Genomic DNA, 461373 nt, shown 5'->3' on the forward strand with positions numbered 1-461373 from the left:
CGCCGCCCGCCGCGGGCAAGGACCGCGTCACCTGGATCGGGCGCAACGCGGAGGCGCGTGACCTCATCGTCTTCGCCGTGAGCGACGGCCTGACCGAGGCGCGGGATCAGCTCGGCTTCAACGAGTGAAGGCACCTCCCCCACGATCCATGACGACGACCCTCAAGGCCAAGCCCCGCGTCTCTTACGATTGCTCGAAGTGCCCGGCCTACTGTTGCTCCATCTACGAGCGGGTCGAGGTCACGCCGCGCGATCTGCGGCGGCTCGCCCGCCATTTCGGCCTCACGCTCGAGGCCGCCGAGGAGCGCTTCACGAAGCGCTACAACGACGAGCGCATCCTCCGGCGGCAGTCGGATCCGGTGCTCGGCAGGGTCTGCCGCTTCCTCGATCTCACGACCCGCGGCTGCACCATCTACGAGGCCCGGCCCGAGGTCTGCCGCGATTACCCGGGCAGGCCGCGGTGCGGCTATTACGACGTGCTCCAGTTCGAGCGGGAGACGCAGGACGATCCCGACGTGATGCCGCTCGTGCAGATCACGTTCCGGTCCAGGACGCCGGCCGGTTAGCCCTCGATAACGCGGCTCGAGCGCGGGTCACGTCCACTCGGGCAGCTCGTCGCCCGTGTCCGCCTGCGCCGCCGCGCTCGCCTTCCTCCGCTCGTGCAGCCACTCCTCCGGCCGATCGGCGGGGTAGGTCCGCAGCGAGCCGTCGGCCGGGCCGAGCAGATCCTCCGCGCGCGCCGCGCCCGTGATCCGCTGCGCGGCCATGAGGCCTGACATCGCGGCGCCTGCCACCCCGTGGCTCAGCGTGCTGGCCCCGCACTGGTACAGCCCCGGGATCCTCGTCTTGATGGAGAACGACAGCGGGCCGAGCTGCCACCTCGTCTTGGCGGTGCCGTAGGCGGCGCCGCGGTACGTGGCGCAGTAGAAGTCGTTGGTCAGCGGCGTCGCCACCGAGCGGAACACGATCGCGCGCGAGATACCTGGGATGACGTTCTCCGCCGCCGCGATCATCTGATCTCCGATCGACTCCTTGAACGCCTCGTAGTCCGCCCCCCGCTCGCCCGTGCGGGTCTTCTCCCAGCGTGTGAAGGGGCCGTGGGGCACGAACGTGAACATCTCGATCGTGTGGTGGTCGCCCCGGGTCGGGTGGCCCGGGTCCTTCAGCGTCGTGATGGTCAGGAACAGCCCGTCCACCGCCCCGCGCGGCAGCTGGTGCTCCATGCGCTCGTAGAGGCGCCCCACGTCCCGCCCGCGGTACCACCAGTAGTTGCCTGAGTCGTAACCCATCGACCGGAGGTCCATGTCCACCGCGCAGAACACGCTGAGCAGGCTGACCGAGTACTCCATCCGCTGGACCTTGCGGCGCTCGCGGGCGGTCAGCTCGGGCGGCAGCAGCTCTCCGTAGGTGATCGCCGGGTCCGCGTTCGAGACGACGCTCGCCGCGCGCAGGACCTCCCCCCCTTCCAGCTCGACGCCGGCCGCTCTCCCTCGCTCGACGAGGATGCGCTTCACCCGCGCGCGCGTCCGCACCTGCCCGCCGAGCCGGCGAAGGGCCCTGATCATCGCGAGCGGGATGCGCTTCGCGCCCCCGCGCGGGTAGTACCCGCCGTCCATGTAATGGCAGACGATGCCCGCGTGGACCGGCAGCGCCACGCGCGACGGCGAGAGCCCGTGATCGCCCCCCTGCGCCGACAGGAACGCGCGCAGCAGGGGATCGCGGATCGTCGCGTCCAGCAGATCTTCCTGGGTGCGGAGGCCCCAGCGCACGAGGCTCGGCACCTTGAACGGCGCGAGCAGCACCCTCGGGAACTCGAGCATCGCCTCGAGGCGCCCGAGATCGTCGTTGACCCCGCGCAGCACACGGAAGTACCGCGCTATTCCCCCGGCCTCATGCGGGAACCGCGCCGTGAGCCGGGCGATGAGCCGATCGAGGCCCTTGGGCACGTCGAGCCGCTCGTCGCCGATGATCAGGTGATCGAGCCCGTCCGGGTTGAGCTCGCAGAACTCGAGATCTCCCGAGAGCCCGAGCCCCTCGTAGAGCCGCCGCACGGCGCCCCCCGGGCCGAGCCCGCCGATATAATGGACGCCCGGGCTGAACAGGTACCCGTTCAACGAGAAGCTGTGCGTCCACCCGCCGGGCAGGTAGTGCTGCTCGACGACGAGCACCTTCTGTCCCGCGCGCGCCAGCGCGAGCGCCGCAGTGAGCCCGCCGGCGCCCGATCCGATCACGACGGTATCCGCGTGCCGCATGACGCTACCCCCCGGACTACGATGCTCCAGGGACGTGGGCGGCTGCGCGCTTGTGCCCTCGATGGCCCCGCCGCTTGCCCGTCGCTTACCCGCCGTCTCGCTTGCCGGCGTCTCGCTTGCCGGCGTCTCGCTTGCCGGCGTCGAGCGGCGCCCCGGCGTCGGGCGGCGTCCTGTCCGCCTTCTCCATCGTCATGAGCGGCAGCGGGCAGACGACGGGCACGGCGCGCGCGGGGGTCTGCGCCGACTCGCGGAGGCAAGTCTTGCCGGTCAGGCGGAGGCGCTCGCCCACCTCGAGGTCGGGCGGGCACACGACCGCCTGGGACGCGGAGACGAGATCCCCGTCGATCCAGAAGATCTCGCACCCGTCGTCCGTCCGGCGGAGGTGGTAGTGCCGCGTCGGCCGTCGCGGCGCCGGCGTGCCCTCCGGCAGCGCGGCGCCGCCGTCGCTCGCCTCCGCGACCCCGCCCTCCCTCACGGCGTCCCCCTGGCACGCGATCACCCCGAACGGCACCCCGAACGGCACCCCGAACAGCAGCACCGGCAGGAGCCCGGCCAGCGTTCGCTGCGACGTCGGCGGCGGCATCTGGGCGCCTCCCGGACCGCCCCTGCTCACCGGGTCGGGAAGAGCAGGATGGACATCTTGGTCAGGAAGAAGTCGGCGATCAGGATGGTGATCGACGTCACCACCACCGTGCGCGTGGTCGCGTGGCCGACGCCCTCCGTTCCGCCTCGCGTGATCAGCCCGAAGTGGCAGCCGACGAGCGCGATGATCGCCCCGAAGAAGGGCGTCTTGTACATCCCGCTGAAGTAATCCATGAACGTGACGGAGCCGAGCGCCGTCCTCAGGAAGAAGCCGGCGGGGATGCCGAACTCGGTCGCGCAGACCAGCATCGCCCCGCCGAAGCCCAGCACGAGCGCGAACGCGCCGAGCACGGGCATCACCACGACGCTCGCGAGCAGCCGCGGCAAGACGAGCTTCTTCAGCGGGCTGGCGCCGAGGGCGCGGATCGCGTCGATCTGCTCGGTGACGGCCATCGACCCGACCTCGGCCGCGATGCCGGCGCCGATGCGGCCGCCGACGATCACCGCCGTCAGCGTCGGCGCCAGCTCGCGCGAGAACGACAGGCCGATGATGCGGCCCGTGTACTCCATGCCGCCGAACTTCTGCAGGCCGATGGCGAACTGCACCGCCATAACCATCCCGACGAAGAGCGCTGTCACCGACGCGATGGCGGCCGAGCGGACGCCGAGCGCCTCCATCTGATAGAGGGTCGAGCGGATCTCGAGCGGCCGCTCGAACATCGACCTGAGCGCCCCCCAGGTCATCCGCCCGAACTGCCCGAGGTGCTCGACGAACCCGACCGCGTTCTCGTTGATCCGGGCGAGGAGCGGGGGGAGCGGCGGCGGGGGCAGGCTGTTCGGCGCCTGGCTCTGCGGGGGCACGCTGGTCGGCTGCAGGCTCTGCGGGGGCACGCTGGTGGAGCCCCCGCCGGAGGAGGCGGCCGGCGGGCCGTTCGAGGCGGGCGGCGGCGCCGCCACGGGCCGTTTGCGATCAGTCGTCATCGGTCATCGGTGCGCAGGGTCGAGAAGCCGCGGACCATCCGCGTGAACGCCGGCTCGCTGGCGGCGTAGCGGGCGGGATCGGCGATGAGGAGCATGTCGTACACGCAGCCGTTCTTCTTGAGCACCCAGATGTCGAAGACCTTCGGCACCCCGTCGAGCTTCGCCGACATGACGGTGTGCATCGCCTCGCGGCCGTCGAACGGCACGACCTCCTGCTTCAGCACCTCGCGCTCGGTGAAGTGCAGGAAGAGGTGGTTGGTCAGCGAGACGAGCGGGATGTCTTCCTCGTTCCGGCAGCGCCCGTTGAGGGCGATGGTCGCCCCGTTCGCGTCGTCGCGGTACGCCACCGCCGCGTCCGACACCTCGAGCCGCTCCCAGCTCGCCGGCGCCGGGGGCACGCGGAACGCCACGTCCGTGCCGCGGTAGACCGTTCCGTCGAACGACGGCCCTCCGCAGGCGGCGAGCGCGATCGCGACGGCGAGCAGCCAGGCTCGGGGGTCCACTGCCTCGCCCGCAGAACCCGCGGCGGTGAGGCGCCTTCGAAGGGGTCGTCGCATCGCTGCGGGCCGACGCTATCACGCTTTTGCATCCTGGGCGAACCGCGAGCAGCCTGGCCGTTCCGGCGGGATCCTTCGGATCTCACCGGCTTTTTCGGCGCGCGCCGCGTACGGGACGCCGCACCTCGGGTCGCTCCTGATCGCACCTCGCCGTCACCAGGAGTCTCGCCGCCGCGGCGCGTCCCACGGCGGGGCGCCCCGTACGCGGCGCGCAGCGGGGCGCCGGGGGGACGGGCGAAAGTGCTGCCAGCGCTCGTGCTCGCGCCGGGCGCGCCCTGTCATGAAGATGCGAACAAGGAAGAGCCCGGCGACGAACCCCCCGAGGTGCGCGAAGAACGCCACGCCGCCGCCGCGCATGCCGATGGAGCCGAGCCCGTTCAGCAGGTTCACCACGAAGTACTCCAGGATGACCAGCCACGCCGGGAGCTCCAGGAACAGCCCGAAGATGAACCACAGGAGGAAGATCGGGTTCAGCACCGTGATCGGCGATCGCGGGTAGAGCGACGCGTACGCGGCCAGCACGCCCGAGATCGCGCCCGAGGCGCCCACCATCGGGATCGTCGAGCCGGGATCGATGACGACCTGCGCGCCCGCGGCGGCGACCCCGGACAGCACATAGAAGGCCGCGTAGCGGGCGCTGCCCAGCGCGTCCTCGACGTTGTCGCCGAAGATCCAGAGGAACAGCATGTTCCCGCCGAGGTGGGCCCACCCCGTCGGATCGTGCAGGAACATGCTGCTGAAGACCGTCCACCACGCGTCGCTCGGCGCTTCCAGGAGGTGCTCGGGGACGAGGCCCCACGCCGAGAGCAGCCGGTCGGGCGGCAACCCGGCCGCGATCGTCGATCGCATCCAGAAGAAACCGAGGACGTTGAGCGCGATCAGCAGGTAGTTGACGACCGGCAGCTTGCGGGTGGGCAGTTGGTCACGGACGGGCAGCATCGCGGTCACCTTAAGCACGCGGGCCCGTGACAGCATCCGCCTGCCTTGATAGACCCCCGGCCGATGTCCGCCCTGCGCCTCCACGATACGCTGACCCAGAAGCTCGCCCCGCTCGCCCCGCGGCGGCCTGGCGAGGTCCGCATGTACTGCTGCGGCCCGACGACCTACGACGTCGCGCACGTGGGGCACGGCCGCGCCGCGCTCGCCCCGGATATCCTCGTCCGCCACCTGAGGGCGCGCGGCCTCCGCGTCGTCTACGTTCGAAACGTCACGGACGTCGACGACAAGATCCTGCAGAGGTCGGCCGAGTCCGGCGAGCCGCCCATGGACCTGTCGGCGCGGATGGCTCGCCTGTACCAGGACGATGTCGCCGCCCTCGGCTGTCTGACGCCCGACGTCGAGCCGAAGGTCTCGGAGCACATCCCGGAGGTCGTCTCCCTCGTCGAGCGGCTGATCGAGCGAGGCGCGGCCTATGTCGTCGAGCGGCCCGGCGACCTTCGCGACGTTCGCGACGTTTATTACTCGGTCCGCAGCTTCCCCTCCTACGGCAAGCTCTCGAAGCGCAACCTCGACGAGCTGCGGGTCGGCGCGCGCGTCGGTCCGTGCGAGGACAAGCGCGATCCGCTCGACTTCGCGCTCTGGAAGGGGGTCGCCCCCGGCGGGTGGGGCTGGGACAGCCCGTGGGGCAAGGGGCGCCCCGGGTGGCACATCGAGTGCTCTGCCATGGCGGGCCGCTACCTCGGGGCCGGCTTCGACGTCCACTGCGGCGGCATGGATCTCGTCTTTCCCCATCACGAGAACGAGATCGCGCAGAGCGAGGCCGCCCATCCGGACGGCGCGCCGCTCGCCTCGATCTGGATCCACAACGGCTTCGTCAACGTCGACAAGGAGAAGATGGCGAAGTCGCTTGGCAACTTCGTCAAGCTCCGCGACGTCTACGCGCGCAACGACCCGGAGGCGCTCCGCTACTTCCTGCTCACGGTCCACTACCGGGGCCCGCTCGAGTTCGACACCCACAAGCGCGACGACGGCCGCGTCGTGTTCCCCGGCGTGGTCGAGGCCGAGCGCCGCGTCGACTACCTGTATGCGACGCTCGATCGACTGTCCGCGCTCGCCGGCCCGCCCGCCGCCGGCGAGGGCGCCGCGCCGGAGCTGCCGGCGCGGCTCCCGAAGGGGTTCGCGGCGCTCGCCGCGCTCGCCGACGGCGCGCCGGGCCGCGCCGCCGCCGCGCTCGACGACGACCTCAACACCCCCGTCGTGCTCTCGATCATCGCCGAGGTCGCCAAGGCCGCCAACGAGCTCGCCGACGCCGCGCAGCGGCGGGGGAAGGACCAGGACGTCGCCCGCGCCGCCCCGCCGCTCGCGCGCCGCCTCCACGCGGCCCTGCGTTCCTCGCTCGACGTCCTCGGCCTGCTGCAGACGCCGTCTCCGGTCTACCAGGCCCGCACGCAGGAGCAGCGCCTCGGGCTCCTCGGCACGACCCGGCAGGCGATCGAGGCGAAGCTCGCCGAGCGCGCCGCGGCGCGCGCCGCGAAGGACTTCGCGCGGGGCGACGCCCTCCGGAAGGAGCTCGAGCGCGACGGCATCGAGGTTGCCGACTCTCCCACCGGTACGACATTCCGGGTGAGCGCCTGAGGCGCGCCGCGCCGCGCGCGTTCCACCGCTGACGCTCGTGCAGGCGGCTGCCCCCAGTGGACGACGACCGACGGGAGATCTAGGTTTCGGCCCGATGAAGGCCCGCAGCGGTCCGCGCGCCTCGCACCTCCCGCGGACCAGAACGATGACGGACGACCATGGCTCGTGATCTCTACTCCGTGCTCGGCGTCTCGCGCGACGCGGACGAGGACAGCATCAAGAAGGCGTTCCGCAAGCTCGCGATGAAGTACCACCCGGACAAGAGCCCGGGGAAGGCCAACGAGCAGAAGTTCAAGGAGATCAACCAGGCTCACGAGGTGCTGAGCGACAAGACGAAGCGCGCGCTCTACGACGAGTTCGGCGAGGAGAGCCTCTCGCAGAACTTCGATCCCGAGCGCGCCCGCGCTTACCGCCGCTACGCGAACGCGCGGGCCGGCGGCGGGGGCCGCGGCCCCGGCGGCTTCGACGTCCAGGAGATCTTCGGCAACGCCCCCGCCGGAGGCGACCTCAGCGACATCCTCGGCGACCTCTTTGGCCGTGGCCGCGCCGGCGCGGGCGGCGCGGGCCGCCGCCCGCAGCCGGCGCGCGGCCGCGGCGGCGACATCGAGCAGAACCTCACCATCGATTTCGTGTCGGCGGTGCGCGGCACGACGCTCCAGCTCCAGCGCGAGGGCGACCCCGAGCCGGTCACGGTGCGCGTCCCGCCCGGGGCCGCCGAGGGCAGCCGCCTGCGCATCCGCGGCCAGGGCGCGCCGGGCATGGGCGGCGGCGAGCCCGGCGATCTGCTGCTCAACATCCACGTCACGCCGCACCCGTTCTTCAAGCGCGAGGGCGACGACCTCCACCTCGACGTCCCCGTCACCCTGAGCGAGGCCTACCGGGGTGAGAAGATCCGCGTCCCCACGCCCGACGGCGAGGTGACGCTCAAGATCCCGGCGCGCACGCAGACCGGCCAGGTGATGCGGCTGCGCGGCAAGGGCATCGCCCGCAAGGCGAAGGAGCCCGGGGATCTCTACGTGAAGTTCGTGGTGCACGTCCCCACCGTCGACGACCCCGAGGTCGCGAAGGCGATCGACGCGCTCGACGGCAAGGTGGAGGCGCCGCGCGGCGATCTCCGGTTCTGAGCGCGGCCTCCCGGCGCGGCGCGGGCCGCGCCTACGGTCCGCTCCTCGCCATGGCCATCGCGCTCGCCGCGTGCGCCTCGCCGGCGCCGCCGCTCCCGGCCCCGCGCGCCGCCGGCCTCTCCGCCCCGGCCGTCGGTCCGTCCAGGCGGGTGGACGCCCTGGCGCCTGCCGCCTCCTCCACTGAGCCGCGCGCCCCGGCCGCGCCTCCGGCGGTCTCTTCTGCGGCGCCGGGCGCCTCCCTCGGGGACCCGTCCGCGGCGGCCGCCGAGGGCGGCGTGCGCGGCGCCTCGCAGGGACCCTCGATCGCGATCGATCCGCCCTACAAGCTCGGCCGCCACCTCGTCCCTCGCGGCCAGGCCGAGGTGGCGGAGCAGAATCGCTGGAACGCCGGGGGCAGGGGCGATCCCCCCGCGCCGCCGCCTCCGGCCGAGGGGCACCCGCTGCCGAGGATCATCGTGGACATCGACCACGTGAAGGGTCCGCTCAAGGCGAGCGAGGTGCAGCGCATCGCCCGGCGGCACCTCTGGATCCACGTCTACTCGTGCTACCGCCTGCGCGCGTACCGGGACCCGACGCTGCACGGCAAGACCACGGTGCGGCTCACGGTGAGCCGCGCCGGCAAGGTCACCGGGGCGCGCGCCACCTCGTCCACGCTCTCCGCGCCGGACGTCGTCTCGTGCCTCACCGCGCGCGCGCGGTCGCTCCCGCTCCCCGGGGCCAAGGCCGGCTCGACGGTCACGGCCACGCTGCAGGTCTATCCGGGCGACGAGCCGGTCGAGCCCCCGCCGTCCGTCCTCGCTCCTGGCCCGGGCGAGCTCCAGCCGGACGCGATCTCCGCGGCCCTGGCCGAGGCCTTGCCCGTGTGGCGGAGCTGCTACGAAGAGGCCCTCGCGGGCGCGCCGGCGCTCTGGGGCCGCCTCGCGATCCGCTTCCACGTGACCGACAGCGGCGCCGTCGACGAGGCCTTCGAGGCCGAGTCGCGCTTCCCGGACGAACGGCTCACCCGCTGCGTGCTCCGGCGCGCGCGGGCGCTCACGTTCCCGGCGCCGGAGGGCGGCGACCTGCGCTTCGTCGTACCGCTCCGTTTTTCGCCCGACCCGCAGCCCTCAGCACCCTAGTTCCGCCCCAACCGGGACGGGCTCCTTGTGCTCCGCGCTACGACTCGCCTCTTCCCGCGCGCGGCGTGCGGTGCGAACGCTCCCGCCGCCTGCACGGTCGAGGCGGTCGCACAAGCAAACCGTGCAGCGACCCGCAACGCCAAATTGCGCCGCATGGCGTATGTGCAATTTTACGGTGGGGGAGGAGGCTCAGGTAACCCATGGATATCTCACCGGGCACCATCGTTGGGGGGAAGTATCTGCTGGAGAGGCAGCTCGCGCGTCCGTTCGCGCGGATCGCGCGCGACCGCGGCTCGGTCTGGGCCGCGCGCGAGCTCCAGCTGGGCGTTCGTGTCGCCCTGAAGCTCTTCGACCCCGACGCCGGCGCCACGGGGGAGATCCTCTGGCTCGACCGCTGGGTCCGGGCCGCCGCCGAGCTCTCGTCGCGGCACGTCGTGAGCGTGCGCGATCACGGCACCGAGGACGGCGTGGTCTACCTGGCGATGGACCTGCTCTCCGGCGAGGATCTCGCGGCGCGCCTCGTCCGGCACGGCCGGCTCTCGCTGGACGAGGCCGCGCGCGTCGCGGTGCAGGCCGGCGACGCCCTGCAGGCCGCCCACGCGGCGGGCCTCCTTCACCAGGGCCTCCGGCCGGAGAGCCTCTTCCTCGCGCTGGAGGGCGACGAGGAGGTCGTGAAGGTGCTCGACTTCGGCCTCCCGAGGGCGGTCGCGCCCCGGCTCGTCGGCGAGATCGCGGCGGAGATCAGCGCGGGCGCGCTCCACTACCTCAGTCCGGAACAGATCCGTGCGGAGCGGACCCTCGACGCGCAGACCGATCTCTGGTCGCTGGCCGCGATCCTGTTTCGCGCGGTGACCGGCCACCTCCCGTTCCCCGGCGACATCGCCAGCGTCGTCGCCTCGAAGATCCTGCTCGCGCCGGTGCCCATCGCGACGCGGCTCGCGCCGAGGCTGCCTGCCGCGCTGGACGGCTTCTTCGAGAAGGCGTTCGCGCGAGACCGGGCCCGGCGCTTCCGCTCGGTGGAGGAGATGGTGTCGTCGTTCGCTCGCATCGCGGAGCACGCGCCGCCGCCCTCCTCTGGCCTCCAGCGCCCGCCCCTGTCGGCGCGCGCTTCCGGGATCGCCTCGATGCGGGCGCCGGTCGCGGCGTTCGCGCAGGGGAACGCGGCGGCCCCTCGCGCCGTCGTGGGGCCGGAGGCCGGCTCCGAGCCGCCGACCGCGAGCCGCACGACGCCGCCGGACACGCTGCTCGGCGCGGAGAGCGCCAACGTGCTGCGCGGGCTCGCGTCGCCCGCGCGCCTGGGCTGGCTCCTCCCCGCCGGCCTCGTCGCGCTGATGGGCGTCGCGACGTTCGTGACGCTCACGCGGCCCGAGCGCCCGAGGCCTGCGATTGCCGCGACCGGCGCCAGGGCGGCCGTGCTCACGGCGGTGCTCGCCGCCGGTAAGGCCCAGGCGGCGCGCGCCGCCGCGCTCGAGGCGATCGCCTCGCCGCCGGCTCGGCCGGCGCCTCCCGAGCCTCCTCAGCGCGGCGCACGCGCGGCGGCGACCGCGCCCCAGGCCGCTGCTTCGTCGCGCCTCTCGCGGCCAGGCACCGCCACGGGGGCGGCCCCCACGGGCGCGCGCGTGCGCCAGGGCCTGCTGCACGACTGAGCGCTGCGCGCTACGCGCTCCGGACCGCGTCGTCGTCAGCGGCGGCCTTCTCGGCGGCGGCCCTCTTCTCCGCGGCCGCGTCGCTCGCCTTGCGCGCCTCCTGCGCCGCGCGGATCGCCGACAGCGCCGCGCGCGCGTCGCCGCGCGTCCGTTCCGACGCCGCGCGCGGGTCGCTCCCGTTCCCGATGCGCGCGCCGGTCATCGTCTCGAAGTAGCCCGACTCGACCCAGACGGCGCCGAGCGTGTGCGCAATCTCCGCGCCCTCCGGCCCGAAGTACCCGACCGAGCCGCCGTAGATCTGGCGCGGGCCGACCTCGAGGCGGCGGCTGACGCCGCTCGCGCGCGCCGCCGGCGCGCCGACCGCGCTGCCGCGCGCGAAGGCGGCGCGCAGCGCCTCGACGGGCGACGTGTCACCCGCGCTCGGCCCCGCCGATGGATCGCGCTCGACACGGACGAGCGTCTCGCCCGACGCGCCTGCCACGGTGAGCGCCGGCGCGAACGGCGACTCCGCGAAGTCGAGGAAGTAGAGGTGGGTCGACGGCGCGAGCACCCGCAGCGCCCGGTACACGTCGAACGGATCCGCGCCGCGCAGCGGGGCCCGGAACCTGCGGGCGAGCACGACCTCCTTCGCCTCGCCGGCCGCGACGCGCTCGTGCGCGGCGGCCACCTTCGCGACGAAGTCCTCGTCGGCCACCGGCGTCTCGACGTGCTCTGGCAGCGCGTGCGGATCGAGCGCGGGGAGGCTCATCTGCTCTGGCCCGTGCGACAGCTCCCAGGCGCATCGGCTCACGGCGCCTTGCGACTGCCCGGCGATCGTCATGGTCTGCGCCACGCTGTCGAACACGACGACGGTCGCGTCCTTCATGACCCGTCCGAGGTACGCCTCGTCGGGCCACGGCTCGACGCCCAGGAGCAGGTGCACCGCATCGTACGCGAGGAAGCCGACCCAGGCCTGACAGACGCGGGCCGCCAGGTCGCGCGCCGTTCCCTGTGCGTCCGGCGTCTCTCGGGCCGAGGCTTGCGCGAGCCCGTCCGCGAGCGTCGCGAACGGGTCGAACCCGCTCGGGAGGAGGGTCTCGGCGCGCGCCCTGTAGCCGAGGATCGCGTAGCGGCCCCAGCGCTCGCCGGGCAGGGCGGACTCGAGCATGAACGACGACCGGCCCGGCGACTGGGCGCGGAGCGCGGCGTAGGCGCGGACCGGCGTGACGTGATCGGCCGGCAGGGTGCGGGTCACGACGGAGCTCATCGCGGCCCAGCCTACACGACGTTGCGCCGCGCGGAGAAGGCGGGCAAGGTACCTCGAAGGACGCGGTGCGAAGCGCGAACGCCCTCTCTTCGGCCCTCGGTTTGACTGCCTGCCGCGGCTGGCTGGCTGCCCGCGGCGGCTTGCTGGTCGCCTTTGGCAGCCTGGCGGCTGCCTGCGGCGGCGCGCAGCCCGCCCCGGAGGGCGCGCGCACCACGGTCGTCTCGCTGCGGAAGATCGACTGCGAGGCGTGCGGCGCCGAGCTCGTGGCGGATCTCCGTGAGCGCCCGGGCGTCTATTCGGCCGCCTTCGACAGGCGCCGCGCCGAGATCTCCGTCACCGCGTCGCGGTCGTTCGACGTCGCGGGGACAGTGAAGCGGCTCGCCGCCGACGAGGGGTTCGAGGCGGTGCTCGGCGCCGGCCAGGGGCAGTACCTCGGCTGGGCGACGTTCCCCGAGGGCGCGGACGCCCGGACGATCGAGGACGGCGGCGCGGACATCCCCGACCTCGGCCCCCAGATCGTCCCGGGCAAGGTCACGGTCGTCGACTTCGTGGCGGCCTGGTGCATGCCCTGCCGCAAGCTGGACGCGCACATGGTCACGGTGCTCGAGGCCCGCAAGGACGTCGCGTACCGCAAGCTCGACATCGTCGACTGGGACAGCCCGCTCGCCCGGCGGTACCTGAAGCAGATCTCGAAGCTGCCGTACGTGATCGTCTTCGACACGTCGGGCGCGCGGGTCGAGGCGATCGCCGGCCTCGCGCTCGACGAGCTCGACGCGGCGATCGAGCGCGGCGCGCGGCGCTGAGCCGGCGCCGGCCCGGGCGCGCGCGTCCACGCTGTCCACGCTGGGCGCGCGGCGGGCCCGGCATCGCCGCTCGGCGAGCGGATCAGTAGTGGCCGAAGAGGTCCTGGATGCGCGACTCGAGCGCGACCGCGATCTTGTAGAGCGACGAGATGGACGCCGACGACTCGGCGCGCTCGATCTGCGACAGCAGCGACACGCTGAGCCCCGTGCGGCGCGCCATCTGCTTCAGCGTGAGGTCCTTGTCCTTGCGGAGGTTCCTGATCGTGTCGCCGATGACGCGGTGGAGCTGCTCCTCGGGCGTCCGCGCGAGGCCCTTCTTGCGCATGACGCGGGCGAGCACCTCGCGGAACTCGTCCACGTTGAACGGCTTCTTGATGTAGTCGACCGCGTCGAGCTTCATAGACGCGACGGCGCTCTCGAGGTTGGGGAAGCCGGTGAAGATGACGACGGCGATGTCGTTGTCGACCTTGCGGATGCGCTTGAGCACCTCGATGCCGTCGAGCTTCGGCATCATCAGGTCGAGGATGATGAGGTGGTAGCCGCCCGTGCGCACCTCTTCCTCCACGGTCGTGGGGTCGCCCAGCGTCTTGACCTGGTACCCGTCGCGCTCGAGCAGCGTCTGCATGTAGTCACAGATCGCGCGGTCGTCGTCGACGATCAGAATGCGTACAGCGGGAAGCTCAATTGCCACCTGTTCCTCCTCTCACGTCACGACCGCCGGAGCCGGCCGGTCGCCCTGGTCCGTTCTGGAAGGGGCCGCCCGTGCGGTCCCCTGCTCAAGTTGCGCGAGCAGGGGGCGAGGCCCTCACCGGCGCACCAGACGCCTCGCTCTCTGCTTCCTTTCGGCAACATCGGGATTCCAGTGACACTTTAACACGGCCTGAGCAAGTTAGGACGGGACATTTTTCTTGCGCTCCCACGATTCTTGGCTTCGTGAAACGTCCGGGGCGCCGGGGCGACCCCGAAGTGAGCGAATTCTTGCCGCTTTTTGTCATCTGGCGCTCATGCGGTGCGCGGGCGCTCCCGGGGATACCGTGCGAGCCCGCGGTGCAGCGGTGGAGCCCTGATCATTTCGTATTGACAAGCGGCTCACTCTTGGCGATGTTGCGCGCCCGCTGTTCAGCGGGCGTTGCTCTTGGGGCAGCGAACGGGGCGTAGCGCAGCCTGGTAGCGCACTCGGTTCGGGACCGAGGAGTCGGAGGTTCAAATCCTCTCGCCCCGACTCAGTTCATCTGGGGGTTCACGAAGGGCGGCCTGATGGCCGCCCTTCGTCGTTTGGGCGTGCCGACGGGAAGACGGGGAGCGGGGGGCTTCCTGGCCGTGGGCGTCTACGTTGACGTCTGGCCGTTTACGTCCACGACCACGACCACGTTGACGTCCACGTCCATGTTGGGGTGGGCGTGGGCGGGCCTAGCCGGTGCGGCCGGCCAGGTTGGCGATCACGGCCGCTAGCTCCGATGCCTCGATCGGCTTGGGCACGTGCGACTGGAAGCCGGCCAGCAGCGCGCGGGTGCGGTCCTGGGCGCTCGCGTACGCGGTCAGCGCCGCGGCGGGAATGCGACCTCCCTGCTCGGGGCTCTGCGCGCGCAGGCGCCGGATCAGGCTGTAGCCGTCCTCCCCGGGCATCCCGAGATCGCTCAGGATCACGTCGGGCTTCTCGCGCTCGATCGCGGACAGCGCCTCGTCGACCGTCGCGACCGCGGTGATGCTCGCCCCCTTGCGCTCCAGCACCGTGGTCACGAGCTCCCGCGCGTCCGGCTCGTCGTCGACCATCAGCACCCGGACGCCCTGGAGCGTCGGCTCCAGCTCGTTGGACAGGGGGACCAGCCCATCGGCCCTCCGGAGCGCCGCGATGGCGCCCCGGGGCGCGAGCGGGATGTCCACCGTGAACGTCGCGCCCTTGCCGTCCCCGGCGCTCTCCGCCTTCACGGTGCCGCCGTGGAGCTCGATGAGGTGGCGGGCGATCGCAAGGCCGAGCCCGAGCCCGCTGTGCGGCCGCGTGCTCGTGCTGTCGGCCTGGCGGAAGCGGTCGAACACGTACGGCAGGAACTCCGGCACGATGCCCTGGCCCGTGTCGCTCACCTGGATGCGGGCCAGGCCCTCGGCCCTGCCGAGCTGGATCGAGACCTTGCCGCCGCGCGGGGTGAACTTGATCGCGTTCGACAGGAGGTTCCACACCACCTGCTGCAGCCGGGTCTGGTCGCCCGAGATCGGCCCCGCGTTCGGGTCGAGCTGCACGAGCAGCTCGATCCCCTTCGCGTCCGCGCCGTGGCGGACCGCGTCGATGGCGGCGTTGATGATCGGCGGCAGGTCGACCAGCATCACGTCGAGCCGCAGCTTGCCCGTGATGATGCGGGAGGCGTCGAGGAGGTCCTCGACGAGCTGCGCCTGGAGCGTGCCGTTGCGCTCGATCGCCTCCAGCGCGCGGACGTGCGTGTCCGGCTTCAGCGAGCCCTGCCGCAGCATGCGCGCCCAGCCGAGGATCGCGGTGAGCGGGGTCCTGAGCTCGTGCGAGAGCGTCGCGAGGAACTCGTCCTTGGCGCGGTTGACCTGCTGCGACTCGCGGTAGAGCTGGGCGTTGTCGAGCGCGAGCGCGGCGAAGTTGCAGAGCTCCTCGGCGAGCGCGAGATCCTCGACGGTGTAGCGCCGGCTCGGCTCGGTCGAGAGCAGCGTGATCGCCCCGCGCGTCCGGTCCCGGGCGCGCAGCGGCACGATCATCGCCGAGCGGACGCCGAGCTCCCGGAGCACCGCGAGGTACGCCGGGTCGTGCGCGCCGGACCAGCACTCGTTGCCCGGCTTCAGCGACGCGGCGCGCTGCCACGCCATGCCCTCGACCTCGGGGAGCAGGAGCGACTCGCCGCACCGGAGCACCGCGTGCACCGCGCGCGGCACCTCGGGATCCGTCGGGTAGCGGGCCGGGAGATCCCGCCCCAGCGCCTTCTTCGTGTCGCTCGCGTGCACGGCCGCGAGCCGGCCCAGCGAGCCGTCCGGCTCGACGATGTCCACCACCGTGGCGTCCGCGATGTGCGGCACCGCGAGGCGGGCGACGTTGGCCAGCGTGCTCTCGTAGTCGAGGCCCGACAGCGCGAGCTGCCGGCTCGCCTCGCCGATGAAGTAGCGCCGCTTGTCGGCGAGCCGCTTCTCGGTCACGTCGCGGAAGACCAGCACGAGCCCGACGAGCTCGCCCTCCTCGCTCCGGATCGGCGCGCCGTTCGAGTCGATCGCGAGCTCCGAGCCGTCCTTGCGGAGCAGCAGCGTGGTGTCGTCGAGCCCGATGATGCCGCCGTGGCGCAGCACCTCGGTGACGGGGTTGTCGAGGTCGTCGCGCGTCTGCTCGGAGATGATCCGGAAGACATCGGACAGGCGGCGGTCCTTCGCCTCGTCGAGCGTCCAGCCGGTCAGCGTCTCGGCCACGGCGTTCATGAAGTCGATCCGCCCGGTGCCGTCGGTCGAGATCACCGCGTCGCCGATGCTCTTCAGGGTGGTCGAGAACTTGGTCTTGCTGACGCGGAGGTCCGCCTCGAGCTGCTTGAACTGGGTGATGTCGGCGAAGATGGACACCGCGCCGAGCATCTCGCCCTCGGGCGAGAAGAGCGGCGCGCAGCTGCCGAGCAGCATCCCGTGGGTGCCGTCGAAGCGCTGGAAGTGGACCTCCTCTGCGGGGACGGTCTCCCTGCGCGACAGGCACCGCGCCATGGACCAGTCGCCGCCCTCGAACGGCCGCCCGTCGGGGTGGAACGCGCGGTAGCGCCCCCAGCCCTCGACGTTCTCGGCGGTGGAGCTGCCGGCCCAGATCCGCTCGGAGGCGCGGTTCTGGAGGATCAGCTTGCCCTGGCTGTCGGAGACGATGATGCCGTGCGGGCTCTCGCTGAGGAGCGCGTCGAGGAGCCCGCGCTCGTGCTGGGTGATCACGCGCAGCCGCTCGACCTCGCGGCGCAGCGCCTCGATCTCGGTGTCGACCGGCGGCACCGACGCCGCGAGCGGCGTGAGCTCGAAGGAGGCGCTCGCGGTCGGATCGAGGCTCACGATCGCGCGGTCGATCTCCATGACCGTGGGGCCGATGAGCCGCCGCTGCTCCGTGGTCCTGGCCGTGTCGTACAGCAATGCCCGCGCCTGCGCGAGCGCCGCGACGATCGGCATGTCCGGGCGTTCGGGCATAGAGCTCAAGGGATCCCACGGCCGCAGGACGCGAACAAGATGCTACGTGCGCGACCTGACACGGAAATCGCGCCCGTGAACGTGGACTCCTCGCTGGACGGACTCATCCGGTGAGCCGGGGTACGCCCGCATCCCTGGAGGGCGGACGAGGTGCACCCCGGCGGGGTCGGTGGCGCGAGGATCAGCTGCGGGCTGCCTGGATCTGCTTCACGAGCTCGGGCACGGTCGCGAAGAGATCGGCGACCAGGCCGTAGTCGGCGACCTGGAAGATGGGCGCGTCGGCGTCCTTGTTGATGGCGACGATGACCTTCGAGCCCTTCATCCCGGCGAGGTGCTGGATGGCGCCCGAGATGCCGACCGCGACGTAGAGCGAGGGGGCGACGACCTTGCCCGTCTGGCCGACCTGGAGGTCGCTGGCCGCGTAGCCGGCGTCGCACGCGGCGCGGCTGGCGCCGACGGCGGCGCCGAGGACGTCGGCGAGCGGGTCGAGGATCTCGTTGAAGCGCTCCTTCAGGGCGCGGCCGCCGGAGACGACGACCTTGGCCTCGGCGAGCTCGGGGCGCTCGCTCTTCACCTGGTCGAAGGAGACGAACTCGACGCGCTCGGCCGCCGCGCTCGGCGGGACGACCGCGACCTGCTCGATCGGCGACGTCGCCCCGGTGGGCTCGGCGGCGGCGAACGCGCTCTGGCGGACGCTCACGACCTGGACGGGGGTCGAGACGGTGCAGACGCCGTACGCGTTGCCGGCGTACATGGGGCGCTTGTACTTGAGCTTGCCCCCCTCGGGGAGGAGCTCGGAGATGTCGCTCGCGAACCCCGCCGAGAGCCGCGCCGCGACGCGCGGGAGCAGGTCCTTGCCGTAGGCGCTCGCGGTGCCCACGACGACGGCGTACGTCGCTGGCGTGCGGGGATCCGCGTTCGCGGTCCCCTTGGCGGCCGCCGCGACGGTCGGCACGTAGCGCTCGGCGACGTAGTCCTTGAGCGAGCTCGCCTGCGCGACGAGCACCTTGGCCGCGCCGAGCGTCGCCGCCTCGGCGGCCGCGTCGCCGAGGGCGTCGCCGATCACGAGGATCGAGTACGTCCCGCCGAGCGCCGCCGCCGCCTGCCTCGCGAACGTGACAGCGGAGTGGGTCGTCTTCTTCAGCTTTCCATCGGCGGCCTCGGCCACCACGAGAACGTCAGCCATGATCCCTCCTGCACGACCCGCCGCTGCGGGTCGGGGTCCGCGTCGGCGGCACCCTCGATGTCTTCGACCTCTTGTCGCGTCCGGTCTTGTCCCTGCTGCGTCCCGTCAGATGGCCTTCGCCTCGTTCTTGAGGCGCGAGACGAGCTCGCTGACGTCCTTCACCTTGATGCCCGCCTTGCGCGCGGGGGGCGGCTGGAACGCGCTGTACTGGACCTTGAGCGCCTGGTCCGCGGCGAGGTCGGCGAGCTTCACCTCGGCGAGGGGCTTCTTCTTGGCGGCCATGATCGCGGGGAGCGCCGCGAAGCGGACGCCGTCGTTGTACTTGAACGCGGGCGCCGTCTTCTGGGAGTAGACGCTGGTCGGCGCGACGATGCGCAGGTCGACGGTGACGACGGCCGGCAGGCGCACGCGGAGGGTGGAGACGCCGCCGTCGACCTCGCGGCCGACGAGGAGCGCGCCCTTCTCTTCCTTGATGGTCGCGGCGAACGTGGCGAGCGGCCAGTCGAGCAGCTCGGCGAGGATCTGGCCGACCTGGTTGGAGTCGCCGTCGACGGCCTGCTTGCCCATGACCACGACGTCGGGCTTCTCGCGCTCGACGAGCGTCTTGAGGGCGCGGGCCACGAGATCGCCGTCGAGCTTGTCGTCGGTGACGTCGACCCGGATGGCCTTGTCGGCGCCGGTGGCGAGCGCGGCGCGGAGCGTCTGCTCGGTCTCCTTCGGTCCGAAGGTGACGACGACGACCTCGCCCGCCCGCGTCTTCGGCGCCTTGCCGTCCTCGGTCAGGCGGAGCGCCGCTTCGAGCGCGTACTCATCGAACGGGTTCGGCTTCCACTCGAGCCCGGTCGTCTCGATTTTGTCCCCGGAAGCGGGGATCTTCACCTTGTTCGCGTTATCCGGATCGGCGACGCGCTTGAGCGGAACGAGGATCTTCACGGCTCGGTGGCTCCTGTTGCTGTGTGGTAACGCAGAGCGTAGTCCGCCTCGGCAAGGACGCGCCACACCTGCGGCAGCCGGGCCGGCGGCCCCATGCGTGGACCCGGCGCGCGCGGCTGAAACAGCACGCCCGAGGCGGAGGGAGCCGGTCATGGCAGCGCCGACGTGGTGCGTCAAGCAGACGCGACGGCCTAGTCGAAGGCGCGAGCCATTGTGAGGGGTCTCGCGGAGCGGGAGAGGCGAGGTGATCCATGGTGAGAGGGTGGCGGAAGACTGGCGCAACGGCTGCGATCCGTTGCGAGGGCCCGGCGGAGGGGGGCTCGTAACGGATCGAGTCCATCACGAGGGCCCGCCGGAGGGGGCTCGTGACGGATTGAGTCCATCACGAGGGCCTGCCGGAGGGGGCTCGTGACGGATCGAGTCGATCACGAGGGCCCGGCGGAGGGGGCTCGTGACGGATCGAGTCGATCGCGAGGGCCCGGCGGAGGGGGCTCGTAACGGATCGAGTCGATCACGAGGGCCCGGCGGAGGGGGCTCGTAACGGATCGAGTCGATCACGAGGGCCTGTCGGAGGGGGCTCGTAACGGATCGAGTCGATCACGAGGGCCTGCCGGAGGGGTTGCCCGTCAATCCATGTCGGCCGCCGGGGCTTCGTCGTCGATCGCTGGCTGGTCGGCGTCGGGCGGCGCGCCGCCTTCCACGTCGGTCTCGTCCTTGCCGCTCGCGCGCCGACGCTCGGCCTTGGCCGCCTCCCGCTGGAGCGGCGCGAGCAGCCGGCGCGCCGTCTCCTCATCGGCCCCCTCGAGCTCCAGCATCTGGAGGACGCTGCGCACCACCTTGATCCAGCGGTTGCGCGCCCGGAGCTGCCCGCCGCGCGGGTCGGCCCCATCCGGCCGCTCCTGCGCATGCAGGTGGATCCGCTGCGCGTCGAGCTTGCCGAGCTCGTCGCCCGCGGCAAACCACGCCTGCACCGCCTTGAGCAGGTTGCCCCCCGGCGTCGGCAGCGCCCTGAGCGCCGCCTTGGACTCCGGCGTCAGCCGGTCGCGCGCGAGCTTCACCTCGCCCGCCTCATCGCTGTAGCTCGCCCCGATGAACCTGAGCCCATCCGCGAAGAGCTGATCGCGGATCTCGAGGTAGATCGCCGCGTCCTCGGCATCGTCGGCCAGATCGGCGAAGCCGGTGAGCACCGCATGGGCGCCGCGGGCCTTGCGATCATGGATCTGATCGGTCGCGACCAGCTTCTGCTGGATCTCGGAGATCTGGTCGTCCGCCTTCTTCTGCCGCCGGTGCGACTTCAAGACGCCTTCGTGCGCCTCCTCGATATCGTCGATGAGCGGGGCACACCGCTTCAACGACGCGAGGCGAGGCCTTTCGCGCTCCGGATCGAGCCAGGCGCCGGTGATCTGGACCATTTGACGAGGAGAGAGGTCTTTGAGGGCCATGGTGCCTCCTTGGTTGTCCTCCGGCGACGCGCCGGGGAATGCACCATCCGTCACGCTCCCAGGCAGGATGGGCGTTGTAAATGCTCTTTTGCGCGGCGCGAGATTTCGAGTCGGTCCAGTGCGCGTCCGGGAGGGGCGCCGCGGCGCGATTACCGCTCAATTACGGCTAATTCGCGGCTCGAGAGGGGCTCGGGGGGGAGGACGGTGTTATCGCCTGTAATTGCCTTTTGCGCCGGAAGCGCGGGTGGTCCGGCGCTGAGGTCCCTTCAGGCCCCTTCGCTCGGCGGCGGCTCCTCGACGTGGCTCGTCTGCAGATCGCCCCGAAGGCGTTTCCGCAGCTGTTCGTCCATGCGGGTCGCGTACTTCTCGTGGACGCCGAGCGCCGCGGCGACCTGGGCCCACGAGAGCTCCTGCCAGTACCGCAGCTCGATGAGGCGCGCCTCCCGTTCGTCGAGGCCGCGGAGCGCCCCGGCGAGCGCCTCGAAGGCGCGCGTGCGCGCGAGCGCGTCTTCCGGGTGCGCCCTGAGCCGTTCGCCCGTGTCCCCCACGAAGCGGGTGAAGGCGAGCGTCCGGCAATGGGCCATGAGCTGGCCCGACGCGTCGTCGTCGTCGTCGCTGAACGGATCGCTTGTGTCGCGCATCGACTCGGCCGCGTCGAGCGCGGCGGCGGCGCCGGCGCGACGGATCGGTGCGTCGCGGGTCAGCTGCCGCATCACGGCGCCGGCGACCCGCTTCCAGGCATAGATGCCGAGGGGGACGCCGCGCGTTTCATCGAACCCGAGCCCGGCTTCCAGGAGGGCCTGATAGGCAGTCTGCTCGCAGTCCTCGATGCCCTGGCGCGTCCGCACGCCGTAGATCCGCGCGGTCGCCCTGGCGACGCGGCGAGCGAGGGGGAGCGCCGCCATGATGCGCTCCCGCGGAGGGTGAGGTGAAGGAGGAGGACGCCGGTCCCTGATCAATGCCGTCCGCCGGAGGTCCCGTCGTCGGGCGCCGCCGCCTCCTTGCTCGCGCCCTCGCCCTCGCGGGCCATCGCGCCGCTCCCGGCCGGGACGTAGCCCTTCGCCCGCAAGCGAGCGTGGAGCGGCGCCGCCGCCGGGTGGGTCGTGATGAAGACCGTGAGATACCTGCGGTAATCCTCGAGCTCCTCGGGGGAGAGCACCCCGAGGTACGGGCCGAGCGCGTCGGCGAGACAGGCCTCCACGATGGGATCGGCGTCGCCGGGCGGCTCCAGGTCGTCGTGCTGGTCGGAAGCGTCGTGCGTCATGGGGACCTCGCGCAGGGGGGGCCCGCGTGCGTGCGGCGCCCGTTCCTTCTCCTAAATCACTGCCGGGTGGCCCGTTCAGACAAGGAAAGCGACACGCCGGGATCGATTTGTCGCGCCCCGCTCCCGGAGGCGCGCCGGCGCCGGGCGGGGGTGCGGGGGCAGGGGGAGGGCCGGACCCTGCGCCGGAGCGCCGGGGGGGCGCCGCGGCCATGGCCGTGAGGGCTGGTAACAGCTTGAATTGACGTCGTTCTTCAGGAATCGACATCGCCGGTGCATTTTCTTTGTCTGAACCGGCGCCCTGGTCGTGATTTCCATCTCAGGAGACCTCGCTGGTGGAACGCGGCACCTCAGACGGCTCAGGGCGCTCGGGCGGTGCCTGGGATGTGCTGGAAGGCACACCTTACCGGGCGGTCCGGGTGCTCGGGCGCGGGGGTATGGGGGAAGTCGTCGAGGCGGAGCACCGCGCGCTCCGGAAGCGGGTCGTGGTGAAGCTGGTCCGCCGCGCGCTGGCGCACGATCCGCGGTTCACGGACCGGCTGCAGGTGGAGGCGCGGGCGCTGGCGGCGGTGTCGTCGCCGCACGTGGTGTCGGTCCTCGATCTGGGGCAGACGCCGTCGGGGCGCCCGTATTTCGTGATGGAGCGGCTCGAAGGGCGGACCCTGGCGGAGGAGCTCCAGCGGCGCGGTCCGCTGCCGGTGGTCGAGGCGATCGATCTGGTGCGGCAGGTGCTGGCGGGGCTCGCGGCGGCGCACCGGGTGGGGCTCGTGCACCGCGACGTGAAGCTCGACAACGTGTTCCTGTGCGCGCCGGGGGCGGCGGCGCCGGGCGGCGCCCGGGTCGCGAAGGTGCTCGACTTCGGCGTCGCGAAGGTGCTCGACGGCGCCCTGGCCGGCGCGGCGCCGGGGGCGCCGCCTGCGGTGGACGGGCCGGCGTATCCGACCGACGCCGGACTGCTGGTGGGGACGCCACGGACGGCTTCGCCGGAGCAGGCGCGGTGCCAGCCTGTGGATGCGCGGGCGGATGTGTATGCGGTGGGGCTGCTGATGTATACGCTGGTCGTGGGGCACGGTCCGTTCGCCCATGTCGAGGACGCGCTGGCGCTGCTGCGCGCGCACGTCGTGGAGACGCCGGCGCCACCGTCGCGGTACGCGGCGCAGCGGCTCCCGGCAGCGCTGGACCGTGCGGTGCTGAAGGCGCTGGCGAAGCGGCCGGAGGAGCGGTTCCAGAGCGCGGAGGCGTTCGGGGAGGAGCTGGGGCGGATCGGCGCGGAGCTCGCGGAGGAAGACGGGAGCGGGAGAGCGCCGCGGAGGCCGGAGGCGGAGGCGGGGTGGGGGCCGCAGAGCAGGGCGTGGTTCGAGGCGAGGCCGGAGGGCACGAGCGGGGCCGGGGTGGCGGGCGTGGCGGTCGAGGCGGGAGAGGCGCCGGTGGACGCGCGGCTGTTCGCGGGGCTGACGCTCGCGAGCACGGTGGTGTTCTCGGCGATCGCGGCGCTGGTGCTGCGCGGGATGGGGGTGTGGTGATGGCGCGGGAGGCGCTGAAGGCCGGGGACGTGTTCCTTGACTACCGGATCACGGAGGTGATCGACGCGGGTGGTATGGGAGAGGTGTACAAGGCAGTGGAGGACTACTCGGAGGATGTGGTGGCGATCAAGTGCATGCTGCCACGGCACCTGAAGAGAGAGGACTTCGCGCGTCGGTTCCGGCAGGAGTGCAAGTTCTATCCGAAGCTGAAGCACCCGAACATCGTGAGGATGAAGAAGGCGGGTGTGTCGCCGGATCACGTGGCGTACATCGTGATGGATTACCTCGAGGGCAGGACGCTGAGGAAGCTGCTGAACAAGGCGTACCGTCTCGATTTCTTGAGCGCGATGCACGTGATGCTGCAGGTGGCGGACGCGATGACGTTCGTGCACTCGAAGGGGATATGGCACCGCGACCTGAAGCCGGAGAACATCATGGTGGGGACGAAGGCGGACGCGAAAGGGCACGTGTGGCTGCTCGACTTCGGGATAGCGAAGTTCGCGGACGGCGGGATGAACACCGATGATCTGCCGGATGTGGGGACGGTGAGGTACATCTCTCCGGAGCAGGTGAAGATGCTGTACACGAGCTCGAGGAAGGCCGAGCGGGTGGAGCGGGCGAGGCCTGACGGGCGTACGGACATCTACGCGTTCGGAGCGATATTTTATGAGGTGCTGACGGGGAAGCACCTGTTCCTGGACGACAGCGAGCCGGCGACGGCGGAGGAGACGCTGACAGGGCACCTGGTGGCGGCGCCGGAGCCTGTGCACGAGATCGTGCCGGATTGCCCGGAGTTCGTGTGGCCGGTGGTGGCGAGGTGCATCGCGATCGACCGGGAAGAGCGGTATCCGAGGTTCGACGACGTGGCGCGGGACCTGCGAGGGCTCTTGAGAGAGACGGTGCCGGCGGGGCACGTGCTGGCGCAGCGGCTGGCGCGGGAGCGGATGGAGGCGGAGCGTCAGGCGGCGTTCGCGGGGGTGGCGCTGGAGGACAGCGCGCCGGTGGAAGAGGAGAGGGGCGCGGCGGGCGAGGAGGAGACGGAGGAGGCGCGCGGGAAGACCGTGGAGGGCGGGATGGGGCGAGGCGGCGCGGCGGCGGAGGCGGGAGAGGAGGAGAAGGAGAGGGGAGAGAGGCGAGGGAGGCGGGTGGTGCACGGGGAGACGGCGCCGCTGGAGCAGTTCGTGGCGCCGGCGAGCGCGCTGCCGTTCGCGCCTGCGTCGAGGGTGCCGCGGGGGCGTGGGGTGGGGCATACGGAGCCGCTGCCGGCGCTGAAGCCGCTCGAGTCGACGGCGAAGCTGTCCGGGGCGTGGGCGGAGCGGATGGCGCAGCGGACGGGGCCGCCGCCGCTGCCGCAGGCGGGAGCGCAGGGGTATGGGGTGCCGCCGCCGAGGGCGGCGGAGGTGAGGGCGGAGAGCTACGCGGTGCCGCCGCCGAGGGCGGCGGAGGTGAGGGCGGAGAGCTACGCGGTACCGCCGCCGAGGGCGGCGATGGAGCCGCAGTACGTAGCGCCGTCGCAGCCGTCGTGGAGAGAGACGCACCGAGCGGCGGTGCCGTCGCGGCCGGAGGTCGAGCCGCCGTACGTGACGCCGCAGTACGTAGCGCCGCCGCCGTTGCCGGTGACGGGGCCGCAGGCGGTGGCGTCGTCGCCGTATCCTGCGATGGCGCAGCAGCCAGCGGTGGCGTCGTCGCCGTATCCTGCGATGGCGCAGCAGCCAGCGGTGGCGTCGCCGCCGTATCCTGCGATGGCGCAGCAGCCAGCGGTGGCGTCGCCGCCGTATCCTGCGATGGCGCAGCAGTCAGCGATGGTGGTGCCGTCGCGGCCGGAAGCAGTGGCACCGTACGTGAAGCCGCCGGCGGCGCTGATGGAGATGCAGCGAGCGGCATCGGCGTCGCAGCCGGCCGCGCAGCCGGTCGCGGCGCGGCCGGTGGCGCCGAGCTCGGTGACGGCGCCGAGCGCGGGACCGGTGGAGGCATTGAGGAAAGAGACGCCGACCACGCCGGCGCCGGCGGCGCTGCTGACGCAGCCGCGGCGGGCGCCGAAAGCGTACGTGCTGGCACCGCTGGTGGCGCTGGCGCTGACGCTGGGGGGCGTGGGGGTGGTGCTAGGGCTGCGCTCGGCGCGCGACACCGGGCCGGCAGTGGTGACGGGAGAGCCGGCGGCAACGGCGGCGCCGGTGGAGAGCGCGACGGCGAGCGCGGCGCCGCCGGCCGAGGCGGTGCCGCCGGCCGAGGCGGTGCCGGTGGCGGCGCCGCCGACCGAGGCGGTGGAGGCCGAAGCAGCGGAGAAGGCACGGTCAGCAGCGGAGGCCGAGGCGCCTGCTCCCAAGGAGCAAGCGGCGGCGGTGAAGGCAGAGCCGGCAAAGGCAGCGTCTGTGAAAGCGGCGCCGGCGGAGACGGAGGACGACGAGGACATCTACCCGATGCCGAAGCGTCAGAAGCCGTCGTTTCTGAGGGTGATCGAGGAGCGGAAGAAGGCGGCGCCTGCGAAGCCGGCCGCGCCTGCGAAGCAACAGGGCGCGAAGCCAGCCGGGCCGTGCGCCACGGCGGGGTGCAGGCCGTTCTAGTGTGTGGTCGCTGAGGAGAGAGGTCTTCGATGGGCAGCAACAAGGACAGCGACGACATCCGGCAGTACCTTCCGGATCTGGAGAGCATCCGGCGCGAGGCGGATCCGGAGGTGGCGGAGCGGAAGCTGCGGCAGGCGCAGAACAACCCGGAGCTGGACCGCGCGCTGACGGAGATGCAGCAGCAGAAGCCGACGGGGCAGCCGCTGTTCCAGTTCCCCGTGGTGCCTGCGCTGGCCAAGGAGCGAACGGGGCCTCCGCCGCTGCCGGTGCAGGCGGCGCCGCCGCCGTATCCCGCGCAAGCGGGACCGCCGCCGTTTCCGGGGACGGCGCAGCAGCCGACAGGACCGCAGGTGACGGCGGCGCATCAGCAGGGCGCGGCGGCGCAGCACGGGGTGGCGCCGGTGCAGCACGGCGCGGCGGCGGCGCAACACGGTGTGACGATGACGCAGCGAGTGCCGGTGCATCCGCAGGGCGCGCCGGCGCAACACGGTGTGACGATGACGCAGCGAGTGCCGGTGTTCGGGGGCGCGGCGGCGCCGCAGCGCGCGCCGGTGCATCCGCAGAGCGCGCCGGTGCAGCAGCCGGGAGCGATGGCGCCGAGCCAGTGGGCGGATCGAGCGCTGCCGCCGATCGACAAGGCGCTGCTGCCGTCGTCGTTGCTGCCGGTGACGCCGCCGCCGGTCGCGGTGCCGAAGGTGCCGGTCGCCACGGAGTCGACGGGAAAGCGCCGGCAGTGGATGCCGACGTGGCTGATAGTGGTGCTGGCGGTGATCGCGGTGAGCAGCCCGTTCGTGCTGGCGAGGATCCTGGGGCGAGAGGAGCCGCCGAAAGAGCAGGAGCCCGCGCTGCCGCCGAGCGGTGCGCCGGCGCCGAGCACGCAGGCGCCGCCGGCGGCCTCGGAGCTGCTGGCGCCAGTGGTGCCGGGACCGGAGGAGGCGGTCGAGCCAAGCCTCGACGACACCGCGACGGCGAGCCAACCGCCAGCGCCGCCGGCGCCGCCAGCGCCGGTGTCGCCTGTGCCTGCGCGGCCGACGCGTGTGGTGCCGCAGCGACCGCAGACTCCGGCCGCGCCGGCACCCACGGAGCGGCCACAAGACGAAGGATGGATGGAGTGAGACCGCGTGGAGCCATGATGATGACCAGCCGATCGCTTGCTGTAGTGCTGACCGTTGCGACCTTGATGGCCGACCCTGACATCGCTGCCGCGCAGCCGGCGCCGCCGGCCGCGCCAGGGGCGGCGCCTGCCAGCGCCGCCGACGCGACGAAGCGCGCCGAGGCGCTCGTCGACAAAGCGAAGTCGCTCTATCTGGAGCGCAAGTACCAAGAGGCCGAGGAGGCGCTGCTGGTGGCGTGGGAGCTGAACCCGACGTTCGACGTGGCGTACAACCTCGGAAACACGGAGTACCAGCTGAAGAAGCACAAGGACGCAGCGAAGTACCTGTCGTTCGCGCTGAGGAACTGGCCGCTGCTGAAGGGTGTGGCGAAGCTGAAGCCGAACGCGGAGAAGTGGCTGGCGGAGTCGCGAGCGCAGGTGGGTGCGCTCAAGGTGTCGGTCACCGTGGCGGGAGCGGAAGTGCTTGTGGACGGCAAGAGCGTGGGGCGGGCGCCGCTGGAAGGGGAGGTGTTCGTCGACCCCGGCGAGCACCGAGTGGAGGCGAAGCATCTGGACTACGAGCCGGCGAGCCAGACGGTGGGCGTGGCGAAGGGAGGGACGGCGGAGGTGAAGCTGGCGATTACGCCGGTGAATGTCGCCCCGCAGGCGTTGGCGGGCGTGAAGACGGAGGGGGGGGCGAGCGCGGCGGGGGCGGGGGCCGGTGGGCCGGCGGTGGCGCAGCCGCCGACGCCGGTAGAGCCGCCGCCGGGGAAGGACTGGGTGCCGGTGATCGCGCTGGGCGCGGCGAGCGCGGTGGGGCTGGGCGTGGGGATCGGGACGACGGTGGCGTCGAACAACGCGAGCGGGGATGCCCACACGCAGAGCACCGCGATCATTGAGGCCGGTGCGCAGTGCGTGAGGCCTGAAGCGTCGTGGGTCGGGTCATGCGAAAAGGTGCGGAGCGACGCATCGCGTGCCGACACATTGGGGAACGTTGCTCGGGTCGCATACATCGCTTCGGGCGTGCTCGCGATCGGTGCAGTGACTTATGCGCTTTGGCCGAAGTCGAAGCGCACGGAGCCGACCCTTGTTCTGCCCGTGGTGCACTCGAGTGGTGCGGGCTTGGCCGTGATGGGGGCTTGGTGATGGACTTCCGAAAGGCAAAGCACGTGCGGAACATGCGCAAAGCGCTCGGCGGGTTGACGTTCGTCTTGGCGGTAGGGGGGTGCGATAGCTTCTGGAGCCACCTCGCGGACGACTGCGAACTCCTGGTTACGTGCGGTCATTTCTATCCATCAGGCACCGGAGGCAGCGTGCCGAACCCGGTATGCGAGGCTGATCCGACGCAGAACGCGAGCACGGTGACAGACGAGTGCGCGGTGTTCGCGAGCGCGACGGCGGAAGCGGGAGGAGACGGGACGAAGGCGAAGCCGTACGCGTCGCTCGGGGAGGCGGTGGCGAACGCGAACGGCAAGCGAGTGCTGGCGTGCACGAGCGGTGCGTTCGCGGAGAGCGTGACGATTGGGGCCAAGGTCGAGGTTATCGGCGGCTTCGACTGTGGGGCAGAGTGGACGTGGAGTGAGGAGGCGCGGAGCGCGATCGAGGGGCCTGCGGGCGCGGTGGCGCTTACGATGACGGAAGCCGCGAGCGGGGCGAAGGTGAGGAGCTTCGCGGTTCGCGCGGCGAGCGCGATGGAGCCGGGCGGGTCGTCGATCGGCGTGGCGGTGGCGGACATCGAGGCGGAACTGGCGCAGGTGGATGTGACGGCGGGCGATGGGATGGCCGGTGCGAGTGGTGAGACTCCGACGGAGGCGCCGCAGGCGGGGGCTAGCGCACCGGCAGAGCTGTCGAATGCGTGCAATACCGTTGTCTTCGGCGGCGAGCCCGGTGTGACGACGTGTGAGGACGGTGAGACGCGCGGCGGCGTCGGTGGACTCGGCGGGATGACCGGTACCGACGAGGGTAACGGACAGAAGGGGGCGGATGGCGCGCCGTTGCCGGAGCCGAACGCCGACGCGTCCGGGCTCGGCGGCACGGGGCAGACGGACCCGGACGGTGACTGCAAGCCCGGCACAGTCGGGAAGAGCGGAACTCGCGGCATGGCTGGCGTGGCCAGCAGTGACATGACGCTGACGCTGGCCGGAATCGAGGGTGGCGACGGCGGCATCGGCATGCCTGGAACGCGTGGTCAAGGGGGAGGTGGCGGCGGGGGCGCGAAAGCAGGGCTGTTCTGCGGGCCCTCAGCGAACCCGATGGTCGGTCCTGGCGCCAGCGCCGGCGGCGGTGGCGCCGGCGGTTGTGGTGGAAAGGGCGGGGGGGGTGGCAAGGCGGGCGGGTCGAGCATCGGGATCGTGAGTCTCGGGACGAAGCTGGTGCTGACCGACGTCACCGTTGCGGTGGGCAAGGCGGGCAAGGGCGGAGATGGAGTCGCCGGACAGAGCGGGGCCAACGGTGGGGCTGGTGCCTCCGGTGGAGCAGCATCGGGGGTGTCACCCTCCATCCCGGGCTGCAAAGGCGGCGACGGCGGCCGAGGTGGAGCTGGTGGTCCCGGTGCAGGCGGCCGAGGCGGTCATGCGGTGGGGCTTGCGTACGCGGTGGCGCCGGGAGCGGCGGTAACGCTGGCGAACTTCGTGGCGGGCACAGCGGGCGAGGGTGGTCTCGGGGGTCCTGGCGGCATCGCGGGCGACCTGGGGAGAGTGGGCGAGTGCTGGGACTTTGCGGGCAATGCGAGCTGCGACCAGTGAAGGTCGACGACGGTTGAGACGGAGTGAGAATTGGGGCGGGCTGAAGGTAATGCGGACGAGCGCGGCGCCCCGTGAGCAGCTGAGCTGAAGGAGGAGACAAGAAATGGTTGGACGCACCCCGCGCCGGGGTGGTAGGGACTCTTTTGTCGCGGAGACGCGGCACGGTGGGCTGCCCGGCGCTGAAAACTTCACCACCCTGGAGTGGATCGCAAGAGGCGCAGGCGGAGGGACCGGTGATCTGCTGACTGCTTCTGCGTCGGGCCGAAAACCCGGATACCATCCTACGGTCGCTGAAGGCAGCCCGGCAGCAGATCGCTTTTGCGCGGCGGGGGAGCCGCGAGGCGCGAGGGGGCGGACGCGCCGCTGCGCTGGACGCGGAGTGGCCGTCGCGACCGAGATCCCGCGCGTAGCGCGGGGCAAGGGAGGGGCGGACCGCGCGCAGGCCCGCAGGGCCGAGCACGGGCCGGGGGTGGGCATCTATCTTGTCGCTGCTCTTCTGTGCTGCGCGCCAGCGGGTGCTGCGTGGGGCGAAGAGATCGGGGTGTCGTCTGCCACGGCGTCAGACCCGTATTTCGAAGCGGAGCTTGAGTCTGCGTGGGAGCTGAACCCGACGTTCGACGTGGCGTACAACCTCGGGAACACGAAGTACCAGCTGAAGAAGCATAAGGAAGCAGCGAGGTACCTGTCGTTCGCGCTGAGGAACTGGCCGCTCCTGAAGGCGGTGGCGAAGCTGAAGCCGAGAGCGGAGCAGTGGCTGGCGGAGTCGCGAGCGCAGGTGGGTGCGCTCAAGGTGTCGGTCACCGTAGCGGGAGCGGAAGTGCTGGTGGACGGCAAGAGCGTGGGGCGGGCGCCGCTGGAAGGGGAGGTGTTCGTCGACCCCGGCGAGCACCGAGTGGAGGCGACGCATCTGGACTACGAGCCGGCGAGCCAGACGGTGGGCGTGGCGAAGGGAGGGACGGCGGAGGTGAAGCTGGCGATTACGCCGGTGAAGGCCGCGCCGCAGGCGTCGGCGGGCGTGAAGACGGAGGGGGGGGCGAACGCGTCGTTCGCGGGGGCCGGTGGGCCGGTGACGGGGCAGCCGCCTGCGGGCCCGGTGGAGCCGCAGCCGCCGCCGAAGAAGAACTGGGTGCCGGTGATCGCGCTGGGCGCGGCGAGCGCGGTGGGGCTCGGCGTGGGAATCGCGATGACGGTGGCGTCCAGTAACGCGCGGAGCGACGCGGATGCGCAGCGTGCTGCGATCCTATCGCAGGGGCCTGGGTGCGTTCACGCGCCGAGCAATGTTGCGAGTGCGTGCAGCTCGTTCGACGAGAGAGCGGGGCGAGCTGAAACGTTCGGTACTGGAGCCGTCGTGGCCTATGCGGCGTCTGGTGCGCTGGCCGCAGGTGCGTTGGTCTATGCGCTGTGGCCTCGCTCGTCTGCATCGAGCAGCGCGGTGGGTGTGCTGCCGACGGCTTGGGTAGCGCAGGGAGAGCGAGGTCTGGGAGTCGTTGGTGTGTGGTGAGCGGCGACGGTAAGGAAAGGATGCGAACGTGAGAAGACTTAGTGGCATCACGGCTGGCACCCTCTGCGCGGTGCTTGCGGCCGTCGGGTGCGACGCGCTGTCGATCGGCCTGACCAGCGACCCTGACTACATGCTGAAGGGCCCACAACACGACTGGCTCCAAGCAGCGGGCGGCGGACCGCCGAACCCCGCATGCGAGGCGGACCCGACGCAGGACGCGAGCACGGTGACGGACGAGTGCGCGGTGTTCGTGAGCGCGACGGCGGAACCAGGGGGAGACGGGACGAAGGCGAAGCCGTACGCGTCGCTCGTGGAGGCGGTGGCGAACGCGGGGAACAAGCGGGTGCTCGCGTGCGTGAGCGGAGCGTTCGCGGAGAGCGTGAGGATCGAGGCGGCTGTCGAGGTAATCGGGGGCTTCGACTGCGACGCGGGATGGGCGTGGAGCGAAGATGCGCGGAGCGCGATCGAGGGGCCAGCGGATGAGGTAGCGTTGACGCTGTCGGAGGCCGCGAGCGGGGCGAAGGTGACGAGCTTCGCAATCCGCGCGGCGAGCGCGACGGAGCCGGGCGGCTCGTCGATCGCGGTGCTGGTGGACGGAGCGACGGCTGAGCTGGCGCGGTGCGAGCTGGTCGCGGGGAACGGAGCGGAGGGTGCCGAGGGAGAGGATGCGCCGAGCGAGGCGCCGGCGCAGGCGTCGCCTGGGAATGCCGGAACGAACGCGTGTAGCGATGTTGATGGCACGCCGGGGCCAGACACAACGCTATCCGGTGGCGCCCAAGTGGTCAACGAGTGCAGCGGGGGGCTGTCGATCGGCGGTGGTGGTGGTGATGGAAATGTGCTGAATGGCACCGGCGGAGATATCGGAACGCCAGTGAGCGCAGGAAATGGATCTGGCGGACTCGGAGAGAGTGACGACGGCTGGAACTGCAATGTCGGCGGCACAAATGGTGGCGCTGGTGTTGGTGACAACGGCGCTCGCGGCGACGTCGGCGTCGCCGCGAGCGGTCTCGGCACGCTGGGCTCGTTGGGCTACGTGGGCGTGAGCGGCGGCGCCGGAGGAGCGGGCAAGCCAGGTCAGGGCGGAGGAGGCGGCGGCGGCGCGAAGGGCGGCACGGCGATCTGCCCGGGCGCGATGCCAGGCGCAGGAGCGAGCGGAGGCAGTGGAGGCCCTGGTGGTTGCGGCGGGCTACCCGGCCAAGGCGGCGGAGCTGGCGGCGCGAGCATCGCGCTGGCGAGCGTGGACGGGAAGGTGACGCTGAAGGACTGCGTGCTGAAGGCGGGCGAAGGAGGCAAGGGAGGCGCGGGCGGCGACCTCCAGCCGGGTGGGCTTGGTGGTGTCGGCGGAACTGGCGGCACGGGCGTAGGCGGCTCGAAGGCTGCGTGCGATGGCGGGAAGGGAGGCCAGGGAGGCAACGGCGGTCCAGGAGGAGGAGGCCTCGGCGGGCCGTCGCTCGCGATCGCATACCGCGGCGAGGCGGTGAAGCAGGAAGGGCAGACGATGCTGCAACCGGGCACGCCGGGGGCCGGGGGGCCCGGCGGCAGCAACGACGTGTTGGAGAACGCTGGCGCGGCAGGCACGGCGGCGGCGGAGCAGGAGTTTCCGTGAGCGAGCGGTGAGATAGCGGGCGGCGTCGTTGATGGCGTCGCCCGCGTCGCCGCGAAGCGCGGTGGAAGGAGGGCTGGCGATCGCGAGAAGCGCAATCGAAGGGGAGAGGTGTGCCCCGCAGGTGAGGTGCCCGGCGGCGAGCAGAGTCTGGTGGACCGCTACTACCGGCGAGCGGGGGAGAAAGTGAGGAGACCGTACGATTTTGTGACAATCTCGCTTGATTGAGCGTAAGTGGGCGAGAAACATCGATTTCTGGACGAAAACGCTTGGCGAGCTCTTTCGTGGCCGGCAGTATACGCGCCGCGCGAGCCCAAGGAGCGCCCTGTCGATGCGCCGGAAGTCCAGCGGAAACGATGTCCCTCCCTGGGGAAGACGCCCCAGCCTGAGCGCGAGGGGGGAGTGGGAGCGGCTGTGGGTACGGCGGCTCGGTCTCGAGGACGTCGAGTGGGATCCGGAGGAGTCCTGCGAGCACTGCATCGAGAAGAGAGCGGCTCGGGAAGCGGTGATGGCGGCGCTTGCATTACGGTCGGGGAACCGACCGAAGCTGCGGCTGAGCTATGGGACGATCCCATCCAGGACGGGTGGGCGAATGAAGCGGAGCAGGCGCCATTGCAGACGGCTGCTGCTGAAGCTGGTGCGACTGGCGCGGCTTGAGCGCGAGGACGTTTGAGCGCTTGACCGAGAGGCCCCGTCACGAGCGGCCGGTTCGAGCGAGCAGCCGTTGACGGCCCAGGCGTGCTGAGGGCGCACGGCGGCGGCGCCGTGTGCTGGGCGACAGAGTAGAAACTGGCGCACCGCGGGTGTGGTGCGCCCTGACTCGGCTCGTCCTTGCGACGAGCGTGCGAGGTGGACGATGGTGTGTCCAACGCTCGCCATCGAGGCGGGGGCGGATGCCCCCGTGTCGAGGCGTCGTGCGAGCAACGAGGGGCGCTCTGGTGAGCTGCCCTGTCTGGGGCTGTTCCTGGTCACGGGTGGATTCGGCGGAGAGGTTGTCTCCCGTACTGCTGTTGAGGTGGTACACGCATGCTTGGAAGGTAGTGCGGAAGGAGGGTGGGCTGGTGAGATGACTGCGCCGCAGTGTCGGGACGAAGTGCGACTCATGATGAGTCCTCGTCGAACCTATCCTTGCCGCCCCGAGGGCGATCGCCCGGAGCCGGGCCGGAGCGGCGCGCCGGTGAGCTTCGCCGGTGTGCTGCTCGCGCCTGGGGCGGTGTACATCGCCTACGTCGGCGAGATGCGCATCTATCGATTCCGTGGCGGCAGGTTGGAGGAGCGAACGCGTGATCTCGTGGCGCTTGAGGGTGGCGTGTCGGATGGAGCCGTCTCGCCGGATGCGCTGGCCATGCTGGTGCAACATGCAAAGGCGGCGCCGCGCGCGCTCGGTTGCGAGGCGGCGGTGGAGATGAAGACCCAGGTCGAGAGCACGGAGCCGGGCGACGTCTTCCTCGTGTGCTCGGGCGGCCTCTGGAGTGCTGTGGCCGAGCGCCGGATCACCGGCATCCTCGCGGCGCACCGCGAGCTGCGCCTCGCGGCCAGCCTGCTGGTCGACTGCGCTGATGAGAACGGCGAGCCCCAGCACGTGACGTGCATTCTGGCGCGGGTTGCCGATGCCTGACGGATCTGAAGGTTAGAACTCCTTAGGAGGAGCGGTGCATAAGTCCTGGAGGGCGGTGAGGCTATGGCGGGGCGACCCCTCCCGTCCCGCGCGTAGCGCGGGACTTGGGAGGGGCGGGCGGCGCGCAGGCGCGAAGCGCCGAGCACCGACCGGGGGTGGGCATCAGATCTCCCTTCTTCTTCTTCTTCTCGTTATCTCGCTCGTCCTGGGGGTGTGGTGATGGCGCGGGAGGCGCTGAAGGCCGGGGACGTGTTCCTTGACTACCGGATCACGGAGGTGATCGACGCGGGTGGGATGGGTGAAGTGTACAAGGCGGTGGAGGACTACTCGGACGACGTGGTGGCGATCAAGTGCATGCTGCCACGGCACCTGAAGAGAGAGGACTTCGCGCGTCGGTTCCGGCAGGAGTGCAAGTTCTATCCGAAGCTGAAGCACCCGAACATCGTGAGGATGAAGAAGGCGGGTGTGTCGCCGGATCACGTGGCGTACATCGTGATGGATTACCTCGAGGGGAGGACGCTGAGGAAGCTGCTGAACAAGGCGTACCGTCTGGACTTCCTGAGCGCGATGCACGTGATGCTGCAGGTGGCGGACGCGATGACGTTCGTGCACTCGAAGGGGATATGGCACCGTGACCTGAAGCCCGAGAACATCATGGTGGGGACGAAGGCGGACGCGAAAGGGCACGTGTGGCTGCTCGACTTCGGGATAGCGAAGTTCGCGGACGGCGGGATGAACACCGATGATCTGCCGGACGTGGGGACGGTGAGGTACATCTCTCCGGAGCAGGTGAAGATGCTGTACACGAGCTCGAGGAAGGCCGAGCGGGTGGAGCGGGCGAGGCCTGACGGGCGTACGGACATCTACGCGTTCGGCGCGATCTTCTACGAGGTGCTGACGGGGAAGCACCTGTTCCTGGACGACAGCGAGCCAGCGACGGCGGAGGAGACGTTGACGGGGCACCTTGTGGCGGCGCCGGAGCCAGTGCACGAGATCGTGCCGGATTGCCCCGAGTTCCTGTGGCCTGTGGTGGCGAGGTGCATCGCGATCGACCGGGAAGAGCGGTATCCGAGGTTCGATGACGTGGCGAGGGACCTGCGGGGGCTGTTGAGGGACACGGTGCCTGCCGGGCACGTGCTGGCGCAGCGGCTGGCGCGGGAGCGGATGGAGGCGGAGCGGCAGGCGGCGTTCGCGGGGGTGGCGCTGGAGGACAGCGCGCCGGTGGAGGGAGAGGCGGAGACGGAGGAGGCGCGGCAGGAGGGCGGGATGGAGCGAGCGGGCGCGGAGGGCGAGAAGCGGGCGCGGCGGGTGGTGCACGGGGAGACGGCGCCGCTGGAGCAGTTCGTGGCGCCGGCGAGCGCGCTGCCGTTCGCGCCGGCGTCGCGTGTGCCGCGGGGGCGGGGGGTGGGGCACACGGAGCCGCTGCCCGCGCTGAAGCCGCTGGAGTCGACGGCGAAGCTGTCGGGGAAGTGGGCGGAGCAGATGGCGCAGGCGCGCGCGGTGCCGCCGCCGCTGCCGCAGGGCGGGGCGCCAGGGGTTGCGGGGGCGCCGCCGGTGCCGGCGGAGGTAAGGGCGGGGAGCTATGCGGGGCTGCCGCCGATGGCGGAGATGAGGGTGGAGGGGTACTCGGGGCCGCTGCCGGTGCGGCCGATGGAGGCGCAGTACGGGGCGGGGCCGCAGGTGTCGCAGCCGTTGCAGTACGCCGCGGCGGTGCAGGCGTCGCAGCCGTTGCAGTACGCCGCGGCGGTGCAGGCGTCGCAGCCGTTGCAGTACGCCGCGGCGGCGCAGGCGTCGCAGCCGTTGCAGTACGCCGCGGCGGCGCAGGCGTCGCAGCCCTTGCAGTACGCTGCGGCGGTGCAGGCGTCGTGGAGCGAGGCGCAGCGAGCGGCGGCGCCGTCGCGGCCGGAGCTGGAGCCGCCGTACGTGACGCCGCACTCGGTGGATGTGCCGCCGCACCGAGCGGTGCCGCCGCCGCTGCCGGTGACGGGGGCGCAGCGAGCGGTGCCGCCGCCGCTGCCGGGGACGGGGCCGCAGGCAGCGGCGCCGCCGCCGTTGCCGGTGACGGGGCCGCAGGCAGCGGCGCCGTACGCGACGCCGCCGCTGGCGCTGATGGAAACGCAGCGAGCGGTGTCGGTGCAGCTGCCGATTGCAGCGGCTGCGCCGTTGCCGCTGCCGGTGCCGAGCTCGGTGACGGCGCCGAGCGCCGGCGCAGCGGCGTCGCTGCGGAGCGAGGCGCCGAGGACACCGGTGGCCGTGGTGGCGCAGCCGCGCCGGAGGAGGACGAGCGCGTACGTGCTGGCGCCGGTGGCGGCGCTGGCGCTCACGCTGGCAGGCGTGGGCGTGACGCTGTGGATGCGAGCGGCGCGCGACGCCGCGCCGGTGCCGGTGTCAGGGGAACCGGCGGCACCGGTCGAGAGCGCGGCGCCGACGGCGGCCGCGGCTGCACCGACGGCAGCTGCGGTGGCGCCGACGGCGGCCGCGGCGGCGCCGGCGGTGGCTGCGCCTGCACCCGAGGCGAGCTCCGCGGCAGCTGCGCCGGCGCCGGAGGCGGCAGCGAACGCCGCCGCAGCGAACGCGGCCGCAGCGAACGCGGCCGCAGCGAGCGCTGCCGACGTGGCGGCGGAAGGCGCGGCGACGGAGAAGGGCCGGACGGCTGCGGCGATCGAGGCAACTTCTTCCGGGAAGGCCGAGGCGCCTTCTCCTGCTTCCGGGGAGCAGCCGGCAGCGAAGGCGCCGCCCGCGGCGAAGGCAGCGGCTGTCGAGGCGGCGGACGATGAGGACTTCTACCCGATGCCGAAGCGTCAGAAGCCGTCGTTTCTGAGGGTGATCGAGGAGCGGAAGAAGGCGGCGCCGGCGAAGGCTGCGGCGCCGGCGCAACAAGGGGGCGCGAAGCCGTGCCCGTCGGCGGGGTGCAGGCCGTTCTAGTCGCTGAGGAGAGAGGTCTTCGAGATGGGCAGCAACAAGGACAGCGACGACATCCGGCAGTACCTGCCGGACCTCGAGAGCATCCGGCGCGAGGCGGATCCGGAAGTGGCGGAGCGGAAGCTGCGGCAGGCGCAGAACAACCCGGAGCTGGACCGCGCGCTGTCCGAGATGCAGCAGCAGAAGCCGACGGGACAGCCGCTGTTCCAGTTCCCGGTGGTGCCTGCGGTGGCCAAGGAGCGAACAGGACCGCCGCCGATGCCGGTGCAAGCGGTGCCGCCGCCGTTTCCGGTGCAAGGGAGGCCGCCGATGCCGGCGCACGGGGGGCCGCCGCCGATGCCGGTGCAAGGGGGGCCGATGCCGGTGCAAGGGGGGCCGCCGCCGTTTTCGGCGACGGCGCCGCAGCAGGCAGTGCCGCACGGGGCGGTGGCGCATCAGCAGGTGCATCCGCACGGGGCGGCGGCGCTGCCGGGAGCGGCGGTGCCGCATCAGGGCGCGATGGCAACGCCGCGTGCGCCGGTGGCGCACCAGGGCGCGACGCCTCCGCAGCGCGTGCCGGTGCACGGCGCGCCGATGCAGCAGGGAGCGCTGGTGACGCAGCGTGTGCCGGTGTTCGGGGGCGCGGCGGCTCCGGAGCGCGCACCGGCGCAGCAGCAGAGCGCACCGGCGCAGCAGCAGGGGGCGCCGGCGCCGAGCCAGTGGGCGGACCGAGGGCTGCCGCCGATCGATAAGTCGCTGTTGCCGTCGTCGTTGCTGCCGGTGACGCCGCCGCCCGTCGCCGTCTCGAAGGAGCCTGTCGTCACGCCGGCGACCGGGCAGCGGCGGCAGTGGATGCCGACGTGGCTGATGGTGGTGCTGGCGATCATCGCGGTGAGCAGCCCGTTCGTGCTGTCGATGATCCTGAAGCGAGCTGCTCCGCCGAAAGAGCAGGAGCCCGCGCTGCCGCCGAGCGGGGCGCCGGTGCAGAGCGCGACGGCGCCGCCGGCGGTCTCGGATCTCTTGCCGCCGGCAGCGCCGGCACCGCCGGAGGCGGTCGAGCCGAGCCTCGACGACACCGCGCCGCCGAGCGAGCCGCCCGTGCCCCCGCTGGAGGCCATCGCACCGCAGGTGCCGCCGCCGCAGGCGCCCGCGCGGCCGGTGCGCCCTGCGCCGCACCGACCGCTGACGCCGACGCCGACGCCGGCGGCGCCTGCGCCCACCCCCGAGAAACAGCTCGCCGATGACGTGATGGAGTGAACCCGCGTGGAGCCATGATGATGAACTGCCGAAGCCTTGCCGTGTTGTTCACTGCCGCGACCGTGATGGCCGCTGCCGATGTCGCCAGCGCGCAGCCTGCCGCGCCGCAGGAAGCGCCCGCCGGCGCCAACGCCAGCGGTGGCGACGCGGTGACGCGCGCCGATGCGTTCTTTCGACAAGGGCTGCGCCTCTACTCGGACAAGAAGTACGTGGAGGCGGAGAAGGAGCTCGAGTCGGCGTGGGAGCTGAACCCGACGTTCGACGTGGCGTACAACCTCGGGAACACGAAGTACCAGCTGAAGAAGCACCGGGAAGCAGCGCAGCACCTGTCGTTCGCGCTGAGGAACTGGCCGCTTGTGAAGACGGTGGCGAAGCTGAAGCCGACGGCGGAGCAGCGGTTCGCGGAGTCGCGAGCACAGGTGGGCGCGGTGGCGGTGACGGTGGGTGTCGCCGGAGCGGAAGTGCTTGTGGATGGCAAGGCGGTGGGGCGAGCGCCACTGGAAGGAGAGGTGTTCGTGGAGCCAGGCGAGCACCAGGTGGAGGCGAGGCAGGTGGGGTATGCGCCGGCGAGCCAGACGGTGACGGTGGCGAAGGGAGCGACGGCGGCGGTGACGCTGGCGCTGGCGGCGGCGAAGAGCGAGGGGGCGACGGAGGGGGGCGGGAGCGCGGGGGCGAGAGGGCCGGTGGCGGGGCCGCCGGTGGTGCCGGTGGAGCCGCTGCCGCCGCCGCTGAAGAGGAACTGGGTGCCGGTGATCGCGCTGGGGGCGGCGAGCGCTGTGGGGCTCGGCGTGGGGATCGGGATGACCGTGGCGAGGAACGGCGCAGGCGATGATGCGCGTGCCAAACGCGACGAAATTCTGGGCGCTGGAGGAGAATGCGCGACGCCCTCGGATGGGTTCGTCAGGCCATGTGAAGAGCTTCAGAGCATCGGCGCCAGGGGCGAGACGTTGGGCAACGCAGCACGCGTGGCTTACATCGCTTCGGGCGCGCTGGCGGTTGCTGCGGTGACATATGCGCTGTGGCCTCGATCGAGGAAGGCAGCAACGGAGCGAGTTCGCGCACTGCCAAGGGTGCAAACAGGCAACGTGGGCATCGATGTGGTGGGTGTGTGGTGAGCTCAAACAAGGAAGCGACGACCATGGGCAGAAGGTATTGGATCGTAGGAACCTTGGGGCTTCTCACGGCGATTTGCGGCTGCAGCGAGTTCTGGGACCACATGGCGGACGACTGCGAGCTGATGCTGACGTGCGACCATTTTGCGTCCGCAGGCGCAGCCGGCGGTGGCCCGAACCCCGGGTGCGAGGCGGATCCGACGGAGGACGCGAGCACGGTGAGGGACGAGTGCGCGGTATTCGTGAGCGCGACGGCGGAGTCCGGGGGAGACGGGACGAAGGCGAAGCCGTACGCGTCGCTGAGCGAGGCGGTTGCGAAAGCGGGGAACAAGCGGGTGCTTGCGTGTGCGAGCGGAGCGTTTGTGGAGAGCGTGACGATCGATGCCGGGGTGGAGGTGATTGGGGGCTTCGACTGCGCGGCGGAGTGGAGGTGGAGCGAGGAGGCACGGAGCGGGATCGAGGGGCCTGCGGGCGCCGTGGCGCTGACGCTTGGCGAGGGCGCAAGCGGGGCGAAGGTAAGGAGCTTCGCGGTGAGCGCGGCGAATGCGGAGGCGATGGGTGGGTCGTCGATCGGCGTTGCGGTGGCGGACGTCGATGCGGAACTGGCGCAGGTGGACGTGACCGCGGGCGATGGGATAGCTGGCGCGAACGGCGAGCCGCCGACGGAGGCGCCGCAGGCGGGAGCGAGCGCGTCGGCGGAGGTGTCGAAGGCATGCGAGACCGTCTACGGCGGCGAGCCCGGGGTGACGATGTGCGAGGACGGCGAGACGCAAGGGGGTAAGGGGGGGCTCGGCGGGACCACCGATACCGACGAGAGCAACGGGCAGAAAGGCGCGGATGGCGCGCCGTTGCCGGACCCGAACCCAGACGAGTACGGGATCGGTGGCGCTGGGCAGGCCGACGCCAACTGCAGGCGCGGAGAAGATGGTTTTCCCGGCACTGACGGCGAGACCGGTGAGGCCGGGGGCGGCACGGAGTTGACTCTGGCTGGCATCGCCGGAGGCGACGGCGGTGACGGTAGAACGGGGAAGAAAGGTCAAGGGGGAGGTGGCGGCGGAGGCGCGAAAGCAGGGCTGTTCTGCGGGCCCTCAGCGAATCCGATCGCTGGCCCTGGCGCCAGCGGCGGAGGCGGTGGCGCCGGTGGTTGCGGCGGCAAGGGCGGCCGAGGCGGGAAGGCGGGCGGGTCGAGCGTCGGAATCCTCAGCCTGGGGACGAAGCTTGTGCTGACCGACGTCACCGTCACGGTCGGCAAGGCGGGCAAGGGGGGCAATGGCGTAGCCGGACAGAGCGGTGCGGATGGTGGCGTTGGCGCTGCCGGCGGAGCCGCGTCGGGAACTTCGCCCTCAACCCGGGGCTGCGATGGCGGCCGAGGCGGTCAAGGCGGAGCTGGCGGCCCCGGCGCCGGTGGTCGAGGCGGCCATGCTGTGGGCATCGCATATGCGTCGCCGCCGGGCGCTGCGGCGACGCTGTCGAACTTCATGGCAGGAACAGCGGGAGAGGGCGGTGGCACGGCGCCGACGGGAAACGCCGGCGAGGTGGGCGTGAGCGGAGAATGTTGGGACTTCGCGGGCAATGCGAGCTGCGGCCAGTGAAGTTAGCCCCGTGGCGAGATCGATTGAGAATTTCAGAGAGCTGAACGGAATGCCTACGTGTGACTGACAAGCGCGGTGCTCCGTGATCAGCTGAGCTGAAGGAGGAGACAAGAAATGGTTGGACGCACCCCGCGCCGGGGTGGTAGGGACTCTTTTGTCGCGGAGACGCGGCGCGGTGGGCTGCCCGGCGCTGAAAACTTCACCACCCTGGCGTGGATCGCAAGAGGCGCGGGCGGAGGGACCGAAGATCTGCTGAGTGCTTCTGCGTCGGGCCGGAAACCCGGATACCAACCTACGGTCGCTGAAGGCAGCCCGGCAGCAGATCGTTTTTGCGTGGTGCGAGAGGCGCGAGCTGCGGCGGCGTGGTGGACGCGCCGCGGCGCTGGAACAGGAGCCACCGTTGCGAGCGAGACCCCTCCCGTTCCGCGCGGAGCGCGGAGCGCGGGACGTGGGAGGGGCGGACCGCGCGCAGGCCCGTAGGGCCGAGCACGGGCCGGGGGTGGGCAGCTACCTTCTCGCCATCGTTCTGTGCTGCGCGCCATGGCGTGTTGCATGGTGCGAAGAGCGCGGCTCTTCGACTGCGACAGCGTCGCAGAAGTACGTGGAGGCGGAGAAGGAGCTCGAGTCGGCGTGGGAGCTGAACCCGACGTTCGACGTGGCGTACAACCTCGGGAACACGAAGTACCAGCTGAAGAAGCACCGGGAAGCAGCGCAGCACCTGTCGTTCGCGCTGAGGAACTGGCCGCTTGTGAAGACGGTGGCGAAGCTGAAGCCGACGGCGGAGCAGCGGTTCGCGGAGTCGCGAGCGCAGGTGGGCGCGGTGGCGGTGACGGTGGGTGTCGCCGGAGCGGAAGTGCTTGTGGACGGCAAGGCGGTGGGGCGAGCGCCGCTGGAAGGAGAGGTGTTCGTGGAGCCGGGCGAGCACCAGGTGGAGGCGAGGCAGGTGGGGTATGCGCCGGCGAGCCAGACGGTGACGGTGGCGAAGGGAGCGACGGCGGCGGTGACGCTGGCGCTGGCGGCGGCGAAGAGCGATGGGGCGACGGAGGGGGGCGGGAGCGCGGGGGCGAGAGGGCCGGTGGCGGGGCCGCCGGTGGTGCCGGTGGAGCCGCTGCCGCCGCCGCCGAAGAGGAACTGGGTGCCGGTGATCGCGCTGGGAGCGGCGAGCGCGGTGGGGCTCGGCGTGGGGATCGGGATGATGGTGGCGTCGAATGCTGCGAGCGATGATGTCGACGTGCAGGGAAGTGCGATCATCGACGCGGGCGGGCAGTGCAAGCAACCGCCGAGCGCGTTCGTGGATCGTTGCTCGGAGCTGAATGACGCAGGTTCGCGGGAGGAAACGTTGGGCAATGGGGCACGAGTCGTGTTTGCAGCGTCAGGCGTGCTTGCCGTCGCCGCGGTGACTTATGCCCTATGGCCGCGGCCCAAGGCGCGGGTGGCAGCGCCGGTGCGCGTGATGCCCCAAGTAGGTGCTCAAAGCGCAGGGGTCACCCTGCTTGGCGTCTGGTGACGAGCCGCAGAGAGAAGAAGATGAGAATCCAAGCGAAGCAGCGGGTATGGGCGACTGCGGCGATCGCCATCATGGCCAGCGGCTGTGATGCGCTGTGGCTCGATGTGACAGGGAACTGCCAGCGGATGGTGACGTGCGACTACTTCCTTCAAGCTGGAAGTGGTGGCGGGACACCAGCGAGCTGCGTGCCGAGCGAGAACCCGGAGGCAGTAGGGGACGCGTGCGGCGTGTTCGTGTCGGTGAACGGTAACGACGACGGTGCCGGGACGAAGGCGGAGCCTGTGAAGACGCTGAGCGTGGCGATCACGCGAGCGGCGGAGCTGGGGAGCGCGGTGTACGCGTGCGCGGAGACGTTCGCTGAGGCGGCGGAGCTGCCTGCGGGCGTGACGATGTTCGGTGGGCTCGACTGCGCGAACGGCTGGACCTGGATCGGCGAGACGGCGAAGACTGTCGTGGCGCCCGCCGAAGAGGGGATCGCGCTAAAGCTGTTGCGGGGTGAGGGCGTGGTGAGGATCGAAGACGTGTCGGTGCACGTAGCGGATGCGGAGGTACCGGGCACGTCGTCGATCGCGGTGCTGGTGGATGGTGCGGAGGCCGAGCTAGCGCGGTGCGAGCTGGTCGCGGGCAAGGGAGCGGATGGCGCGGAGGGAGAGGACGCGCCGAGCGAAGTGCCGGCGCAGGCGTCGCCGGGGAACACCGGAGCGGATGCGTGTAGCGATCTCGACGGCACGCCGGGGCCAGACGCGAAGCTGTCCGGCGGCTCCCAGGTGGTGAACGAGTGCGGCGGGGAACTGTCGATCGGCGGTGGTGGTGGTGATGGTAACGTGACTAATGGCACTAGCGGCGATATCGGTGCGTCCGGTGCCCTCGGTGCAGCAGGCGCCGGAGAGCCCGCGGCAGGCAACTGGAGCTGTGCCGCTGGTGGCACTGGTCAGGGCGGCGATAACGGTCCTGATGGCAACCCCGGTGACGCCGGGAGCGGCCTCGGCACGCTGAGTTCGTCGGGCTACGTGGGCGTGAGTGGCAAAGCTGGCGAAGCGGGCAAGCCGGGGCAAGGCGGAGGCGGGGGCGGGGGTGCGAAGGGCGGCGCCGCGATCTGCGCAGGTGGCTCAGGGGCCGGAGCGAGCGGCGGTAGCGGCGGTCCTGGCGGCTGCGGCGGGCTGCCCGGCCAGGGCGGCGGCGCCGGAGGAGCGAGCATCGCGCTCGCGAGCGTGGAGGGGAAAGTGACGCTGAAGGACTGCGTGCTGAAGGCGGGCGAGGGGGGCAAGGGAGGTGCCGGCGGCGACCTTCAACCGGGCGGCACCGGCGGGCTTGGAGGAGTTGGCGGCATGGGCGTCGGCGGCTCGAAGAACGCGTGCGCTGGCGGTCAGGGAGGCCAGGGCGGCAACGGCGGTCCAGGAGGAGGAGGCCTCGGTGGACCGTCGCTGGCGATCGCGTTCCGAGGGGAGGGGGTGAAGCAGGAAGGGCAGACGATGCTGATGCCCGGTACGCCCGGCATGGGAGGACCTGGCGGTAGCAGCAATGTGGCGGAGAACGCGGGCGCAGAAGGCACGGCGGCGGTGGAGCAGAAGTTTCCGTGAGCGACTGATGCGGTAGCGGGCGGCATCGTTGATGGCGCCGCCCGCGGGGCCGAGAAGCGCGGCGGAAGGAGGAACTGGCGATTGCGCGAAGCGCCGTCGAAGGGGAGAGGTGTGCCCGCGGATGACGTGCGGGGCGGCGAGCAGAGCCCCGTGGATCGCAGCTACCGGCGAGCGGTGGAGAAAGTGAGGACGACCGTACGATTCCGTGACGATCCCGCGTGGCTACACGTAACTGGGTGAAAAAGCTTCGATGTCGGAAGAAAGCCCTTGGCGAACTTCATGGCGCACATCGGGCGAGGGCGGAGACACGGCGCCGGGCGGGGAAATGCCGGCGAGGTCGGCGTGGGCGGAGAATGCTGGGACTTCACGGGCAATGCGAGCTGCGGCCGGTGAAGTGAGCAGCGCGGTGGGTATGATTGAGAATCTACGAGAGCTGAGCGCAATGCGGATGAGCGACTGACGAATGTAGTGCTCCGCGAGCAGCTGAGCTGAAGGAGGAGACAAGAAATGGTTGGACGCACCCCGCGCCGGGGTGGTAGGGACCGTTTTGTCGCGGAGACGCGGCACGGTGGGCTTCCCGGCGCTGACAACTTCACCACCTGCGAGTGGACTGCCCAAGGCGCGGGCGGAGGGATCGTTGATCTGCTGACTTCTTCTGCGTCGGGCCGCGAGAGCGGATGTTATCCGACGGTCGCTGAAGGGAGCCCGGCAGCAGATCGCTTTTGTGCAGCGGGAGAGCTTCGAGGCGCGGCCGCCGGGGGATGGAAGCGCCGCCTGGTTGGTGCTCGGACTGCCGTCGCAGGCGAGACACCTCCCGTCCCGTGCGAAGCGCGGGACCTGGGAGGGGCGGACCGCGCGCAGGCCCGCAGGGCCGAGCACGGGCCGGGGGTGGGCATCCTTGTGCTCATTGCTGTCGTTATCAGCACCCCCGCGCGAACTGCGTGGTGCGAGCAGCGGGTGCGAGGGGCTGTGGGAGAGACGGCGGGCGTGGCGCTGGCGAAGAGCGAGGAGTCGACAGCGCCGGGAGCGACGACGGAGGGGGGCGGGAGCGCAACGGGCGCGGGGATCGTCGGGGTCGTGGCGGGGCCGCCGGCGGTGCTGGTAGAGCCGCGACCGCTGCCGGACAAGAGAAGGAATTGGGTGCCGGTGATCACGCTGGGGGCGGCGAGTGCGGTGTGGCTCGGCGTGGGGATCGGGATCACGGTGGCGTCGAGAAATGCGCGGAGCGATGCGGACGGACATCGAGCGCAGATCCAGCAGATGCACGGACAGTGCATCGAGCCGCCGAGCGACTTGATCTACAGATGCCGCGACATGGAGCGTGAGGCGGGGCGCGCAGCTCGTCTCGGTACGGTGTCCGTGGTCAGCTATGCGGCGTCGGGGGCGCTGGCGGTCGCCGCAGCCACGTATGCACTGTGGCCTCAACGCGCCACATCGGCGGGGCGCGCGCTGCGCGTCTTGCCCCAGACGTACGCAGACGGGGGCGGTGTCTTCATCGTGGGAATGTGGTGAGCGGGGCGAGGGTGAGCACAATGAGGAACAGATGGATGACGTGGTTGATGAGCTGGGGTGCCGTTTCCATGGCGGCGAGCGGCTGCGACTATCTGTCTATCGGGCTGGCGGATGATTGCGAGTTCCTGCGCACGTGTCCTCATTATCTCGACGGTGGTGGCGGCAGTGTGGCAAGCCCCGGATGCGAGGCTGATCCGACGCAGGACGCGAGCACGGTGACGGACGAGTGCGCGGTGTTCGCGAGCGCGACGGCGGAGCCGGGGGGAGATGGGACGAAGGCGAGACCGTACGCGTCGCTCGGGGAGGCGGTGGCGAACGCGGGGAACAAGCGGGTGCTCGCGTGCACGAGCGGAGCGTTCGCGGAGAGCGTAGCGATCGAGGCCGGGGTGGAGGTGATCGGAGGCTTCGATTGCGAGGCGGAGTGGGCGTGGAGCGCAGAAGCGCGGAGCGGGATGGAAGGTCCTGCGGGCGCGGCGGCGCTGACGCTCGGTGGAGGGGCGAGCGGGGCGAAGGTGCGGAGCTTCGCGATCCGCGCGGCGAGCGCGACGGAGCCGGGCGGGTCGTCGATTGGCGTGGCGGTGGCGGACGTCGAGGCGGAACTCGCGCAGGTGGACGTAACCGCGGGCGACGGGATGGCTGGGGAGGACGGCACGATGCCGGACGAGGCGCCGCAGGTGGGGGCGAGCGCGCCGATGACGAGTGCATCGGCGGCGTGTGCACGGGACGAGCTCGTGTACGGTGGCGATCCCGGCGTGAGGGCGTGCGAGGACGGCGAGACGCGCGGAGGTGCTGGCGGACTCGGCGGGATCACGGGGACCGAGGACGGCAACGGGCTGAAGGGAGCGGATGGAGCGCCGCTGCCGGAGCCGAACCCGAACAACCGGGGGCTTGGTGGCGTCGGTCAAGCGGGGCCAGATGGTGAATGCGAGGCCGGCGCGAACGGCAAGAGCGGTGACGCTGGAGGTCCCGGCGACGCGGGGAGCGGCACGGAGCTGATGCTGGCAGGTGTCGCGGGAGGCGACGGAGCCAACGGCGCAACGGGGAAGAAGGCTCAAGGAGGCGGAGGCGGAGGGGGAGCGAAGGCCGGCGTGTTCTGCAAGGTCGGCGCGGGCACCTTCGACGGCCCCGGAGCGAGCGGAGGCGGAGGCGGCGCGGGTGGTTGCGGCGGGAAGGGAGGCGGAGGAGGCAAGGCCGGCGGGTCGAGCATCGGGATCCTGAGCCTGGGGACGAAGCTCGTGCTGACCGACGTGACGGTGGTGGTCGGCAGGGCGGGGAAGGGTGGAGATGGCGTGGCCGGCCAGAGCGGTGCGGACGGCGGTATCGGCGCTGCCGGCGGAGCCGCCTCGGGAACTTCACCCTCAACCCGGGGCTGCGATGGCGGCCGAGGCGGTCAAGGCGGAGCTGGCGGCCCCGGCGCCGGTGGTCGAGGCGGCCATGCTGTGGGCATCGCATATGCGACGCCGCCGGGCGCTGCGGCGACGCTGTCGAACTTCATGGCAGGAACAGCGGGAGAGGGCGGTGGCACGGCGCCGACGGGAAACGCCGGCGAGGTGGGCGTGAGCGGAGAATGTTGGGACTTCGCGGGCAATGCGAGCTGCGGCCAGTGAAGTTAGCCCCGTGGCGAGATCGATTGAGAATTTCAGAGAGCTGAACGGAATGCCTACGTGTGACTGACGAGCGCGGTGCTCCGTGATCAGCTGAGCTGAAGAGGAGACAAGAAATGGTTGGACGCACCCCGCGCTGGGGTGGTAGGGACTCTTTTGTCGCGGAGACGCGGCACGGTGGGCTGCCCGGCGCTGAGAACTTCACCACCCTGGCGTGGATCGCAAGAGGCGCGGGCGGAGGGACCGAAGATCTGCTGACTGCTTCTGCGTCGGGCCGGAAACCCGGATACCAACCTACGGTCGCTGAAGGCAGCCCGGCAGCAGATCGCTTTTACGCGGCGTCGGAGCATCGCGGTGTCGCGGCGGCGGGGCAGAGGCGCAGTGGCGCTGGACACCGAACTGCGGTTGCAAGGGAGGCCCCTCCCGTCCCGCGCGGAGCGCGGGGCATGGGAGGGGCGGACCGCGCGCAGGCCCGGAGGGCCGAGCACGGGCCGGGGGTGGGCAGCCATCTTTTCGTGGTGGTTGCTGCATCCTGTCGGGCGTGCTGGCGGCAGGCTCCGTGACGTATGCCCTGTGGCCCAGGAAAAGCGCGCAGGGCTCCACAGCGTTGCTCGTGCTCCCTGAGGCGAGGGCACAAGGCATCAGCGTGGGGGCGGACGCGGCGGAGCGAAGGGCGGCGCGGCGATCTTGCCCGGGCTCCATGGCCGGGTCTGGGGCGAGCGGCAAGGCAGCGGGCGGCGTCGTCGGTGGCGCCGCCCGCCGCCGCGACGAGCGATGGTAAGGAAGGAGGCGCGTGCGATCGCGCAAGGCGCGACCGATGGGGCAAGGGGTGCTGTGCCGCCAACATGCCCGGCGGAGAGCAGAGCCCGCTGGACCGCGACCACCGGGGAGCGGTGGAGAAAGTAAGGAGGTCTGTCCGATTCTATGACGACCCCGCCTGCCTGCGCGTAAGTTATCGAAAGAGCGTCGTTTTCAGGAAGATAGCGCTTGGCGAGCGCGTCCGTTGTCGGCAGAATGGGCGCCGTTGGATCCCGAGGAGCGCCTCGCCGATGCACCGGAAGCGTAGCGAAAACGATGTCCCTCCCCTGGGACGACGCCCCGGCCTGAGCGCGAGGGTGGTGTGGGAGCGGATGTGGGTACGGCGGTTCGGTCTCGAGGACGTCGAGTGGGACCCGGAGGAGTCCTGCGAGCACTGCATCGAGAAGAGAGCGGCTCGGGAAGCGGTGATGGCGGAGCTTGCATCACGGCCGGGGGACCGACCGAGGCTGCGGCGGAGCCTCGGGTGGGGGAAGGCTCCACCGCGGGCGGGCAGGCGCAGAACGCGGCGCAAGGGCAGCTGCATGCGGCTGCTGCTGAAGCTGGTGCGACTGGCTCGCCTCGAGCGCGACGAGCTTTGAGCGGTTGATCGAGAGGTCTCGTCACGAGCAGGCCGGTTCGGGCGAGCGGCGCTCGAAGGTCCTGGCGTGCTGACGACGCGCGGCGGCGGCGCCGTGCGCTGGGCGACAAAGTAGGAATCGGCGCACCGCGGGTGTGGTGCGCCCCGACTCGGCTCGTCTTGCGACGAGCGCGCGAGGTGGACGATGGTGTGTCCGACGCTCGCCATCGAGGCGGGGGCGGATGCCTCCGTGTCGAGGTGTTGTGGGCGCGACGAGGGGCGCTCTGGAGGGTTGCCTTGCCTGGGGCTGTTCCTGGTCAAGGGTGGCCTTGGCGGAGATGCCTCCCGCACGGCGATCGAGATGGTGCATGCCGTCATCGAGGCGGACGACGTGGACGACGGCTGTGCTGGTGAGGTGACCGCGCCGCAGCGCCGGGACGAAGTGCGGCTCATGATGCGTCGGTGTCGACGCGTCCGCCGCCACCCCGAGGGCGATCGTCGGGAGCCAGGACGGTACAGCGCGCCAGTGGGCTTCGCGGGTGTGCTGCTGGCGCCCGGGGCGGCGTACATCGCCCACGTCGGCGAGATGCGTATCTATCGATTCCGTGGTGGGACGCTGGAGGCACGAACGCGTGATCTCGCGGCGGTCGAGCGGGGCACGTCGGATGGCGCCGTCTCGCCGGATGTGCTGGCCGTGCTGGCCCAGCACGCGAACGCGGCGACGCGCGCGCTCGGCTGCGAGGCGGCGGCGGAGATGAAGAGCCAGGTTGAACGCACCGCGCCAGGCGACATCTTCCTCGTCTGCTCGGGCGGCCTCTGGGGGGCTGTGCCCGAGCGCCGCATCGCCGGCATCCTCGCGGCGCACCGCGAGCTGCGCCTCGCGGCCAGCCTGCTCATCGACTGCGCTGATGAGAATGGCGAGCCCGAACCGGTAACGTGCCTTCTGGCGCGCATCGGCGGCATCTGACGGCTGGAACTCACGAGGAGGAGCGGGACAGAAGGGCCAGAGGGCAGCGAGGCGATGGCGAGGCGACCCCTCCCGTCACACGCGTAGAGCGGGACTCGGGGGAGGCGGGCGGCGCGCAGGTGCGAAGCGGCGGTGCGAGGGGCGGCGCGGCGCTCTGTCGAGGTGCCATGCCGGGAGCTGGGGGAAGCCGTGGCGAGCAGAGCCCGCTGGACGGCTGGTGGCGGCGAGCGCTGAAGAAAAATGAGAGGTGGTATGATTTTGTGGCAATTTCGGAGGGCTGAACGTAAGCGTGACTGAGCAAAACGGCAACGAGGACTCGAAGAAACCCCTTGGCGAGCTCATTCGTTGCCGGCAGAATGGGCGCCGCCCGAATTCAAGGAGCCCCATGCCGAAGCGCCGAAGGTCCCGCGGAGACGACCCCCCTCCCTCTGGTAAGCGCCCCAGCCTGAGCAAGATGGGGGAGTGGGAGCGGATGTGGGTACGGAGGCTGGGTCTCGAGGACATCGACTGGGATCCTGAGAAGTATTGTATGCACTGCATCGCTGAGCGGGCCGCTCGCGAAGAGGCGGCAGCGGAGGAGCTTGCGCCGCCGTCAGGGCCCAGACTGCCCGCGTCGCAGAGCCTCTTGTGGGCGAAGAACCCACGCCCGGCAGGTGGCCCCAAAGCGCAAAGCAAGCGTCGCCCCAAGCTGATGCTCGTGCCCTCGGTGCATCGCAGAAGCCAGGACTCTTGAGCGAGAGGCCCCTTCACGAAGGGTCTGGATCGAGCGAGTCGACCAGAGGGTGTGGGGGACGCTGGCTCTGATGCGCTCTCCGGGAACCTGTCGTGTTGTGCCAGAACACCGCATCTCCCGCATCCTCACGGCGTCTCGCGAGTTGCTGCGCGAGTCGCGCCTTCGCGAGTCGCGGCTTCTGATGGATGGACTGCGCTCATGAGCTCGCGCTGCGAGGCCGAGCGCGCGGCGTGCGCCCCGGCGCGCGTCGACAACGGCCGAGGCGCTCCTCCATGAGCGCGATCAGCCCGTGCGCACGCCCACACCTCGCGCTGGCTCACGCCGGCGCTCGGCTCTCCCCGGCCACGCCGGCCTCCCGCCCGAACGCCCGGCCGCAGCGCCGTCGCACGCAGGAAGCGCACCACGGCCTACCTCCGTGCGCCCCGCTCCTGCTACCCTCCTGGCCGTGGCGATAACGACCGATTTCCTCGTCATCGGTAGCGGTGTGGCTGGGCTGACCTTCGCGCTCGAGGCGGCCGAGCACGGCGAGGTGATCATCGTCACCAAGCGAGCGCGTGACGAATCCAACACGAAGTACGCCCAGGGCGGCATCGCCGCGGTCTTCGCCCCGGACGACTCCCCCGAGGCGCACATCGCCGACACGCTCGAGGCCGGGGCGGGCCTCTGTCACGAGGTGGTCGTCGAGATCTGCGCGCGGGAGGGGCCCGAGCGGGTGCGCGAGCTCATCGCGCGGGGCGCCCAGTTCGATCACGAGAACGGTCAGGTGCGCCTCGGGCGCGAGGGAGGGCACTCCGCGCGGCGGATCGTGCACGCCGCCGACGCCACCGGCCTCGAGATCGAGCGCGCGCTGCTCGAGCAGGCCCGGCAGAACCCGAACATCCGCTTCGCCGAGCACCACACGGCGATCGACCTCATCCCGCTCTCCCGGTTCGGGGGGCCGGACATCTGCGCGGGCGCCTACGTGCTCGACGAGACCGACGCCGCGCTGAACCAGGGCAGGCCGCGGCCGCGTGACTCGGAGCGGCCGGCGCCCCGGCACCGGCCGGCCTCGAAGCCGCACGTCGTCGAGACGTACCTCGCGCGGGCGACCGTGCTCGCCACCGGCGGCGCAGGCAAGGTCTACCTCTACACGACGAACCCCGACGTCGCGACGGGCGACGGCGTCGCCATGGCCTACCGGGCAGGCGCCGAGATCGCGAACATGGAGTTCTACCAGTTCCACCCGACGTGCCTGTTCCACCCGGAGGCGAAGAGCTTCCTCGTGAGCGAGGCGCTGCGCGGCGAGGGCGCCATCCTCCGGCTGCCGGACGGGACGGCGTTCATGGCCAGCCACGATCCGCGCAAGGACCTCGCGCCGCGCGACATCGTGGCGCGGGCCATCGACTTCGAGATGAAGCGGACCGGCTCGGACTACGTGCTGCTCGACATCACCCACCGGCCCGCGAGCTTCATCCGCGAGCACTTCCCGACCATCCACGCGCAGTGCCTCCGCTACGGCATCGACATCACCGCGCAGCCGATCCCCGTCGTGCCGGCCGCCCACTACATGTGCGGCGGGATCACCACCGACCTCTACGGCAGGACGACGATCCCCGGGCTCTGGGCGATCGGCGAGTGCACGTGCACGGGGCTCCACGGCGCGAACCGGCTCGCCTCGAACTCGCTGCTCGAGGGGCTCGTCTTCGGCCACCGCGCGGCCGCGCGCCTCGGCACCCAGATCGCCGAGCTCCGGCAGAGCGCGTTCCCCGATGTGCCCGAGTGGCAGGTCGGCAACGCGGTCGCCAGCGACGAGGAGGTCGTCGTCGCCCACAACTGGGACGAGCTGCGCCGCACCATGTGGAACTACGTCGGCATCGTCCGGTCCGACGCCCGCCTCCGGCGCGCCGCCCGGCGGATCTCCCTGCTCCAGGAGGAGATCCGCGAGTACTACTGGAAGCACCTTGTCACCCGGGATCTGCTCGAGCTGCGCAACATCGCCACCGTGGCCGAGCTCATCGTCGGCTGCGCCTCCGCCCGGCACGAGAGCCGGGGGCTGCACACGACGATCGACTACCCGGAGGCGAGCGATCGCCTCGGCACGGACACGGTCGTGAAGCGGGGCGTCCTGCCTTATCTGCGAGGTCGATGAGCGATCTGCACGGCACCCCCGACCCTCCGCCGAGCGGCGGAGGGCCCGGTCCGCTCGCCCGGCAAGGCGGCGAGGAGCGACCGATGTCGATCCCCGGGGCCATCGGCTGGACCGTGGGCGTCACCGCGCTGTTCCTGTTCCTGCTCGGCCTGATCTCCTCCTTCCGGATGGAGCCGGCGCTCGACGGCGCGGGCTCGTTCCGGGCGGCGCCGAAGCTCGACGTCATCGGCAGCTTCGCGTGCCAGGCCGCGGCGTACCTGCTCGGGCTCTTCGGCGTGCTCCAGGTGCACGCGCCGCGCGCGTCGATCCGGCAGTTCCTCGGGCTGCGCGGGACGCACGTGGCGTTCTATCCGCTCGCGATCGCGCTCGGCTTCGCGCTCGAGGGGCCCATCGCCGCGCTCTACACGGCGATCGAGGCGCGCTGGCCGTCGGGGATCGACGACGCCGAGCTCGTCCGGGTCTTCGTCGACGCGAGCGCGCCCGAGCGGGCCGCGCTCGGCCTCATCTTCATCGTGCTCGGCCCCGCGCTGGAGGAGGTCTTCTTCCGGGGAGCGCTCGCCCGCCCGCTGCGCTGGACGCACCGCGCGCCGCTCGTGATCGCGATCACGGCCGCGCTCTTCGCGGTGGCCCACGTCGGGTGGCAGAAGTTCCTGCCGATCGGGATCTTCGGCGCGGCCCTCGGCGTGCTCCGCGTCGCGAGCGGGTCGCTCTTGCCGTCCATCCTCCTCCACGGCACCTACAACGCCATCCAGTGCTTCTCGCTCCTCTCCGCGGCGGGCGCGGGGGCCGCCGACGGCGCGCCCTCGGCCGCCGGCGCCGCGCTGCCCGACGCCGCGGCGAGCCCGGTGTGGCTCGTGGCGGTGAGCTCCGCCTCCGCGCTCGTGTTGACCGCGCTCGCCTGCGTCCTCGGCCGTCGCGCCGAGGGGGCGGTCCGCGCGAGGGAAAAGGACCTCTCATGATGCCGGCGTTCGGGAGCCAAGGCGGCGGCGAGAGCCGAGCCGCGCAGATCGCAGCGGGGGACGGCGAGGACCGCTCCTCCGGGACGGTGGACGCGAGCGGCGAGGGCCGCGCCGCCCCGCGCGTCGGGGCGAAGCGAGCGCGCGTCAGCCTCTGCTTGCCAGGGGGCGGCCTGACGGGCGCGCTCTACCAGATCGGCGCGCTCGCGGCGCTCGAGGATGGCGTCGAGGGGATCGACAACCAGAGCTTCTCGCTCTACCTCGGGCACGGCAGCGGCGCCGCGGTCGCCGCGGCCCTGGCGGGCGGCATCCCGATCGAGCGGCTCTACCGCGCCCTGCTCGATCCGGTCGACAACTTCTTCCCGCTGGAGCGCAGCCACCTCCTCCACCTCGACGTGGGCGAGTGGCGGCGCGCGCTCAGCACCAGCCTGGTGGCGCTCCGCCACGCGATCGTCCGGCTCACGACCCGGGGCGACGCGACCCCGAACGCGCCGGCGCAGCAGTACCTGTTCGAGCAGCTCGATCGCTTCAACGACTCGCTCCCCGCGGGGCTCTTCCAGCTCGACCGTTACGAGCGGTTCCTCGGCGAGTTCTTCCTGAGGCGCGGCATCCCGAACTCGTTCCGCGCGATGCCGCGGACGCTGCGCATCCCGGCGCACGACCTCGACTCGGGCGAGCGCGTCGTCTTCGGCGCCGAGGGGTTCGACCACGTCCCGGTGTCGCTCGCCTGCGCGGCGTCGCTCGCGCTCCCGCTGTTCTTCTCGCCGGTGCGCGTCGAGCACCGCCACTACCTCGACGGCGGGCTGGGCCACGTGGCGCACCTCGATCTCGCGCAGGCCGCCGGCGTCGAGCTCACGATCGTCGTGAGCCCGCTCGTGCCCGTCTCCACCGCGCACCGCCCCGTCCCGACGGGGCACGGGGTGCGCGAGAGCGTGCGCGACAAGGGCATGCTCTGGATCTTCAACCAGGCGATGCGGATCGGCGCGCACGCGCGGCTCCACCAGGCGGTGGGGCGCGCGCACGCCGAGGGCAAGATGCAGGTCCTCGTGCTCGAGCCCGCGCGGAACGACGCGCTGCTGTTCCTCCACAACCCCGCCAACCTGCGCGCGCGGCGCGCCATCCTGGAGTACGCCTACCGGACGACGCGCGAGCGCATCGCGGTGTGGATGGACAAGAACCGCGCCGTGGTCGAGGCGATGGGGTGGCGCGAGGCCCGCGCGTCGGGCCCGTCGGCCGGCTGAGGCGCATCGCCCATCGGAGGGCCTGGTCAGCGGGCCAGGGCGCATCGGCCGCCCGCTCGGCCGGCGAGGGCCGGTCAGCTGGCGAGGGATGAGAACCGGGCGATCGTCAGCTCGTCGGGCGGGACGCCGATGCGGGCGCGCGGGATGGCGACGCCGTGGAGGTAGCGCCAGCCCTCTCCGTCGTGGAGGAAATCGGACAGCTCGACGAACGAGCGATCGACGCCTGCCTCGAAGATCTTGGCGAGGAACAGCACCGACGCCGAGTCGCCGCTCTGCAGGCTGTCGAGGATCTGGAGGCCCCGGTACCGGTGGTGGTGGATCGTCACCTTCAGCTCGCGCAGCACCTGGTCCCTGTCGCGCCCGCGGTCGATGTGGCCCATGTGCAGCGTCCGCCAGAGGTAGGCGGTGTCTCCGACGGCGAACGCGGCGTACCGCGAGCGCATCAGCGCCACGGCGTCGGGCGCCTCGCGATCGCCCAGATGGCAGGGGGCGCAACACTCGCGGTACGAGCGCCCCGAGCCGCACGGGCACGGGCGGGAGAGGGTCCCCGTACCAGGACGAACATCTCGGGTCATGGGCGTTCTCTACACGGGTTCGTGCCCCGTTGCAGCGCCCTGGGGGGCGCCGACCCGGGCGCGTCCCTGAGCGAAGCCTCTTGCGGGGCGCCGGCGAGGACGGTAAGGCGGGCGGGAAGTATGCCCGCAGCGCGCGCTCACGCCGCGGCCCTCCTCCTGGCCCTCGCCCTGGTTCTGGGGGGCTGCAAGCGCCAATACGCCATCGGCGATCACGTCCTCGTGACCTGGGAAGGGAACGTCTACCCGGCCAAGGTCATCGAGGTCCTGGGTCCGACGAAATTCAAGATCCACTACCAGGGGTACGATGACATCTGGGACGAAGTTGTACCTCGCGAGCGGATCCGCGGCCTCGTCGAGGGCAACGTCGTCAACCCGCCGCCGCCGCCGAAGGTCCGGAGCAAGGGGCTGCAGGCGTCTCAGACCAACGTCTACAAGATCGGCGACAGGGTCCGCGTCGAGTGGCACGGGCAGATGTACCCGGCGGTCGTCACCGGCATCGTGGGGCAGGAGCGCTACCGCATCCACTACGACGGCTACGGATCGGAGTGGGACGAGACGGTCGGGCTTTCCAGGATTCAGGCCAAGTAGCGTGAAATGTTCATGCGCGGTCATTTTCCCCCTGGCGCTGGCCATGGGGCCGAATTAAGAGCCGCGCCGAATTTCTGACTGGGCGATCGCAAGAGTGCGCCGCCTGGCTGACGTTCGATGCGTGCCGCACGCCCTCCACGGGCACGCCCTCACGGGTGCGCGGCGGGGAGCCTTCTGTGATCAGCGAACTGTCCAAGCTGCGCAACATCGGGATCAGCGCCCACATTGATTCGGGCAAGACAACGCTGACCGAGCGTATCCTCTTCTACACCAAGCGGATCCACGCCATCCACGACGTCAAGGGCAAGGACGGCGTCGGCGCGAAGATGGACTCGATGGATCTCGAGCGCGAGCGCGGGATCACCATCCAGTCCGCGGCCACGCACTGCTTCTGGAACGGGCACCAGATCAACGTGATCGACACGCCCGGCCACGTGGACTTCACGATCGAGGTCGAGCGCGCGATGCGCGTGCTCGACGGGGCGATCCTGGTCCTCTGCGCCGTCGCCGGCGTGCAGAGCCAGTCGCTGACGGTCGACCGCCAGATGCGCCGCTACGGCGTCCCGCGCATCGCGTTCGTGAACAAGTGCGACCGCGCCGGCGCGAACCCGCTGCGGGTCCGCGCGCAGCTGCGCGAGAAGCTCAACCTGAACCCGGTCCTGCTGCAGCTGCCGATCGGGCTCGAGGACAAGTTCGAGGGGGTCGTCGACCTCATCGCGATGAAGTCCTACCGGTTCGAGGGGGCGAACGGCGAGAAGATCGTCGTCGGCGAGATCCCGGCCGAGATGGCCGACGAGGTGAAGACGGCGCGCGAGGAGATGCTCGACGCGCTCTCGATGTACTCCGACGAGCTCACCGAGGCGATCCTCGAGGAGCGCGTCACCGAGGAGCTCCTCCAGAGGGCGATCCGCGACGCGACCGTGAAGCTCCAGATCGTCCCGGTGATGATGGGGTCGGCCTACAAGAACAAGGCGGTGCAGGTCCTGCTCGACGGCGTGACCCGCTACCTACCGACGCCCGCCGACATCACGAACAAGGCCGTGGATCTCGACAAGGACGAGGCCGAGGTCATCCTGTCGAGCGACTCGGAGAAGCCGCTCGTGATGCTCGCGTTCAAGCTCGAGGACGGCCGCTTCGGCCAGCTCACGTACCTGCGGGTCTACCAGGGCAACCTGGCCCGCGGCGGCGAGATCACGAACACCCGCACGGGCAAGCGCCACAAGGTCGGCCGGCTCGTCCGCATGCACGCGGACGAGATGGAGGACATCGACTCCGCGGGCGCGGGCGACATCGTCGCGATGTTCGGCATCGACTGCAACTCCGGCGACACCTTCACGGACGGGACCCTGAGCGTCGCGATGACGTCGATGCACGTGCCCGACCCCGTCATCTCGCTCACCGTGACGCCCAAGGACAACAAGGCCCAGGCGAACATGTCGAAGGCGCTTCGCCGCTTCACCAAGGAGGACCCGACCTTCCGCGTCGGGGCGGATCCGGAGAGCGGCGAGACGATCATCCAGGGCATGGGCGAGCTCCACCTGGACGTCTACATCGAGCGCATGAAGCGCGAGTACGCGGCCGAGGTGGTCACGAGCCCGCCGCGCGTCGCGTACCGCGAGACGATCACGCGCCGCGTCGACTTCAACTACACGCACAAGAAGCAGACCGGCGGCTCCGGCCAGTACGGCAAGGTCGGCGGCTTCATCGAGCCGTGGACGGAGGCGCCGTTCCGGTTCGACGATCAGGTCGTCGGCGGCGCGATCCCGCGCGAGTTCATCCCGGCGGTCGAGAAGGGCTTCGTGTCCATGCTCGCCAAGGGGCAGCTCATCGGCGCGCCCGTCACGGGCGTGTCGGTCACGCTGAACGACGGCGCGGCCCACGCGGTCGACTCGTCCGACATCGCCTTCCAGGAGGCCGCGCGCGGCGCCTGGCGCGAGACGTACCCCAAGGCCGGCCCGCAGATCCTGGAGCCGCTCATGAAGGTCGCCTGCGAGGGGCCGAGCGAGTACCAGGGCGGCATCGTCGGCATCCTCATGCAGCGGCGCGGCATCATCGTCGGTTCGACCGAGGCAGAAGGCTTCTGCCGCGTCGAGGCCGAGGTGCCGCTCTCCGACATGTTCGGCTTCTCGACGGTCCTCCGCTCCGCCACCCAGGGCAAAGCCGAGTTCACGATGGAGTTCTCGCGCTATGCTCCTCTTCCGGCGGCGCTTGGTGAGGAGCTCATCAAGAAATACCGGGAAGAGCAGGCGAAGAAGGCCAAGTGAGGGGGTCGGCATGTACCGCAAAGAGGTAAACGAGCGGAGCCCCATGCGGGTCTTCGAGGGGTCGATGCACGGCGGGCTGGGTCGCGGCAACGTCGGCGTCATCGTCTCCCGGCCCGGCGTGGGCAAGACGGCGTTGCTCGTGCAGATCGCGCTCGACGATCTGCTGCGGGATCGCCGGGTGCTCCACATCTCGCACGAGAACGCGGTCGATCACGTCCGCGCGTACTACGACGAGATCTTCCACGATCTCGCGCAGTCGATGCGGCTCGAGGAGCCGGAGGCCGTCCGGCTGGAGGTCGAGCGGCACCGGCAGATCTACTCGCACCTCGGCCACGTGAAGGCGTCGGCCGACGCGCCCGAAGAGGCGGCGCGCCTGTGGGTCGAGAAGATGCTCGAGACGGTGGCGTTCGCGCGCGGCGTCGCCCACTTCGAGCCCGACGTGATCATCGTCGACGGCTTCGACGTGGCGGTCGCGTCGGAGCAGGCGATGGAGGCGCTCGGGCGGCTCGCGAAGGAGCGCTCCGCCGAGGTCTGGGTCGCGGCCCAGGTCGACGAGGCGGGCCCTCCCGGCAAGCTGCCTGCCGCGCTCCAGAGGGTCGAGCGCCACCTCAACGTGGTCGTCTACCTGCAGCCGGAGCGCGACGTGGTTCGCCTGCGGCTGCTGAAGGACCACGGCAACAAGGATCTCGCCGATCTCCACCTGCGGCTCGATCCCCACTCGATGCGCGTCATCGACGAGGACGTGCGGCCCCCCTCGGAGCGGCCGAAGGACCCGCGGAGCTTCCGCGTGCACTCGGGCGGCGCCAAGGGGGCCGAGGCCGAGTTCGGGGCGTGCGCCGAGCGGTACGGGGTGCAGGAGCTGAACTACAGCTTCGAGGGCCACCGGCTCCTCGAGCGCCAGCGCGGCGTGGTCGTGCTGGGGGACGACGAGCTGCGCAAGGGCGACTTCAGCCTCGTCTACGTGTCGCGGCGCCTCGGCCGCGTGCTGAGCGAGATCCCGCTCGTGCGCAACATCCTCCAGACGATCTGGCACCAGATCAACGCGGCCAGCCAGGTCTTCGTCGTGGGGACGCTCCAGGAGGACGGCACCGTGCGCGGCGGCACCGGCTGGGGCGCGGAGCTCGCGCGCCTCTGGAAGAAGCAGCTGTTCGTCTACGATCAGGAGAAGCGCGGCTGGTTCCGCTGGAGCGGCTCGGCCTGGGAGATGGCGCGGCAGCCGAGCATCACCTGCGAGAACTTCGCCGGCATCGGCACGCAGGATCTCAACGACGCCGGCCGCGACGCGATCCGCGACCTCTTCGCGCGGAGCTTCGGCGAGCCTGGCTGAGAGCCGATCGCAGGGGCGCCCTCCGCCGCCGCACGCGGCCGCGGGGGCGCCTCGCTGCGGCGCGCAGCAGGCCGGCGCGAAGCGGGCCTGCCGCGCCGAGCCGCTCAGGCCGAGTGCTTCTGGATGAGCTGGGCGAGGCGCGGAACCGCCTCCTCGACGTTCTTCTTCGCTGAGCCGCGCAGCTTCTCGTAGGTGCCGCGCACCACGCCGCTCGACGACGACTTCGCCTTCTCGTCGGTGATGCTGAGGAGCGCGTCGGCGATCCGCGAGCGGTTCGACGTGAAGAAGGAGCTCGGGTTGCCGCTGCTCGAGGCCTCGGTCCAGATGGGATCGAGCTTCTTGGCGAACTCGGGCAGGAGCTTCTCGACCACCTGCTGGATGAAGCCAGGCTTGATGCCCTTCACGGCCGCGTAGCCGGCCTTGACCGCCAGGCCGGAGAGTCCGCTCTTCGAAGCCACCTCCTCGTCGACGAGCGCGCAACAGTCGGCGACGACCTTGGATTTCTTGTTCGCATCGAGCAGCGTTTCGCTGAGACCCATTCTCGAACTCCTCCGGGCGCTTCGGAGGCCGGACGCGGCCCCCCAGACCCATGTCAGCGTGACCCCCGGCAGGGAGCGGCGACCACGTCGAGCGGACCGGTGGTCCGCTCCCGACCACATCGAAGCGCGGCTCTTACCACAGCGGCCCGAAGGCCGGCATCGCAAGCGCCCACCCGGGAAGCCTTCGGTCCAGGACGGCTCTCGGCCGATATCGACCGTCCGGGATGGCACTGCAACGCCGTCACGCGCTCGATTCTCGGAAATGCCCCGCGGAGACCGCATGCATGGCCGCCCCCCGCGCGCCATACTCAAGATGTAATTTGAATCACAGTTTGGCGTGGCGGGCGCTCGCCGCTGTCGTGTCGCGAGGCCTGCGGGGGGCTCATGGACGTTACCTGCGAAATCTGCGGAATCGTCACCACGGTGTCGAGCGACGCGCGCGGCGGGGCTGCGCTCGAGTGCAGCGTCTGCGGCGGTGCGATGCTCCGTGCGCACGGGAGGGGTGCGGCTGCGCCCCCGGCGGGAGGCGCCGGCCGGCGATCGAGCCGGCCTCCTCCGCCGCTCCGGCGATCGAGCGCGCCCTCGGTGCCACGGAGCGACGATGACCCGACGATCATGGATCTCCGGTCGCTCGCGATGAAGTCGTTCATCGCGACGCTTCCCGTCGCGCCGCCGACGAGCGCGTCGGCGGCGGGCTCGGTCGCGCCGGGCAGCGGCCCGGTCGCTCCGGCGGCGGTGGGCCTGACGACGCCACAGGCGATCCGGGGCGCGGAGTCGTCAGCGGCGACCGCCTCGACCGCGTTCGCGGGCACGGCGCCGGTCGGGGTCGATGCGCCGAGCGTGAGCGATGTGATGCGCGTCCACGACGCGCTCGTGCCCGTCGCGGTGCCCTCGCGGGCGCGATCACGAGCCCGCGTGCGCATCCTCGCGGCGGCGACCGTGGCCGGCGCCCTGGTGATCGCTGTCGGGCTCACGCTGATCGTCGGCCGGATGTCGCGGGCGCCGGGGGATGAGGTGCCGCCTGCAGCGCAGCGCGGCGTGTCCCGGGCCGGGGAGATCGCGCGCGAGCTGCGCGTGCCGGTCGAGGCGCCCGGCCCTCGGAGGACGGCGCTGCGCGGGCTCGACGCGCGCCCGCCAGCGGCCGATGAGGACGAGGCCAGCGCCGCCGAGCCTGTCACGGCGCCGCAGCCGCGCGCCGCGCCGGAGGCGGGCGCGCGCGAGGCCTCCGGGGCGGGTGTGCGCCCGCCCGCCGCTTCGGGGGCCCGCGCCCGGCCTGAGCGTCAGCCGTCGCCTTCGCTCGCGTCCGAGGAGGTGTCGCGGCCTCAGGCGCCGATGTCGCTCACCGACGCGATGGCTGCAGCCGTCGCCGATCCTCCGGCGCCCCCCGCTGCGGAGACGCAGCGCCAGGCCGACACCGGCGAGGAATAGCCCGCGCCGAGGGCCCGGGGGGGCGCGAGGCGGGCCAACCCGTTGGTGCCCAAAATATTCCTGCGCCTGGATCGGGCGATGCATCGCGGCGCTTTAACGGAATGCCTGTCATCCAGGCGCGCCGGCTCGCCGGCGGGCGCTCAAAATGCTGCAACGCGCCTCCCGGCGTGGTAACGGCATGCCCATGACAAAACTGCCTGCGTTGATCCTCGTGGTCTCGGCGCCCCTTGCCGCCTTCGCGGCCGGCTGCGGCTCCGATCCGCAGCCGCCGGCGAATGTCGCCAGCGATGTCGCGCCCCCTCCGGTGGCGAAGACCGCCGCCCCGCCTGCCCCGAAGCAGGACACCGAGAAGCCGACGAGCGGATCGATCCGCATCGACGACAAGATCCTCAAGGCCTGCGGCGATCTACCGACCGCCCGCTTCGCGTTCGACTCGACGTCGATCGAGGGCGAGGCGGCGGGCGCGCTCGACGCGCTCGCGCGCTGCTTCGTCTCGGGTCCGCTCAAGGGCAAGGGGATGAAGCTCATCGGCCACGCCGACCCCCGGGGGGAGACGGAGTACAACCTGGGCCTCGGCCAGAAGCGCGCCGGCAGCGTCGCCGAGTACCTCGGCAAGAAGGGCCTCGAGCAGGGCCGCATCGCGACCTCGTCGAAGGGCGAGTTCGAGGCGACCGGCACGGACGAAGAGGGCTGGGCGCGCGACCGGAAGGTCGACATCCTGCTCGCGGACTGAGCGCCGCGCCGCGTGCGGCGCTGGGCGAACTTGAAGAGGGCCACGGCCGCGCTTCCAGGCGAGAGAGGGGGCCGCGGCCGCAAACTCCACTGAACGGGGCCGCGCGCGCGGAACCCTGACGAGCCGACTCCCTGACCCGAAGAGATCGAAATGGCCTTCCTGCAGAGCGCCCCTGACCCGGCGACGACGGTCCCGATCAAGCTCGATCCCGTCTCCCTGGTCCTCCACGCCTCCGGTCCCGTCTTCCTGGTCGTGTGGCTGCTGATCTTCGCGGCCATCCTCGTCTGGGTGATCGCCGTCCTCAAGGTCCTCCAGCTCGCGCGGCTCGCCTCTCTGCAGGCGCGGTTCGAGCAGGAGTCGGCGCACGCCCACTCGCCGGATCAGCTGTTCGCGCTCGCGCAGCGGCACGCGGACGCGCCGGGCGCCCGCGTCGTGATGGAGCTCAGCCGCCGCGTCGGGACGAGCCGGCTCCTCGACTCGATCGCGAAGCGGGCGATCGTGACCGAGACGCAGCGGGCGAGCGCGCTCATGCCGACGCTCTCGTCGATCGCGGCGGCGTCGCCGTTCATCGGCCTGTTCGGCACGGTCTACGGGATCATGGACGCGTTCCTCCGCATCGGTCAGCAGAAGAGCGCGTCGCTGCCCGTCGTCGCCCCGGCCATCGGCGAGGCGCTCATCGCGACCGCGATCGGGCTGTTCGCCGCGATCCCCGCGGTCATCGCGTACAACGGGATCAACAAGCGCGTCGACGACCTGCTCGCCGCGCTCGAGGCCGCGAGCGAGGGCTGGGTGGAGATCGCGTCGCTCTCCGCGCGGGGGATGCAGGAGTCCATCCCGCTGGCGCTCCAGCGGTCGAGCGACCGGCCCACGCCGGTGATGCCGAAGGGCTGAGGGGCGGGGCCGATCATGGGCATGTCGGTCGGTGGAGGGCGCAGGCGGCGCGGCGGCGGCGGTTTCAGCGACATCAACGTCACGCCGCTCGTGGACGTGATGCTCGTGCTCCTCGTTGTGTTCATGGTCACGGCCCCGCTGCTCACGGCCGGGCTCCGGGTCGAGCTGCCCAACGTCTCCGCCGAGGAGGCGCCGACGAAGGACACGAAGCTCGTCGTGACCGTCACGAAGGAAGAGAAGATCCTCTTCGGCGAGGACGACGCGACCGCCGACATCGAGGGCGTGCTCGCCTCGAACGGGCGCGTGCAGAAGGAGAAGGAGCTCTACATCCGCGCCGACAAGGACGCCCGCTACGGCGCCGTGGCGCGCGTCGTCGCCGCCGCCCGGGCCGCCGGGGTCGAGGGCCTGAACCTCCTCGTCCAGCCGGAGATCGAGCCGGAGGGCGCGCCGCCGCCCGGGGGAACGGCGCCGCGACCCGGGGGAGCCGCGCCGCGGCCCGGGGGATCGGCGCCGTGAGCACGGCTGCGGCGCGCGCGCCCGGACCGAGGACGCCGTCAGGGCAGCGCCGGCCTGCGAGCGACTTCCGCCCGCGGGACATCGCGCTCGCCGTCGCGGTGGCGATGGCCGTGCAGGCGGGGGCCGCCGTCGCGGTCAGCCTGGCCGACCTCACCGTGCCCGCGGCGGCGCCCGAGATCGACAAGGGGCCGAGCGTCCCGGTGAAGGTCGTGCCGGTGCTCGACATGGACACGCCGCTGCTCAAGCTGGGCGGCACGCGCGACAAGATGAAGCTGCCCGACCGGTGGGTGCGCCAGACGCCCAAGCCGCGCGTCGAGCAGAAGGCGTTCGTGTCGCCGAGCGCGGGCAAGACCGAGGCGGACATCCCGCCCAAGGAGGTCAAGATCGCCGACGCGGGCACCGCGCCGCCGCCGCCCGACGCCGAGATCGCGAAGCAGGTCGACACCGAGCTCGATCCGAAGACCGACGCCGCCCCGGCCGCCAACGTCGACCAGGAGGGCCACGAGGACGGCGTGAAGGAGGGCACCGAGACCGATCCCCTCAAGGCGCGCGCGGTGGACCTGTACCTGGCCCGCATCGCGGGGTGGTTCTCGAGCAGGTTCCGCGTGAACGGCTCGGGGCTCCCGCCCGAGGAGCTCACGAAGCACAAGCCGCGCGCGGTCATCGTGCTGTCCGACGGGCAGATGGTGAGCTACACGCTGACGCCGAGCGGGAATCCCGCCTTCGACGCGGCCGCGCAGGCGACCCTCGAGGCGGCGAAGGGGCAGGCGCTGCCGCCGCCGCCCGAGAATTATCCCAACCTCGGGCAGAAGCAGGTCAGCGTCACGTTCGTCTGTAGAGAGACCACATGCGACTAGCTCGATACGCCCTCGGCGCCCTGGCGCTCGCCGCCGCCGCGCTCGCTGCTCCCCCTGCTCCTGCACAGGCGCCGGCCTCCTCGGCGGCGCCGCCCAACCCGGACGAGCTGCTCGGCCACATCACGGTCGTGGCCGGCGCGACGCGCCCGCTCCCGAAGATCGGCGTCCTGCCGTCGCTCGTCTCGGACCCCGAGGACGTGACGATCCACAGCGTGGTCCGGCGCGACCTCGAGCTGTGCGGCGAGTTCGAGGTGCTGCCCGACAGCGCCGCGCCCGACGGCCTGTACCTCTCCGACAGCCCCGTGGACGTGAAGGCGTGGTCCGCGAAGGGGGTCGAGGCGGTCGTGAGCGTGAGCGGCAAGAAGGTCGCCGCTGACAAGGTCGAGCTCGTCGGCCAGGCGTTCCTGGTGAACCGCGGGCAGGCCCCGGTGTTCGACAAGAAGTTCATCGTGCCCCTCCGCGACGTGCGCTTCGAGTCGCACCGGGTGGCCGACCAGCTGATCGGCGCCCTCACCGGCCAGAACGGCGGCTTCGCCAGCCACATGACGTTCGCCTCGGGCTCGGGCGCGCTGCGGCGTGTCTTCACGATCGACGCCGACGGCCATGACGCCAGGGCCGTCTCGCCGCCCGACCAGACAGCCATCGCCCCGGCGTTCGGGAAGAACGAGCAGCTCCACTACGCGGCGAGCGTGAAGGGCGACGAGTACAAGGTCTTCACGTCTGCCGGCGGCCCGCTCGCGCTGCCCGTGAAGGGCTCGGTCTACGGGATCGCGTTCTCGAAGGATCGCGCGCAGGTCGCCCTCAGCATCGGGGTGGGGTCGACGATCAAGCTGTTCTCCGGGCCCGATCTCCAGAGCATCAAGCCGGCGTCCGAGGTGGGGATGGCGCTCCACCCGGTGTTCACGCCGACCGGCAAGCTCGCCTTCTCCGGCGAGGGCAGGTACGGACAGCGCATCTACGTCGGCGGCAAGGCGATCTCTCCGGACGGGCTCTTCGCCTCGGCGCCGACGTTCTGCAACCACCCCGACGGCGTGAAGGCCGTTTATGCCGTCGGCGTGGGAAAGAACACCGACCTCGTCGCCTCGGGGGAGACGGGCGGCGGCCTCGTGCGGTTGACCCAGAATCAGGGCAGGAACGGGTACCCGGCCTGCAGCCCCGACGGGCGGCTCGTGGCGTTCTTCTCCACGCGCACCTCCGGCGAGGGGCCCGGGCTCTACGTCATGCGCGTCGACGGGCAGCGCCCGAAGCGCATCTCGAACCTCCTCGGGGACTCGCTGCGCTGGGATCCTCTTCCGCCCGGCAAGGCCGTCGAAGCGAAGAACTGACGCGGGCGAGCCGCGGGGCACGGCCCGGACATGCGGCGTGTGTCCGATCGAGGGCCGCCCGCATCGTGGCTGAGCCAGGCGTTCTCTCCCCGACAACTTTTTTCGTCCCGGCACGTCTTACATGGGTAGTTCCTGCGCGCCCTCCCGCGCCCCTGCTGCGAGCGAAGGTGAAGGGAGACCGCTCGCAGCCCCCGCTTCCTTGGCCCGCCGCGTCGGTCGCGGTTAGCTTCCGGACTGCTCAGGGGGAGAGTTGGCTGGAAAATTGCACCGAAATGGGGACGAACCGCCCTGGCCAGCCAGCCAAGAGGAAATGGAGAAGTGCATGGTGTCGAGCCGTATCTGGACCGCCATTGCGATCGTCTGGGCCTTCTGCGCCGGTGGCTGCAGCCAGGTGGCGGCGGTCCAGGAGGCGAGGATCAGCGAGCAAGGGGGGTTCAGGAACCCGGAGCATCGGCTCGCCACGGCAGAGGACGGGGGCTACTGCAGCGCCGAGGTGCTGCGCTGGCAGTACGATGAGCCGGCGGCGACGCTCCGCCTGGCCGATGCCCGTTTGATGCTCGACTGCTGCGGGAAGCGCGCGATCCACGTCGAGAGGATCGACAGCCTCTTCGAGGTCACCGAGCGGGACGCGCCGGACGGCGCCGGAGGTCGCTGCAGCGAGCAGTGCGCCTTCGATCTGTCCGTCGGCGTGCGCGACGTCCCGCGGGGCGAGGTCTACGTGAAGCTGCTGCGCGACGTCGTCGATCAGCAGGGCGGCCCGGCCGTGATCTGGAGCGGCTCCCTCGATCTGGGTGTCTCCGCCGGCGCGGTCGTCCTCGATGAAAGCCCCGCGGAAGCCGGCTGCCAGGCGAAGGGCTCCCCGCGCCAGCGCACCAAGACGGTCGCCGCGCGATGAGGCGCTGAACACACGCCTCCGGATCGCTCCGCAGCAGCACCTCGCGTCCGCGGTCGGCAGGGGGAGCTCGTGAATGTCCCGCCGCGCATGGAAGTGCACGGCAGCGCGTCATGGGGTGGGATGGTGGAGGATGATGGAGGAGCTTGGTTGACCATGACGTTCATGGTCAGAGAATCGGGCTAACTCTGCCACTTTCGCCTGGACAAGGTTTCCAGAAACCCGTAGATCACATTCGAATGTGCGTGCAGCTGCTCCGAGGGGCGGCGCATGTGCGCAGCTTGTCCACGTTGGCTTGCAGCTGAATCCCTAGGCGCACGTAGCGGATACGTGAAGCGCGTTTCTAGAGGCCCTGATTCTTTGCCTTTTGGGCGTATTTAAACAGTGTCGCGGGACAGCCAAGGAAATCGGGGCATGAAGTACCTGGGGGTCTGTGGAGCGCTTGCAACGGTGGGGTCGCTGCTTGCTCTGAGCGCGTGCCTGGAAGCGGAGCCCGCGCACGTGGGGCTCGTGAGCGAGGCCGGCGGGTTCGTGGAGCCGGAGCGGCGGCTCGCCTCCGAGGGGGAGGAGAGCTACTGCGGGGCCGAGGTCCTGCGCTGGCGCTACGACCCGTCGAGCGGCGCCCTGAAGATCGCGAACAGCCGGCTCTTGCTCAACTGTTGCGGCCAGCGCGCGATGCACGTCGACAGGATCGACAGCATCTACGAGATCACCGAGAGGGACGAGCCCGACGCGGCGAGCCCGAGGTGTGATTCGGTCTGCGCGTTCGACTTCGCGGTGGCGATCCCCGAGGTCGCCCAGCGCAAGATCTACGTGCGGCTGCTGCGCGACGTCGTCGACGCTCAGGGCAGCGCAGAGCTCATCTGGCAGGGCGAGATCGACGTCCAGAAGTCGGCCGGCGAGGTGGTGCTCGATCGCGTCGCCGCTCCGGGCGAGGCCTGCAGCGGGCCGTCCCAGCAGCCGCTCACCGCCCAGCATCCGCTCGCCGTCCAGTAGCCGCTTGCTGCTCCGGCCTGGGAGCGGCCCCGCTGCGCAAGAGCGCTCGCAGGGTGCAGGTGCTGCGTGGCGTGCTGCCGGCGCGGTGCGCCTGGTGATGGGCTACGTGCCTTCGTGACGGAACGCGCGCTCGATCCACCGCCCGGTGGTCGAGCGACGGTCGAGCGACGACCCGGCGGTCTGCCTCAGTCGATCAGCGTGCGCGCGGGGCGGCCAGGCTCGCACTTCACGAGCGTGGCGGTCAGCTCGAGCGTCTCGGGGAGCGTGCCCTGCACCTGCGCGACGACCTGTTCGACCACGTGCTGGGCCTCGTCCAGGTTGGGACCCACGATGGAGACGACGAACGTGAGCGGGCCGGTGCGCCCGGCCGCGGCCGGCGTCAGGCTGAGCAGCAGCGTCTGGGTCAAATCGACGACCTGAAGCGCGGCCTTGCGCAGCGCGAGCATCTCGAGGATCGTCGGGCGCAAGCTGACGAGGCCGTTCTGGCCGCGGAGCTCGAAGCGCGCGATCTGCATCGGCACCTCGGCCCACTCGGCGAAGAAGCCGTCCTCGTCGATGGCCTTCATCAGGTACTCGCGCACGAGCAGCCCCGTGAGGCCGTCGCGCCGGGCGAGGTAACGCTTCGCCTTGTCGTGGTGCGGCGAGTCGGGCCCGAACGTGACCACCATGAGACGGCACTCGCCGAGCTGCACCTCGGCCCCATGGAGCAGCGAGACCTGCGCTTTGCGCTCGAAGGGGAAGTCCGCGTACGTGCCGTTCGTGCTGTTGAGATCCTCGACCAGCCAGGAGCCCGTCTGCCAGCGGAGGAGCGCGTGGGATCCGGAGACGGTCGCCTCGGCGAGGACGAGGTCTTGATCGCTGCGGCGGCCGATGGAGAGCACCGGCTTCTGAAGCGGGAACAGGGTGGCGACGCTGTCGGGCGCGTTCGTGGCGTACGTGATGAGCAGCGACTGCGCGCCGGGCGTGAACTGCGTCTTGATGGCCCGCCCAGGCGCGGGGCCGGGATCGATGCGCTCGCGCGGCAGCTGGATCGGCGCGGTCGTGGTCTGCGTCGGGTTGAAGAACCGCATGTGCCGCGCCTGCGGGCGCATCTGCGGATCCGGGTTCAGCGCGCGGAAGATCTGCCTGATCTCGTCGTTCGTCAGCGCGGCGGGCACGTCGAACGTGATCTGCTGCTTCATCGTCTTGAGCCGCGGCTTGTAGCCGGGCTCGGGGACGCGGCAGGTCCACATCTCCCAGAGCGTCAGCGCCGCCGCGTAGACGTCGTCCTCCGGGCTCGCGCCGCCGCTGCGCAGCCGCTCCGGCGACATGTAGTGAGGCGTGCCGCCGTCCGGAGGCGCCCCCGGCTTGCGCACGGCGGCGCGGGCGCGCTCCTTCGCGAAGCCGAAGTCGAGGATGACCGCCCGATCATCGGCGACCATCACGTTGCCGGGCTTCAGATCGCCGTGCACGAGCCCCTGCTGGTGGATCGCGGCGAGCCCCGCGCAGACGTCGGTCGAGATCTTTCGGAACTCGTCGGCGCTGAACCCGCCCGACGTCTTGCGCTTGCGGATGTGGTTGTGGAGCGTCTGCCCGGGGATGTACTCCATCACGAGGATGGGCCCCCACGGGCTCGGGGCCAGGTCGTGCACGCGGCAGACGTTCGGGTGGCGGGCCTTCTGCGCGAGGATCACCTCCTGCCGCAGGGCCTCGTCGTCGCCGGGCATGGCGGAGGCCTCGGGCACCACCTTGAGCGCCACCTGTTGCTGGGTCAGGCGGTCGAAGGCCAAGAACACCTCGCCCATGCCGCCTTTGCCGATGCTCTTCAGGACCTCGTAGCGGTCGTTGATGACCGTTCCGACGTCGATGGGAGGGAGGGGATCTTTGGTCACGGCCACGGGCGCACGAAGGGTGAGGAAGAGCTCCGCGACGGCGCCGAAGGAGACGCGCCGGGACGCCGATACGGACTGCGCGCAGGGTCGTCCATTCGAGCGCCGGGCGCAACGAGTCGTTGCACAAGCGCTGCACGCGGCCCGTCCGGCGCCGCACGGGGCCGCCCCGCCGCTCCTTCGCAGAGGCGCCGGGCCGCCGCGCGGGACCCGCGGCGCGGGGCCGCCGTGGTCGTCGCGGCCGTCGCGGCCGTCGCGGTCGTCGCGGTCGTCGCGGTCGTCGCGGTCGTCGCGGTCGTCCACAGACGCGCGCGGCGCGCCGCGCTGTTCAGGGGAACGGCCGCGCCGTGTGGGCGTGGTTCAGCGGCCCGTGGCCCTGGCCGAGCCCCGGCGCGGAGCGCATCGCCTCGCGGAGGTAGCGCCGCGCGCGCCCGATCGCCGGGACGAGGGCGAGGCCCTGGGCGAGACCAGCGGCGATGGCCGAGGCGAGCGTGCAGCCCGTGCCGTGGGTCGCGCGCGTCTCGATGCGCGCGTCCTCGAACAGCTGCTCGCCCTCCGGCACGCCGGAGGCGCCGGGCCCCGGCCCCGGCGCGGCCCGGAGGACGTCGACGACCGTCGCGCCCGGAAGGTGCCCCCCCTTCAGCAGCACCGCGCGCGGACCCATGGCGAGCAGCTGCGCGGCGGCGCTGCGCATCGCGTCCACGCTGTCGATGACCACGCCGGTCAGCGCCTCGGCCTCGGGGATGTTCGGCGTGAGCAGCGCCGCGAGCGGCAGGAGCCGGGCGCGCAGGGCGCCCTCCGCGTCGGACTTCAGCAGCCGGGCGCCGCCCTTGGCGACCATCACCGGGTCCACCACGAGCGGCGCGCCGCGGCCGAGGCGCTCGTAGACGCGCGCGACCTCGTCGATGACCTCGGCCGAGTGGAGCATCCCGGTCTTGATGGCGTCCGCGCCGATGTCGTCGAGCACGACCTCCATCTGGCGACCGATGAAGTCGGGTGGCACCGGGAACACGGCGTCGACGCCGCGGGTGTTCTGGGCGGTGAGCGCGGTGATCGCCGTCGCGCCGAACGCGTCGAGCGCGGTGACCGCCTTGAGATCGGCCTGGATTCCTGCGCCGCCGCCCGAGTCGGAGCCGGCGACGATGAGGACGCGTCCTTTCATGGCGCGCTCCGGCGGCGGGCGGTCGCGGAGGCCGGTCGGCCCCCGCGCGGCAGGTGCGCTGGGAGAGCGGGGAGCGAGCTTCGAGAGGCGCGCATGGCGAGCGCGCAGGGTGTCCTGAAATGCACCGAGTGGCGAGGGGTTCTTGCCGGCGGCGCGAGAGGGCCGCGGGCCGCTGGCCAGGGAGGTCGGGCCGGCGGCAGGTCGAGCGCTCTGCTCGCCGCCGCGAGCGCAGGCGCCCGCGCCGCGATCCCGGCTGTGCGTCAGAGGCCAGCGCGCACGATCTCACCCGACATCGGGCTCCCGGCCAGGCCGCGGTTGGACCAGTAGACGAAGCCGTTCCGGAGGCGGATGCTCGTCGGCCGCGCCTGGTTCGAGGCGATGACCCGAGGGCCGCCTCCGCAGCCGTCCAGCGGACACATCTTGACGACGCCGTCTGCGCTCATGGCCGTGCCGAGGGCGGTCCAGTACACGCCTGTGGGGCCGACAGCCATGCTGGTCAATGACGGCTCGCCCTCGACGAAGGTCGTCGGGCTGCCGCCGCACCCGGTCTTCTTGCACGCGAAAATGGTGCTCTTGACCGCGTTCATCACGTAATGAATCCCGTCGTGGATCGCCATCACGACGCCGTGCTCGGCGTGGAGCTGGATCGCGCCGTCGGCATTGCCGGGATCGCAGAAATAGACGCCTCCTGGATCGGTGGCGTGGGCCCAGTAGACGGTCGTCCCATCCATGACGAAAGAACGGATCCCGTCCGCGCTCACGCAGCGGATCCGCTGGCATTGGCCGTTATCGCACTCGAGGACATCGAACTTGTCCGAGATGCGCGCCACGCCGTCGTCGCTCACCTGGATCTGGTTCAGGTTGCCCACGATGGACTCCAACACTTCCACCGGCGACTGGGCGAAGCAACCGGCCGCCGGACACCGGTAGTAGCGGCGCGAGCCTCCAGCGCTGGGGGAGCTCAGCCAGTGAACGAAGTTGGGATCCACCCCGATGAGGTAGGGAGAGGCGATGGCGGCGCCCGAGGGAGGCCCGAGCCCCTCGGCGAGGACTACCGGAGCCGGGCAGCCTGCCAGGGGGCAACGCAGCAGCGTGGAGGTGGAGAGGATGAAGACGCTCTGGTCGTCGACCGCGATCGAGTACGGGTCGTCAAGGCCGGTGGCGACGACCTCCGGGGGCAATGGTTGCATCTCCCCTCCGCCAGCTGCGCCCGTTCCTCCTCCCCCGCCTTCGCCGGCGCTCACGCCGCCGCCGGTCCCGCTGCCGACCGGCGATGCACCGCCGCTGCCGACCGGCGATGCACCGCCGCTGCCGGTCGGCGACGAGCCGCCGGCCCCGCCGCCGCCGCTGTCGCCGAACGAGCGCTCCGCCGGTGAGCAGGCGACTGCCAGGAAGCCGGCCGGGAGGGCCGCCGCGCCGAGCATCACGAGCGATATCGTGAAGAGCCGTTGCCGCATCGGCGACGAGTATGCCACAGGGCGCGCCGAGCGAGGCGATCACGGCAGGGGGAGGTGCCTGATCGCGCTGGAGGCCTCGGCGTCAGTAATGCTTGTCGAGGACCGCGGGATCCTTCGTCGTCGCGAAGACCGTGTCGCAGCGCCGGCACCTGTACTTCACCTTCGTCGGCCGGGCCGAGATCCCGAACGCGAGCTGGATGTACCCGAGGACGCGGTACTCCGCCTCGGCGCTCACCATATAATGATCGCGACCGTGGCCGCAGGGGCACTGGACCGGCTCGGGCGTCGTACGGTCGCGGTAAGGCATCGAGGACGGGCTCGTTGGCATGGACGTCAGCGTAGTCTAGGGGGCCCGCGGCGGACGTCGAGGGGGCGGCGCCGCGACGCCGCCTGGACGGAGGCGACCGGGCGGCGCGAGCAGAGGGGCGGCGCGCCGCGGCACGCGCTGCGTGCGGGTCCGTCCGACAGGCGCTTTGCGCCGCGCCGCGGACCGAACTAGGAGACGCTTCCATGCGCCCCGCCCTGTGCGCCGAGCGTCTGGTGAAGCGGTACGGCGGCGTCACGGCCGTGGACGGGGTCGATCTCGCCGTGTACGCCGGGGAGGTCGTCGGGCTGCTCGGGCCGAACGGCGCGGGCAAGACGACCACCTTGCGGATGCTCGCCGGCATCCTGTCGCCGGACCAGGGGCAGATCCTGGTCGGCGGCGTCGACCTGGCCGCGAGGCCGCTCGAGGCGAAGCAGCGCCTCGGCTTCCTCTCCGGGGACACGCAGCTCTACCAGCGGCTCACGCCCCGCGAGGTGCTCCGCTACTTCGGCCGGCTGTACGGCATGGAGGAGGCGGCGCTCTCGCGCCGGATCGACGCGCTCGTGGCCGACCTGGAGATGGACGCGTTCGCCTCGCGGCCGTGCGGCACGCTCTCCACGGGGCAAAAGCAGCGCGCCAACATCGCGCGCGCGTTCCTTCACGAGCCGGAGGTGCTCATCCTCGATGAGCCGACGACCGCGCTCGACATCCTCAGCGGCCGCTTCATCGTCGCGTCGATCCGGCGGGAGCGCGCTGCGGGCAGGGCGATCCTCTTCTCGACGCACATCATGAGCGAGGCCGAGTACCTCTGCGATCGCATCGCCCTCATGCACGAGGGGCGCGTCGTCGACGTCGGCACCCTGCCCGAGCTCCTCGGGCGCTCCGGCACAACGAACCTGACCGACGCCTTCCTCCACCACGTGAAGCGGAGCCGCCCGGGCGCGCCGCGCGATACGCCCGAGCGCGCCGGCGCGCCCGCCCGAGGAGGCTGAGGCGCCGTGAGGCTCGCCATCGTCTGGACGATCCTCCGCAAGGAGCTCGTCGAGTCGCTCCGGGATCGGCGCACGCTCGTGCGCCTCGTCGTGGTCCCGCTCCTGCTCTATCCGCTCTTCGCGCTCGCGATGAGCAAGCTCGTCGGCTTCGAGGCGGCCGCGCGCGAGGCGCGCCCGTCCAGGATCGCGGTCTGGGGAGAGCTCGCCGAGGGGCTGGAGACGAAGCTCTCCGCGGCGGGCAAGATCGAGCTCGCGCCGTGGGCCGGCGCGCCCCCCGACGTGCGCGAGGGGCTCCTCTCCGGGGCGCTGGCGCCGCCGGCGGAACCGGCGCCGGCGCTGGACGACGGCGAGGCGGCGCCCCCCGAGGCCGAGGCCGAGCCGCCGAGGTGGATCGAGCCGGAGAACCCCGTGCTCGCCGCGGCGCGCGCCGCCGTGAGCGAGCGCAAGGTCGACGCGGTGCTCGTGCCGTGGCCATCGATGGGGGCCGAGCTCGGGCGCGGCGGGAAGGGCGCCGTCGCGATCTACTTCGACTCGGTCCGCGCCGACTCGGCCACGGCAGAGGCGCGCCTCGAGGGTGCGCTGCAGCGCGCCCGCAGGGCCATCGTCGCGGATCGAGAGGCAGAGCGCGGCCTGCCCGAGGGGTTCTCGCGCGCGTTCGACGTCGTGCCGCGCGACGTCGCGGCGGACAGCCGCAAGGTCGGCCAGATCCTCGGCGCGATGATGCCGATGCTGCTGATCCTGATGTCGCTCCTCGGCAGCTTCCTCCCGGCGATCGATCTGACGGCGGGCGAGAAGGAGCGCGGCACGATGCAGACGCTGTTATGCGCGCCCGTGCGGCCCATCGAGATCATCTCGGGCAAGTTCCTGGCCGTGTGGGTCATCTCGCTGCTCACGGCGCTTGGCAACGTGGTGAGCATGTCGCTCACGGTGAGCCGGTTGCTGCCCGACGCGATGGTCGTCGGCCCTGGCACCTTCGCGCTGACGTTCGTGCTGCTCGTGCCGGTGACGCTCCTGTTCTCGGCGCTTTTCCTCGCGCTCGCCGTGTTCGCGAAGGACTTCAAGGACGGTCAGAACGCGCTCATGCCGGCGTACCTGCCGCTCTCGCTGCTCGCCGGCATCACCGCCCTGCCGGTGGTCGAGCTCAACCCGTGGACGGCCTACGCCCCGGTCCTCAATATCGCGGTGCTGATCAAGGCGCTGTTCGTCGGAGAGGCGCCGGCCGATCTCCTCTTCACGGCGCTCGTCTCCTCGGCGCTCTATGCCTGCCTCGCGCTCCTCTTCGCCGCGCGCGTGTTCGAGCGCGAGAGCGTGCTCCTCGGGGGGCACGAGTCGGCGCGCGCCGTGCTCGGCCTGGGGCGCCGGGCCGGCGGGGCGCCCTCGGCGGGCTTCTCGCTGGCGGCGTTCGCGGGCGTCCAGGTGCTCTTCTTCTATGGCAGCCTGCTCATCGCCCGCACCAGCGTGGCGGTCCAGCTCGCGGTCTCGCAGGTCGGCTTCTTCCTGGTCCCGACCCTCGCGCTGGTCGCCGGCTTCGGCTACTCGCCGCGGGCGACGCTCGGCCTCAGGCCGGCCTCGGTCCGGGGCCTCGCCGGGGCGCTGCTCCTCGGGGTCGCGGCGTGGGCCGCGATCGGCGGCACCGTCCTCCGGTGGTTCCCCGCGCCGGAGCCCTTCGCCCGTGAGCTGGGCGAGCTCGTGCTGCTCGGCGGGCAGCCGTACCCGGTCGTCCTGCTGCTCGTCGCCGTCACGCCGGCCGTCTGCGAGGAGCTCCTGTTCCGCGGCCTCGTCTACGCAGGCCTGCGCCGCGCCGGGCCCGCGGTGGCGATCGGCGGTTCGGCGCTCCTCTTCGGGCTCGCGCACGGGTCGGTGTACCGGCTCTTGCCGACCTTCTCGCTCGGGCTGGCGCTCGGCTACGCGCGCCACCGCACCGGCTCCGTTTTGCCCGGAGCGCTGCTTCACGCCCTGAACAACGGGCTCGCGGTGTCGCTCCTCTATTTCAAGCCGTCATGGGCGCAAGGGCTCCTCGAAGGAGAGGTCCTGCCCTGGAGCGTGACGTTCGCGGGGATGGTCGTCTCGCTGGCCGGGCTGCTCCTGCTCCGGTTCTCGGCGCCGAGCGCGCCGGAACCGGAACCGGAAGGGAAGGCAAAGATGGAAGCGCGCGATCGCCGCGGCGCCGGCGCATCCGGAGACGGTGGGGGACACGACTGAAGCTGGCGAATACGGTGGTGGTGTGTGCGAGTGCGCGTGGAGGGGAATCGCGCACCAGCACCCTGGGAGCCACGCCCGCGCTTACCGCGGCTCCGGCCGCAGCTCGAGGATCCGCACGTCGTACGGCGCGAGCTCCACGGCGTGGACCGGGGACTTGCCGCCCAGCTCGGTCAGGTGCCCCGAGGCTGCGGCGGGCTTCACCGAGAGCGGCTGATCCGCCTGGCTGACAAGGAACACGAAGCGGCGGCCATCGCGGTGGCGCAGCGTGTCGGCCGCGACGCGCGGGTCGTCCACCGTGACCGGTCTCTTCACGCCGGCGAGCTCGGCGAGCGCGTCGTAGATCTTGTAGGTCGGCTCCGGGTTGATCCGCGGGGTCGCTGCGGCGAAGTGCTCGATCGGATAGGTGCAGAGCACGACGCTGCCGCTCCCGATCTTGCGCCGCAGCAGCGCTGGCCGGCCGCGCTGGTCGACCGCGACGACCTCTGCGCCCTTCGGGCGCACGGGCAGGTAAGCGCGGCTGTGCTCGGTGCCGGAGACAGGGAACGTGAGCGTCGTGCCCGCCGCGATGGTGCCGAACTGGCATTCGAAGGTGAGCTTCGCGCGATCGTCCTCGATCGGATCGATCATCCCGTAGCGCAGCTGGTGCTCGACGCCGAACATCGCGTTGAGGTGCGCGTACCACGGCCCGCGCTGCGATCCGTGCGTGCCGTGGCAGTACGAGGCGTAGACGACCGCGCCGGCGGACGCCAGCCGCTCCAGGAGGTGCCATGTGGGCGCGGTCAGCTGCTTGGCCGACGGCAGCAGGTAAAGGCGGCAGTCCTCGGCGATCCCGTCCCGCTCCCGCGTCAGCCCGACCGGCAGGTCCGCCTCCTTCGCCGCGATGTAGGCCTGCCGCAGCATCGTGAACAGGTAGCTGCGGTCCTCGGCCTCCGTGAACGGGAACGCGCCTTCCAGGTACGACGGGACGATCAGCGCCGCCTCGGCCGGCTCGCGCTCACAGCCGAGGACGTCGATGTCGGAGAGCACCTTGGCGAAGCGGGCCATCTCCTCGAGCTGCGGCTTGGGGCGGCCATCGACGGTCGTCAGCCCGAAGTGGAGCTCGAAGGGGTGGTGCCTGTAGGGATCCTGGTGGATGAGATCGAAATCTGTGTTGTTCCAGCCGATCCACCCGGTGGCGCCGGCCAGCAGCGTGTTGTGGAGGACCTGCCGGTAGTAGTGCGCGGCGTTCTCGTCGGACGCGAAGGCCGACGACACGCCGAACTCCTCCAGCACGACGGGCTTGCCGAGGAAGCCCGTGAGCTCGCAGACGAACGCCGCGCCGTAGTGCTGGCGCGCCAGGTCGTTCTCCATCCGGTACACGTGCGGGCCGAGGAAGTCGACGAGCGCGCCGAGATCGCGGACGGAGAACCCATTGTCGTTCCCCGTGACCTCGATGCCCCACGCGCCGTCGCCGATCGAGATCGGCTGGCTCGCCCCGCCGGCGCGCAGCGCCTGCACGACCAGGCTCGCCCAGCTCGTGACGTTCTCGCGGATCGAGCGCTCGCGCTCGCCGTAGATCGGCATCTCGTTGGAGATGAGCCAGCCCGTCACCGCCCGGTGCCCCGCGAAGCGCCGCGCCATCTGCTCGGCGAACCAGGCCTGCCGGGCCACCATCCACACGTCGCCGTAGAGGTCGCGCCCGCGCCGCCAGGCCGGGTCCCAGTTCTCGCCGGACATGTGGCCGACGAGGAGGGTCGGGATCGTCGTGAGGCCCGCCTCGACGTGCGCCTCGAGGAAATCGGCATAACGCGCGACGCAGTCCTCGTCGATCCGGTCCGGCTCCGGCATGAAGTGCGGCCAGTAGAAGAACGACCGCGTCATGGTCAGGCCGTGATCGGCGAGCACCCGGAGCTCCTCGCGGACCACGAGCGGATCGTAGCTCTGCCACATGAGCGGGCCGCCGCTCCTCGACCAGAAATTGGCCCCCAGCCAGGCGACCGCCTGTTGACGAACTGCGACTTTGGCGAAATTGCGGTGCATAGTCCTCACGTCCTGGTCATGCAGAGCGGCGCTCTCGAACACCGTCCGTCCCCCTGCTCGCGGCGCGGGTCGCGCGCTCGAGGCGCGAGCGCCGGGCAGGTCGCTTGATCGGTTCCGTTTACGCTACTTAATCGGTTCAGTCTACGCGCCCGTGCGGTGGGCCGGGCCCTCGCTCGGGCCGGCTCATGCGCGGGGGGGCGGGGCGGTGCTGCCCCGCGTCGCGAGCGTCGGCGCGCTGCACTCGTCGTCGGTGACCGGCTCTCCGGCGACGAGGCGGAGGAGCAGCGCGGCGGCGCGGGAGCCGTGCTCGGCGATGTTGCGGCGCACCGCGGTCAGGGCGGGGTGGACGAGCTGGCACAGCGCCGAGTCGTCCCAGGCCACGATCGACAGGCGCTCCGGCACGGGGACGCGCATCTCGTGGGCGACCGCGAGCGCGGCCACGGCCATCACGTCGTTGTCGAAGACGATGGCCGTGGGCGGCGAGGCCTCGGCCAGGAGCCGCCGTGTGGCCTGGCCGCCTGCCTCGCCCGTGTAGTCGGCGTGGACCGTCTGCACCCGATCCAGGCGCCGCTGGCGCGCGGCCGCGGTGAACGCCTTGGTGCGGACCGCGGTGTGCACGAACTCGGCCGGGCCGGCGACCCGCGCGATCGACCGGTGGCCCAGCGCGGCCAGGTAGTCGACGACGGCCCGCATGGCGCTCGCGTCGTCGCTCCATACCGCGGGCAGCTGCCCCTTGCCCGCCGGCCCGCCGATCACCACCGCCGGGAGCTTCAGCTCCTCGATCAGCTTCACGCGCGGATCGTCGTCGCAGAGGTCGACGAGGATCACCCCGTCGATCCGCCGCTCGGCCCACCAGCGGCGGTAGGTCTCCACCTCGGCCACGCGATCCTCCGTGACCTTGAGCAGCAGCGCCTCGGCCTTCTCGGACAGCTCCGCCTCGATGCCGGAGATGAGCTGCATGAAGAACGGCTCGATGCCGAGCATGTGCGCGGGCCGGTCGATGACCAGGCCGACGGCGCCGGCGCGGCCGTCGGAGAGCGCCCGCGCCGCGTTGCTCGGCTGCCAGCCCAGCTCCGCCGCGATGGCCAGGATCCGCTCGCGCGTCGGCTCCGACACGCCGGGCCTGCCGTTCAGCGCATACGACACCGCTCCTTTGGAGACCCCCGCCCGCCACGCGATGTCCGTGATCGTCGGACGCTTCACGCATCACCTCCGCTCCAGGCGACGGATCGCGCCTGCCGTGTGAACCCGCTCCGCCGCATGGCCCCGGTTGGATAGCACGACGGCCCGCTGGCGAGCCGAACGCCGCGCAGGGCCGAGCGCCGCGAGCGAGCGACGACCCCAGCGCAGCCCCTCCCACACCGTCGCATGGCCAGGCGAGGCGGGTCAGGCGCCGCGCCGGACGGCCGCGGGGGGGGGGCCCGGTCAGCGCGCCGCTGTCAAGCGTGGCGCTGTGTCCCGTGGGACTCCGCTGCTGGGCGGACGGGCCGTGTCGTGCTGTTCACGCCACCTCGAGGAGCTCGCGTTCGGTGATGCCGAGCAGGAAGAGGATGGCGTCGAGGCCGCTTGCGGAGAGGGACGTGTCGGCGGCCTCTCGCAGCTTGGGCTTTGCGCGGAACGCGACGCCGAGGCCGGCTCTTTGCAGCATCAGGAGGTCGTTGGCGCCGTCGCCCACGGCGATGGTCTGATCGAGCAACACGCCTTCTGCCTGGGCGATGGTCTCGAGCAGCTCGGCCTTGCGTTGTGCGTTGACGATCGGCCCTGTGACCCGGCCGGTCAGCTGTCCGTTCGCGACCTCGAGCGCGTTCGAGTAGGCGTAGTCGATCCCGAGCCGCGCTTTCAGCGCCTCCGCTGCGATCGAGAAGCCGCCCGAGATCACCGCCGTCCGGTAGCCGAGCCGCTTCAGCACCCGGATGAGCGTCTCTGCGCCCTCGGTGATGGGGAGCTCTGCGGCGAGCTTCCGCAGCACGCCGACGTCGAGGCCGCGGAGCAGCGAGAGCCGCTGGCGGAGCGACTCGTCATAATCCATCTCCCCTTGCATCGCGCGCTCTGTGATCTTCGCCACCTCCTCCGCGACGCCTTTCGCGCGCGCCAGCTCGTCGATCACCTCGATCCGGATGAGCGTCGAGTCCATGTCCATCACGACGAGCCGCTTGCTACGGCGGAACAGGCCCTCGCGTTGCAGCGCGAGATCGAAGCTGTTCTGCGTCGCGAGCGCGAGGAGGGCCTGCTTGAGGGTGTCGGCCTCCTCTTCGCGCTGGAGCAGCACCTGGATTTCCACCGAGGAGAGGCGTTCGACCGACAGCCGCGCGATCTTCTCGATGTTTGCGCCGTGGGCTGCGAGTGTGGAGGCCACGTCGTGCAGCGGCTTCGCGCCGAGCTCGCGGCCGATGGCTGTCACCACGTACCGGCTCCCGGGTGTGCGCCGTGGCGCGCCCCCGTCGAGCGGCTTGAAGTCGAGCGTCACGCCGAGCTCTTTCGCGGCGAACAGAAGCTCCTTGAGTCCGCTGCGTGTCTCGGGGAAGAGCGCGAGGAGCGCGAGGTTCAGGTTTCCGTGCACCACCACCTGTTCGATGTCGAGCAGCGTGGCGCCGATATCGCTGAGGATGCCCGTGAGTCGAGCGGTGATGCCGGGGTGGTCCCTGCCGGTGACGGTGACCAGTATCGGATCGGACGAGACTGCCATGCCGGAGCCCCCTTAACAGCGCCGCGCGGCAGGGTCGACGCCGATAGCTCGCTGCACGAAGCAAAACGATGCTTCACCGAAAGAGCGTTTGCCAAACCACCGCCCCCCGCGCGCGCAGCCTCCTCCCCCGCAGGCTCCGCAGCTATCGGTAGCGCCCGCCCCCTCGCCCCGCCGCCGCCCGTCCGCCCCCTTTGCCGCCCGCCGCCGGCCGCCCGCCCCCCTTGCCGCCCGGACCGCGCCGGCTCGCCGGCCGCCCAGCCCGCGCCGGCTTCTCCTCGGCCGCCTCGCGCGCCGCGCCGGCGTCCCCGTCCCCCTGCTGTGCCTTGAGCTGACGGAGCTGATCGCGCAGCCGCGCCGCCTTCTCGAACTCGAGGTTCTCCGCCGCCGCGAACATCTCCTGCCGGAGCGCGTCGATCTGGTCGACCAGGTCCACCGCGGCGCGCGCCGCCTCGCCCGCGGGCTTCGCCGGGCCCTTCGGGACGGCGTAGTAGTCGCGCGTGCCCGAGGTGGGCGACAGGTCGAGGATCGCCTTCTTCACCGTGGCCGGCGTGATGCCGTGCTCCTTGTTGTACGCCTCCTGGATCGCGCGCCGCCGGTTCGTCTCGTCCATCGCGCGCTTCATCGCCTCGGTGATGCGATCGGCGTACATCACGACCTCGCCGTTCACGTTGCGTGCGGCGCGGCCGATCGTCTGGATGAGCGAGCGCGGGCTCCGGAGGAAGCCCTCCTTGTCGGCGTCGAGGATGGCGACCAGCGACACCTCGGGCAGATCCAGCCCCTCGCGCAGCAGGTTGATGCCGACCAGCACGTCGAACTCGCCGCGCCGGAGATCGCGGAGGATCTCCACGCGCTGGAGCGTGTCGACGTCCGAGTGGAGGTAGCGGACCCGGATGCCGAGCTCCGTGTAGTACTCGGTCAGATCCTCGGCCATCCGCTTGGTCAGCGTCGTGACGAGCACGCGATCGCCGCGGCCTACCCGCTCCCGGATGCGCGCGAGCAGGTCGTCGACCTGACCGGACACCGGGCGGATCTGGATCTGCGGATCGATGAGCCCGGTCGGCCGGATGATCTGCTCCACGACCGAGCCGGCCGACTTCTGCAGCTCGTAGTCGCCGGGGGTCGCGCTCACGAAGAGGACCTGCGCGTAGTGTTGCTCGAACTCCTCGAACTTGAGCGGCCGGTTGTCGAGCGCGCTGGGGAGCCGGAACCCGTACTCGACGAGCGTCTCTTTCCGCGCCCGGTCGCCCCGGTACATCGCCCCGACCTGCGGGACGGTCTGGTGCGACTCGTCGATGATGAGGAGGAAGTCCTTCGGGAAATAGTCGATCAGCGTCGGCGGGGGCTCGCCGGCCTTCCGGCCCGAGAGGTGGCGCGAGTAGTTCTCGATGCCGTTGCAGAACCCCATCTGCTCCAGCATCTCGAGATCGTACATCGTGCGCTGCTCGATACGCTGCTTCTCGAGGAAGCGCACGGCCCTGTCGTAGAAGTCGATGCGCTCGCGCAGCTCCTCGCGGATCGCCTGGATCGCGAGCCTGAGCTGCTGTTGCTCGGTGACGTAGTGGGAGCCGGGAAACACCGCGTAGCGATCGAGCTGGCCCACCACCTTGCCGCGGACCGGGTCGACCTCCTTGATGGCCTCGATCTCGTCGCCGAAGAACTCGACCCGGATCGCGAGCGCCTCCTCGTAGGCCGGGAAGATCTCGACGACATCGCCGCGGACGCGGAACGTCCCGCGGTGGAAATCGACGTCGTTCCGCGTGTACTGGATGTCGACGAGCCGCCGCAGGAGCTCGTCGCGGCGGATCTCGGTGCCGCGCTCGAGCTTGATCAGGAGCCCGTGGTAGCTCTCGGCCGAGCCGATGCCGTAGATGCAGCTCACGGAGGCGACGATGATCACGTCCGGCCGCGAGAGCAGCGCGTGCGTCGCCGCGTGGCGCATGCGGTCGATCGCGTCGTTGATGATCGCGTCCTTCTCGATGAACGTGTCGCTCGTCGGGACGTAGGCTTCGGGCTGGTAGTAGTCGTAGTAGCTGACGAAGTAGTGGACGGCGTTGTTGGGGAAGAGCTCCCGCATCTCGCCGTAGAGCTGGGCCGCCAGCGTCTTGTTCGGCGCCATGATGAGGGTCGGCTTTTGCAGCTTTTCGATCACCTTGGCGGCGGTGAACGTCTTGCCGCTGCCCGTGACGCCGAGGAGGACCTGGAAGGCCTCGCCCTGCTCGAAAGCGGAGCAGATCTCCTGGAGCGCGCGAGGCTGGTCACCGCACGGCTTGAATTCGGAGACGAGCTCGAAGTGTGTGGGCATGGAGCGGAGGACCCTAGTGCGGCGAGGCGCTCCTCGCAACCTCCGCGGCCGTCAGGGCCGGAGGGCGGCGTGGCCTCGCCAGGAAGGCGTGGTCTCGTCCGGCTTCGTCGGTCTTCCAACTATCGGCAACCATCGGTCGCGTCGCGCGGAAATTGTCGACCCACTGTCGTTCACCTGGAACGAGGGCGCCCCACGTCGTCCCGCGCGCCTCCGTCCGGCGCACGCTCGTCCCCGCTCCGCCGCATGCGCCGCACCTCGCCGCGCTCGTTGCCCAGAGCGGGCTCCGCGCGCTCGTTGCCCAGAGCGGGCTCCGCGCGCTCGTTGTCCAGAGCGGGCTCCGCGCGCTCGTTGTCCAGAGCGGGCTCCGCGCGCTCGTTGAATGAAGCGCGCTCCGTACGCGCGCGCTGTGCTCGCTGTCCATACGGCCGGGCCGAGCCGAGAGCGCTTGACGTCGGCGCGGGGCCATAGGATTCTAGGTGCTGTCGCGTCGTGGTGACGTGAGCCGACACGGAGGTCAGGTCATGAGTGCCAACACATTGCACACCCATTGCGCCGCCGCCGTCGTTTCCGCCGCGGCCGGCTGAGCTCGTCTCCACGTCTCCGCGACGTCGCCCGCGTGCCCTGAGGGGCGCGTGTGTGCCCTGAGCGCGTGCCCCTCCCAGGGATCTGCCCTGGCCGGGTGTGCCTTCTGGCGTGACGTCCTGATCGATCGACGAGCTCCGCTCCGCGGCGGCCCCGCGCGTGGAATGGCCGGCGCGTGCGCGCTTGTGCGCCGCCGCGCCCTGTCCGTCGATCGCCGCGCCCCGAGCTCGGGCGCGGCCGAACGCCATGGAGCGCTCGTCCGTCATGCAAACTCATCTCGATTCTCTCGTTGATCCGTCTTCGCAGCACGAAATGCAGCCCGATCTGGTCGGGCTTGGATGGACTCCCTTCTTCGCGAGCCAGCTCGCCTGTCTCAAGGATGCCGTGCAGCCTGCGCGTGTCGTCCTCGCCTCCGCGTCCAGGCACCACGTTCAGACCGCGGATGGCCCGCGCATCGCGGTGGTCAGCGGTCGCCTCGCGCACGAGGCTGCTGACCGCGCGGCGCTCCCCACCGTCGGTGACTGGGTGGGCCTCAGGCCTGGCGACGGCGCCGGGCCTTCGTACATCGTGCACACGTTCGCGCGGAGCACGTGCCTGCGCCGCAAGGCCGCGGGGCCCACGGTGGAGGCTCAGGTGCTCGCGGCCAACATCGACAAGGTGTTCATCGTCACGTCGCTGAACGCCGACTTCAACCTGCGCCGCCTCGAGCGTTACATCGACGCCGTCCTCGACAGCGGCGCTCGCCCGGTCCTCGTGCTCAACAAGGCCGATGTCTGCCCGGATCCGGAGCGGTACATCGACGCGGCGCGGGACGTCGCCCCTGCTGTGCCGATCGCGCTCGTCAGCGCGCTCTCCGGCGCCGGCCTCGACGCGCTCCGCGCCGAGATCGGGGCAGGGGAGACCATCGCCCTCGTCGGCTCGTCCGGCGTGGGGAAGTCCGCGCTCAGCAATCGCCTGCTCGGCGCGGAGGTCCAGCTCGAGGGCGCGATCCGGGCGTCGGATGAGCGTGGCCGCCACACGACGGCTCACCGGGAGCTGTTCCTGATCCCTGGCGGTGGCCTCCTCATCGACACGCCGGGCATACGGGAGCTCGGCGTCTGGTCTGCGGGCGGCAGTGCCCCGGCCGGCTTCGACGACGTCGAGGCCCGCGCCGCGGCCTGCCGTTTCCGGGACTGCGCGCACGACGGCGAGCCCGGTTGCGCGGTGCTCCGTGCCATCAAGGACGGCGACCTCGATCCCGAGCGTCTCGGCGCCTACCTCAAGCTCGGTGCGGAGCGCCGCTACCTCGCCGGCCAGCAGGACGTGCGCGCGAAAATCGAGGAGAAGCGGCGCTGGAAGCAGATCTCGAAGCAGATGCGCGCCAATCCGAAGCGATAAGCGAGCCCCCCGGCGGCCAGACCCAGCGTCCCCGCCACCCCGCGTAGAGCCCGCCAGCAAATCCCCCGCATCCTCCCCCCGCCCGTCTGCGCGCCCCCTCGAGACCGCTCTTCCCATCCCTTGGAAAGAGCCCTCGGGAGGGGGTGTCGCGCGCGGGGCTGGCGGGGGAAGGGCCCCACGAACCCGAGCGCCGGCCCGCATCGAAGCCACTCGCCCCTGGTTCTCCTTCCCCCGTTCAGCCGGCCATAGCCACCACAAGGCGCGAGTTCGTGGGAAGGGCCCCCCGCCGGCCCCGCGCGCGACACCCCCTCCCGGGGGCTCCCCCGCGTCCTGGATGCAGAGCCCTCCCTCTCCGTCCCGTGCCCGTCAGATCCCGTATTGCCGGAGCTTCTTGTGGAGCCCCTCGCGCGTGATCCCGAGCGACTTGGCCGCGTTGGTCTTGTTGTTGTTGTGCCCGCGCAGCGCTTCCAGGAGGAAGAACTTCTCGACCGCGTCCATCATCTCCTTGAGCGACCCCTTCGGCGTCCCCGCCCGCGCGATGAGCCCTTCGACCTGCCGGATCCTCGGCGAGAGCAGCTCCGGCGTCCCGAACGCCCCCGGCTCCAGCTGGATGACGATCCGCTGCACCTCGTTCTGGAGCTCCCGGACGTTGCCCGGCCAGTCGTACGCGACCATCAGCTCCATCGCCTGCTGGCTGAACCCGCCGCACGGCTTGCCGATCTCGTCCGCGTAGCGCTCCAGGAAGTGCGCCGCGAGCAGCGAGATGTCGTCGCGCCGCTCCCGCAGCGGCGGCAGGCGGATCGGGAAGACCTTGAGGCGGTAGTAGAGGTCCTCGCGGAACCGCCCCTTGGCCACCTCGTCCTCGAGGTTCCGGTTCGTCGCGGCGACGATGCGCACGTTGACGTGCTTCGGGCTCGTCGCGCCCACGGGGCGGATCTCGCCCTCCTGGAGCGCCCGGAGGAGCTTCGATTGCAGCGACAGCGGCGTCTCGGTGATCTCGTCGAGGAAGAGCGTGCCGCCGTCGGCGATCTCGAACAGCCCCTTCTTCTCCTCGGTGGCGCCCGTGAACGACCCCTTCTTGTGCCCGAACAGCTCGCTCTCCAGGAGGCTCTCGGCCAGCGCCGCGCAGTTCTGCGCGACGAACAGCTTGTCGCGGCGGCGGGAGCGGTAGTGGACGGCGGCGGCGATGAGCTCCTTGCCCGTGCCCGTCTCGCCCTCGATCAGCACCGTGACGCGCGTGTCGACCACCTTGTCGAGCTGCCCGATCACCTTCCGCATCGCGTCGCTGTTGCCGATGATGTCGACGGCGCCCCCGCTGCCGCCCCGGCGGCGCTCCTCGCGCCCCTTGAGGAAGCTGTTCTCCTTCTGGAGCCGCTCCTCCGCGAGCACGAGCCGCTTGATGAGCCGGGCGTTCGCCACCGCGAGCGAGGCGTTGGCGGCCAGCACGAGGAGCGTCTCCAGGTCGCCGGCGTTCAGCATCCCGGGCACGCTCCGGTTGTCGGCCTGGAGCACGCCGATGATCTCCTCGCCCTTCCAGAGCGGGACGGCGAGCGTGCTGCGGATCGAGGCGCCCATCAGCGACTCGGACTGCCCGACCTCGATCGGCGCGTCGGCGGCGAGCACGGCCGCCCGCTCCTTGATCACCTTCCGGTAAACGCTGCGCGTGATCGGGACCGGCCCTGCAGGCGGCCCCCCTTTGCCCGACGCGGACCGGACCCGCGTCAGCACCGGCACGAACGCCGCCGGCGCCGCGCCCGGCTCCTGGTCGTCGTCGCGCAGCACCACCGTGACGTGCGTCGAGCTCGGCACCAGCGCGAGCACCGCGTCGGCGATCTCGGCGAGCACCTCGTCGAGATCGGTCGCCGCGCCGATGCGCTTCTGCGCCGCGTACATCGCCGACAGCGCGCTCGGGTCGCGCTCGATCTTCGCCTCGGCAGGCTCGATCTCGTCGAGGCGGCGGATCGAGACGACCCGCGCGTCGTCGGCCTCCTCCGGGATCTTCACCACCATCCGGGTGACCGCGTCCCCGGAGCCGAGCTCGATGACGTCCCCCGTCTGGAGGGCCAGCGCGCTGCGCCCCGCGCCGAGCTCCAGCCGCTCGCCCCGCCGCGTCACGCTCGTGCCGTTCGTCGAGCGCAGATCCTCGAGGATCACCCCGTCGGCGCCGCTCACGATGCGCGCGTGCGCCCCGGAGACGTGGCGATCGTCGAGGACGACGCGGTTGTCCGACGAGCGCCCGAGCGTGATCAGCTCGCCCTGGAGCTCGAAGGTGCGCCCGGCAGCGAGACCCTGGGTTACCTCGAGCACGATCATGGTTCGTTCTTCAGCCGGGAAGACCCCGTGACAAGGGCCGGAGTAAACCGTCAAGACGGCGGAGACGCCAGGAAAAATCAGGAGCCAGGCGCGTCGGTGAAGCTTCTCGCAAGCTTCGCGCGAGCATCGCGCGAAGCTTCACGCGAGCCTCGCGCAAGCATCGCGCCCGGGTGGCGCCAATCAAGGAAAATCTGGAGCCAGGTGATGTGCCCGCCTGCGCGCTCCAGGCGCTCCGTGCGCCCCGACCGCGGACGGGGCGCACGGCGGCGGTGCGTCGATCACTGCGCGCGGGCGGTGAGGCGGTAGATGACCGTCTTGAAGGGCGCGTTGCCGGCGATCTTCTCGGGATCCTTCGAGGCCTCGCCCTCGTCGACGATCTTCTGCAGCTTGGTCGCGACCTCGGCGTCGCCCTTCGGCGAGAGGGCGTCGATGACCGAGACCGAGACGAAGCGGACGGCCGCGTTCGAGACCTTCGGCATCGCGTCGATGATCTGCTGCCGGACCTCGGGGGTGCCGAACACGCCCGCCATGTAGGCGGACTTGATCCCCTGGAACTGCGTCTCCTTCGCCTGCGACGCCGGCTCGCCGAGCTTGCCGACGTAACACTCGAGCTTGGTGCCGCAGGCCCCGAGCAGCTCCTTCGCGATCTTGATCTCCTTCTCCATCGACTTGCCGACCGTGCCGCCGCCGCTCGTGCGGGTGCCCGCGAGCCGATCGACGTCGGCGATCTGGTCTGGCTTCATCAGCTTGAGCGCCGTCTGCAGCGAGACGTCGCGGATCTGCGCGACGTCGTCCTCCTCGCCGCGCGCCTCGAGGCCGGTCTTCACGAGCCACGGCACGAGGCTCGCGTCGAAGAAGTTGCTCGCCGCCTCGGCGAGCATCACCCGCGCGTTGATGCCGGCCGGCGGCATCTCGAGCCCCGCGGGCGTCTTCTCGTAGGCCGCCTGGAAGGCCGCGAGGGTCTCCGGCGTCCTCGGCACCTTGGTCAGCTCGCGCGCGATGATGGCGCGCGGCACGTCCTCGGCCTTCTCGAGCGCGGCGAGCAGCGGCTGCGACGACTCCTGCCGGCCGATCGTCGCCAGGACGAGCGCGGCCGCCGCGACGTGGGCGGTCTCCGCGGCCTTCTTCTGCTCCGCGTTCGCCTTGTCGCCGCCGGCGCCCTTCAGGTTCTCGACCTTCGAGTACTCGATGAGCTCCTTCTGGTCGCCCTGGAGCAGCGCGATCGTCGGCTGGATCGCGGGCTTGCCGATCTTCGTGAGCGCCAGGATGGCCGTCGTGGCCGCGTCCGCCTTGAACGGCGACAGCACCACCTTGAGCAGCGGCACGACCGCCTTCTCGCTGCGCTGCCACCCGAGCAGCTCCGCGGCGGTGATCTGCCAGAACAGCTCGTTCCGCATCGTGGCGACGTCCTTCGGGTCGTTGATCGGGCGCCCGATCATCGTGATGAGCCCGTCTTCCCAGGACTTGCTGTTGATGTCGACCATCGCGTCGTGCACGTCGCGCGAGATCGTCGAGCCCTTGGGCTTGCCGTGCTGGAGCTTCGAGAAGACGGCCATGAGCGGCTCGGCGGCCTTCTCCGACTTCATCGCGCCCAGGCCGCGCACGGCCCAGCGGACGTCCTCCTCGGTGGACTCGGGCTTGTAGTCCTTGAGCGCCTTGATGAGGCAGGCCTCGCCGCGCGGGTCCCTCGTGTCGGAGATGAACTTGATGAGCTTCGAGTTCGTGCGCTCGTCGAGATCGCCGGCGACGCACTTCTGCGTCATCGGCTCGATGATCTTGTCGAGGAGCGGCTTCACGGTCGGGCCGGTCCGGTCCTTGTTGTCACGCGTCATCGCGTCTTCGAAGAACTGGACGAGCCGGTTGACGGAGGCGGTGAGCGTGGCCGGGTCGTCGAGCCGCTTGACGTGCGTCTCGGGGTCGTTCTCATCGCCGCATCCGACGATGACGCCTGCGGAGAGCGCCATCGACGACGCGGTGGCGGCCCCCAGGAGGAGCGAGCGAAGGAGCGGCAGGATGCTGCGTGCTGAGCGGGACATGGTGTTTCCTCCGGGACCTCGGTGATGCTGCCGGCCTGACCTCGCCGTCGCACGGCGCGCTTCAGGAGAGGCGGTCAGCGGCTAGCCTTCGTTAGCCTGAGGGGACGAAAGTGGACAAAAACAGCGCGCGGCAGGGGGCGCGGCCCCCCTTCGGCCACGACGTGGCGCCGCTCCGCCATGGAAACGGCGAAGCCGACGCTATTCGCCGCCAGAGAACGTGTCAACGCGAGCGCGGCGCCGAGACGAGCCGGCGGATCCCCGTGGCGAAGAGCCGGTCGGGGATGACACGGCGCAGCGCGACGAGCGCCCGTGCGTCCCGGCCGACGAGGGTCCTGAAAGGCGGCGATGCGTCGTCGATGAGGCGGAGGATCGCGGCCGCGACCGGGGCGGGCGGCGGCGCCTTGGCGGCGTCCTTGAGGACGATCTGCTCGATCGCCCTGGTCATCGCGCCGTAAGGGCCGTCGAGCGAGACGTGGGCGCCGCGACGCTGGTTCTCGTAGAAAATTTCGGTCTTGAAGGTGCCGGGCTCGACGAGGCATACGTGGACGCCGAACGGGGCGACCTCCCAGCGCAGCGCCTCGCTGAAGCCCTCGACGGCGTGCTTCGTGGCCGCGTAGGCGCTCACGCCGGGGAGGCCGACGAGCCCGGAGAGGCTCGAGACGTTGACGATGCGGCCGCGCCCCGCGCCGCGCATCGCGGGGAGCACCGCGCGCGTCACGGCCATCAGCCCGAAGACGTTGGTCTCGAACTGCGCCCGGACGTCGCCGTCCGCCTGCTCCTCGAAGGCGCCGCCGACCGCGATGCCGGCGTTGTTGACGAGGGCGTAGGCGGGGCCGTGCTTCTGAAGGATCTCCCGGACCCTGTCGGGCGCGCTCGCCGCGGCGACGTCGAGCTGTTCGATCTCGAGCGCGACGCCCCGCGCGCCGGCGGCGGCGAGGAGCGCGCCGGCCTTCTCGGGGCGGCGCATCGTGGCGATGACCCGGTGGCCCGCGGCCGCGCACGCGACCGCGGTCGCGAGGCCGATGCCGCTGGAGGAGCCGGTGACGAGGACGAGGTGACCCATGGCGAAGGGGCGCGAGTATAGGCGAAGCGCGACGCGGCGGGGGCGCGGGGCGCGGCGTGTGCGGCGCGCGCGCCGCGTTGAAGCGCCGCCGCCGCGCCGCCGGGGCGGGCGCTCAGCCGATGATCATCGCCTCGCTGAGGAGCCGGCCCTCCCTGAAGCGCCGCAGGTTCCAGCGGTCGAACAGGGGGAGGGAGGCGCCCTCGGCGATGTGCTGCGCGACGAGCTTGCCCATGACGGGCGCGATCATGAAGCCGTGCCCCATGAACCCGGAGGCCTGGTAGAAGTGCTCGACCTCGTCGACCCCGCCCACGATCGGGTTCTGGTCCGGGGTGAGGTCGTAACAGCCGGCCCACTGCCGCAGCACCTTGACGCTGCCGAGGAGGGGGCACGCGGCGACGAGCGCCCGCGCGTACAGGGAGAGGAACTTGTGGCTCGACCCCATGTCGAGGCCGTCGGGGACGTCCTCGTTGGAGATGCCGCCCACGATCTCGCCGCGCATCGACTGGGAGAAATAGAGCCCGTTCGAGAGATCCGCGACGAGCGGGCCGAGCCAGGGCTTGAGCGGCTCGGTCGAGCAGATCTCGTGGCGGTGCGGGTGGTTGGGCAGCTCCACGCCGAGCATGCGCGCGATCTCGGGGCTCCACGCGCCGGCCGCGTTGACGACCTTGTTCGTCCGGATCTCGCCGCGATCGGTGACCACCGCGTCGATCCGCGCGCCCTGCGTGCGGAAGCCGAGGACGTCCGTGAAGGTGGCGATGTCGACGCCGAGCTTCTGCGCGCGCTCGGCGTAGCCCCAGACGAACGGCCAGGGGAACACGACGCCGTCGTCGGGGTTGTAGCTCGCCGCCACGACGCCGTCGGTCGAGAGCTGCGGCACGATCGCGCGCGCCTCGTTGGCGGTGAGCATCCGCGTCCCGAGGCCGCACGCGTTCTGCACGGCGACGCTCTTCTCGAGCGTCCGGCGGCCCGCCTCGCTGCGCACGAGGAAGAGGTAGCCGCCCTGCCGGAACCAGATGTTGATCTTCATCTCGCGGGCGAAATCCCGGCAGATGCGGATGCTCTCCTGCATCAGCCGGATGTTGCCCTCGCTCGAGAACTGCGCCCGGACCCCGCCGCCGTTGCGCCCGCTGGCGCCGCCGCAGAGGTAGCTCCGGTCGACGACGACGATGTCGGTGATGCCGTGGTGCCGCGCGAGGTTGTACGCGATCGCGAGGCCCATGATCCCCGCGCCGATGATGACGATCTCGGCCTGCCCCCGCATCGCGCCTCAGCCGAGGTCCGACCTCGCCGCGGCGACGACGGCGGCCTGGAGGGCGCCGTTCGAGGCGATGATGCCGCGGCCGAGCTTGAGCCCGGGGCCGTTGTAGTCGATGGGCGCGCCCGAGAGGTCGGTGAAGCTGCCGCCCGCCCCGAGGAGCACGGCCTCGGGCGCGCAGCTGTCCCAGAGCTTGGCGCCGCCGCCGCCGTGCACGTAGAGGTCGACCTCGCCGGTCGCGATCCGGGCGATCTTCACGCCGACCGAGCCGCAGGGGACGACCTTCGAGATGCCGAGCCGCGCGAGGACCGGCTCGAGCTCCTTCGGCCGGTGCGAGCGCGAGATGATGAGCGTCGCGTCGGCCGGCGCGCTCACGTCCGAGACCCGGAGCGGCCTGCGGCTGCCGTCCCTCGCCTCGAGGAAGGCGGTGCCGCCCTCGCCGGCGCGGCCGGCCAAAGCCTCGCCCGTCGTGGGCATCACCACGACGCCCAGCGCCGCGCGGCCGCGGACCGCGAGCCCGATCATCACGGCGAACTCGCCGTTCCTGTCCGCGAACTCCCGCGTGCCGTCGAGCGGGTCGACGAAGAACACCCGCTCCTTCCGCAGGCGCGAGGCGAGCTCGTCGCCGGTCGGGACGCTCTCCTCGGCGAGGATCGCCTCGCCGGGGAACGCGGCCTCGAGCGCGCTGCAGATGAGCGTGTTCGCCTCGCGGTCGGCGCGGGTCACCGGGTCGCCGGGGCCCTTCATCTCGACGGCGAACGGCGTCGCGTACACGTCCATCACGATCGCCGCCGCGGCGCGCGCGATGCGGACGATCTCGTCGAGCTCCCTGTCGTTCTTGTCCATCGTGCTCACACCTCGATCCCGGCCTGCCTGAGGCGCACGGAGAGCTCCGTGAGCGCCGAGTCCTGGAGGTAGGGCGGCATGCCGGCCTCGCGGACGAGCTGGTCGAGCTGGGCGACCGAGCGGGGGCCCAGCACGGCGGACGAGACGACGCGGTTCGCGAGGACGAAGCGCAGGGCCGCCGAGCGGAGCGACGTGACGGCGCCCGAGACCAGCGGCCGGAGCGCGTCGAGCTGGCGGATGCGGGTCTTGAGCTCGTCGCGCGTCCACCGCTGGTAGCGGTGATCGTCGAGGTAGAACTCGCGCTCGAAGCTCCACTGGCCGGCGAGCAGCCCGTGCGCGAGCACCGATCGGGCGAGGACGCCCGCGCCGGACTCGGAGACGTCGCCGGCGACGTCGTGGAGGTCGCCGGGGAAAAAGGCGTTGTAGGCGATCTCGATGACGTCGACCTCGTCGCGCAGCGCGGAGCGGGCGACGTCCGCGGAGCCGGCGCTCACGCCGTAGGCGCGGATCTTCCCGGCCTGCTTGAGGTCCTTCAGGAAGGCGAGGGCCTCCTTCGATTGCATCGCGGCCACGGTGGGGTTGTGGAGCAGGACGACGTCGACCACCTCGCGGGCGAGGCGCTCCTGCGACCGCTCGAACGCGGTGCGGAGGTGGGCCGGGTCGAACCGCTTGGTCGGGGGATCGCCGTCGCGAACGGTGCCGATCTTGGTGACGACGAACGTCGGGCCGGCGCCCTGGAGCCGCCTGCCGAGGCAGCGCTCCATCTCGCCGCGGCCGTAGACGTCGGCGGTGTCGAACAGGTCGATGCCGACCGCGAGCGCGCGATCGATGACGCGATCGATCTCGATGTCGGCGACGGGACCGTAGCCGTCGCCGGAGAGTCCCCAGGTGCCTAGGGCGAGCTCCGAGACCTGAAGGGTCGTCTTGCCGAGGGGGCGCTTCCTCACGGGCGGCGATCTACACCAGCGCCGGGAGGGCGCCACGAAATAGGGGCGGAGCTCCGGGTACGGCGCGCCGCGTCGCGCGCCCTCTGGAGCGGCGGAGCTGCCCCGGGGCGGGCGTCCCCCGTCGCGCCCCGGCGCGCTGTCGCAGGGCGCGTCCTCCGGGGCCTCACGCGCCGGCGCGGGTCGTCGGGCCGCCACGTCCCTGCGCGCTCGGCCACGGAACGCTCCATGCCAGAGAGCCAGGGAAGGGGAGTGAGGCGGAAGCGCGCGGGGCGGCGCCGCGGGGGGCAGGGTCTTCAGGTGACATGTCGAGTCGAGCCCTGCCGGTGGCCGACGAAGGGGGCTGGAGAGTATGGCGAAAGGGCCTAATGAGGCATCGGCGGCCGAACCCATCAGCGACCGGAGGTCGCGGCCGCCCGCGGCGAGCACCTCTGCGCGGCGCGCGCTGGAGCTCGTCGCCGTCCGAGGCAAAGACGTGCTCGGCGTCCGCCACGTGCTCGCGGAGGGGCGCGCGCACATCGGAGACACGCCCGCGTCCATCGTGCGCGTGCCGTCGGGGGAGCTCGATAGAGCGGCCCCGGTCATCGCGGAGGTGATCGGCGCGCGCTACGTGCTGCACGTCCCGCGGCGGACGCGGGCGCGCCTCCACGGCGCCGACGGGCTCGCGCGCCTGTTGACGGGCCCGGCCGACATCGAGCTCCAGGAGGGCGACCGCGCCGTGCTCGTGATCGGGGCCGTCCAGATCCGCGCGCAGATCGTGCCCATCGAGATCATCTCACGCCTGGGTGCGTCCGGCCTGCGCTGGATCGGCCTCATCGGCGCCCTCTACCTCGTCGCGCTCGGCATCTGCGCCGCCCTCGCGCCGCGCGACCGCGCCCGCCTCGACGAGGGGTCGATCCGCCGCGCGGTCGGCGAGGCCGCCGCGCAGCTGTGGGCAGAGCACGCCCCTGTGCCATGACGCGAGGGCACGAGCGGGCCGTCACCGGCGGGTGATGCCTGTGCGTCATGGAGTGGTATTCTCTGCCCTCCATGCGATTCAAGATCGTTCCGCCCCTTCCGGTTCAACTCCTGCTCTGCCCGCTCGCTGTCCTCGGCTGTGGCAACACGTCCGCCGAGCACGGAGACCCGGGCAGCGAGCCGCGGGGCGGGATCCTGAGCCTGCCGTCCGGCTGGAGCTCCATCGAGCCGGGCGGCGAGACGACGTGCTCGCGCGGTGATCCGTTCAAGTACTTCGTCCGTCCGGGCACCGTCAATCGCGTCATCGTCGAGTTCCGCGGCGGCGGCGCGTGCTGGGACGCAACCACGTGCTCGTTCGCGGGATCGCTCTTCCAGGAGACGGTCGGCGAGGACGCCCTGACGACCGGGATCTACGATCATGAGAACCCGGACAACCCCTTCAAGGAGTGGCACCATGTGTACATCCCCTATTGCACCGGGGACGTCCACTGGGGCGACAACGTGGCCACGTATGGGGAGGGGAGCCAGGCCGTCACCATCCAGCACAAGGGCGCCGTCAACGTCCGCGCGGCGCTCGGCTGGATCTACGAGAACGTCCCCGCGCCAGAGAAGATCTTCGTGACGGGCTGCAGCGCGGGCGCGTACGGCGCCATCCTCTGGTCCGCGCACCTGCGAGAGCACTACAAGGGCGCGTCGGTCATCGAGTTCGCGGACAGCGGGGCAGGGATCATCACGGAGACGTTCTTCCGGGACAGCCTTCCTTCCTGGAAGCCCGAGGGCGCTTACCCCACATGGATCCCTGGCCTCGACCCGGCCGAGCTCGCGCGGCTGTCGGTGCTCTACGAGAAGATCGGCGCTCATTACCCGGACATGCGCCTGTCGCAGTACAACACCGCCTATGATGAGGACCAGGTCTTCTTCTTCAACGCGATGGGCGGCGGCGGCGCCCAGGCGTGGTCAGACGCCATGAGGGCGGAGATCGCCGAAATCGAGGCATCGACACCGAACTTCAGGTCGTTCCTTGCCGCCGGCACCGCGCACTGCATCCTCTGGCGGCCGGAATTTTACACCCTCGAGTCGGGCGGAGCGCGCCTCGTGCAATGGCTCGACGGGCTCGCAAACGGTGCCCCGCCGCCGAGCGTCGCGTGCGACGCTTGCGGCTCGCCTTGAGCGTGGCCCGGGGGCGGGCGGCGCGGCGGCCGGGCAGCGAGGGGCGGGGTGCGCGCTGGTCGGCGCCGGGCGGAGTGTGCGCGGGAGGGCGGGCGCAGGGGGCGTGATCGCCCGCTCAGGCGGGCGCCGCGGCGGCTCCAGTTGACGCGCAGCCAGAGCTCTAGATTATGTCCGCCGCGAACGCGGGCGCGTGGGCGCATCCGCGGCGGCCCCGGAGGAAGAGCTCCGGGGGAAGACAGAGGGATCCATGCGCACGCTTTGTATCGATATCGGCGGAACGGGGATCAAGGCCACCATCCTCGACGAGCAGGGGACTCCGATGACGGATCCCGTGCGCGTGCCGACGCCCCAGCCGGCCTCGCCGGACCCCATCCTCGACCTCATCGAGGAGATCGCCCGGGCGCAGGGGGAGTTCGATCGCGTCTCGATCGGCTTCCCCGGGGTGGTGATGGAGAACGTGACCAAGACGGCGCCGCACCTCGACAACGAGAAGTGGAAGGGCTTCCCGCTCGGCGAGGCCGTAGAGCGCCGGCTTGGCAAGCCTGTCCGCGTCGCCAATGACGCGGGCATCCAGGGGCTTGCCGTCATCGAGGGCAGGGGGCTCGAGATGGTGCTCACCTTCGGCACGGGGCTCGGCTGCGCGCTGTACATCGACGGCCGCTACGTGCCGAACCTCGAGCTCGGGCACCACCCGTACGGAAAGAGGGACCTGAAGTACGAGGATCGCGTGTTCGACGCCGAGTGCAAGCGCATCGGCCCGAAGCGCTGGAACAAGCGCGTGCGCAAGATGATCGCGCAGGTCGAGCCGATCTTCAATTACCGCAAGCTCTACCTCGGCGGCGGCAACGCGCGCCTGCTCGACGCCTCGAAGCTGCCCGAGAACGCCGTCGTTGTGGACAACGTCGCTGGCCTCCTCGGCGGAATCAAGCTCTGGGCCTAGAGCGACGGTCACCCGCTTCGGATACGGGCCCACCTCGGCGTTTTCGGTGCTCAGCGCACCGGAGTGCGCTTCCGCGCCGAAAACGCCGATCTGGGCCCGTCTCCTGTGCGGGAGACCGCCGCTCTGCTGCGGCTCTGGAGGGTGCAGAGGGGGGCGGAAGCTGCTGTGGCCAAGGGCGGACGCGCGCTCGTGCGCTGGCGGGGAGGGCGGGCCTGCGGGGGCGTGGGTCGCGCCGGTTCCCAAGCGGGCGTGACCGTCGTACCCTGGCCCGATGAACTCGCCCGACGCACCGAAGCCCGACGCACCGCCCGCGGCCAATCCAGCGGCGGACGCTGATCTCGATCCGTTTCGCCTCCAGTCGCCGGAGACCCTCGCGAACCCGTACCCCGTGTACGCCAGGTTGCGCCAGGAAGCGCCCGTGTACTTCAGCGCGGCTTACAACGGCTGGCTCATCACCCGCTACGACCAGGTCGCGGCGGGCTTTCGTGACCCGCGCCTGTCGGCGAAGCGCTCCAGCGCCTTCGTGACGAAGCTGCCTGAGGAGGTGCGGCAGCGGCTCGAGCCGTTGCGCCGCAACCTGGCGTCGTGGGCCTTGCTGCTCGATCCGCCGGAGCACACGCGCATCCGCTCGCTGATCAACAAGGCGTTCGTGCCGCGGCTCGTCGAGGGGTTGCGTTCCCGGGTGGAGACGCTGGTCAACGAGCTGCTCGACGCGGTCGCCCCGACGGGCCGGATGGATGTCCTCCGCGATCTCGGCGACCTCTTGCCGCTGCTCGTGATCGGCGAGGTGCTCGGTGTACCCGCCGAGGACCGGCACCGGCTGAAGGGCTGGTCCAACGCGCTCAGCGGCTTCCTTGGCGCGGGCCGGCCGACGCTGGAGATCGCCGGGGGCGCGCTGAGCGCCGTGGCCGAGCTGGAGGACTATTTCCGCGGCGTGATCGCGGCCCGGCGGCAGAGCCCCGGCAACGACCTGCTCAGCCAGCTCATCCTCGCGGAGGAGCAGGGCACGATCCTCGGCGAGCAGGAGCTGCTCTCGACGTGTTGCATGCTCCTCTTCGGCGGCCACGAGACGACGAAGAACCTCATCGGCAATGGCCTGCTTGCGCTCCTTCTCCACCGTTCCGAGCGCGAAGCCCTGCGCGGCACCCCGTCGCTGATCGGCCCGGCGGTGGAGGAGCTGCTCCGATACGACTCTCCGGTGCAGTGGATGAGCCGCGTCGCGCTCGACGACATCGAGCTCGACGGCGTGCGGATCCCGAAGGGTGATCGCGCCTTCCTGGTGCTCGGCGCGGCGAACCGCGATCCCGCGCAGTTCCCCGACCCCGACAAGCTCGACTTCCGCCGCACCGACATCCGTCACATCTCGCTCGGCGTGGGCGTCCATTACTGTGCCGGCTCCGCGCTCGCCCGGGTCGAGGCCCAGGCTGCCTTCTCCACGTTCCTGCGCCGTTTCCCCGAAGCCGAGCTCTCCCCTGGGCCGCTGACCTGGCGCATGAACCCCGGCATGCGCGGCGTCACCGCCCTCCCGATAGAGCTAGGCCCGCAGAGCTCCGCCTCCTGACCCCTCTCCAACCCGCCTGTTCCACCCTGGAGCCGCCGGGGAGAGGGGAGGGGGCGCGCGGGGGCGAGGGGGAAGGGCCCCGCGGATCCGAGCGCCGGCCCGCACCGCAGCCTATCGCCCCCAGATCTCCCCGTCCCGTACAGCCGGCCATAGCCACCACAAGGCGCGAGTCCGCGGGAAGGGCCCCCCTCGCCCCCGCGCGCCCCCTCCCCTCTCCCCGGCGGCCGTTGCGTCTTGGTTCTAGCTGTTGAGCCGCATCCCCGGCGCCAGCTGCCCAGGCAGCGCCACCGCCGCCGCCTCCAGCCCCGCGACCGGATACGCGCAGTAGTCCGCCGCATAATACGCGCTCGGCCGGTGGTTCCCGCTGCTCCCGACCCCACCGAACGGCGCCGCGCTCGACGCCCCCGTCAGCGGTTTGTTCCAGTTGACGATCCCCGCCCGGGATTCCCGCCAGAACCGCTCATAGAGCTCCCTGCGATCCGAGATCAACCCGGCCGCGAGCCCATAACGCGTGCGGTTGGCCAGCGAGAGCGCCTCATCGAAGCTCCCGTAGCGCTGCACCTGCAGGAGCGGCCCGAAATGCTCCTCGTCCGGTAGCTCCTTGATCGCCGACACATCGAGGATGCCGGGCGAGAGCAGCGCGGTCCCCTCCTCGAGCCGGCGCATCTCCAGCAGCACCTCCCCGCCGAGCGCGACCAGCCGCGCCTGCGCCGCGAGCAGCCGATCCGCCGCCGCGAGCGAGATGACAGCGCCCATGAAGGGCTGCTCCGCGTCGTCGTACCTGCCCACCTTGAGCCGGGACGCCGCGTCGACCAGGCGCGCCAACAGCGCGTCGCCCTCCGGCGTCGCCGGCACGAGCAGCCGCCGCGCGCATGTACACCGCTGGCCCGCCGAGATGAAGGACGATTGAAGGATATGGTGGGTCGCCGCCTCGGTGTTCGCGACGTCCTGGACGATGAGCGGGTTGTTGCCGCCCATCTCCAGGGCGAGGATCTTCTCCGGTTGGCCCGCCAGCTGCCGGTGCAGCGCGTTGCCCGTGCCGGAGCTGCCTGTAAAGAAGAGGCCGTCGATGCCCGGGTGACCGGCGAGCGCGACGCCGGTGCGCCGCCCCCCCTGGACCAGGTTGAGCACCCCGGCCGGGATGCCCGCCTCCTCCCAGAGTCGCGCGGTCTCCTCCGCGACCTTCGGCGAGAGCTCCGACGGCTTGAACACAACGCAGTTGCCCGCGATCAGGGCCGGAACGATGTGGCCGTTCGGCAGGTGGCCCGGGAAGTTGTAGGGCCCGAGCACAGCGACAACGCCGTGCGGCCGGTGACGCACCACGGCCGTCGCGTCGCCCGCCTCGGCCTGACGCTCGCCCGTCCGCTCGCGCCAGGCCATCAGCGACACGTCGATCTTCCCGATCATCGTCTGGACCTCGGTGAGCGCCTCCCAGCGCGGCTTGCCCGTCTCCAGCCCGATCACGTCCGCGAGCCGGGCCTTGTGCTCGCCCAGGAGGCCGGCGAAGCGCTTCACCAGCCCCGCCCGCTCCTCCAGGCCGCGATCGCGCCACGCAGCGAACGCGCCGCGCGCCGCCGTCGCGGCCGCGTCGACCTGCTCCTCGCTCGCGGCGCGCCCCTCGAAGACGACCGCCTGCGTCACGGGGTTCCGGCTCGCGAACGGCTCGCCCGCGCCGGTCACCCAGTTGCCGTCGATGAAATGGGTCGACATGGTCACCTCTCTGTCGCGGAGCTCCCCCGCGGAACACCACACGGGCTCAACAGTCCGTCTACCCAGTATGGTTTGCGTCCACCTCGCTCCGCCAGTGTGCATCGCACCAGAGGCCGGCGCCCCCAGAGCTCGCGCGCCCCCGGACGGAAGATGGCGCCGGCGACCGCCCAGGAAAGATGGGGCCGCTCGCCGACCTCGCCAGGGCTTCGCCGCGTCCGAACGGACCACAACATCATGTGTTCCGGCGCGACTGCGCCCCAACCAGATGGGGGCCGCTCGGTCATTTGCTCTCTCGGTGAGAATCCAGGAGCCGAGAGCTCAATGCGCTTCGTTCTCGATCGTTTCGAGTTCGCTCGTGGCAGGTGCGCGACATTCACGGGAATGCACCGTGGCGAACAGGTGTGCTGAGCGTGTTTGCGCGTTGGAACACGCTCCGGGCGCACTGCAGCAGGGCGCTCTCCACGCCCGGTGACACCAAGTCTTGACGGTCCTGTGGCTGGCGTGGAGACGTGCACATGTCAGTTTTCCCGCCGATGCATCACACGGTGGCTATCTCAGACATCCATCTATGTGAGCTTGAGCCGACCGACGGTCTCTGGATGCGCTATCGGCAGGCGCCGTACTCCCCGGACGGGGAGATCGCGGCGATGCTCGACGCGCTCCGGGGAGAGGTCCGGAAGGGGACGGGCGGCTCCGGGGGGCTCGGCGCGGAGCGCGACGAGCTGACGCTGGTCCTGAACGGCGACATCTTCGACCTGGATGCGCCTCGGGTGATCGGCAACGAGAGCGTGGTCCACGATCTGCCGCGCACCGCCGAGCACGCCGTGCCGGCGATGGAGGCCATCCTGCGCGATCACCCGGTGTTCGTCGCGGCCGTCGGCCGGATCGTCGCCGACGGGCACACCGCGGTCTTCGTGGCGGGCAACCACGACATCCAGCTCACGCTGCCCGAGGTGCGTGAGGCGGTGCAGCGGAGCGTCGTGGACGCCGCCATGCACGAGCTCGCCACCCGGGACGGCGGCCCTCCGGCGGGATCGACCGAGGATCTCCGCGCGGCGCTCGCGGCGCGGGTGGCCTTCCGCGCCTGGTTCCACCGCACGCACGACGGCGTCATCGTCGAGCACGGCAATCAGTACGACTCGTACTGCTGTTATCGCTACCCGATGGCGCCGTTCGGCCGGAATCGGGGGGAGATCCAGCCGACGATGGGCTCGCTCGTGAGCCGCCTGCTCGTGTCGCGCATGGGGTACTTCAACCCGCACGTCGACTCGTCGTTCATGCTCTCCGGCTTCGGCTACCTCTCTCACTGGACGCGGTACTACCTGTTCACTGGCCGCTCCCTCGTGTTCGCCTTTGGCGTGGGCGCCCTGCGCACGATGATCGAGCTCGTGCGCCGGCGCGACCCGAGCCGCCGGGCGCTCCGGCGCGCGGACCTCGCCGCGGCCGCCCGCGAGACGGGCGCGCCTTTCCCTGCGGTGGTCAAGCACGCGCGGCTGTTCGCGCGGCCGGCCGAGGACTGCCTCGGCCGCGTGGCGCGCGAGCTCTGGCTGGATCGCCTCGGGCTCGCGGCGGTCGGGATTCTCGCGGCGCTCGCGTGCCTTTGCTGGATGCCGGGGGGGCTCGCGGCGGCGGCGCTGCTCGCGCCGACGCTCCTCGTCGCGTACGAGTGCGCCGTGCCGAAGCCCACGCTCGACGCGGTCTGGCAGGGCGTGAACCGGGCGGCGCGGTCCGTGGCCAGGGCGCACGGCGCCAAGGCCGTGATCTTCGGGCACACCCACAACCCGGAGGGGAGCTGGGAAGGCGGGGTGTTCTTCGGGAACACCGGCTCCTGGTCCGCGGCGTTCGAGGACATCGCGTGCACGCAGCCCGTCTTCGAGGCGCGTCCGCTCGTCTGGCTGCGGTCCGAGGAAGGCGCTGGCCCCGAGGCGCCCCTGTCGGGCGGCCTCGTGATGTGGAAGGACGAGCGGTTCCAGCCCTGGAGAGCCGACGCGAGGCCGTCCGTGCCGAAGAAGGCCGAGATGGTCAAGCGCCCGCGCCCCGCCGCGCTTCGGCCCCAGGCCACGGCCGCGCTGCGCAGCTGATACCGCGGGCCAGAAATCCCGCCAGGGCTCTGCCGCGCGAGCGGAGAGAGATTGAACGCCGGCCGGCAGCTCAATCGAGCACCGCCCCGTAGAAGTCGCGCGGATCCATCTGCTCGGGGAAGACCGAACAGCCGCCGTCGTTGATCTCGATGACCGTGTACCCACCGCGCTCGAGCCGGGCCACGTCCGCCGTGAAGAACGGGGAGCCGATGACCTGGCCGAGATAGGCGAACTGCGCCGGACGCTCGAGCGTCGAGTCCACGTCGTAGTACGGCGCGTGCGCCGCCAGCCGCCCCTCCCAGAACACGAGGCGGTGCTCGTCGGTCACGCGGCGCTGGCCGGGCGCCCAGCCGGGCAACGTCGCCAGGTCGAGGTATTTTCTCACGACGAACCCCCGCTCGAAGCGGTCCCCGCGGCGCTCCAGGATCTTCTCGCACACGTCGGCGAAATCGTCGTACGTGGCGCCCTCGGGCACGAAACACGCGCGATGCCAGAGCTCCTTGACCGATTTCACGTGGTCCTTGACCACCCACGGCGGCGGCCCGAGCTCCAGCGCCGCCTCCCACGCTTCCCGGATGTCTTCGCCCTCGGTCCACCGCGTGGGCGCCGTCTTGTCGCCGAGCAGCGGGAGGTAATTGGGCATGTACATCGCCTCGGCGAAGCTCTCCGGATCGACGACGAGCTCCTCGCCGCGGTCCTGCATGGCCTCGTACAGGCCCGTGTATTCTTCTTCGCTCAGCATCCATCCCCGGTAGAGCCACGTCCGGTGCCGGGGCCTCGGCAGGCGGCGTAAAGCGCGCTCCGGCTCGCCGTTCACGACGGGATCGAGCGGGATCGCGTAAGACTCGATGCCGAGCTCCTCGGCGGCCAGCACGTCGATCTCGAAGCGATCCTCGGCGAGCTGAGGGACATGGGGTCTTCCGAAGAGGATGGTGACGTCGCTCATGGAGTCCTCCTGGGTGCCGCCGCGCCCGGGTCCGGGTCGGCGCGGCGGACAAGGTGGATCCACGTTCGCGAAGAACCAGTCTTGCGAAGAACGATCGCCTGCGAGAGGATAGGCTCAACGGGGGCGAAAATCGGGTCTTTCAGCGCCTGTCGGGTTGAGCCCAGCGCGCCCGGACGATAGAGTCGGCGCGGACCTCGGCCCTGGGGATCTCCCCGGCGCGATCTGCGGAGTGGACGACGCATGAGCCTCAGCGAGCGCGAGCGGATGGCGCTGACGCAGCCCGCGTGCGGCGCGTCCGCCCCGACCGAGGCGGGAAGCGCGCCGCCGGCCGGCGCGGCGTCGGACGTCACGTTCAGGCTGCGCGAGACCCCGGGCGCCACGGCGCCCGAGCCGCCGCCCATCTCCGTCACGGCCCCCGAGCGCCTGTCCGCGGAGGAGCGCTACGAGGAGCTCGGCTGCATCGGGCGCGGGGGCATGGGCGAGGTGCGCCGCGTGCGCGATCGCATCCTGGGGCGCGTGCTCGCGATGAAGATCCAGTCGTCCGAGACGCGCGACGCGACGCCCGATCGCGCCCGCTTCCTCGCCGAGGCGCGCCTGACCGCGGCGCTCCAGCACCCGGGGATCGTGCCGGTGCACGAGTGCGGCGAGCTCGCCGACGGGCGGCTGTGGTTCACGATGAAGGAGGTGCGCGGGCGCACGCTCGGCGAGGTGATCGCCGAGGCGTACGCGGCCGGCGGCGGGAGCCTCTCGCCCGTCGCGCTGCGGCGGGCGGTCGACACGTTCCTCCGCGTCTGCGAGGCCGTGGCGTACGCGCACAGCCGCGGCGTGATGCACCGTGACCTCAAGCCCGCCAACGTGATGATCGGCGAGTTCGGCGAGGTCCTGGTGATGGACTGGGGCCTCGCGCGGCCCTCGGCGCCGCTGCGCGGGTCGCCCGGGGCCGCGGGCGCGGCGGACGTGATCGAGGCGGCCCCGCTCACGCAGCCCGGCGAGGTGCTGGGCACGCTGCTCTACATGGCCCCGGAGCAGGCGCGAGGGGAGGGCGATCGCCTCGGCGCGGCGAGCGACGTCTACGCGCTCGGCGTCGTGCTCTACGAGATCCTCGCCGGGCATCACCCTTACGGCGGCCAGCCCGCGGCGGTCTGGGGCGCGCTCCTCACCGGCCGGCTCACGCCGGTCGAGGCGAGCGCCCCCCACGAGGTGCCCGCGGAGCTCGCGGCGATCTGCGCCCGCGCGATGGCGCTCGCCCCGGAGGCTCGCACCCCGGACGCGGGCGCGCTCGCCGCCGACGTCCGGAGCTGGCTCGACGGCGCGCGGCGGCGCGAGCGCGCGCTCGCGATCGTGGACCATGCCCGCGCGATCCGGCCGGAGATCGAGGCGACGCGGGCGCGCGCCCGGGCGCTGCGCGACGAGGCGCGGGCGATCCTCGACGGCCTGAGCTCGTTCGATCCGGCCGAGCAGAAGGCGCGCGGGTGGCGGCTCGAGGACGAGGCCGAGCGCCTGGAGCGGGAGGCGTCGCTCGGCCAGGTCGAGTGGATGCAGGTCCTCCGCTCGGCGCTGAACGAGGCGCCGGATCTCCGCGAGGCGCACGAGGCGCTGGCCGACCACTACGCCGAGGAGCTCACCCAGGCCGAGGAGGCGCGGGATCCGCGGGGCGCGGCGCGCGCCGAGGCGCTCCTGCGGCAGCACGACCGCGGGCGCCACGCGGTGCTGCTCGCCGGCGACGGCGCGCTCACGCTGGCGACCGTGCCCGAGGGGGCGCAGGTCTCCCTCCACCGCTACGTCGAGCGCGACCGGAGGCTCGTGCCCGAGCTCGCGCGCGAGCTCGGCCCCACGCCGCTGCTCGAGGTGGCGCTCCCGCGCGGCAGCTACCTCCTCACGCTGCGCGCGCCGGGGTACCACGACGCGTCGTATCCCGTGCTCATCGAGCGCGGCCGGCGCTGGGACGGCGTCCGGCCAGGCGGGGAAGGGGCCCACCCGGTGCGCCTGCTTCGCCTCGGCGAGCTCGGCGAGGACGACCTCCACGTGCCGGCCGGCTGGTTCCTCGCCGGCGGCGATCCGGACGCGGGGGACAGCCTCCCGCGGACGCGGCTCTGGTGTGACGGCTTCATCGTCCGGAGGCACCCGGTCACCAACGCCGAGTACCTCGCCTTCCTCAACGCGCTCGTCGCGAGCGGGCGGGAAGCCGAGGCCCTCGAGTGCTGCCCGCGCCTCTCGCTCGGCCGCGCCGCCTCGGAATCGAGCCCGGACTCGCTCCGGTTCGAGCGGGCAGACGACGGCCGCTTCCGGCTCGGGTGCATCCAGACCGACGTCCAGGAGGAGCCGAGGATGCCCGTCGCGTTCGTCCACTGGCGCGCGGCGATGCGGTATGCGGCGTGGTACGCCGCCGGGACGGGCGCGCCGTGGCGCCTCCTGAACGAGCTCGAATGGGAGAAGGCGGCGCGGGGCGTCGACGGCCGGTGCATGCCCTGGGGTGACTTCCTGGAGCCGACCTGGGGTTGCATGCTGGGCAGCCACGAGGGCGTCGCCGGCCGGCGGCTCGTCGACGACTTCCCGCAGGACGAGAGCCCTTATGGCCTGCGCGGCGCGGCGGGCAACGTGCGCGACTGGTGCATCAACGCGTGGAAGCGCGAGGGGGCGCGGACCGAAGCGGGCCTCGTGCTGCTCGATCCGGCCGACGACGGCGACGCGGATTTCCGCGCGGCGCGGGGCGGCGCGTGGTCGACGTCGCCGAACCTCTGCCGGGCGGCGGGGCGCTTCGCGGGCAAGCCCGGGGATCGCTTCGGGGGGATCGGGTTCCGGCTGGCGCGCCCGGCGCCTGGGTGAGCGGCTCACGACGCTCGGCCGCCCGGCGCTGGAGGCCTGCCCGGGCGCGCCTTGGGCGGCGCCCCCGCGCGAGGCGTCAAGCGCGCTGGCCGCTCACGCGGGCCTCATCACGCCATGGTAGTAGTACCAGTCGCTCTGAGGGTCGATGTGGTGCGGATCGGTCGACGGCGTATCCCCCACGAACACCTGCGTGAAGTTCAGCTTGCTCGGGGTGTTCTGGAAGATGAGGCCGTTCTGGGGCCGATCCATCTTGTACCAGATCGCGTTGCGCAGCTCGCCGGCGCTGCCGAGCTCCACGAGGAGGCCGATCCGGCGCCCGATCGGCCCGTCCGGATCGACGGCCCAGTAGAGCGCGCTGGCCGGGGAGGTCGGCTGGTAGACGCCCTGAGTCCACTGCTGTCCCGACGCCTCCTGGCCCGTTGAGAGGACGCTGCCCCCGACGAGCCAGTCCCGGAACTCCTTGGGGTAGTCCGGCGTTCCCGGGCGGTTCGTGAACCCGAACGAGACCAGGGTGATCGCCCTCGACTTGAAGGGGGCGAGCCTCGACCAGTACTCGGTCTTCGCCGTGAATCCGCTGGGGGGCGTCAAGCCCGACACGGCCAGGTGGACGAGCGGGGTCCCGGTGCTCGTCTCGATGAAGCGGAGCTTCGAGTCGATGGGGATCTGCGCTCGGTTCGGGTCATCCGTCCCCTTGGGCAGGAGGTCTCCCCGCGTGATCCCCAGCTCGCCCGTGCTCAATCCAGTGCTCATGGCTTGATGAACTCCTCGTCTCGTGTGTGGAACTCGGAATGTTAGCCGGAGAAGGCGACAGCGTCGCTGGCCGCCGCCTGCTCGACCGCGTCCGGCGGGGCGAGCTCCTCTGTGGCCGACTCTCCAGCGGGCGCCACGGCGCAACCAGCGAGCAACGAGAAGGACAGCGAAGCGAACAGTGCACGCATCATGATAGAGCTCCCTTCGAGGTGTGCCTGCGCGCTCTCCTGCCGAGATAGCGGCGCTGCGCGCGGCGATTGGCCTTCAGCAGGCGTCGTGCCACCGCGAGGAAACGAGGATCCATGCAGGATCCGGGGAGCTCTCGCGTCGCGGCGCAGCAGGTCGGGTCACCCTCGCTCGACTTGAGCAGGACCTGCGCGAGCGGCGCTTGCGCGAGCGCCGCTCATCCTCAACCAGCCTTCCCGAGTCCGGGCCTTCTCTCGTCGTCCGATAGGGTGTTCACGCTGTAAATATTTGCTCGTACTTGACATGCGGGATCGGCGCTCGGCGGGTGAGCTCTGCATTGAAAGGGCGAGACGAGGTGTGATATGTGTCGCCCATGAAGGTTGGGGGAATTCATCTCATCACAGTTGCCGCGCTTCTCGCCTGTGGGTGCGCCTCCTCTTCGCCGCCCTCGCCCTCGACGCCGGAGCGCCTGGGGGGCGGTGCCCCGGTAGCGGCCGTCGCTCAGCCGGCGGCCCCGGCCGGCGACACCGCTGCGGCGGGCCCTGCCGGTCCCCGGAGCCGCCGCTATCCCTCGGAGGAGCTGCGGAGGGTGGCTCGCGTCGCATCCGCGCGTTGCAAGAAGGCGAATGCGTCCTCGGACTCGGCGTGTCTCCTCACCGAGGCCACACCATTCCTCAAATACCGGCCCGAGGATCCGGATTGCCGTTACGTGTCGGGGACCGCGCTGTCCGTCGCCGAGTGCTCCGATTTCGAGGAGGGCTGCCAGAGCGTGGACGCGAAGGATCTCGACCACCAGCTCGCGGCCCTGCAGAATGCCGGCAAGGACTGCAACCGCGAGCCGACCGACTCCGAGCGGGCAGAGCTGCTGAAGCTCCTCGGCACGAAGTGAGGCCCTTCGCCGCCGGCGCGCGGGCGAGTGGCGAGGGGCGTGCTGGATGGTGGGGAGCAAAGGCCGGACGCCTCCGCATTCATGCGGGGGGTGGATCGCTGCGTCTGGCATCATGCGGCTGGAGTGATTCCTCGAGGCGTGAGATCTCCGCGCGGCATGTGGCGGCTGCCGTGTTCCAGGCCTCGAGCGGCGCTGGCCGGCGGGTGAGATCGTCGAGCTCGTCGAGGGCTGCCCGCCAGAAGGAAAGCGCGTCGGCAGGGCGCCCGGCCGCCTCGGCAGTGATGGCATGCTGGGATAGCGACGCGGCCAGGTCATGCCGCCATTCCGGCCGTGCGGGGTCGAGAGCAAGCAGGCGTCGTCGCAAGGACAGACTCTCGTCATAGGCCGTCAGGGCTCGTTCGAGGTCGCCGCGAGAGCGATGCACGTCGCCGACGTTGTCAAAGATGACGGAGAGGTCCCGTAGCCATTCCGGCCGCGCGGAGTCGAGAGCAAGCAGGCGTCGTACGACGGACAGGCTCTCGTCATAGGCCGTCAGGGCTCGTTCGAGGTCGCCGCGAGAGCGATGCACATTGCCGATATTGTTGAGGCTGCTGGAGAGGTCCCGTAGCCATTCCGGCCGCGCGGAGTCGAGAGCAAGCAGGCGTCGTCGCAGGGACAGGCTCTCGTCATAGGCCGCCAGGGCTCGTTCGAGGTTGCCGCGAGAGCGATGCACGTGGCCGACGTTGTCAAGGCTGACGGAGAGGTCCCGCAGCCATTCCGGCCGCGCGGAGTCGAGAGCAAGCAGGCGTCGTACGACGGACAGGCTCTCGTCATAGGCCATTATGGCCCGTTCGAGGTCGCCGAGAGCGCTATGCACGTCGCCGACGTTATCAAGGCTGACGGCGACGTTCCGTAGCCATTCCGGTCGCGCGGGGTCGAGAGCAAGCAGGCGTCGTCGCAGGGAGAGGCTCTCGTCATAAGCCGTCAGGGCTCGTTCGAGGTCGCCGCGAGCGCGATACACGTCGCCGGCGTTATCAAGGCTGAGGGAGAGGTCATGCAGCCACTCCACGCGTCCAGGATGCTTCTCGGCTTGTCGCCGCTCCAGCAGCAAACTCTCCTCGGCCGCCCGCAAGGCCCTGTCGAGCGTGCCCCGGTCCATCTCATGCTGCACCTGCCGGCCGAGCCACACGATGAGCGACGAAAGCGCCGATTCGTCCTCGGGGGCTTCCGCGAGGCGCACGCGCGCTGCCGCGACCTCGGCCTCTATCTCGGCAGCGCTCCACGCCCGCTCCGGCGCGGGCTCGACGAGCCGCTCTCGTCGCTCCTCCGCCGGCTCCACGGCCTCCGGTTTGACACCCGGCGGCGCGTCCACCACGACCGCGAGGCTACGGATCGACCAGAAATCCGGCGCCCCGTGCGCGAAGGCCGCCTCCAGCCGTCCTGGTACCACCAGCACGAGCGGCCCCGCGAGGGCCTTGGCGATCCCGTTTCGCTGCTCGTTCAGCCGCTGGAAGAGCTGGCTCCACCCCTCGTCGTCCTGCGTCAGCGCGCGCGAGGCATCCACGACGAAGATCACGCCGGGCGCGCGCTCGTCCGGCGCCGGCGAGACGAGCCTTGCCAGCACCTGCTCGGCCAGGAGATCGAACGGGATCGGCCTGTCCAGCGCGGCGTGCGCGCTGTGCGGATCGATCCGAACCAGTCGCACTGGCTCCTCGCGCGCGGCCGCGACCTCCACGGCGAGGACGTCCAGGGCCGCGCTCGCCACGCGCGGCGTCTCGCAGACGAGCAGGTAAAAATGGAACCGCTCGGACAGCGCGAGCCCGTGCGCCAGCCGGAGGACGCCCTCGTCGCTCCGGAGCGTCTTTGTCAGGGGATCCACTCGCTCGGCCAACGCGCCTCAACCTCCTGACCGGCCTGACTTTTCCTGCTCTGCACGCAACTTCTCCTGTTCCGCCCGGAAGCGCGCGATCTCGTCGCGGAGCGCTGGCATCTCCCGTACGGCCGGGTGGAGATCAAACCACTCCGCATCGTTCAGGTATCGCAGGACCACATTGTTCTGCACCATCAGATCCACCGTGGCGCGGTGCGTGTCATCGTCGATGATCAGGCGCTTCTCGACGTGAACGCGCGCAAGCCACCGCAGCGCGCTCTCGGGCACCGTCCTGCGATACTGGTCCGCCGCGATCGAGAGGAGGCGCTTGAACAGCGGCTCATCCAGGGACGACTCGGCGACGAAGGTCTGGAGCAGCCGCACGATCTCCCGGGGATACCCGCCTGACCACGCGATGAGCCGCTCCACCCTGTCCTCGCCGCTCGTCGCACCGAAGAACTCCGTCACGTGATCGTCCGGCACACGCTGCCGGACGATCTCGCGCGCCGCCTCGAACCCCGCGGCGCGCTTGCCTGTCCGATCATGCAGCTTGAGCATGGGGAGGAAGTGGACCGGCTCGCTCAGGCGAAGGACCAGCGCCGGCGGGAGCGTGTAGATGACGTGCACAGGAAGCTGGAGGTACGGAGCTCCGCCCGTGAACACGCGCTCTGCGCTCGTCAGCACCTCTGTCCAGTTGGTGCTGATACCGCAGCTTCTCCAGCGAGTCGAAGATGACCACAACCCCGTTGTATTTAAATCACCTCGTCCGTCTTGTACAGGATCGCAACGAGGATGTCGGGGATGTCGATCGGATTGTAGATGTCGAGCACCAGCTCGGCGTCGATGAGCACCGGCAGGAGCTTCGCGCCGTCCTTGTCCTTCAGACGTGCGGCAAGATGCTTGAGCTCGGTCGATTTCCCTGACCCAGGAAGGCCGGTGAAGAACTCGCAGACGGGCTTTTCAGAGAGCTCGATCCGATTGGCGAGGGCGTCGCTCCAGTTCCTGCCACGCGCGTCCGGGCTCTTCGTGTCGATGTCGACGTAACGCGAGTCGTCGGGAGGCAGCGACTCGTCTGGATTGCAGAGATTGTAGTACTTCTTGCGAAGCTTTACGTTGACAACGCGGTCCGCCATGGCGTGTAGACCGTATCACACGCCGGCCACGGGCCCCTAGCCCGCGACGGAGACGCCTGGAATGCGGCAGACGGCTGGAATCACGTCGTACCAGGCCTCGCCGTCCAGCTGGTATCGGAGCAGCGCCCCGTCCGACAGCAGCCGCTCGAGGATGTCGCGCTCCTCTGGCCCGCTGGGCGCCAGCGCCTTCGTCCTGTGGATCCGGGACAGCAAGGGGATCGCGCTCTCCGGAACGAGCGACAGCTGCGCCTCGCCCACCTCCGCGAGGCTCCTGCGGAACTCGGCCTCGCGCAGCGGCTGCGCGGCGATGCAGTCCCGGAGCAGACGCACGAGATCGCGCGGACCGCCCGCGGAGGCGTGGACCATCTGCTCGATGCGCCCGGCCAGCGCATCCGCCCCGAAGACATCCACGAGGGCCTCCTCCGGCACGCGCCGCCGGACGATCTCCAGCATCGCGGCATATCCCTGCTCGTTTCGCCTGCCTTCGCGATCGGCGACAGCGATCATCGGGAGAAAGCGCACCGATCCGTCGAGCCTGAGCGCGAGGCCGGGCGGCATGGTGAGGACGACGTGCACGGGTAGCGTGGTCGCAGGAGCGCCCCGGACGAGCACACGCTCGGCGCTGTCCAGCACCTCACGCCGGTTCGTGCTCATCCCCCGCAATTTCTCCAGGCCGTCGAGGATCACGACGACGCCGCGCCGGCCGCCGCGGCGCGCCCGTTCGTTGAGGAGGATCAGCTCGTCTCTGACCTCGTCGACGAAGCTCGAGAGCTCGGGCTCGACGCGCGCGCGGAACCGGGCGCGCGCGTCCGGGCTGGCGCGAAGCCGCTCGGCAGGCCGCTCATCGGAGGCCCAACCGCCTTCGGGCGCTGCGGCCGCGAGCCACCTCTGCAGCCGCGGCAGCCGGTCTTTCGACGAAGCTCCGCTCGCCGCCGTCACCGCTTCCTCGGTCCGCTGAAGGACCGCGAGGAGCACCTCGGGCGTCTCGATCGGGCTCGAGAAATCGAGCACTTCGTGCGCGTCGATGTGGACGACGAGCAGGTTCGCATCCCGGTTGTCGCTCAGGCGCGCCGCAAGGCGGAAGAGCTCGGTGGTGACGCCGGCACCCGGCAACCCCGTGAAGAGCTCGCACACGGGACGGTCCGAGAGCTCGATGCCCTGCGCCAGCGCCGCCGCCCAGCGGATGCCTCGGGCGCCCCCGGCGGGCGCATCCACATCGACGCACCGAGGATCCGACGGAGCGAGCGCCTCCTCCGGGTTGCAGAGGTTGTAGAACTTCCTGCGCGTCGTTCGATCCATCCGGACGCCTCGTCAGCACACCGCTCGTACCATGGCTCAAGGGCTACGCCATCCGCCGCGTCAGCGCGTGGCCTTCCCCTTGCGCGGCCGCGGGATGCCGTACGCGCTCAGCCGGGCCACGAAGGTGCGGCGGGGCATGCCGAGGAGCGCCGCGGCCTGCGTCTGGTTCCCCGCGCACTGCTCCAGCGCGTCGACGATCCGCCGCCGCTCGATCGCGTCGAGCTCGCTCCGCAAGCCGCCCGCGACGTCAGCCAGGGGGGCCGCGGCGGCCTCGACGGGCGCCGCCGCGGGGCGCGCCTCGACGGGCGCCGCTGCGGGGCGCGCCTCGGAGGGCGTCAGCGCGGCGGCGGCGTCGAGCAGGAGGTGCTCCGGGAGCAGCGTGTCCCCGCCGGAGAGCACGACCGCGCGCTCGATGACGTTGCGTAGCTCGCGGATGTTGCCGGGCCAGCGGTGCGACTCCAGCGCGGCGAGCGTCTCGGGGGCGAACGCCGGCGCCGGGCGCCCGAGCGCGCCCGCGGTCCGATCGGCGAGCGCCCGAGCGAGCGGCGCGATCTCGGCGATCCGCGCCCGGAGCGGCGGGATCGTCAGCGCGATGCCGTTCAGCCGGAAGAACAGATCCTCCCGGAAAGCGCCCCGCTTCACCTCGGCGGCCAGATCGCGGTTCGTCGCCGAGATGAAGCGCACGTCGATGGACCGCGGGCTCAGCCCCCCGACCCGCATCACCTTCCGTTCCTCGAGCACGCGCAGGAGCTTCACCTGGATGCTGGGCGGCAGCTCGCCCACCTCGTCGAGCAGCACCGTGCCCTTCTCGGCCGTCTCCAGGAGCCCCGGCTTCGCCTGGACCGCGCTCGTGAACGCGCCCCGCTCGTGGCCGAACAGCTCGCTCTCGAGGAGCGACTCCGAGAGCGCCGCGCAGTTGAGCCGCACGAAGGGCCCCTGCGCGCGCGGCGAGCGCCGGTGGATGTGCTCGGCCAGCACCTCCTTGCCGGCGCCCGTCTCGCCGAGCAAGAGCACGGTGATCGGCGCGCCGGCCACGCGCTCGGCCAGTGCGTAGAGCCGCTCCATGGCCGGGTCGAGCACGATGGGCTGGCCCTGCCCCTGGCCCGGCGCCGCGCTCGCGGCGCCCTCGCGCGGCAGGATCACGATCAGCGTCGAGCCGAGGTTCACCGCGTCCCCGACCGAGAGCTCCATCGTCTTGCCCTGCTCGGGCTGGAGCTCGAGGAGCTTGGTCGTCGGCCCGGCGCTGCGCTCGCGGCGGAGGCGGGTCCCGTTCGCGCTGCCGAGGTCCTCGATCGCGATGGGCGGGCCGAGGTGGATGATCGCGTGCCGGCGCGAGACGGAGCTGTCGTCGATCGGGACGTCGTTCTCCGGCGACCGGCCGAGCGACACCCGGCCCTCGGCCGGCAGCGGGTGCCGCGTCACGCGGCCCCCGGCGAACACCGCGAGCTCCAGCGCGCCCTGCACATCGTTCCGGGTGGACTTCGCGGCGGCCACGTTTCTCTCCCTGTTCACTCCGCCTGGTTCTACCTCGTCGCGCCGCCCCCGTCTGCTCGCGTCTCGAGCCACGCGCGCGCGAGCGCCAGCGTGCGTACGTGCGCGTCGATGTCCTCCAGAAAACTCCGCCGGTAGGCGGGATCCGCGATCTTGTCGGCGCGGGCGAGCAGCTCGGCGCGCGCCTCGCGGAGGACCTCACGGGCCGCCTCGACCTCGCCGCTCTCGTGGAGCGCCTCGGCCAGCAGCGCGGGGACCACCTCCTGCCGGAGCACGAAGAGACACGCGGTCGACCGCTCCAGGGCGAACGCCTCGCGGGCCAGCGCGGCGGCCTCCGCCGCCCGCCCCTGCCGGAGCCGGATCTCGGCGAGCAGCGAGAGGCGCACGGACTGAAAGCAGGGCACCAGCCTGGCGGCATCCCCGACGGCGCGCACCTCCTCCTCCGCCCCGGCGAGATCCCCTCGCTCGAGGCGGCATTCCGAGAGGAGCAGGCGCGCCTGCGTCGTGTAAGAGAACCCGCTGGAGGCCGAGGCTCTGCGGAGCATCGTGCCGGCCTGCTCCTGCGCTTCCGTGACCCGCCGCTGCTCCAGCAGCCCCATGATCCGGAACGAGAGCGCCGTCAGCGCGACGTAGGCCGGCGCGTGCTCCACCGCGAGCAGCGCGTCGAAGGCCTGCTCGGCGAGCTCGAAAGCGCCGAGCCTCAGCTCGTTCTGGGCCGCATACAGCCGCACCATCATGACGTGGAAGCGATCGCCGAGGGCCTCGATGTGCTCCTTCGCGGTGCGGCACCGCTGGAGCGCTCCCCATGCATCTCGCTCGGCGTGGGCGCACCACCACGCCCGGACCATGTCGATCGCGGCCCAGGCGATGTGATCATCCCCCGCGATCGGCGGGACGTCCTGCTCGATCCTGTGCAGGTAGCGCCGTGCCAGGTCGGGCATCCCCTCCCAGAGCACGGCGTGGAAGGTGATGGGGGTCCAGGTGACCAGCACCCGCCGGGGATCGACGGGGAGATCCGCGGGGGGCGCGCGCTGGAGCAGGTCGCGGGCGGCCTGCCGGTCACCCGCGTAGACCGCGCCGAGGAGCGCGATCGCCAGGGCGTTCCCGTGGTGCTCGCTGCCTGGCGACGAGCTCTCCAGCGCAGCGAGCGCGTGCGCGCAGGACTGCGCCAGGTCGTCGAGGTGGAACAGCAGCTCCGACAGCAGGATATGGAGCTCGGCCAGCACCTCCCCCGCGGGCTCGCAGGCGATACCCCGCCGGGCGCGCGCGAGCACCGCCGGCACATCGGCCGCGAGCCGCGCCTTGACGGCCGCCTGCAGGTAGAACCCCGCCGCCCGCGCCGTCTCCCCGCCGCGCTCGAAATGCTCGGCCAGAACCATCGGATCCTGCTCGCCCGCCTGGAGCAGCCACTCCCCCGCGAGCCTGTGCCCGAGGCGCCTGTCGCGGTCCGTGAGCATGGCGTAGGCGCCCTCCCGCAGGAGCGCGTGGCGGAACGCGATCGTCTCCTGGCTCGCGAAGCACGGCGTCGGGCGGCGCTCGAGGATCTCGCGCTCGAAGAGCTCGGCCCAGGCCTCCTCCTTCCGCGCGCCGGGCGTCGGGGCGCCCGAGAGCGCCCGCACGCCCTCGGTCCAGCACACCTCGCCGAAGACGCTCGCGGCCCGGAGCAGCCGCCGCTCCTCCGATCCCAGCGTCGCGAGCCGCGCCTCCACCATCCCGAGCACGGTCTCCGGCAACGCGCCGGCCCGCCCCTCGGCGACCGCCCGGATCAGCTCCTCGAGGTAGAACGCGTTCCCGTCGGCCTGCGCCACGATGGCGGCGACGGTCTGCGCCTCGATCGCCTCGCCGAGCGCGCTCCGGACGAGGTGCTCGGCGGCCCGGGCGGGCAGCGGGCGCAGCTGGATCTCCGAGCGCCCCCGATCCATCCAGAGCCGGGGGAAGAGGTCGTGGACCTCGGGCCGCGCGAAGGCGACGACCACGAACGGCCGATCGCAGAGCTCACGCAGCGCCCGATCGAAGATCCGCACCGAAGGCGCGTCCCCCCAGTGCAGATCCTCCAGCACCACCAGCATGGGCTGCGCGTCCGTCACCGCGCGGGCGTGATCGATGTACGCCTGCTCGATGCGCTCCGCCATCAGCGCCGGGCTCTGCCGCGCCGCTCGCAGGAGCGGCCGGTCATCGTCCGGGAACGGCGCGCCGATCAGCTCTCCGAGGAACGCCGCCACCCGTGAGCGATCGGCCTCGGCGAGGAGGCGGCCCGCGGCTCGCTCGAGCTTCTCGCGGACCGCCGGGGCGGCCTCGCCCGCCGCGATCCCGAGCGCGTTGCGCAGCGCCCCGGCCAGCATCGCGAACGCCGAGCCCGCGCCGATGGAGTCGCCGCGGCCCACGCCGAGGTCCATGGCGGGGTAGCGCCGCTTCAGCAGCTCCTGGAGCTCGTGGCGCAGGCGCGACTTGCCCATCCCCGCCGCCGCAGTCACCAGCGCCACCGCGGCCTGCCGATCCTCGAAGCTCCCCTCGACGGTCTGGAGGAGGCCGCGCAGCTCGCGGTCGCGGCCCACGTAGGGGCTCGGCCTGCCGAGCAGCTTGCGCGCCGCCTCGCCGACCTCGCGCTCCGCCAGCAGCCAGAGCGCTCCCCCTTGCTCCAGCACGTCGAAGCGCATGTCGAGCAACGCCATCGTGATCGTGTCGATCTGGACGCCCTCGCGGCGCTCCTCGCGCCCGTCCGCGCGGCCGGCCCGCGAGGGCGCCTCGAACAGCGAGGCCGCCCGCTCCAGCACCTCGCCGAGCGGTATGCGCCCCGTGTCCTCGGCCCGGCCCGTCACCAGCACGACGTTCCACGCGCCCGTCGGCAGGGTCGCGTGGATCCGCAGCGCGCAGCGGGCCGCGAGCGAGGCCACGTCGGTCGCGCTGCCCGCGCCGGTCACCGTCGCCACCACCGTCCCGTCGCAGAGCTGCTCCACCCGCGCGCCCAGCGGGGCCGCGACGCACCGCACCTGCGCGAGCGCGTCGAGGGACACCGCGTTGAGCGGCACGGTCTCCTGCAAGGGGCTCGGCCGCTCGCGGACCGGCTGGATCGCCACGATCGAGATCAGCCGCTTCTCGTCCCCGGTGATCGGCGCGACGCTCCGATCCGCCGGGGTCGCGCCGCCGCTCGCGTCCCTGATCCCGTCGAGGAGCTGCGCCACTGCGGCGCCCTCGCCCGGCCGCGCGGCCGGCTCCTTGGCCAGCATCCGCGCCACCAGGTGATCGAGCTCCGCGGGCATCTCGGGCCGCAGCTCCCGCAGGCGCGGCGGCTCCTCCATCAGCAGCTTGGCGAGCAGCGCCATCACGTGCTGCCCGTGGAACGCCGGCAGCCCGGTCAGGCACTCGAACAGCACGCAGCCGAGCGAGAAGACGTCGGCGCGCGCGTCGAGCCGCGCGTCGTCCCCCCGCGCCTGCTCCGGCGCCATGTACCCGGGCGTGCCGAGCACGTTGCCCGTCTGCGTCAGCCGCGTCGCCGCCGCGTGCAGGCGCGCGATCCCGAAATCGAGCACCTTCACGCGCTCGATCGAGCCATCCACGAGGAACAGGTTGCTCGGCTTGACGTCGCGGTGGACGATCCCGCGCGCGTGCGCCGTCCCGAGCGCTCCGGCCGCGGCGCGCACGACGGCGAGCGCCTCCTCGAGGCGCAGCGCGCCGCGCAGAAGGCGCTCCGAGAGCGTCTCCCCCGCGAGCCACTCCATCACGAGGTACGGCTGGCCCGACGGCGCCGTCCCGTGGGTCACGTAGCGCACGATGTGCGGGTGATCGAGGCCCGAGAGCACGTGAGCCTCGTGGACGAAGCGCGCCGCCGAGTGCGCGTCGGCCTCGCGCAGCAGCTTGAGGGCCACGGTCGCGCCGCTCGACCGGTCGCGGGCCCGGTAGACCGTCCCCATCCCGCCGGCGCCGGCCAGCGCGTTCACCTCGAAGCGGCCGTCGATCACGCTGTCCGGGAGCATCGAGGAGGAGCTTGCCTCCTCGCTCGCCGCCGCCGCAAGGGCGGCGACCCGATCCACGTCGGGCCAGCGAGCCTCCGGTCCGGGGCGGCTCGATTGCGGGTGATGAGGCCGATATGGTACGTCTCGCGTGATGATGCCTGGGGGGTTGTTGCTCGTCCTCGCCGGCGCGTGCGCGCTCCTCGCGAGCGCGTGCTCCGGAGCGCCGCAGCCGGCCGCGGGCCCGCGGGCCGCGGGCGCCGCGAGCGCCGAGCCCGCTCGCCCCCGGGTACCCATGTATCCGGCGGACGAGCTGGACCGGATGGCGCGCATCGCCGCCGCGCGCTGCAAGAAGGCGAGCACGCCGTCGGACGCGGCGTGTCTGCTCACGAATGCCTCCACCTTCCTGAGGTACCCACCCGGGGATCCCGATTGCCGCTATGTCGCGGGGACCGCGCTCTCGGTCGCCGAGTGCTCCGAGTTCGAGGAAGGATGCCTGAGCGTGGATCCCCAGGATCTCGTCCGCCAGCTCGATGTCCTGCAGAGCGCCGGGAAGGACTGCCAGCGCGAGCCGACCGACGCCGAGCGCGCCGAGGTGCTGCGGCGCGCCGGCGCGACCTTTCCAGGTACGAATCACGCACCTTGACCGGGTGAATTCCAGCGGATGGCGGGGCTGATCCTGGTGGAAGCGAAAACTCGCCAGTCGCGAAAGTTGCGACTGGAGAGGATTGCGGTGGGCTAGGAAATTTCCGCGCCGCCCGCCGCGGCGTCCACCGTGGTGTCGAGCGCGATCGCCTCGGTGCGGTCGACGTCGGCCGCGACGCGGGCGAGCTTCGCGCGGATGCCGCTCACCGCGTCGGCGCCGAGCGGCAGGCGGAGCGGCATCGGGTCGAGCCCGATCGCATCGACGATCGCGCGCGCCGCCTTCGCTGGATCGCCCGGCTGCGATCCGTCGGACCCGGCCGCGTACGCGCGCGTCGCGCCGACGGTGGGCGCGTAGGCGTCGAGCGCCGGCATCGACCGGAAGGCGCCCCCGAAGAGGCGCGTGCGGAACGCCCCCGGCTCGACGATGAGGACGCGGACGCCGAGCGGCGCGAGCTCGGCGGCCATGCACTCCGAGAGCCCCTCGAGCGCGTGCTTCGCGGCGCAGTAGGCGCCGAAGCCGGGCCCCGTCGTCAGGCCGCCCATGCTCGTGATCTGGACGATCGCGCCGCTCTCGCGGCCGCGCATGTGCGGCAGCACCTCGCGGGTGAGCGCCACGGCGCCGAAGAACATCGCCTCCATCGCGGCGCGGAGCTCCTCGTCGCTGGTCTCCTCGACCGCGCCGACAAGGCTGTAGCCCGCGTTGTTCACGAGCACGTCGATCCGGCCAAAGCGCGCGAGCGCAGCCGCGACGCCCCGGCGGATGTCGTCCGGCCTCGTGACGTCCAGCTTCACGACCTCGACGCGCCCCGGCGCCTCCGCCGCGAGGCCCGCGAGCGCGCCCTCGCCGCGCGCCGCCGCCACCACCGAGTCGCCACGCCGGAGCGCCTCCTCGGCGATCGCGCGGCCGAAGCCCGAGGACGCGCCGGTGATGAACCAGATCCTGGATCCGTTGTTTGCAGTGCTCATGGGTCTCTCTCCTCTGCCTTCGACGGGGAGCCTACGCCGCGGCGCTGCGCCGAAAAACGGGGTGAATCTGCACGGGATGTTAAGCTGCGCTTCATGATCCAGGACGACCTGGCGGGCCTGTCGGTGCTCCTCGTCGTGGCCGAGAAGCGGAGCTTCACCCGGGCGGCGGCGGAGCTGCGCGTGACGCCCTCGGCGGTGAGCCAGACGATCACCGGGCTCGAGCGGCGGCTCGGCGTGCGGCTCCTCCAGCGCACGACGCGCAGCGTGGGCCTGACCGAGGCCGGCGCCCGCTTCCTCGAGCGGCTCCGGCCCGCGCTCGCGGAGGTCCGTGCCTCGTTCGAGGCGCTCGACGAGCTGCGCGACAGGCCCGCCGGGACGCTGCGGCTGAACGTCCCGAAGATCGCGTGCCGGCAGGTGATCGAGCCCGTGCTCGCGGCGTTCGTCGTGGCCTACCCGGAGATCCGCATCGACGTGGCGATCGAGGACGGGCTGGCGGACATCGTCGCGCGAGGGTTCGACGCGGGCATCCGCCTCGGCGAGACGCTCGACAGCGAGATGATCGCGGTCCGTATCAGCGAGGACCAGCGCATCGCCGTCGTGGGGTCGCCGGCGTATCTTTCAGCGCGCGGCAAGCCAAGGCACCCGCGCGACCTGCACGCGCACGCGTGCATCAACTACCGGCAGATCACGAGCCAGAGCGTCTACAGGTGGGAGTTCACCGAGAACGGGAAGGACTTCGACATCGCGGTGAGCGGGCCTCTCGTGTGCAACGATCCCGATCTCATGGTCCGCGCCGCGGTCGACGGCATCGGGCTCGCCTACGTCCTCGAGGCGACGGTGCGGGACGAGCTCCGCGGCAAGCGCCTCGCGCGCGTCCTCGAGGGCTTCTGTCCGCCCTTCCCAGGGTACTTCCTTTATTATCCGAGCCGGGCGCACGTGCCGCCCAAGCTCTCGGCGTTCATCGACTTCCTGCGCAGGCGCGGGAGCCGCGGGCGGCGCGGCGGCTGAGGGATGTCACCGAGAGTGATGGGGCGGACAGGCGCTGTCGTTCCGGCTGGCTACTCGGCCGCGTGATAGCAGACGTCGAGCCTCGGCCTGCGCGCGGCGTCGGGATACTCGCTCGCGCGGAAGTCGGTCCTGTTGTTCGCGTCGACAAGCGCGACACCGTGGTTCGGCTGCGCGCCATCGACCCAGCCCTGCACGAGGGACGTCAGATCGGCGGTGACGAACGCGTCGGTCTGCGCCAGCGTGGTGAGGGAGGCCTCGACGGCAGGGCTGGTTCCGCTGAACCCGCCCCCATGGAGCGTCGATTCCTCCCAGGCGCCGTTCACGCGGTGCACGGTCACGACGCTGCCCGCGGGCTTCCAGGCATAAGACAGCGATAGCGTCGCCGAGGTCACGCTGGAGCCCTCCGGGATGAACGACAGATCGTAGGCGAGGACGGCCGTCGCCGGCTGGACCGCGCTCGCGCTGGTGATGAGGTAGGGATAGGCGCCGTACGCCCAGCCCGTCGTGGGACCCTCGACGAAGGAGTCCTGCACGGCGCCGAACGCGCCGCGACGAACGCTGATGCACTCGAGGTCGCATGCGTTGCCGAGGCCGTCGCCGTCCGAGTCGCCTTGAGCGGCGTTGGGCTCGGCAGGGCAGTTGTCGCGCGCGTCGGGCACGCCGTCGCCATCCAGGTCCGGCGCGGGCGCGACGCGGAAGCGCGCGACGCCGGGGTCGTGGTCGCTGGCCTGGTCGGCGAACTCCGCATTGACATGGACGACGTCGAAGCCAATGAGCTTCGGCCCGGCCAGGTTGGCGCTGACCAGCACGTGGTCGAGCGACTGGCCATTGCCGTCGAACACGTACGTGTAGCGCTCCTCCGGCGGGAGCGTCTCGATGAGCGTCGTCAGCCCGGCGTCCTTGAGGATGCCGAGCGGCGCCGAGAACTGGAAGTCGTTCAGGTCGCCGAGGACCACGACGTTGGCGGAAGGATCGCTGTCGAGGATCTGCCGCACGAAGCCGGCCACCACGGTGGCCTGCTGCCGCCGCTGGACCTCGCTCGAGAGGGTCGGGGGCTGGAAGCGCCCGTAGAGCGGCTCGTCGCCGCCCTTGGAGTTCCAGTGGTTGGCCACCACGAACAGCGGCTGTCCGTTCCAGCGGAACTCGCCTGCCAGCGGCTTGCGGCTGCTGGCGAAGGCCGGATTGCCCGGGTCGATGCGGCCGGGGCTGTAGCGCAGCGACACGCCGCCCGCGCCGCCGAGCACCTCGTTCGGCGTCAGGGCGCCGGCGCCCGGGCGATCGACGAACTCGAGCCCGCGGTCGGTCCGGAACAGGAAGCCCACGCGGATGTTGCCGCCGGGCTCCCCGCCGTCCGTGCCGTCGGTCGGATCGATGCTGCGGAATTGATAGGTGCTGGGCCCGCCCGGCACGGCCGCGATCGCGGCGATGAGCCGCGCGAACGTGGTCGAGGCGTCCACCACTCCATTGTTGGTCGGTCCGCTGTTGTCCTGGACCTCTTCGAGCGCGACGAGGTCGGGGCTGCCGAGGTTGTCGACGAGGATCCGCGCGAGGCGATCGAACTTGTCCTGCGGATCGCCCGGATCGAGGTTCTCGACGTTGAACGCGGCCACGTCGAGGTCGTCGGCGGTCCGCGGTCCGAGCGACGTGACCTCGCGCGAGAGCGTCGAGGTCGCCGCGGGGAGCGCCTCGTCGACCGGCAGGAGCTTGTAGTTGGCGAAGTTGTAGTCGACCGTGCCGACAATGGGCCCGGCGAACGTGGCGCCCACGTCCAGCGCGGGCGGCGAGGCGCGCAGGGGGATCTGGAGCAGGATCCGCTCCGGGTTGAAGTCGCCGGGGCTGACGACGATTGCCCCGCGCGCGCTGCGCAGGCCGGCCGCGTCGCCCGTGGCCGCGTCGCGGTCGCCCGGGACCAGCGCGATCTCCGCGGTCCCGGAGCTCGAGAACTCGCGGGTGGGGCCCACGACGGCCGGGGCGTTGATGCTCACCCGCATGCCCTCGAGGCTCTCCCAGAAATCGATGCCGTCGGACTCGGGGTCGAAGCCGCTCGCGGCCTCGACGCTGCCGCTGGCATCGTCCTCGATGATCTGCGCCGGGGGGCGGCGCGCGCCGGGCGCGAAGCCGATCGAGACCGGGGCCGGCAGCGCATGGCCGCTCGAGAGGACGGTGATCTGCGGGCGGGCGAGCTCGGTGACCGTCAGGTTGTGGTACGCGCTGCCGCGGGAGGGCGTGCACGGGTCCGCGCAGCCGGCGCGGTACTCCGTGACCTCGCCGGTGAGCTCGACGAGGTCGCCGACCCTCACCGACGGCGCGGCGCCGGTGAAGACGAGCAGCCCCTCGGAGGTGGCCGGATCGGCGTCCGGCGCCGGCGACTCCACGGTGAAGCCGTTGCTGCGCAGGGTCGCCACGAGGCCCGTCGTCTTCACGACCGCGCCCGAGCGCGGCGAGAGGTGCGCGCGCCCCTGGATGTCGTGGATCGCGAGCGCCTGCGCCGCCTGCGCCGTGGTGAACGAGACCGACACGTCGGCGGGCAAGGGGTCGATCGTCCCGTTGCTCCCCGGGTCCTGCTCCTGCACGCCGCTCGCCCGCACGACGAGGAGGCACGCGGCGCCCGGGGGGAGCGGCTCGGCCGGCGTGAGCGTGAAGGCGAGGGGGCCGCCGCTGGCCACGAACGGGCGCGCGCTGCCCCCGCAGGAGAGCTCGAAGGCCTCCGCGACGGTCACCGCCTCGCTGAACGTCACGCTCAGGCTCGCGGCCGGATCGGCGCCCGTCGCGCCGTCGCCGGGCGCGGTCGAGGTCACCGCCGGCGGGGTGTCGCCGCCGCATTCGAGCGCGGCGGTCGAGGTGTTGCGGGGGGTCGGCGTCCCGGTCGAGAGGTCGTCGACGTTGCTGCCCGTGTCCTGGCAGCCGGCGCCCTGCCGGAGCGACGCCGTCGCGTTGGCGGTCGCCGGCGCCGGCGCGGAGCCCTCGAAGTAGCTCGCCCCGCCGAAGCCGAGCAGATCCTCGATCAGCGCCTCCTGGGCCGCCGAGCAGGGCGCGGTGCCGCCGTTGCAGCCGAGGCCCGTGGCCTGCCGGACGAGGGCGACCTTGCCGGCCGAGCCGCTCATGTTGATGGGGGTCGCATCGACGAGGTCGGCGGCGGGGAGCGGCGCGCCGCTGCCCGAGCCGCCGGCCTCCTGCACGAGGAAGTACTGTCCGGGCTGCAGGGTGATCGCGGGCAGCTCCGTGAGCTGGGTCGTCGTGGCCCCGAGGGCGCCCGTGCCGCTGGCGCTCGCGTACTGGATGGACCACCCCGCGAGCGACACCGGGCTGTTCGACCGATTGAACAGCTCGACGAAATCGTGGGTGTAGACGGCCCCAGCGTTGCCCCCGCCGCCGTACACCTGGCTGATGACCACGCGCCCGCTCGGGAGGGTGGCGGCGAGCTCGGCGGTCCCGAGCTCACCCGGCTCGGGCGAGCCGCCGCAGCCGCAGGCGGTCGCGAGCGTCATGGCCGCCGTCCATCGAACGCGGTCACGCCGAAGAAGAGAATACCCCGCGCGCGAGAGGGCGCGCGGGAACAAGGGTAACTTTAGCACGATGACACCTGTTGGCCTTCGAAGACGATTGCAAGGAATGGCCGAAGCAGACAGCAGCGGCCACTTTCACGCTACGCTGGAACGCGCGTTGTGAATGTCACGTCTCCATGAAATCGCAACTGGCCAGTCCGGCCGACCCCCGGAGCCCGGGATGCTGCGCGAGGAGATGTTTCGATTCGAGGATAAGTTTGTCGGGGAGTCGCAACAGGGACGACACGTCCTCGTGCGGTTCGCCGTCGCGTTCGCCGAGGTTGGCGTGACCCGACCCCGGTCGGGGGTGGCGGGGTGGTGACCGGCCCGCCGCTGGGCGGGACCCAGGACGCGATCGAGGCCCGGGTGGCGGGGGCAGGGTCGACCCGACCGAGGTGCCTCCTGTGTCCTCATGTCGTGTGGAGTGCTCGCTGGGCTGACCCCTGCCCCCTGTAGGGCGTATTTGTGGCGCTCCTGCCCGCTTCCTCGTATTCGCCCTCCTTGCCTCGAGGGTGTGATACGTCCTGAACTGAACCAGGAGTGTCCTCGATGCGCATCGCAATCATCTCGACCTATACGCACCCGAGCCGACTGCTCCGCAAGGAGCGCTCGATCATGCAATCGTCCGTGCCCGAGCTGCTCGCGGCCCTGTGCCCACCCGACGCCGAGATCGAGCTCTACAACGAGAAGGAAACGGACATCCCGCTCGACCGCCACTGGGACCTTGTGTTCTTCTCGTACCTGCACGCCTATTACGAGCACACCAAGGTCCTCTCCACGCTGTTCCGGCGGCAAGGCATGACCACGGTGGCCGGCGGGAGGCACGCGAGCCATTTCCGCGCGGACGCGCTGCAGTACTTCGACGCCGTGGTCGCGGAGGACCCGGAGGCCAACCTCCCTGCCCTGATCGCCGACTTCCAGCGGGGCGAGCTCCAGCCCGTCTATGCGCTCCCGCCGGTGCCCCCGGAGCAGATCCCCACCTACCGCTATGACCTTGTCGATTACCGGAACAACCTCGTCCGACTGCCCGGTATCGAGGCGTCGCGCGGGTGCCCCTTCTCCTGCAACTTCTGCGTGCTGACCGGGCACGAACAGTATCGCTATCGCCCCATCGATCACGTGATCCGGGACATCCGCGATCGGATGATCTTCAACCAGCGCATCCCGGGGGTGACCAACAATGTATTCAGCTTCCTCGACAACAACCTGGGGGGCTCGCCTCGCTACCTGCGCGAGCTCTGCGAGGCGCTGATGCCCCTCAAGAAGATCTGGGGCTGCGCGCTCACGTTCAACGTGCTGCGCGATCCGGAGCTCGTCCGCCTCATGGGGCGGGCAGGGTGCCGCTACGTCTACACAGGGCTCGAGTCGCTGAACCCCGAGTCGATCAGCTCCATGAACAAGGGCCAGAACAAGCTGAGCGAGGTGCGGGAGGTCATCCAGCGGGCCTTCGCGAGCGGGATCGTCCTCTCCTTCGGGCTCCTCGTGGGCGCGGACGGGGACACCAACGACTACCTCGAGCGGGTGCCCGAGTACCTGCATGATCTCGGCGATCACTGCCCCACCTTCCTCGGCATCGTCTGCCCGTACCCGGAGACGCCCTTCTTCGCGCAGGTGGCGGCCGAGGGCCGGCTCCTCCCCGGGGTGATCAGCCGGGACCTCGATGGATACACCCTCTGCCACCGCCCGCCCCGGCTGCACCCCTCGGAGGTGATCGACCATTTCCAGCGCCTGAGCCGCGCGCTGGGGAGCCTCCACAACGTGGGCCGCCACGTGTGGAATCGGCTGATGACGAGCGATCTGCCCCGTTACAAGGCGTGCGTCGTCATGTCGGCGCCCGAGGTGATGAGCCTGCGCGCGCCGCTCGCCAACCGATCACGCAGCTACATCGCCGGGCGCGATCCGATCGAGGCGTGGGACGCGGAGAAGATGCGGGAGCTCGGCCTCGAGCCGCAGCGCATCGACGCCTCGTCGTGCCGCGCCGATCCGCGCGGCCTCGCGCGGATCCGGCCCCGCCGCGCGGGCCGCTCCAGCGCGGCCGCGTGAGGCCATGGGGGATCTGCCATGAAGGGCAGCACACACCTCGTCGCGATCGCCTACTTCGCCCTGGTGCACGCCGCCGCCCTCCTCGGCTCCGGTCATCCAGTCGAGCCCGGCGGACCGTGAGAGTTCGTACCCCGCAGCGCGGTCGAGGCGCTACCATGGTGGCATGAGCGATCTCGGCGCCAAGGACGCGAGTCCCGATGTTCGTGACGAGCCCGACGGCATCCTGCGGGTGGAGATCCACGGCGAGGTCACGGAAGATCGAGTGCGCGCTGTCCTCACCGCGGTCCGGCGGGTCGCGGAGAGCGGCCGTGACGTCCTGGTGCTCGCCGACGCGCGTCACATGGGCCCTATCCCCCCTTCGGCGCGTAAGGCGGTCACGCAAGAGGTGCGGAGCACGCACATCGATGCGGTCGCGATGATCGGAGCGAGCTTTTCGCTGCGCGTGATCGTGGCGCTCCTCGCGAAGGGCGTGCAATTGCTCACAGGACAGCCCTACCCTCAGCAGTTCTTTGACACCGAGGGAGAGGCGCGCGCGTGGCTGCTCGCTCGGCGAGACGCGCTCCGGGCCGGGCGGCGTCCGGGCACCTGAGCGACCGCGCGTGTGCACGGGGGCGCTCCAGGACAGCCCGTACGGTGACCGTGCCGTGGCAGATCGCCTGATCGCGCCGTCAGGCCTGGGGCGGGTACTCGGCGAACCGCGGCAGGTCGTCGGTGATCGGGAACCAGCTCGCCTTGGAGTCGACGAAGATGTGGGCTGCGGGGCGGATGCCGGGATCGGTGTCGAGCGTGCCCGCGGGCACCACGGCGAAGCCGCGCTCGGGTGACAGGCGGGGTGCCGCGCCGCCGCAGCGCTTGCAGAACGCGACGGTGAAGAACCGCGCGTCGGGCACCTTGTAACTCGCGATCTGCGCGTCACCGTGGATCCAGCGGAAGCTGTCCAGGGCGACGAAGACGTTGGTCGCGTGCGCCGCGCTGCGCCCGAGGCGACAGCGCGCGCAGTGGCAGCTCACCATGCGCTGGGGCGTGCCGTCGAACTCGAAGGCCACGTCGCCGCACAGACAGCTCCCCTGGGTGACGCCCTCTTTCGGCTTGACCGCCGGACGCGAGACGACCGGCGCCTGCATCTCGGGCCGCCATTCCTCGAATTGCGGCAGGGAATCCGTGATCGTGTACCAGGGCGCCTTGGCGCCGACGAACTGGTGGAACTTCGGCTCGATCCCGAGATCGCCCTCCAGGTTGCCGGCATGGAGCACGGCGAGCTGCCTCTCGGGGAGGAGCATCGGCGTGGCCGAGCCGCAGGTGCCGCAGAAGGAGCGGCGGTCGCTCGCGCAGGACGGGCGGATGGCGTCCTCGCCGGCGAGCCAGCGAAAGCCGGGCAGCGGCGCGACGACGGCCGTGGTGAACGCCGTGCCGTGGAACTTGCGGCACATCGAGCAGTGACAGTTCAGCATGGTCTGGAACGGACCGTCGATCTCGAAGCGGACCGTTCCGCAAAGACATGCGCCCTTGGTCATGTTCGTATCTCCCGTGGGATGGCTTGTGCGCGCACGCTAGCACGGCGGGGTGCCCAGGCGGGCGTCCAGGTTCGATTCAAGGGCGCCCTTCACCCGAGGCGCGCCGGCCCGCGGCTCAGAGCCCCGACACCACACCCACGATCGCCTCGCTGATACGCGATAGGTCGGCTGGCTCGATGATGTAAGGCGGCATGGTATAGACCAGCTTCCCGAAAGGCCGTAACCAGACGCCGCGCTCCACGAACGCCGGCTGCACGCGCGCCGTGTCGACGGGCTGCTTGAGCTCGACAACGCCGATGGCGCCGAGAACGCGCACGTCGGCCACCGCGCCCTGCGCGCGGCACGGCGCGAGCTCGCGGCGGAGCTGCGCCTCGATGGCCGAGACGCGCGCGCGCCACGGCGAGGCGAGCAGGAGCCGGATGCTGGCCAGCGCGGCGCTGCAGGCGAGCGGATTGCCCATGTACGTCGGGCCGTGCATGAACACGCGCGGCTCGTTTCCGGCGATCGTCTCGGCCACGCGCTCCGTGCAGAGCGCGGCGGCCAGGGTCATCGTGCCGCCGGTGAGGGCCTTGCCGAGGCACATGATGTCCGGCGCGACGCCCGCGTGATGGCACGCGAACAGCTCCCCGGTGCGGCCGAAGTTGGTCGCGATCTCGTCGAAGAGGAGCAGCACGCCGTGGCGGTCGCAGAGCGCGCGCAGCTCGCGCAGGTACTGCGGGTGGTAGAAGCGCATCCCGCCGGCGTTCTGCGCGATCGGCTCGAGGATCACGGCGGCGACCTCGTGCGCGTGCCGCTCGAGCAGCGCGGCCATGCTGCTCAGGGCGTCCGGCGACCAGGGCGCGTCGAACGCCGGCCCGGGCGCTTCCGCGAACAGGTGCTGCGCGAGCGCGCCCCGGAAGAGGTGGTGCATGCCATTGACGGGATCGGTGACCGCCATCGCGCCGAACGTGTCGCCGTGGTAGCCGGCGAGCGCGCTGATCAGGCGGCGCTTCTCGGGCTGCCCCTGCGCAATGAAGAACTGGAGAGCGAGCTTGATGGCCACCTCGACCGACACGGATCCGGAGTCGGCCAGGAAGACGCGCGTCAGCGGCTCGGGCGTGAGCGCCACCAGCGTTTCGCACAGCTCGACCGCGGGCGCGTGGGTGAGCCCCCCGAACATCACGTGGCTCATCCGCCCGAGCTGGGCGCTGATCGCCGCCGTCAGCGCCGGGTGCGCGTAGCCGTGGATGGCGGCCCACCAGGACGCCATGCCGTCGATGAGCTCGCGGCCGTCGGTCAGGGTGAGGCGAACGCCCTCCGCGCGCTCGACGGCGAAGAGCGGCGCGGTCGAGATGGGCGCGGCGTAAGGGTGCATCACGCAGCGGCGGTCGCGCGCGACGAGATCGTCTCCGCCAGGCATGGCGCTCTCCGATGGCATGGCGAGGCGTCTAGCCCAGAATGCCCATCGCCACCAGGTCCGCCGGGCGCGCCGGCGACCTTGGCGCCCGGCGCCGTTCGACCGGCGGAACGCGGCCCCGGCCCCCTCCGGACGATTCCTTGAACAGGCTGTAACGTTCGGGCCCCCTCCGAGACTGTGCAGGTAGCGGGATAGCCGTCGCGGCGCCGGGGACACGCCCGGGCGCAGGGGCGCGCGCATCCATCGCACGTCGAAATACCGATGACGTCGCGCTCGAGGAGAGCCTCGCGACGATGAGGAGACATCCATGAACGGTCTGCTTCGCAAGGTCCTGCGGTCTGGCACCATGATCTCGGCCGCTGCGCTCATGTCGTCCGCGCTGCCCGGCTGCGGCGGCAGCGACACGGACGGGAGCGGCGGGCCCCAGGGCTCGGACAAGAACACGTATGTCCTCGTCCACGGCGCCTTCGTGGGCGCATGGGCATGGGACAAGGTGGTGCCGCTCCTCGAGGCCGGCGGCAACGAGGTGATCGCCCTCGATCTCCCCGCTCACGGCGAGGACCAGACGCCCGTCGCGGACGCCGGCCTGGAGGCCTATACCGACGCCGTGGTGGAGGCCATCGACAGCGCCTCGCGCCCCGTGATCCTCGTCGGCCACAGCATGGGCGGCACCGTGGTGAGCCAGGCCGCCGAGCAGCGGCCCGACAAGGTGAAGAAGCTCGTCTACCTGACCGCCTTCCTGATGAAAGACGGCCAGTCGCTGAGCCAGGAGTGGGCCGACGACGAAGGGGCCGCGATCAAGGCGTACGCGGCCGCTTCGGAGGATGGCACGACGCTGACCTTCAAGGAGGGGTGGGCCGCGGACGCCTTCTGCCAGGATTGCTCTCCGGAGGACGTCGCGCGGCTCGAGAGCCACCTGCGCGAGGAGCCCGCGAAGCCGTTCGACGAGCCGATCCATGTGACCGAGGAGAGGTGGGGGAGGGTCCCCCGGGTCTACATCGAGGCGCTCAAGGATCTCGCCATCAGCCCTGCAGAGCAGAAGCAGCAGTACACCGCCTTGCCCTGCGAGCGGGTCATCTCGATCGACGCGGGCCACGCCCCTTTCATGACGAAGCCGAAGGAGGTCGCGGACGCGCTGAGATCGCTCTGACCGGGGCGCCGGCCGTCGTCGTCCGCGGGGCGAGCCGCGCCGGAGCCGCGTCGATTGATGCGGGGCTCGGCGGCGTGATACCGTGCTCCGCGTGTCCCATGACCCCTCGGCCGCCGCCGACGGCAAACAGGCCGCACCGGCGCAGCGCGCGTCGGCCGAGGTAGGCCCGCTTCTCGCGCCCGCCGCGCCCGCCGCGCCGGGCAACGCGGCTTGGCCCGGCTGCGCGGCGCCGGCGGACGACATCGCGCTCGTCCGCCGGCTGCTCGCGGGGGACGAGCAGGCCTTCGAGCAGCTCGTGACCCAGCTCCACACACCCATGCTCCGGCTCGCCCGCGCGGTCGCCGGCCCCGCGGGCGCGCAGGAGGTCGTCCAGGAGACCTGGGCGGCGGTCTTCGATGGGCTCGTGCGCTTCGAGGGGCGCTCCGCGCTGAAGACATGGGTGTTCAGGATCCTGACGAACCGCGCCAGGACGTGGGGCGCTCGAGAGAAGCGCATGATCCCTGTCTCCTGGCTGGAGGACGGGGATCACGGGGGCGAGCCGGCGGTCGATCCGGCCCGATTCGACAGCATCGGTGACTGGGCGACTCCGCCTGTTCCGTGGACGGAGCAGAGCCCGGAGGTGCTCTTGCTGCGCAAGGAGATAGGCGCCGTGCTGCAGCGAGAGCTCGAGACGCTGGCGCCTGGACAGCGCGCGGTGGTCCTCCTGCGCGACGTGGAGGGGTGTCCTTCCGACGAGGTCTGCGAGATCCTGGGCATCGGCGAGGCGAACCAGCGGGTCCTCTTGCACCGTGGCCGATCGAAGCTCAGGGCCGCGCTCGAGCGCTACATGACGAGGGGGTGAGCGCGCATGATCGTCACGTGCTGTCAGCTGACCGAGATGATCACCGACAGGAGCGAGGGAAAGCTGTCCTCCGAGCAGGAGGAGGGCTGCGCGCGGCACCTCGCGTGGTGCGACAGGTGCCGCACCTACCTGAAGCAGATGGATCTGACGATCGACGCGCTCCAGGGGCTCCCGGGTGAGCCGCTGCACGACGACGTCCGCGCTGCGCTGTTCGCCCAGTTCCAGCGGCGGAGGACCACCGCCGACTGAGCCTGGCGCCTCGGGGGGCGCGGCGCGCTAACCCCCATCTCCGTGGAGCTCAGGCCCGTGGGCGACGCCGCGGGGGCGCCATGCCCGCCGCGCCGTTCCGCGTCTCGGCTGATCCGGCGCGCGGCGCGGCCTCGGCCGTCCCGCCGCGGGCGTCGGCCGTCCCGCCGCGGACCTCGGCCGCCCCGCCGCGGGCCTCGGCCGCCCCGCCGCGGGCCTCGCGGGACCCCGCGTCGTCACGGCGGACCTGGACCTTGCGGCCCTTCAACCGTGTGGCGCGCAGCGCCTCGATGACGGCGTCGGCCGCGTCGGCCGGGACCTCCACCGTGGAGAAGCCGTCGGCGATCTCGATGGCGCCGATGTCGCGGGAGCTCAGCGACGCCTCGTTCGCGATGGCGCCGACCAGATCGGCCGGCCGGATGCCCGCGGCGCGCCCCGCGCTGACGTACAGCCGGGCCACGTTGCCGTCGGTCTCCCGCCCCTCGCGCCGCGGCCGCGCCTGCGCCTCGCCCGGGCGCCCGCGCGGCCCCGCGGGCCCGCGCGGCGCGCGGTCGTCGCGGGCGCGCTCCGGCCCGCGCGGAGGCGGCCGGAACGACGGGATCTCCGCCTCGTCCTCCTCCCGGTCCCCCTCCGTCGCGTCGTGGGCCAGCTTCACCGCCGCCGCCGCGATGTCCATCACGTCGAACTCGTCGGCGAGCCCCTCGACCACGACCCGGAACCGCTCGGTGCCGCCCTCGATGAGCGCCTCCCGCAGCGAGGCGCGCGTCAGCTCCAGGCGCCGCGCGCGCAGGTCGGCCACGGTCGGGAGGGTGGCGGCCTCGATGCGCTGCCCGGTGAGCCGCTCGACGTTGCGGATCAGGTAGTGCTCGCGCGGCTCGACAAGCGTGATCGCCGCGCCCTCGCGGCCGGCGCGCCCCGTGCGGCCGATGCGGTGGACGTAGACCTCGGGGGCGCAGGGGACGTCGTAGTTGATGACGTGCGAGACATGCTCGATGTCGAGCCCCCGCGCCGCGACGTCGGTGGCGACGAGCAGCTCGGCCGTGCCGGCGCGGAAGCGGGCCATCACGCGATCGCGGTGCTCCTGCGAGAACCCGCCGTGGAGCGCCTGGGCCTCGTAGCCGCGGGCGCGCAGCGCCTCGGTCAGCTCGTCGACCTCGTTGCGGGTGCGGCAGAAGAGGATGGCCGACGACGGATCCTCCATGTCGAGCACCCGGGTCAGCGCGGCGGACTTGTGCGCCCGCGGCACGATGTACGCCGTCTGGCGGACGCGGGGGAGCTCGCCGGGGGCCGCCTTCTCGCCCGCGATCTTGACCCGCACCGGCTCGCGCAGGTGCCGGCCGGCGATCGCGGCGATCCGCGGGGGCAGCGTCGCGGAGAAGAGCACGGTCTGCCGCTCCGCCGGTGTGGCCGAGAGGATCTCCTCCAGGGCCTCGGCGAAGCCCATGTCGAGCATCTCGTCGGCCTCGTCGAGCACGACGGTGCGGATGCCGTCGAGCGCGATCGTGCCGCGCCCGATGTGATCGAGCGTCCGGCCCGGCGTGGCCACGATGACGTGGACCCCGCGGCGCAGCGCGCGCAGCTGCTGCCCGAACGGCTGGCCGCCGTACACGGACAGCACCTGCACGCCGAGCCGGCGGCCGTAGCGGTGCATCGCCTCGGCCACCTGCATCGCCAGCTCGCGGGTCGGCACGAGCACGAGCGCCTGGGGGGAGCCGGGCGGCTCGCCGCCGATCTGGAGGCGCTGGAGCAGCGGCAGCGCGAACGCGGCCGTCTTCCCGGTCCCGGTGGCGGCCTGCCCCAGCAGGTCGCGCCCGGTCAGGAGGTGCGGGATCGCCTCGCGCTGGATCGGCGTGGGCTCCTCGTAACCGAGCTGGGCGAGCACGTCGAGGAGGGCAGGCGCGATGCCGAGCGCGGCGAAGCTGGCGGACGAAGGGGTCGTCTCCACAGGGGTTCCCCATGTCATGGTCGCGCACCAGCGCCGCTGCAACCTGGCATTCACCGCGGGGCGCAGCGCGCGCGGCAGGCGAGCCCCGCTGCCCCGATCAGCCGAGCTTCGCGGCGAGGGCGCGGTACCGCTCCGGCAGGCGCGCGGCGTCCAGCCGGCCGAGGAGCGCGCGCGCGGCCTCCTGCGCGCGGGGGCTTCCCTCGGGCGCGCGGCTCACCGCCTCGAGGTAGAGCTCGAGCGCGCGCCTGCGCTCCGCGAGCGCCGGCGCGGCCCGGCCCCGGAGCTCGAGGATCTCGGCCTGCTCCGCGCAGAGCGCCGCGTACGCGCCGATCTTCTCGTGGTCGCCGAGCAGCGTGGCCGCGCCCGCGGCGTCGAGCCGGTCGAGCATGTCCCGCATCGGGCCGAAGAGCCCGTCGGCGGTGGTGCGGACGAGCAGCTCCGCCTCGTCGAGCTGGCCGGCGCGCCGGAGCCCGGCGATCCGGCCGATGGCCTCGGCCAGCTGCTCGATCATGCGGAGGAGGTAATCGCGCTGTCGGAGCGACATAGGGTCTTTCGTTCGAGTCTAGAGCGCCGAACACGTCGATCGAGCGAGAAATGAGCCGCCAGCCGCCAAGAACAGAGAACTCTCCTGGCGTCCCTGGCGCCTCGGCGGCTCAAGACCCCGCTCTTTCCCGGGGTTTCAGCCCGTTGGTCGCTCTGGCCGATCGCGGCTCCGCGGCGCGCGCCGGCGGTACCGGCTTTGCTCCACCGGTGGCTCACAACGGGGGTCATCAAGGCACAGGGGCCACCTGGACCGATATGTCGGCGCCCAGCGGCGGCGCTGCCTCGCCTCTCCGGCGCACGATCCTGCCGCCTTCATGGCTGGATTTCCCGCCGAGCTCGCATGGTACGATCCGGTCATGCGCACTTCGCCAATGCTCGCGCTGCTCGCCGCCGCGTCGCTCGCGGCCTGCGTTCGTTCCCCTGCGCCCGCGGCGGCGCCCGATGTCTTCGCGCCGTCCGCCGCCGACGTCGGGCCCTGGTACACGTCGGCGCCCGACCTCACGGCGACCCCACCGGGGCTCGAGACGCCGGAGCAGCGGGCCGCGCGGCTGCAAGCCAGGGCGATCCTCGTGGATGGCCACAGCGGCGTGCCCTCGCTGCTCCTCGGCGGCTCGTTCGCTCAGGTGAGCTCGGACGACGAGCTGATGGCCGCGGAGGTCGCCAGGAACAAGGCGGCGGGCGTCACCGGCGCGTTCTTCCCGATCCACGTCGGCGCGCCCGCGCCGCCTTCGGCCTCGCGGCTCGGCGGCAGCGCCGCGCGCCGCGCGCTCGATCTCATCGAGGCGACCCACCGGCAGATCGAGCGCCACCGCGAGACGCTGATGCTCGTCCGCGACGCGAAAGACGTGCGCCGCGCCGAGCGCGAAGGCAGGATCGCCGTGATCATGGGCATCGAGGGCGGGCACGCCATCGAGAACTCCCTGCCTGCGCTGCGCTCGTTCTACCGCCTCGGCGTCCGCACCATGGCGCTCACGCACATGACCACGAACGACTGGGCAGGCTCCGCGGGAGGAGCGCTCGATCCCGGGTACGTCCGCGACCGCGGCCTCTCCCCCTTCGGTGAGGCCGTGGTCCGCGAGATGCAACGGATCGGCATGCTTGTCGACGTCTCGCATGGATCGGACAGCACGTTCCAGGGCGTCGTGAAGGTGGCCAGGGCGCCGATCATCACCTCTTCCACGATGCCCGCCGCCGGCCACCGCCGCCGCGACCTCGACGATTACATGCTGCGCGCGATCGCGGAGAACGGCGGCCTCGTGATGGTGAACTCCTGGGCGCTCTTCCTGGACGAGGCGTATGCCGAGCAGTCGGCGCGCTTCGCGCAGAAGTACGGGGCGCACTTCAAGGAGCTCGGCGAGAGGCTCCCGGGCGACACGAAGGCGCTCCGCGAGGAGATCGAGAAGCTCAGGACCCAGGAGGGGCAGAAGACGCCGCCGCTGTGGCGGCTCATCGACCATATCGACCACGTGGTGAAGGTCGCGGGGATCGAGCATGTCGCCCTCGGCTCCGTCTTCGAGGGGAGCGAGGCGCTCAAGGAGGGGCTCGCAGGCAGCGCCGGGGCCCCGAACCTCACGCTGGAGCTCATCCGTCGCGGCTACTCGGACGCGGACATCCTCCGCCTGCTGGGCGGGAACTTCGTGCGGGTCCTCGAGCAAGCCGAGGCCTATGCGGCCGCGACGGAGACAACGCTGTCCGGGGATGGCAGCACGCAGCAGCTCAGCGCGGCCGAGCTGGGTGATCTGCCGGGGCAGCCCCTGCTGCCGGCGCCGCCGCCGCCGGCGCCCCCGCCGTCGCGGGGGCCGATGTCGTGGGGGGTTGTCCCGCCGTCCTCGCCGTCGCCGCAGCGACCGGTCGCGCAGCCCTCGAAGGCCGGAGCGCCGGAGTCTCCGTCCTCGGAGCTCCTGCTGTCGCGGTAGCCTCTCGCCGTCGACAGGAGGTCGCGCCGGGTTTACGGTGGCGATCCCCGGGATGCGAACGGCGGCGCGACCCCTGACCCGGCTGCGAACACCCACGCTTCCGGTGGCGCTCGCCGCCTGCGTGCTCGGCGGCGCGTGCGCGGGGGAGGCGCCGCCGGGCGGCCACGGCGGCGGCGGCCAGGGCGCGGGCGCGCACCCGGTGACGGCGACCACGTACGTGAGCGCGGCCACGGGCTTTGGAGGCGCCCTGGAGGAGCTGCCACGTGTGTTCACGGTGACCGGCGTCGTCACCGACGGCGCGGCGCCGCTCGAGGGCGCCATCGTGATGCAGGCCGGCGGGGAGCCGGCCCTCGTGACCGGCCCGGACGGCGCGTTCTCCATCGAGATCACGCGGGACATCCCGGGCCAGCCGACCGTGGTCGCGGCGAAGATCGGATACCGGACGGACGGTATCGAGTTCGAGGTCGTCCCCGACGGGCCGGTGGAGATCGCTGTTCGCCGCGCGTCGCCGCCGGACAACGCGCTCGGCTACACCTACGGCGATCCTGGGGACGGCGACCCGCACAACTCGACGCGGTTCTGCGATCACTGCCACACGACGCTCGTGGCCCAGTTCCTCGAGTCGGGGCACGCGCGGTCGGCCAGGAGCCCGCTTCTCCAGGCCATCTACGCCGGGGTCTCGATGGCTCACACGGACGAGGCCTCGTGCGGCGCCGCGGGCGGGCGCTGGAAGGCCGGACGCGTCCCTGGCAGTGATGGGGGCGCCGCGATGCGGTGTTATCTCGGGAGCGGCGTGCTGCCGGATCTCAACCCGTCCTGCGGCGGGGGAGCGCAGCCCTCGTGCGACGATCCCGCGCTGCCCGAGGCCGCGCGCCCGGCGGCGTTCGGCGGGTGCGCCGACTGCCACGCTGCCGGGATCGACGGCCCCGCGGGCGGGCGAGACCTGCTCGAGGCCACCGGCATCGCGTTCGAGAAGGGCGACCACTGCGACGCTTGCCACAAGATCCGCGACGTCGATCTGAGCAAGCCGCCCGGGGTCGCCGGGGCCCTGATCGTCCAGCGGCCGCAGGAGAGGAGCTCCCCCGATCCCTCGTCGAGGCTCCTGGAGGTGATGTTCGGTCCGCGGCCGGACGTGCCGAACAGGTTCATGGGCGGCAGCTACCAGCCGAAGTTCTCGGCCTCGGAGTTCTGCGGCGGCTGCCACGAGCAGAAGCAGGCGGCGCTCCTGCCGGGCGCGGCGCTCGATCCGGTCCGCTGGCCTGACGGGCTCCCGATCCATCAGACGTTCTCCGAGTGGGCCGCGAGCTCCTGGAACCGCCCGGCCACGCAATGCCAGGCCTGCCACATGCCAGGGGTCCTCTCGCTGAAGAGCAGCCTCGACGTGACGAACGAGGCGAACGCGAGCGTCTCGCTCGGCTTCGTCCGCCCGGCGGGGACGGTCCGCTCCCATATTTTCCGCGGCCCGCTGGAGGGGTCCCCGCGGCTCATCCGGGGCGCGGTCGAGGTCCGCATCGACGCCTCAACGGCGTCGGGCGAGCTCGCGGTCACAGTCTCCCTGGCCGGAGGCGCGGCGGGCCACGCTGTTCCGACCGGGGAGCCGATGCGCGCGCTCGTGCTGCTCGTCACGGCGGAGGCGTGCGGCGCGCCCCTTTCGCCGTCGAGTGGCATGACGGTGAACGACACCGGCGGCGCGCTCGCCGAGGCGCGCGTGGGCCAGGGCGCGGCCCTGACGGGCGCCCAGCTCGCCTGGGACGAGGGCGCGGCGCGCGCGAGGGAGGGCGACGTGGTGCGGATCGTCCGCCCGACCGGCGTTTACGACGATTACGCAGGCATTGGCCGCTTCGCGGACCCGTCGCTCGACGCCGCGGACAAGGGCCTCGAGGTCCGCGCGCCGGTCGGCGAGGCGCGGGTGGTCGCCGCGGGCGGCGGCGCGATCACCCTGAGCGGCGCGATTCCCGCGCAGGACGGGGATATCGTCTACCTGGGCGCGCCCCTCGCCGCGGCGCCCGCGGACGGCCAGCCCGCGGCCGCGTTCGCCGGCGCCGCGGGTTATACCTTCGCCAAGGTGCTCGTCGATCCGGCGGGCGCGCGGCACGCGACGCAGCACCGCGCCGTCGATATCGCCAGCGACAACCGGATCGCGCCGGGGAGCGTCGCGGTGACGTCGCACGGCTTCGCGATCCCCGCGGGCTGCTCCGCGACCGCGAACGTCACCGCCACGCTGCTCTACCGGCCTGTCCCGCTCGCCCTCGCGCGGGAGCGCGGGGCGTTTGCGCGCGATTACATGGTTGCCTCGGCGTCCTCGCCGGTGCCGCTCGACTGAGCGACCACGTAAACGTCGGTGACCCGCAGCACCGCGAGCCGATCGCGCGGATCGTACTTGCCGTTCCGATACCGCGCTGGTCTCAGGCGCTGGCGCTGGACAGGGGGCGTACGCTATGGGCCTGACCGATGAGCGAGAAGCGTGTGCAGACGTCGGGTGTGAAGGGGAGCGCCGCGCGCGCAGCGACGGAAAATAGGGAGATTTCTGCGTTTCGCGATTACCGCGACGACGCACGGCCGAGCGTGAAGGAGCTCTACCGGCTGAATCACGAGGGGCAGACTCTCGCCTTCGTGCAGGAGAAAAAGCGGCAATACCTCGGCCTCGACCGGCGCCGGATGGGCATGTGGGAGTCGCTCGAGCTGCTCGATCGGGTGGTCGACGACAGCGATCCAGACACGGAGCTGTCGCAGATCGCACATGCGCTCCAGTCCGCGGAGGCGGCGCGGCGGGACGGGCAGCCGCCGTGGTTCGTGCTGACCGCGCTGATCCACGACGCCGGGAAGATCCTGTGCACGTGGGGCGAGCCCCAGTGGGCCGTGGTGGGCGACACCTTCCCGGTGGGCTGTGCGTACTCGGACCGGATCGTCTTCCCCGAGCTCTTCGCGCGGAACCCGGACATGGCGAACCCGGAGTACCAGACGCCATGCGGGATTTACGAGGAGGGCGCGGGGCTCTCCCGGATACACATGTCGTGGGGGCACGACGAGTACCTGGTTCATGTGGTGAAGGACCACCTGCCCCTCGAGGCGCTCGCCATGATCCGGTATCACTCGTTCTACGCGGCGCACCGCGAGGGCGCGTACGGGCACCTGATGAACGAGCACGATCGGCGGATGATGGAATGGGTGCGGCGCTTCAACCGGTACGATCTGTACTCGAAGGCCGATGCCCCGCCGGACCTGGAGCGGCTGAAGCCGCTCTACAAGGACCTGATCGCGGAGTTCCTGCCGGACGAGCTCCGCTGGTGAGGGGCCGTGACGGACGAAGCGAGCGGACGGGCGTGCGTGAGCCCATGGAGATCCTGCTCGTCTCCGGGGGCCTACGAGGCACACCGCGGAGCTACCGCGCCTCATCCAGGACGATAGACCAACGCTGGAGGGGGTATCCGGGAATGGGCCCGACCGCCGCCCCAAGCTTGCTCACCCCTCCGGTGCTGTCGCCAGATCGAGCCGCCGCCCGATCGCGTCGTGCCGAGGGGATGCGATCCGTCGTCACGTCCCACCGAAGTCCCGTGGGATCCGACGGATCACGCCGGTTCGCTACCGCACCGTCGTCCCTCCGCGGCGCTCTTCTGGCGCGGCCGTCCGGGATGTGGGAGATGGGCCTGGCCCGCGGGGGCCGCGATGCATCCGATGAGCATGGCCCATTACGTCTCGGTCTTCCTCGTGTCGCTGTCGGCGATCTTCTTCGTCGTGGATCCGCTCGGCATCGTGCCGCTGTTCCTGACGATGACCGCGGGCGATCCGCCGGAGAAGGTGCGGCGCACGGCGCGGCTGGCGTGCGCCGTCGCCGGCGGGCTCATGCTGTTCTTCGCCCTCTTCGGCGGCGTCGTCTTCAAGGTCTTCGGCGTCTCGCTGGCCGCGTTCCGCGTCGCGGGCGGGCTGCTCTTGCTCGTCACGGCGCTCGACATGCTGCGCGCCCGCTCCTCGGCGACGCGCACCACCCCGTCCGAGGAGCAGGAGGGCATCGCGAAGGAGGACGTGGCGCTCGTGCCCCTGGCCATGCCGCTCCTCGCCGGGCCGGGCGCCCTCGCCACGGTGATGGTGCTGATGGCGCGCGAGGGCAACGACCCCGTGGCCATGGGGCTGGTGCTCGCCGGCGTGGCCATCACCTTCGTGGCCTCCTACTTCGTGCTGCGCGGCGCGGGGCTCGTGCAGCGAGCGCTCAAGGCGTCCGGCATGGCCGTGCTCGAGCGCGTCATGGGCCTCATCCTGGCCGCCATCGCCGTGCAGTTCATGGCCGACGGGGTGAAGGAGCTCTGGCACGGGTGACGCGCGTCCGGCGTCGCCCGGCGCGTCAGTTGAGCTGGCCCGCGCGCCGCGGCGCCTGCTTCATGCAGAGGACGAGCGCGTCGCGGAGCCGCGCGAAGGTGGAGACCCGCGACATGTCCACGCCGTCCACGAGGAGGCCGCGCGCCACGTCGGGCCGGATGCCCACGATGATCCCTTTCGCCCCGAGGAGCTCCACCGCGCCGACCAGCGACAGAAGGGTGTTCCCGAGCGAGGCGTCGATGGAGTCGACGCCTGTCAGATCGATGATCACCACCCTGGAATGGGTGTTCGACACAGCGCCGAGGAGCCCCTGCATCATCTGGTCCGCCCGGTAGAGATCGACCGCTCCGAGCACCGGCAGCATCAGCACGCCCTCCCAGACCTGGATGATCGGCGCCGACAGCGTGCGGATCGTCGCCTGCTGTTCCGCGTTGACGGCCCTCGTGCGCGAGAGCTCCTGCGCGAGGTCGTCGAGCCGCCTCAGGTTGCTCGCCGCGACCGCCTGGGCGATCTGCACGAGCTCCTCCCGCTCCCTCAGCGCATCCCCGAGCTCCCCCAGCGCCGCCGCGATCGCGCCGAGATCGTCGCCAGGGTCCGTCCCCTCGGCGAGCGCTGCGTCCGCGTCTCCCTCCTTGAGCTGCTCGATGTAGCGCAGGATCGCCCGCGCCCGCTCACCCGGCACGACGCCCCCGGAGCATCTCGCTCTTGAGCTGCTCATAGACCGTCTCCGAGACAGAGCTCGTGAAGCAGCGCGTGTGGACGAACCGGAGGCGGGCCGGGTAGGACGCCAGCCAGGTGGACACCGAGCGAAGCGTTGTCCAGGACGTCATGCAGTCTTCCACGCGGTCCTTCGTCCCCATCGCCACTCTCCCTCGGTCGTGCTTCGACCTTGACTTGTCCGGCCGATGAGCGCCTGAGGTGCCGTGTCCGCGAAGGCGCTGCCTGCCCGCAGCTGCTCAGGTTACAGGAGAATGGGGAGCTCGACGAGGGGTGTGGTCGCCGCGGTGGGGTCGGGCACAACTCAGGAGAGCGTGAAGGCGGGTTGTCGTGGAGCTCGCTTGTCGGCTGGGTGTGGCGGGCTCGGCGGCTGGACGTCGTTACGCGGCCGGGTCGCCGCGGCGCGCGCTCGGCTCTCCACGGAAGACGTGCGCGTGGGCGCGCGCGAGGTCGCCGAAGGCGCGGGGCGCGCGGCCTGTCACGCGCTGAACGACGTCGGTGACGCGGTCCTCGGCCCCGTCGCGGATGGCGAGGTCGAGGCTCACAAGGAACGCGGCGTAGGGCGATGGGATCCCCGCGCTGACGAGGTACGCGCGAGCGTCCTCCTCGCCGGCGCGGACGTGGCGTATCGCCCGGCCGGCGATGCGGGACACGATGGCCGCCACGTCATCGTAGCTGAGCGCCTCCGGGCCGGTGATGATGTGAGATGTGTTGTGCGGCGCGCTGTCGAGGAGCGCCCGCGCGGCGACCTCCGCGATATCGCCGGCGTCGACGAAGCCGACGCGGCCGCCGCCCGTCGCGGTCGTGAGCTCGCCTCGCCCGGCGATCGCCGCCGCGTGCGGGTGGCGCGGGTCGATGAAGTTCTGCATGAACCACGACGGTCGGAGGACGGTCCACTCCGGAGCGCGCTCGCGGAGCGCGCGGTGGACGAGGCCGAGCCCGGGGCTCCCCTCCGCCACGGGCGACGCGCTGAGCAGGACGAGGCGGCGAGCCCCGCTCGCGAGCGCGCGCTCGACGAAGGGCAGCATGAGCGCCGAGGGATCCTCGACCATCGCGGGCGCCACGAGGTACACGCGATCGGCGCCGCGGAGCGCCTCGTCGTGCGTCGCGGCGTCGGCCCAGTCGAAGCGGGCGTGCTCCACGCCGTCGCGGGCGGCGGGCGCCGCGCGGCTCGCGGTGCGGACGCGCGCGCCGGCGGCCGCGAGCCGCGCGGCGACGGCTCGCCCGGTGGTGCCCGTGCCGCCGGTGATCAGGACGAGCGGCCCATCGCTGCCTGCGTGCGCCCTCATGACGCCCCCTCGCGATGCGCGTCGAGCTCGCCGCCGAAGGCCTCGAGGACGGGCGCTGGATTCCAGTACTCCCGGTAGCGCACGACGCGGCCGTTCCTCGTCGCGACGATCATCACATAGTCCTGCTCGTAGCGTCTGCGCGCGGGCCCGATGGTCGCCGAGCCGTGCACCTCGGCGAGCGCGACGTCGGGATCGGTCGTCGGATACCGCCGCACGTCGCGGAGCTCGAGCCCGTGGAAGCTCTGGAGGATGCCCTCGAAATGGCGCCGGATGGCCGCCTTGCCCTCGAGGCGCGCCGGCGCGCCGAGCGCCGGCGCATACGGGAACTCGACGGTTGCGTCGTCGGCGAAGAGGTCGAGCCAGCGCTCCAGGTCACGGCCGATGAGATCGAGGAGCGCGTCGAGCGCCTGCGCGGCGTCGAGCGGCCGGGAATGCGGCAGGGGGTGCGTCATGGGATGTCCTTTCCTTTCGTGTCGGCGAGGCCAGCGTAGGGACGCCGCGATTGCCGCGCGTCCAGCTCCCCGATCCGCGCGTCCACGGTTCACGGCCGGCGCCGCCCGCGCGGCCAGTCGCGCGCGCCGGCGTGGCGCGGCCCGCCGCGTGATGTAGAGTCGATCGCGCCATGTCCGCCGCGTTCGACGAGCTGGCCCGGAGCGTCGTGCTCCGCGAGGCCGAGGTGAGGCGCTTCGCGCTCGGCGATCGCTGGGGCAAGCGGCAGCCGGCGCAGCGCGCCGCCGCCCGGGTGTATGCGGCGCTCGGCGGCGGCGGGTGGATCGACGTCGCGCGCCGGCGGCTCGCGCTCGGCGCGGGAGAGCTCGTGTTCCTGCCGCGCGCCGAGGAGCACGCCATCCGCGATCGGCCGACGACCTCGCTCGCGCACCCGGAGGCCCTCTGCCGCGGGATGCGCGCCGTGGCCGACGACGCCCTGGCCACGGAGGCCCCGCCGGAGACGCGCCTCGTCGTCGTCGACCTGCACGTCGACGCGGCGGGCGCCCCGTGGGTCGCCCTGCTGCCGCCGGCGGTGCACGTCGCGGGCGCGACGCCGGGGCTCGCGCGCTGGCTCAACGACACGCTCGCGCTGCTCGCCGGCCCGCAGGCCCTGTCGGCGGCGCTGCGCCGCTCCGTCGGCGAGGCGTGGGCGCACGCGCTCTTCGCGAGCGCGCTGCGCGACCCCGCGGCGTCGCTGCCGCGGCGGGACGCGCTCCGGGACGAGCCGATCGCGGCCGCGCTCGCGCAGGTGCGCGCCTCGCCCGAGCGCGCGTGGGAGCTCGGGGACCTCGCGCGGGCGGCCGGGCTCTCGCGATCCGCGTTCGCGGCGCGCGCGACGGCGCTCCTCGGCGAGCCGCTCGGCCATCACGTGCGCCGGCTGCGCCTCGAGCGCGCCGCGGTCCTGCTCGGCGAGACGACGCTCCCGGTGAAGCTCGTCGCCGCGCGCGTCGGCTACGACAGCGAGCCCGCGTTCGGGCGCGCCTTCGCGCGCGCCCACGGCGTGAGCCCCCTCGGCTACCGGCAGGCGAGGCGGCGAGAGCACGACGGCGCGCCCACCGTCCGTCGCGCAGGTTGACGAGAGGGAAGCGCTGCTGAGCGGCGCAGCTGGTGTCATGTCCACCCGGATCGGAACACCAGCTCCCACGCGCCGGCGCGTGGTGCGCGGCTTTCGGCGCGGCGCGCCCTGCTGATGCCGTATCCTCCTGCGGATGCGGCAAGGCGCGAGGATAGGTGTCCTGCTCGTCGCGATGGCGGCGTGCGGCGGCGATGGCGATGATGCGGAGTCCACCGCCGGCGCCGGAGGCTCCACGCCGGGCGCGGGCGGCGTCGGGGGCTCCACCTCTGGCGCCGGCGGCGTCGGGGGCTCCACGCCCGGCGTCCCGGCCTACGGTCGTTTCGGCCAGGCCACGACCACCTTCACGCTGCCGGAGCCGGCCCCCAGGGAGGGCGAGCTCCCGGAGATCGCCTATCCCGATCTCGCGGGGTCGTTCCCGGAGGTCGACTGGAGCGCGCTCGATCGGCTCTACATCCCGGCTGGCCACTACCGGAGCATCCTGCTCGGCGGCCTGCCCGAGCGGAGCGCGGAGCGCCCGCTCGTGATCACGAACCTCGGCGGACAGGTCGAGGTCGGGGGCGACGCCGCCAACTACGTGTTCGTGATCAAGGGCGGAAAGGGCTGGATCCTGACCGGCCGCCACGATCCAGTCTCGAAGACCGGAGACGAGGGGTTCCGGGGTCACGCCGAGGGCGCGTTCGCGCATGGCCAGGGGACGTACGGCATCTTCATCGACGACGCGTTCAGCAAGGAGGGCCTCTCTGGGCTGGCCATCGGCGGAGGAGCGTCGGATTTCGAGCTGGATACCCTCGAGGTCGCGCGCGCCGAGTTCGCCGGCATCGTCGCCAAGACCGACGACGACGGGCAGGCCACGATGCGCAACGTGAAGATCCACGACCTCTACGTGCACGACGTCGGCTCGGAGGGCATCTACTTCGGCAGCACCCAGGCGCAGCCGCAGCACGCGTTCGAGCGCCTCGAGGTGTACGACAACCGGTTCCTCCGCACCGGCACCGAGGCGCTGCAGGTCGGGCAGCTCGGCTCGGACTGCGAGATCCACCACAACGTCCTCGGGCCGGGCGCGGTCCGGTGGCGGTCGGCGTTCGACCATTACCAGGACGGCAACGTGCAGTTCGGCCAGCGCTATGGCAGCTCGAGCTTCCATCACAACGTCGTGATCGGGACGGGCGACCTCTTCGTCGAGCTGTTCCCGACGCGCGTGGACGGCGATCCGCGCTCGCCCTCGGACACGGTCTCGTTCACGGACAACTACTTCGCCGACACGTCGCTGAGCGGGGTGTACACGCACGCCGTCGACACCGGCGCCACGATACGCTTCGAGCGCAACGTCTTCCTCGGGTTCCACTTCAACTACAATGAGGTGTACCCGGACATGGACGCGCCTGTGCAGGTCTTCGCCGTGGGCAGCAACGCGCCGAATCCGCACATCCTGAAGGGCAACCGGGTGGACGGACCTTATCCGTTCATCATGTGGCTCTTCGACAGCGTGCAGGCCGAGGACAATCCAACGGTCGCGGTGGAGCGGGTCCGCTTCCGCGACTTCATGGGGGGCGGCCTCGACGAGAACTACCGGCGCCTGGAGTGGTGGACCGACCGCGCGACGCTCAGCCCGGATGAGCGCGCCGTGACGTACCCCAAGGGAGCCTACGTCCTCCACCAGGGCGCGCTCTACGAGGCGCTCGCCGAGAGCCAGGGCAAGCAGCCCGACCAGCACCCCGACGTGTGGCGCGCGCTGCCGGCCCCCGCGGACGACGTTCGCCTGAGCGCCGACTCGCCGCACCAGGGGCTCGGCGTCCGCTGGCCGCCGCCTTAGCGGCTCTCATGACCGAGCGTGCGCGCCCTCTTCGAGTAGCCCCAGGGCGTTGCGCGCGAGGGGGAGGCGCGCTCGCGCGCCCCTGCTGGCCGGACCCGCGTGCGCCCTGGGCTCGACGCGAGAGCTCACCGAGGATCGAACTCGACGCCCGGTCGAATCACCTGCGACGTCCGCAAGTAGTTCAGTGGTGAGTGATCGGCAAGGGACGGAGGGTTCCCTGTCCACCGGGAGGCCAGGAGCGCCAGGTCTCTGATGATGGGCTGCTCGCGGACGCCCTGGAGCTGGTCCATCACCCAGGAGAGGCCGGCGAGGGCGACGCGCAGCGATCCGACGCGTGATTGTGCAACCGACCCGTCCCGGTATTGCCATCCTGTCTCGGTCGCTTCGTACTCCTGCCCAAAGTGCTCGAACGCCCCCATGGTCCGCGGAGGCAGCGATGGAACGACATCCCAATGGTAGACGTGCCGGAAGAGCCTCGCGCCGAAATCGGTGTGGCATTTGCGCGCGAACGCCTTACCCCCCACCATCGGCTGCCCGAACGTGTAGACGCCGCGGAGCACCTCACGAAACGCCCCGAGCTCTTCGTCGGCATGGATGAGCGCCGCCGCTATCGCGGCGATGGCGCCGCCCAGGCTGTGGCCAGTGATGTAGAGCGCCTTCAGCTTGGACTCGCTTCCGTCGCCCCTGTGCGAGGTCCCGCAACACCTCGCATTCTTCTCGGCTCCGGTGGCGTGAATTCCATGGCCACGCCTCGCGTCCTCGAGCCACGCTTTGATCGGCGGCATCAAGGCCCTGACGGAGCGGAGGAAGCCTCCGTGGACGCTGCCGACGGCATAGAACGGGTCTGGCTTGGAGCTCAGGTCCGTCAGCAGGTCGATCATCTTCGTGAGCTGCGTCCCACGGAAGCACAGGATCCCGAGGCGCATGTCTGCGCTCTGGATCATGTACGCGGCCGGATTGAGGAGGAGCGCGTCGTTCTGGAACGATGCGGCCGCATAGTAAGCCGGGCAGATCCTGACCTGCATCTGCCTGCGAAACGTGTCCGGATCAGAGTAGGCCCACGTCGAGGCGGCGGCGAGCACGCCCGCCACCTTCGAATCATAAACCCCAGGAGCGAGCTGCACGAGATAATCGGCGAGCTCTGCTCCTGAGCTGGTGCAGCAGAGGAGCTCCCTCAACCTGCCGACGATCCGATCCGGATCTTGCCCTGACATATCAGCGGGTAATATTTCTTTTACTTCCCGCAAAACGTCCTCGCTGCTGCGGACGCCGATGCCTTCGTTGGGCTTGGGATAGGTGTAAAAATCCATCGATCTGCCGCAGCATGGCTCAGGGGATCGCGCAGTCAAGCCTGCTCGGTGCCAAGGGCATCACGGTGAGCTCATGGGGAGTATCGATAATTCGGCTGGAGTTCGGCGTCCTTGATCTCCGAGAGCCTCGCGAGGTGCGCAACGACGCTCTCGGCATCACTGCTCGTGGCGATGCAGGCATAATAGTTGAGATCTCCGTCCTCGTCGGGGAAGAGCCGCCCGACGTCGAGGACGTTCGCCATCGCGCGGAGCTCGGTGAGGATCTCGGCTATTCGCTTGCTGGTCGACGACGGCGCGAAGCGAAAGAAGATCGTTCTGCAGCGCGATCGCGGCATGATGCTGATGCTGTATCATGATGTCACGATGTCAAGCGACTTCATGGCTGCCGGCGACGCGCGCCCATGTCTCGTCCTGCTCCCGGTCTCCGTGCTGGGGCCCCCTTGTGCGCGCCGCCTCATCGCGAAGCTCCACCGGCCTGCCCCTGCGTAAGGAGCCTGTAGAGATTCAGTCGTCCGTGACCGTAGTCGTCCGTGCGCTCGCGCCCCGCCATCCCGGGGACCTTCTCGGCGCTGGCCGCGAGCTTCCGCGCCACATCGGCAGGGGTCAAGCCGGGTTGTTGCGCCTTCAGGAGCGCCACGGCGCCCGTCACGTGCGCCGCGGACATCGAGGTGCCATGCAGGATGCCATGAACGAGCCCGCGGAGGCGCGGCGTACCCGGCCTGTTCTCGCCGTCTCGATACTCTGCGTCGAACCCGGTCTGTCCTGGGTAGCGCGGCAGCGTGGACAGGATACCCACGCCGGGCGCCGAGATCGCCATATGTTCGCCGCGGCTCGACGACGAGGCGACCACGTCATCCGATGTGGTGGCACCGACGGCGATCACGCCGGTGCATGCCGCCGGGTACTCTCTGGGATTCCCTCGCTGGCCGGCGTTACCCATGGCTGCCACGACGGATATGCCGCGACTGATGGCGTCGCGGATGAGGTCCGCGTAGAAGTCGCTCGGCTCCGGGCTGCCGACGCTGAGATTGATCACGTCCACCCTCTCCCGGATACACGCCTTGAGCGCGCGAGCGTACATGAGCGGCTTCACGTAATACACGAAGCAATTGTCGTCCTCGCAATATTCGGGGGCGTCGAAGATCTTCCAGACGTGCACGCTGCACTTGCAGATCCCATGTCTTGTCACCTCGCCTTGCTCGTCGCCAGCGATGATCCCGGTCACGTGTGTACCGTGACCCACGACGTCCTGATCCGACGTCTCGACGGGCGTGCTGCCGCAATCATGACAGTACGTCTTCACGTTGCTGCCCAGGCCCGGGTGGGCCTGGTCGACGCCGGTGTCGAGCACCGCGACCTTGACGGCCGAGGCGTCGGGGCGCAGCAGGGTGGCTCCTTGACTCTGGAGCGTGTCCCAGCCGATCTTCGCGAGGCTCCATTGCGATGCTGTGTCGGAGGGCCTCGCCCGGTGAGCGTCGGCGAACAGGGCGTACCTCGGCACTCGCTCTGCATAGACGAAGGCCTTGTCCTCGGAGAGCCTCTTCACTATGTCAATGGTGTCGACGGTGGGATCCAGCTCGTACATGGACACCCCGTCGGTCGCGCTTCCCGCGTCGTGCGGCGCGCTCTCGAGCGCCTCTCGCCGGCGCTGGCCCGCGAACGGCGAGGCATTCGGGCGGGCCTCGCCTGTCGGTCGCGGCGCGGGATCGTCCTCCAGGATGGGCGTGACGCGGCGGATCAGCCCCGCCCGTTGGAGCTCCTGCAAGCGCGTCAGGCCTGGGTGTTCGGCGGCGTTGCCCGACGCCTTGCTGGTATCCATCGGCGCGCGGCCGTCGTCAGGACGGGTGGAACGTATTTTCGCGAAGAATAGGTTTCTATGATAACGTTCGTCTTGGTCCGGCATGCTTCGCCTCCAGTGTGTTTCGCGCGTCTTCTGTGTCACGTTGGACGGAATGAAGAGCTCAACAGCTGACGCCAGCCTTCGCTTGCACCGTGTCGGCATCGTCCTTCGCGGTAGCGCTCATGGGGCAGGATGCCTCAGGACCGCAAGGGCAAAACGCAATCGGGGAGCACCACCCCGACCGAGGCGTGCGGGTCGCCCGGGTCGGGTCGCGCGGCGGGGAGACGGGTGACAGGGCAGCGAACGGCCGGGAGTAGCGCTGCGTATGCCTGCGCGAACAGCTCGGCTATGCGCCCTCGCGCTATACGACCTGAACGACCTGAGCCTACGAGGGCATCGCGCGTGCTCGATGACGTGCTGGCGCCGCCTGCCCGTTTCCTCCTCCCTGGTGGGCCCCATGGCGCAGCGGTAACATCGCGCTTCCAGCACTGGGACAGATCGCGTAGGACATGTCCTGTCGCCGGAGAAGAGCGGCGCTTCGCTCTTGATATCCTCGAATCGTTGTACTCCCCCTCGTCCCCCCGCTTTGCGTGACGGACCTCCATGAAGCTCTTCTACGCTCCCACGTCCCCCTTTGCCCGCAAGGTGCGGGTCGCCGCCCACGAGATCGAGGTGGGCGATCGGATCGAGCTCGTGCTGGTCAATCCCTGGTCGGACGCGGAGCTGCGGTCCCTGAACCCTCTGGCCAAGGTCCCGACGCTGGTCCGGGACGATGGACAGGTGCTCTTCGAGTCGGCGCTCATTTGCGAATACCTGGACCACCTCGCGGCAGGCGGTTTGTATCCAGCGCCGGGAGAGGCGCGGTGGAGCGCCTTGCTCCGGCAGGGAATCGCGGACGGCGTCAACGCTGCTGCCGGACGCCTCTTCGCGGACGAACATCGCTCCTCCAACGAGCGATCGAACGGCGTCATGCAACGCCAGGCGGCTGCCATCGAGGCCGGCCTCGACAGGCTGGAGCGGGACGCCGGAACGCTGTCGGAGGGGCTCGCGGACATCGGCGCGGTCTCGGTCGCCTGCGCGCTCGGCTACCTCGACTTCCGCTGGCCCGATCGGGCGTGGCGAAGCGGCCGGAACGGCCTGGCGCGCTGGTTCGCCGTCGTCGGCCAGCGCTCGTCCATGGTCGCCACGCAGCACCGCTCGCCTTGATCTCCTGAAGACGGGTCCCAGGCGGCCACGTCGCGAGCTTCCGGTTCGATGACTGTCGAAACAGATTGACGGCGCCGCCGCGCTGCCTAGATTCAGTTCGATGACCGTCGAACCAGATCCCCCGGCGCGCGAGCTGGGCGTCGAGGCGCGCATCGGCGTGCTCAAGGCGCTCGCGGACGCGTCGCGGCTCCAGGTGGTGAACGCCCTGATCGAGCGGCCGCACTGCGCCGAGGAGCTGGCCGAGCGGCTGGGGCGCGCGCCGTCCACGGTCTCGTTCCACCTCCGGAAGCTCGACGAGGCCGGGCTGGTGACGAAGCGCAAGACCCAGTATTACCTGGTCTATGCGCTGCGCGACGATCTGCTCCGCCTCACGCTGAAGGAGCTCGTCTCGCTGCCCTCCGCGGCCGACGGCGCTGCGCGGCGGCGCGCGGAGCGGGCCCGGAGCCAGGTGATGCGCGCCTTCTTCCGCGGGGGCGTGCTGGTCCAGATGCCGAAGCAATGGCGCAAGCGGCGCATCGTGCTCGAGCAGTTCCTGGGCAAGTTCCAGGCGGGCCGGCGCTACCGCGAGCAGGAGGTGAACGAGATCATCAAGACCCTGTATCCCGACCACTGCACGATCCGGCGCATGCTCGTCGACGAGGGATACATGGCGCGCGACGGCCAGCACTACGAGCTGATCGCGGCAGAGGGCAGGACACGTGAGGCAGAGGGCACGACACCCGAGGCGGAGAACAGGACGCCCGGATCAGGGGCGAAGCACGCGGGAGCGAGCACGATGGAAACGCGCAAGGACATGAAGCGGAAGTATCTCGAGACCCCGAAGCAGGCGGGCATCTTCCAGGTCAAGAACACGGTGAACGGCAAGGTGCTGCTCGGCAGCAGCACGAACCTCCATGGGCCGCTCAACAAGCACCGTTTCATGCTGTCCACAGGCGGGCACCAGAACCCCGCTCTCCAGCGGGACTGGCAGCAGCACGGCGCTGACGCCTTCACGTTCGAGGTGCTCGAGGTCGTGCAGCAGAAGGACGAGCCCGGGTTCTCCGTGGCGGATGAGCTCACCCTGCTCGAGCAGATCTGGCTGGAGAGGCTCTCGCCCCTCGCGCCGCGCGGCTACAACATGGATACGCGGCTGCGCGAGTGAGACGGAGTCGCCGCGCCCCTCCTCGGGCGATCACGCTCTGCCGTACCGCGCCGCCGCGCTCGCCCGTTTCCTGGCCGCCGGGGCGGCTCAAGGCCGGCGGCGCCTGAGCCGTGCGCGCGTGTCACGGTGGCAAAAGCGGTGGATTTCATCCACCATGGCGCTGCATGCTGCCAGCCGGCATACCGAAGAACTCTTCAGATGTCGTCGAGCCCTCGTCCGATGGCAGCGTCCTGGACGCGAGCGCCGAGGACTGCCTCGCCGGGGGCGGCGAGATGGGCGCCCTGATGCGCTCGATCGACTGGGCGAAGAAGACGAAGCTCGGCCCCATCGCCTCATGGCCGATAGGCCTGAAGACCGTGGTCGGCCTCGTGCTCTGCAATCGGTTCCCGATGCTCATGTTGGTCGGGCCGGAGATGCTGCAGATCTACAACAAGGCCTATCGGCCTATCCTGGGCATGAAGCACCCTGCGTCGATGGGCGCTCCGGCGCCCGAGGTGTGGGCCGAGATCTGGGACGTCACCGGCCCGATGACGAAGAGCGTGCTCGACGGGGGGCCCGCGACGTGGAGCGAGCACCTCATGCTCCCGGTGATCCGGCGAGGCTTCGTCGAAGAGGCGTACTTCACGTTCTCCTTCAGCCCGATACCCGGCGTTACCGAGCGGGTCGCCGGCGTCCTCGTCACGGTGAAGGAGACCACGGAGCAAGTTCTCGACGCGCGCCAGCTCCGGATGCTGCGCGATCTCGCGACGCGCTCCGCCCACGCGAAGTCCGCGGAGGAGGCGTGCCGCACAGCCGTGGAGATCTTCTCGGCGAACGACGCCGATCTGCCGTTCTCGCTGCTCTACCTCCTGGACGGCGACACGGGCGACGCGCGCCTCGCCGGCGCGAGCGGGCTCGACGACTACGAGGGCGCGGTGAAGCCGGCGCGCGTCCCCCTCCACCAGCGAGGCGGCGAGGCCTCGACCTGGCCGCTCGCGGAGGCCGCGCGGGTCGGCGAGATCCTCGTGGGCGATCTCGCGGCCCGCTTCGGCGCCTTGCCGGGCGGCCGCTGGGGCAGCGCCCCGGAGCAGGCGATCGTCCTGCCCCTCTCGCGGCCGGGCCAACCCCGTCCGTATGGCTTCCTCGTCGGCGGCGTGAGCCCGCGCCGCCTGCTCGACGAGCCGTATCGCGGGCTGTTCCGGCTGATCACCGATCAGGTGGTGACCGCCATCGCGAACGCGCGCGCTTACGAGGAGGAGCGCAGGCGCGCCGAGGAGCTCGCCGCGATCGATCGCGCGAAGACGCTGTTCTTCAGCAACGTCAGCCACGAGTTCCGGACGCCGCTGACGCTGATGCTCGGCCCCATGGAGGACGCGCTGGCGGCGGCGCCGGAGCGCGCGCTGTCCGGCGAGCACCTGGCGCTCGCCCACCGGAACGCGCTGCGCCTGCTCAAGCTGGTCAACGCGCTGCTCGACTTCTCGCGCCTCGAGATGGGCCGCGCGCAGGCGTCCTACGAGCCGACGGACCTCGCCGGCCTCACCGTCGATCTCGCGAGCGCGTTCCGTTCCGCGATCGAGCGGGCGGGGCTCGCGTTCAAGGTGGACTGCCCGAAGCTCCCGGAGCCCGTCTTCGTCGACAGGGACATGTGGGAGAAGATCGTGCTGAACCTGCTGTCCAACGCCCTGAAATTCACGTTCGGCGGCGAGATCCTCCTGTCGCTCCGCGCGCGGGGTGACCACGTCGAGCTCGCGGTGCGCGACACCGGCACCGGCATCCCCGAGCACGAGCTGCCGCACCTCTTCGATCGCTTCCACCGCGTCCAGGGGGTGCGCGGGCGCATGCACGAGGGCTCCGGGATCGGGCTCGCGCTGGTGCACGAGCTGGTGCGGCTGCACGGCGGCAGCATCCGGGTGGAGAGCCGCCCGGGCGAGGGGACGGCGTTCATGATCGCGATCCCGCGCGGCTCCGCGCACCTGCCGGCGGAGCGCATCCGCGCCGAGAAGACGCTCTCGTCGACGGCGACGGGCGCCGCGCCCTACGTCGAGGAGGCGCTGCGGTGGCAGCTCGCCGCGGACGCGCCCGCCCTGGCGCTCGCGTCGGCCGATCGCGTCGAGTCCGACCGCATCCCGGTTCCGTTCGACCCGAGCGCGCGCATCCTCCTCGTCGATGACAACGCCGACATGCGCATGTACGTGCGGCGCATCCTCGATGAGCGGTGGACCGTCGAGGCCGCGAGCGACGGCGCCGCTGCGCTCGAGATCGCCCGGCGGTCGCCGCCGGATCTTGTCATCGCCGACGTGATGATGCCGGGCCTCGACGGCTTCGGCCTGCTCCGGGCGCTGCGCGCCGAGCCGGCGACGCAGGGCGTGCCGGTGATCATGCTCTCGGCGCGCGCGGGCGAGGAGGCCCGCGTCGAGGGGCTGGCGGCCGGCGCCGACGATTACCTCGTGAAGCCGTTCTCGGCGCGCGAGCTCGTGGCTCGCGTCGCGACGCACCTCCAGCTCGCAGAGCACCGGCGGGCCGCGGAGCGGGAGCGCGAGAAGATGTACGCGGTGTTCGAGCAGGCGCCCGTCGGGATCGCCGTCTACCGTGGCCCCGAGCACGTCATCGAGATGGCGAACGCGTACATCGTGGGCATGGTGGGCCATCGCGACGTGAGCGGACGCACGCTGGCGCAAGCCTTCCCGGAGATCGTCGACTCGCCGCTCCTCGAGGTCTTCGACCGGGTCTACGCGACGGGCGAGCCGTTCGTCACCCACGGTTACCGGTTCGACCTCGATCGCGGGCGTGGCGTGCGGGAAGAGCTGTACTGGAGCTTCAACCTGCACCCCATGCGCGAGCCGGACGGCGTCGTCGCCCGGATCCTGGTCGTCTCGCTCGACGTCACCGAGTACGTGCAGGCACGAAAGATGCTCGAGGCGGCGGCGCGGGAGCGCGAGGAGCTGCTGCGCCGCGCGGAGGACGCGCGGCGCGACGCGGAGCGGGCGAACCGCGCGAAGGACGAGTTCCTGGCGATGCTCGGCCACGAGCTGCGGAACCCGCTCGCCCCGATCGTGACGGCGCTCCACCTGATGCGCCTCCGCGCCGGGGGGCACGCCGAGCGCGAGCGGCTTGTTATCGAGCGCCAGATCAAGCACCTGACGGCGCTCGTCGACGACCTGCTCGACGTCTCGCGGATAACGCGGGGCAAGGTGGAGCTGAAGAAGCAGCGGATCGAGCTCGCGGAGGTCGTGGCCAAGGCGGTCGAGCTGGCGAGCCCGCTGCTGGAGCAGCGCCGGCACCACCTCACGGTCACGGTCCCCTCGAGCGGCCTGGCCGTGGACGGCGACGTGACGAGGCTCGCCCAGGTGATCTCGAACCTGCTCACGAACGCGGCGAAGTACACCGAGAGCGGCGGCGAGATCGCCGTCCGGGCCGAGCGAGCGGAGGGCGAGGTGGTCCTGTCCGTGCGCGACAACGGCATCGGCATTGCGCCCGAGATGCTGGCGAGCGTCTTCGAGCGCTTCGTGCAGGAGCGCCAGGCGCTCGACCGCTCCCAGGGCGGCCTGGGCCTGGGCCTCGCCATCGTACACAGCTTGATCGCGATGCATGGCGGCCGCGTGAGCGCGCACAGCGAGGGCCGCGGGCGAGGGAGCGAGTTCACCCTCCGGCTACCGGCCGCGGCGAACGCGTGCTCGCCCGGGGCCGCGCCGGCGCGCCCGCCGGCCGGGACGCAGGGGACTCCGGCTCCCGCCGGCCGTTGTCGCATCCTGCTCGTGGACGACAACCTCGATGCTGTCGAGCTCCTGGCGGAGTCGCTGGGCGCCCTGGGGTACACGACGCGCGTCGCCTCCGACGGCCCGTCCGCGCTGCGGATCGCGGAAAAGTTCGCGCCGGACGTCGCGCTGCTCGACATCGGGCTGCCCGTGATGGACGGCTACGAGCTCGCGCGGCGCCTCCGCGAGCAGCCGGCGGGCGAGCGCGTTCGCCTGATAGCGATCACCGGTTACGGACAGCAGGGGGATTTCCGGCGCTCGGAAGGGGCAGGTTTCGAGACACACCTCGTCAAGCCCATCCAGATCGATCGATTGACGTCGCTCCTCGAGGAGCCGCCGGCCTGCCGGGCCGAGTGAGCCACGTCATGCTCGTCCCGCTGGAGTCCGGCGAGGGCTCACGCACGGCACGATGTGACGGCGCCCGGAGCGCTGCGGCGACGCGCGCCGCGGCGAGACCGAGGCAGCTTCTGATGGGAGAAGGAACAATGAATACGCAACGCATGCGAATCGCGACGATGGGCGTTCTGGTCGCAGGATTCGCCGCGAGCGCGGGATGCACGCTGGTCTCGGGGGTAGGAACGCTCGAGTTCGACGGTGACGCCGCTGGGGGCGCCGGCGGAAGCGGTGACGCCGGCGGCGGCGGCGCCGACGTGGGCGGCGGCGGCGACGCGGGAGGCGGCGCGGTGGGCGGCGCCGGCGGCGGCGGAGGCGAAGCGGGAGGCGGCGAGGCGGGCGGCGCCGGCGGCGGCACGGGCGGCGGCGCGATGGGCGGCGAGGTGACGGTCCAGGAGTGCGTGCCCGGCAAGGGGGTTGCCGTGGGCGCCCGCGTCTGGGGGGACGCGTGGCTCAACGGGTTCGTCCTTCATTGCGCCGACTTTCAGAGCGACGGTCACACGGGGGACGGGTACGACGCCGGCCCCGTGACTGGCAGCATGACGGGCTCGCACGTCTCCAAGTTCTGCGACTACCCAAGGAATGTCGTGGCGTTCAGGTACACGTACGACGCGGAGCATGTGTACCAGGTCCAGCTCGGTTGTTCGACGCCCGAGGTATGGAAGTCGTCGACGCCCAGCGTCGAACAATGGCTCGATCCCATCGGCGGGACGACGGCTGGTCCGCAAGCGTACGGAGCGCAATGTGAGGAGGGTTCCGCCTATAGCTACTTCACGCTCAGCGTCAGCGAGGATGGTCAATCCATACGAAGCTTCGAAGGGACTCGCTACTGCCTGGGAATGCCCTGATCCCTCGCAAGGCCGCCTCCGGAGACGCCGCTCCTCGGCGAGAGGATCCTCCTCTCCGAGGCGGCGGCGACCGGGGACCCCCGCCGCCGGAGGCGAGCTCCAGGTCTCCGGGCGCGGTCGAGCGGACCGATTACGTCGATCTCTACCAGATCCACTGGCCCGATCGGTACGTGCCGCAGTTCGGCGCGAGCGCCTACGATCCGGCGAACGAGCGGTCGAGCACGCCGATCGCCGAGCAGCTCGCGGCGCTCGCGGAGGTGATCCGCGACGGCAAGGTCCGGTATTTCGGGCTCAGCAACGAGACCGCCTGGGGGGTGGCGCAGTGGAGCCGCGTCGCGGCGCAGCTCGGGCTCCCCAGGCCGGTGTCGATCCAGAACGCCTACAGCCTCGTCAACCGGACGTTCGACTCCGCGCTCGCGGAGGCCTCGCGCCGGGAGGACGTGCCGCTGCTCGCCTATAGCCCGCTCGCGTTCGGCCTGCTCACGGGCAAGCACCTGGGCGGGCCGCCGCCGGGCTCGCGCTTCGCCCGGTTCGAGACCTTCGGCCAGCGCTACAGGAAGCCCAACGTGGACGAGGCGGTGCAGGCCTACGTCAAGCTCGCGCGCGCCCACGGCCTGAGCCCGGCGTCGCTGGCGCTCGCCTTCGTGCGCAGCCGCTGGTTCGTGGCGAGCACCATCCTCGGGGCGACAACGCTCGAGCAGCTCGAGGAGAACGTGAAGAGCGCGGGCGTGGTGCTCGCCGCGGAGGTTCTCGCCGAGATCGAGCAGATCCACGCCCGGTACCCGAACCCGGCGCCCTGATCTCGCCGGACCCGGCGGCGCCGCTCGCCCGGGGCGGCGCGGTCCGACCCCTCTGTTCGCGGGAGCGCGGCGCTCCCCGGCGAGCGATGCTGCGGCGCCGGCGGGCAGCCGCCGCGCCGGCACGGAGGGGGGATCAGATGACGACCAAGCTACCCAGGCGGAGCCTGCTCGCAGGCCTGCTGGTGATGGGCGCCGCGGGCTGTGCGGGCTCGGGGGCGATGACGACCGCGAGCGCTCGCCGGAACCGGAAGGCGCCGGCCGATCCGTGGCAGGGCGTTCGGGACGAGTTCACTCTGTCGCCGGCGTGGATCCACATGACGGCCTTCCTGCTCGCCTCGCACCCGCGGCCTGTCCGCGAGGCGATCGAGCGGCTGCGGAGGGAGCTCGACGAGAACCCGGTGGACGCGCTCCACGCGCACGAGGATCTGGCGCCGGTGCGGGAGGCGGCCGCGGCGTACATGGGCGCCGGGGCCGAGGAGATCGCGCTCACGGACAGCACCACGATGGGGCTCGCGTCGCTGTACCTCGGCCTGCCGCTCGAGGCCGGCGACGAGGTGCTCACGACGGAGCACGATCACTATTCCACGCACGAGTCGCTCCGGCTCGCCGCGGAGCGGACCGGCGCGGTGGTGCGGAAGATCGCGCTCTATGCGAGGGGCAGCGCCGCGACGGCGACGGAGATGGCGGGGGCGATCGAGAAAGCGCTCACCCCGGCCACGCGGGTCGTGGCGATCACGTGGGTGCACTCGAGCTCGGGCGTGAAGACGCCGGTGCGCACCATCGCCGAGGTCGTCGCCAGGGCGAACCAGGGCCGGGCGCCGGCGAAGCGCGTCGTCTGCTGTGTGGACGGCGTGCACGGCTTCGGGGTCGAGGACGCCACGATGGCCGATCTCGGCTGCGATTTCTTCGCCGCGGGCTGTCATAAATGGATGTTCGGGCCGCGGGGCACCGGCGTGCTCTGGGGCAGGCGGGAGCTCTGGCCGATGCTGCGCCCGAGCATCCCGTCCTTCGGAAGGGCTGCATACGAAGCCTGGCTCCGGGAGCAGCCGCCGCCGCCCACGACCGCGGACATGATGTCTCCCGGAGGGTTCCACTCCTTCGAGCACCGGTGGGCGCTGCCCGCGGCGTTCGCGTTCCACCGGGGCATCGGCAAGGCCAGGGTCGCGGCGCGGATCCACGCCTTGAACCGGCAGTGCAAGGAAGGGCTCAAGGCGATGGGCCACGTCACCCTGCACACGCCGCTCGACGACGCGCTCTCCGCGGGGATCGTGTGCTTCGAGGTGGCGGGGATGACGCCGGAGGCCGTCGTGGCGCGGCTCCGCGAGAGGAAGATCATCGCGTCGACGTCGCCGTACGCGACCTCGTATGTTCGCGTCGCGCCGAGCCTGCTCAGCTCCGAGGCGGACGTCGAGGCGGTGCTGCGCGCGATCCGCGGGCTTTCGTGAGGGGCGCGGTCCGGCGAGCCCTCACCGGACCTCGGGCGGGCGGGACGAGGGCGCCTATCGGGCGGCCTCCTCGATTCGCGCGATGTCGATCTTCCTCATCTGCATCATCGCCTGCATGACCCGACCCGCCTTGGCCGGATCCGGGTGCTGGATGAGCCGGATCAAGACGGACGGGACGATCTGCCAGGACACGCCGAACCTGTCCTTGACCCACCCGCACTGGCTCTCGGCGCCGCCGTCGGCCGTGAGCTTGCTCCAGAGCTCGTCGACCTCCTCCTGCGTCTCGCAGGTGACGACGAGCGAGAACGTCTCGTTGAACTTCTGGTGGGCGCCGTTCAGGGCCATGAGCTGCTGGCCGTGCAGCTCGAACTCGGCCATCACGAGCGAGCCCTTGGGCCCCGGACCCGCGTCTCCCGAGCGGAGCTCGGAGAGGATCCGTGAGCCCTTGAAGATGGACAGGTAGTACTTCACGGCCTCCTCGGCGTTGTTGCTGAACCAGAGGCACGTCTTGAGCTTCTGCGGGGTGGTCATGATCGGGGCTCCTGGCCGGGGTCGGGCCCGGCGGTGAGGTGAGGGCGGCGCGGTCACCGCGACTGCGCTTTGCCTGGATGTCGGAGCACGGTGCGCCGGCTCGACATGGGGCCGACGATTTTTTTTCGACGCGCCGGGGCGGCCGGGCTCCCGGGTCGCCGGGGCGGCCAAGGGGGGCGGGGCGGCAGGCCGCCGGGCGGCCGCCGTGGTCCGCCGGCCGCCGCGCCGGGGCGGCCCTGGGCGAGGATGAGCTCGCGGGCGGGGTGGAACGTCGTGGCGATCCGTGAGAGAGCAGGCGCATGAGACACATCCTCGATGGGTCGATGGGGGTCATCCTGGCCGCGGGGCTCTGCGGCGCCGGGTGCAGGGCGTCCGCGCACGATCCTCCCGGCATGAACGCGCCTCCCGGCATGAACGCGCCTCCCGGCACGAACGCGCCTCCCGGCACGAACGAGCCTCCGGCGGAAGAGCCCGCAGCGCCGCCGGCGGAAGAGCCCGCAGCGCCGCCGGCGGCCGCTCCGATGGGCGAGCGGATCGTCGTGGGCAGCGATCCGTGCAAGAGCGACGCGGACTGTGTGCCCGTGTGCGCGTGTCACGCGGCCGCGTGCATCGCGAAGGCCACCGCGCCGATGTGTGATCGAGGCCTGATGTGCACGCAGGAGTGTCGGCCCGGAACGATGGATTGCGGAGGCGGCTGCCTCTGCCAGGGCGGCCGGTGCGCCGCCCGCCTGATCAACGTGCCCCCGCCCTGAGCCCCTCTGCGTGCGCCGGCCTGCGGATGAGGGCGTAAAAGCTCTTGGAGTCTGGCTGAAGGCCCACCAGGACCGTGGACGCCTGGACTCGGATGCTCGTAAAGCGGGCGCCCAGCGCTCTCCTCAGTATTTGTAAACAGCGGCGAAGATCGAGCGACGCATGACCTCGTTCGTCGTCGTCTCGCGCACCCACGCGGCGATCCCCGTCCCGTTCGGGCCGAAGCCCACCGCCGGCTCCCAGTGTTCGGCGGCGTTGTCGTCCTCCAGCGCGTGGGGCGCCGTCCATCCCTGCGCGGGCGAGAGCTCGCTGGCAAAGATCGACCGGAGGGCGGCGGCTTTCTGGGTCCACACCGCGAGCCCGCGCCCGGCCCCATCCACGGCGATCTCGGGACCGCTCACGCTATCTTCGTCGGCCGAGAGCTTGTCGGCCGGCTGGAACGTCGCCCCCGAGAAGCGCCGCGCCCATATCGCGCAGCCGGCACCGCACTGACGGAACACCACGCCCCCGTCACCCTCCGCGTTCATCGCGACGGCGTAGTCAGACGCTTTTTGCCCCGCTGTATCCACGCCGGTGGCTCCGGCCCACACGCCCCCTGAATAGGAATTGGCGATCACGTGCGACACCGCGGAGGTCGAGTCGCGCTGGAGGAAGACGACCATCGCGTTCCCGTTGCCGTCCATCACGACGCGCGGGCTCAAGTGGTCGAGCGTGTCGTCCGCTTCCAGCGGCTTCGGGCCTGCCGCGCTGCCCTTGTGCGTCGTCAGATCGTAGGTAACCACGTTGCCCAGCACGTTGAGACGCCCGCCGTCCGACTGGTACCACGCTGCCACCGCGCGGAGCGTCGTGCCCACGGTCGAGACGCCGACGGCCGTGCCGTTGCAGCTCGTCGTGCTCCCCGACACCTTCACCGGTGTCTGCCAGCCCTGCCCGCCCTCGAAAATGGCCAGGTATCCCTCACGCGCCGAGGTGTCGGTGGTGTTCACGTCGATCCCCACGGCGATATGGCCGGCGGGGGTCATCGCGACCGTCGTCGAATGTTTCGAGACCCCCGAGGTGCCCTCGGCGATCGTCTCGACCGTGCCCCACCCGGCGGGCCATCCGAGCGATGCCGTGAACCGCTTGCCGAACACGGCGCCGCCCACCGAGGACGAATACCAGACGACCACCCCGTTGCCCTCGGCGTCGATGGCGACCCTGGCGTTCACGCCTCTCGTGGCCGCGTCGTTGACCTGCAGCAGCGGGTCCCAGCTGTCGCTCTTCTTGACATAGCGGCGCGCCCATACGGTGGACTGATCATAAAACACGATCAGCGCGTCGCCGTTGGCCGAGACCGCGACCTGCGGAAGGAAATTCGAGATCTGATTGGCGAGATCGTCATGACCGACGCGCTCGAACGTACCCCAGTGGGGCGGGGGGGCTTCGCCCCCGGTCCCGTCGCCCCCGGTCCCGTCGCCTCCGGTCCCGTCGCCTCCGGTCCCGTCGCCGCCCGCCCCGTCGCCCCCTGCCGCGCCGCCACCCGCTCCGTCGCCCCCTGCCGCGCTGCCGACGCTGCCCGCATGACCGCCGCCTCCGCCGCTCCCCACGTCGCTGGAGCTCGACGACGACTCGAACGTTCGCACCTTCTGTCCGCAGGCCGCGACGAGGAGGAGCCCCAGAATGAAACCCAGCTTGGGCCTGGCGCCCCATCCTCCGACGGGTCCGAATTTTTCGCGCATCATGCGCCAGGATGAGATCCGAACGCCTCGGAGATGTCAATCCCCGACGGCGCGACCTGTCCTGGCTTGACGGGACATATTCAACCTCTCCGCCACCGCGGCAGGACAGGGGGGGCAGCGCGCCCACAAGCTCACGTGCGTTCCCGCACGTTCCTCACGCGCTCGACCCCTGAACCTTGGCGTCCCAGGCGACATCGAGGGACACGGGGCCTCGGAACATGGTGACTTGCCGGAACTGCACCGGCCGATCGCTCGCGAGGCGGAGGCCCTGCAAGCGCTGCGTGAGCACGGAGAGCGCCACGCGCCCCTGGAGCCGCGCGAGGGACGCGCCGAGACAGAAGTGCACACCGCGGCCAAACCCGAGGTGCTCACCCCCGTCGGGGCGCCCGGGCTCGAACCTCTCGGGGGCTTCAACGACGGCCTCATCGTGGTTGGCAGAGCCCAGGAGCACGAAGACCCGCGCCCCCTTGGGGATCGTGACGTCTCCGATCGTCACGTCGACCTTGGCGACACGCGTCGTCCCGGGGACCGGGCAGTCCCGGCGGAGGGTCTCCTCCACGACGGCGGCGGCGAGGGACGGATCGCGCACGAGCGCCGCGAGCGTGTCAGGGTGCAGGAGCAAGAGATGCACGGCGTTGCCGAGCAGGTCCGTCGTGGTCTTGTGGCCCGCGAACACGAACGCGGTCGCATAACTGACCGCCTTGGCCATGTCGAGCTGACCGCTCGGGTCCGTGGCCGCCTGGACGAGGACGGAGAGGAGGTCGTCGGCCGGCGCGCTCCTCCGCGCAGAGAGGAGCCCCGCGAGGTGATGCTGCATGGTGACGAAGCTCTCGGCCGCTCTCACCCACGCGTCGGTCGGCAGGTGACCGCTCATGAGCAGGCGCGCCGCGTCATCTGCCCATTGACCGAACCTGCCGGCGTCGGTCGGCGAGACACCCAGGATTCCCGCGATGACCGCCACAGGCAGCGGGCCGCAGAAGCGCGCCATGAGATCTGCCCGACCCTCCGCCTCGAACGAGGCCACAAGCTCGTTCGCCAGCGTGGCGATGGCGCCCTCCAGGGAGGCAATTCGCTCGGCGCCGAACGCGGCGTTCATCTTCCGCCGGACCGAGGTGTGCTCCGGTGGGTCGAGGTGGATGATGGAGGTGGTCCGCGGGAACCCCCTTCGCAGGACGGCCACCACCTCGGGCGGCGGCTCCTTGACGCTCATCGTGGTGAGCCGCGACGAGAATCGGTCCGTGTCGCGGAGGATCGCGGCGACATCCGCCTGCCGAGCGGCCACCCACATGCCCAGATCTTCGCTGAAGAAGATCGGCTCCTCCGCGCGCGCCTGCGCGTATCGCGGATACGGGTCCTGCTGCATTTCCGGCGAGAAGAACGGGAAGGCACGGGCCATAGCTCACCCCTGAGCGAGGAGATCCAGCCCCTGTCTATCACACAAGCGAGCGGGCGATGGGGTGCTGGTCCACAGACCCCATCCGTACGGCGCCCGATGCGCAGAGGGGTTCCGGGCGCCTCGAGGCGCGGCGCAGAGCACGCGCGGCGGCGCAGGGCGGTCAGCGCGTCAGAAGTCGCCCTCCTTCACGTAGGGGTAGCTCCACAGCGTCACCTGCAGCAGGCAGGATTTGACCCACGCCGCGTGCATCTTCTCGACCTCCTCGGCGGAGTGGCCCTTCCTGGCGAGGAACGGCTTCAGGGTGAGCGTCACCGGGAAGATGAGCGCGAAGAGGTTGCGAAACGGCACCAGGTCGGTCGACGGCGCCCCGTCGGTCTTGTTCTTCTTGACGCGGTGGTGGCGGAGGCCGATCTCGTGCTGGTAGTCGAGCCACTTCTGGTCGTACTCCGCGCACGCCGTGTCGAGGATCCACTGGCCGAAGCGCTTGCGGACCCCGCCGAGGTAGTCGCCGAGCGGCTTGCCGTCGGCCTTGCCGCTGAAGGACGCGAGCAGGTGCGGGTTCGCGCCGACGAAGCCGTACCAGACATCGAGGATCTGCTCGACCTGATCCTTCACGACGTCGTGCGAGAGGCGCAGGTACTTCACGTCTTCTTCCCCGAAGAGGACGCTCTTCTTCATGTCCTCGAAGTCGGCTGGAAGAACCGGGGACTTCGCGATGGCGCCTGTTCCATACGTGTATCCATGGATGGTCATGATCGTTCATTCCTTCTGCGGGCAATACCCCGCGCTCACCCCGAGCGACGTGCTCGGGGCGTTGAAACGGTCGTCGCGACGGAGACTGGCCGGTAACAGGCCTCGGGAAGGCTATCGTATGTAGAGCGGTGCTCTGGAGCACCGCTCACGTTGATCAACCGAGAAGTGAACCGCCAAGCCGCCAAAGCGCCAAGACATCGAGATAATTACAATAATCTTGGCGTCTTCTGGCGTCTTGGCGGCTTTTTCTGCTGATCCGGAGCAACCTCCCCCAGCAGTGCCAGCCGCCTGCCCGGCGGCTGAGCCCGCATCCCGCGCGGAGGAGCGCCGCTCTACTCGGGCTGGCTGAAGCGCCTCCACGCGTCTTCGCGCTGCTGCTCTTCAGCCTGCTCGTGTTCGCCGCAATCGATCCTCAGGTGTCGGCCCGCCATCGGCGCGTCGACGAAAGCACAGTGGTGGGGCATCGCCCCTTCATGCGCGTTCGGCCGGAAGTACTTGCACGTGACGCACATGCGGCTCACCGGGATATGCCCGCTGAGCTGCAAGGACCGGATGATCTTCACGACCCCGGCCAGGAACGCCTCTTGCTCCAGCGTCGAGAGCGCGCCCACCGCGGACACGATGACGTCGGGCAGCGTCGTCACTTTCTGCGCGAGCGCGCGCCCCTGCGGCGTGAGCTCGATCAGGCTCGCCCGCGGGTGCCGCGGGTCCGGGCGCTTGACGACAGCTCCCTTGTCCACGAGCGCTCGGACCGAATCGCTGATGGTCGCCAGCGTGACGCCCAGGCGCTGCGAGAGCTCGCTCCCGCTGAGCGGCCCCTCGAGCGAGAGGGTCGCGAGGATCTGCCCCTGCGTCGGCGACAGGCCCTCATGGCTCGCCTGCTCCCACGCCTGCAGCTTCATCGCGAGCCCCAGCTTTCGAAGCCCGACCGCGATGCGCCGATCGATCGGCTCGGAGTTCTCCTCGAAGAAGAGCGGGAGCGAGCGACCCATGACCCTCATTTAACTTAGGAGTCCTAAGTTGTCAAGGGAGGCCCGAGGTGGTCCGCGCCGGGTCGCCGAGGACCGGGTGAACGCTCGTCCAGCACGAGGTCGAAGGCCACGGCCCCCAAACTGGACCCATCTCCATTTCGCTTCTGGTGCCTTCCATGGGTCCAGACCGGCGCTATCTCCACCACAGCGCAAGTCGGTATCCAGGGTATCCGTGCGCCGGTCGTTGAGGTACACCCCGTCGACACGTTTGCCGGGTCAATCCCGCCCGGGTGAAAGGACATTCTCTTGAACTCGAGAGCACAGACGATCCTCCGCCGCGCCTTGCCCGTCGTGCTGGCGCTGCTCTGCGGCGCTTGCAGCAGGGAGCTGGGCGACGGGCCCTGGGCGGGCGCGGCGGGCGGTCCGACCCACCCGACGGGCTCGACGCGCGCCGGCGCGGCCCTCCAACCACCTTCCGCGGAGCCGGCCGCGGTGCCGCGGGTTCAGCAGCTCTCGCGCTTGCAGTAGCGAGCTCAGACGCGCAGCGCCGGCTTCCACTCCGATGAACACCACCCTCCAGGAACGCGCCAGGGCAGCCGGGCCCGCCCCGAGCCGCCGTCATTTCATCGCGTGGTGCCTCGCGGTCCTCGCCGGCGCCGCGGCGCTCTTCTCCCTGATCCATCGGTACGCCGCCGACTACCCCCTCGCCCTCGACATCACGAAGGGCGCGATCGCGTCCTCCGCCGTGCTGGGCCTCCTCTACGAGGCGCGCCGCGGACGGCAGGGCCGGCCGATCGCCGAGCGGTGGAAGAAGCGCGCCGCCTTCGGGGTCTCGGCCCTGGCGGTCGTCGCCTACTTCGAAGGCTTTCACTTCGCCTACCCATCCTTCTACCACCGCTGGGAGCACTATCATTACTACGTCGGGGCCAAGTACTTCCCCGAGATGGCCTACGACGACCTCTACAAGTGCACGGTCATCGCGCAGGACGAGCTCGGGGTCGTCACGTCTACGGACGAGCGCACCGGCCAGCCCGTCACGATCGACATGAGCGCGGAGGTGCGCGAGCCGGACAAGAAGATCCGGAACCTCGGCGTGGACAACCTGTTGATCCCCGTGGGCGCGCTCCTGGAGCACCCCGAGGCCTGCAAGGAGCGCTTCTCTCCCGAGCGCTGGGGGGCCTTCAAGGCGGACGTGCGGTTCTTCCGGACAGCCTCGGAAAAGGGCTACTGGGAGGACATGGCCAAGGACCACGGCTACAACCCGCCGCCGGTCTGGACGATCATGGGGCGCATCCTGGCCGAGCTTCACCCGGCCACGACAGGTTATCTCCAGCTCCTCGCCAGCTTCGATATCGCCTACCTGATCGGGGTGTTCGCCGCCCTCTACTGGGCCTTCGGGTGGCGCGTCTGCGCCGTGGCGGTGATCTTCTGGGGGTGTCAGTCGCCGGCGCCGTTCTTCTGGACGGGCGGCGGCTTCCTCCGGAATGACTGGCTCTTCTTCCTCGTCCTCTCGGCCTGCCTGGTGCGCAAGCGGTACTTCAAGCTCGCCGGCGCGAGCATGGTCTACGCAGGCCTGCTCCGCGTCTTTCCGGGCATCGCCGTCCTCGGGTGGCTCACCGTCGCAGGGAGCTACCTCTTCCGGCACAGGCGCATGGCGCCGTCCCACGTGCAGGTGTTGATCGGCGGCGTCCTGGCCGCGGCCGTGCTGATCCCCGTGAGCCTCACGGTCGCTGGGAAGGACTCGTATCGGCAATTTTACGAGCACACGCTCGAGGTGCACGACCAGACCCCGGTGACGAACCACATGGGCCTGCGGGTCCTCGTGGCCCACAGGTTCGGATCAGGGGCCGAGTCCGGCAGGATGAAGTACACGAAGGACGTCACCCTCGCCGATCCATTCGAGGTGTGGAAGCGAATGCGCAGCGAGCGTTATGCGAGGTACCGAGGCGTCGCCTACGCCATCGTCGCCGCGAGCTTCGCGATGTTCGTCCACGTGGCTCGGCGGGTGCGCTCGCTCTGGGTGGGGGAGTGCCTGGCGCAGATCTTCATCATCCTGCTGTCCCAGATCACCTGTTATTACTATGTGTTCATGATCTTGAGCGCCCCGCTCACCCGGTTGAGGCGGCATCTCGAGGTCCCCCTCCTCGGCCTGGCGGCGCTCAGCCAAGGCATCTGGAGGTGGAGCTCGTGGAACGACGACAGGTACACGGTGCTCACCGTGGCGATGCTCGCGTTTTGCTATTTCTTGCTGTACACCGCTGCAGCCCGGCGAGGTCATCCAGCGTGATCGTCGGAGATCGGAGGCGGGGCGCGGCACGCCGCCCGACGTGCGCTCATCCAACGAGCTCATGGCAGGACCGGAGCCAGCGAAGCCGTTCAGGGGAGCCATCCGGACCTCGGTGTCGACATCGACGGACGGGCTGGTTGCAGGACAGGAGTTCTCCCTCTTCGTCACGGTGCAGAACCCGTTCGAGGCGCCGCTCTCGCTGTGCCGCGTGAGCACGAGCCTGCCCGCCGAGCTCATCGATGTCGACCGGCAGTGGACAGAGCAGCGGATCGAGAGGCTCGAGGACCGACTCGCCGAGATCGAGGGCGCCGCGCGGGCGCTCGCGCCGGGCGGCGACTCCCTCGGCTCGCGGCTGCGCCGCTCCGTCCGGCGGCTGCTGCGGCGCCGCCCGCCCGGGCGCGGCGCGGCGCCGAGAGCGCCCGCGATCGCGCGCGATCTCCGCGGGGCAGGCGGCGAGGCCGGGCTCGCGGCGCTCCACCCGCCGCTCCGGCACAGCACGGGCCTCCGGGGCCGGGGACCCGCGGCGGGCGCCTGGAACGAGGACGGCGAGGAGGGGAGCACCGCGCCCGAGGGGCTCCTCGGCGACGACGCAGGCGCGGTCCGGGGCGCCATCCTGTCGTCGTGGGCCCCGGATCCTCCGACGGTGCTCCAGGCCGGGAACTCGACGGCGCGGAGCTTCACCGTGCGATCGCGGCGCACGCTGTGGTTCCGCACCGCGTCGTACCGGCTGCTCATCGAGGTCGAGTACGAGATCGACGGCGCGAGCAACGTCGACACCATCGAGCACGTCCTCCAGGTGAGCTCGTCGCTGGCGAGCATGATCTGCGGCGCCGTGCTCGGGGGCGTCGGGGGCTGGTTCGCCGCGCGGGGCGGCGCCGCGCCGTTCGACGTGGAGGCCGGCTTGAGCCTCGCCGTGTCGCTCGTCCTGGTCACGATGGCGGTCGTCCTGCTCGCGCGCAAGAGGGACGTGCAGCCCATCGTCGCGATCGAGGATTTCTGGGGCGGTGTCGCCGTCGGGTTCTTGATCGCCTATTCAGGACCGAGGCTCTTCGCAGGGCTCTTCGGTCTGCCCGCGCCGGCGCAGCCCGCGTCGAGCGCCCTCATCTGACAGGGATGCTGCAGAGCTCGTGCACCGTCGGGAGAGTTGGGAGAACGGAAGCGCAGGCTTTACATCCCGCCCTGCGCCGTTAAGCAGACCCGGAGAGGAGGAGCCGTGTCCACTCTGCGTGCCAGGGCGACCGCCGAGCTCCAGCGCCGGATCGACGTGCTCCCGCGCGACGTCGCGCGGTTCGAGGCGGCCGCCGCGGCGAACACGCGAGGTTTCGGCATCCACACGAGCCAGGTGCTGGCGCTGAAGATCCTCATGAACGAGCTGATCCAGCGCCAGAGAGGCATTCTGGAGCGGCTCGGAGCGGACCTGTCCGACGCCGACTTCGCGGATGGCTTCGGCAAGCTCCTCGTCGAGATTGCAGGCGCGCACGGGGTGTGGAACATCTTTTCTCAGACGCTCGCGCAGCGGGAGCTGCCGGCGCTCGCCCCCCCGCTCGACGCGGCCGACCTCGTGGCCGCCGAGTGTTACCAGGTGTGCATGAACAGGGCGCGCAACTGGGGCCTCGTCCCCCGTGAGGGGATGCGCGAGCCGCCGCTGGTCTGCCTGGAGGCGCACTACGGGCCGGTCGCCGTGAGCCGCCAGAACCCGCTCCGCGCCCTCCGCAGCTCGCTCCGGAGCTACCGCGACCTCCGGCTGCCGATACCGATCGTGCTCCTGCCGGCCGATCAGACCGAGTGCGCCTGGCTCCTGGCCACGCTCTGCCACGAGGTCGGCCACAACGTCGATCAGGATCTGGCGCTCTCGAGCGAGCTGACCAGGGCGCTGCTCCTCGGCACCGACGGGGAGATCCCGTCCGACCGGCAGGAGATCTGGTTCGGCTGGACCCGGGAGATCCTCGCCGACGCGATCGGCGTCCTCCTCGGCAACGCCGGCTTCGCGCTGGCGCTCGCGGGGCTGCAGCTCGTGCTCGCGCCCGGCAGCCAGCAAGGCGAGCTTGACCGGCACGATCCTCACCCGCACCCGATGATCCGCGTCCCGCTGCTCGGCACGCTGCTGCGACGGCTCGGGGTCGCGGCGCTCGCCGACGCGGCCGACCAGATGGAGCAGGACTGGCGGGCGCTGCCCGCGCCGGCCTGGGTCGCGCCGTTCCTTGGCGACCTGGGCGCGGTTGCGGGCACGTTCCTGGAGAGCAAGCTGGACGCGCTCGGCGGTCGCGCGCTCAGGGAGCTCCACCCGGACGTCGCGGCCGACGTGAAGCGGGCAGACGCGCTCGCGCGCTTTCTCAGGAGCGGTGAGCTCCGCCCGTCGCCGGACAAACCCTCGTATTTCCCCTATCGCCTCGTGCCGGTCGCGGCGCAGCTCGCGGTCGCCTCGGCGCCGCCGCCGGTCGAGCTCGGCGCCGTCCAGCGGCGAACCATGGAGTTCTTCGCGGCGATCCCGCGGCCGCCGATGCTGGCGGGCGCGGCGTCGCTGTCGCCGCAGCGCGCCGCGTCCTATGCGCGTATCGCGCGGTCGGTCGACCTCGCCGGAGATGGCGGATGAGCACGACGCCGAGCGCGCAGCTCTCTCGATATTCAGAGATCCTCGTCCGCGTCGCCCCGCTCTACCCCGCGGAGCCGGTCACGCCGCGCGCGACCGGCCGCCGCGTGAGCCGGCGCTACCACGCGTGGATCTACACGAAGCTCGATATCTCCTCTCTGCTGCTCGGGGACCCCGGCGCGGTCGCGCCGGGCGGCGCGCCGCCGCCGACCGAGATGGCGGGGCTGCCGCTCATCGGCCATGAAGAGATCTCCGTCACCTGGCTCAGCTACGCCGAGTATCTGAGCATCTTTTACGGGGGCGAGGAGGGCCTGCTCCAGCTGCGTCGCCGCCTCGTCAGGTCGATCTCCCGCGGGCTCCTCGCGATCCTGCGGCTCCGGCCGCACGCGCCCCGGCGGCTGCGCATCTGGTGGTCGGCCGAATCGCCCGAGCTCGACGAGCTTCCCTGGGAGATCCTCTTCCTCGGCGCGCACCGCCCGCCGTGTCTCTCGATCGTGCGGGGGATCCCGGGACGGGTCGTGCCGCCGCTCTCCCTGCGGGAGGGACAGCCGTTGCGCGTCGCCGTGGTCGACCCGACCGGCGGCGCGCCCGCCTCGCTCTCCGAGGCGCTGGAGGGCCTGGGCTCCAGCATCGAGGTCGCCTGGATCGAGGAGGACGATGCGCGCAACGCGCTCTCCGCGGCGATCCATGCGGGATTCGAGGTGATCCACGTGGTGGCCGACGGCATGGCGCCGCTCGGGCTGGAGGGCCTCCTCGAGTTCTCGGGGGACAAGGACGACACGCTCTCGCCCCTGGAGCTCACCGCCATGCTGCGCGGGTCGAGCGCGACGATCCTCTCGCTCACCCCGCCGGAGACTCCCCGCGTGGGCCACGGCGGCATGCCCACCGTGTTCCACGCGTTCGCGCGCTTCGGCCACCAGAGCGGCGATGGCCCCACGATCGCCGCCCAGCTCGGCCCCATGCATCCCCGCGTGTCCGGCGAGTTCTGGCGCGCGTTCTACGAGCGGCTCGCGGCGTCGCTCGACGTGGAGGACGCGATGATGGCGGCGTCGCAGCGCCCCCTCCTGACGCCGGTCGTCCTGTTCCTCCGGCACCGCTTCGGCCGGCAGTTCACCCGGCAGGGCGACGAGGCGCGGCGCTCTCCCACGTGGCCGACGTTCGGCGCGGGGCAGACCCCGGAGGGCGACATGCCGCTCACGCCGGCGCAGGTGACCGCCGATCTCTCGTGCTCCCGCCACCTGCTCGACGCGGCGAAGACGCTGGAGGCCCGCTACGCGTCGCTCGGGATCGAGTTCCCGGGCAAGGGCCTCATCGAGCGCGAGCGCCAGCGGCAGGCCGCCCTCGATGAGGCGCTCGATCAATCCCTGTCCGAGGACACGGAGCCATGAGGACCCCCGAGTTCGTCGTCGACATCGAGCCTGGAGGGGGCTCGCAGCTGCGGCTGTGCGTCCACGCTTCCCAGCTCGCGCCCATCGATGACGAGCTCGAACGGCCCTTTCCGAGCCTCCCGCCCGCGGAGCTCGACGAGCTGCGGAGCGGCTACGGGTCGGAGCAGATGACCGAGTCCCTGGCCGAGCAGGTCACCGGCTGGCTGCTCCAGAACGATCTCCGCGGCCACCTGAGCACCGCGGTGAACGCGGCGACTCAGCCCTTCCGGATCGTCTTCCGGCCGCACCCGGCGGTGCTTCCGTACCTGCACGACGTCCCCTTCGAGCTGCTCAAGCTCGACGCCGACCGGCTCGCGCTGCACCCCTGGGTGCGGGGGATCGTCCACTCGTACAAGCGCCACCGCGGGGTGGCCGCGCCGCCGGCGCTGCGCTGGAGCTGGCCTTTCCGCGTGCTCCTCGTCCGCACGAACCCGAGGGACCTCGGCGGGGACGTGCCGCCCGTGCTGCCCATCCGCGATCGCGTCGTCGCGATCGCGCGCGGATGCGGGCTCGCCGACGTCGTGGAGGTCACGGTGCTGAGCAGCGAGGCGGGCGCAGGCGGGCCCGTCACCTACGATGCCTTCCGCGCCGAGCTGCGCAACGCGCGCTACGATCTCCTCGTTTACATGGGGCACGGCGACCTCCAGGAGGTCGGGTTCGAGGGGTTCCCCCCGATCGGCGTCCTCCTGTTCGAGCTCGACGGCAGCGACTTCGCCAACCCGATCCGCGCCGATCAGCTGCGGAGCGAGCTCCTGAACCGGCCCGTGCCGGTCGTGGTGCTCGCGGGCTGCATGACCGCGGCGGGCGAGGCGCTGCGCGAGCGGCTGCCGCAGTGGATGCGCGGCAACCAGAACGTGGCGCACTCGCTGATCCACGGCGAGTCCGGCGTCCAGTGCGCGATCGGGATGCGTCACCGGCTGGAGGCGGCGGACGCGGAGCGCTTCCTCCAGGCGTTCGTCCTCAGCCTGCTCAAGCAGAGCCCGGGCGACGTCGAGCAGGCCGTGCGGGCGGGACGCGAGGAGATGTTCGCGCAGAAGCCGTACCCGCCCAGCTGGTCGGCGCCCGTCCTCTTCCGCGCGGCGAACGTGGAGCCGCTGTTCGACTTCCTGTGCACAGCGCCGACCGCGTTCGACCCGCTCGACGAGCACGACCAGGCGCTGCGAGAGAAGGCCTGGAAGGCGCGGAGCGAGCTGCCGGCCACGCTGCCCCCGGAGACGCGACAATTCTCGAGCTTGATGCTCGATACGGTGGAATCGGCGTTCCTCGACCGCAGGCGGCAGGGTGGGGCCACCCTGGTGTGGCCCGCGCGGAACGAGGCGAAGCCCGGCGATACCGTGACCGTGTCTGTCCAGCAGATGGGGTCGGTCTCCGTGTCGCGCCTGGAAGGACGGCTGTCCTTCGCTGAGGCGATCACGGTGCGGGCAGCCCGGCCGGCGTCGGCGCTCAAGGCTGCGGGGCTGCGCGCGTTCTTCGCCCTCGATCAACCGGGCGAGGTGCGGTTCGTCGCGTCCAGCCCTTCCGGAGAGCCGGTGACGCTCGGCGCTGGTCCGCTGTTCGAGGTCGACCTGACGCTGCCCGGCGTGTTCCCCGCCGTGTACGAGTTGCGGGTTGACGCGCTCGCATCCGAACCGAGGTTGTTCGTGTGCGGCTGGAACAATGCGATCGTTGTGCCGCTGCCATGAGGCCGCGTCGGGTCGATAGGAAAGCGATCAGGCCGGAGGAGCCGCCGCAACCCTCGTTGCTGGAGGCTCACCCCGAGCTGCGGGCGCTCCTTGACCGGTCCGAGCGCTTCCGCCGTACCGAGGAGCGCCATCGAATCGAGATCGAAGGTCAAACGCTCTACCTCGTGCGGGGGGACACGCTCGGCTCGCGCGAGGAGCTGCTCATCGACGCGCTTGTCCGCGGCTCCGCGCCCGAGAGCGCCGACCCGCTCAGCCGCGCGCTCTTCCTTGAGCTGCCCGGACACCTTCAGGAGGTGATCCGCGGTCTCACGCGATCGGAACCAGAACCATCACCCAAGAGCCCGGGCGCTCCGGGCCAAGGAGAATCGCCATGGCCATCACCGATCCGGCCATCGCGCAGAAGGTAGGGGAGCTCAAGACGAGGCTCCCCACGTTCGAGCTCGATGGGAAGCTGATGTATGTCGCGGAGGGCGACCTCCTGCTGGAAGAGGAGCAGCTCGCCGACTACGTGCCTCACGCCGCCAACGTGGAGCCGCCGAACCTGGACGCCGGCCCGGGAGGGGAGGGGCTGGTCGGCATCCTGCAGAACGGCAGGCCGGTGCGCTGGCGTCCGGGGTTCGTGATCACGTACTGCGTGCTCAGGGCGACCTTCCGGGACGAGAGCCAGTACGCGACGGTGCGCGCCAACATGCTGGCGGCCACGCGCGACTGGGAGGAGACCTGCGGCGTGTCGTTCCGCCACGTAGCCGAGCTCGACGGGAGCGCGAGCCGCCCCGCGGAGGTCGTGTTCCCGGTGCGGCTCAACCTCTCCGGCGGGGATTTCATCGCCGCGTCCTTCTTCCCGAACGACCCGGTCGGGAGAAGGCAGCTCCTGATCAATCCCTCCTATTTCTCGCCCTCGCTCGGGTTCAACCCCGTCGGCGTGCTCCGGCACGAGCTGGGTCACGTCCTCGGCTTCCGGCACGAGCACATCCGGAGCGGCGCTCCGCCCGAATGCTTCCGGGAGGATACGTCGCAGACCATCAACCTCACGGCCTACGATCCGAGGTCGGTGATGCACTATTTCTGCGGCGGCGTGGGGAACCCCGAGCTCGAGATCACCGAAGTCGACGTGCAGGGGTCGCAGCGGGTGTACGGCATGCCGCTCTCCAGATTCCGCCTGGTGGCCTGAATCTACGGGCTAGCGGCGCGGGCCTCCTCGACGCGGCGCAGGCAGGTCTCCCGGTTCGCTCGGGCCATGGGCTCGGGCACGCGAAGGAGCTCTATCCTCCGCTCGACGGGTATGCAGTAGGTGGTCGCGGTCCACAGCTTCGGGTCGTCGAGACCGCGGAGCGGCTCGAGGTCGGTCCACACCCGCACGAGCTTGTCGTCGGACGCGGTGACGATGCGCTTGCCATCCGGACTGAAGGCCACGGCGTTGACCGGAGAGTCGGAGACGCGCAGGACCAGTGGCTCGCCCGAACCATCGGCGTTCCACACCCGCACGGTCTTGTCCTGGGACCCAGTGACGATGCGTCTCCCGTCGGGGCTGAACGCTGCCCCCGTGGCCCAGTGATCGTGGCCACGAAGCACCAGGGGCTCGCCCGTGCCATCGGCATTCCATACCCGCACGGTCTTGTCATAGGACGCGGTGACGATGCGCTTGCCGTCGGGACTGAACGCCGCCGAACGGAGCCGGCCCTCATGGCCCCGAAGGATGATGGGCGCGCCAGTGCCGTCAGCGTTCCACACGCGTGCGGTGTTGTCCCAGGACGCGGTGACGATGCGCTTGCCGTCGGGGCTGAACGCCGCCGCTTCGACCCGATCCTCATGGCCCCGAAGGATGATGGGCGTGCCAGTGCCGTCAGCGTTCCACACGCGTGCGGTGTTGTCCCAGGACGCGGTGACGATGCGCTTGCCGTCGGGGCTGAACGCCGCCGAGTGGACCTCGCTCTGGTGACCGCGCAGGACCACGGGCGTGCCTGTGCCGTCGGCGTTCCACACGCGCGCGGTCTTGTCCCAGGACGCGGTGACGATGCGCTTGCCGTCGGGGCTGGTGGCCGCCGAGTAGACCTCGCGCCGGTGACCGCGCAGGACCACGGGCGTGCCTGTGCCGTCGGCGTTCCACACGCGCGCGGTCTTGTCATACGACGCCGACACGATACGCCTGCCGTCAGGGCTGAATGCCGCCCCCAGCACCCCCTTCCCGTGGCCCCGAAGGATGATGGGCGCGCCGGTGCCGTCGGCGTTCCACACGCGCGCAGTCTTGTCCCAGGACGCGGTGACGATGCGCTTGCCGTCGGGGCCGAACGCCGCGGAAGCGATACCGTCCTCATGACCCCGGAGGACCAGGGGCGCGCCTGTGCCGTCGGCGTTCCACACGCGCGCGGTCTTGTCCCAGGACGCGGTGACGATGCGCTTGCCATCGGGGCTGAACGTGGCCGAATAGATCACCTCGTCGTGACCCCGGAGGACCAGGGGCGCGCCGGTGCCGTCGGCGTGTTGCACCCGCGCCGTCTGGTCCCAGGATGCGGTGACGACGCGCTTGCCATCGGGGCTGAACGCCGCAGAAGTGAGCCGGTCGTTGTGACCCCGGAGGACCACGGGGGCGCCCGTGCCATCGGCGTTCCACACACGCGCGGTCCTGTCGTACGACGCGGTGACGATGCGCTTGCCGTCGGGGCTGAACGCGGCCGAAGCGACCGGATCGTCGTGACCCCGGAGGACCACGGGCGTTCCCGTGCCATCGGCGTTCCACACGCGCGCGGTCCTGTCGTGTGACGCGGTGACGACGCGCTTGCCGTCGGGGCTGAACGCGGCCGAAGTGACCCGATCGTCGTGACCCCGGAGGACCACGGGCGCGCCGGTGCCGTCGGCGTTTTGCACCCACGCCGTCTGGTCCCAGGATGCGGTGACGACGCGCTTGCCATCGGGGCTGAAACTGGCCGAAGCGACCCGATCGTCGTGGCTCCGAAGGACGATGGGCTCGCCCGTGCCATCGGCGTTCCACACGCGCACGGCTCGATCGGAGCAGGCCGTGACGATGCGCTCGCCGTCGGGGCTGTAGCGCGCGTCCGTGACCCAGTCGGGATGGCTGAGCACTGCGCGAGCGATCCCGCTGTGCAGCGCTGACCACTCCAGGAAGTCCCACCCTCGCGGCAAATTGGGCGGCTCGACCTCGCGCAGGATCGCGAGCACGGTTGTGGCATCGGTTTGCAGCTCGCGGGCCGTGGCCATGCGGGTCGCGTTGCGCGCCTCCCGGGCTTCGACCTGTGCGCGAGCCGCCTCCTGGTCAGCGCGCATGGCCTGCTGATTGGCGCGCGTGGCCTGCTGACTGGCACGGATCGCCAGGCCCGACACGATGACCGCGATCGCGCTCAGCGCGGCGGCCGTGCCGACAGCGAGCCGCCGGCGCAGACGCCGCGCGCGCTCGACAAGGCCCACGACGGCCAGCAGATATCGCTCCTCGCGCTTGCCGAGCCCGACGTGCCAATCGGCTCCCCGGTCGGCGCGACGGCGCTCGTACCACGCCCTCGCGTCCTCCGCCGCGCGGTCGCGCCAGAGCAGCCCCTCGGCCTCACCGCTCGCCTTCCACTGCTGGGCCGCGGCGCGCAGCCGGGCCAGGAACTGCGCGTCGTGCTCGTTCTCGGCGAGCCACTGGCCGAGCTTCGGCCACCTGTCGATCAAGGATTCGTGGACCAGCTCCACCGTCGTGCGGTCGGGCGCTCCTCCGGCCTCGTCGCTGCCAGCCTCGATGTGCAGGAGCCGCGCGCCCGCCAGGCGCTGGACCACCTGCGCGACCGCGTCGCCGGCAGCGCCGTCGCCTTCCTGCGCTGCCTCGCGGAGCTCGTCCAGGCTCACCACCGCGCGCGTGCGCTCGGGCGTGACCAGGCGCAGGAGCACCGCCCGGGCCAGCCGCTGCTCGCGCGACGGCAGCGACGAGAGCACCGCGTCCGCGTGGGCGGACAGCGCGCCCGCGACGCCGCCGAGGCGTTCATAGCTGTCCCGCGTGAGCAGCAGGCGCTCGCGATCTCGCGCCTCCCACAGCTTCGCGGCCGTGAACTGCAAGAGCGGGAGCGGGCTCTGGGTGCTCTCCAGCGTGCCCAGCATGTGCTCGATCATCCCGGCGGTCTCGAAGCGAACCCCGGCCGCCTCGAGCGGCCGCATCAGGGCCTCGCGCAGGCCATCGCGCCCCATGGGCCGCAGGAACCAGAGCCCCTGGGTCACGTCGGCCGTGAAATTGCGGTCCTCGGCCACGCGCTCGAGGAAGTCCGAGCGGACGGCGAGCAGGACGCGCAGGGGCGACGACGCGTCGTCCGCCGCGCCCTCCAGACAGGCGACGAACGCCGCCTGCTCCTCGGGGGGGGCGCCGAGCGTATAGAGCTCCTCGAGCTGGTCGACGAAGAGCACGATGCGGCGCCTCGTCCCTTCATGGCGACAGCGCGCGCGCAGCCGGGCGCCCAGGACACCTGGCTGGGTGCGCAAGGTGGCGACCAGCGCGTCATGATCGGGGAGCTCGGGAGCGCCCGTCGCTGCCCGGCTCCCCGCCGTCGCCAAAGGCGTGGACTCCGCCCCGGCGACCTGCACGAGCACATCGGCGAGCGCGGACAGTGGACGGCGCCCCGGCCGCAGGATGAACGCCTCCCAGTGGCCTTCGGCTCCCTTCAAGGCGGGGATCACGCCCGCGCGCACGAACGACGACTTGCCCGCCCCGGAGGGTCCGGCGATGACGACGAGCTGCTGGCTCCGCACCCGCTTCGTCATGGCGGCGATGTCCCGATCGCGGCCGAAGAAGCGCGCGGCGTCCGCCTCCTGGAAGGCGGACAGGCCGGCGAACGGGCTCTCGTCCTCGCCCAGCTGGAGCGCCCTCCGGCCGGGCAGGAGCGCCTCGAGCTCGGCGAGGAGCTCCCTGGCCGAGCCGATGCGCTCGGCCTTGCGCTTCTTCAGGCAGCGGTCCACGAGGGCGCCGAGCGCGCCCACGTCCGGGCGCCTCTCGCTCAGGCTGGGCATGGGGACATCGACGTCGATGATGGCCGAGAGCCGCGCGTACGAGAACGGGTGCAGCGGGTGCTCCCCCGTGAGCAGCTCGTAGAGCATGATGCCCACGGCCCAGAGGTCGGTGCGATAGTCCACGTCGCTGCCCTGCAATTGCTCGGGCGACATGTACCCCGGGGTGCCGACGATCGCGCTCTTCCGGTGCCCGCCGGCGTCTCCGGCGAGCGCCGCCCGCGCGCTCCTGACCGAGGCGACCACGCTCGCGTCGATCCGCTTGGCGAGGCCGAAGTCGAGCACCTTGATGCACCCGGCGTCGTCCATGCGGATGTTCTCCGGCTTGAGATCGCGGTGCACGATCCCGAGGTCGTGCGCGCAGACCAGCGCGCGAACGACGGGGACCATGACGTCGATCACGGCGCTTGCCGCCATCGGGCCAGGCGGCAACCGGGCGGCCGGCGACCCGGGCGCGCTGGGTTGCTCGCGCTGGGCCATCCATTCGCGCAGCGTGCGCCCCTGGATGTACTCGAGCACGAGGTAGGGACATCCAAGGACCTCGTCGACCTCGTGGATGACGACGATGTTCTCGTGCCTGCAGCGCGCCGTGGCCCGCGCCTCGTCCAGGAAGCGCTCGACGGTCTGCCCGGTGTAACGGCGGAGGAGTTTGATCGCGACCAGGCGGCCCAGCATCGTGTCACGGGCCAGGTACACGACCCCCATGCCGCCCCGGCCCAGCTTGCGAATGATCTCGTAGTGCTTGAGGACGTCGCCGGCCTTCAGGTGCATGCGGCCCGCGATGGGCTCCGCCGGCGTCCCCGCATCCCCGGTCCGGGGAGGCACGGCGTCGCGCGCTTGCCCGCTGGATGTCGGGCTGGCCGGGACCTCGGTGAGCGTGCGCGAGGGCTCCTCGCCGGAGGTCCAGGGCGCGCCCAGGTCGTCAGGGCGGATCGCCGCGTCCCGTCCCGAGGCGCTCAGGGCGCGGCCGGCGGCCTCGTCTCGCCTCGCCCCGGCGCTGCCCGGCGCGGCGTCCGGGATCAGGTCCTCCCGGCGGAGCCCGGCCACCTCGCAGGCGTCGAGCTCGTACAGCAGACCGTCCGCCGTGTCGGCCCGCGCCGCGACATCCTCGATCGTCGCCCGTCGCAAGATGGCCCCGAGCGGGTGGTCGAGGAGCGCGCGCGGGATCCGGCCGGGCTCGCCGCCTTCCGGCGTGAGAGCGTCTCCATCCGGAGACATTCCGCAGGCTGCCCGCCTGCCCGTGAGGCACTCGAGGAACACGAGCCCCCACGCGTACAGGTCCGAGCACGCCATCGGCGCGAACCCCCGGCGCTGCTCGGGCGCCGCGTAGGCCTGCGCGCCGACGAGCTCGGTGCCGGAGGCGCGCGCTCCGTCCTCTCCGCCGCGCGCTCCGGCGGCGACCGCGGCGAAGCCGAAGCCGAACAGCAGCGCGCTCCGCTCTGCCCCCGAGGGCACGACCATCACGTGGGCCGGCCTGACGTCCCCGTGGACGATGCCCTGCCGGTGCGCGCAGGCCAGCGCGTCGAGGACCTGCCTCATCAGGCGTCGCGCCTCCTGCGGCTCGAGCGCGCCGCGGACCGACAGCAGCTCGGCCAGGCTCTGCCCGGGCCAGCGCTCGAACACGGTATAGAGCTGCCCCTCGTCCGTCTGTCCCGCGTCGATGAGCCGGACGATGTTGGGATGGCGGAGCCGCGCGCAGCGGCCCATCTCCCGCAGGAAGCGCGCGCGGCGGCGTCGCGCGACGCCCCCGGAGACCCCCTCCGGGAGGATGCGTACGACCTCGAGGACGACGGGCTGCCCACCCGCGATCTGCCGCCCGTGGTAGATGGCGGCGTGGGGGGTCTCCCAGGGCGAGGAGAGGATCTCGTAGCGGCCCTGGAACAACGTCCTTGGAGCGAGGGTCACCTGGTTCATCATGGTCCCTCCGGTCGCGGCCGCCTCGCGTGGCAGCTGCGGGCGAAACGCCCTCATCCGGATCGATGTCGCCGACGCAGCGAGCCCGGCGGTCGAGCTTGCCCCGCGCCTGCCGGGAGAGCTCGATGAGGTGGCCGGCCCGACTCTGGGGCAGCCAGCCGCGCTGCCCCATCGCTTCTTCTTCGGGCAGCCAGCCTCGCAGCCCATCGCATCTTCTATAGACCCGTCTCCGCCCCTCGTCCGGCACAAGCGTGTACCCAGCGCACCTCACGGCGCGCGTGCCGCCGGCCGCCCTGCCGGGCGAGCATGGCATCAAGCCAGCTGGCGAAGGGAGCGGATGCAGAGGGCGCTCTGGAGCGGAGGGCGCCTGCGACAGAACGCGCGCGGCGCGGCGCAGCGGGCGCTCCGGCCTGGCCTTGTAGCGTCAGCCGCCGCAGGACTGGGCCGCTCGGCGTGCCCTCGTGCGCTGCCGGCCTTGCCTCGCCGCCGCGCGTGCGACGGCGGGCTCTTCTTCGTCGCCGGCCTGACCCCCGGCGCGCAGGGCCGCGCCGAGGCCCCGAGGCTCGAGCGAGGCGGTCGCCGGCGCCGGAGGGCAGGGGGCGAACCCGGACGTGCTGGGCTCCGGTCGCTCCCGTGCTCTGGCGCGGTCCACGCCTACTCGATCCTGAATCGGAAGATGGCTGGCTGGGCCGTGCCCAGCTGCGACGCTTCCACGTAGTTGGCCGGCGAGTGATCGCCCCACGAGAACGGCACCGGCACCCATCGGATGATGGGCAGCTGCTCCTTCACCCAGGCGAAGATGCCGACCGCCGCGCTCACGAGGAACGTGCGCGTCTGGCCCGCGATCTTGCCCTCGTACGTCCACCCCTGCCCCCTCGAGCGGTGCGCCCGCCCGAAGTGCACGAAGTACCCCGTCGAGAGCGGTGGCAGGCGCGCAACGATGTCGTTGTCATAGACGAATCGAAACAGCCTGTCCCCGAAGAGCTCTTCGGCCCTGGCAGCGAAGCCCGCGTCGCCGATCATGGGCTGCCCGAAGGTGTAGACCCCGCGGAGCCGCTGCCGGATTTCCCCGTACTTGCTGTCCGTGAACAGGCGCGCGGCGATGAGGGCCGCCATCGCTCCACCCAGGCTGTGACCGGTGATGAAGAGCGCCTCCAGCTTGCCCTGCGCCTCGGGCGCACGCCCGGCGGCAGGCGTCGACGCGACGTCGGGGCGCGGGGATATCTCGGTGCCCGGGAGGACATCACGGATGTGCTCGCCGCGCAGCGCCGCGGCGAGATGCTTGTCGATGATCGACCACATCACATCGACGTTGCGGGCGAAGCCGCCGTGGACGTGCCCGAGCGAACAAAATCGCTGCGACGCGACGCTCGCGTCCGTGAGCCAGTTGAAGAGGTTCCCCGGCTCGGTCCCCTTGACGCACAGGATGAGAAGCCGCCTGCACCTGCTCTGGATGAAGCACACGTCGCTCGCCACGAAGAGCGCGTCGTTGCGCACGCTGATCCTCGCGAGGTCCCAGTCGCCGTAGACCGACATCGCCTTCTCCAGCGTGTCCAGATCCGAGTACATCCACGCTGATGCCAGGGACAGGAGGAGCGTCGCCTCGGCGTCGGGCTCGCGCATCGCCGGATCCACCCGCAACATCCGCTGGATCGTGCCTTGTTCGGCGGATGGTTCGGCCTCGGCATCCGATCCGGGGGCCGCTGGCGGCCCCGTGATCTCCAGACACGGCGTGGCAACGATGGAATCGGTCATGAGCCCTCCCGTCATCAAGCTGCCTGGCTTCCCAGGACGCCGCTTCGTGCGAGTCGGACAGGCAAGCACCTTGCCACGGATCCTGTGTGCGCGCTCGACGAGCCTACCGCCGGCAGGTCCTCGCTGCCAACCTGCGCGCCTGCGCGCGTCGAGCGACCAGGGCGAACGGGGCGGCATGGACGAAGCCGCTTCGCGCCCATGTCGAACGGAGCCGCTTCGTCGCGGCGAACAACAGCCCCGCCGCGCTCTCTCCCCGGCCGGGCCGACCCATGCCGCTCAAGGCCTCGTAGGGTGTCTCGATACGCCCAGCCTCGAGAGCAGCCTCGGGCTGTTCGTTCGCTGGATCACCGAGGCTGTGTACGGCCCGCCGACGTGCTCGCGTGCGTCACGTAAAACCCCGCGTCCTTCAGGCTCTCTACCATCATCGTGCTGATGCCGGTCACCTGTTGGATTTGCTCCCAGCTGCTGAACCCCCCGAGCTCCTCGCGCTTCTGAACGATGAACTGCGCGCCTTGCTCGCTCACCTGGCTCACCCGTTGAAACTCATCCGCGCTCGCCTTGTTGATGTCGGTCGTGTCAGCCATTCGCGCCCCCCGGCAAGTTCTATGACTGGTCCTTTGGCCCTTGCCCGCCCAGAGCGTGGTGCACCCTGCTTGCGATGGGGAGGGGCCCGCGGCGTCGAACCGCACGATTGGACCGAGCAGCCGCGCGGCGCGGGGATGCAAGGCGCCCGCGGCGACTCCAGGCGAGCGGCGCGTCGACCCTTGGCCCGAGCTTGCCTGTACGTTCGACGCTGGCGACAGGCCGAGCGGTCGCTGTGCCCACGTCGAGGCTAGCAGGATCGAGAGCGCACCACCGCGGCTGTCCTCGCGAGCCACTCCACGGGATCTCTCGCGTGGTAGGGGTGCTCCGACGGCTCGATGTTGTCGAGGAACTTGCGGTAGATGACCGCCTGCCGGGCCGCGGCGACGGGCGCGAGCAGCTCGGCGGCGCGCTCGGGGTCGGAGCCCGGGATCGCGGCGCGCCACGCGCGGCTCCAGAAGCTCCGGAGCGGCTCGACCGCGCCGGGCGGGGCTCCGTCGAGGAACGCTGGCTGGTCGAGCAGCGGATGCCCGACGCCGCTGTCGCCCCAGTCCAGCAGGACGGCCGACGTCGCGTCGCCGCGGGCATTGCCGACGTGGAAGTCGCCGTGAACCAGCGTGTCGGGCAGCCCGGCCTCGGCCAGGCGAGCGAAGCGCTCGGGCAGGCCATCGACGAAGCGGTCGAGGGTCGCCCGATCGCCGGCGGACAGGTCGGGCGTCCGGGCCACCACGTCCGCGATGAGCCGGGTCATGGCCGGCGCGCGCCAGTCCGGCAGCCCCAGCGAAAGGAGCTCGCCGACCTGCCGGCTCGCGCCGCGCTGCAGCCCGACAAGCAGCGAGATTAGCCGCTCCCGGACCGGCAGATCGGCCTCGTAGAGATCCTCGCCCGGGATCTCGGGCATCAGGATCCGCCGGCCGTCGTGGCCGAGGAGGGCCGGCACGGGCCCTCCCGCGAGCCGCGCGATCACGGCCCCCTCGTGCCCGAGGAACGGAGGGACGTGCTTCAGCCAGACCGTCTGGTCGCCAGCACGGAGCCGCCACAGGCTCGACAGGTTCCACGACCGCATCTGCTCGGCGGGCGCCCTCCGCGCGAGGCCCTGATCGCGCAGGACGGCGTCCGCCCACGCGAGGTCGTCTGCAGGCCCGCCCGGCCGCGCCCACGGCTGCCGGAGCGGGTGGTCGTCGAGCGCCCCGCGCCAGGGCTCGACCCCGGGCGGCGGCGCGTCGATCTCCGCCTCCGCGAGGTAGGTGACCGCCCCGCCCTGGGGGGCCGGGAGCTCGGCGGCGAGCATCCGGAGGACCGTCACCTGGAGGCCGAAGCGCTCGCGGGCACCCTGGACGACCGCGTGCGCGTCCTGCCACCACGGCGTCGCGACCGGATAGGGCGGCAGCGCGCCCACGAGCTCACCGCTCGCGGTGAGGAGGACGAGCCGAACGACGCGCGGCGGGTGGGGCAGCATCGCGCGAGGATAGCGAAGGGGGCGGCGTCGCTGGCGCGCGGGTGCTCGGCCGCCGTACGAAAGACGTCCGAGCGCCGCTCACGTTCCGAGCGCCGCTCACGTCGAGAGCGGCTGTCCCGCGACGGCGGCCCTGACGGCGCGCTCCAGCGCCTCGCCGTCCTCGGGCGAGAGGGCGCGCATCGCGCCGGGGAACGCCGCCTCGAGGTCCACGAGCACGTCGAGGGCTGCCTCCTCGTCGACGGCCGCCCGATCGTGGCGCCCCACCTTCGACGCGGCGGACGCGAGGCGCGGGCCGTTCACGAGCCGCTCCCCCCAGCGGATCAGCGCGGCCAGATCGACCGGGCGCTCCGGGTCCCACGGCGCGCTCTCGTCGAAGCGGTCCTCGCGCATCTCGGCGATCTTGCGCTTCAAGGCCATGTAGGCCCCGGCCGGCATGCGGACGTCGGGCCTGGCCACGAGCCCCTCCGCGAGGTTCTCCGGGCCGAGGGGCGGCAGCCCCAGGGCGGACGCGACGCGCGACGGGAAGCGCTCGGGCACGGCGGCGATCTCCGCCTTGCGCCCCCGGGCGAGCAGCGGGGGCATCATGAGCCCCGCCGCGGCGGCGACCGGGGCCGCCTCGCTCCAGGCCAGGAAGGCGTCCTCGCCGCCGTCGACCGCGCGCAGCTCGAAGGGCGCCCACCGCAGGTCGGGCGCGTACCAGACCCCGGTCTGCACAGGGCTCACGCCGCCCGAGGGCACGTCCGGATGCGGGTAGCCGCCGCCGAAGAGCTCGCCGTAGAGGACGAGCCGCGCCGCGCCGACCGCCGCGTGCGCCGCGCGGGCGGCGTCCCGGAGCGACGCGCGCAGCAGCTGCCAGCCGAAGAAGGGGTCCTCGTCCCGGAGCCACTCCTTGCGCTTGCCGAAATGGACGCCGGCCGCATCCACGCCGATCACGAGCTGCGCGCCGTGGATCTTCTCGAGCGCGACCCATGTCGGGGCGTCGCTCGCGCCGAGGCACGGCATCTTCGGGAAGGGGAGGAACTCCATTTCCGGCGACGATAGCGCCGATGGCGCGGCCGGTCCGCGGACGCCGGAACGGTGCGTTGAATGGTGCGTTGCGTGGTCCGAGGCGGAGGAGCGCGGCAATCCCCGCTCCGCCCGCGCTGCGCGCCGCCGGCGCGGCGAGGGCGGCGGGGGCGCGAGGCGCTTGATTCCGGGAAAGCGTTGGCGTTCCTTAGCTCTCAGGGGGTCACCATGTCCGCTGAACCCAGCCGGGCGCCGCCTGCGCCTTGCTTTCGCCTCCTGCTGATCGAGGACAGCGCCATCGCGGCCTCCGTCGTGCAAAGCCACCTCGAGGCCGTGCCGTGGCAGCGCGCCGAGCTCGCGCACGCGGAGACGCTCGCCGCCGGGCTCGCGCGCGTGAACGAGGGGTGGGATGTCGTCCTCCTCGATCTCTCCTTGCCCGACGGGGAAGGCCTCGAGGTGGTCGAGCGGGTGCGGGCGGTGGACCCCCATGTGCCCATCGTGGTGCTGACGGGACACGACGACGTCCGCCTCGCGGAGCGCGCGCTCGGCGCGTCGGTGCAGGATTACCTCGTGAAGCGGGGTCTCGACGCGGACACGCTGTGGCGAGCCATCCGCTATGCGGTCAGCCGCCAGCAGCTCCTGACGCAGCTCGCGCGGGCGATGGCCGAGGCCCGCGAGAACGAGGCCAACCTGCACCAGCTCATCGCCCGGAGCGCCGATGGGGTGATCGTGCTGGATCCCTCCGGGACGGTGCTCTTCGCGAACCCCGCTGCGGAGTCGCTGCTGGGCGACGGGCGCCCCGTCGCCGGGCGGGGCTGCCCGGCGGCGCTCTGCGCCGGCGAGACGAGCCTGGAGATCGGAGGGCAGCAGGTCGTCATCGACGTTCGCTGGGTCGACGTGGACTGGCAGGGGCGCCCCTCGCGCATGGCGCTCCTGCGCGACGTGACCGGGCGGCGCCGGGCCGAGGAGCTGAGGTCACGGCTCGAGCGCAGCGAGCGGCTGGCCGCGGTCGGCCAGCTCGCGGCGGGCGTGGCCCACGAGATCAACAATCCCCTCGCGTACGTGGTGGCCAACCTCGAGCTGCTCGCCCGCGAGGTGCGGCGGCTGGCCGGCAAGGGCGTCGCCACCGAGCACCTCGCCCAGCCGCTCGCGGACGCCCGCCAGGGCGCCGCGCGGGTCGTGGACATCGTCGGGGATCTCGGGGTGTTCGCGCGCGCGGAGGCGAACGAGGCGATCGGGCCGACCGACGTCAACGCGGTGATCGAGAGCGCGCTCAACATCGTGCATTCCCAGATGAAGCACCGCGCGCGGGTCGTGCGCGCGCTCGCCTCGGTCGCTCCCGTGAGCGGCGCGGAGGGGCGCCTGACGCAGGTGTTCGTCAACCTGCTCATCAACGCGGCGCAGTCGATCCGGGAGGGCCGCGTCGCCGACAACGTCGTCGAGGTGCGGACCCGCGATCAGGGCCGGGAGGTCGTCGCGGAGATCGTGGACTCCGGCTGCGGCGTGCCCGAGGAGCACATGCACAGGCTGTTCGAGCCGTTCTTCACCACGAAGCGCGCGGGGGAGGGGACCGGGCTCGGACTCGCGATCTGCCGCAACATCGTGGAGTCGTGCGGCGGCACGATCGGCGTCAGCAGCGAGGCCGGCGTCGGCACCTGCGTCCGCGTCCGGCTGCCCGCCTGGGCGAGCGCCGAGCTCACCCCTCGCCGCGCGTCGCCCGCGCCCGCGCGGGATGAGGGCCCGGCGCGGCGCGCCCGGATCCTGATCGTGGACGACGAGCCCCTCCTCCTTCGCGCGCTGCGCGGGCTCCTCGAGGCGTCGCACGAGGTCGTCTGCGCGCGCTCGGGCAGAGAGGCCCAGAGGACGCTCCAGCTGGACGCGGACTTCGATGTCGTGCTCTGCGATATCGTGATGCAGGAGGGCACGGGGATAGAGCTCCACGAGTGGCTCGAGGCGGAGCTGCCGGCGCTCGTCGACCGGGTGCTGTTCATGACCGGAGGCGGCACGAGCGAGGTGAGCAGGCGGTTCCTCTCGGGCCACGGGGGGCGCGTGCTGCCGAAGCCGATCAATCCGGCGGAGCTGCTCCGGCGGATCGATGCGCTGCTGCAGGCGAGAGCGGCAGAGCCAGAGAGGGTGTAGCGGCGAGCCCGGGGGCGGGAAGGTGGGAATCGGGGCCGGCCGGGAAGGTGGGAATCGAACCCCGCCCCCGGCGCGCTATTGACCGCGCACCGCGCACCGCGCGATGCGCGGCGCGGGCTCACGTCCCGCCGCAGGCCTCGTACTCCGCCTTGCACGCGTCCGCGCCCGCCTGCTGCACGCACGCCCTGCAGTCCGCCGCGATGCCCTGGCCGGCGCACTCCCTCTCGCACTCGTCGGCGCACACGCCCGCCGCGCAGACGCAGGCGATGAGCGCGTCCGTCTCGGCGTCTTGCAGGGGATCCGTGTTCGGATCGCAGCCTTGCACGCACGCACAGCAGATGCCGTCGCCAGGGCAGCAGCCGTCGCTGCGCCCGAGGGGACAGCGGCAGGCGCCGCCGCCTTGCTCCATGCACGGCCCGTAGCCGCTGCCGTCGGCGAGGCACGTCGCGACGCCCGGCGCGCCGACGGCGTGACAGGTGCAGGACATGGTCTCGCCGGGAGCGCAGGTTGCGCCCGTGGCCGAGCTGGAGGTCGTCGCGCTGGAGGTCGTCGAACTGGCGCTCGCCGAGCTTTCGCTCGTCGAGCTGGCGGCCGACCCGCCGCTCCCGGTCGGCTCCGGATCGGTCGTCGAGGAGCCGCATGCGGTCGCCAGCGCAGCCGTGAGCAAGCCGAGGAAAAGGAGGTGTCGCATCGGCGCCCCCTATAGCGTGCCGCCCCCGCGGCCGTCGAGGGCCATCAAGGCGCGCTCCCGTCGCGCTCCCTCCCCGGCGTCGAGCCGCTCGCCGCGGCACCCCGTCATCGAATCTCGTTCGTCAATGCTCTTTACGTTACTTCACGAGCGCGTCATGACGCGGAGCGCCCCGCGGGCGTGTCCTCAGCGCTGGAGTCCGTGGATCCCCGTGAACGAGCGCCGTGCTCGGGCGCCCGGGGGTCGCGGGCGGCCCCTGCGTGAGAGGGCGTGCTTGCCTGGCGGGCAGGATGCCCTATGTTCGCGCCTGCTCGCGTCCCCGCCGGGGGGTGCGCCGGCGCCGCGCCGCGTGCGCCGTGCGGGGAACGCGCTGCCTGAACCGTGCGATAGCAAGGAGATGAGAAGATGACGATCTCGATGTATCAGGCCTCGGTCCCGGTGCTCGTCAGGATGCTCGGCAACCTCTCGGCGATCCTCACCAAGGCCGCCGCGTACGCCGAGGCGAAGAAGATCGAGCCGCGCGTCCTGCTCGACGCGCGCCTCGCCCCGGACATGCTCTCGCTCACGCGCCAGGTGCAGATCGCCTCCGACTCGGCCAAGGGCTGTGGAGCGCGGCTGGCGGCCGTGGACCTGCCGAAGTACGAGGACAACGAGGCCAGCTTCGACGAGCTACAGGCCCGCATCGCCAAGACCGTCGCGTTCCTGAACAGCCTCCGGCCCGAGCAGTTCGACGGCTCCGAGGACCGCGATGTCACCATCCCGACGCGCGATCAGCCGCTGCAGTTCAAGGGCCTGGTTTACCTGCTGAACTTCGTGCTGCCCAACTTCTATTTCCACGTGACGACCGCCTACGCGATCTTGCGCCACAACGGTCTCGAGATCGGCAAGCTAGACTTCCTAGGCGCCCGCTGATCGAGCAACGGTAACCCGCTGCGGATACGGGCCCACCTCGACGTTTTCGGTGCTCAGCGCACGGGAGTGCGCTTCCGCGCCGAAAACGCCGATCTGGGCCCGTCTCCTGTGCGGGTGACCGCCGCTCGTCGTCGTTTCGCTACCGCAGGCGCCTTGGATCGTGGTGATGCGCCGGGAGGGGGCCGAGCTGCGTGGTGTCGACGAGGAGCGAGACGACGAGCGAGAAGAAGCGGCGGCGCGTCTCGAAGCTCGGGCTCAGGTCGGGGAGGAGGGCGCCTATCCGCCTTGCGCCGGTGTCGTGGAGGACGCGCTTGGCCATGTCGATGGGCTCGATGTGGGCGGGGTAGAGGTCGCCCCCGGAGAGCTTCTGGATGAGGCCCACGTACTCGCCCACGAGCGGCGCGACCTCGAGCCGCGCGAGGGCGAGGGTGTCCGCCGACGGGGAGCTCCCGGTGAAGACGAAGTGGAGGTCTCTGTCGTCGCAACCGGCGATGAGGGTGCAGGGCTCGCGCGAGGGCCAGGGCGGCTCGCCGGAGACGATATCGGTCGTGAGCGTGCGCCACTCCTGCCTGCGGAGCGGCGACGCGCTCGACCAGAGGCGCTCTTCGATTCGGATGGCATGGACGGGCATATGGGCTGAGCTCAGTGTAGCGCTCACAGCTCACGGTTGTAACGCCTCACGGTCGGCCACCGAGAAGTCCACAGAACTCCATAAACTACGTATTGTCCGTATTTGGTCCGGTGCGCGATCGCCGCCGGGACCCTCGAACGCCCAGGATAGAATTTGCCGCAACTCAGCGCTAGAAATCCCTCACCAGGATCCAGAGATACCTTGGGGATGGGAAGCGCTGCGCGATGACGTCGATCTCCGCCGGATCCGCGCCATGGGCGTAGCTCGCGCTGGAGATCTGCCGGAGCTCATCGGGCGATACGCCGCTCCAGGCTTCCAGGCCTGGCATCCGCGTAGCGGGCTCCCGCCCGAGGACCTGTCGAGCGCGCTCGAGCGTCAAGTTGCCGCCGAGGGAGCGGCTACAAACAACGGCAGCGCTGTGTGGGTCGACGATGAGCAGGTCAAGATCGGTAGGCATGGTTCGAGTCGGCGTAGTAGAGGCTCACGCGGGTAGACGCGCCTGCCGCGAAGAGCTCTCGTACGAGATCGAGGGTGTCCGATCGATGCTCGGGATGGACGTCGTGGGCGACGAGGTCTTCTGCCTCCTCCGGGGTCAGCGCGCCCCACGAGACGACCGATCCGTCGTCGAAATCAGGTGGGCGTGAGAAGCACGAGCGTGTCGTCTCCAGCGGAATGACCAGCTCGAGCCGGTCGACGAGGCGGCCCTGGGCGTCGAGCGACACGAGCATGGCGAAATCTCTGAAGTCTATGGCCATGGGAGTGACCCAGATCTGCCCGACGTGCCGCCATCAAGCCGCGGCCGCTTGCTTCAGCAGCTTGTCGGGCGGCGACGTCACGCCAGGATGCTCCTGGTGCACGAGTGCAGCGCTTCGGAGAACGACGACATCGTCTGCTTGAGTGAATGACCCCGGGCGATGCACTCGAACGTCTCATCGTGGAAGGCGAGCAAGTAGTGTCGATACTGCTTCCACCAATCTGGATTGTACTCGCTGTGAACCGAGTTGATCTTCATCAGCTCGGCGATCCATCGAGACCTCTCGACGACGTGCGCAGCATACCCCACCAACCCGCGGCCGTGCAGGGGATGTCCGTGGAGAACCTCGTCATTCGGTGAACCGAACTTGTGGGCGAGGCATCGCTCGAATTCGACAATGGCGATCAGGCGCAGGTCGGCGCTGGTTGGATCGACCACGGTCGCATACGATCCATCCCACGCGGGGTCAGGTTCGCGCATGTTGTAGACGACGAGAGTCCTGGAGCCCGAGGAGAGAACATGCGGGAGCGGGGCGCCGACATTCCAAGGATGCTGCCAGGGGATCTCGACGGCACACTCCTCCCCGGTCGCGCGGGCGAGATCTCGCTCGAGCGAGATGCACTTGTCGTGCGCAGCTTGGTAAAGTGCCCATCCCCCGTCTCCGCGTTTTCCGGAGAGCGCAGCGGCTGCAGCCGACAGCTCCTCGCGGGCGGCGTCCAGGTCACGCCTTGCGTCTTCGACCGTCATTTCGTCCACCCAAGGTCTCGCCGGTGCGCCGCCGCGCTCTGGGTGACCTCACGCACAGAAGGTCTCATGGATCGGCGCTGTGCCGCAAGTCCCGGGTGTCGTCCAGCGCCGCAGGCCAGATCCGTCCAACGCCGGCGGTCGTTGCTGTCTCTCCTGGGTGCCGTGGGCGCGGTGGGGCCGCGGTGGACCGTGCCCACGCGGTGGTGGTAGGAAAAGATATGGCGAAGAGGCGTGCAGCATGGATGTGCGCGGCATGGACGCTCACAGCCGGTGGATGCACCACGCTCGTGGGGCTGGACGACGGCTACCACCTGGTGGAAGGAGCGGGCGGCGAGGCCGGCGCAGGCGGCGAGGCCGGCGCGGGGGCGGGCGGGGGCGAGGCGGTCGTCCCCACCGACGTCGAGCTGATCGACGACATGGAAGACGGCGACAGCGCCATCGATGAGGCCGGTGGCAGGGTCGGCTACTGGTACAGCTTCAATGATGGGACGGGCACGCAGACTCCCCCGGTCTACTCGGAAGAGAATCCCGTCGGGTTCATCCCGGAGGCGCTCGCGGAGCCGCGCGGCGAGAGCACGATGGCGATGCACTCGTTCGGATCCGGCTTCACCGAGTGGGGCGCCGGGTTCGGCTTCGCGCTGAACGGCCCCGACGGGGGCCTGCTCGCCTACGACGCGTCGGCGTACAGCGGTATCGTGTTCTGGGCCAAGCTCGGCGAAGCGGGCGCGGCGACGACGATGAAGGTCAACATCACGGACAGGACCTCGGACCCCGCGGGCGGCATCTGCGATGAATCGGGAGAGGACGTGGCCAATCCGTGCTTCGACGACTGGTCATCCACCGCGCGCCTCGGCACCGAGTGGGCCCCGGTCGTGATCCCCTTCGAGCAGTTCGCGCGCGGCGACGGGGACGCCGAGCCAACCGGCGAGGGCGTCGATCTCACGGGGCTCTTCGCGATCGAGTTCGGGTTCACGGAAGGGGAGGATTTCGACGTCTATATCGACGATGTCGGCTTCTACCCATGATCGCCTGATGCAAGTCCTCCAGGCGACGCGCCGCTGGGCTCGCCGGCGCTCAGCGAAATGCGTCGACGTGATCCCGGACCCACGCCGCGAAGGGCCGCGGCGGGCGGCCGAGGACGGCGGCGACGTCGTCCGTCGGGGCTGACGCGCGCCCGTCGCGCAGGAACGTGAGGCCCTGGAGGACCGCCGCGACGAACGCTTCCGGGGCGCCGGCCGCCCGCATCTTCGCCGTCGCATGCTCGACGGTGACGTCCTCGGCGGCGAGCGGGCGCCCGATCGCCCCGGCGAGGATCGCGATCTGCTCGTGCGCGTCGAGGCCGGCGGGCCCGGTCAGCGTATATGCCCGCCCGTCGTGATCGTTCGACGTGAGCGCCCGGGCGGCGACGGCCGCGACGTCGCGCGGGTCGACGACCGCGTGCTTGCCTGTGCCGGTCGAGATCTCGATCGGGGCGCCGGCGCGCACGTTCGCGGCCCACGCGAGCACGTTCGAGTGGAATCCCGCCGGCCGGAGCAGCGTGAAGCGGCGCCCCGTCGCGATCACCGCTTCTTCTCCTTCCCGATGCCAGCTGGACGCGATGAGGTCCTCTTGCTCGGCGCCGTAAGCCGAGAGCTTGACGATCTGCTCGACCCGCGAGCGCATCACCGCCGCGGCCATCGCGCGATCGTGGTCGGCCACCGTCGGTCCGGGCGCCGTGAGCAAGAAGACGCGTTCAACGCCTTCGAGCGAGCGCCCGAGCGACGGCGCATCCGTGAAGTCTCCGCAGGCGACCTCGACGTCGCTCCCCCAGAGCGCACGCGCGCGGCCGGGATCGCGGGTGAGCACCCGAACGTCGGCCCGGGCGGCGAGCAGCTGTGGGATCAACGCGCGACCGATGGTGCCTGTCGCACCAGCAACAAGGATCATGAACACCTCCGTTTCGAGAGCGAAGCCTGCTGTCTCGGCGGAGCCGTCTCTTGGAGATTCCGGCACGAAGTTCGAGCTCCTCGGCGCGCGACGGCCGAGGCGGCGCGCGCTACACTGCCGTCGTGCTTGCGCCCTCGCTCCCGTCCTCCCGCTCGGACAGCCGTGACCTCTCGCCGCGCGCGCCGCTCCGTTCCTGGGTCTCCGACGTCCACGTGATGAGCGCCGTCCCCTCGCCGCCCGCAGGGTGGACGCGGCTGCCGAGCGGGACCACGTCGCTCGTCGCCTGCTGGACCGGGGGCGAGCCGGTCGTGGCCGCGGTGGGGCCGCTTCAGCGCGCCACGTTCAAGCCCTCGGGCGCGGTGCCTCTCTATGCTCGCCTCTCGTTCCACCCCGGGGGCGCGCGGCCCGCGCTCGGCGTCGCCGCGCACGAGCTCGTCGATCGCGTCGTCCCCCTCGATGACCTCTGGGGCGCACGCGCGCGCGAGCTTCGCCATGCCCTCGCGCGCGCCGGCGGGGACCCGGCCGCGGCGGTGCGCCTGCTCGAGGACGCCCTCTGCCGCGCGGTCGACGCGAGGGCCGACGCCCCGGCGCGCCGGGCGCTCCTGCGCCGCGCCGTCGATGCCCTCGACGCGTCTGCGCTGGCACCCGACTCGGACGCCTCCATCCCCGCGCTCGCGCGGCGCCTCCGCGTCGCAGAGCGGACGCTGCGCGCGCTCTTCCACGAGGAGATCGGCATATCGCCGAAGCGTTACGCGCGCATCGCGCGCATCCGTCGCGTCGCCGAGCGCCTCGCCACGACGAGCCTCGCGCGGCTCGCCCTCGAGACAGGCTTCTACGACCAGGCCCACCTCACGGCCGAGTTCCGGTCGCTGCTCGGGGTGACGCCGCGGGCCTACCTCGCGGGCGCGCGCCCGTCCGCGAGGCCCGGGTGCGGCGGCGCGACGGCGAGGGGGTGACCTCCGCGCCGGCAGGTTCTCGATCTGCCTCTTTTCCTCGTCGGAGGAGAAGCGCAGCGCTGACTCGGTACCATGGCTGTCATCGATGAGGTCGAGGGTCTGTTGATTCGAACGGTGCCTGTCGCGGCGATGGCGCCACGGCCTCATGGCAGAAGGAAGGCGCCTGCTCCTCCAGCGCGATTCCAGCGCGATTCGATGTCTTCACATCTCCACGTCCAGCCGTCGAAATCGTTGGTAGTTGAAGTATCTGCTGTCAGCAGTGATGTTTCGTGAGGTGTCGCGCTCCGCTACCGTCGAGGTTCAAAAACGCGACGGCGGCAGATAAAATGGGTGGGTTGGTGGGTCGTTGGGGCACAAAAGTGTTCGCGATCGACCTCTGCCGTGAGCCGGTCGGGACAGATTCTGGTACATAATGTCAAATCGGCGCTGTTGAGTCGCAGCGTCGGGAACCCGTGCAGGTGCCTATCCATGTGGTCGGCGCTCGCACCAACTCGTGCCTTTCTTCGGGCGCGGCGTGGAGAACACGGTGAACCCCGAGCAACACACGCATCGCTGGTCTCTTGAGCTTTTCGGCTCACAACTCAGGTACGCTGCGCCGCTCTTGCTCGCGTTCGTCGCGGCTTGCAACGGCCAGATCGGCGGGCCCGGCCAGTCCACAGGGGCTGGCACGGGCCCCGGCGGGGACGATCCCGGGATCGTTGAGCCCCCGGAAGACGTGCTGGATTCGGCGTTCTGCCAGACGCCGCAGCCCGGTACGGCGCCGCTCCGCCGTCTCAGCAATTACGAGTACGCCAACACGGTGAAGGATCTCTTCTCCGGCGTCCCGGGCGTGGCCTCCACCGTCGACAAGGTGGTCGCCACGTTTCCGAACGAGTCCGAGTCGCTCGGCTTCCGCAACAACGCGAGCTTCTTGAGCGTCGGCTCGCTCGTCGCGCAGAAGTTCCTCGACGCCGCGGAGCAGGTCGCCGCTGTCGCGGCCCGCGCTTCGGGCCTCGTCTCCTGCGATCCGGAGGAGATCGGTGAGCTCGAGTGCGCGCGCGACTTCATCCGCACCTTCGGCGCGAAGGCGTACCGCCGGCCGCTCACGGAAGCCGAGGTCCAGAGTTACGAGGAGCGCTTCACCGCAGGATCGGACGGGTACACCTTCGACGACGGCATCGAGTGGGTCGTCTTCAGCATGCTGCAGTCGCCGAACGTGCTCTATCGCGTCGAGCTCGGCCAGGCGAGCACGGGTGACGTAACCGAGCCCACGCCGTACGAGATGGCCTCGCGGCTCTCGTACCTGGTCTGGCAGTCGCAGCCGGACGAGGAGCTCACGCGGGCGGCGGAGGCGGACGAGCTCGGCACGCCAGAACAGCTCGAAGCCCAGGTGCGGCGCATGCTGGCCGATCCCAGGGCCGAGCGCTTGCTCGAGTACTTCGACCAGTGGCTCGACACCGACATGCTGAGCAGCATGAACCGCGATCCGGAGGTGTATCCGGACCTCCCGCGCGACCTGCCCGCCTTGCTGCGAGAGGAGACGCGCGCGTTCGTGCAGGACCTGCTCGCGAGCCCGAGCGGCTCGCTCGACGACCTCTTCGCCGCCGACTACAGCTTCGTGAACGGCGCGCTCGCGCAGCACTACGGCGTGAGCGGGGTGAGCGGCGACGATTTCGTCAAGGTCGACATGCCTGGCCGCTCGGGCGTGCTGACCCAGGGCATGATGCTCACGCGCGACAAGGCGACGCGCACCTCGATCGTCCGCCGCGGCCTCAAGGTGCGCACCGATCTTCTGTGCCAGATCGTGCCCGCGCCGCCCAACGACGTGAAGCTCGATCTCGAGGGCCTGGGAGAGGGGCTCTCGCAGCGCGAGCGCCTCGAGCTCCACCGCACCGAGCCGAGCTGCGCGGGGTGCCACGCGCTGATGGATCCCATCGGCGTCGTGTTCGAGTCGTTCGACGCCGTGGGCCGCCCCCGCACAACGGACGAGGCCGGCAGGCCGATCGACACCTCGAGCGCCATCTCGAGCACGCGCGACGTCAACGGCCCTGTGGCGAACGCCGCCGAGCTGGGCCAGCGCCTCGCGCAGAGCGAGGAGGCGCGCGCCTGCTACGTGCTGCAAAACTTCCGCTTCTTCTACGGTCGCGACAAGACAGACGCCGATCGGTGCTCGATGGCGTCGCTCTCGCTCGCGTTCAAGGACAGCGGCTACAGCCTGTCCGAGCTCCTGGTCGCGCTCACGCAGACCGACGCCTTCCGCTACCGCCCCGTCATCGTCCCGGAGAAACAATGAAACCTCTGAGCCGCCGTACCTTCCTGCGTGGCGCATCCGGAGTTGCGCTCGCGCTCCCGTTCCTCGATGCGATGCGTTCGAGCCGCGCGCGAGCCCAGACGGCGCCGTCCCCGCGCCGTATCATGTTCGTGTTCCAGGCGAACGGCGACGAGACGGACAGGCGCTTCGACGCCCGCGGTGAGACGAGCTTTCAGCTCGGCGAGTTCCTCGCCCCGCTCGAGCCGTACCGCGAGGATCTGCTCTTTCTCAACAACCTGCACAAGCACTTTTACGATCTTCCGGAGTCCGAGCGGGCCGACAACCACCAGCAGGGCGGCAGCTCGCTCGCTCCGTGGAAGTCCGGCACCGGTTCGTTCCCCATCGGCGGCACCGAGAGCACCATCGGTTACGTGGAGGGGCCGAGCGCCGACTACGCGATCGGCGGTCGCGTGCTGGAAGCCAACGAGAGCATCGCGCACCGGCACCTCGTGTACCGCGTCGGGGACAAGTGGAACGACATCTGGAACACCCACTCCCACGCGGGGCCCGCGGGCGATCAGAACCCGATCCCGCCGGAGACCGACCCCTACGAGGCCTACGCCCGGATCTTCGCCGCCATGCCCGACGACGGGGGCGCGCAGCAAGAGGTGCTGAGGCGCCTGGCGAAGAAGCAGTCGGCCATCGATCTGGTGCGCGAAGAGGGCAACTCCCTCCTCACCCGGGTCGGCGCCGACGACCGCGCCAAGATCCAGCAGCACCTCGACGCGATGCGCGACGTCGAGCGCGCGCTCCAGGCCGGCAACGGCGCGGCCTCGTGCGTGAAGACCCCGCTCGGCGAGAGGATCAACCCCTACGCCGACGAGAACCACGCGATCATCGGCGAGCTGTTCTTCAAGATCAGCGCCCTCGCCTTCGCCTGCGATCTGACGCGCGTGGTGCATTTCAACTGGAGCGGCAACACCAGCAACCGCGTCTACTCGAACCTGGGCCTCAGCGATGGGCACCACGACATCTCGCACAACAGCGACGACGACTCGTTCGCCAAGGTGCGCAAGATCCACAGGCACCTCTGGGAGCAGAACACGAAGCTCTACGACATCTTGAAGAACACGAGCGACGGCGACGGCACGCTCTGGGATCATACGCTCGTCGTGCACTGGAACGAGCTCGGGCAGGGCGACAGCCACAGCATCGAGGACAGCCTGGTCGTCTTCGCGGGCAAGGCCCACGACCACTTCCGGCGCGGTCGGCTGATGGATTTCCGCGGCGATCGCTCCTTCGCCGACATGCTCGTGAGCTGCTTCCACTACATGGGCTTCGAGGACGTCAAGAGCTTCGGCGAGGGCGTCTTGAACACCGGGGGCGCCCTGCCGCTCACCTGAGCAAGCGCCCGGACGGCTGTGGTGCCGGCGTAATCTCGACCGTGCGCTGGCTGCTGAGACCGCGGCCGTGGCGGACTCTTCTTGCTCCGAAATCTAGAGCATCAGTCAAAGTTGGTGTCGCCTGCAATGCGCGTGGGATGGGGGCCAGGGCGCCATTGTTGTCAAGTGTTGATGGCAGCGTCCGCCGTCCCTGTGAGATACGGATCAGGCCATTCTTGCCTCTCGTAGTGCACGCGATGCCTTCTCCGCCAACCTCATATCCTCCGCCACTCTCTTCGTCCACCATCGCACGATTGGCATCAGCGCTGGCCGCTGGATCTGCAGCGTACTCAATACTACGTCTGCGTTCCCCCTCTCGAGACCTACAGCGATGCGCATGTACTCTTCCAGCGTGATCGGGCCCCGAAATTCCTCGACTCGCGCTACGTAGGTCTTGTCGTACGCCTTGCGCAGCGAATGCTGACCGGTCCCAGCCTCCTCCTTGAGCGCCGTGTGCCATCGCCGTTCGCTCTCACGCCACGTGCGCTCGTCGACTCTATGTGATTCCAGAACCTTGCCGCGCTCGACCCTTTTCTCGGCGATCTCTGCTGCGATTGTCGCACATTGCTCGATCGAGATCTCCACGCTCGCCGGGTCGGGCTCCGTCAGCGACGCCTCGGAGAGCGGGCTGTCCGTGTCGGAAACGCACGGTTCGCTTGAAACAACCACGCGCTCGGGCGCTGCCCGGTGGCCGAGCATCGGCGGTCGTTCCACGATCGCGTTCGTCTCTTCGGCCACGGGTTGAACCATCGCCGGCTGGTGCACGTCGAGGTGGGCGAATGCCATAAATCCCGTTGCGCTGCGCTCGTCGTTCTCTGCTGCGCGCGGGTGATCTTGTCGAAACGGCATCGCTGCCTGAAGCGTCGTCAGCGTCGCCGCAGGCTGCAGTAGAGCAGTGCCAGTCCCCTCTCCCTCCTCGCTGTCAGTCGGTGACGGTACCGCAGCACGCTCTCCTAGCTTGGAGCTCACGAATGCGTACTCGGTACTTCCTGGTGCGAACGGAAGCGCCGAATGTGCCTCTATCTGCCCATGTAACGCAATTGTCGATGTGCTGGCGTCATCTTCCTCGATCGACCGCTCGATGAGAGCACCGGAAACGACCGCAGCTTCCCTGCTCTTTACGCCCGGAGCTTCGATGATGGATCGTGGGGCCGGAGCGACCAGGGGTTGGGCTGAATGCGTGCTTTCCTCACCGATCTGCGCGGTCACGGTCACGCGCCCGTCGTCGGCCGGGTCTGAGAGCACTACCACGCCGCGCCAAACCAACGTTGCCAGCCCTCGATGGGCGTCGATGGTCAGCGTGTCGCAGCGCAGCCGTAGCTCCTGCGGTGCCGCATGTCTTCGGTGCACGAGTGCCCTCGGTGCGACGCGCAAGAGCCGCGTCTCGAGGCGCTCATGCCGCGGGTGCAGGAGCTCTAGCAGTATCCGCTCGTCGCCCGCAAGGTGTGGGAGTTGCTGGTCGGTAGAGGCCACATTGAAGAACGCACCGTCGACGTCCTCAGGCAGCGGTCGCGTGTTCCACGCTCGATGAACCCAATGGGCGGCGTGACGCCCGAGCATCGCGGTCCGCGCGGAGCAGGTCGGCGCGATAGGGCCGAGTCCGAGCACGTCTGTCCGCGCGCCGCCCGCGGGGACCTGGACGGCCTTTTCACATTGTCCCACCGAAATTCGCGCGATCCGCGCGCGTGATGATGGTCCGCGAGGTGCATGCGCGCGTCCGACCACCAGGACGTCAGCCCTCCGCTTGAAGGGGGCGAGATCGCTCGCGGCGCGCATCCACGAAGGATCGTCCTCACTGTAGACGTCGTTCTCCCACGGCGGTTCCTGTTCGACGGAAAGCGGGGAGGTCCCTGGCTGTAGATCGTAGGTTGCTTTGCATACCGCGGTGAACGCGTGCACGCCCGGACGTGGTTGCCAGGGCAAGCTGGACACGCGGAGCCGGCAGAGGGAAACGACGTCCATATGCAGCGTAGTTTAGCAGTTGCCGGGGCCGGTGGTGAACTGCAGAGGACGGGAGCCTCGCAGGCCGTGGGGCGAAGGCGGCCCCTTCGATCGTGAGCCGCGAGGCGGGTCCACGGCCTCGGAGGGCGTGCCGTGCGACCGCCGTGCCGTACGGACACGCAACGGGGACGCTTGCGGCGTCACGCCGGCGCGCGCTGGATCGAGCGGGAGCAATTTCGGGTGGACTGTAAGTGAAGTATGTATACTACCGCACGCTGAGGCGCTGCGGAGCATGTGATGGAGTCGTTCGCACGGCGTATCCGGGAGTTTGCAGACACCCTTTCGTGGTTCGTGCGGGCCCGTGAGCTGCGGTTGCTTCACGTGCGCACAAGCGCCGATCTGAGGGCCACGGCGCTCCGGCTCGCCGCAGCGCAGGAGCTCCACCCCGAGAACCGCAGCCCTTTCGTGCTGCTGGAGGACGCCTGCACTGCCGCCAGCGAGGGATGGAGCGAGCGGCTGGAGCGTCTGCGCGCTCAGCACGCCGAGCGCAAGGCTCGCATGGAGCAGGAAGGCGTACGGCTGCCGGAGCTACCTGAGCGGCCTGTGATCGGCGGGCCGCTCGCCTCGTTCGGTGCGCAGCTCATGCAGCTGCTGAACGCCCGCGCGGACTGGCACGAGGGGCTGGTCGTGGTGCTGGCGCCGACGCGCGTCGAGCGCCCGGACGCGCTCTGCGACGCGCTGCGCGTGCTGCTCGGCGCGAGCGGTCTCGGCGCGGTGCGCTGGATCCTGATCGACCCGGAGCCGGCGGCGCTCGAGCCTGTCGCCGGCCAGCTCGGAGAACAGGCGATGAGAACCGTGTTCCTGGTCGACGAGGCCGAGGCGCAGCGCGACCTCGCGCGCATGCTCGACGCGGCCGAGGCGGCGCCGCCGGACATCGTCGGTCCGGCGCGGGTCGGGGCCGCGTGGCCCCGCGGCGTGTCCCCGCCGCTGCGCCCCGGCCACCCGCCGGCCGATCCCGAGAGCATCGACGCCTTGCTGCGGGAGGAGGGCGTCTCGCTGCCGCTCGCCGGCTCCCGGGGCACTGAGCTCGCGCGCCTGGTCCTGCGCGCGGCGCAGGCGATGCGCCGGGGGCAGCCCGTCGAGGCCGTGCAGCAGCAGGCCCGGGCGCGGGATCTCTGCGTTCAGGCCGATCTGGCGCGCGAGGCGACGCTCATGGAGCTCGTTCTCGGGGCCTACCTCGTCGCCGCGGGGGACGCCGGTCGCGCGGCGCGGATCTATGTCGCCGCGCGCGAGCGGGCCGAGCAGGCCGGGCTGCCGGACCTCGGGGCGCAGGCGCAGTTCGCCCTCGGCGCGCTGCACCTGCGCGCGAGGGAGCACGCCGAGGCCGCGGTGGCGTACGCGCGCGGCGCGGCGCTGGCGCGTGAGTCCGGCTCGGCGATACTGACGATCGAGGCGCTGCGCCTCGCGGGCCAGGCGCAGCTCGATGTGGGGAACGCCGACGCGGCGGCGCAGAGCTGGGCTGCGGCGATCGAGGTCGCCGACGCCGCCGGGGCGCCGGAGGTGAAGGCGTCGAGCGCCGCGGAAGTTGCGCGCGCGCTCGCGGCGCTCTTCAGGCGTCGAGGGCTCAGGGACAAGGCGGAGCGGCTCGAGGAGCGCAGCCGCGACATGGAGTAGCGGTAGGGGAGGAGAGACGGGCATGCTCGCCAGCACGTGGCTCGACATCGTCATCGGCATCGATCTCCACTTCGAGCTGGTCCCGCCACCGATGCTCCCGGTGCCGTTCCCGCACCCGTTCGTCGGGCTGGTCCTGGACCCGATCGGGCTCGCCGCGGGGCTGGCGATCTCCAACGCGATCGGTATGGCCGGCGGCGGATCGTTCAAGGGGCCCGTGTTGATCAATTTGATGCCGGCGAACACGACCGGCACGGAAGCGAAGAACCTCTTTCTGCTGCCACACTTCATCATCCCACCGGGGACCGTCTGGGCTCCGATGATGCGGGTGCCGAAGCCGGCGATCATCCCGGGCAAGGCGCCCTCGCTGGAGCTGCCCATCCCGCCGCCCGGCGACGCGGTGATGATCACCGGGTCCAAGACCGTGCACGCCATGGGCGCGAACCTGTGCCGCCTCGGCGACATCGCCCTGAGCTGCAGCGATCCGATCCGGCTCCCCACGTCGGCGGTCCTGGCCATCCCGAAGGGCCTACCGGTGCTCGTGGGCGGGCCGCCCGCGGTCGACTGGATGGCGGCCGCGTTCGGGCTCATCAAATGCAAGTGGCTCGCGAGCCGGCTGCACCGGCTGGTGAGCCGGATCAAGAACGCGCGGCTGCGGAACCTTCTACACCACGCGGTTTGCTTCTTCACGGGCCATCCTGTGGACGTCGCGACCGGTCGGGTGATGACCGAGTCGAGAGACTTCGACCTCCCGGGCCCGCTGCCGCTCGTCTTCGAGCGACGGTACATGTCGAGCTGGGCGCACCGTGACTCCCCGCTCGGCCACGGCTGGAGCCACCCGCTGGATCAGGCCATATGGCTCGAGCCCGGCTGCGTCGTGTACCGCGCCGAGGACGGCCGGGAGATCGAGTTCGACACCTTCGACCTGCCCGATCACGCGATGCGGCCGGGCGAGGAGGTGTTCGAGCCGATCAATCGCCTGACGCTGCGCAGCCTGGGTCACTTTCACTGGGAGATCGAGACCGCGGACGGTCTCGTCCATCAGCTTGAGCCCATCCCAGGGGACACGGACAGGACGCTCGCCCGTCTCGTGCGGAAGCGCACACGGAATGGACACGAGATCACGCTGCATTACGATGCTCACGCCCGGCTGTCCTGGGTGCGCGACTCGGGCGGCCGGATTGTGCGGTTCGAGCACGACGAGTCCGGGCGGCTGACGCTCGTCTCGCTCCCGCACCCTACGCAGCTTGGCTGGGTGCCGCATACGCGCTACGTGTACTCCGGCGAGGGGGACCTCGTGGAGGTGATCGATCCGCTGGGGAACGCGACGCGGTACGAGTACGAGGGCCACCTGCTCGTGCGAGAGACGGACCGGACTGGGCTGTCGTTCTATTTCGGATACGACGGAAACGGGCCGGGCGCGTACTGCATCCGAACATGGGGGGATGGCGGCATATATGATCACGAGATTGATTATGACAAGGTCGGGCGGGTGACGTATGTCACGAACTCGCTGGATGCCACGACGACGTACGAGATGAATGTGGCCGGTGCCGTAGTAAAGGTCATCGACGCATGCGGGGGCGAGACGCGGTACGAGTACGATGATAACCTGTGGAAGACGGCGGATATTGACCCATTGGGAAATTCGACGACGTACGAATACGACGTCCGAGGAAACTGCACGAAATTGACTGGGCCGGATGGGGCGACGGTGCAGGTCCAGTACGATGGTCGGAATCTACCCGTCCAGGCGATCGATCCCTGCGGCTCAATTTGGCGATGGCTCTACGACGAAGCCGGCCAGATGATAGAACGGCGGAACCCGCTAGGCGACGCGACGAGATTCGAGCACAAAGGCGGCCAGTTGAGTGCAATCATCACGCCCGCAGGGGGGCGCACCTCGATCGAGTATGATCAAGAGAAAAACCTCGGCTGGATCAGATTACCCAACCGTGCAGAGCGCGTTTTCGAGCATGACCGTCGAGGTCGCCCCGTCTCCAGACGCGACGATTGCGGCAACGTGCAGCGTCGTCATTATGATGCGTGTGGCAGGCCAACCACGACGGAGGAGCCTGACGGCAACGTCCGGCGGCTCGCCTACGACGCCGAGGGAAATCTCGTCGAAACGCAGGATCACCACCGGCACGTGCGGCTCCGGTACACTGGTCGACACAAGCTTGCCCGTCGCGAGGAGGCCGGCGAGTTGGTCATTTTTCGGTATGACACCGAGGAGCACCTCGTAGAAATCGTCAACCCGGCTGGTGAGAAACACTCTATGGAGCGCGACGCTTGCGGTCGTATCTCAGCAGAGCATGGTTTCGACGGCCAGTCGAGGCGTTACGAGCACGATAGACGTGGATACGTAATCGCTGCACACCGAGCGGATGGTTCAAGAACAGTTGTTGATCGTGACAAAGCTGGACGCACCAGAGCAATCCGGTATGACGACGGCACATCTGAGTCGTTCCGCTATCGAGAAGACGGGCTGCTCATAGAGGCAGAGAATGAGACTGCCGTGGTGCGCTTCCTCCGTGACGCGTTCGGGAGGGTCCTCCGTGAGGCGCAGGGAGAACACTGGATCGAATCTCAGTACGATATCAGTGGGCGCCGCACGGCCTTCGTTTCCTCTCTGGGGGCGAGAGAAGCGATAGACAGAGACGTCATGGGAGACCCCGCATCCGTCAGCGTGGGTGCGGGGCAGGACCGTTGGTCGGTACGCTTCACGCGCAACTCGGCAGGGCTCGAGATCGAGCGCCGAATGGCGATGGGTCTGGTGGCCTCGGTGCTCCGTGATAGCCTCGGAAGACCTGTGCAATCGTTGCTAACGCAGCCGGGTCGCCGCCTGGGACACAAGCATTACCGGTGGGAGCCCGACCTGCGCCTTGCCGCGATCGAGGTGGAAGGAGGAGGTGCAGACCGGTTTAGTTATGACGCCTGCGGTCGCCTGGCGATGACACAACGCCCTGATGGGCGAGTTGAGCATCGCGCTCTGGACGCCTCCGGTAACCTGTACCGCCAAGTCGACCGAGCCGATCGGGTGTACGCCCCAGGAGGAGCGCTTCTCCAGGCAAATGGGATTCGGTACATACGCGACGTGAACGGAAACCTGATAGAGAGGGTACTCCAGGACGGATCGTGCTGGCGCTATAGATACAACGGCGCAGGGCTCCTCCGGGAGGTCGAGCGACCTGATGGTCAGAAGATCACATTCGCATACGATGCGCTCGGCCGCAGACTTAAGAAGAGGGACGGGGACAAAGAGACAGCATGGATCTGGGATGGAGACGTCCCCTTGCATGAGGTGTCGACAGGGAAAGAGAATGTTACCTGGATATTCGCTCCTGAGACGTTCATGCCTATAGGTAAGATACAGAATGACCGGCTATTCTGGATCGCCAACGACCACCTGGGTTCGCCCACGGCGGTCTACGACGATCGTGGCGAGGTCGCATGGGAAGGCTCGTTCGATAGCTACGGTCGAGCAGAGATCGCTCGCGATGACACCGCATGCCCCTGGCGATGGCCAGGGCAGTACGAGGATGACGAAACCGGATTGCACTACAATAGGTTTCGGTACTACGATCCGAGCGCCGGGCAATACATCAGCCGAGATCCCGTCGGATTGCTCGGCGGGATGAACCTGTTCGCATATCCATTGAATCCCACGAGGCTCTCCGACCCCCTGGGATTGATGCCTTGGGCATGGAATTCTGACAGCGGCATGGGACATCACCTCATCCCACGTGGCAAGGCGGCCAGCATCGGACTCGACCACCTTGCAACGGAGTACGACACGCCGACATTCTTCCCGAACCCGTACACCCCTGGTGATCACGAATTCATTCACCGCGCGCAGAGGCCGCACGTCGGTAAACTGCAGGGGCCCTGGAATGGTACGGCAGATGAGCTTTTCGAAGCTGCCGGAAAGGGGCTTGATGATGTTGCGCACCTCACGGGCGATCTGCGAATTCCGAGCACTGGCGAAGTTTTGGCGAGCGGTGTCACTCCAAGAGAGGCTCTAGACAGGTTGAAAGAGTGGCACGAGCAGCAGATGAAAGGTCAGGGCGGATGTTCATAGAAACCATCGTTGTCGATTACAATGGTATTGTCTTGTTTGAGCCCTACCTGCTACGGCGGCGGTATGGTGGCGCCATCGAAGATGGTACAAATTTGTTCGCATTATTTACGACTTCGGATGATGGAGATCGTGTGTTGGAAGAGGGCTTGATCGTGCCCGTCCTCGCCATTGACGATTCGCCGTACAAGGTGATCGTTCGGCGCTCGAGCGAACCCGAGATCGTGCGCGGCACCGTGGTGGCAGAGAACAAAGTCTTCCCACTCCGTGTAGCGCACGGACTGGTCATCGCGGATCTGGTGGTGCTTCGGGACTGGACCGAGGGGCTCGGCTGGAAGCCTGTCGACGTCGAGCCTGGGAATTATGGCGTTACGGTGCGCGGCTTCCGTCTGCTAGATGCTACCGGATGCAGGATTGTCGAGGCCGGATACGAGTTCATCCTCGAGCCACAGGACGCGCTGCCTGTACCCACGGCCGATGTCGGCAAGAACATGCGGGTCATGTGGTCGGCAGCCTAGCCGGCCGGCGGGGATCGAAGCGGGTGAGCACAAAGAACCGCAGCCGAACGAGCTAGTATCACATGCACCATGTCGGGCGAAGCGCTATGACGCCAAGGGCGCCAGGGAACTGGGGAGTAAGAGGCGCCGCTTCGCGGCAGCTTCGCGCGGGCGGCCCTGGGGTCGTTTCCTAGTGGCTCGGCCCCCGGATTCATGGGGCATCTAGTTAGTTCAGCTTCACGAGCCCCCCCACCACGTCCACCGTCGTGCCGTTCACCGCCACGGATCCTCCGGCGACCTTCACGTCGCCGCCGCTGATGGTGATGTCGCCGCCGGTGATCGTCACCGGCCCGCTCGTGATGACGAGCTGACCGGCTTCCATCTTGATCGCGCCGGATCCGACCAGGGTCATCAGCGCGGTCTCGATGCTGGCTATCGCGGTCGCGCTCACGTTGAGGGTCGTCGACTGGAGCGTCTGCAGGACCGTAATCAGCGTCTGGAGGGGCGCCTCGAACTTTTGCAGCGTCGCAGAGGACATCTCCTGCGCACCGGTCACCGTGGTCTTCTGAGCGCCGCCGACGTTGATCGTCTCGTTGCTCGTGACCGTCAGATCGTGCGTCGACTGGAGCGTCGTGGTCTGCGGGCTTGTGATGGTCACGTCCTGCTTTCCGGTCACGGTGAGCGCATCGTTGACCGTGATGTCCACCTTGCGGCTGCCGGTGATGGTCTCTGTCTGGTTCGTCCCGACCGTGAGCGTCTGGTTCTGCCCCACGTCGATCGTCTGGTCGACGCCCACCGTGACCGTGTGGTTCGTCCCCACCGCGAGCGTTTGATTCGCCCCCACGAACACCGAGTCGTTGGCCCCGATGAGCTCCGTGTTGTTCGCGCCGACCATGGTGGTCCGGTCCGAGCCCGTCGTCTCGTTGCGGCTCACACCTACCCCCGAGGTGCTGTTTTTTCCGACCTGTTCACTCCGGTCGTTTCCGACCTCGCTGTTCCAGTCCTTGGGTGTATGCAGGAGGATCTGCTCGCTGCCGGCGGTGTCGTCGAGGCGCAGCTCGTTGTGGCTGCCGCCGCCCGGGCTGCTCATCGTCTTGAAGGTGCTGACCGTCGGCGCGCCGCCAGGCGGCCGGTTCTGGCCGTTGTAGACCCGACCTACCACGATCGGCCGGTCGGGGTCGCCCTCCTCGAAGTCGACGATCACCTCCACTCCCACGCGCGGATGGAACACCGCGCCCTCGCCGACGCCGGCGAACACCTGGTTCACCCGCACCCAGGAAGAGGTCGGCTCCTTGGCATGGCGCTCGACCTCCTTGTCCCAGTGGAACCTGAGCCGCACACAGCCGATCTCGGCACCGGGCGGGCCGCCCACGTGGATCTCGGCGCCTTTCGCGCTCGGCTCCGCCGTGACGAACGCCGTTTGTGTCCCCTGGACGCGCGGCTTCGGCGTGGCGCGCGCCGGCCGGAAGCGCGACTCGGACGCGCGTCCGTCCTTCCCGCGACGAGCGCACTCCAAGCGGACCGAGAAAGGCACGCCCTCCTGCGCTAAGCGCGTCCCAGCCCCGGGCGGCAGCACGCCCTGCTGCTCACCGCGCAACTCCAACCGCGTCACCAGGTACTCCCCGTCGTACCGCGACGCTGGGTGTTCCAGCGCAAAGACGCTCCCTGCGCCGAGCAACCGCGCCATGCCCTCGCCCACGGCGTAACGCGCCTCCACGGACAACCGATCGAGCTTCGCCTGAGCGAGCGGCCGCCCCTGGTCCGGCGCGTCCGGATAGCGACCGGGGTACTCATGGTCGACGAGGTCCTCCCCGGCGGGCTTGCCCGGCGTTGCCACCGCCATGTCCAGCGCGGGTTTCTTCCAGTTGTAATCGAGCAGCGACACCTTCTTCGGGCGCATGCGGGCGCCTAGCTTCATCGTCGCGATCTCGCGGCCGCTCAGGCCCGGACCGAGCGGCGCGAAGGGTGACAGGCGCGCTCGACCGCCATCCGCGTCAGCGAGGACCAGCAGGCACACCCCGTCGCCATGCTCGAAGTGGTAGCTGATCCCTTCTTCCTCGAGCAGGCGCGAGACGAACGCGAGATCGCTCTCGTTGTACTGCACGCAGTACGGTCGCGTAGCCACGTCATCGATGCGCGTGGGGTCAGCCACCCGCCAGGCGTAGAGCTCCCGCGCCGGTTGGAAAGCGGCATCGTTGCCGTCATCGGGCTCGGCAGCGGCGGCGTCGTCGCGGCGGAGCGCGGGGTCTCCCTGAAGCACCGCATCGATGATCTGCCGCGTGGTCTTCTCGAGGAAGATCCGGCACCTCGTGCGGTGCATAGAGCGCGCGAGCGGCGGCGAGAGCACGATGCGGTAGAGCATACCGTAAGGGACAGAGCCGAGTTCCTCCGCTTCGGTGACGAGCCCGTGCACCACACGGTACGCCGGTTCGGAGAGCGTGGCGATACGCAGCGTCGCCCGTGCTTCGATGAGCTCCTCCGGATCCACCTCGGGTGCTGGCGCGCGAGCTAGGAGCACGATCTCGTAGCGATACAGGCCGGAAATGGCCTCGCTCCCGCGGAATTCGACGACGTGCAGGTGCCTCCAGGCGCCGGCGCCCTCGGATGCGCCCTCCCAGGCCAGTGTGAAGTCGATGTCGCTCACGTTCTTGCCCCTCCCGTGGTCTTGGTGGAGAGCCAACAATATACCGTTTGGCGGTCCGCTGGAACCGCCTGGACCGGGTGCAGGTGCGGCTCGACCACGAGCCCGGAGCCGCCGCCGACGCTAGGGATCGAGCGCATCGCCTTGCCGCTGGAACCGCGCTGCCTGCGTCCGGAGCCAGCGCGCTCGCCGCACCGTGGCCGCGAGCCTCTGCCGGAGCCGGACCGCTTCGTCGCGCCCTGCCTGCCGTCCTGAGCGAGGCATGCCGCCGAAGGAGGCTCCTGAGCGCGAGCTGGTCGGAGCGCAGCTCCGGCCCGAGAGCGTCTCAAGAAAGTCCTGAGCGCCGCGCGCCGAGGACGCTGGGCGCCACAGGATCGCAGGATCCTCGGGGACCACCTCGCGCGTTGGCGCGCCCCTTCTTATCTGCGCATCCTCAAGATTCGCCGAGGTCTTACGGATTCCCTCGCAACGGCACCCGCTGCGGAAGGGGTGATGGAACGATGAAACGGGACCAGGTGACGCTCCTCCGCCAGTTCCTTGTTCACCGTACCGCCGCAGCCATGGGAGGAAGCTCTAACTGAGGCGGCGAGCGGCCGATGGAAAGAGCCCCTCAGGAGAGTCGAAGCCTACTCCATGGCACGGTGAACCAGCGTCGCGCGCCCGAGCGTCAGCGAGGAACTTTCGCGCCGGCCGACAGACGAAGTCTCGGTCCCCCGCCGACAACGCCGCTCGCTCGGCGCTCATCCGCGTGAGCCGCTCGCCGCGACCAGACCCAGGTTGTCCCGCCGCGCCGGCGCGGTCGCGCTTTGGCTTGCCGCTCCGGCGCGCTTCAGGCAAGGAGCTCCGGCGGCGCGGCACGCAGCGCATGGGGCGCCCCAGGGCCGCGCTCCATCACGCCACCACATGAGTTTATGACGACCTCCCGGATAACAATCTCTGGATTCGACATCGAATGGGACCTGAAAAGCGGCGTTAACCTGTGGGCCGGGATGCCTACCCTGAGCATGTGGATCCCGAGCTCGGTGGCCGGGCTGATGTCGGGCATGGTGGCGATGGTGGGGGTCGAGCGCTTCAACCTGTGTCTCCAGCTCGGGGGACGGCAGAGCGTCGACGGCGACTGGGCCATCATCAGCGCGCATCCGAGCTTCGAGGAGGGCATGCGCCAGGTGTCCGAGATCGCCTGGCCGGCCGGATGGGGGCGGTGGGAGGTCGTCGCGGTGGACCGCGAGCGCCGTGAGGTCCGGTATCGCACCGTCAACAGCTGGGAGGCGATCTACCAGCGCGCGCTGGGGGTCAGCTGGGGGAGCGCGATGATGGCCGGCAAGCTGGCCGGGATCACCGAGCGCCTGTTCGGGGTGCCTTGCTGGGCCGAGCAGACGGTGTTCGCGGCGCAGGGCGCGGCGTACGACGAGTTCCTGGTCCGCCCGACCGACGAGACCGTCGAGGCGCGGCTCTCGGCGCTCCTCGAGGCCGATCGGGGCACGAGCTCGGATCTCGCGGTCGCGCTGTCCAGGCTCAGGAACGAGGTGGCCGAGCGGGAGAGGACCGAGCTCGCGCTACGCGAGAAGCTGGAGCTCATCCAGCGGCAGGAGACGGCGCTCAGCGCGATGGTGGCGCCGATCATCCAGGTGTGGGACGGCGTGCTCACCGTCCCTGTCATGGGAGGGCTCGACAACCAGCGCGCGTCCGCGCTGATGGAGCGGCTGCTCGGCGTGATCGTCGACAGCCAGACGCGGCACGTCATCCTGGATCTGACCGCCGTCGAGGCGGTGGACACGAGCACGGCCGATCACCTGATCCGCATCGTGCGCGCGGTGGAGCTCCTCGGCGCCCGCGTCGTGGTGACCGGCATCCGGCCCGCGGTGGCCCAGACCGTCGTGTCCGTGGGCATGGATCTCGATCGAATGATCACGCTGCGCAACCTGCAGGAGGGCCTCAAGGTGTGCATGGCCGCCGGGGCCGATGCTGCTCCCCGCCCGAAAGCCCTGTGAAGCGCGCTCATCCCAGGTGACGGACGCGCTGTCCACCTGCTGGAACAGCGACCTCACCTCCACCAGCTCCACAAGGCATCCGCCATCGACGGGGCGAGCTCCTCCCACGGCCTGCGGGAGCGCTCCCTACGTTTTTCCATGTGAGCACTCGCCCCGCGGGTGCTTCACTGGGCGGCATGTCGATCATCCAGCCTTGTTTCGATCGGTCGGTCGTCGTCCGTGGCGCTGACGCTGAGATCGTCGGCTCTCCCGCCGCGCGGATCCAGCTCCTCGCGGACAGCAGCGCGACGGGCGGAGCCCTCTCCACCGTGCGTGTGACGCTCGCGAAGGACGCGGACGGCGCGCGGCCCCATCGTCACGACGCCTCGGCCGAGATGTTCTATGTGCTCGACGGCGCCGTGCAGGTCCTCTCGGGGAGCGACATCGTGACGGCCGAGAAGGGCGATCTCCTCGTGGTCCCTCCGCGGGTCGCCCACGCGTTCGCCGCCGCGCGCGGCAAGGGCGCAGAGCTCCTTGTCGTCATCACGCCAGGGGTCGAGCGCTTCGACTACTTTCGCAAGTTGACGCGCATCGCCTACGGCGAGGAGCCGCCCGAGACCTTGCGCGACGTGCAGGAGCTCTACGATACGTACTTCCTGAGCAGCCCCGAATGGGAGACGGCGCGCCGATGAGCGGGCTTTCGGCCGAATCGATGTCTCCCCGGGGGTAGACCGCATCGGCCGCTGGGGCGCTCGGCGACGCCGGCGTGGGCCCGCTGTTCGGGGCCGTCGGGCTCGGGATCGCCGTGCCGCTCGCGCCCGATGTGTATTTTTACACGGACGAGGCGGGGGAGCGGCGCGACGTCTTCCGTGCGTCACCGGTGTCGGCGATCCTCGATCTCGGCCTCGGCCTCGGCCTCGAGCTGCCGTGACCGGACCGCTTCAGATCATCGACGCAGTGGCGGGCTGAGCAGCTCTCGACGTCGCCACCAGGGCATCGACCTACCCCGCGAACGGCCCCGCGCGCTCAGCGACCCACCCCTGAATCACGTCGTTCGGCTTAACACGTCTTAACGGTGGGCGGCCTCGGTCCGCGCTATTCACCGCCGCGGGGGATAACGTCGCTCTCAGGAGAATCCTTATGATCGAGAAGAGCACTCTGTCGATGCAACCCAGTTCTCTCCGTCCGTCACGCGCTGCCCTGCCGCGAATCGGCGCGGCGCTGTTGCTCCTCGGAGCCCTCGGCGCCGCCGCATGCACAGCCGGTGCCGGCGCGGACGAAGAGGAGAGCCTCGGGGAGGCGAGCCAGCGCGGAACTTACGATCTGACGAGCAGCTACACGGGCAACGTCGGAGACACCCGCGGCTGGCTCATCGAGTGGCAGGTACCCCAGCTTCTGAACGCGTCCACCGCCTGGACCGCGGTGGGCCAGTGGTACTACAATCTGGAGTCCGGCATTTACCACAGCCCCGATGGATGGTTCGTCTACTACTTCGGAGATGACAACGGCGTCACGGGGAATCATCCGAGCTGCAACACCCAGTGGGGCTCGGGGGGCACCTGCGGCGGCTCGCTGGGCGGCCTGCAGCCCGGGCAGCAGGTCGTCTTCAAGTACGAGTGGTGCACGGCCGAGCGCGTCGCGAGCGTGACCGGCGCCCAGCTCTGCCTCTATGTCGACATGAAGAACGGCGCCGGCTGGCAGTTCCTCGCCCAGGACGCGCGCAGCACCGTCGAGATGTACGCGCACGACATCGAGCATTTCGCCGACGTGGGCCCGCAGTACCCCGAGCCGCAGGTCTCCTGCCAGGCGCCCATCAAGATGCTTCGCCAGCAGGTGAAGACGACCTCGGGCGCCTGGCAGAACATGTCGGGCGCGAGCACCTGGTCGTTCCACGACGCCGCGCCCTACGTCTACCAGAACAAGAACCTCGGCGCGTCGCCGTCGACCTGGGAGGCCTGCACGTCGACCGCGCCCACGAACAACTGCAGCAGCGCGCCCGCATGGATGTCGGCGCAGGCGTATACGCCCTCCACGCTGGTGACCGACGGTGGCCACCTCTGGTCGGCGACCCAGCAGATCGGGTGGTCACACCCGAGCTGCCCGCCCAGCAACCCGACCTTCTGGTGCCCGGCCGAGTGGGCCGACCTCGGGCCGTGTAACTGATCGCGGAGCCCACTCCCCACGAGGCGCGCTGGAGGCAACCCTGCTTTCGGCGTAGGATGCGCAGCGCGCATGCGCATCCTCCTCGTGGGGCTCTGGCTCCTCGTCCTGGCGACCGTGGTCGCCATCCTCTACCGCCGGCGGAAGCGGCGCTCACGCGCGCGTCCTCGCGGCGATAGCGCCGTCGTCCTGCACACGGCGACCATCGAAGCCATCCGGCGCGGGCAGCGGGTTTTGCTCCCGGAGCACGTCGTGCTCGCTGCGCTCTGCGATCGCCGGGTGGCAACGCTGGTCGCATCGGCCGGCGCGAGCGCCGCGTCCCTGCGGCGCGAGCTGGATCAACAGCTCCCGGCGCCGCGCCAGGCACCCACGGACAGCGCCGCGTTCGAGCTCTCGCCGGCTGTGAATGCCATCGTGGATCGCGCCTGGTCGAGGTCGGCGTCGTGGGGGGGCCCGTCGCCGCTCGATCTGGTGGTCGCGACGCAGTTGGCGGGGGAGGGCTGCTTCGCCGCCGCATTGCTCACGAGGGCGTGTCGCGACCTCGACCGGGCGAGCCGGGAGCCGCCCCGCGCCCCGGAGCGCAGCGACCCCGCGGTCGAGCTGGTCGAGGTCGTGTTCTGGAACGACGACGTGACCAAGATGGAAGACGTGCAGCGCTTGCTCATCGACTGCTTCGGAATGGACGAGGTGGAGGCGACGCACTTCATGCTGACCGTGCACTTCGCGGGCTCCGCCGCAGCGGGCCCGTATCGGCCGGAACCCGCCGCCGCGCTCCTGGCGCGCGCGACGCAGGTCGCGCGCGAGCGCGGCATGCCGATCCGGATCACGCTCGGCCCGGCGGCAGAGGAGATGGGCTTCGCCTGGGCCACCGAGCCCGCGGAGGCAGGGACGGGTCAGATGGACAGCTCAGATGGACAGCGTCGCTGACGGTCAGGCCGCCGAGGGGTTCGGCGGCACGGACCGCTTCGAGATCCGCGCCCGCCTCGGTGCGGGCGGCATGGGGGTCGTTTCCCACGCTCACGATCGGCTCCGCTGCGCCGATGTGGCGCTCAAGACGCTGCTCCGGATGGAGGCCGCCGACATCCTCCGCCTCAAGAGCGAGTTCCGCGCGATCGCGGACATCGCCCATCCGAACCTGGTGACGCTCTACGAGCTCATCTCCGCCCAGGGGCGCTGGTTCTTCACGATGGAGCTCGTCTCCGGCGTGAGCTTCACCAGGTACGTCCGCGGGGGCGAGCTCGCCCAGGCGTGGCTCACGCTGGCCGCCGTCGCCTGGACGCGCGGCGACGCGGCGCTCGCGCGCACGCACCTGGAGGCGGCGATCGCCGGGTTCGACGCGAGCGAGGTCGCGCTGAGCGCCGCGGCGGCGCGCAGGCGGCTAGGGGAGGTGCTTGGCGGCGATGAGGGCCGCGCGCTCGTCCGGACGGCCGACGACGCGATGGTCCGCCTCGGCGCCAGCCGCCCGGATCGGATGACGGCCCTGTTCGCTCCCGGTTTCGGCGGTCGCTGACGCCGGGAGGAGGGGTGCCCGAGCCAGCATGACGGCCCCGCGGTGAGCTCGACGAGCTTGTCGTTCCGCCGGCAGCTCGTGGCGGCTCATCGCGTTGTGGGCCGGGAGGCGGCGCGCGCCGGGTTGCCTGCGTCAGGGCGTCAGGGCGAAGCAGTAGATCCCGCCGTAGCCGCCGCCGCCGCCGACGGTGTTCGAGCCCGGCGCGGGGCCTCCCGAGTCCACGATATTGACCCCCGGCGCGCACCCCGGTGCATTGTGGGACGTTATCCAGTGGGACCCGCTCCCGCCCCCGCCCGGGCCGCCGCCGCCGCCCCTTGGCCACGAGTGTCCAAGCTGCGGTCCCCCCTCGGCCCTGTCTCCCGTCTTGGCCGTCCAGTCCTTGCACGTCGCCGAGGCGCCCTGGAGCTTCCCCTGGGCGTTGGAGCCCGTCAGGGTGTCGTGGTTGTCGACCTCGGGTTGGCCCGGATCGGGCTGGTGGTTGGGGACGCCGTCCTCGTTCGGCAGATCGTTCATGATCGCCGCGTCGGCCCCGCTGGGGCGCGTATTGAGCAGCTCCTCCTTCTCGTTCGCGACCAGCCGGCCGAGCCGGTCGTACCAGGGCCCCTCGCCGATCCGGTCGATCGCGTTGACCTGCCTCCCGTCCTCGCCTGCCGTGGCGCTCAGGAACGCGCGCCACGTCTTGCTTGCTGCGCCCGGGAGGCTCTTCTCGGCGATCGTCGCGCAGATCTTGTCCGCGCCGCGGAGACCGGCGCCCGGCCCTGTCTCCCCGAAGCGGAGGTCGCCCCCGAAGCCGTCCTGGGAGCCCGACAGCTCCCGCATGGCGGCGAGGCTGGTCACGAAGAAGCTGAATTTCTCGGTCGTCCCGCCGCTCGCGGTGGACGAGGTGGTGTCGCCGCTCGCGGTGGATGAGGTGGTGTCGCCGCTCGCGGTGGACGAGGTGGCGTCGCCGCCGGAGGTGGACGAGGTGGAGCTGCCGCCGGAGGTGGACGAGGAGGTGCCGCCGCCGGAGGTGGACGAGGTGGAGCTGCCGCCGGAGGCGGAGGAGGTGGAGCTGCCGCCGGAGGTGGACGAGGTGCTGGTCGAGCCGTCGCTCGAGGCGTCCGCATCCGAGTCTGAACCGCAGCCGACAACGTGCGAGAAGAGCGCGAGGGTGAGAGGCAGCAGCAAGGGGCGATAAGTGCGTGTCATGGTCTCCGTTTCCTTTCCCTGGTTAAGCTAGAGGGGCAGCCGCGCCGCGGATGGGCGAGGCTGATTGTATCGTGAAGGCCCTGAAGGAGTCGCCGCTCGCCTGGACGCGGACCGTCTGCTCGTCGGTCGATCCACCGGCTTTGCGGAGTCGCCGGTGCCTCCCGAGCCCGACGTGTCGTTGCTGCCGCCCACCGACGGCGAGCACGCGAGCGACAGGAGCGCCGCGACCCCGCCAGCGGCGCCGGTGCGCCTCTCGTCGAGCGAGCAGAATTTTTCAATTCGGCAAACGTTTCGCGACATCCAGATGACCATGTGGCGACGGCGCGCGCTCGGGAGTCAACTTTTTTTCCGAAAGCCCCCGCCGCACGGACGCTGCTACCGGTGTCAGCCCCCTGCGCTCATCCGCCGCCGAGCTCCGACAGGCGCGTGCGGCCGCGGTCCGTCGACGCTCTCGCGATGACAGGCGAGGAGATCGGCGATGGCCGCGCGGTCGGCCGTCCGCTCGATCCGGCGCAGCCGCGGCACCCGGCCGGCTCGGGCGTTGGTGACGCTGGCGGTCGCGGGCTCGCCGGTGGCCGTGCCGGCGCCTGGCGACAGCGCCTCCGGCAGCGAAGGCGCGGGGAGGAGGGGCCCATTCGAGGAATGCCACGGCATCCGGAAATTCGCGCCAGCGAGCGGTGTTCTGGACGGACCGGAGGCGCTGAAAGGGGCGCGCTGAGCCTCCCGGGCGCTGTACTCCCCTCCCGTCGAACGGGACGAACCCCTCCTGCCCCATGCTACGTTCACGGGTGGCGAAGCCATCCATGCAGCACGAGATCAAAGCCATGCGAGCTGGCATATGACCGACCTCGGTCAGGCAGCGGTCGGGCGGCGGCTGTACCTCGGGAGCGCGGCGCTAGGATTCGTTGGGCTCGTCGGCTGGCTCGCCGGCGCGACGCCTCTCACCACGATGGTGCCAGGTCAGCCACCGATGATGCCGAACACGGCGCTGGCTCTGTCGCTGATCGGTGTGGCTGGAGCCCTTCGTTATCGGCAAGGCACCCGATACCGCCGCCTGCTGAAGATTCTGTCGCTGCTCGCGCTCGCCGTCGTGCTGATCATCGGCGTCGGGACGCTCGCCGAGTACCTCTTTGCGATCGACCTTCCTATCGATTCGCTCCTCGTGGGCGGCCGAGCGCTCCCCGTGGGCAGCCAGGCTGGACCCTATCCTGGACGCCCGTCGCCGCCGACGGCGTTGTCGATCGCGCTCCTCGCCGCTGCGCTCCTCCTCTCCGACGTCCGCCCCACCGCTCGCGTACGTCCGTCCGAGTGCTTCGCCCTGCTCGCTGGTCTCATCGCCTTCACGGCTCTCGTTGGATTCGTCTTCGGTGCAGGTCCGCTTTATCAGTCGGCCTATTCGCCTGTCATCGGTGTAGCGCCGGCGACGGCGCTGAGCCTCCTGCTCGCGACGGCCGGCGTGCTCCTCGATCGGCCGGCGGCCGGCATCATGCGCACGGCCACGTCGGAGGGGGCAGGCGGCGTCATGCTCAGGCGCCTGGCGCTGCCGACCATCGTCGTCCCGGTGCTCCTCGGAGTCGCCGTCACGCGGATCTCCGCCGCGGTGGGTGTCGTGGACCTCTCGCTCGGTATCGCCGCGCTGATCGCCGCGATGGCCGCGGTAGGTCTGTCGCTGCTCGCCATCACGGCCGCGCCCCTCAACCGCGTCCACGAGGCCCTCGAGGCGAGCCGCGCCCGGACCCGCAACCTGATCGAACAGGCCCCGGACGGGATCTTCGTGGCGAACCTCGATGGCCGCTATACCGACGTCAACAGCGCCGGTTGCTGCATCCTCGGCTATCTTCGCGAAGAGATCATCGGGAAGACCATCTTCGATCTGATCCCGCCCGAGGACGCCGGTCGGTTGTTGCAGTCGAGGCGACAGCTCGTCGGTGGCAGTATCGACATCGACGAGTGGAGACTCAGGCGCAAGGATGGTAGCTACGTATTCGTCGAGGTCTGCGCGAAGATCCTCCCGGATGGACGATGGCAAGCATTCGTGCGCGACATCAGCGAGCGCAAGCGCATCGAGGGGTTGCTTCACGCGAGCCACGCGGATCTCAATCGAGCCCAGTCCGTGGCCAGGGTCGGCAGCTGGCGGCTCGACGTCCGGCGCAACGAGCTTCGTTGGTCCGACGAGAACTACCGGATCTTCGGGGTCCCCACGGGGACGCCGATGACCTACGAGGGGTTCCTCGCCTGCGTCCACCCGGACGACCGAGCGTACGTCGACGGGAAATGGAAGGCCGCCCTCTGCGGCGAGCCGTACGACATCGAACACCGCGTCGTCGCGGAGGGTGAGTCCAGGTGGGTTCGCGAGAAGGCAGATCTCGAGTTCGACGAGCACCGCACGCTCCTCGGCGGCATCGGCATCACGCAGGACATCACCGAGCGGAGGCGCCTCGAAGAGGAGCTCCGCCTCTCGGAAGCAAAATACTCGGGCATCGTCTCCATCTCGACGGACGCGATCATTTCGATCGACGATGGTCAACGCATCAGCATGTTCAACGAAGGCGCAGCGAACCTCTTCGGCTACTCGAGGGAAGAGGTCATCGGGGCTCCCCTCGAACTCCTGATCCCCGAGCGCTTCCGGGCGATCCACCGTCAGCATGTCGAGAGGTTCGCGGCGGGGGAGACGGTCGCGCGCTCCAAGGACATGCGCGGCAGGGAGATCGTCGGCGTGCGGAAGAACGGCGAAGAGTTCCCCGTCGATGCCTCCATTTCGAGGCTCGACGTCGGCGGCAGGAGGATCCTCACGGTCACGCTCCGCGACGTCACAGAGCAGACGCGCGCTCGAAACCAGATTCGGCAAACGCAAGAGCGGTTCGAGCTCGCGCTGAAGGGCGCAGACCTGGCCGCATGGGATTGGGACATCCATACCGGCGAGGTCATCTTCAACCCGCGTTGGTGCGAGATGCGCGGCTTTCGCCCGGACGAGGTCAGGCCCCACGTGGATTCGTGGCTCGCCGGCGTGCACCCCGACGATGCGCCCCGTGTGCAGAAGGCATTGAGGGATCACTTCGATGGGCTCACCCCCGAGTATGAGGCCGAGCTTCGCGTTCGCACCAAATCCGGTCGATGGATCTGGATCCTCGACCGGGGCAAGGTCTTCGTGCGCGACCGAGAGGGAAGACCCGCTCGCATGGTCGGGACCGAGCACGACATCACCGAGCGAAGGCGGCTCGAAGACGAGCAAAAGCTGCTCGCGGAGGTCGGCGAGGTGTTCGCCTCGACGCTCGACTACGACGACACGCTCTGCAATATCGCACGACTCGTCGTCCGTGACCTCGCGGACTTTTGCATCGTGGATGTGGTCGAAGAAGACGACAATGTGCGGCGCGTGAAGGTCGTCGGCCGAGACCCTTCCAAGGCCTGGGCCTGCGAGTCACTCGAGCGGCTGCCGCTCGATCGAAGGCGCCCGCACCTCGTTCTGCCGGCGCTGGAGGCCCGGCAACCCATCCTCATCGAGCGGCTGTCGCCCGAGATGGTCGAGTCGTTTGCCCAGAGCCCGGAGCACCTTCAGGTGCTTCGCTGCATGGATCCCCAATCCGTCATGACCGTGCCGCTCCTGGCACACGGGAGGCTCCTGGGCGCGATCGCGTTCGTGTCCTCGACGCAGACTCGGGTGTATGGGTCTTCCGAGCTCCGCCTGGCGGAGAACCTCGCGCACCGGGCTGCGCTCTCGGTCGAGAACGCGCGGCTCTATCGGGCAGCCGGGCGCGCCATCCAGGCACGGGACGACGTGCTGGGGATCGTCGCTCACGATCTTCGCAACCCGCTCGGAACCATCCTCATGCAGGCGGCGCTCCTTCGGCACCTCTCACCTCAAGCCGACGGCCCTCCTCGAAAGGCGGCTGAGAGGATCGAGCGGGCCGGGACACGGATGAATCGCCTCATCCAGGACCTCCTCGACGTGACGCGCATGGAGGCAGGTCGCCTCTGCATCGAACAGAGCGCTGAACCTGTGGGACAGCTCGTCACCGACGCCGTCGAGGCTCAGAGGCCGCTCGCCGCTTCGGTCCCGGTCGAGCTGAAGCTCGGTGTGGACCCCGACCTCCACGAGGTCTGGGCCGATCGAGATCGCCTCCTGCAGGTCTTCGAGAACCTCATCGGCAATGCGATCAAGTTCACGAAGCCCGGCGGCTCCATCACCGTGGGCGCCGCGTCACGGGAGGGCGAAGTGCTGTGCTGGGTGGCGGACACGGGCGCCGGAATCCATGAGGAGGACCTGCCCCACGTGTTCGATCGGTTCTGGCAGGCGCGGAGGGCCGGGCGGCGCGGCGCCGGGCTGGGGCTCCCCATCGTCAAGGGGATCGTCGAGGCTCACGGCGGCCGCATATGGGTGGAGAGCGCGGTAGGCCGCGGGAGCACGTTCTTCTTCACGATCCCGGAGGCAGCCCGCCCGCCATGTCATCCCGCGGGTGAGGCACGGCTTCATGGCGGGCCAAATCCGACGTTGATTTTTGAGCGCCGCTAGAGCACCGAACGCGGCGAGCAGTTGTGCCGCCCTCATCACCGGCGGAAGCCGCGTGGGCATGCGGCGCCTCATTTCTTCTCGCGCACGGCGACATGGAGCTCCGAACGGACCGCGCGCGGCGCGTGCTCCCGCCCTCCAGAGCCGTTTTCCGTCATCCACGGCGGTCGTGCCGGTTCGCGCCCTCTGGTAAATTTGGAGCCGAGATCGATTCTTGGTCCCCCTTTTGGCTTACGGAGGTTCCATGTCCTCTTGTTCCCGCGCGCTCCCGCCCACGCTCGCCGCCCTCGGTGTCGCCGCCCTCGTCTCGCTGCCCGGCCAGGCGCGCGCCGAGGACGATGCTTTTGCCATGTCGGTCGGCGTCTCCGTGTCGGTCTCCTTCGGCCAGAAGCTCGCCTTCGGCCTTGGCGCCGACCTCCGCGGGACGTTCCTCATGGAGGGCAGCTTCGCCGGAGTGTTCGACTCGGGTCACATGGGATTCGGTCCGTTCGCGCAGGCGACATGGCTCGACTTCTCTGCCGGCCGCTTCGCGATCGGCAGCCACGGCGGCGGCGATACCTCGGGCAACTCCGACCAGGTCGTCGCCTGCAGCATCGACGGTGAGCTCGGCTGGACGTACCGCACCCGCATCAGCGACGAGTTCCCTGCGCAGCACGGGCTCCACGTCGGCGCGATGGCCGGCCTGTTCGAGCCGGTGGTCGTCGATTTTTCGGCGCGCGCGGTCATTCCGGTGTCGGGCGAGCTGTACGTCCCCGAGGGGATGTTTGGCATGGGTGTCCGCGCCAACCGGCCTTTCGGAGAGCGGTCCCATGCCATCGACGGCCGGCCGCTGCGCACGGCCGATGGCGTCGTGCTCCCGCCGGTGCTCGGGCTGGGCCCCGCTGCGTCGCGTCCGGCGCGGCTCGATCGCGCGACCCGGGCGGCGCTCGCGGGCGCGTGGCTGGACAGCGCGCGGGCCGAGTGCGGCTCGATCCCGGCGTTCCTCGCCCTCGCGCGGGACCTCGCGGCGGTGCGCGCGCCCGCGTCGCTCGTGGCGCGGGCGCTCGGCGCGCTCGGAGATGAGGTGCGCCACACGGCGCGGTGCAGCGAGCTCGCGAGCGAGCTCGCTGGATGGCGCCTGAGGCCCGCGCTTCTCCCGCCTCCGGCGGCGCGCGACGCGGACCGGCGGGCTGCGCTCGTGCGGATGGCGCTCGAGGCGTGGCACGACGGCTGTCTCGGCGAGGGAGCGGCGGCGGCCCGGGCGCGCCGGTCGCTCGCGGGGGCGAGGGACGAGGGCGTGCGCGTGGCGCTCGGTGAGATCGCGCGCGACGAGGCGCTGCACGCCGAGCTCGGGTGGCGTGTGCTCGCCCACTGCCTGGCCGAGGGCGGGCGCGAGGTGCGCGAGGCGGTCGGCGACGCGATGACCGGGCCGGCGCCGGCGCCGCCGGCGGACGACGCCGAGGTCGAGGGCGAGCGGAAGGAGGTGCAGGCCTTCGGCCGGCTCCGCCGCGCCGAGGCCGACGCCGCCTGGGACGAGACGTGGGCGGCGGCGCGGCGCGACGGGGACCGGATGCTCGTCGCCGCGTGAGCGGCCGCGGCGAGCGCGCCTCACGTTCGCGCCGCCCGAGCTGTCGAGCTTCGCGGCCGACCTCAGGATATCGCGGTTCATCGCGCAGGTGACGGCGAACGCGCCGGCCGTCCTCTCGAGCACGGTCACCTCGATGGCGATGTACCAGGAGCCTGGCAGCGGCGTGCCCCTCTATGAAAGCACACCCTCGTTGCTCCAGGCGCAGGTCACGAGCGGCCAGGAGCCGGTACGGTCGAGGTGCCGGAGGGCGTGCTCGAGAGCGGGCGGTACTACAGCGTGCAGATCACCGCGTACCTGGGCACGCACACGCGAGAGGCGCCTTTCAAGTACCGAGGAGCGACGCTGGCCCAGGCACAGACGTACACGGGCATGTTCACGCCCTGAGGGCGGGAGCTCGCCGGCGCGCACCGCGCCCAGGCGCCGGCGGTCGGGCCCGGGTTGGGGCCACACCCTCCCGACGCCCGGCGGGCTGGCGCCGCGGCCAGTCATCCCCTGCGGGTACGGTCCACGCCGGGAAGGGCGCAGGTCGTCCCGTGGGGGCGAAACTTGCATCCCGCATGGCCCGATGGAGCGGAATCGACGTCATGCGAACACGAGCGAGCTGAACAACCTGGTCCGACGCAACATCGAGACCCTGATCGCCGTACGGGAGGAGATGGAACGTGGGAAGACCCATCAAGAGATGGTGGCGGACGCGATCACCCGCTTCGCGGGGAGCATGCCTTTCGTTTATATCCATGCTCTCCTGTTCGGGGGCTGGATCGTGGTGAACCTGGGCGTCGTCCCCTGGATCCAGCCCTTCGACCCATTCCCTTTCGTGATGCTGGCGATGATCGCATCGGTCGAGGCGATCTTCCTGTCGACCTTCGTGCTCATCAGCCAGAACCGGATGCAGGCGCTCGCGGACAAACGGGCAGATCTGGATCTCCAGATCAACCTCCTCGCCGAGCACGAGGTCACGCGGTTGATCGGCCTCGTGGACGACATCGCCCGCCATCTCGGTGTCACCAGCGGACAGGACGCAACCCTGGACGAATTGAAGAGGGATGTCCGGCCCGAAGAGGTCATCGAGGAGATCGAGCGGGCGGCGCGCGATAGGCCCGGCACGTGAGGCCGCGTGAGCGCGCGAGGCCTGGATGAGCCCGGCCCGCAGCGCGGCGAGCCGAGCATGTCGAAGTTCAGCGTCACCTCGATCGAATCCTTCTCGGGCAGCACCGGGGGAGGGAAGTTTAAATATCTTGGAGACGTCAAGCCCCAGCTGCGGAACCTGCGGGCTCGGCGCAGCTCAGCGCTTGCCCTTGGCGCCGCCTGCCTTCGCCGCGCCGCCGCTGCTCCCATGCGCGTTCGCCTTGCCGCCGCCGCCATGGTCCTTGTCGTGGATCATGACCTTGGTGCCGCCGCCGCCATGGTCCTTGTCATGGATCATGACCTTGGTAGTGCCGCCGCCGTGGTCCTTGTCGTGGATCATGACCTTGGTGCCGCCGCCGCCATGGTCCTTGTCATGGATCATGACTTTGACCTTGTCGCCGCCGCCATGGTCCTTGTCGTGGACCATGATCTTGACCTTGTCGCCGCCGCGATCATGATCGTGAACCTTCACATCCACGTCGGCGCGCGCGCCGGCGTGCACGTCGACGTCAGGCCCATCGACGAAGCTCTTCACGAGGATGTTGACTCGCGGCGCCCGCGCGGCCGTCGCGATCACGCGCACGCCGGGCCGGTAGCCCCAGAGCGCCACGCGCGTCGTGCCGCGGAATCCGAGCGCGACCGTCAGTCGGAGCGGGTTCACCACAGCCGCGAGCTTGCCCACGAAGTAGAATCCGGCAGATGCCGGCGCGAGGACGAGCACCTCGGGTCGCTCGGCCACGAGACCCAGCTTGAGCGTTCGCCCTTCGATGGCGACCGGCTTGAGGTGAGCATCGAGCACATAGACGCGCACCTCTCCCGTGGCCTCGTTCGCGACCATCTCGAGCCGGTCGTCGCCGACCACCTGGACGGAGCCGCCGTGGGGGCCCACCGTGACCTCGGCCACCTTGCTCTCCGCGCTCACCCTGGCGCTCGCCACGAGCTCCGCCGTGCCGCCCGCGGGCACGTGCAGCACGCCGCTCCACGGCTTGCCCGAGATCGTGAGCGTGTAGCTGATCTCCGTCAGGTCCGCCTCGAGCTTCGGCCCCGCCGCGACAAGGAGCCCCGTCCTCGCGTCGATCGCGAGCGGGATCGTCCGTGCCTCTCCGGACGGCAGCTTCCAGACGAGCGTGCCGCCGACGTCCTCCTTGATACGCACACCGGAGCTTGCGGTGATGGCGGCCTTCACCTGGCCGTCGCCGTCGATGCGCCAGGCGACATTCCCCTCGTCGTGCTCCTCGACCAGCGCCGCGGCGCCGAGCTCCTCGCTCAGGGCCATCTCCGCGCTGGCCGTCGCGGTGGCCTCGCCGCAGGCGGGCAGGAGCAGGAGCGCGAGGGGGAGATACACCAGCGCGGTACCAGCCATACGGATCATCGGTTCCTCCGTTGCCATCCTGTGCCTCGCCGGCCAGCGCCGGCTCGGTCGTGGCATCCTCTCGACTTCCTGCAGCAGTGCGCCCGACAGGGCGCCGCGGCTCATCAATCTCGTGGTGGGGACATGTGGGGCGCCTGCGCGCCGTCCACCACACGATGGCCACGGCGTGCCACCATGGGCGCTGAGCGGGGACGGGAGGGTGGGTATGGTGCAGCGTCTCCACAGCAAGGACGCCAGGGGGGCTGTCTCCGCACCAGGGATGTTCTTGGGCCTCGTCCCGCCGGGTCACCGCCCCGGCGCCGCCGGCCTCAGGGGCGAGCTTCGGGTCGGGACCCCGAGCTGGCGTTGGTGAGCGCCGTCCCCCCGCCGGTGTCTGTGCCCCCGCCCGTGAACGGCGCCGTGCAGAAAAGCGCCTCGGCATTCGCCTTCTGGCAGTGGCCATAGGCGCCGGGGGTGCGGTCGCAGCTGAGGGACCGGCACTCTGCAACGTCGAAGCAGATGGCGCCTTCGGACTTGCTGCCGGGGGCGACGTCGTTCAGGCCGTCGTGACAGACGCCCTGATCGCAGTAACCGCTGTAGTTGTCGACGCTGACCAGACCGTCGAACGTGTCGGTGTTCACGCTGTAGCAGTCCTGGTGGCTGCGGCAGGCGGTGCATGTGGCGGCCAGGCTGGCCTGGGAGGTGATCTTCATGAGGCCGCTGGCGCAGTCGCCAGGGTCCAGGGCCTGCTCGCCGTTCTTGTGGAGGGTCTGGCAGGTGTGCTCCTCGGGATAGTCCCCGCCGGCGAAGTAGGCGCGCAGGGCAGCCGTGGTCGGCATGCAGCGGAGCCCGGGCGCGCACAGGTCCGTGTTGCTGTCGCAGGGGCTCCCCTCGGCTGGCAAGGGCGGAGCGGGGCGGCAACGGTCGCCGTCCGTCTCGCTGGTGCAGGCCAGCCCGGCGGCGCAGAACAGGTCGGGGCAGAGCTCACCCTCGGCGGGCAGCACCAGGCACGTCCCGGCGGTCGACTCGGAGCTGGCCGGTAGGCAGATGGTCCCCTTGCAGGGGTTCCCGCCCAGCGCCGCGGCGCCGGCCAGGTCGCAGGCGCTGCCCGGCTCCAGGGCCGGCTTCAGCAGGGCGGCGGTGTCCAGGGCGCCGTCGGGCTCGCGGCAGCCGTCGCCGGACCGGCGCAGGCGGGCGATGAGGTCGCCGCCGGCCTGTTCGTCGTAGATGAACTGGGGGTTGCCGAGGGCGGGCAGCATCGTCGCCTCGCACAGGGCGGTCTCGCCGGCGGCGCAGGCGTCGTCGTCGGCGTACTTGCCGGTCGCATCGGTGCAGCAGCCCTGCACCCCGGCGCAGCGGGCGGCGGACCATTCGGCGCAGAACGCGGTCAGGGGCACGGGCTCGGCGGGCGCCGGCGAGCTGCCGCCCGAGTCACCGCCCGACGAGCAGCCGGCCAGGGTCAGGGCGGCGGTGAGGGCCAGGGCGGTGCGTCGCAGCCACGGGGCGGTAGAGCGGAAGCAAGTCGATGTCATGGGCGCAGTTTCTATCATGTTGGTTAGCGGAGTTGACGGGCGGTGGAGCCCCAGCAACGGCCTGATCGCCTCGTAGACGACACGGCCGCGACGTGATCCCCGAGGGCGACGGCGCGGTTGAGGGCGCTGGCAGCTGGATGGTGTGCCGCGGCTCAGCACGCGAGCGCGCTGGCCCGGTGAAATTGTGAATGTTCACAGCAGCGCGCTCCTCGCTAGCCGAGCGGCAGGCTGGTCGATCGAAGTTGACACCGGACATGTGAACGCTCACAGTGTCGACCGGTCGTCTTGCTTTTACTTCGCTCCGGATGGGCCCTCATGGGCATCCAGGAGACGGTCATGAAGTAGCGCTCGGTCATGTCGCTCGCGGCTGGGATCGCGGTCCTGGCCAGTGGGGACCGTGGCTGCAGCAACGATCCCAGCGGAGGGAACCCCGGAAGCGACCCGACGTACCCCCGCCCAGCAGCAGGCCTCTCCGGGGGGCTGCACCATGAACATTCTGGTTGTGTTGTACGGCAACGCCAGCTGCTCGATGATGGGGTGGCGTACTGCTCGTACTCGTCATTGTCCTGTCGGAGCCAGCAGGCTGTGGCGTGAAGGGGGCCCGTTCGATGCATGGATGAGTTTGATACAGCATCACTTTTCCAGGAGTGAGGCGGACCGAACAAGGTTCGATATGCCGATCGACGTGCAGCATGGCTGTACGATGGGACGGTCGCTGCGAGGGGCTTGATTTCCGCGGTTGGATCTCCTGGCCCCCGGCATCTCATCCATTCTCACTCCAGCTTTTCGATCGCGCTCGCATGCCGAGCTCGGCCGGCGAGGTCCGCCGGTCGCAGGCGATTCTCGACGAGATTCGCGGGCCTGGCGCGCCGGGCGCTCGCGCCCGTGAGGGACTCGACCCCATGTCGGCGTCAAGTCGCCAGCGTGACTCCGTATCTGAGCTTATCGTACCTTCGTGAGGATCAGGCCCGCTCACGATGCACAATCGGCTTGACGTGCCTGCCAGCCCGGAACAATAGATTCCCTCTTCGTGCTGCCTGGCGCGCGAGAAATGAACTTATCCACTCTGCGCGCATCTTGACAATCATCCGCAGCGGCAATCGCCGGCGCTGCGGCCCGGTCGGGAGCCTTGCGCGCGCGGCGGGCGACCCCGACCTGCGCCAGGGCAGCGTTGAGCCGTGAGAAGACTCCAGTTTCACTTACTTAAGTTGACGAGGAGAACAAGATGAGACTCGGAACCAAGCAGAGCTTGCTTGCTGCGGCGACGGGCATCCTCGCCGTGTCGTGCGTCATCGGCCCCGAGGGGGCGTACGACGCCGAGCTCGAGGAGGCAGGCTCGCTCGAGGGCGCCATCACGATCGACACGAGCGCGGTCTACACGATCGCCGGCGTCCAGAGTGGAAAATGCGTGCAGGTGGCTGGAGGTAGCACCGCTGATGGAGCGGCCATGCAGATCGCCAGCTGCAACGGTTCGACGCGGCAACAGTTCCGCATGGAATCGGCAGGTGGCGGCTACTATCGCATCCGCAACGTCAACAGCAACCGTTGCATGGACGTCGCGGGCGCCTCCACGAGCGACGGCGCCGCCATCCAGCAATACTCCTGCTGGACCGGGACAAACCAGCAGTGGTCGTTCACGGACGTCGCCAGCGGCGTCGTGCGCCTCACCGCGCGCCACAGCGGCAAGTCCCTGGACGTCTACGGCCGCGGTACCGCGGACGGCACCGCTGTGATTCAATGGGCGTCGAACGGCGGCACCAATCAGCAATTCCGGCTCACGCCCGTGGGCTCGGGAACCGGCGGCACCGGTGGCTCCGGCAGCACCAGCGGCACGGGCGGCACGGGCGGCACCGGCGGCACCGGCGGCACGGGCGGCACCAGCGGCACGGGCGGCAGCGGTGGCTCCGGCGGCGGTACGGGCGGCACGTGCACCGCGTCACAACCGACCGGTCGAAACGTGTCGGGGAGCGGCCCTCATCGGGTGGTCGTCGAGACGAATTCGGACCCGGGCATCAACCAGGGCACCATCTTTCGTCCGGCGGATCTCGGTGGAGGCGTCAAGTATCCGATCTTCGTCTGGGGGGAGGGCGCATGCTCGCGAGACGGGCTCGCGAATCAAGCGGCCATGGCTGAAATTGCCTCGCACGGCTACTTCGTGGTGGCGGACGGGACACCGGTCAACAGCCAGCCCAACCGCGACCTCGGGAGCGGAGGCGACGTGCTGCGCGCCTACGTCGACTGGGTGATCGCCCAGAATGAGAAGCCTTGCAGCGCCTACTACCAGAAGATCGAAACCACGAAGGTCGCCGCGAACGGCTTCTCCTGCGGCGGCTTGATGGCGGCGGGGACCGCTGCAGATCCAAGAATGACGACCTGGGGACACACGAGCAGCGGATCTTTCTCGGCGAATCAGTCGTTCTACAACTCGATTCACACACCCGTATTGATCGTCACCGGCACCGCGGATAGCCTGGGCGCGAACGCGAACGGCGCGAGAGACTTCGCGAACATCGCCGCCTTGGGTGATATTCCGGTCATGATGTTCGCCAAGGTCGGCGCGGATCACGGGGGCGATCTGTGGGCCAGGAACGGCGGCGAGTTCACTCAGGTCAACCTGGCGTGGCTCAACTGGTGGCTCAAGGGCGACGAATCGGCCACCGGCAAGGGCGCGCTCGTCGGCCCGAGCTGCCGCTTCTGCACCGACAGAACCTGGCAGGTCTCTTCTGCCAATCTGCCCTAGGGGGGCTCGCGCTCGAACCGCCTTGCTCCGAGGAGCAGGGCGGTTTGACCGACCCTGGCGCACGCAGAGCGACCCTATCCACCCTGCGCGCGTCTCTACATTCATCCGCGGCGGCAAGGGCCGGCGCGGCCGCCCGCTCGGGAGCCTTGAGCGCGTTGCGAGCGACCCCGACCTGCGCCAGGGCAGCGTTGAGCCGTGAGAAGATGGAAGTTTCACTTACTTGACAGGATGAGGAGGACAAGATGAGATTCGGAACCAAGCTGAGCTTGCTTGCGGCGGCGACGGGCATCCTCGCCGTGTCGTGCGTCATCGGCCCCGACGAGGCGTACGACGCCGAGATCGAGGAGGCGGGCTCGCTCGAGGGCGCCATCACGATCGATACGAGCGCGGTCTACACGATCGCCGGCGTCCAGAGTGGAAAATGTGTGCAGGTGGCTGGAGGCAGCACCGCTGATGGAGCGGCCATGCAGATCGCCAGCTGCAACGGCTCGACGCGGCAACAGTTCCGCATGGAATCGGCAGGCGGCGGCTACTATCGCATCCGCAACGTCAACAGCAACCGTTGCATGGACGTCAAGGGCGCCTCCACCAGCGATGGGGCCGCCATCCAGCAATACTCCTGCTGGACCGGGACAAACCAGCAGTGGTCGTTCACGGACGTCGCCAGCGGCGTCGTGCGCCTCACCGCGCGCCACAGCGGCAAGTCGCTGGACGTCTACGGCCGCGGCACCGGGGACGGCACCGCCGTGATTCAATGGGTGTCGAACGGCGGCACCAATCAGCAATTCCGACTCACGCCCGTGGGCTCGGGAACCGGCGGCTCCGGTAGCACCAGCGGCAGCGGTGGCTCCGGTAGCACCAGCGGCACCGGCGGTACGGGCGGCACCGGCGGCACCGGCGGCACCGGCGGCACCGGCGGCTCCGCCGGCATGCCCAGCGCCGGCTGCGGCATGCCCACCTCCCTCACCAGCGGTAACCGCACCATCAACGTCAACGGCACCACGCGCCAGTACGTGCTCGACATTCCGGCGAACTACGACCCGAACAAGGCGTATCGGCTGGTGTTCGGCTGGCACTGGCTCGGCGGGTCGGCCAACGACGTCGTGAACAACGGGTACTACGGGCTCAAGGCGCTGGCGAACGGCAGCGCGATCTTCGTCTCGCCGAACGGCATCGACAACGGCTGGGCCAACACGGGCGGGCGCGACATCGCCTTCGCCCGCGCCATGGTCGACTCCCTCAAAGCCAACCTGTGCATCGACACGAGCCGTGTCTTCTCGACCGGATGGAGCTACGGGGGGATGATGTCGAACGCGCTCGGCTGTGACATGCCCGACGTCTTCCGCGCCATCGCGCCGATGTCCGGCGCCCTCTACAGCGGCTGCAACCAGTCCAACACCCAGCCCGTCGCCGTCTGGATGTCGCACGGCCTGTCCGACAGCGTCGTCCCCATCTCGGCCGGAAGGGCGGCGCTCGACGTCTTCGTGCGCAAGAACGGCTGCAGCACCCAGACGAGCCCCGTGGGTTCGAACTCGTGCGTCGCCTATCAAGGGTGCCGGGACGGATACCCGGTGCACCGCTGCGAGTTTCCCGGTGACCACCAGACGCCGAGCTTCGCGAGCTCGTCCATCTGGAACTTCTTCACGCAATTCTGACCTCGCGCCCCGCCGACGCGGCGGCTCGGGCGGCGGCTGACGCGCCCGCACGAGCCGCCGCGTCGCCCGTCCCTCTTCACGCCACAGCCTGCGGGCGTGAGCTAGGACCGGTGCAGCCTCAAGCCCTGCTGCCCAGCGCCGCCGAGCCCCTCCCTCAGCTTCATCGACGGGATCTCGTAGTCGCCGTGATTCTGCGGTCGGTAGGCGATTGGCCTGTCGACGAACAGCCGCTCGAGGCGCCGATCGAGGTCGATCGCGATCGCCTGGAATCGCTCCTCGTCCATCCGCTCGGCGCGGTAGACGACGAAGGGATCCAGCACCGAGAAGCCGGGATAGAAGAGGATGCCGTGCTGGATCGGAAACAGCAGGTCGTCCATCGGCCCGTTGATGCCGCGCTCCGAGTAGTGGTCGGCCCAGCCGCCGGCGGTGAGGGCGAGCATGGCGCGCTTGCCGGCGAACACGCCCTCTCCGTAGCGATCGCCCCAGCGCCGGTCCGAGTGCTCGCCGACGCCGTAGGCGAAGCCGTGCGCGAAGACGCGCTCGACCCAGCCCTTCAGGATCGCCGGCATGGAAAACCACCAGAGCGGGAACTGGAGGATGACGGCGTCGGCCCAGAGGAGGCGCCGCTGCTCCTCGGCCACGTCCGGCGTCTGCATGCCATGCTCGAACGCGCGGTGGGAGGCCTCGATGACGCGCAGAGGGGCGCCCGCCGGCTCGGCCGGGAAGTCCGCGCCGTCGAGCGCTGCCTTCCAGCCCTGCGCGTAGAGGTCGGAGGCGAGCACCTCGTGCCCGGCGGCGGTGAGCGTCGCGACCATCCGGTCGCGGAGCGCGCCGTTCAACGAGCGCGGCTCGGGATGCGCGTAGACGATGAGGACCTTCATGGCATGTCCTTTCCGAGGAGCGTGTTCGTCTCCTCCGGCAGTGAATCAGCGGATAGGCCCGGGGGCGGCCGGGTGGATGCGCAGAAACTAGGCCTCTCCCCGGCATCGTTGAAGTCACGGTTCATCTGTGCTGCTATCGACCTGGTGGATAGCAGCCGCCTCGATCTGAACCTGCTCGTCGCGCTCGACGCGCTGCTCGCCGAGCGCAACGTGACGAGGGCTGCAAAGCGCCTGAACCTCAGCCAGCCGGCGCTGTCTGCGCAGCTCCAGCGGCTGCGCGAGCTCCTCGGCGACCCGCTGCTGGTCCCCGCGCAGCGCGGCATGACGCCCACGAGGCGCGCGCTGGAGCTGCAGGCGCCGCTGCACGAGGCGCTGGAGGGCGTGCGTACCGTGCTCGCCGCCGGCGCGGGCTTCGATCCCGCGACGTCCGAGCTGACGGTCGCGATCGCCGCGTCCGACTACGTGCAATATGCGGTCTTGATGCCGCTCGCCTTCCAGCTCCGGCGCGAGGCGCCGGGCGTGCGGCTGGCGTGGCGAGCCCTCGACGTCGCCCAGCTCGCGGGCCAGGTGGAGCGCGGCGAGGTGGACCTCGCCGTGCTGACGCCCGAGCTCGCGCCCGAGCACCTGCGGAGCAGGAAGGTGCTCGACGAGCGCTTCGTCGTCATCGTCCGGCGCAATCACCCGCTGGTGTCGCGCACCATCAGCCTCGACCAGCTCTGCGCGCTCGACCACGTGGTGGTGAGCCCGCGCGGCGGCGGCTTCACCGGCGCGACCGACGCCGCGCTCGCGGCGCTCGGGCGCGAGCGGCGGGTGGTCCTGTCCGTGCCCTCGTTCCTCATGGTGCCAGAGCTCGTGGCGCGCTCGGACATGGCGGCGCTCGTCCCCGAGCGCCTGGCGCGCGACCGCGCCGACCGGCTGGAGCTCCTTCCGCCCCCTGTCCCCGTGCCGGGCTTCGCCATCGTCATGGCGTGGCACCACAGGACAGCCAGGCACCCGGCGCTCACCTGGCTCCGGGACCGGGTGCGATCGCTCGCGGGGGATGTTCGATGATGGCGCCGCTCGGCGCGGCGAGGCCGGCGAGGCGGGTCGCGGGCTGTCACCCGTTCTCGCGACCGGACCACTCCCGGGCGAGCGCCAATGTCCTGCGGTTCTCCGGGACGTCTTCGAGGAAGCTCTTCTGATAGGCGGAGTCGGGGATCGTCGCAGCCATGGAGAGGAGGCGCGCGCGTGCGCCGGCGAGGGCGGCCCGGGGCTTGACCAGCGGGCCCGGATTGGGCCCACGCCTTCCGAGCGGGTGCGCTCCGTCGTCACGCTCCTCCCAGATCCTGGGGGATCCAACGGATCGCACCGGTTCGCCCCCGCAGTTTCGTCCTTGGGCTCCTTCCCTGGTGCAGGACAGCGGACAACGGACAACGGAAAGATCAGCAATTCCAATTGCTTATGGAACGCTCACCGTGTCGATCGCTGGTCGCGAGGTCGCGCATGCTACCGTCCGTTCCGATCATGGAAGGTTCGATCCTTCGGCACATCGTTGCGAGCGATGGGACGCGCATCGCGTGGCACACGCACCAGCGCCCAGGCGACGATGTGCAGCTGCGAGATCGAGCGCCCGTCGTCCTCACGAACGGCCTCAGCACGACGGAGAACTTCTGGAAGCACCTCGTCAGCGCGCTCGCAACGACCACCCACCTGGTCCACTGGAGCTACCGGGGTCACGGGCAGAGCGAGACGGCGCGCTCGGGCGACTACGCCATTCCGACCCACGCAGACGACCTTCTCCGGGTGACGGAGGCGGTCCGTGCTCGTAGCACGTTCGCCGGCGCGCCGGTGCACATCGCCTTTTCCATGGGCGTCACGGTGCTGCTCGAGCTCTATCGCCGCCGCCCTGATCTCGTGCGCGCGATGGTGCTCATCGCCGGCGGCGCCGATCACCCCTACGCGTCGAGCGCCGCTTTCCGGATCCCCGGCGCGCGCGCGGCCCTCCGTGCGGCGCTGCGGACGGCGGCCCCCATCGTTCCTCGCATGGCGCCGGTCGTGCGCCGCGTCACGGCGTCCAGCGCCCTCTTCCCCCTGGGCCAGGCCGCGGGCGTCTTCGGGCCCGAGGCGCCTCGGGAGGAGCTGGAGCATTTCCTCCGCGCCGTCGGGACCATGGACCTCCGCGCTTACTGGGAGTCTCTGCGGTCGTTGATGGCGGCGCGCGCGTCGGACGTCCTCCCCCACGTGCGGGTGCCGGTCCTGGTGATCGCGCCCGAGCGCGACGTGATGGCCCTGCGGGCCGATCTCGACATGCTGCGCCGCCTCACCCCGGGTGCCGGGTGGATGATCGTGCCCCGCACGGGCCACGCGATGCTCCTCGAGGCAGGGGGCGCGGTATCGGCCCGCATCCAGGAGTTCTTGCTCGGCCTGCAGTAGCCAAGAGCCCGCGGGCCAAGCTCCCGCCAGCTGCACAGCCGCCTCGCCTGTCGCCGCTCCCTCCTCGCGCGGTATCGCAGCTGAGTGAAGCGAGGCGTCCGGATGAGGGCGGGTGATTACACCGACCCGAGGTCGCTGGGAGAGGCGTTCGCCGGCGGAGACAAGCTGCCGGTGGTGTCCGGGATCGTGAAATAAAACGTGCTGCCCTCGCCGAGCCTGCTCTCCACCCAGATCCTGCCGCCGTGAGCCTCGACGATGCTCCTGCAGATGTAGAGGCCGAGGCCCAGGCCTCTCCTGTCCTTCCCAGCGGCCTGCCAGAATCGCTCGAAGACGAGCTCCAGGAGGCCGTCGGGTATTCCAGGGCCGGTGTCGCTCACCGACAAGCGAAGCTCGCCGCCAGCGCGCTCGCCGCGAACGCGGATCGTCCCTTCCGGCGCGGTGAACTTGAGCGCGTTCGAGACCAGCGCGTTCGAGACCAGATTGGAGAGCACCTGGAGCACCCGCTCCTGGTCGAAGTCCGCCGGAAGGCAGCGCTCGGCGACCTCCAGCTCGACGAAAATTCCCTTCTCCGATGCGGCCGGCTGGAACGTCTCCACCGTCTCGGCGAGCAGCGCGACCGCGTCGCCGCGCTCCAGGGTGGTGGCAAGCTTGCCGGACTCGATGCTCGCGACGTCCACGAGATCGTTGATTAGCCTGCTCATTCGCGCGGCATAGCGTCGAATTCGCTTGGCTGCCAGGGCGGGCCCGCTCTCCTCGCCGTGCGCGGAGCCACCCCTCGCGAGCAGCTCGACGCTCATGACGATTCCGCTGAGCAGGTTTCTCAGGTCGTGGCTGACGATGCCCAGGAAGTCGTCGCGCTGCGAGAGGGCGTCGTCGGAACGGGCGCGCTCGGTCCACAGGTGCCTGTCGGTCTTGTCCCTCTCCAGCGGCAACAGGCTGGACAGGACACGGGCATGCTCGGCGCGCTCGCGGCGGAGGCTCTCGTCCGCAGCGGCCCGCTCACCTCGGACAACATCTTCTTCCAGCGATCGTCTTTCGGCGATGGCGCCGCTCGCCTGATCGCGGGCGCCGGCATCGTCCGCTCGGCGATCCGCCTCCTCGCGAGCGGCGCGCAGCACCGCGTCGGCGCGCTGCCGGAAGCGGCTGATGGCCTCGTCGGACTTCTCTTCGATGTCCGCCCACCTCTCGGCCAGCGCCCGGTCGGTGTCATCCCGATAGATACGCAGGTCCTCGTCCGCCTCATCGTGCTCTGGCCGCGGTTTTGTGTCTTCGACCGCCATACCCTGGACGCTAGCACGCTCTCGATTGCCGGCGACGTGCGGGCGCCGAGCAATCCGGCGCGCCGCCTGGCTGAGCGTGGCGTCGCGGTGGCGCTTGTTCCGCGCGATGCTGGGCCGGCTGAGATGGACCGGCCGAAGCTCGGCGCCCGAGGAGGCAGGCGCGCGCCTGGTCTCGCGACGAATCCGTGTCACGGAGAGCGCTGCTCCGAAGCGGGCTGCCTACCCCTCGGTCCGCGCGACGTCGGCCTCCAGCCGGGCGACCTGACGCTTGTCGGGCATGCGGAGGATGCCCATCCAGGCGAACACACGGATGACCTGATAGGCCGGATCGATCTCGAACCACCGCACCGCGAAGTTGGGGCTCATCGAGTACTTGTGGTGGTTGTTCTGGAATAACTCGCCGAGCGTCACGAAGTCGAGGGCGAGCGTGTTGCGCGAGTCGTCGTCGCTGTTGAAGTTGCGGTAGCCGTAGCGGTGGCCGCACCAGTTCACGATCGCCCCGTGCAGCGGGCCCATGGTCCAGTGCAGCGGGAGGAACAGGAACTGCCACCAGTGCGAGGCGAAGGCCATGTAGAAGATCGTGTAACCCGTGCCCCACGCCATGCGGCTGATCCACGAGTTGCCGATGCGGTCGAGCGCGCGCCACTCGGGGTAGCCACCGAGGAAGCGCGGCTCCACGTCGGCGGTGCCGTCGCAGATGGCATCGTAGAGCTTCTTGGTCCGCCACATCATCGAGGCGGGCTCGGCAAAGTACCGCGGCGAGTGGGGATCCTTCGGCGTATCGCTGTACGCGTGGTGCGTGCGGTGCAGGATCGCGTAGGCCCAGGGGACGAGGTACGAGGAGCCCTGCGTGAGGTACGTGAGAAGGTGAAACACTCGCTCCGAGCGCTTCGACATCGTGAACATCCGATGCGACGCATACCGGTGGAGGAAGAAGGTCTGGACGGAAGTTGCCAACGGGTTTGAGACAGGCCGGACGAGAATCCTATGAGGAGAACGCGCTGAGGGGCGCGTTCCGGCACAGGGCCCCCACCAGTCGAGGTCGAGGCGGCCGTGTCACAGCGGCGGGCGTTGCGCCAGGTTCGGCCGCGGCGCTGGTCGTGCCCGTGTGCGGCCCCGCGGCCTCGTCGGCAGCGTCGTCAACGGACAGCGGATTGATGGCTACCGAAGCGGGCGGCCGACGCACAACGGGCGGACCGTTCGGGAAGCGTTCCGGGTGCGCGGCGTACGCTGTGTCGAGGGCGACTTGGCGCCGAGCCGCGACATCTTCGACTCGGCCGTAGAATACATCAGCAGGTGTGAAGAGCGCAAGGCCAGAATGCTGATGAAGGTCATTATACCAGCCGAAGAACTCCTGGCACCACGCTCGTGCATGAGCCAGCGAGGCAAACCGGTCCGGATAGTCGGGCTGGTACTTGAGCGTCTTGAACTGCGACTCGGAGAAGGCGTTGTCATCGCTGACGTGAGGCCGGCTGAAGCTTCGAACGACGCCGAGCGAGCCGAGGAGCTGAGCGAGCCCTTCCGACCTCATTGCGGAGCCGCGGTCGGCGTGCACGGTGAGCGAGCCGGGCTCGACGCCGTGGCGGGCGACCGTCTCTGCGAAGAGCTGCTCGGCGAGCAGCGCGCTCTCGCGCTCGGCGAGCAGCCAGCCAACGGTCATGCGGCTGAACAGGTCGAGGACGACGTACAGGCAGTAGAAGACCCCGGGCAGCGGCCCGCGCAGCTTGGTGATATCCCACGTCCAGATCTGGTTGGGGGCCGTGGCGGTGAGCGTCGGCTTGGCATGCTTCATCGGCCCACGCTGCGCGCGTCGCTCGCCGCTCTCGCCGGACGCCGCGAGCAGGCGGTACATCGTGCGGATCGAGGCGAGATAGACGCCGCGCGACAGCAGCGTCGCGTAGACCTCCGGCGGGGGCTGGTCGACGAACTCGTCGCTGTGCAACACATCGAGCACGGCTTGCCGCTCGGGGTCACTGAGCCGGCGTGGGCTCGGAGCGTTCCCGTGCAGCGCACGCGGCATCGCGGGCTGGGTCTGCCGGTAGAGCGTGGCGCGGCTGATGCCGAGTGCCGCACACGCCTGCGCGATGGGGACGTGCGTGTCATCGAGCTCTTCGATGACGTCCATCAGCGCTCTTCGTCGTTCGTGAGGTTGATGCCCAGAATGGCAGAGACTTTTTTTTGGAGATCTATGAGCTTCTCAGCGAGCGCGAGCTTCTCCTCGAGCCGGGCCGAGCGCTTCTCGAGCTCGGCGATGCGCCGATCCTTCGCGTCCTGCTTCGGCTTGCGGCCGGGCTTACGCCCCGCGAGAGCCTCGCTGCCGTGGAGGGCGAGCTGCTTGCGCCACGCCGTCAGCAGGGAGCTGTAGATGCCCTCGCGGCGCAGCAGCGCCTCGATGTCGCCGCGCTGGGTGCATGCAGCCGCTTCGCGAACGATGCGCAGCTTCTCCGCCGCCGAGAACTTCCGCCTCTTACCCGGCTTCGGCACAGTCTCGACGGCGACGCCACTCGGGCGGGGAGCAGCGCCCTGCGCCGCTGGGGCGGGGGTAGGATCGACGGATCGGAGATGGGAAGGCTTCGGCACGGGTCAGGTCCATTCTCCGCCCTCTCACCACAGATTTCCAGGGGGAGCCTGTCTCACCCGACGTTGGCACAGAGGGGGAAGAAGACCGCGAGTGTGGAGTGGGCGATGAGGACAACAGCTAACTCCATGCGCGGTTTGTAGAACGGAGCACGCCTGGCGGGAAGCCAGCTCACGATCATAATTTGAGTCCATCGAATACGATCCGCCTGCTCGTTTCATACGTCCTCGCCGCCTGGCGTTCCGTCCGTGACGACGAGCTGCGACCATCGAGCTCATCCTACCGAGAGAGTTCCCTCGCACGGCATCGTGCTGAATCCTGCTCGCACAGGCCGCAGCGCGGGGCGGCTCCGTGAGCGGCCTGTGCTCGGGGTCCGCTCGTCCCCGAGGCGCTCGACGTGGCGTCCGCCGTATCTTTACCTTTCGCGCATGCGGCCCCCCTGAAACCCCGGGCCATCCGACAGATCGCACCGGTTCGCCACCGCAAATTCGTCCTTGGGCTTCTTCCTTCCCTGGCCCGAGGCGAGGGCAATAACCCCTCCGGAGCCCCCCACCTGACCGGCATGGATTCCCGATTCTGTCTTGACGGTGAGGATTGCGGTCGGTATGTTGGTCTGACCAAAGGACAATATGGCCAGCGCCCCACGCTTCCGGACGGTGTCCCGTTCGGCGATCTACGTCGACGTCGCCGACCAGATCCGCGACGCGATCCTCAATCGCTCGCTCTCGTCAGGCGAGCGCCTCCCGCCAGAGCGCGAGCTCGCTCAGCAGTTCGGGGTCAGCCGCGCGACCATCCGTGAGGCGCTCCGCCACCTCCAGGCGCAGGGGCTGCTCGCGTCGCGCGGCCGGACCTCGCCGATGCAGGCCGCGAGCCCTGACGCGGCGGTCGACCGCTTCTGCGAGGCGCTCACCCACGTGGTCCAGCTCCGGAATGTGTCGCTCCCGGACCTCATCGAGCTGCGCGTCGCGATCGAGACCGCCGCGATGACCCGCTCGGCGGCCGCGCCGGTCGCCGCCCACCTCGACGAGGCGCGCGCCGCGCTCGAGGCGATGGAGCGGGAGCAGATCTCACCCACCGAGTTCCACGACGTCGATATCGCATTCCACGTCGCGCTGGTCGCGGCCTCTGGCAACCAGGCGCTCGCCCTCGTGATGGTCGCGGTCAAGGACAGCATCCGGCTCCACCTCGAAGAGGCGCTGAGGCCGCGCTCGTTCGCGGCGATCCGCCCGCGGGTGGTCGAGGAGCACCGGGCTCTCCTGCGCGCGATCGAGCGCGGTAACGCGAAGTCGGCAGCGACGCTCCTCAGGGCGCACCTCTCGGCGTTCTACGGCACATGAACCCGCTCGACGAACTTGCACTTATCCTGGGCGACGGCCTGGTGACGGATCGCGACGTCATGGAGGGCTATCGCCGCGATCAGGCCCTCTGGGCGCCTGGCGGCTGGCCCGTCGCGGTGGCGCGGCCCGCCTCGACCACCCAGGTGCAGGCGCTGGCCCAGTGGGCGACCCGGCACGGCACCGCGCTGGTGCCGCGCGGCGCCGGGACCGGGGTGGCGGGCGGGGCGACCGCCAGCGACGGCTGCGTGGTGCTGAGCTTCGAGCGCATGAACCGGATCCTCGCGATCGACGAGGCGGCGATGCTCGCCGTCGTCCAGCCGGGGGTGCTCAACGGCGAGCTCAAGGCCGCCGCGCACGAACGGGGGTTGTGGTATCCGCCCGACCCGTCGAGCTACGCCGTCTCGACCCTCGGCGGCAACGTCGCCACCAATGCCGGCGGCCTGTGCTGCGTGAAATACGGTGTCACGTCCGATTACGTGCTCGGCCTCGAGGCGGTCCTCGCCGACGGGACGGCGCTCCGCACCGGCGGCCGGAGCCGCAAGGACGTCGCTGGCTACGATCTGACGCGGCTCCTGGTCGGCTCCGAGGGCACCCTCGCGCTGATCACCGAGATCACGCTGCGTCTGCGGCGGCGGCCCCCGCCGGCGACCACGCTCGTCGCGACGTTCACCTCGCTCGAGGCCTCGGGCCGGGCGGTCGCGGCGATCGTCCGGTCGGTCGACGCGTCGATGCTCGAGATCATGGACCGCACGTCCCTCCGCGCCGTCGAGCGCTACCGCCCGCTCGGCCTCGACACCGAGGCTGCCGCGATGCTGATCGCGCAGAGCGACGCGCCCGGGTCCGCCGAGCTCTCCTGCATGCAGGAGGCCTGCGAGGCCGCCGGCGGGACGGTGATCGCCACCACCGAGGACGAGAGCGAGGGGCAGATGATGCTCACCGCGCGCCGCCTCGCGCTGACGGCGCTCGCGGAGCTCGGCTCGGTGCTCGTCGACGACGTCGCCGTGCCGCTGCCGCAGCTGCCCGAGATGTTCCGCCGGATCGAGGCGATCGCCGCCGGGACGCAGACCACCATCGCGACGGTGGCCCACGCGGGCGACGGCAACCTTCACCCTCTCGTCGTGTTCGATGGAAAGGACGCCGCGGCCGAGGCCCGCGCGGTCGCGGCCTTCAACGAGGTGATGGCGCAGGCGCTCGACCTCGGCGGCACGATCACCGGCGAGCACGGCGTCGGCACGCTCAAGCGGGGCTTCCTCACCCGCCAGCTCGGCGCGGCGTCGCTCGCGCTGCACCGCCGCATCAAACACGCCTTCGACCCGGGGGGCATCCTCAACCCCGGTAAGGTGATCGACGGCTGACGTGGCGTGGTGTCCGCGCAGCGCGGCGGCGCCTCGCGCTGCGCGGCGCCGCCGCGATCAGAGCCCCGTGTAGATGGTCGCGAAGGAGGCCGCCTCGCCGCGGAGCAGCAGGCTGAGACGCGGGTTCGGCACCTTGAAGGTGTGAATCTTGGCGTTCCGCACGTCGAGCACCGCGAAGGCGCCGCCCGGCGTGCTCTCCGCGAGCCCGTTCATCAGCAGGTTCAGCACGACGGAGACGCGCTTGGACGACAGCGGCTCGCCGCGGAAATACATCTTGATGACGTGGGGCGTCCCGTCGATGACGAGCCCGAGCTCCGGATTCACGTTGATCTCGAGATCGCCCAGGCGGTACGTCGACGCCGGCGGCTCGAACCACGTCATCTTCGACGAGGCGAGGAACTTGCGATATCCATTCACCACCGACGGGTAGATGCGGCGGCGCCGCTCGTCGTGCTGCGCGGCGAGGAAGCCGTCGAGCACGCTGGTGGGCTTTCCGCTCCTGTGCATGTCAACGATCGCCTCTCGCACCTGCCTGTAAAAGTCCGTGTAGAGCTCGTCCTTCCGTTCCTTGAACTCCCTGACGCCGGTCAGCTTGGGCGTCCCGGCCTTGAGAACGAAGTCGACAAAGTACGTGAGCGAGATCTTTTCCATGAAGTCTCCTGAAAAACGAAGCATTCGGGCGCGCCACTGACACGCGTCGTACGAGAGACACACCGTCGCGCCGCGTCCTTGGTGTCTACCATGGATAGTCATCTTCGACCCGTCAGGAAAGGGATCGGTCGGACGGAGATTGTCCCAACCTGTCGAGGGCGGACGGATGCGTTGCTTGTCGAAAAAGTAGTGTAATTACGAATGGTTGCGCGAGTGGCCGGGCGCGCTTCACCCGGCGGGGCGGGGCTCCTCCAGGCCGCGCGAGTGGCCATGACGAGAGGAGGCGCGCGCGGCAGAGGTAATCGACAGAATCCAGCTGTTCTCCAGGGGATGTCCTGTGGAGAACCCCTGTGGAGAACTGGAGAGGACGGGGTGTGATCGCGGCGTGGACCCGGTCGGACATGGTCTGTCATAACCACGTGCTCCTTGGCGCTTGACGCTGCCCGCGGGCGGAGGATGGGGCCGGAACGCCTCCGGAGCGCCTGGACTTCCCGCTCCCTCACGATGTGTTTTGCTCTGAACCTGTGTTTCGAGGTCGACTCGGCGCGCTCCTGGTCGCGCCGTCGCGACGGAAGGATTCCTGCCCCGCTCTCCCTCGCCTCGGGCATTCCGCTTGCGTGCGGCGGTCGGCCGGCCAGACTACGCCGCCGTGCTGGCCATCGAAGCGTCCTCCGTGAGGAAGGTCTACCGCGGCTTCTTCCGCCGGAGCGGCGGACAGACGGCGCTCGCGGGCCTCGACATCGCCATCCAGCGCGGCGCCGCGTTCGGGCTCATCGGCCTCAACGGCGCGGGCAAGACGACGTTCATCAAGACGCTGCTCGGCGTTGTGCGCCCCACGAGCGGCACCGTGCGCGTGCTCGGCGGCGACCCGGAGGACCCGGGTGTGCGCGCCAGGATCGGGTACCTGCCGGAGCGGCTCTTCTTGCCCAGCGCGTTCACGCCGCGGCAGTTCCTCGCGAGCGTGGCCCGCATGAAGGGCCTCTCGCCGGGCGAGGGCGCGCTGCGTGGGCTGGTCGAGAGGGTAGGGCTCGGGGTCGACTCCGACCGCAAGATCGGCGGGTTCTCGAAGGGGATGCGGCAGCGCCTCGGGCTCGCCGCGGCCTTGCTCGGGCAGCCCGAGCTGCTCGTGCTCGACGAGCCCACCGACGGCGTCGATCCGCTCGGCCGGGCCGAGATCCGCAGGATCCTCGGCGAAGAGCGCGCGCGGGGGGCGACCTTGTTCCTGAACTCGCACCTCCTGTCGGAGACCGAGCGCATCTGCGACCGCATTGGCATCCTCGCGGGCGGGCGGCTCGTGCGCGAGGGCGCGCTCGTCGAGCTGTGCGGCAGCGAGACGGCGTACCGCGTGCGGTTCGCGGACGGCGTCGACGCGGCGAGGGTCGCCGCGATCGGGTTCCGTCCGGTCGACGGGGAGGGCGGGTGGCGCCTGGAGGCCGAGAGCCCCGCGGCGCTCAACGAGGCGCTCGACGAGGCGCGGCGCGCCGGCGCCCTGCTCGTCGAGCTGTCGCGGGACCTGCGCGACCTGGAGGACGTGCTGGCGGAGGCGCTGGGCGCGGGCGGCGCCCGCGGAGGCGTGGCGTGAGGGCGGCGCTGAGCGTCGCCGGCGACCTCCTGCGCGAGGCCTCGTCGCGGCGGTGGTTCCTCGCCCTCGGGATCGGCGTCACGATGGCGCTCGTTGTGATCGGGAGCGCGCTGCAGCTCGAGGTGGTGGACGGCGCGCTCGCGGCGACGCGGCTCTTCGGCAAGGAGCTCGGCCGCGGCGAGATCCGCTCGGTCGACGTCGCGCTCCGCTACGTCGGCCGGGCGCTGGCGTACGTGCTGTTTTACGGGGGGCTCGCGTTCGGGATCGTCTCCTGCGCCGATTTCGGCCCGAGCCTGCTGGCGCCGGGGCGCATCGAGCACCTGCTCTCGCTGCCCGTGCGGCGGTTCGAGCTCCTGCTCGGCACGTTCCTCGGCGTTCTCGCGCTCTCGCTCCTCAGCACGCTGTACGGCGCCCTCGGGATCACGGTCATCTTCGGGCTGAGGGCGGGCGTGTGGATGGCGAGCCCGATCGTGGCGGCGCTCCTCGCGAGCGTGACGTTCGCCGGCATCTACGGGGCGATGCTCACGACCGCGGTGATGGTGCGGAGCGCCGCGCTGTCCGCGGCGGTGGGGATCGCGCTGTTCATCCTCGGCATCGTCGCGGGGTACCGCGAGCAGCTCGACTCGTTCTTCGAGCCTGGCCTGGCCCGCGGGGCCTTCCGCGCGGCGACGCTCGTGCTGCCGCGGGTGTCGGCGCTCGCCGACGCGTCGGCGGACATCGCGGTGGCGACGGCGATCAAGGGGGATGTGCTCGCCAGCCAGGTGGCGGGGCTGCTCCTCTTCGGCCTGGCCGCGCTCGCGGTGGGCGTCCACGTGTTCGAAGAGAAGGATTTCTAGAGCGACAAACGGGTTGAAACCCCGGAAAAGAACAGGAATTTGAACCGCCAAGCGCGCCAAGGACGCCAAGATTCTGTTTTGTTCTTGGCGTCCTTGGCGCCTTGGCGGCTAATTTCTTGCTCGATCAACGTGATCGGCGTCCTAGGGTGGAGCGGCGATGCTGGACGAGGCGGTGAGCGATCGACATCGGCAGCTCCGCGGCGCCTGGGCGGGGGTGGTGATCCGATGAGACCGATGAAGAAGCGGGGCGTGTGGCTCGCGGCGGCGATGGTCCTGCTCGCGCTCGCCGCGTGGCTGATGTCGCGCGGTGACAAGGAGAAGCCCACGGTCCGGCCCCGGAAGATCGAGTTTCCGCGCTATCCGAAGCCGGCAGAGGTGGAGCGCGCCAGCCGTCGCCGCACGCTGCCGCCGCTGTCTGCCCCGCCGCCCGGCGTCGAAGCGCCGCAGTGGAAGCGCGACCCGGTGCTCGCCGCCCTGCCCACCGATCCGAAGCGCTCGGCCATGGTGTTCGAGATCGAGGCGCTCAAAGAGTCGCCGATCATGCAGATCTGGCTCGATTGCATGCTGTCGCGCGGCGACGAGCGCGCCGGCTTCGCGCGCTTGAAGGACCGATACGGGATCGACGTGCTGGAGGACGTGGAGCGCATCGCCGCGTCGAGCACGGGGCTGATTGTGCTCCAGGGATCGTTCGAGGGCGCGAGGTTCGAGCGCGAGCGATGGTCCACGCGGACGTACGGGGAGAGAGGCATCCTCTACGAGGACAAGGACTCGGGCAGGAGCATCGCGACGTGGGGGCCTGACGTCCTGATCTTGAACCCGCGCGCCGAGCCCGATCTCGTCGAGGACGCGATCGATCGCCTCGAATCGACCGATCCCGCGCAGGGATCCATCCTCCAGGAACACCAGGCCTACAGCGACGTCTATGGAGTGCTCTCGCCCGACGATCTCTCGAAGATGCTGCCGTCGGAGCAGGGCCAGCTCGCCGAGCGGATCCGGGAGACCGTCCAGCGGGTGGAGGTCCACGTCGACGCCTCGGAGGATGTCGCCGTCGTCGCCGAGGTCGCCGGCCCTGCTGGCCAGGAGATGCAGGACCTGTCGAAGCTGTTCGGCGCCGCGCTCTCCATGGGGCGGCTCAACGCGAAGCGCGAAGACAATGACGAGCTCGCCGAGCTGCTCGACCACGCGAAGGTGGAGACGCAGGCGCGGCGCGCTCCCTGGGCGAGCAAGCCGGAGGAGCAGCGCTTCTCGGTCGACGTGGCGCTGCCCGTCGAGCTGCTGAAGAACCTCGGCCCGTGTCGTCGAGACCGGCGCGATCCGGAGCGCGACATCAAGGGCGAGCCCGAGCCCGAGCCAGCGCCGCCGCGGTGACGCGCGTTATGCCTCGCGAGCCGCGCGTCCCTGGGCGATACGCTATCAGGCCGGGGATGCCCTTGGTGCCGTGGTATCAGAGCGGCTGATACAGCTGGATCAGGTTCCCGCAGGTGTCCGAGAACACCGCGATCATGACCGGGCCCATCGGGGTGGGCTCCTGGGTGAACGCGACCTGGTGCTCCTTGAGGCGAGCGAACTCGGCCTTGAGGTCCGACACCTCGAACGCTGTGAGCGGGATGCCCTGCGCGAACATCGCCTGCTGGAACGTCTTCGCCGCCGGGTTGGCGTTCGGCTCCAGCACGAGCTCCACGTCGTCGGGGCCCTCCGGCGAGACCACGGTGATCCACCGGTACTCGCCGACCGGGAAATCGTTCTTCTTCTTGAAGCCGAGCACCTCCGTGTAGAACGTGAGCGCGCGTGTCTGGTCCTCGACCATGATGCTGTTGAGCTTGATCCTCATCGATCGCCTCGCTGAGCTGACGGTTCGGGCCGACTCTGCCAGGGCCGCCCGGCTCACGCTTCTCGAAAACTGCGAAACGCGCCCGGCGGCAGCCGGCCCATCAGGGTGAGACAGCCGGGGACGAGCTCCCACGGGAGCCTCCCCGGCACCTGCACCATCGCGCGCACGCGGCGCCGGTACGCCGACGGCGGCACGCCGATCCGCTGCGCGAACAGCGCGCTGAAGCTGCCGAGGCTGGAGAACCCGACCTCCATGCACACGCCGGTCACCGAGTGATGTCCAGCCGCCAGGAGCTGCTTGGCCAGCTCCAGGCGCCGCCGGATGCGGTACTGGTGCGGGGTCACGCCGAACACCGCCTCGAACTGCCGGATGAAGTGGTAGGGCGAGATCGCCACCTCCCGCGCCACGTCCTCGATCGACAACCTCGACTCGCGCACCTCGGAGAGCAGGTCCCGCGCCCGGCAGAGGTTCCTGAGCGCGTCGTGTCCGAGCAGCATGGCCGGCGACCAGGATAGAGCGTGGCGGCGGCTGGCTCAAGCGACCCACCCGAGGGGCGCGCGAGGGCCTTCAGAGAGCGAACAGAAAATCGACGAAGGAGCGGGTCGCGCCGTCGAGGCCGAGGTACTTCTTGCCGGCGGCGGGCTCGATGACGAAGTATTCGTCCTTGGCGTGGGCGCCGGAGCCGTGGCCGAGGCCGACGTGGCCGGCGGGGAGCTCGAGCGGCTTCCCCGTGAAGAGGTAGCCGGGCCACGAGCCGGCGAGGCGCGGCCAGATCACCGGGGCCAGGCCCGCGGCCTTGTAGACGGCGAGCTGGGTCTGGATGGGCGGCGCCTCGAGCGCGGTGTCCGTCGGGTCGTAGCTGCCCATGTTCTTGATAGCGATGTCCTTGTAGCCGCGCCTGTCGAGGTGCCTGCGCAGCTTGGCGAGCACGTCCGTTGCGGTCATGTCCGGCACCAGGCGGATATCCATCTTGGCGAAGGCGCGGTGCGGCAGGATGGTCTTGGAACCCTCGCCGATGTAGCCGGCGTAGAGGCCGTCGATGTTCACCGACGGGCGCGAGACATAGCGCTCGAGCATGGCGCGCTCGTCGAGGTCGTTCACCCACCTGTCGACCCCGAAGACCTTCTTCCAGTCGGCGTCGTCCCAGCGCGCCGACAGGTCGTCGAGCAGCTTCTTCTGCTGGCTCGAGACCGGGCGCACGGCGTCGGTGAGGCCGTCGATCATCGGCTCGTTGCCGTCCGCCGAGACCAGCGTGCCGAGCGCCTGCACCAGCCGCCAGGCCGGGCTGTCGACGACCACCTTCATGCTGGAGTGGATCTCCCCGCCGCGCGGTCCGCGCCCCCACGCCTCACCGCTCGCCTCCAGCTCGACGTACACGATGCCCTTCGCGCCCAGGACGACGTTGACCGTGCCTGACAGCGATTGGTCCGCCGCCGGCATCATCACGCCCTGGCATTTCGCGAGCGCCTCCATCACGTCATCGTTCCGCACCACCTGCGAGAAATGCGGCGAGCCGAGCTCCTCTTCCCCTTCGGCGACGCGGAAACAGCTCCGCGGGTCGGAGTCCTGCCAGGGCTCTGCCTCGCGAGAGGAGAGAGATTCAACGCAAAGGCGCAAAGACGCGAAGACGCAAAAAGGCATGATATTTTTCATTCTTGCGTCTTTGCGCCTTTGCGCCTTTGCGTTGAAATCTCTCCCCCGGATCCCTGGCTGGACTCCGGTGGGTGGAACTAGCCTCTGACCTCTTCGTCCTCGCCTTCCGGAGGCAGAGGGCGCTCGCCCGCGGCGACCTGGAGCTCGCGGACGATCGAGAGGAGCGCTGGACAGCAGAATCGCTCGACCACGGAGCCGTCGGGCGCGAGCTCGAAGCTCGGCGGCTCGCCGTGTACCGGGCAAGCCACGTCGGCGTACTTCGACTCGAGATCCCTCAGGACGCTCTCGTCGACCTCGCTGACCTCGCCATTCGCAGCCGCCCCTTCATTTCCGTCAGTCGCCATGCGGCGCACGGTAGCAGGAACGGCGCCGCTCCTCTCGCGGTGCCCGGGGGCCTGGGCGACCTCTGCCATCGATGCAGGGACGCCGGCGCCCACCGGGCTCAACCATCGAGGCGCCGCGACAAGAGCGGCTGCCCGAAATCAAGAGGACAAAATAGCAGCGCCGCCGGGCGCCTCGGGGGATTAGGCGGAGGCCGCCGGCGGAGCTGGTCCCTGACTAAGCATTCTCCGTACCAGGTACACCCTTCGGAAAATCCCCTACTTATGTCTCGGGCGCCGATCGGCTGGGTTTCGATTGTGCGAGGAGCCGGCTTGCACGGTTGCAGGATCGCGACGGCGCTCGCCCTCTTCCGTGACCGCCCTGTCGCCGGCTAGCGTCGGGTACATGAACCGCCTGCGTACGACCTCCGCCCTCACCCTGGTGCTGCCCCTGCTCGCGGCGTGCGGCGCCCCCGCGTCGAGGCCGCTGGACAAACCGATCTCGTCCCCGGCCGCCGCGACCCCGCCGCCGCACGCCGCGCCGGCAGCGCCCTCCGGACCGGGGCGGCCTCCTTATCCGGCGACCGCGAAGCGGCCCGTGGCGAGCGAGTACCATGGCACCCGGGTCGTCGACGACTACCAGCGGCTGGAGGACGGGAGCTCCCCCGAGGTGGAGCGCTGGGTCGCCGAGCAGAACCAGCTCTCGCGCGCCTACCTCGACGCCGTGCCGGCGCGCGGCGCCATCCGGGCGCGCGTGCAGGAGATCCTGTCGGCGACCTCCGCGAACCACTACGCGCTCGACGAGGCCGGCGGGCAGATCTTCGCGCTCAAGGACCAGCCGCCGAAGCAGCAGCCTTTCCTCGTCGTCCTGAGGTCCGCGAACGACCCCGCCTCCGCGCGGACCCTCGTCGATCCAGAGGTCATCGACCCGAAAGGGCACACGGCCATCGACTGGTTCGTCCCGTCGCGCGACGGCAAGAAGGTGGCTGTCTCCCTGTCCGAAGGCGGCACCGAGAGCGGGACCGTGCGCGTCTACGACGTGGCGACGGGCAAGGAGACGGGCGACACCGTCCCTTACGCGAACAGCGGCACCGCGGGCGGCAGCCTGGCGTGGACCGGCGATGGCAAGGGGTTCTACTACACAAGGCACCCTCGGCCCGGGGAGCGCCCGCGAGAGGACATGGGCTTCTTTCAGCAGATCTACTTCCACAAGCTCGGCACGCCGGACAAGGACGACAGGTACGCGCTCGGCACGGAGTTCCCCCGCATCGCCGAGGTGGAGCTCACGACGAGCGAGAGCGGCAAGCTCGTGCTCGCCAGCGTGCAGAACGGCGATGGAGGCGAGTACTGGCACTATCTCCTCGACGCCTCGGGCAAGTGGGCGCGCTTCGCCGACCTGCCCGACAAGGTCATCCGGATCGTGTTCGGCGCCGACGACCGGCTCTACCTCCTGTCGCGCAAGGACGCGCCGCGCGGCAAGGTGCTGCGCCTCTCGCCGGGCAAGCTGGACCTCGCCAGGGCGGAGCTCGTCGTGCCGGAGAGCGAGGCGGTGATCCAGGACTTCTTGCCCACGACAGGGCGGCTCTACGTCCGCGATCTGCTCGGCGGCCCGTCGCAGGTCCGCGTCTTCGATCTGAAGGGCAAGGCGCTCGGGACGGTGCCGATCCCGCAGGTCTCCTCGGTGCGGCAGGTCGTGCGCACGCAGGGTGACGACATGCTCTTTCGCGGCGTGAGCTACACCGAGCCGGCGGCCTGGTTCACGTACTCGGCCAGGGACGGCAAGGTGACGAGGACGGCGCTCGCGATGACGGCCCCTGTCTCCTATGCCGACGTGGAGGTCTCCCGGGAGGCGTGCACCTCGAAGGATGGGACCAAGGTCCCCATCAACATCCTGCGCCGGAAGGGCGCGCCCCTCGACGGGACCGCGCCGGCGCTGCTCACGGGATACGGCGGCTACGGGATGAGCATGGCTCCCGGGTTCAACCCGATCTGGCGGCTGTGGTTCGACCAGGGAGGGGTGGTCGCGATCGCCAACCTGCGCGGCGGCGGCGAGTTCGGGGAGGCGTGGCACCGCGGCGGCAACCTGACGAAGAAGCAGAACGTCTTCGACGACTTCGCGGCGTGCGCGCGGCACCTCATCGAAGGGCGCGTCACGAGCCCGGCGCGGCTCGCCATCCGCGGCGGCTCGAACGGCGGTCTGCTGATGGGAGCGCTGCTCACGCAGCACCCGGAGATGGTCAAGGCGGTCGTGTCGCACGTCGGTATCTACGACATGCTCCGGGTGGAGCTCACGCCGAACGGGGCGTTCAACGTGACCGAGTTCGGCACGGTGAAGGACCCCGAGCAGTTCAAGGCCCTTCATGCCTACTCGCCGTATCACCACGTCAAGGACGGGACCGCCTATCCGGCGACCCTGTTCCTGACCGGCGCCAACGACCCGCGGGTGGATCCATGGCACTCGCGGAAGATGGCGGCGCGGATGCAAGCGGCCTCGTCGGGCCCGGCGCCCATCCTGCTCCGGGCGAGCGGCTCGACGGGCCACGGGGCCGGGACACCGCTGTCCGAGGAGATCGAGGAGCAAGCCGACGTGTTCGCGTTCCTCTTCAAGGAGCTCGGCCTCGGCGCCCCGCCCGCCAGGGACGACGCGGCGCCCCAATGATGGAACGGCCGCGGCCGCCCCCGCCCGGGGTGCGGCCGCGGTCCGGTCGCCGCGCGTCTCGCTCTACCAGCTGGTGAAGTAAGCCCACGCCTCGTTGCCGGCGGAGGCCTGGAAGCAGTACCCGCCGTTGCGCTTCGCGGGCAGGGTGATGTTGCCGCCGTTGCAGGTCACGGCCGTGCCGTTGACCGCGAACGTGCGGCCGCCCGCGAAGTTGCCGCAGTTGGCGCCGCTCAGGCTCGCCGTGGTCTCGAAGCAGCGCGCGCCGGTGCCGAGGTTGCCCGAGCTGTAGCTCGCGCTCGAGAACACGGTGGGGCCCGTGCACAGGCTGCTGCACGGTGCCGTTCCGGTGCTGGGCTGGCAAACGCCGGCCACGCAGCTCTGGCTCGTGCAGTCCGCGCCGGTGACGCACGCCTTGCCGTTCGCGCAGTCGGCCGTGCACGTGCCGCCGCAGTCGACGTCCGTCTCGGTGCCGTTCTTGACGCCGTCGGTGCAGGTCGGCGCGGTGCCGCCGTTGATGACGCTCACCCCGAGGCCCTGGAGCCACGTCGTCACCGGGTAGCGCGCGGCCGTGTCGAGCCGCGTGTGCCAGTTGGTCTGCGAGGGCGCGGGGCCGCTCCAGCCGGACGGGAACGTGTAATAGGCGTTGACGCCCACGACGACGAGGTCGGTCGCGCTCTGGCGATACAGCGGGCCGCCCGAGTCGCCTGGGCACAGGCTGGCGTACGTCGTGCTGCTGGCATAACCCGGCGTGAGCACGTACGCCGCCGCGACGTCGTTGATCGCGGTGCCAGAGACGTACGAGCCGGGGTGATCCAGGATCGAGGCAGGCGACGCGCTGAGGTTCTGGAGCTTGAACAGGCCGCCGCCTGCTTCTCCTGTCGCCCCGAGTGCATCGACGCCTCGCGCCCCCCGCGTCGTATCGGTGCGACGGAGAGTCTTTATGTCGATGGTTAGCGTCCTTCCAACTCGAATGCATCATGGACCTCATGCAAGGCGTGCATGCCGTCGCCAGATCGCCACCATCGCGTCGCACGAGCCAGGGTCGGAGGCGAGCCGGAGGAGCGCCGCCCGCCCCCGCAACTCGCCGCCCCGGCGACGGCGCCCCGCCGCCTCGATGGCCGCGATCCCGGGTCGGGCGGGGCGCGACGCCCGTTCACGGTGGTTGAATATGAACCGATGAAGTGCTCTGCTCGTGCGCGTTTCTTGCAGGTCTTGCGGCACGTCCTGCGCCCGGCGCTGGAGGTGGTCTGCGCCGGTAGCCTGTCTGGGCTCGCGCGGCTCTCCAACTACCGCACGCCGTTCGACTTCGGCTCTCCGATAGGCGGTGAGCTCCTATCTACTGGAACCAGGTGATGGCCGCCTCGATGGTCGTGAGTGTGGCTGCGGTGGCCGGGTTCCTGCTCCAGCGCTACCTCGTCCAGGGCCTCACCGCGGGCGCGGTGGAGACCTGACCGGTCGGGAGGAGGGTGTCGCCTCCGGGCGGCCTGGAGGGGCTCGCCGGGGCGCAGGCGACGGCGCCGCTGCGAGCGCTCGACGGCTTGATGGTGAACGGCAGCGCATGGGTCCGCCCGCCGCGCTGTATGCTGTGGCCGGGCGAGCGCTCACCGCTTGCGGGATGGAGCCTCTCCACGGGGCAGCGCCGCCGGCCGATGCGCCTCTGCACGGGGCAGCGCCGCCGGCCGATGCGCCTCTCCCCGTTCGCCTCGCTCGGGCGCGTGCGCCGCGACCTTCGTGCTCCGGTGCGCCGCGAACGCCGCGCTTCGCTGCGCCGCCCCGCGGCGCGCGGCGAGGGCCCGGGTCAGCCCCTCGGCCAGCGTGGCCGCGGTGTCGAGGCCGCCGAGGTCGATGCCGAGCTCGACCAGCGTCTGCGCCAGCGCGGGCGAGACGCCGACCAGCGTGCAGGACGCGCCGAGCAGCCGCGCTGCCGACGCCGCCCCGACGAGCTGCGCGGCGGCCCGGGCGTCGAGCGCCGGCACGCCGGTGATGTCGAGCAGCACCTGCGCCGCCTGCTGCGCGGCGATCGCCTCGAGCAGGCGCTCCAGGAGCGCGCTGGCCCGCGCGTCGTCGATCATGCCCACGATGGGGAGGCAGAGCACGCCGTCCGCGACGCGGATCACCGGGACGCTCATCGCCTGGATCGCGTCCCGCTGCGCCGCGATCACCCGCACCGTCTCTTCGAGCTCCCGGTTGCGCGCCTCCAGCGACGCCTGGAGCGCCCGCTGCTCCTCGATCAGGGCCTCGTATTTGTGCTGGATCTCGGCCGCCTCCGGGACGGCGAACTGGAACAGCACGCCCTCGAAGCCGTCCCCGGCGTCGCGCACCGGCACGCCGAAGGAGCAGACCCACACCGCTCCGCCCGCCTTGCCCGTGAGCTCCTCGACAGCGTCGGTGTCGTAGCTGATCGGCGGGATCGCGACCTCCTCTCCGCGAAAGAACCGCTCGACGTGCGGCATGATCCCGTTCTCGACGAGCTGCTGGTCCTCCAGCATGTTGTAGTTCAGCTGCAAGAACTCCTCGGCTGAGGCCCGCCAGAGCGCTTCCCAGCCGGCGTTGACGGCCTGGGTCCTGCCGACGGGGCGGTGGATCGACACGCTGAGGCAGCGCGCCGCCATCAGCGCGCGCCATCTGCCTGCGTCCGCCCGCAGCGATTCCATCTCCTGCTCCATCGCCTCCAGGCGGCGAACCAGCTGAGCGCTATCCTCGTCCCCCTCGTATCCCATATGCCCGAGTGTTCCCCGAGCGGCGCCGGGCTGTCCAGCGCCGCACCGGGCGAGCGGGCGGATGTCGCGCAGCCGGCGGAGCGAGGGCGCGTTCCTGCTGCTCGATCGCTGCCTCGTCCAGGGGCTCACCGCGAGCGCGGTGAAGATTGGACCGATCCCAGCGGAATCGTGCTGTCATCGGAAGATGGAGGACGGACACGTACGTGAGCATGCGCCCCGCGGCGCCTCGCCCGCGGATCAGCCCCTCTTTGGCGAGGGGACGGCCGGCGAGGGCGCCATCGGTCTTTGCGAGCTTCGAGGACGCAAATGAAGGCGAAAACCATCCCGCTTTCATCTAGACCTCTCCGGGGAGACGACACTATTCCTCAGGACGGCCCACCTCGTGGAGAATGAACGATGACGATCACCCGAGAGATCCTCGATTTCTACACGCGCCCCGCTCCGATGACGTCCGGCGGCGCGCACGCGCCCCGGTTCGACGAGCTGCCCGGCGACGTGGCCTCGCTCGTGCGCGTCGTGCAAGGCCTCTTGCTGCACGTGCACTGGGCGCAGGCCTATGGCGTGGAGCTCTCGGACGAGCGCCGCGCCGAGTCCCACCTCCGCCCGACGGACCGGAGGCTGGATCGCCTCTTCGCCCACGACGATCGGCCGCTCTCCGCCGCCCGGCCGCTCGACACACGCCTCGTCGGCTCCTGCCGTGACTTCACGGTGCTCCTGGTGGCCTTTCTGCGCGCCAAGGGGATCCCCGCCCGCGCCCGCTGCGGCTTCGGCGGCTATTTCCACGCCACCGACTTCGTGGATCACTGGGTCTGCGAGCACTGGAACGCCGACGAGGAGCGCTGGGTCCTCGTCGACGCGCAGATTGACGACGTTCAGCGGGCGGCGCTGAAGCCCGATTTCGATGTGCTCGACGTGCCGCGCCACCGCTTCGTGGTGGCGGGCGACGCCTGGGCGCAGTGCCGCGCCGGGGAGGCCGATCCGTCGAAGTTCGGGATGTTCGACATGCGCGGGCTCTGGTTCATCAGCGGCAACGTCCTGCGCGATCTCGCCGCGCTCAACAACATGGAGATGCTGCCGTGGGACGACTGGGGTGCGATGATCGGACCCGACGAGCCGCTGCTGGACGACCAGCTCGCGCTGTTCGACCGGCTCGCGGCGATCACCCGCTCACCCGACGCGCGCTTCGCCGAGCTGCGCCAGCTCTACGAGGGCGACGAGCGCCTGCGGGTGCCGGCGGTCGTCTTCAACGCCGTGCTCAACCGTCAGGACAACGCGCTGACCTGACCTGCGTCGAGACTCGCCGCCGGGCACCTCTCGTACGGTCGCGCCGCGCTCCGGCTACCCGTGGCGGCTCGGAAAATCGCCCACGGCCGCCTCACGCGCCCTGACGGCGCTCCGGAAGGTCGCGTAACTCCAGCTCAGATCGCTCACGCTGCATTCGTACCCGTTGTCGCGATCGAACTGCTCGCTCAGCTGGAGGCGATCGGAGTGGTAGATCACCGCCTCGAGCATCCTGTCGCCCGCGTCGATCAGCTTCGCCGCGATGTCCGGATCGGCGGGATCGGTCACGCCCACCTGCGCGAAGAACTTCTGCGTCGTGGCGTTCACGAGCACGGCGCCGGGGGAGCTCTTGATCTTCGCCGCGAGCATGAAGTAGAGCTCCGCAAAGTTGCACGTCGTGAGCGCCCACGGGTGACCGGCGTCGGGACCGTGATCCGACAGGTTGCCGTCGTACGTGTCCTCGGGGTACCGCCCGATCATCGGCCCCCGGCTCCGAGGCAGCGCCCGATCGGCGTCGTTGATGCGGTACCGCCGGTCGCCCTCGGCGAACGCCTCGCGCACCAGCGCGGCCGTCGAGAGCAGCACCGGGTCGGCGCAGTTCGTGGAGCCGTAGACGGCCGACATGACGACATCCACGTTGAGCGTCGCTCCCCTGCCTTCGGCGGGCCCGCCGTTCGGCCCCGTGATGGACGCGTAGTACGGCTGCCCTTCGTACGTGCCCTGGTGCGTCGCCATCTGGCTGCCCAGCCACTCTGCGGCCGCCCACATGTCGTTGATGTACGGAGAGAGCCCGTGCTCGTCGGCGCGGCTGATCAGCGAGAGGAACGCCTTTCGCTGCACGGAGCGCGCATAGAAGCTGAACCCGGCCGTCTCCTCCCAGAGGTTGTGCGTCTGCTCCTTGTAGGCCGAGAGGAGGTACCGGGTGTCCTTCTCGATGATGGACCTGGCCGTGGCGAGCGCCTGAAGCGAGAGCCGATCCTCGATGGCGAGGAGGGACAGGATGCGGTGCGCCGGGCCGTCCGTCTGCGAGGTCCAGTTGTCGCGCACGGTGCCGTCGATGTGGAAGCACGCCAGCGCGAACCTGCTCGCTCGCTCGGCGTTCTCCTGGCACAGCGCCGAGAACATCGTGTAATCCTCGCAGATTGTCCGCGCCGTGAAGACCGGGTTGTCGAGCGCCTCCGGAATGCAGATGGCCGCGTCCCGGATCCAGTGGTGCACATAGTCCTGGTCGGTCTGACCCCTGTCGTCCGGCAGGGACGGGGACGCGAGCACACACCCCTTGACGGACTGCATCGCGCCCTTGCTGAAGACCCAGGTCCCCGTCGCGATGTTCCGCAGGAGGAGCACTTGCATGTACTTGCTGATCGCGTCGAACGATACGGACGAGACGTCGACGCTGGTGCTCAGGTAACCGAATGAACTGGCCATGGGACCCCCTCTCTCGTGGTTGGTTCCTTTATAGCGGGGCGCCGATCCGTGCGCTACGCGCGATCGCGGCGACGTCGTGTGGGAGGCCCTGCTCGAACGCCTTCTTGTTGCCATCCGTTCGCATGCCCGGGCACACGGCTTGCCCCTGTCGTGCAGGATCCCGCGCGCGGAGCGACGCCATGGCCGGCGGCGCCGGCGCGTCGAGAGCTGGCGTACGGCGGTCGCGCGCCGCGTCACGCGGCCGGCGGAGCGTCGCGGCGTCGTCGCCTGGTCTCCTCTGAACGTCGCGCTCCGCGAGGGAGGCCCCGGCCGCCCGCCGCGCGGCGACGCGTTCGCCGGGCCGTCGTGGGCGACGCCGAGCCCGGGATGTTCGCTATTGCGAACAATCCGCCCCGCCGCGCACAGTGGGCGCATGGTCGACCCGCTCTTCGACGATCTGCCCGCCCTGCTGTGCTTCGCGCGCGTCGTGGAGCGCCGCTCGTTCACCGCGGCCGCGGCGGAGCTCGGGGTGTCGAAGTCGATGGTGAGCACCCGGGTCGCGCGCCTGGAGGAACGCCTCGGCGAGCGCCTGCTCGTGCGCACCACGCGAAAGCTCACCGTCACGGACGCCGGAATGAACCTCTATGCGCGCTGCGCGCGTGTGCTCGAGGAGGCCGCCGCCGCGGTGCGGGGCGCGTCCGACGCCGACCGGGGCCGCATCCGGCTCAACGCGCCGGTCAGCTTCGCGCAGATGTACCTGGCGGAGCCGCTGGCGCGGTTCCTCCGGGCGAGCCCGGGCGCGCACGTCGAGCTCATGCTGAACGACCGGCTCGTCGACCTGGTGGAGGAGCGCGTCGACCTGGCCATCCGGATCACGAAGCTCAAGGACTCGAGCCTCGTCGCGCGCCTGCTCGCCACGACGGCGCTGCACGTGGTCGGCGCGCCGGACTACCTCGAGCGGCGGGGGCGGCCCGAGCAGCCGGGGGATCTCCTGCGCCACGACTGCCTGCGCTACCTCCATTTGCGCGTCGAGGACGAGTGGCGCTTCTACGGGGCCGGCGGGCGCATCTCCGTCCCCGTCTCCGGCCCGCTGACGGCGAGCAACGGGACGGCGCTCCGCGAGGCGGCCGTGTCCGGGATCGGCCTCGCGGTGCTGCCGCGCTTCATGGTCGACGAGGATCTCGCGGCCGGGCGCCTGGTCACGCTGCTCGACGCGTTCGCGCCCCGGCCCATGGGCATCTACGCGGTGCACGCGGCCGGCCGGCGCCCGCCCGCGCGGGTGCGGCGGCTCATCGAGCACCTGGCGGCCGCGTTCCGCGGGATCTCGTGGGCGTAGCGGCAGATCGTTCTCCCCGGAGAACAATTCGTTCCCGGGCGCGCTCTACCGTGGCGCGGCGCCGGGGCTTACTCCTCGGGGCATGGAGGCATCACCCATGAACCGTGTCGAGACGATCCTCTCCGTTCCCCGCTCGGCCGAGCTGGCCGCGCTGATGTTGCGCCTCGGGCTGGGCGCCGTGTTCCTGGCGCACGCGCTCGCCAAGCCGCTCGTGTTCACGTTGCCGGGCACCGTCGCGTTCTTCGCGGCGAGCGGCTTCCCGGGCTGGACGGCGTATCCCGTGTTTCTCGCCGAGCTGCTCGGCGGCGCGGCGCTGCTCGCCGGGCTCAGGACGCGCCTTGTCTCGCTCTTGCTCCTGCCGGTGATGATCGGCGCGCTGCTCGTGCACCTGCCGAACGGCTGGATGTTCGCCGGCCAGGGGGGCGGCTGGGAGTACGTCGCCTTCCTGATGATCGCGCTCGGCGCGCAGGCCCTCCTCGGCGACGGCGCGTTCGCCGTGAGCCGGCTGCAGCGCAGCTAGCGCCTCGCCGCGCGCGGTCGAGCAGGGCCGCGCGATCTGCGCGGCGGCTCGCGCCGCGTCACGGCAAGTTGGCGTCCATCCAGGCGAGTCGGGCCCGCAGGAAGTCGCGCATGACCTGCAGCTGCCCCTCCCACGTCGGCGCGGTGGGGCCGCCGAGGAAACCCTCGCTCGACTCGATGACGCTCGACACCGGCCACTTGGCGAAGTCGCGGACCACGGCCTGCGAGAGCGGCGCGCTCAGCGCGTTCATGCGCTGCTCGATCGCGGCCTCGGACAGGTGCGTCTGGCGAAGCGCCGTGTAGCGCGCCTTCACCTGCGCCATGAACCTCGGATCCGCGGTGAGCTTCTGGTACCAGTTGTTGACGTTCCTCGTGCCGCTGAAGCGCCAGCCGGTGTCGTTCGCCGATTGCGGCGTCGCGCTCTGGGCGCCCACCCCGCCGAGCGCGAAGTTGTAGTCCCACAGCGGCCCGGCCTTGAGCTTCTGATCGCGATCCTTGAAATAGTAGGCGCTCCGCACGTAAGCGTCCACGTTGAGCGTCAGCTCGCTGATGATCAGATAATCGATGAACGACGGCACGTCGATGTACGACGCGTAATCGCCGATCGGCGTCTGGTGGATGCTGTCGTGGAACTGCTGGATGTACTGCGTCAGCCAGGTCGCCTGCTCATCGTTCAGGGGATCGGGATCCACGACCTCGAGATCGATCCAGCACGTGCCGCCCTCGTCGGGACGGGGACCCCCGCCGCCGCCGAAGCTGAACGACGGGAGGGGATCCGATCCGGTGCAGGCGAGCTTCGGCTCCTCGGCGGCCGCCTGGTCGAACTTGAAGATGTAGCCGCCGCTGATGTCCGGTAGTCCCCGGTCCGTCTCCTCGAGCTCCTTGAGATCGGTGCGGACCTTGTTGTTCTTGATGGTCTCCGAGATCCAGTAGATGCCCTGGTAATCCGCCTCGCCGACGACGCGCGCGTCGTAGTTCAGATAGACCTCGGCGAACTCGACGCGCGGCACCTGGAGGCCCATGTCGCGGCCGAGGCTGTAGGTGAACGGATTGCGGATCAACGTGCGGTCGTAGTAGGGAGGGATCAGCGCCCAGTCCGAGTCGGCGGGCATGCCCAGCACCGGGTAGTCGAGATCCTTGTCGTCGTTGCCCCACAGCTCGAGCTTGTACGGTGTTTGCGGGAAGTTCCGCGACGACTGACCGCGCACGTGGTACCCGCCGCGCATCGCCAGCGTGGGCAGCGACGCGATCGACGCGACGCCGTTGACCGGCTCCCAGACCATCACCGCCGCGTCGAAGTAGACCTCCTTGTCCATCGGCTTGCCCATGCCGTAACCGTCCATGATCACGATGGGAAGATCGGAGGTCGCGTCGAAGGTGCGTGCGATGTAGAGGCCTGTGCTCACCGCGCCGCTCGCGGCGCCTCCCACGAACGCCTGCGCGCGGACCTGCGTTGTGACGGTGAGGGTCACGGGCTCGCCCGTGTACAACGTGGAGGATGCGGTCGGCAGCAGCCCGTCCAGCGTGTAGCGGATCTCGGCCCCCTCGATGGGAGTGGACATCCCCACCTGGATCTGATCCCTGAACGTCTGGCTGGGCGTGGAGAACGACACCTCCCCGTTCAGGGAGGGGGGAGGCGCCGCGGTGCCGTCGCCATCGCCGTTGCCGCCGCCGTTGCCGTTGCCGTCGCCAGCCGGTGCCTGGCCGCAGGCAACGCTCAGAGAGATCAGGGCGAGCGAGATGGAACGGTGAAACCGGGCAAAGCGCCCTCGTTTGACCATGGCATGATTTTCCACTGCGACCTCATTCAGAGTTCAAGGATTCTCCATTCTACTGGCACACAGGGCTGCAGCGCTATCCGTTTCGGGCGCGTCGACTCGAGCGGTCTCGTGTCCCTCGGCGGGGAGCAGCTCACACCTCGTAAAACGGCGCGTGTGAACGTGGATCATGGGGTGAGGGCAGCGCCAGCTGGGATTGGAATGGCGGCATGGTCGCCCGGGCAGGACGACCTCGCCGCCGAGGCGCTTCGTCTCCCTGAGCTGAACAGGATCAGCGCGCGTCAGGCGCGTCCCTGGCGAACGGCGCAATCTCTCTTCGAGCCGCTCTCGCGCACCGTTTGCACCCCTACGCCATGATTGCGCCTCGGCCGGCGCGGGGCAGCGCCGGGCAGCGCGGCCTTGTCCCCTTCTGGCCTCCCGGGATCCGGGGGCGAGCCGGCGGCACGAACATTGATTGGCCTCGTGGCCGCCGAGGACGCGCCCTGCGCGGCCGCGCTGCGGCCCACGCGCGCTCCCCGGCCGGCGCCCGCGCAGCGCGCGTGGGTCAACAACCCTCGAGGTCCGTCATGACCATGTTCTGCAACCAGTGCGAGCAAGCATCCCACGGGACCGGGTGCACCACGGCCGGCGTCTGCGGCAAGGACGAGGACGTTCAGTCGCTCCAGGAGCTCTTGATCTACGGCCTGAAGGGCGTCGCCGCCTACGCGCACCACGCGCGAAAGCTCGGCATGCGCGACGAGCGGGTGAACGGCTTCCTCGAGGAGGCGCTCTTCTCCACGCTGACCAACGTGAGCTTCGACCCCGAGGCGCTCCTCGAGCTCTGCCTGGAGTGCGGCCAGGTGAACCTCCTTGTGATGAGGATGCTCGACGAGGGCCACCGCATGCGCTTCGGCGAGCCGCAGCCGGCGATGGTCCGGGAAGGCACCCTGGCGGGGCCGGGGATCCTCGTCTCGGGGCACGATCTCTCGGACCTCGCCGAGCTGCTCCGGCAGTGCGAGGGGACGGGCGTGAGGGTGTACACCCACGGCGAGATGCTGCCGGCGCACGCGTATCCGGAGCTCGCGGGCCACCCGAACCTCGTCGGCCACTACGGCTCCGCGTGGCAGCACCAGAAGGCCGAGTTCCTGGCGTTCTCGGGGCCGATCCTGATGACCTCGAACTGCGTGCTCCTCCCGAAGGAGGCCTACCGCGATCGCCTGTTCACCGCCGGCGTCACCGCGGTGCCCGGCGGCCGGCGCGTGCGCGGCGGCGACTTCTCCGAGGTCATCCGGGCGGCCCTCGCGAGCCCGCCGCTGCCCGACCACTTCGTGCGCGAGACCGAGGTCGGCTACCACCACGAGGCGATCCTCGCGCACGCTGGGGCCATCGTGGAGGCGGTGAAGGCCGGGAAGATCAGCCGGTTCTTCCTGATCGGCGGCTGCGACGGCCCCGAGGCGGCGCGCAGCTACTTCACGGACTACGCCGCGCAGACGCCCCGGGACTCGTTCATTCTCACGCTCGGTTGCGGCAAGTACCGTATTCGCAACCAGGACCACGGCACCCACCTCGGCCTGCCGCGGCTGCTCGACATGGGGCAGTGCAACGACGCCTACGGCGCCCTCCGCGTGGCCGGCGCGCTCGCCCAGGCGCTCGGCTGCGGGGTGAACCAGTTGCCCCTCACGCTGGTGATCTCGTGGCTCGAGCAGAAGGCCGTGGCGGTGCTCCTCACCCTGCTCAGCCTGGGTGTGAAGGGCATCGTGCTCGGGCCGCGCCTGCCGGCGTTCCTCACGCCGAACGTGCTGCGGCTGCTGCAGCAGCGCTATGATCTCCGGCTGACCGGCAGGGCGCCGTCGATGGACCTGCTGCAGCTCCACCGGGCGCCCGCGAGCGCCTGAGCGCCTGTGCGCGGGCTCGCCCGCGCCGCGCCCGCCGTCTCGACATCGCGGGCCTGCGCCGGTACGACGCAGGCCCGCGACTCCGGTGCTGGCTCAGTGCGATGTCGTGTACTTGAACTCGAGGATCGCCCCCGGGTTGTCCAGGACCGTCGTGACGCCGCCGGTCGGTCCGCTCGTGTTCCCCGCGGTGTCCGTGATGATGTAGAAGGTCTTGCGGTCCGGGCTCATCGCGAGATCGCGGTACCGGTTCGTGGTCTGGAAGAGGACGGTGGGCTCGCCCTCCACGGTCTTCCCGTTCGGGCTCAGCTTCACCTTGTACACGGCGCCCTTCTTGAGGGCGGTCATCAGGAGAGAGTGATCCCACCCGCGGATGCCGTGCCCGGCAGGGTAGTAGTGGAGCGAGGAGGGCGCGATCGTCGGCCAGCAGATGTACTGGGTGGAGCCGCACGCCCAGTCGAAGAAGACGTAGTCGTTGGGCACGGTATAGAAGGTGAGGAGCGGCTCCTTGAAATCCGGATGGCTGAAGGCGCTCTCCAGCTGCCGCGGCACGGACGGGGGAGGAGCGAAGTCGCTCCAGGAGAGCTCGTTGCACGGCGTCGGGCTCGAGGCCGACCAGTTGTCGTACGTGTACGCCTGGTCGTCCTGGTAGCCGGCGACGTACGGCCAGCCATAGTTCTTGCCGGCCTGGATGAGGTTCAGCTCGTCGTCGCTCTTCGGCCCGTGCTCGTTCGCGTAGAGCTTGTCGCCCCGGCCGAACGTGAGGCCCTGCGCGTTGCGATGGCCGTACGAGTAGATATGGCTGCGGACCCCGTCGATCTTCGGGTTGTCCTTCGGGATCGATCCATCGACGTTCAAGCGCAGGATCTTGCCGACGTATTTCTGCCAGTCGTGCGCCGCGACCTCGGCCGCCGTCGGCAGCTCCTGCGCGCGGATGGGGTTGCACATCCTGGCGAACTGGTTGTTCCCCTGATCCCCGATGGTGTAATAGAGCTTCCCATCGGGGCCGAACAGGAGCCGCGCGGAGTTGTGATCGTCGCTCCCCGGCAGGCCCGTGACGATGTCGACAGGGTTTCCGAGGGTCTCGGTCACCCGGTTGTACGTGTAGCGGCGGATCTTCGTCCTGCGGTCCACCGCCGGATCTGCCGCGACGTTGTAGGTGAAGGACACGTACACGTAGTCCTTCCCTTTGTGCTTGAGCAGATCCGGGTGCAGCGCCAGGGCCAGCAGCCCGTCCTGACCTCCCGACTGGAACGCCTCCGGGATGGTGATCGCGGTCTTCTGCAGGCCGTCCTCCGGCCTCACGCGGACGACCCGCTTCCCTGTGCGCTCGGTGAGCCACAGGTAGCCATCCGGCCCCCAGACGATCCGCATCGGAAACGAGAGATCCCGTACGATCTCGCGCGAGGTGAAGGTCGGCTCCTCGCCGGAGCACACCTCCTCGCCATGGCCACGATCCTCGGTCTCCTCGGCGACGAGGGCCTGAGCATCGGATTCGAGCGGCTCGTCCGGCGGACCCGCCTCGCCACATCCGGTGAGGCTCCACGAAGCCGTGGTGAGCAAACCCACTTGAGCCAGAACAACAGCCAGGTTACGTGAGATAAAGGGCGACATAGGATTACCTCCCCGTCTCGTTCAAAGGACGTTCAAGTGTCGGTGCTGACCCGATCCCAACGCGCCATGGCGTGGCGGACGCGCCGGGTAAATCTCGGCATACAACCGGGGATTGCGAGACATCCGGTAGTGCCCTTCCCGGTTAGAGTAAGGTCTTTACTATAGCAAACGTGGAGCTCGCTCGCACTGACAACGTTGATTTGCGATGTCGGTGGATGACATTGTGCGTGAACGAGTCACTGTGTCGTCCCTGGCGCGGACATGGCTGCTCTCGCGCTCGTGGCGTCGCCTGCGCCTCGGCGGCCCTCGTGTCCGGGTCGCCGTGCCAGGACGGCCGAGCGTCGCAGCGCGGCCGAGCTCGCGATGTCGCGTGTCGCGTGTCGCGCGGCGCTCAATGGAGCGCTGGATCTCGGTGGGGTTACTTCGTCGACGCCGGCTCTGCGGACACGTCGAGCTTCTCGATCGAGCGCGGGGTCCCGAAGCCGGGCCCGCCGAGCGCGGTCTCGACCTTCAGATACACGTCCTGATGCCCGGAGGAGCGCGCGGCGTCGAGGAGGACGTCATTGCGGTAGAGCGTCACGACCAGCCCCGCGACGACCGACAGCGCGAGCGTCAGGCGCTGCGCCCGGCCCGTCTCGCGCGCGCGGGGCGCCACGTAGGTCGCCTCGTTGAACAACTCCGGCTCCCGCGCCTGCGGCATCCACGGCGGCGAGGTGGGCCGAGACGCCGCGAGCATCGCCGCGGGCGGCGCCTGCACCTCGGTCCGCGTCACGAGATTAGGTGAGCTGTCGTGCAGCGCCCCGAGCGGCATCGTGTCGCCGAGCGACATCGGGGCGCCGAGCGGCATCGTGGAGGACATGGGCGACGCCACCGGCGTCGGATGGTCGGAGTCCATGTTCCGCCGCCCAGGGGCGCGCGGGGGCGGCGGAGGCGGGCCCCGGCGCGCCGTGCTCGGCGGAGGACCCTGGACCTGCGCCGGCTCGGGGGGCGTGGGCTCGATTCCCGCCACGACGCCGAGCGGCTGCCAGGCGGCCATCCCGGGGCGCCATATCTTCGTCGTCTCGTCGATCACATCGAGACGGAACAGATCGTCGAGCTTGTCCAACGTGAGCACCTTGATGTCGTCAGGCGCGATCGCGACGTGCCAGAGACTCTCGCGATCATCGGTTGCCGGGACGGGCGGCGCCGGGCGCCTGGCCGGAAGGGGCGGCGGTTTCATACAAAGTCCTCCCTTGCGCCCGCGAGGATGCCACGGCGCGAGCGCACCGTACACAACGACATGAGGCGCCGCGTGCTTTCGAGACGGTGCGGATTTTTGCAATGAGTGAGGTGTGACCCGTGGCACTGGCGAGATCCTCGCCATGCCGGTATTCTCGCCCGCGATGGCGGCGGAGCATGGAGGCAGTCATGAACATCGCGGATGAGGCGATCGCGGCCGGCAACAGCGCTGGATCGTCCAGCTTCCGACGCTGGATGCGCGTGATGCCAGCGCTCCTCCTCGTCGCGGCCGCCGCGTTCGTGGCGGCATATTACGTCCCGCTTCACCGCGCTCACGTGCTCTTGCTGGAGGAGCAGCGGAAGTCGAACCAGAGGGCCAGAGAGCTCGAACAGACGCTGAGCCAGGTGCGCGGGGAGCTCGAAGCGAAGACGGCGCAGATCCAGAAGGGCGAGGCGGAGCGGCAGCAGACCGAGGCCGCGAAGAAGTCGGGCGCCGAGCGGGTCGAGCAGCTCAAGGCGGAGCTCGCGGGGAAGCTCGACAAGCACGTCAAGAAAGGGGTCGCGGCGGTCGCGGTCGCGGAGGGACAGGCGTTCGTCGCGCTCTCGGAGAGCGCGGTGTTCCTCCCCAACACGGTCGACGTGAGCCCGCAGGGGCAGGCCCTCCTGTGCCAGGTCTCGGGCGCGCTGTCCTCGAGCGGCGGCGGCCAGGCGCCGCTGCGCGTCGGCGCGGTCAGCGGTCCTCCGGCCTCGGTGCCGGCCCCCTTGCAGGCCGCCTATCCGACGCCGTGGGAGCTCTCCGCGGTCCGGGCGGCGACCGTCACGCAGACGCTCCAGGACAAGTGCGCGGTGGCAGGGGCCCGGCTGTCGGCGGTCGGGCACGCCGAGCACGACCCCGCGGCCGCCGCGCTCGGAGAGACCAAGCTGCCGCCGGGGCGCGTCGAGATCTCCGTCGCGCTGCCGGCGGCCTCCGCGGAGAAGTGACGGCCGCGAGGGCGCTCGACGCGCCCGCCGTCACGCGCCCCCCAGGCTGGCCGCGATGATCCGGCGCAGCTCCTCCTCGACGAACCGCTGCTTCGACAGCACCGCCCGCACGCCGCGCCCGCGCAGCGCGGCCTCGCTCTGCTCCTGCGCCGCCGTCGTCAGCACCACGACCGGCACCCGGGCGAGCCCGGGCGAGCGCCTGAGCTCCGCCACCATCTCCAGGCCGCTCAGGTAGGGCATCTCCAGGTCGGTCAGCACCACGTCGGGCGGCGCCGCCCGCGCCCGGGCGAGCCCCTCCCGCCCGTCGCTCGCCTCCTCCACGCGCAGCCCCATCGACCGCAGGATGCCGCAGAGCAGCTCCCGCGCGACGGGCGCGTCCTCCACGACCAGCGCGAGCGGCTCCCGCTTCTGCTCGGCGGCGGCGGTGAAGGGCGCGTTCCCCGGCGCCTGCCGGGCGTACGCGAACAGCCGCTCCACGTCGAGCAGCAGCATCGCCTCGCCGTCCGCCGTCGGCGCCACCCCGCGCACGAGCGGCGAGGTGACGGGCATCTCCTCCGAGCGCACGAGCGCGACAAGCCGGGGGTTCTCGTAGCCGTCCACGCTCACCGCGAAGAGGCCCGCGGCGTGGTGCAGCACGAGCGCCGCGTCCCCGGGCGCGGGCTGGCCTCCGTCGCCGAGCACCGCCCCGAGCGCGTACAGCGGCGCGAGCTCCGCGCCGGCGCCGCTGGTCAGGCGCACGCGCGGCCCGTCGGGGGCGCGCAGGAGCTCCTCGTCCTCCAGGAGCACGACCGAGTGCACGGCGTGCGTCGGCACCGCGCACCGGAAGCGCCGGCTGGAGATGGGGACCACCTCCTCGCCGTGCAGGTTCTTCGGCACCACGAGCACGATCGTCGTGCCGAGCCCGGGCTTCGAGTCGACCCGTACCTGCCCGCCCAGCGCGCCGATCTCGCGCGCCACGATGTCGAGCCCGACGCCCCGGCCCGAGATCGCGCCGACGCTGCGGCTCGTCGTGAGCCCGTGCGCGAACAGGTACGGGATGAGCTCGGCGTCGTCGAGGGTCGAGGCGCCCGGGACCGACGGCGCGAGCACCTCGCGCAGGCGGGCGAAGTCGACCCCGCCGCCGTCGTCCTTCACCTCGACCCGCACGGCGGCGTCGGTCTGGACCACGGTCACCGCCACCGTCCCGCGCGCGGGCTTGCCGCGGCTCGCCCGGACGTCCGCCGGCTCGATCCCGTGGTCGATGGCGTTGCGCACGAGGTGCAGGAGCGCCGGCTCGAGGCGGCGCTCCACGGCCGCGTCGAGCAGCCCCGTCCCCTCGACCCGCGCCTCGACGTCCTTGCCCAGCATGCGCGCCGCGCTCCGGGCGGCGAGCGACACCTGGTTCAGCAGGCGCTCGGTGCGCACGACCGACGCCCTCCGGACCACCTCGTCGAGCTCGTCGAGCGCGCGCCCCGCCGCGAACTCGTTGCTGGACCAGTCCGCCCGGACGGCGCTCAGGAGGCGCTCGATCTCCGCGCCATAACCGAGCGTCTTCGCGATGCGCTCCGCGAACCGATCCACGTCCGCGCCGCGGGGGTCGATCTCGACGAGCAGCGCGCGGAGCATGCGCTGGGACTCGCGGAGCCGCCGCTGGATGACCTCCCGCTCGCCGTGGAGCCGCTGGAGCTCCTGCAAGAGCGCCCCGACGGCCTCGGCGTCGAGGGCCGCGCGGGCGGTCGGCTGGGCGGGGTCGGGCGGCGCGTCGGGCGGGTCCAGCCGCGGCGGCACGACGCTCTCGTGCACGGAATCACACGGCGGTACGAGCGCCGGCGCGAGCGGCGGCGCGGGCTCGCCGGCGGGCGGGCCGCCGCCGCCGAGCTCCGCGCGCGCAGCGCGGAGGGTCTCCTTCACGATCTCGAGCTCGGGCGCGGCCTCGCCGCCGGGGCTCGCCGACAGCAGCCCTAGCCCCTCCAGCGCGCCGAGGAGGCTGTCGCCGGTGAGCTGCGTGGGGCGCGCGCCGCCCCGCACCGCGTCGATGACGTCCTCCGCCAGCTCGGCCAGGTCGCCGCACGCGGCGAGCTCCAGCATGTGCGCCTCGCCCTTCAGCGTGTGCAGGAGCCGGCGCAGCACCTGCAGGTTGCCGCTCTGGCCCTGCTCGTAGCCGAGCCACAGGTCCGTCGCCTGGGCCACGCGGTCGGGCATGGTCCGGCGGAACGCGGCGACGAGATCAGCCCGGCTCCTCATCCGCGTCCGCCTCCGCGCTCTCGGGCTTGCCGGCCCTCGCCCCCGGCGGCTTGACCCGGAAGGCCTTGGCCGTCGTCTTGAGCACGTGCGACAGCTGGAGCAGCGACTCGGCCGAGCGCGTCGCGGCCACGCTGCTCGTCAGCGTGTCGTTCACCGCCCCGACGATGTTGACGATCGCCGTCTTGACCCGCGCCGTCCCCTCGCGCTGGTGGTCCACCGCGTCCGAGATCTGCGCGGCGGCCGCGGCCGTGTCGCGGGCCAGCTTGATCCCGTCCTCGGTCGCGAGCACGGACGCGTGGGAGGCCGCGTGCATGTTCGCCACGAGCTTGCGGATGTCGCGCACCGAGTCCATGACGTGCTCGGACAGGCGGCGCATCTCGGCGGCCACGAGAGAGAACCCGCGCCCCACCTCGCCGGCCTTCGTGCCCTCGAGCGCGGCGTTGAGCGCGAGCAGGTCCGACTTGTCGGCGATGCTCTGGATCAAGGACAGGATCTCGCCGATGCGGTCCGAGTGGGAGCTGACGAGGCGCGTCTGCTCCGCCGTGTGCTGGACGCTGACGAGGCTCCGCTGCGCCGTCTCGTGCACGGTGGCCGCGTCCTTCGCGATGTGATCCGCGCTGGCGGTCAGGGCCTCGACGGTTCGCCGGATCTCCTCGAGCGCCGCGTTCTGCTGGCTCGCGCTCGTCTCCTGCTCGCGCACCGACGAGAACATGCCGGCGGCGGCCGACGCGACCTCCGCCGAGGTGTTGCCGATCCGCGAGGCGAGCTCCTGGAGGCTCGTCACCATGGAGCGGAACGCGGCGAACAGCTCCCCGTCGCCCGTGATCTTGCAGGTGAAATCGCCGCCAGCGACCCGCGCGGCCGTCTCCTGGAGCTCGCGCAGCTGGGTGTTCATCCGCTCGAACGCGCTGGCCATGTCCCCGAGCTCGTCGTCCGAGATCCTGAGGGACAGCCGGGCCGAGACGTCGCCCCGGGCGATCCGGTCCGCCGCCTCCTTGATGTGCGCCATCGAGCGCGTCATGCGCGCCGAGATGACCCAGGCGAGGCCCAGGCCGAGCAGCGCGATCCCCGCCGATTGCAGGGCGATGGTCCTGCGCGCGTCGGCGCGGCGCTCGGCGATCCGGTCGCTGCGCAGCCCGACGGCCAGCGTCCCGAGCTGGCGATCGCCGTTCCGCGACCGGATCGGGGCCTCGCTGACGACGACGCCCGCGTCGCCCCGGCCCCGCGCGCCCTCGGGCGCCTGCGCCGCGCCGATCGCGGCGATGCGCTGCCCCCTCGCGTCGTAGACGGACACCCAGCTCACCAGGGGATCGGTCATCGCGGTGCGCAGGGTGTCCGGGAAGGTCTCCGGCGGCTGCTCGAGGTCCATGGCCACGCCGATGGGCTCCTTCAGCATGGTCGCGAGGATCCCGGCGCGCTCGCGCAGCTCGGCCTCGCTCGCCCGCGCGGCGTGCTCGGGGATCAGCCACAGATCGAGCGCCGACAGCACGATGGCCACCGACGCGACGAGGGCGGCGATCTTCCAGCGGATAGAGCGAAAGTTGAGCATGGCGGGTGAGGGGCGGCGATGGCGGACGCTGAACGAGGGGCGCTGGATGGGCGATGGGCGATGGGCGATGGGCGATCGCGAGTCGTGAACCGTGAGCCGTGAACCTGCGGGCGGCGATGCGCGGTGTCCGGTGACGGACGTCGCGAGGGCCTCAGTCGACGATGCGGGCGAGCCGGAGGAGCTGCGGGTCGAAGCGGAGGCCGACGGCGTTGGCGTGCTTCACGTTCAGCAGGAGCTCGGGCTTGGCGCCCGAGAGCCCCACGGAGACGGCGCAGCCGCGCTTCGTGTCGTCGCCGTCGCCGCACACGACGATGCGGACGACGGCTCCCTCGCGCGACGGGATGTCCGGGATGGCCGCGGCGAGCCCGCGCGCCACATAGACCACCTCGGCGCCGGCGGCGCGCAGCGCCTCCTGCAGCTGGGCCCTTCCGCTGTACGTCACGCGCAGGACGGACGCCTGCCGCTTGGCCACGGTCGTCTTCGCGGCCAGCCTGGAGAGCACGGCCGCCATCGCGCTCGCGTCCTCGGCGCTCGCGCCCGACTCCGCCCCGACGACCGCGAGCACGGCCGTACCCGCGCGGCTCGCGAACCCGCTCTCGTAGCCGATCGATCGCAGGAGGATGGCGCCCCGCAGCTCGTAGGGGACGGAGGCGGCAGAGCGGCTCTCGGTGCTCACGGTCGTGAGGAGCGCCGCGGCCATCAGCATTCGAATCGACGAGATCGGAGATGTCATACTCCGCTGGCGAGCTTCGTAGGAGCGCGGACGGATCCTCGACGGGCGTGGCATCAGGCGACCGCGGACCCCACGTCAACGTTCCTTGGCGGCGAGCCGCTTGACCAGGGCCGGCAGACGATCGAGGTGGCGCTTCGAGAGGACCGCGTCCGCCTGGACCTCCAGCTGCAGCTGTTCGAGCTCCCGCTCGGAGTGTCCGGACATCAGGATGACGCTGAGCTGCCCGAGCCGCTGGTTCTTCCGGAACAGGGTGAGCAGCCGGTCCCCACGGATGGTGGGCATGAAGACGTCGAGGACGACGATGCGCACATGGTGCCGCACGATGGCCTGCGTCGCCCCGATGGGGGAGGGGAGCGCGAGCACCTGAAAACCGGCGGAGCGCAGCACGCGAGACACCTCTTCTCGGGCGATCTCGCTGTCGTCGATCACGAGCACAGGCGCGTTCGCCGGCGCGGTTGTCGGCGCGGTTGTCGGCGTGCTCGCCGGCGCGCTCGCCGGCGACCGCGACAGCGGTGCGCCGCTCGCCGGGGACGCCTCAACGGCCGAATCGAGCGGCGGTCTGGGTTTGGACGCAGGCGATCGGGAGCTCGGGACGCTCATGGGTTCGACCAGATGGCCTGAGCTTCGCGCGTCGCCGCCGAGGGCCTAGGCGCAGCGTCGGAAGCGTCGACCAGGTGGGCTGCGTCGAGGAAGGTCACCGCTCCCTCGCTGGTGTCGACGACGGCGTTCGGCGCAGGCTCCCCGAACACCTTGACCGCGGCGACACACCGCGTCTTGCCGGCGGGCAATCCCAGGTAGCCGCGCGCAGCGCGGCAGACGACGATACGGAGCGGGGTAGCCGCCGGCTCCGCGACGGCGGGCGACAGGATCACGATGATCCTCCCCCGGTCCTGGAGGATGCCCATCACCCGGGGGTCGGTGCGCGGCAGCGGCAAGGGGGCGCGCCATGCGATCACCTCTTCGACCTGCTGCGCCCTGAGCGCGAAGGTCGCCGTGCCCATGTCGAAGAGCAGGAAATCGACAACGGCCCTCTCGCGCAGGCCCTTGTCCGGGGCGTCGTCGCGCAGATCGTGAACCTGGCTGATTGCTTCGGACAAGGTGTCCTCGATTTACCACAAGGGCAGACGTCGGGGTGGTGCATTCGTATCGGGCTGCACGGTGTCAGGAGATTTCTGACGTCGATTCTGCTGTCGCTGTCGTGTGTGCTCCTGCGTCTGCCTTCCCGCGCATGCCCCGGCGGTGTCAGTAAGACGCCTCGACCGAGGCGCCCACGTAGGGGCGACCGGTGGTGATGATCAGCCGGTGCGAGGCGTAGGACGGTGGAGGGACCTTGTTGAAGGTGAGGTTCTTGCCGAACACGGAGACCCAGACGCGCTCGATCGGCGAGAAGGACACAGCGGCGTCGAGGTTGAACGCCGATCGCGCCGCCAGGCGATCTCTCGGCGGCAGCTCGTCCGTGTCGTGGGTGGGCGCGTCCCTGGAGCCGTGGCTGTTCATGCCAGTCCGGAGGGTCGCGGCGAGCCCGGCGGTGAACCGGCTGGCGCTGTAGCTCAGGTGGCCTTTGACGAGGTGGATGGGGTAGTTGGCCCAGGTCTCGCCGTCCCAGTTGGTCAGGATGTTGAGGTCGCTCTCGGCGGCGAACGGCTTCGACACGCTGTACCAGAGGTCCCCCGCGAACCCGCCGCCGAGGTCGGCGATCGCGCCGATCTCGCCGCCGAGGGCGTCGACGTCCGCGGTGCTGTTCGCGAAGCTGCCCCACCAGCCGCCCACGGCCGGGTGCCTGGGGTTGTGGGCCACGTGGTCCTCGAAGTCCTCGGGCCGCACCCGATCCCACAACACCCAGCCGAGGGTATTCCTGTAGCGCTCATAGAAGACCGCGACGTCGAGGGCGAGGCGCTCGTCGAGCAGGCCCACGACATAGTCGAGCTCCACGAGGTGGGAGGACTCCGGAACGAGCGAGGGCAGCGGCGCGATGGGCTCGTCCTCGAAGGCGGCGTTGAATCGCTCGAGCCAGTTGAAGTAAGCGGCGTCCGGGAAGCGGAAGCCCTTCTGGTAGGACAGCTTGACGTTCTGCGTGTCGCTGATCGCGTAGGCGGCCGCGACGCGGTAGGAGGGGCTGTCCACCGGCTCGGGCTCGCGCGAGAGGCCCCCGCGGAGGTTCAGCTCTCCAAACTCGGTGTGATCGAAGCGCAGGCCCGCGGAGACGGTGAGATCGTGGAAGGTGGCCGTGCTCTCGCCGAAGGCGGCGAGCTCGGTCCACGAGAAGCTCTCCGGGGACTCGAAGGCGGTCCCGTAGAGCCGTCCCCAGCGGGATCTCTGGCCGTTGAAGCGCTTGTGGCTCGCCGACGCGCCGATCGCGAGCTGGCTGTTCGGCAGCGCCGTCGTCTTGTAGATCGCCTTGATGTCCCGGTGCTCCTCGCCGAGGCCCCCGACCGGCAGGAGCCCTGCGCCCGGGGCCGGATTGGACGCCTTCGCCATCTCGGCTGCGACCCAGTCGGCCGGGACGAGGGCCGTCTCGAAGGCCGAGAAGGTCGGGACCAGCTCGACCTTGTGCTGCCTGGACAGGTGGACGTGGATCTCCGGCGTGACGGCGAACGTCCTCTGCCGCACATGGCCGGTGTTGCTGTCGGACCACTGGCCCGCGAGCTGCTCGGGGGTCATGCCCCTGTTCGGGGCGTTGCCCATCATCGACGTCTGCGCGTAGTCGAGCCGCAGATCGACGCTGACGAGGCTGCGCTCGGAGCCGTAGCGGAAGCGGCCGAAGCCCTTGTAGCTCGGCTCGCCGAGGGCGTTGACGCGCGTGTGGTGCAGGAAGGGAGACGCCGTGACGCCCGCGTAGTCCTTCCCGTACAGCTCTGCCGTGTTCGGCCGGGGCGCCTGGGGCAGCTCTCCTTCGTTGTCGGCGTGGCCGAAGTAGAGGAAGCAATCGGCGTTGTGCTTCTCGCTGAGCAGGCCGCCGTAGCTGACCTCCAGGGTGCGCGTGTCGCCGGAGGCATACGACGCCTTGCCCCAGAGCCCGGGGCGGGTGATCCCCGTGGGCCTGAGGACGTTGACGAAGCCGCTGATCGCGCCCGAGCCGTGGACGATGGCGCCTGGGCCGAGGATCACCTCGACCCGCTCGATGTCTCCGGTGAGGGGCACGGCCAGCGTGCTCCCGATGGCGCCGAAATGGGCGCGCATGTTCGTGTTCACGCCGTCGACCATGACGAGCGTCTTGGCGTTGTTGTCGATGAGCACGCCGCGCACGCCGATGAGGCGCGAGGTGCGCTCGTGCTCGCCGATCAGGACGCCGGGCTGGTGGGCTTGCAAGAGGTCGTCGAGCGAGCGGACGGCGTAGAGCTTCAGCGTGCGCGCATCATAGAGCCGCGCCTGGCCGGTCGACGTCTTGCTCTCGGTCTCGAAGAAGCCAGTCGACGAGACCTTCACGTTGAGGAGCTCTTCGAGGTCGAGCGAGAGGAACTGCCCCTGCCCGCCGTCATCGCCGCTGGCCAGCGCCTCGCTCCCCGGGGTCTGCGCCCAGGAGGAGCCCGCCGCCCCGAGAGGGCATAGCAGCGAGCAGAGGAGCAAAGCTGACTTGCGCATCGATTCCCCACGTTCGAGCGCCGGGCAGGGCGCACGGGATCGGGGCGAGCCGGTGGCCCGAGGTCCTGGAGCACGCCTGGACCGCCGGTCATGGCTGTGCGCGGCGGCGCCAGCGGGCGCGCGCTGCCCGGTCTCCCCCACGAGTCTGCAACGGAACTGTTCGCTGACTTGCTGTATTGCGCGAACATCCCGATGTTACACGAATACCAAGACGCGTCAACGGCTGTCCTGAACGCTCGACGCGGAGCGCCGCGAGCCCGCCGGCGCGCTTTCGACTCCCGAGAGCGCACTCTCGAGAGCGCATCGTGGGGGCGGGAGTTGCACCCAGGGCGCGACTCGATGGGAGTCGATGTGAGAAGGTGTGGTGTTCCCCGGTGAGCGGGCCGCGCCGGGGGCCGGCGTCAGCGCCCGGTGATCCAGTAATGGAAGGCGTGGAATCCAGCGCCGCGGCGCAGGGCGATCGCGATCGGGGCCGGCGTCGAGAGGCGCGCGGCGGGGAGGGGCAGGGCCCGCTCCACCCACGGTCCACGCGGCACGTCGATGGTGCCGATCGCCTCGCCCGCCACGGAGACGGCGAGCTCGGCGCCGTCGTCCGAGGCCACCCGGAGCACGAGGCGCGCCTCGGCGGGGGGCGCCGCGAGGTGGGCGACGAAGCGATCGGCTGTCCGGTGGTAGCGGCCACCGTCCGCGAGCTCCGTGCGCGTGAGGTCGAGCTCCCCTGGCGCGCTGCTCTCGGGCGCGGCGAGCGCGATCGCCATGTTGCGCTGGTCCGCGAGCGGATCGAGCGCATAGGCGTGCGCCGCCTCGGACTCGAGGTCCGAGACGTCGAGCTCGTCGAGGATGCGCTCGCCGGGCACGGACCGCACCGGCAGCGCCCCTGAGCCGAGGAGGTCCCAGCGCGCCTCGTAGGCGATCATCGTGGTGCCGCCGAGGATGGCCTGGTCCTCGACGGTGGCGTCGACCAGCGCGCGGCCCAGCACCGGCGGGCACGCCATCCAGTGCGGGTAGACGATGAAGTGGGTCGGCCGGCGCTCCGGGGGCAGCTTCTCGTAGTGCTCGAACCTGGAGCCGGCGCCGGCCACCCAGTAGCGCGCCTCGCCCTCGGTGGTCAGGCCCACGACGTCGAAGGTCCTGCGGCCGCTGAAGTAGGCGAGCGCGCCCGTGTCGTTGACGCCGATCCTGGCGTCCTCCGGCAGGTGCCGCGCGGCCCAGCGGCCGAGCCAGACCTGCTGCCGATCGATGGCGCGGGCGGAGTTGGCGAGGTCGTCGATGGCCCACGGCAGCCGCGCGGCCAGGGCGCCGGCGAACGCGCCGGCGAGGAGGGGCGTCACGTAGTGGAGCGAGGGCCGGAGCCGCTGGGCGACGTCGCCGAGCTCGCGCGCGAGGCAGGCGACCATGACGATCCACGCCGGCGCGAAGGGCCAGACGTACCGCACGCGGTTCCAGAGGAAGCTGAGGTACGTGCAGGGCAGCAGCGCGCCGAGCGCGAGGGCGCCGACGATCAGGGCGTGCGCTGGGCGGCCCCTCCGGTGCGCTGCCACGGCGAGCGCGACGGCGCCGAGGGCGATGACGGCGGCGGAGCCCTCGGGGAGGAAGACGGCCGTCCACTGGCCGCCGTCGATCACGTCGGTCACGAGCAGCCGGACGTTGTCGAGGAGCGCGGCCCCGAGCGTCGGTCCGTCGTAGTTGGGGTTGCCGATCAGCCACTTGACGGACGTCGTCGATGAGGTCGGGTGGCCCGCGAGCAGCTTGTTCAAGGCCGGGACGACGAGCGGACCGAGGAGCGGCGCGAGGGCGAGCAGGCGCCCGGCCGGGCGCGCGGAGTGCCAGAGAGCGCCGCTGCGGGAGGGGGATGGAGCGGAGAGGGGCGGCGCCGGGAGCAGCGCTGGAGGCACGGCGCGCGACGCCCGGAGGGCGAGCGCGATCGCGGCCAGCAGGGAGGCGAGCGCGCCCTCCGGGCGGAGCAGGGGCGCGACGAAGCCGCAGAGCGCGAGGGAGCGGGCGATGGAGGCGGTGGGCGGCCGCGAGGGCGCGCCTGGCTGCGCGGCCGCCGCGCTGTCCGTGGCGGGCTCTCGCGGTGCCGGCTCGCAGAGCGCCGCTGCCAGGCGGGCGGTGCGGGTGAGGATCCAGGCGAAGGCGACCGTCTCCATCCCGCTCCAGGCGAACCACGCGAACGCGGCGAACCCGGCGCACATCGCGCCCGCGCCGGCGGCGGCCGCGGGGCCGGCGAGGGGGCGCGCGAGGCGCGCGGTCTCGACGGCGAGCGCGGCGTGGAACACGAGCCCGAGCGCCCAGACCGCATAGACGAGCGAGAGATCGCGCAGGCCGAGCGCGTGGAAGGGGGCGAGCAGCACGGGCCAGAGCAGGCTGGTGGCGCCGCTCGAGTAGCCGTCGCCTGCGACGAAGCTGAAGAAGCCGCCCTCGGCGAGCCGCCGGGCGTACTGCATGTGGATGAACGCGTCGTCGAGCGGCAGGGCCGGGCGCCCGGCCTGCGCAAGGATCGCCCTGACGCAGAGCGCGCCGAGCGCGCCGCTCGCGGCGAGGGCGGGCGCATAGGGGAGGGCGCGCGTGGCGAGGGCGCGCAGCCGGGAGGGGGCCGGAGATGCCGCCATGGGCCCGACGCATACCACCGTGCCGCCCGGGGACAGCGATTTCCCGCGCCGGGTGGCCGGCGGATTTCCCGCGCGGGGGCGGCCGGCATTTGGTAGAGCGCCGGGGCTCCATGGTCTTCCAGCCGCGCCCGAACCACCCCTACGCCGACGCGCCTCGCTTCCCTGACGGCGACGATGTCTCCATCGACGCCTTGATCCCGGGCGCCGGCCCCGTCGAGATCGAGATCGGCCCCGGCCGCGGCGGCTTCCTGTTCGAGCGCGCGGCGGCGAGCCCCGAGGCGCGGCTGCTCGGGCTGGAGATCCGCCTGAAGTGGTCGGCGATCGTCGATGGGCGCCTGAGGAAGGGCGGCCTCGGCGGCCGCGTGCGGGCGCTCAACGCCGACGCGCGCGAGGCGCTCGCGCGGCTCCGCCCCGACGCGTCGATCGCGCGGTTTTTCCTGCACTTCCCGGATCCGTGGTGGAAGAAGCGCCACACGAAGCGCCTCGTGATGGGCCCGGCGCTGCTCGACAGCCTCGCGCGCCTGCTCGTGGACGGCGGCGAGCTCTTCGTGCAGACGGACGTCGAGGAGCGCGGCGTGCTCTACGCCGAGCAGATCGGCGCGCACCCCGCGTTCGAGCCGGCGGGCGACGCGCCCGGCTCGCCGCACCTCGCCGAGAACCCCTACGGCGCGAGGAGCCCCCGCGAGCACCACGCGATCGCCGACGGGCTGCCGGTGAGCCGGCTGCGCTACAGGAGGCGGCCGCGCGCGGCCGGCGGTGCGCCGCTGGATCCAGGCCAAGTCGCCGGCTGAGCCCGCTGGGCGCGCCGGCCGGGGCGCGTGAGGCGGATGGCGACCACGCTGCACGTCGTGCGTTCGAGCCTCGCGTGAACGAGAGTCGCCGCGGCGATCCTCGCTCAGGTGCTCATCACGGCGCGCCTGTGGCGGAGCGATCTGTGCTCGCGCGACCAGGAGCTCCTGCAAAGCGCGCTGCGTTGGCCATTGCCGGTCGCGGGATCCCTCATTGTGGTTTCGGGGTTGCGGCGGCAACACGAGGCCGTTGGCTGGCATGGATAACCCAGTCGCGCTGGGTGTTTGCCAACATTCCTGTGGATTTCGTCTGCATTCATACACTCAGGCGGGCGAGCGATCGCTTCTCTATACCTTGCTTCACACCGGCGGGCGGCCTGAGCGCTTCAGTTCTGCGTCGAAAATTTATAGCCTTGATGTGAATGGCGACCGAAGTGTGCGACCTAATTGGCGGTCGTTTGGTCTTCGAAAGTATTTCGTCTTGACCGGACGTATCGATCCGGGAATAGAGTTGTTCACGAGAGCGCCTGTATCCGCACCCTCTGGTGCTGGATGGTCTGCACCGATGGTTCGCGGCGCGAAGGCACGCAGCGGGAGGCTCCTCTTCTGCCCCCTGGTACCTTCGCCCGTCACGGTCCTGTCCACCACAGCGGCTCGACGACGCCGGGGGAGAAGAAGCCATGCATTCGACTTATCGATGCTTTGGGTCGCGGTCGTTTGCCGCCGGGAAGCTCATCGCCTCGCTCGTGGCGATGTCGATCGTTGAGCGCCGCTCGATGAGGACGTGACCGCGGAGGGGCCGCCCAGGCCCCGATTCGAAGTCAGTCGCTGAACGGGTAACCGACAGACGAAGCAAGTCTGCGACGGGGCACGTGTGTGCCTTCAGTCAAAGGAGACTCAATGCGTAGAATCAGTCACCTCCTTCCCTTGGCCTTCTTGGCGGGGATCTCCGGCCTGCTCGGCTGCTTGGGCGTCGCCGATCCGGACGGGCTGGCCGAGCCGGCCGAAGAAGACGTGGGCGCGAGCGAGGAAATGCTGGTGGCGCGCCCCGCCGCGCGGCTCATCTTGACCGACTCCGTCGTCGCGCGCCTGAAGGCGCGCGCCGCGGCTGGAGACGCCGCCTGGACGGCGTTGAAGAAGCGCTGCGACGATTACACGACCGGCACGATGCACCCGCCGAACGGCAGTACCTACCCGGGCTACCCGAACGTCGGGCAAGGCTATCAAGGTGACGAGTATCCGCCGGTCGTGCGCGCGCTGGGCATCTGCTATCGCGTGACGACCGACACGGCCGCGCAGGCTCGCTACGGCGAGGCCGGCGTCCGCCTGCTGGAGGCCATGAGCACCCCGGTCGCGTCCGGGGGGCAGAAGCCGTCGACGGACCAGGGTTACGGCATCCGAAACTACGTGGTCGGTATGGCGTTCGGCTACGACTGGCTCTACCCGGCGCTGCCGGCTGCGACGAAGACGCGCCTGGTCGCTTCGATGAACTCGTGGATCGACTGGTACGACGAGAGCGGGTTGATCAAGAACGACCCGATCGGCAACTACTTCGCCGGCTACTACCTGGCCAAGACCGCGGCGGCGCTGGCGACCGAGGGCGAGAACGCCAAGGCCAGCGTGTACTGGAACGACGTCGTGACGCGCATGTGGGGACAGCTCGTGAAGCCGAAGTTCACGAGCATGATGGCCGGCGGAGGCTGGCCGGAGGGATGGGGCTACGGCGGCAGGGCCGTCCTGTACATGGTCGAGGCGCTGTGGGCGACCAGGACGGCGACCGGCCTCGACTGGTGGAAGGAGCTGCCGCTGGCCCGCGAGCAGGCGACCTATGCGCGGTACTTCACGTGGCCTTCGCTCAAGCACATGGACGACCAGGGCACGATTCGTGCGGGCATCAACATGCGTCCTTCTGCGGCGCTGTTCCTCGGTCTGGCGACCATGCTCGAGCAGCAGGGCGACACCTCGGCCGCCGTCGCGCGCGGCTTCGCCGCCGACGTGATCGCGGCAGCGGGCGACGACTCGGCGCCGTGGTCCAGGTTCTTGTATGGCGATACGGCCGCCGCCAGGAGCGGGTACCAGTCGACCGGCTTGTCGCACTTTGCGGCCGGCCCTGGCCACGTCGGCATGCGCTCGTCCTGGGACAGCACGGCCGTGTGGGGGGCGCTGTCTGGCGGCGCGTACATCAACGCCGCCTACTCCGGTGAGCAGATGTTCAACGCCGGCGGTCTGAGCGTGGTGGTCGGCGATCAGCCGGTGCTGATGAACGCCACCGGCTGGCTGCCCCAGAACTGCGGCAACGCCTGCGAGAACCTGGTGAACGACGACAGCTACGGCACGAGCCAGCGCCGGCTGCACAACACCTTCTTCGTCGACGACGCCACGAACCGGTACAACCCCGGACAAAATTCGCTCTCACCGGTCGATTCGAACGCCCATGTAGAGCGGTACGAGGACCGCGGCGCGTTCGTGCGCGCGCGCGCCACGGGCCTCGGAGACCAGTACGGCAGCCCCACGGTCAAGCCGGTCTCGCAGTTCACGCGCGACGTGGTGTTCTTCCGTCCAGGCAGCTTCGTGCTGTTCGACCGCACGACGGTGGCGAAGGCCAGCGCGGACCAGTGGATGAGCTTTCACACACCCGTGGTGCCCCGTCAGGTGACCACCGCCGATGCGACACAGAGGCGCTTCGACGTCGTGGTGGGTAGCACGCTGGTTGGAAGCGTGCGCGCGCTGCTGCCGAAGAGCGCGAGCACGACGACGACGACGCTGCCGGCTTCGACGGCGCGGCTCGAGGTGCACGCTCCGGTGCGCGCGGCGGCGCAGCAGTGGCTGACCGTCGTCTCGGCGGGCGCGACGCTCGGCGAGCAGACGCGGCTGTCGTCTGCGGACGGCAACGTCATCGCCGGCGACGTGGTGGGCGTCGAGCTTTCGGCGCCGCAGAATCAGGTCGTGCTGTTCTCGGCCGATCAGGCCGCGACCGGCACCGTGTCGAGCGCGGAGTACCTGGTCTCGCAAACGGAAGCCCAGCACGTGCTGGTCGACGTTGCGCCCTCGAGCTCGGGATATGCGGTCACGGCCGTCGCCTCCGGCGGAAAATGGCGCATCCGCGTGAGCGCCGGCGGCGCGCTGCAGGTGTCGGGCGCCAGCAAGACCTTGAGCTTCAAGGTCAGCGCCACCGGCGCTGTCACGGCGGGCTCCTCGACGCCTCCGACGTCGACGCCGACCACACCGTCGCGGCCGACCGAGCCGACGCCGACCGAGCCGACGCCGACCGAGCCGACGCCGACCGAGCCGACGCCGACCGAGCCGACGCCCAGCGGTACAGCGCAGACGCTGACCTTCACTCAGGGCGTCAATGGCTACACCGGCGTGCAAGATGTGAGCATCTCCAGTATGAATTACTCGTCCAGCAACCCTGTCGGCACGGTCTACAGGACCAATGACGTGCTTCTCGCCGACACGCGCCGCCACACAACCAAGGCGCTCATTCGTTTCGACGTATCGCAGATCCCCACCACCGCCACGGTGACGGCCGCCACGCTCGCCGTGACCTTCGAGAGCTGGGTTGGGCCGCAAACCCTGAACGGCAACTTCATGAAGACGCCGTGGAGCTACGGCTCCGCGACGCTGGGCTTCAGCAGCGGGGGCGCGGGCAGCGACTGGACCGCGCCGGGCATCGGCTCGGGCGACGTGGAGGGACCGACCTTTCAGTTCCTGAACATCGACTCCAGCGGCTACCAGCGCAGATCGATCGCGCTCGACCCCGGCAGCGTGCAGAGGTGGGTCCGGAGCAGCGCCGCCAACCAAGGCCTCGTGCTCGCCAACTCCGCGACCGGCAAGGATCTGCGCATCTGCTCGAGCGAGGTGGCCAATGTCGCGAGGCGTCCGACGCTCTCGGTGACCTTCCAGTAGCGCCGCGCAGTCGAGAAAGGTCCTCCCGGACCGCAGTCGCTGGCCTCCTCGGCGACCCGGGGTACCAAGGTAAGATTCAGACGGCTTGGCGCGGGGGCGGTCCGGCACGGGCCGCCACGGCGTCTGCGTGTCATGCTGGCCCAGACACCGCGCCAAGGCACGCTCCCTCTTGCCGGCCGTGCCCTGGCCCATGTTGCCGCGAAAGGAGCTCCGAACCTACCTCGCTCGACGACGCGCTGTTCCAGCCACCGCGTCGCGCGGCGATACCGCCGCGGTGGCTCGCTTCCATCCTACCAAGGAGCGTTCGTGCGACTGTCATTCTCTTCGGCACATTGCGTCCTCGCCTTGGTCACCGGGCTCACGGGCATGCTCGGGTGCTCGGACGACCCTGGTCCCGGCAGCAGCGCGCCCGACGCGGGCGCGCCCGGCGATCCCGACGCGGGCGCGCCCGACGGCAGCCCGCCCTCCTCTGCGACGTTCGGTCCCCTCGGCGATCGGCCGGATCTGCCCGTCGACGGGCGGCTCACCATCGACGGCCTGCTCTCTGCCGTCGATGTCGTCCAGGACAGGGACGGTAGGCCCCATATCTATGCCGAGAACCTCGTGGACGCGATGCGCGTCGAAGGGTATCTGACGGCGCGCGACCGCGCGCTCCAGCTCGAGATCTTGCGGCGCACCGCCGAGGGGAGGCTCGCAGAGCTCTTCGGCGACCTCGATCGCACCACCATCGATCAGGACATCGCTCTCCGCCATGTCGGGCTCGGTCGGATCGCCAGGGCCCAGTACGACGCGCTCCCCGAGGGGGAGCTCCGCCAGATGCTCGACGCGTACGCGGACGGGGTGACCCAGGTGTTCAGGAAGATCCGCTCCGGGGACATCCTCCTCCCCGAGGGCGCGACGGGGATGCCCGCCAAGGCGTTCACCGACTGGAGCGGCGTCGACTCGCTCGCGATCAGCCGCTTCCAGAGCTACCTCCTGTCGTTCGACGCCGAGCTGGACATCACCATGCAGCGGTTCTTCGACGCCGCCCGGACGACGTTCGCGTCGAGCAGCGCCGATCCGCTCGCGCAGAAGCGCGCCGGCTTCGAGCGGGACTTCCTGAGGTTCGCCCCCTCCGAGCCCGCGGTGACCAGCAGCGGTTATCCCGCCTCCCCGGCGCGGGAGAAGGCGCAGAAGGCGGAGGACAAGGCGGCGAAGGGCGCGTCTCGCGCGCGACGACCGGGCCGCGCCGCGCCGGGCCGCGCGAAGCTCATTTCGTCGCTGACCGGCTACCTGAGCGCGGTCCAGCGCGCCAGGAGCAAGGTCGCCCCGGAGGGCTTCGGCTCGAACAACTGGGCCATCCACGCGAGCCGGAGCGCGACGGGGCACGCGCTCGTGGCCAGCGATCCCCACCTGTCGCTGAGCGCGCCGGCCGTCTGGTATGCCGTCTCGATCCATGTCACCGCGCCCGAGGGCAAGGACGCGAGCCGCGATGTTCACGTCGGGGGCGTCACCTTCCCCGGGATTCCGGGGATCATCCTGGGCCACAACGAGCACGTCGGGTGGGGAGCGACGGTCGCGATGTACGACGTCACCGATGTCTATGCCGAGAAGCTCACGCCCGACGGCAAGGCCGTGCTCTTCAAGGGCAATCCAGTGCCCCTCCAGACGGTCGAGGAGGTCATCGCGATCGCTGGCAGGGAGCCCTATACCTACCGTGTCCCGATCGTGCCCCATCACGGCCCGCTCCTGCCGACCATCGTCGACCACGCGGTGGTGGATCCGGACCCGGCCGTGGGGGCGCTCAGCGTCCGCTGGACGGGGCTTGCGCCGACGAAGGAGCTGGAGGCCATCTTCGGCCTGCTGCGCGCTCGCTCGGTCGATGATGCGCAGGAGTCGCTCTCGAAATTCAGCGTCGGCGCGCAGAACTGGGTGATGGGCGACACAGCGGGCGACATCCTCTGGACGACGCACGCGGCGATCCCGACGCGGTCTCCCGAGGCGTTCGCCTGGGACGCGGCCACCTATACGGGCGTCCTCCCCTGCATGGTGCTCCCCGGCGACGGGACCGCGGAGTGGACCGGGACGCTCCCCGAGCACCTCATCCCCCGGGCGAAGAACCCGCCGGCGGGATACCTCGCCACGGCGAACAACGACCCCATCGGGGACTCACTGGACAACGATCCATCGAACGGCACGCTCCCCGACGGCACCCCGATGTACCTGGGTTGCAGCTTCGACATCGGGTTTCGCGAGGGCCGCATCCAGGAGCGGATCGATGCTCACGAGGGACCTCTGTCGCCGGAGGATTGCGCGGCGATCCAGGGCGACATCAGGTCGGCGCTCGGCGCGAGGCTCGTGCCTCACCTCCTCCTCGCCGTGGACCGCGCCGAGGCGGAGCGCAAGACGCCCGGTACTCACCCCGATCTGACCGCGATCGTCGCGGACGCCGCATACGACCCGCAGCGCATCGCCGCCCTGCGGGTGCTCCTCGACGGCTGGGGCAAGGAGGCGGACTACAAGGCGGCCGTCGGCATCGATCTCGACACCGCCATGCCGCTCGCGGACGAGGGCGATGGCCCGGGCGCGATCGACGCCCGCGCCTCGGAGGCGACCCTGGTCTTCAACCTCTGGCTCGTCCGGGTGGTGCGCCGGGTGCTGGGCGACGAGCTCGACCAGATGGGCTTCTCGTCGTTCTCCCGGGAGCTGTCGGCGAAGGCGCTCCTCCACCTGTTCTCCGCCGATCGGGAGCAGCTCGCCACCTTCGATCCGGCCGTGCAGGACAGCACGCTGTGGGACGACATGGGCACGCCAGCGGTCGAGTCCAGGGACGAGCGCGTGCTGCGCGCCCTGCTCGACGCCCTCGCCTGGCTCGAGCAACAGGGGGGCTCCGGGGCTGCGGCGCCCCGCTGGGGCGCCTTTCACACGGTCACCTTCGACGCGCTCGTCCCCCTCTCCAGCAGCCTCAGTATCCCTCCGCCGAGCGATCCGCTCTGGAGCGGCGGCTTTCCGCGCGGCGGCGACGAGTTCGCGGTGGACTCCTCGGATTACCGCCTCTCGTGGGCGCTCGACGAGTCACCTGATTTCCGGTACGTCCACGGCCCGTCGCAACGGCTCGTCGTGGAGCTCGACCCGGCGGGGCCGAAGGCGTGGAACGCCATTCCCGGAGGGAATGTCTGGGACGCCGAGAGCCCGCATTTCCGCGATCAGGCGGAGCTCTGGCGAAAGAACCAGACGCACCTGGTGCCGTTCCTGCTCCCCGACGTGATCCAGGCGAAGGCGTCGCGCACGGTGATCGAGGCGCCATAGCCGGCGCGGCCACCGCGAGCGTCGCGCGCGCGAACGTCGGCATCGTTGCCGCCACAAAGGAAGAGCTCCTGACAAGAAACTTCCGCCGGTGTTGCCCTGGTTTTTCGTTGAGCCGAACGAGAACGCTCGGGGTACGTACAGGTATGAGGCGGGAATCCTTATTTCTTGCGAGGGTTGCTCGCGTCCCAGATCAGGTTGTCGGGGTGAAAGCGCTTGTCTCCGGCGTCGTACCACCGGTTCGGCGGTGCTGCCGAACACCTGTCCACCGGGCAACAGCTTGTTGGGAAACCCGTGCAGTCCATTCCAGAGCTGCACCTCACGGCCGTTCATGTCGATGAGCAGCGCGCCGAGCCCTGCAGCCTGGAAGATCGTATAGCCGTTCCAGCTCCGGTCCGGGTCATAGAGGGTGACCCCGGTGGGGTAAATGGTCGGATGGCCCATGGTTCGCGTCTCCTCGTCCGCGGCGGCGCTACGCACGGGGCGTACCAGCGGTGATGGCCGCGCGTGGAGGTGTTGCGCCGGGCGCCGCCGCGCGACGCTGCTGCGCAGCGAGCAGCCGACCAGCACCTTGCGCTGGCCTGGGCGCACCGCGGACGTCGAGAGCGTCCTCCGGCCGCCGAGATCCCCGCGGAGGCGTGCGCCTCGCCAGGACGGCGCGCGTCGCTCGCGGCGGCGGCGGCGTGGGAGCGCGTGCGCGCCGTCGGTGAGGCGCGAGGTACGAGGCCGAGCCGCGTTCGCGGGTGGGCTCGAGAGATCGAACGGGCCATACTTCGCTCCGAGAAGCGGGGGGCATGGATTTCGACGTCGACTTCGCCATCGTGGGTTCGGGCTTCGGCGGCAGCGTCTCCGCGCTGCGCCTCACCGAGAAGGGCTACAGCGTCACCGTGCTCGAGTGCGGCAAGCGCTGGCGCAAGGAGGATTTCCCGAAGACCAACTGGAATGTACGGAAGTTCCTCTGGGCGCCCAGGCTGCTCTGTCACGGCATCCAGCGGCTGACGCTGCTCAGGGACACGCTCATCCTCTCGGGCGCGGGCGTGGGCGGCGGCTCGCTGGTCTATGCCAACACGTTGCTGGTGCCCCCGCCCGAGGCCTTCGCCAGCCCCGGCTGGCCGGCCGGCACCAGCTGGCGCGACGAGCTGATGCCCTTCTACGAGCTCGCGAAGCGCATGCTCGGCGTGACCGCGAACCCGAAGCTCTGGCCGGCCGACCGGCAGCTCCGGCAGATCGCCGACGAGATGGGCCGAGGGGACACGTTTCACGTCGCGAACGTGGGCGTCCTCTTCGCGAGGGAGGGCGAGCAGGAAGGGCAGCGCGTGCCAGACCCGTTCTTCGCCGGCGAGGGGCCTGACCGCACCACGTGCGTCCACTGCGGCGGATGCATGGTGGGGTGCCGCTTCGGCGCCAAGAACACGCTCGACCTCAACTACCTTTATCTGGCCGAGAAGAAGGGCTGCACCATCCAGCCGGAAACCCTGGTCACCGCGATCGAAGCGCTCCCGGGCGGCGGCTACGAGCTCACCCTGGAGCGCTCCACCGCGCTGCTCAGGAAGCGGCGCCGCACCCTCCGGGCGCGCGGGGTGGTGCTCAGCGCCGGCGTGCTGGGTACGGTGAAGCTCCTGCTGAAGTCGAGGGCCGAGGGCCGGCTACCCCACCTCTCCACGCAGCTCGGCAACTACGTGCGTACCAACAGCGAAGTCATCCTCGGGGTGACGGCCAGGGACGACCGGGTCGACTACTCCCGTGGCATCGCGATCGCGAGCGGCATCTACCCCGACGCGCGCACGCACATCGAGCCGGTGCGTTACCCCGCCGGCTCCGACGTGATGGGCGCGCTGGGCACGGTGCTCACCGACGACGCGCCGGGCCTGCCGCGCTGGCTGCGCTGGCTGGGCCGGCGGCTGCTCCACCCCATCGACCTGATCACCGGGCTCCTGCCGTTCGGGTTCGCGAGGCGCTCCACGATCCTCCTCGTGATGCAGACGGTGGACAATTACATGCAGCTCGCCTGGAAGCGCGGCGGGATGACCACCCACAGACCGCCCGGCCAGCCGAAGCCACCGGCGTACATCCCCGTCGCCAACGAGGTTGGCAAGCGGCTCGCCGTGCTGATGGACGGCACCCCGCGCAACGCCGTCAACGAGGCTGTGCTGAACGTCCCGACCACCGCGCACATCCTTGGCGGCTGCGCCATCGCCGACAGCCCGGAGCGCGGGGTGATCGACGAGCGCAACCAGGTGTTCGGCCACGACGGCCTTTACGTGGTCGATGGCTCGATGGTGCCCGCGAACCTGGGCGTGAACCCGTCGCTCACCATCACCGCCATGGCCGAGCGGGCGATGAGCAAGATGCCACCCAAGCGTGCTACCCGAGCGTGACAACCTCACCTTCACATGGGCGTCCAGCATGCTCGAGGCGGCGGTGCGCTCGAAAGGCCAGGCCACCGTAAAAAAGAGTTGCACGGCGAATAAAGTTCCCTGTAGGTAGAGAAGGTGGTGTGCGCAGTAGTGCGCACAACGCGGAGGCGAGGGGCGCTTGGACTCTCGACAGAAGATCGGCGCGGTGCTCGGGGACCGTTATGAGGTTCTCGCCGAGCTGGGCGAGGGCGGCTTCGGCACCGTCTACAAGGCGCGGCAGCTCGCGACGGGCCAGTTCGTCGCCATCAAGGTGCTGCAGCTCGGGTCGAGCGGCGCGGCGCAGGCGCGCGAGAAGCGCGTCGCGCGCTTCCAGCGCGAGATGCAGCTCTGCGGGCAGCTCCACCACCCGAACATCGTCAGCCTGATCGACTCGGGACAGGCGGACGAGGACGTCGTCTATTCGGTCTTCCAGTTCGCGCCTGGCAAGGACCTCGCCCGGGTCCTTGCCGAGGAGGGCCCGCTGGATCCACGCGAGGCGCGGCACTTCATGCTGCAGATCCTCGACGCGCTCGGCTGCGCGCACGCGCAGGGGGTGATCCACCGGGATCTCAAGCCCGCGAATCTCATGGTCATCCCCACGGGCGCCCGGCGCAACCTGCTCGTGCTCGATTTCGGTATCGGGGCGCTCACGGAGGAAGCGAGCCGCGACGAGAAGACGCGGCTCACGCTGACCAACGAGTCCGTGGGCACGCCCGCCTACGCTGCGCCCGAGCAGCTCCGCGGCCAGCCTCCGACGCCGCGCACCGACCTCTATGCCTGGGGCCTCGTCTTTCTCGAGTGCCTGACCGGCAGGCGCGTGATCGCGGGCGACACGGTGGCTGACGTGATCTTCAACCAGCTCTCCGCCGATCCTGTCGCCATCCCCGCGGCCATCCTCGACCATCCGCTCGGGGACATCCTGCGCCGCGCGACCGCCAAGGACGCGGCGGCGCGCAACGTCACCACCGAGGGGCTCCTGCATGCGCTCGAGGAGTGCGATGTCAGCGGGCTGCGGTCGAGGAGCGTCCCCGTGCGTCTCCAGCGGGCCGCGCCGGACATGATGACGCAGACGGTGGCGGCCGCCAGGTCGTGGAGTGACGGCGGGCTCTCCAAGCGGCTGGTGGAGGGCGAGCGGCGCCAGATCACGGCCGTGTGCTGTACCCTGACGGCGTCGAGCACGGCGCAGGGGCAGGCGGACACGGAGGAGCTCGATCAGCTCCTCGGCCTCCAGCAGGAGGCGTGCACGATGATCGCCCGCCGCTTCAATGGCCACGTCGCGGGCGTGCTGGGCGACAGCGTGCTGTTCTATTTCGGCTACCCGACGGCGCGCGAGGACGCCGCGCGTCGCGCGGCCGAGTCGGCGCGTGAGATGGCGGCGGATCTGCTCGGGCGGAGAGCGGCGGTCGAGGCGGAGCGCAAGATCCGCATCGATCTCCGCGTGGGGATCCACACCGGGCTGGTGATCGCGCGTGAGCTTCGCGATCCGAAGGTCGCCGGGCTCGGGTACGTCGTGGGGACGACGCCGAACCTCGCCGCCCAGCTCAGCGCGGCGGCGGAGCCCGGCGGCATCCTCGTGAGCCGCGAGACGCAGCGGCTGCTCCGCAAGCACTTCGTGCTCGACGAGGACGGCAGCCGCTCGCTCGAGGGCTTCGATGCGCCGGTCGAGGTGTTCCAGCTGCGGGAAGGGAGCGCGCCCAGCGGGCTCCGAGACGTGCCCCTCGTCGGCCGCGCGCGGGAGCTGGACACGCTGCTGGAGCGCTGGGGCCGCGTCCGCAGCGGCGGAGGCCAGGCCGTGCTCATCAGCGGGGAGCCGGGCATCGGCAAGTCGCGTCTCGCCCGCGAGCTCGAAGAGAGGATCGGCGTCGAGGCGCAGACCTGGCTGGAGAGCCGTTGCACGCCGGACAGCGCGAACATCGCCTTCTACCCCATCGTCGGCCTGATCGAGCGCCTGCTCGATCCGCGCCGCGAGGCGAAGCCCGAGGACCGGGCGGACAAGCTGGAGGCGCTGCTCTCGCTCCACGGCTTCGACCTGTCCGAGGCGATGCCGCTCTTCGCGTCGCTCCTGTCGCTCACGCTGCCGGCGAAGTGGGCGCCGCTCGACGTCTCGCCCCAGAAGCAACGCGAGCTGACGCGCAACGCCGTGCTCTCGCTGCTCTTCGAGATGGCCGAGCAGGCGCCGATCACGCTCTTCATCGAGGACCTGCACTGGGCCGACCCGAGCACGATCGAGCTGCTCGGCCAGCTCGTCGGTGAAGTGGGCTCGTCCCGCGTGCTCGCGCTCTTCACCGCGCGGCCGGAGTTCGCGCCGTCGTGGTCGCCGACCTCCGTGCTGCAGATACAGCTCGGGCGCCTCGGCCGGCCGGAGATCGAGCAGCTGGCCATGCAGGTCACCGCAGGCCTCGCGCTCCCGCCGGAGGTGCTCGACAGCATCGCGGGCCGCACCGACGGCGTGCCGCTCTTCGTGGAGGAGCTCATCCTCGGGATGATCGAAGCCGGCACGCTGGTGGCCGTGAAGGACGAGGGGCGCTACGCGCTGGAGAAGCCGCTCTCGGAGGTGGAGATCCCCGCCACCCTGCGTGACCTGTTGGTGACGCGGCTCGACCGGCTGGGCAGAGCCAAGGAGACGGCGCAGGTCGCGGCCACCATCGGACGCGAATTCACCTTCGAGGTGCTCCGCGCGGTGAGCCCTCTCGGCGAGGTCGAAGCGCAAGAGGACCTCGACAAGCTCATCGCCGCGGAGCTGGTCTACCGCAAGCGGCGGCTGAAGAGCCAGGCGTACCTCTTCAAGCACACGCTCGTGAGGGACGCGGCCTACGATTCGATGCTCAAGCGCTCGCGGCAACAGGTGCACGCGCGTGTCGCGAAGGCGCTGGAGGAGAAGTTCCCGGAGGTCGCGAACGAGCGGCCGGATCTGCTGGCCCATCACCATGCCGGGGCGGAGCAGAAGCCGGAGGCCATCGCGTACGCGCAGAAGGCCGCCTTGGCAGCCTTGATGCGGTCGGCGTTCGAGGAGTCGATCGCGCAGGCCACCGAGGCGCTCGGATGGATTCACGCGATCGAGGACCCTCGCGCGCGGGCCGGGGCGGAGCTCGCCCTGAATGGCCTGATCACGCCCGCGCTGATGTCGAGCAAAGGCTGGATGGCCCCGGAGCTGAAAGCCGTCGTCGATCGATCGTACGAGCTGCAGGGCATGGTAGAGGACAGCCCCTACATCGCTGCGACGCTCTGGGTGCTGGCGCTCTACTATTATCTTGGCGCGAACAGCCGCGACAAGGTGCGGGCGCTCTTCGAACGGCTCGTCGCGATCGCACGCAAGACGAACGACGCCGGGCTGGAGTCCGCCACGCTCTCGATGTTCGGGCACTGCGAGATGGTGGAGGGCCGGCTGGCCGAGACGAAGGCCTGCATCGAGCGCATTCTGCAGGTCTATGACCCGGTGGCCCACCGCGGGCAGTGTTACCTCTACGGTCAGGACTCGAAGGCTGGCGGCTGCGCAGCGCTGGCTCCTGCGGTCTGGTACCTGGGCTATCCAGAGCAAGCGCTCGCCTACTCCAAGCTGGGCCTGGAGTGGGCGCGCGAGCTGAACCACGCCAACAGCATCGGTCTGGCCATGTATTATCACCTCTTCCTGCTCTACGAGCGAGGGGAGCGAGCGGAGATACTGAAGCTCGCCGATACCCACAAGGCGATGGCCGATCGATACGGGCTCCGCGAGCAGGTCGCCTATGTGAATATCTTCCGCGGATGGGCGAAGGGCGACCCCGAAGAGATCGAGCGGAACTTCACGACCCGCCTCGCTGGCGGCAACAACCTGGACGCGTCCACCTTCAACTGCCTCCTGGCAGAGGCTGAGTCTGCTCGCGGGCGCCATGACGCGGCGATCGAGCGCCTTGAACGCGGCCTGGAGCTGACCGAGCAGCTCGGAGAGCCTTACTCTGCCTCGAGGATCCTGCGCAGGAAGGGGCTCGTCCTGCTCGAGCGAGACGCGAGCGCGTACGAGGCTGCCGAGGCGTGCTTCCGACAGGCCATCGAGGTGGCTCAGAAGCAGGGCGCGAAGATGCATGAGCTGCAGGCGACCACGGCGCTCAGCCAGAGCCTTCTTCGGCGCGGGGCGATCGACGAGGCGCGCAGCCGCCTCGCCCCCGTCTATGCGTGGTTCACCGAGGGGTTCGAGACACCGCAGCTGAAGGAGGCGCGCGACCTGCTGGCAGCGATCGAGAGCTCCTCGGCCGACCCTGGTACCTTGAACAGATGATAGGAGCCCGTCACCGCGAACGGGCGCCGAACGAACGCAGGAAAGGAAGGATGTCGCATGGGTGTCGACGCTGCGACGATGTCAGCATGGCAGTTCGTATGGATACAGGCTGTCCAGAAGGCCTGGAACGACGACGCATTCGCGCAAGAGCTCAAGAATGACCCGCGCGCCGCGCTAAAAAATCACTTCAATTTCGACATCCCCGAGGACATGAACTTCCAGGTCGTCGACCAGAAGGACCTCCCCAGAGGGGGGAAAGGGGAGCATTTCTGCCTGACGTTGGCCTTGCCTCCAAAGCCCGACGCAACGGAACACAAGATCAAGAGCACCGATCTGGAAGAGGCAACGGCGAAGAACTGCTGCGGGCACCCCTGCTGCTGATCCTGCATCGTTCGCGCGACGGTGGCTGCGGTCAGGTCGTCGAGCCACCGAGCGCGAATTCGCCCACCGAGCTCTCGACATAGTAGTCAGTCCCCGCCGCGCGGCAAAATAGGTCTGGGTCGCCGTGCCCGATGGCGCAGGGGGCCAGCGACATGGCCGTCGCCACGAGGTACATGGTCTGGAGGAGGACGCCCACGTCCTTGAGGATCAAGGAGTAGGCGATCGACTCGTACTTCCAGGCGATACGTTGAAAGCGAGCGGCGACCACGATCAGCACATCGGGGATCGTGTCGGACACGCGGGCAGACGCGAGCAGCGCCCGCACATCCGCCGTTGCTCCTGCGACGGCCTCCAGGCGGTGCTGCAGCGGGCAATAGTGGTACATGCCCGCTGCGACGCCGCCGCAAGCATGGACGATCGGATAAACCTCGAGCTCGTGCTGCGCGCCTGCGCTCGGATAGGGCCGATCGGTGGTTTCACCGTAGGAAGAGGCGCGCACCTGACGGATACGCGCGCTCCGGAAGAGAAACTCGCCGAGCTGCTGCCGGGTGAGCTGGGCCGGGCCCGGGGGCCGGACGGAGCGGCGCCGTTCGAGCACTTCGGTGAAGGGTACGTCGTTCGCTCGCAAGGCCTCGATGTCCGGCCTTGGCAGGTCGATGAACGCGCTGCCCATCGCGGGCTTCACCGAGGGCAAGGGCGGAATCTCGCCAGCGAACCGGTATGTGCCACCCCATCTCTTACCGTGCCGCCTCCCGCGCGAGCGTGCATGAAACAGGAGATCGTGCGGCTCCCATTGTCGAAGGGCGATCTCCGTGGGCGTGCGCGCAGCTGCCTCCGCTGGCGCCGGCGCAGCCAAACCGGCGTCAACGAGCTGCTGAAGGACCACGCGCGTCGCCTCGAGGTCCAGATCCGGAGCGCGCTCGGCCGCAGCGCGAGGGCTGAGGGGCCGGGCCAGCTCGAAGAGGAGCGATGCGACGCGACGGTCGTGCACGACCACCAGCACATGCGAAAGCGGAGACTCGAGCACCATACGCCCGTCTTCGACACGGCTCACCGCAAACCGTGAGAGCTCGTAGGCGACCGCATCGCCGATCGTGCTCCGAGAGCGAATGAAATAGGGTGAGGTCGCCGACGAGCTCATGAGCTGGTGCCCGTCGTGCGTGACCGTCGTGCGCAGGAGACAGAGGTTCGCTGCGGAATTCAGGTGGTAGAGCAGCTGCGGCGCGTGGTCCCCGGCCAGCGTCAAGAGCGCCATCTCCGCGACGGGACCAGACGCCAGGGCTTCGAGCGCTGCGCGAAGCCGATCCGGCGGGCGTCGGAGGATGAGCTCGCCGAATCGCCCGGCGAGGCTCACCTCTTCATCGCGCGAGATGCGCAGCTCGACGCCGTCGGCGAGGGATAGGTCGATCGTCGTCGCCATCACGCCATGCCCAGCTCACTTCTGCAACCCGAAGAGCCGGGCCGAATTTTCCCAGAGGATCTTGCGGAGCGTCTGCCCGGAGAGCTGCTTCTCGAGCAACAACACCTCCTCGACCGCATCGAGGCCATGGTCAGGATGCGGGAAATCAGAGCCGAACAACAGATTGTCGTCGCCGACGTGACGGATCACCTCCGGCAACAGCGGCTCGTCCGCCTCGATCGTGAGGAAGTACTGACGCCGAAAATAGGCGGACGGCTTCATGCGGACGTGCTCGGCGACCTCGCTCGCCACGTAACCGTATTCGAGCTCGTCGAGCCGCCAGAGCCAGTACGGCAACCAACCACATCCCCCCTCCAGGCCTGCGACGCGCAGCCGGGGGTGGCGCTCCAGCACGCCGCCCTCGATCAGGCCGAGGAGAGCCATCATCTGCTCCATCGGGTGGGCGCAAGCATGCAGGGCGAAGTGGGTCTTGAACCGATCGGAGCCCGCCGAGGGAACGTAGGATTCCGTGTTGTTATGGATCGTCACCGCGATGGATCGCCGCTCGCAGGCGGCCCAGAACGGCTCGTAGGCCGGATCCGAGAGCGGCCGCCCCGCAACGGGGTTGGGGCGGATGACGACCGCTCTCCAGCCGAAGCTCACCACGCGCTCGAGCTCCTGAACCATCTGGGCTGGATCGTGGAGGCTGATGAGCCCTACGCCCTGCAACCGCTCGGGGGAATGGCGGCAAAAGTCGTGCAGCCATGCGTTGTACGCTCGGGCCAGCGCGCTGGCGACGGCAGGCTCCAGATCGGTGAAACCCTGGATGAGAAGGGCATAACCAGGAAAGAGGAAGGCGATGTCGACGCCCGTCCGGTCCATGTCGGAAAGGTAAACGGCCGGATCCTCCAGGCGCCCCACCTTTCCAAGGCGCATATAGGCGGTGTTGCTGATCTCGAGCCACGCGCGCTCCGTCATCCCGTTCCAGAGCGGCTTGCCGCCGAGCGTCGGCATGGGCAACACAGGCACGAGGCCCTTTGCGCCGAGACGGGCAACGCGCTGGGCGAGGGGCTCCTCGGTCACACTCCCGAGCCTGGGCGCGTGCTCCCTGAACTCGGGCTCCAGATAGGTGACCCACAGGTCGAGCGGCTCCACCACGTGCCGATCTGCGTCGATGATCTGGTAGCCATTCCGCATCGATTTTCAACCTCACGGTGTCTCGGTACGTGACGCGTTCTGCCCCGCTCCTGGCACCTGGCTCATGGGCTCGCCATCCGGGAGAGCTCGTCACGAACGTCCTTCAGAACGGCATCGGCAAGGCGATTTTTCCGGATGTCTGTAAGGGCCGCGCGCTCCTCCTCGAGGGAGACGGCTTCGAGCCGGCCGCCCCGCTTCGCCGCCGCCCGGTCGCACAGATCCATCAGGGAGGGTTCGTGATAGGGCTCGATGTTCTGGAAGGTGGCGCCCCAGCGCACCACGAAGTCGACGAGCACCTCCCGCGCGGCCTCGGGGATGACGCTCTTGTCGGGGAGGCTCCGGTAGAGCCGTGAGTAGAGCATGGGGAAGATCGTGGTCATCGCCGGGCCGAGCGACGGAGGGACCAGCAGCGGCCGCCGGTCGACGACCAGCTCGCCGCGCCGCTCTCCCTCGAGGACGCTCTCGTAGAGGGGAAGACTCCGCTCGTGGCGCCGCCGCTGAAGCTGATTCTTGACAAGGAAGAACACGACCCGATTGATGAGGTGAGGCGCGACGCGAAGCGCCTCGGCTATCGTATCACCGAGCGACTCACGCTCGGCCGCCGAGAGCGCCCACGAGCGCGCCGCCTCTCCGAGGAAGCGGTCGCAGGCTGCCCGTGACAAGAGCGCCTCCTCGACCCGCGGAGCGCGGTGCACCATGGCTGCCCAGCCGCGGATCCGCGCGCAGGCCGCGTCCCAGTCGTAGATCCGCGTGACCAGGTCGCGGTGCCCCTCGATCAGCTCCACGCGGCTCATCCCTCGAGGAACCAGGTTCAGCACCGCAGGGTTGGGTTCGCTCGTCGCGTGGCGCCGCAGATAGGCGATCCGCCCCTCCGAGCGCAACCTCACCCACAGCGCGCTGTTCTCTGGTGCGTAGAGCGGACCCACGACGACCCAGGGCAGGTTGGTCCGCTGAATCCCCTCGTAGAGCGCGTCGAAGGTCTCGGGGCTGTCGTGATCGAACCCTATGATGAAGCTGCCTCGCGCGCCGATGCCGTAGCCCAGGATCTTCCGGACGTCACCGACGATGTCCTTTCGTATATTCTGATGCTTGTGCGTCTCGCGCAGCGACTCCTTGTTGAACGACTCGATCCCGAGGACGATGGTGTAAAAATTTGCGTCCGCCATCAGCTGGAGGAGCTCCACGTCACGGCTCAGGTTCATCGTGGCCTGAGTGAAGAACCGCAGTGGACGGGCGAAGTCGTTGTTTACACGGATGAGCCTGGACAGAAGCTCCTTGGCCCGCGCCGGGTCGCCGACGAACTCGTCATCGGCGAAGAACACACCGCGCGCGCCTAGCGAGTTCAGCGTGCGGACCTCGTCGAGCACCTGATCGATCGGCTTGTGCCGCTGGCGCCGGCCGTACAGGTGAATCACATCGCAGAATTCGCAGTCGAAAGGGCAACCGCGCGTCGTCTGCACCGTGGACCACTCGTACTTGGGGATGCTCTCGGCGACGTTGCACCACCGCGGAGGCGGACTCTCGCCCAGACCGGGTTTCTCGATCTGTCGATACTCAGGTTGCACGTTGCCCTGCTCGAAATCGAGCAAGAACTGGGGCCATGTTCGCTCGGCTTCATTCACGAAGATGGCGTCGAAGAACGGGCGGTATTCCTCCGGCGCGGCCGATATCGCCGGTCCGCCGGCCACCACGGTGCATCCTCTGCCCCTGAAGTACAGACCGAGGAATTTGGCCTGATTGGCGAGGGCGGTAAACATGAGCGAGACACCGACGATGTCGTAGTCGTCCAGCCGCGTGTCCATGCGGATCTGCCCGTGCAGCTGCTCGTCCCAGATCTCGACGTCATAGCGATCGGGCGTCAGCGCGGCCAGGGTCGCGCAGGCGAGCGGCGTCATGGGACCGCATGCGACGAGATCGCCGTCCGAGCTCACCCCCTCCCAGTGATCCACATGGCGCTCATCCATTCCGCACAGGATCAGAAGGATCCGCTTCTTCTTCGAGAGCGACGGCATGGCATCTCCAGTTGGTCGGGGCCAGGAGCACATCGTCTCACCGGGTCGAGCGCCCGTCAAGACCGACGCCGCTGCTGGGAAACGCGTGTGCGCGTCGGTTGCGTCGGTTGCGACGGTTGCGCCAGTTGCGACGGTTGCGGCAGTTGCGGCAGTTGCGGCAGTTGCGGCGTCAGAAGACGAATGGCACTGGGTTCAGCTGCGCCTCCTCCAGCGGTGCACGCAGCCAGCCCATGCGCACGGGCACCTCATAGAGCCGTCCCGGCCCGAGGCGTGGCCAGAAGTGCCTGAGGCCAGGGACGATCACCTTCACGGCGCACAACCCGACGTCCGGCCTCGTTTGATCCAGCACCAACGTCTCCAGGCCCACCCGAGCCGCGCGGTCCACGCAGTCCTGCACGTCATCGCGCAGGTCCTCGCGATGATGCTCGGGGTAAAGATGGCGGCCTCGTGCGGCCGCCGCCTCGTCAGGGAGTAGATAGGCGAGATCCTCGAGGGTCGAGGCCTCCCATGGCGAGCGCGTCAGATCGCGCGGGTTGAGGCACTGATTCACCTCTGTGAGGGCGCGTTGCACGGCGAGGCGTGCGTCGAAGTGGCTGCCGCAGCCGGCCCAGATGCGGCCGGTGTCGGGCGCCCACGCGACCGCCACGAAGGTGGGGATTTCCAGATCATGCGTGATGTCGACCACCTGGAGCCGAAGGCCGATCGAGCCGAAGTAGTCCTCCAGCGCGAGGAAGTACGGCTCGTCGAAGCTCCGGAGATCGACCCCTGGTCGGCGGATACGATTATACCACCACACTGCGACGGCATCGCGCTCCACCAGCTCCAGAAAGCCTTGAAGGATGGCTTCTTCCGGGCAATTGCCAGCCGCGTTTCCGTTTGAATTGAAGTAGGTGAACTGCTCTTCAGGCGGCGTCGGCGTATAGAGGTAGCAGTAGGACGTCGGCACATAGCGCCGTCGCTGATGTGTCAACGACCAGACGGGCGTCCACTCGATGATCGCGTCGCCGTCGTAGGGGAGGGGAATCACCCGCTGCGGATCCTCGCGGAGGTCCACTACCCCACGCTGGCGATACTGCGCGGCGCTGTAGCCCTGCAAAGCATTCGGATGGATGGCCGCGCCGCCGAGCTCCGAGAGGCGTGCCCGCAAGCGATACTCATCGCCACGGAAGACGGCGCTGTAGCGTTCGATGGCCTCGCACAAGGCCCCGGCGCGAGCTTGCGCGGCCGTGCGGCCCTTGCCGCCGGCGACGCGGTGAAAGTCCTCCCCGGAGGGCATCGTGGTCGATGGGCGAACGGGGAATATCGCGTTGTAGACCTGACGGTGTGAGTTGTTGTCGCCCACGGGTCGAAGATCGCTGACGACGCCGGTGATCCGGCTGATGTGATCCTGATAGCGAGTCACCGTCTCCTCGGGCGTGACGCAGCGGTGCCCGCCATCGGCCGTGAACCGCTTGGGGCGGCTCGAGAGGGCGATCGGCGCGAGGGCGCGGGTCTGCGTGATCCCGGGATCGCCGCAAACGGAACATTGCGGTCGACGCGCGACGACGTGCCGCTCGAGGCGGAGATCGCCCGCATGAAAGCTCATGAGGTGCCGATCGAGAGCTCCCTTGCAGCCGTCCACGATCCAGCGCGCCAGCGCCAGGGCGGCGCAATGGAGGCCGGCGGCCGCGCTGGCGCGCAGCCCCACGCGCGGCCGAGCGATGGTCGCGACTCCACCGCGACGCTGTCGCAGATACTCCTCGACCGGGCGATTGTCACGCAGCCGCACGGCGAGGCATGCCCAGCAGGCGGCCGCTGGTGCGCCGAGCATGGGGCCAAACCAGCACTCGGTTCCTGCAGCCTTGACGGCCATCCAGCGCGTCCCTGGCCGAGCCTCACGGCTCCAGGCGTCCATCTCCGGCGTCAGATAATCCGGTGTCATCACGACACAAACGTCAGCCTCCGGCCCCACGGTGATCCCGGCGGCCTCGAGCGCTTCGATCAGGGGCCGCGGATCCTCCGTTCCGACCGCTCGTACATTGACTGTCGTCGATGTGAGCCGGGTCGCAGCCTGCGCCGCGTCGCTGCCGAGAGACTCCCAGAACCCCTCGACCTCAGGCGCCAGCGCCCGGCTGACCTCGACGAGGTAACCCTTCTCCTTCAGGCGCGAAAGTACGTAGAAGACCTCTGGGGCCGAGACCCGGTCTGCGAGCAGAGCGATCAGCTCACCCACTGTACGACGTCCGTCGATGAGCGGCGCGACCAGCGCATGGACGCGCCCCTGGAAAAGGACGTGTTCCTCTTCTCCGATCAGAAAATAGCGCTCTTCATCGAGCGGCTCGACGCTGAAATGGCGCTTGAACCGGAGGATCCTGTCCATGGGGCCTCGCTCGCGCACTCTACCGGGTTGCGCGCGCCGTGGCAAGGTGCCCAGCGCCTCGATGCGGACTTGTGGCGCACGCCATCTCCATGATATGGCTGTGGAGGGCGACCCTTTTCCACGAAGCACAGCGCCCGGCCAAGGAATACGGCTCTCCGCCGAAAACGACGACATCCAGCCAAGGAGCACGGTCCCTATGCGTCCTGCCTTTCTGGACAAACATGCCTGCAGACACGACAAGAACGCGAGCAAGCGGCATGAGCCCGCCGCGCAAGTGACGGTGATACTCGTCCTCTGCCCACCGCAAGGCGAACCGCTCCCGTCGCAGGAAGAGCTGTGCCAGGGCGGGCTGCGCACGCCGCTCACCTATGAACAGTACAGGGAAAAGTATGGCGTCCCCTCGGAGACCCTCGACAGGGTGCAAACGTGGGCCGAGCACAGGGGGCTGACTTTCCCAGCGCCGGACTGGCGGGCGAAGGCCGAGCTCTCGGGTGTGGTAAGGCTGATGGGTTCGCTGCCGAAGCTGCGCCACGCATTCAAGGTCCATGATCTCGACTACGTCGAGATCGGAGGTTCGAAGTGCTTGAAGCACTCCGGAGCGTTCGATCTGGGCGAGCTTCGCGATGTCGTTCTCTGGGTCTACGGACTGAATACGTCGCACACGGTCCTGCCCGCAGCGCCTTATTGTCGGCGCCTTGCGCCCGACGATGCGGCGGGCCCTGGCCGTGTGCACAGGTATTTACCGAGAGAAGTCGCGGGTATCTACAACTACCCGCCCAACGAGGGTGAGCGTCAGACACTGGGGATCGTCGAGCTCTCCGGAAGCTGCTCTACCAGCGACCTCAGTCGATACTTTGAAGCACAGGGGATAGAGCCCAGGATAGTGCAGATCAATCTCGGACCGTTGGTTAGCTCCTTCGCGTTGGCGAACCTCGAGGTTACCCTCGATGTCGAGCTGGCGGCGTCGGTGTGCCCCGAGGCGACAACGGTCGTCTACAATGCCTGCTCGGAAGATTTCTCGCTCAGGGACTTTTTTGATGTGTTCAACGAGGCGGTCTTCGACACCGTGAACCGCCCTTCCGTGCTGTCGACGAGCTGGGGGTTCCCCGAGTTCGTTGCGGGGCTCGAGGGGGATATTCCACCGACGGTCGTTCGCAAGGAGGAGCAGGAGCCGTTCAACCTTCTCTTCAGGAAGGCCGCTCTGCTTGGCATCACCATCTGCGCATCGTCCGGGGACACGGGCTCCCTGGTTCCGTTTGTCAGCGACTGCACGCCGACGGGCAGCACGATGCTTCCCACGACCAGCTTTCCCTCCTCTTCCCCGCTGGTGCTCGGCTGCGGAGGTACGAGCCTCGAAGCGAATGCTCGGGAGGTGGTGTGGAATCGTTTGGCCGAGGTGCTCGTTGTGCCGCTTGGGAATTTCAATATGATGATGCCCGGCGGCGCCAGCGGCGGAGGTGTCAGTCAGTTGAACGACTGCCCGTCGTATCAGGCGAGCTTCAACGTGCCGAAGGTCACCGTGGTCGAATGGGTGGACGGGGTCGCCGGGGTGGTGCAGAGCCGTCCTGGGCGGGGCGTCCCCGATGTCGCTGCGAACGCAGACATCTCGACGGGTTATGAAATTTTCTACGACGGCCATCCCGGTGTCGGCGGAGGGACAAGCGCGTCTGCGCCGATGTGGGCCGCCCTCATCACGCGCATCAACAGCGCCCTCGGCAGACGCGTGGGATTTGTCAACGCGAGTCTTTACCGACAACAGAAGGAGCTGCGAAACCTCTGTAAGACGATCACCGAGGGAGGCAACGGCGCCTACCACGCGAGCAGCGCGCTCTGGAATCCGTGCACCGGGCTCGGCTCCCCGAATGGTGTGGAGATTCTCGGCGCACTCAAGGTCGTCCTTCCGACGTAACACGCGGTTCTCTGCGTCTTGTCGGGCCGCGTCGCGCCTCTCAGCATGACGGTGAGTCGACGCGGCGGGGTCAGCGCTTCGGCAGCGTGATCACGAACTCCGTGTACTCCCCTTCCTCGCTCTCCACGCGCATCGTCCCCTGGTGCCCCTGCACCACGATCTCTCGGCTCAAGGACAACCCCAGCCCGGTTCCCTCGCCAGGCGGCTTCGTCGTGAAGAACGGCTCGAACATGCGCGCGGCGACTGTCTTCGGGATCCCCATCCCGTTGTCGCGGATGCGCACCTCGACGTGATCCGCCCGGTCCGCGGTGCGGACGCTCAGCTCGGGCGCGTAGCTGTCCCCGCGCTCGCGCTTCTTCTGCCGCATCGCGTACAGCGCGTTGTCGACCACGTTGAGGAACACCCGCCCCATGTCGAGCGCCGCCATCTCCACCGGGCCGATCGCCGGATCGTACGCCGTGACGATGTGCGCGTCGGCCTCGCCGCCCTGGGCCCCGGCGCGCGCGTGCCGTACGCTCTCGTCCACCACCGCGTTCAGGTCGGCCGGCGCCCGCTCGCCCGTCGGGCGCCGGGCGTGCTGGAGCATCCCCTTGATGATCGCGTCTGCGCGACGGCCGTGCTCGGTGATCCGGGCCATGCTGTCGCGCAGGTGGCCCAGGTTCTCCTCGATCTGCGCGAGCGCGCCAGGGTCGAGCCGCGCCCCTTGCGCGCGCAGATCCTCGCTCAGATCCTCGGCCACGCCGGCGGCGATATCAGCGAAGTTGTTCATGAAATTCAGCGGATTGCGGATCTCGTGAGCGATGCCTGCCACGACGCCGCTGAGCGACGCGAGCTTCGCGTCCAGCACGAGCTGCATGCGCTCCACCGTCTCGCGCTCGAGGCGCCGGTACAGCGACGCGTTCTTCACGGCGACGGCTGCCTGGCTGGCGAACGCGACGAGGAACTCCAGATCCGCATCGGTGAAGACATGTGTCGCGCTGCGGTTGTCCACGTAGAGCACCCCGATGACGTCGTCCTTGGGCTTGAGCGGAACGCACATCGATGCGCGGATCGACTGGGCGACGACGGAGCGCGCCGCGTCGAGGCGAGGGTCGAGAACGGCGTCGGCGAAGAGCGCCGCCACGCTCTTGCGGAGCGCATAATCGACGATGTTTTGGCTGAAGACCGGCTCATCGTCAGGCAAAGGCAGCGACGTCTTCACGGCGCGCCGCTCGAGCTTCCCCGTCGTTTCGTTGACGAGCAGGATGGCGCCGCGGTCCACGTCGAGGATCTGAAAGATCAGATCGAGGATCTTGTGGAGCAGGGTGTTGATGTCATCGGAGACCGGGAGCAGCTTCGCGACCTCGATCAGGATCTGCAGCCGAGCCTCCGCCCGCGGCCCGGAGCCGGGACCGCCGCGCTCGCTCTCCTGCATGAGCTTGCTGATGACGGTGTGTGTCATCGGACGGATCGCCTGCGGTCGCAGCGACGGCTCCGACGAAGGGGCGCCGTCCGTGGTGAAGAGCAGGTCGAGATCGCCGAGCGTGATCGTGTCGCCGCTCCGGATCTCTTTGCGCTGGACCCGCGCGCCGTTCACGAACGTGCCGTTCTTGCTCTGCAGGTCGACGATGAAGAACCTGCCCTCGGACGGCTCGATCCGCGCCTGGCTGCGGGACAGGCTCCTGTGCGGGATGCAGATCGCCTGATCGTCCGCGCGGCCGATGGTGATGGCAATGTCTCCAATGGAGAACGCCTGCTCCTCAGGACCGCCGGGATTGTAGATGAGCGTCGGCAAGGCTCGACCTATCGCATGGTGGTCGTCGTGGCAACACTGACGGTCGGCGCGCCCTCCGCGAGGGAGGCGGCCGGACCGCGGCGAACCACGTTGAAGGCGTTCAGGGGCGGACCTCCCGGCAAGACGCTCCTCGCGTCCGCCGGCTCGAAGTCGAACAGCCCCTGCGCCGCGTCGCGGACCGCTGCATCGATGAGGATCTCCCCGGGAAGCGCCGTCCTGGCGAGGTGCGCGGCGGCGTTGACCGCCTCGCCGAGCACCGTGTAGTCGAGCCGCCCGTAGGCCTGAGAGCCGACGCTGCCGGAGAGCACCTGCCCCGTGGAGAGGCCGATGCAGATCCGCCGCATGTAGGACGAGCACTTGCCGGCGCGGTGCGCCACCGCCGCCACCTGCGCGCGGACGGCCACGCACGCGCTGAGCGCCCTCGACAGATGATCCGGCCCCTGGAACACCGTCATCACCGTGTCGCCGAGAAACTTGTCCACGACGCCCCCCTTCGCCAGGAGCTCCGGGACGATCATCTCGAAGTTGGCCCTGAGCAGCCTCATGGCCTCACCGGGCGGCATCGCCTTGGCGGCGGGGATGAACTGGAAGATGTGGACGAACGCCACCGTCGCCATGAGGGTCTCGCTCTCGAGCGCGATTGTGGGCCCTATCGCCCGGAGCCGCTCGACCAACGCCGCGCTCGTGTACTGGCGGAGGACCTTGTTCTCCTCGTCCGAGCGCGCGTTCCTCCGCAGCTCCGCGACCTGTTTCCTGGTCTTGTCGATGGTCGCCTCGAGATCGGCGCGCTCGAGCGGCTTGAGCAGGAAATCAAATGCGCCCTGGTTCATCGCGGACCGGATGTTCCCCATGTCGCCGTAGGCGGACATCATCACCGTCTTTGCGAACGGGTTCACCTCCGGGACGTGCCCGAGGAACGCGAGTCCATCCATCACGGGCATCTTGATGTCGGTCAAGATGACGTCGATATCGGGGTGGCGCCGGAGCTCGCGGAGGGCGGACTCCCCGTTGTCCGCGAAGAGGAACTGGTAGACGCCGTCGCGGATCTTCTGCCGGAAGTGCAGCTTCATCATGAGCGCCACGTCGGGCTCATCGTCGGCGACGAGGATCTTGGTGGGACCGCTGCTGGCCTCGCTCACCGCCGCGAACGCCGCGACGAACTCGCGCGCGGACTGGAACCGCTGCGCCGGATCCTTCGCCAGCGCGCGCTCGAAGAAGCCGTCGAACTCGGGCCGCAGGCTGGGGACGACGCTCGACGGCGGCGGGGATAGATCCGTGCAGATGCTGATCAACAGCTCCCCGACCCCGTTCATCGTGAAGGGGAGCCGGCCCGTGAGAGCCCTGTAGGCGATGACGCCGAGCGACCAGAGATCGCTGAGATGGTTCGGCACGACGGCGCGCACCTGCTCGGGGCTCATGTACGCCGGCGTTCCGATCGTCCTGCCAGCCACCGCCAGCTGGTCTTCGTCCGACCCCTCGAAGACCGTCCACACAACGCCGAAATCGAGGAGCTTCACGCATTCGCCGGGCTCCTTCCGGGCCATGAAGACGTTCGCCGGCTTGAGATCGCGGTGGATGATCCCCGCGGAGCTCGCCGCCTCCAGGCCGATGGCGATCTGCCGGAGCAGGGCGAGCGTGGCCGACGGCGAGAGCTGCTGCTCCCGGGCGAGCCTGCTCTCGAGGTCCTCTCCTTCGAGGAGCTCCATCACGATGTAAGGGCAATCCTCGTCGATGCCGTAATCATATATCTGCACGATGTGCTCGTTCCGGAGCCGGGCGATCGCCATCGCCTCCCGCTCGAAGCGGCGTCGCGCGGTGTCGGAGGTGAGGTGCTCGGGCGTCATCACCTTGACGGCGACCGGACGCCGGAGCACCTGATCGAACGCCTCCCAGATGACGCCCATCCCTCCGCGTCCGATCTCACGTTCCAGCGTGTACTTCCGTGCGATCGTACGATTCGACATGATCATGTGGGCGTCCGGCTCACGCGCGAAGCACGCGAGCTCGTTGTATCAGGCTGGTTCGAGCCCTCCAAGAGGCATCGCCGGACCGCGCCCTTGCAGCGGCTCGGCCGCGCTAGGCGGTCGCCGTGTCGCCCGCTGGTTTCCAGCAGCGAGACCGGGTGGGAATCGTCCGGCCGAGCGTTCAAGAAGGATGTTGTGACGCGAACGGAAATTGGCGCCTTGCTGCGACATTTCCCCGCAGCGGGGCGCGCTGAAGGCGCCTCGTACGTCTCTCACGGCAGCTCCGCGAGCGGGCCCTTCCTGTACGCCGTGTCGTTGCCGAAGTGCTCGTCTTCGTAGCCGAAGGCGCGCAGGATCGATGTGTAGACGTTGTGCATCGAGACGTCGGTCTCGTACTCGGACTGGGTGGGATCCGCGCTCGCGCGCTTGTTGTAGTTGACGTGGCGGCCGCCCGGCCACCTGCCGCCGGCCTTGCCGGCGAGCAGGACGGGGATATCGCGGGGCGAGTGCCCGCCGCCGCACCCGAACTCGCTCGTGAAGAGCACGACGCTGTTGTCGAGCATCGTGCCGTCGCCCTCGGGGGTGCTCTTCAGCCCGTCGAGCAGGCGTGCGAAGAGCTCCATGCGCCAGTTGCGGTTCGCGAGGATGGTCGCGCGCCAGTCCTCGAGCCTGTCGGGCTCCGCGCCGCTCGGGCCGACGTCGAGGGCGGCGTGGCCGAGGCTGTGGCCGAGATCGGTGCTGTACGGCTGGGGCAGCCAGCTCGTCAGGACGTCGGCCACCTGGAAGGTGGCCACCTGCGTGAGACCGCACCGGAACGCATGCAGGAGGACGTCGACAAGCAGGGGAGCGGCCTCCTCGATTCCCCCTCCCGTGTAGGAGCCGTATCCCTGGTACACGGGCGCTCCGCCGACATCCGGCTTCGTGCAGGCCGCCAGGTTGGAGATGCCCTCGAGCTTCTTCTCCAGGCTCCGGATGTGCTCGGCGTGCGCGTCGAGCAGGTGCCTGTCGGCCGCGCTCACGCGCCCCTTCAGGGCAGCGAGGTGCTCGCTCACGCCGTCGAGGACGCTCTTCCGGTGGGCGCGGAGCCGGAGCTGTTCGGGCGTCGGACCCGCCCCGGTCTCCGTGACGTCCTGGAAGAGCCGGTCGAAGGCGCTCGTCGGGTCCTTCTCGCTGGACACCTGCTCGCCCGCCGCGTTGTACAGCGGCTCTCCGTAGTTGTGTCCGTCGACCATGAGATCGATCGACGAGAACGGCGCCGGGCTCTCGCCGGCGAGCCGCTGCGCGATCACCTGATCGATCGATGGGCCGAGCGCCCTGGCGTCGTCGCCTCCCGAGGTCGTATCGGCGCAGGTGAGCACGGTCGCGTTGGAGCAGCCGTGGTGCCCGCCGTAGTCTCCCTGGAGCATCCCGGCGGCGTCGTCGACGCCGCGGAGCAGGGTGAGGTCGCCCTTGTGGGCCTCGAGCGGCGCCATCTCTTCGCCGAGGACATCGAGCGCCGACCCCTCGCCGCCGGGCGCCCAGAGGTCGAGCATGCTCCAGGCGCCCGGCTTCCAGGGATCCCCCTTCTCCCCGGAGGAGTGGCGAGACGTGATCGTGCCGCCGTGGCTGAAGAACACGATGAACCGCCTGGCCCTGCCGTTCGCGGCCCAGACGTCCCCATGGGTTGCCTCGAGCAGCGGCAGGGCGATGCACAGACCGGTCGCGGTGCGGAGGAAATTCCTTCGGCTGAAAGCGGCGCGGCTCATAGGTTCACTCCTCGATCTGGCGCAGGTGCAAGAAGGCATTGCTGGTCGTGAGGGAGACGATGAGATCACGCACGCTGCCGCCGCTCTCGGGCGTCGGCGTGGCCGCCTCGATCGACGCGAGATCCTGGTCGATCGGGACGCGCCGGAGCGCCGTCTGGAAGAAGCGCTTCGTGAGGCAGGCGCGCGCCGCGGGGCTCGCCGCGAGGGCCGCCGACATCCCGACGCCGCCGTCGACCTCCACGCCCTCTTCGTCCGGAGAGACCGCAGGGAGGCTGCCGCGTGCGTCGATGTCGAGCAGGTAGGGCGCCTCCGCGTCCCCGCCCGCCTCCTGCGACTGCCATCGCCCGAGCGCGTCGTAATGCTCGAACGCGAAGCCGATCGGGTTGATGGTCCTGTGGCAGCTCGCGCAGGCGCCGCTCGACGTCTTGGCCTCGACGTCCTGGCGGATCGTCCTGTGCACCACCTCGCCGTTCTCCTCGACGGCTCCGCCCTTGACCGGCACGTCGCTCGCGTTGGGGGGCGGCGGGCCGAGGGGGCGGCAGAGCACCTGCTCCAGGATGTACGCGCCGCGGCGGATCGGCGATTTGACCTCGAGGCTGCCGAACACGCTCAGGAAGGCCGCCCGCGTGAAGAGCCCCGCGCGCTGATCGCGGGGGAGGGAGACCCACGAGAACGTGCGCTCGTCGGCGGGGCCCTCCACCCCGTAGAGCGCGGCGAGGGGCCCGTTCACGTAGGCGTCCGTCGTCGTGAGCAACGTCTCGAACCTGCCGTCCCCCTCGAAGAGCACCCGCTCCGCGAGGGCCTCGAGCTCGGTGCGCATGGCGGCGCGCAGCGCGGGGGAATCCTCGGGGTAGATCTCGGGGCTCTTCGGCGCGCTCTCGAGCGAGGCGTGTTTGTTCGTGCCGTCGAGCTCCAGCCAATCGGCGAAGAAGCGCCTCGCCGTGGCGCGGGCGCGGTCGCTCGAGAGGAGCCGCTCCGCCTGCGCGCGCACGCCCTCCGCCGTGTCGAGCGCGCCGGACTCCGCGGCGTCGAGCAGCGCGTCGTCCGGCGTCGTGTTCCAGAGGAAATACGACAGGCGCGACGCCCGCTCCCAGCCCGTGAGCGGACGGACGCCGGAGGCGAGCGGCTCGCTCCCGTCCCCGTCGCGGCCGAGCTCGACGAAGTAATAGACGTTGGGCGACTGGATCATGGTCTCGAGCACCACGAGGAGGGCGTCCTCGAACGATTGCTCCTTCCGCGCCCGGGCGTACTGGCCCTTGAGCATCGCGACCTCGGCCTCGTCGAGCGTGCGCCGGAAGGCGCGGCGCCCGAACGTCCGCACGAAGCCGTCCACGCACGCCTCGTCGTCCGCGCCGCTCGTGTCGCACGGGAACACCGGTGTCCCCCACGAGGCGCGCCGCGCGACGATCGCCTCCGCCGCGGCATTGAGCTTGTCGACGGCGAGGAGCGAGGCGACCTCTCCCGCGTCCGGGTCGAGGTCGAGCTCGAGCCCCGGATCGCCGAACAGGTCGCGCATCGAGCTCGTGAACTGCTCCGGTGTCATCCGGCGCATCCCCGCTGGAGCGACGTCGACCAGCCCGCTCGCGCTCGGCGACCCGCCGCGGTCGCCTCCGAGGTCGCCGACGCAGCCCGAGAGCAGGTGGGACGCCGCGAGGACAATCGCGCCGGCGAGCGCCGTCGCGCGCCGCCCTGGCGCGGTGAATCTACCGAGAACTTCGAGGGGTTTCACGCCGCTAGGCTTCGTTCGCTTCATGGCTTCAGTCCTCGCGCGGTCGCTGAACACAGCGGACTGGGTCGCAGGGGCATCGACTCGAACCACCCGGGAATTATCGAGCCACGCTGTGCTGCGTGTTCGCTGTCCGCCGGGGATTGGCATCGAGCGATCGCCGAACCGGGGCCTCCATCCATCGTGGATAATCGACTGACTCATCGGTGGGATCCAGCTCACAGGCCGCATGGAGCTCATGCACCGTGTGCATATCCTACGTCATCGTCTCGAATGACGCGAGGACCGTTGATTGAAGAGAGACGACAGGACCCCAGGAACCCTCGGAGGCGCGAGAAAAATCCCTTCTTGGCGTCCTTGGCGTGCTTGGCGGCTCAACTTCTTCTCACAGGAGCGCCGCTATCATCGATGGTTCAATGTAAGGAAGGTGGTTCGATGGTTTCGATGGTTTCGATGGCTTCGATGTAACGAACGCCCCGTCGGCGAGCCTTTCGCGAAAGCGACGTCCGGCGCGAGTCTGGATTACATCCTGCTACCTTGGGGGCGGAAGATGCGACAACAGCAATGTCCGGGCGCATGACAAAGTGCATCGGCGTGTCATCTTGCCGCACTGAGGCGAGAAGGCCTCGCAATCTGCAAAATTACAGTGGAGCTTTTATGGCCCATATCGTGGAGAATTCTGTGAAGCTTCGTGCTTGCGTGACCGGATTGCTCCTCGCCGCAGGCTGCACCGGCGAGCTTGGCGGAACGACGGGAACGGCGGCTGGCGGCGGTCCGGCGCCGCTCCCTCCGCCCGTCGTGAACATTCCGCCGATTCACGTCGATTGCAGCCACGTCGGAAGCGGCAAGGATTACCAGGTCGGCCCTGGCAAGGAATTCGAGGCGATCGGCGACGTCCCGCTCGAATCGCTCGCCGCCGGCGACACGGTGCGCATCTTCTGGCGCGCCGAGGGGTACCACGAGAAGATCATGCTCGGGGGCCAGGGGACGGCGGAGCAACCGATCCGGCTCTGTGGCGTCCCGGGGCCGAACGGCGAGCTGCCGGTGATCGACGGTGAGAACGCGACCACCCGGCCCGAGCTCGATTTCCCCTTCGACGGCCACCAGGTGCGGGGGCTCATCATCGTCGGGCACAAGCACGACGACCCGTGGGAGCTCGGGCCCACCCACATCACGATCGAGGGCCTCGAGATCAAGAACGCGTCGCGCCCCCACCGCTTCACCGACAAGTCGGGCTCGGAAGCGGCCTACTCGGACCCCGCGGCCGGCATCTTCGTGGAGCGCGGCGATCACGTGACCATCCGCGCCTGCGAGGTGCACGAGAACGCCAATGGCCTCTTCATCGGCACGGCCGGCGGGGATATCCTGACCACGAACGTGCTCATCGAGTCGAACTACATCCACGACAACGGGAGCCTCGAGGATTACAACGAGCACAACGTCTACAACGAGGCCTCGAACGTCATCTACCAGTTCAACCGCTTCGGCCCCACGCGCGGCGGCAACGGCAACAACATCAAGGAGCGCTCGGCCGGCGTGGTGATCCGGTACAACTGGATCGAGGACGGCGCCCACCTGATCGACCTCGTCGACGCGCAGGAGGCGACCGACTCGGTCGCGTTGCCGTCGTTCCACGAGACGTTCATTTACGGCAACGTGCTCCTGCGCAACGGCTACGGCGCGTCCATGATCCACTACGGCGGGGACAGCGGCGAGACCGAGTACTACAGGAAGGGCACGCTCCACTTCTTCTCCAACACCGTCTTCGTCAGGAACGACAACTACGAGGACTACGATCGCTCGGCGATGTTCGAGGCCTCGACCAACGACGAGCAGATCGACGCCCGCAACAACGTGTTCGCCAGCAGCCTGGAGCCGACCGAGCTCCGCGCGGTCACCTTCCTCGGGGACCGCGACGGCGTGGCCGCCGGGGCCCTCAGCCTGTCCGGGAACTGGGTGACGAACGGGTGGCTGCCGTTCGATCCTGTCCGGGAGGTGGTGAAGGTGATCGGGCAGGTGGACGGCCTGGACGACTCGATCTTCGGCGTCGATCCGGCGTTCGCGTCGGCGGCAAACCACGACTTCATGCCGGCCGCGAGCGCGCCGCTCATCGGCGCCGGCGCCTCGCTCGACGGCCTCCCGCCGGTCGAGCACCAGTACACGCCGCACCAGCAGGCCAGGGCGCGCAACGACGGCGCGACCCTCACGATCGGCGCATTCGGGCGGTAGCCCCCGCGCCGTTCAGTCCCGCGGCGAGGCTCACTCCACGGCCCGCGGGGTCACCCCACACAACCCAGGTCGGCTCGCCCGTGAGGGATCGCGCCTTGCAGAGGGCGGCGCATGCGCTGGATCGGATGCGCCTTGCCCCGCGCAAGGCGCAAAGGATGCGTGTCCCCGGCACGCTTTGCGGGAGAGATTGCGGTGATCCTGTCGCTCGTGAGCGCGCTCGCGGGGTGCGGCGCCGAAGAGGCGCCGCCGGACCTCCGGCAGCCGGCGGGCTGGGACGACGCGCTGCGGCTGCCGGATGCCGAGGATCACGATCCTGCGCCCGACGTGGTCGAGGTGCACCTCGAGGCCAGGGTGGCCGCGATCGAGGTGGTCCCGGGGCTCACGACCGAGGTCTGGACCTACAACGGGATGCTCCCCGGTCCGACGATCCGCGCGAAGAAGGGCGACCGCGTGGTGGTGAAGTTCCAGAACCACCTTCCCGAGGCGACGACGATCCACTGGCATGGTCTGCGCGTGCCGGCGGCCATGGATGGGACGCAGCACGTGCAGAAGCCCATCGAGCCGGGCGAGGGCTTCGAGTACTCCTTCACCGTGCCGGACGCCGGCACGTTCTGGTACCACCCGCACCTTCGCTCGAGCGCCCAGGTCGGTGCGGGCCTCTACGGCGCGTTCGTTGTCGAGGATGCTGCGGAGGAGGCGCCGCTCGGCGACGAGCTGCTGCTCGTGATGAGCGAGATCGGCATCGAGGAAGACGGCTCGCTCACCCCCGCCGACGAGAGCGGATGGTTCGGCGATTACTTCGGGCGCGAGGGCGGGACGGTCCTGGTCAACGGGAAGATCGTGCCGACGGTCGCCGCGCGGGAGGGGGTTCCGCAGCGCTGGCGGGTGGTCAACGCCGCGCGCAGCCGCTACTTCCGCTTCACCGTGCCGGGCCAGCCGCTCGTGCTCATCGGCGGAGACGGGGGCCTCTCGGAGAGGCCGTTACCCGTGGACGAGGTGAGGCTCGCCCCGGGGGAGCGCGTGGAGCTCACCCTGCTGCCCGTCGAGGGCGAGCCGGTGGTGATCCCGCTCCTCGACGCGAATCGATTCCACCTACCGAAGGAGGCGGATCCCAAGGACCTCATGCGTCTCGAGCTGGCCGACGAGCCTCCGGGGAGCGGCGCACCGCCGCTTCCCGAGCGTCTGGCCGAGATCGCCGCGATCGACACCACGGGAGCGCAACGACAGGCGGTGGAGTTCATGGAGCAGGGCGATGCCGACGGAGCGGTGCTCGGGATCAACGGCCACACGGACGGCTCTCTCATGTTCTCTGCGAAGACGAACACGGTCGAGATCTGGACGCTGACGAACACCACCAACTACGATCACCCGTTCCACCTGCACGGGTTCTTCTTTCAGGTGCTCGACATCGACGGCGCCGAGCCGCCCGTGCGCGCATGGCACGACACCGTCAACCTGGTTCCTGGAAAGGCCGTGCGGATCGCCATCCCGTTCGACGACCGCGCCGGCATGTGGATGTTCCACTGTCACATCCTCGACCACGCGGATCTGGGGATGATGGCGATGCTCCACCTGATGCCGTGAACCGTCCCTTCGATGAGGTGTGACGGCTGCTGAGCGTCAGACCCACGCCTGCGTCGTGGCATCCCAGCGCTTCCAGGCGCCGCCGTCGTCCACGTAGAGCTCGCTCTCCCCGGGGAGGGTGCGGAAGCGCTTGCTGGTGATCTTCAGATCGCCAATCCTTCCCGAGTAGTCGGTCTGCGCTTCGGTGGCCTTGATGCTCCGCATGTCGGCGACGAGCTCTTGCCCGCTCGCCTCGACCACCACATAGCCGTGGGCGTTGCTGTTGGCGTGGGCGAGGTGCGGGTTGATCTTCGTCTCGGGCGACGTGAGCAGCGAGTCGATGGTGAGGGCGAGCGCCGCGGCGCCCGGGAGCGCGCGCAGCGTCGGATCGCTCGCGACCTGGCTCGTCAGGATCTCGCGGAAGGACGCCGAGGAGACGGCGCCGCCCACGAGCTCGACGATCTTCTTCGTGGGATCGCCGCTCGGTCCGGGCGTCCCCGCGTAGAAGGCGTGGACGTCGCCGGTGATCGCCACGACGCCCCCCAGCCCGACGAGCCTCTCGAGCAGCTCGTCCCGCTTGTTGCGGAAGCCGTCCCAGGCGTCGGTGGTCGTGTAGAAGCTGCGCTTGAACTGGGCGGGGAGGGGATAGGGGCTGAGATCGACGGCGAGCTGGACGAGGCAGAACTCGTTGCCCCAGACCTTCCATGTCGCCTTCGACCCTTCCATGGTGTCGAGGAACCAGGCCTCTTGCTCGGCGCCCATCATGGCCTCGCTCGCGCCCTCCGTCTCCTTGTAGCGGATGGCAGCGTAGATATCGAAGGTGTCCTTGGCCGTGAAGTAGCGGCTGCCGATCATGCCGTACGCGTTGATCTTGCCGAAATCCACGTAGGCGATGCCCCGCTCCAGGCCCGCTTCCGCGGCGTCGATGAGCGGGATCTGCGTGTCCTCCGGCAGGCCCTCGTTGGCGGCGGCGACGATCTCGTTGATGAAGGCGACGCTGATCTTCCCCGTCACCTCGGCGGGGTCGTAACCCACGGTCTCCGCGGCCCCGGTGAGGATCGGCGCATAGATGCCGTCGCCGTAGGTCTCCACGTCCACGTAGGGCAGGGCGGCCGCGGGGACCTCCCCGAGCTCGGCCACGAGCGTCGGCTGATCGAGCGCGACCCTGCCGGGGAAAGCGTCCTCGGGGATGAGGTGATCCGGCCGGTAGCTGCGCAGATCGGTCATCACCAGGTGGACGTGCCGGCCGAACACGAAGTCGCGGTAGATGCGGAACTCCTCCGGGAGCGAGGCTTCCGGGTCGAGCTCGACGTCGCCGTAATCGACGGGCTGGTACTCGAACCAGGCCTGGTTCGCGGCCTTGCGCCGGTCCGTGTCGGTCTCGTCCTGCCGGCCGTCGAAATAGGTGGCCGTGGCGCCGAAGCAGTCGTTCGAGAACTCGTGATCGTCCCACGTGGCGATCATCGGGAAGCTCTCGTGGACCTTCTGGAGGTTCGCGTCGGAGCGGTACGTCCTGTAGAGCTCCCGGTAGTTATCGAGCGATCTCGCCGCGTGGTAGGCGCCGTCGCCGTCACCGAGGGAGATGCTGCCGGCCAGGTCGGTGAAGACGACGCGGCGCCCGGTCGTGATCTGGAAGCTCGGATCGCCGTCCGTCTCGTAGATGTAATCGCCGAGGTGGACGAAGAAATCGAGCTCCTCCTGGGCGAGCGCCAGGTAGGTGTTGTAGTAACGCCCCACGTAATCCTGGCACGACACGTAGGCGAAGCGGACCTTGACGTCCGCCTCCTCGGCCGGGGCGGTCTTGGTGCGCCCCACGCGGGACACGTAGCTCGTCCCGCCCTTCACGTAGATGAAGCGGTAGTAGTAGACCGTGCCCGCCGCGAGGCCGCGGACCTTCACCTTCACGCAGTGATCGTGCCTCGCGAGCGCCTTCACCTTCGCCTGTCCGGCGTCGAGCGCCACCCGCTGCGCGAAGCCGGCGTCGGTCGCGACCTCGACCTCGAGATCGAGATCCGCTGCGCCGTCCTGCACGCGGGTCCACAGGACGACGCTGCCGGGGCGCGGATCGCCGGAGGCGACCGACTGGGGGAAGTACTCGGACCCGTCCGCGAGCTCGCGCTCGTCGTTGAGCGGGTTGATCGTCTCGGGATCGCCGCCGCAGGCCGGGACGACCAGCGCGCCGGCGGTGACGAGCGTGGCTCGAAGGAAATCTCTGCGCTTCAGCATCGGGCGATCAGGGAATCCTGGAACTTTCGCTGATGTCAATCTCCTCGTGGACCTCGCCGCTTCGCGCGCTGCCGGTCACGCCTGTAAAGCGCAAAGTGCGGCGTCCGGCGAGTGGGGCAAGTGTGTGTGCCAACATACGTGCCGAGCGTTGACGTGCGGGGGTCAAGCGCGGCTGCGCGTCGTCAGGCATGGCTAGGCGTGCTCAGGCGTGGTCAGGCGTGGTCAGGCGTGCTCAGGCGTGATAGACAAGACGTCGCGTGCTCGTGCGTCCTGTCCGAGGACCGCATTGGTCCGCGAGGGATAGATGAGCTAAGTTGAGCGTTTATCATGCGGCGGCAGAGCACGAGACCGGAGGGTGAGTCCGACATGAGGTCGGGGGACAGCATCTCTGACCGCCCCGGCGCCGAGCGTCGCGACTCGCTCCCCCCGCCCCGATCCGGGCAGCCATCCTCCCGGCCCGGGCGCTCCGGCCCGTCCAGCGAGCCGTCGCCTGCTCCAAGGTCTGCTTCGTCGCGCAAGGTGCGGACCATCGACGTCCTCGTTCAGGGCGCGACCGTGGAGCTCTTCCATTTTTACGGCGTCGCCATCGCGCCCGCGGACATCGGGGAGAGCCGCGACGAGGCGCTCGTTCACAGCGATCCCGTGAGCACGGTCGAGTTCTCCGCGCCCGGCTTCTCCGGCCTGCTGGCCTTGTCGGCGCACCCCGGCGTGTTTCGCGCGATGACGGGGCTGCCGTCCGGGCTCGACAGCGTCGACGACTGGATGCGCGAGGTCGTCAACCAGCTCATGGGAAAGGTGAAGAGCCGCCTCGCGCGCTTCCAGATAGCGCTTCACGCCGAGCTGCCGCAGCTGCGCCGCGCGAGCGACGTGGCGCGGCGGTACCGGGGCAGCAAGCAGCAGTTCTGCTATGCCTTCCGGACCTTGAAGGGCGAGGTCGTCGTCACGCTGGGCGGCGACTTCGACGAGAGCTCGCTGGTGTTCTCGAACTCGTCCCCGCTTCCGCTCGATGGCAAGGTGATCCTGTTCTGAGCCCTCTTGCGCGGCACCCGCGCCGCGCAGTCTAGGGGCTGCCGCCGCCGGCACCGCCGCTGCCTGCGGCGCCGCCGCCGCTACCGCCGCTGCCTGCGGCGCCGCCGCCGCTACCGCTGCTGCCTGCGGCGCCGCCGCCGCTACCGCCGCTGCCTGCGGCGCCGCCGCCGCTGCCCGTGGAGCTGCCGCCGCTACCGCCACTGCCCACGGCGCCGGCGCTGCCGCTGCTCGTGACGCCGGGCGGCGGGAGCGGTGCGAAGCACGCGTTTCCGATGAACTGCTGGCCCGGGTCGCAGGGGTCGGAATCCCAGCATCCCACGAGCATCGCCGCGGAGATCGCGCCGAGGGCGACGACCAGGGCGCCGCGATGGGTAGGCGGCATGATGCGAGACGGGTGAATGACCATCGTTCGTTCCTCTCTCCACGGACTCACGGCGGCAAGACCCGGCCGTCGCGGATGCGCGCAATCACCTTGACGGTGGGGTTCAGGTCGCTGGCGGCGATGTACCCGATACCGCCCGCCTCCTCGCCCACGGCGCGGAGCACGGCGCTCGGACTCGCCACCCTGCGCGGCGGCCGCTCGCCGCCGCGGATCTTCCGGTCGATCCAGTAGCGGGCGACGCTCTCGGGATCGAGGCCCAGCACCGCCATGTCGAAGCGCTGTCGCAGCGGGGAGCCCTCGGGGAGGTTCACCGGCATCACCGACCGGCCGTACCACTCCGTGCGCGCCGTCTGGAAGATCGGGCGGAGCGTGTCGCGTCCCGCCGCCCGCACGGGGTTGGCCTGGTTGACGACGACGACGATCTCGTCGGCCTCCGCGAAAGATGAGGCCGACGGGGTCATTCCGAGAAGGGCCAGGAGGAGCAGAAGGAATCTACGCTTCATGATTGCGTTGAACCTCTCTCAGAAGGCCATGACCAGACGAGCGACCGTGCTCGTGGTGCGGAGGTCCGGCGCCACCGTGCTCTGCTCACGCAGGGCGGTCACGATCGTGCGTAGCACCTGGGTCCGAAGTGTGACGTCGGGGGTGATGTAGAAGTTCAGGCCGCCGCCGAACTGGAGCACGGTATCTAGCCCGCCGTAGAGCGGCACGTGGATGGCGGAGCCGATGACGAACGGCTCCATGTTCAGGAAATCGAACCGGTGCGCCGCCACGGCATACGTGGAGGTCTTCCAGGCGTCCGGTGTGTAGAATTTGGATACCGCCTGGCGCTTCCCTTCGTCATAGACCACGCGGATGACCGCCGCCTCCGCGCGCAGGCGGGTCGTCCCGATGTCGAGCGAGACGTCGCCGGCTCCGGTGTACTCCTGGAACGACCACGTCGAATGGACGTCGGGGTCGGACTGTCCGATCTTGTAGTCGGCGACCCAGTCGCGGGCCCTGCCCGTGATGAACGACGTCCCGAGCTTCAACGTCAGCTTGCCGGGGTCCTCGTAGCTGGCGTGCAGGCGGCCGCCGAACCCGCGATTGTCGTCGAAGGCGAACGGCGCGTTCTCGTTGCGCCCGTTGCTCACGTACGCGTTGTACCCGAGCTCCCACGGGCCCGTGAACATGCTGCCATAGACCATGACCCCGGTCTGCCGCGTGGGAAACAGGCGCGCTGTGATGAACGTGGGGATGACGGTGGTGATGAGCACCGGGCTCCCGTGGTCGACGTTGTAGATGCCGATCGGGGTGAAGAACTGCCCGACGCGCACCTTGAAGAGGTTGAAGCGCGTCCAGTCGATGTGGGCGCGCTCGATCGACACGAACCCTCCATAGGTGACCGGCGAGGTGAGCGAGGTCGCGGTCGAGTCGAAGGCTTCATACGGCGCCGTGGTCACCCGGCGCGTCACGTCGGGCGGCAGCGGCGTCGTCGCCGGGACCGGGGCCCCGCCGGGCGCGGTCGTGAACCGCAGCTCCCCGAGAAAGCGAAAGTGATCGCTCGGCTGCGCGTCGAGGTAGAGGTTCAAGTTCGCCACGACGAAGTTCAGGGCGTTCGCCTGCGGGAGGGTGACCGCGAGGATCGAGTTCTCCGGGACCCATGTGCGCTGGACGCCGACGTCGACGAACCCGTAGATCCGGAAGAGGTCCTTGTGGTCGTCCTGCTCCGGCGCGGCCTGCGCCTCCTGGAGCGCCTCGAGGCGCTTCTCGAGCTCCGCCGATCGCTTCTCTGCAGCCGTGAGCCGGGCGGCGATCGCATCTTCGCCGGCGGCGGCAGGCGCGGCGGCGGGCGCCCCGGTCGTGGCGGGCGCCGCGGCCGCGGCGACCGGCGCGGCGGGCGCTCCGGTCGCGGCGGGCACCGGGGCGACACCGGCGCCAGGGCTCTGCGCGTGCGCGAGGGATGCCGTGACGAGCACTGCTCCGATGGCTGCGCCCGAAGCGCCCGCGAGGCGACCTGTTCGCGCTCGCCGCAGTGAACTCCGACCCATCATCATTGATTTCTCCCCGTTCGCAGAGCCTTCGTCGCGGCTCCAGCCGACGTCGAACGCGCTCTTGCGGACTCGCGAACTTCACGCGTAGCATACACGGCCACGAGGACGGGCGTGAACTCGACGCGCTGCGTGACGCTCCGGTGCACCACGGCTGGGTGAGACATCACAACAGGAAAGAACGTGAATCAGGGGAGCGTACATGGTGCGCCGGCGAACGTTGATGATGACTCCGCGGGTGCACGTGTTGATTGTCATTTGCGTCAGCCGCGCCGCGCGCGGGGGGCAGCTCGCCCGGTGCTCGTGCTGAGTGCGCCGCGCGGGGGGACAGGCGTTCGCGCGAGAGCCCTCGTCACGAAGCACACGAGATGCGCGCGGGCGCCGCGCCGCGGGGGCCACGCCGGGGGGACGGGGGCATGCCGACATTGCGTAGCGCTTCGATTCGACTGAAGCTGTGGTCGCTCGCCGGCGTCCCCGTCGCGGGGGCCCTGCTGCTGGCGGCGATGATCGTCGGCGACGCGCGACAGCAGGCGGCGAGGGCGGCGGGGATAGGCTCGATCGAGGACCTCGCGCAGCTCTCCTCGATCATGGCGCAGCCGCTGCACGCCCTCCAGAAGGAGCGGGCGTGGACCGCGCTGGTCGAGGGGCTGGAGGCCCGCCCTCCGGAGACGACCGACGTCGAGGGCGAGCGGCACGCCACGCCGCCGCTCAATCGCGCAGCGGAGCTCCTGCGCGCCGGCGGCCAGCTCCGGGACGCGCGGACGGCGACCGACGAGAGCCTCGCCCAGCTCGACGCGTTCCTGGCCGCGCGCGACCTCTCCGGGCTGCCGCGCCGGCTCGCCCGCGATCTCGCCGAGGGGCGCGCCAAGGTCGGAGAGCTCGGCGCGTTCCGGGCCCAGGCCGACGCGAGGACGGTGTCGCTCGACAGCGTGCTGAGGGTCTTCGGCGGCATCAACGTGAGCCTCATCCGGGCCAACGCCGGCCTCTCCGAGCTGAGCGACGAAGGCGAGCTCCTGCGCAGGATCCAGTCGATCGTCGCCGTCCACGAGTTCGCCGAGCGCGCAAGCCGCCAGCACGCGCTGCTCGCGCACGCCTTCGCGTCCACGCAGTTCGAGCCGGGGGCCTTCAAGACGCTCGTGACGCTGATGACGGAGGAGCAGCTCTATCACGAGGAGTTCATCGCCAACGCGTCGGAGCCGGCGCGGGCGCTCTACGACGCCGCCCGCTCCGACCCGCGCGTGCGGCGCGCCGACGAGCTGCGCGCCGCCGCGATCACGTCGACGGACGAGGCGCTGGCGATCGATCACGACGCGTGGTTCGAGGCGCAGCAGGGGCGCGTCGACGGGCTCGCCGCGATCGAGGAGGAGGCGATCTCCGGGATGAGGCGCGCGGCGGCGGTCAGGGTCGCGGACACGCGGAGGACGGTGCGCGACGGCGTCGCGGTCTCGGGGTTCGTGCTCCTCGTGTCGGTCGCGCTGGCGCTGGTCCTCGTGCGGGGGATCTCCCGATCGCTCGAGGTCCTCGGCGAGGCCGCGGCCCACGTCCGGCGGACGCGCGACTACACGACGCGCGCCCGCAAGACCGCCGACGACGAGTTCGGGGCGCTCACGGACGCCTTCAACGAGATGCTGGCGGGCATCCAGGCGCGCGACGAGGTCCTCGAGGGCCACCGGCAGAACCTCGAGGCCACCGTCGCCGAGCGGACCTCGGAGCTCGAGAAGCGCAACCGGGAGATGCGCCTCGTCCTCGACAACGTCGATCAGGCCCTCGTGACCATCCACCGGGACGGCACGATGGAGCCCGTGCACTCCGCCGCCTTCGAGCGCCTCTTCGGCGTGCCGGCGCGCGACGAGCACTTCGCCGATCGCATCGCCGGCCACGATCCGCGGGCCAGCGCGTTCCTCAGGATGGGGTGGGAGGCGGCCTGCGACGATTTGCTCCCGCTCGAGGTCGTGCTCGACCAGCTCCCGAAGACCTTGCACCGCGAGGGCCGCTACCTCGCGCTCGGCTTCAAGCCGATCCTGTCGGGAGAGGGCCAGTTCAACGGGGCGCTGATGGTGATCACGGACGTCACGTCCACCATCGCCTCCGTGCGCGAGGCCGAGCAGCAGCACGAGTACATCCAGGTGTTCGAGCGGGCCGTGAAGGATCGGCTCGGCCTCGTCGGCTTCGTCAACGACACGACCAAGCTCGTCGACGCGGTGAGCGCGCGGTCCAGCGGCGAGGTGGACGAGGTGATGCGCCTCGTGCACACGATCAAGGGGAACGCCGGGCTCTGGGACGTGACGAGCGTGGCGAGGGTGGCGCACGAGATCGAGAGCTTCGTCGTCGAGGAGCGCGCGCTGCCGTCCGACGAGCAGATCGACGCGCTGAGGGACGTGTGGCTCGCGTTCGTGGGGCGCGTGAGCGTCCTGCTCGCGTCGACGGCGCAGTCTTCCCGCGCGGACGTCGGCCATGAAGAGGTCGATGCCTTGCTCGCCATGGTGCGCCAGCGCCGCGATCCCGCCGAGATCGAGCGGGCCATCGCGGCGCTCCGCGACGAGCGGATCGAGGTGCGGTTCAGCCGGATGAAGGACCAGGCCGAGACGCTGGCCCGGAAGCTCGGCAAGCCGAAGCCTGAGGTGCGCATCGACGCCGGGGGCGTCCGGCTGCCCGCGTCGCGGTTCGCCGGGATGTGGCAGGCGCTGGGCCACGTCGTGCGCAACGTGATGGACCACGGGATCGAGCGGCCGGAGGCGCGCGAGGCGGCGGGCAAGCCGTCGAACGGCACGCTCACGCTCCGCTCGCGGATCACGGCGGACGAGATCGTCATCGAGATCGGCGACGACGGCGCGGGCATCGACTGGGAGCGCGTGCGCGAGAAGGCCGCGGCCGTCGGATTGCCGGGCTCGACGCGGCGCGATCTCGAGGCCGCGCTGTTCGCGCCGGGCTTCAGCACGGCCGAGCAGGTCACGGACGTCTCCGGCCGCGGCGTCGGTCTCGGCGTGGCGCTCCACGAGTGCCGGCGGCTCGCGGGCCGGATAGAGCTCGACACCGAGCGCGGCCAGGGCACGACCTTCCGCTTCCGGTTCCCCCGGGATCCGAGCGACGCCACGGGGGTGTCGCTCACGACTGCCTCGCTGCCGCCTCCGAGCGGGCGGGGCTCTCTGGTACCGCCCCCTTCGCGGGGCGGATCGAGCCCGGGCATGGCGTCGGGGAGCGCGTGACACGGTGAGCACATCGACAATGCAGAGCGAGATATCGAGGAGAAGGGAATGAACTCGGAGAGCTGGGACCGCATCCACGAGGAGCTCGCTTCGTCGTGCGTCCATCTGTTTCGTGACAACGGCGTCGAGCTCGGGCGGCTGGACGACGCGGCGTCGGAGGCCACGCCGGGCAACGCGGTGGTCTCCTTCATCGGCTTCACGGGCGACCACCTTCGCGGGAGCCTGACCATCGTCGCCCCCGCGGCGCTCATCACGCGCAGCCACCCGCTGCGAGAGCGGCGCGAGATCGACGAAGACATGGTGTGCGACTGGGCGAGCGAGCTCGCCAACCAGCTGCTCGGGCGGGTGAAGAACCGCCTGCGCCACCTCGGGCTGGTCATCGTGCTCTCGACGCCGAGCGCCGCGATCGGCGAGCACCTGCGCGCGAGGGAGGAGCAGAGCGAGGGCTTCCGGCGGCTCCTGTTCGCCGCGGGGCCCGACCGGCTCGTCGTGCTCTTCGACGCGCTGGCCCCCGACGACGCGCTGGAGCTCGAGGAAGTGAACATGCCCGATCCGCAGCCCGAGGGAGAAGTGCTGCTGTTCTGAGCGGATGGCCGTACACGCAAGAGGAGACACGTCACATGGCCAAGAAAATTCTTCTCGTCGAGGATTCGAGTACGGTCCGCCAGCAGGTCGGCATTCTCCTGTCGGGGGCGGGCTATGGCACGCTGGAAGCAGACAACGGCCGAGATGCGGTCGCCGCGGTCGCCGCCCACAAGGATGATCTGGCGATGATCATCGCGGACGTGAACATGCCCGTGATGAACGGGATCGAGATGATCCAGAGCCTGCGGGACAAGGGGCTCGCGTCGGGCGTTCCGATCCTGATGCTCACCACCGAGGGGCAGCCGGAGCTCATCGAGAAGGCCCGGAAGGCCGGCGCGAAGGGCTGGATCATCAAGCCGTTCAAGCCGGATCTGTTGCTCGCGGCGGTGAAGAAGCTCGCCGGCGAGCCCTGAAGCTGCGGCCGCGCGAGCGGCGGCCATTCCTGCGACCTCGGTCCGATCGAGGATCGTCGCTCTCCGGCACTACGGAAAATCGGCGGCTGCCGCCGGTACTCGACGGATCTGCCCTGCGGCGCTGGACAGCGCTCGGTGGTTGCGGGGCAGCGCCAATCCGTGTGATCCTATATGCGAGAGGTCACCGAAGGCCCCCGAATAGACAGACCAGGTCCACCGGCGTCGGTTGGGCAGTCGACTACTCACCCTTGAAAATGGATTCGCTGAGGCGCCCGCCAGGATGACCCGATGAGTACGCGCCTTGCTCTCGACCCACGGTGGCCAGCGCCGACCTGCTCGATCTGTGGCACGCTGTCGGAGGAGCCGGCGCACTGGCGAAACGACCTTGGACGGCTGTGCCCGTCCTGCTGCGGCGCGCTGCGCGACCTTCTTCGGGCGGGGCCTCCCGAGCGAATTGCGGGGATCTGGGGACTAGAAGCCGCTCAGCTGAACCTGGCTGCCAACGCGGTCGCAGACCTCGTTGACATTGCAGACGAGGCGACGCATGCCGACCTTGCGACCGCATACCGGGAAATGGGCCTGCTCGGTGATGCCATCAGAGAAACGCTGTTCGTCGCACGCGGCAATGCAGAGCGCCCGTGGCATCAGGCGCTCGTCATCTTGTTGGCTGCCGAGATCGCCCCCGACGAACTCTTCGATAGGTTGAACGCAGCTCTATGTAGGCGATAGCAACCGGCGAGAGCCGAGCCCGGCTGACGGCCGCTGGTGCCGACGGTGCACCGAGCCTCGCTCCGCTGGGCGCAGCGCCCTGAAGCCTCCGCAGGGCGTCAGGCGGGAGCGGCGCCACGAAGGGCGGCACGCTGGTACAGGCGTGTCGTCACAGGCCACGTGACCGAGCGTCCGCGCATCGACCGACGAAATCGCGAAGAGCGCGTTCGCGTGCGCCCGGCGCGTCGAACGCAGGCTTGACACGAGCGAGGTTGTCGTATTGCCTATCCTGCTGGGAGAGCCCATGAAGAAAGCGTGGAAAGATGCAGTCGCCTTCATCACGGGCGGCGGCTCGGGGATCGGTCGAGCGCTCAGCCTGGAGCTCGCGCGGCGCGGCGCGCGCGTGACGGTGACGGACGTGAACGGCGACGCCGCCGCGAAGGTGGCGGCCGAGGCCGGCAACGGTGCTTCGTCGCGCGCGCTCGACGTGCGCGACGAGGCGGGCATGCGCGAGGCCATCGAGGACACGGCAGCCCGCGGCGGGCGCCTCGACTTGCTCATCAACAATGCGGGGATCGGCGTCGCCGGCGAGGCGCACGAGATCCCGCTCGCGCACTGGGACCGCGTCCTCGACATCAACGTGCGCGGCGTGCTGCACGGCATCGTGGCGGGCTACCCGATCATGGTGCGCCAGAAGAGCGGCCATATCCTCAACGTGGCATCGCTCGCCGGCCTGGGCCCAGCGCCGCTCTTCACGCCGTACGCGATGACCAAGCACGCCGTCGTCGGCCTCAGCACGAGCCTGCGAATCGAGGCGGCGGCCCACGGCGTCCACGTCAGCGTGCTCTGCCCGGCCGCGGTCGAGACCCCGATCCTGGACTCCGAGAACCCCCCCGATCTGCCGGCGGTCCCGTGGGTTCCGAACGCGCGACGCCTGCTCGAGGCATTGGCCGGCAGGCCTTACCCGGCCGACGCGCTCGCGCGCGAGGCGCTCGATGCGGCCGCCGCCGACGTGCCCGTCATCGTGCTCCCCTCGCGTGCACGCTTGCTCTGGCGCCTCGGCAGGATGTTCCCGGCGCTCGTCGAGAAGGGCGGCCGCGACGAGATCGCCAAAGAGCGGGCGACGCGCGGGTGAGCGTTCGAGCGTGGGGTGGGGTGCTCCGCTCCTCAGCACAGACGCTGATCTCGCCGTTCGAAAAGGCTCCTTCAGAACTTCGCGAACAAGGCCCTCGTCGCGCAGGCCATCGACGCGCTGTTTGTCCAGAAGGACGTCTCTGCGATCGATCGCTATTGGGCCGATCCCTACCTCGCGGCGCTCGGTGCCCAGCTCGACCATGAGCGGGCTCCCGATCTTCTAGAACACCGATTACGTTGAAACCCGGAGAATTTTCACAGGGAGGCGAGGAGGCGGGGAGGAAGAAGAAATGAATTTCTCCCTCTTGCTGTCTCTCGCTCCCCGCCTCCTCGCCTCCCTGTGAAATTCCTGCTTTTTCTCGTGGTTTCCGCCAGCCGGGGCGGAAGCAGCGGCGTTCAGTGCGCGCGGGGCAGGAGCGCCCCATGGAAGGTCTGGGGCGAGGCGTGGAGCAGGTGGACCCGCGCCGCTGGCCCATCGTCCAGGTGCGCGGCGTCCCAGACGTGGATGGCGCTCTTCCCGGCCTTCGCGTCGGTCACCAGGGCGAGCACGTGGCCGTCGCCCTCGGGAGCGCCGGGCGCGCGCGGCACGAAGACCGGCTCGATCACCTTGGCGGGCGTCGGAGCGGCCGGCGCACCGGCGCGGGCGCTCGTCAGTGCAGCCTGTCCTTCGCCTCGGCGAGCTCCTCGTTGATCCGGTCCACGAACGCGTCGAGGGTCATCGGGCCGTTGCTCGCGGCGGCGGCGGCCTCGATGGCCTGCGAGGCGAGCGACGTGAGGCGCTCGACGTAGGCGAGCTGGCCCTCGAGCTTCTCGTAGTCCCCGTCGACGAAGTACCCGCTGTCGTCCTTGACGTCGAGCTCGGGCGCATAGCGCTGCTTCACGTACCTCAGGATGGCGCACACGGCGACGTGGACCTTGGGGCCGGCGAACTGCGTCTTCGTCCAGTTGTAGCGGCTCCCCTCCTTGAAGAACTCGACGCCCGGCGCCTCGGGCAGGCTGGGGACGCTGACGCGCGGCCCTCCGCCGCGCTCCGCCTTCTCCTGCGCCGCGCGGGTGAGGTTGCGCGTGATGGCCGCGGACTCCGCCAGCGCCTGACGCATCATGTCCGCCATCTTCGAGTCGCTGAGCAGCGCGTGGTACGTGTGGTTGATGAAGGTGCCTTCACCGTCGAAGTGAAAATGGAGAGGCTCGCATTCGCGGTGGGGATAGAGCGTGATGCCCTCGAGACCCGAGCAGGTCACGCGCCGATCGGCGATGAGCTCCTTCATGGTCTTGCTGGGCCAGCCGGCGGCCGAGGCCTTGGCGGCGAGATCCGCGACGAGCTCGGGGACGACGGCCGGGTCGCGGAGCTTGCCCGAGTACGCGATGGAGATGCCCATGGTGCCTCCTGAACGATCTCCCCTTACTCCAGCGCCGTCGTCGAGGCCAGCGCGCGCCGGGGAGGGAGCCCTCGACCGCGACAACAAGGACAGTGAAAGAGCCGCCGGAGCTCCCTCGCTCCGGCGGCTCTCGGCCGCCTGGGACCGCCTGAACCTCGACACCTGACCGCGAGGCCCGGGGCTCGGCGGTTCCTTCACGTCTGGAGCGGATGTCCGCGTTCCGCTCCTCGCCTCCTCGCCGGGCTACTGGCAGGCTGTCGCGCCGAAGCAGACCGCCGGATCGTCCGCGAAGCGACGGAAGTTGTCTGCCTCCGGGTGGCCCGGGAAGGGGACATAGTAGTATACGGCCTTGCTGTCGAAGTCGCTGCCGTCGTAGTAGGTCTGCCACGTCAGCGCGTAAGCGACGCCGGCGCTCTTGGCGAGATCGAGGAGGTGGGTGTTGTACCAGTCCTCGGTGAGCGCGCCCTGCCCCGCGTCCGGAAACAGGCTCGCTACCTCGGCGGAAGAGAGGGTGACGGCGCCCGCCGAGCTGAGGCCGTAGTTGGCAAGGAAGTCCGTCCGCAGGCTCTCATCGAACAGGGTGTCGTGCCACTTGCTCACGTGGTCTGCCGGGTAGAGCGCGAGCGAGGCGCCCGCGGCGAGCTTGCTGACCCGGTGAAGGAGGTGCAGCCGGTAGGTGCCCGTCTCGGTGAGCGCGTGAGGCTTGCCCTTGGCCGCGCCGATCGCCGCGACGGCGCTCGCCATCGCCTTCATGTCCTCGAGATCTGCCGCGGACGCCGCGCGCTCGTACGGGTAATAGAGATCGATGCCGAGGATGTCGATGAGGTCGTCGCCAGGGTACGCCTCGAGGTAGTACTCCTCCAGCCGCGCGGACGGCGGCTGGCCGTCGGTCTCGAGCGCCGCAATGGCCTCCTGGGGCGGGCTCTCGTACGCCGCGCCCAGCTCGGTCAGCTCCTCGACGAGGCGGACCCGGAGCATGTCGCGAGAGAGGCTCTCTGGATCCCTGACCTTCGCCTCGGCGGGCGTCACCGAGCTGTCGCTCAGCTTTCGCACCTTGTCCGTCGAGTACGCGAAGATCACGTTCTCCATCCCCGGCTCGCTCCGGACGGCCTCGGCGAACGTGCGGTACGCGGCGCTGTAGGCGGCGGGGCCGGTGACGGCCTGATCGTCGTCCAGCAGGGCCTGGCAGTTCCAGTAGGGCTGACCCCACCAGAACCATCCGCCGGTGTGCTCGTGGAACGGACGGAGGACGATCGGCTTGCCGTCGAGCCCGTGCTCGCGGAAGAACTGGGCCACGTACTTCGCGTGGGCCACGAGCCAGTCGCGCGCCGAGATGCCGGCGTGCGTCCCCTGCTCGATCGGCACGTCGTTGGCGATCTTGCAGATGCACTTCAGGTTCTCCGGGATGTCCGCGCTGGAGCCGAGGGAGCGCGAATAGTACGTCTCGGCGTAGAACGGGGTGCCTCCGCCCTGGGCGTGAATCGGGACGCTCTGTCCGTCGACCGTGATGATGGCGAGCGGCGTCGCGATGGCGTCCGCGAAGTCCGAGGTGCTGACGTCGTAGTTGCACGGGGGCGTGTGCCAGTCGAAGGCCACCATCCCGCCCGGCTGCTCCAGCATGTACGCCGCGGCGTCCGCTGTGACGTCGCGGCGATTCCAGGGGACCGGATCGAAGACCATCGCGTCGAGGGAGATGCCGAGCAACCCGGGGTTCTCTCCCACGGTGGCGCCGGCGTCCGACGACCAGCCCCGCTCGCCGCGGCTGGCGGCGCCCGCCATGGTCGAGAACCAGTCGTTGGTCGACACGAGCTGCTTGGTGCCCGGATCGTAGAGCCCCCACGTGATGGCGTTCTCGTAACCGAACCGGAACTTGCCGGCTCGAGACGACGTCCAGAGGTCCTCGAGGAGGTCGCCCCTCGGCGTGTCCGGGAACTCCGGTGTGTCTCCCGGCGCGCCCCCCGTGCCTGACGACGTGCTCGACGACGTGCCTCCCGAGGTGCCAGCCGAGGTGCCAGCCGAGGTGCTTGACGACGCGCCTCCCGAGGTGCCCGACGAGGTGCCTCCCGGCGGCGTGTCCTCGTCCGACGACCCGCAGGCGGCCGTCAAGCACAGGAGGAATGCGGCATAAACGCGTGGACTGAGCGGGACAAGATTCATGGGTTCTCCCCTGCGAACGGCGCCAGTGACGAAGCGACAATAAAGCGTGTTAATCGGTTCAGTGTCAACGGCCATCTCACCAGCGGAGAGGTGCGCCGCCCCGGGCACCGCGCCGATTCCACCCCGAGCGCCCCTCGGCGCGATGCCGCGGTGCGTCACCGTGCGGCTGCCTCACCGGGAGCGCATCGCCGGCAGGTTCGGCCGGCTGCCGCCGGCGCGCCCTGTCCTGGAGCGCTGCCGGGACAGGTTCTTAACCGGTCCTTTCGTTGATGGGGTTGCATCCAGCGAGCGCGCTTGAGCGCATGGCCTCGGCGGCCGAGATGGCGACCCATCCATGCGTGACCGGCGTGCACCGCGCCGGACAGCGTCCAGGTGCCCTCTGCGCCGCCCGATTCGATCACGAGGTCACGGCCGCGGCTCCACGTTTATCGGCGGAGCACACACCGATTTCACCGGCACGATGCTTTCTCGCGGCGCGGCGCCCCGGGCCTCAAGAGAGATGTCTCTTCCAAGGAGGGGAGCTCAACCCTCGGCACCCGTGGTCCCGGTCTCCAGCCGGGCGACCTGGCGCCTGCCGGCCATCTGGAGGATGCCTATCCAGGCGATCACGCGGATGACCTGGTAGGCCGGGTCGATCTCGAACCAGCGCACCGCGAACGTCGGGCTCTGCGGGTACTTGTGGTGGTTGTTCTGGAAGAGCTCGCCGAGCGTCACGAGGTCGAGGGCGAGCGTGTTGCGTGAGTCGTCGTCGCTGTTGAAGTTGCGGTAACCGTAGCGGTGGCCGCACCAGTTCACGATGGCGCCGTGGAGCGGGCCCATCGTCCAGTGGAGCGGGACAAACAGGAACTGCCACCATTGCGTGGCGAAGGCGATGTAGAAGAGCGCGTAGCCCGTCCCCCACGCGAGGCGGCTGGCCCACGAGTTGCCGATGCGGTCGAGCGCGCGCCACTCGGGGTAGCCGCCCAGAAAGCGCGGCTCCACCTCCGCCGTGCCGTCGCAGATGGCGTCGTAGCGCTTCGCGGTCGACAGCATCATGGAGACTGGCTCCGCGTAGTAGCGCGGCGAGTGCGGGTCCTTCGGGGTGTCGCTGTACGCGTGGTGCATGCGGTGCAAGATCGCATACGCCCGGGGCACAAGGTACGAGGAGCCCTGCGTGACGTAGGTGAGGAGATGGAAGATCCGTTCCCAGCGCTTCGACATCGTGAACATCCGATGCGAGGCGTACCGGTGCAGGAAGAAGGTCTGGAAAAAGACCGATAGCGTCGAATGGGCGATCAGGATGGCGACGAATTCCATGGCTCGCTTATACACCCAGGCTGGGCCCACATGCGGTCAGCTCACGGTCACGATTCGCGAGGGCCGTTGCCGCGTCGCTCGTGCGAGCGCGTTCTTATGCCACGCGATTTCGTCCGTGGAGGCGAGTCCGTAACGGGCGCGTTCATCGACCGGAAACAATGCTGTGCTGCCAGGCGCCGCGTCGCTCCTGCAGGCATAGCGCATCACGGCATCACGCAAGCGACGTCGCACGCCGCCTTATCACGACGAGCCGAGCGTTCACCGTCAGCGGCGGCGGATCGTTCTTGACATACATGGGCGCTGCGTACAGAATGTTTCAGTAAGCCATTCGAGCGTGTGCCGAAGAATTCGTCGCGCTCGGGGTCCAAGGGCTCGCAGCGGCGTCGCGCGGTGCGGGCTCATCGAGCTTGACGTGGGATAGCTCGTCCGAGCGCTCCATCGCGGCGGGGAGCTGGCGCGGCCGACCGTCGCGCGGCGGTTCGTGCGCCGCAAGAACAGGGGGCCTCGCTGCGTCCTGCTCGTGACTGGAGCCGCGCGATCACATCGAGGTGCACGCATGCAGATCCGCGTAGGATACGAGCTGCTCTACGAATTCCCACGACCGACGCCGGTGATCCTGACGCTGAGCGTCCACTACTCGCGTGCATCGGATCTGGTGCGGCCCGATCACATGCTCACCAGCCCGTCGATCCCGGTCCGAGCTTACCGGGATGCCTTCGGCAACTGGTGTAGCCGTATCGTCGCGCCGGCGGGTCAGCTGAAGATCTCCGCCGACGCGGTGGTGAACGACACGGGCGCGCCGGACCGCGTCGTGACATCGGCCGAGCAACACCCCGTCGATGCGCTGCCAGAGGAGACGCTGGTGTTCTTGCTGGGCAGCCGGTACTGCGAGACGGATCGCCTGTCAGAGGCGGCATGGGACCTGTTCGGCCGGTCGCCCACCGGCTGGGGTCGCGTGCAGGCCGTCTGCGACTTCGTTCATCGGCACATCGCCTTCGGATACGAGTTTGCGAGCCCTACCAAGACGGCGGAGGAGGTGTTCAACGAGCGGAGAGGCGTCTGCAGAGATTATGCGCATCTCGCGATCGCGCTCTGCCGTTGCCTGAACATTCCGGCTCGTTACTGCACCGGCTACCTGGGCGACATCGGCGTACCTCCTCCCCACGGGACGATGGACTTCTCCGGCTGGTTCGAGGCCTATCTCGGTGGCGAGTGGCATACGTTCGATGCGCGCAACAACGTGCCTCGCATCGGGCGCGTGCTGATCGCCCGCGGGCGCGACGCCGCCGACGTGGCGATCACCACGACCTTCGGCGAGAACACGTTGCGGAGCTTCCGTGTCTGGACGGATGAGATTGTGGACTAGCTCCGCCCGGGGCAGCCTCGCGCGGCGGCCGCGCTCGTCGGGGCGGCGAGGGTGCTCGTCGTGAGCTCGCTCGAAGGCGCCGCAGCGCTGCCTTCTTCGACCGCCGCCGGAGCGATGTGACGGCGCTTCACCGCCGCAAATGTCGGTGATAGAGGAGACGGTGGTGTGCAACTTGGACGATCGGGCGGTGTGGTGATGGCGTCATGGCATTGGGGCCGCCTCGGCACGTCCGGCCGCTTCAGGCGAGTCGGCGCACATGCCTGCTATCGGCCAGCGTGGTAGTCTGCGCGCCTATGGACAACGCGCAGAGCGACGGTATCGATGAAGGAGACTGGGGGCGACTTCACGTCACGCGCGCCTGCTGTGGTGCAGGCGTTTGCAGGAACTTCGCTCCAGAGCTCCTGGGCGAGGTCGCGCCCGCGCACTGGGAGGCCATGGACGGCGACGTCCGGCGCCGCGGCCCCGCCGTGCTCGCGGGCACCTATGATGAAGGGGCCTTCACCGGCATCCTGCGCCAGCCGCGGAGCCGGGCCGATCTCGAGGCGGCGCGCTCGGCGGTCGCCGCCTGTCCCGTCCATGCCTTGCGCCTCCGATCGTCGTCGCCATCCCGAGCGCGGCCCGGCGCGCTCGGCGCCCCGTTCCGCGCCTGGCCGCGCCGCATCGAAGAGGACGTCTGGGCCCTCGGTCACCCCGCGCGCGAGAACGCGGGCGCGACGGCCTACTTCATCGAGCGCCCCGGCGGGGGCGTGCTCGTCGACCTGCCGAGCCCGACCGATGCCGTCTTCCGTTTCCTCGAAGAGCGCGGCGGCGTGCGGTGGATCTTCCTCACCCACGGTGACCACACCGCGCACCACGCCGAGTTCGCGGCCCGCTTCCCCGGGTGCCGCCGCGTCCTCGGCGCCGCGGACGTGAACCCGCGCGGCGACGGGCGCAATCCGGCCACCTCCGAGGTGGAGATCAAGCTCAGCGACCGCCTCGAGCCCACGACCCTCGACGGCTCGCCGCTCGCCGACGGCGATCTCGCCGGCGCCGAGCTCGCCGTGCTCTCGCAGCCCGGCCACACCGCAGGCTCGATGTGCCTGCTGTACCGGGGCCGCTTCCTGTTCACCGGCGACCACCTGGCCTACTCGCGCCGCGTCGGCCAGATCGTGGCGTTCCGGCTCCAGTGCTGGAACGACTGGGGGCGTCAGATCCGCTCCGTGCGCCGCCTTGTCGCGCTTTCGGGCGCCGGCCACCTCCGCTTCGCGTGGCTCCTGCCCGGCCATGGCGAATGGCACCGACTCGAAGGCGACGGCGGCGCTCCCGCGGCGGCCGCCGAGCTCCAGCGCGCGCTCGCCTGGATGGAGCGGCAGGCGCCTGGCCACGTCCCTTTCTTCCGGTTCATCGCCTGGCTGCAGAGCCGCTCGTACCCCGGCACCCGCCTCGCGCGCGCGGTGCACGCGATCGGCGGCGATGGCCCCGGGAGCGAGGCCTGGGTGCTGCCGCGCGCCGCCCGCCCGTACCTGCCCGATTACCGGAGAGAGAAGGCCGCCGCCGCGTGGCTGCGGGTCTCCCTGGTCGCGGCGACGGCGCTCGGCGCCGCGGCGGCCGCCGCCCGGCTCGCCGCGCGCGCGGCGGGGGCGGTCGCAAAGAGGAGGGCGTGAAGCGGCCTTGAGGGGCGGCCGGCGCTCCGATCTTCGCACGGCCGAGGCAGGGGCTCGAGGCGCCGCCGCGCCGGCCTGCGCGCTCAGCCGGCCGCGCTGCCTCGGTCGTCCGGTCGCAGCAGATACGCTGTCTCGGGGTTCTCCCGGCGCCAGATCACGTTGTCCATGAAATAGTGGTGGATGTTCACGAACACGAAGACGGCCGCGAAGTACGGTGTCGGGCCGAGGTCGGACATGGCTTCGCCGTCGCTCGAGCTCAGCACCAGCGCGCCGTGCGCCCCATCGAAGAGCGCGGGCGCGCCGCGGAACACGACCCACCCGAGGCCGACGGCGGTCGCCGCCAGGAGCCCGAGGCGCAGGCCGGTCGGGCGCCCGAACAGCGGCGGGCCCTCGGCGTCGCGCGCCTCGTTCCGCTTCATGAGCCAGACGAAATACAGATACTGGACGGAGTGGAGCGCCGGGATCACGTACACCATGAGCCGGTCGAGGCTCGAGTAGACCGTCCAGAGCCAGATCGTGATGAGGAAACCGGCCAGCGGCGCGAGCGGCGGCAGGCGCCGCTCCATGCGCCACCTGCGCGCGAGCACCCAGAGCAGCGCGAGCGCGCTGAGCCCGAACGCGAGCCCGGTGACGGGCTCGAGCGCCGGCGGGTGCGCGAGCGACGTGTAGACAACGCCTTTCTCCTCGACCTCCCTGCCTGGGTCCGCCGGGCTCGCCCACGCGTACGCCCAGGCCGCGAAGCAGTGCGCGAGGATCACCCTGCGCTCCAGGGGGCCGAACCGGAACCCGCGCCGCGCCGAGAGCACCGTCAGGACGCCGAAGCCCTGCTTCACGTAGTGCCAGCCCACCAGGAGGAACATGAGCTGGATCATGAAGCCCATGGACCGCGCGGAGCCGGTCGAGAGCGCCCCGATCGCCCACGCGAGCAGCGCGACCGGGACCACGAGGCCGGCCAGGATGTAGCGGGCTCGCTGCGCCGGGGCGAACGCGCCGCCGAACGCGCGGCGCCTGGCGTCCTTGTAGAACAGCAGGTACGTCACCGCGAAGTGAGGATCGTTGATCACGGACGCGGCGTGGAACGTCAGGAAGCCGATCGCGAGCTCCGCCGCGTCGAGCCCGACGGCCCTGCGGGCGAGCCACGCGAGCGGGAAGAGCACGAGCGTCGCGCCCCCGACGAGCAGGAACTCGGTGAGATGGGCGCGCAACGCGGCTCGACGCGGCGTCGCGACCGGGACTGGCAGCGTCGCGCCCGCGCTGGTCATGCGCCGAAGCTACCACACAGGGACGCCCGTACGGCGCGCACGCCGCGCGCTCGGCCGCCGGCGGATCTGCCAAAATCCGTTGACGTCGCGCCGCTGGCTCCGAGCGAGCCTGGCGCGGTGCGCTGCCGGCTCGAGGGGGTCGCGGGGCGCCATGGCCTCCCTCCCGCTTCGTCATCAATAAATGACGAGATCTCTCGTCACAAATAAATGACAGATCGCTCGCCGCAAATAAATGACAGATCCGATGTCGCGCCGCCGCCGGCGGCAGCGAGGGCGTTCGGCGCGAAGCGGGCGCCGCTCCTCGTCCAGGTCCAGCTGTGCTATTGCGCGATCATGCGGAGTCGATCATGAGCCTGGGCGATCTGGTCGACGACGTGCCCGAGGACCCGCTCCTCACCGGAGCGGTCCAGCGCGCGCTCGTCGCCTATGCGGCGGTCCTCCCCGAAGATGTCCTCCGTGACGTCGAGATGCTCGCCACGAGGACGCTGTTCGTGCACCCGCTCGGGATCTCGTTCGTCGCCCGGCTCGCCCCCGGGATCCGCGTCGAGGTGGACATGGACGACGATCTCGACGAGCAGGCGCAGCAGGGGTTCGCGGTCGGCGAGATCATGATCTCGATGATGCGCGTGCTCCGCAGGCGGTCGCGCGAGCGGGGCGAGCGTCGCTTCCTGATGCCCGAGACGCCGATGCTCATGCTGCAGGCGTTCCTGGGCTACTTCAACCCGGACCCGGCGCTCTGGACGATGGGCGACGACGCCGTGCGCGGCGCGCTGGATCGCCTCTGCGAGGCCGTCGTCGGCCTGTTCTTCACGGGCCTCGTCGTCGATGTGCTGGAGAGCCCATCGTCGCTCGACGACTGGGGGGAGACCGGCCGCGCGCTCTCCGCGGTGCTGCCGGCCATGACCGCGGCGCTCCGCGGCGCGAGGGCCCGGCTGTCCAGGCGCGACCGGCACGCGCTGGAGACCTACGATGCCTGCGGCTGGGATGCGGCGCGGCTCGAGCGCCGGCTCGGCGGCGGCCCGGAGCCCGCCCGTCCGGCGTTCTTCGCCCTGGGCGCGGCGCTCGCCGCGGAGCTCCGCGCCTCACCGGCGAGCTGACCCGCGTGGCCGGCGTGTCGGCGTGGTCGCGAACGCCCGCTCCCTCGCCTCACTCCGCCCCTTCCGTTTGCCGCGCGGGCAGCCACATGCGCACCGTCGTGCCCTCGCCCAGCGCGCTCTCGATACGGATGCTGCCCTGGTGCTCCTCGATGAACCGGTGCGTCAGCGACAGCCCGAGCCCGGTCCCTTGCCCGGGCGGCTTCGTCGTGAAGAACGGCTCGAAGATGCGGCTCAGGTCCTCGGCGCGGATGCCGCAGCCGTGGTCGTGCACGTCGATCTCCACGCCGTGGATGTCCCCGCGCGGCAGCGGGCGCGCCTCGACCACCACGGCGCTGCCGTGCGGGCTGGCGTCGAGCGCATTGCCTATCACGTTGAGCAAGGCCGACTCGAGCTGCGATGCGTTGACGAGCACCTCGGGCAGCGCCGATGAGGTGCCGTCGGTCTCGAGGTGGACCCTGCGCTCGCGCGCCCGCGGCGCGGACAGGTCGACCGCGCGGCGGAGCGCCGCGCGCACGTCGCACGGCTCCCGGCCGATCGGCTTGCCGCGCGCGTACTCGAGCAGCGCCGTCACGAGATCCGAGCACCGGATCGCCTGCCGCTCGATGGTGCTGAGCGCCTTCAGGAGCGAGGCCTCGTCGGGCAGGCCGTGCCCCTTCCGGTGCCGCCTGAGCAGCAGCTGGGCGTTCATCAGGATGGCCGATACCGGGTTGTTCATCTCGTGCGACAGCCCCGCCACCAGCGTCCCTATCGCCGCCATCTTGCCCGCCTGGAGCAGCTCCTGCTGCGTCTCCGAGAGCCGATCCAGCGCCGCCGCGAGCTCGCCGTTCTTCGCCGCGAGCTCCAGATAGGCGCGGTGCAGCCGCTCGGCGGCGCGGACTCGCGCCCTGAGCTCCAGGGGGTCGAACGGCTTGCTCATGTACTCGTCGGCGCCGACGTCGAGCCCCCCCACGGCCTCCGCGCCGCTCGCCCTCGCCGTCAAGAGGAGGACAGGGATGTCCCGGAGCGCGGGATCCCCCTTGAGCCGCCGGACCAGCTCGAATCCGTCCATCTCCGGCATCATCACGTCCGAGACGATGACATCGGGCCGCTTCGCCGCGATCGACTCGAGCGCTTCCCGGCCGTTCGTCGTCAGGACGAGCTCGTGTCCGGCCGACAGGATGTCCGCCAGGTACGATCTCATGTCCGGGTTGTCTTCCACCACGAGCACGCGCGGCCCCTCCGCGCCGCGGTCGGCGCGGGGCGCGCCTGCGGGGGGCGGCGGAGGCACCTCGAAGCCGCGGAGGTTGACCGACGACGGGGGGGGCTCGTAGGTGCCCGCGCCGTTGAGCGATCGCGGCGGCTCGGGCGCGGCGGTCGCCCGCCGCGCTGCCAGGAAATCCGCGGCGCGCGGGAGCCGCACGAAGAAGCGAGAGCCGACCCCGGGCTCGCTCTCCACGCCGACCGTGCCGCCCATGAGCTCCGTGAGCTCCTTGGCCAGCGACAGCCCGATCCCCGTCCCCTCGTGCTTTCGCGTCGCCGAGGCGTCGATCTGCTGAAACCGTTGAAAGAGCAGGTGTCTCCTGTCCGCCGGGATGCCAGGGCCGGTGTCCTCGACCGAGAGCTCGAACAGACCATCGAGCGCCCGCAGGTCGACGGTGACGCGCCCGCCAGGGGGGGTGAACTTCAGCGCGTTGCCCAGCAGGTTGAGCGCGATCTTCTCGAGCTTGCGCCGATCGGCGGGGACCCTCCGCAGCTCGGGATCCACGTGAATCGAGAGGTCGAGCCCGCCGCGCGCCGCCGCCGGGCGAGCCTCCTCCACCATGTCCGAGACGAGCTCTCCGACGTCGACGGCCTCCCAGTCGATCTGCATCTTCCCGGCCTCGATCTTCTGGTGATCGAGGACATCGTCGACCAGCCGGCGGAGCCGGCGCCCGCTGCGCTGGATGAGCTCGAGGTCCGCCCGTACCCGCGGCGAGAGCGGTTCGTCCCGGTTGGACAGGAGCGACTCGAGCGGTCCGAGGATGAGGGAGAGCGGCGTCCGGAGCTCGTGGCTCATCACCGTGAGGAACTCTCCCTTGGCGCAGGCCGCGGCGTCCGCCGCCTCCTTGGCCTTCTGGAGCTCGATCTCCATCCGTTTGCGCTCGGTGATGTCCGCGTAGATCCCGAGGATCCCCGTCACCTCGCCGCGCTCGTCGCGGATGGGCACCTTGCTGGTGAGCAGGAACCGCTGCTCGCCGTCCGGGCGGAGCAGCGGCTCCTCGACGTCGAGCATCGGGGTGCCGCCCTCCATGACCTCCCGGTCGATGCGCACGAAGCACTCCGCGTTCTTGCTGCCCCACACGTCGTAATCGGTCTTGCCGACGAGGTTCTCCAGCACCTTCGTGTTGGTGTCGTTGAGGAAGTTCTGATTTCCCCCGAGAAACCGTCCGTGACGGTCTTTCCAGAAGATGGCGTGGGGGACGTTGGCGATGACGTACTTGAGCACCGCCTGCTGCTGCTCGACGGGCCCCGGCGTCCATTCCTGGGCGGCGGTGCCAGTCGGGGCCTCGTCCGGCGGCGCCACACGGGGCGTCTGCGCGCGTGCTTCGCGCGTCCGACGGGCCGTGAGGAGCCTGCTGATCTTGCCAGAGAGGCGGTAGAGACGTCTCATCGTCGTATCGTCACAGGAGCATAAGGCGAGCGCGGCCGACATCAAACCTGCTCAGCACCGGGACGCCGCGGTCGAGCGCGTGCGGTCGTGTAAGATGACGCCCGAGCAGGCTGGCGCGTCGGATCCGCCGCTCACCTCGCCGCCGGGCGCTGTGGTAGCGCCTGGTGTCGGCGCCGTCGAGCCCTCCCGGCCGCGCTGGCCTGCGCGCCGCTGGCCTCGTCCCACTGGCCCTGAACCGCACCAGCTCTGCTCCGGCGCCTGCGCGGTGAGCGCCGCGCCGCGGTGCGCGTGACAGTCACGAAACAAAGGCGCGGTGCGTCACGAGGGCGCGTCAGGCGCAGAGGAGCCGAGGGAAAGCGCTTTCATCCCCTGGTGAAGGGGTCCGTCCCGCCGTTGCGCCGTGACCGAACCATTACCGCGGGCCGCTCACGACGGGTGTTATAGAGGCCGTGCTTGTCATTAGGAGGCAGCTCAGCATGATTGAGGATCCGCAGGTCATCCGCAGCGCCGGCCTCCAGCCGATCGGCATCTGGCGCAGCGGGCCCTGGCTCCCCGCGTTCACATCGACCGATCTGCGGGAGGCCGTCTCCTGCGTGCGAGAGCCGGTGCACGTGGTGCGTGAGACGCCCGATGGGCGCGTCGGCGTGTCCCGCGGCGGCGCTGTCCTCCGCGAGGATCAGGTCAACGGGGTCCCGACGTTCCCGCTGCTCGGAACGCTGCCCGCCCTGTACCCGGAGTGGCTCGGAGACCGCTCCTTCGTCGAGGTCCACGGCCTGCGCTTCCCGTACGTGGCCGGCGCGATGGCGAACGGCATCCACACCACGCGGCTCACGATCGCGATGGCCAACGCAGGGTTGATGGGGTTCTTCGGCGCCGCAGGCCTCGGGCTGCACCGGATCGAGCAGGCGATCGACGAGATCTCGGCGGCGCTCGGGACGGACGGCCCCACCTGGGGCTGCAACCTCATCCACGCTCCGAACCAGCCCAGGCTGGAGAGCGACACGGTGGAGCTCTACCTGAAGAGGGGAGTCCGGCGGGCCGAGGCGGCCGCCTACATGGGCCTGAACCCGATGGTCGTGCGGTTCGCCTACAGCGGCGTCAAGCGCTTGCCCGACGGCCGCGTCGACCGGAAGAACCACCTGTTCGCCAAGATCTCGCGCCCGGAGGTCGCCGCGCGCTTCCTGTCGCCAGCGCCGGCCGAGATCCTCGATACCTGCGTTCGCAACGGGTGGCTCACCCGCGATGAGGCGGAGCTCGCGCGGAGCCTCCCGGTCGCCGAGGACATCACCGTGGAAGCGGACTCCGGCGGTCACACCGACAACCAGCCCCTCGTCGCGCTGTTCCCGGTGATCCTCGGCGTCCGCGACGAGCTCGCGGCGAAGTACGGGTATCACCGGCCGATCCGCGTCGGCGCAGCCGGCGGCCTCTCCACGCCGGAGTCGATCGCCGCCGCGTTCGCGCTCGGGGCGGCGTACGTGCTCACGGGCTCGGTCAACCAGTCGTGCATCGAGTCGGGCCTGTCCGACGAGGGCAAGAAGATGCTGGCCCAGGCCGATCTCCCGGACGTGGTGATGACGCCGGCCGCCGACATGTTCGAGCTCGGCGTGCAGGTCCAGGTGCTCAAGCGCGGCACGATGTTCGGTGTCCGCGCGCAGCGGCTCTACGACCTCTACGTCGCCCACGACTCCATCGAGTCGCTGCCCGGCGACGTGCGCGCGCGCATCGAGAGGGAGCTGTTCCAGATGTCGTGCGACGAGGTGTGGGCGGGCTGCGAGCGGTTCTTCGCCGAGCGCGACCCGGCCGAGCTCGAGCGCGCCGCGCGCGAGCCGAAGCACAAGATGGCGCTGATCTTCCGCTGGTATCTCGGCATGTCCAGCAAGTGGGCGATCGCCGGGGACCCGAAGCGCCGCGCCGATTACCAGATCTGGTGCGGCCCGGCCATGGGCGCGTTCAACCGCTGGGTCAAGGGGTCGTTCCTCGAGGACCCGGCGAGCCGCACCGCGGTCCAGGTCGCGCGCAACCTGCTCGAGGGCGCGGCCGTCGTCACGCGCGCGCAGCAGCTCCGGACGTACGGCGTCCCCGTGCCGAGCGCCGCATTCCACTTCACTCCTCGCCCGCTCGCCTGAGCGCCTGACCACCTGCCGAGGTCCTCATGCATCCTTCGTCTTCGCGTATCCCGCACATCGCCGTCGTCGGCGTCAGCGCCATCTTCCCCGGCTCGCTCGATGCGCATGGCTTCTGGCGCGATATCCTGTCCGGGACAGACCTTATCACGGATGTCCCGAGCACCCACTGGCTGGTCGAGGACTATTACGATCCCGACCCGTCCGCCCCGGACAAGACGTATGCGAAGCGCGGCGCCTTTCTCAAGAATGTGCCGTTCGATCCGCTCGAGTGGGGCGTCCCGCCCTCGATCGTCCCGGCGACGGACACGACGCAGCTGCTCGCGTTGATCGTGGCGAAGCGGGTCCTGGAGGACGCGGCGCAGGGGCAGTTCGAGTCGATGAACCGCGAGCGGATGAGCGTGATCCTCGGCGTCACCTCCGCGCAGGAGCTGCTCGCCTCGATGGTGAGCCGGATCCAGCGGCCTGTGTGGGCGAAGGCGCTCCGGGATCTCGGGTATCCGGAGGACGAGGTGAAGCGCGCCTGCGACAAGATCGCTGGCAATTACGTGCCATGGCAGGAGTCGAGCTTTCCAGGCCTGCTCGGGAACGTGGTGGCAGGGCGCATCGCGAACCGGCTGGACCTCGGCGGGACGAACTGCGTGACCGACGCGGCGTGCGCGTCGTCGCTGTCGGCGATGTCGATGGCGATCAACGAGCTGGCGCTCGGCCAGTCGGATCTCGTGATCGCGGGCGGCTGCGACACGATGAACGACGCCTTCATGTACATGTGCTTCAGCAAGACGCCCGCGCTGTCGAAGTCGGGCGATTGCCGGCCGTTCTCCGACAAGGCCGACGGCACGCTGCTCGGCGAGGGCATCGCGATGGTGGCGCTCAAGCGGCTCGACGACGCCGAGCGCGACGGGGACCGGGTCTACGCGGTGATCCGCGGGATCGGCTCCTCGTCGGACGGGCGGAGCAAGAGCGTGTACGCGCCGGTGCCGGAAGGGCAGGCGAAGGCGCTCCGCCGGACGTACGCGGCCGCCGGGTACGGCCCCGAGACGGTGGAGCTGATGGAGGCGCACGGCACCGGGACGAAGGCCGGCGACGCGGCCGAGTTCGAGGGCCTGCGGGTGATGTTCGACGAGTCGGGGCGCGAAGACCGCCAGTGGTGCGCGCTCGGCAGCGTGAAGTCGCAGATCGGCCACACCAAGGCGGCGGCCGGCGCGGCGGGCCTGTTCAAGGCGATCATGGCGCTGCACCACAAGGTGCTGCCGCCGACCATCAAGGTCGACAAGCCGAACCCCAAGCTCGACATAGAAAAGACCGCTTTCTATCTGAACACCCAGGCGCGGCCGTGGATCCGGCCGGGGGACCACCCGCGGCGTGCGTCGGTGAGCTCGTTCGGCTTCGGCGGCTCGAACTTCCACGTGGCGCTGGAGGAGTACACGGGCCCGGCGCCGAAGGCGTGGCGGGTGCGGGCCTTGCCGGCGGAGCTGGTCCTGCTGTCGGCGGACACGCCGGCGGCGCTCGCGGATCGCGCGCGGGCGCTGGCGAAGGAGGCGGAGGTGCCCGAGATCCTGCGCTTCCTGGCGCGGGAGTCGGTGCTCTCGTTCGACGCGTCGAGGCCGGCGCGGCTCGGGCTGTGCGCGACGGACGAGGCGGATCTCAGGAAGAAGCTCGAGCAGGTCGCGGCGCACCTCGAGGCGAGGCCGGAGCAGGCGCTCTCGGCGCCGCTCGTGCACTGCGCGAGCGGGGAGGCGCCGGGGCGGGTGGCGTTCCTGTTCCCGGGGCAGGGGAGCCAGTACGTCGGGATGGGCGCGGACGCGCTCATGACGTTCGACCCGGCCCGCGCGGCCTGGGACGCGGCGGCGGGGGTCGCGATCGCGGACGCGCCGCTGCACGAGGTGGTGTTCCCGCGGCCGGTGTTCTCGGACGAGGACCGGGCGGCACAGGAGGCGCGGCTCCGCGAGACGCGGTGGGCGCAGCCGGCGATCGGCGCGACGAGCCTCGCGCACCTCGCGCTGCTCGCGGCGCTCGGGGTGAGGGCCGAGGCGTTCGCGGGCCACAGCTTCGGCGAGATCACGGCGCTGCACGCGGCCGGCGCGCTGTCCGCGGCGGACCTGCTGCGCGTGGCGCGGCGGCGCGGCGAGCTGATGGGCGCGGCGTCGTCGGAGCGGGGCGCGATGATCGCGGTCCCGCGGGGGATCGACGAGGTGCGGGCGCTCGGCCTCGGCGGCGTGGTGATCGCGAACCACAACGGCCCGAAGCAGGTGGTGCTGTCGGGCTCGGTCGCGGCGATCGAGGCCGCGGAGGAGCGGTTGAAGGGCGCCGGGATCCAGGCGCGTCGCCTCGACGTGGCCGCGGCGTTCCACTCGCCGCTCGTGGCGGAGGCGAGCGCGCCGCTCCGCGAGTTCCTGGCGGGCATCGCTGTCGAGGCGCCGGCGGCGCCCGTGTACAGCAACGCGGAGATCGAGCCGTACGCGGGCGGCGGCGACGCGGCGCGCGACCGGCTGGCGCGGCAGCTCGCGGAGCCGGTGCGGTTCGTGGAGGAGATCGAGCGGATGTACGCGGACGGCGTGCGCACGTTCGTCGAGGTCGGGCCGGGCTCGGTGCTGACGAACCTGGTCGGCGACATCCTGAGCGGCCGGCCGCACCGGGCGGTGGCGCTCGACCGCAAGGGCAAGCACGGCGTGACGAGCCTGCTCGAGGCGGTGGCGCGGCTCGCCGTGGCCGGGGTGCCGCTGGACCCGCGGGTCCTGTGGGAAGGCTTCGCGGCGCCCAGCGATCCGCGGGCGCTGCCGAAGCCGAAGCTGGCGCTGCAGATCAACGGCAGCAACTACGGGAAGCCGTACCCGCCGCAGGGGGGCGCGAAGGCGCTGCCGGCGGCGAGCGCGCCGCGGGCGGCGCAGAAGCCGGCGCCGGAGGCGGTGCAGGCGGTGGCGAGCGCGCCGCGGGCGGTGGTGAGCGCGCCGCAGGCGGCAGTGAGCGCGTCGGCGCCGGCAGTGAGCGCGTCGCGGCCGGGAGTGAGCGCGTCGCAGCCGGCAGTGCGCGCGTCGGCGCCGGCAGTGAGCGCGTCGGTGCCGGCAGTGAGCGCGCCGGCGCCTGTGGTCAGCGCGCCGGCTCCTGTGGTGAGCGCGCCGCGGGCGGTGGTGAGCACGTCGGCGCCGGCAGTGAGCGCGCCGCGGCCGCTCGTGAGCGCGTCGCAGCCGGCGGTGAGCCCGTCTGCGGTGGCGAGCGTGTCGGCGCCTGGGGTGAGCGCATCGAGGCCGGCAGTGAGCGCGTCGACGGCTGTGGTGAGCGCGTCGCGGCCGGCGGCGAGCGCGTCGTGGCTGGCCGCGTACCAGGAGGCGCAGCGCGCCACGGCGGACGCCCACAGCGTGTACCAGCGCACGATGGCCGAGAGCCACATCGCCTTCCTCCAGGCCGCCGAGGCGTCCTTTGCAGGGCTCGCCGCGCTGGCGACCGGCGCTCCGTACCCGGTCGCTCCGACGACGGTCTCCGAGGTACGGCCTGCGCCGGTTCTCCTCGCTCCTGTGCATGTGGGGCCTGTCTCGGAGGCGTCCGTACGGCCTGCAGCGGCGCCGACGGCGCGCTCGGGCGAGGGCAGGAGCAACGTGGTACGGGACGGCCTGAACGGCGCAGGCGGGGAGCTCCCTGCGGCTGTTGCGCTGCCGGCGCAGGCAGCGCCTGCCGTGACAGCGAAGGCGGCAGTTGCAGCGCCCGCCGTGACAGCGAAGGCGGCCACAGCGGCGCCTGCTGCGGCTGTGAAGGCCGCAGCCGCGGCGCCGGCGGTGGCAGTGTCCAAGGCCGTCGCCGCGCCCGCCGTGGCAACGCAGGCGGCGGTCGCCGCTGCGCCGCGTGTCGATATCGAGCGGTTGGTCCTCGACGTGGTCGCGGACAAGACGGGATACCCCGTCTCCATGCTCGGGCTGCAGATGGAGCTGGAGAGCGATCTCGGCATCGACAGCATCAAGCGGGTGGAGATCCTGTCCTCGGTCCGCGACCGCACGCCCGGGCTGTCGGAGGTCGACGCGTCGGCGTTGGCGCAGCTGCGCACGCTGGGGCAGGTCGTCGACCACCTCCGCGCCTCGCTGCCTGCCGCCGGGCCGGCCGCCAGCGCCAGTCCGGCTGCCGTCGCGCCCGCCGCGAAGGCGCCTGCCGTCGCGGCGCCTGCCGTCGCTCCCGGCGCGGCGCCTGGTGCGGCCGAGGTGGAGCGTGTGGTGATGGCGGTCGTCGCGGAGACGACGGGCTACCCGGCGGAGATGCTGGGGCTGCAGATGGAGCTGGAGAGCGACCTCGGCATCGACAGCATCAAGCGGGTGGAGATCCTGTCGGCGGTCCGCGACCGGACGCCGGGGCTGTCGGAGGTCGACGCGTCGGCGCTGGCGCAGCTGCGCACGCTGGGGCAGGTCGTCGACCACCTCCGCGCCTCGCTGCCGGCCGCCGGGCCGGCCGCCAGCGCCAGCCCGGCTGTCGCTACACCTGCCGCCACCGCGCCTGCAGTCGCGTCCGGCGCGGCGCCTGGCGCGGCCGAGGTGGAGCGTGTGGTGATGGCGGTCGTCGCGGAGACGACGGGCTACCCGGCGGAGATGCTGGGGCTGCAGATGGAGCTGGAGAGCGACCTCGGCATCGACAGCATCAAGCGGGTGGAGATCCTGTCGGCGGTCCGCGATCGGACGCCCGGGCTGTCGGAGGTCGACGCGTCGGCGCTGGCGCAGCTGCGCACGCTGGGGCAGGTCGTCGACCACCTTCGCGCTTCGCTTCCGGCCGCCGGGCCGGCCGCCAGCGCCAGTCCGGCTGCCGTCGCGCCCGCCGCGAAGGCGCCTGCCGTCGCGGCGCCTGCAGTCGCGTCCGGCGCGGCGCCTGGCGCGGCCGAGGTGGAGCGTGTGGTGATGGCGGTCGTCGCGGAGACGACGGGCTACCCGGCGGAGATGCTGGGGCTGCAGATGGAGCTGGAGAGCGACCTCGGAATCGACAGCATCAAGCGGGTGGAGATCCTGTCGGCGGTCCGCGATCGGACGCCGGGGCTGTCGGAGGTCGACGCGTCGGCGCTGGCGCAGCTGCGCACGCTGGGGCAGGTCGTCGACCACCTTCGCGCCTCGCTTCCGGCCGCCAGCGCCGGTCCGGCTACCGCCGCGCCCGCGACGAAGGCGTCTGCCGTCACGGCGCCTGCCGTCGCTCCCGCCGCAGCGCCTGGCGCGGCCGAGGTGGAGCGTGTGGTGATGGCGGTCGTCGCGGAGACGACGGGCTACCCGGCGGAGATGCTGGGGCTGCAGATGGAGCTGGAGAGCGACCTCGGAATCGACAGCATCAAGCGGGTGGAGATCCTGTCGGCGGTCCGCGATCGGACGCCCGGGCTGTCGGAGGTCGACGCGTCGGCGCTGGCGCAGCTGCGCACGCTGGGGCAGGTCGTCGACCACCTCCGCGCGAGCCTCGGTCCCGCCGCTGCCACCGCCGGCGCTGCCCCGGCGGAGCCCGCCGAGGAGCCGGCCTCCGCGCCCCTCGGCCGGTGGACGCTCGTCGAGGAGCCGGCGCCCGCCGCCGGCCTCGCGATACCCGGCCTCTTCGACGCAGGCACCCTCGTGGTCACCGGCCACGACGCGATCGGCCCCGCGCTCGTCGCCGCCCTCGCGGCGCGCGGGATCGCCGCCGAGTACGCCCCCGCCGTTCCCCGCGGCGCGCGCGGCGCCGTGTTCCTCGGCGGCCTGCGCGAGCTGGTCACGGCCGACGAGGCGCTCGCCGTCCACCGCGAGGCGTTCTTCGCGGCCCAGGCGATCGCGGCGAAGCCGGCCCTGTTCGTCACGGTCCAGGACACCGGCGGCGACTTCGGCCTCGCGGGCTCGGACCGAGCCTGGGTCGGCGGGCTGCCGGGCCTCGTGAAGACCGCGGCGCTGGAGTGGCCCGAGGCGTCCTGCCGCGCGATCGACCTCGAGCGCGCCGGCCGCTCCGACGGCGAGCTCGCGGAGGCCATCACCTCGGAGCTCCTGTCCGGCGGCGTCGAGCTCGAGATCGGCCTGCGCGCGGACGGCCGGCGCACCACGCCGCGCAGCGTCCGGCAGGACGCGCAGCCCGGGCCGCTCCCCCTCGGGCCGTCCGACGTCGTCGTGGCGAGCGGCGGCGCACGCGGCGTCACCGCGGCGACGCTGATCGCGCTCGCCAAGGCCAGCCACGCGCGGTTCGCGCTGCTCGGCCGCACCGCGCTCGAGGACGAGCCGGCCGCCTGCCGCGGCGCCGACGGCGAGGCCGCGCTCAAGGCGGCGCTCATCAAGGCGACGACCTCCGCGGGCCAGCGGATGACCCCGGCGGAGATCGGCCGGAGCGTCGCGAAGATCCTCGCGAACCGCGAGGTCCGCGCGACGCTCGACGCGATCCGCGCCGCCGGCGGCGAGGCCCTCTACGTCCCTGTCGATGTGAACGACGCGCGGGCGGTGGCCGCGGCGCTCGACGGCGTGCGCGGCGCCCTCGGCCCCGTCACGGCGATCGTCCACGGCGCCGGCGTGCTCGCCGACAAGCTCGTCGCCGAGAAGACGGTCGAGCAGTTCGATCGCGTGTTCAGCACGAAGGTCGACGGCCTCCGGGCCCTGCTCGGCGCGACCGCGGGCGACCCGCTCAAGGCGATCGTCCTCTTCAGCTCCATCGCCGCGCGCGGCGGCAACAAGGGGCAGTGCGACTACGCGATGGCGAACGAGGTCCTGAACAAGGTCGCGGCCGCCGAGGCAGCCCGCCGCCCGGGCTGCCGGGTGAAGTCGCTCGGCTGGGGCCCCTGGCAAGGCGGCATGGTGAACGCGGCGCTCGAGGCCCACTTCGCGCAGCTCGGCGTGCCGCTCATCCCGATCGCCGCTGGCGCGAAGATGCTCCTCGACGAGCTGTGCGACGCCTCGGGTGATCGCGGCGCGCGCGCGCAAGGCGGCGCCCCGCCCGGCGCGGTCGAGCTCGTGCTCGGCGCGGAGCCGAAGGCGCTCGCGGCCCAGGGCCACGGCGGCCGGGTCGCGCTGGCCGTCCGCGCGGACCGCGCGACGCACCCGTACCTCGGCGATCACGCCATCAACGGCGTCCCCGTGGTGCCGGTGGTGATCGCGCTCGAGTGGTTCGCCCGCGCCGCGCGCGCGTGCCGGCCGGATCTCGTCGTGACCGAGCTCCGCGACGTGCGGGTCCTGCGCGGGATCAAGCTCGCGGCGTTCGAGTCCGGCGGCGAGGTGTTCCGCGTCGACTGCCGCGAGGTGAGCAACGGCCACGGCGCGGTGCTCGCGGCGGAGCTGCGCGGGCCGCAGGGGGCGCTGCACTACGCGGCGACCATCCAGATGCAGCAGCCCGAAGGGCGCGTGGCCCCGAAGGGCCCGGCCGCGCCGGAGCTCGGCCCGTGGCCCGCCGGCGGCGAGCTGTACGACGGCCGCACGCTCTTCCACGGCCGCGACTTCCAGGTGATCCGGCGGCTCGACGGCGTGAGCCGCGACGGGATCGCGGGGACGGTCGTGGGCCTCCGCGAGGCCGGCTGGGTGGCCCAGCCGTGGAAGACCGATCCGGCGGCGCTCGACGGCGGGCTGCAGCTCGCGACGCTGTGGACGCAGCACGTGCTCGGCGGCGCGGCGCTCCCGATGTCCGTGGGCGCGCTGCACACCTTCGCCGAGGGGCCGTCCGACGGCCCGCTGCGCGCCGTGGTGCGCGGGCAGATCGTGGCCCGCGATCGAACGAAGGCCGACATCGCGTTCGTCGACGACCGCGGCTCGCTCGTCGCGGAGCTGCGCGACGTGCAGTACGTCCTGCGCCCCGACACGGCGCGCGGCCAGGCGTGATCGAGGCCAGCGTGTTCGAGCCCATCGCGATCGTCGGCCGCGGGTGCGTCCTCCCGGGCGCGCTCCACCCCGCGGCCCTCTGGGACAACGTGCTCTCCGGCAGGGACCTCCTGTCCGCCGCCCCCGACGGCCGCTGGCGCCTCTCGCGCGAGCGCGCCCTCGCGGGGCCTTCCGCGCGCGACGCGCGCGACGTGCGCGACGCGAAGGACCGCGCATGGAGCGACCGCGGCGGCTACGTCACCGGGTTCGACGAGCACTTCCGCCGCGTGCTCGCCAGCGACCCGTTCCCGCGGCGAGGCGGGCCGCCGGAGTCCCTGCTCGCGCTCGACCCGCTCTTCCAGTGGGTGCTCCACGCGGGCCGCGAGGCGCTGCGCGAGGCGGGGCACGAGGGCCGGTCCGAGCGCGCGGGCGCGGTGCTCGGGAACCTCTCGTTCCCGTCGTCGGCGATGTCGGCGTGGGTCGAGTCGACGTGGCTCGGCGATCTCGCCGGCGTCCCGCGGCCCGATCCGCGCAACCGGTTCATGTCGGGGCTGCCCGCCCACCTGCTTGCCGACGTGCTCGGCCTCGGGGCCGGGGCGTTCGCGCTCGACGCCGCGTGCGCGTCGTCGCTGTACGCGATCGCGCTCGCCTGCGAGCGGCTGCAGGACCGCGAGGTCGACCGGATGCTCGCAGGCGCGGTGTGCCGCTCGGACGACCTGTTCATGCACATCGGGTTCTGCGCGCTGTCGGCCATGAGCCGCACCGGGCAGAGCCGCCCGTTCTCGTCGGAGGCCGACGGCCTCGTCCCGGCGGAGGGCGCGGCGTTCGTGGTCCTGGAGCGCCTGTCGGACGCGGAGGCCGCGGGCAGGCCGATCCTCGGCGTGATCCGCGGGATCGGCCTGTCGAACGACGGCCGCGGCCGCGGCCTCCTGGCGCCCTCCGTCGAGGGCCAGCTGCGCGCGATGCGGGCTGCGTACGCCATGGCGGGCCTCGATCCCCGCGACGTGGGGCTGCTCGAGTGCCACGCGACGGGCACGCCCCTCGGCGATGCGACCGAGATCGCGACCCTCAAGGAGGTGTTCGGTTCCCGCGAGGTCCCGCTCGGCTCGCTCAAGTCGAACCTCGGTCACCTCGTGACGACGGCCGGCGCGGCCGGGCTCCTCAAGCTGCTCGGCGCCATGGCCGCTGGCGTCCGCCCGCCGACGCTGCACGCCGCTCCGCTGAGCGAGGCGGTGGCCTCGAGCCCCTTCCGGGTGCTGCAGCGCGCCGAGCCGTGGGAGGGGCGGAGGCTCGCGGGCCTGTCGGCGTTCGGGTTCGGTGGGAACAACGCCCACCTCCTCGTGGAGGCGTACGAGCCGTCCTCGCCGAGGGGCCACGCGGCCCACGCCGCGCCGCAGGCCGCCGCAGCGGCCTCGCGCCCCGTCGATGCCGGGCGCCCCGCGCCGGCAGGCCCCCTGGCCGTGGTGGCCATGGGCCTGTGCGTCGGTGAGCTCAGCGGCGTCCGGGCCTTCGCGGAGCCGCTCCTCTCGGGCCGCGGCGCGGATCCGCGCCGGGCGGCGGTCGCGCTGCCCGCGGATCGGCTCCGGTTCCCGCCGCGCGATCTGCAGCAGGCGCTCGCCCAGCAGACGCTGCTGCTCGAGGCGGCGATCGAGGCCACCGAGGGGCTCGCGTTGCCGCGCGATCGCACCGCCGTGCTCATTGGTATGGGCGCCGACACCGAGGTGTGCCGGTACATGACGCGATGGCGGCTCGCCGAGACGGCGCCGGCGCGGCTCGGTCCGTCGGTCGACGTCGGCGCGCTCCGGGACGCGATCATCCCTGCGCTTCAGGCGGCGGGCGTCGTCGGGAACATGCCCAACATCCCGGCGAACCGGCTGAACAGCCAGCTCGACGTCGGTGGGCCGTCGTTCACGATCGCGGCGGAGGAGCTGTCCGGCCCCTGGGCGCTGCGCGTCGCGTCCCGCGCCCTGCGCGCCGGCGGGGTGGACGCGGCGATCGTCGGCGCGGTGGATCTCTCGTGCGAGCCCGCCCACGCGGCCGCGCTCGAGGCGCTCGGCGTCCGCCTGCCCCCCGGCGACGCCGCCGTGGTGCTCGTGCTCGAGCGCCTCGACGACGCCGTCCGGGAGCGGCACCCGGTCCTGGCGGTGGTCGTGGACGAGCCGTCCGACCCTGGCCTCGTGCTGTCGTCCACGGATCTCGCGCCGCGGTTCGGCCACGCGCACGCGGCCTCGGGCCTGTTGCACGTGGCCGCCGCGGTGCTCGCCTGCCGTCACGGCCGCAAGCCCGACGGGGCGCCGTGGTCCGACGAGATCCGGGTCGCCGAGGTCCGCTGCGCCGGCCTCGGCGGCGGCTCGCTGTCGGTCCGCATCGGGGCCGGCGGCCCCGCCGCGCCGCTCCCGCCGCCGCGATCGGCGGAGGGGCCGACGCTCACGCTCCCCGCCCACCCGCCGGCGATCGTCGTGCCCGGCGCGGCCTCCTGTTCATCCCCCGGAGACTCCATGGAACCTGCGCCGCCTCTGCCGTCTGCTCTCGACGACCTGCCGCCGCTGTACCCCGGGCCCACGGGGTTCTCTGCCGCCGACGCGGATCGTGCGCCGTCCTGGGGCGAGCCGCCGCCGGTCGGACCGGCGGTCGTCACGGCCGTCGCCGCGAGCCTCGCAGAGGAGCCGCCGCCGGTCGGACCGGCCGTCGTCGCGGCCGCTGCCGTGGACATCCCGGGCGACGTGATCGCCGGCGCCGCGGCGTTCACCGTGCAGCTGGCGCAGATCCACAAGGAGTGGGCGGAGCAGCAGGCCCAGGTCCACCGTCGGTTCCTTCAGATGCGGCAGCGCGCTCTGGACTCGCTCGTGCAGGCGTCGTCGGGCGCGGCCGCGGTGGTGGTCGAGGCCTCCTTGGCGCAGGTGCCCCACGCCGCGCCGGTCCGTATCGAGGCGCCGCGCCCGGTCGAGACGCCGCGCCCGGTCGAGACGCCGCGCCCCGCCGCTGCGCCGCAGCTTGTTCGTGCCGAGTCGCCGCAGCTTGTTCGTGCCGAGTCGCCGCATCCGTTCGAGCCGCCGCGTCCGTTCGAGCCGCCGCGTGTCGTTGAACCGCCGCGCCCCGCCGCGCCGCCGCCTGCGCCGCGTCCCTCCGCCCAGCCCGTGCTCTCCGCGGCGCCTTCCGTCGCGCCCCGCGGCCCCCGGTTCAGCCGCGAGCAGCTCGAGCACCTCGCCTCGGGCCGGATCTCCGACGTGTTCGGCCCGCTCTTCGCCCGGCAGGACGCCTATCGCCGCCAGGTGCGCATGCCCATGCCGCCGCTCCTGCTCGCCGATCGGGTCACCGGGATCGACGCCGAGCCCGGCTCGATGAAGCTCGGCACGATGTGGACCGAGACCGACGTGCGGTGGGATTCCTGGTACCTGCACGACGGCGCCATGCCGGCCGGCGTCATGATCGAGAGCGGCCAGGCCGACCTGCTGCTCATCAGCTGGCTCGGCGCCGACTTCGAGAACAAGGGCGAGCGCGTCTACCGCCTGCTCGGCTGCGAGCTCACCTTCTACGGCGGCCTGCCGCGCCCGGGCGACACGCTCGTCTACGACATCCACGTCGACGGGCACGCGAAGCACGGCGACGTCCGCCTGTTCTTCTTCCACTACGACTGCCGGATCGGCGGCGAGCTGCGCCTGAAGACGCGCAAGGGCCAGGCCGGCTTCTTCACCGACGAGGAGCTCGCGAGCTCCGGCGGCGTCCTCTGGGACGCGGACACCGCCGAGCACGCGACGACCGCCCGCCTCGATCCGCCCCGGATCGCGTGCCGGAAGTCCGCGTTCGACCGGGCCGACCTCCTCGCGTTCGCGGCCGGCGACGGCGCGGCGGCGTTCGGCCCCGGCTTCGATCGTCTGAGCACCCACGTCAGGACGCCGCGGATCAGCGCCCCGCCCATGCTGTTCTTCGATCGCGTCGACGTGTTCGACCCGGCGGGCGGCCCGTGGAAGCGCGGCTATCTCCGGGCCACGCTGCCGATCACGAAGGACGGCTGGTACTTCGAGGGCCACTTCAAGGACGACCCCTGCATGCCGGGGACGCTCATGTTCGAGGGCTGCCTGCAGGCGCTCGCGTTCTACATGGCGGCCATGGGCTTCACGGTGGACGCGGACGGCTTTCGCTTCGAGCCCGTGCCGGAGATCCCGTACCTGCTCCGCTGCCGCGGCCAGGTGGTCCCGACGAGCCGCGTGCTCACGTACGAGGTGTTCGTCGAGGAGGTCCACGACGGCCCGTGCCCGACGGTGTTCGCCGACTTCCTGTGCACGGTCGACGGCCTCAAGGCGTTCCACGCCCGCCGCGTGGGCCTGCGTCTGAGCCCCGACTGGCCGCTGACGAGCGCCCACGAGCTGCTCGACGGCCACGTCGAGCCGGTGCCGGTCGCGCGCGTCCCCTGGTCCGAGACGGGCGCGCCGCCGCCGGACGGCGCCGTCTCGGCGGGACACGCGGACGCCGGCGGCTTCCCGTTCGATTACCGGAGCCTGCTCTCGTGCGCCTGGGGCCGGCCGTCGGACGCGTTCGGCCCGCTCTACCGCAGGTTCGACGGGGGCCAGCACGTCGCCCGGCTCCCCGGGCCGCCGTACCACTTCATGAGCCGGGTCCTGTCGGTCTCGCGCCCCATGGCGTCCATGAAGGCCGGCGCCGAGGTCGAGGTCGAGTACGACGTTCCGGAGGACGCGTGGTACTTCGACGAGAACGCGAGCCTCACGATGCCGTTCGCGGTGGTGCTCGAGGCCGCGCTCCAGACGTGCGGCTGGCTCGCGAGCTACGCCGGCTGCGCGCTCTCGACCGACAACGCGCTGTACTTCCGCAACCTCGACGGCAAGGGCACGCTGCACGCAGAGGTCCTGCCGGCGCCGGGCGGCGGCGCGCTGCGCACCCGATCGCGGCTCACGAACATGTCCCGGTCGGGCGGCATGATCATCCTCTCGTTCCGGGTCGAGTGCAGCCTCGGCGGCGCGCGGGTGTACGACCTCGACACGGTGTTCGGCTTCTTCCCGAAGGCCGCGCTCGCGACGCAGATCGGCATCCCGCCGAGGCCCGAGGAGGTCGCCGCGCTCGATGAGCCGTCCGCTTTCGAGGTCGATCTGCGCGAGCGCCCCGCGCGGTACTGCGGCGGCAAGCTCGGGCTCGCGCGGCCGTCGCTGCTGATGATCGACCGGATCGACGGCCTGTGGCAGGCCGGCGGCCGGAAGGGGCTCGGCCGGCTCCGCGCGCGGCGGGATGTCCACGCGTCGGAGTGGTTCTTCAAGGCTCATTTCCTCGGCGATCCCGTGCAGCCAGGCTCGCTCGGCATCGAGGCGATGCTGCAGACGATCCAGTTCTGGATGCTGCACCAGGACCTCCACGCGGGCCTCCGCGACCCGCGGTTCGAGCCCGTGATGACGGGGCACGAGCACTCCTGGCGGTACCGGGGCCAGGTGCTGCCGGCCAGCCGGCGGGTGACTGTCGACACCGACATCCTCGAGGTCGGCCGCGACGACCGCGGGCCCTACGTCATCGCCGAGTCCTACCTCTGGGTGGACGGCCTGCGCATCTACGGAGCGACGCTCGGCGTGCGGATCGTCGACGGCGCCTCGCCCCGGGCACGGCGGGACGTGGGCTTCGACCCGCGCGCGAGCGCGCGCCGCCTCGCCTCGCTCCCGGGCGCCGTGGGCGGGAGCCCGCGCCTGCGCCCGCAGGAGCAGCCCGCGGCGAAGGCCGCGCCGGCGCCTGCGCTCGACGACGTCGAGGAGGTGCTGGACCCGGACGGGTGGGTCGCGGACCACCGCCCCACGTGGACGGTCCCGGCGCTCCCGGGGATGAGCATGGTCGACCGGCTAGCCGGCGCCGCCTTGCGGGCGCGCCCGGGGAGCGTGGTCGTGGCCGTGGAGGACGTGGTTGTGCAGCGCTGGCTGCCCGTGCCCGGGCCGGTGCGCGTCAAGGCCGAGGCGACCGGATCGGGCGACGTCCTCGATGTCCGGCTGCTCGCGTGGCGCGAGGCCTCGAACCCGGCGCTCTCGCGGTTCGAGCCCGTGTGCACCGGCCGCGTGCGGGTGGCCCGTGACTACCCGACCGCTCCGGCGCCGGAGCCGGCGCTCGACGCGCCGGAGGCGGACGATCCGTACGCGGCGGGGACGCTGTTCCACGGCCCTGCGTTCCAGTACCTCACGGCGCTCCGGCTCGGCGCGCGCGGGTCATCGGCGGTGCTGGACCCTGCGAGGGGCTCGGTGCCCCCCGGGACGCTGCACCAGGGCATGCTCGACGCGCTGACCCACACCATCCCGCACGACCGGCTGTCGCTGTGGGATCCGGAGTGCCCTCCCGCCCAGATCGCGTTCCCGTCGCGCATCCCGTCGCTCCGCCTGTACGGGCCGGCGCCCGAGTCGCCGGTGCGCGTGGAGGTGCGCTACGAGGGCCGTGACGATCGCTTCGTCTCGTTCCGGGTGCAGGCCATCGCGCAGGCCGGGGCCGCGGCGGGAGAGCGCGTCTGGCTGGAGCTCCGGCTTGTCGAGGTGCTGCTCCCGCAGGGTCCGATCGGCGGCGCGCCTCCCGGGATCCGCCGGGCGTTCCTGCGCGATCGCGCGCCGGTCGACCTCGGTGTCTCGCGCGTCGACGCCGCGTCGGGCGAGGCGCGATGCAGCCCCGCCGACGTGCGCACGATGGACTGGATGCCCGGCACCGTGGCGCAGCTCTACGCCGCGTCGGGCGACCTCGTCGAGGCGGCGGCGGTGAAGGACCACGTCGCGCGGCGCGCCGGCGTGCACCCGTCGACCGTGTCCCTCGCCGGCGTCTCCTCGGCGCAGCCGCTGACGCGCTGGCCGTTCACCGTGGCGCGCGAGGGATCCGAGGTCGTTGTCCGCGACGCGGGCCCGCCCGTGATCGACATCGCGCCTGTCCGCCGCTACTGGGGCGCGGCCATGGGCATCGGCCGGTGGCCGGCGGAGGACCTGTACTTCGGGCTCATCGAGCGGTTCATCCGCCGGGTGCACGTCGTCGATCCCGAGGCGTTCCGCGCCGTGAAGGGCCGGAGCCTGCTCTACCTCGGCAACCACCAGGTCGGCGTGGAGTCGCTGCTGTTCGGCATCGCCGTGTCTGGCCTGACGGAGGTCTCGACGGTCACGCTGGCCAAGGCCGAGCACCGGACGACGTGGCTCGGCACGATGCTCGCGCACTGCTTCGCGTACCCAGGCGCGCGTGATCCGAAGGTGATCACGTACTTCGATCGCGAGGACAAGGCGTCGCTCGGGACCATCATCGCGGAGCTCGGGGCCGAGATGCAGGGGGCCGGCAAGGGCGTGATGGTGCACGTCGAGGGCACGCGGTCGCTCGAGTGCCGCACGCCGGTGCGCAAGATGAGCGGCTCGTTCATCGACATGGCGCTCGCGGTGGGCGTCCCGGTTGTGCCGGTGCGCTTCTCCGGCGCGCTGCCGCCGGAGCCGCTCGAGCGGCGGCTCGAGTTCCCGCTCGGCATGGGCGTGCAGGACATCTGGATCGGCCGCCCGCTGCTGCCCGAGGAGCTCGCGGGGCTGACCTACAAGGATCGCAAGGACCTCGTGATCAGCGGCATCAACGGGCTCGGCCCGAGCAACGCGGTCGAGCAGCCGTTCCCCGGGGATCCTGCGTTCGCGGCGTCGGTGGACGCCTGGGTGGAGGAGGCGGGCGTCGCGCACGAGGACGCGACGGTCTTCCGGGTGCTGCAGGCGTGCGCCGACCCGACCCCGGAGACGGCCGCGATCCTGGAGGCCGCGCGCACGGGGCGGCTCGTCGCGCCCGACGCGCGGCGGGCGGACTGGCTGCGGAAGCTCGCCGCGCGGCTCCTCGGGAGGCGGCTCGGGGGGTGAGCCGGGCCGTCTCTGCCCGCTCCCACACCTGCATTTCGTCGAATGCCGCTCTGTGCTCGGGAGAGTGAGATCTGACGGGTTCGTGTTCCTGGGATCGGGTCAGTCCGACCAACCCTGTGACCGTGCCACGGCGCGGACTGCTTCGGCGAGCTCCGCTTCGAAGAGCTGGAAAGCTGGCAGTGTGCGCAGCGCCTCGAGGCTGACCTCTTCGCCGAACAAGCGGTGGAGGCGCTCCGGCTTTCGCCTCATCCCTCCTTCTTTCAAGAGGCGCCCAAGCGTCAGCTTGGGATCGGCCTCGCGCTCTGGCTCGGCGGGGAGCGCTGACTGCGCGCCACTACCGAGCCAAGGCCGGAAGACCTCGGCATCGACCAGCATCCATGCCTCCGTCTCGCGCACGGGAACGCACGTGACCGTCACGACGTCCGGGGACGCGCGCCGGGCGGCATCGATGCCCGGGTCGACGCAACTCTGTCGCGCATATCTGGGATCGCCTTTGCTGTCTGCATGGATGACGAACAGCGTGCATTCCGCCAAGCGGTCTGCGATGGCGGCGGCGATTCGCTCGGCACGCTCGCCTGGCGCCGGGTACGGCGCGTCGATCCCCAGGCTGTCCGCGACATCGCAAGCGCCGGGAAACAGAGACGAGGCGAGCGCTGGCAGCAAGCGATCCAGGAGCGGCAAGAGGAAGTCGTAGTCGCTCGGGCCTTCCGCATAGAGCCCTGCGCGGAGATAGAGCCGCCTTCCGGTCATTCGGCGGCCTCGCTGGTCGCGGACTGGAGGAGCGCGTCGACCTCGCGCAGCGACACGACGTGCGCGCCGTCGCCTGGCGCCTTCAGCTCACCCACCGCACGTGCGCGCGTTACGAGCTGGCCGTCGCGTCGCACGAGGTCCATGAAGCGCAGATGCTCGGGTCTGTCCCGGAACGCGGCGAGGACGACCGGCGAGTGGCTGGTGAGGAGGAGCTGCGTCGCAGGTTGAGCTGAGTCACGAGAGGCTTCGTCTCCTGGCGTCGCTATCTCACATAGCAGCGAGAGCAGCGTGCGAAGGCGGCCGGGGTAAATGCCGTTCTCAGGCTCCTCTACACCAACGATGGATGGACGAGGCTCGACGCGGAGCGCTGTGAGCAACGCCAGGCCGCGCAGCGTGCCATCAGAGGCGAGGCGAGCCGGGAGGCGCTCGCCGCCGGAGAGCTTGAACTCGATGCGCAGGTCGTCACCGTCGGGCACGACATTGAAGCCGGCGAGCCCCGGGATGAGGGAGACCAGATCCGCGCGGATCTCTCCGAGCGTCGGTGCCGGCAGATCGGCAAGGATGGTGGGAAGGTTCGATGCGTCGGGAGCGAGCGCGATCGAGTCGGTGCGCTCGCTCGAGTCGCGCAGGCGCGCGGTGTCGAGCTGGAGGAGGCTGAAACGGGAGAGCTCGTCGGTGATGAGGTTGATGACCGCCCTCCATCCCCTCTCCGAGTTTGCGTTCCGGAAGTCGACGTACTCCTCGAGGAGGGCAGCGCGCTCAGCGGTCAATTCCTTCGGGAAGTCGAGGTTGATAAGGTAGGTCCCAGATCCTGTCTTGAGCGCCGCAAGCGCGGCGTGTGTCCGTGGACAGCGATAGTTCTGTCCCGCCCAGCCCTCGTATTCGGGCACGATGAGCACGCGCCGCTCGCGCCCGTCTTCGTCCTCGTGGCGCAGGATGACCTCTCGTCGAGGCGGTCCGTCCTTGTCGGCGAGTGCGCGAAGGCATTCTCCGGAGACCACGAGCTCCTCGACGCCTGACGGACGCGCCCGCCGCTCGATGACGAGCTCGTACCGATAACGGACCGGCAGCGGTGGCCCACCGTCTTGAAACGGCGCTGGCGTGCTTCGCAGCGACACCTCGGCTGCGAACCGGATCGTCCTCCCCGCCTCTCCCCCCGAGCGGCTGAACTGATCGACGACCCGCCCCCGTCCGAGCTTGAACGCCTCCTCGAGCGGCATGGATGCGAGCCGCCCCAGCAGCCCGATCGCCTCCAGCAGGTTCGACTTTCCCGCCCCGTTCGGCCCGACGAACACCGTCAGAGGCTCCAGATCGACCGCGAAATCCCGCAGCGACTTGAAGCCGTCGACCTCGAACCGCGTGATCATGCCTCGACCCTACCATGTCCGCGCTTCCGTGCGGCTTGCCGGCCTGCCCCCGATGCGCCGTCTCGCGCAGCCTGGATGCTCGTCGGCGCGCCTCCTCAGCGAGCGCACCGACGCTCGCAGCGCGCGCCGCAGCGCGGCCCTGCCGGTCTCGGCGCCGCGCGCACCCATGGCCCCTCACCACCTGATCGCCGCCGGCTCCGCAACCCAGTTCAGGCTCCCCCCGTTGTAGTCCGGCTCCGGCCGCGTCAGCGCGTACGTCAGCACCACGCCTCCCGTCACCACGGCCGCCGCGCCCGTCCAGAACCACCACCGCGTCCACAGCGACGGCCGCACCGGGATCAGCTTGGCCGTCAGATCCGCCCGCTGCCCCGCGTGCAGATCGAGCGTCGCCGCGTACGTCTCGAACCCGTCCCGCACCACCTCGATCCTGTACTTCCCCGGCGGCCGCTCGAGGTCGATGGGCGCGAGCCCGGCCTCGCGGCCGTCCACTCGCACGAGCGCCTGCGCCGGCTCCGCGCGCACGGCCACGCGTGCGGGGAGGATGTCGAGGTGCAGATCGAGCGTGGCCTTCTCCCCTGGCCGGTAGGTCTTCTGGACGAACGCATCCTGGCGCCCTGGCCGCGCCGCGCGGAAGAGGTGGACCCCCGGATCGAGCTCCACGGTGAAGCTCTTCTCCACCGGCGCCGCCGCGCGCTCGGCGGACCCGGGGAGCGTCACGAAGACCCGGGTCCCGTCGTCGGTCGCCAGCCGGAGCGCGCGCCCGTCGACGGTCAGCGGGGTGCCCGGGGGATCCAGCGTGACCGCCACCCGGACCACGAGCTGATCCAGCTCGGCGACGAACGCCCTCGCGTCGTCGATCTGCGCGGCCGCCAGGCCCTCGGTGCTCGCGAGAACGCGGCGGAAGGTGCGGCGCGCGGCGACGTAGCGGCCCAGGGCGCGCTCGCAGAAGCCGATGTTGTACTGGACGAGGGGCGCGTCCCGCGCCGCCGCCGCCTCCTCGAAGGCGGCGAGCGCCTCGCCCCACTGCGCGTCCTTCGATCGCTGCACGCCGAGCAGGAACGCCGCCCTGCCGCGCGCGGTTCGCTCATCGACCGCCGCTGTCCCTGCCGGCGCCTCTGCCGGCGCCTCGGCGCGCGCGCTACCGGCCGTCGAGAGATCGACAGCCGCCACGACCAGGCCACCCAGGATCCATCGTGTCCGCATCGTACCCCTCGTCCCTGACCGCCCCGTCAGTCCGTCCCGCCGCAAGCGATCTCGCAGTGGGCGAGCGCGCAATCGAGCCCGGCCTCGTGGGTCGCCACCGCGTCCGGGAACATGGCGTCACACTCCATGAGACAGGCCTGGTCCCCGACGTCGCACGGGACCTTGCAGTTGTCCAGCAACGCACACTCGATCTCGTGCTGGCAAGCCGCCATCTCATCGGCGCAGTGCAGGTTCTGGCACTTGACGCAGGGGTCCAGCGGCTCGTTGCCGCAAGCGTCGTCGTCGAAGCAGAAGTATTGCATACATGCCATCCGGTGGCTGTAGGCGACGTAGCCGGCGGCGTGCGCCTGGTAACACGCGCTCTCGCAGGGCGAGAAGGCCGCATCATCCGGGTCCTCGGCGCACGCCTTGACGCACGTGACCAGGTCCTGGCAATCCTGGTCGTCTTTGCAAGCCTGGTAGGTCTCGCAGCAGCGCTCGTCCTCGCACTTGTAGCAGGTGTTCGGATCCGTCGACGGCGAGCACGTCTGGTCGAAATCCGGATCTGTCGGGGCGGGGATCTGACCGCAGCCGGCGCACTCCGCGCCCGGGCCGGCGAGGCGGCAGTCGATGAAGGCCTGCTTCGCGCTCTGCCCAAGAGAGCCGGTGACGGGCGGGCACGCCTGCTCGCACGCGATGTCCGCGTCCCCACCTGGGCCCAGCGGACAAGCGTCGAGGCAATCGAGGTAGGCGGCGCAGCCCGGGTCGGCCGCGCACGCGTTCACCTGGGACAAGCACGCTGTCTGTTCCACGCACGTTCCGCACGCGCTCGCGCCGTACGTGGCATCACCGCCGCCACCGCCGTTGCCGCCCCCGGCGCCCGATCCCGTGCTCGCCGCCGCTCCCGGATCCTCGGATGGGGAATCGCCGTCGCACGCGGGGGAGAGCGCCGCCGCGATGGCTACGGAGAGCGCGGCGAGCACTGGCCGGGTGACCCACGACATACAACCTCCTCGCGAGCGGCAGAGCGATGTTCGGGTGATTCGGGGGAATCGCGTGAATCGCGTGAATCGTGTGAAGAAGCGAAAGAACCCTCTTGGCCTCGCCCCTCCTCGATGATAGCGAGGAGACTACCCCTGGGTCCTGTCGGGCGGCAACGAGAAAGGCGAAAGGCGGCAGGTGGTCGAACCGACACGCGCGCTCTCGATCCTCATCGTGCTCGCTGCGGCGGGGCTCTCCGGCGCCTGCGGCGAACGAGAGCGACCGCAGCTCCTCGTCGTCGTGGACACCGACGCGCCGGTCGCCGCGCAGCTCCTGGCAGACCCCTCCATCTCGCCGGAGGCGGTCATCGACACGGTGCGCATCGACGGGTTCGACGGCGCGTGGCGCCCCGGCTGCATCGATGACGTCGACTGCACGGCGAACTTCGTCCTGCCGGACCCTTCGTCCTGGCCGTTCTCCTTCGGGGTGGCCGCGCCGGAGGAGGGGAGCGCCGTGCTCCGCCTGCGCATCCGGGCGTTCCGCGGCGCCGTCGCGACGCGGGGTAAGGACTCCATCGAGGGGAGGGGGTTCTCGACCATCGATCCTCCGTCGGAGGCCGCCATCGACCGGCTGATCGAGGTCGCGCTCCCGACGTCTGGCGTGCAGACGGTGCAACTCACGCTCTCGGCCGACTGCCTGGGCGTGCCCGCGTCGCTGCGCAAGCCGCCGCGCACATGCATCGATGCCCCCAGGCGGACCGCAGCCCCATCGGAGGGGGTCCTCGTCGGATCAGGGGCAGAGATGGGCGCGACGCGCGCCGGCACGTGGTCGCGCGCGCGGGAGGTCCCCTGCGGCGCCGCGCCCGAGGGCGCCGATGCCGTCTGCATCCCCGGCGGATTCAGCGTCATCGGCCAGGCCGAGCTCGCCGGCGTCGACGAGCAGAGCTACGTCTCGGTCGTGCCGCCGCGGCCGGTGCATGTGGGGCCGTTCTTCATGGACAGGACGGAGTTCACGGTCGGCCGTCTCCGTGCGCTGCTGAACGAGGGGCTCCTCCACGCCGAGGGGGATGACCTCTCCGGGCCTGATCCGAGCAGGGTGGGGCTCGCAGACTGCCGCTGGCTCGGCGTCGCCGACGGGGCGAACGATGGATATCCCCTCAATTGCATCTCATGGCGCCTTGCCCGGGAGGCGTGCAGCGCGAGCGGCGGTGATCTGCCGACGGAGGCGCAGTGGGAGCACGCCGCGCGGGGTCGAGGGCAGGGGCGGATCTATCCCTGGGGTGACGCGTCTCCCGCGTGCTGCACGGCGAGCGCCGGGCGGGGGACGCTGTGCCCTGGCGATCCGGGGCCGGAGGAGGTCGGCTCGCATCGGCCCTCGGCGACGTGCGGTGGCCTGGGCGACAGCTCCAGGGATGGCGTCCTGGATCTCGGCGGCAGCCTGAGCGAGCTGTGCGTCGACAAGCTGGTTCCGTACGGAGAGGGCTGCTGGAGCGCGCCGGGGATCTTCGTCGAGCCCCGCTGCGACGACGAAGGCATCAACGCGCGCGCCTCCCGAGGCGGAGACTGGGCCAGCGGCCCCGCGAACACCAGGCCCGCGTTCCGGAGAGGCGATGTCCTGGACTCGCTGCACGGCTTCCGGTGCGTCTACGCGGGAGGTGCGCCGTGACGGCTCGTGGCCTGTCGACGGCGCTCGCGGCCGCCGGGTTTCTGCTGCCGGCGCTCTCGGCGTGCGAGCCCGAGCCTCGCCAGTGGCTCGTCAGCGTCTCCACGGACGCACCGGCGCCCCGGTTCGGTGATCACCTGCTGCTCGAGGTGATGGGCGAGGGCGCGATCTGCACCGGGTGCATGCGCGTCATCGGGGTGGATGGGCCGGACAGCCTGCCCGTCAGCTTCGGCGTGGTCCCGGGGGAGGAAGGCGCCGCCGTGCGGGTCCGCGCGCGGCTCTACCGGGCCGAGCAGGCGGGCCCCGACGGCCTTCCCCGCGGTCCGGCGCTGATCGACCTCGTGGCCAGGCTCCCGCCGCTCGACGGCGAGACACACGTGGCCCTCGATCTATCCATGCGCTGCTTCGGCGTCCCGAGCCTCCCCGAGCAGCGCGCGACCTGCGACCCGGAGGCGGGCGCGCTCGCGCCGGAGCCGGTGCTCCCGCTGCTCTCCCAGGTCGAGGCCCGGCCCGAGCCCGGCTCCTGGCCGAGCGCGGCCCCGGTACCCTGCCAGGGGCCGGCGCCGGCGGGGATGGTGTGTGTGTCCGGAGGGGTGTTCCTTCTCGGGACGCCGCGACCCGGATACACCGTCGATCTCGACGAGCTGAGCCAGCCCGAGCGCCTCGTGCAGCTCGGCGCGTTCGCCCTCGACGCGGACGAGGTGACCGTGGGCGCGGTCCGGGAGCTCGTGGCGACAGGGCAGATCCGATCAGCGCCCGTGGCCAGGGACATCGACGCGCCGGGGTCGGACCTGGGCGCTTGCACGTACCTCGGCGAGTCCGACGGCGCGAACGACGCGCTGCCCATCAACTGCGTCACCCACGCGCTGGCGGAGGAGGCCTGTTCCGCGCGGGGTTTGCGGCTCCCCACCGAGGCGGAATGGGAGTACGCGGCCGGCAACCTCGATGACGAGACCGCCTATCCCTGGGGCAACGGCGGGGATCTCTGCGCGATGGCGCTCCTCGGCAGGGGCCGGGGCAGCGGGGAGGCCGACGAGGACGTGTTCGAGAACTCCGGCTGTCGCCCGCTCGACGCGCCGGTGCCCTGGGGGCCTGTCGCCGGAGGCGCCCCGAGCGACGTGACCGCCCTTGGCATCCGGAACCTCGCCGGGAGCATGTCCGAGTGGGTGGCCGACACCTTCGCTCCCTACGCCGCGCCTTGCTGGCAGTCGGGCGGGCCGCTCCTCGTCGATCCGGTGTGTCGCGAGCCGGCCCCCGCCGCGGCGCCGGGCTTCTCTTATCGCGGGAGCGCCTGGTCGGGTTACAAGCTGGGGGCCCGGGCCACGGCGCGCAGCCACGACAGGGCGTCGTCGTTCAACCCGGCCACCGGCTTCCGCTGCGCGCGGCCCATGTGACCGCGCTGCCGCGGACCGGGGCCGGCCGGCGACCGCGAACCGCTGCGTCCGGCCGGGAACCACGGTACGCTGCCGCCCGTGTCGGACGATCTCCAGGGCTCGCTCCCGGCCGGCAAGATCATCGCCGGGCGCTTCCGGATCGAGCGCCTCATCGGCCGCGGCGGGATGGGCGAGGTGTACGCGGCCAGGAACGTCGGCACCGGGCGCGACGTCGCGCTCAAGATGATCCGCGGCGTCGTCGACGCCGCGCAGACCCGGCGCTTCCTCCGCGAGGCCAAGGCGGCGACCGCGATCCAGCACCCGAACGTGATCGAGGTGCTCGACGTCTTCGAGGAGGACCACGCGCCCGTGATGGTCATGGAGCTGCTCCGCGGCGAGCCGCTCTCCGGGCTGCGCAAGCGCAGGGGCGCCCTGCAGCTCTACGAGGCGGCGCGCCTCCTCGTGCCGGTCGCCTCCGCGCTCCGCGCCGCGCACGAGAAGGGGATCGTGCACCGCGACCTCAAGCCGGACAACATCTTCCTGTCGGAGCCGCAGGCCGGCGGGTGCGTGCCCAAGGTGCTGGACTTCGGGATCGCCAAGGTGCTCGACCCGACCTCCATCAGCTCGGAGACGCAGGGCGGCAACACCAGCACCGGCTCCATCCTCGGGACGCCTCATTACATGTCGTTCGAGCAGGCGATGAGCGAGAAGGACATCGATCATCGCGCGGACATCTGGGCGATGGGCGTCATCCTCTTCGAGGCGCTCACCGGCCGGAGGCCGCTCGAGTTCGAGAACCTCGGCGAGATGTACACGGCGTTCCTGCAGCGCGAGGTGCCGTCGATCCGCTCGGCCGTGCCCGACCTGCCCGCGGACGTCGCCGGGGTGCTCGACCGCTGCCTGCAAAAGCGGCGTGAGGATCGGCTCGACGATCTGGGGCCGCTCGTCGAGGTCCTCGGCCGCTACACCGATCCCACGTCGGCGGGCGCGCTCGCGGGAGGCAAGGTCGTCGGCGCGCTCGCGCCGCTCGCCGCGTCCTCGAGCTCGGGAGCCGTCGCGGCGCCTCCGGCCCTCGCGGCCCCCGGCGGGCGCGCGCGATCGCCGAAGAGGGCGTTCGCGGTCGCGGCGCTCCTCGTGGCGGCCTTCGTGGCGACGTTCGCTGCGCTCCGCCCCCCGCCGCTGGACGGGCCTGCCGCTCCGGTCCCCGCCTCGGCGGAGGCGGCGGTGGAGCCGCCGCCCGCGGCGGTCGCGGTGCCTCCAGCATCCATGCCGAGCTCGCCCGCTCCGCCCCTTCCCGCTCGGGACGCGCCTGTAGTCGCGGGCGTCGCGGGCGTCGCGCCGTCCGCGGCGTCGTCGTCCAGGCGGCCCTCACCGAGCGCGCTCTCTGGCACGCTGAAGGCGCCGGCGACACCGGCGACATCGGCGACCCCGCCGCCGTCGGCGCCGACGACGCAAGCGCGGGGGATCGTCGACCAACTCCCGTACTGACGGCGAGCGCGCGCCGCGTTACCCTGCTCCCGCGCCATGGAAGGTCAACGCATCGCCGGGAAGTACCGTCTTGCCCGGCTCCTCGGCAGGGGCGGGATGGGCTCGGTGTGGCTGGCAGAGCACCTGTCGCTGCGCACGCCGGTGGCCATCAAGCTCATCGACGTCGAGACCGCGAAGAACGCGACCGCCCGGGCGCGCTTCGACCGTGAGGCGCAGATCGCGGCGCGGATCCGCAGCGCCCATGTCGTCAAGGTGCTCGACCATGGCCTCACCGACGATGGATTGCCGTACATCGCGATGGAGTGTCTGGCAGGCGAGAGCCTCCGCGATCGCCTCTCCGCGCGCCGGCGCCTGACGGCGGCGGAGACGGCGACGATCGTCTCTCACGTCTGCCGCGCCCTCTCGCGCGCCCACGAGGTCGGGCTCGTCCATCGCGACATCAAGCCGGAGAACCTCTTTATCGCGCGCGAGGATGATGGGGAGATCGTCAAGATCCTCGACTTCGGCGTGGCCAAGGTGACAGACGCGCTCGCCATCACCGGCATGGATCCCACGCGCACGGGGGCGCTCCTCGGGACGCCCTACTACATGAGCCCGGAGCAGGCGAAAGGCCTGAAGAGCGTCGATCACCGGTCCGATCTCTGGTCCCTGGGCGTCGTGGTCTACGAGTGTCTCACGGGGGAACGTCCTTTCACCGCCCCGGCGCTCGGGCCGCTCATCGCCAAGATCCTGGGCACGCCCCCGCCCGCGCTGTCCGCGGTGGCGCCGGATGCCGGCATCCCGGTGGAGATCGAGGCCTGGATGCGGAAGGCGCTCGCCGTCGAGCCGGATGCGCGCTTCGCCTCGGCCCGGGAGCTCTCCGAGGCGTTCATGGTGGCGTCGGGCGTCGCCGACTCGATGGATCGCGGCTCCTCCGCGGGCCTCCCGGAGGGCAAGCCGCCCTCGGCCGTGCGCCCCCCCGCCGGGATGTGGGAGACGGGCGACACGGTGGCCCTGCCCTCGAGCGCCGGGCAGGCGCCGGTCGCCGCTGCGCCGCAGCCCCTGGCTGCACCGCAGCCCCCGGTCGCCCCCCTGTCGTCGGCGACGGGGCCGGGCGTGGTCGCGGCCGCGCCCCCTGTTGCGCCCGCGCGCGGCCTCGTCTGGGCGGTCGTCCTGCTGGCGGTCGCGCTGCTCGCGGTGAGCGGCGTGCTCGCCGCGACGCTCCTGCGCTGACGGCGATCCGCTGGATGCCGAGCGCCGCGCGGCCTGCGTCAGCGGCCAGCGCGGCGCGTGGTGTGTGGCGCGCTGCCTTCGTGCTTGATCGCCCGGCGACACGGGGGATACCCTGCGCGCATGCGCCGCCTGGTCCCGTGCGTCCTTCTTCTCTCGTCCTTCGCCCTTGCGTCGGGTTGCGCGACCTACACGCAGGATCTCGATCGCGCCCGCAGCCACTACGAGGCGAACCGGTTCGAGCAGGCGCTGGCGCTGTTCCGGGTGCTCGAGCACGATCAGGACTCGTTCTCGGTCCCGGAGCGGGCGCAGTACGCCTACCTCCGGGGCATGACGGACTACCGGCTGGCCGAGCTCGCGCCGCAGGGCACCGGCGTCGCCGATCCGCGCAAGGGCTACCGCGACAACGCGCGCCACTGGCTCGGGCTCGCCGCGGCGACCGAGAAGCTGGCCCCCGGCGGCATCACCAGCGAGCAGAAGAACCGCCTGACCGAGACGCTCGCGGACCTCAACCGCGACGTGTACGGCGGCGCCGAGGCGCTGCCCGAGGGGGGCGCGGCGCCGTCGTCCGAGGCTCCCGCGTCGCCCGAGGAGCCGCCGTCGGAGTCGGAGCCGTCGGCGCCCACGCTCTGACCGCCGCGCGCTGACGTCCCGCTCGTCGCGCCTCGCGGGCATCGACTCGGGTGCGCGCTTCGCATTGCGTGCGCGCGTCCCCGCCGGCACGTCCGCCGTGACGATCGGGCGTGCGCGCGTCCCGGCAGCGCGCGCAGATCCGTGCGGCACGCGCAGCGTGCGAGCGGCCCATTGCGTGGGCGCGCGGGGTGTCTGGAATGGAACGGAAAGGGGCGGGGGGTGCGCCGTGTGTGGCGCAGGATCGCGGGTCGGCGAGGGGTCGCTCGCTACGACAACCGCCGGCGCAGGGATTCGATCTCGTCCTTCGCGGCGAGCTTACGTTTCTTGAGCTGGGCAGCTTCCATTCTCTCCCCCGGTGTCAGGAACGCCCGTCGACCCAGCTGCCTGAGGCGGGAGTCGAGCTCGCGATGACGCGCTTCCGCCATGCTCAGCCGCTGCTCCGTGCCGATTCCAGTCACCGCGCGAGGAGAGATGATCTGATGCTTCATGTGCCCACCTCCAAGGCCCCACAACGGGGCCGTGATGCCTTCGAGGGCCCACAACAGAAGCCCTCGTTCTGATCGTCGCTGGAGAGGAGAACGCCGCCGACCGAGCTACACGCCGAGACAGCGGCCTGATGAACGAATGCGAGATTACCGCAACATGGCGGATCCATGCAGGCTTTTTGTCGGGCGAGGCCATTCTGCAATTTCACAGAGCAGCCGTTTGTAGTCAGGGATTGCCCTACGGCGTACAGCAATCCACCGGTGTCCCGGACGGCCGGGCCGGACTCTCCGTCCCTGCACGTTGCGGAACAACCTCGAGCGTGGGGCTATTCTTCCCCGGCAATGTCGACTTCCTGCGCCACCTCGGTCGCCCTTCTGGCCCTTGCGGTCGTCCTGGGCGGATGCACTTCGGAGGCCAACGTGCCGGCGCCGGCGCGATCGCCGCAGCCGGCCTCGGCGCGCGCGCCGGTCGAGCTCGCGCCGGTCGTCGTGTCGCCTTACTCGGACGCCGAGCTCGCGGCGGAGTTCGAGCGGGCGCGCGCGCTGCTCCTGGCCGACAAGGCGCGTGAGGCGGCGCCCCTGTTCGAGCGGCTCGCCCGCCTCTCGCCGGGCGGCGAGGTCGCGCCCCCGAGCCTGTTCAACGCCGGGCTCGCGCACGAGGCGCTCGGCGACCGCGCGCTCGCGGCCGAGCGCTACCGCGAGGTGGCGCAGCGCTTCCCGGACCACGCCGTCGCGCGCGGCGCGCTCTTCCGGCTCTCGCGCGCGGCGGCCGTCCTCGAGCGGTGGCCCGAGCTCGTCGAGGTGTCGCGCCGCCTGCTCCGCCTCGGCGATCTGAGCGTGCTGGAGGCGATCGAGGCGCGCGGCGCGCTCGCCCTCGGCCTGGTCGAGCAGGATCTCGTGGAGGAGGCGGCGCGTCAGGTCGCGCTCGCGCGCGATCTCATCGAGGAGCACCGGCTGGGCGAGTCCGGCAAGCCGCCGATCGAGCTCGCGCAGGTGAGCTTCGCGCTCGGTGAGGTGCGGCGGCGCCGGAGCGAGGCGATCACCTTCGTGCCGGTGCCGGCGAGCTTCGCCGAGGCGCTCGAGCGCCGCTGCCAGGGGCTGCTCGACGCGCAGAGCGCCTACACCGAGGCGATGCGCAGCCTCGACGCCCACTGGTCGGCGATGGCGGGTTACCGCATCGGGCAGCTCTACAAGGAGCTCCACCGCGACGTGATGCGGGTCCCGCCGCCGCGGAGCGCCGACACCCCGAGGGAGAGGCAGCTGTTCGAGGGGGCGATGCGCCTGCGCTACCGCGTGCTCCTGGAGAAGGGGCAGAAGATGCTCGCCGGCACCGTGCGCCTCGGCGACCGCACCGGGGAGTCGTCGGCGTGGGTCCTCCGCGCCCGCGACGCGCAGCGCGAGATAGAGCTCGCGCTCGCCGACGAGCAGGCGGCCCTCGCGAGGCTCCCCTTCACCGAGGCCGAGCTCCTCGCGGCGCTCGACGCCCTGAAGACGGCGGCGCCGAAGCGGCCGTGAGCCCCGCGCGGGCGGCGGGGGTGGGGCCCGCGCGGCTCAGTTCAGCGTCGGCGCGCACCCGAAGAGCACGTCGAGCTCCGCGCGCACCTCGTGTTGCACCGTCGTGCAGGACGCGGGGCAGAGGATGATCTTCTTCGGGAGCACATCGCTGTCGTAATACCACCCCGGCCCCGTGCCGCAGTCCGCTGCGTCGTCCGCCTTCGGGACCTCCAGCGGGCTCGCGCTCTCGGGCGCGAACCTGACCGCGACCCGGCTCGTGTCGAGGACGGCGCCCGCGGGCGGCGCGGGGATGAGGAGCTCGCACGGGAGCGCCGACGCGCGGATCTCGGCCATCTTCGCCGAGAACGCCGTGATGTCCGCCGTGACATCGAACGCGCGGGTCGTCCCGCCGGCGGCGGCGATCTGGTCCAGGTTGGTGAGCGTCGAGCCTTGCACCGCGACGACGTAGGTCTGGACGCCGTTGTAGCGGAGGGCCCTCTGCGCCATCTCCGCGGTGCTCGCGACGGTGTTTCCGGAGCAGCCCGAGGGATCGCCGTCGGTCGCGAGCACGACGATCACCTTGTGGGAAGGGTTCGCGTCCTTGTAGGCGGTCGCGTTCGTGAGCACCCCCTGGAGCGCCGGGCGCATGGGCGTCCCGCCGCCCGGCGAGGTGCTCTGGATGGAGGCGGTGAGCTCCGGCGTGTTCACCGGCAGCTCGCCGATGGCGACAGCGAGCTCGTCGTAGCTCGTGTGGTTGCAGTCGCTCTGCCCATTGCTGCTCCGCGGGAAGTAGGTCAGCCCCACGTTCATCCCGGCCGAGGCGGCGTCGGTCACGAACGCCGAGAGCGCGTTCGTGACGCCGACCCATTTCGAGCCGAGCATGCTGCCGGATCGGTCGAGCAGGATGAGCATATCGAGCGGCAGGAGCGTGGCCTCCGCGCTCGCCTGGGCGCAGGAGGACCCCTCCCCGAGGCCGCCCTCGCCGGCGCCGCCGAGCCCACCCCCCTCGCCGAGCGACGTGTCCCCGCTCGCGCTGCTCACGCCGAACGAGCCGCCGGCGCCGCTCGCGGCGTCATCCGGCGGGGGGATCGTCGCCGGCTTCTCGTCCTCGGTGGCCGCGCAGCCGCCCGACTGCGCCGCGATCCCGGCGGCGACGAGGAAAGGGGCAAACACGAAATGACGTCGGAAGGACATCTCTGCGCTCCTCTGAAAATGGGCGCGACGTGGCTCGCTGCCGCGGGGCTCACGCGCGAAGTGGTCTGTCTATCGAGGGGTGGCCGAGCTCCGAGACGATCTCGTCAGTGTATGCAGTTCTCGAACAACGCGCGATAGGGGCTCTCCGGTTTGTAAGCCCCGCTCGTGTCGTGCTGTCGTTGCTCTCTCTTCTTTCGTCGCTTGTCGCGGCTCTCGTCGCTTGTCGCAGCTCTCGTTGCTCCTCGCGGCGCTCGTCGCACTCGCGGTCTCGCGCGCGCCGGCGCGGCGGGGCCCGGCGTCTTTGCTCGTCGCTCGTCGCTGATCGCGCCGACCGTTCCGGGTGCTCGCGCGCCGGAACATCATGTTTCCTTGCGCAGCCGCGAAGGACGCGTAATTCCCACGAGGTGCGTCACGCGTGCTGGAAAGAGGCGAACATGACTAGGTGGATTCCATGGGTACTTTCCGCTGTCGCCCTGACGGATCTCGGCTGTTCGACTGCGACGTCCGCGGGCAGCTCGGGCCCGGCGGGGGCCGGCGGCGCCGCCGGGGCGGCTGCCTCGAGCGGAGGGGGCGGCGCAGGCGGGGACGACGCGCCGTGCCGGATCGACTGCTCGCTCGTCCCGACATCGCAATGTGTCATGGCCGTCTGCAACGAGGCGACGCGTGATTGCGAGCTCGTCCCCAGCGCGGGCGGGGAGCCCTGTGACGACAGGGACGCCTGCACGGTCGGCGAGACGTGCGACGAGGGGGTCTGTCAGGGCGGGGCCCAGGAGGACTGCGGCCTCGCGCCGGACGCCTGTCACGTGGTCACGTGCGTCGACGCGGGCGGCGCGCCTCGCTGCGGGGTGGAGCCGAGGGCGAACGGGGCCCCGTGCGCGACGGAAGACCGCTGTCTCCTCGACGCGGCGTGCCTGGACGGCGCCTGCGTCGGGACGCCGCGGGACTGCTTCTTCTTCCACGTGCCGGACTCCTGTCATGTCGGTGCGTGCGACCCGGCCACCGGTGCGTGCGAGGCGGTTCCGGGGAACGAGGGGGCGCCGTGCGCGGACTCCGGCGATCTCTGCATGGTCGGCAAGACCTGCCAGACCGGCCGCTGCGAGGGGGGCGTCCCGAAGGACTGCAGCGCGCTGAGCGTCGGGTGCAACGATGGCGCCTGTGATCCGGGCTCTGGCAATTGCTATGCTGAGCCGATCGGACCGGGCGGCGCCTGCCTCTCTGCGACCGACGAGTGCAATCGTGGCGTCTGTGACGAGAGCGGCGCCTGTATTTCCATCCCCACCCCGGGGGAGTCGTGCCTCTCGCAGGCGGTCGGTTGCACGCGCGGCGTCTGCAGCGAGGCGGGGGTGTGCACGGCGCGCCCGGTTCCCGACGGCGGGGTCTGCGTCGACAGCGACGCGTGCACCGTGGGGGAGTCCTGCCTGGCTGGCGTCTGTCAGGGCGGCGCCGCCGCGGCGGCGCCGGTGGTCTATTTCCGGGATACGTTCGAGAGCGACGGGGCCGGGTGGGAGCTCGGTCCGACCTGGCAGATCGGCGCGGCGAAGGCGTCAACCGGGCAGACCTACGGGCACGCCGATCCGGCGCTCGATCACACGGCGACGCCGGACAACGGGGTGGCCGGCGTGGTCATCGGAGGGAACGCGCCCCTCGGGGTCCACCCGTACTTCTACCTGACGAGCCCGGTCGTCAACGCCGATGTCGCGGGCGGCGTGTACCTGACGTTCTGGCGTCTCCTGAACAGCGATGAGGCGCCTCACATGACGAACCGCGTCGAGGTCTATGACGGCGTCCGCTGGAAGGTGCTCTTCGAGTCGGGGGCGTACCCCGGCGTCCGCGACTCGGCCTGGACGAAGGTCGTCCATGATCTGACGCCCTACAAGAACGCCGGCCTGCGGGTCCGCTTCGGCTACGAGATCGGGCGGGAAGCCTTCGTCGACACCGTGTCGAGCTGGAACATCGACGATGTGGAGATCGCGAACGCAGCTTGCCCGTAGAGCCCGCGACAGGGGCGCGGGGAGGCACAGGGACCTTGCGCCCTCGGCAGCTCGACTCCGATGTTCGAGCGGCGACCCTGGCTCACCGCTCCACGACGGCCGAGAGCGCCGCCGTGATCGCCCGGGAGACGTCGTCGACCGCGCCATCCCCGTCGATATGGATGACCCTGTCCCCCGGGACGAGCTCCTCCGCCCGGCGGTATGCCTCCGCGAGCCGCGCCTGCAGCTCGGTCTTCTCGAACAGCTCCTCCGCCCCCCCGCGGCCGCGGCGGCGCTTCTCGGCGATCTCGGGCGCCACGTCGATCACCACCGTGACGTCGGGCCTCAGGGCGTGGCGGTTGAGCTCACGGATCCATTCGACGATCCCCCCGGAGCCCGCCCCGTCCTCGCCCGCCGTCGTGGACTGGTAGGCCAGGCTCGACAGATCGTAGCGATCCGAGATCACGACGTACCCGTCGCGGAGGAGCGGCTCGATCTCGGCGCCGAGGTGATCGAGGCGATCGGCCGAGAAGAGGAGCGCCATGATCTCCGCCTGGCGGGCGCCGGGAAGCGAGATCCGGTGGGTCAGGACCTGCCGGAGCAGCGCGCCCACCGGCCCGGCGCTCGGCTCTCGGGTGACATGCACCATGCGCCGCGCCGCCCTGAGGTGCGCCGCGTAGCGCTCGGCCTGCGTGCTCGTGCCGGCGCCGTCGATGCCCTCGAACACCACGAAGACGCCACGGCCGGCTTCCCCCGCCGGGCGCGACGCGGGGCTCTCCTGCTCGCCTCTCGTCCTCGGCATCTAGCTCGCCTCCTCGCTCGACTCCGCGACGGGCGGCGCGTCCTCCCCGAGCACGACGTTGTCGATGAGCCGCGTCGTCCCGACGCGGACGGCGACCGCCAGCAGCGCCCGATCGCCGATCGCCGCGGAGTCGCTCCAGATCGCCAGGGACTCGGGATCGGCGAGGTCCACGTAATCGATGCTCGTCGCGGCGGCCGCGAGGCGCGCGCGCGCGGGCTCGAGGAGCGCCGCGGCGCGCCGCTCGCCGCGGGCGAAGGCGCGGCAGGCGCCGGCGAGGGAGAGCGGGATGGCGCGCGCCGCGCTCCGCTGCTCCGGCGAGAGGTAGGCGTTCCGCGACGACATGGCGAGGCCGTCCGGCTCGCGCACCGTCGTGGCCCCGACGATCTCGACGGGAAGGAACAGGTCGGCGACGAGCCGCCGGATGACCTGGAGCTGCTGGTAGTCCTTCCGGCCGAAGACGGCCATGCACGGCCCGGCGAGCGAGAGCAGCTTCGTCACCACGGTGGCGACGCCCTCGAAGTGCGCGGGCCGATGGACGCCGCAGAGCGGGTCCGCGGTCGCGCCGACGCGCACGCGCGTCTCCTCGCCGGGCGGGTACATCGCCGCGACGTCCGGAGCGAACACGCCGTCGGCGCCGGCCTCCGCGCAGGCGGCGAGGTCTCGCTCGAGCGTCCGCGGGTAGCGCGCCAGGTCTTCGCCCGCGCCGAACTGGGTCGGGTTGACGAAGATGGTCACGGCCACGAAGTCCGTCCTCCGCCGCGCCTCCGCGATCAAGGCGAGGTGGCCTGCGTGGAGCGCGCCCATCGTCGGGACGAGGCCGACGCGGCTCCCTCCCGCACGAGCCCGGTCGCATGCCACCCTGAGCTCGCCAGGATGTCGCCAAAACTCCATAATTGAACCCTATCAGACGTACGGTAAAACCGGAGCTTCGATCATGGTTGACCCGCCGTCCACCCCAGATAACGACCTCGCGCCCGACTCCGAAGAAGGCGTGGATTCAGCTCAGGTCGCCGGCCCTGCATCGCGCCCGAGCGGCCCCTCCAGCGCGCGGTCCGGGGGGAGCTCCGCTCCGTCCAGCGGCCCCGTGTCGATATCGGCCGCCCCGGGGGCGATCCCGATCGAGGGGGACCCGACGCACTACCTGAACCGCGAGCTCTCGTGGCTCGAGTTCAACGCGCGGGTGCTGTCGGAGGCCAGGTCCCACGAGGTGCCGCTGTTCGAGCGCCTCAAGTTCCTGAGCATCTTCTTCTCCAACCTCGACGAGTTCTTCATGGTGCGCGTCGCCGGCCTCCAGGCGCAGACGCAGCGCACGATCGCGGAGGTCCCGCCGGACGGCCTCACGCCCTACGAGCAGCTCGTCGCGATCAGCGCGCGGGTCCACGCGCTCGTCGATGACGCCTACCAGCTGTGGCACTCGGATCTGATCCCGGCGCTCCAGCGCGCCGGCATCGTGATCGTCCGGCCCGATGAGCTCGACGCGACCGAGCTCGGCGCGCTCGACGAGCGGTTCCGCACGGACATCTTCCCGATCCTCACGCCGATCGCGATCGACCCGGGGCACCCGTTCCCGCACCTGCGCAACAAGATGATCAACCTCGGGATCATGTTCTCCCGGGAGCATGAAGCGCAGGAGCCCGGCTTCGCGGTCATCCAGGTGCCGCCGGGGCTGAGCCGGCTGATGCGGGTCCGCGTGGAGGGCGCGACGCGCGCGTTCGTCCTGCTCGAGGACGTGATTGCCCGGCACGTGAAGGACTTCTTCCCCTCGGGCAGGCTGCGCGGCACGTACCCCTTCCGCGTCACCCGGAACTGGGACCTCGAGATCGACGAGGAGGAAGGCGAGGACCTGCTCGAGACGATCCAGGCCGAGCTCCGCCGGCGCGATCGCGGCAACGCCGTGCGCCTGGAGATCGGCTTCGGCGAGGGCGCCGGCACCTCGGTCCAGCGGCTCTGCCGCGCGCTCAAGGTCGACGCGTCGCACGCCGTCTACCGGGTGCCTGGGCCGCTCCACATCGCCGACCTCATGGGCATCGTCGCGGACGACGAGCGCCGCGAGTACCGGGACGAGCCGTTCGCGCCGCAGGTCCCGCCGCTCTTCCGGGACGTCGAGGACATCTTCGCCGTCATCCGGGAGCAGGACGTGCTCCTGCACCACCCCTACGAGTCGTTCGATCCGGTCGCGGAGTTCGTCTCCCGCGCCGCCGACGACCCGAACGTGCTCGCGATCAAGCAGACGCTCTACCGGACCGGCGGCGACTCGCCGATCCTGAAGGCGCTCGCGCGCGCGGCCGAGAGCGGCAAGCAGGTGACGGCCATCGTCGAGCTGAAGGCGCGGTTCGACGAGGCGAGCAACATCCAGTGGGCGAGGACGCTCGAGCAGAGCGGCGTGCAGGTGATCTACGGCCTGCTCGGGCTGAAGACGCACGCGAAGGCGCTGCTCGTGGTGCGGCGCGAGAAGGACAAGCTGCGTCGCTACGTGCACCTGTCGACGGGCAACTACAACCCGCAGACCGCGCGGCTCTACACCGACATCGGCCTGTTCACGGCGAACCGGGAGATCGGCGAGGACATGACGTCGCTCTTCAACCTGCTGACCGGCTACAGCGCGCCGCCCAAGTGGAACCGCCTCCTCGTGGCGCCGCTCGGCCTGCACGAGGCGGTGCTGGGCCTCATCGCGCGCGAGGAGGCCCACGCGCGGGCCGGGCGCAAGGCGGAGATCGTGGCGCAGATGAACGCGCTCGTGGACGTCGACGTCATCGACGCGCTCTACTCGGCGTCGCAGGCCGGGGTCGACATCAAGCTCGCCGTGCGCGGGATCTGCTGCCTCCGGCCGGGGATCCCGGGCCTGTCGGAGCGGATCCAGGTGCGCGCGATCATCGATCGTTTCCTCGAGCACAAGCGCCTGTTCCGCTTCGCGAACGGCGGCAGCGAGGAGATCTACATGTCGAGCGCCGACTGGATGCCGCGCAACTTCCATCGCCGCGTCGAGCTGATGATCCCGATCATCGAGCCCGCCACCCGCGCGCGCGTGGAGGACATGCTGAACACCGTGATGTCCGACACGGCGAAGACGTGGGAGCTCGCGAGCGACGGCAGCTACCACAAGCTCCAGCAGCCCGCCGGCGCCCCCCAGCTGCGGTCGCAGCAACGCTTCATCGAGCTCGCGCGCGAGCGGGTGAAGCTCAGCGATCCGCTGGCGCGCGGCGGCGGGCGCTTCCACATCCTCCGCATGCCCGCGGGCACGGACGACGGCGGGCCGCGCCACCGCAAGGGCGCCAAGAAGAAGAAGGGTCTGCCCTGAGCGACGACGCGCAGGAGCGGCAGAGGCCTCCCCGCGACCCCGCGCGCGGGGAGGGGAGGATCGGGCGAGGGGAGCCCTTCAGAACTGCGTCTGCAACGCGGCGGAGCCGGGGCCGAGAGAGAGCGTGGTCTGGGCCGACGCCTTGGGCGTCGCGTCGCTGACCGGCACCTTCTTCCCGCCGATGACCCAGAGCGGGATGCCCACGGCGATCATGATGCCGCCCGCCACCGAGACGAGCGCGCCGGCGAGCTGGCGGCTCCCGTCGGAGCGCGTCTCGCAGATGCCCGTGAAGCCCCCGAAATCGCAGTAGATCTCGTATCGGTTGCTCGCCGACGCGAGCAGGCCCGTCCCGGTGAAGAACGCGATCGTGCCGCCGGCGGTGAGCGCGATGCCGCCCAGCATGAGGCCCGGGCTCTTCCGGCGCAGGGGAACCGGGGGCGGAGCAGGCGGGATCTCCGCCGGGGTCACCGGGTAGCCCGGCGGGAGCGGAGCGTAGGCGCCGCCGTACGGAGCGTAGCCGCCCGGGGGACCAGGCGGCGGATAGCCCGGCGAGGCCCCTGGCGGAGCCCGCGGGGCCTCCTGCGGCGGCGCCGGGTAGGGGACCGCCGGGTACGGCGGCGCGGAGGCAGCGGGCGGCGCAGAGGCAGCGGGCGGCGCAGAGGCAGCGGGCGGCGCGGAGGCAGCGGGCGGCGCGGAGGCAGCAGGCGGCGCAGAGGCAGCCGGCGGAGCGGGTTGCGGCGCCGGTTGCGCGCCCGCCGTCGCCGCGGCGAGGAGGCCAGACAGCGCGACGCCGAGCGGCAGGGCGAGCGCCCGCGCGCGGGAGCGCAGCGACCGGCCCGGCGTTCGAGCGGCGTCGGGCGAAGCATTCAAGCGAAGCATCTCGGGCGTCCTTTCATCACGGCGGTTGCGATCACTCGTGTGGAAGCTCGGCAGGCTTTGGCGCCGGCTCCGGCGGAGGCGCCGCCTCCGCTGTCGGCGTCCCCGCTGCTGGCGTCGCCTCCGCTGTCGGTGTCGCCACGGGCGGGGCGGCGGCCGGCTTCGGTGCGCTGGTGCGCTTCTTCGGCGGGGCGGCTGCGGTTGCTCCGGTGGCTGCTCCTGCTGGAGAGGCGCTGGCAGCTGTCCCCTCCGGCGAGGCGCCGGCTGCAGCACGCTGCGGGGTTGCAGCGCGCGCCGTCTCTGCTGCGGGCGGTTCGGCGGTGACGATCGTCGGCGGCGACGAGTCGACGGGAGGTGGAGCCGGCAGCTCGTCGGTCGCCGCCGGCGCGGCGGGGGACGCGGTGGACGGCTCCGCGGCGTGTGTCTTTGCCGGAGCGGCTCTCGCGGGCTCCGGCGCGGCGCGCTCTGGGGCGCGGGGGGACTGCGCGGCGAACACGATCACCGCGGCGAGCGCCACGAGGCCCAGGAACACAAGGAGCGCGCGATCTCGCTTTGGCTTCGCCTGTGCGCTTCCGCCGCGCGCTCGCGCGGGCTGCGCCTCGACGACGCCTCTCCGATGGGATCGAGCGCCGGCGTCGCGCGCCCGCGCGGGCTCCGCGCTGCTCGGCGCAGCGGCGCCGCGTGTACGCGCGCCGCGCGGGTCGTCGCCGCTGCGGCTCGCCGTCGGATCGACGCGCGCTACCGAGGGGCCTCGCGCTGTCGCGCTGTCGCCCTGATCGCCGCGCGACGAGGGCCCCGTGTCCACGCCGGACGCAGGCCTCGACGCAGCGCTGCTCTGCGGCGCCTTGCGCCGGCTTTCTTTACGCTGGGCGCGTGAAAGCTTCTTCGCCACGCAGCGACCGTACCGAACAGCAGGCGGGCCGCCAAGGGCCCGCGGCGCGTGCCGGCGTCCGACTCGTGCGGCGCGCGCAGGCTCCCGCGCGTCCCGGGAGCCGCGGTCGCACGCCGAGCGCCCCGTCGAACGAGACGCGCACGGACGGCCCCCGCCGCGCGCCGCGACCCGCGAGCTCTTCGCGCGGGGCCGGGAGGCGAAAAACACGGCCTCCGCGGGCGCGACGCGACCGGCGCGCCCGACACGAACGGTGCCGCGCCTCGGCGAGCGCAACGGACGCGACCGACGCGACCGGCGTGAACAACGCCAGCGACGTGAACGGCGCCAGCGACATGAACGACGCGACCAACGCGGCGGGAGCGACACACGGGATCGACGCGAACGAACGGCTCGCTGGCGTATCCAACACGAACGGGTGTCGTCCCGCTTGACATGGGTCGCCTCCTGGGTATCCTGCGCGTCCCCATCCCTCAGGTGGAAATCCGCGTCACTATGCCGACCATCAGCCAGCTCATCCGCCAAGGCCGCGAGGCCGCTCGTTACAAGACGGCCTCTCCTGCGCTCAAGTCCTGCCCGCAGCGGCGAGGCGTGTGCGTACGTGTTTACACCACGACGCCGAAGAAGCCCAACTCTGCGCTCCGCAAGGTCTGCCGCGTCAGGCTGAGCAACCAGATGGAAGTGACGAGCTACATCCCGGGCGAAGGCCACAACCTGCAGGAGCACTCGGTCGTGCTCATCCGAGGCGGCCGTGTCAAGGACCTGCCGGGCGTGCGCTACCACGTCGTCCGCGGCACGCTCGACGCGTCCGGCGCTGCCGGGCCTAGCTCCACCAACAAAGCGACCCGCAACCGCAAGCGCTCGAAGTACGGCGTGAAGCGCCCGAAGGCGTGACGGCCTGACCGCGCGAAAGCCAGCAGAGGAACGAAGATGCCCCGTCGTCGCGAAGTCCCGAAGCGGAAGATCATTCCGGACCCGAAGTACAAGGACAAGCTCGTCGCCAAGTTCACGAACTCCCTGATGCAGTCGGGCAAGAAGGCGACTGCCGAGGGGATCCTCTACGGCGCGTTCGACATCGTGCGCGACCGGTTCAAGGAGGAGCCGATCGACGTCTTCCGCAAGGCGCTCGACAACGTGAAGCCGAAGCTCGAGGTGAAGAGCCGGCGCGTCGGCGGCGCGACCTACCAGGTCCCCGTCGAGGTCCGGCCCGAGCGTCGCGTCGCGCTGGCGATGCGTTGGCTCGTGACCTACTCGCGCGGCCGCGGCGAGAAGACGATGCGCGAGCGGCTCGCCGCCGAGCTCGTCGACGCGGCGCAGAACCGTGGCAACGCGGTCAAGAAGCGCGACGACACGCACAAGATGGCGGAGGCCAACAAGGCGTTCGCCCACTATCGCTGGTAGGTCAGCGAGGCCAGCGCAGATCCCGGATCTGCGCTGGTTCGTCATTTCAGGTCCCATCCCCAGGCGAGGAGACGCGTAGAGCGAGATGGCACGGCTGACATAAGGATCGGGTTACAGAGCCGGTCCTCTCGAGGGAGCGCGACAGCGCCCGCCCTCGCGGGACCTAGAAAAGCTGCTGCTGTACCCCGACACCCTCTCCAGGTTCAAGTGCTCGCCACAACAGAGGCGAGCCGGGCTGGAGAGGGTGTTTTGCATCCTGAGTCCGGAAACCTCACCCCACGCATCACACGACGGAGAAGGAAAAGTGGCACGCGAGTACAGCCTGGAACGGACGCGCAACATCGGGATCATGGCCCACATCGATGCGGGCAAGACCACGGTCACCGAGCGCATCCTTTATTACTCGGGTGTCAACTACAAGATCGGCGAGGTCCACGAGGGCGCAGCCACGATGGACTGGATGGTCCAGGAGCAGGAGCGCGGCATCACCATCACGTCCGCCGCGACGAACTGCTTCTGGGCGCCGGAGCAGGGCCCCGAGAAGGGCGTCTCTCACCGGATCAACATCATCGACACGCCCGGTCACGTCGACTTCACCATCGAGGTCGAGCGGAGCCTCCGCGTGCTCGACGGCGCGGTGGCGGTGTTCGACGGCGGCAACGGCGTCGAGCCGCAGAGCGAGACGGTGTGGCGGCAGGCGGACAAGTACGGCGTCCCGCGCATCGCGTTCATCAACAAGATGGACAAGGTCGGCGCCGACTTCGACATGTGCGTCGACTCCATCCGCGAGCGCCTCGGCGCGAACCCGGTGGCGATCCACTACCCGCTCGGCGCGGAGGACTCGTTCCGCGGCGTGATCGACCTCGTTACCCTCCGGGCCGCCGTGTTCGACGAGGAGACGAAGGGCCAGCGCTACGACTGGCAGGAGATCCCGGCCGACCTCCTGCCGCGGTGCAAGGAGCTCCGCGAGAAGCTCATCGAGGCGTGCGCCGACGCGAGCGACAAGGTGATGGAGAAGTTCATCGCCGGTGAGATCGACCAGATCGCCGAGCAGGAGATCCACGCGGCCATCCGCGCGGGCACCCTCGGCTTCAAGATCGTCCCGGTCCTGTGCGGCTCTGCGTTCAAGAACAAGGGCGTCCAGCTCCTGCTCGACAGCGTGGTGAACTACCTGCCGTCGCCGGTCGACATCCCGGCCGTCGAGGGGACGCTGCCCGACAAGAAGGAGAAGGTCGTCTCGCGCAAGGCGAGCGACGAAGAGCCGTTCGCGGCGCTGGCGTTCAAGGTCATGAACGACCAGTTCGGCAACCTCACCTTCTTCCGTGTCTACTCCGGCACGACGAAGAGCGGCGTCAGCGTGCTCAACTCGACGCGCGGCAAGCGGGAGCGCTTCGGGCGCATCCTCCGCATGCACGCGAACAAGCGCGAGGAGATCGACGTCTGCTACGCGGGCAACATCTACGCTGCCGTGGGGCTGCGCGACACCCGCACCGGGGACACTCTCTGCGAGGAGAAGAACCCGATCGTGCTGGAGCGGATGGAGTTCCCCGACCCCGTGATCTCGATCGCCATCGAGCCGAAGACCAAGGCCGATCTCGACAAGCTCGGGCTCAGCCTGCAGAAGCTCGCCTACGAGGACCCCTCGTTCCGCACCTTCACGAACGAGGACACGGGCCAGACGATCATCGCCGGGATGGGCGAGCTCCACCTCGAGATCATCGTCGACCGCCTGAAGCGCGAGTTCAAGGTCGACGCCAACGTCGGCAAGCCCGAGGTCGCCTACAAGGAGACCATCTCGAAGAAGGCGACCGACGTGGAGGGGCGCTTCGTCCGGCAGTCGGGCGGACACGGCCAGTTCGGTCACGTGAGGATCGACATCGAGCCGGCCGAGCGCGGCGCGGGCTTCGTGTTCGAGAACGACATCGTCGGCGGCATCATCCCGAAGGAGTTCATCCCCTCGATCGAGAAGGGCATCCGGGACGCGATGGGCCGCGGCGTGCTCGCGGGCTACCCCGTCGTCGACATCAAGGTGCGGCTCCACTTCGGCAGCTACCACGAGGTCGACTCCTCCGGGCCCGCGTTCGAGGTCGCCGCGTCGATGGCCTTCCAGGACGGCGCCAAGAAGGCGGGGCTCGTGCTCCTCGAGCCTATGATGGCCGTCGAGGTCGTGTCGCCCGAGAACTACCTCGGGGACGTCATCGGAGATCTCAACTCGCGGCGCGGCCGCATCCTCGATATGGGGCAACGCGCGAACACCCGGGTGATCCGCGCGGAGGTCCCGCTCGCCACCATGTTCGGTTACGCGACCGACGTCCGTTCCAAGACGCAAGGCCGCGCGACCCATTCGATGCAGTTTTCTCATTACGCACCGGTTCCAGCAGCGATCCAAGAAGAGATCGTCGCCAAGCAGCGAGGTTAAAGAGACGCCATGGCCAAGGAGAAATTCACTCGTACGAAGCCGCACGTGAACGTGGGCACCATCGGTCACATCGACCACGGCAAGACCACGCTCACGGCGGCGCTCGTCAAGGTGCAGTCGAAGCGCAACCTGGCGAAGGCGATCTCGTACGCCGACATCGCGAAGGGCGGGACGGTCCGTGACGAGACCAAGACGGTGACCATCGCGGCGGCGCACGTCGAGTACGAGTCGGCGAACCGCCACTACGCGCACGTCGACTGCCCCGGGCACGCCGACTACATCAAGAACATGATCACCGGCGCGGCGCAGATGGACGGGGCGATCCTCGTCGTGTCGTCGCTCGACAGCGTGATGCCGCAGACGCGCGAGCACGTGCTGCTCGCCCGCCAGGTCGGCCTGAACCACATCGTCGTGTTCCTCAACAAGTGCGACGCGGTGGACGACCCGGAGATGCTCGACCTGGTCGAGATGGAGGTCCGCGAGCTCCTGTCGAAGTACAAGTTCGACGGCGACAACGCGCCGGTGGTCCGTGGCGCGTCGCTGCCCGCGCTCCAGGGCGACCCGAAGTGGGAGGAGACGATCCAGCAGCTGCTCGGCGCGCTCGACAGCTACATCCCCGAGCCGGTGCGCGACATCGACAAGCCGTTCCTGATGGCGATCGAGGACGTGTTCTCGATCAAGGGCCGCGGCACGGTGGCCACGGGCCGCATCGAGCGCGGCGTGATCAAGGTCGGCGACGAGGTGCAGATCATCGGCTTCAAGGACACGAAGAAGTCGGTCGTGACCGGCGTCGAGATGTTCCGCAAGCTGCTCGATCAGGGGCAGGCGGGCGACAACGTCGGGTGTCTGCTCCGCGGCGTGGAGAAGGAAGAGATCGAGCGCGGCCAGGTGCTTGCGAAGCCCGGGTCGATCACGCCGCACACGAAGTTCACCGGTGAGGTGTACGTCCTCAAGAAGGAGGAGGGCGGGCGCCACACGCCGTTCTTCACCAACTACCGGCCCCAGTTCTACATCCGGACGACGGACGTGACCGGCACGGTGAACCTCCCCGAGGGGGTGAAGATGGTGATGCCGGGCGACAACATCACGATGACGATCGAGCTCATCGCCCCGGTCGCGCTGGAGGAGCAGATGCGCTTCGCCATCCGCGAGGGCGGCAAGACGGTGGGCGCCGGCGTCGTCACCAAGATCCTCGCGTAGGAAGATCACCATGCCTGATACAACCAAGATCCGGATTCGCCTCAAGGCCTTCGACCACCAGCTGCTCGACAAGTCGACGAGCGATATCGTCGAGACGGCGAAGCGGACCGGGGCGCACGTCGCGGGTCCCATCCCGCTGCCCACCGAGATCCGCCGTTACACGGTCCTGCGGGGGCCCCACGTCGACAAGAAGTCGCGCGAGCAGTTCGAGATCCGGACGCACAAGCGGCTTCTCGACATCATCGAGCCGACGCAGCAAACCCTCGACGCGCTGATGAAGCTCGACCTTTCGGCCGGCGTCGACGTCGAGATCAAGAGCTAGGAGTCCAGGTACCATGAAGGTTACCGTTTACAACCTCAAGCGGGAGCAGGTCGGCGAACTCGACCTCTCGGACGAGGTCTTCGGGACCGAGGTGAAGGAGCACCTCTTCTACGAGGTCGTGAAGGCGCAGCTCGCGTCCCGCCGCTCGGGCACCAAGGCCACCAAGGAGCGGAGCGCGGTCGCCGGCTCCACGAAGAAGCTCTATCGCCAGAAGGGCACCGGCCGCGCTCGCCAGGGCTCGATCCGCGCGCCGCACCACGCGGGCGGCGGCATGGCGCACGCGCTGGAGCCGAAGGACTGGTCCTACCGTCCGCCGCGCAAGGTGCGGATCGGCGCCCTGAAGAGCGCGCTCTCGCTCTTCGCGAAGGAGGGCCGGCTCATCGTGCTCGACAGCCTCGAGGTCTCCGAGATCAAGACCAAGGCGATCGCTGCCACGCTGACGACGCTGCAGGCGGATCGGAAGTCGCTGGTCGTCGACACGGCCGGCAATGACAAGCTGGTGAAGAGCCTCCGCAACCTGGAGAACCACCAGTACCTGCCGCCGGAAGGGGTCAACGTCTACGACCTCCTCAGGCACGACCACCTCATTGTCTCGAGGGACGCCGCCAAGGCGCTCGAGGCGCGTTGCCTTCGCTAGTCAGGGGAGTCCGACATGCAGCCCGAGCAGATCATCCGCCGGCCGATCATCCTCACGGAGAAGTCGAGCCGGCTCCGCGACCAAGGCAACAAGGTCATCTTTGAGGTCCGCCGCGAGGCGAACAAGATCCAGATCAAGGACGCCATCCAGACGCTCTTCAAGGTGGGCGTCGTGGACGTCAACACGCTGATCATGCGCGGCAAGGACAAGCGCATGGGGCGCGGCTACGCGAAGCTGCGCAATTGGAAGAAGGCGATCGTCACCCTCAAGGAGGGTGACGAGATCCAGTTCTTCGACGAGAAGGCGGAATAGCGATGGGAATCAGATCCTTCAAGCCGACCTCGCCGGCGCGGCGTTACTACTCGGTCAGCGACTTCAAGGAGATCACGAAGGTCGAGCCCGAGCGGTCGCTGCTGGAGCAGCAGACGTCCACCGGCGGCCGGAACAACAACGGCCGGATCACGTCGCGGTTCCGCGGCGGTGGTCACAAGCAGCGCTACCGGATCATCGATTTCCGGCGCGACAAGATCGGCGTCCCGGCGAAGGTCGCCACGATCGAGTACGACCCGAACCGGACGGCGCGCATCGCGCTCCTGCACTACGTGGACGGCGAGAAGCGCTACATCCTGGCGCCCGACGGCCTCGCGGTGGGGGCGACGCTGCTCGCGAGCCGGAACGCGGACATCAAGCCTGGCAACAGCCTGACGCTCCGCTACATCCCGCCCGGCACCTCGATCCACAACGTCGAGGTCAAGAAGGGCAAGGGCGGTCAGCTCGTGCGCTCCGCCGGCGTGGCTGCGCAGCTCATGGCGAAGGACGGCGACTACGCGCAGGTCCGTCTCCCGAGCGGTGAGATCCGCAAGGTGCACCTCGATTGCCGCGCCACGATCGGGCAGGTGTCGAACTCGGAGCACGCGAACATCAGCCTCGGCAAGGCGGGGCGTTCGCGCTGGCTCGGGCGCCGGCCGCACAACCGCGGTGTCACGATGAACCCCGTCGATCATCCGATGGGCGGTGGTGAGGGCCGGACGAGCGGCGGGCGCCATCCGTGCTCGCCGTGGGGTCAGCTCTCGAAGGGCCTCAAGACGCGGAACAACAAGCGCACCGACGGGATGATCGTCCGGCGGCGCGGGACCAAGGGTTAGTCATGCCGAGGAGCATCAAGAAAGGGCCCTTCATTGACGGTCACCTGCTGGAGAAGATCCAGGCGGCCCAGGCGACCAATGCCAAGAAGGTGATCAAGACGTGGTCGCGCCGCTCGACGATCCTGCCCGAGTCGGTCGGCCTGACCTTCGCCGTGCACAACGGGAGGAAGTTCGTTCCCGTGTTCGTGACGGAGAACATGGTCGGCCACAAGCTGGGTGAGTTCGCCCCGACGCGCACGTTCCACGGCCACTCCGGGGACAAGAAGGCCAAGGTCGCCAAGGGCGGCCCGGGCGGTCGCTGACCGCTCCGCGTCAACCGCGAGCGCATCCGACATGAAACGGGCGGGGTCGCAGCAGCGATCCCGCCCGTTTCTTTTCGCGCAGCCACAGCCTGAGCGCGGTCACCACGGGCGTCGCCGCGCGGGGCTCACCCGCACAGGAGACCGGTCCAGATCGGCGTTTTCGGCACGGAGGCGTACTCCCGTACGCCGAGTACCGAAAACGTCGAGATGGGCCCGTCTCCGCAGCGGGTGAGCCCCGCGCGTTAAAATGTGCCGCGTAGACCGGCGAAGCCGGGGCCGACGAGCAGCTGCGTCGAGGCCGTGGCGTTCTGCGAGCCGCCAGCGCCGCCTCCGGTGAAGCTGAGGATGAGCAGGGTCGTGCCCGTGACGAGCCCGAGCGCGCCGACCACGACGCCGATGTTCGCGACCGTCTTCTGGGTCTTGCCGGCGTCGACGTCGTCCTGGCGATCGGCGGGGCAGGGGCCCCTGCAGGTCTCGGCGAGATCGCTGTAGGTGCTGTTCGCCATCAGCCCGGCGACGGTGAACATCGCGAGCCCCGCAACACCCACGCCCCCAGCGGCGTAGGCGTAAGGCCGCAGGTACGCACGCGGCGACGGCGCCTCCGAGAAGGGCGGGCTCGGGCCCTCGTCGAGGAGCGCCGGAGAGCCGGAGCCGGCCTCGGTCGGGCCGCTCGGCTCGGCGTCGAGCGCGACGCTCTTCGCTTCGCCCGCCGAGAGATCGACGGTCTGCGGCGTCGAGGTGAGCTTGGTGCGCAGGACGATCTCGGTCTTGCCGGGCTTGACCGGGAACGGCTTGCCCCACCGCTCGCGCGGGACGTCCCTGCCGGCCACCGCGAGCGAGGTCGCCGCGTCCGGGTGCGCGACCGTGACCGTGACGAGGGCGATCTTGCGCGCGAGCTCGTCGCGCTCCAGCTGCGCGGTCTGCTCCGTCTGGGCATAACGCGGCTCTTCCTTCGCCCGGGACGCGGCCTCCGCCGCGACCTGATCGAACTCGAGGTACGCCTCGATGTGCTCGCCCAGATCCGCCAGGCAGCGCGCGATGTAGAGGCGGGAGTTCGGGCTCGGCACGGTGGCGTACGAGGCCCGGAACTGCTCCAGCGCAAGCGCGTAGCGCTTGCTCTCGTAGAGGGCGGCGCCCTTCTTGAAGTGGTTCTGCGCCTTCTCCACCGCGTCCGGCGCGGGCGTCGCCGCGGCGCCGTCCGCGCCGGCTGCGGGCCCGGGGAGCGTGCACAAGCACAGGCAAGATGCCGCACCGAAGAGCAGCGCACGGAGCCAGGGTCGAGATCGCACGGTGTTCAGATACCCGATGGGTTGTACTTCTTCTTGGGGGTGGGTTTGCCGGTCGTTGCCGGCTTGGGCGCAGGCTTCGCCGGGGTGGACGTCGTCCGGGGGCGCGTGGTCGACGGTGGGGGCGACGCCTGCGGCGCGGCGATGGGCTGCGCCGTCGCTGCCGCGGGCGCCTTGGCCGTCTGGGAAGGCGCCGGCTCCGCCGCGGGAGGCGTCGGCGAGGGCGCCGGCGCCGCCTCGGGAGGCGTCGCCGACGCCTCGGGAGCGGGCGGCGACGCCGGCTCCGCCGCCTGAGGCTCCGCCGGCGAAGCGGGCGCAGCCGGGACGGCCTCCGCCGGAGCCGCGGTGGCGGTGGTGTCGGCCGCCGCGGCCGCGGGCAACGCATCGACGCGCGCCTTGCCGATCTCCGGACGCGAGCGCTCGTCGCCGCCGCGTACGACCAGCGCGACGGCCCCGAGCGCCACGCAGAACATCGCCGCGCCAGCCACGATCAGCTGGAGCCGCTTGCGCCGCTCCGCGGTCTCGAACGATCGGTCGACCGCCGTGACCTCGCCGACGTCGTTGGCGAGGCTCCGCGAGCCGCGCCTCGCGAGGCGTTCGCTCAGCGCCGCGGCCCGGGACGCGGGCGGATCCGCCGGCGCGAGCACCTTCGTGGCGGGCACGCCGGCCGCCGGGAGGATCCGCTTGGCGGACGTGCCGAGCGGCTTTCCCTCGCGGGCGGCGGGCCGCGGGCTCACCGGCTCGGCCGGCTCGCCGGGCGCGACGTCGGCCTGCAGGGCGGGCGCGATGATGAGCCGCGGCGGCACGCCGGCAGGCTGCGCCGGCACGGCGATCTCTTCGAACGAGATCGGCTCCAGGCTGACCGGCGGCTCTTCGTCTTTCTCCGCGGTCGTTGATGCGGCCCCTGTGCTGGACGCCGGGACGGCGCCGGCTGGCGCCGCTGCCGCAGGGGGAGACCCCGCCGCGGCGGCGGGAGCGCCCTCGCGCGCGCCCGCGCCGACGTCGGCCAGCGCAGCGTGGCCCTCCAGAGAGGCCCCGGGCCGGCGCTCCGAGTTCACGGCCGCGCCTGCGTCGACGGCCGCGATCGCGTCGCGGAGCTCCTGCGCGCGCTTCGACTGGATCTCGCCGATCGCCTGCCGCACGAAGGCCGCCACGTCCTCGTCGGTCGTGGGCTCGCCGAGCGTCGACGCGACCTGATCGATGGCCCGCTGCATCTCCGCGCACGTCGAGAAGCGGCTCTCGGGGTCCTTCTCGAGCGCCTTGAGGATGATCCTGTCGAGCTCGGGGTGGATCGCTCCGTTCAGCTCGTGCGGGGGGAGCGGGTTCTTGATGGTGATGTTCTCGATGGTCGCGAGCTCGGTCTCGGCGCGGAAGGGGTGCAGCCCCGTCGTGAGCACGTACAGCAGCGCGCCGAGCGAGAAGATGTCGCTCCGGCGATCGATGGGGAGCCCGCCGAGCTGCTCCGGCGAGAGGTACGGCGTCTTCCCCTTGACGATGCCGCCAGCGCGCGTGACGTGCAGGCGCCCCTTCGACTTCGCCACGCCGAAGTCGACGATCTTCACGAACCCGGCGGTCGAGATGAGCACGTTCGCCGGCGAGATGTCCCGGTGGACGAGGTCGAGCAGCACGCCGCTGTCGTCGCGGAGCTCGTGCGCGTTGTGGAGCCCCGCGCAGATCTGCGAGGCGATGCGGAGCACGATCCGCTGCGGGATGCCGCCGAGCCGCTTCGCGGCCTTCTGCAGCGTGCCGGCCGTCTCGCCGTCGACCCACTCCATCACGATGTAGAGGACGTCGTCCTCCTCGCCGAGGTCGAGGATCTCGACCACGTTGGGGTGCCGGATCCGCGCCGCGACCCGCGCCTCGTCGAGGAACATCGACTCGAAGTCGGGGTCGTCGGAGACGTCGGGCAGCATCGTCTTGATGGCGACGATCTTCCTGAAGCCGCGGGTGCCCTGGAGGCGCGCGGCCCAGACGGCCGCCATGCCGCCCTTGGCGACCGGCATGAGGATCTCGTAGCGGCCGAGGGTGCTCCCCGGGCCCAGCTGGTCCACGGCCGACGCCGCGCGACCCCAGAGCTTGTTCGGGCCCTGCATCCCGGTCGGCGTGGCGACCGTCTTGCTGGAGGTCGATGCCGGACCGTTGCCGCGCGCGCCCTCCTGCGTCGCAGGCGCCCCGCCCGGAGGCGCGGCCGCCGCCGGCGGGGGCGGCGGGGTCTTCGCTGCGACGGGGATGGCAGGCGCGGTGGCCAACGCGGGCGCAACGGGGGGCAGCGGCTGAGAGGGCTCAGGCGACGCGGCCTGCGCGGGCGCCGCCGGCGGGAGGGGCGCCGACGGTGTCACCGGCGCGCGGCTCGTGACCGTCGCCAGCGGCGGCGCGGGCGTGGCGGCCGCGCGTGGCGCCGGCGTCACGGCGGGCACCACGGGCGTGCGGCGCGTGGCGGCGGCCGGGGGAGGCACAGGTACCCGAGGCGTCGGAGGGCTCGGCGTGAACGCCGGCACGACGGCGGCGGGCGCTGCAGCGGCGACCTTGCCGTGGGGCTCGGGCTGCGCCGGCGACGCCGCGCGAGCCGGCGGCGGCGGGCGAGGTGGCCTCGGGGACGGGCCTCCCGGGGCCGGCGTCGGCGGCTTCGGCGCCGTCCCTTCGGCCGGCGTCGGCGTCGCCCGCGCCGCCACGAGGGGGTCGCCCAGATCGCCGGGGCGCGGCGCGGCCGGCCGCGCGGGCGGCTGCTCCTTCGCCGTGGCCGCCCCCGTCGCTGCGGCGCGCTCGGTGCTCGCCCCGGCGGCGGCGCGGTCCTCCGTCCCCTGGCCCGACAGCTCGATCCGCGGAAGGGTCTGTGCGGGACGCCGCGGCCCGGGCAGGTCGCGGGCGGGGACCTCGTCCGCCGAGCCCCACCCGGTGTCGATGCTGGCGTGCGCCGCATCGGTGCCCGCAGGTCCCGCGCCGTTCGACGCGCCTGCGCCGGCCGCTGGCTTGGCCGCCAGGCCGTTCTTCGGCGCGGCGGCGTCCTTCGTCGCCGTCGCGCCGCTCGTCGGGCGAACCTGGCTCGCGGCGATCGCGCCGCCCGTGGCCACCGGCGGCGCGCCAGGCGTCGCGGCGCGCGCGCGCGGCGACGGCGCGGTGATCGCCTGACGCGGGCTGTCGCCGCGGGGGGAGAGCGCGCCGTCGGCCGTGGGGATCGCCACGCCCACCAGCGTCATCCCCCGCGCGCGCGGCGGCGGCCGCGACTCGTCCGCGCCAGCGGGGCTCGCCATGGCCGCCGCGATCATCGTCCTGCGCGGCTCGATCGTCTTGCCGGCCAGCCTGCTCACCGCCGCGGCCACGTCCTCATCCCCGGCGATCCGCCCTGCTCCCGCGGCCTCCAGCGCCGCGAGCATCGCCGAGGCGCTCTCGAAGCGGCGCGCCGGATCGCGCTCGAGCGCCGTCTGGACGACATCGACGACCTCGGCCGGGACGGCGCCCCCGGCGAGCTGGGGGATCGGCGCCGACTGCACCTTCTGGATGACCGCGGCCTCCAGCTTCGACGAGAACAGCCGCTGCCGCGCGAGCAGCTCCCAGAGGATCACGCCGACCGAGAACAGATCCGCGCGCGGATCGAGCGGGGCTTCCGCGTGCGCTGCCATCGCCTTGACCCGCTCGGGCGCGGCGTAGGCCAGCCGATCGGGGTTCCTCGTCCCCATGGGCGCGAGCCCGGCGATGGCGCGCGCGACGCCGAGCCCGCCGACCCGGGTGACGCCGTCGATGCCGACGGAGACGTGGGTCGGGTTCAGCTCGCCGTGAACGAGCGGCGCCGGCTGCGCCGTGTGCGCGGACGCGAGCGCGCGCAGCACGTCGATCGCGATCCGGAGGGACACCGGCGGCGGCAGCCCCTCGGCGCCGGCCAAAGGCACGAGCGCGCCCAGCGGCTCGCCCTCCACGTACTCCGAGACGATGAAGACCTCGCCGTCGGCGATGCGGGCGTCGAGCACCGAGAGCACGTTGGGGAAGCGGACCTGCTGCGCCATCCCGGCTTCGCGGAGGATGCTGTCGGCGGTCTCGGCCCTCTTCGTGAGGTGCCGGTAGATGCGCAGGATCGTGACAGGCGGCGCGCTCTTCGCCTCGCCCTCGTCGGAGGACGCCCGCGCGAGCCACGTGGAGCCGATGCCACCGCCGGAGAGCTCTCTCAGCAGCTCATAGTTGCCGAGTCGGGAAGCAGAGCCCGCACCGGGCGGCCTGTCGAGAGCCATGGGATTCGCATGCTAACAGGACGTCAGAAGCTGGATCCAGCGTTCACGGCCGACGACTCGGCGAGTTTGGGCGTGTCCGGAGCGCCCTGTCAGGTGGGCCTCGCAGGGGATCCAAGCGGGCGCTGGACGGTCGGTCCAGCGCCGCGCGTGCGGCGAAATGCCACGCGCTCGCGAGATCTCGCCGGCGTGTGGGCGCTGCGCGCGCGAGCGGGCATACGCCCGCGACGAGCCGCAGTCCGCGCGGCGAGGGCGCTCCGTGAAGGCGCGCCACCGCTGCGCGATCATGTCCGGCGCGAGGGGCGCGGGCCCCTCTGTTCACACACAGGTGCCCGGGTGTGGGGAGCTCGGTGTGGGGCGCGGGCTGGGCGAGCTCAGGGGCGTGACACGCTGGACACGCGGAGCGCGACGGGGTGAACGGTCAGCGTCACGAACCTGGTTCGGCGCTCGTGGCTCGAGAAGGCGCTCGCGGCGACCGGGATCCCGTGCCGGAGCGCCACGGCGACGTGGGGGCCCGGATCGACCCGGATTGCCCGCGACGGCTGCGCCACCTCGCCGTCGAGCAGCAGGGTCACGCCGTCGGTCGCGCCGGCGAGGTTCAGCACGATCCTCGGCATCCGTCCCTCGAGGTCATCGAGGCGGGCGGCGATCTCGGCGAGCACCGCCGGCGACGCCTTCCGCGCGTTCGCGTCCGCGTCCGCGTCCGCGCCTGCGCCTGCGATCGCGCGCGCGTTGTGGTACGTCCGCTCGGCCGTGCGCAGCCGGCCGAGCCGTTCGTGACAGAGTCCGATGTGGTACGTCACGTTCGCCGTCGGCCGCCGGCGGGCGATCGCCTCGAACCTGTCCAGCGCGTCGGCCCAGCGCCCCGCGATCTCGAGCGTCAGCCCCTGCGCGAACTGGAGCCTCAGCGCGCGTGTCGCGCTGTCGTCCTGCGCATGCAGCCAGGAGGGCGAGAGCAGCGCCCAGCAAACGAGCCCGAGCGCAGCGGCGCGCCGCCAGCGGCGTCGGCGAGGAGCGGTGATCGGTGCGGCGCTGGTCATCAGAACCCGGGGCTCGTGATGCGGGGTCGAGATGGCCCGCGCGGCGCTTGCCAGCGCGGGGGCTTGTCCTCGTAGGCCGACGAGACGTCGTCGCTGCCTGGGTCCCTCGAGGCGCGCTCGGGCGAGCCCGGCGCGCCGCCGCGGCTCGCCGCGTTCCGTGGCGGCGCGTCGCCGCGCGTCGCCTCGGGGGCGCTGGCGCTGCGCCGCCAGGCGGCGCCGCTGTCGGCGAAGGCCGTGGCGAGCACGGGGCGGAGGCTCTCGCGCGCCGCGCTCTCGGGCCCCGCGTCCGCCTGCTCCCGCAGCGCGGCCGAGCCGAGCGCCGCCGCGAGCGCCGCGGCGCCCGCGAGCCGGATCGCCAGGATCGTCCTCGCGCGGCGCGCCGCGCCCTGCGGGGCGGCGGCGCCCTGCGTGCGCCCGATCGTCGTCGCCTCCCGCCATCGAGGCGCCCGTGGCACCCGGGTCCAGAGCCGCTCGAGGGCGCGAACGGCGAGCCTCGGGGGCGCGGCGAGCGCGCCGCGGGCTCGCGTCACCTCCCCGGCCCGCGAGCCAGAGGCCGGCGGCGAGAGGATCACGATCGGCGCGTGCGCGCTCGCGCCGAGATCGTCGAGCGCGGCCTGGAGATCCGCGCGCAGCGAGGCCGCGTCCGGGTAGCGCCGCGCCGGGTCCTTCTCGAGGCACCGGCCGACGATCTTCCGGAGGCGCGGCGGGATCGAGCTCGGCAGCGGCGCAGGCTCGGTCTCGAGGATGCGCCGGAGGACCGCGTGGTGGTTGCCTCCCGTGAACGGCTGCGCGCCGCTGAGCGCCTCGTAGAGCATGACGCCGACCGCCCAGAGATCCGCGCGAGCGTCGATGGTGCGCTTGCCGAGCGCCTGCTCCGGGCTCATGTACGACGGCGTCCCGAGCAGCTGTCCGTCGATGGTGATGGCGTCGCCCGCGCCCGTGAGCTGGCTGATGCCGAAGTCGACGATCTTCGGCACGATCCCCTCGCCGGGGACGGTCGCCATCATGATGTTCTCCGGCTTGATGTCGCGGTGAACGACGCCCTCGGCGTGGGCGGCCGAGAGCCCGCAGCACACCTCGATGAGGACGGGCACCACCTCCTCGGGCGGCAGCGGCCGGTTCGGCTGGAGGCGATCAGCGAACGGCGAGCCCCGCAGGAGCTCCAGGGCCAGGAACAGGTACCCCTCGTCCTGGAGCTCGCCGGCGTCGACGACGCCGACGATGTTCCGGTGCTGGAACTTGCCGATGATCTTCGCCTCCCGGATGAAGCGCCCGACGACCTGCTCGTCCCGGAGCGCCGGGGACAGCTTGAGCGCCACGTCCCGGCCGATGAGCTCATGGCGCGCCCACCACACGCTCGACATCCCGCCCGCGCCGATCTGCCGGATCAGCCGGAAGCGACCTCCTGCAACGTCCCCGGCATGAAGCATGTGCCCCCTTCGCCCATCGCGCGTGAGAAGCCTTCACGCCGATCGAGCGACGACAGCGGAAAGCACGAGCAAGGCCACCGGGCCGGCCGCCCGCCGTCGGCGTCGAACCGACCCCGGAGGCGGCGACGCTCGTCAGGGGCGATAGCGTTCCAGGATGTCGTTCGAGAGCTTCACGCCGAGCTCCTGGTAGCCGCGGAAGGTCAGGTGGACGCCGTCGCGCGACGCGCGCGGCGGGCGCTCGCGGTACCAGGCCTCGATCGAGCCCCTCCCGCCCATCGCCTGGTACGTGTCCCAGAACGCGCAGCCGCCCTCCCGCGCGGCGTCGCGCAGGACGTCTCGGACGACGGGCGTGCGCTCCGGCGCGTCCCTCCGGTCCGTGGGCGCGAGCACCAGGCAGTCGGCGTCGGGCTCGACCCTGCGGATGCGGGCGAGCAGCTCGGCGAGCTGCTTCGCGTAGAGGGATGGAGCCGTGGTGACGTCGCCCGCCTCGTTCGTGCCGTACTCGATCACGACGAGCTCCGGCGAGCGCCGCGCGAGCTCGGCGGCCCAGGCGAGCTCGCTCCACCGGAGCGGCGTCCCCAGGCGGGCGCCGTTGATGCCGAGCGTGTCGAGCACCACCCCGGCCCCGGCCTCCGGATCGCGCTCGACGACCAGCCCGCAGAGCTCGGCCCCGCCCGACGGCGCGACGCCGAGCTTCACCGCGCCCACGCTCGCCAGCCGCGTGTGCTGCAGCGCGCCGGGCGCCTCGCCCGCGGCCGCGCGGAGCACCTCGCTCGGGCCGCCCTCGATCGTCACCGCGACCTCGTCGGTCGGAGCGCTCGGGCGGAAGCACACGTCCCAGAGCAGCCGCGCGGAAGGCGCCGCCGAGGTGAGCGAGATCTCCGCGCGCACCGGGGCCGTCTGCGCGCCGAAGAGGATGCCCCCGAGCCCGAAGACGCCGTCGTCGGCCGGCGTGGAGCCGCCCGGAGATTTCGGGCGGGTCCGCCACTTGCCGTCGGCCGTGAGCCGCGCGCCGTTGTGGCGGTAGGCGGCGTAGCCGAGGTGCACGAAGCCGAGCCCGCCGTCGCCGAAGCGCCGCTGCAGCGCGGCGCGGACCGCGCCGCTCCAGAAGTCCGCCGCGGCGTGCGAGTCGCCGAGCCAGGCGATGCGCACGTGATCCCGGCGGCGACCCTGCTCGATCGCGCGGAGCGCCGCGAAGAAGTGGGCGTAAGCCCCGTCCTCGGGGCGCAGCAGATCCAGCTCTGGCGGGCGCGCCGGCCCGGCCTCCGCGGGGCTCGGCGCGGCTGTCTCCGGGGCGGGGGCCTCTGCGGGGCGCGGCGGGGGCGAAGGCGCGGGCGGCGCGGATCCCACCTCGGGCGCGGGCGGCGCGACGTGCTCGCGCGTCGCGCTGCAGCCGAGTGCCCCGGCCACGAGCAGCGCCGCGAGCAGCGCCGCGAGCTGCGCCGCGAGGGCGCGCCGCGACGCGGCGGAGAGGGGCCGCGCCGGCGCTCGCCGCCGCGGGGCGCGGCAGGACGCCGCGCGGCGCTCCGGGATCTCCGCGCGGGCTGCGGGGCGGGCTGCGCCCCTCACGACAGCGGATCCTCGATGTCCGGCTCGGCGTCCGCGCTGACCTCGATCTCCTGGCGCTCGCGCCGCTCGCGGACGCGCTCCTGGACGGCGCCGACGAGCACGTCGACGTACGACTCGAAGGGCGGGCACGCGATCCCCGCGGCCGTGAGCACGAGATCCGCGTTCCGGGCGTCGTAGCGGACCGGGGTCATCAGCTGCTCGACGAACGCGCGCGGGCTGCGGACGAAGCGCTCGATCCCGGGCGTGCGGAGCAGCGCCTTGGCGAGGTTCGACGGGATGTGACCGCGCGCGGCGCGGCGGCCGCTCGCCCGCGCGATGAGATCGAAGACCCGCCGCGCCGACAGCGGGTGCGGATCGGTGACGTGGAGCGTGCGACCCGGCGCGAGGCGGCTCAGGCCGATCGCGTGCGTCGCGCGCACGACGTGATCGATCGGGACGATGTTGAGCGGCACGTCGCCGCGGCCGGGCATCGGGATCGCCATGTCGGCCGGCGCTGCCATGATGAGCAGCACCAGGAGGTACAGGCCGTCGAGCCGGTCGATCTCCCCGGTCGTCGCGTCGCCCACCACCGTGGTCGGCCGGACGACCGCCGCCGGCACGTGGCGCATCGCCCGCCGCACGAGCACCTCCGCGCGCATCCGCGTCTCCTCCACGGGGTTGCGGAACGCCTGGCCGGCCTCGAGATCGTCCTCGTACACCATCCCCGTCCGGTCCCCCGCGACGAACGCGGTCGATTGATGGACGAGGCACTGGAGCGAGGTGCAGGCGCGGGCGAGCTCGATCACCTCGGCCGTCCCGACGACGTTCACGGCGTGGGCGGTGCGAGGGTCGGCCCCGGCGTGGCCCACGTGCGCGAGGTGATGGATCCGGTCGACCTCGCGGGCCAGCTGCCGGAACTCGGCGCCCGACAGCCCGAGATCCATCGCCGCGACGTCCCCCTCGAGCAGCACGAGGCGCTCGCGGTCCGCCGCCGGGAGCGCGTCCCGCTCCGCGCTGGCCTGCGCCGACGACTTCGCGATCACGACGGCAACCACGAGCGTGCGCGGCTCCGACGCGAGGATGTGCTGCAGCATCTTCCGCGCGATGAACTTGGGGAAGCCGGTGATGAGCACCACGCTGTCGTAGCCGGGGCGAGGCATCGGCTTGAGCTTACCGCAGCGGTGCGCCTGCTCCGCAGCTTTCCGCTGAGGCCGCCTCGGACCAGCGCAGGGGTGACGTGGGCAGCTGCCACGGCGCGCGCGGCGATTTTGCAGGTTCGTGGTCGACCGCGGCGGGAAGGCGCTACCGTTCGGGTCGTGATCGCGCGATCGACCTCTGCCGTGCGCCGCGGCGCTGCGGCGCTCCTGGCCATCGTCCTCGGCCTGAGCGCGGGCGCTCTGGGCTGCAAATCGCCCGGCGCGCCGTCCGACGCCGGCGCCGCGGCCCTGAGCCCCGTGCCCGCGCCGGCGGGGCTCATCGCCGAGGCGTTCCTCCCGACGCCCGACGCCACGTGGGCCAGGGCGCGCGCCCTCATCGGCGGCTCGGCCGCGCTCCTCCCGAGCAGCGCCGGCGCCCTCGCGGCGTCGCTGCTCGGCTTGCCCATCACCGTCGCGTCCGAGATCGACGGCGGGGTGCCGGTGCTCGGCGCGGCCGTGGAGGCCGCGGATGGGGCGCGCCCGCGGGCCGCGCTCGGCATCCACGTGAAGGATGGGGGACGCTTCATCGACCAGCTCACGCGAGGCGAGGGGGCGCGCTTCCGCGCGAAGCCCGACGCGGCGACCGCGATCGCGCTGCTCGAGCCGCTCCAGGGGGCGAGCCCCGTGGCCCTCGGCGTCCTCGGCAACTACCTGCTCGTCGCGGAGACGCCGGGCGACCTGATCTCCATGGGCCCCTACGTCGCGCGGACGATGCCGCAAGCGCAGGTGCCGAAGGAGGATCTCGCGGTCGAGATCCCGAGGGCCGCGCTCGAGGGCCCGGTGCTCAAGGCGGCCCGGAGCGCCTGGGACAAGGCGCGCGGGCCCGACGGCGCGCCGCGCGCCACCGCGGTGCCGCTCGGTCCGATGATCGAGAGCGCGCTCGCGATGCTCGGCGATCTCGAGCGAGCGCGCCTCACGCTGGTGCTGGACGAGGACGCGCACCTCCGCGCCTCCGGAACGCCGAAGGCAGGGGGCGGCCCGGCGTCGAAGGCGTCGGCCGATCTCGCCGTCGGCGACGTGAAGCCGCTGCTCGATCTGCCCGCCGACTCGCGCGTCGGGATCCTCGTCCGCGATCGGGCCGCGACGCGCGCCGAGAGCGTGCCCAGGCTCGTCGACGCCCTCGCCGGGCTCGTCGAGGGGGACCTCCCGGCCGCGGAGCGGGAGCGGGTCGGCGCCGCGATCCGCGCGGCGTCGGACGCGCGCGGCGACTGGTTCGCCGGCGGGCTCCGCTTCGACGGCGCGGGTCCCACGGCGTTCGTGCGCGCCGCCGTGGGCGACCGGGCCAAGCTCGAGGCCTCCATCCAGGATCTCCTCGGGACCGCGGAGCTCCCGCCGTTCAAGGCCGCGCTGCAGCGCGAGGGGCTCCGGGTCTCCGCGGGCAAGGCGGCGCTTCCGCTGCTCGACGGCGACGTCCGGCGGGTGCGGTTCGAGCGGACCGCCGGGGCGAGCGCGCCCGCTGGCGCGGGAGGGGCGCCGGCGCGCAAGGGGCCGCAGGGCGGAAAGGGCGGGCCCGCCGCGCAGGGAGCGTCGCTTCCGCCGTCGTCGATCGAGCTGCTCTACCTGGTCCGCGACGACGGCCTCTTCGCGTCCGTCGGCAACGATCCGGGCGCGGGGCTCCGCAGCGTGGTCGGCGCGCTCCAGGGAGAGCGCCTCGGCGAGGTCCCGTCCATGAAGACCGCGCTGGCGCCGCTCGGCTCGGACATCGCGTTCGCGCTCGTGGTCGAGCCGCTGCGGCTCGTCGCGAGCCGCCTTGGCCAGCCGGGCGCGGGCGACTCCGCGCCCGTGGTGATCGCTGCCGGCGCCGCGTCCGAGAGCGCCGGCTCACCCGCCGCGTTCTGGGCGCGCGCCGACGTCGCCGCCGCGGCGATCCGGGAGCTTGCCCGGCTCGGAGGCGCCTTTTGACGAGCGCGGCACGCGCGCGAGCGCTCGTCCTCGGCGGGCTCCATGCGCTCCTGCTCGCGCTCCCCGCGGGGTGCGCGACCAAGGGCGGCGCGGACTGGGTCCACGACGGCTCGATCGAGCCGCAGATCGCGCGCGGAGGCGGCGGCTGGATCCACGAGCCCTCCCCGGACGACGGCGATCGCGACCGGCGCGCCAGCGCCGCTGTCGACGGCGCGCCGGGCGAGGCGCACGGCGCGGCGCAGGCCGATCTGGGCGGCGCCGAGGGCGCGGCCCCGGCGCAGGGCGACCCTGTGATCCTCGTGCGCGAGCACGGCCGGCCCGCGCGCGCGACGCCGGCGCCACAGGCGGCGCCGGGGCTCGCGCCCGGGATGTTCCGGAACACCTACTACGACTTCCCGAGCGAGGGCGAAGGGCCGAAGGATGCGGTCCTCTACGACGCTGCCTGCGCGCCGCTCGCGAGTGTCCCGCGCGGGTTCCACGACCAGGTCTGCGTCCAGGGCAGCGGTCGGCTCGCTTCGGGGGACACGGTGAGCTTCGCGCGACGCGGCTGCGCGTGCGCCGATGTCTGCCCGCGCACCGGCCAGCAGGTCTGCTTCGAGCGGCTCGATCCGCGGCGGTTCCCGTATGGCCGCGGCGCGACCGGGCGCCCGATCACGCCGCTGCGCACGGTCGCTGTCGACTCGAGCGTCATTCCGCTCGGCACGTCCCTCTTCGTGCCCGAGCTCGTCGGGCTGCCGCTCCCCGGTGGGGGCCGACACGACGGGTGCTTCGTCGCCGAGGATCGCGGCATCAAGGTCGTCGGGCGGCAGATCGACGTCTTCACGGGCGATCCTGCGGTCACCGCGCGCCTCAACGCGCTCTTTCCGTCGAACCGCGGCGTGCGCCCCGTGCTCGACGACGCGCGCTGCCGCGCGCTCGTGGGCCCTGCCGGGCCGTCCTAGCGCCGCGTACCAGCGGTCCCGCCAGGGATCTCCGGAAGCGGATTCGAGCACGCCGCGGACCTCGCGCAGCGTGCGCACCTTCGCCAGCGCCTCTGCGTACGGATCGTGTCCGTGTTCGTCCCGTACTTCAGGGCGGCGACCGTGTCCGGCCGGACGTGCGCTCGCGGCATCGCGGCCCACGCAGAACCGTTCGTGTACACTCGCCGCATGGCCACGTGCCCGTTTTGCAAGACCCGATACAGCGGGGGGGCGCTGCTGTGCCGCAACTGCGGCCGGCCGGTCCCGGCAGCGGATATCGCGGAGGAGGCGGGGATCGCGGAGGCGGCCATCGCGGAGCTGGCGCTCGGGCCCGGCGATCCGACGCCGAACGTCGCCGCGAATGCGCTGCGCATCTGCCCCCGGTGCGGGCGCGTCGTGCCGACGCGCCACAAGGCATGCAGCGTCTGCCGTGACGACCCGTCCGCACCTGTCGAGGTGGTGCGGCGCGTCGACGATGCGTACTGGGGCCATGTCGCCTTCGCGTGGGCGTGCGCGGGCTGCTCCAGCCGCGTGCCGCTCGCCTCGCTCGCGGACGACGGCCGCGCGGTGTGCCCGACGTGTGGCCACACGCAGGAGCTCTCCGCCCTGCTCTGGCGCACCGCGCTCCGGCACGCGCATGCGGTCGCCGACATGGCTGGCCCCGACCCCGAGGGCGGCGCGGTCGGCCGGCCGCCGATCGCGCCCCTCAACCCCTTCAAAGAGGTGGGCATCGAGCGCGCCGACGCCCCCGGCGAGCGGCTCCGGCCCGACGACGACACGCCCGCCAACCTCGTCGCCGGCCCCGGCCACCCGATCTGCGCGTGCGGCGCCCTCGTCGAACCCCGGTGGCGCGGCGGCGGCTACACGTGCACGTGCGGCGTGAGCCATTCGGGCGAGATGCCCGCGCTCGTCCGGCGCGCGATGCCGCGCGGCGTGGTCGCGCTCCTCGTTGACCGGGACCGGCCACGCGCGCCCCGTGGCGCCGCCGTGATCGCGCTCGAGTGCCCCCGCTGCCATGCGCCGCTCGACGCGCCCGAAGGGGTGCGCCGTGTGACGTGCAAGTACTGCGGCGGGTCGGCCGCGATCGTCGACCCCGCGGTGCCCCCGCCCTCCCCCTCGCCGTCCCCTGTGCCGCGGCTATGGGTCCTGTTCCGGGGCCCGTCCGGCGCGCGCACCGACCTCGAGGCGAGGGCCGGGAGATGAGGAGCGGCGCCGCGCCCACGTCACGGCGACAGCACGATGGTGTTCGTCACGCTGGGCACGATCTTGGCGCCGAACGCGTCCGTGCTGTTCTGCATCGATAGGCTCGTGAGTCGGGTGACCGGCGCGCAGCCGACGATGACGGTGAAGGCTCCGGTCAGGTTCCGCTGCGGCGCCATCACCGTTCCCGAGGCCACGCCCAGCGCGACGCCGGCGTTGTCACCGTTGGTCATCGGCGCGATCGTCGTCATGTTGTGAGCGGGCGCGCAGGTGATGAGCACGTTCGGCACGAAGGCGATGTTCGTCGGCTCGAGCGCGATGTTGGGATAGGGGATGGGCACCGGTCCCGCTGGGGTCGGGGTCAAACACACGTCGGGAAACGCGAAATTCATCCCACCCGCCTGCGTCTTTGCCAGCATCGCGTCCTCCATTCATCCCATCGAACCGTTCAACCGATCTTGACCTGCTCGCCATCGAGCTTCGCGAGCACCCGCGCGGAGACGATGGTGTTCTCACCGCGCATCGCGGCGAGGTTCTCGGCGCGCAGGTCGTAGTTGCCCACGCGCGCCTGCTCGATGTCGGTCACGAAGCGGAACGCCTGCTTCGCCCGCTGGAGCATGCGCGAGGCGCGCGACTCGACGCGGTCGGCGAACAACGTCGCCTTCTCCGCGAAGCTCGCCTCGACGGAGCGGCCGAGGACCTTCAGCTCCTCGATCATGACGCTCGCGGACCTCGCGCGCATGAGGAGCGAGGCGCCGCTGATGGCGATCTCCCCGCCGGCTTGCAGCTCGAGGGAGCCGTCCGCGACCACGCGGGTCGGCCCGGCGCCGGCGCTCTCGAGCACGGCCAGCACGTACACGGCGTCGGCGGAGACCGAGCACAGGACCCGGTCGCCCGGCGTGACCGCGACGAGGCAGCTCTTGGCCCGCCGCGCGGGACGGGGACCGCCGTCGAGCTGGACGGCGAGCTCGCCGCCGTCCAGCGCGGTGCCGTAGGCGAGCGCCGGCGGGCCGGCGCTGAGGCCGGCTCTGCCGGCGTCACCTCGGGGCTCAGGCGTCGGGCGCGCGTCGAGGTCGACGAGCTGCTCGAGCGAGGGGCGCTCCTCGTACGGGGCGATCTCGTGCAGTTCCTGTCTCTTGGCGTTCGTCGCGTGCATGCCTTACCTCGGGATCAGCGGGCCGTCCGATCGGCCCCGGGGCGCGCCTTCCAGTCCTCCAGCGCGGCGACCTCGGCGTCGTCGCCGAGCCAGTCGCCGCCCGGGATGACCGCGCCGTCGCGCGCCGCGCGGTGCAGCTTCGTGCGAAACATCGAGGCCCTGCTGAAGTCGGCGCCGTTCAGCTGGCAATGGGAGAAGTCGGCGTAGCTGAGCGTCGCGCCGACGAAGCGCGCGCCCGGAAACGCCCCCTTCGCCAGGTAAGCCTCCGTCAGGTCGACGTCCGCGAAGTCCGCGCCGGGCAGGTTCGCGCGCTCGAAGATGGCGTTCTGGAGCTTCGCGCGCGTGAACTTGACCTTGGCGCCGCGCGCCTGGCCGAACAGCGCCTGGGTCAGCACGGCCGCCGAGAAGTCGCAGCCCCCGACGTCGACGGCCGTGAAGTTGCACTGGGTCGCGTCGCACCCGGCGAAGCTCGATCCGGCCACGCTGCCGCGCATGAACTGCGTTCGGAAGAGCTTCGTGCCCGCGAAGGAGCGGGCCCCGAGGCTCGACTCGACGAACGTGGTGAGCGTGAGGTTGGCGCCGTCGAGCAGCGCCGTCGCGAGGTCCAGCTTGTAGTACGTCCCGCGGTCGAGGTTGGCACGCCGGAAGTCCGTGCGGTCGAGGCCGCACTCGAGCACGTTGGCGCGGTCGAGGTTGGCTCCTTCGAACGAGCTGCCCGAGAGCACGCAGTTCGTCCATGTGGCGAGCGGCGCCTCGCACCCCGCGAAGCTCGCCCGAGGCGCCGGCGACTCGACGAAGGTCGCGCAGATCAGCTTCGCGCTCGAGAAGCTGACGGCGTCGAGCTTGCTGCGGAAGACCGTCGCCATGTGCAGGTCGCTGCCCGAGAGGTCGCACGCGGACAGGTCGCACTCGTTGAGGCTCGCCTCCTTGAGCTGCGCGCCGGCCATCCGCGCGGGGAAGCGCACGCGGTCGAAGACGCCGCCGGAGATGTCGGCTCCCGAGAGGTCGAGGCCCGAGATGTCCCCCTGGACGACCGTACCGTGGCGGATGGCGTCGATGAGCTGGTCACGGTTCACGGCGCGGGCCTCGTTCCCCCTTGGTCGAAGCGAGTGAACTTCACGACGGCGTCGGTGAAGCGCGTCTCGCGGTCGCCGATGGCGCGGCTGAAGTCCGCGCGTGTGAGCTGGGCGCCGGTGAAATCAGCCCCGGCCAGCCTGGACTTCGACAGGATCGCCTCGGTCAGGTTCACGCCGCGCAGCGACGCGCCGTCGAGCTGTGCCCGGATCAGGAGCGCGCTGCTCAGGATCGCCCGATCGAAGGTGGCCGCGCTGGCGTCGCACTCCGACAGATCGGCCATCACCATCCTGGCGGCGACGAACTTCGCGCCGCGCAGCGCGGTCGTCCGCATACAGCACTTCTCCATCACGGCGTCGGTGAAGTCGGCGCGCGGAAGCTCGCTCTTGTGACCGATCACCGCCTCGCTCATGCGGGCACGAACGAAGCGGGCGTCCTCCCCCTTGCAGGTGACGAAGCAGGCGCGCTGGAGATCGGCGCCCGAGAAGTCCACACGATCGAGCTGGCACTCGATGAAGGTCGTCTGCACGAGGTGCGCGACCGTGACGTTCGATCCCGTGAAATCGGCCCGGAGGAAGGTGCACTGGTCGAGCCGTGCTCCCGCGAGGTCCACGCCGATCCACCTCGTCTCGAGCACGTCGGCGCCCGTGAGCGTGGCGCGGGCGAAGCTCGCGCCCTCCACGCGCGCGCCCATCAGGACGGCCTGCGACAGATCGGCGCCCTCGAAGGAGGCCCTCTCGAGGTTCGCGGCGCCGAGGTTGGCGCCGACGAGCCGCGTGCCTTTGAGGCGCGCGCCGCGCAGGTCGGCCCGGGTGAGCACGGCGCCTTCGAAGCTGGCGCCCGAGAGGTCGGCGTCGCGCAGATCGGCGCCCTCGAGGAACGCCCGCGAGAAGTCCATGCCGGTGAGGTCCATCCCCCGGAAATCGGCGCCGGTGAGGTCGCGGTCCGCGAGGGGCTCGCCCGCGTCCCGCGCCACATGGATCAACGCGCGCGCGATCTCCACCGCCTCCTCCGTCATCGGCGGAGCCGCGGGCGCGAGGTGGGCTGTTTGCTGGTACCCGGTGCGCGTCAGCCCCTCGAGCCGGAGGAGCTCCTCGTGAAACGCTGGGCTCGCGAGCTTCGCCTCGAGCTCGAGGTCCGGCTCGCCGGCCGCCCGCGCGACCCTCGCGAGCTCGGCTTGCTGTCGGAGGTGCGCCTTCGCGCGGAACGTCGGTGGACCGCCGGTGAGCTCGCCTTGCTCCGCGGCCGGGTCGAACCCGGCGGCGCCCATCGCTGCCCGGTGCTCCGCCTTCAGGTCCTCCGCGGCCTTCTTCGCCTTCTCCTCCTCCTCGGCCACTTGCGCTTCGATCGTGAGGAGGTACTGCGCCATGGCGTCGAGGTCGTCCGTCGGCGGGAGCGCGACGGCCGGGAGCGGCTCGGCGAGGCCGTACAGCGCCGGATCGATCCCCTGCGCCTCGCACTCGGCCACGCGCTCCTGGCGCCGGCGCTCGGCGCCGCGCCGCTCGTTCTGCATCGCGATCAGGTCCGGCCTTAGCCACTGGCCTATCGGCCCGAGGTCCATGTTGGCGACCACGCCGGACGCGCGCGCGGGCATGAGGTCGCTGTCGCTCAGATCGTTCAGCGACCCCTTGTCCTTGTCGAGCCTGCGCGCGAGGGCCTGCTGGTAGTGCTCGATGGGCCGGGGCGCGGCGGGCTCCTCGCACGCGACGACGAGGTGGACGATGTCGCGCGCGTCGTCGTCGGCGACGAGCCTCCAGCCGTGCAGGATCAGGGCGCCGATCCCGGCCGTGGGGAACAGCCAGACCGTGTCGCAGCGAAGGCCGATCTCGACGAAGCGCTCGCCGTCCGCCGTTCGATGGGTCACGAACGCCCGCGCCGCGAGGCCCGGCAGCTCTCCCTCGATCCGGGGGCTCGACGGGTTCATGTTCTCCACAAGGAAGCGCTCGTCGCCCCGCCAGAAACCGGGGATCCACTGGTCCTCGGGCGCGGCGTTGTACACGGTGGGGTCGTGGTCGGGGGGCAGGCCCGGCGCGTACTTCTCGACGTAGTCGCGCCCGAAGGTCCCTGCCCGCGCGCGCCGCGGCGCGAAGCTCATGTCCATCGGCGCGAAGGACTCGGGCTGGTCGCTGTTCGAGCCGAGGAGGCCGCCGAACGGCTCGATGTTGGGCAGCGGTCGCACGCGTTTGCCGTCGCGTTCGATGTCCTCCGCGCCGATGCCGTAGGGGTTCCGCGGATGGTCCTTGCCGCCGTAGGCGTGCGCCCAGTCGACGGGCATCTGCGCGAAGGGCTTCGGCTCGGTGGCGAAGCCGAACTGGCGGTGGCGATCGCCCATCACCATGAGCTTCTTGTCGATCGCGCCCACCTTTGCCCGGACGTACGACGCCGTCAGGGGCCGGCCGCCGGGGGTGCAGCAACGTCCGGCGACGAGCAGCTCCCCGCGAGCCTTGGAGATCCCCTCGTCGAGCACGGCGATCCCGAGATCGGGGGTGACCGCCGGCCAGAACGCGAGCTCGTCGAGCAGCGCCCGCGGGCGGTCCAGGGGGAAGCCGATGATCGCGGCGACGTGGAACTGGGGTCTCCGCAGGTGCTCGATCACGCGCGTCAGGATCGGGATCTTGAGTGGCTTGCAGACCTTCACCGGCCAGTCACTCCTTCTTGAACGCGCCGTTCCAGATACCGATGGCGTAGTCCGCGATGCCGAACAGGGCAGTCTTCTTCGACATGGCGTACGCGCGCAGGAACATCCCGCCCGTGATCTTCTTGCAGAACTCGTTCTCGACCTTGACCCCGACGGTGTCGATCTTCAGGCCATAGGCGGACTGATAGATCGCCGCTTCGTCCAGCTTGAGGACGCCCGCGGCGCCCTTGTGGGTATACCAGTCGAACCACTTGGTGCTCTTCACCTGCACGTCGACGCCGTTGACCGTCACCTTGGGCGCCGTGAGCTCGATGCTGTCCGAGCCCTGGAGGTTGACGTGGCCCCCGAGGCCCTTCACGTCGACGTTCCCGGCGGGGGCCTTGATCTCGATGCTCGCGCCCGTGCTGGTGACCGAGATGGCCTGACCGACGGTCGCGGTCCAGCTGTTGTCGATGTTGGACACCCACGTCCCGTAGTGGTCGGTGTTCGTCGCCGTCACGTTGTGCTCCCATCCGCCCGTGACCGTCGACTTCCCTCCAGGCTCGATCGTCTGGGTCAGCCCGCCGTGGATATCCTGCACCATGCCGCCCGCCAGGACCTTGTCGGTCCGGCCGGAGGTGATCTCCGTATTTCGACGCGCATGGTACTTCTCGTTCGAGTCGGCGCCGATGTCGAGCGTGAACGTCGACAGGTAACCGTGCGATACGGCGCCGTACACGAACCAGTTCTGCGTTCCCCAGACGTTGACCCAGGAGTCTCCGCCGACGAAGAGGCCCGAGTTGCCGTCGGTGGTCTGCCAGAGGCTCACGCCGACGTCGACCCCTGCGTTCGTGTCGCCGGTCGCCGCGGCGCCGGGGTTCGTGAAGTACCAGCTCGTCGGCTGGTCGCCGTCCCCGGTGAAGATCTTCGATTGATCGCCGGAGGGATGGCCGAGGTAGATGCCCGTCCTCTTGTTGGGGGACTGGATGAAGATGAACTCCTTCCCCTGCTCGTCCTCCATCACGATCTGGTTGTTGCTGCCCGTGCGAATCACGTTCTGCGTGCGGTTGCGCTCCTTGACGACGCTCGGCTTGTGCGCGTTGGGCACGACGCCCGCGATGAACGGCCGGTCCGGGTCGCCGCCGAGGAAGCCGACCATCACCTCGGTGCCCTTGCGCAGCGGAAAGTGGAAACCCTCGCTCTCTCCGCCGTGCGGCTGGAGCATCCGGACGCGCGTCGACACCTGCGCGTCGGGGAGATCGCTCGTGTCGAACTCGAAGCGGACGAGGTACCGGCCGTCGGCGTCGATCTGGGCATAAGGGCTGTCGGCCGGGCCGCTGACGACCCCGTTCTCGAAGCCGTAGATCCGCGGCCACGGGGTGGACTGCGGCGCACGGTACTGCGCGCTCGCGGGCACGGCGAAGAGCTTCATCTTGTACGTGTCGGTGCCCTTGATGCCCGTCATGCGGACCACCTCGGGCGTCACGCCCGCGTGGGAGCCCTCGTGCTCCACCTCCACGGCGAGCCAGCTGTCTTCGAGGTCGTCCGGTCCGTCGTCGATGGTGAACCGGTAGCCTGACCGCGGCCCGAGGGCGCTGCCCGCCGCGCGGAGCGTGCGCTCGCGGCAGCCGATGGATTCGGCCCGCACCGTCGCGATGCGCTTGGCGTCGCTCTCGCCGAACACGCGAGCGCCGTACTCCCGGATCGTCCCGACGCCGCGCGCGGTCACGTCGCTGTCGCTCTTCACGGAAGCCGACGGGTTCGCGTAGTTGTAGTCGGCGATGGTGACCGTCTTCGGGAGCCAACGCACGTCGGCCTCCATCGAATGCAGCCCGGGCGGCGCCGTGACGTCGTCGCCCAGGATCGGCGTGTACCTCACGTGGCCGCCGCCCGGGAAGTCGTCGTGGAGCCCGCGGTTGTCCGCGATGACGAGGACCTCGCTCGGCTTGTCGTCGCTCTGCTCGAAATAATAGTAGAGGCCCTCGCGCTCGCACCACCGGTGGAAGAAGTCGAGGAGGGTCTCGCGGTACTGCGCGACGAACTCCTCCTTCGGGTACGTGCCGATGACGGAGAAGCGGAATTCACTGGTGCTCAGGCCGCCGGCCTTCAGCGTGTCGGTCAGGAACTCGTCCACCTGCTTGTCGGTGAAGATGAAGCTCCGCCAGAAGTGACGGAGCATCCAGAGCTTGGGGACGAGCAGCGCCCGGTACAGGGCGCGCTCGGCCGTCTGGTGGAGCAGCCGCGTCCCCGCGATCACGCCGTGGAACACGACCGGGACCGCGTCTTCGCCGCGGCTGATCGTGAGCTTGGCCCGCTCGCCGACCGCATCCTGGACAGCCGTGCCGACAGGGACGGTGAAGAACAGCTCGATCTCGTACGGCCGAGATATCTCCTCCTTGCCGCGGAACCCGACGAAGGAGATGTTTTCGAGCTTCGAGCACGCGAGGGAGTAGAGCGCGGTGGGCATGTCTTGCCTCTTGCGACGCAGGGAGTGTGAACGGAGAGTCTCGGCCGGGCCTCGATTCGTGTCAACCGCTCACGCCGCGCCCGTAACCCGGCGGCGCGCCATCGAGGCCGTGGGGCCGGCGGTCAGGTGCCTTGGCGGAAGTACCTCCGCGCGTTCTCCCGCATGCGCTCCCATTGCCCGGCGAGCGCCGGATCGGACGAGAGCCGTGCCTGCCAGAAGCGGTCGAGCGCCGCCCGCTCATCCGGGGTCCTCACCCCATATCGGCTCTGGGTGTTCTGGGCATGGAGAGGATAGAGCTCGCAGGCCACCACCATCCCCACATACTGCTCCAGCGTGAGCGGGGGGGTGCTGGCGGCAGCGCCCAGGCTCGAAGACGGCGCTGCCTGGTTGGCCTGGGGCGGCGCGCGCCAGGACGCGAGCTCGGGACCCGTCGAGGCGCGCTCCTCGCGTGGAGCTACGGCCGGCGCCGCCGGCGCGAGGGGAGGTGTGGAGACAGGCCCGGTGCGGCCCACCGGTGCGGCGGGCGCCGGCGGCGGCGGCGCAGAGGCGGAGGCCTGCGCCGCCGAGGAGGGGGGAGGGCGGAACGGCAGCACCGAATCGTACCGGGGCGCCGAGGACGACGGCGTGGGACGGTCCCACCCCGCCCTGGCCGTGAACGGGAGCGGGCTCGTCGTGGACGCGAAAGGCAGCGCGCCCAAGACCTGCATCGGCGTAGGCGGCAGCGTGGCGTCCGCCAGCGGGGGCGCCGGCGCCGCTGCGGCGGCGGGCGTGAACGGCAGCGGGGGCGCCGGCGCCGCTGCGGCGGCGGGCGTGAACGGCAGCGGCTCCACGGCGGCCGGCGTCGGCGCGGAGAACAGGATGGGACCGGCGGGCGCCGGCGCGACAGCGGACGAAGGGCTCAGGGCGGGCGCAGGCGGCGAGAGCGGCCCTGCCAGCGGCGCTGCCGTCCCTTGAGGCCGCGTCGACGCGACGTTCGGCGGCGGGCCCGCGGCCGCATCTGCCGCCTCGGCCTTGCGCGTCAGCGCCGCCCCCTTTGCCTCGGCCAGGCGGCGCTCCAGGATCCCTTTCACCTCGGCGAGCGCCGCCCATGCGTCGGGGCCGCCCTCCTCCATCTCCGCGATGCCGCCGATCGCCAGCAAGAGGTCCCGGGCCGCGCGGAGCCCGGACTCCTCGACGGTGCGCCCGGGCATGTGACGCTTCGAGAACGCCGGCAGGTCCTCGTCCTCGCAGCGCGCGAGCTGAGCGAGGCGCTGGGCGACCCGGCGCCGCGCTGGGTCGGCGCTGCCGCCGAGGCTCGGGCGCATGGCCTCGTCGAGCTTCGCGAGGGCCTGGGCGAGGGACGTGTTGTCGCTCACGGGATATCACACCTGGGCACGAGGACCGCCGATCTAGGAGTGTCGCTAGCCCTGCCGCATGACGTCAAGGGGGGCGGGGTCGCCGGTCGCTTTCCGCGGCGGAGGAGCGCTCGCCGGACCGGTGTATCCTCCTGCCGCATGCGCCACGCGCATCACGCGCTCGCCCCTCGCGACGACACGTCCTTCGGCACAATCCGGCGCCTGGCAGGATGACCGCTCCGCACTTCGAGATCCTGGGCCCCGATGCGCCCGGCCCCGTCGTGGTCGAGGTCCCCCACGCGGGCCTCGGGCTCGAGGCGCTCACCGCGCGGGGCCTCGGCCTCCCCTCGATCGCGCTCGACGCGGGCGCGCCCTGGGCCGACTCCGACGTGGGCGCCGCAGCCGTGTGCGAGGGGCTCGAGGCCAGGGGCGTGCGGCGCGTCGTCGCCACGGCGAGCCGTTATGTCGTCGATCTCAACTCGGAGCCGCGCGTGCCGACGCCCTATGAAGACAAGCTCCCGCCGGGGCTCGGCGACGTGCGCCGCTTCTCGTGCGCCGGCGTCATGTGGTGGGAGCGCAGGCGATCGCGCGCCGAGGTCGAGGGGCTCCTCGCAGAGGTCTTCGAGCCGTACCACGACGCCGTCGCCGCCGAGCTCGCGGCGTCGTGCGCGCGCCACGGCCGCGCCGCCCTCCTCGCGGTCCACACGTACCCCGACGGAGGCCGGAAGGACGCGCCGGACGTCGTGCTCGGGACCCGAGACGGCCGATGCGCGCGCCCGGCGGCGCGCGACGCCCTGGCGCGCGCGGCGCGGGACCATGGGCTGTCCGTCGGCGTCGAGGCGCCGTTTCCGGGCGGCTACTCGGTGCTCCGCCACGCTGCGCCCGGCGTCGACGCGATCCAGATCGAGCTGGCCCGGGCGCTCGTGTGCTCGCCCGGCGATCGGCGCCGCCCGGCGCTCGACCCGGACCGCGTGGCGCGGATGACGGCGGTGCTGCGCTCGCTGGTGGACGCGCTGGCCATCGAGCTTTCGCTCGGCGCCTCGTGACGTGCGTCCGTGCGCGAGGAGGCCCGCAAGGCCGCCGAGGCTGGACGGGCCAGCGGCAACCGGCGGCGGCGCCCGCGACCCCCCCGACGTCGGCCGGCGGTCAGCCCTCGTGATCCCGGCCGGCTCGCCGCCCGTGCGGCGATCGCACCCCTGGCCGGACGCCTGGCGGTGGAAAGAGCTGCCGTGCCAGCGATCGCCCTGCGGCTGCCTGGCGCCAGGAAACGGTAAGGCTCACCGCCCGCCCGCCGAAATCCGGAACCTGGCGCGGGCGGGGAGGTGATACGATTTCCCGCCTTCCGGTGGCCGAATGACCTCACGTGGCGTCATCCCCGAGTCCGTCATCCCTCCGCCCTCGGAAGTCACGGACGCGCCGGACGAGAAGCAGCGGGCGCGCGCCCGCCTCGGGATGACCGTCAAGAACAAGTGGCGGATCGACTCGCTCCTCGGCGTGGGCGGCATGGCCTCCGTGTACGCCGCCACCCACCACCGGAACGGCTCGCGCGCCGCGCTGAAGATCCTGCACTCCGAGTTCGCGCGCGACGTCGGCATCCGCGAGCGGTTCCTGCGCGAGGGCTACGTCGCCAACAAGATCGATCACCCCGGGCGGGTCGCGATCCTCGACGACGACATCACCGAGCAGGACGAGCCGTTCCTCGTGATGGAGCTGCTCGACGGGGAGACCGTCCAGCAGCTCTGGAAGCGCAAGAGCCGGAAGCTCCCGGTCGCCGAGGCGCTCTGGATCGCGGGCGAGGTGCTCCTCACGCTCGAGAGCTTCCACGCGGAGGGCATCGTCCACCGCGACCTGAAGCCCGCGAACATCTTCATCACGAAGGACAACGTGGTGAAGCTGCTCGACTTCGGCGTGGCGAGGATGCGCGGCGCGCCCGGCGACAAGACCAAGGCGGGCACGGCGCTCGGGACCCCCTCGTTCATGGCGCCCGAGCAGGCGATGGGGCTGACCGAGGGGGTCGACGGGCGGGCGGATCTCTTCTCGATCGGCGCGACCCTGTACGCCGTGCTCAGCGGGCAGCGCCTCCACCAGGGGCGCTCGGACAACGAGGCGTTCATCCTCGCCGCGACGACGCCGGCGCCGTCGCTCGCGCGGATCGCGCCCGAGCTGCCCGCCGCGGTCATCGGCCTCGTCGACAAGGCGCTCGCCTGGGACAAGCGAAACCGCTTCGAGTCGGCCGCGCAGATGCGGCAGGAGGTGCTGCGCGTCCTCGAGGAGGTCGGCGCGTCCGTGCCCCGCCGCTCCTCGCCGACGAGCACGAGGCGCCCCCCGCCGGACGACTCGCCCACGGCCGTCGGGATGCGGGCGGCGGAGGGGCCCGCGCCTCACGACGAGCCGGGCGAGGCCGAGCCGGACGACCCCGCGGTCACGCGGCTCACCGAGGTGTTCCGTCGCATGGAGCGGCTGCTCCCGGCGGTGCGTCACTACGGCTGGACCCATCCGGACGCGGACAACAAGCTCCGCGCGACCTTCCAGGCGATCGTGGAGGCGCTGCGCGCGGACGGGAGCCTCGTTTACTGGACGCTGACGCCGTACGCCTTCGAGCATCGCCGGCGGACGGTGTGGGAGCCGTCGCACCCGCTCGACCTCGTCCCGTACAACCTCTTCGCGGCCGGCGTGCGGCGCGTCCAGCTGCTCCCTGGCATCACGGAGGACGAGCTGCGCGCCCTCTGCGAGGTGCTGCTGCTCGATCCGCTGCGCGACCTCGCCCCCGAGGACGACGTCGCGGCCGCCCTGTGGGAGCGCCGCCTCGAGCACGTGCGCTACGACGTGGTGAGCGTCTTCGTCGAGGGGGACGCGGCCGATCGCGAGCAGTTCTGGCACGAGGCCGACGACCTCGAGGGCATGGCCCGGCGCGCCGCCGAGGAGAAGGCGAACCGCGCCGAGGCGGCGGCGATGGTCATCGACACCGACGCCGCCGCGCTGCGCGCCGCGCGCCGCGCCGCGAGCGCGCTCGCGCTCGACCCGGTCGCGCAGCGCGCGCTCGGCACGCAGCTCGTCATGAGCCCCGACCGCTGGAGCGAGCGCTTCGTCGAGGTCGTGGCCGACGCCTTCCTGAACGCCAGGCGGTACAAGGACGTCGAGCTCGTGACCGAGCCGATAGCCGCCTCGGCGCGCGATCTCATCCTCGCGCGCCGCTTCGAGGTGCTCTTCGGGATGCACGACGCCATCGAGAAGGCCCTCGACGCGCTCGCGCCCAGGCAGCAGGGAAGCGCGCTCGCGACGGAGCTCGCCCGGGGGATGTTCCCGCCCGACACGGTGCGGCTGCTCCTCCGCGAGGCGACGCGCGTCGTCATGACGGCCGCCCCCGGCGGCGCGGCGCAGCCCGCCCCCGTGGACCTCGATGTGGTCGCGCAGCGGCTCGGGCCCATCCTGCACAAGCTCGGCAGCGAGACGCTGCCCGTCGCGATGGAGGTCGTGGGGCACACCGGCCACGAGGCGCTGCGCCGCGCGCTGCTCGGCCACGTCGAGCGGACGCTGCCCGGGCACGAGGAGGGGGTCGTGGACGCGCTCATGACGCTGGACCTCGACGTGGCCCGCCCGATCCTCAAGATGTTCGCCGCGTCGCGGACGCAGGGCGCCCTGGGCGCGCTGAAGCGCCTCTCCGGGTGCGCGAACGCGGCGCTCCGCTGCGAGGCGATCGCGCACCTCGCGACGAGCCCCGAGCAGATCCGGGACGAGCTGCTCTCGCTCGCCGAGTCGGCGCCGCCCGACGTGCGCGTCGCGGCGCTCCGCACGCTGGCGCACCACCAGGTCCGCGCGGCCGGCCCGCTGCTCGTCCGCCGCGTGCAGGACAGCTCGTTCCACCAGCTCACGCTCGACGAGCGGCGCGAGTTCCTCGGCGCGCTCTACACGCTCAACCCGGCGCGCGGCGAGTCGGTCGCCGTCGAGCTGCTCCAGCGGCACGGCCTCCTCGCCGACGACGCGGCGGAGCAGACCCGCTGCCTCTCGGCGGAGCTGCTCGGCCGCGAGGCGCGCTCGCAGGAGGCGCTCGACGCCGCGCTCGCCGCCACGAAGCGGCGGCCCTGGAACAGCCAGGCGCTGCGCGACGCCGCGGGCGCCGCCGCCGAGGCCATCGCCGCGCGCCTCGGCAAGCGGATCTCGACCGCCGGGGAGGTCCCGTGATGGCACCCCAGGTCGACGTCATCAGCCAGAACGTGTCGGAGAACATCCGCCGCGAGCAGGCGCGCGATCTCGCCGCCAGCGTGGTGCAGGCCCTCTTCCGGCTGGTGAAGCTCTCGACGCTGCACGCGATCGACAACCAGGCGATGGTGCGGCAGGTCGAGGAGACGGTCTCGCTCGTCCAGGACTTCGGCCAGCGCTCCGGTCACAACGTCTCGATCCTGTTCACCCGCGGCTCGGTGTTCGTCTCCGGGCAGCTCCTCAAGGCGAACCGCGCCGTCTACGAGGGCGCGCTCGAGCTCGGCGACGTCCTCGGCCGCTGCGGCTACTCGGAGATCGGCGTCGCCAAGGACGTCCGCGCGAGCGATCTCTACGCGCTGGCCTCCGCGCTCGCCGAGGCCCTCCGCAGCAGCAAGCCGGCGCTCGCCGACCGCCCGTCGCCGCGCGTCCGCCTGCGCGCCGTGGACGAGGCCGTGCTCCGCCGCGAGGTGGCGATCGATCGCGAGGGCGACGAGACCTCCGCGATCGTGCGCACCTACGCGACGGCGATCGTGATCATCCGCCGGTTCTACGACGACCTGCGGCACGGCCGGTACACGCTGCGGCAGGGCGTCAAGCGCATCACGCAGCGCCTCGTCGACCTCTCCGCGAACGAGACGCCGGCCTTCCTGGGCGTCACCGCGCTGCGCAACCAGAACCACGACGACGCCGGGCGCGCCGTGAACACCGCGATCCTGAGCCTCGCGATGGCGCGGCAGATCACGAGCGACGTCGTCCTTCTCCAGCGGCTCTCGATGGCGGCGCTGCTCTTCGACATCGCCCGGCCGCGCCTCACGGGCGCCGCGACGAGCGGCTCGGGCGGGCTCGTCCCGCAGCTGAGCGAGCAGCAGGAGGCGGACGTCCCGGCGGGCACGGCGGTCGTGCTGACCGCGCTCGGCCTCGTCAACGAGCCCAGCGTGATGCGCACCGTCGTGGCCTACGAGGCGCACTGGGTGCGCCGCCAGCCGGCGCTCGGCCCGGTCTACCGCGGCCTCCGCCAGCCGACGCTCCAGGCGCGGATCCTCGCGACCGCCCGCGCCTTCAACGACCTCCTGACGGCGGCTCCGGGCGAGGCGCCGCTCTCCGCCGACGAGGCCATCGCCAAGCTCGAGCAGGAGGCGGCCGATCCGGCGGACCGCGCGGTGCTGCGGCTGCTCGTGGGCGCGCTCGGCATCTTTCCGACCGGCACGCTCGTGGAGCTCTCGACCGGGGAGGTCGCGCTCGTCGTGCAGACGCCGGCGCACCCGGCCCGGTACTCGCAGCCGCGCGTCCGGCTGGTCCTCGACGCCGCCGGCGGTCCCATCCCGCGCGCGCTCGAGGTCGATCTCGCCGAGCGGCCTCGCCAGGGCGAGCCGCCGCGGCACATCCGCCGGATCGTCGCGACGAGCGACGACCCCGCCGTCGCGTCGATGCGCGCCCACGCGGCGATCCAGGAGGCGCCGCAGGTGTCGCTCCGCTCGCCGGTGCTCGCGGCGGAGTCGCCGCCGATCCGCAACGCGCCGGCGTCGCCGCTCGGCAACCTGCGCATGCCGCCGCAGCAGCAGATCACGCGGCCCTCGTCGCCCACGCTGCCGATGACCAACGCGCCGGCGAGCCGGAGGACGCAGCCGCGGGCCAGCGACGCCGCCCGCGGGCCCGCCTCGCCGCCCGAGGCCACGTTCGGGGGGCTGCCGGACGACGGCGCGGACGCCAGGATGCTCGCGGATCTACCGCCTGCGCCGTCCGGCAGGCTGTCTCCGCCCTTGCGGTCAGGGCGCACGACGGCGCGCTGGCCCGATCCACCGCATCTGGAGCCCGCCGCGGTGGCGGACCCAACCTCGCCCGCCCCGGGCGCTCATGGAGAGGAGTCGTGGTCGGTGCAGACAGACAGCGATCCGGACGAGGTCCCCGAGGAGAGCGCGCGGCCGCCGTCGGTGCGCGCCCGCGGCTGGGGAGAGCCGCCGCAGCGGCGCGAGCGCAACCCCGTGTCTGATCTGCCGCCGTCGGCGATGGCCGGTCCGATCGCCGTGCTGTCGTTGCCGGGCGACCCGCCGACCGCGGAGGGCACGCTCGCGCGCACGCCGCTCGTCCACCTGCTCGTGTACATGCTCGACCGGCGCCTCACCGGCACGACGTGCTTCATCGACCCCGACGGCGTCCGCCACGGCATCTTCTTCAGCGACGGCGTGCCCGCCAAGATCTGGACCGGGACGATCATCGCCCCGCTCGATCGGGTGATCCTCGATCTCGGCCTCCTGGGCGAGGCGACGCTCCGGGAGACGCTCCGCGACATCACCAAGCGACGGGTGCTGCATGGCCGGCTGCTCGTCTCGCGGGGCCTGCTCGACAGGGAGACGGTGTTCGGCGTGCTGCGCGAGCAGCTCGTGCGCAAGCTGGTCGCGCTCTACGATCTCCCGCCCGCGACGCGTTACGCCTACTACGACGCCCAGAACTTGCTGTCGTCCTACGGCGGCCCGGAGCTCATCGGCTGCGAGCCCCTCGCGGTGATCATGGCGGGCGTCCGGCTCCACGCCGACGATCCGCTGATCGACACGACCCTGGACCGGATCCAGAACCGGCAGCTCGGGCTCCACGTCGAGGCCGAGATGAAGCGGTTCCAGCTCCATCGCGACGAGGCGGCCATCGTGGATCTCCTGCGGATGCGGCGCATGACGCTGGCCGAGCTGCTCGGCGCCGGCGTCGCGCAGGAGCGCGTCGTGCGGCTGATGATCTATGCGCTCGCGATCACGCGGCACCTCGATCTCGGCGCGCCGGGGCGGCGCCCTGTCGGGGCCTTCGGTCCCGCCGGGCCCGGCCGGGAGCGGGCCGCTGGCGCGCCCCCGGCCGAGGCGGGGCCAGCGCCCCAGCGCGAGCCCTACGGCGCGGCGGCGCGCTCGCCGCGCCCCGCCGCGGGCTCGACGATGCCCGGTCCACGCCCGGCGCGGGGCGAGGCCGAAGGCCGCGCACCGCAGCGGCAGCCCGACGACGTCGCGGTGCCGTCCAGCAGGCGCGCTGGGGCCCCGATCGCCCCGCGCCGCTCCACGGCGCCACCCCCTGCCGCGGCGCCGGAGGCGGCGTCGTGGACCGGCGCGCGGACCCCGAGCCCGGTGGCGCCCTTCGACCCGCGCGCGTCCGGCGGTGATCCGGGCGGCGGTTACCGCGGCGTGGATCCCAAGGCGCTGAGGCCGCCTCCTGCGCCGACCTTCGCCGGCGCCCGCGTTGCGCCGCCGCCCCCGCAGGCGCCCACCGTCAAGATGGCCGCGGTCGGCCCGGACGGCAGGGCCGCGCGAGGGGCGGGGCGCGCCGAGGCGCCGTCGCCTGTGCCGCCGGCGCGCGCCGCGGAGCCGGCGAAGACGCAGGGACCGGCGGCGCTCGCGCCCGATCTCCCGCCGCTGCCGCGCGCCGCGCCGAACCCCGAGCTCGCCGCGCGCCGCGCGGAGATCGAGGCGCGCGCCGCGTCGATCGACGGCGAGGGCTTCTTCGAGATGCTCGGCGTCGCGGAGGACGCCCCTCCGGAGCGCGTGCAGAGCGCCTACTTCGCGCTCGCCAAGCGGTGGCACCCCGACCGGACGCCGGCGGAGCTCCAGGACGTCAAGCCGCTCGTCGCGCGCGTGTTCGCCCGCATCAGCGAGGCCTACCAGACGCTGAGCGATCCGAAGCGGCGCGCCGAGTACCAGAGCGCGCCGAAGGAGGCCCCGCCCCCCGCCGAGGACGAGCAGCGGATCGCCCGCGCCGTCGACGCCGCGCTCGAGTTCCAGAAGGCCGAGATCCTGCTCAAGAAGAACGACCTCGCGGGCGCCGAGGCCCGCGCGCGGCGCGCGCTCAACGCCGACCCGGAGCAGCCCGAGTACATGACGCTGCTCGTCTGGATCCAGGCGCAGCGGCGCGGCGATCCGCCCGTGCTCGCGGAGGGGGCCACGAGCGCGCACTACGACGATCTGATCCAGACGCTGGATGCCGTCCTGGAGAAGGAGCCTCGCTACGAGCGGGCGCTCTTCTACCGCGGCATGCTGCTCAAGCGCTCGGGGAGGATCGACAAGGCGATCGGCGATTTCCGCCTGGCGGCGGAGCTCAACCCGAAGAACCTCGACGCCATCCGCGAGGTCCGCCTGCAGGAGATGCGGAGCCGCACGACGAGCGATCCGACGCCCGCGGGGGGCCTCCTCGGCAAGTTCTGGAAGCGCTGACGCGCGTCAGCGCACGCGCGTCAGCGCGCTGCCGCGGGCACCGCGCCCAGCGACCGCAGCGCGCGGCAGACCGTCTCGTCGCGGCAGGGCCCTATCCGCCCTGCGTGCGCCGGCCAGGGCACGTCGCGCACGCGGTGCAGATCGCGCACGTCGGGGCCTCGCCACGGGCCGAGCGCCCGGTCCACGCGCGCCTCTCGCTCGCTCGTCGCCGGCAGCGACAGCTGCACTTGCGGCACGATGCCCACCTTCTGCACCGGCGCGCCGTCGGGGAGCGCGTAGAGGAGCGTCGTGAGCCGCAGCACGCCGACGTGGGCGTCGTCGTCGAGGTATTCCTGAGCGCACCCCTTGCCGTACGTCCGATCGCCGATGATCACCCCGCGCCGGTAGCTGGCGAGCGCGCCGGCGATCATCTCCGCCGCGCTCGCGGAGTCGCCGTCGACGAGCACCGCGAGCGGCCCGCTCCACCCGCGCTCCTCCGGGACGTCGGGCGAGCGCTCCACCTCGACGCCGCCGTCGCGGCGCCGCATCGGGAACAGCGGTACGCCCGGCAGGAACAGCCCTAGCGCGGCGATCGCGCCGTCGGTCGAGCCGCCGCCGTTCGCGCGCACGTCCAGCATCACGCCCCGCGTGTCGCCCTGCGCGCGCGCGCGGAGGAGCGCCGCCGCGACCCGATCCCCGAGGTCGTCGGGCACGTCGGGGATGGCGATCACCGCGACCTTGCCGTCCCCGTAGCGCACCAGATCGAGCGGCAGCTCCGAGGGCGCCGCCTCGGCCGGCTGCGGTCCGACCGGGTGCGGCGCCACGGTCAGCTCGAGGGGCGCCGCGACCCCGCGCCGCAGCAGCGCCACGCGAGCGGTCGTCCCGGGGTGCACGTCGGACAGCACGGCGAGCTGCTCGGCCTGCTCGACGCTCATGCCGGAGATCGGCAGATCCTGGATCCGGATCACCACGTCCCCGTCCTCGAGCGGCGCGAGCGCGCCGCGGTCGATGCGCACCCCGATCGCGGTGCGCGTCATCTCTTGCCAGAGCCGGGCTGGCGGGTGCGCCTCGAGGTCGAGATCGTAGATGGAGACCTCCTCCTCGAGCGGCGCCCAGGCGCCGTGCGCGTCCAGCTGCGGCACATAGGCCCGCACCGCGGCGGCGATCACCGTGCGCGCCCAGCCGTCCTCGCTCATCGAGGGCGCCGCCCGCTCGCGCACGGCGTCTACGTACCGGGCGAGCGGCTCCCCGACATGCGCGCGCAGCCCGCCGACCTCCCGGCCGAGCTTGCGCGCGAGATCCCGGGCGCTGCGCGTCACCTCGCCGTCCTCGAACGGCGCCGACGACACAAGCTCCCACGCCGCGGCGTGGGTCGCGGGCGGGCTGGCCAGGCCGCGCCGGTAGCCGTCATCGAAGAGCCTCTCGAGCTCGCGCGACCACCGGGCGAGCTCCTGCCCGACGCGCAGCGCCGCCGCGCACGGCCCGCTGCCCACGGGCGCCTGCAGCTCGTCCAGGAGCGCGGCGGCTTCCCGCTGCAGCGAGGCGCCCACGGGCGTGTCGGGGGCGACCGACCACAGCCCGTGCGGATCCAGCCAGTCGGAGGTCGCTTCGGCAAACTTTGCGGGATCGACGCGGAGCGGCGGGGCGGCCAGCGTGGTGCGGGCCTGGGCCACGATGGCGCGGGCCTGCTCGCAGCCGAGCGACGTCGGCGCGCCGGTCGGCACCGCGATGCCGCGGTCGAGGGCGTTCGGGTCACAGCCGACGCCGTCGATCTCCTCGTCGTCCGGCGCGACGGTGTGGAGCAAGGGCCGCGCGAGCCCGCGCCGCGCCCTCGCGAGGGGGATCTCCGCCTCGCGCGAGAGCAAGGCGAGCGTCGCCAGGCTTGCGGCGATGCACGCGACGGAGCCCGCGACGCGCGTCCTCACTGCTCCCCGGATATCACGATGCGGCGCGCGGGGGCAGGGGCGACCGCGGCGGCGTACGGGCGGAGAGCGAGCGCGCGCGCCGCGCGGGCGGCGCCTTCGCCCGCGGCCTGGGGCCTCGGCGCGCACCTCGTCCGCCTCGTTCGCCGCTCGTGCGCTGTGGATCTGGGCTCAGCGCTGCGCATTCGTGCTCCTCCGCTTTCCCGCAAAGCTTTCGCTTCCGTCGAGGGATCCGAACACGTTGCGCATTCCAGCGCAAAAAAAGGCGATTTCCTAGGGTCAATCCCGGCATCGCGCCTGCATCTGCCCCGGTGCCGCCCGCCGGCCCGCAGGGGCTCGCAAGCCCTTCTTGATCGGCGCGCGCGGTGGAGAGCGGAGAGATCATGAGCGCCACCTGGGATCGTGCGGCATTCTCGGCTTATCGTACAGAGCTCGCGAACTACGCCACCCTGAGCCCGGAGGCCGAGCGAGAGCTCGCGTTCCGCTGGCGAGCTGGTGACCGGGACGCTGGCCGGCGCCTCATCGAGGCGTGTCTGCCGTTCGTGATGACGATCGCTCTCGAGTACCGCCGCTGGGGGCTGCCGATGGAGGACATCGTGCAGGAGGGGAACATCGGCCTCCTGAAGGCCGCGGAGCGCTTCGATCCGGACCGCGGCTGCCGCCTGGCGACCTACGCGGCCTACTGGATCCGGGCGGAGATCCGCGAGCATGTGGCGCGGGGGTACCGGATCGTGCGCCTCGGGTCGTCGAAGAGCGAGCGGCGCGCGCTGCGCATCTACCGCAAGACGCACGAGAAGGACCCGGCGGTGCTCGCGGAGCTGAGCGGCCTGTCCGAGGAACGGGCGGCCGAGCTGCTGCCGCTGCTCATGGCGCGCGACGTCAGCCTGGAGCGCTCTCCGACCGAGGACGGCGTAGCTCCGGTGGAGCGGCTCGCGTCGAGCGCGCACACGCCGGAGGACGAGGCGTGCGACGCCGATGAGCGCGCGCAGCTCTCGCGCGCGTTGCTCCAGGTCGTGAACGAGCTGTCGCCCCGCGAGCGCTCCATCATGAACCAGCGCTGGCTGACGGACAGCCCCGTCACGCTCGAGCAGCTCGGCGCCGACTTCGGCGTCAGCAAGGAGCGCGTGCGGCAGATCGAGGAGCGCGCGAAGAAGCGGATGCGCGCGCGCATCGAGGAGATCACCCGGGAGCCGATGGCGAAGAGCGCCTGAGGCGCCTGTGGCAGCGAGACGCGGCGCGCTCCAGCGCCGCGTCGGGCGGCTGCTGCTCCTTGCCGCCTCGAGCCTGGCGAGGCGTCGCGCTAGATCTCGATGACCGTGCCTTCGCGCGCGGCGATGGTGTTCGGGAAGAGCTCGCGGGCGCGCATCTCCTTCTCGCGCACCATCGCGTCGGTCTGGTTGGGATCGTGGTGGTGCAGGACGAGCTGCTTGGCGCCCGCCGCCTTCGCGAGCTCGCAGCCCGCGACGAACGTGGCGTGACCCCAGCCCGTCTTCGGGCCGCCGCCGACCTCGCCCGCGTACTCTTCGGGCGTGTACATGGCGTCGAAGATCAGCACGTCGGCGCCCATCGCGAGCTTCTTCAGCTTCGGATCCACGATCGCGTAGTGCTCGGAGTCGGTGATGTACACGACGACCTTGCCCTCGTGCTCGACGCGGTACGCGTACACGCCGTTCGGGTGGTTGCCGCGCGCGTTGGTCACGCGCACATCGTCGTTCGGGCCGATCGTGACCACCTCGCCCTCGTAGAGGTCGCGGAAGGTCATCGCCGCGCCCATCTCCGTGAGGTGCACCGGGAAGCTCGGGTAGTCCATCTGCCCGGCCAGCGTCTCCTCGAGCGTCCGGGAGACGTTGAGGCCACCGTAGAGATGGATCTTGTTCCCGCGCACGAACGCGGGCGTGAAGAACGGGAAGCCCTGGATGTGATCCCAGTGCACATGACTGAAGAACATCCAGGCTTCGAAGGGCATCTCCTTGACCAGCTCCTGGCCGAGGAGACGGAGCCCCGTCCCGCCATCGAGGATGACCAGCGTTTCGCCGGCACGAATCTCATAGCAGCTCGTGTTGCCGCCTACTTCGACCGTGCCTGCACCGGGCGTGGGGATGCTTCCGCGAACCCCCCACATCTTGATCCGCATCCTGCCTCGCTCGCTGAACCCCGCCCGTTTCAAGGTAGAGCTATTAGATTCCGAGCGCGGGCAGCGTCAAGCCGCCTGGTGCACCGGGAGCAAGGAAGGTCGCAGACGTGGAGACCTGGCCGGGGGAGCAGGGCCAAGGCGCCAATGTAGTCAGGGGATAGGTTGCGGGCCCAGCGGCCGGCGCAGCCTGCCGCTGGGGGGCGGGAGGGGGCGGGAGCGCGCGGCGGCGGGGCCGGGGCGCGGGCGGCGGGGGCAGAGGCGCGGGCGGCGGCGCGGGAGGCGCAGGTCGCGGCCACCGGTCGGCCTGCGGGCGGCGCAGGCATCGGGGCGGCACGGCCCGCGGGCGGCGGCGGGAGGGCAGGACGATCGCGCGCAGCGGGCACGCGAAGGCCGCGGCCGATGGGCTATGGTCGGTCGCATGCCGCTCCACGCGGACGCCATCGTCGTCCTCGGCTGCAGGGTGTTTCCCTCCGGGCGCCCGGCGGCCCCCGGCGCGCGCCGCGCGGCGCGCGCCGCGGAGGCCTACCGCGACGGGGTCGCGCCGTGGGTGATCGCCAGCGGCGGGCGCCGCTGGGGCGCGCAGGTCGAGGCGCGCGTGCTCGCCGCCGAGCTGCGGCGCGCCGGCGTGCCGGCGCACGCGATCCTGCAGGATCTCTGGTCGCTGACGACGCACGAGAACGCGATCTTCAGCGCGGCCCTCCTGCGCCGCGTGGGCGCGCGGCGCGCGGCGATCGTCACCTGCTCCTGGCACATGGCCAGGGCTCTCCAGAACTTCCACGACGTCGGGATCGACGCCTGCGGGCTGCCGGCGTCGCGCGTGGGCGAGCCGGTGGTTGCGCGCGCGTGGCAGCGCGGTCACGAGGTGGTCTCGATGTGGCTCGACGCGCGCGCCATGCGCCGCAGGCGGGTCCTCAGCGAGAGCGCCGCCTGGCTGCTCGACACCGCTCGTCAGGGTGAACCGTGATCATGCCGAGAAGGCGCTCCTCTCCGCTCCTCGTCCTCGCGCTGCTCTTCTCCCTCTCCGCCTGCACCGGGCAGCCGGCGCCGGGCCCCGCGCCCGACGCCGGGAGCGCCGCGGCGGCGCCGGCCGCCAGCGCCGGGGCGGCGGGGCGGATCGACGCCCTCCTCGCGGCCGAGCAGCGCCGCGCCGCCCTGGAGGTGAGCCCCGCGGACCAGCAGAGCCGCGACGTCGGCGTGCGGCGCGCCGCCGCGCGGGCCCTCGCGCGCATCGGCGGAGACGCGGCGTGGCCTGGGCTCGCGCGGGCGCTCGCCGACGAGGACGACGAGGTGGTCGCGTGGGCCGCCTACGGCCTCGGGTTCTCGTGCAAGGAGCGCGAGGCCGAGGCCGTCTCGGCGCTCGTCGCGCGCGCCCTCGCCCGCGACGCCCGCCCGAGCCCCGCGGGCGCGGCGACCGCCGCTGCGTCCGCTGCGTCCGCGGCGGCGCCGAGCGGCGGCGTCGCTGCGGGGGCATCGGCGCTCGACGCGGGCGGCGCGCTCGCCCGCGCCATCGGGCGGTGCGGCGCGGAGGCGTCGGAGCCGACGCTGGTCGCGTGGCTCGACGGCCCGCGCGAGCGCGCGATCCACGCGGCGTACGCGCTCGGCGATCTCGCCGCGATCAAGCTCAAGCTGCGCGAGGAGACGCTCGTCGCGCTGCTCAACCTCGCCTCGGGGAGCGCGGCGAGCCCGCCGGTCCCCGAGGCGCTGTACCCGATCGGGCGCCTCGAGCACGTCCCGCTCACGGTCATCCCCCGCATCCGCGACGTCGCGACCGCGCGGCTCGCGGAGGCCTCCGACGCGCGGCTCTTCGCGGTGCGCGCGCTCGGCCGGGCAGGGGAGGCGGCCGCTTCCGAGCTCGCGCGCGTGCTCTCCGCGAAGGGGGTGTTCACCGCGAGCGAGCGCGCCGAGGCCGCGCGCGCCCTCAAGCGGCTCGGCCCGCCCGGCCAGCGCGCCCTCGCCGACGCGGTCGCCTCGCTCGCCCCGAGCGCGGACCCGATCGCGCTCACGGGCCTGGTGAGCGAGGACTTCGGCGTGCTGCTCACCGCGCTCGACGCGCTCGGATCTGCGGGAGCCGCGCGCAAGGCGCTCCGCGATCTCGCCGCCCTGCCGCCGCCGCCGAGCGCGCCCGCGGCGATCCTCCGCCGCGTCGCGTGGCTCCGCTGCGGCGCGGCCCGGCTCCTCGCGGGCGGGGACTACCGCGATCCGCTGCTGCTCGGCTGTGACGTCACGGCGCCGGCGGAGCCTGGGAGCAAGCCGGACGCAGGCGCGCCGGTGCGCGGCCCGATCGGCGCCCGGGCGGTCGTCGAGGTGATCGGCCGCGACGCCATCACGGGCGCGCGGCTCGCCGCGTTCCGGGCGTACGCTGCGTCGGGCGATCTGCGCGCGCGGGAGGCCGCGATCGAGCTCATCGCCGGGCACGAGGAGATCGCCGGCGCGCCCGACCTGCTCGCGAAGGCGCTCGCCGCGGAGGAGCCGGGCCTCGTCGCCGCCGCGGCGGAGGTCATTGCGCGGCAACCCCAGCGCGCGTCGGAGGCGCCGGGGAAGCGGAAGCGCAGGAAGCGGAGCGACGAGAAGGACGCCCCCGCAGCGGTCACGTCGCCGGCGATCGAGGCCGCGCTGCTCGCGATCCTCGACCGCCCAGGCGCGCGCGACGATCCGGAGCTGATCGGCGCGGTCGTCGACGCGGTAGGGGCGCTGGCGCTCAAGCCGGCGGAGGCTCGCCTGGAGCAGCTCTGCCGGTCGAGCCACCCCACGACGCGGGCGCGCGCCGGGACGGCGCTCGGCGTGCTCAGGGGCCGCAAGATCGCGTGCGACGCCGGTCTGCCGGGGGACGCGGGCGCGGCGGGGCGGCCGGCCGTCGCGCCGCCGGTCGGCGAGGTGCCGGCCGAGGCCTCCGCGCTCGTGCGCGCGCCGGTGGTGCTGATCTTCGACACGGACGCCGGCGAGCTCACGATGACGCTCGACCCTTCGCTTGCGCCGGTCGCGGTCACCCGCTTCATCGATCTCGCGCGCTCCGGCTACTACGACGGCAAGATCGTCCATCGCGTGGTGCCCGGCTTCGTCACCCAGTTCGGCGCGCCGTTCGGCGACGGCGCCGGAGGTCCGCCCGGCAGGCCGGCGCTGCGCTGCGAGACGTCGCCGGTCGCGTTCGAGCCGCTGCGGGTCGGCGTCGCGCTCGCCGGCCGCGACACCGGATCGAGCCAGCTCTTCGTGATGCACGCGCGCGCGCCGCACCTCGACGGCCAGTACGCGGCCGTCGGCGTCGCCGCCGGGCCGTGGGCTGCGCTCGCGGATGGGGACATCATCCGGAGCGTGAAGGTGCAGAACTGATTGCGCGCGCACGCGCGCGCAACGTGAACGGTCGTGTCGCGGCGTGGTCCATCCATGTCGGTTGACAACCGCCCCCGACCGGCGCTCTACAGTTTAGCGTGGTCATTGCCTCCTTTCTGGCCGTCGCGGTGCTCGTGTACACCTACTTCGGGTACCCGATCGTTATCGGCATCCTGGCGCGCCTCTGGCCTGCGCAGCGGAAGGAGGATCCGGACTACGTCCCCACGGTGACGGCGTGCATTCCCGTCTTCAACGCGGCGTCGTATCTCCCGGCGAAGGTCGAGAGCCTCCTCGCGCTCGACTATCCGAAGGACAAGCTGGAGGTCCTGCTCTTCTCGGACGGCTCGACGGACGACACCGTGCTCGTGGCGCGACAGCTGTCCGAGCGCGATCCGCGGGTGAAGGTGATCGTCAGCGAGGCGCGTCGTGGCAAGCCGATCGGCGTGAACACGATGCTCGGGGTCGCGACGGGCGAGGTGCTGTTGATGACGGACATCCGCCAGCCGCTCGTGCCCGGGGCGTTGCGCGCGCTCATGCGGCTCCTGGCCGATCCGAACGCGGGCTGTGTCTCTGGCAACCTGGTGCTGAAGGGATCGGCGGGGTCGGGGGCTTACTGGCGTTACGAGAACTGGATCCGCCTCCAGGAAGGGCGGTTCAGGAGCATGGTGGGCGTGACCGGTCCCATCTATGCGATCCGCCGCGCCGACATGGGCCATCTTCCGGAGGGCGTCATCCTCGACGACATGTGGGTGCCGATGCGGCTCCGCCTCGAGGGGCGTTCGATCCTGTTTGCTCCCGACGCGATCGCGTACGACGACGCGTTCGGCGACGAGCGCGAGTTCGGCCGCAAGGTGCGCACGTTGGCCGGCAATTATCAGCTCTTTTCGCTGCTCCCGGCGCTCCTCGTCCCGTTCAGGAACCCGTCCTGGTTCGAGATCTTCTCGCACAAGCTGCTCCGCCTCGTGTGCCCCTGGGCGCTCGTCGCGCTGCTGATCACGTCGACGGTCGCGTGGATGGGCGCCGAGATGAGCGGCGACGCCTCGTGGACGCTCTACGCGGCGCGCGCGCTGTTCGGCGGGCAGGTGGCCTTCTATCTGCTCGCGGCGCTCGGGGGCGCCGCGGGCAAGCTCGGCGCGCTCGCGCGGACGTTCGTGGTCCTGAACGCGGCGGCGGTGGTCGGCCTCTGGCGATACCTCCGAGGCTCGCAGAAGGTCACCTGGTAGCGCGGGGCGCGCCGGGGCTACGGCTCGAGGAGACCCACGAGCTCGTGAACGGCGCGCTGCGACCGCCTGAGGGAGAGCGACTCCGGCAGCAGCCGCTCTAGCCCCTCGGGCGGCAGCGACTGGAACCTGACCGGCGCGGGGAGGACGTCGAGCCCTGCGCGCTCGAACATGCGGAGGGAGCGCGGCATGTGGAGCGCGCTGGTCACGACCACGACGGCGTCGGCCGACAGACCGCGGGCGATCCGCGTCGAGTGGAGCGCGTTCTCTCGGGTATCGCGCGACTCGGTCTCCAGGATGATCTTCTTCCTCGGAACGCCGAGCTCCACGAGGAGATCAGCCATCGCGCTGGCGAGCTGTGTGGGCGCGCCTCGGACGTCCTTCCCCGAGACGATGACGTGCCCGAAGCCGTACTCGCGGTAGACCCGCACGGCGGCGAGGCCGCGCTCGAGGCCTGCCGCCGACTGCCGTTCCATGGCTGGCTCGCCGAACTCGTCGGCGTCGATGCCGGCGGTGAGGATGACGAGGACCCGCCGCTCGGGTGAGCTTCCGGCGAGCTCCGCGTGCAGGTCCCTCGGCGCCGTGCTGATCCGGCGCGCGAGCGCGCTGGAGAGCCAGGGCGTGGAGAGGAGCCACAGCGCGAGCCAGGCGCTCCACGCGAGCGCCCGCCCGATCTTCGCCCCGCGTGTTCGGAAGCTCCAGTCGCCGCCGGAGAGCGCGAGGCCGACGCCCGCGGCGACGAGGAGCACGAGCAGGGGATCGACGAGGCGGGAGATGGGCAAGGCGAGGCTCGCCGTGAGGCGCTGGGTGGGCTCACTCTATGAAGGTGCCGGGGGGGTGATGCGAGCGAAAAAAAGAGGGTCGCCTCGAGGATGAGGCGGCGGGACGCGGGCGATCGGGGATCGCCCGCCCCGCAGTGACGCGCGCCTGCGGCGGTTCGTGGTGGCGCGCGGCTCAATGCCGCCGGTGTGTGCGCCGGCGCCTGGCTGCAGCGGCGAGGGCGAGCCCCGCGAGGCCTGCCGGGAGCCACCCGTCGGGGGCGTTGCCGGGCATCCGGCAGCCGCAGCCGCCGTCGTCGCTGGAGCCGCTGACGCTGCCGCCGGTCGAGCTCTCGCCGCCGGTGCCGTTGCCGCCGGCGCCGCTGCTGCCGGCGCCGTTGCTGCTGCTGGTGTTGGCGGGCGGCTCTCCGAGATCGAGCGGCGCTTCCGCGTCATCGGCCGCGACGAGGATGGGCGGCGCCTCGCCGGTCTCCTCGTAGATGGCCAGGAGGTCGTCTCCCGTGCTGTCCGTGCGGTTCTCGGACTGCAGGAACTCGATGTACTCCTTCGTCATCGACTGGTAGTACACGCGCGCCGAGAGCGTTTGCCTGCCGAAGGCGTTGGCCGGGACGGTGAGCGAGAAGCGCGCCTCGTCGTAGTTGCGGTATCCGCCGTTCCCATCGGTGAAGTCGATCTCCTGGGTCGGCTGGGTGGTTCGCGACGGGACGAAGCCCTTCGGCGGGATGCGCGTATCGGAGATGATCATGTCGTGGAGCGCGAGGTGCTCCTCCTTCTCCCCCACGCCCGCCTCGCTGTCCCATTTCCCGTGCACGGCGCGGTACTCGTGGGTGGGCGGCTCGTGCTGGATCTCGCCGGTGTCGGCGTCGTAGCCGCCGAGCAGCGGTCGTTCGACGCCGTTCTCGTCGACGAGGAACACGGCGATCCAGGCGCGCCGGCTCTCCGCATAGCCTGTCGGGAACTTGTGACCGGTGAGGTTCTCGACCCGGACGGTGACGGCGATCTCCTCCCCTGGCGCGGCCTCCTGCGGGGCGTCGACGAGCGTGACCGAGGCGGCCGAGGCGAGGCTCTTGAGCGTACCGTCGAGCGCGAGCTGGAAAGAGTCGGCGTACTCCGCGGCGCGCGCCGGGTCGGCCGCCATGACGGCCTGGATGCCCCAGTGGTTGCCGCCGACGAGGAGGTGATCGCGCGGGTCGTTGCGGATCGGCCCCTCGTCGGCGACAGCCCACTCCCCGGGCTTCTTCTGCATGTGGCAGTCGATGCAGCTCTGCTCGTTCGAGCCACCGTCGCGGAAGTCGCTGGCGGCCCACTCCTCGTAGGTCGTGTCGAGGGGAAATTCGATGGTGGTGGGGGCACCGCTCGCGTCTCTCAGCATCACCTCCGGATTCGTGACCTGGTGACACTGGCCACAGAATCGGGAATCGGCGAGCATTGGGGCCTTCTCCCCGATGTGAGACCTGGACTCGATGTTCTCGTAAGGACCGTACATCACAGGAGTATTGATGAAGTCAGCAGCCTCTGGTGAATGGTCGAACACGAGCTGAGCATTGCCGAGGAAGTACGACTCAGTATTGTTTGAGCCCGGCGTCGGCATCGCGCGGTGGCAAACGTTGCAGCTGACGCCTTGGCCATCGACGATCTTGCCATCAACCGATGCCTCGGGGTCGAATCCAGAGCCATCCGGAGGCGTAGCTCTCCCGTTCAGGAACCCAATGGGAGAGTGACATCGCAGGCAGAAAGTCCCCACCCCCGGCGCGTCCTGGTTGGCAATCGCTAGAGCAGCTTTGAAGACAGGATCGCGCCATGCGTTGGCCATCATGGTACCTGCCCACGTGTCGGTGGGCATGTAGTCCTGGCGATCCTCGTATTCGGCGAGATGGCAGCCGGCGCAGCGCTCTGCGGTGCCCAGATTGTTCGGTTGTGGCATGTCGCCCGGCGCTGTGCCTTGGAGGTCATCGATCCCAGCCGCTGCCTTGTGACTCAGCAACCCGAGCGCGAGCACCCAACCCACTGCCAGTTTCAGCGTATTCTGCATGGCTCGAATCCAGATCTGGTAAGCTGCTCTTCGGAAGGTGGGGACCAACGATGAACGGCGGCGCTGTTCCCTATGAATCGCGGGACAATCTATTCCGGATCGATTCGGAAGATACTGCCTCCGTAAGAGACGATGTACAGCTCGCCCGCTGCGTCTTCTCCGAACGAAGCCAGGCCCTGGATGGTGCTCTCAGAAGCGAGGTCCTGGCTGAGCGAGCTTCTTGGCGTGGCGACGCCGTCCTTCCATGTGAGCATCCAGACTCTGTCCGAGGCGTAGTCGCCGAACAGGTATTTCCCACGAAGTGCGGGGATCCTGCTCCCACGATAGACATAGCCGCCGGTTACGGAACCATCGCCGTTGTCGTGATCGTACGTCACGATGGGCGCCGTGATCGTCGGCGAGTTGCATGGGGTCGCCTGGTCTTGCTGGATGCACGTACCCCCCTCGGTGACGCTCCATCCGTAGTTCTTTTTGCCCTGGCCGCGCGGCTCGACGTTGATCTCCTCAAACAATCGCCCACCGACATCTCCGATGTAGAGATCTCCCCTGCAGCGGTCGAAGCTGAATCGCCACGGGTTGCGCAGGCCGTAATCCCAGACGTCCGGATCTCCACCAGTGACGTTCCCCGCTGGCGCTGTCGGATGATTGTCGACATCGATGCGCAGGATCTTGCCGAGCTTTACCTCAATGTTCTGCCCATTGTTGTTCGGATCCGGGTTGTCGGTTTGGCCACCACCGTCGCCGACGCCTATATAGAGCATGCGATCTGGGCCGAACGCGAGCATGCCGCCGTTATGGTTGCCCATGACACCGGATGTTATGCGGAAATAGCTGCGCTTGCTCTCGGCGACGGCGACATCCGGATTGCTTGGCGAGCGTGAGAATTCCATCAGAGTGAGTCCAGTCGCCACATCACCCTGACGGCGTGCGTTGAAGTACACAAAGAAGCGCCCGTTCTCTGCGTAGTCGGGATGGAACGTGAGGCCGAGTAGCCCCTTCTCGTCATCATAGCCCGTGTCGACCGGCGTGACGAGCCCCGTGATGTCGAGGAACGGCTCATCCTGAAGCGCTCCGTTCTTTACCAGGCGAATCCTTCCGACCTGCTCGATAACGTAGAGTCGGCTCGCGTCGGCAGGCTCACTGGTTACATGGAGCGGCCGATCGAAGCCGTTGACTACCTCGGTAAGCTTGAGCGGCGGCACGGTCCCGCCCGGCTCGTCGCACTCGATCGTCCCGCTCCCGCCGGCACCGGAGCCGGCGCTGGTCGCAGGGCCGGTGCCGGCTCCGGTGCTCGTGGTCGAGCCCGGGCCGCTGGTGCTGGCGTTCGTGCCGGTGCTGGTGCTGGTGTTCGTGCCGGTGCTGGTGCTGGTGTTCGCGCCGGATCCGCTGCTCGTGGGAGCGCCGCTCGAGGTGCCGCCGCCGGAGCCCGGTCCACCGGGACCGGTGCCTCCCCCGCCTCCTCCGCCTGTGCCTGCGCTGTTGTCGCTGCCGCCGCAGCCATTCAGGGTGAAGCCGAGCCCGAAAAGGGCGGCTGCGATGGGCATAAAAGACAAAAGGAAACGCTTCTGGTCCATCATGCAGTAGGACACTATCCGAACAGCGCGCCCCTTGGTATAACTTTCCACCGCTCGGCGACGTCGGCATCTTGCGGCAGGCGCCCGGACCGGCGGGCACGACTACAATGCAAGACGCTTCCCTACTGCTGTTTGGAATTCTCTCGCGCCGGATTCCGTCGGCGGCGCGCTCCTGGCTGGAACGCGTCGAACAGGTGACCGGGATCGGTGCGGGGCTCGGCGGCACGCCCGACGCGCGGGAGAGCGAGTCGTCGACGTGGTTCGATCTCGACCGCTTCCTCGCGACGTTCACTGCGGCGGTACGCGTGCTCGGTAGGGGGCAGCTCCGGCTTCACCCCGACGAGCGGGATGCCCTGGAGGCTGCCCGTGTCGCCGGGGTGGTCGATGGCCGGGCGCTGGATGAGCTCGGCCGGGTAACGATGCTGGCGCAGGTTTCGAGGCGCCTGCCCGGACCGGAGCTCGAATCGCTGCTCCGTGTTTGTTATGAGCAGGGAGATGGCCGGGAGCGGCAGGCGCTCTTGCGGGCACTGCCGTTCTTGACCGAGGCAGAGCGCTTCGTTCCGCTCGCGGTCGAGGCGTGCCGAACGAATGAGCTGCCCATCTTCGAAGCGATCGCCTGCGAGAATCCCTACCCGGCTGCCTATTTTCCTGATCTCAACTTCAACCAGTTGGTCCTCAAGGCCATGTTCATGGGCGTGGCGCTCGCCCGGATCATCGGGCTCGACCGGCGGCGATCGGGCGAGCTCGCCCGGATGGCGGAGGACTTCGCGAGCGAACGGAGGGCGGCTGGCCGGAGCGTCCCGGCCGACATAGGCTTGCTCTCTCTGGACCACGAGCGTGAGCGCGCGACGCGGATCCCCGAGTAAAGCGGCGCGCTGCGGAGGGACTCTTGAAGCTATTCGATCCCCACATCCACATGACATCGCGGACCACGGACGACTATCAAGCGATGGCCGCGGCCGGCATCGTGGCCGTCCTCGAGCCGGCGTTCTGGCTCGGTCAACCGAGGACCCATGTCGGCACGTTCGAGGACTACTTCACGTCCCTGCTAGGCTGGGAGCGTTTCCGGGCCAGTCAGTTCGGCATTCGTCACCTTTGCACGCTGGGGCTCAACCCGAAGGAAGCCAACAACCCTCGCGTGGCGCAAGGCGTCATCGATCTCTTGCCCCGCTATCTTGACAAGGAAGGCGTGGTCGCGGTCGGGGAGATCGGGTTCGATGACATGACACCGGAGGAAGAGAAGTATTTCGCCCAGCAGGTCGAGCTCGCCCGAGAGCACGATCTTCCGATTCTGGTGCATACGCCGCACCGCGACAAAAAGCGGGGTACGGAGCGGACGCTCGCCCTAGTGCGGGAGCTTCGGTTCCCTGAAGAGCGTGTGCTCGTGGATCATAACAACGAGGAGACGCTGCCGCTCGTGCTCGCGACCGGCTGCTGGGCCGGCCACTCCATCTACCCCAATACCAAGATGGACGAGGACCGGATGGTCGCGCTGGTCAAGACGTTCGGTGCCGAACGGATCCTCATCAACAGCGCGGCGGACTGGGGCGTGAGCGATCCGCTTAAGGTGCCGAAGACGGCGGCGCGGATGCGCGAGAATGGGATCGCGGACGAGGCGATCGAGCGGATCGTGTGGAAGAACCCGCTCACCTTCTTCTCTCAGAGCGGCCGGCTCGATCTCGCGGAATTCGGCGAGGCGCCAGCGGTGGATCAGCGCGCCCTGTTCGAGGGCAACTCGGTCTTGCGCGGGCAGGCTCCCGTCGTGAAGAGCTGATAGAACAGGTATGCACCGCACGGTCGTTCTCAATGTCGTCGGGCTGACCGGCGAGCTCCTCGGCGATTCCACGCCGAACCTGAAGCGGCTCGCACGGGAGGGCGTGATGCGCCCTCTTCAGACCGTCCTCCCGGCGGTCACGTGCACGGTCCAGTCGACGTTCACCACGGGCCTCCTCCCGAGCGGGCACGGCTGTGTCGCGAACGGCTGGTACTTCCGCGACATCGCCGAGGTGAACCTGTGGCGCCAGGCGAACCAGCTCGTGGCAGGTGAGAAGATCTGGGAAGCCGCCCGTCGGCGCGATCCGACGTTCACCTGTGCGAAGCTGTTCTGGTGGTACAACATGTACAGCTCGGCAGACTACGCGGTGACGCCGAGGCCGATCTACTGGGCGGACGGGCTCAAGCTGCCGGATATCTACACTGAACCGGCGTCGTTGCGAGATGAACTCGTATGCCGATTGGGTGAGTTCCCTCTCTTCAATTTCTGGGGTCCGAATGCGGATATCCGGTCGACGGAGTGGATTGCGCGGTGTGCGCGCCATATGTATGACACGCGACGGCCCACGTTGACGTTGGTTTACCTTCCGCACCTCGACTACAACCTGCAACGGCTCGGGCCGGATCACCCGGGGATCAAGGATGATCTCCGCGCCGTGGACGCCGTGTGCGGGGAGCTCATCGACCATGTGCGCAAGGATGGGGCGCGGGTGATCGTCCTGTCCGAGTACGGCATCACGCGTGTGTCCGGCGTGGTGCACATCAACCGTGCGCTCCGAGAGCAGGGGCTCGTGCGCGTCAGGGTCGAGCGCGGCCTCGAGAAGCTCGACGCCGGCGCATCCGAGGCGTTCGCGGTGGCGGATCATCAGGTGGCGCATGTGTACGTGCGTCGCCCGGAGCGTATTCAAGAAGTGAAGGCGTTCCTTGAAAGGCTTCCCGGAATAGACGTCGTTCTCGATGCGGAAGCCAAGCGCTCAGCCGGACTGGATCATGCGAGGTCAGGAGAGCTTGTCGCGATCTCACGAGAGGATCGGTGGTTCAGCTACTACTATTGGCTCGATGATGATAAGGCTCCGGAGTTTGCCAGAACCGTCGATATCCATCGCAAGCCCGGATACGATCCTGTGGAGCTGTTTTCTGACCCTAAGCTGCGCGTCCTGCCAGCCCATGTCGCCTGGAAGCTGCTCAAGAAAAAGCTCGGTTTCCGGTATCTTATGGACGTGATCCCACTGGATGCCGCATTGGCGAAAGGATCGCACGGTCGTTTGACCGAGCGCCCGGAGCAGGGGCCGCTCGCCCTCTCTACCTGTGGCTCGCTGCTGCCGGATGAAAGGGTTCTTGCTCCTGATGTGAGTCGAATCGTGATGGATCACATCTTTTGTTGACGCCCCCTCCCCCGTCAGTTGCTTCGTGGCATAAATTGGTGTGATTGGTTCGCGGCGGCCACGTTGCTAAATTCCGAGCTTTGCCAGAAACATGGTGTCGTAATCTGTTTGCAGCGTACCCGACTCGAACGCGATTGTTCTGAAGAATGAGCCGATGATGATGGTCTCGTTGCTGGGGGCTGCCTTTGCGGCAAATCCGGATGACGGGCCTCCGCTTCGGTATGACCTTTTCCAGAGCGTTTCCCCTGACGAATCTAGTTTCAGTACCCAGGGGGATGGGAGTTCGTCGTGATCCATGATCTCGTTGTCCACCCTCAGCTCCCCGCTGAATTCTCCGATGAGCACGACATTGTTGAGCGTGTCATTGCTGATGTCTTTGATCGCGTTGTGGGAAGTTCCTTCAAAGTCGCGACTCCAACGATGTTTTCCAGATGTGTCGAATTGGACGACGAAGAACGCTGTGTGTCCATCGGGTGAACCGAGGCCGTGGCTGCTGTCAAATTCGATGCGCTCATCGTAGTTTCCGGTGGCGGTAATGTTGCCGAGGTTGTCGACGGTTAGAGCCGTCGGGTAACCGTTGTCGAAATCACGTGTCCAGACCGGGCTACCATCGCTGTCAAGCTTCGCTAGGAACATCCCCGCGCCGTCGAGCTCTGGGGAATCACCAAAGCGAATCGAGTTTTGATGATTTCCGATGACAACGATGTTGTCGCTTCGATCGATGGTTGCGTCTATCAGCGCATCATCGCCTGAGCTGCCGAACATCCGTGCCCATCCGCCTTGTGCTGTGCTCGTGGATCCTGTCTTCCCATCGAGTTTTGCAGCGTATATATCGAGCGTTTCCGCTGGAGCGGATGTCAGGATCGTGTCGTCGAACTCAATGCTCCCTCTGAACGTTCCTGAGATGAACGCGTCGCCGTGTTGTGTGCTGCTGATCTTGGGGCGAATGGTTCTGGTGAATTGGTCAAAGTAACTATCGTTAAGAATTTTGGCTGGGAAGCTGCGGCTCCACGTATGCTCTCCTTTGTTGCTGAATTTTGCGACAAATAGACCTGGTCCGACGTCGCTACCGCCGAAATTGATCGTGCCGTCGCTGACGCCAGTCAACAAGATGTTGCCTGCGGCATCTACGCTTACGGATGTCGCTTCCTGGGCCGCTGCATCTCCGAAACTGTGACTCCATATGTGGTTCCCGTCTTTGTCAAGGGCGACGATGAATATGTCGGAGTCTCCGGCGCTCGTGAGAGGCTCTGTGTCAAATTGTATGGACTGCGAGAAGGCGCCTGCTGCGATGATGTTGCCCTGTAGGTCGGTTGTTACTGAGTGAGCCACAGATTCAGTTCCGAATGCTCGTGCCCACAAGGTGCAGTCGAATCCGTCGCAATTTTCGTCGTCGTCGATCGCGCAGACCTCCTGAGCTGGTAGCTTTTCGTTCTGGCATGCGCCCCAGGCGCTTCCACTGTCGTCGCACGTCCGTGTTCCGGATTTGCACAGCCCGATATCAGCAGTACCTTCTGGGCCGCTGTAGCATTCCTCTGTCATGTTCGGCCTACAAACGTTCGCGCTGTTATTCCCGCCTGCACTCTGGTCTTCTGGTGGTGGAGAATCTTTAAAGTCGTCGAGCCCGAGGACGAGCGCGCATCCGGAACCGGCAAAGAATAGCGCAATGAAGCTTGTTGGAATGATTCGTGCGTTGCGTAACGTCATGAGCCGTGTCTCCAGTAGCCCGAGCTGTTGTCTCTCAGTCATCGATGAGGATGCCAGCCGCGGCACCGACTCCTGCGCTAGTCCTCACGTCCCCCTCACCACACGCTGCATCGCCAGCGTCAGCGGAAATCCCAGCATGGCCAGCGCCGCCGCGCGGCCGGCGCCCGGCGCGCCGCTCCTCGCGATGAGCACCGCATCGAGAAGCGATATCCCTGCGATGAGCGTCACCACGGCGCGCGGGATCCGGTCCTTTCGTGTCCCCCGCAGCAACCTCACCGCGTGGATCACGCAGCCAGCGAGCGCCCCGTACGCGATCGTCCCCATCATCCCGGTGAGCGGCGCGCCTAGCGTCGCCAGGAACGGGACCGCCATGAAGCCGAGCGCCCAGAGGCTGCGCACCGCCAGCAGGTTCTCCTGCTTCGCGATCGCGGTCAGCCCGATCAGATAGAACAGCAGCGCCACCCCCCCGGCGAGCACCGCGCTCCCGAACTGCCCCCCCGCCGCGAACGCCGCCGTCACATAGACCAGCACGCGGCACGCCCCCATCAGCGCCGGGCTCAGCGGGTTCCCCTTGTGCCAGGCATCGTAAAGCACGATCGCCCCGGCGAGCAGCGCACTCGCCAGGGCGGGCGCCATCCCCCGGTTCGCCACATAGGCATGGCCGCCCACGATCAGCACCCCCGCCCCGAGCAGGCCGTAGCCGACCGCGAACACTTCCCGGGCGCTCACAAGCCCGGACGGGATCGGCCGCTCGGGCCGCTCGCGCGCGTCGATCTCCCGGTCGAACGCGTCGTTCAGGAACATGCCGCCCACGTACATCAGCGACACTGCGAACCCCACCAGCGCTACCTCGAGCGCCCGCGGCGCAGACCCCGACAGGGCCATGCCACAGAGCACGTTCGTCCACACCGTGGGCAGGTTCGAGACGCGGCCGAGCCGCAGGTACACCCGTGCGCGCGAGCTCATCGCCTTGCCCCCGGTCGGTTGTCCGCTCGGCCACCGGAGCTCGCGCCGATTTCGCTGTCCGCTCGCCCAGCGGAGCTCGCGCCGACCTCGCGGCCACGCCCGACCTCGCGGCCACGCCCGACCTCGCGGCCACCCCCAACTCCACGGCTCGCGTTGATGCCTCTGCCGTCGCCGGCGCCCACGCTTCCGTTGCCCACCATCCGCTCCTCCACCCAGCGGAGCTCCCTCGCCACCGCCTCGACGACCCCGCCCCGGCGCTGGTCCTCCGGCAGTACATCCCAGGTGTAAGTCTCCACCTCGAGGTGCTGCGTCGCTGGCGAGTCTCGCAGGTGCGAGAGCAGCGCCGCCAGCTCCGGCTGCGTGGTCGCGAGCGCGCCCTCGAGCTCCCGGAAGATCGGCACATGGAAGTGGACTCGCCACTCCTCCGGCGGCGCCCCGGGCGGCGCTGCGGTCCCGCCGTCGAGCGCCGCCAGCGCCTCGGGCAAATCCAGGTAGCGGACGAGCTCGCCCCCGCCTGGGCCGCCACGCCGCTCGACCACCTGGTGCAGGTAAACGACGTCCTCCGCATACGCGCGCAGCCTCGCCATCGTCGCAGGCTCGCGCTCCGCCACGCGGGCGCGCAGCCCGGCGCTGAGCTGCACCTTGTGCACGCCGATGCCCGCCGCGCGGAGCGCCGCCAGCGACGCGGGGGCGTCCTCGAACTCCACCGCCATGTGGCACGCGTCGAAGCAGAGGCCGAGGTGGCTCCGGAGCGCCTCCTCGGCGTCCCGCAGGCTCATCCCGGCCAGCGCCGACAGCTCGCGCGCGCGCTCCGGCGCGAACACGTGATCGCTGAAGAAGCCGATCGCCTCGGGCGTCGTCTCGAGGAAGCAGCACGGCTCCGGCTCGAGGGCCAGCGCGATGTGCTTGCCCGTGCGGCGGCGGACCTCCACGAGGTGCGCCGCGTGCGCGACCAGCCGCCGCGCCATCGCCTCCGCGTCACCCGGGGTGCGCACCCGCGGCCTGAACGCGCCCGGCACCGTGCTGACGCTTCCCATCAGGCCCTCGTCTGCCGGCAGCAGCTCGGCGAGGAGCGTCGCCAGGAGATCGCTGTACGCGAGCCGCTCCTCGTCGAGCCAGTCGGGCAGGTACACGCGCTCCTTCACCGGCGCGCCGTGGAACCGGCCGTAGGGGAAGCCGTTCAGCGTGAACACGTAGAGGCCGTTCCGCTCGAGAAAATCGCGGAACGCGTCGAGCTCCGCCGGCTCGGCGAGCTCCGCCGCCGCCCTCGCCGACAGCCGCAGCCCCACCCCGCACCGGCGGCGCGCGCTCGGCCCGAGGCCCTCCGCCCCGCTGCCCCCTCCGCCGCTTCCGTCGCCTCCCCCGTGCAGCGCCCCTTCCTCCCCGCCGGCCGCGCGCGACCAGATCGCGAGCAGGTGCGTCTCGAGGCTCTGCTTCACCTCCGACCACGTCTCGCCCGCGTGGATGTTCGTGCAGTACGTGAGGTGCGGCGCGCCCGCGCACGCGAGCCTCATGATTGCGCCGCTCCCGTGACCGCGCCGGCCGCGGCGGCCGCGCCCGTGGCCGCGCCCGCTGCGCCCGCCGCGCCCGCTGCGCCCGCCGCTCCCGTCGCGCCGAGCGCCGCGAGCGCGCCCCGCCTCCCGGCGCGCTCGCGCAGCCGCGCGATCGCCGCGACGATGTGCCGCTCCTCCATCGCGTGCACCTCGCGGGCGCGCCCCACGTCCTCGAGCAACGTCACCGTGAGCTCCCCGCCGAGGTGCTCGCGGAACTCGTCCAGCCCATCGAGCACGCAGAGCCGCTCGCCCCGCTCCCCCCTCTCGCACGTGCGCGTCAGCGCGAGCGCGTCGTCCCACAGCGTGAAGCCGAGCGCCTCGAGCACCGCCACCACCGCGGCCGCCGTCGCCTGGCTGCACAGGCCGGCCAGCTCGGCGTACAGCGTGTCGATCGCGATCCCGATCGCGACCGCCTCGCCGTGGCGGAGCCTGTGCTTCGTGAGCGACTCCAGCTTGTGCGCAGCCCAGTGCCCGAAGTCGAGCGGCCGCGCGCTCCCGAGCTCGAACGGGTCGCCCGCGCTCGCGATGTGGTGGAGGTGGATCTCCGCCGAGCGGCGCACGAGCTGCGCGAGCGGCGCGAGCGACCCCGACGCGAGCGCTGCCGCGTGCTCGGACAGCCACGAGAACAGCCGCGCGTCCCGGATCAGCGCGACCTTCACCGCCTCCGCCATCCCCGCCACCTTGTCGCGCAAGGGCAGCGTCTCCAGAAAGCGCGGATCGATGAGCACCGCGAACGGCGGGGCGAACGTGCCGAGCAGGTTCTTCTTCCCGAACGCGTTGACGCCGTTCTTCACGCCGACCCCGGAATCGGCCTGCGCGAGCACCGTGGTCGGGATCCGCACGACCCGGACGCCTCGGTGCACCGTCGCCGCCGCGTAGCCGACCATGTCGAGCACCGCGCCGCCTCCGACGATCATCACGAACGACTGCCGATCCATCCCCAGCGCGTCGAGCCTCGCCTGCAGCGCCGCCGTCGCCGCGCCGTCGTTCTTCGCCGCCTCGCCGCCGGGCACCACGATCGGCTCGGCCGCGAGCGCGAGCAGGTCCGGTCGCGCGCCCACGTACCGCGCGATGTCGTCCGCCAGAGACGGCCACGCCGCCGCGACGCCGCCGTCGATCACCGGCAGCACGCGGTGACGCCGGCGCGGCTCCTTCGCCGCGATGGCGGCCGCCAGGTCGGCGTTGCTCGGCGAAAAAACGCCCTCCGTGAAGTAGACGGGGTACTCGAAGGGGACCGCGATCCGTTGCAGATGAAGCAGCATCAAAGCCGACTTTCGAGAGAGGTCATCGGCCCGTCAAGTTGGTTCCTCGCGAGGATCCCGCGTCTTGCCGCGGTACGAAAACTTCCCCTTGGCGGCGGACGGCCTTCCTGCAATGCTGGCGCCGCTCGGTCAATCGCGCCGCCGTACGGCCGAGTTCACCTCGTGGCCCCATGATCGCCGCGTGATCCCAACCCCGTACCGCCTGACATCCTCCTCAATGCAGACGCCCATGGAAGGCACAGCCCGTCCCACGAAACGGTCCTTCATGCGAGGAGTGCTTCTGACGGCAGCGGCAGGGCTCGCCCTCGCCGCGTTCTCCGCCGGGTGCGCGCCGACGTACGTCTACAATCCCGCGAACTACGCGAAGGAGTACGACCCGCGTAAGCACGAATACACGATCGGGGTAGGGGACCAGATCCGGATCAACGTCTGGCGCATGGCCGACCTCTCGAGCGAGGCGCTCGTCCGGGCCGATGGCGTCATCACGATGCCGCTCATCGGCGACGTCTACGTGGCCGGCAGGACCCCGACCCAGGTGCGCGAGGAGCTGAAGAAGCGGCTCTCCGAGTTCGTGAAGGACGAGACGGCCGTGATCACCGTCGCCGTGACCGGGATCAACAGCTACCGGTTCGTGGTCAGCGGCAATGTCGCGCGCGCCGGCATCTTCGCCTCCAACTACTTCGTCTCGGTCTCCGAGGCGCTCGCGCTCGCCGGCGGTCCCAACCAGTTCGCCTCGACGGATCAGATCCTGCTCATCCGCATGGATAGCCCGGGCAAATTCCGGCACATCCCCATCAACTACGACGAAATCGCCTCGCGCAAGCGGCCCGAGCAGGACCTCGTGCTCAAGGCCGGCGATACCGTCTTCGTGCCCTGATCGTGGCCGGCTCCTCCGCGCTTGCCCGAAAAGCGGTCCTCGGCGCGGTCTGGACGATCGCGACCGGGCTCGGCTCGCGCGTGCTCGGCCTGATAGGCACCCTCGTGCTCACCCGGTTCATCGCGCCGGATGTGTACGGCGAGGTCTCGGCAGCGTCCGTCGTGATCATGACGGCGCACTTCATGTCGAGCCTCGGGACCGGCCAGTTCATCGCGTCGAGGCCCAACCTCGACCGCCAGATGGTCTTCAACGCGACCGTCTATTTCCACGTGGCGGGCCTCGTCGCCATCGCCGTCGTGTACCTCCTCCGGGAGCCGATCGCGGTGCACCTCGTCGGCGCGCCCGGGATGCTCGAGTTCATGCCGGGGCTCATCCTCGCGATGTTCATCGATCGGCTCTGGTACGTCCCCGATCGCCTGCTCATCCGCGAGATGCGCTTCCGCAGCGTCAGCCTCCGGAACGCCGCCGGCGAGCTCACCTACACCGCGGCGTCCGTCTCCCTCGCCGTGCTCGGCTGGGGGGGGAACGCCATCGTGGTCGCGACGCTCCTGCGCGCCGTCGTGCGCGTGGTGACCACGGTCCCGGCGGTGAAGCTGTCCGAGTGGCTGACGCCGAGCCCGCTGTCGCGCGAGAAGGCGCGCGAGCTGTTCGCCTTCGGCATCCCGCTGAACTTCGGGTCGCTGGCGAACTTCGGGGCCTCCAAGTGGGACAACCTCGTCATGATCCGCCTGTTCGGGGAGCAGGTCGGCGGGCTCTACAACCTCGCGTGGAACCTCGCCGACATCCCGGCCTCCCAGGTCGGCGAGCGCATCGGCGACGTGCTCGTCCCGTCGTTCGCGAAGCTCGAGCCGGAGCAGCGCAAGGCGGCGCTCGTCCGCGCGCTCACGCTGCTCGCGCTCCTCATCTTCCCGCTCGCCGTGGGCCTCGGCGCGGTCGCCCCGACGATCCTGAACGACACGTTCTTCAACGAAGCATGGGAGCCGGCCGGCCCGCTCCTCGCCGTGCTGTCCGCGCTCGGCGTCACGCGCCCGATCGGCTGGGTCTTGTCCTCGTACATGCAGGTCTACGGCCGGACGCGGACGATCATGGTCCTGGAGTGGCTCAAGGTGGCCGCGATCGTCGGCGGCATCGCGCTGCTCGGAACGATCGGCGGCGTCCTCTGGGCCTGCGCCGGCGTCGGCGTCGCGTTCGGGGTGCACGCCCTGGCGAGCCTCTGGGTGGTCAAGCGCGCCGATGGCGTCCCGTACATGCGGCTCCTGCGCCCGCTGGTCCGCCCGCTCCTCGCGTGCCTGCCCATGGTCGCCGCGGTGCTCGCCGTTCGCTACGGCATGCGGTCGCTCCACGACCTGCCCCGCGGGTGCCGCCTTGGCGCCGAGGTGGTGGCCGGCGGGCTCGCCTTCGTCGCCTCCGCGCTGGTCATCGCGGGGCAGGCATCACGGGACTTCCTCCAGCTCGCACGCGAAGCGGTCCGCCGCCGTCGTTAAGGCGTTTCCTGAATGTCACCGACCCGGCGTGACGAGCGAAGCGCGCAGCGAGCGAGATGAGTGCGGTGAGAGCAACACGCGTGACGAGCGTGGCCAGCGTAACGAGCGTAACGAGCGCAACGAGCGCAACGAGCGCAACGAGCGCAACGAGGAGCACGTTTCCCCTCCGAACGTTGGGGCCCCACGCGACACTCGAGCGAAATTGAAGGGCCTGTGGTAGCGTCGGGCCCCTCTCTTCGAAACTGGGTCGGGATCCGCATGGCGGCTCCCGTCCACCACTGGAGATAAAAGGAAATGGCAGAGACGCATCCCCCTGCGGTCGAGAGCTTCCTGGCCAAGATCAACTCCCGCGAAGCCCAGGTGGGCATCATCGGCATGGGTTATGTCGGCCTGCCGCTGGCGCTCACGTTCATCGAGAAGGGCTTCCGCGTGCTGGGCTTCGACGTGGACCCGGCGAAGGTCACCGCGCTCAGCGAGGGGAAGGGCTACATCAAGCACCTCGATCCCGCGCGCATCGCGGCGGCAGCCAAGACGGGCCGATTGGAGGCGACGGCGGACTTCTCGCGGCTCGGCGAGCCCGACGCCATCCTGATCTGCGTCCCGACCCCGCTGACGGCCCAGCGGGAGCCCGACATGAGCTACGTCGTCGGCTCCGCCCAGAAGATCAAGGAGCGGCTGCGGAAGGGGCAGCTCATCGTCCTCGAGTCCACCACGTATCCCGGCACGACCGATGAGCTCGTGAAGGGCATCCTCGAGCAATCGGGCCTGCGCATGGGGCAGGATTTCTACCTCGCCTTCTCGCCCGAGCGCGAGGACCCGGGCAACCGCGATCACAGCACCGCGACCATCCCGAAGGTCGTCGGCGGCGTCGATCGCGCGTCGCTGGTCCTCTCGCAGGCGCTCTACTCGCAGGCGATCGCGCGCGTCGTGGCCGTCTCCTCGGCGCGCGCGGCCGAGGCGGCGAAGCTGACCGAGAACATCTTCCGGGCCATCAACATCGCCCTCGTGAACGAGCTCAAGGTCGTCTACGACGCCATGGGCATCGACGTCTGGGAGGTGCTCGACGCCGCGTCGACCAAGCCGTTCGGCTTCATGCGGTTCAACCCCGGCCCGGGCTGGGGCGGCCACTGCATCCCGCTCGACCCGTTCTACCTCGCGTGGAAGGCGCGCGAGTACGGCGTGTCGACCAAGTTCATCGAGCTCGCCGGCGAGGTGAACGTCGAGATGCCGCACTACGTCGTCAACAAGCTCCAGCTCGCGCTGAACGAGCGCGGCAAGGCGCTGAAGGGCACGAAGGTCCTGCTGCTCGGCGTCGCCTACAAGAAGGACATTGACGACCCGCGCGAGAGCCCCGCGTTCGAGATCATCGAGCTCCTGCGCAAGCTCGGGGCCGTGCTGAGCTTCCACGACCCGCACGTGCCCAAGCTGCCGCGCATGCGCACCTGGCCGCATCTGCCGGAGCTCTCGTCCGTCCCCCTCAACGAGGACACGCTCAAGAGCCACGACGCGGTCATGATCGTCACCGACCACTCCGTGGTCGACTACGATCTGGTGCTGAACCACGCCGCCCTGATCGTCGACGCCCGTGGCGTCTACCGCGCGGCGAACCCCAAGGTGGTCAAGGCCTGACGGAGGGCGAGGGCGCCCCGAGCGGCGCGGGCAGGCGTCGCACGCCAGCACGGCGGTCCTGGTGACCGGGCATCCAGCGGCGGCGTCCTTGCCGCGTCGCCGCTGGCCCCGTGGCGTGTCGCTCAACTCCCGTGCTGTGGGCGGCGCGGCGCGAGCATCGCCGTGGCGCCCACGCCACGGCGCGGGCGTCTCGGCGCAGCTCCTGGGTGACTCCTCGGCAAACGCGAGGGGCTCCGCGTGTCCTCGCGACCTCGTAGCCGCGTCACCTTGTATCCGCGTATCCTCGTCACCACGTATCCTCGTGACGCCGTAACCCCGTAACCCCGTAACCCCGTAACCCCGTAACCCCGTAACCCCGTAACCGATGCAGCTCTTGCCGAGCTCGCGAAATCGCGAGCATCCCCTTGATGTCAGGGCGCCGGTTCGGTACCCATCAAAGACGGTCCATGTCCACGCCGCCGCCCATGGTCGGGCCAGGTCGAACGATGTCGCCTGCAGATGACAGCCTGGGCCCTGCGCCGTCGAGCTCGGATTGGAAGGGCCACCTGGAGATCCGGCTCGGTGATCTCCCGGGGACGCGACGGCCGCTGACGGAGTCCCACATCGTCATCGGCAGGGCGCCGGGCGTGCAGCTCACGCTCGACCACTACACGGTCTCACGGCGCCACGCGGAGCTCTTCTGCGATCCGTTCGGCCGGTGGTGGATCCGCGACCTCGGCAGCACCAACGGAACGCTCGTCAACGACGAGCGGATCAACGAGAAGGTGCTGAAGCCGGGCGATCGCATCGGGATCGGCGACTATATCCTCGAGTTCCAGCTCACGGCGCGGTCCCCGCGCGTGCCGATCGACCCGGGCGGCCTCCATTTCGAGGAGGACAAACCGACCGCGATCCGCAAGCTCGGCGAGCTCGACCCGCCGCGGATCGCGGCGAAGCACCTGTTCACCTTGATGGACCTGTCGCGGCGGCTCCTCAGCATCGAGGACGCGACGGATCGGTTCGACGCGCTCTGCCAGCTGATGGTCCGAGAGGACTTCCACGGCAGCATGGCGCTCGCGCTTCGGCTCCGGCAGAACGGCGCGCTGACGATCCTGTCCGGGCCGCACCGCCCGTTCCAGTCGCTCCGGCGCGAGGACTCCGTCGCCCCGCCGTACATCTCGCGCCGCGTGCTCGCGGCGGTGCAGGACACGCGCGAGCCGGTGCTGGCCGGCAACCTGGTGAGCGACAGCGCCACGGTCGAGCTCACGATGTCGCGCGACGTCATGGCCCTCTGGGTCGTGGCCTGTCCGCTGCGCGTCGAGGAGCAGATGATGAACCTGCTCTACGTGACCCTGCCGCCCGACTTCGGCAGCGTCGAGTGGCTCGGGCTCATCGCGCTCGCGGCGGAGGTCTATCAGCAGGCCGAGTCGGCCTGGGAGGCGCGGCGCCACGCGCAGGCGCACGCGGCGATCGAGCGCGAGCTCGAGATGGCGCACCAGATCCAGCGGACCTTCGTCCCGAAGCGGCTGGAGTTCAAGGCGCTGGACGTGGCGCTCGGCTTCGAGCCGTGCCGGTGGGTCGGGGGCGACTACGTGGACATCGTCCCGATGCCGGACGGCCGCATCATGCTCGCCGTGGCGGACGTCTGCGGCAAGGGGCTCCAGGCCGCGCTCATCGGCTCGAGCGTCCACACGATGGTGCGCGCGACGGTCGACGCCGGCCGCGGGATCACGGGCATGATGGACCGGCTGAACGCCTACCTCTGCGAGTACCTGCCGGAGCACTCGTTCGTCACGATGGTGGCCGTCGCCCTCGACCCCGCGACGGGCCGCATGGAGTGCGTCAACGCAGGGCACCCGCCGGCGCTGGTGGCGACCGCGGAGGGCGGACTGCGGCACCTCCAGGCGGCCGTCAACCCGGCGCTCGGGGTCGGCCTGGTGCCGATGGAGGCGCACCAGAGCGTGCTCGCGCCGGGCGAGGTGCTCGCGATGTACACCGACGGGCTCACCGAGCTGCGCAACTCGTCGAAGCAGATGCTCGGCCTGCACGCGCTCGGCACCGGCTTCGCCAAGCTCTGCGCCACCAGCGCTGGCCGCCCGGTCGCGTCGATCGCCGACAAGCTCACGCACATGCTCGAGGAGTTCCGCGGCGACCAGCTGCCCGAGGACGACAGGGCCTTCCTCCTCGCCCGGCGCACCTGAGCGCGCCGCAGGCGGCCGCCCGGCGGAGCCCCTGAGCGCGCCCCGCCGCGCTCAGCGAGCGGCGTCGCCCGCGCCAGCCGACGCCGGCGCCTCGCCCTCCAGCGGCTCGCTCGGCGTCGGCTCCCGGCGCGGCGTGCCGGAAGGGCCTGCCGAGCCGAACGGCTGGGTCATCGAGATGCGCGAGCCCGGCGCCATCTGACGCGGGAACGCGCCCGACACGGACAGGAGGAGCGTGTTCCGGACGACGCGCGTGTCGGGGAGCTCCGCCGTCCTCGCCTCGGTGCGCTGGTTCGCGTGCTGGTACCGGAGCGCGAGCGCGAAATCGGGGATAACGATGACGGGGCTCCAGAGCAGCCCGACGTCGGTGAGCACCGCGAGCGTCGTCGGCCCCGTGTCGAGGTCACCCTCCGCGTTCGTCTCGAGAGGTTGCGAGAGCTGCGCGCTGGCCGAGCCCTCGACCGACAGGTGCCAGGCGGGGCGGATGGGCACGGCGGCGCGGAGCGTCAGCATGTGGGAGAGCTGGATCTGCTGCAGGAAGACGTTCGGCGTGGCCGCATAGGTGTACGCGAGCTCGGCGGCGTCGCCCCGCTCGTGCAAGTAGCGCAGCGCCGCGAGCCCGCTCGGGCGCACGAGCGACCCGGCGCCGCCCGCCAGGTCCGTCGCGACGACCCCGCCGAGGTCGAGCTGGCTCGAGAAGCGACGCCCGAGGTCGTGCTGCCAGCTCGCCACGAGCGTGCTGAGGAGCTGGTCGCGCGACGTGTACGTGTCTTCGGTCGTGGGATCGGTGTCGGTGACCGGAACGTTGTCGAAATGGGTGTAGCCGACCGAGAGCGCGAGGGCCGCGACGTCGTGGCGGAAGCTTCGGCTCGCGTTCAGCGTGTTCGTCACGCTGTACGTGCGCTGCGGGCGATCCAGGAGCGGGTTGTAGACGGCGAACGTCGCCGCCTGCCCGAGCGACCAGACCGGCGAGGGCTGGAACGAGAACCCCTCGTTGAACGAGCCCTGCACGAAGTTCGTCGTCCCGCCCGCGTTGCCCTGGAGCGTCGTGGTCCCCGGCGTCTGCTCGAGCTGGAACGTGTTGAGCTGGCCTTGCGACCCGGACGCCCCCAGCGTCACCGAGGTCCTCGGCGAGGTGACGAAGCGGCCGGACCACGCGGCCACGTTCGAGTACGAGCTCGCCTCCGAGTGCCGGAAGAAGAGGCTCGTCGAGAACGTGTAGGACAGCGTCTGCGCGGTCCGCGGCGTCGTGTAGGTGAAGATCAGGCCGGGGCTCGCGGTCGCGAGGCCGTCGGCGTCGGGACCGGGCCCGGCAGGGGGCTCGGCCGCGGAGGTCACGTTGTCGGTGACGCCGATCGACCCGGTGAAGACGCCGTGGAGGGTTGCGTCCTGCGCCCGGGCGCCGTGGTGGGTGAGGATCGCGCAGCCGAAGGCCGCGACCGCAATACCTCGTCCGGAGCGCATGAGGGCTGCAAGGTAACAATGGAGCCGGCGCTCGGCTACGCCTCCCCGACCTTTCGGCGCAAGGAGGCGAGCGCCGCGCGCCGGCCGTTCAGGCGTCGAGAAGGACGACACCGAGGATGGGCGCCGGCCGGAGCTGCTCGATGGCCTGGCGGATCGCCTTGCGGGTCGACTTCTTGACCAGCGAGGTCAGGATCACGCCGTCCACCGAGTCGCCGATGACGTTCAGGTCCATGCTGCCGAGCACCGGCGGCGTGTCGATGATGATGTACGAGTAGCCAGCGCGCTTGAGGCTCTCGATCGCGGTCGAGAACGCCACCCCGTCGAAGATCGGCGGCCGCTCCGTGCGCGGGTCGACGGCCAGGATGTGAACGGGCGTCTGGAGGGCGAGCCTCGCGTCGGGCGACCTGCCGCCCATCGGCGCGGCGTTCCTGTCCGACGACGACTCGCCGCCGTCGTCGCCCGGCGTCACGGCGGGCGCCGCCTGATCGACGACGACCCAGGGCGCGAACCGGTCGTTGACGTGGCGCTGGAGCTGCTCCGTGAAGCAGCTCGGGGGCTCGAACCGCAGCGCCTTCGCGATGCCGGGCTTGCGGATGTTCGCCTCGACGAGGAGGATCTTCCCGCGGACGGTCTCGCGGAGCGCGAGCGCGAGGTTGATGGCGCACGACGTCTTGCCCTCGCCCGGCCCCGCGCTCGTCACGGCGATGGTGATCCCCGAGCCCGTCGGCAGCTTGCGCCGGAGCGTCCGGTACGCGTCGGCCTGGGGCGAGTAGGGCGCGCGGAGCATCACGATGTTCGGATCGACGGCGTCCGGCATCGGCACGGGGCGCACGGTGATCTCGCCCGGGCCACGCAGCGACTCCTCCGGGAGCAACCCGGCGTTCTCCGGTGTGGTGGGCAGGGAGCGCAGCTGCTCGATGTGCAGCGACGGCGGCTCCTCGAACGTCGGATCCAGCGACTGCAGCTTCGCGTCCACGGCCTGGTGCGCCGGGGTCGACACCACGCGGTTGAAGATCAGGGAGGGCGGCGAGCTGAACGTGCTGGTGAGCGAGCGCTCGATCGGCCGCTCGGGCGGCGGCTGCTGCTGCGGCTGCTGCTGATGCGGCTGCGGCACCTCGCGCACCGTCACCTCGCGCGCCGCGGGCGGCACCACGCGATCGAAGACGAGCGAAGGAGGCGAGGGGAACGCGCCGCTGAACGATCGCTCGAGGGACGGCGCTCCCCCGGGGGGCGCCGACGCGTCCCGGACCCCCACGTCGCGCGATGGCGAGGCGATGACCCGCTCGATCGGCACCGGCAGCGCCGGCGAGCTGCCCGGCCTCCCGCCGCTCGACACGAGCCCAGGGCTGCTCAGCGTCGCGCTCAGATCGACGACACGCGCGATCGCGGGGGATGAGCCTTGCCGCTCGGGGCCGGGCGGCAGCGCCGGCGCGGGCATGCCGAGCACCGTCGCGGTACCCAGATGCGCGCGGTTCTCGCCGTGGTCCGCCGCGGGACCCCCGAGGAAGAGCGCCGTCGCTGGCGACGGCCCCCTGAGCGGCTGCTGCGCGCCGGGGTGAGCGCCCGGCGCCTGGGCGGCGCCGAGGCGCAGCCCCATCGCCTGCGGGTGCTGCGGCGGCGGGGGCAGATCTTGCCGGATGGTCGGCGAGTCGAACGCGGCGCTCGGGTCGTCCTGGCTGGAGCTCGGCCGCTCCGCCGAGACCACGTCCTCCGCGTCGTTCGCGAGGCGCAGGACGCGGGCGATCATCTCCTCGCGCACGTCCGGATCCGGCGCGATCGAGCGCCAGTTCCCGACCACGTTGCGGAGCCGGCGCGCCTCGATGACGAGGGCGCGGACCCGCGCGGTCTGCTCAGCGCGACTCAGGAAATCGCAGACCTGATCGAGCGCCCGCTCGAGGGAAGCGACCGGCGGGGGCTTTCCCGGCTCAGCTCCGCCTGTCTCAGCCACGGCGCCCTCGGGGCGCGCGCGCGGCGGGCGGTACGACGACGAGCACCGAAGCGAGCGCCATTCGATCGATATCTTCCATGTCGTAAACCCGATCGTCGAACACGATGCCACGCGCCGCGGCGGCCGCGATGCCGGCCGCGACGGACAAGAACAGCCCGCCGATGGCGATGATCAACCGCGACGGGCTCGACGGTGCGCTCGGCCGGTACGCCGGGTCGAGCACCTCGATCTGCGCCGAGTAGCCGCCCTGCTCCGAGCTCGCGGCGATCTCCGCGCGGAACGACTTGCCCTCGAGGTCCGAGAGGCGCTGCTGCGCGCGCACCTTCTCGCGGCTGAGCCGCGACCAGTCGGTCTCGGTGTTGATGATCTGCTTCGCCGCCTCGCTCGCGTCGGCCGCGTTGCCCTTCTTCGCGCCCCTGCGCGCCGCGATCTCCCGCTCGAGAGCGGCGAGCTGGGACTTGATCTTCGCCTTCTCGGCCTCGTCGGTCGCGGGGACCTCCACCACCGGCTCCGGCGGCAGGACGAGCGCCTGCTCGGCGCGCCGCAGCGCCGCCTCGGCGTTGGTCACGCGGGCCGCCGCCGCCCGGACGTCGGGGTGCTGCTCGGTGAAGCGGGACTGCTTGTCGGCCAGATCCCGCCGCGCTGTGGCGAGCTCCTGCTCGGCCTGATCCCGCTGCCGGGTGAGCGCGGGGGAGGGCACCCCGGCGGCGCTCACCGCCGGCTGCTCCGGCTTGCCGGTGAGCCGGCTGCGCAGGCGGGGCACCTGCCGCTCGAGCGCCTCGAGCGTCGGGTCGGTCCCGGTGGCGCGCCGCTCTCGCTCGCGGATGGCGGCGCCGCCCTGCGCGCCGCCGGGCGAGTTCTGCTCGGTGGCGAACTCGGGGTGCTCGGCCAGGAACGCCGCGAGCTCGGTCTCGGCCTTCTCGACGTCCTGCTCGGCGCGCTTCAGCTCGGCGTCGAGGAACTCGTTCGTCAGCTTCGCCTGCGACCTGCGCATGCGGGTCGTCTCCTCGACGAGGATGTCCGCGAGCCGCTGCGTCACCTCCTGCGCCTGCTCGCGCGTCTCTCCTTCGGCCGAGATCGCGAAGGTGTCCTGCGAGCGGGCCTTGAAGGTGATCTTGGCGCGGAGCCGATCGACCGCGTCGACCATGCCCCGCTTCTCGAGGACGTCGGGGAAGAGGTTGAACTCCGTCACGACCTTCTCGAGGTTGGAGCGCGCGAGCAGCGTCTCCTTGAGCCGCGCGGAGAGGGTGCGGAGCGGGTCGGGCCCGTCGGGCCCGAGGTACGTCGCCTTGACGCCCTCGCGGTAGAAGATCACGGTCTCGGAGCGGTACGCGGGCTTCCTCGACTGCACGACGAGCACCGTGAACCCGAGCCCCGCGATCGCGACCAGCACCGCCACGTACCAGTGCGCCAGCGTCCGGTTGATCATCGCGCTGACGCTGGGCGGCTGCGGACCTGCAGGCCGCGCCGCTGCGTCGGCGGGGATCGCCCCGAGCGCCTCCTGGGGCGGGGTAGGCCCGGGGAGCTGCTGGTTCATCTTCTTGTCCATGGTCCCCGCTCCTCGAAGGTTGCCTTGCTCCGCCCGATCCGGAGGACGCGCACCCCGGTCTGGCAGGCTGGTTGGCTATGGTAGACGTGCGACGCGCGAGCGCCAGCTTGTTGCACTCGGCTGTGCCCGCCGCGTGCCCGCCGCGCGCAACCCCACGCCTAACACGCCCCCAGTGCGTGCAGCACGCGGAACCAGCGCCGCGGCGACGGGGGGCACCGTCCGGGCGACTCCAGCCGCTCAGCACCGTCCGCGCGACACTTGCCGCGCGGCGCTGCCGCCGCAGCCGTTGTCGACGGGTGGGCCGGGGGGCCGGGGTGGCGGCGCGCGCGCCGCCACCGAGCGTCACGTGGGGAACACCCGATCGAGGCGCAGCAGGCGGAAGATCGCGCGCGGCTGATCCCTCAGCCCGACGATGCGCACCTGGCCGCCGTTGGCCCGTACCCGCTTGAACAGCGAGACGATGACGCCGACGCCCGAGCTGTCGATCAGCCGGAGGGACGAGAGCTCGAGCGTGATGTTCTGCCGGTTCTCGGCCACCAGCTCGTCCACCAATGTCCTGAACTCCGGTGCGGTCACTGCGTCGAGGGTCCCCTCGAACTGAACGACCGTCTCACTGCCGTTATCGGTCCGCGTATAGCTCATTGGATTTTGATTCCCCCTGCGGCGCGGGTCGCGCCCGAGCGGGAGACGCTCCGCATTCGAAAACTGCTCGTCCGATGCCCTGTCGCCCCGGCGAAATCGGCGTCGGAATGCTCTTGTTCGCTGCTGCCTTCACCCCCGTCGCCGGCAATACACGAGCTGCCCTCCCTCCGTTTCACAAGACGGAGGACATTCGGACTGCCGGGACAGTAGTCGACCTCATCCATGAACGACTTGATGATGAAGAGCCCCATCCCAGACTCGGGGAGGTCGTCGATGGGAGGGTTGTCGATGGCCGCGGGATCGAAGCTGCATCCCGTGTCCATCAAGCGGATGATAATGCCGTCCGCGTCGGATTCGATCTCGATGTCGACGTCGCCCGGCGGGCCAGCGCGGTATCCGTGAATCGCGATGTTGTTGAACGCCTCGCCGAACGCCGAGACGGTCTGGTCCTCGAAATCCTCCTGGGTGAGGCCGGGCGACCCGCCCTCGACCCTCCCAGGCGCGGCCATCTTGCATGCGGCCGCCACCACGCGGAGGGCGAGGTGGCGATAGGTCAACGAACCTGGTACGCGGAGTCGGATCACGCCCAAACCTCCATCCGAGCTTGTACCCTACCACGTTCTCGACTATGGGAGCCACAAGGTAAACAGTGACACCTGGCGTTCGTGTAGCGAAACGTGCGATCGACATCGCGGGCTCGCTCGTGGGTCTCACGCTGACCCTCCCGCTCTACCCTCTCATCGGCGCGGCCATCTACATCGAGTCGCCCGGGCCGATCTTCTACATGCAGCGCCGTGCCGGGATGCTCATCGGCACGGAAGTACGGGACGGCGTGGCCTATCCGCGCTTCGTCGAATTCCACATGCGCAAATTTCGTTCCATGCGCGTGGATGCCGAGAAATTGACGGGAGCCGTGCTCGCCCAGCAGGACGACCCGCGCATCACCCGGGTCGGCCGCTTCCTGCGCAAGACGCGCCTCGATGAGATCCCGCAGTTCTGGAGCGTGCTCATGGGCGACATGAGCATCGTGGGGCCGCGCCCGGAGCGCCCCGAGCTGCTCGTCAACCTCGCGCTCGCCATTCCCTTCTTCGAGGAGCGGATGCGCGACATCAAGCCGGGCATCACCGGGCTCGCGCAGGTGTCGCTCGGGTATACCGGACGCGCCCCGGCGGAGAGCGAGGTCGCCGCGTTCGAGGCGACGCTGACGAACCCGTTCGGCCTCGAGGAGGCGGAGGGGGCCGAGGCCGACGACATGCGGATGAAGCTGCTCTTCGATCTCGCGTACGCCGCATCGCTCGAGAAGCTCACGACATTCCTGCAGATGGAGCTCTCGATCATCGTGAAGACGCCTCTCGTGATGATCCTCGGCCTCGGGCGCTGAGCCCGGGCGCCCCGCGCGCCGGCGCCAGACGTCCTGCGCCGTCCGCTCTCGCGTCCCAGACGGCCGGCGCGGCGCGCAGCCTTGCGCCCCGGACGCTGGCGCCCACCCTCGCGCCCTGGACGCCGTCGCGCCGAGCGTCAGACGGCTCGTCCACACGCATCCCGCGCGGAGGCGCGAGAGCCTCAGTGGCCCTTTGACTTCGTGTACAGGGTCAGCGCGATTACCAGGCCGATGTTGGCGAGGATGAGCCGGTACACATCGCGCTTCTCGAGCTGGATCGAGAAAGAGGGATCGACGCTCTTGACGGCGCAGTAAAACGCGCCCGCGAGGCCGAAGTAGATCCAGAGCACGTAGTGGTAGGTGAACGAGAGGAAGAAGATCCCCACCATCATCCCGCAGAACCCGGCGAGCATCCCCATGGCCCAGGCCCGGATCGGCGCGAACTGCGCGCCGTGCTCGTAGCGGTTGAGCGCGACCAGCGAGATCTTGAGCGTGAGGTAGATCATCGCCGTCCACGCGAACATCCCGAGCGGGCCGAGCTCCGCGAGCGCGAGCAGGTACGCGTTGTGCGCCGTGAGCCAGTGGTGCTCCGTGAACTGGCGGTAGCCCGCGCCCATCAGCGGGAACATGCGGTAGATCTTCAGGCCCTCGGACAGGATCTCCGTGCGCTCGCCCGCCGACTCGTCCGCCTCGTCGCCGCCGCGGCCGCCGAGCATCATGAGCGGCGCCGCGCAGATCGCGCCGAAGATCGCGCCGCGGACGCCGTACTTCTTGACGAAGTAGACGCCCAGCACCGTCGCGAAGACGAGCTGGCCGCCCCGGGACTGCGTGAGGATGATCGCGGTCGCGATCAGGAGGAGCGACCCGAAGACGAGGAGCGCGCGCAGGAAGGAGCGCTTCTGCTCGAACATCGCGAAGCTGAACGGCAGCACGATGCCCGACGTGAGCGCGAGCTCGTTCGGATCCTGGAGCACGCCGCGCCAGCGCACGCGGCCGTTGATCGTCGTCGTCTTGAAGAGGCCGACGCGCTCGCACAGGTACTCGACCTCGGGATCGGCGCCCGGCCCCTCGCGGCAGTCCACGCGGAGCTCGCAGGACCGGCCGTCGGGGATGCCCGACTCGCCGCGCGAGCCTCCGATGGTCTGGGCGATCGCCAGGCACTGATACGAGGAGAACCCCTGGTGCACAGCGACGCCCGCCACGAAGAGGCCCATGACGAGCACGGTGGAGGCGAGCTTCTGGAAGCCCTTGAAGCCGTCGGTGCTGTGCCCGATCAGGAAGAAGAGCACGAACGTCACGCTGATCGAGACGAAGCCCTCGGAGAACTCGCCAGGGTTCCGGAAGCCCAGCGTGAGCACGCACCAGAGGTAGACGACGATGGCCCACCGGAGCTGCGGGGTCGCCTTCAGCCTGACCTTGCCCATGGCGAGATCGAGGCCCATGCCCATGAAGGCGAGGCCGAGCCAGAGGTACAGGAACGGCAGGCTCTCGAAGCGCTCGTCCCACTCCTGAGGCCTGCCGTAGATGAAGACGATGAGAAGGATGACCCCGGGGAGCGCGAGCATGTCGAGGGTCCTCGGCGGAGACGCCGTTCGGGTGGTGGGGGACGTTCCGGAGGATCGCGGCTCGCGTCAAGCGACTTGCGCTCGCTCCCTCCGGCGTGGTTGCCGGGCCCTCGTGGCTACGTGCTGAGGCCCACGCGGCGCACGGCCTGGTTCAGGAACGGGACGAACTCATCCGCGGCCCTCGCGTTGCCCGCGCTCGAGGGGTGGTGGTCGGTGTTCCCCTCCGAGCCGTGCAGGGAGAAGTTGGACTCGCCCTTGTTCGTGAGCACATCGTAGTAGTCGAAGACGACGACGTTCTTCTCCGGATAGCCGCTGAGCCAGCCGTCGGGGGACTTGACCCAGTTGTTGAACGAGCGGGCGAGATCCGCCTGGCGCTGCGCGATCTCGGCGTCGGAGGGCTTCCCGAGGAGCCGCTTCGCGGTCCACTTCCAGGCGGGATCCTTCGAGCGTTTGAGGATGTTGGCGGGGGCGGTGACGTAGACGAACAGCGTGTCCTTCCGCTTCGCGAGGTCGGGCAGGATGGACGCCAGCGTGGCCTTCGCGTTCCAGACGGTGAGCTCCGGGCCGGCCGGGTTGCCGGGGGCGGAGCCCTCGCCGACGAAGCGGTTGTTGGGATAACAGGACTTGAAGACGACGATCCGGTTCACCACGCCGTCCGGGTGCATCTGGTCGTTCAGCGCGACCCGGAGCACCTTGTCCATCTTGTCGCGGAACTTGGGCGCCCAGTCGAAGAGGTCGGTGTTCTCGCCGATCTCGCTGCCGTAGGAGGCCTCGTGGACGCGGTAGCCCTGCTCTGTGAGCTTCCTCTTGAGCCCGCCTCCGTTCGGGTGCGCCTCGTAGACGCACGACGCCTTCTCCTTCTCGGCGCCCGTCTCCGTGAGGAGCTGGCCGCCGCACGAGTGATGGATGAACAGGAGATCCAGCGGGGTATCGGGCCGGGCGCTCGCGAAGCCGGACAGGTCGAGCGAGCCGGCCTTCGCGATGGGGCGGGTCGCGGCCGGCGCCGTGCCCTCGATGGGAATGAACAGGGCGCCCAGCGCGACGAGGAATGCGCCGGCAGAGACGAGTCGCTTCTTGCTCATGGCATCTCCGTACAAGACGTGGGCGAGGAGAATGGATTATTGCAGCGCGCCACGCCGAGGACAAGCGGGCGCGGAGGGCGTCATCGTCGCATTTGCCGTTTGCGACACGGCGCTCAGAAGGCGAGGACGCCGCCCTCGTCGGCCTTGGCGGCCGAGCCGGCGCGGATCGTGATCTCGTCGCCGCCGCCCGCGGGCTTCCTGATCACGTCGTAGGACGCGCCGGGGGAGAACCCCGTGACGACGTGCTTCGCCACGCCAGGGAGCGAGGTGAACTGCACCTCGGACACGGCGCCCAGCTCGACCGGGAACAGGACCAGCGTGCCCTTCACCGCCGCGCCAGCGAACGGCGTCCCGCGCTTCGTGCGCACGAGCGTCACCGGATCCGCCGTCGCGTTGCCGGCCGCGCCCTGGAGCACGTGCAGGAAGCGCGTGTCCTTCGGCATCGGGGCGGGCGGCTCGACCCGCAGGGTCGCGAGCATCTGCTCGTTCTCGGCCGGCTTGGTCTCCCAGGTGCCCGTCGGCTTGTACGGCTCGGCCACCATGACGGCGCTCTCCGGCAGGAGCGTGGTCACGAAGAGCTTCTGCCCCTTCGCGGTCGTGGCCGTCGCGAGCTTCCCCGTGACCTGCGCCGCGCTCGGCGTTTGCACGAAGAAGCGCTTGAAGCGCCCGTCCTTGCCCGTGGCGGCGCGGTCGTAGAGCACGAGGTGGTCCGGCTTGAGCCACACGAGCGCGCGGCTGACGTGCGTGACGTCGCGGATGTTCTCGTACTCGGAGTTGTAGAGCGGGGTCGCGTCGCCGAGGACGTAGACGTAGTCCTGCGCGAAGCTCTTCGCGAGCACCCTGGGATCGCCCGTGTGCACGAGCGGCCACTGGGACCCGCGCCGCCAGAGCTCGCCGCGGTTCGGGTCGTCGTGGCGGCGGTTCTTGTCGTTCTCGACCGTGAGGGTGTTGTGCTGATCGGAGCTCCCCATGAAGGCGCCGTACCCGACGCGCTCCTTCGTGAGCCACTCGCCGCCGCGGTAAAAGCCGAAGCTGAGGCCGTCGCCGTGCTGGTGGTCGATGTGCTCCCAGCCGAGCTGGAAGTGGAGCCACGTGGCCTCGGGCCCCCAGCTCGTCCTCGCGAAGACCTGGCCGAGGCCGGGGCCGTAGTGCGTGAGCGGCATGGAGGGGCGCGGGTCGGTCGGGGTGACCGCCGGGTCGAGCAGGAGGAAGTACATGATCGAGTGGCGCTTGTGGACCTGGCCGAGCTGCGAGCGGGCGCGCCGCGCGAGGGCGGCGGCGCCCCCCGGGCCGGCGTGGATGGCCATCCAGCGCAGCGCGTTCAGGCGCTCGGCGTTGCCGCTGTTCTCGGCGTGGAGGCCGAGCGCCGCGAACGGGTCGATGTGATCCGTGTACTCGTAGCGCTCTCCGTCGCCCGTCCACGCGGCCTCGTGGGTCGGCCCGATCCGGCCCGCCGGCGTGGCGGGGCTCAGGCCGTGGAGGTGGGCCGGGATGAACTCGTGCCAGAACGGGTTGCCGTCGAGGTGCACCTGCGGGCCCCACTTCGCCGGATCGGCCTCGCCGGCCGTCTGGATGGCGAGCAGCGTCTCGCTCACGTAGGCCAGCGTCGCGGGGCCGTACTGGAAGCCCTCCGGCGGCGCGCCGCCGCGCGCGTCGTTCCGCAGGACGCTGTCGGTCATGTAGAGCCACGCCCCGGCGACGTTGGCGAAGTAGTCCCTGAGCCGCGGGTAGGTGCCGCTCGGCTTCGGATCCGGCGGATCGTCGGCCTCGTCGAACGCGAGCGACAGGAGCGTCAGGTTGCGCATGTGCGACGTGAAGTAGTTGTTCAGGGCGTACCTGCGCTTCTTCGGCTCCTTCAGCATCGCCGGGTCGTTCAGCTTGCCCACGGGCTCGGGGTGATCGTGGCTCGTCGTCGACGACTTCAGCTGATCCTCCGCCCAGCGGAGGAAGACGGGCCGTATCGCCGCCTTGTCCTGGGCCGAGAGGTACCCGTAGATCCAGTCGACCGTGAGGCCGAACGACTCGCCGGCCCAGCGGGCGCGGTCGCCGGTCGAGAACCTGCGGACGAAGGGATCCTGCGGATCCCCCTTGTTCACGCGATCGACGATGTAGAGCAGGATCTTGCGCGCGCGGGCGGCGTGGTCGTTGCGGGCCGCCTCGTCGCTCGAGACGAGCGACATGAAGGCGAACAGCTCCGCGTGCGCCTCGCAGTAGGTGCGGGCGTGGGTGCAGTCGCCCTCCGAGGGGATGTTGCCCTTGTCCATCGCCGCCGCGGCCTCGGCCGTCACGGCGGCGAGCTCCTTGAACAGGGGGTTCGCCTGCGTGGCGCGCGCCCGGAGCTTCGGCAGATCGGCCGCGCGCACCCAGAGCCGGGGGTGCCCCTTGGCCGGCGTGGCCGGCGGCGCGGCCGGCGCGTCGAAGCGCGGCGCCTCGACCGCGAGGGCCGCGGTCGCGGTGGCGGGCTGGGTGCCCGCGCCGCTGTGGACCGCCGGGGGCCCCGGGGTCTGCCGCCGGTCGCAGCCGCCGAGGAGACCCGCGAGGCCGAGCGCGAGCCCGATCGACGCGAGCGACGCGAGCGACGGCCGACCCGTCATGTCGCGCGTTCCTTGAGGTACGTGAACGTCCGCTGGAGGCCCTCCTCCGTGGAGACCAGCTGCTTCCACCCGAGCGCCTTCAGCTTCGTGTTGTCGAACCGGTTCCCCTTCCACGAGGTCGCGCTCTTGTAGGGCGTGAAGATGGCGGGCAGCTGCCCCTTCGAGTAGGCGTGGTATCGCTCGACGAGCTTCGATATCCCGGTGAGGGCGAAGTAGGGGACCGTGAGCGAGCGGATCGGCTTCACCTCGCGCTTGTAGCGGGCGAGGTAGACGTCGGCCGTGGGCAGGTCGTCGTCGTGGACGTTGTAGACCTGCCCCCGCGCGACGTCGCTCCGGCCGGCGACGGCGATCGCCTCCGCGCAGTTGTCGACGTACGAGAGCGGCAGGATGTTGCGGCCGCCGAGGTGCAGGAACACGCCGAAGAGGCTCATCCCGACGCGGCTGGAGAAGGCGTTGCCGCCGGGGCCGTAGATGACGCCGGGGCGGAGCACCGTCAGCGGGAAGCCGTAGCGCCCCTGGTACTCCCAGAAGAGCTTCTCCTGCCGGAGCTTCGCCTGCGAGTAGAGATCGCGCTGCGCGGGCCGCGTCTCCAGGGGCGTGTTCTCGTCGACGATGTACCCCCGCGGGAGGTCGGCGACGCCGTAGACGCCGAAGGAGCTGACCAGGACGACGCGCGGCGAACGGCCGGTGTGGACGAGCGCCTCGAGCAGGTTCTTCGAGGCGACGACGGTGCTCAGGAACATGTCCGCGGGCGCGCCGCCCATGGCCGCGGCCACGTGGTAGACGACGTCCACGCCCTCGACCGCGCGCTCGGCGGCCTCCTTCGTGGCGAGGGAGCCCACCGCGATGTCGAGGGGGACGCCCCGCCGCTTCTCGATCTCGTCGAGCCGCGCGCGGTTGCTCGCGGGGCGGACAAGGCAGCGGAGGTCGGTCTCGCCGTGGGCGAGCAGCCGGTCGACGAGGGCCGATCCGAGGAAGCCGTTCGAGCCGGTGACAAGGACTTTCATGTGCGCGCCTTCTCCTGCGGGACCTGCCGGAAGATCTCATCCATCATCCACGCGACCCGGATCATGTCCCGGTACGAGATGGGCAGCTCCGCGCCCCGCGTGATGCTGTCGTAGAAGAGCCCGAACAGGCGGTTCATCCCCGAGAAGAAGTGGAAGTCGCTGTGGGCGAACCGCACCACGTTCTTGCCCCCCTCGCGGAGGTACGAGAGGGCCTGATCGAAGGCCGGGACGACGCGCCCTATGGCGCTCGGGAGCTTCGGCGACGCGTCGAGGGTGACCGTGCGGCTCGTGAAGTCGACGTGGAGCGTGTTCTTCGTGCCGTAGATGCGGAGGAAGTGCCCGGGCGGCCGCGCGTGCGACGAGAAGGTCCCGTAGGCGCTGACGCGCGCGCCCTGCACCGTGACGCGGAGCTCGTCGAGCATGTCGTCGCGCGAGTCGCCGAACCGCTTCTCCCGGAGCGCGTAGGCGGTCGCGGTGACCTTCGGCTGCTCGTCGTCCACGAACTCGACGATCTTGTTCAGCAGGTGATCGACGTTGTTGTGGAACAGCTTGCCCGGGAGGCGATGGACCCAGTGCGAGCCGTCGCCGAGGAGCGCCGCGCCGAAGGGGCCGGCGAGGTTGTAGCCGAAGCAGCTCTCCACGTGGACGGGATCGCCGATCACGCCGTCGCCGACGAGCCTGCGCATCTCGACGGCCGGGGGATCGAACTGGTACTCCCAGCCGACGGTCATCTTCTTCCCGGCGGCGGTGCAGAGCTCGATGAGGCGCCGCACGTCCGCGAGGTTCAGCGCAGTCGGCTTCTCCACGTAGACGTGGGCGCCCGCCTCGATGGCGCGCCTGGCGAGGAACAGGTGAGACTGCGGAGGGGTGGTGATGTGGACGACGTCGGGCTTCTCGACGTCGAGCATCCGGTCGAACGAGTCGTAGTGGCTCGGGATGCCGTAGCGCACCGCGATCTGCTCGGCCATCAGGAGCTCGAGGTCGCATACGGCGACGACCCGAGCCCGCTCCGGCATCTTCTGGATCTCTTCTATGTGGCCGTCGGCGATCTTGCCGCAGCCGACGATCGCGATTTTGAGGGTCATGCGGCGGCGGAGCGTACCGCAACGTGGCAGCCGAGAGCTAGGCTCTCGGCCGGCCCGCGGTCAGCGCGGACGCGTCCAAGCTCCACCCCGCGCGCGCGTGGACGGGCGAGGAGGAGCTTGATGACGGTCGCGGCGGCCTCGGGTAGGCTGCGCGGCGCAGCATAAAGAAGGGTGGTGATTCGTGCGCGTGCTCCATGTTCTTCATACGTCGCTGCCTGTCATTGCGGGGTACACGATCCGCAGCGACTACATCATCAAGCACCAGGCCGAGCACGGGATGCGGCCGGCGGTGGTGACGTCGGGGCAGCAAGGGTCCGGGGATGCGCTGAGGGACGAGATCGGCGGCATCTCGTACTGGCGGACGCGCGAGCCTACCGGCAAGAAGCTGCCGCTGGTCAGGGAGCTCCAGCTCGTGCGGGCGCTGGAGGCGCGCGTCGAGGACGCGATCCGGGAGTTTCAGCCCGATCTCGTGCACGCGCACTCGCCTATGCTCGTCGGGCTGCCGGCGCTCGCGGCGGCGCGCCGCTTCGGGTTGCCGCTCGTCTACGAGGTGCGCGACCTCTGGGAGAACGCCTCCGTCGACCGGGGCAAATTCAAAGAGGACTCGCCGCCTTACAAGATCGCGGCCGGCCTCGAGACGATCGTCTACAAGTACGCTGACGCGACGGTGACGATCTGCGAGGCGCTGAAGAACGCTGTCGCGCCGCGGGTGCGCAGCACGGACGCGCTCCACGTCGTGGGCAACGGCGTCGACTCGGACAAGTTCGCGCCGCGGGAGGCCCCGCCCGGCGCCTGGGAGCGCTTCGGGCTCGCGGGGAAGAAGCTCATCGGCTACGTCGGCACCTTCCAGCCGTACGAGGGGCTCCAGACGCTCATCGCGGCGATCGGCGACATCGCGCGGGAGATCCCGGACGCGCACGTCGTGATCACAGGGGCCGGCGGCCAGGAGATGGAGCTCAAGGCGTTCGCCCGCGAGCGAGGGGTGGAGTCCAAGGTGACCTTCACCGGGCGCGTGCCGCACGACGAGGTGTTCAACATCTACGCGATGGCGAGCCTGCTCGTGTATCCCCGCATCCGGACCCGGACGACCGAGCTCACGACGCCGCTGAAGCCGCTCGAGGCGATGGCGATGGCCCGGCCCGTGATGGTGAGCGACGTCGCGGCCATGGGGGAGCTCGTCCGTTATGGGGAGACCGGGTTTGTCTTCAAGGCGGGCGACAGCGCCGACCTCACGAAGCGGTGTGTGGAGGCGCTCAAGGACCCGGCGCGCCTCGAGCAGGTCGGCAAGAACGCGCGGGCGTGGATCCTCAAGGAGCGCCAGTGGCCCACGCTGCTCTCGCGGTACGAGACCATCTACGAGCAGGCGATCGCCGTGCGGCGCGGACAGGGCAAGTCGCGCGTCGGCGAGCCGCGCGCGGCCTGAAGGGCGGCGACCCAGCCCGGGCTTCCCACGGCCGACGGCCAGCGTCGCTGCCGCGTGAGCGTCGCGATCCCTAGGCGCGTCCTTGCGCGATCCGGGGTATGATCACGCGGCCCCATCCCGCCCCTTCGGGAACTGGCAGGAGGTCTCTCAACGTGTTCGAGATCAAAGTCGACCGGAACATCGCCATGGTGGATTTCGTCCTCGAGGGGCGTGTCCGCCTCGAGGAGATGGAGAACTTCGTCAGCGAGCTGAGGAAGGCGTGCGAGAGCCTCCAGGGCCGGGGGATCAAGATCAAGGCCGATGTCCGCGGGTTCAGGCCGATGTCCCCCGACGTGGCGGAGAAGATCCGCGCCGTCCAGGAGTTCGGCCTGGAGCTCGGGGTGATGCGCGTCGCCGAGATCATCGAGAGCGACATCGTCGCGCTCCAGCTGAACCGCGTGGCGCGCGAGAGCGGCACGGACAAGGTCCTCCGGCGCTTCTGGGACGAGGACGCAGCCCACGAGTGGCTCCTCCACGGTGATCCCGAATGAGCGGCGGGCACCCGCTTCGGATACGGGCCCATCTCGGCGTTTTCGGTGCTCAGCGCACCTGAGTGCGCTTCCGCGCCGAAAACGCCGATCTGGGCCCGTCTCCTGTGCGGGTGACCGCCGCTCGGCGGGGCTTTTGCCAGAGAGAAGGGGGCGGGGGCGCTAGAAGAGAGGCGGTGGGTCGGAGGGGTGCGGGGGGCGGTAGCGCTTCAGGATCTCGGCAACGGCGTCCAGCGGCAGGGCCGGGGCGTGGTGTCCGCTGTGGCCGGTCATGTCGACGCCGGCGAACATCGCGTTGAGGATGGCCTCCTCCACCACGTCGACGGTGGCCTCGTAGAGCGCGTCGACCTCGGTGTCGAGGACGAGCTCGGCCATGTGCCGGCCCGGCGCCAGGGGATGCACGCTGAGCGAGCGGCTCGACCGGGGGGCGCTCCACTGCTCCGTGGCGACGCGAGGCACCCGGTTCGCGGTGCTCCAGGCGAGGACGATCTCGCCCGAGTTGTTGGCCGCATACCCGCCGGTCCGGCCGATCGCGAGCGCGGCGCGCCGCGCGAGGCGCGCGAGCTGACGATGGATGAGCGGGGCGTCGGTGGCGACGAGCACGATGATCGAGCCGGCGGGGCCCCGCCGCGGGACATGGTTGAAGCGGTCGCTGATGAGCCGCCCGACCGGGACCCCATCGACGCGGAGCAGCTCGCGATCGCCGAAGTTCGACAGCACGAGCGCCCCCACGAGGGCGTCGACCCCGCCGACGGGGACCGACCGGCTCGAGGTGCCGATCCCGCCCGCGAAGTGGAACGTCTGCATGCCCGTGCCGGCGCCGACGCACCCCTCGGCCACGGGGCCACCCCGGGCGTTGTCGATCGCCTCGTCGACGTCGGCCTGCGCCACGTGGCGCCCCACGGCATCGTTGAGGAAGCTGTCGTCGCACTCGGCGACGACCGGGATCACGACGTCGTAGTCCTTGCCGATCTTGGGGTGCTTGCGCGAGAGCCACGCGACGGTCGCGTCGAGGACGCGGCCGACGCAGAGCGTGCTGCAGAGCAGGATCGGCGTCTCGCAGAGGCCCCACTCGTTGATCTGCGAGAGGCCGGTCACCTCGCCCGCGCCGTTGAGCACGTAGCTCGCGGTGAACACCCGATCGAGGAAGACGTCGCCGTCGGCCGGGACGACCGCGGTCACGCCCGTGCGCACCGGGCCGAGGCCGGGGACGAGCTCGCCTTCGCCCTCGATCTTGGTCACGTGGTGGACCCGCACCCCGGGGACGTCCGTGATCGCGTTCTCCGGACCGGTCGGAAAGCGGCCGATCGCGACGCCGAGATCGCGCAGCCGAGGGCGCCTGAGCGCGGTCGAGGGCGCGCTCATGGGCCGGCGACCTCGCCGCTCGCGACGGAGACCGTGTCGGAGAGGGGCGCGGTCTCCACCGGGAGCGGCGCGGGCACGGCGAGCGACGGGCCGGGCGCGGCCAGCAGGCCCGGATCGGCGGCCGGCGAGGCGCCCGCCGCGCTCGCGGAGGGCGCGGCCGCGCCCGCCGCAGGCGCCGCCGCGGTGAACGCGGGCCGCGGCGTCGCGGCGGCCCGGGCGTCGCGGTGGCGCTTGAGGCAGCCGGCCAGGATCTCGCCGATCAGCATCCGGTAATCCATCCCCGCCACCTTCGCGATCACGCAGAGATCGCTGAAGTCGGGCGTCAGGCCAGGCAGCGGGTTGATCTCGATGACGTACACCCTGCCGTCCTTCGCCATGCGCAGATCGACCCGGGCCACGTCGCGGCACCCGAGGGCCGCGAACGTGTCGCGCACGACCTTCTCGACGCGGCGGAGCTCCGACGGCGTGAGCTGCGCGGGGCACTCGAAGCGCACGCGCGGCGTGTCCGATTGCTTCTCGTCGTAGCCGTAGACGGGGTAGGTGGGCGGGTCGACGAAGACGACCTCCATCGGCGGCAGCACCTTCGGCCGCCGCTCGCCGAGCAGGCCGACGGTGAACTCGCGGCCCGTGATGTACTCCTCGATGAGGGCCGGCTGGTGGTAGCGATCGACCAGCTGCTTCGCCGCGGCGCGCGCGGCGGCCTCGTCCTTGACGACGGACGCCGAGGTGATCCCCTTCGAGGTCCCCTCGGCGTTGGGCTTCACGATCACCGGGTAGCGGAACGGCTTCAGCTTCTCGCGCCCGGTCGTGACCACCTGCCACTCGGCCGTCTCGATGCCGGCCGCCCGCAGGATCTGCTTCGTGAGGCCCTTGTCGAGGGCGAGCGAGAGCGTCGTCGCGTCCGAGCCGCTGTACGGGATGCCGAGCAGCTCGCAGAGCGCCGGGACCTGCGCCTCGCGGCCGCGGCCGCGGAGCCCCTCGGCGATGTTGAAGACGACGTCGACCCCGGATGCCGCGAGCGCGCGCGGCAGGTCCGGGGTCGCCTCGAGCGGGACCACGGTGTGGCCGTAGCTCTCGATGGCGCTCGTGATCGCCTGGATCGTGCGCGGCGAGTCGAACTCGGCCTCCAGGTCGTGCGCCGCGCCGGGGCCCGCCTTGTCGGCCGCCGCCGTGTCGCTCCGCTTCATGTTGTAGGTGAAGCCGACGCGGAGCGCGGTCCGCTTCGCCCGGCGCGGCTGGTTGCTCTCCAGGAGCGGCAGGAGCCCCCGCCGCTTGCAGGCGCTCCTCACGATGGCCCGGATCACGCCGTCGAAGTCGACGCCGCGCTGCGCCGCCGCGACGAAGACGCTGGCGCCCGGCTGGAGGGTGGGCAGCCCGTCGACCTCGAGGAAGTGGACGTCGTGGCCCTGGCTGCGCGAGGGGGACGGCGTGACCCGGAACTCGCAGCGGGCGTGATCCTTGAGGTCCAGGGCGCGCACGATGCGCGCCGTGATGGCCCGGATGCGCTCGATCGTGGCCGCGGGCAGCTGCGCGGGCCGGCGCGTGACCTGCTCGGGCTTCGCGTGCTTCAGGTTGAAGTCGTAGACGTTGTAGCTGCCCGGCACCTGGGGATCGATCACGAACTCGATCGGGGTGAGGACGCCCTCGGGGATGCCGGTGCCGCTCGAGCGCGCGCCGCTCGCGTCCTTGAGGCCGTCGACGAAGGCGCACGCGACGTCGATGCCGGCGATGTAGTGCTCGACGAGCAGGCCGGCCTCGAAGCGCGCGAGCTGCCGCTCGACGACCTCGGCGAGGTGGTGCGCGTCCTCGCAGACGCTCCACTCCCGGAAGATGCCCTTGGAGGAGCCCTCGAAATTCGGCTTCACGATGACGGGGAAGCTCACGTCGTCGAGCGCGCCGCTGTCCAGGGTCGTCCGGTTGACGAGGCGGGCGCGCGGGGTGGCGACGCCGTAGCTCGCGAGGACGCGCTTCGTGAGCGACTTGTCGAGCGCGACGTTCAGCGCGTAGGCGTCGGAGCCGGTGTACGGGATGCCGAGCTCGTCGAAGAGCGACGGATAGAACGCCTCGCGCGTCTTGCCCTTGTGGCCCTCGGCGGTGTTGAAGATGAGGTCCGGCTGGAGCGCCTCGAGCCGGGCGAGGACCCGGGAGGCCGGCCCGCTGACCTCGATCCGCTCGACCTCGTGCCCGGCTCGCTCGAGCGCGCCGGCGATGGCGGCGATCGTCTCCGGGCTGTCGAACTCGGCTTCCTCGGCGGAGCTCGTGATCTTCAGGTTGTGCGTGAGCGCGATGCGCATGGTCTCTCCTGTGCCGGTCGTCCGGGCCGCGGCTCCCCGGTGCTCTGCCGGAGGCGCACGCGCGTGCGAGATTACGGCCAGCAGGCGTGATTTGCCGGGGAAAAAGCAGGAGAGCGCCGCCGGGGGCTCCGGGGCTCGGCGGGCTCCCGCTCGCGCGGAGGTCGTGCTAGCGACCCCGTGTGGATCGTTTCGCCGCACACGACGCCGACCGCTCTCCGCCGCCCGAGCCTGGCCTCCTTTACGAGGAGCTGAACGAGCCGCAGGCGCGCGCGGCCAGCCACGCGGCGGGGCCGCTCCTCATCTTCGCCGGCGCGGGGAGCGGCAAGACCCGCGTCATCGTGTACCGGATCGCGAACCTCATCGTCACGCACCGTGTCCCGCCCTACCGGATCCTGGCGGTGACGTTCACGAACAAGGCGGCGACCGAGATGAAGCGCCGGCTGGAGGGGCTCATCGGGGCCGACATCGTGAAGGACCTCTGGGTGGGCACGTTCCACGCGGTGTGCGCGCGCCTGTTGCGCCGGCACCACGAGGCGGCCGGGCTCGACAAGAACTTCGTCATTTACGACGACGACGATCAGCGGGCGGTCATGAACCGCGTGCTCAAGGAGCTCAACCTCGACGATCGGCGCTATCCGCCCCGCCAGGTGCTCTCGCGCATCCACGCGGAGAAGCAGGAGGGGCGGGGGCCCGCCGAGTTCGAGCGGAAGGGCTACTTCGACGACGCGATCGCGCGGTGCTTCGAGGCGTACGAGCGGCACCTCAAGGCGGCGAGCGCGGTGGACTTCGACGACCTGCTGCTCGCCGTGCTGCGCATCGCGGAGGACCCGACGAGCTACGCCGGCGAGGATCTCCGGGGGCGCTTCCGGCACGTGCTCGTGGACGAGTTCCAGGACGTGAACCAGGTGCAGTACCGGCTCGTCCGGGCGTTCTGCAAGAGCCACGACAACCTCTGCGTGGTCGGCGACGACGACCAGAGCATCTACCGCTGGCGCGGCGCGGACGTCCGGATCGTCCGCGGCTTCCGGCGCGATTTTCCGCACGCGACGGTGGTGAAGCTCGAGCAGAACTACCGCTCCATCGGGCACGTCGTGCGGGGCGCGCTCGGCGTGATCCGCCACGCGTCGGATCGCGAGCCGAAGGAGCTCTGGACGGCGAACCAGGACGGCACGCCGATCGACGTGGTGGCGGCGGACAGCGAGCACGACGAGGCGGCGTGGGTTGTCGAGTGCGTGCGCGCGCTCATCGCGGAGGGCGTCTCGCCGAACGAGATCGCGGTGTTCTACCGGATCCACGCGCAGTCGCGCGTGCTCGAGGAGGTGCTGCGCGAGGCGCGCATCCCGTACCAGATCATCGGGGGCACGCGCTTCTTCGAGCGGGCGGAGGTGAAGAACCTGCTCTCGTACCTCCGCGTGATCGCGAACCCCAAGAGCGACGTGGATCTCAACCGCATCATCAACGTGCCCGCCCGCAAGATCGGCCAGAGCACGGTCGACAAGCTCATCCAGGCGGCGGACCTGCTGGGGGTGTCGCTGTTCGAGGCGATCGATCCGCTCCTGGAGGGGCGGGTGCCGCCGTCGGCGATGCCGGGGGGCCAGCTGCCGCCGCTCGCATCGGCGGCGAAGCGCAGCCTGCTCGGCTTCCGCGATCTGATCCACGGGCTCATGACCGAGGCGAAGAGCGTGTCGCCGAGCGCGCTGGCGGAGGAGGTGCTCGCGCGGTCGGGCTACGCCAAGGCGCTCGAGCAGGAGGACAGCGTCGAGTCGGAGGCGCGGCTCCAGAACTTGCGCGAGCTCGTGCAGTCGCTCGTCGACTACGAGCAGGAGGCGACCGCCGCGGGCGACGAGGCGACGCTCGCGGGCTACCTGGAGCGGGTGAGCCTCGTGTCGGACGTCGACGCGCTCGCGGACGTGCCCAAGGTGGCGATGATGACGATCCACGCCGCGAAGGGGCTGGAGTTCCACGCGGTGTTCCTGACCGGCATGGAGGAGGACCTGTTCCCGTTCCGGAGCCAGGATCCGAACCGCAAGGGCGACATCGAGGAGGAGCGCCGGCTGGCCTACGTCGCGATCACGCGGGCGCGCGAGCGGCTCTGGATCACGCACGCGGCGCGGCGGGCGATCTTCGGCCAGACGCGTTACGGCTTGCCGAGCCGCTTCCTCGCGGATCTGCCGCCGGCCTCGGTGCGCCCGATCGCGACGCCCGCCAGCATGATGGCGCAGCGCCGGGTCGAGGGAGGCTTCGGCGGGGGCGGCGGGTACGCCGCGCCCGGGCTCCGGTTCGGCGGGCAGGAGCGGCAGGAGCGCTCCTGGGAGGGCCGCGAGCGGAGGCCCGGGGCGCAGGCGGACGAGCGGTTCGCGGGGGCGCGGTTCTCGCGGGAGGGCGAGCCGGCGAGGGGGGCGACGGCGCGCGGCATGGACGTCCCCGACCGGGCGCCGGGCGAGCGGTATGTCGAGCGGGAGGCCGTCGATACGGGCGCCGAGGGCGGCGAGGGGCTCGCGTTGCGGCGCGGGACGCGGGTGTACCACGAGCGGTTCGGGCCGGGCGTGGTCGAGAGCGTGGATCCCGGGGCGGATCCGATCGCGACAGTGAAGTTCTCCGGGTGGGGGAAGAAGCGGATCAAGGTGGCGTTCCTGCGCGCCGGGCCGTGAGAAGGGGGGCGCTGGACGGCGGGGAGGCCCTGGGGCGCGGCGCTCCGGCTGGATAACGGAGCGGTCCAGGCGGGATGACGATGGTGTTCGCCGCAGGACAGCGGGTGGAAGGCTGGTCTTATGGGCCGCCTCGCGAGGGGTGCTCAGGAAGCTCGACTTGGGGGGGCATCTCTTCGGGACCATGCCACTGGTCCCAGCCTTCGGGCGGCTCGGGAGTTTCGTAGGCCGCGAGCCACGCGCGCGCGACGCTCACGATGGGCTCGGGGACGTCGAGGCTGAACTCCCATGTCTCCAGCAGGGCGCGCATCCGGCGCGTGGGCTCGACGGCTCGCTGATACTTGGGGTGCGAGCGCTGGGGAATCCCCTCAAATAATGCCGAAGATCTCGCGGAAGACGGCGTGCTCCCGGACGATGCGGTCGAAGGCAATCATGAGGGGCCGAAGCCAGTCCTCGCGCAGGGTGGGAATGCAGTCGTACCAAGTAGAGTCCCTGGCGATAGAGTGAGTGTGTGCGGCGCTTGACCGTGTTGACCTTCAGATACCGATCGAGGCCGGCTTCCTCGCTCGCAGCGCCGAGCAGCGT

326 protein-coding genes, 1 tRNA gene and 4 pseudogenes (2 of these 331 only partly in view) are annotated in these 461373 nt (G+C 70.7%); 172 read left to right on the forward strand and 159 right to left on the reverse strand.

The genetic code is table 11. The features are described 5' to 3' along the window. Both WMF45_RS03405 and WMF45_RS03410 read left to right on the forward strand, forming a co-directional pair. Positions 1-128, forward strand: partial view of a hypothetical protein gene (locus tag WMF45_RS03405; protein WP_437715530.1) — the 3' end only. The gene continues 5881 nt to the left of window position 1, outside the view; only the last 128 of its 6009 coding nucleotides appear in the window; the start codon falls outside the window, past its left edge; the stop codon is at positions 126-128. Between the two features lie 20 nt (positions 129-148). Next, positions 149-565 carry a YkgJ family cysteine cluster protein gene (locus tag WMF45_RS03410; RefSeq protein WP_437715531.1) on the forward strand — a complete coding sequence of 139 codons (417 nt, stop codon included), beginning with the start codon at positions 149-151 and terminating at the stop codon, positions 563-565. A gap of 27 nt (positions 566-592) precedes the next feature. Here WMF45_RS03410 and WMF45_RS03415 read toward each other — a convergent pair whose 3' ends face one another. The 5 genes from WMF45_RS03415 to WMF45_RS03435 all read right to left on the reverse strand — a co-directional run bounded on the left by WMF45_RS03415 (position 593) and on the right by WMF45_RS03435 (position 5310). Next, positions 593-2251 (reverse strand): phytoene desaturase family protein, encoded by a 1659-nt coding sequence (locus WMF45_RS03415; RefSeq protein ID WP_437715532.1) that lies wholly within the window; start codon positions 2249-2251, stop codon positions 593-595. Positions 2252-2336: 85 nt separating this feature from the next. Continuing rightward, complete coding sequence (locus WMF45_RS03420) at positions 2337-2834, reverse strand: hypothetical protein (RefSeq protein ID WP_437715533.1); 498 nt, start codon at positions 2832-2834, stop codon at positions 2337-2339. Between the two features lie 26 nt (positions 2835-2860). After that, entirely contained in the window at positions 2861-3814 is a 954-nt protein-coding gene (locus WMF45_RS03425) for an MlaE family lipid ABC transporter permease subunit (protein ID WP_437715534.1), read from the reverse strand. Beyond that, positions 3811-4317: a hypothetical protein gene (locus tag WMF45_RS03430; protein WP_437715535.1), complete on the reverse strand. Its 507-nt coding sequence runs from the start codon at positions 4315-4317 to the stop codon at positions 3811-3813. The genes WMF45_RS03425 and WMF45_RS03430 overlap by 4 nt, the downstream gene beginning before the upstream one ends. A gap of 207 nt (positions 4318-4524) precedes the next feature. Further along, on the reverse strand, positions 4525-5310 hold the full coding sequence (locus WMF45_RS03435) for a rhomboid family intramembrane serine protease (RefSeq protein ID WP_437715536.1): 786 nt from the start codon (positions 5308-5310) through the stop codon (positions 4525-4527). A gap of 63 nt (positions 5311-5373) precedes the next feature. Here WMF45_RS03435 and cysS point away from each other — a divergent pair, with 63 nt between their 5' ends. From cysS to WMF45_RS03455, 4 genes are all read left to right on the forward strand, one after another. After that, on the forward strand, positions 5374-6945 hold the full coding sequence (gene cysS, locus WMF45_RS03440) for a cysteine--tRNA ligase (protein ID WP_437715537.1): 1572 nt from the start codon (positions 5374-5376) through the stop codon (positions 6943-6945). A 158-nt stretch (positions 6946-7103) separates the two neighbouring features. Then, positions 7104-8069 carry a DnaJ C-terminal domain-containing protein gene (locus tag WMF45_RS03445; RefSeq protein WP_437715538.1) on the forward strand — a complete coding sequence of 322 codons (966 nt, stop codon included), beginning with the start codon at positions 7104-7106 and terminating at the stop codon, positions 8067-8069. A gap of 50 nt (positions 8070-8119) precedes the next feature. Continuing rightward, the gene (locus WMF45_RS03450; RefSeq protein ID WP_437715539.1) at positions 8120-9187 is read left to right on the forward strand and encodes an AgmX/PglI C-terminal domain-containing protein; all 1068 of its coding nucleotides are present in this window, start codon (positions 8120-8122) and stop codon (positions 9185-9187) included. Between the two features lie 200 nt (positions 9188-9387). After that, positions 9388-10833 carry a protein kinase domain-containing protein gene (locus tag WMF45_RS03455; RefSeq protein ID WP_437715540.1) on the forward strand — a complete coding sequence of 482 codons (1446 nt, stop codon included), beginning with the start codon at positions 9388-9390 and terminating at the stop codon, positions 10831-10833. Between the two features lie 10 nt (positions 10834-10843). Here WMF45_RS03455 and WMF45_RS03460 read toward each other — a convergent pair whose 3' ends face one another. Further along, positions 10844-12079: a chorismate-binding protein gene (locus WMF45_RS03460; protein WP_437715541.1), complete on the reverse strand. Its 1236-nt coding sequence runs from the start codon at positions 12077-12079 to the stop codon at positions 10844-10846. 65 nt (positions 12080-12144) lie between these two features. On the opposite strand from WMF45_RS03460, the gene WMF45_RS03465 reads away from it, so the two are divergent. Beyond that, entirely contained in the window at positions 12145-12882 is a 738-nt protein-coding gene (locus WMF45_RS03465) for a TlpA family protein disulfide reductase (protein ID WP_437715542.1), read from the forward strand. A gap of 82 nt (positions 12883-12964) precedes the next feature. Here the strand turns inward: WMF45_RS03465 and WMF45_RS03470 are convergent, their stop codons facing one another. Next, a complete protein-coding gene (locus tag WMF45_RS03470) occupies positions 12965-13573 on the reverse strand; it encodes a response regulator (protein ID WP_012233257.1) in 609 nt (202 codons plus the stop codon). A gap of 457 nt (positions 13574-14030) precedes the next feature. On the opposite strand from WMF45_RS03470, the gene WMF45_RS03475 reads away from it, so the two are divergent. Further along, a tRNA-Pro gene (locus WMF45_RS03475) sits at positions 14031-14104 on the forward strand. A gap of 188 nt (positions 14105-14292) precedes the next feature. On the opposite strand, the gene WMF45_RS03480 is transcribed toward WMF45_RS03475, so the two are convergent. From WMF45_RS03480 to WMF45_RS03505, 6 genes are all read right to left on the reverse strand, one after another. After that, positions 14293-17040, reverse strand: a complete 2748-nt coding sequence (locus WMF45_RS03480; protein WP_437715543.1) for an ATP-binding protein — start codon at positions 17038-17040, stop codon at positions 14293-14295. Between the two features lie 181 nt (positions 17041-17221). Further along, on the reverse strand, positions 17222-18226 hold the full coding sequence (locus WMF45_RS03485) for an electron transfer flavoprotein subunit alpha/FixB family protein (protein ID WP_437715544.1): 1005 nt from the start codon (positions 18224-18226) through the stop codon (positions 17222-17224). A 105-nt stretch (positions 18227-18331) separates the two neighbouring features. Beyond that, the gene (locus WMF45_RS03490; protein ID WP_437590801.1) at positions 18332-19159 is read right to left on the reverse strand and encodes an electron transfer flavoprotein subunit beta/FixA family protein; all 828 of its coding nucleotides are present in this window, start codon (positions 19157-19159) and stop codon (positions 18332-18334) included. Positions 19160-19785: 626 nt separating this feature from the next. Beyond that, positions 19786-20601 (reverse strand): hypothetical protein, encoded by an 816-nt coding sequence (locus WMF45_RS03495; protein WP_437715545.1) that lies wholly within the window; start codon positions 20599-20601, stop codon positions 19786-19788. 266 nt (positions 20602-20867) lie between these two features. After that, a complete protein-coding gene (locus WMF45_RS03500) occupies positions 20868-21506 on the reverse strand; it encodes a sigma-70 family RNA polymerase sigma factor (RefSeq protein WP_437549435.1) in 639 nt (212 codons plus the stop codon). A 50-nt stretch (positions 21507-21556) separates the two neighbouring features. Next, positions 21557-21865 carry a hypothetical protein gene (locus tag WMF45_RS03505; protein WP_437715546.1) on the reverse strand — a complete coding sequence of 103 codons (309 nt, stop codon included), beginning with the start codon at positions 21863-21865 and terminating at the stop codon, positions 21557-21559. A 332-nt stretch (positions 21866-22197) separates the two neighbouring features. Here WMF45_RS03505 and WMF45_RS03510 point away from each other — a divergent pair, with 332 nt between their 5' ends. The 20 genes from WMF45_RS03510 (at position 22198) to WMF45_RS03605 (ending at position 54973) form a co-directional block, all read left to right on the forward strand. After that, positions 22198-23385 (forward strand): serine/threonine-protein kinase, encoded by a 1188-nt coding sequence (locus WMF45_RS03510; RefSeq protein ID WP_437715547.1) that lies wholly within the window; start codon positions 22198-22200, stop codon positions 23383-23385. After that, complete coding sequence (locus tag WMF45_RS03515; protein ID WP_437715548.1) at positions 23385-25949, forward strand: protein kinase domain-containing protein; 2565 nt, start codon at positions 23385-23387, stop codon at positions 25947-25949. The genes WMF45_RS03510 and WMF45_RS03515 overlap by 1 nt, the downstream gene beginning before the upstream one ends. A 29-nt stretch (positions 25950-25978) precedes the next feature. Beyond that, positions 25979-27064 carry a hypothetical protein gene (locus WMF45_RS03520; RefSeq protein ID WP_437715549.1) on the forward strand — a complete coding sequence of 362 codons (1086 nt, stop codon included), beginning with the start codon at positions 25979-25981 and terminating at the stop codon, positions 27062-27064. Between the two features lie 14 nt (positions 27065-27078). Next, on the forward strand, positions 27079-28188 hold the full coding sequence (locus tag WMF45_RS03525) for a PEGA domain-containing protein (RefSeq protein ID WP_437715550.1): 1110 nt from the start codon (positions 27079-27081) through the stop codon (positions 28186-28188). A gap of 32 nt (positions 28189-28220) precedes the next feature. After that, entirely contained in the window at positions 28221-29786 is a 1566-nt protein-coding gene (locus WMF45_RS03530; protein ID WP_437715551.1) for a hypothetical protein, read from the forward strand. 541 nt (positions 29787-30327) lie between these two features. Next, complete coding sequence (locus WMF45_RS03535) at positions 30328-31287, forward strand: PEGA domain-containing protein (RefSeq protein WP_437715552.1); 960 nt, start codon at positions 30328-30330, stop codon at positions 31285-31287. A gap of 28 nt (positions 31288-31315) precedes the next feature. After that, a complete protein-coding gene (locus WMF45_RS03540) occupies positions 31316-32893 on the forward strand; it encodes a hypothetical protein (protein WP_437715553.1) in 1578 nt (525 codons plus the stop codon). A 1174-nt stretch (positions 32894-34067) separates the two neighbouring features. After that, entirely contained in the window at positions 34068-34508 is a 441-nt protein-coding gene (locus tag WMF45_RS03545; RefSeq protein ID WP_437715554.1) for a PP2C family protein-serine/threonine phosphatase, read from the forward strand. Positions 34509-34727: 219 nt separating this feature from the next. Next, positions 34728-37433 (forward strand): protein kinase domain-containing protein, encoded by a 2706-nt coding sequence (locus WMF45_RS03550; protein ID WP_437719485.1) that lies wholly within the window; start codon positions 34728-34730, stop codon positions 37431-37433. 24 nt (positions 37434-37457) lie between these two features. Further along, positions 37458-38666, forward strand: coding sequence for a hypothetical protein (locus WMF45_RS03555; protein WP_437715555.1), 1209 nt, complete (start codon positions 37458-37460; stop codon positions 38664-38666). A 41-nt stretch (positions 38667-38707) separates the two neighbouring features. Continuing rightward, positions 38708-39781, forward strand: a complete 1074-nt coding sequence (locus WMF45_RS03560) for a PEGA domain-containing protein (protein ID WP_437715556.1) — start codon at positions 38708-38710, stop codon at positions 39779-39781. Positions 39782-39834: 53 nt separating this feature from the next. Continuing rightward, on the forward strand, positions 39835-41370 hold the full coding sequence (locus WMF45_RS03565) for a hypothetical protein (RefSeq protein WP_437715557.1): 1536 nt from the start codon (positions 39835-39837) through the stop codon (positions 41368-41370). Between the two features lie 601 nt (positions 41371-41971). Next, positions 41972-42877, forward strand: coding sequence for a PEGA domain-containing protein (locus WMF45_RS03570; protein ID WP_437715558.1), 906 nt, complete (start codon positions 41972-41974; stop codon positions 42875-42877). A 20-nt stretch (positions 42878-42897) separates the two neighbouring features. Continuing rightward, positions 42898-44457 carry a PGRS family protein gene (locus WMF45_RS03575; RefSeq protein ID WP_437715559.1) on the forward strand — a complete coding sequence of 520 codons (1560 nt, stop codon included), beginning with the start codon at positions 42898-42900 and terminating at the stop codon, positions 44455-44457. A gap of 969 nt (positions 44458-45426) precedes the next feature. Further along, positions 45427-45969 (forward strand): hypothetical protein, encoded by a 543-nt coding sequence (locus WMF45_RS03580; protein ID WP_437715560.1) that lies wholly within the window; start codon positions 45427-45429, stop codon positions 45967-45969. Positions 45970-46004: 35 nt separating this feature from the next. Next, the gene (locus WMF45_RS03585) at positions 46005-47576 is read left to right on the forward strand and encodes a hypothetical protein (protein WP_437715561.1); all 1572 of its coding nucleotides are present in this window, start codon (positions 46005-46007) and stop codon (positions 47574-47576) included. 1577 nt (positions 47577-49153) lie between these two features. After that, the gene (locus WMF45_RS03590; RefSeq protein ID WP_437715562.1) at positions 49154-49915 is read left to right on the forward strand and encodes a PP2C family protein-serine/threonine phosphatase; all 762 of its coding nucleotides are present in this window, start codon (positions 49154-49156) and stop codon (positions 49913-49915) included. Positions 49916-51093: 1178 nt separating this feature from the next. After that, a complete protein-coding gene (locus WMF45_RS03595) occupies positions 51094-52776 on the forward strand; it encodes an L-aspartate oxidase (protein ID WP_437715563.1) in 1683 nt (560 codons plus the stop codon). Further along, positions 52773-53735, forward strand: a complete 963-nt coding sequence (locus WMF45_RS03600; protein ID WP_437715564.1) for a CPBP family intramembrane glutamic endopeptidase — start codon at positions 52773-52775, stop codon at positions 53733-53735. Before WMF45_RS03595 ends, WMF45_RS03600 begins: the two co-directional genes overlap by 4 nt. Then, on the forward strand, positions 53732-54973 hold the full coding sequence (locus WMF45_RS03605) for a patatin-like phospholipase family protein (protein ID WP_437715565.1): 1242 nt from the start codon (positions 53732-53734) through the stop codon (positions 54971-54973). The genes WMF45_RS03600 and WMF45_RS03605 overlap by 4 nt, the downstream gene beginning before the upstream one ends. Before the next feature lie 74 nt (positions 54974-55047). Here WMF45_RS03605 and WMF45_RS03610 read toward each other — a convergent pair whose 3' ends face one another. Continuing rightward, positions 55048-55548 (reverse strand): YchJ family protein, encoded by a 501-nt coding sequence (locus tag WMF45_RS03610; protein WP_437715566.1) that lies wholly within the window; start codon positions 55546-55548, stop codon positions 55048-55050. Between the two features lie 120 nt (positions 55549-55668). Here WMF45_RS03610 and WMF45_RS03615 point away from each other — a divergent pair, with 120 nt between their 5' ends. From WMF45_RS03615 to WMF45_RS03625, 3 genes are all read left to right on the forward strand, one after another. Beyond that, positions 55669-56136, forward strand: coding sequence for a Tudor-knot domain-containing protein (locus WMF45_RS03615; protein ID WP_437715567.1), 468 nt, complete (start codon positions 55669-55671; stop codon positions 56134-56136). Positions 56137-56312: 176 nt separating this feature from the next. Beyond that, the gene (gene fusA, locus WMF45_RS03620) at positions 56313-58400 is read left to right on the forward strand and encodes an elongation factor G (protein ID WP_437715568.1); all 2088 of its coding nucleotides are present in this window, start codon (positions 56313-56315) and stop codon (positions 58398-58400) included. Between the two features lie 10 nt (positions 58401-58410). Next, positions 58411-59727, forward strand: a complete 1317-nt coding sequence (locus WMF45_RS03625) for a hypothetical protein (protein ID WP_437715569.1) — start codon at positions 58411-58413, stop codon at positions 59725-59727. 104 nt (positions 59728-59831) lie between these two features. Here the strand turns inward: WMF45_RS03625 and WMF45_RS03630 are convergent, their stop codons facing one another. Beyond that, positions 59832-60266 (reverse strand): DUF6918 family protein, encoded by a 435-nt coding sequence (locus tag WMF45_RS03630; protein ID WP_437715570.1) that lies wholly within the window; start codon positions 60264-60266, stop codon positions 59832-59834. Positions 60267-60881: 615 nt separating this feature from the next. On the opposite strand from WMF45_RS03630, the gene WMF45_RS03635 reads away from it, so the two are divergent. From WMF45_RS03635 to WMF45_RS03670, 8 genes are all read left to right on the forward strand, one after another. Continuing rightward, on the forward strand, positions 60882-61694 hold the full coding sequence (locus WMF45_RS03635) for a hypothetical protein (protein ID WP_437715571.1): 813 nt from the start codon (positions 60882-60884) through the stop codon (positions 61692-61694). Positions 61695-61878: 184 nt separating this feature from the next. Then, positions 61879-62427, forward strand: coding sequence for an OmpA family protein (locus WMF45_RS03640; protein WP_437297730.1), 549 nt, complete (start codon positions 61879-61881; stop codon positions 62425-62427). A 150-nt stretch (positions 62428-62577) separates the two neighbouring features. After that, complete coding sequence (locus tag WMF45_RS03645; protein ID WP_437549469.1) at positions 62578-63318, forward strand: MotA/TolQ/ExbB proton channel family protein; 741 nt, start codon at positions 62578-62580, stop codon at positions 63316-63318. Positions 63319-63339: 21 nt separating this feature from the next. Further along, positions 63340-63834 (forward strand): biopolymer transporter ExbD, encoded by a 495-nt coding sequence (locus tag WMF45_RS03650; RefSeq protein ID WP_437715572.1) that lies wholly within the window; start codon positions 63340-63342, stop codon positions 63832-63834. Beyond that, positions 63831-64691: a TonB C-terminal domain-containing protein gene (locus tag WMF45_RS03655; RefSeq protein WP_437715573.1), complete on the forward strand. Its 861-nt coding sequence runs from the start codon at positions 63831-63833 to the stop codon at positions 64689-64691. The genes WMF45_RS03650 and WMF45_RS03655 overlap by 4 nt, the downstream gene beginning before the upstream one ends. Continuing rightward, complete coding sequence (locus tag WMF45_RS03660; RefSeq protein ID WP_437715574.1) at positions 64682-66016, forward strand: tolB protein; 1335 nt, start codon at positions 64682-64684, stop codon at positions 66014-66016. The genes WMF45_RS03655 and WMF45_RS03660 overlap by 10 nt, the downstream gene beginning before the upstream one ends. 322 nt (positions 66017-66338) lie before the next feature. Next, positions 66339-66911, forward strand: a complete 573-nt coding sequence (locus tag WMF45_RS03665; RefSeq protein ID WP_437715575.1) for a hypothetical protein — start codon at positions 66339-66341, stop codon at positions 66909-66911. A 411-nt stretch (positions 66912-67322) separates the two neighbouring features. Next, entirely contained in the window at positions 67323-67904 is a 582-nt protein-coding gene (locus WMF45_RS03670; RefSeq protein ID WP_437715576.1) for a hypothetical protein, read from the forward strand. A gap of 185 nt (positions 67905-68089) precedes the next feature. On the opposite strand, the gene WMF45_RS03675 is transcribed toward WMF45_RS03670, so the two are convergent. The 4 genes from WMF45_RS03675 to WMF45_RS03690 all read right to left on the reverse strand — a co-directional run bounded on the left by WMF45_RS03675 (position 68090) and on the right by WMF45_RS03690 (position 72719). Then, positions 68090-69775 (reverse strand): protein kinase domain-containing protein, encoded by a 1686-nt coding sequence (locus tag WMF45_RS03675; RefSeq protein WP_437335956.1) that lies wholly within the window; start codon positions 69773-69775, stop codon positions 68090-68092. Positions 69776-70100: 325 nt separating this feature from the next. After that, entirely contained in the window at positions 70101-70934 is an 834-nt protein-coding gene (thiD, locus tag WMF45_RS03680) for a bifunctional hydroxymethylpyrimidine kinase/phosphomethylpyrimidine kinase (protein WP_437715577.1), read from the reverse strand. Positions 70935-71194: 260 nt separating this feature from the next. After that, positions 71195-72391 (reverse strand): hypothetical protein, encoded by a 1197-nt coding sequence (locus WMF45_RS03685; RefSeq protein WP_437715578.1) that lies wholly within the window; start codon positions 72389-72391, stop codon positions 71195-71197. An 82-nt stretch (positions 72392-72473) separates the two neighbouring features. Continuing rightward, the gene (locus tag WMF45_RS03690; RefSeq protein WP_437715579.1) at positions 72474-72719 is read right to left on the reverse strand and encodes a hypothetical protein; all 246 of its coding nucleotides are present in this window, start codon (positions 72717-72719) and stop codon (positions 72474-72476) included. A 182-nt stretch (positions 72720-72901) separates the two neighbouring features. Between WMF45_RS03690 and WMF45_RS03695 the strand changes: the two genes are divergently transcribed. Continuing rightward, positions 72902-73687: an ABC transporter ATP-binding protein gene (locus tag WMF45_RS03695; RefSeq protein ID WP_437715580.1), complete on the forward strand. Its 786-nt coding sequence runs from the start codon at positions 72902-72904 to the stop codon at positions 73685-73687. A gap of 6 nt (positions 73688-73693) precedes the next feature. Next, positions 73694-75889, forward strand: a complete 2196-nt coding sequence (locus tag WMF45_RS03700) for an ABC transporter permease subunit/CPBP intramembrane protease (protein WP_437715581.1) — start codon at positions 73694-73696, stop codon at positions 75887-75889. Between the two features lie 81 nt (positions 75890-75970). Here the strand turns inward: WMF45_RS03700 and WMF45_RS03705 are convergent, their stop codons facing one another. The 4 genes from WMF45_RS03705 to uvrB all read right to left on the reverse strand — a co-directional run bounded on the left by WMF45_RS03705 (position 75971) and on the right by uvrB (position 82896). Continuing rightward, positions 75971-77908, reverse strand: a complete 1938-nt coding sequence (locus tag WMF45_RS03705; RefSeq protein ID WP_437715582.1) for a glycoside hydrolase 5 family protein — start codon at positions 77906-77908, stop codon at positions 75971-75973. 183 nt (positions 77909-78091) lie between these two features. Beyond that, complete coding sequence (locus WMF45_RS03710; protein WP_437715583.1) at positions 78092-79111, reverse strand: LacI family DNA-binding transcriptional regulator; 1020 nt, start codon at positions 79109-79111, stop codon at positions 78092-78094. Between the two features lie 298 nt (positions 79112-79409). Beyond that, positions 79410-80594, reverse strand: a complete 1185-nt coding sequence (gene serB / locus WMF45_RS03715) for a phosphoserine phosphatase SerB (RefSeq protein ID WP_437715584.1) — start codon at positions 80592-80594, stop codon at positions 79410-79412. 142 nt (positions 80595-80736) lie between these two features. Then, positions 80737-82896, reverse strand: coding sequence for an excinuclease ABC subunit UvrB (uvrB, locus tag WMF45_RS03720; RefSeq protein WP_437715585.1), 2160 nt, complete (start codon positions 82894-82896; stop codon positions 80737-80739). A gap of 966 nt (positions 82897-83862) precedes the next feature. Between uvrB and rsgA the strand changes: the two genes are divergently transcribed. Beyond that, entirely contained in the window at positions 83863-84855 is a 993-nt protein-coding gene (rsgA, locus tag WMF45_RS03725) for a ribosome small subunit-dependent GTPase A (RefSeq protein ID WP_437715586.1), read from the forward strand. A 366-nt stretch (positions 84856-85221) separates the two neighbouring features. Here rsgA and WMF45_RS03730 read toward each other — a convergent pair whose 3' ends face one another. The 6 genes from WMF45_RS03730 to WMF45_RS03755 form a co-directional block, all read right to left on the reverse strand. Next, positions 85222-87168 carry a sigma 54-interacting transcriptional regulator gene (locus WMF45_RS03730; protein WP_437715587.1) on the reverse strand — a complete coding sequence of 649 codons (1947 nt, stop codon included), beginning with the start codon at positions 87166-87168 and terminating at the stop codon, positions 85222-85224. A 278-nt stretch (positions 87169-87446) separates the two neighbouring features. Beyond that, a complete protein-coding gene (locus WMF45_RS03735) occupies positions 87447-89204 on the reverse strand; it encodes a hypothetical protein (RefSeq protein WP_437715588.1) in 1758 nt (585 codons plus the stop codon). Positions 89205-89424: 220 nt separating this feature from the next. Beyond that, the gene (locus WMF45_RS03740) at positions 89425-90267 is read right to left on the reverse strand and encodes an SDR family oxidoreductase (RefSeq protein WP_437715589.1); all 843 of its coding nucleotides are present in this window, start codon (positions 90265-90267) and stop codon (positions 89425-89427) included. A gap of 112 nt (positions 90268-90379) precedes the next feature. Continuing rightward, a complete protein-coding gene (locus WMF45_RS03745) occupies positions 90380-91528 on the reverse strand; it encodes an NAD(P)/FAD-dependent oxidoreductase (protein WP_437715590.1) in 1149 nt (382 codons plus the stop codon). A gap of 6 nt (positions 91529-91534) precedes the next feature. Beyond that, a complete protein-coding gene (locus WMF45_RS03750) occupies positions 91535-92368 on the reverse strand; it encodes a 3'(2'),5'-bisphosphate nucleotidase CysQ family protein (RefSeq protein WP_437715591.1) in 834 nt (277 codons plus the stop codon). Between the two features lie 5 nt (positions 92369-92373). Beyond that, positions 92374-93315: an aldo/keto reductase gene (locus WMF45_RS03755; RefSeq protein ID WP_437715592.1), complete on the reverse strand. Its 942-nt coding sequence runs from the start codon at positions 93313-93315 to the stop codon at positions 92374-92376. Between the two features lie 349 nt (positions 93316-93664). Between WMF45_RS03755 and WMF45_RS03760 the strand changes: the two genes are divergently transcribed. The 4 genes from WMF45_RS03760 (at position 93665) to WMF45_RS03775 (ending at position 97940) form a co-directional block, all read left to right on the forward strand. Further along, positions 93665-94270, forward strand: a complete 606-nt coding sequence (locus WMF45_RS03760; RefSeq protein WP_437715593.1) for a hypothetical protein — start codon at positions 93665-93667, stop codon at positions 94268-94270. Between the two features lie 71 nt (positions 94271-94341). Further along, positions 94342-95439, forward strand: a complete 1098-nt coding sequence (locus WMF45_RS03765) for a pectin acetylesterase-family hydrolase (RefSeq protein ID WP_437715594.1) — start codon at positions 94342-94344, stop codon at positions 95437-95439. 247 nt (positions 95440-95686) lie between these two features. Next, complete coding sequence (locus WMF45_RS03770; protein WP_437715595.1) at positions 95687-96379, forward strand: ROK family protein; 693 nt, start codon at positions 95687-95689, stop codon at positions 96377-96379. A gap of 271 nt (positions 96380-96650) precedes the next feature. Next, positions 96651-97940: a cytochrome P450 gene (locus WMF45_RS03775; protein ID WP_437715596.1), complete on the forward strand. Its 1290-nt coding sequence runs from the start codon at positions 96651-96653 to the stop codon at positions 97938-97940. Positions 97941-98180: 240 nt separating this feature from the next. Here WMF45_RS03775 and astD read toward each other — a convergent pair whose 3' ends face one another. Continuing rightward, positions 98181-99650 (reverse strand): succinylglutamate-semialdehyde dehydrogenase, encoded by a 1470-nt coding sequence (gene astD, locus WMF45_RS03780; RefSeq protein WP_437715597.1) that lies wholly within the window; start codon positions 99648-99650, stop codon positions 98181-98183. A gap of 599 nt (positions 99651-100249) precedes the next feature. Between astD and WMF45_RS03785 the strand changes: the two genes are divergently transcribed. Next, complete coding sequence (locus WMF45_RS03785) at positions 100250-101731, forward strand: hypothetical protein (RefSeq protein ID WP_437715598.1); 1482 nt, start codon at positions 100250-100252, stop codon at positions 101729-101731. A gap of 70 nt (positions 101732-101801) precedes the next feature. Here the strand turns inward: WMF45_RS03785 and WMF45_RS03790 are convergent, their stop codons facing one another. Further along, positions 101802-102677, reverse strand: coding sequence for an ATP-grasp domain-containing protein (locus tag WMF45_RS03790; protein ID WP_437715599.1), 876 nt, complete (start codon positions 102675-102677; stop codon positions 101802-101804). A gap of 240 nt (positions 102678-102917) precedes the next feature. On the opposite strand from WMF45_RS03790, the gene WMF45_RS03795 reads away from it, so the two are divergent. Then, positions 102918-105503 (forward strand): protein kinase domain-containing protein, encoded by a 2586-nt coding sequence (locus WMF45_RS03795; protein WP_437715600.1) that lies wholly within the window; start codon positions 102918-102920, stop codon positions 105501-105503. Positions 105504-105596: 93 nt separating this feature from the next. Here the strand turns inward: WMF45_RS03795 and WMF45_RS03800 are convergent, their stop codons facing one another. After that, entirely contained in the window at positions 105597-106253 is a 657-nt protein-coding gene (locus WMF45_RS03800) for a hypothetical protein (RefSeq protein ID WP_437715601.1), read from the reverse strand. A 41-nt stretch (positions 106254-106294) separates the two neighbouring features. Continuing rightward, a complete protein-coding gene (locus WMF45_RS03805; RefSeq protein WP_437715602.1) occupies positions 106295-106444 on the reverse strand; it encodes a hypothetical protein in 150 nt (49 codons plus the stop codon). Positions 106445-107028: 584 nt separating this feature from the next. Here WMF45_RS03805 and WMF45_RS03810 point away from each other — a divergent pair. Continuing rightward, positions 107029-107328, forward strand: a complete 300-nt coding sequence (locus WMF45_RS03810) for a hypothetical protein (RefSeq protein WP_437715603.1) — start codon at positions 107029-107031, stop codon at positions 107326-107328. Positions 107329-107407: 79 nt separating this feature from the next. Here WMF45_RS03810 and WMF45_RS03815 read toward each other — a convergent pair whose 3' ends face one another. The 6 genes from WMF45_RS03815 to WMF45_RS03840 all read right to left on the reverse strand — a co-directional run bounded on the left by WMF45_RS03815 (position 107408) and on the right by WMF45_RS03840 (position 117131). Beyond that, positions 107408-109198, reverse strand: a complete 1791-nt coding sequence (locus WMF45_RS03815; RefSeq protein WP_437715604.1) for a tetratricopeptide repeat protein — start codon at positions 109196-109198, stop codon at positions 107408-107410. 6 nt (positions 109199-109204) lie between these two features. Next, on the reverse strand, positions 109205-109861 hold the full coding sequence (locus tag WMF45_RS03820) for a hypothetical protein (RefSeq protein WP_437715605.1): 657 nt from the start codon (positions 109859-109861) through the stop codon (positions 109205-109207). 68 nt (positions 109862-109929) lie between these two features. Then, on the reverse strand, positions 109930-110310 hold the full coding sequence (locus WMF45_RS03825) for a hypothetical protein (protein WP_437715606.1): 381 nt from the start codon (positions 110308-110310) through the stop codon (positions 109930-109932). Between the two features lie 36 nt (positions 110311-110346). Next, positions 110347-111609, reverse strand: a complete 1263-nt coding sequence (locus WMF45_RS03830; RefSeq protein WP_437715607.1) for a hypothetical protein — start codon at positions 111607-111609, stop codon at positions 110347-110349. A gap of 60 nt (positions 111610-111669) precedes the next feature. Further along, positions 111670-113103 carry a sigma 54-interacting transcriptional regulator gene (locus WMF45_RS03835; RefSeq protein WP_437715608.1) on the reverse strand — a complete coding sequence of 478 codons (1434 nt, stop codon included), beginning with the start codon at positions 113101-113103 and terminating at the stop codon, positions 111670-111672. 29 nt (positions 113104-113132) lie between these two features. Next, positions 113133-117131: a protein kinase domain-containing protein gene (locus tag WMF45_RS03840; protein ID WP_437715609.1), complete on the reverse strand. Its 3999-nt coding sequence runs from the start codon at positions 117129-117131 to the stop codon at positions 113133-113135. Positions 117132-117204: 73 nt separating this feature from the next. On the opposite strand from WMF45_RS03840, the gene WMF45_RS03845 reads away from it, so the two are divergent. Continuing rightward, positions 117205-117696, forward strand: a complete 492-nt coding sequence (locus tag WMF45_RS03845; protein ID WP_437715610.1) for a hypothetical protein — start codon at positions 117205-117207, stop codon at positions 117694-117696. A gap of 92 nt (positions 117697-117788) precedes the next feature. On the opposite strand, the gene WMF45_RS03850 is transcribed toward WMF45_RS03845, so the two are convergent. Then, the gene (locus WMF45_RS03850) at positions 117789-118661 is read right to left on the reverse strand and encodes an SDR family NAD(P)-dependent oxidoreductase (protein ID WP_437715611.1); all 873 of its coding nucleotides are present in this window, start codon (positions 118659-118661) and stop codon (positions 117789-117791) included. A gap of 93 nt (positions 118662-118754) precedes the next feature. Between WMF45_RS03850 and WMF45_RS03855 the strand changes: the two genes are divergently transcribed. Beyond that, positions 118755-119669 (forward strand): LysR family transcriptional regulator, encoded by a 915-nt coding sequence (locus tag WMF45_RS03855; RefSeq protein WP_437715612.1) that lies wholly within the window; start codon positions 118755-118757, stop codon positions 119667-119669. A 50-nt stretch (positions 119670-119719) separates the two neighbouring features. Here WMF45_RS03855 and WMF45_RS03860 read toward each other — a convergent pair whose 3' ends face one another. Further along, complete coding sequence (locus tag WMF45_RS03860; protein WP_437715613.1) at positions 119720-123157, reverse strand: DNRLRE domain-containing protein; 3438 nt, start codon at positions 123155-123157, stop codon at positions 119720-119722. A gap of 606 nt (positions 123158-123763) precedes the next feature. On the opposite strand from WMF45_RS03860, the gene WMF45_RS03865 reads away from it, so the two are divergent. Together WMF45_RS03865 and WMF45_RS03870 are read left to right on the forward strand one after the other, a co-directional pair. Next, positions 123764-125257 carry a B12-binding domain-containing radical SAM protein gene (locus tag WMF45_RS03865; protein ID WP_437715614.1) on the forward strand — a complete coding sequence of 498 codons (1494 nt, stop codon included), beginning with the start codon at positions 123764-123766 and terminating at the stop codon, positions 125255-125257. 163 nt (positions 125258-125420) lie between these two features. Then, positions 125421-125846, forward strand: a complete 426-nt coding sequence (locus tag WMF45_RS03870; protein WP_437715615.1) for an STAS/SEC14 domain-containing protein — start codon at positions 125421-125423, stop codon at positions 125844-125846. 79 nt (positions 125847-125925) lie between these two features. Here the strand turns inward: WMF45_RS03870 and WMF45_RS03875 are convergent, their stop codons facing one another. Both WMF45_RS03875 and bioA read right to left on the reverse strand, forming a co-directional pair. Further along, on the reverse strand, positions 125926-126771 hold the full coding sequence (locus tag WMF45_RS03875) for a GFA family protein (RefSeq protein WP_437715616.1): 846 nt from the start codon (positions 126769-126771) through the stop codon (positions 125926-125928). Between the two features lie 115 nt (positions 126772-126886). After that, positions 126887-128170: an adenosylmethionine--8-amino-7-oxononanoate transaminase gene (gene bioA / locus WMF45_RS03880; RefSeq protein ID WP_437715617.1), complete on the reverse strand. Its 1284-nt coding sequence runs from the start codon at positions 128168-128170 to the stop codon at positions 126887-126889. Positions 128171-128474: 304 nt separating this feature from the next. Between bioA and WMF45_RS03885 the strand changes: the two genes are divergently transcribed. The 3 genes from WMF45_RS03885 to WMF45_RS03895 all read left to right on the forward strand — a co-directional run bounded on the left by WMF45_RS03885 (position 128475) and on the right by WMF45_RS03895 (position 130407). Next, positions 128475-129317, forward strand: a complete 843-nt coding sequence (locus WMF45_RS03885; RefSeq protein ID WP_437715618.1) for an alpha/beta fold hydrolase — start codon at positions 128475-128477, stop codon at positions 129315-129317. A gap of 82 nt (positions 129318-129399) precedes the next feature. Continuing rightward, positions 129400-130158, forward strand: coding sequence for an RNA polymerase sigma factor (locus WMF45_RS03890; protein ID WP_437715619.1), 759 nt, complete (start codon positions 129400-129402; stop codon positions 130156-130158). A gap of 6 nt (positions 130159-130164) precedes the next feature. Beyond that, entirely contained in the window at positions 130165-130407 is a 243-nt protein-coding gene (locus WMF45_RS03895) for an anti-sigma factor family protein (RefSeq protein ID WP_437715620.1), read from the forward strand. Positions 130408-130456: 49 nt separating this feature from the next. Here WMF45_RS03895 and WMF45_RS03900 read toward each other — a convergent pair whose 3' ends face one another. Both WMF45_RS03900 and WMF45_RS03905 read right to left on the reverse strand, forming a co-directional pair. Then, positions 130457-132367, reverse strand: a complete 1911-nt coding sequence (locus WMF45_RS03900; protein WP_437715621.1) for a DEAD/DEAH box helicase — start codon at positions 132365-132367, stop codon at positions 130457-130459. 79 nt (positions 132368-132446) lie between these two features. Further along, positions 132447-132893 (reverse strand): hypothetical protein, encoded by a 447-nt coding sequence (locus WMF45_RS03905; protein WP_437549557.1) that lies wholly within the window; start codon positions 132891-132893, stop codon positions 132447-132449. A gap of 355 nt (positions 132894-133248) precedes the next feature. Here WMF45_RS03905 and WMF45_RS03910 point away from each other — a divergent pair, with 355 nt between their 5' ends. The 4 genes from WMF45_RS03910 (at position 133249) to WMF45_RS03925 (ending at position 139122) form a co-directional block, all read left to right on the forward strand. Beyond that, positions 133249-134808 (forward strand): dipeptidase, encoded by a 1560-nt coding sequence (locus WMF45_RS03910; RefSeq protein ID WP_437715622.1) that lies wholly within the window; start codon positions 133249-133251, stop codon positions 134806-134808. A 103-nt stretch (positions 134809-134911) separates the two neighbouring features. After that, positions 134912-137131 (forward strand): hypothetical protein, encoded by a 2220-nt coding sequence (locus WMF45_RS03915; protein ID WP_437715623.1) that lies wholly within the window; start codon positions 134912-134914, stop codon positions 137129-137131. Between the two features lie 128 nt (positions 137132-137259). Beyond that, positions 137260-138099: an inositol oxygenase family protein gene (locus tag WMF45_RS03920; protein WP_437715624.1), complete on the forward strand. Its 840-nt coding sequence runs from the start codon at positions 137260-137262 to the stop codon at positions 138097-138099. A 390-nt stretch (positions 138100-138489) separates the two neighbouring features. Further along, entirely contained in the window at positions 138490-139122 is a 633-nt protein-coding gene (locus WMF45_RS03925) for a MarC family protein (RefSeq protein WP_437719486.1), read from the forward strand. A 25-nt stretch (positions 139123-139147) separates the two neighbouring features. Here WMF45_RS03925 and WMF45_RS03930 read toward each other — a convergent pair whose 3' ends face one another. From WMF45_RS03930 to WMF45_RS03945, 4 genes are all read right to left on the reverse strand, one after another. After that, a complete protein-coding gene (locus tag WMF45_RS03930) occupies positions 139148-139804 on the reverse strand; it encodes an STAS domain-containing protein (protein WP_437715625.1) in 657 nt (218 codons plus the stop codon). Continuing rightward, entirely contained in the window at positions 139794-139982 is a 189-nt protein-coding gene (locus tag WMF45_RS03935; RefSeq protein ID WP_437715626.1) for a hypothetical protein, read from the reverse strand. The genes WMF45_RS03930 and WMF45_RS03935 overlap by 11 nt, the downstream gene beginning before the upstream one ends. A gap of 237 nt (positions 139983-140219) precedes the next feature. Further along, positions 140220-141128, reverse strand: coding sequence for an NmrA family NAD(P)-binding protein (locus WMF45_RS03940; protein ID WP_437715627.1), 909 nt, complete (start codon positions 141126-141128; stop codon positions 140220-140222). Then, entirely contained in the window at positions 141125-141580 is a 456-nt protein-coding gene (locus tag WMF45_RS03945; RefSeq protein ID WP_437715628.1) for a nuclear transport factor 2 family protein, read from the reverse strand. Before WMF45_RS03945 ends, WMF45_RS03940 begins: the two co-directional genes overlap by 4 nt. Positions 141581-141750: 170 nt before the next feature. Between WMF45_RS03945 and WMF45_RS03950 the strand changes: the two genes are divergently transcribed. Both WMF45_RS03950 and WMF45_RS03955 read left to right on the forward strand, forming a co-directional pair. After that, positions 141751-142692: a helix-turn-helix domain-containing protein gene (locus WMF45_RS03950; RefSeq protein ID WP_437715629.1), complete on the forward strand. Its 942-nt coding sequence runs from the start codon at positions 141751-141753 to the stop codon at positions 142690-142692. 133 nt (positions 142693-142825) lie between these two features. After that, positions 142826-144505 (forward strand): right-handed parallel beta-helix repeat-containing protein, encoded by a 1680-nt coding sequence (locus tag WMF45_RS03955; RefSeq protein ID WP_437715630.1) that lies wholly within the window; start codon positions 142826-142828, stop codon positions 144503-144505. Positions 144506-144630: 125 nt separating this feature from the next. Here the strand turns inward: WMF45_RS03955 and WMF45_RS03960 are convergent, their stop codons facing one another. From WMF45_RS03960 to WMF45_RS03970, 3 genes are all read right to left on the reverse strand, one after another. Continuing rightward, entirely contained in the window at positions 144631-145815 is a 1185-nt protein-coding gene (locus WMF45_RS03960) for a lipase family protein (protein ID WP_437715631.1), read from the reverse strand. A gap of 71 nt (positions 145816-145886) precedes the next feature. Continuing rightward, positions 145887-146150, reverse strand: coding sequence for a hypothetical protein (locus tag WMF45_RS03965; protein WP_437715632.1), 264 nt, complete (start codon positions 146148-146150; stop codon positions 145887-145889). Positions 146151-146269: 119 nt separating this feature from the next. After that, positions 146270-147634 (reverse strand): S8 family peptidase, encoded by a 1365-nt coding sequence (locus WMF45_RS03970; protein ID WP_437715633.1) that lies wholly within the window; start codon positions 147632-147634, stop codon positions 146270-146272. Positions 147635-148258: 624 nt separating this feature from the next. On the opposite strand from WMF45_RS03970, the gene WMF45_RS03975 reads away from it, so the two are divergent. The 6 genes and pseudogenes from WMF45_RS03975 to WMF45_RS04000 all read left to right on the forward strand — a co-directional run bounded on the left by WMF45_RS03975 (position 148259) and on the right by WMF45_RS04000 (position 157222). Next, positions 148259-148861: a glutathione S-transferase N-terminal domain-containing protein gene (locus WMF45_RS03975; protein ID WP_437715634.1), complete on the forward strand. Its 603-nt coding sequence runs from the start codon at positions 148259-148261 to the stop codon at positions 148859-148861. 100 nt (positions 148862-148961) lie between these two features. Then, entirely contained in the window at positions 148962-150002 is a 1041-nt protein-coding gene (locus WMF45_RS03980) for a metalloregulator ArsR/SmtB family transcription factor (protein WP_437715635.1), read from the forward strand. 164 nt (positions 150003-150166) lie between these two features. Next, on the forward strand, positions 150167-154093 hold the full coding sequence (locus tag WMF45_RS03985; protein ID WP_437715636.1) for an ATP-binding protein: 3927 nt from the start codon (positions 150167-150169) through the stop codon (positions 154091-154093). 128 nt (positions 154094-154221) lie between these two features. Next, positions 154222-154977, forward strand: a complete 756-nt coding sequence (locus tag WMF45_RS03990; RefSeq protein WP_437715637.1) for a hypothetical protein — start codon at positions 154222-154224, stop codon at positions 154975-154977. A gap of 122 nt (positions 154978-155099) precedes the next feature. Beyond that, positions 155100-155777: pseudogene (locus tag WMF45_RS03995) on the forward strand (aldo/keto reductase); the annotation flags it as partial. A 137-nt stretch (positions 155778-155914) separates the two neighbouring features. Beyond that, positions 155915-157222: an aminotransferase class V-fold PLP-dependent enzyme gene (locus WMF45_RS04000; protein ID WP_437715638.1), complete on the forward strand. Its 1308-nt coding sequence runs from the start codon at positions 155915-155917 to the stop codon at positions 157220-157222. A gap of 54 nt (positions 157223-157276) precedes the next feature. On the opposite strand, the gene WMF45_RS04005 is transcribed toward WMF45_RS04000, so the two are convergent. After that, entirely contained in the window at positions 157277-157753 is a 477-nt protein-coding gene (locus WMF45_RS04005) for a VOC family protein (RefSeq protein ID WP_437715639.1), read from the reverse strand. A 299-nt stretch (positions 157754-158052) separates the two neighbouring features. Between WMF45_RS04005 and WMF45_RS04010 the strand changes: the two genes are divergently transcribed. Continuing rightward, positions 158053-158505: a hypothetical protein gene (locus WMF45_RS04010; RefSeq protein WP_437715640.1), complete on the forward strand. Its 453-nt coding sequence runs from the start codon at positions 158053-158055 to the stop codon at positions 158503-158505. A 123-nt stretch (positions 158506-158628) separates the two neighbouring features. Here WMF45_RS04010 and WMF45_RS04015 read toward each other — a convergent pair whose 3' ends face one another. The 4 genes from WMF45_RS04015 to WMF45_RS04030 form a co-directional block, all read right to left on the reverse strand. Further along, a complete protein-coding gene (locus WMF45_RS04015) occupies positions 158629-160224 on the reverse strand; it encodes a hypothetical protein (protein ID WP_437715641.1) in 1596 nt (531 codons plus the stop codon). 151 nt (positions 160225-160375) lie between these two features. Further along, entirely contained in the window at positions 160376-161617 is a 1242-nt protein-coding gene (locus WMF45_RS04020) for a cytochrome P450 (RefSeq protein WP_437715642.1), read from the reverse strand. A gap of 168 nt (positions 161618-161785) precedes the next feature. Next, entirely contained in the window at positions 161786-162370 is a 585-nt protein-coding gene (locus tag WMF45_RS04025) for a protoglobin domain-containing protein (protein WP_437715643.1), read from the reverse strand. A 332-nt stretch (positions 162371-162702) separates the two neighbouring features. Beyond that, positions 162703-163362 (reverse strand): MarR family winged helix-turn-helix transcriptional regulator, encoded by a 660-nt coding sequence (locus WMF45_RS04030; protein ID WP_437715644.1) that lies wholly within the window; start codon positions 163360-163362, stop codon positions 162703-162705. Between the two features lie 285 nt (positions 163363-163647). On the opposite strand from WMF45_RS04030, the gene WMF45_RS04035 reads away from it, so the two are divergent. The 7 genes from WMF45_RS04035 (at position 163648) to WMF45_RS04065 (ending at position 172498) form a co-directional block, all read left to right on the forward strand. Beyond that, a complete protein-coding gene (locus tag WMF45_RS04035; RefSeq protein ID WP_437715645.1) occupies positions 163648-163869 on the forward strand; it encodes a hypothetical protein in 222 nt (73 codons plus the stop codon). Positions 163870-163903: 34 nt separating this feature from the next. After that, a complete protein-coding gene (locus tag WMF45_RS04040; protein ID WP_437715646.1) occupies positions 163904-165628 on the forward strand; it encodes a hypothetical protein in 1725 nt (574 codons plus the stop codon). Between the two features lie 61 nt (positions 165629-165689). Further along, on the forward strand, positions 165690-166736 hold the full coding sequence (locus WMF45_RS04045) for a hypothetical protein (protein ID WP_437715647.1): 1047 nt from the start codon (positions 165690-165692) through the stop codon (positions 166734-166736). 105 nt (positions 166737-166841) lie between these two features. Next, the gene (locus WMF45_RS04050; RefSeq protein ID WP_437715648.1) at positions 166842-168221 is read left to right on the forward strand and encodes a hypothetical protein; all 1380 of its coding nucleotides are present in this window, start codon (positions 166842-166844) and stop codon (positions 168219-168221) included. Next, the gene (locus WMF45_RS04055) at positions 168218-169606 is read left to right on the forward strand and encodes a hypothetical protein (protein ID WP_437715649.1); all 1389 of its coding nucleotides are present in this window, start codon (positions 168218-168220) and stop codon (positions 169604-169606) included. The genes WMF45_RS04050 and WMF45_RS04055 overlap by 4 nt, the downstream gene beginning before the upstream one ends. Beyond that, positions 169603-171327, forward strand: a complete 1725-nt coding sequence (locus WMF45_RS04060) for a CHAT domain-containing protein (RefSeq protein WP_437715650.1) — start codon at positions 169603-169605, stop codon at positions 171325-171327. Before WMF45_RS04055 ends, WMF45_RS04060 begins: the two co-directional genes overlap by 4 nt. Before the next feature lie 370 nt (positions 171328-171697). Continuing rightward, on the forward strand, positions 171698-172498 hold the full coding sequence (locus WMF45_RS04065) for a hypothetical protein (protein ID WP_437715651.1): 801 nt from the start codon (positions 171698-171700) through the stop codon (positions 172496-172498). A 2-nt stretch (positions 172499-172500) separates the two neighbouring features. On the opposite strand, the gene WMF45_RS04070 is transcribed toward WMF45_RS04065, so the two are convergent. From WMF45_RS04070 to WMF45_RS04090, 5 genes are all read right to left on the reverse strand, one after another. Next, the gene (locus WMF45_RS04070; RefSeq protein WP_437715652.1) at positions 172501-178230 is read right to left on the reverse strand and encodes an nSTAND1 domain-containing NTPase; all 5730 of its coding nucleotides are present in this window, start codon (positions 178228-178230) and stop codon (positions 172501-172503) included. Between the two features lie 651 nt (positions 178231-178881). Further along, on the reverse strand, positions 178882-179982 hold the full coding sequence (locus WMF45_RS04075) for a lipase family protein (RefSeq protein ID WP_437715653.1): 1101 nt from the start codon (positions 179980-179982) through the stop codon (positions 178882-178884). Positions 179983-180326: 344 nt separating this feature from the next. Further along, entirely contained in the window at positions 180327-180566 is a 240-nt protein-coding gene (locus WMF45_RS04080; RefSeq protein WP_437715654.1) for a ComEA family DNA-binding protein, read from the reverse strand. A gap of 248 nt (positions 180567-180814) precedes the next feature. Further along, positions 180815-182023 carry an aminoglycoside phosphotransferase family protein gene (locus WMF45_RS04085; protein WP_437715655.1) on the reverse strand — a complete coding sequence of 403 codons (1209 nt, stop codon included), beginning with the start codon at positions 182021-182023 and terminating at the stop codon, positions 180815-180817. Between the two features lie 96 nt (positions 182024-182119). After that, on the reverse strand, positions 182120-183049 hold the full coding sequence (locus WMF45_RS04090; protein ID WP_437715656.1) for an RNA ligase family protein: 930 nt from the start codon (positions 183047-183049) through the stop codon (positions 182120-182122). 207 nt (positions 183050-183256) lie between these two features. On the opposite strand from WMF45_RS04090, the gene WMF45_RS04095 reads away from it, so the two are divergent. Then, entirely contained in the window at positions 183257-185167 is a 1911-nt protein-coding gene (locus WMF45_RS04095) for a response regulator (RefSeq protein WP_437715657.1), read from the forward strand. Between the two features lie 118 nt (positions 185168-185285). Here the strand turns inward: WMF45_RS04095 and WMF45_RS04100 are convergent, their stop codons facing one another. Then, a complete protein-coding gene (locus WMF45_RS04100; RefSeq protein WP_437715658.1) occupies positions 185286-185858 on the reverse strand; it encodes a hypothetical protein in 573 nt (190 codons plus the stop codon). Positions 185859-186260: 402 nt separating this feature from the next. On the opposite strand from WMF45_RS04100, the gene WMF45_RS04105 reads away from it, so the two are divergent. Continuing rightward, on the forward strand, positions 186261-186767 hold the full coding sequence (locus WMF45_RS04105) for a DUF1993 domain-containing protein (protein ID WP_437715659.1): 507 nt from the start codon (positions 186261-186263) through the stop codon (positions 186765-186767). Between the two features lie 139 nt (positions 186768-186906). Here WMF45_RS04105 and WMF45_RS04110 read toward each other — a convergent pair whose 3' ends face one another. From WMF45_RS04110 to WMF45_RS04125, 4 genes are all read right to left on the reverse strand, one after another. Next, positions 186907-187398: a UPF0262 family protein gene (locus WMF45_RS04110; RefSeq protein WP_437715660.1), complete on the reverse strand. Its 492-nt coding sequence runs from the start codon at positions 187396-187398 to the stop codon at positions 186907-186909. Positions 187399-187567: 169 nt separating this feature from the next. Then, the gene (locus WMF45_RS04115; protein ID WP_437715661.1) at positions 187568-187855 is read right to left on the reverse strand and encodes a hypothetical protein; all 288 of its coding nucleotides are present in this window, start codon (positions 187853-187855) and stop codon (positions 187568-187570) included. Further along, the gene (locus WMF45_RS04120; protein ID WP_437715662.1) at positions 187839-188153 is read right to left on the reverse strand and encodes a hypothetical protein; all 315 of its coding nucleotides are present in this window, start codon (positions 188151-188153) and stop codon (positions 187839-187841) included. The genes WMF45_RS04115 and WMF45_RS04120 overlap by 17 nt, the downstream gene beginning before the upstream one ends. A 77-nt stretch (positions 188154-188230) precedes the next feature. Beyond that, the gene (locus tag WMF45_RS04125; protein ID WP_437715663.1) at positions 188231-188899 is read right to left on the reverse strand and encodes a hypothetical protein; all 669 of its coding nucleotides are present in this window, start codon (positions 188897-188899) and stop codon (positions 188231-188233) included. 218 nt (positions 188900-189117) lie between these two features. Between WMF45_RS04125 and WMF45_RS04130 the strand changes: the two genes are divergently transcribed. After that, positions 189118-189924: a hypothetical protein gene (locus tag WMF45_RS04130; RefSeq protein ID WP_437715664.1), complete on the forward strand. Its 807-nt coding sequence runs from the start codon at positions 189118-189120 to the stop codon at positions 189922-189924. A 49-nt stretch (positions 189925-189973) separates the two neighbouring features. Here the strand turns inward: WMF45_RS04130 and WMF45_RS04135 are convergent, their stop codons facing one another. Beyond that, positions 189974-190825: an NAD(P)H-binding protein gene (locus tag WMF45_RS04135; RefSeq protein WP_437715665.1), complete on the reverse strand. Its 852-nt coding sequence runs from the start codon at positions 190823-190825 to the stop codon at positions 189974-189976. A gap of 122 nt (positions 190826-190947) precedes the next feature. Between WMF45_RS04135 and WMF45_RS04140 the strand changes: the two genes are divergently transcribed. From WMF45_RS04140 to WMF45_RS04150, 3 genes are all read left to right on the forward strand, one after another. After that, positions 190948-191781: a helix-turn-helix domain-containing protein gene (locus tag WMF45_RS04140; protein ID WP_437715666.1), complete on the forward strand. Its 834-nt coding sequence runs from the start codon at positions 190948-190950 to the stop codon at positions 191779-191781. Positions 191782-192382: 601 nt separating this feature from the next. Next, on the forward strand, positions 192383-194053 hold the full coding sequence (locus WMF45_RS04145) for a DUF1592 domain-containing protein (protein WP_437715667.1): 1671 nt from the start codon (positions 192383-192385) through the stop codon (positions 194051-194053). Positions 194054-194124: 71 nt separating this feature from the next. Then, positions 194125-195414: a DUF1552 domain-containing protein gene (locus WMF45_RS04150; protein ID WP_437715668.1), complete on the forward strand. Its 1290-nt coding sequence runs from the start codon at positions 194125-194127 to the stop codon at positions 195412-195414. A gap of 204 nt (positions 195415-195618) precedes the next feature. Here the strand turns inward: WMF45_RS04150 and WMF45_RS04155 are convergent, their stop codons facing one another. Further along, positions 195619-197415 (reverse strand): DUF2169 domain-containing protein, encoded by a 1797-nt coding sequence (locus WMF45_RS04155; RefSeq protein ID WP_437715669.1) that lies wholly within the window; start codon positions 197413-197415, stop codon positions 195619-195621. A gap of 360 nt (positions 197416-197775) precedes the next feature. Between WMF45_RS04155 and WMF45_RS04160 the strand changes: the two genes are divergently transcribed. The 3 genes from WMF45_RS04160 to WMF45_RS04170 are packed head-to-tail and all read left to right on the forward strand — an operon-like array spanning position 197776 to position 203661. After that, a complete protein-coding gene (locus WMF45_RS04160) occupies positions 197776-199068 on the forward strand; it encodes a hypothetical protein (protein WP_437715670.1) in 1293 nt (430 codons plus the stop codon). Positions 199069-199090: 22 nt separating this feature from the next. Then, positions 199091-203146, forward strand: coding sequence for a DUF6531 domain-containing protein (locus tag WMF45_RS04165; protein WP_437715671.1), 4056 nt, complete (start codon positions 199091-199093; stop codon positions 203144-203146). After that, positions 203137-203661, forward strand: a complete 525-nt coding sequence (locus WMF45_RS04170; RefSeq protein WP_437715672.1) for a hypothetical protein — start codon at positions 203137-203139, stop codon at positions 203659-203661. Before WMF45_RS04165 ends, WMF45_RS04170 begins: the two co-directional genes overlap by 10 nt. Positions 203662-203866: 205 nt before the next feature. Here WMF45_RS04170 and WMF45_RS04175 read toward each other — a convergent pair whose 3' ends face one another. Continuing rightward, a complete protein-coding gene (locus tag WMF45_RS04175; RefSeq protein WP_437715673.1) occupies positions 203867-206284 on the reverse strand; it encodes a type VI secretion system Vgr family protein in 2418 nt (805 codons plus the stop codon). A gap of 908 nt (positions 206285-207192) precedes the next feature. Between WMF45_RS04175 and WMF45_RS04180 the strand changes: the two genes are divergently transcribed. From WMF45_RS04180 to WMF45_RS04205, 6 genes are all read left to right on the forward strand, one after another. Beyond that, complete coding sequence (locus tag WMF45_RS04180; protein WP_437715674.1) at positions 207193-208272, forward strand: STAS domain-containing protein; 1080 nt, start codon at positions 207193-207195, stop codon at positions 208270-208272. A 176-nt stretch (positions 208273-208448) separates the two neighbouring features. Then, on the forward strand, positions 208449-208943 hold the full coding sequence (locus WMF45_RS04185; RefSeq protein WP_437539753.1) for a cupin domain-containing protein: 495 nt from the start codon (positions 208449-208451) through the stop codon (positions 208941-208943). Between the two features lie 74 nt (positions 208944-209017). After that, positions 209018-209182 (forward strand): hypothetical protein, encoded by a 165-nt coding sequence (locus WMF45_RS04190; RefSeq protein ID WP_437715675.1) that lies wholly within the window; start codon positions 209018-209020, stop codon positions 209180-209182. A gap of 233 nt (positions 209183-209415) precedes the next feature. Next, positions 209416-210414, forward strand: a complete 999-nt coding sequence (locus WMF45_RS04195; protein WP_437715676.1) for a hypothetical protein — start codon at positions 209416-209418, stop codon at positions 210412-210414. Between the two features lie 69 nt (positions 210415-210483). After that, positions 210484-211338, forward strand: a complete 855-nt coding sequence (locus WMF45_RS04200) for an ATP-dependent Clp protease adaptor ClpS (protein WP_437715677.1) — start codon at positions 210484-210486, stop codon at positions 211336-211338. Then, positions 211322-211921, forward strand: a complete 600-nt coding sequence (locus WMF45_RS04205; RefSeq protein ID WP_437715678.1) for a protein kinase domain-containing protein — start codon at positions 211322-211324, stop codon at positions 211919-211921. The genes WMF45_RS04200 and WMF45_RS04205 overlap by 17 nt, the downstream gene beginning before the upstream one ends. Positions 211922-212053: 132 nt before the next feature. On the opposite strand, the gene WMF45_RS04210 is transcribed toward WMF45_RS04205, so the two are convergent. Further along, complete coding sequence (locus WMF45_RS04210; RefSeq protein ID WP_437715679.1) at positions 212054-212740, reverse strand: hypothetical protein; 687 nt, start codon at positions 212738-212740, stop codon at positions 212054-212056. Between WMF45_RS04210 and WMF45_RS04215 the strand changes: the two genes are divergently transcribed. After that, on the forward strand, positions 212739-213098 hold the full coding sequence (locus tag WMF45_RS04215) for a hypothetical protein (RefSeq protein ID WP_437715680.1): 360 nt from the start codon (positions 212739-212741) through the stop codon (positions 213096-213098). The two genes, WMF45_RS04210 and WMF45_RS04215, sit on opposite strands and share 2 nt — an antisense overlap. 395 nt (positions 213099-213493) lie before the next feature. Here the strand turns inward: WMF45_RS04215 and WMF45_RS04220 are convergent, their stop codons facing one another. Next, positions 213494-213763: a hypothetical protein gene (locus WMF45_RS04220; protein WP_437715681.1), complete on the reverse strand. Its 270-nt coding sequence runs from the start codon at positions 213761-213763 to the stop codon at positions 213494-213496. A gap of 184 nt (positions 213764-213947) precedes the next feature. On the opposite strand from WMF45_RS04220, the gene WMF45_RS04225 reads away from it, so the two are divergent. The 4 genes from WMF45_RS04225 (at position 213948) to WMF45_RS04240 (ending at position 220297) form a co-directional block, all read left to right on the forward strand. Beyond that, positions 213948-217622, forward strand: a complete 3675-nt coding sequence (locus tag WMF45_RS04225) for a sensor histidine kinase (RefSeq protein ID WP_437715682.1) — start codon at positions 213948-213950, stop codon at positions 217620-217622. A 241-nt stretch (positions 217623-217863) separates the two neighbouring features. After that, positions 217864-219186, forward strand: coding sequence for a hypothetical protein (locus tag WMF45_RS04230; RefSeq protein ID WP_437715683.1), 1323 nt, complete (start codon positions 217864-217866; stop codon positions 219184-219186). 249 nt (positions 219187-219435) lie between these two features. Then, positions 219436-219570 carry a hypothetical protein gene (locus tag WMF45_RS04235; RefSeq protein ID WP_437715684.1) on the forward strand — a complete coding sequence of 45 codons (135 nt, stop codon included), beginning with the start codon at positions 219436-219438 and terminating at the stop codon, positions 219568-219570. A 181-nt stretch (positions 219571-219751) separates the two neighbouring features. Beyond that, complete coding sequence (locus WMF45_RS04240) at positions 219752-220297, forward strand: DUF1003 domain-containing protein (protein ID WP_437715685.1); 546 nt, start codon at positions 219752-219754, stop codon at positions 220295-220297. A 174-nt stretch (positions 220298-220471) separates the two neighbouring features. Here WMF45_RS04240 and WMF45_RS04245 read toward each other — a convergent pair whose 3' ends face one another. Both WMF45_RS04245 and WMF45_RS04250 read right to left on the reverse strand, forming a co-directional pair. After that, the gene (locus WMF45_RS04245; RefSeq protein ID WP_437715686.1) at positions 220472-221686 is read right to left on the reverse strand and encodes a hypothetical protein; all 1215 of its coding nucleotides are present in this window, start codon (positions 221684-221686) and stop codon (positions 220472-220474) included. 308 nt (positions 221687-221994) lie between these two features. Continuing rightward, positions 221995-223197 (reverse strand): hypothetical protein, encoded by a 1203-nt coding sequence (locus tag WMF45_RS04250; RefSeq protein ID WP_437715687.1) that lies wholly within the window; start codon positions 223195-223197, stop codon positions 221995-221997. A gap of 1249 nt (positions 223198-224446) precedes the next feature. Between WMF45_RS04250 and WMF45_RS04255 the strand changes: the two genes are divergently transcribed. Both WMF45_RS04255 and WMF45_RS04260 read left to right on the forward strand, forming a co-directional pair. Further along, the gene (locus WMF45_RS04255; protein WP_437715688.1) at positions 224447-225937 is read left to right on the forward strand and encodes an RICIN domain-containing protein; all 1491 of its coding nucleotides are present in this window, start codon (positions 224447-224449) and stop codon (positions 225935-225937) included. A 242-nt stretch (positions 225938-226179) separates the two neighbouring features. Then, entirely contained in the window at positions 226180-227592 is a 1413-nt protein-coding gene (locus tag WMF45_RS04260) for an RICIN domain-containing protein (protein ID WP_437715689.1), read from the forward strand. 101 nt (positions 227593-227693) lie between these two features. Here WMF45_RS04260 and WMF45_RS04265 read toward each other — a convergent pair whose 3' ends face one another. Then, entirely contained in the window at positions 227694-228473 is a 780-nt protein-coding gene (locus WMF45_RS04265) for an NAD(P)H-dependent oxidoreductase (RefSeq protein ID WP_437715690.1), read from the reverse strand. 144 nt (positions 228474-228617) lie between these two features. Here WMF45_RS04265 and WMF45_RS04270 point away from each other — a divergent pair, with 144 nt between their 5' ends. Both WMF45_RS04270 and WMF45_RS04275 read left to right on the forward strand, forming a co-directional pair. Continuing rightward, a complete protein-coding gene (locus WMF45_RS04270) occupies positions 228618-229523 on the forward strand; it encodes a LysR family transcriptional regulator (RefSeq protein WP_437715691.1) in 906 nt (301 codons plus the stop codon). A gap of 453 nt (positions 229524-229976) precedes the next feature. Continuing rightward, entirely contained in the window at positions 229977-230885 is a 909-nt protein-coding gene (locus WMF45_RS04275; protein WP_437715692.1) for an alpha/beta fold hydrolase, read from the forward strand. 116 nt (positions 230886-231001) lie between these two features. Here WMF45_RS04275 and WMF45_RS04280 read toward each other — a convergent pair whose 3' ends face one another. The 4 genes from WMF45_RS04280 to WMF45_RS04295 form a co-directional block, all read right to left on the reverse strand. Beyond that, entirely contained in the window at positions 231002-232165 is a 1164-nt protein-coding gene (locus WMF45_RS04280) for an ATP-binding protein (protein ID WP_437715693.1), read from the reverse strand. Positions 232166-232384: 219 nt separating this feature from the next. Then, entirely contained in the window at positions 232385-233149 is a 765-nt protein-coding gene (locus WMF45_RS04285) for an acyl-CoA desaturase (RefSeq protein ID WP_437719487.1), read from the reverse strand. 1 nt (position 233150) lies between these two features. Beyond that, a complete protein-coding gene (locus WMF45_RS04290; protein ID WP_437710006.1) occupies positions 233151-234290 on the reverse strand; it encodes an IS3 family transposase in 1140 nt (379 codons plus the stop codon). Then, a complete protein-coding gene (locus WMF45_RS04295; RefSeq protein WP_437585412.1) occupies positions 234290-234649 on the reverse strand; it encodes a transposase in 360 nt (119 codons plus the stop codon). The genes WMF45_RS04290 and WMF45_RS04295 overlap by 1 nt, the downstream gene beginning before the upstream one ends. Positions 234650-235399: 750 nt before the next feature. Between WMF45_RS04295 and WMF45_RS04300 the strand changes: the two genes are divergently transcribed. Both WMF45_RS04300 and WMF45_RS04305 read left to right on the forward strand, forming a co-directional pair. Next, complete coding sequence (locus WMF45_RS04300; RefSeq protein WP_437715694.1) at positions 235400-236080, forward strand: FadR/GntR family transcriptional regulator; 681 nt, start codon at positions 235400-235402, stop codon at positions 236078-236080. Continuing rightward, positions 236077-237435, forward strand: coding sequence for an FAD-binding oxidoreductase (locus WMF45_RS04305; protein WP_437715695.1), 1359 nt, complete (start codon positions 236077-236079; stop codon positions 237433-237435). Before WMF45_RS04300 ends, WMF45_RS04305 begins: the two co-directional genes overlap by 4 nt. Positions 237436-237492: 57 nt before the next feature. Here the strand turns inward: WMF45_RS04305 and WMF45_RS04310 are convergent, their stop codons facing one another. Further along, positions 237493-238086, reverse strand: a complete 594-nt coding sequence (locus WMF45_RS04310) for a hypothetical protein (protein ID WP_437715696.1) — start codon at positions 238084-238086, stop codon at positions 237493-237495. Positions 238087-238759: 673 nt separating this feature from the next. Between WMF45_RS04310 and WMF45_RS04315 the strand changes: the two genes are divergently transcribed. From WMF45_RS04315 to WMF45_RS04325, 3 genes are all read left to right on the forward strand, one after another. Then, complete coding sequence (locus WMF45_RS04315; protein ID WP_437715697.1) at positions 238760-239668, forward strand: ABC transporter ATP-binding protein; 909 nt, start codon at positions 238760-238762, stop codon at positions 239666-239668. After that, positions 239665-240504 (forward strand): hypothetical protein, encoded by an 840-nt coding sequence (locus tag WMF45_RS04320; RefSeq protein ID WP_437715698.1) that lies wholly within the window; start codon positions 239665-239667, stop codon positions 240502-240504. Before WMF45_RS04315 ends, WMF45_RS04320 begins: the two co-directional genes overlap by 4 nt. 225 nt (positions 240505-240729) lie before the next feature. Next, positions 240730-241872, forward strand: a complete 1143-nt coding sequence (locus tag WMF45_RS04325) for a hypothetical protein (protein ID WP_437715699.1) — start codon at positions 240730-240732, stop codon at positions 241870-241872. Positions 241873-241948: 76 nt separating this feature from the next. On the opposite strand, the gene WMF45_RS04330 is transcribed toward WMF45_RS04325, so the two are convergent. The 4 genes from WMF45_RS04330 to WMF45_RS04345 all read right to left on the reverse strand — a co-directional run bounded on the left by WMF45_RS04330 (position 241949) and on the right by WMF45_RS04345 (position 244332). Continuing rightward, positions 241949-242335, reverse strand: a complete 387-nt coding sequence (locus tag WMF45_RS04330; RefSeq protein WP_437297839.1) for a VOC family protein — start codon at positions 242333-242335, stop codon at positions 241949-241951. Positions 242336-242388: 53 nt separating this feature from the next. After that, a complete protein-coding gene (locus WMF45_RS04335; protein WP_437715700.1) occupies positions 242389-242832 on the reverse strand; it encodes a helix-turn-helix transcriptional regulator in 444 nt (147 codons plus the stop codon). Between the two features lie 70 nt (positions 242833-242902). After that, the gene (locus WMF45_RS04340) at positions 242903-243808 is read right to left on the reverse strand and encodes a peptidase dimerization domain-containing protein (protein ID WP_437715701.1); all 906 of its coding nucleotides are present in this window, start codon (positions 243806-243808) and stop codon (positions 242903-242905) included. Between the two features lie 257 nt (positions 243809-244065). After that, positions 244066-244332 carry a hypothetical protein gene (locus WMF45_RS04345; protein ID WP_437715702.1) on the reverse strand — a complete coding sequence of 89 codons (267 nt, stop codon included), beginning with the start codon at positions 244330-244332 and terminating at the stop codon, positions 244066-244068. A gap of 382 nt (positions 244333-244714) precedes the next feature. On the opposite strand from WMF45_RS04345, the gene WMF45_RS04350 reads away from it, so the two are divergent. After that, positions 244715-246967 (forward strand): prolyl oligopeptidase family serine peptidase, encoded by a 2253-nt coding sequence (locus tag WMF45_RS04350; RefSeq protein WP_437715703.1) that lies wholly within the window; start codon positions 244715-244717, stop codon positions 246965-246967. 63 nt (positions 246968-247030) lie between these two features. Here the strand turns inward: WMF45_RS04350 and WMF45_RS04355 are convergent, their stop codons facing one another. Continuing rightward, complete coding sequence (locus tag WMF45_RS04355; protein ID WP_437715704.1) at positions 247031-247723, reverse strand: hypothetical protein; 693 nt, start codon at positions 247721-247723, stop codon at positions 247031-247033. A gap of 578 nt (positions 247724-248301) precedes the next feature. On the opposite strand from WMF45_RS04355, the pseudogene WMF45_RS04360 reads away from it, so the two are divergent. Further along, positions 248302-248418, forward strand: a pseudogene (locus WMF45_RS04360) (carbohydrate ABC transporter permease); the annotation flags it as partial. Positions 248419-248568: 150 nt separating this feature from the next. Here the strand turns inward: WMF45_RS04360 and WMF45_RS04365 are convergent. Beyond that, positions 248569-249621 (reverse strand): STAS domain-containing protein, encoded by a 1053-nt coding sequence (locus tag WMF45_RS04365; protein ID WP_437715705.1) that lies wholly within the window; start codon positions 249619-249621, stop codon positions 248569-248571. A 462-nt stretch (positions 249622-250083) separates the two neighbouring features. Between WMF45_RS04365 and WMF45_RS04370 the strand changes: the two genes are divergently transcribed. Next, positions 250084-250971, forward strand: a complete 888-nt coding sequence (locus WMF45_RS04370; protein WP_437715706.1) for a transglutaminase-like domain-containing protein — start codon at positions 250084-250086, stop codon at positions 250969-250971. A gap of 54 nt (positions 250972-251025) precedes the next feature. On the opposite strand, the gene WMF45_RS04375 is transcribed toward WMF45_RS04370, so the two are convergent. Then, on the reverse strand, positions 251026-252396 hold the full coding sequence (locus tag WMF45_RS04375; protein WP_437715707.1) for a glycoside hydrolase family 15 protein: 1371 nt from the start codon (positions 252394-252396) through the stop codon (positions 251026-251028). 412 nt (positions 252397-252808) lie between these two features. Between WMF45_RS04375 and WMF45_RS04380 the strand changes: the two genes are divergently transcribed. Beyond that, on the forward strand, positions 252809-253711 hold the full coding sequence (locus WMF45_RS04380) for a LysR family transcriptional regulator (RefSeq protein WP_437715708.1): 903 nt from the start codon (positions 252809-252811) through the stop codon (positions 253709-253711). 97 nt (positions 253712-253808) lie between these two features. Beyond that, positions 253809-254231: a DoxX family protein gene (locus tag WMF45_RS04385; protein WP_437715709.1), complete on the forward strand. Its 423-nt coding sequence runs from the start codon at positions 253809-253811 to the stop codon at positions 254229-254231. 58 nt (positions 254232-254289) lie between these two features. Here WMF45_RS04385 and WMF45_RS04390 read toward each other — a convergent pair whose 3' ends face one another. Further along, positions 254290-256011, reverse strand: a complete 1722-nt coding sequence (locus WMF45_RS04390) for a CotH kinase family protein (RefSeq protein ID WP_437715710.1) — start codon at positions 256009-256011, stop codon at positions 254290-254292. Between the two features lie 569 nt (positions 256012-256580). Here WMF45_RS04390 and hcp point away from each other — a divergent pair. After that, positions 256581-257882: a hydroxylamine reductase gene (hcp, locus tag WMF45_RS04395; protein WP_437719488.1), complete on the forward strand. Its 1302-nt coding sequence runs from the start codon at positions 256581-256583 to the stop codon at positions 257880-257882. Positions 257883-257975: 93 nt separating this feature from the next. Here hcp and WMF45_RS04400 read toward each other — a convergent pair whose 3' ends face one another. Next, positions 257976-259448 (reverse strand): glucose/sorbosone family PQQ-dependent dehydrogenase, encoded by a 1473-nt coding sequence (locus WMF45_RS04400; protein ID WP_437715711.1) that lies wholly within the window; start codon positions 259446-259448, stop codon positions 257976-257978. 463 nt (positions 259449-259911) lie between these two features. Continuing rightward, positions 259912-260712, reverse strand: coding sequence for a DUF4339 domain-containing protein (locus WMF45_RS04405; RefSeq protein WP_437715712.1), 801 nt, complete (start codon positions 260710-260712; stop codon positions 259912-259914). Positions 260713-260900: 188 nt separating this feature from the next. Here WMF45_RS04405 and WMF45_RS04410 point away from each other — a divergent pair, with 188 nt between their 5' ends. Continuing rightward, positions 260901-261692: an OmpA/MotB family protein gene (locus WMF45_RS04410; RefSeq protein ID WP_437715713.1), complete on the forward strand. Its 792-nt coding sequence runs from the start codon at positions 260901-260903 to the stop codon at positions 261690-261692. 30 nt (positions 261693-261722) lie between these two features. Here the strand turns inward: WMF45_RS04410 and WMF45_RS04415 are convergent, their stop codons facing one another. From WMF45_RS04415 to WMF45_RS04445, 7 genes are all read right to left on the reverse strand, one after another. After that, positions 261723-263915: a hybrid sensor histidine kinase/response regulator gene (locus tag WMF45_RS04415; RefSeq protein ID WP_437715714.1), complete on the reverse strand. Its 2193-nt coding sequence runs from the start codon at positions 263913-263915 to the stop codon at positions 261723-261725. Further along, positions 263899-265464, reverse strand: coding sequence for a methyl-accepting chemotaxis protein (locus tag WMF45_RS04420; RefSeq protein ID WP_437715715.1), 1566 nt, complete (start codon positions 265462-265464; stop codon positions 263899-263901). The genes WMF45_RS04415 and WMF45_RS04420 overlap by 17 nt, the downstream gene beginning before the upstream one ends. 151 nt (positions 265465-265615) lie before the next feature. Next, positions 265616-266197: a YfiR family protein gene (locus tag WMF45_RS04425; protein WP_437715716.1), complete on the reverse strand. Its 582-nt coding sequence runs from the start codon at positions 266195-266197 to the stop codon at positions 265616-265618. A 75-nt stretch (positions 266198-266272) separates the two neighbouring features. Beyond that, entirely contained in the window at positions 266273-266626 is a 354-nt protein-coding gene (locus tag WMF45_RS04430) for a response regulator (RefSeq protein ID WP_437715717.1), read from the reverse strand. A 167-nt stretch (positions 266627-266793) separates the two neighbouring features. Then, positions 266794-267294, reverse strand: a complete 501-nt coding sequence (locus tag WMF45_RS04435; protein WP_437715718.1) for a chemotaxis protein CheW — start codon at positions 267292-267294, stop codon at positions 266794-266796. 145 nt (positions 267295-267439) lie between these two features. Next, positions 267440-269779: a TonB-dependent receptor gene (locus WMF45_RS04440; RefSeq protein WP_437715719.1), complete on the reverse strand. Its 2340-nt coding sequence runs from the start codon at positions 269777-269779 to the stop codon at positions 267440-267442. A 401-nt stretch (positions 269780-270180) separates the two neighbouring features. Next, the gene (locus tag WMF45_RS04445) at positions 270181-272391 is read right to left on the reverse strand and encodes a hypothetical protein (RefSeq protein ID WP_437715720.1); all 2211 of its coding nucleotides are present in this window, start codon (positions 272389-272391) and stop codon (positions 270181-270183) included. 110 nt (positions 272392-272501) lie between these two features. Here WMF45_RS04445 and trmB point away from each other — a divergent pair, with 110 nt between their 5' ends. From trmB to WMF45_RS04460, 3 genes are all read left to right on the forward strand, one after another. Then, the gene (trmB, locus tag WMF45_RS04450) at positions 272502-273182 is read left to right on the forward strand and encodes a tRNA (guanine(46)-N(7))-methyltransferase TrmB (RefSeq protein ID WP_437715721.1); all 681 of its coding nucleotides are present in this window, start codon (positions 272502-272504) and stop codon (positions 273180-273182) included. A gap of 897 nt (positions 273183-274079) precedes the next feature. Further along, entirely contained in the window at positions 274080-277088 is a 3009-nt protein-coding gene (locus WMF45_RS04455; protein ID WP_437715722.1) for a DNRLRE domain-containing protein, read from the forward strand. Between the two features lie 306 nt (positions 277089-277394). After that, positions 277395-280376, forward strand: coding sequence for a penicillin acylase family protein (locus tag WMF45_RS04460; RefSeq protein ID WP_437715723.1), 2982 nt, complete (start codon positions 277395-277397; stop codon positions 280374-280376). 237 nt (positions 280377-280613) lie between these two features. On the opposite strand, the pseudogene WMF45_RS04465 reads toward WMF45_RS04460, so the two are convergent. Beyond that, a pseudogene (locus WMF45_RS04465) lies at positions 280614-280817 on the reverse strand (thioredoxin); the annotation flags it as partial. Positions 280818-281167: 350 nt separating this feature from the next. On the opposite strand from WMF45_RS04465, the gene WMF45_RS04470 reads away from it, so the two are divergent. From WMF45_RS04470 to WMF45_RS04480, 3 genes are all read left to right on the forward strand, one after another. Then, positions 281168-282751 carry a GMC oxidoreductase gene (locus WMF45_RS04470; RefSeq protein WP_437715724.1) on the forward strand — a complete coding sequence of 528 codons (1584 nt, stop codon included), beginning with the start codon at positions 281168-281170 and terminating at the stop codon, positions 282749-282751. Positions 282752-282908: 157 nt separating this feature from the next. After that, entirely contained in the window at positions 282909-287024 is a 4116-nt protein-coding gene (locus WMF45_RS04475; protein ID WP_437715725.1) for a TOMM system kinase/cyclase fusion protein, read from the forward strand. A gap of 57 nt (positions 287025-287081) precedes the next feature. Then, positions 287082-287405 carry a hypothetical protein gene (locus WMF45_RS04480; protein WP_437715726.1) on the forward strand — a complete coding sequence of 108 codons (324 nt, stop codon included), beginning with the start codon at positions 287082-287084 and terminating at the stop codon, positions 287403-287405. A 31-nt stretch (positions 287406-287436) separates the two neighbouring features. On the opposite strand, the gene WMF45_RS04485 is transcribed toward WMF45_RS04480, so the two are convergent. The 4 genes from WMF45_RS04485 to WMF45_RS04500 all read right to left on the reverse strand — a co-directional run bounded on the left by WMF45_RS04485 (position 287437) and on the right by WMF45_RS04500 (position 294372). Continuing rightward, positions 287437-288825, reverse strand: coding sequence for a SagB/ThcOx family dehydrogenase (locus WMF45_RS04485; protein WP_437715727.1), 1389 nt, complete (start codon positions 288823-288825; stop codon positions 287437-287439). Between the two features lie 15 nt (positions 288826-288840). Then, positions 288841-289959: an amidohydrolase family protein gene (locus WMF45_RS04490; protein WP_437715728.1), complete on the reverse strand. Its 1119-nt coding sequence runs from the start codon at positions 289957-289959 to the stop codon at positions 288841-288843. 104 nt (positions 289960-290063) lie between these two features. Next, the gene (locus WMF45_RS04495) at positions 290064-292013 is read right to left on the reverse strand and encodes a radical SAM protein (RefSeq protein ID WP_437715729.1); all 1950 of its coding nucleotides are present in this window, start codon (positions 292011-292013) and stop codon (positions 290064-290066) included. A 169-nt stretch (positions 292014-292182) separates the two neighbouring features. Beyond that, entirely contained in the window at positions 292183-294372 is a 2190-nt protein-coding gene (locus WMF45_RS04500) for a TOMM precursor leader peptide-binding protein (RefSeq protein WP_437715730.1), read from the reverse strand. Between the two features lie 196 nt (positions 294373-294568). On the opposite strand from WMF45_RS04500, the gene WMF45_RS04505 reads away from it, so the two are divergent. Continuing rightward, positions 294569-296281: a S53 family peptidase gene (locus WMF45_RS04505; RefSeq protein ID WP_437715731.1), complete on the forward strand. Its 1713-nt coding sequence runs from the start codon at positions 294569-294571 to the stop codon at positions 296279-296281. A 70-nt stretch (positions 296282-296351) separates the two neighbouring features. Here the strand turns inward: WMF45_RS04505 and WMF45_RS04510 are convergent, their stop codons facing one another. From WMF45_RS04510 to WMF45_RS04525, 4 genes are all read right to left on the reverse strand, one after another. Further along, on the reverse strand, positions 296352-298055 hold the full coding sequence (locus WMF45_RS04510) for an ATP-binding protein (RefSeq protein WP_437715732.1): 1704 nt from the start codon (positions 298053-298055) through the stop codon (positions 296352-296354). 8 nt (positions 298056-298063) lie between these two features. After that, positions 298064-300019 carry a protein kinase domain-containing protein gene (locus tag WMF45_RS04515; RefSeq protein WP_437715733.1) on the reverse strand — a complete coding sequence of 652 codons (1956 nt, stop codon included), beginning with the start codon at positions 300017-300019 and terminating at the stop codon, positions 298064-298066. Positions 300020-300291: 272 nt separating this feature from the next. After that, positions 300292-301764: a DUF1552 domain-containing protein gene (locus tag WMF45_RS04520; RefSeq protein WP_437715734.1), complete on the reverse strand. Its 1473-nt coding sequence runs from the start codon at positions 301762-301764 to the stop codon at positions 300292-300294. A 4-nt stretch (positions 301765-301768) separates the two neighbouring features. After that, on the reverse strand, positions 301769-303517 hold the full coding sequence (locus WMF45_RS04525) for a DUF1592 domain-containing protein (protein ID WP_437715735.1): 1749 nt from the start codon (positions 303515-303517) through the stop codon (positions 301769-301771). 654 nt (positions 303518-304171) lie between these two features. Between WMF45_RS04525 and WMF45_RS04530 the strand changes: the two genes are divergently transcribed. After that, a complete protein-coding gene (locus tag WMF45_RS04530) occupies positions 304172-305719 on the forward strand; it encodes a right-handed parallel beta-helix repeat-containing protein (protein ID WP_437715736.1) in 1548 nt (515 codons plus the stop codon). A gap of 192 nt (positions 305720-305911) precedes the next feature. Then, on the forward strand, positions 305912-307303 hold the full coding sequence (locus tag WMF45_RS04535) for a multicopper oxidase family protein (protein WP_437715737.1): 1392 nt from the start codon (positions 305912-305914) through the stop codon (positions 307301-307303). A 36-nt stretch (positions 307304-307339) separates the two neighbouring features. On the opposite strand, the gene WMF45_RS04540 is transcribed toward WMF45_RS04535, so the two are convergent. Continuing rightward, on the reverse strand, positions 307340-309508 hold the full coding sequence (locus tag WMF45_RS04540) for an alkaline phosphatase D family protein (protein ID WP_437715738.1): 2169 nt from the start codon (positions 309506-309508) through the stop codon (positions 307340-307342). Positions 309509-310027: 519 nt separating this feature from the next. Here WMF45_RS04540 and WMF45_RS04545 point away from each other — a divergent pair. After that, positions 310028-310537 (forward strand): chemotaxis protein CheX, encoded by a 510-nt coding sequence (locus tag WMF45_RS04545; protein WP_437715739.1) that lies wholly within the window; start codon positions 310028-310030, stop codon positions 310535-310537. Positions 310538-310568: 31 nt separating this feature from the next. On the opposite strand, the gene WMF45_RS04550 is transcribed toward WMF45_RS04545, so the two are convergent. From WMF45_RS04550 to WMF45_RS04560, 3 genes are read right to left on the reverse strand one after another with little or no spacing between them, the layout of a single operon-like run. Continuing rightward, the gene (locus WMF45_RS04550) at positions 310569-310943 is read right to left on the reverse strand and encodes a hypothetical protein (protein WP_437715740.1); all 375 of its coding nucleotides are present in this window, start codon (positions 310941-310943) and stop codon (positions 310569-310571) included. A gap of 23 nt (positions 310944-310966) precedes the next feature. After that, positions 310967-311422: a hypothetical protein gene (locus WMF45_RS04555; RefSeq protein ID WP_437715741.1), complete on the reverse strand. Its 456-nt coding sequence runs from the start codon at positions 311420-311422 to the stop codon at positions 310967-310969. 18 nt (positions 311423-311440) lie between these two features. Then, on the reverse strand, positions 311441-312877 hold the full coding sequence (locus WMF45_RS04560) for a hypothetical protein (RefSeq protein ID WP_437715742.1): 1437 nt from the start codon (positions 312875-312877) through the stop codon (positions 311441-311443). A 488-nt stretch (positions 312878-313365) separates the two neighbouring features. Between WMF45_RS04560 and WMF45_RS04565 the strand changes: the two genes are divergently transcribed. The 5 genes from WMF45_RS04565 (at position 313366) to WMF45_RS04585 (ending at position 318996) form a co-directional block, all read left to right on the forward strand. Then, a complete protein-coding gene (locus WMF45_RS04565) occupies positions 313366-316155 on the forward strand; it encodes a nitrate- and nitrite sensing domain-containing protein (RefSeq protein WP_437715743.1) in 2790 nt (929 codons plus the stop codon). Between the two features lie 48 nt (positions 316156-316203). Then, positions 316204-316740, forward strand: a complete 537-nt coding sequence (locus WMF45_RS04570; protein WP_437715744.1) for a chemotaxis protein CheX — start codon at positions 316204-316206, stop codon at positions 316738-316740. A 35-nt stretch (positions 316741-316775) separates the two neighbouring features. Further along, on the forward strand, positions 316776-317153 hold the full coding sequence (locus tag WMF45_RS04575) for a response regulator (protein ID WP_272097907.1): 378 nt from the start codon (positions 316776-316778) through the stop codon (positions 317151-317153). 288 nt (positions 317154-317441) lie between these two features. Continuing rightward, the gene (locus WMF45_RS04580; RefSeq protein WP_437715745.1) at positions 317442-317882 is read left to right on the forward strand and encodes a hypothetical protein; all 441 of its coding nucleotides are present in this window, start codon (positions 317442-317444) and stop codon (positions 317880-317882) included. A gap of 283 nt (positions 317883-318165) precedes the next feature. Next, positions 318166-318996: an SDR family oxidoreductase gene (locus WMF45_RS04585; RefSeq protein ID WP_437715746.1), complete on the forward strand. Its 831-nt coding sequence runs from the start codon at positions 318166-318168 to the stop codon at positions 318994-318996. A gap of 395 nt (positions 318997-319391) precedes the next feature. Here the strand turns inward: WMF45_RS04585 and WMF45_RS04590 are convergent, their stop codons facing one another. From WMF45_RS04590 to WMF45_RS04605, 4 genes are all read right to left on the reverse strand, one after another. Further along, positions 319392-319601 (reverse strand): carotenoid oxygenase family protein, encoded by a 210-nt coding sequence (locus tag WMF45_RS04590; RefSeq protein ID WP_437715747.1) that lies wholly within the window; start codon positions 319599-319601, stop codon positions 319392-319394. 44 nt (positions 319602-319645) lie between these two features. After that, positions 319646-320374 carry a hypothetical protein gene (locus WMF45_RS04595; protein ID WP_437715748.1) on the reverse strand — a complete coding sequence of 243 codons (729 nt, stop codon included), beginning with the start codon at positions 320372-320374 and terminating at the stop codon, positions 319646-319648. Between the two features lie 243 nt (positions 320375-320617). Then, the gene (locus WMF45_RS04600; protein ID WP_437715749.1) at positions 320618-322531 is read right to left on the reverse strand and encodes a glycosyl hydrolase; all 1914 of its coding nucleotides are present in this window, start codon (positions 322529-322531) and stop codon (positions 320618-320620) included. Between the two features lie 522 nt (positions 322532-323053). Then, positions 323054-323827 carry an acyl-CoA desaturase gene (locus tag WMF45_RS04605; protein WP_437715750.1) on the reverse strand — a complete coding sequence of 258 codons (774 nt, stop codon included), beginning with the start codon at positions 323825-323827 and terminating at the stop codon, positions 323054-323056. A 556-nt stretch (positions 323828-324383) separates the two neighbouring features. Between WMF45_RS04605 and WMF45_RS04610 the strand changes: the two genes are divergently transcribed. Both WMF45_RS04610 and WMF45_RS04615 read left to right on the forward strand, forming a co-directional pair. Next, positions 324384-325193 carry a transglutaminase-like domain-containing protein gene (locus tag WMF45_RS04610; RefSeq protein ID WP_437719489.1) on the forward strand — a complete coding sequence of 270 codons (810 nt, stop codon included), beginning with the start codon at positions 324384-324386 and terminating at the stop codon, positions 325191-325193. A 293-nt stretch (positions 325194-325486) separates the two neighbouring features. Beyond that, positions 325487-326836 (forward strand): MBL fold metallo-hydrolase, encoded by a 1350-nt coding sequence (locus WMF45_RS04615; protein ID WP_437715751.1) that lies wholly within the window; start codon positions 325487-325489, stop codon positions 326834-326836. An 83-nt stretch (positions 326837-326919) separates the two neighbouring features. On the opposite strand, the gene WMF45_RS04620 is transcribed toward WMF45_RS04615, so the two are convergent. Then, the gene (locus WMF45_RS04620; RefSeq protein ID WP_437715752.1) at positions 326920-328098 is read right to left on the reverse strand and encodes a hypothetical protein; all 1179 of its coding nucleotides are present in this window, start codon (positions 328096-328098) and stop codon (positions 326920-326922) included. Between the two features lie 347 nt (positions 328099-328445). Here WMF45_RS04620 and WMF45_RS04625 point away from each other — a divergent pair, with 347 nt between their 5' ends. Further along, complete coding sequence (locus WMF45_RS04625; protein WP_437715753.1) at positions 328446-329195, forward strand: hypothetical protein; 750 nt, start codon at positions 328446-328448, stop codon at positions 329193-329195. 49 nt (positions 329196-329244) lie between these two features. Here the strand turns inward: WMF45_RS04625 and WMF45_RS04630 are convergent, their stop codons facing one another. Beyond that, a complete protein-coding gene (locus WMF45_RS04630; protein WP_437715754.1) occupies positions 329245-331824 on the reverse strand; it encodes an ATP-binding protein in 2580 nt (859 codons plus the stop codon). Positions 331825-332300: 476 nt separating this feature from the next. Between WMF45_RS04630 and WMF45_RS04635 the strand changes: the two genes are divergently transcribed. Genes WMF45_RS04635 through WMF45_RS04645 form a run of 3 tightly spaced genes read left to right on the forward strand, consistent with a single transcriptional unit; the run spans position 332301 to position 349542 of the window. Continuing rightward, complete coding sequence (locus WMF45_RS04635) at positions 332301-333950, forward strand: PfaD family polyunsaturated fatty acid/polyketide biosynthesis protein (protein ID WP_437715755.1); 1650 nt, start codon at positions 332301-332303, stop codon at positions 333948-333950. 26 nt (positions 333951-333976) lie between these two features. Continuing rightward, entirely contained in the window at positions 333977-341722 is a 7746-nt protein-coding gene (locus tag WMF45_RS04640; protein ID WP_437715756.1) for an SDR family NAD(P)-dependent oxidoreductase, read from the forward strand. An 11-nt stretch (positions 341723-341733) separates the two neighbouring features. Beyond that, entirely contained in the window at positions 341734-349542 is a 7809-nt protein-coding gene (locus WMF45_RS04645; RefSeq protein WP_437715757.1) for a beta-ketoacyl synthase N-terminal-like domain-containing protein, read from the forward strand. Positions 349543-349641: 99 nt separating this feature from the next. Here WMF45_RS04645 and WMF45_RS04650 read toward each other — a convergent pair whose 3' ends face one another. From WMF45_RS04650 to WMF45_RS04665, 4 genes are all read right to left on the reverse strand, one after another. Next, positions 349642-350292 carry a hypothetical protein gene (locus tag WMF45_RS04650; RefSeq protein ID WP_437715758.1) on the reverse strand — a complete coding sequence of 217 codons (651 nt, stop codon included), beginning with the start codon at positions 350290-350292 and terminating at the stop codon, positions 349642-349644. Then, positions 350289-351659: an AAA family ATPase gene (locus tag WMF45_RS04655; RefSeq protein ID WP_437715759.1), complete on the reverse strand. Its 1371-nt coding sequence runs from the start codon at positions 351657-351659 to the stop codon at positions 350289-350291. Before WMF45_RS04655 ends, WMF45_RS04650 begins: the two co-directional genes overlap by 4 nt. A gap of 174 nt (positions 351660-351833) precedes the next feature. After that, complete coding sequence (locus WMF45_RS04660; RefSeq protein ID WP_437715760.1) at positions 351834-352862, reverse strand: PEGA domain-containing protein; 1029 nt, start codon at positions 352860-352862, stop codon at positions 351834-351836. Between the two features lie 26 nt (positions 352863-352888). After that, complete coding sequence (locus WMF45_RS04665; protein WP_437715761.1) at positions 352889-353845, reverse strand: hypothetical protein; 957 nt, start codon at positions 353843-353845, stop codon at positions 352889-352891. Positions 353846-354020: 175 nt separating this feature from the next. Between WMF45_RS04665 and WMF45_RS04670 the strand changes: the two genes are divergently transcribed. From WMF45_RS04670 to WMF45_RS04690, 5 genes are all read left to right on the forward strand, one after another. Next, positions 354021-355487: a formylglycine-generating enzyme family protein gene (locus tag WMF45_RS04670; RefSeq protein WP_437715762.1), complete on the forward strand. Its 1467-nt coding sequence runs from the start codon at positions 354021-354023 to the stop codon at positions 355485-355487. Next, positions 355484-356878: a formylglycine-generating enzyme family protein gene (locus WMF45_RS04675; RefSeq protein WP_437715763.1), complete on the forward strand. Its 1395-nt coding sequence runs from the start codon at positions 355484-355486 to the stop codon at positions 356876-356878. The genes WMF45_RS04670 and WMF45_RS04675 overlap by 4 nt, the downstream gene beginning before the upstream one ends. Before the next feature lie 78 nt (positions 356879-356956). Further along, positions 356957-358345: a serine/threonine-protein kinase gene (locus WMF45_RS04680; protein ID WP_437715764.1), complete on the forward strand. Its 1389-nt coding sequence runs from the start codon at positions 356957-356959 to the stop codon at positions 358343-358345. A gap of 36 nt (positions 358346-358381) precedes the next feature. Continuing rightward, on the forward strand, positions 358382-359557 hold the full coding sequence (locus tag WMF45_RS04685) for a serine/threonine-protein kinase (protein WP_437715765.1): 1176 nt from the start codon (positions 358382-358384) through the stop codon (positions 359555-359557). A gap of 120 nt (positions 359558-359677) precedes the next feature. Next, positions 359678-360187 (forward strand): hypothetical protein, encoded by a 510-nt coding sequence (locus tag WMF45_RS04690; protein WP_437715766.1) that lies wholly within the window; start codon positions 359678-359680, stop codon positions 360185-360187. A gap of 266 nt (positions 360188-360453) precedes the next feature. On the opposite strand, the gene WMF45_RS04695 is transcribed toward WMF45_RS04690, so the two are convergent. Beyond that, on the reverse strand, positions 360454-360675 hold the full coding sequence (locus tag WMF45_RS04695; protein ID WP_437549698.1) for a DUF465 domain-containing protein: 222 nt from the start codon (positions 360673-360675) through the stop codon (positions 360454-360456). Positions 360676-361014: 339 nt separating this feature from the next. Between WMF45_RS04695 and WMF45_RS04700 the strand changes: the two genes are divergently transcribed. Further along, positions 361015-362187 (forward strand): tetratricopeptide repeat protein, encoded by a 1173-nt coding sequence (locus tag WMF45_RS04700; protein WP_437715767.1) that lies wholly within the window; start codon positions 361015-361017, stop codon positions 362185-362187. Positions 362188-362223: 36 nt separating this feature from the next. Here the strand turns inward: WMF45_RS04700 and WMF45_RS04705 are convergent, their stop codons facing one another. Continuing rightward, entirely contained in the window at positions 362224-363360 is a 1137-nt protein-coding gene (locus tag WMF45_RS04705; protein ID WP_437715768.1) for a vWA domain-containing protein, read from the reverse strand. A gap of 434 nt (positions 363361-363794) precedes the next feature. Here WMF45_RS04705 and WMF45_RS04710 point away from each other — a divergent pair, with 434 nt between their 5' ends. Then, positions 363795-365351 (forward strand): hypothetical protein, encoded by a 1557-nt coding sequence (locus WMF45_RS04710; RefSeq protein ID WP_437715769.1) that lies wholly within the window; start codon positions 363795-363797, stop codon positions 365349-365351. Between the two features lie 82 nt (positions 365352-365433). Here the strand turns inward: WMF45_RS04710 and tmk are convergent, their stop codons facing one another. Together tmk and panC are read right to left on the reverse strand one after the other, a co-directional pair. Beyond that, positions 365434-366132: a dTMP kinase gene (tmk, locus tag WMF45_RS04715; protein WP_437715770.1), complete on the reverse strand. Its 699-nt coding sequence runs from the start codon at positions 366130-366132 to the stop codon at positions 365434-365436. Further along, entirely contained in the window at positions 366133-367023 is an 891-nt protein-coding gene (gene panC / locus WMF45_RS04720) for a pantoate--beta-alanine ligase (protein WP_437715771.1), read from the reverse strand. A 193-nt stretch (positions 367024-367216) separates the two neighbouring features. On the opposite strand from panC, the gene ppk1 reads away from it, so the two are divergent. Continuing rightward, on the forward strand, positions 367217-369430 hold the full coding sequence (gene ppk1, locus WMF45_RS04725; RefSeq protein ID WP_437715772.1) for a polyphosphate kinase 1: 2214 nt from the start codon (positions 367217-367219) through the stop codon (positions 369428-369430). A 78-nt stretch (positions 369431-369508) separates the two neighbouring features. On the opposite strand, the gene WMF45_RS04730 is transcribed toward ppk1, so the two are convergent. Next, positions 369509-370309: a hypothetical protein gene (locus WMF45_RS04730; protein WP_437715773.1), complete on the reverse strand. Its 801-nt coding sequence runs from the start codon at positions 370307-370309 to the stop codon at positions 369509-369511. A gap of 1185 nt (positions 370310-371494) precedes the next feature. Between WMF45_RS04730 and WMF45_RS04735 the strand changes: the two genes are divergently transcribed. From WMF45_RS04735 to rpsS, 10 genes are all read left to right on the forward strand, one after another. Continuing rightward, complete coding sequence (locus tag WMF45_RS04735; RefSeq protein WP_437715774.1) at positions 371495-371629, forward strand: hypothetical protein; 135 nt, start codon at positions 371495-371497, stop codon at positions 371627-371629. A gap of 61 nt (positions 371630-371690) precedes the next feature. Continuing rightward, entirely contained in the window at positions 371691-372089 is a 399-nt protein-coding gene (gene rpsL, locus WMF45_RS04740; RefSeq protein WP_012233473.1) for a 30S ribosomal protein S12, read from the forward strand. 36 nt (positions 372090-372125) lie between these two features. Further along, on the forward strand, positions 372126-372596 hold the full coding sequence (rpsG, locus tag WMF45_RS04745; protein WP_012233474.1) for a 30S ribosomal protein S7: 471 nt from the start codon (positions 372126-372128) through the stop codon (positions 372594-372596). Positions 372597-372900: 304 nt separating this feature from the next. Beyond that, positions 372901-375015, forward strand: coding sequence for an elongation factor G (gene fusA, locus WMF45_RS04750; protein WP_437715775.1), 2115 nt, complete (start codon positions 372901-372903; stop codon positions 375013-375015). A gap of 9 nt (positions 375016-375024) precedes the next feature. Continuing rightward, positions 375025-376215: an elongation factor Tu gene (gene tuf / locus WMF45_RS04755; protein WP_437715776.1), complete on the forward strand. Its 1191-nt coding sequence runs from the start codon at positions 375025-375027 to the stop codon at positions 376213-376215. A 10-nt stretch (positions 376216-376225) separates the two neighbouring features. After that, on the forward strand, positions 376226-376537 hold the full coding sequence (gene rpsJ, locus WMF45_RS04760; RefSeq protein ID WP_272100105.1) for a 30S ribosomal protein S10: 312 nt from the start codon (positions 376226-376228) through the stop codon (positions 376535-376537). A 13-nt stretch (positions 376538-376550) separates the two neighbouring features. Next, positions 376551-377174: a 50S ribosomal protein L4 gene (rplD, locus tag WMF45_RS04765; RefSeq protein ID WP_012233477.1), complete on the forward strand. Its 624-nt coding sequence runs from the start codon at positions 376551-376553 to the stop codon at positions 377172-377174. Between the two features lie 15 nt (positions 377175-377189). After that, positions 377190-377486 (forward strand): 50S ribosomal protein L23, encoded by a 297-nt coding sequence (locus WMF45_RS04770; protein WP_012233478.1) that lies wholly within the window; start codon positions 377190-377192, stop codon positions 377484-377486. Between the two features lie 2 nt (positions 377487-377488). Next, entirely contained in the window at positions 377489-378319 is an 831-nt protein-coding gene (rplB, locus tag WMF45_RS04775) for a 50S ribosomal protein L2 (RefSeq protein WP_437715777.1), read from the forward strand. Between the two features lie 2 nt (positions 378320-378321). After that, positions 378322-378621, forward strand: a complete 300-nt coding sequence (gene rpsS / locus WMF45_RS04780) for a 30S ribosomal protein S19 (protein WP_012233480.1) — start codon at positions 378322-378324, stop codon at positions 378619-378621. Positions 378622-378863: 242 nt separating this feature from the next. Here rpsS and WMF45_RS04785 read toward each other — a convergent pair whose 3' ends face one another. The 6 genes from WMF45_RS04785 to WMF45_RS04810 form a co-directional block, all read right to left on the reverse strand. Continuing rightward, the gene (locus WMF45_RS04785; protein ID WP_437715778.1) at positions 378864-379910 is read right to left on the reverse strand and encodes a tetratricopeptide repeat protein; all 1047 of its coding nucleotides are present in this window, start codon (positions 379908-379910) and stop codon (positions 378864-378866) included. A gap of 5 nt (positions 379911-379915) precedes the next feature. Next, positions 379916-384130 carry a protein kinase domain-containing protein gene (locus tag WMF45_RS04790; protein WP_437715779.1) on the reverse strand — a complete coding sequence of 1405 codons (4215 nt, stop codon included), beginning with the start codon at positions 384128-384130 and terminating at the stop codon, positions 379916-379918. 371 nt (positions 384131-384501) lie between these two features. Beyond that, positions 384502-385167, reverse strand: coding sequence for a tetratricopeptide repeat protein (locus WMF45_RS04795; protein ID WP_437715780.1), 666 nt, complete (start codon positions 385165-385167; stop codon positions 384502-384504). Further along, complete coding sequence (locus WMF45_RS04800) at positions 385167-386597, reverse strand: serine/threonine-protein kinase (RefSeq protein ID WP_437715781.1); 1431 nt, start codon at positions 386595-386597, stop codon at positions 385167-385169. Before WMF45_RS04800 ends, WMF45_RS04795 begins: the two co-directional genes overlap by 1 nt. 132 nt (positions 386598-386729) lie before the next feature. Continuing rightward, positions 386730-388166 carry a GDSL-type esterase/lipase family protein gene (locus WMF45_RS04805; protein ID WP_437715782.1) on the reverse strand — a complete coding sequence of 479 codons (1437 nt, stop codon included), beginning with the start codon at positions 388164-388166 and terminating at the stop codon, positions 386730-386732. Beyond that, entirely contained in the window at positions 388163-389305 is a 1143-nt protein-coding gene (locus WMF45_RS04810; RefSeq protein WP_437715783.1) for an SDR family oxidoreductase, read from the reverse strand. Before WMF45_RS04810 ends, WMF45_RS04805 begins: the two co-directional genes overlap by 4 nt. Positions 389306-389461: 156 nt before the next feature. Between WMF45_RS04810 and WMF45_RS04815 the strand changes: the two genes are divergently transcribed. The 3 genes from WMF45_RS04815 (at position 389462) to WMF45_RS04825 (ending at position 393405) form a co-directional block, all read left to right on the forward strand. Further along, positions 389462-391243, forward strand: coding sequence for a hypothetical protein (locus tag WMF45_RS04815; protein WP_437715784.1), 1782 nt, complete (start codon positions 389462-389464; stop codon positions 391241-391243). Next, positions 391240-392184, forward strand: a complete 945-nt coding sequence (locus tag WMF45_RS04820; RefSeq protein WP_437715785.1) for a 3D domain-containing protein — start codon at positions 391240-391242, stop codon at positions 392182-392184. Before WMF45_RS04815 ends, WMF45_RS04820 begins: the two co-directional genes overlap by 4 nt. Before the next feature lie 207 nt (positions 392185-392391). Beyond that, positions 392392-393405, forward strand: a complete 1014-nt coding sequence (locus WMF45_RS04825; protein ID WP_437715786.1) for a double zinc ribbon domain-containing protein — start codon at positions 392392-392394, stop codon at positions 393403-393405. 20 nt (positions 393406-393425) lie between these two features. On the opposite strand, the gene WMF45_RS04830 is transcribed toward WMF45_RS04825, so the two are convergent. The 6 genes from WMF45_RS04830 to WMF45_RS04855 form a co-directional block, all read right to left on the reverse strand. Continuing rightward, positions 393426-393821 (reverse strand): DUF4150 domain-containing protein, encoded by a 396-nt coding sequence (locus tag WMF45_RS04830; protein WP_437555306.1) that lies wholly within the window; start codon positions 393819-393821, stop codon positions 393426-393428. A gap of 29 nt (positions 393822-393850) precedes the next feature. Next, complete coding sequence (locus WMF45_RS04835; protein WP_437715787.1) at positions 393851-394558, reverse strand: DUF3540 domain-containing protein; 708 nt, start codon at positions 394556-394558, stop codon at positions 393851-393853. Between the two features lie 14 nt (positions 394559-394572). Continuing rightward, a complete protein-coding gene (locus tag WMF45_RS04840; protein WP_437715788.1) occupies positions 394573-395634 on the reverse strand; it encodes a pentapeptide repeat-containing protein in 1062 nt (353 codons plus the stop codon). Then, on the reverse strand, positions 395631-398270 hold the full coding sequence (locus tag WMF45_RS04845) for a DUF2169 family type VI secretion system accessory protein (protein ID WP_437715789.1): 2640 nt from the start codon (positions 398268-398270) through the stop codon (positions 395631-395633). Before WMF45_RS04845 ends, WMF45_RS04840 begins: the two co-directional genes overlap by 4 nt. A gap of 7 nt (positions 398271-398277) precedes the next feature. Then, positions 398278-400716, reverse strand: a complete 2439-nt coding sequence (locus tag WMF45_RS04850) for a type VI secretion system Vgr family protein (RefSeq protein ID WP_437715790.1) — start codon at positions 400714-400716, stop codon at positions 398278-398280. Between the two features lie 122 nt (positions 400717-400838). Then, positions 400839-402071: a hypothetical protein gene (locus WMF45_RS04855; protein WP_437715791.1), complete on the reverse strand. Its 1233-nt coding sequence runs from the start codon at positions 402069-402071 to the stop codon at positions 400839-400841. A 209-nt stretch (positions 402072-402280) separates the two neighbouring features. Between WMF45_RS04855 and WMF45_RS04860 the strand changes: the two genes are divergently transcribed. The 3 genes from WMF45_RS04860 to WMF45_RS04870 all read left to right on the forward strand — a co-directional run bounded on the left by WMF45_RS04860 (position 402281) and on the right by WMF45_RS04870 (position 410434). Next, positions 402281-403096: an N-formylglutamate amidohydrolase gene (locus WMF45_RS04860; RefSeq protein ID WP_437715792.1), complete on the forward strand. Its 816-nt coding sequence runs from the start codon at positions 402281-402283 to the stop codon at positions 403094-403096. Positions 403097-403403: 307 nt separating this feature from the next. Then, positions 403404-406232 (forward strand): protein kinase domain-containing protein, encoded by a 2829-nt coding sequence (locus tag WMF45_RS04865; RefSeq protein ID WP_437715793.1) that lies wholly within the window; start codon positions 403404-403406, stop codon positions 406230-406232. Continuing rightward, on the forward strand, positions 406232-410434 hold the full coding sequence (locus WMF45_RS04870; RefSeq protein ID WP_437715794.1) for a DnaJ domain-containing protein: 4203 nt from the start codon (positions 406232-406234) through the stop codon (positions 410432-410434). Before WMF45_RS04865 ends, WMF45_RS04870 begins: the two co-directional genes overlap by 1 nt. Positions 410435-410454: 20 nt before the next feature. On the opposite strand, the gene WMF45_RS04875 is transcribed toward WMF45_RS04870, so the two are convergent. After that, on the reverse strand, positions 410455-412338 hold the full coding sequence (locus WMF45_RS04875; RefSeq protein ID WP_437715795.1) for a S41 family peptidase: 1884 nt from the start codon (positions 412336-412338) through the stop codon (positions 410455-410457). Positions 412339-412718: 380 nt separating this feature from the next. Between WMF45_RS04875 and WMF45_RS04880 the strand changes: the two genes are divergently transcribed. Then, positions 412719-413546: a sigma-70 family RNA polymerase sigma factor gene (locus tag WMF45_RS04880; RefSeq protein ID WP_437715796.1), complete on the forward strand. Its 828-nt coding sequence runs from the start codon at positions 412719-412721 to the stop codon at positions 413544-413546. Between the two features lie 89 nt (positions 413547-413635). Here the strand turns inward: WMF45_RS04880 and WMF45_RS04885 are convergent, their stop codons facing one another. After that, the gene (locus WMF45_RS04885) at positions 413636-414469 is read right to left on the reverse strand and encodes an MBL fold metallo-hydrolase (protein WP_020733205.1); all 834 of its coding nucleotides are present in this window, start codon (positions 414467-414469) and stop codon (positions 413636-413638) included. Positions 414470-414887: 418 nt separating this feature from the next. Here WMF45_RS04885 and WMF45_RS04890 point away from each other — a divergent pair, with 418 nt between their 5' ends. The 3 genes from WMF45_RS04890 to WMF45_RS04900 all read left to right on the forward strand — a co-directional run bounded on the left by WMF45_RS04890 (position 414888) and on the right by WMF45_RS04900 (position 419019). After that, entirely contained in the window at positions 414888-415433 is a 546-nt protein-coding gene (locus tag WMF45_RS04890) for a YdcF family protein (protein ID WP_437715797.1), read from the forward strand. Between the two features lie 2 nt (positions 415434-415435). Continuing rightward, entirely contained in the window at positions 415436-417796 is a 2361-nt protein-coding gene (locus tag WMF45_RS04895; protein WP_437715798.1) for a peptidylprolyl isomerase, read from the forward strand. Positions 417797-417894: 98 nt separating this feature from the next. Next, entirely contained in the window at positions 417895-419019 is a 1125-nt protein-coding gene (locus WMF45_RS04900) for a glycosyltransferase family 2 protein (protein WP_437715799.1), read from the forward strand. Positions 419020-419036: 17 nt separating this feature from the next. Here WMF45_RS04900 and WMF45_RS04905 read toward each other — a convergent pair whose 3' ends face one another. The 3 genes from WMF45_RS04905 to WMF45_RS04915 form a co-directional block, all read right to left on the reverse strand. After that, positions 419037-419798 (reverse strand): YdcF family protein, encoded by a 762-nt coding sequence (locus WMF45_RS04905; protein ID WP_437715800.1) that lies wholly within the window; start codon positions 419796-419798, stop codon positions 419037-419039. A 172-nt stretch (positions 419799-419970) separates the two neighbouring features. Continuing rightward, positions 419971-421224, reverse strand: a complete 1254-nt coding sequence (locus WMF45_RS04910) for an MYXO-CTERM sorting domain-containing protein (RefSeq protein ID WP_437715801.1) — start codon at positions 421222-421224, stop codon at positions 419971-419973. A 692-nt stretch (positions 421225-421916) separates the two neighbouring features. Further along, a complete protein-coding gene (locus WMF45_RS04915) occupies positions 421917-423404 on the reverse strand; it encodes a PQQ-dependent sugar dehydrogenase (RefSeq protein ID WP_437715802.1) in 1488 nt (495 codons plus the stop codon). Between the two features lie 104 nt (positions 423405-423508). On the opposite strand from WMF45_RS04915, the gene WMF45_RS04920 reads away from it, so the two are divergent. Genes WMF45_RS04920 through WMF45_RS04930 form a run of 3 tightly spaced genes read left to right on the forward strand, consistent with a single transcriptional unit; the run spans position 423509 to position 426559 of the window. After that, positions 423509-424267 (forward strand): EboA domain-containing protein, encoded by a 759-nt coding sequence (locus WMF45_RS04920; protein WP_437715803.1) that lies wholly within the window; start codon positions 423509-423511, stop codon positions 424265-424267. A gap of 23 nt (positions 424268-424290) precedes the next feature. Beyond that, on the forward strand, positions 424291-425175 hold the full coding sequence (locus tag WMF45_RS04925; RefSeq protein ID WP_437715804.1) for a TatD family hydrolase: 885 nt from the start codon (positions 424291-424293) through the stop codon (positions 425173-425175). Between the two features lie 10 nt (positions 425176-425185). Then, entirely contained in the window at positions 425186-426559 is a 1374-nt protein-coding gene (locus WMF45_RS04930; protein ID WP_437715805.1) for an alkaline phosphatase family protein, read from the forward strand. Between the two features lie 66 nt (positions 426560-426625). On the opposite strand, the gene WMF45_RS04935 is transcribed toward WMF45_RS04930, so the two are convergent. The 4 genes from WMF45_RS04935 to WMF45_RS04950 all read right to left on the reverse strand — a co-directional run bounded on the left by WMF45_RS04935 (position 426626) and on the right by WMF45_RS04950 (position 432050). After that, positions 426626-428266, reverse strand: a complete 1641-nt coding sequence (locus WMF45_RS04935) for a hypothetical protein (RefSeq protein WP_437715806.1) — start codon at positions 428264-428266, stop codon at positions 426626-426628. An 84-nt stretch (positions 428267-428350) separates the two neighbouring features. Further along, complete coding sequence (locus tag WMF45_RS04940) at positions 428351-429232, reverse strand: UbiA family prenyltransferase (RefSeq protein ID WP_437715807.1); 882 nt, start codon at positions 429230-429232, stop codon at positions 428351-428353. After that, complete coding sequence (gene eboE / locus WMF45_RS04945; protein ID WP_437715808.1) at positions 429229-430746, reverse strand: metabolite traffic protein EboE; 1518 nt, start codon at positions 430744-430746, stop codon at positions 429229-429231. The genes WMF45_RS04940 and eboE overlap by 4 nt, the downstream gene beginning before the upstream one ends. Continuing rightward, entirely contained in the window at positions 430743-432050 is a 1308-nt protein-coding gene (locus WMF45_RS04950; protein ID WP_437715809.1) for a 3-dehydroquinate synthase, read from the reverse strand. The genes eboE and WMF45_RS04950 overlap by 4 nt, the downstream gene beginning before the upstream one ends. Positions 432051-432312: 262 nt before the next feature. On the opposite strand from WMF45_RS04950, the gene WMF45_RS04955 reads away from it, so the two are divergent. The 4 genes from WMF45_RS04955 (at position 432313) to WMF45_RS04970 (ending at position 438217) form a co-directional block, all read left to right on the forward strand. Then, positions 432313-432924, forward strand: a complete 612-nt coding sequence (locus tag WMF45_RS04955; RefSeq protein WP_012233507.1) for a polysaccharide biosynthesis/export family protein — start codon at positions 432313-432315, stop codon at positions 432922-432924. Positions 432925-432926: 2 nt separating this feature from the next. Beyond that, positions 432927-434408: an oligosaccharide flippase family protein gene (locus tag WMF45_RS04960; protein ID WP_437715810.1), complete on the forward strand. Its 1482-nt coding sequence runs from the start codon at positions 432927-432929 to the stop codon at positions 434406-434408. A gap of 294 nt (positions 434409-434702) precedes the next feature. Further along, positions 434703-436037: a nucleotide sugar dehydrogenase gene (locus WMF45_RS04965; RefSeq protein WP_437715811.1), complete on the forward strand. Its 1335-nt coding sequence runs from the start codon at positions 434703-434705 to the stop codon at positions 436035-436037. A gap of 485 nt (positions 436038-436522) precedes the next feature. Beyond that, the gene (locus WMF45_RS04970; protein ID WP_437715812.1) at positions 436523-438217 is read left to right on the forward strand and encodes a SpoIIE family protein phosphatase; all 1695 of its coding nucleotides are present in this window, start codon (positions 436523-436525) and stop codon (positions 438215-438217) included. Positions 438218-438268: 51 nt separating this feature from the next. On the opposite strand, the gene WMF45_RS04975 is transcribed toward WMF45_RS04970, so the two are convergent. The 5 genes from WMF45_RS04975 to WMF45_RS04995 all read right to left on the reverse strand — a co-directional run bounded on the left by WMF45_RS04975 (position 438269) and on the right by WMF45_RS04995 (position 444401). Beyond that, positions 438269-439678, reverse strand: coding sequence for a hypothetical protein (locus WMF45_RS04975; RefSeq protein ID WP_437715813.1), 1410 nt, complete (start codon positions 439676-439678; stop codon positions 438269-438271). 88 nt (positions 439679-439766) lie between these two features. Continuing rightward, positions 439767-441626 (reverse strand): hypothetical protein, encoded by a 1860-nt coding sequence (locus WMF45_RS04980; protein WP_437715814.1) that lies wholly within the window; start codon positions 441624-441626, stop codon positions 439767-439769. Next, positions 441619-443175, reverse strand: coding sequence for a GumC family protein (locus WMF45_RS04985; RefSeq protein ID WP_437715815.1), 1557 nt, complete (start codon positions 443173-443175; stop codon positions 441619-441621). The genes WMF45_RS04980 and WMF45_RS04985 overlap by 8 nt, the downstream gene beginning before the upstream one ends. Positions 443176-443517: 342 nt before the next feature. Next, a complete protein-coding gene (locus tag WMF45_RS04990) occupies positions 443518-443817 on the reverse strand; it encodes an STAS domain-containing protein (protein ID WP_012233514.1) in 300 nt (99 codons plus the stop codon). After that, a complete protein-coding gene (locus WMF45_RS04995) occupies positions 443814-444401 on the reverse strand; it encodes an ATP-binding protein (RefSeq protein WP_437327675.1) in 588 nt (195 codons plus the stop codon). The genes WMF45_RS04990 and WMF45_RS04995 overlap by 4 nt, the downstream gene beginning before the upstream one ends. A 65-nt stretch (positions 444402-444466) precedes the next feature. Between WMF45_RS04995 and WMF45_RS05000 the strand changes: the two genes are divergently transcribed. Beyond that, positions 444467-445198 (forward strand): sugar transferase, encoded by a 732-nt coding sequence (locus WMF45_RS05000; protein ID WP_437715816.1) that lies wholly within the window; start codon positions 444467-444469, stop codon positions 445196-445198. A gap of 182 nt (positions 445199-445380) precedes the next feature. On the opposite strand, the gene WMF45_RS05005 is transcribed toward WMF45_RS05000, so the two are convergent. From WMF45_RS05005 to WMF45_RS05025, 5 genes are all read right to left on the reverse strand, one after another. Beyond that, a complete protein-coding gene (locus tag WMF45_RS05005; RefSeq protein WP_437715817.1) occupies positions 445381-446763 on the reverse strand; it encodes an O-antigen ligase family protein in 1383 nt (460 codons plus the stop codon). Positions 446764-446879: 116 nt separating this feature from the next. Then, the gene (locus WMF45_RS05010; protein ID WP_437715818.1) at positions 446880-447845 is read right to left on the reverse strand and encodes a hypothetical protein; all 966 of its coding nucleotides are present in this window, start codon (positions 447843-447845) and stop codon (positions 446880-446882) included. Between the two features lie 113 nt (positions 447846-447958). Beyond that, positions 447959-450439, reverse strand: coding sequence for a hypothetical protein (locus WMF45_RS05015; protein ID WP_437715819.1), 2481 nt, complete (start codon positions 450437-450439; stop codon positions 447959-447961). Then, complete coding sequence (locus tag WMF45_RS05020; protein WP_437715820.1) at positions 450436-451446, reverse strand: NAD-dependent epimerase/dehydratase family protein; 1011 nt, start codon at positions 451444-451446, stop codon at positions 450436-450438. Before WMF45_RS05020 ends, WMF45_RS05015 begins: the two co-directional genes overlap by 4 nt. After that, positions 451443-452531, reverse strand: a complete 1089-nt coding sequence (locus WMF45_RS05025; protein WP_437715821.1) for a Gfo/Idh/MocA family protein — start codon at positions 452529-452531, stop codon at positions 451443-451445. Before WMF45_RS05025 ends, WMF45_RS05020 begins: the two co-directional genes overlap by 4 nt. 181 nt (positions 452532-452712) lie before the next feature. Here WMF45_RS05025 and WMF45_RS05030 point away from each other — a divergent pair, with 181 nt between their 5' ends. Both WMF45_RS05030 and WMF45_RS05035 read left to right on the forward strand, forming a co-directional pair. After that, positions 452713-453954, forward strand: coding sequence for a glycosyltransferase (locus tag WMF45_RS05030; protein WP_437715822.1), 1242 nt, complete (start codon positions 452713-452715; stop codon positions 453952-453954). A 152-nt stretch (positions 453955-454106) separates the two neighbouring features. After that, positions 454107-454484 (forward strand): STAS/SEC14 domain-containing protein, encoded by a 378-nt coding sequence (locus tag WMF45_RS05035; RefSeq protein ID WP_044963993.1) that lies wholly within the window; start codon positions 454107-454109, stop codon positions 454482-454484. Between the two features lie 159 nt (positions 454485-454643). On the opposite strand, the gene WMF45_RS05040 is transcribed toward WMF45_RS05035, so the two are convergent. Both WMF45_RS05040 and WMF45_RS05045 read right to left on the reverse strand, forming a co-directional pair. Then, positions 454644-455846: a P1 family peptidase gene (locus WMF45_RS05040; protein ID WP_437715823.1), complete on the reverse strand. Its 1203-nt coding sequence runs from the start codon at positions 455844-455846 to the stop codon at positions 454644-454646. Next, entirely contained in the window at positions 455843-458140 is a 2298-nt protein-coding gene (locus tag WMF45_RS05045; RefSeq protein ID WP_437715824.1) for a D-alanine--D-alanine ligase family protein, read from the reverse strand. Before WMF45_RS05045 ends, WMF45_RS05040 begins: the two co-directional genes overlap by 4 nt. A gap of 179 nt (positions 458141-458319) precedes the next feature. On the opposite strand from WMF45_RS05045, the gene WMF45_RS05050 reads away from it, so the two are divergent. Continuing rightward, the gene (locus tag WMF45_RS05050) at positions 458320-460791 is read left to right on the forward strand and encodes an ATP-dependent helicase (protein WP_437715825.1); all 2472 of its coding nucleotides are present in this window, start codon (positions 458320-458322) and stop codon (positions 460789-460791) included. A 365-nt stretch (positions 460792-461156) separates the two neighbouring features. On the opposite strand, the pseudogene WMF45_RS05055 reads toward WMF45_RS05050, so the two are convergent. After that, positions 461157-461373: pseudogene (locus WMF45_RS05055) on the reverse strand (IS4 family transposase); it runs 943 nt beyond the window's last position.

The organism is Sorangium sp. So ce448 (genome assembly GCF_051520915.1).
GTDB lineage: Bacteria > Myxococcota_A > Polyangia > Polyangiales > Polyangiaceae > Sorangium > Sorangium cellulosum_B.

Bases quoted from the DNA above. Each gene is read 5' to 3' on its own strand.
- WMF45_RS03905 (WP_437549557.1), bottom strand. From the start codon at position 132,893: ATGTCGCTCCGACAGCGCGATTACCTCCTCCGCATGATCGAGCAGCTG.
- WMF45_RS03650 (WP_437715572.1), top strand. From the start codon at position 63,340: ATGTCGGTCGGTGGAGGGCGCAGGCGGCGCGGCGGCGGCGGTTTCAGC.
- WMF45_RS05040 (WP_437715823.1), bottom strand. From the start codon at position 455,846: ATGAGCGCGCCCTCGACCGCGCTCAGGCGCCCTCGGCTGCGCGATCTC.
- WMF45_RS03950 (WP_437715629.1), top strand. From the start codon at position 141,751: ATGTCCGCCGCGTTCGACGAGCTGGCCCGGAGCGTCGTGCTCCGCGAG.
- WMF45_RS04205 (WP_437715678.1), top strand. From the start codon at position 211,322: ATGGACAGCGTCGCTGACGGTCAGGCCGCCGAGGGGTTCGGCGGCACG.
- WMF45_RS04555 (WP_437715741.1), bottom strand. From the start codon at position 311,422: ATGAAGCGTAGATTCCTTCTGCTCCTCCTGGCCCTTCTCGGAATGACC.
- serB (WP_437715584.1), bottom strand. From the start codon at position 80,594: ATGGCAGTCTCGTCCGATCCGATACTGGTCACCGTCACCGGCAGGGAC.
- WMF45_RS04500 (WP_437715730.1), bottom strand. From the start codon at position 294,372: ATGGACAGGATCCTCCGGTTCAAGCGCCATTTCAGCGTCGAGCCGCTC.
- WMF45_RS03455 (WP_437715540.1), top strand. From the start codon at position 9,388: ATGGATATCTCACCGGGCACCATCGTTGGGGGGAAGTATCTGCTGGAG.
- WMF45_RS03625 (WP_437715569.1), top strand. From the start codon at position 58,411: ATGTACCGCAAAGAGGTAAACGAGCGGAGCCCCATGCGGGTCTTCGAG.
- WMF45_RS04215 (WP_437715680.1), top strand. From the start codon at position 212,739: ATGGCGGCGAGGCTGGTCACGAAGAAGCTGAATTTCTCGGTCGTCCCG.
- WMF45_RS03610 (WP_437715566.1), bottom strand. From the start codon at position 55,548: ATGACCCGAGATGTTCGTCCTGGTACGGGGACCCTCTCCCGCCCGTGC.
- WMF45_RS04525 (WP_437715735.1), bottom strand. From the start codon at position 303,517: ATGAAGCGAACGAAGCCTAGCGGCGTGAAACCCCTCGAAGTTCTCGGT.
- rpsJ (WP_272100105.1), top strand. From the start codon at position 376,226: ATGCCTGATACAACCAAGATCCGGATTCGCCTCAAGGCCTTCGACCAC.
- WMF45_RS04340 (WP_437715701.1), bottom strand. From the start codon at position 243,808: ATGGAGGCGCTCGCGAAATGCCAGGGCGTGATGATGCCGGCGGCGGAC.
- WMF45_RS03605 (WP_437715565.1), top strand. From the start codon at position 53,732: ATGATGCCGGCGTTCGGGAGCCAAGGCGGCGGCGAGAGCCGAGCCGCG.
- astD (WP_437715597.1), bottom strand. From the start codon at position 99,650: ATGTCGACCCATTTCATCGACGGCAACTGGGTGACCGGCGCGGGCGAG.
- WMF45_RS04495 (WP_437715729.1), bottom strand. From the start codon at position 292,013: ATGCCGTCGCTCTCGAAGAAGAAGCGGATCCTTCTGATCCTGTGCGGA.
- WMF45_RS04070 (WP_437715652.1), bottom strand. From the start codon at position 178,230: ATGATGAACCAGGTGACCCTCGCTCCAAGGACGTTGTTCCAGGGCCGC.
- WMF45_RS04480 (WP_437715726.1), top strand. From the start codon at position 287,082: ATGGGTGTCGACGCTGCGACGATGTCAGCATGGCAGTTCGTATGGATA.
- WMF45_RS03705 (WP_437715582.1), bottom strand. From the start codon at position 77,908: ATGCACCGCAATTTCGCCAAAGTCGCAGTTCGTCAACAGGCGGTCGCC.
- WMF45_RS04380 (WP_437715708.1), top strand. From the start codon at position 252,809: ATGGTCGACCCGCTCTTCGACGATCTGCCCGCCCTGCTGTGCTTCGCG.
- WMF45_RS04915 (WP_437715802.1), bottom strand. From the start codon at position 423,404: ATGATGGACCAGAAGCGTTTCCTTTTGTCTTTTATGCCCATCGCAGCC.
- WMF45_RS04310 (WP_437715696.1), bottom strand. From the start codon at position 238,086: ATGGAAAAGATCTCGCTCACGTACTTTGTCGACTTCGTTCTCAAGGCC.
- WMF45_RS04580 (WP_437715745.1), top strand. From the start codon at position 317,442: ATGAGTACGCGCCTTGCTCTCGACCCACGGTGGCCAGCGCCGACCTGC.
- WMF45_RS03685 (WP_437715578.1), bottom strand. From the start codon at position 72,391: ATGCGGCAACGGCTCTTCACGATATCGCTCGTGATGCTCGGCGCGGCG.
- WMF45_RS03575 (WP_437715559.1), top strand. From the start codon at position 42,898: ATGAGAATCCAAGCGAAGCAGCGGGTATGGGCGACTGCGGCGATCGCC.
- WMF45_RS03775 (WP_437715596.1), top strand. From the start codon at position 96,651: ATGAACTCGCCCGACGCACCGAAGCCCGACGCACCGCCCGCGGCCAAT.
- WMF45_RS04240 (WP_437715685.1), top strand. From the start codon at position 219,752: ATGGAGCGGAATCGACGTCATGCGAACACGAGCGAGCTGAACAACCTG.
- WMF45_RS04195 (WP_437715676.1), top strand. From the start codon at position 209,416: ATGCAACCCAGTTCTCTCCGTCCGTCACGCGCTGCCCTGCCGCGAATC.
- WMF45_RS04245 (WP_437715686.1), bottom strand. From the start codon at position 221,686: ATGATCCGTATGGCTGGTACCGCGCTGGTGTATCTCCCCCTCGCGCTC.
- WMF45_RS04540 (WP_437715738.1), bottom strand. From the start codon at position 309,508: ATGCTGAAGCGCAGAGATTTCCTTCGAGCCACGCTCGTCACCGCCGGC.
- WMF45_RS03765 (WP_437715594.1), top strand. From the start codon at position 94,342: ATGCGATTCAAGATCGTTCCGCCCCTTCCGGTTCAACTCCTGCTCTGC.
- trmB (WP_437715721.1), top strand. From the start codon at position 272,502: ATGGTCTTCCAGCCGCGCCCGAACCACCCCTACGCCGACGCGCCTCGC.
- WMF45_RS04280 (WP_437715693.1), bottom strand. From the start codon at position 232,165: ATGGCGGTCGAAGACACAAAACCGCGGCCAGAGCACGATGAGGCGGAC.
- WMF45_RS03970 (WP_437715633.1), bottom strand. From the start codon at position 147,634: ATGGATACCAGCAAGGCGTCGGGCAACGCCGCCGAACACCCAGGCCTG.
- WMF45_RS04405 (WP_437715712.1), bottom strand. From the start codon at position 260,712: ATGAAACCGCCGCCCCTTCCGGCCAGGCGCCCGGCGCCGCCCGTCCCG.
- WMF45_RS04305 (WP_437715695.1), top strand. From the start codon at position 236,077: ATGAACCCGCTCGACGAACTTGCACTTATCCTGGGCGACGGCCTGGTG.
- WMF45_RS04210 (WP_437715679.1), bottom strand. From the start codon at position 212,740: ATGCGGGAGCTGTCGGGCTCCCAGGACGGCTTCGGGGGCGACCTCCGC.
- WMF45_RS04155 (WP_437715669.1), bottom strand. From the start codon at position 197,415: ATGGACGTCGTTTCCCTCTGCCGGCTCCGCGTGTCCAGCTTGCCCTGG.
- WMF45_RS03450 (WP_437715539.1), top strand. From the start codon at position 8,120: ATGGCCATCGCGCTCGCCGCGTGCGCCTCGCCGGCGCCGCCGCTCCCG.
- WMF45_RS04220 (WP_437715681.1), bottom strand. From the start codon at position 213,763: ATGCCGTGGCATTCCTCGAATGGGCCCCTCCTCCCCGCGCCTTCGCTG.
- WMF45_RS04365 (WP_437715705.1), bottom strand. From the start codon at position 249,621: ATGGAATCGCTGCGGGCGGACGCAGGCAGATGGCGCGCGCTGATGGCG.
- WMF45_RS03555 (WP_437715555.1), top strand. From the start codon at position 37,458: ATGGGCAGCAACAAGGACAGCGACGACATCCGGCAGTACCTGCCGGAC.
- WMF45_RS03790 (WP_437715599.1), bottom strand. From the start codon at position 102,677: ATGAGCGACGTCACCATCCTCTTCGGAAGACCCCATGTCCCTCAGCTC.
- WMF45_RS04935 (WP_437715806.1), bottom strand. From the start codon at position 428,266: ATGACGTTACGCAACGCACGAATCATTCCAACAAGCTTCATTGCGCTA.
- WMF45_RS04505 (WP_437715731.1), top strand. From the start codon at position 294,569: ATGCGTCCTGCCTTTCTGGACAAACATGCCTGCAGACACGACAAGAAC.
- rpsL (WP_012233473.1), top strand. From the start codon at position 371,691: ATGCCGACCATCAGCCAGCTCATCCGCCAAGGCCGCGAGGCCGCTCGT.
- WMF45_RS04470 (WP_437715724.1), top strand. From the start codon at position 281,168: ATGGATTTCGACGTCGACTTCGCCATCGTGGGTTCGGGCTTCGGCGGC.
- eboE (WP_437715808.1), bottom strand. From the start codon at position 430,746: ATGAGGCTCGCGTGCGCGGGCGCGCCGCACCTCACGTACTGCACGAAC.
- WMF45_RS04850 (WP_437715790.1), bottom strand. From the start codon at position 400,716: ATGCCCACCGCGCTCTACTCCCTCGCGTGCTCGAAGCTCGAAAACATC.
- WMF45_RS04685 (WP_437715765.1), top strand. From the start codon at position 358,382: ATGGAAGGTCAACGCATCGCCGGGAAGTACCGTCTTGCCCGGCTCCTC.
- WMF45_RS04375 (WP_437715707.1), bottom strand. From the start codon at position 252,396: ATGGCCAGTTCATTCGGTTACCTGAGCACCAGCGTCGACGTCTCGTCC.
- WMF45_RS04110 (WP_437715660.1), bottom strand. From the start codon at position 187,398: ATGCCCGTCCATGCCATCCGAATCGAAGAGCGCCTCTGGTCGAGCGCG.
- WMF45_RS04650 (WP_437715758.1), bottom strand. From the start codon at position 350,292: ATGACCGGAAGGCGGCTCTATCTCCGCGCAGGGCTCTATGCGGAAGGC.
- WMF45_RS03585 (WP_437715561.1), top strand. From the start codon at position 46,005: ATGACGTGGTTGATGAGCTGGGGTGCCGTTTCCATGGCGGCGAGCGGC.
- WMF45_RS03590 (WP_437715562.1), top strand. From the start codon at position 49,154: ATGGTGTGTCCGACGCTCGCCATCGAGGCGGGGGCGGATGCCTCCGTG.
- WMF45_RS04325 (WP_437715699.1), top strand. From the start codon at position 240,730: ATGAGACCGATGAAGAAGCGGGGCGTGTGGCTCGCGGCGGCGATGGTC.
- WMF45_RS05020 (WP_437715820.1), bottom strand. From the start codon at position 451,446: ATGAAAGTCCTTGTCACCGGCTCGAACGGCTTCCTCGGATCGGCCCTC.
- uvrB (WP_437715585.1), bottom strand. From the start codon at position 82,896: ATGCCCACACACTTCGAGCTCGTCTCCGAATTCAAGCCGTGCGGTGAC.
- WMF45_RS04125 (WP_437715663.1), bottom strand. From the start codon at position 188,899: ATGACGGTCGAAGACGCAAGGCGTGACCTGGACGCCGCCCGCGAGGAG.
- tuf (WP_437715776.1), top strand. From the start codon at position 375,025: ATGGCCAAGGAGAAATTCACTCGTACGAAGCCGCACGTGAACGTGGGC.
- WMF45_RS03875 (WP_437715616.1), bottom strand. From the start codon at position 126,771: ATGACCAAGGGCGCATGTCTTTGCGGAACGGTCCGCTTCGAGATCGAC.
- WMF45_RS04440 (WP_437715719.1), bottom strand. From the start codon at position 269,779: ATGCGCAAGTCAGCTTTGCTCCTCTGCTCGCTGCTATGCCCTCTCGGG.
- bioA (WP_437715617.1), bottom strand. From the start codon at position 128,170: ATGCCTGGCGGAGACGATCTCGTCGCGCGCGACCGCCGCTGCGTGATG.
- WMF45_RS04705 (WP_437715768.1), bottom strand. From the start codon at position 363,360: ATGTCCTTCCGACGTCATTTCGTGTTTGCCCCTTTCCTCGTCGCCGCC.
- WMF45_RS04825 (WP_437715786.1), top strand. From the start codon at position 392,392: ATGGCCACGTGCCCGTTTTGCAAGACCCGATACAGCGGGGGGGCGCTG.
- WMF45_RS03745 (WP_437715590.1), bottom strand. From the start codon at position 91,528: ATGCGGGGGCAGGCCGAGATCGTCATCATCGGCGCGGGGATCATGGGC.
- WMF45_RS05010 (WP_437715818.1), bottom strand. From the start codon at position 447,845: ATGAGCAAGAAGCGACTCGTCTCTGCCGGCGCATTCCTCGTCGCGCTG.
- WMF45_RS04860 (WP_437715792.1), top strand. From the start codon at position 402,281: ATGACCGCTCCGCACTTCGAGATCCTGGGCCCCGATGCGCCCGGCCCC.
- WMF45_RS03660 (WP_437715574.1), top strand. From the start codon at position 64,682: ATGCGACTAGCTCGATACGCCCTCGGCGCCCTGGCGCTCGCCGCCGCC.
- WMF45_RS03945 (WP_437715628.1), bottom strand. From the start codon at position 141,580: ATGACGCACCCCCTGCCGCATTCCCGGCCGCTCGACGCCGCGCAGGCG.
- WMF45_RS04005 (WP_437715639.1), bottom strand. From the start codon at position 157,753: ATGACCACCCCGCAGAAGCTCAAGACGTGCCTCTGGTTCAGCAACAAC.
- WMF45_RS04550 (WP_437715740.1), bottom strand. From the start codon at position 310,943: ATGGTCATTCACCCGTCTCGCATCATGCCGCCTACCCATCGCGGCGCC.
- WMF45_RS03760 (WP_437715593.1), top strand. From the start codon at position 93,665: ATGGCGAAAGGGCCTAATGAGGCATCGGCGGCCGAACCCATCAGCGAC.
- WMF45_RS04890 (WP_437715797.1), top strand. From the start codon at position 414,888: ATGCCGCTCCACGCGGACGCCATCGTCGTCCTCGGCTGCAGGGTGTTT.
- WMF45_RS04370 (WP_437715706.1), top strand. From the start codon at position 250,084: ATGACGATCACCCGAGAGATCCTCGATTTCTACACGCGCCCCGCTCCG.
- WMF45_RS04135 (WP_437715665.1), bottom strand. From the start codon at position 190,825: ATGATCCTTGTTGCTGGTGCGACAGGCACCATCGGTCGCGCGTTGATC.
- WMF45_RS04250 (WP_437715687.1), bottom strand. From the start codon at position 223,197: ATGACATCGACTTGCTTCCGCTCTACCGCCCCGTGGCTGCGACGCACC.
- WMF45_RS04055 (WP_437715649.1), top strand. From the start codon at position 168,218: ATGAGCACGACGCCGAGCGCGCAGCTCTCTCGATATTCAGAGATCCTC.
- WMF45_RS04060 (WP_437715650.1), top strand. From the start codon at position 169,603: ATGAGGACCCCCGAGTTCGTCGTCGACATCGAGCCTGGAGGGGGCTCG.
- WMF45_RS04830 (WP_437555306.1), bottom strand. From the start codon at position 393,821: ATGCTGGCAAAGACGCAGGCGGGTGGGATGAATTTCGCGTTTCCCGAC.
- WMF45_RS03855 (WP_437715612.1), top strand. From the start codon at position 118,755: ATGATCCAGGACGACCTGGCGGGCCTGTCGGTGCTCCTCGTCGTGGCC.
- WMF45_RS04930 (WP_437715805.1), top strand. From the start codon at position 425,186: ATGCACCGCACGGTCGTTCTCAATGTCGTCGGGCTGACCGGCGAGCTC.
- WMF45_RS03645 (WP_437549469.1), top strand. From the start codon at position 62,578: ATGGCCTTCCTGCAGAGCGCCCCTGACCCGGCGACGACGGTCCCGATC.
- WMF45_RS03740 (WP_437715589.1), bottom strand. From the start codon at position 90,267: ATGGGTCACCTCGTCCTCGTCACCGGCTCCTCCAGCGGCATCGGCCTC.
- WMF45_RS04265 (WP_437715690.1), bottom strand. From the start codon at position 228,473: ATGAAGGTCCTCATCGTCTACGCGCATCCCGAGCCGCGCTCGTTGAAC.
- WMF45_RS04710 (WP_437715769.1), top strand. From the start codon at position 363,795: ATGACTAGGTGGATTCCATGGGTACTTTCCGCTGTCGCCCTGACGGAT.
- WMF45_RS03845 (WP_437715610.1), top strand. From the start codon at position 117,205: ATGATGCCTGGGGGGTTGTTGCTCGTCCTCGCCGGCGCGTGCGCGCTC.
- WMF45_RS05005 (WP_437715817.1), bottom strand. From the start codon at position 446,763: ATGCTCGCGCTCCCCGGGGTCATCCTTCTCATCGTCTTCATCTACGGC.
- WMF45_RS04330 (WP_437297839.1), bottom strand. From the start codon at position 242,335: ATGAGGATCAAGCTCAACAGCATCATGGTCGAGGACCAGACACGCGCG.
- WMF45_RS03730 (WP_437715587.1), bottom strand. From the start codon at position 87,168: ATGATCGTGCTCGAGGTAACCCAGGGTCTCGCTGCCGGGCGCACCTTC.
- WMF45_RS04970 (WP_437715812.1), top strand. From the start codon at position 436,523: ATGTCGCCTGCAGATGACAGCCTGGGCCCTGCGCCGTCGAGCTCGGAT.
- WMF45_RS04225 (WP_437715682.1), top strand. From the start codon at position 213,948: ATGACCGACCTCGGTCAGGCAGCGGTCGGGCGGCGGCTGTACCTCGGG.
- WMF45_RS04790 (WP_437715779.1), bottom strand. From the start codon at position 384,130: ATGGCTCTCGACAGGCCGCCCGGTGCGGGCTCTGCTTCCCGACTCGGC.
- WMF45_RS04105 (WP_437715659.1), top strand. From the start codon at position 186,261: ATGACGATCTCGATGTATCAGGCCTCGGTCCCGGTGCTCGTCAGGATG.
- panC (WP_437715771.1), bottom strand. From the start codon at position 367,023: ATGGAGTTTTGGCGACATCCTGGCGAGCTCAGGGTGGCATGCGACCGG.
- WMF45_RS04920 (WP_437715803.1), top strand. From the start codon at position 423,509: ATGCAAGACGCTTCCCTACTGCTGTTTGGAATTCTCTCGCGCCGGATT.
- WMF45_RS03800 (WP_437715601.1), bottom strand. From the start codon at position 106,253: ATGAGCACTGGATTGAGCACGGGCGAGCTGGGGATCACGCGGGGAGAC.
- WMF45_RS03960 (WP_437715631.1), bottom strand. From the start codon at position 145,815: ATGGATTTTTACACCTATCCCAAGCCCAACGAAGGCATCGGCGTCCGC.
- WMF45_RS04025 (WP_437715643.1), bottom strand. From the start codon at position 162,370: ATGACCATCCATGGATACACGTATGGAACAGGCGCCATCGCGAAGTCC.
- WMF45_RS04700 (WP_437715767.1), top strand. From the start codon at position 361,015: ATGTCGACTTCCTGCGCCACCTCGGTCGCCCTTCTGGCCCTTGCGGTC.
- WMF45_RS04585 (WP_437715746.1), top strand. From the start codon at position 318,166: ATGAAGAAAGCGTGGAAAGATGCAGTCGCCTTCATCACGGGCGGCGGC.
- WMF45_RS03480 (WP_437715543.1), bottom strand. From the start codon at position 17,040: ATGCCCGAACGCCCGGACATGCCGATCGTCGCGGCGCTCGCGCAGGCG.
- cysS (WP_437715537.1), top strand. From the start codon at position 5,374: ATGTCCGCCCTGCGCCTCCACGATACGCTGACCCAGAAGCTCGCCCCG.
- WMF45_RS04990 (WP_012233514.1), bottom strand. From the start codon at position 443,817: ATGAGCTATACGCGGACCGATAACGGCAGTGAGACGGTCGTTCAGTTC.
- WMF45_RS04810 (WP_437715783.1), bottom strand. From the start codon at position 389,305: ATGCCTCGCCCCGGCTACGACAGCGTGGTGCTCATCACCGGCTTCCCC.
- WMF45_RS04730 (WP_437715773.1), bottom strand. From the start codon at position 370,309: ATGCTTCGCTTGAATGCTTCGCCCGACGCCGCTCGAACGCCGGGCCGG.
- WMF45_RS03895 (WP_437715620.1), top strand. From the start codon at position 130,165: ATGATCGTCACGTGCTGTCAGCTGACCGAGATGATCACCGACAGGAGC.
- WMF45_RS04275 (WP_437715692.1), top strand. From the start codon at position 229,977: ATGGAAGGTTCGATCCTTCGGCACATCGTTGCGAGCGATGGGACGCGC.
- WMF45_RS05045 (WP_437715824.1), bottom strand. From the start codon at position 458,140: ATGCGCATCGCGCTCACGCACAACCTGAAGATCACGAGCTCCGCCGAG.
- WMF45_RS04010 (WP_437715640.1), top strand. From the start codon at position 158,053: ATGAGACACATCCTCGATGGGTCGATGGGGGTCATCCTGGCCGCGGGG.
- WMF45_RS03910 (WP_437715622.1), top strand. From the start codon at position 133,249: ATGCGCACTTCGCCAATGCTCGCGCTGCTCGCCGCCGCGTCGCTCGCG.
- WMF45_RS04485 (WP_437715727.1), bottom strand. From the start codon at position 288,825: ATGGCGACGACGATCGACCTATCCCTCGCCGACGGCGTCGAGCTGCGC.
- WMF45_RS04425 (WP_437715716.1), bottom strand. From the start codon at position 266,197: ATGACATCTCCGATCTCGTCGATTCGAATGCTGATGGCCGCGGCGCTC.
- WMF45_RS04015 (WP_437715641.1), bottom strand. From the start codon at position 160,224: ATGATGCGCGAAAAATTCGGACCCGTCGGAGGATGGGGCGCCAGGCCC.
- WMF45_RS04965 (WP_437715811.1), top strand. From the start codon at position 434,703: ATGGCAGAGACGCATCCCCCTGCGGTCGAGAGCTTCCTGGCCAAGATC.
- WMF45_RS04885 (WP_020733205.1), bottom strand. From the start codon at position 414,469: ATGCGGATCAAGATGTGGGGGGTTCGCGGAAGCATCCCCACGCCCGGT.
- WMF45_RS04565 (WP_437715743.1), top strand. From the start codon at position 313,366: ATGCCGACATTGCGTAGCGCTTCGATTCGACTGAAGCTGTGGTCGCTC.
- WMF45_RS04200 (WP_437715677.1), top strand. From the start codon at position 210,484: ATGCGCATCCTCCTCGTGGGGCTCTGGCTCCTCGTCCTGGCGACCGTG.
- rplB (WP_437715777.1), top strand. From the start codon at position 377,489: ATGGGAATCAGATCCTTCAAGCCGACCTCGCCGGCGCGGCGTTACTAC.
- WMF45_RS04655 (WP_437715759.1), bottom strand. From the start codon at position 351,659: ATGATCACGCGGTTCGAGGTCGACGGCTTCAAGTCGCTGCGGGATTTC.
- WMF45_RS03415 (WP_437715532.1), bottom strand. From the start codon at position 2,251: ATGCGGCACGCGGATACCGTCGTGATCGGATCGGGCGCCGGCGGGCTC.
- WMF45_RS04575 (WP_272097907.1), top strand. From the start codon at position 316,776: ATGGCCAAGAAAATTCTTCTCGTCGAGGATTCGAGTACGGTCCGCCAG.
- WMF45_RS03525 (WP_437715550.1), top strand. From the start codon at position 27,079: ATGATGATGACCAGCCGATCGCTTGCTGTAGTGCTGACCGTTGCGACC.
- WMF45_RS03785 (WP_437715598.1), top strand. From the start codon at position 100,250: ATGCGCTATCGGCAGGCGCCGTACTCCCCGGACGGGGAGATCGCGGCG.
- WMF45_RS03420 (WP_437715533.1), bottom strand. From the start codon at position 2,834: ATGCCGCCGCCGACGTCGCAGCGAACGCTGGCCGGGCTCCTGCCGGTG.
- WMF45_RS03485 (WP_437715544.1), bottom strand. From the start codon at position 18,226: ATGGCTGACGTTCTCGTGGTGGCCGAGGCCGCCGATGGAAAGCTGAAG.
- WMF45_RS04080 (WP_437715654.1), bottom strand. From the start codon at position 180,566: ATGGCTGACACGACCGACATCAACAAGGCGAGCGCGGATGAGTTTCAA.
- WMF45_RS04065 (WP_437715651.1), top strand. From the start codon at position 171,698: ATGGCCATCACCGATCCGGCCATCGCGCAGAAGGTAGGGGAGCTCAAG.
- WMF45_RS04635 (WP_437715755.1), top strand. From the start codon at position 332,301: ATGATTGAGGATCCGCAGGTCATCCGCAGCGCCGGCCTCCAGCCGATC.
- thiD (WP_437715577.1), bottom strand. From the start codon at position 70,934: ATGAAAGGACGCGTCCTCATCGTCGCCGGCTCCGACTCGGGCGGCGGC.
- WMF45_RS04230 (WP_437715683.1), top strand. From the start codon at position 217,864: ATGTCCTCTTGTTCCCGCGCGCTCCCGCCCACGCTCGCCGCCCTCGGT.
- WMF45_RS04075 (WP_437715653.1), bottom strand. From the start codon at position 179,982: ATGACCGATTCCATCGTTGCCACGCCGTGTCTGGAGATCACGGGGCCG.
- WMF45_RS04100 (WP_437715658.1), bottom strand. From the start codon at position 185,858: ATGCGACACCTCCTTTTCCTCGGCTTGCTCACGGCTGCGCTGGCGACC.
- WMF45_RS04415 (WP_437715714.1), bottom strand. From the start codon at position 263,915: ATGAGGAGCCGGGCTGATCTCGTCGCCGCGTTCCGCCGGACCATGCCC.
- WMF45_RS04385 (WP_437715709.1), top strand. From the start codon at position 253,809: ATGAACCGTGTCGAGACGATCCTCTCCGTTCCCCGCTCGGCCGAGCTG.
- WMF45_RS03445 (WP_437715538.1), top strand. From the start codon at position 7,104: ATGGCTCGTGATCTCTACTCCGTGCTCGGCGTCTCGCGCGACGCGGAC.
- WMF45_RS03980 (WP_437715635.1), top strand. From the start codon at position 148,962: ATGACCGTCGAACCAGATCCCCCGGCGCGCGAGCTGGGCGTCGAGGCG.
- WMF45_RS04095 (WP_437715657.1), top strand. From the start codon at position 183,257: ATGTCCGCTGAACCCAGCCGGGCGCCGCCTGCGCCTTGCTTTCGCCTC.
- WMF45_RS04520 (WP_437715734.1), bottom strand. From the start codon at position 301,764: ATGAGCCGCGCCGCTTTCAGCCGAAGGAATTTCCTCCGCACCGCGACC.
- WMF45_RS03435 (WP_437715536.1), bottom strand. From the start codon at position 5,310: ATGCTGCCCGTCCGTGACCAACTGCCCACCCGCAAGCTGCCGGTCGTC.
- WMF45_RS03615 (WP_437715567.1), top strand. From the start codon at position 55,669: ATGCCCGCAGCGCGCGCTCACGCCGCGGCCCTCCTCCTGGCCCTCGCC.
- WMF45_RS04290 (WP_437710006.1), bottom strand. From the start codon at position 234,290: ATGGACGTCATCGAAGAGCTCGATGACACGCACGTCCCCATCGCGCAG.
- WMF45_RS03955 (WP_437715630.1), top strand. From the start codon at position 142,826: ATGCGGCAAGGCGCGAGGATAGGTGTCCTGCTCGTCGCGATGGCGGCG.
- WMF45_RS04390 (WP_437715710.1), bottom strand. From the start codon at position 256,011: ATGGTCAAACGAGGGCGCTTTGCCCGGTTTCACCGTTCCATCTCGCTC.
- WMF45_RS04130 (WP_437715664.1), top strand. From the start codon at position 189,118: ATGGCGAAGAGGCGTGCAGCATGGATGTGCGCGGCATGGACGCTCACA.
- WMF45_RS04895 (WP_437715798.1), top strand. From the start codon at position 415,436: ATGCCGAGAAGGCGCTCCTCTCCGCTCCTCGTCCTCGCGCTGCTCTTC.
- WMF45_RS04940 (WP_437715807.1), bottom strand. From the start codon at position 429,232: ATGAGCTCGCGCGCACGGGTGTACCTGCGGCTCGGCCGCGTCTCGAAC.
- WMF45_RS03670 (WP_437715576.1), top strand. From the start codon at position 67,323: ATGAAGTACCTGGGGGTCTGTGGAGCGCTTGCAACGGTGGGGTCGCTG.
- WMF45_RS03690 (WP_437715579.1), bottom strand. From the start codon at position 72,719: ATGCCAACGAGCCCGTCCTCGATGCCTTACCGCGACCGTACGACGCCC.
- WMF45_RS03425 (WP_437715534.1), bottom strand. From the start codon at position 3,814: ATGACGACTGATCGCAAACGGCCCGTGGCGGCGCCGCCGCCCGCCTCG.
- WMF45_RS03940 (WP_437715627.1), bottom strand. From the start codon at position 141,128: ATGAGGGCGCACGCAGGCAGCGATGGGCCGCTCGTCCTGATCACCGGC.
- WMF45_RS03635 (WP_437715571.1), top strand. From the start codon at position 60,882: ATGGATCTCCGGTCGCTCGCGATGAAGTCGTTCATCGCGACGCTTCCC.
- WMF45_RS04800 (WP_437715781.1), bottom strand. From the start codon at position 386,597: ATGCTTCATGCCGGGGACGTTGCAGGAGGTCGCTTCCGGCTGATCCGG.
- WMF45_RS04180 (WP_437715674.1), top strand. From the start codon at position 207,193: ATGACGACCTCCCGGATAACAATCTCTGGATTCGACATCGAATGGGAC.
- WMF45_RS04910 (WP_437715801.1), bottom strand. From the start codon at position 421,224: ATGCTCGCCGATTCCCGATTCTGTGGCCAGTGTCACCAGGTCACGAAT.
- WMF45_RS03495 (WP_437715545.1), bottom strand. From the start codon at position 20,601: ATGGCCCTCAAAGACCTCTCTCCTCGTCAAATGGTCCAGATCACCGGC.
- rpsG (WP_012233474.1), top strand. From the start codon at position 372,126: ATGCCCCGTCGTCGCGAAGTCCCGAAGCGGAAGATCATTCCGGACCCG.
- WMF45_RS03505 (WP_437715546.1), bottom strand. From the start codon at position 21,865: ATGACGCACGACGCTTCCGACCAGCACGACGACCTGGAGCCGCCCGGC.
- WMF45_RS04000 (WP_437715638.1), top strand. From the start codon at position 155,915: ATGACGACCAAGCTACCCAGGCGGAGCCTGCTCGCAGGCCTGCTGGTG.
- WMF45_RS04115 (WP_437715661.1), bottom strand. From the start codon at position 187,855: ATGCCTACCGATCTTGACCTGCTCATCGTCGACCCACACAGCGCTGCC.
- WMF45_RS04455 (WP_437715722.1), top strand. From the start codon at position 274,080: ATGCGTAGAATCAGTCACCTCCTTCCCTTGGCCTTCTTGGCGGGGATC.
- WMF45_RS03770 (WP_437715595.1), top strand. From the start codon at position 95,687: ATGCGCACGCTTTGTATCGATATCGGCGGAACGGGGATCAAGGCCACC.
- WMF45_RS04955 (WP_012233507.1), top strand. From the start codon at position 432,313: ATGCGAGGAGTGCTTCTGACGGCAGCGGCAGGGCTCGCCCTCGCCGCG.
- WMF45_RS04660 (WP_437715760.1), bottom strand. From the start codon at position 352,862: ATGCGGACACGATGGATCCTGGGTGGCCTGGTCGTGGCGGCTGTCGAT.
- WMF45_RS03600 (WP_437715564.1), top strand. From the start codon at position 52,773: ATGAGCGATCTGCACGGCACCCCCGACCCTCCGCCGAGCGGCGGAGGG.
- WMF45_RS04795 (WP_437715780.1), bottom strand. From the start codon at position 385,167: ATGACCAGCGCCGCACCGATCACCGCTCCTCGCCGACGCCGCTGGCGG.
- WMF45_RS03830 (WP_437715607.1), bottom strand. From the start codon at position 111,609: ATGGATCGAACGACGCGCAGGAAGTTCTACAACCTCTGCAACCCGGAG.
- WMF45_RS03975 (WP_437715634.1), top strand. From the start codon at position 148,259: ATGAAGCTCTTCTACGCTCCCACGTCCCCCTTTGCCCGCAAGGTGCGG.
- WMF45_RS04170 (WP_437715672.1), top strand. From the start codon at position 203,137: ATGTTCATAGAAACCATCGTTGTCGATTACAATGGTATTGTCTTGTTT.
- WMF45_RS04605 (WP_437715750.1), bottom strand. From the start codon at position 323,827: ATGGAATTCGTCGCCATCCTGATCGCCCATTCGACGCTATCGGTCTTT.
- WMF45_RS03850 (WP_437715611.1), bottom strand. From the start codon at position 118,661: ATGAGCACTGCAAACAACGGATCCAGGATCTGGTTCATCACCGGCGCG.
- WMF45_RS04090 (WP_437715656.1), bottom strand. From the start codon at position 183,049: ATGGAGTTCCTCCCCTTCCCGAAGATGCCGTGCCTCGGCGCGAGCGAC.
- WMF45_RS03640 (WP_437297730.1), top strand. From the start codon at position 61,879: ATGACAAAACTGCCTGCGTTGATCCTCGTGGTCTCGGCGCCCCTTGCC.
- WMF45_RS04835 (WP_437715787.1), bottom strand. From the start codon at position 394,558: ATGCACGCGACGAACGCCAAGAGACAGGAACTGCACGAGATCGCCCCG.
- WMF45_RS03795 (WP_437715600.1), top strand. From the start codon at position 102,918: ATGAGCCTCAGCGAGCGCGAGCGGATGGCGCTGACGCAGCCCGCGTGC.
- WMF45_RS04260 (WP_437715689.1), top strand. From the start codon at position 226,180: ATGAGATTCGGAACCAAGCTGAGCTTGCTTGCGGCGGCGACGGGCATC.
- hcp (WP_437719488.1), top strand. From the start codon at position 256,581: ATGTTCTGCAACCAGTGCGAGCAAGCATCCCACGGGACCGGGTGCACC.
- WMF45_RS03630 (WP_437715570.1), bottom strand. From the start codon at position 60,266: ATGGGTCTCAGCGAAACGCTGCTCGATGCGAACAAGAAATCCAAGGTC.
- WMF45_RS04610 (WP_437719489.1), top strand. From the start codon at position 324,384: ATGCAGATCCGCGTAGGATACGAGCTGCTCTACGAATTCCCACGACCG.
- WMF45_RS03665 (WP_437715575.1), top strand. From the start codon at position 66,339: ATGGTGTCGAGCCGTATCTGGACCGCCATTGCGATCGTCTGGGCCTTC.
- WMF45_RS04020 (WP_437715642.1), bottom strand. From the start codon at position 161,617: ATGGCCCGTGCCTTCCCGTTCTTCTCGCCGGAAATGCAGCAGGACCCG.
- rplD (WP_012233477.1), top strand. From the start codon at position 376,551: ATGAAGGTTACCGTTTACAACCTCAAGCGGGAGCAGGTCGGCGAACTC.
- WMF45_RS04570 (WP_437715744.1), top strand. From the start codon at position 316,204: ATGAACTCGGAGAGCTGGGACCGCATCCACGAGGAGCTCGCTTCGTCG.
- WMF45_RS04985 (WP_437715815.1), bottom strand. From the start codon at position 443,175: ATGGACAAGAAGATGAACCAGCAGCTCCCCGGGCCTACCCCGCCCCAG.
- WMF45_RS05025 (WP_437715821.1), bottom strand. From the start codon at position 452,531: ATGACCCTCAAAATCGCGATCGTCGGCTGCGGCAAGATCGCCGACGGC.
- WMF45_RS04615 (WP_437715751.1), top strand. From the start codon at position 325,487: ATGGACAACGCGCAGAGCGACGGTATCGATGAAGGAGACTGGGGGCGA.
- WMF45_RS04665 (WP_437715761.1), bottom strand. From the start codon at position 353,845: ATGTCGTGGGTCACCCGGCCAGTGCTCGCCGCGCTCTCCGTAGCCATC.
- WMF45_RS04975 (WP_437715813.1), bottom strand. From the start codon at position 439,678: ATGCGCTCCGGACGAGGTATTGCGGTCGCGGCCTTCGGCTGCGCGATC.
- WMF45_RS03410 (WP_437715531.1), top strand. From the start codon at position 149: ATGACGACGACCCTCAAGGCCAAGCCCCGCGTCTCTTACGATTGCTCG.
- WMF45_RS03900 (WP_437715621.1), bottom strand. From the start codon at position 132,367: ATGACATGGGGAACCCCTGTGGAGACGACCCCTTCGTCCGCCAGCTTC.
- WMF45_RS03865 (WP_437715614.1), top strand. From the start codon at position 123,764: ATGCGCATCGCAATCATCTCGACCTATACGCACCCGAGCCGACTGCTC.
- WMF45_RS04690 (WP_437715766.1), top strand. From the start codon at position 359,678: ATGCGCCGCCTGGTCCCGTGCGTCCTTCTTCTCTCGTCCTTCGCCCTT.
- WMF45_RS03515 (WP_437715548.1), top strand. From the start codon at position 23,385: ATGGCGCGGGAGGCGCTGAAGGCCGGGGACGTGTTCCTTGACTACCGG.
- WMF45_RS03990 (WP_437715637.1), top strand. From the start codon at position 154,222: ATGAATACGCAACGCATGCGAATCGCGACGATGGGCGTTCTGGTCGCA.
- WMF45_RS04515 (WP_437715733.1), bottom strand. From the start codon at position 300,019: ATGTCGAATCGTACGATCGCACGGAAGTACACGCTGGAACGTGAGATC.
- WMF45_RS04040 (WP_437715646.1), top strand. From the start codon at position 163,904: ATGAACACCACCCTCCAGGAACGCGCCAGGGCAGCCGGGCCCGCCCCG.
- WMF45_RS04085 (WP_437715655.1), bottom strand. From the start codon at position 182,023: ATGCTGCCCCACCCGCCGCGCGTCGTTCGGCTCGTCCTCCTCACCGCG.
- WMF45_RS04185 (WP_437539753.1), top strand. From the start codon at position 208,449: ATGTCGATCATCCAGCCTTGTTTCGATCGGTCGGTCGTCGTCCGTGGC.
- WMF45_RS04120 (WP_437715662.1), bottom strand. From the start codon at position 188,153: ATGGCCATAGACTTCAGAGATTTCGCCATGCTCGTGTCGCTCGACGCC.
- tmk (WP_437715770.1), bottom strand. From the start codon at position 366,132: ATGCCGAGGACGAGAGGCGAGCAGGAGAGCCCCGCGTCGCGCCCGGCG.
- WMF45_RS04165 (WP_437715671.1), top strand. From the start codon at position 199,091: ATGCTCGCCAGCACGTGGCTCGACATCGTCATCGGCATCGATCTCCAC.
- WMF45_RS03920 (WP_437715624.1), top strand. From the start codon at position 137,260: ATGAGCGAGAAGCGTGTGCAGACGTCGGGTGTGAAGGGGAGCGCCGCG.
- WMF45_RS04600 (WP_437715749.1), bottom strand. From the start codon at position 322,531: ATGAATCTTGTCCCGCTCAGTCCACGCGTTTATGCCGCATTCCTCCTG.
- WMF45_RS03935 (WP_437715626.1), bottom strand. From the start codon at position 139,982: ATGGGGACGAAGGACCGCGTGGAAGACTGCATGACGTCCTGGACAACG.
- rpsS (WP_012233480.1), top strand. From the start codon at position 378,322: ATGCCGAGGAGCATCAAGAAAGGGCCCTTCATTGACGGTCACCTGCTG.
- WMF45_RS03500 (WP_437549435.1), bottom strand. From the start codon at position 21,506: ATGGCGGCGCTCCCCCTCGCTCGCCGCGTCGCCAGGGCGACCGCGCGG.
- WMF45_RS03460 (WP_437715541.1), bottom strand. From the start codon at position 12,079: ATGAGCTCCGTCGTGACCCGCACCCTGCCGGCCGATCACGTCACGCCG.
- WMF45_RS03965 (WP_437715632.1), bottom strand. From the start codon at position 146,150: ATGCCGCGATCGCGCTGCAGAACGATCTTCTTTCGCTTCGCGCCGTCG.
- WMF45_RS03520 (WP_437715549.1), top strand. From the start codon at position 25,979: ATGGGCAGCAACAAGGACAGCGACGACATCCGGCAGTACCTTCCGGAT.
- WMF45_RS03735 (WP_437715588.1), bottom strand. From the start codon at position 89,204: ATGTCCCGCTCAGCACGCAGCATCCTGCCGCTCCTTCGCTCGCTCCTC.
- WMF45_RS04630 (WP_437715754.1), bottom strand. From the start codon at position 331,824: ATGAGACGTCTCTACCGCCTCTCTGGCAAGATCAGCAGGCTCCTCACG.
- WMF45_RS04420 (WP_437715715.1), bottom strand. From the start codon at position 265,464: ATGCTCAACTTTCGCTCTATCCGCTGGAAGATCGCCGCCCTCGTCGCG.
- WMF45_RS03530 (WP_437715551.1), top strand. From the start codon at position 28,221: ATGCGCAAAGCGCTCGGCGGGTTGACGTTCGTCTTGGCGGTAGGGGGG.
- WMF45_RS04620 (WP_437715752.1), bottom strand. From the start codon at position 328,098: ATGACCAGCGCGGGCGCGACGCTGCCAGTCCCGGTCGCGACGCCGCGT.
- WMF45_RS04695 (WP_437549698.1), bottom strand. From the start codon at position 360,675: ATGAAGCATCAGATCATCTCTCCTCGCGCGGTGACTGGAATCGGCACG.
- WMF45_RS03925 (WP_437719486.1), top strand. From the start codon at position 138,490: ATGGCCCATTACGTCTCGGTCTTCCTCGTGTCGCTGTCGGCGATCTTC.
- WMF45_RS03825 (WP_437715606.1), bottom strand. From the start codon at position 110,310: ATGGCGGACCGCGTTGTCAACGTAAAGCTTCGCAAGAAGTACTACAAT.
- WMF45_RS05015 (WP_437715819.1), bottom strand. From the start codon at position 450,439: ATGACGGGTCGGCCGTCGCTCGCGTCGCTCGCGTCGATCGGGCTCGCG.
- WMF45_RS04770 (WP_012233478.1), top strand. From the start codon at position 377,190: ATGCAGCCCGAGCAGATCATCCGCCGGCCGATCATCCTCACGGAGAAG.
- WMF45_RS04045 (WP_437715647.1), top strand. From the start codon at position 165,690: ATGGCAGGACCGGAGCCAGCGAAGCCGTTCAGGGGAGCCATCCGGACC.
- WMF45_RS04865 (WP_437715793.1), top strand. From the start codon at position 403,404: ATGACCTCACGTGGCGTCATCCCCGAGTCCGTCATCCCTCCGCCCTCG.
- WMF45_RS03550 (WP_437719485.1), top strand. From the start codon at position 34,728: ATGGCGCGGGAGGCGCTGAAGGCCGGGGACGTGTTCCTTGACTACCGG.
- WMF45_RS03695 (WP_437715580.1), top strand. From the start codon at position 72,902: ATGCGCCCCGCCCTGTGCGCCGAGCGTCTGGTGAAGCGGTACGGCGGC.
- WMF45_RS03750 (WP_437715591.1), bottom strand. From the start codon at position 92,368: ATGGACAAGAACGACAGGGAGCTCGACGAGATCGTCCGCATCGCGCGC.
- WMF45_RS03860 (WP_437715613.1), bottom strand. From the start codon at position 123,157: ATGACGCTCGCGACCGCCTGCGGCTGCGGCGGCTCGCCCGAGCCGGGT.
- WMF45_RS03885 (WP_437715618.1), top strand. From the start codon at position 128,475: ATGAACGGTCTGCTTCGCAAGGTCCTGCGGTCTGGCACCATGATCTCG.
- WMF45_RS04625 (WP_437715753.1), top strand. From the start codon at position 328,446: ATGAGCCTGGGCGATCTGGTCGACGACGTGCCCGAGGACCCGCTCCTC.
- WMF45_RS04335 (WP_437715700.1), bottom strand. From the start codon at position 242,832: ATGCTGCTCGGACACGACGCGCTCAGGAACCTCTGCCGGGCGCGGGAC.
- WMF45_RS04410 (WP_437715713.1), top strand. From the start codon at position 260,901: ATGAACATCGCGGATGAGGCGATCGCGGCCGGCAACAGCGCTGGATCG.
- WMF45_RS04345 (WP_437715702.1), bottom strand. From the start codon at position 244,332: ATGGCGACTGACGGAAATGAAGGGGCGGCTGCGAATGGCGAGGTCAGC.
- WMF45_RS03870 (WP_437715615.1), top strand. From the start codon at position 125,421: ATGAGCGATCTCGGCGCCAAGGACGCGAGTCCCGATGTTCGTGACGAG.
- WMF45_RS04880 (WP_437715796.1), top strand. From the start codon at position 412,719: ATGAGCGCCACCTGGGATCGTGCGGCATTCTCGGCTTATCGTACAGAG.
- WMF45_RS04350 (WP_437715703.1), top strand. From the start codon at position 244,715: ATGAACCGCCTGCGTACGACCTCCGCCCTCACCCTGGTGCTGCCCCTG.
- WMF45_RS03985 (WP_437715636.1), top strand. From the start codon at position 150,167: ATGCTGCCAGCCGGCATACCGAAGAACTCTTCAGATGTCGTCGAGCCC.
- WMF45_RS03805 (WP_437715602.1), bottom strand. From the start codon at position 106,444: ATGATGCGTGCACTGTTCGCTTCGCTGTCCTTCTCGTTGCTCGCTGGT.
- WMF45_RS04030 (WP_437715644.1), bottom strand. From the start codon at position 163,362: ATGGGTCGCTCGCTCCCGCTCTTCTTCGAGGAGAACTCCGAGCCGATC.
- WMF45_RS04150 (WP_437715668.1), top strand. From the start codon at position 194,125: ATGCGTTCGAGCCGCGCGCGAGCCCAGACGGCGCCGTCCCCGCGCCGT.
- WMF45_RS04445 (WP_437715720.1), bottom strand. From the start codon at position 272,391: ATGGCGGCATCTCCGGCCCCCTCCCGGCTGCGCGCCCTCGCCACGCGC.
- WMF45_RS04870 (WP_437715794.1), top strand. From the start codon at position 406,232: ATGGCACCCCAGGTCGACGTCATCAGCCAGAACGTGTCGGAGAACATC.
- WMF45_RS04640 (WP_437715756.1), top strand. From the start codon at position 333,977: ATGCATCCTTCGTCTTCGCGTATCCCGCACATCGCCGTCGTCGGCGTC.
- WMF45_RS04595 (WP_437715748.1), bottom strand. From the start codon at position 320,374: ATGGGCATCTCCATCGCGTACTCGGGCAAGCTCCGCGACCCGGCCGTC.